Raw genomic sequence first — 325,252 nt, 5'->3', positions numbered from 1 at the left:
CCCGAAGTTCTTTTGGCATCTTTTCAATAACTCTTTCTCTTTTCTTAGTCACAACCTCTATCATTTGCAAATCAGAATTCCAAGGTGTTTCAGTAAGGTTTAAGGAGGGGTATTGTTCTTTTAATTTTTCAAATTCCTCTTTTATTTCCTCGATGCATTTAGAATATCTAGACATTAAACTATCTAGTTCACTTATAGCTCTAGCACCCATATTAGTCCCTGTCCCATGAAAATGGCGGACAACTAATTGATTTTTTTTAACTTTATATCTCAAGTGTGGCTTTTGATTTTTTGTAGGTCGGAAATGTTTGTGAACTACCGTTACTAAAATAGCTGTTTTGGAAGCTTCTTGAGTTGCCGATGGTTCTCCTGAAACTATTCTTAAATTATCGTTTTGTTGAGCTTCCAAATAAACCAGCGACTCAGCTCTTTTCTTATCCATCTCATATATAGAACGCAAATCTCTTACAACTGCAGACGAGTAACGATTGCTCTCTATTTGTTGAAGATTAAAAAGCATGCATTTTTGTATTTTATCTATTTTGCAGGAGTCTTGAGAGTGAGAGTGATTATAGTGAAAACCCGTGCTGTCTATCTCAAGATTACATACAAAAGGATTGGTGCGTGATCTAAAATTTTCTTGAACAAGTGTGTTGGCAACATAGTTTGTCTGCATATTACATAGTCCTGCTTATTAGTAAATAATGTATTTTATTGCATTTCGAGAAATAATAACAGTTAATATTAAAATTAATTATTTTTTACTTTATTGAAACTATAACTATTTAAAAATAGTTTATTATTTTTTTATTGAGTAAAGTTAAAGAGGTTGATCGGGAAGAATGGATAAAGTTTTTAAATTTAAACTTTAAATTTACGAAAGCAATTTATTTAGAGAGTCGGCAAATTGTTTAATATTTTTGGGTCCGAACGCTGCAGGCCCCCCCGTAATCGTTCCGGCGTCACGAAACTCTTTCATAATATCGCGCAGCGATAGAATCGTGCCTATATTATTTTCATTGTAGATTTCGCCACGAGGGTTTAGGGCAATTGCTTTTTTTTTCAAAACTTCTGAGGCTAGGGGAATATCTTGTGTGATGACGATGTCATGAATCTCGACCTGATCAATAATATGTTGATCTGCGGCATCAAAACCTTTGTGTACCACAATCAATTCGATAAGATCGCTTTCGGGAATGTATTGATACTCATTTGCAACAAGTATTATTTTTATTTTCAAACGCTGGCTTGATTTAAAAACGATTTCTTTAATGGCCTTTGGGCAGGAATCTGCGTCAATCCATATTTTATTGGGCTTATACTTTGGCATTTTTCAAAAATTAAACTTGTTAAATGTCTTTAAGTATACTTATCTTTTGTTTTTTTAGCTCACATTAAAAATTTAACCGAGCTCAAATGTCGAAACTCCAAATACTTTTTTTAATTCTTGCTTTGGGGGGATTCCTTTATACATTCGAGCTGTCTCGAAAACAGCTCTCATCCCAGATTCTTCTGCAAGACCGATTGCTTCTTCATTTGGCTGAGGAACATCTAAAAAAATTTCTGAATTATGAGATCGATCTGCTAGAGCTAGAAAAATCTCTCTTGCGGTTTCCTGATCGTGTGCGTAAAGGGGACCAATCTTAAAGCCGCTATGGCATTTCCGAATCCACCCATACCCTGTCAGGCTGCCCGAAATTTTTTTGGCATAGCCCCAAGAATTGGGCATTTGAAACCAAGCCTTTAGAAAATGAGATCTATTAGCTCCAAAAATGGGTTCATCAAAATCTATAATAGCTTGAAAAAAGGTTTCATTTATGGGTATTAGCTCCTTGCTTTCCAATCCTTTAACTTTTCCACCATAACGAATATTATTATAAAAGAACCTAAATCCCGATTTTTTATAATTATCTTGCTGGGCTACGACTCCATCTAAACCAATCGATCTTGTTTCTTGATGAGAAATCGCATGATTCCAAAGCTTCAAGCCGTAGCCTTTTCCCCGGTATTTCGGAATAACGATATAGAATCCAAGAAACCCATAGTTGGCGTCATAAGCAACGGAGGAAATACAGCCGATTTTTTCCCCATCAAGCTTTCCAATAAAAAAGCCATTTGGGTCTGTGCTATAGAAAGCTGAAGCATCAGATAACCCCGGGTTCCATCCTTCATTTCTAGCTTGGGCTAGTAGGAAATCCATTTCTTTTAAACTAGCTTTTTCAATTGTAAAATTACTCATCATCTTCACTAATTAGTTACAGAATAATAACTTGTAACTTAGCCTTGTTTCAAGGTAGCTTTACGCCAGTGTTAAAAAATTAAACTAAAAATAAAAGAAAAACTTTTAATTCAATTAAGCAAAATTAATTTCTTTGCGATTCATCCCGAGAATTTAAAATTTCTGCAAGCTCTTTTGGTTTGGAAAGAAAGGGAAAATGACCGGATTTAAAAGGGATGACGAGGCATGGATAATTTTTAAGAATATTAAGTTGTGTGGAAGGGTGCACATCTCTGTCATCTTCGCAAACAATATAGGTTCTTTTTTCTTTAGTTTTGCCGGAATCAACCCAATTTACAGGCGTTATAAAAGGAGCTATGGGATTTGCTTGCAATCTTTGAATAGCCCAATCAGCAAGCTCTTCAGGACAATCATGAAAAAGTGCTTCTCTTGCTTTGATAAGATCCAAGCTTTGTGTTTGATTTTCTTCATCGGTGATTAGGAGGTTAGGAATTTCTGAAGGGCCTCCGGCTATGGCTACATCTAAAAGCGATTGGCCTTTTTGAGCGACAAAGGCAGAAATGAGAAATAGGTGGGAAATACGATCAGAATGTTTATCTAAAAGAGGGGCGGCTAAAATTCCTGACATGGAGTGGGCAACAAGTATGACCTCATCAAATTTTTTTATCTCTTCTTCGAGGCTGTGATAGTAAATCTCATAAGTGGCTTGTGATAGGGGAAAAGGGCTTTTTCCATGACCCGGAAGGTCAAGACAAGAAACTTTATTGCCAAGCTTTATAAGTTCCTCGGCAAGAAATTCAAAGCACCAGCCACCTTGCCAGGCTCCATGAACTAATATGTACTGCATTTCTAATCACATTAAGACTAATTGTTAAGAGATAAGGATAAACTCAAAAGATTATAAGCTCAATGTAAAGCTTTTGAAGGTTAGTTTTTGGCACGCTTTTCCTTTTTAAGCTATTTCTAGTAAAACCCATTATCCTTTCGATACACGCCTTTTATAGTCAGGATTAGCGATAAGTAAGAGCTACATTGAGTTACCTTTTTATATAACCGCCCAGGAAGAGTTTTTGGATTTCTTATCAAAAATTTTAATTTGACAATTCAAAAAGGAAGTAATACGATGGCCTGATGATTATGTCTAAGACCTTATTTTTATTAAGTTTTCTTGTCTTTCAATCGCTTTCTGCAAATCCACTTGCAGAGCAATTCAAGCAATTAGGTTATTCTGAGATTTGCAATAAGGAACAAGGCTCGGAAACCTTTGATTCGCTTTATGCTCATTTTGATGAATTTATCGCATTTCTTCAAAAAAATCCTAGTTGGGCAAAAAAATTATACATCGCAAAAGAACGGTTTATTAGATCAAAAGAGAGAAATTATTACTCCACTGATTTTTTTGGCTTTTACGACGAGTCAGAAAAAGAAGGAAGAAAGCAGATCGCTTTTTATTATTCGACCCATTTCCATGAATTTGTTTGCTCTCGATATAAAGAATTCAATGAAGTTCCCGAAATCACTCTTTTTTTGGATACTTGCCGAAATATTCAAAATCCATTTGGAACTCTCTTCCAACAAGCTGCAAGTGAGATAGGTTTAGAAACGATTTTTTCTTCGGAATATGGCGAGCCTCCCGTTCTTTTTAAGGTAATCAAATACCTTCCCTCTTATAATGTCTTAAGGCCTCATTACGATGGCACAGTGTTCTCCTTTTTTCTTGATAGCACAGACAACCAATCGCTTCTTCTTTCACCTTACAAATCATTATTTACAGTAGATGATTTTTTTTCGCCAATAAGGGTATTTCCTCGTGAGACTAAAAAAAGTTCGATTTTAATAATTCCAGGAACATTTTTAGCAGAATTTTCTATCTTTCCGACCCCTCACATTGTTACAAAAAGCGGCCAAACTCGATATGCGGCTATTGCCTTTGCGATGAGGCCAAACTACACAGCTCAAAAAAACGAATTTTCCCTTCTTCCGGCCTTTAGCCATTGAATATTTTTTTTACACTTACTAAGATGCTAAAAAAGTAATTTACGTTAGGTTCTCTCATGATCAAGCTCAGGCATTGGATTTTTCTTTTCACCTCCCATTCGTTGTATGCAGTTACAACGCTTAATGTCACATTAAGTACAGACAATAATCCCGGCGGCTTTGGAGAACCGGGTGATTTGCGCTATTGCTTGAATTCAATGAACCAAGACTTGAATTTGATCCCTGATGATTATGAGATTACTTTCGACTTTCCGATGACGATTCAACTTAATGGGATTCTGCCGATTATTAATAATTCCACAAATCCGGTAAACATCACTATCGGAAACCCGGGAGCTATCCCGACTGTCACAATCGATGGGAATAGCGGCGCTTACAGCGGATTTTTTATACCCATGGGAAATGTGACAATCCAAAACATAATCTTTCAAAACCTAACTGCAAGAGGGGGTAATGGAGGGGATGGTATTTCCGGCGGCGGAGGAGGTATGGGGGCAGGCGGGGCTATTTATGCGCCTCAATCATTTTTGAATGGTTCGTTTCCTGCAATCACCTTAATCAACTCCTCTATCAATAATTGCTCGGCTGTCGGTGGAAATGGAGGAAATTATATTGGCGTCTCTTCAACAGGCAATGAAGGGGGCGCAGGAGGAGGCGGCTTCAGCGGAAATGGAGGTTCCATTATCGCTACAGGAAGCACCGGTGGAGCTGGAGGAGGGGGTTTTGGAGGAGATGGCGGTAATGTCAATCTTTCGACCGATGACCCAAGCGGCGGAGGCGGCGGAGGCGGCGGCGGGTTTGGCTCAAGAGCTACCCTAGGCCTGCTTGAAAACCTTGGAACCGGGGGTGCCGATGATGGAGTTGGAGCCGAGGGAAATGGATATGGCCTTTCTATTACGGCAGGATCCGGTGCAGGCGGTAATTTGGGAGGTGTCCGTGCAGGCGGTGGAGGCGGCGGCGGGGGCTCTCCTGTTGCTGGAGGCGGCGGGGGCGGGAGCTTAGGATCGGATGGAATGCAAGCTCAAGGCTCACTACCCCCTGGCGGAAGTGCTGTGCCTTCTGGAGGCAATGGTGGCGATGGTGCAGGCGCCGGCGGCGGGGGTATTGTCGTAACGAATACTACAAATGCAGTCGACGGTGAAGCAGGAAGCGGCGGTTATGGGGGCGGTGGCGGTGGCGGAGCCGGCACGGGAGCTTCTGATACCGGTTACAAGGTACAAGGAGGCTCCGGAGGTGTTGGCGGCGGAGGCGGAGGCGGCGGCGTTAATCAATCAGGCGTTACACCTTCTGAAGGAGGAAATTCCCTTGGCGGAGGTGGTGGTGGAGGAGGGGGTCCATCTTCTGGTTCGACCTCGCTAGGAGGTGTAGACATAGGGAATCTCGGCGGGGGGATGGGAGGAAACGGCTCAAATAACTATGGATCTGGCTTTGGAGGAGGAGGAGGCGGCGGCGGCAGCGGTCTTGGCGCGGCTGTCTTTTTGGATAGCAATTTGAATTTCACCATACAAGCCATTCCTGGAATACCGACTATTTTCAATACATCCAACAATACGACACAAGCAGGTTCTCCCGGGGACCCGGCGGTATCGGAGGGGGAGAAGACGGTTTGAGCGGATCAGCTCTTGGAAATAGCATCTTCTTAAGAACCGGTTCTTCTCTAACCTTTCTTTCGGCCGATGTTTTAGATCTTTTAACGCTTGGTGAGGGAGTCTCTTTTGTGGATGACACCTCTTTTGGCGGAGGGGGAACAAGCGTCAATGTTCGAGGAAATGGAACAGTAATTTACAATGGCAGCACTGACTATCAAGGGTCCATCATGATCAATAATGCTAACTTTAAAGTGAATGGGCTCATCGACCAAGCGTCGATTTTCGTTTGCAGAAACACTAGCTTTAGCGAGCAGAGAGGAACACTTAGCGGAGTCGGGACTATAACCGGTAATGTTTTTGCCAATTCAGGGGCAATTTCTCCGGACGCCGGAAGCACGCTCACGCTTGGCAGTTTGGCGTTAAATTCCGCCTCGCCCGGATCTCTTGGAAGTCTTGTCCATATTGAAATCGATTCCTTGAGCCATTCAGACGTTAATGTCACAGGCCCCGCATCCTTAGCCGGCACCCTTGAGATTGATCTAGATCCTAACGCTCCTCCCGGAACCTATACAATTCTAACCTCTTCCGGTATTACAGGCGCTTTTGATCTCGTCACGTTTACAGGGCCTACTCCGAATTATACGCTCTCTTATCTACCCATCGGAAACCCAACTTTTGTGCAGCTAGATTTTATGGGCTTCCCAATTGATGTGGAACCCCCCTCAGATCTTCAAGGCAAGCAAAAGAAAAATGAATTTGCAACCCAATACGAACTCTATAACCAATTGACTTGGGGTGCAAGTCCTTCACTCGATGTCATCGGCTATTTTATTTATCGCGATGGTCAGAGAATCGCAAGCGTTCCAGCTTCCACACTTTCTTATCAGGACCACAATAGAAAGAAGGGAGTTTCCTACAGCTATTCGGTTACTGCGTTTAATTCTTCTGACGAAGAAAGTGCTCCGATCACTATTATTATCAGACCTTAGGCAAACCATAAATCCTATGCAAGTTGATTCAATTGAGCTTGCGTAGGGTCTTTAGTTGAATGGTTGTTGAAAGATAGGGCTGCTTCAACTAATTAGCCCTGAGAACTTTTTAACTTGATTCAAAACTAACTTCAAATTAAATTTTCTGTTTGATCCCTCCAATGAAAAAGCAAACTTTGACATCTCAAAAGGATAAATTTATGAAATATCTACTTTCTTTGTTTTTATTTTCTCTCTGCCTATTCACTAATTACAGCCATGCAGGCATAATTGAAGACTCAATTACCGAAGAACTAAAGCAGTTGGACTTAAATTCAATTCTACTTGTGGATTATGAATGTGGGGTTGGTTATTGGGTTTGTCCAAGATGTGAAAATAAAAATAAATTATGGAGTCTTCCTTATTGCGAAAATTGTGACTATGTCCTACCTCTTGAAAAAAATTAACCACATATGGCCCAAATATAGTCGGCATGCCATGAAATTGATGTTCATGGCTATTTTCTTGCCATGGATGGCTCTTGGTTTCAACGAAGATAGACCACACATAACAAATATTCAAAACATCCTTAAACATATGCCTATTGAAGATAGACAAGACTTGGAATCTTTATTCAGGCAACTTATGGCTGATGGCGACTTTGGTTACACACTTTTTGGAGACAAGCCGCTTGCTTGCTCTGATTTTTATGTGGATCTAGAACTTGGATTTTTGTTTACCCAAGAGACACTTAACACTTTTGCAAACCTTCATAAAGGGTGGCTTGTGTGGCAAAAATATAAATCCCTTTTTTCATCAAAAACCTTTGTTTTACTGGATTATGTGACAGCAGATTATAACATAATTGGCTTTGTCTTGTATCATAAACCAAAGGTCGAAACTCTTTATGATACACATCAGCCTTTGATGAATGAGGTTTTTGGAGGACCGGATCGGATAAATTCATTTCTTGTTTTTCCGACTTCTGTATTGGAATTGGAGGTTGATAGGCCTCTTTATTACCAAGCTTTAGGGCTGCTTCTTGGCTATGACGAAGTAAGTGTTAAAAGATTTAAAGACAAATACGATTTAATTAACGCTTTTATAAGTGCTCCTTTTGCAATCGATGAACTCAATCCTAAAAATAAAGAAGCTATTCTATCAGGGCTAGAAGATAAAAAATTCAACTCCTTTAGATCACACAATTTTAGGGAATTTAAAGTTCCCGATAAAATTAAACAGCTTAATGACCTCTCGAATAATTTGAAATCGATACGTCTTACACAAAGGGAAGAGGTTCTATCTCCAATAAAAATACCAAAATATATGGGATCAGCCCAAGATCAAGAAGTTAAGTCAAAGCAAAAGTCCTATGATAAGATTCGGGAGAAGCTAGTGGAGATTTATTTTTCGGAACAATTTTTAGAAATCATTTTATCAAGGCTAGTATCATGAAAAAAATGATCTTTTCTGTTTTGCTATTGTTGCCTATTTGCATTTATTACGTACTTTCTAGTCCTAAACCAAATAATGCTAATCCTCAAATAGCCTCGGTTTTGAACGAGCAAGAGGTTCATCAAATTTCTCTTGGCTTAGCTAATATATTTTGGAAACAATTAGCTCAATATAGTCCTTTCTATGATTTTGAAGAAGTCTTAGAAAATTTGAAGGACCTTGAATCAGGTAAAAAAAAGCCTTTTCCCAAAAAAGAAAGCCAAGAGCAAATGCTTTCTCTGATAGATAAGATTTCCACTTATCAAAACCGTCTTAATTTGAAAGCTTCCGAGGACTATTTAGAGAAGGTTGCGAAACAGGGAAATATTGTGGAAGTAATCCCTCATAAGCTCTATTATGAACTTCTTTCAAAGGGCCAACCTCTTTTATCAGACTCTAACCACTTCCAGATTCACCTTATTGAAAGTAAGCTTTGCGATGGCGAGGAAGTCATTATGCAAAATACTCGTTTATCTAATTCGCCTATAACTCTTGATCTTTCAGATACAATCCTTGGTTTTGCGAAAGCAGCATCCGGAATGGCTACGGGAGAGCGTCGTAAGATTTATATCCATCCCGAATTATCTTATGGAAAGCATGGACGTCATGGGTTCCAGCAACTTATCATATGTGATGTTGAGAGGCTATAAAACACTTATTTTTAATCAGAATGACTCTAAGGATTTATATGTAGTTTTAGTCCCATATAAATAAAAGAAGTGAATAGGGAAAAAGAAGTAAGAAAAATTCCCAAATCCAGTATGTAATCGGTTAGCCTTTTTTTATTTCCTATCCTTGAGATAACACAGCTTGATAATAGACTTACAAGAGGTATTATTATAAAAAAGTGAATTAAAAAATAAAAAGACCTTGTATTTGTAACCAGTAAAAAATAAGAAAGAGAAGCTGCAAATAAAGAAATGATGCATAAGGAGGCATAGAAATAAAAAAAACAGCTTATCGAACTTTTCTCCAAACCTGATATTCTTTTTTGCAACCTACAGAAAGATGGCAAAAGGATTAAAGTGTAAAAGGGAATAAACACAAGAAAATAAAAAATGGTTGCATATACATAATTGCTTAAAATTGTATTTATCATACTTTGCATCCCGTTTTCTTATTTTTTTCTTTTTGATTAAACATTACATCCTCACCTAGTACACATAATCCTCAGGCAATAAGTTAAGCACCCGAACCTTATAATTTTGATTTCCTTTGAAAATTTATTATTTGTGAGAGAAACTTATGTCAGAAAAGTGCAACCAAAGCAACATTTTTTTGTTCAAGCATAGATCTTAAACAACGGATAGCCCAAAAATGGCTGATTTTGGAGAGAGGGTTAGGTAAAATTTATAAAAATAACATCCGGAGCTGTATTAAGAAAGCTGCTAATGTCTGATTAGCTCATACCTTTGACTTTCGAGGCATTAAGTAAGCTAACACAATCGCGATAAGGTAAAGAACCGGAATATCACCATAAAGATGACCATGCTCGGAAGGGTCAAAAATAGCTTGAAGCAGCATAATTGTGGCATGCACAATGCTTGAAAAGACGGTGAACCAAATTAAACTCGCATTTTCTAATGGATTTTTTGCGGCGCGAATTAAAAAGACGCCAAGTGTCGCATAAACGCCGACAATCATCTGCTCATACTTATATTGATGAGGAATCCATCTCCAGCCGGATGGCCATAGCTCCATCAGAGGGTAAACCAAAAATAGCATGAGTCCGATAATATTCAAGGCGTCGCGAAGAAAATAACTTTTCTTTTCATTATCCATTTAAGGCTCCTAATTTCTGAATTGAATCCTTTCATGAAATGGCAAATGTTGTAAAATATTTTTTATCATGATTGGAAAGCTTTCGATTAAAAAAATAAAGGTTGATGCTATGCAGAAGATTATTCCACATCTTTGGTTTGACAAAGAAGCCGTTGAAGCAGCTCACTTCTACACGTCGGTATTTCCAAATTCCAAAGTCACTTTCAAAACAGTGATAAAGAATACCCCTTCAGGGGATTGCGATATCGTTCGTTTTAATTTATCCGGGTATGAATTCCAGTCTATTTCGGCAGGTCCCTTATTTAAGTTTAATCCGACCCTTTCCTTTATGTTAAACTTCGACCCATCCGGTGACAAAAATGCGAGAAAGGTCTTGGATGGTTTATGGGAAAGGCTGTCTGAGGGGGGTAAGATTCTTATGCCTTTGGATACATACCCTTTCAGCGAAAGGTATGGGTGGTTAGAGGATAGATATGGCGTTTCATGGCAGTTAATCCTAACCAATCCGGAAGGGGAGAAAAGACCTTTTATCATCCCATCATTTTTGTTTGTCAGGGATGTCGCAGGCAAAGCAGAAGAAGCTATCAAGTTCTATAGTTCAGTGTTTAACCATTCCCATAAGGGGATGATAGTCCGCTATCCAAAAGGCATGGAGCCAAATAAGGAAGGAACAATAATGTTCGCTGACTTTACTTTAGAAAATCAGTGGTTTGCTGCCATGGATTCGGCAGACGAACATAACTTTGGGTTTAATGAAGCTATCTCATTTATGGTTAATTGCAAGAATCAAAAGGAAATAGATGTCTATTTCGAAAAGCTCTCCGCAGTTCCGAAATCAGAACAATGCGGCTGGATAAAAGATAAATTTGGCGTTTCCTGGCAGATCGTCCCTGAAAATATGGAGGCTCTTATGGCAAAAAATCCTGATAAGACAACGCCTGCTATGCTCAAAATGAAGAAAATCATTATCAAAGACCTTGAAAATGCCGGAGAGGCATAAAAGGGAAGTTTTAGACTTTTCTTCCAAAAACCTATTTATTTCACTTTAGTGGGATCAGCCGGAAGAAAAGCAAAGGGTTTCGCTTCTTCAAAGTTGACCGCCGCATTTCCTGAATAGATTTTTCCTCCGGTAAGGGATAGTTTCTTCACCGGAGCTCCTTTTTTCAAGTTTAGATCAGATAGAGGAACCCAAAAAACATTTGGGCTTGTAGAAGAATCATAGAAATATATTTTGTCCTTTTGATTGGATACGGTTCTCCATATAGTAGAAGCAATATTTGGTTGTCCCGGAGTTGTGATGCCTAAAGGAACACTGACGCTGCGGATGACGCCTAGCACGCTGGCAACGGCTTGATTTGTAAAAGTTTCATTGGGAACAGCCTGGATATAGGCTGGCGCTGATTCTTTAGGAATGGCATCTATTAGAAAAGAAGCTCTAGCAAATCGATCGGCAGAACGATTAGTTCCCGGAAGGAAGACTAAGCCTCCAATGCTTTGCCAATAGGTGTTTAAGGCGAGCTGCTGATCATAGGTTGGAGAATTTGTCTGTACATTAAATTGTTTGCCGTGATGGATGACTAAGTTGCCGTTGATGTATTCAAAGATCGCTGAATCGCCATCGGAATCCGAAATGGAGAGATGCATCTGAGCCGGGTATCCATTTGGCAATATAGGCGAAATAATTTGGAAAGGTTCTTCTTTTAAAGTGTTGACGGCTTCCGCGACAGTTGCAAAATTGTCCAATACATACTGTGCCCAAATCGATATGGACATAAAAGGCTTATTTCCGTTGGGTTTGCCATAATCCGATTCAGCAAGATATAACATATTGGCAACAAGGCCCTTTTCGTTCATCCCGTCAGCTGATCCGGCATTATAGCCTGAGACGATGAGACTGCCATATTTTGAGGTCCAGTTAATAGACTGCGGCCCTGCGGCGCCGTTTCGTGTCATGCCTCGAGGGAAAGCCCAAAGATCGGAATGCAAATCTTCCATCCAGTCCATAGAGCGACCTGTGATCACCACACTGTCAGCGCCGGTAAAAAGGGCGCGGGTGCAGGCTTCTGTCTTTGTCATTGATGCTGCCGCAAGAAAAGTGAGCAAAGCCAACCGGATAGGTTTCATTCTTACCCCAATCATTAAAGAATATTTAAAATTCAAATAACAGTTCTAACTGAAAACTGCAATTTAACTTTTTAAATAAACCCGTTTTTAATTCTTGAAGCAGGTTCAGACCTTTTAGAACATGCAATCGATTCCGGCGGTTAACCCATTTCCACCCACTTGCAATCTGTTCATATCAAAAAAGACGTGTTGTTCCCAACCTAAATGAAAGCTCATATCTTACAGAAAGGCCTGTCATAGTTGGAAATGGGGAGTCGTTATCATTTTGATAACTGTTGCTTAAAGCCATAAACAAGATCAAGAAAAAAATTGACGTAAGATTACCGAAATAGCATAAATGAGCCGTACAGTTGTGCGTTTACACAAAACTATATAGACATGATATGCAGAATATGATTCGCTTTTTCTATTTCGTTATTTTGATCTTTTCTTGCTCGTCTCTTCAAGAATTGCATGCTTTTACAAACAATACTATCGTTTCTCCCCAGGAAGGACCCCCAGGGCCTACAGAATCTGTTTGGCAAATTCCGGCAATCCCGATACCGTTTCAGGCAGTGCCGGCTCAGATAGTTCTAATAGCACATTTTTCCGATTTACATAGTTAACAATGAGGTATTCAATGAGGACGTGGAAGATTCTGTTTTTAAGTAGCCTAGTCTTTTCAAATGCTGTCGTTGAAACCACCCCAAGTGTCAGCCCTTTTTACCAAGAAGTGGCTAAAATCAAACCACAGGGTCGGCTAGGTCAAGTCGTCAAAAAAGAGGAAATTTTTACGCCGATTCCCGGAGCTAAGGCTTGGAAGATTGCCTACATTTCATCTGATTTGAATGATAAGCCGACTCTTGCAACAGCTCTTGTAGTGGCTCCATTAAGTGCAGGCTCAGATCGAAAGATTGTCGCTTGGGCGCATGGAACAACCGGTACTGCACAAAATAATGGTCCTTCCCAGCAAGAAAATCCGGCAGTCCCTTTGAATCTATATTTTTTAATTGGAGGTAATTCCTCTACGGACTATGGGCTTCCTGCCCTTCAGGCATTTATTCAGGCAGGTTATGTGGTCGTTGGAACCGATTATCAAGGCTTAGGGGGCGGGGGAAGGCATCAGTATAATGTGGCAACGACAAATGGTCGTGATGTGATCAACTCAATCCGGGCTGTCAGCTCAGAAAAGCTAGGGGGCGCCGGTAAAACTGCTGTTGCGATCGGTTGGTCTCAAGGGGGAGGGGCTATGCTTAGTATGGCTAGCGATAAGGATTACATCGAACGAAAAGGCGCAGCCTCAGATGAGATCGCTTTAAAAGGGTTTGTAGCTCTAGCTCCCGATGATTTGGCTGTCGAATTTGGAGTGAACCCGACTGACGAGGCAGCTTCGGATCAAATTATGAAAGCCCTTCATGATCAGTTTACAAAAAATTTAGCTGATTTTACACACTATGTCATGGCCCTTTGGGGAACCCAGTCAGCTTTTCCGGATCAACTAAAGTTGACAGACGTCTTTAAAGAGAAAGGCGCTCTCGTTTTGGACGAAATCTTGAGTAATAAGGGAGTGCATGCAGCAGCTGATACGATTCATTTTAACTTCGGCGAAAACTATAGATCGCTTTTACGAGATAAGCCTGTAAACACAGTAGCCTGGGTTAATGCATTAAAGAAAGGATCTGTAGCTCCTTTGAAGCCGATAGCCCCGGTGGTAATTTATTATGGCACCAAGGATACAGTGGTGCCACCTACGATGGGAAAGCTATATCAGGAAGAGATGTGCCATAAAGGAGCGCTAATTGAACGGGTACAGCTGCCCGGAGAACAGTCGCACTTTACAACTCCCGGTGTTGCTGAACCGTTTTTTGTTCAATGGATTGCGGATCGATTTGCCGATAAGCCAGTTAAAAATCCTTGTGTCACTATTATTGAATAAGAGCTAACATCTCCCGGGAAAAACCCTCGAGTTTAGAATATCGGGTTTTTCATGTCGTGCTTTTTTCTGGAACCACCTCTATATCCTCATGAAATTACCATTAGTGCAGCGGTCAGACTTCTACTAAGCTTTAGAAATTTGACTGGCGAACCTAAGGTACAATAAGTTATAATCTTTTTAAGAATTTCCGGCTTTCAAATTTTCTTTAGCATTTACCTTGTTTGATCTGTTTGAAATTAGCCGTTTTTTTTGGTGTAAGTAATTACTTTAAAAAAGATTAAAAAAGTGGAAAATAAAGAGACTTATTGGACTATTTGTCCCAAATGTTCCGGACTCGGCAAAAAAAACTTGAGGCTCCGCAAGGAATCGAGACGCCGCTACCAAATAGCATTAAATGAATTTGAAAAAGCTCAGGCCGAGGGAAAGGCTTCGGTTCGGCCTAAGATTACTCAATATTTATGTGATAATTGCGGTGGATCCGGCTTGATTTCAGCTTCTAGTCATCCCATAGTTGATTCAGAAAACTATCCGCATGTAGCCATTATTGGCGCAGGCATAGGGGGTATGGCGCTCGCTGTTGCTTGTTTGCATCGCGGCATTCCCTTCACTCTTTATGAGCGCGACACAAGCTTCGATTCAAGAGCTCAAGGTTACGGGCTCACCTTGCAACAAGCAAGTAAGGCGATTAAAGGATTTGGTCTTTTCTCTTTAAAGAATTCAGTTAATTCTACAAGACACGTCGTGCACACAACAGAAGGAAAAGAAATTAATGAATGGGGGATGAGGACGCATGCGAATATTAATAATTCTCCAAAGCGTATCAATGTGCATGTCCCAAGACAAGCCTTGCGCTTAGCATTGCTTGAGCAATTGGGAGATTCTAATGCTTTGCATTGGGGGCACCGCTTAATTTCTTTTAAAGAATGTGAAGATAAAAGTGTTGAGCTCATCTTTCAAGTAAACGGTGAGATGAAGAATACCAAGGCAGATTTAGTGGTCGGTGCCGATGGTGTTCGAAGTGTTGTGCGCAACCTGTTGATTGGTGAAGATATCACCCCCTTACGTTACCTGGGCTATGTGGTAGTTTTGGGTATTTGTTCTTTAGAGGCTCTAAAAGGTGTCGAGAGTTCTTTGCTTGACTCAGCCACCGTTTTTCAAACTGTCAATGGCCATGAGAGAATCTATGTGATGCCTTACACGCAAGACTCGGTGATGTGGCAATTTAGTTTTCCTATTCCTGAAGAAGAAGCTAAGGCCTTGTGTGCAAAAGGAGCTCAAGCTCTTAAAGAAGAAGCGTGTCGTAGGGCAGATTGGCATAAGCCCGTTCCTCAAATTTTAGAGGCAACGCTGCCTGAACAAATTACAGGTTATCCTTTGTATGATCGAGAGTTACTCAACTCGGAAATATTAGAAAAAGCTTCGGCATTTACTTTGATTGGAGATGCAGCTCACCCTATGAGTCCATTTAAAGGACAAGGGGCAAATCAGGCTCTTTTGGATGCGCTAGCGCTGGCTCGTAAAATTTCAATAGCCTGTAATCCTTATTCCAAATGGAGAGAAAGGGGATTAAGAGAATTGGTATTAAATGAATTTGAACAAGAAATGCTAGAGCGTAGCGGGCCAAAAGTAAAGGACTCAGCTGAAGCTGTGAAACTTCTACATTCTAAGAGTATGCTAATTGAAGGTTGTAGACCTAAAGAAAGGTTTTTACAAGCTATCAATCTATAGCTAGGCGTCCTTTAGGATAGGAAATAAAATCTATTATAAGAAGAAAACTCAATAGGAAATTGGATTATAGATATGACAGAACCTGAACTTCTATCCATTGTTAAATCATTTATTTTTGCATCTATTTTAACGCTATTTATTTTTATGATAAATTCACGAAGAGAGGTTGAAAACGGATTCTACAAAAATCTATCCATTTTCTTTCTTTTTTTTACAATTTCTTATGTAGGAGCAAGAGTTAACCAGAATATTTTCTAATAACTCAATCTAATCCCTATATACCCCAAGATAAATACCACTAAAAAGAAAAATAAATTCACAAAAAATTCATTTTTCTTTTTTCTATTGGTTAGCATTACGCAAAAAGTCAATAGAGAAGCTTGTCCTAAAGCATAAATAGCGGGAATTACTTCATTCATTTTCTTATTCTTATTGAATTATGATCTTCACCAATATACACCTTACGAAAATTTTGCTACAAATTCTATCTGGAATGAGGTTTGAAGTTGGCTACTACTACTTGGGATAAATTCAACGCAGATTTCTGTCATTATCCGAGCTAATGATAGTCATTACAAACATATTCCTTCTCACTCTTACTATGATGGTAGGAGAAGTATTTTTGATCACCCTGATCCAGAGGGACTTTTGAAACGTTTTGCCGGCACGGGAAAGCCTAAAAGTGGAGTGATGGGAGAACCAGGATATAGGGAAGTTGTAGATTTTGGAGAGTATGTAGGGATTTGGAAAGAAGATAAAATAGGGGGACTTTCTTTACCTACAACTCGTGCGACAATTCATTATAGCAAAAAAGGAGCTCATATCGTTCCTGTACATCCAAATCCGTTAATCGAGGCAAAGTAAAATGTCGTTTGATCTTAATGCCGCCCTTTCATCAATGCATAGGGCTATACTAGGAATGGTCTCTTCTAATTTAAGAGGAATTCGTATTGAAGAGAAAAATGGATGCTTATGGATTTATTTTTATTATGAAAATAGTCCAAGTGAAGAAGAAGAAGAGATGGTCAATTTTATTTACACAGAGTTTGTGTCTGATTTTCCAGATCAAAAAACTGATTTCAAAGTGATTAGCTTGCCTCGAAATGAAATGATACCAAAGATTGGCGAGGCGGTTTATTTGCGCTATGGGGAGCTTGGACCAGTATAAAAGTAAAATGACTACTAAAAATCTTTGCAGAATCAAAAGGCGGGAATGGATGCTTTAGCTAAAAGATGCAGCTCACCCTATCAGTCCATTTAAAGGACAAAGGGCCAATCAGGCTCTTTTGGATGCGCTAGCGCTGGCTCGTAAAATTTCAACCCTTGTGTTGGCGAGAAAAGACCCTCAAGATGAGGAAAAACGTATTTTGTACGATTAGGTTTGTTTCTAATAATCATGGCAATAAAAATCAGACAATCCTTATAAGAATTTTAGAACATTTACACCTGAGATTTGAAAGCAGGCGGTGAATGGTGGTCCGAGGACGCCAAAAGTTTTATCAAAAGGATTCCAATTATGAGTTGGTCAAAAAGTTTGATCGCATCTCTATTTTTTTGCGCATTTTTTTCATTTGCCCAAGCTGAATTCAAACCTGAAGTTAAAATGATTGAAGTCGATGGTGTTAAAATTGCCTATTATATTCGAGGGCAAGGAAAACCGCTTTTTATGATTAACGGTTTTATTTCCACAATGAGTCTCTGGGATCCGGCATTATTGGAAGAACTTGCAAAAAATTATCAACTTATTTTGTTTGACAATCGGGGTGTTGGATTATCAACAGATACAATTGAAAATAAGACAACCATACCTCAAATGGCCGATGATGTTGCCGGACTAATAAAAGGTCTTGGTTACTCTAAAGCAAACATACTGGGATGGTCAATGGGGGCACGTATTGGCCAGCAGTTATTGATTCGACATCCAGAACTCGTGGACAAGGCGGTACTTTGTGCTGCAAATCCAGGTGGTAAGTACCAGGATCGAACCGCGCCTGATGTTGAAAATAAGTTGAATAATCCAAACGTATCGGAAACAGAAAAAATTGGTTTGGTATTTCCTGATAATGAGCAAGGGACGCAAGCTGCAAAAGAATCTTTAGCTAGAATTAAAGCTGCTGTAAAATCTGGGTCTATCCCTAATAATTTTTCTGTAAGCAAAGAAACATTGATACGACAAAATCGGGCTCGGACAGTTCTATGGAACAACGACAACGAAAATTTCAACGCACTTAAAGATATTAAAGTTCCTGTTTTGCTAAGTGATGGACGTTTTGACATCATTGATTTGCCAAAAAACTCTTTAATTATTGCAAACCAGATTCCTTACTCGTGGACAGCTTTCCTAAATGGCGGTCATGCTTTTCTATTTCAGGAACACAAGCAGTTTGCCGATTTAGTCCATGTATTTTTGCAATGAAATGATTTCGTAACTTTGATCTAATATCGTCCTTTAATGCATAGGATCATGATTGTTTAAAAACGGTTGCGACTAAAAAGAGCAGCACACAAGAGCTCAAGGTTCTGATACGTTTAGATCTCCTTATGCTGGTCTTTTTACCAAGAATATTCGATCCCAAGAAGAACATTAAAGGTAGTGGCATTTTTCCACCATTCACCGTCTACTTCAAAATATCCTTCTAAGCCATCACAAAAACATTTTTTTAAGTTGAGAGCCCAGTCAAAGCTGTAATTGTCCTTTTGATTGCCGTAAATGTTAAAATCATTGCCAAATTCTTTAAATCGACCCTCAGTCGAATTTTTACTGCTTGAAAATCGCTGATTCCAGGCAATATCAAAGGAGGCATCAATGGCTTCATATGATTCATAAGTGGAAAGATGTAGTCCAAGACGAGAACTAGTGGTTGACCAGTTGAGCTTATTGAGGGTCAAACCCCATCCGTCCGCATAATTTTCGTTTATGCGTCCGCGCCAATTTTTTCCAATTTGGAGGCCTAGGAAGGGTTGAATAAGGACACAATTACTTTCCAAATCAAATCCTGCTTCGCCATAAAAAGTAAAAATATTGAAATTGGGTTTACTGTTTGCCTTATATTGCAAATTTCCTACTTCGATTGTGCGATTAAAGCGATTAGAGGCATGTCCGTAAACGATGTCAAACAGTCCATAAAATACTTTTGGTCTATAAAGGCCATAAAAGCTTGCAAATGCTGAATTGCGATTCGCTCTACCATCACGATACGTTATATTGTCATACTCATATGAACCTGCTAGTCCCAATGTGAAATCGAAACAGAATGTTTTTTGGATACCGCCAGTCATTAGAAAGCTATCAAAATTTAATTTATGGGCAGTTTTGCCGTTTAGATTGGTGAATCCATAACCTATTTCTAACCATCGGGTCCACTCATCGCAAGGAAGTTCACATGGGGTACAACGATCTTGCCTTGCCACTAATGATCTTAATGGATCATATAAACGTCTAAGAAATCTGCTTGTTGAGATCTCTGTCACAAAAACATCGTTGGTATATTGGAAACCTGACAGACTATCCAGAGCTTCCTGCGCTTCTTCTAATGGCAAATTGGCGAGTGTGCTGATTAGAAGAGATTGTGATGCATTCGGGTTGATAATGCCATCAAGATTTATTGCGACACCCATCTGATTGTTTGTTTCGGCTGCATTAATAAGCGCTGCATAAATTGTTAGGTAAACATTGTTAGGATCATATGACAGCGTAGGATTGATGAAGGCTAATGAAGATGCATTAGTAAAGGTTCCTACGACACTCTCTTCTGCTGTCAAAATGGTATAAGGTTGTTGGAATCTAAATGTGCCATCTGAAGAACTGACGACGACAGAACCTCCATTAAGCGTTGCGGTTCCTAAAACATCAATGAGGTCGCTTTGCCCAAGTCCGTTAACTTCAACACTATAAGTTCCATTGTTATTGATAAAAGAACCTAGCGTCAACGTGCCGATGCTCTCTCCCGGAGATACAAATCCAGAGTTCGTCATTGTACCAGCGATAGTTCCGTTACCTTTTAATGTTCCAAGAGAGCTTGTCTGCAGATCTCCCGCAAGCGATCCATTCACAACCAAAATACCTTCTTCAATTCTTGTCAGTCCAGTATAGGTATTGACACCCGAAAGTTTTTGTATTCCAGCCCCGGTTTTCATCAATGTCGAGCTGGTCGCAGGGTAGTTTTGGATGACTCCAGAAAATTCAGTTTGCGTCGAAGAATCGGTATTAATAATCAACTCTGGTTGAGACTGGACTTGGGAAGTACTATTGCCGGTGAGTCCGGCAATGGTAAAGGTAGAAAGTATTGTTCCAATATTAAGTGAACTATTGTCCAAAACAATCTTGGCGTTACCTCCTGCATTACTTCCTTGAACATCAATTCCAAATGCACCTAGAGTGCCTTGATTGACGGCTTGGATGGTCGCTTGGCCGCTAACCAAATTGAATCCTTGGCCGAATTCAATCTGCGAAGTCCCCACTGTTCCGGAATTGAATGCGCTGATAATTGATCCATCATTGAGTGTGCAGTTTTGAGCAAAGGTTAGTTGAGAACCAGTAAGATATCCCACAAAATTGTTGGAGCTTCCTTCGTTTACACTTGTATTACTTGCACTAATGTTAAGGTTTATTCCCGCAGTAAAATTCCCGTCTGCTAACATTTGGGTGCCGTTGACAACCGCGATATTGTTAAAGTTCCCCGTTGTATCATGGTTTGTCCCGCTATTTGAAAGAACAATTGATGCGTTATTGCCAAGGACGCAAGCCCCGTCAAATTCCAATTGGGAGCCACCGATTGTTCCTACGCTGTTGTTGTCTTGGCCAGATGTATTATCAATACCTGAATTAGACACGCTTAACACAAAGTCATTCCCAGCGTGAAAGTCACTCACTGAATACAATTGTTGACCTGAAAGAACACCTACAAGGTTACCTGATGCCGCATTGCTTCCTTGGTAAGTTCCTGTATTCGATAAAGTGATCGATGCGCGGTCTCCAAAGGTACCGCCATTAGTAAGATGAAATTGAGAAGCGGAATTATCTACGGTATTATTATTCATAAAACCTACAAAATTTCCACCTGCTCCGTTGCTATCATCAAATCCTGAGTTTGTAATTTCTAAAAGAAAATCGTCACCGATTTGAAACTGACCCTGAGCTAACAATTGTTTGCCATAACCCATTAAGCTCCCTACTTGATTGTTGGCAACTGTATTGGAGGAGTTGGATCCGCTATTTGAAATTGTAATAGATGCATTGTTTCCAATCGTAAGGTTATCTTGAAATTTTACTTGTTGGCCTCCGATGAGGTCTCCAATAAAATAGTTACCTATGCCAGTGCCTGTATTTGTCCCTGAATTACTGACATTAATCGTAAAATTATCTTGAGCTGAGAAGCTGCTTACGCAATTTAGTTGGCTACCGCCTACGGAACCGGTATTCACATACGTGTTAGTCGCATTGCCACTGAAGTTCCCACCATTAGCGATATTGATAATTGCTTGGTTACTCAAAGCGACGGGAGTAAAGAAAGTAATCTGATCAGAAGAAACGGTTCCTATAGCATTTCCTCCAGCACCGTTGCTGCTATCAATCCCACTGTTAGAAGCGCTTATGCTGAAATTATCACCAGAAACAAACGCATACGAACCAGGCGCTGTACTATCACCTATGACAATCTGTTGAAGGTTCATACCTGCGACATTAGAACCACCGTTTGTATTGGTACCACTATAGACCCCATTGTTAATAGCGCTAATGGTAGCATGCTCTCCCAGTGCACATCCTTCTTGAAAAAGGATCTGATTACCTGTCGTTCCTGAGTTGGAGTTGATCACTGCAACCTGGTGAGCGCCATATCCATTGCTAGTATCGGTACCGGTGTTGCTTGTTGTTAAGCTGAAATTGTCCCCTGCTTGGAAAGTACTTCCTACAAAAAATTGTTGGTCGTTGAGATATCCAACAAAATCTGGGAAACTGGTTGTTTGTGAAGAATTAATACCCGTATTAGAAACACTTATTGTGCAATTGTCACCCACAGTTCCAGTCGTTTGTAAGTTCATTTGGGCAGCGTTGATTTGTGCTATGTTACTAAGACCTACGCCAAGGGAGCTATCATTCCCTGTATTTTGTACTTCACAGTTAAAATTGTCTCCAACTTGGAATTCCTCTGAAGATATAAATTGACTGCCATTGACAATCGAAATGGCATCACCTTGGACAGAGTTGGTTCCGCTAAATGTTCCACTATTTGAGATTGAAACAGTGACATCATCTCCGGCTATAAATGATTGATCAAACTTTAATTGGCTGGCACCGGTATTGGCTATTCCATTATTGCCGGTACCAATCGTGCTATCATTGCCCGTATTGCTTGCTGTGATATTTCCGCCGTTATCAATGATAAATGCTCCGTTAGAATGGAGATTGGAATTGATTGCCCCAATTGATACACCAGATTGGTTTCCTGCTAATGTGCCGCTATTTGAACTTGTGATAATGGAACTACCGGAAGTCCCCGTTGCTCCTTGAAAAGAAATGAGATCTCCAAGAAAGGAACTGTTGTTAGTGTTAGTCACAGTAATGGTGGGATTCGTATTGAGCCCTGTAATGCCAATCCCATTAAAAGTCAGTGTTTGGTTGTTAAAATTAAAATGAAAGATCGAAGCGTTGAAGGGAAAGTTGAAAGTAGAGACAGAAAAAGGTGCCGAGCTTTCGGTGGGGTTAGTATCGATACCGGGAAGGGTGCTATTGAAGATTGCATTATCGTCACTATCAGGAATCGTATCAGGATTCCAGTTTCCGGAATCATTCATGTCATTATTTGGGTTTTCGGCCACCCAAGTAATCGGTTCGGAATGTGCCGTGCTTGAATATGCGATTAGGCAAGGAAGAATGCAATGGAGAAAAAACGAACGTTTGATCATAGCCTAACCCTATTTAATGTATCGATTTGAGACTGCTTTAAATTTTTTGATTTTGAGAATACAAAAGGTTTTTGTCAACAAGTAGCCTATCAAGATAAATCTTGAAAAATCTACCAGATGCTTGGTCTATTTGGATGGATGGACAGTATGGACGGGATGACATACTTATTTTTTTAGGTGGAGCTCATCCGTTCGTTTCCATGTTCTTTTTGCTTAGAAATAGAAATCAGTTCTAGAGGAGCTTGACTATAGAGCTATAGTCTTGACTAACTGGTCCAGGCTCTGTAATTTTGCAAAGATTGATTGTAATCCGGCTCTTGTTTCGAATGGTTGACTGTGTATCCAAAAATATCATTGCATAGAATATTTAGGTGGGTCTGAACCTGTTTTTTGACCTGTTCTCGAATGTCTTTATACACAACAGTATTTTTTTTATTGGAATGAGCTTGGCACTTTACTAGAACTCTAGTGACTTCATGGCGAACTTTGCGATGTCCCTTTTGGAGCTTTAAGACTTTTCCAATTTCTCGATCCATGAAATCGCGATTCTAGATCTTCGATTTTTATTTTTATTGCAGGGTCTTGCAATTCTCTAACTAAACTGATTTACGCCATGTGATTAAGTTGCTTCGTTATAGCTTCTCTTTAAAGTATCTGCTGTGATCATTTTGTACCCTTATTAAATAAAAATGGCAGCTACGGCTTTCGCCATAACTGCCTTCATCTTATAACTCCAGTTACTAGGCGCACTTCGAACTTTTGACTGGTTCAGCCTCTCAAGAATTTCCAACCTTCTCAAAATTAATAGCTTAAAATAATTGGGTTCATAATTAGGATATGGCTTACAATTTGGAGATTTGGTTTTCAAATTACCTGCTTTTACTGCAAAACTGAATGCGATCAGAGAGCTTCTGCAAAAAGGCTTCGGTCAAACTAATGACTTCGGCGGCTTGCTCGTCTAAGGCGAAATGTCCAGCATCGAGAATGTGTATTTCAGCTTCTTTCACGTCCTTGCGATATGCTTCGGCGCCGGCAACAATAAATGAGGGATCATAACGTCCCCATAAGACCAACAGGGGAGGATGATGGTCTCGAAGCCATTTTTGCCAGATAGGATAAGCTTTTAAATTATTCTGGTAATCAAAAAACAGATCCGTTTGAATGTCCGCTTGCTCTGGCTGATTCAAAAAGTAAAACTCATCCGTCCAAGTGTCAGGATCAATGTGCTCAGGGTGTGGAGAGTTGCCCAAGTGCCGGCTGCGGGTTGTGTCCAATGAGAGAAAACTTTTGCGGAACGCAGCTTCATTTGCCGCGCGATCTTGCCAGAATGCTCGACGCGCTACCCATAACGGAGACAAACCTTCTTCGTGGGAAACCGCATTTTGGATTATAATGGCTTTGACTTTCTCGGGGTGGCTAATTGCCATGCGCATTCCAACCGGTCCGCCGTAGTCGTGTAGGAAAAGGATGTAACAGCGTAGATTCATCGCTGCAGCAAATTTCTCGGTGATCTCCGCAAGATGGTCAAAGGTGTAGTTAAATTCTTTTGGACTTGGCCAGGAGGAGTGCCCGAAGCCCGGAAAATCTGGAGCGATGAGGCGATACTTTGTATTCAGAGACGACTCCAACATCGCCTGATACATGCGAGATGATGTCGGTACACCATGAAGTAGAAGAATGACGGGAGCGTCTTTAGGCCCCGCTTCCCGGTAGAAGATATTTAAGTTCTCTATTCGGACTGTGTTGTATGACACAGGTTCGTGTTCGAGCGCATTCATAGTGTTCATAAGGATCATTAAATAGGTGGTTATTAGGACAGTTAGTTTCATAAGACAGTTTACCTTTTTGTGAGCGATTGAGATGTCGGCTCAATTTCAAAGATGACGTCAACAACCACCGGTGCGCCAATAGGCAAACTTTGCACTCCATAGACCAAACGAACGTGGCCAGCCTTTGATCCAAAAATTTGGACAAACAGATCTGAAGCTCCGTCTGCAACTGCAGCATGGTCGGTAAACTGCTCTGTTGTAACAACAAGTACGGTCAGCTTCACGAGCTTTTTAAGCCGGTCCAGATTGACGAGATGCTGCTTTGCTATCGCCAAGGCATTGAGCGAAGCGATCCGCGCGGCTTGCTGACCATCCCTGACCGAAAGATTTTTTCCAAGACGGCCAGAAACTGCGAGCTTTTGATTCACTATAGGAAGCGTTCCGCTGAGGAAAAGCAAATTTCCTGTGTCTGAAGACTCGACGTAAGCACCTAATGGTGTAGGAGGAGAGGGAAGCTCGATCTTAAGCTCTTTAAGACGTGTGCTTAGACTGCTTGCGACAGTTTTATTACCATTTTGCTCCAGCATGCGCCCCTCCATCAATTCGAATATTTTCACCATTCACCATGCGGGCCGATTGCAAATAGTGTAAAGCATCAACTATTTCTGAAATTTGAACCAGTCGTTTTATAGGGTGGAGTTTCTTTAGTAACTCGTGGTCGTCTTTGGCGTGCATCGGAGTGTCAACGACACCGGGAGAGATCGTATTGAATCGAATGCCGTCAGTCACGTATTCCATTGCCAAGGCTCGGCTGAAGGCCGGAATGGTGGATTTGGTGAGGACGGGCAGCGCGATGTGCGCGCCTGCCAATGGTTGGTCGACCAAAACCGTCGATATGCTCACGACGTGGCCGGACTGCTGTTTACGCATTTGCGCTATAACCTGCTGAGTCACGAAAAAATATCCTGCGATATTTGTGCCGATCATCGTTTCAAAATCCTCAGACGTATATTCCGTGAATGGCTTAGAAATATAGATTCCCGCGCAGTTGACGAGAAGGTCAATGCGGCCATAGTGTTTCATAGCCGCATCCACCACTTTTATGGCAGCCCCTTTTTTGCTAATATCGCCGTCCATCAGGACGAGATCCTCGGATGGTTTTAAATCCTTTGATTTGCTGATCGTTCGTGAATTAGCGACAACACAATAGCCATTTTCGAGAAGAGATTGAGTTATCTTCAATCCAATGCCACTTGAGGCACCCGTGACGATAGCTACTGGTTTTTCATTGGTGTTTGCGTTCATAAAAACCCATTTTTTCATATGTCTTTTTTCATTACTTTGATTTATTTGTCAACATGATGCGAGCAAATAATCAGTACTTCATTACGAAAGCCCTCTCACCATGATTGGAGAGACCTGCAGATATCTAAGAAGAACATGTACATGACGTATTTCCTTAATACTGTTATAATATTGTTTTTAATTTCTGTTTCAAAAATTCTTCTTTCTCATATTTTTATTAATGGTGATCGTTATGATGGACCTACGGATTTCGATGAGTTTGTTATAGCTATAGATTCAGTCTTGCATAAATGATAACTTTGTAAAAAGGAACGGGCTTACCGATTATGCGATTTGCTCGTTCCATAGGGGAAAAAAAGCTACTATTTTTTTTCTGCTCCAGAGAGTGATTTGAGCAATGTTTGCGCAACAGCCTCGGAAGATGCAGGATTTTGGCCGGTGATTAGGTGACCGTCAACAACTACAAAACTTTCCCAATCGGGTGCTTTTTCAAAATGTCCCCCTAAACGTTTTAGCTCATCCTCGACGAGGAATGGTACCACCTTAGTAAGATGTACTTGCTCTTCTTCACTATTTGTAAAACCAGTTACACGTTTACCTTTTACAAGAGGCTTCCCTTCGAATGTTACCCGATGTAGGACACCTGGTGCATGGCATACTAACGCAATAAATTTACCAGAATTATAGAAAGACTCAAGAAGTGCGATCGATGTAGAACTTTCTGCAAGATCCCACATGGGCCCATGACCGCCGGGATAGTATACCGTATCGAAATCTTGCGCCCGCATGTCAGCCAGTTTAGCTGTGTGAGAAAAGGCTTTTTGGGCAACATTGTCTTTTTTATATCGAGTCATTGCAGGTGTCTGATTTTCAGGTAGATCACTCTTTGGATCGATCGGAGGCTGTCCACCTTTAGGGGACGCTAAGGTTAAGTTAACTCCGGCATCTCGAAATACAAAATATGGAGCCGCGAATTCTTCTAACCAAATGCCGGTCTTTTGCCCTGTATTACCCAGTTGATCGTGGGAAGTCATAACCATCAATATATTCATATATTTTCTCCGTTATTTTTTAACACTAGCTTAATTTATTCCATTCAATCATTCTTTCGTCGTATCTACGGCACCGCATTTTATTGATTACACGCCATGCTTCACGTGGGTCTGCTTTCGCGGCATCTCTGGTCGCTTCTCTGGTCTTCGGCTGCGTCGGGAATGAGGGTTCCGCAACCGATTGCGGGGATAAGGCCGCTTCCGTTGTTGAGCGGTATTCTAATTAGCCGAAGATCAGAAGATCCTGTCATGAGAAAACCTTTGCTTTATTTTGCATCCTGTCAGTCTCGTATCACTGCCCGAATTCTATAATTGACAGGTTCGTATAAACCTTGGCCAAGGTTGGTATGTTGCAGGATTCACCATTACCTATGCACCTATGCGCAGCAGTTTCCTTGAATGTTTTTGATAATATTACGAAAAACCTGCACGTTTACAAGAATTATTTTAATTCATCAATGAAGGGCCGGGCCTGCGATCCTTTTTATTTTTATTCAGTGCATAAACAAAAAAGGCGATTGTCGCTTACGCAACAATCGCCACTTTCTCCAGTTAATGGGTACACTTCGAACTTTTGACTGGCTCGGTCTCTCTCAAGAATTCTCAACACTTTCAAAATTAATAGCTTAAAATTCACTTGAAAATAATGTATCCCAAAGGATACAATAAGACTATTATATCGAAGAAATTGAAATAGAACTCTACGAAACCCCTGCCGGTAAGCGACTCTTTGAAATCTGGATTAAGGAGATCAAAGAGATTCCATACCCCGGCCAAAATCCTGACAAGGCTTGATCGCTTAAAACTGGGGAACTTTGTCGATAAAGGCTTTTAAGCAGGGACATTTCAAAAACAAAGGAGTATTTGAAAGATTATCAATCAAGGGAGATAGGTCATGGGAAGAAGTAGAATATATCAAGATTTCCTCATAGAGCAGCTCAAGGATCACGATGAGGCAGTTGCCTATCTAAATGCCGCTCTGGAAGAAAGCCTTAAAGGCGATAAGGAGTCTCAACAAGTTTTCTTACTCGCCCTCCGCAATGTTGCAGAAGCACAAGGCGGCATCGGCGCTCTAGCAAAAAAAGCCCACTTCGGCCGAGAAAGCCTTTATAAGACCCTTTCAAGCTCAGGAAATCCTAAATGGCATACATTGGTGTCTCTTTGTGTCGCTATGGGGTTGAACTTGAGATTAAGTTAATGGAATAAATAAAAATGAGAAAAAATGAACAAGGATTGGCTAGAAACATTCCTTCAAAAATTAAGAGGGAAGTTCGCCTTAGATGTGGTTGTGGTTGTGTTATATGTGGATGTATGTTTTATGAATACGAACATTTCGATCCTCCCTTTGTAGATTGCAAATCGCATAATTCAGAAGGAATAACTCTTTTATGCGGTAGGCATCATTCCAATAAAACCAGAGGGTTTATCCCTCAATCCGAAATTGTGAAAGCAAACTCTAGTCCATATGCAAAACGTGAAAAATTTTGGGAAGAAATGTACTTTGATAATAAACCCCCTGTTATTGCTTTGGGGAATAATCGCTCATACTGCTTTAGAGATATCCTAATTATAAATAATAAAAAAATTTTAAGTGTCGACCCACCAGAATTTAAAGATTCTCCGTACCGTATAAGTGCTTTCTTTTTTGATCAAGAAAATAATCCAATTTTAAGTATCGATAAAAATTGCTTTTAGGGAAAGCAAATAATATTGACGTTATTTCAGAGGGTGGAATTGTTCTTGTTATATCATTAAAAGCAGGATGTTTAACATTGCTAAAAATGTCTCTTAAGAAACAACCTTATCAGTTTGAAATCTCCGAATTAAACATGATGTACGAAGGAAATCAGATTACGATTGATAATCAGGGAGCCTTAAGGGTAAAAAATTCATTAGGTGGTAGTATGAACTTTTATGATTCCTATTTCACTGCAAAACCATTTTCCAATACATTTTGTCTAAAAATTCATTCAGAGGGTAAAATCGAGGGATTTGGTGTTAATTGAAAGTAAATTTACAATTCAGAGAGCGCGTTTTTCATTTTGTTTACCCTTCTCATTATATGTCGCTCCAAAAATGGTGTCTGATAGCCACTTTTTAAAGTAGGGGTTGTCGCTGAATTGCTTGAATAGTTCGGTGTGATCATACAAGAGATCGCCCATGGCATGTTGCAAAGCTTGGTCATGTTCGATTCGGGCGTTTTGCATATCGCTGTTCTTTATTGCATTTTGGTACTTAAGGTTGGCACTGACTTTGGCAGGAAGTTCTTCAGCGATAATTTTGCGAATCTTATCACCATCTTTCCATTCGATGCTTCCAAAGAGGTCATTAAATGTTTTGAGGATATTGCTCAAGTGATCGATTTCAGGCTCTGCTTTTCTACCTCCTGCGCGGGTTGGCACAGGTTCAATCTCGGCATTTTCATCGGGTAAGGTAATTTTGAGAGCGGACTTAACTTCGACTCGATAGCTATCCATGTCGATTGCATCCAAGATTCCCCTTGAGAGATCTTCTTCTTTTGGCGCGGGAAGCTTGGGTAGCAAAAAATTTAAAAAGATGGCAAGCTTTTCCCATGAGGTATTGGAATAAGGCAAAATCGAAGAGAGGAAGCCATATGTGCGAACGAATGCTTTAGCCTTGCTCTTGAAATCAACTTGATTGTCCTCATCAAGATCCGATTGGTAGATGGCAACGCACTGATCAAGAATGGGATCGAGCTTGTCGCGGTCAGCACCAGAAATATATTTTGTCACCAAATCCTCGATTTGCTCGATTGAGTATACTTGTGCTCTGTCTAAGTCCCCTTGAAGATCGTGCAGTTTATTAGGGTCGGTCTCTTCGCTTAGTAAAGTTGTTCTGTAGAAGTCAGCAAAAGATTCTTTAATGGTGTCTGAATCGTTACTGAAGTCGAGAACGAAGGTGTCATATTTAGATGGATGCGCTCGATTGAGACGCGAAAGTGTTTGAACGGCTTTAATCCCGGACAATTTTTTATCCACATACATTGTATGCAGAAGCGGCTCGTCATAGCCAGTCTGAAACTTTTCAGCTACAATAAGGAAACGGTAGGGATCTTCTTGGATTTTATCGGTGATATCTTTGCTGGGAAACTGATTAAGAGTCGCCTCGGAAACTTTGCTACCACTTTGTGGTGGATACTCTGGCTCACCTGAAAAGGCAACGATAGGTTGATAGGGACTCTTGATTTCCTTTAAATAGTCCTTGAAGGCAAAGTAATACTGAATAGCTCTTTCGATTGTTCCAGTAGCTACCATCGCCCGCGCTTGTCCATTCATTTTTCGTTGACCAATAACCTGTTCATGAAAGTGGTCGATCATGATCTCGGCTTTTTCGCGAATGGCGTGACTGTGCGATTCTACATATTTACGGAGCTTCTTTTGGACTCTTTTGGAGTCGTAGAGAGGGTCTCCCTCTAGTTTTTTAGCTAGAAGGTAGTAACTTTCAACGGGCGTATAGTTCTTAAGCACATCGAGAATAAACCCTTCTTCGATTGCTTGTTTCATTGTGTAGGAATGGAAGGGGCGAAACTTTGTTATATCTCCCTCTTTAAATGGCTCTCCGAATATCTCAAGAGTTTTATTCTTTGGGGTAGCGGTAAAGGCAAAATAACTCGCGTTGGAGAGCATCTTCTTGCTCTCCATGATTTTGTTGATTTGATCTTCAACGGTCTCTTCTTCATCGGATTCGGAGTCAGTTTTAGAAAGAGCCATATTCATTTTAGCAGCCGTTCTTCCGCCCTGGCTCGAGTGTGCTTCATCGATAATGATTGCAAAATGGGATTTTCGGTGATCATCACCGATTTCTTTTAAGATAAAGGGGAACTTTTGGACTGTTGTAATAATGATCTTCTTGCCGCCCTTCAGGAATTGTCGAAGGTCGCCAGATCGTTCCGCATGTCCGACTGTTGCAGATACCTGAGCGAAATGCTTGATCGTGTCGCGAATTTGCTTATCGAGCACTCTTCTATCGGTAACTACGACAACGCTATCAAAGAGGGCTTGTCCTCCCTGAGTTAATTCGATTAGTTGATGCGCCAACCAAGCAATGGAGTTACTCTTTCCGCTTCCGGCAGAATGTTGAATAAGATAGCGTTTTCCGACTCCAGATTGAGGACCATCGCTTAGCAACTTTCTTACCACATCAAGTTGATGGTATCGGGGGAAGAGTTGCTTTTGTTTCTTGCGTCCTCTATCGTCTTTTTCTTCGATAATCTGCGCATAATTTTCAAGAATATTAGAGAGCGATGTTTTGGCTAAAATTTCTTTCCAAAGGTAGTCCGTTGCAATGCCATCGGGGTTTGGAGGATTGCCAGCTCCTGCGTTATAGCCCTTATTGAATGGGAGGAACCACGAAGCTTTGCCCTTAAGATGAGTGCACATACGCACTTCATGATCATCAACTGCAAAATGTACGGCGCATCGCCCAAATTGAAAGAGAAGTTCCCGAGGGTCGCGGTCTTTACAGTATTGTTGTACTGCATCGCTTACCGTCTGTTTGGTGAGCTTGTTTTTAAGCTCAAAGGTCATCACCGGCAATCCATTGATAAAGAGGGCGAGATCAAGAGAAAGCATTGTTTCAGCTCGGCTATAACGAAGCTGGCGCGTGACGCTAAAAATATTTGCGCCATATAGCTCGTTTGCCTTCACATTGCTTTCAGTAGGAGTAACATAATAAAGATCAATAGAATGAGATTGATGTTTAATTCCATTTCTTAAAACATCGACAACCCCACGCTTGGCAATCTCTCCTTGCAAACGATTCAAAAACTGCGTTTTTCGCGGCCCTTCTTCAAGAAGACCCAGGTCTTCATATACCTTCGGTTGAGTATTACGGATAAAGGCCGATAGCTTCGCCAAATCAAAAGCGTGTTCGCGATCGAAATCTTGATTGTTGCCAGCCTCATATCCGGCCTGCTGGGTCAAGTAGTTGAAGATGAGATCTTCGAGACCTTTCTCGCTCGTATCAGTCGTCATCGCCGGCTCCTATTAGCTCTAAAGACTCCTCTTCTTGTTCTTCCCTGAGCGTCTCCTCAATGAGGTCTTCCTCGGCGATACCGTCAACTTCGATATTGCGAATATCAATTTGGCCTGTTACCATATCGGAGATAAGGCGAGTGCGATATTCTTGGATAAGGTGGATTTCTTTGACGTATCTTGCAATTAATACATCGTAATTTTTTGTATTCTCATATATGTGACTGTAAATTTTTTCTTGTTCAATGATGGTATTTGGAATTGCAAGTTTTATTGAGCCAAGGATTGTCTCATTAATTGCAGGGTATGCAATTCCCGTTGAAAGTCTCACAATCTGGTCTATAAAGTCGTTGCCTTGCACCCTGTATCCCAAAAATTCAGGGAGGGTTTCCTTGCCGGGAGATAAAACAGCGAAACCCGTTGAGGCTATTAAATTTTGTTGTGATTCATTATACCAAATAGCTCTAAGATAAGTTCTCACTGTAGACAATAGAATATCCCCAGATGACACGATTCTTCTAGCTCTAGAAGGTGCATCTTTAAATTGGTACGAAACCAGTTTTTGCTTTAAATATCCACTGCCTACAGCTGATATATCGACATATTGGAATTCATGGAAGGGATGGGTTTTTTCGCTTAGATTTGACTTATTAATTGCGACTATTCTTTTTAATGGCGCAACCTTCCAGTTTTCGGGAATATCACCAAGCCATTCGACACCGCTTGGTTTGAGCCGTACATTGGATTCGAGCCCTCGGGTAACCGCTTGATTGATAATAGCTTGCTTTTGCTCCTTAAGCAGCTCGATGAGTCGTTTTTTCTTTTGTATGAATTTGTTGATCTGCGCGCACTTGTAGTCCAAAAAGTGGACGATTGCTTGCTGTTCTTGCTTTGAGGGAATATTGATTAGAACCCTTTTAAGATTCGGCCAATACAGATTCCGTTGAATTGAGCCCACACCCTTGGAGCAAATAACATATTGGTCAATCATAGTGTTGTTTCTAAAGAGGTAATTTGCAAATTTGGCCTCTAATTCATCTGAAATCGAAAGTACTATGTAAGCAGGGCTTACTATTCCACTAAATTTTGAAACACCTACAGAACCCCTCCATGCTTGTTGATTATTTAAGACAAAATCGCCAGGATCCACTGCTTGATATTTTGAGAGATCCTCACTAGTTGCATTAGTTCTTTTTTCGCTTACGTCCTTAAAAGGTATAACACCTAGGTTTAAATAAACTGATAGTAATTGCCGATCTATCTGGTTTGTGATTTTTTTTAAGGCAGCAATAGCATATAAGGGGACTTTCTTCCAGTGAAGAGGCAATTGAGCTGAATAAATATTTTTTTCTGGGTATCGGGTGTGTTTAGATGCCATTATTAATCAACCTTCCCTATAATTTGTAATAGCAGCCCTTCAGTCTCAGCTTCAAGACTTAAGATATCTTTATTGATTTCCCCCAAACTCCTCATCTTGATCGGCTTGTAGAAGTGCTTCGTAAAGGATATCTCATAGCCGATTTGAGTTTTAGAGGCGTCCATCCATGCATCTGATGTGTAAGGCTGGACTTCGCGTTTGAAGAACGCTTCGATGCCGCCTTCCTCAATTAGGAGGACTTGCTCTGTATCCCGCAGATTGGAATCAGCCTCATGCTCGACAACACATTTCTTTCCGTCGATGATGAGTTCATATAATCCTTCAAGAGGATTAGGTGTCACTTTGCCAGGCTTATGCGCTTTTTTGATTACTGGCTCTGCGTTCTCATCGATAGTAGCCAGCTCGTTCCTAATCAGGTCTTTGCGCTTTTTAGTCAGCTTTAGTTGAACCTTGTCGGCATGTTCTTCAAACAGCTTAATGAATTCATTGTAGTTGTTAAAAGAGGTTGCTCCTTTTTCTTTAGCGAAAGCCGATATAAAATCCGCCAAATCCGATTCTCCCTCTTTGCCGCATGTTCTGCAAAACTTGGAGAGGTTTTCTGCCGATAGGTCAACTTGTAGCCTGAGCGGCCGTTCGACGGTAATTTTGGAATACCCGAAGGCTTGATTTGGGAAAATCTTGGACTGCTCGGTCTCGCGGAAATCGATCAGAAGGTCGCAAATCATCTTCATGTGCTCATCTGAAAATTCGCAGTTTTTCTTGCCGAGGTTCTTGCGTAGAGGCACATACCAGTTGCTGGCATCGATGAGTTGTACCTTTCCCTTCTTATGAGACGGTTTTCGATTCGTTAACACCCAAATGTAGGTGGCGATGCCGGTGTTGTAGAACGTGTTCTCTGGAAGGGCTATAATAGCCTCTAACCAGTCATTCTCGATAACCCATCGGCGAATATTACTCTCTCCTTGGCCTGCATCTCCCGTAAAAAGAGAAGATCCGTTATGTACTTGAGCTATTCGGCTTCCAAGCGGTGTGTTGTTCTTCATTTTCATCAGCTTGTTAACAAGAAACATCAACTGTCCATCGCTTGAACGAGTGAGCATGGTGAATTCAGGATCATCGCCATGTTGAATACTGAAGCGTGCATCTTTTAGTTTGTCTTTGCCTCCCATGCGTTCAAGATCGGTCTTCCAGCTTTTGCCATAAGGAGGATTAGAGAGCATAAAGTCAAACTCTTGCGAGGGATAGGCGTCTGCTGATAGGGTTGAGCCGAATTTGATATTCATCGCTTCTTCTCCTTCTCCTTTTAAGAGAAGGTCGGCTTTGCAAATAGCATAGGTTTCAGGCTGGCATTCTTGACCATAAAGATGAGTTGATACTTCTTTACGGTGTGCTTTCGCTAGTTCTTGCAGTCGTTCTTCTGCTACGGTCAACATACCACCGGTTCCACAGGCTCCATCATAAACAAGATAAGTTCCTGATTGAATTTGATCCGCGATAGGAAGAAAAATAAGATCCGCCATGAGTTTGACAACATCTCGTGGTGTAAAGTGCTCGCCGGCCTCTTCATTATTTTCCTCATTGAAACGACGAATAAGCTCTTCGAAAACCGTTCCCATAGCATGATTGTCTAATGCTGGTAACTTTTCATTTCCGTTCACGTCTAAGATCGGTTTTGAACTTAGGTTGATTGACGTATCCAGAAATTTTTCAATGACGTTTCCTAAAATATCATTTTCCACCATGTGGGGGATTTGATTTCGAAATTTGAATTTATCGAGAATCTCTTGAACGTTAGTTGAAAATCCATCCAAATAAGCTTCAAAATCTGCTTTTAGCTGTTGGGATTTCGCACGTGCTTTTAAATCTCTGAGAGTAAATGGGGATGTATTGTAGAATGCTTGTCCGGAAGCTTGATAGAGCGGGGCTGATTGGTTGGCGATATTTACGGCATCAAGTTGCTGCTTCATTTTGAGAACAGCTTCTTTTGTTGGTTCCAAGAGTGCATCCAAGCGTCTGATGACTGTCATCGGAAGGATAACATCGCGATATTTACCGCGAACATAAATATCCCTAAGAACATCATCGGCGATTCCCCAAATGAAATTGGCTATGGAATGTGTTGCAGGTTGGCTCATCTTTTACTCTGATAGGTTTGAGGGTTTTGCATATCGAGCAATCTCTTGTCGGTCGGCTCGAATTGTTTAATTTGTTTCCGTAATCTGGGAAGATTTATATCCGGCAGCTTAGATACCTCGACTCGTTTGGATCGCAGCGACATTTCATGTGTGTTTTTGCGGTTGAAGAAGATCTCGGCAAGAAGGGTGTTTTGGAGCTTAATGCGGAATATTAATTTTGCGACGGTCGCTCCGGAAGCGTATTTGCTTATGTCGATAAAGGTATTCGGCTTTGCTGCGATTAAATCACGAATAAACTCCTGATTTCCTGACTCATCGTTAAAGGTGTGGATGATATATTCTTCTGCCTTGATCCCTTCAAACCACTCCACCTTTAGGATAAGCCTTCCGAAGTCAAGCTTGAGCTCAAGGGCAAAGGGTGAAGAAGCTTCTAGCGGAGCGTCTGATGGCCCATAGATCTCTTGGTAAAGAATGACCTGCTGGACAATCGCTTTAAGATACTCGGTAAATCGATCTCGCTTGAAGAAGAGGATTTTATCAGGCGTCAGGGTACGCTTCTTGATGGCGTTCATTTCTACCAAAAACGCATGGAGATTAAGCAAAAAGCTGCTATCGGCGCATTCTTTTGCGTCGCTATGTTCAAGTTTTTTATCTTTGAAGTAGCTAAAGGGCGTTTGCCAGCACCAGTAAGCAAGATCAAGGTATTCCCAGATACTCCATGGATTGGAATAATTTTCCCATGAGAATACCTGCCTAAGATCCTTTAATTCCGTGAGTGAAGGTGCGAATGTGAAGAGAGAAATGTTTGGTTTGGAAATAGCCTTATATTCATTTGTCTTGGGATCGAGTTGCGATTTATTGATGGTTGCCAACTCAGCATATTTTTCGACGAGCTTGCCTTGGTCAAGGGTCAAAAGAAGATGCAAAAGATGGGCGATCCTGTCATAGGCAATTTCATAGTAGGCGGGCATGATGTACGGTTCACGGAATTCGAGGACATTTTCAATGGAAGAGATCGAGGAGTTTACCAAGCTATTTTCGATGAGATCTAGGTCGATTAATGCAGACTTGATGGCATCGAACGTGTCATGAATTTCGGCGATGGCTAATCTTTCAGTCTTGGCGTAATGGGACTTGTACTTCGCCTTTTCTTTGATCCAGTCTAGGTAAAAGGTCTCGAAAGCGGGGGCTCGTCGAATAAGGGGCACGATCGATTCTGCGATCAGCCTAAAAAATGTATAGGAATCCTTTGAGGATAGGGACTCGTCGATAAAATAACCGAGAGACTTGAAGTTACCTCGAAGTAATTCTGCATATGACTGTCTAGCTGCTTTTAATTCCATCTAAAGTATTACCTTACAAAACCTTACCAATCATAATCGATCCCTACTCAAATTACCAGCTTTAAACGCCTTTTTTTCAGTTTGTTCCCACTAATTTCCCATAACTATAGCAGCGTTCTATGGGAATTTTCCCCTCTGTTCCCGCTTAAGGGCTTATTCGCAAGAAAAGTTTTACAATTAAGTCATGAAGAAAGAAAGAGTGTCGAAACATTTTTTGACGGAAGAGACAGAGGATAGTTTAACTCCACTTAAGCAGTTTTTCGCGCTCCTTTATCAAATTGACAAAAGAAATTTTAAAGGAGAGGTGGCTGATGCAGCTCCTTCCAAAACATCCAACAAGGAAAGGGGCGATGTAAATGGACGTTCATGAGGTAGTGAATCGGATCGACTTAAAGACGGGGCATAAACCCAAGCGGAGCGGGCATGGATATACAGCGCGATGCCCAGCACATGATGATCAAAATCCCAGTCTTTCAATAGGAGAGGGATCGGACGGTAAAATACTTTTTACTTGTTTTGCGGGCTGTACGTTTGAAGCAATTTGCACTTCCCTTGATCTTCAAACTAAAGACTTGTTTCCGGACGGAGCTGAGCATCATTCAATGCCCCCGCCGCAAAAAACATACTACGATTACATGGATGAGCAGGGCAAAAAACTTTACACCAAAGTGCGGATAGAACCGGGATTCGATGGCAAAAAGAAGAGCTTTTATTGGGAGCGTATTGATGAAGCGGGCAGAATCCATAAAAATCTTTACGGATGCGAGAGAGTTTTCTATAGGCTACTGGAGCTGTTAGCCGGCATCAACGAAGGCAAGACTATATATTTGGTTGAAGGCGAAAAAGATGCGGATCAGTTAATCCAAAATGGCCTCATTGCAACAACAACTACAGACACGTTGAAGTGGTGCACTGAATATACGGTGATTTTGGAAAAAGCCGATGTCGTCATTCTCTTTGATTACGACAAAGCGGGCTTTGAGCGGCGCGATTTGCTGTGCCGTGAGCTTCACACCCGCGTTGCTCGCCTTCGGGTTGTTGAATTGCCGGGGTTTGAGCATCAAGAGAGCTATGGTCAAGATGTTAGCGACTGGCTTGCGGATGGTCATACTATTCGAGAACTTGAGGAGATCGTTGAAAAAGTGCCCGATTACAAGTTACCGGAGCCTAAAAAATGTTTGAGAGCTGTTTCATTAAGCGAATTCTTTTCGATGAAGCTACCCAAGCGCGAATTGCTGTTAACTCCTTTTCTACCAAGTCAGGGCCTCTGCTTACTGTACGCCAAGCGAGGGGTGGGGAAGACTCATGTTGCGCTAGGGATTGGGTATGCAGTAGCGACCGGAGGCACGTTTTTGAAGTGGTCGGCGCCATGTCCTAAGCGCGTGTTGTATCTTGATGGAGAGATGCCGGCTGTCTCTATGCAAGAAAGATTGCTGAAGCTTTCAAGAACCAGTTCTATGCCCCTGCCGGATCAAGAACATTTCCGATTGATTACACCTGACCTCCAAGAAGGGCCGATTCCTAACCTAATTGCACGCGAGGGGCAGCAGGCTTTAGAGGAGCATCTTGAGGATTTCGATCTTTTGATTTTAGACAATCTCTCGTCCCTTGTGCGCAATCTCGATGAGAATAAGGCGGATGATTGGCAGCCGATTCAGGATTGGGCACTAAGCTTAAGACGGGCCGGGAAGTCAATCCTGTTTGTTCACCATGCGGGTAAGGGCGGCATGCAAAGGGGTACTAGTAAGAGAGAGGATATCCTGGATACCGTAATTACACTTCATCAACCAAAAGGCTACAGACAGGATCAAGGCGCCTTTTTTGAGGTACATTATGAGAAAGCTCGAGATTTTTGTGGCGCAGACGCAGAGCCCTTTTCCGTTAGATTTGCAGAAGTTGATGGTGGTGGGTCTGAGTGGATTATTGAAGATGCAACCGCGGATGAAGAGACCGTCAACGTCGCAAAACTTGCGAATGAAGGGAAAACCATCGCAGAAATTATCGTCGCTACAGGATTGAGCAAGTCTCAAGTGGAGACACGAAAGAAGTGGGCTAAAGAGAAGGGATTAATAGGATAAACAATCGTTCCGATTTTCCCATCACTATAGTTAAATCGGAAATCGGAAAATTATGGAGGTCAATATGGTAAGTGAAAAACAGATAGAGGCTAACCGCAAAAACAGCCAACTATCAACAGGGCCAATCACTGTTCAAGGGAAAGAAGTCGTTGCGAGAAATGCGATAAAACATGGGGTGTTATCGGTTAAGGTTCCTATAGATGGCGCAGAGAGAAAAGAATTTGAACATTTCGCCTCTACGATTGAACACGCGTTACAACCGGTCAACGCCTTTGAGTCGCTTTTGGTCGATCGTATTATTTCTTGCGCGTGGAGGCTGCGAAGAGTGATTCATGTCGAATCGATGCTTCTTGCCAGCCAGATCAAAATCTCCTGGAGCAACGGCACTTATCAAGATATTTTTTCCGGTTCTTCCGGGCAAGCAATAGCAATTATGTCCAGATATGAGCGCACATTAGAAAACGGACTCTATCGAGCTTTGAAGGAGTTGAAAGAGGCTCAATCCGCTGAATAATAAATTGGCTTTGTTTCGTAAAAAAAGGAAGATTTATGTTGTATAGTTTGGTTAGCTTTGGTAACGTTGTGACGTTTTTGTGAGGATTTATGAAAAAGATAGATGAGTACATGTGCATAAAGGAAGCGGCTACATTCCTCGGTGTATCTCCCAATACTTTAAGGAATTGGGAAAAAGAAAAAAAGATCACGGTGTATCGAAACCCCCAGAACCGCTACCGGCTCTATAAACGAGAAGACCTTGAAACCCTGTTAAATCAAATACAAAAGTCATGATGCAAGCAATTCTTTTAGCACGTGTTTCAAGCAAGGAGCAAGAGGAGGGACAGTCAATCCCCTCGCAGGTTCGGCGGTTGACGGACTATGCGATCAGAAAAAACCTCAAGGTAACCCAAACCTTTCAAATCACAGAATCTTCGACCAAAGAGACCCGCAAGCAGTTTGATCAAATTATCGCCTACGTAAAGAGAGCAAAAGCTCCCATAGCTCTAATTACTGATACAGTAGATCGCTTGCAAAGAAGTTTTAGAGAAACACCTCTTCTCGATGAAATGCGCAAGCAGGGCAAATTAGAACTTCACTTTCTAAGAGAGGGTCTGATTGTCAACAAGGACTCCAACAGTGCGCAATTATTGCAATGGGATATTGGGGTCTTATTTGCCTCAAGCTACGTCCGCCAGCTTAGCGATAACGTCAAGCGCAGTAAAGAGCAGAGCGTGAGAAATGGCGAGTGGATCACCAAGGCGCCATTTGGCTATAAGAATATCACATTACCTAATGGGAAAAAGACAATAGAAGTTGACTTAGATAATGCTCCATTTGTCGTTCGCATGTTTGAACTTTATGCCGCCGGTAATCACTCATTTCAAACCATCGCGGAAGAGATGAACAAGCTTGGGTTGCGGAATGCCAATGGCAATCTCATCGGAGCAAGTCGGGTTGAGATTACATTAAAAAATCCCTTTTATTTTGGAGTGATGAGGGTTAAAGGGGAATTCTATCCTCATAAATACCCGCCTTTGATTTCAGAAAATTTGTTCGATAGGGTGCAGGAGATCATGGAAGGTCACAATAAAGCCCCGGTTCATTATGCGGGACACCCGATCCTCTTTCGCGGATTGATCACTTGTGAAAACTGCGGCTGTACCGTAACTGGAGACATCAAGAAACAAAAATATATCTATTATAGCTGCAATAACTCCAAGCGGGTCTGCCAAAAGGCCTGGGTTAGAGAAGAGAAGCTATTGGAGCCGTTACTGGAGTATTTTGATAAGATTCAACTTCCCGATGCTGTCATTGAAGAAATAGTGGCTTATTTGAAGAAGTCGTATGCCAATGAACAAGAATTTTTTAAGCATTCACAAGAGGTGTTGCGAAAAGAGCTGGATTCTATCCAAAATCGCCTGTCTAAACTGATCGATATGCATCTCGATGGGGCGATTGACTCTGAGACCTATCATCTTAAGCTTGAAGAATACAAAAAGCGACAGCGCGAGATTACATCGGAAATGAAGGCGCATGTCAATGCAGATGAGACGTGTTTGATCACGGCGAAGACAGTATTGGATTTGGCCAAGAGGGCGAAGGAAATTTTCCTAAGTTCGAAGATGCCTGAAAAACAGCAATTGTTGAATTTTGTCTTTTCGAACTTGAAATTGGATGGGAGAAATCTGTTGGTGACATTGCGAGAACCATTTCTGACTCTTAGTGCAATGTCACATCAACCAGCGAAACTCCGGAAGCAGGATTCGAACCTGCGACCAATAGATTAACAGTCTACTGCTCTACCGCTGAGCTATTCCGGAAAAGAAAAATAAATCTTAGACTCTCGTCGATTTTTTCGCAAGGGCTAAGATCATTTTTTCTGAAAAATAAAATCGCCCTCTAGTAAGGGTTATAATCAATTTTTTGATTCATTAACTCTATCAGATTCATCATCTCAACACGGTCATTCTCTCTGGCAAATGAGCAAAGATCAAGACCCTCTGAGGTTAAAAGATTTATGTCTTGAGTCAAACTCATATAAAGAATGAAAAGGTCGAGATTTTCTCGGAGGATCGCCAAATGAACAGGGAGAAGCCCTTGTTTGTTATAGTGAGTGTCGCTCGCCCCATTTTCTTTTAAAAAGACAAGATTTTCATAAATCATGGGGTAAGGGTGAGCCATTTTAAGTAGGTGTCCAAGAGCTGTGTTGCCCTGATGGTCTTCTAAGTCAATTGGAAAACCGGCATTCAAAAAAAGTTTTAGCGCAGGGTAGCGGAGTTTTGTGACCGCATAGGTAAAGGGATAGAAGCCTTCATTATTAGCTTTTGTTAAAAGGGTGCGTCCTCCTTTTTCCAAAAGAAACTTGATCGTTTCAATGTTTTTGCCAAAAACCGCATGGTGTAAAGGAGTATTGCCATTATTGTCTACAATTTCAGAGGGATTTTGGTTCTGAAGCAAGAAGGATAAAGTTTCAACGCTTCCATGAGCGCTTGCTTCATGAATAGGGGTGACCCCGAGATTATCTTTTACAAGAGATTTCGAGGGATCCGGAATAAGGACAGGCTCTTTAACTCTCGCAAAAATATGAGATAAAGTTTTTCCGCTTAGGGGATCAGTGTAATCTTCATTGAGATCAAGTTTAAGATGATTTAAAACGAGCATCAAGCTTTCTTTTCCGCCACTTGCTGCTGCTAGAAGATAGGAAAAGGGATTTTCTTCCTTATTTGTATGGGGTAGTAAAAGTTCGACGGACTCTAAATGATTATTCTCCAATGCAAGATGAAGGGGCTTTTTTCCGAAGTTCTCTAAATTGGCATCGGCTTTATTTTTAAGAAGAAGTTGAACCGCTTCTCTATTATTTATAAGCGCAGCAAGCTGCAGGGGGGTAAAAAGAAAACCGTCTTCATTGTCAACAAAAGTATCTGTTTCAAGCGCCTTTATTAATTGGTCGCTATTTCTTTTTAGAATAGAATCATGGACCGGGCTTCCGCCCCTTATGTCCAAAGGAAAGGCTGCCCCTTTAGATTGCAAGAAATCCTCTGCGTCATAGATAGCAAAAAGGGTGGCGGATAAATTATCTTCGTAATAATGAGTTCTAATTTCTACTTTGACCCCCTTAAGATCAATCTTGGCAGAAAGCTTTTCAAGCACCTCCAACATCGATTCTATGCCGGGTCTGTAGTGGCCGCTTTTATTAGTAATTTGTATCAATTTACCATTTTTAACAATGACCTCTCCGGCGCCTAAAACTTCTTTGCCGGCGTATAAAGTCGAGTGATGGATTCGCCCTGCCTTATGCTTTGCCACATACAAATTGCCATCGGCATCCATAACAAAAATAGCTTTGCCTTTTCCTGAATGGATCGAATAGAAATCATGGCTGTCAAAAGGCTTCCCTAGATGATAAAAAGCCCCTTCCTTAATCTCCAACAGGAAGTCCTTTCTTTCTTCCCTATTTAGATAGACGACTTTTTGTTCAAAGGGCAGTATTCGGGTAAGGGAAGGATCATTTTCTAGGGTTTCAAGAAAAATAAAATAATTAGGACAGGTAGAAACATGCCACCTTGCCAGAAGCATTTCTGTAAAAAAACCGACTCTATGATAAGGGTCTAAAAGCTCATGCCAATAGCTATCAGACATAAGAAGTTTTTTTTGCGAAACCCAATCTCTTTTGGTAGCCCGTAGATCCCAAACGGTTTTTTTAACGGCTTCAAGATAGTTTTTCTTTTGCTTTATAACTTCTAAAATTTCCTCTTTATTTAAGAGATTATTTTTATTGGAAAATGTCCTCTCAAGTTCATGAAGGGCTTTAATTCGATTTTCAAAAAACAACTCGGGGTTTTTTCTAAAACTCTCCTTGTCCTGATCAAAGTGCGCCGTCGATCTATACTGAGCCAATTTTTCTTGGACCTCGAGTTCATGAGGAAAGAACTTTTCAAGCTTATTTAGGAGAAAGCCCGGATCAAAAGGATCGGGGCCGTCCTTAGGTAATAAAGGGGTGGTTGATACGAAGAAAATTAGGAGAAGGAAGGTTTTAAAAATAAATTTCATAGTTGAAATGATTCTGTTATTTAATAAATGAGATCGATTTTCTCATATTATTAGATAATAATTCATTAAAATAAGTTGGCTTTCAGTTAAGTAGTATTAAGAAGTTGTTAATTTTTGGTTATTAATTATAAATAATAAAATAAAAGTATATAATGATTTTATATATTGGCAACTTTAGGTGTTTATGTTTGGACCTAAGAGACTTCAATCTAGCCCTCAGCCTCACCACCCTATGAGCTCTCTTGAGCTTCAGGAAATAGCTCAAAAACATAAGATTCAGTACGATATTCTAGAGGAAGCCTTTAAATCTTTAGGGGAAAAGCCGGAAATAGCTGAAAATTTAGCCCTTTTTATTAAAAATAAAAATATAAAAGTGGTGCCGGTTTTTGTAAGCGAGATTTTAAAAGAAGCAAATGATTTAAAGCTTACCGGCAATTTAAACTCTTTGTTAGAAGCCAAAAATCTTGATTTCAATAGCTCATTAAATTTTCAAAAATTTTTGGCTAATTTTGGAGGAGATCCCAAGGAGTTAATTTCTAAAATAAAAGTCATCAATTCTTTGCAAAATCAATATCCTTTGAATTTCTTTAGGCTAAATTTCATAGGAAAAGTTCCTGTCAGTGTTGAAAAAGCAAATTTATTTTTAGAAGTTTTAGCCACAGAAACTATTGAAAGAAGGCTAAATGATTTTCTCACAAGCCCTAATTTTTCAGAGGAAAATTTAAAAACTCTTCTTGAGTATCACTCGAAATTAAAAGATCGAAATAGCCATTTAACGATTAATGAGGCTTTTAGTTTGATGAGTCTTAACGTCCCGCTCGAAGAGGTGGATCATTTATCGGATGAAGCGGTTTTAAAAAGTAACGAGCTTGTCAAAAAAGTGCCCACCAATTTTTTTCTCAAAAACGGCTATAAAGAAAAAATTGAAAACTATGAAAAATGCATAAAAGAGGCAGTTAATTTACCTCATTTTTATTTTCTTGCAGCGACCGAGGGTGCCCCGAGTTTTAGTACAGACGCTTATAAGGAATTCCCTTCGAATATTTGGGAGCACTATATCGTACGCAATTCAGATAAGCAGACAGCTCGCGATTCCGAGACAAAAAAATACTACAATATGGATCAAATTGCCTATGGCAATAAAATGCATGAAGGCACTTGCATTGGAGCGTCAGGCATTAAAAGCGGTTGGGATTCGAACCAGCTTTTAAAATTTTGCGCCTACCAAAGAAAGATAATGGCTGAGACACTGAAACAAGCCAAAACAGACACATCCTTTGGTTATGGGCTTTTAAAGTGCGGGACAGTTTATCACACAGAATGTGTAAAAATTTATAAAAATTTAGGGGAAGAGCTTCGCAGCTTTCATGAGGATTGGTCTAAAAATGAAACAGAATTCTATAAAGTCGTCTCAATAAAACCGGGCGAGATTGAAGCTGTTTTTAAAATCTCTCTAGAGGGTAAAGAAGTTGAGCTTTCAAAACTTGTATTCCAACCAAATTTAGTGGATGTGGTCCACACCCCGGATGAAAATGTGCCGCTAATTTTAAAAGAAGTCGACAGACTCTATGACCAAATTTTAGTTGAGGATGACCCAAAAGTTTTAATGGAGCTACTAGGCAGAAGCTTTTGGTTAATATGCCAAGCTAAGCCCTATGTGGCAGGCGATCCAAGTATTGCCGAGATTTACATTAAGTCTCTTTATTTACATAAAACAGGCAACGAGTTGCCTCCTTGGAAAGAAGATTTATTTCCGTGGGAGAGCGTCATGCGAGAAGTCGACCCTTACAGATATGGGGAAAATTTCCATTCTCTTTTCGATTTTAAAAATTAAATTTACATCAAAAAGTCATTCTGTAGTTAATAACTAAGAAGCTAAATTGATTAAAAATTTAAAAACTGTTAAGATATTTAACTTCATAAAAAATTTTAACTAAAAATGCAATTAGGTAAAACAATGTTTGAAACGATTCCAACTTTATACGAGACAGAACGGTCATTGAGCAATGCGCAAGCTTTAATTGTGGTTGGCGCACTTGTCGTTTCACCTGTAAAAGCCGTTTTCAGCTTAGCATTAATAGTTGGGGGATTGGCTCTTTCAATTCTTTTTGCCCCTATAGCTCTTGTTTTTCAATCCAAATTGCTTGGAAGGATATCGATGAGCAGCCTTGTCACAGCAGCTTTAGGAACGGTGAGTTTTTTCTATAGTTTGATCAACCTTGCGACACTTGGCCTTGTCGGTTTCAAAATTGAATGGATGAAAGATAAACCTTGAGTTGAGTAAAAGCAAAAGCCTCTTTTAAAAGGCTTTTGCTTTCTATTGAATTAGTAGTCCATTGCAGGCATGGCGGCTTGCGCAGATTTTTCTTCCGGCATCTCGACAACAATTGCTTCTGTTGTAAGCAAGATTCCGGCGATTGAAATCGCGTTTTCAAGAGCTGTTCGAACCACTTTAGTTGGGTCCAAGATACCCGCTTCATACATATCTACAAAAGTATCAGTCAAAGCGTTATACCCTCTTGTTGCAGGTGTCATTTTTTTGACATCTTGAACAATGATAGAACCTTCTTTTCCGGCATTTTCTGCAATTTGACGAAGAGGCGCGCTCAAAGTATGAGCGATGATCATAGCGCCTGTTCTTTGATCTCCCTCAAGTTTCTGTAAGAGCGACTCAAGAAGGGGAATGCAGCGAATGAAAGCGACTCCGCCGCCTGGAACGGTACCTTCTTCAACAGCAGCTTTTGTCGCATGCTGAGCATCGTCCACGCGATCTTTCTTTTCTTTCATCTCAACTTCAGTGGCAGCCCCTACTCGAATAACGGCAACACCGCCAACAAGTTTTGCTAAACGCTCATGAAGTTTTTCACGATCATAATCAGAATCGGACTCTTCGATCTGTCTTCTAATTAAAGCGGCGCGCTCTTGAATCTTTTTCTTATCGCCTTTGCCATCCACTAAAACAGTCTCATCTTTAGAGATAACCGCTTTTTTGACTTGCCCGAGTTGTTTTAGAGTAGTCGATTCAAGCTTTAGGCCGATTTCTTCGCTGATAACTTCGCCGCCTGTAATGATAGCAATGTCTTCAAGCATGGCTTTTCTTCTATCGCCAAAGCCCGGAGCTTTAACAGCCGCCACTTTTAGACCACCTCGAAGACGGTTTACAACAAGAGTTGCTAAAGCTTCGCCTTCAACATCTTCTGCAATAATTAAAATGGGTCTTCCGGTTTCCGCTACCGCTTGAAGAATAGGGATCATGTCTTTAATGCTCGAAATTTTCTTTTCGGAGATCAAAACATAAGCATCTTCAAGAACAGCTTCTTGCGTTTCAGGATCGGTCATGAAGTAAGCGGAGAGATAGCCTCGGTCAAAGTGCATACCCTCAACGACATCAAGTGTCGTTTCAAAGCCCTTGGCTTCTTCAACTGTGATCGTTCCATCTTTGCCGACTTTTTCCATGGCCTTGGCGATGATGTCACCAATTTCTTTGTCGTTGTTAGCGGAGATAGTAGCCACTTGTGCGATTTCTTCTTGCTTTTGAACTTTTTTGCTCATTTTAGCAAGTTCGTCTTTTACAACTTTTAAAGCTTCTTCCATGCCGCGTTTTAAATCCATTGGATTGGCGCCCGCAGCAATGTTTCGAAGTCCTTCAGAATAAATGGCTTCAGCTAAAACTGTCGCAGTGGTGGTTCCATCGCCTGCTTTGTCTGCAGTTTTACTTGCGACTTCTTTCACCATTTGAGCGCCCATGTTCTCATTTTTGTCTTCCAGCTCGATTTCTTTAGCTACAGTCACTCCATCTTTTGTGATGTGAGGTGCGCCATAAGATTTATCGATGATGACATTGCGTCCCTTTGGACCGAGAGTTACTTTTACAGCGTCAGCAAGTGTTCGTACGCCCTTAAGAATTTTTTGGCGAGCTTCTTCTTTAAATTTAATTTCTTTAGCAGCCATGACAGGAAACTCCTTGAATTAATTCGTTTTGCTTATTTTTCGATTATGGCAATCACATCGTCTGAGCGAAGGATGATGTACTCTTCGTCTTCGAGTGTCACTTCTTGACCTGAGTATTTTTCCATCAAAATGATGTCGCCTACTTTGAACTCTAGGGGGATGAAGTTGCCCTGTTTGTCTTTTTTGCCGGTTCCGACAGCTATAACTTTAGCTTGTTCTTGTTTTTTCTTTGCTGAATCGGGGAGGATAATTCCGCCGGCTAATTTCTCATCAGCTTCAAGTCTTTGAACAAGAATACGATTGCCGAGAGGCTTTAGATTGGTTGTTTTCATTGTCTGTGTTTGAGTCATGATTCCATCTCCTGGTTTTAAGAGCGGTTTGGTTTATTCTAATTTGAAAGTCTCAAGATAGCGAAAAAGAGCCTTTTTTTTCAAGCGGAAATTAGCAATTGACGATTTCGATTGCTAATTTTTGCTTTGGATTAAGCTTTCCATCTGGTCCACTAAAGTTTCGAAAGTATCAAGCGCTGAAATTATAGGCGTTTTAGTCCGTAAATCAACGCCAACTTTTGCAAGAGCATCAATAGGATAAAGAGAGCCTCCGCTTTTTAAGAAGTTAAGAACTTCTTTCTGATTTCCTTTCTCAAAAATATTTTTTGCGATTGCAAGCGCGGCGCTAATTCCGGTGGCATACTGATACACATAAAAATTGTAGTAGAAGTGAGGGATTCGAGACCATTCAGGTAAGGCCTCCTCATCGATGATGACATCTTCGCCAAAATACTTCCTATTTAGATTGTGGAAGATCTCTTTGAAAATACCCGGCGTAAGCGGCTCATTTTTATCCGCCTTTTCATGAATCAGAAGTTCAAATTCAGCGAACATCGTCTGTCTAAAAAGGGTGGCTCGAATGTCTTCGATCTTCTCGTTAATTAGATAGATTTTTTCCTCTTTCTTGGTGAATTTTTTTAAGAGGTGCCGCATTAGAAGTTCTTCATTTAAAGTAGAGGCGACTTCAGCTAAAAAAATAGGGTAGGAGTGATATTGATAGGGCTGCGATTTACTTAAATGAGTATGCATGCTATGGCCGGCTTCATGGGCGAGTGTAAAAACGTCCCTTAAGGTGCCTTTGAAATTCATTAAGATGTAAGGGTGGCTATCATAACAGCCGCTTGAGTAAGCGCCCGATCTTTTGCCCTCATTTTCATAACGGTCGACCCATCCTTCTTCTTTAAAGCCTTTTTTTAAGATGGATTGGTACTCTTCGCCAAGAGGGGCTACGGCTTCAATAATCACATCTTCAGCTTCCTTATAGCTCATTTCAATATGAACATCGGAGGTAAGCGGGACATACATGTCATAAAGATGAAGCGGCCCGACATTTAAGATTTTTTTTCTAAGATCAAGATACTTATGGAGTACGGGAAGCTTCTCATTTACAGCTTCGATCAATGAATGATAAACGCTTGTCGGAATGTTATTGGGGTAAAGGGCGGCTTCAAGGGATGTTGGGTATTTTCTTGCTCGTGCAACAAATACATGGTGTTCAATAGCGCCTTTTAAAAGCTCGGCTAATCCATTTTCATGTTCTTTAAACACTTGATGGAAAGCTTTAAAAGCATTTTTTCTTAAGGTTCTATCATGGGATCTAATGATCTTATTGTAGCTTGCATGAGTTAATTCATGGTCTTCATTTTTTCCATCTTTCACTTTTCCGAACTTAAAGTCTGCGTTATTCAAAGCTTCAAAAGCTTTTGGAGCTGCTTGAAAAGCCTTTGAGGTCATGGCAAGAAGCATTTCCTTATCGGCCGATAAGGTATGAGCTTTCAATTTATGCAATTTTTCTAAGAAGAAATGATAAGGCGCTAGGATCTTTGAGTTTAAGTATTCATTAAAGACAGCCTCATCTAAAGCAAGAATTTCAGGCTCTATCCAAGAGATTTTTTCATGAAACTGCTGTAGAAGGGAAAAAATGAGGGAAAGGGCTTGCTTATTTTCTTCGTTTGAAAGGTCTTCATCTTGCTTTCTTGCAACATAAGTATAGAGCTTGGAAAGTTGGCGATCAATTGTGAAAAAAGTGTCTAAAAGCGTTTTTAAAGCTTCAGGGCCTTTTTTAATAATATCATGATCGGAAAGTATTTCCGGCCATTTTGGTTTTCCGGTCGGGCATAATTTTTCAAATTCCCCTTTCCAATCGTTGATGGAAAGGTAGAGAGAGTTTAAGTCCCATTGATCTTCAACCAAAACATCTTTCCTCTTTACCGTCATAGCAACTCCTCATAATTGGTTTTCGTATTGAAGATCTGAAAGCATAAGAAATAAAAAGAATTTTCAAAAGCACTAATGTCAACTCAAAAGAAATCTATTCGGAAATGGATCATTTCAAGATGGGAATTCAATAAGAAACGAAGCGATGAATAGCGTGAGCTTCTATCAATTCTTTGAATTTGAAACAGGTTAAAGGGTCAAAAGAGAAGAAAATTAAGCGTTTTAGATAATCCATTTTTAAAAGAAAGTTGGTAACAGATTATCATAAAATATTTATAAATAACTTTATATCTACCTTTAATGTATTATAAACAAAATAAATATAAGATTTATTATTGATTTTAATTTTTAGTAAAAAAGTAAATTTTTTTTTGATTTTATAAAAAATAATAAAACACGGAGTTATATAAATATGAACGGGACAAGCATTATTAGTACGGGCCAGACCCCTTATTCAGAAGAGTCGCAGACTCACACTCACATCAATGACTTGCCGGATGAGCTTCTTCTGGAAATTTTTTCAAAGCTTGAGCTTGAACCTCTCGAAAGGTCTAGTTTGACTAATTTGATTTGCAAACGATGGAATGCCTTAAGTTTTGATCCTTATGTAATAAAAAATTTATTTTTTACATCGCTGCCTCAAACCGCTCAACTTTTTCAGAAAGAGAACGCTCACACGAAAGCAGATTATGATTTTTTCTTGCGCAGCTTGAAAAGTGATGCGCGCATGCGCTCCTCGAAGGCCAAACCTTTGATTCGGGTATTGGAAGATACGAGTAGCGTAACAAGTTTGCAGGTGGTTAATAGAAAAATCTTCTGGGGATCCGATGATAAAACAATTCGGATATGGGATACCGATTCTAGACAAGAGCTCAAAGTGCTTAAAGGGCATACAGGTTTGGTATTTTCTTTGCAGGTGGTTAATGGAAAAATCTTCGGCGGGTTTTGTAATGGGAAGATTAGGGTATGGGATATCGATTCTGGAAAAGAAATCAAAGTACTTAATGGGCATACGAGGACGGTACATTGTCTGCAGGTGGTTGATGGAAAAATTTACAGCGGATCCTATGATCAAACAATTCGGATATGGGATATCGATTCGGAAAAAGAAATCAAAGTGTTTAGAGGGTATGAAGGAGCGGTACAATGTCTGCAAGTGCATGATGGAAAAATTTACAGCGGATCCTTTGATGGAACAATTCGGATATGGGATATCGAGCAAGGAAAAGAAATCAAAGTGCTTAGGGGGCATACGTATGAGGTAAATTGTTTAAAGGTGGTTGATGGAAAAGTTTTCAGCGGATCTGGTGATAAAACGATCCGGATATGGGATATCGATTCTGGAAAAGAAATCAAAGTACTTAGTGGGCATACGAAGCCGGTGTATTCTCTAGAGGTGGTTGATGGAAAAGTTTTCAGCGGATCTAGCGATGACACGATTCGGATATGGGATATTAATTCGGGAAAACAACTCAAGCGGCTAAATACACCTGATGGGTGGGCATATAGGTTAAATGTAGTGGATGGAAAAATTTTCTTTAAAACACGTAACGGAATTCAAATATTCGACTTTAATGTCCCGCAGTAAGTTGTTCCATCTAATATAGTTTTTCTTACACTAAAGGGCTCAATTTGAGCCCTTTTAATTTTAACCGTATATACTATTTTTTATTAATAATTTGCATCTTTAGTTAAAAGGTAATACATTTTTTTAACTTTATAAAAATTAAATTAGTAGAACATCGGATTTATATGAACATAACTAACAACCTTAGTAAAACAGACAAAACCCCTTATTCAGAAGAATCGGATATTAGTCAAAAAAACATCAATGAACTTCCAGATGAGCTTCTTCTAAAAATTTTTTCAAGCCTTGGGCTTGAAACTCTCGCCCAAACTAGCTTGACTTGCAAACATTGGAAATCTTTAAGCTTCGATCCTTCTTTGCTTCGAAATATATTTTTTAAATCGCTCCCTCAAACCGCTGAACTATATAAGAGGAACCCTGATGAGGTTACGGATAAAGATTTTTTCTTGCGTAGCTTGAAAAGAGATGCCCGCATGCGCTCTGCTAAGTTTCAACCTTCGAGCCGTGTATTAATAGAATATAAACGTGGCATAAATTGTTTTCAGCTGGCTGATGGAAAAGTGATCAGCGGATCGGATTATGAAACGATCCGGATATGGGATCCAGATTCAGGAAAAGAAATCAAAGCGCTTACCGGTCATACAAGTTCGGTAAATTGTTTGCAGGTAGCTGAGGGAAAGGTATTCAGCGGATCGGATGATAAAACCATTAGGATATGGGATATCGATTCGGGAAAAGAATTCAAAGTCCTTACCGGACATCGAAGTTGGGTAAAGTGTTTGCAGGTGGCTGAGAGAAAGGTATTCAGCGGATCAGGAGATGGAATGATTCGGATCTGGGATATCGATTCAGGAGGAGAACTCCAGGTGCTAATCGGACATAAAGGGCCAGTAACTTGTTTACAGGTAGCTGATGGAAAGATTTTCAGCGGATCATGGGATAAAACCATTAGGATATGGGATATCGATTCGGGAAAAGAATTCAAAGTCCTTACCGGACATAGAAGTTGGGTAAATTGTTTGCAGGTGGCTGATGGAAAGGTTTTCAGCGGATCTGATGATGAAATGATCCGTATATGGGATTTTAATTCGGGAAAAAAACTCAGACCGCTTAAAGGGCATACGAAGCCGGTATGTTGTCTGCAGGTGGCGGATGGAAAGGTTTTCAGCGGATCGGATGATAAAACGATCAGGGTATGGGATATCGATTCGGGAACAGAACTCAGGATGATAGAGAATTTTGAGGAGGGCGTATACAATCTGAGTGTTGTGGACGGAAAAATCTTCGTTCGAAGCGGTTATTTCAAAATTAAGGTGTTTGACTTTAATCTACCTCTTTAAGTTTTTCCATCTGTATAGGTTTTGTTAATTGATGACTCAAATTTAGCCCTTAATTAATAAAATAACATTTATTATTAATAACTTCCTTTTTAACTTAAAATATCTTAAAATATTTCTTTTAAAAATGGAGTTTTTATGAATGTATCTGACATTACACTTAAAACTGGCATAACCCCTTTTTCAAAAGAAGCGGAAATAAATCAGACTCATATCAATGACTTACCCGATGAAATTCTTCTACACATTTTTTCAAGCCTTGGGCTCGAAGCTCTTGCAAACTCTAGTTTAACCTGTAAACGTTGGAACGCCTTAAGTTTTGATCCCTTCGTAATCCGAAATATATTTTTTAAATTGATGCCTCAAACTGCTGAGCGGTATAAGAACAGGGGACTTGATGCCAAAGATAAGGATTTCTTCTTGAGTAGCTTAAAAAGTAATGCTCGCATCGGCTCTTCGAAAATTCAACCTTTGAACCGGTTACTAATAAAGAGTGTAGATAGAATAAATTGTTGGCAGATCGTCGATGGAAAGGTTTTCGGTGGATCCTATGACGGAACGATTCGAATATGGGATATCGATTCAGGAGAAGAACTCCAGGTGCTAGTCGGACATACAGGAATCCCTTCGTAATCCGAAATATATTTTTTAAATTGATGCCTCAAACTGCTGAGCGGTATAAGAACAGGGGACTTGATGCCAAAGATAAGGATTTCTTCTTGAGTAGCTTAAAAAGTAATGCTCGCATCGGCTCTTCGAAAATTCAACCTTTGAACCGGTTACTAATAAAGAGTGTAGATAGAATAAATTGTTGGCAGATCGTCGATGGAAAGGTTTTCGGTGGATCCTATGACGGAACGATTCTGATATGGGATATCGATTCAGGAACAGAGCTCAAGACACTAGAAGGACATACAGCATCAGTAACTTGTTTACAGGTCGCCTATGGAAAGGTTTTCAGCGCATCTCGTGATAACACGATTCGGATATGGGATATCGATTCAGGAGAAGAACTCAATGCACTTGAAGGACATACAAAGGGAACGATTCGAATATGGGATATCGATTCAGGAGAAGAACTCCAGGTGCTAGTCGGACATACAGGACCAGTAACTTGTTTACAGGTAGCTGATGGAAAGATTTTCAGTGGATCCTATGACGGAACGATTCGAATATGGGATATCGATTCAGGAGAAGAACTCCAGGTGCTAGTCGGACATACAGGACCAGTAACTTGTTTACAGGTAGCTGATGGAAAGCTTTTCAGCGCATCTCATGATAACACGATTCGGGTCTGGGATATCGATTCGGGAGAAGAACTCAAGGTGCTAAAAGGACATACAGGTTTAGTAACTTGTTTACGGGTCGCTTATGGAAAGCTTTTCAGCGGATCATGGGATAAAACGATCAGGGTATGGGATATCGATTCGGGAAAAGAACTCAAAGTTCTAAAGAGTGAGGATTGGGTAAATTGTTTACAGGTAGTGATGGAAAGATTTTCAGCGGATCCAGTGACGGAACGATCCGGGTATGGGATATCGATTCAGGAAAAGAGATCAGGGTGATTGACAATAAGGACAGCGTTAAAAATTTAATTGTAGAGGAGGGAAAAATCTTCGTTGAAAGGCTTAATAAAATACGGCTATTGGACTTTAATCAAGATACTATTCCCGCTAATAAATCGCGTTTTTCCCTAAGTAAATTAAGTCGTTATTTTTTGATCTTAAAAGTATTTCATGAGCTTAAATATTGAAATCAGTATTGAATTAAGAACTCTTGTATACTCTAGTTTAACCTGAAAACATTGAAACTTCTTAAGTTTTGATCATTCCGTAGATTTAGATTATTTTTTTGACAAAAGAAGATCTTTCGCTTTTTTAAAAAATTTGAAAAAAACATTATTTTTTAATACAGCTTTGTATATACCAACTACTTGAATATTAGAGTTCTTTTGATGCAAAAAACTTTAAGATAAATTCTGACTTCAAGTAATTTAGGAATCTTAAGTACAAATAGGAAGATAAGTATCTTACCATGATTTGTTTTATGCTATCTTGTTAATAATAATATAATTGTGTTCCATCATGAAAGAAAATTCAAATCAAAAAAAAACGTGTCCGTCTCAAGCAAGAGCTTATTTTGTAGTTCAAAACGATAGAGGCATTCACACCCGTCCGGCAACAGAAATTGTTCGGCTAGCTTCCCAGTTTAAGTGCGACCTTCGTTTGAACTATCGAAAAATAGAAGTGAATGCGAGGTCTATTCTTGGAATTTTGATGCTGGAAGCCGGAAAAGGAGCTCGAATCCTTGTAAAGGCGAAAGGGGATGATGCTGAGGAAGCAATTCTTGCCATGAAAAAACTTGCAAGCGAACAGTTTCATATAAAGTATTGAGATAGACAGAAACGTTGTATAAACTATTCTTCAATCGGGACTGTCCTGTCTAACACTTCTTTGGTGCAAAAGACAGGCACGTTGTTCATCAAAGCTAAAATAATGCAATCGCTTGGGCGCGCATCAATTTCAATGATATGGCGAATATCATCAATTGTCTGTTCAATAAATAAACGAGCATAATAAACGGTGTCTTGAAGATCGTTGATAACGACTTGTTTTATACGGACATCGAGTCCTTGGAAGATCGAGTCGATCAAATCGTGAGTCAAGGGCCTTTGCTTTTCAGTTCCGGTCAGATACATCTGCAAAGCTTTTCCAATCGAAGGGTCGGTATAAATGGCAAATCGTTTGCCTTGAGCTGCCAAAATAATGACAGTATAAGAACGAGTCTGCATGATTTTATCGAATGAAAGCTGTATTAGTTCAGAAAACATGAAAATCCTGATACAAGTCGGGTTTTAACTTCATTCTCTGAAGGCTTAAATTTTTTGTCACGCCATTTGAAGAGAATTTAGTTTTTTTTTGAAAAAAAATTATAAAATCTCAACTTTGCCATTTTCTTTACCTACGAGAATTTTTGTGGCCAAATTGAAAAAAAAGCCCGTTTCAATAACACCTGGAATAGATTTAAGAAAAAGATCCGCATTTTCCGGGGTTATTTTTTGAGGGCTATTCCATTTTAGATCCAAAATAAAATTTCGCTGATCGGTCAAAAAGGGATGGTTCTTTTTCTTATTTAATCGAAGAGTTGCATTAAACCCCAAATTCTCAATCTCTTTTTTTGTGGCGGCAAATCCAAAGCGAGCTACTTCAACGGGTAGCGGAAAAGCGCCCAATTTTTTAACACACTTCTTTTCATCTACTATTACAATCATTTGAGTGCTCATCTTTGCTGTTATTTTCTCTCTAAGCAAAGCGCCGCCGCCGCCTTTAATGAGTCTTTTTTGCGGGTCAACTTCATCAGCTCCATCAACATCGACATCAAGGGTTGAGACTTTTTCGGGGTCGAGTAGAGGGATGCCATAAAATTTAGCGAGTTTTTCAGACGCTTTGGAAGTTGGGATTCCCTTGACTTTTAGCTTGCTCTCTCCAAGATAGGTGATGAAAAACGAGGCTGTCGACCCCGAGCCAAGCCCTACTAACATCCCGTCCTTGATAAATTTTAAAGCTTCCTTGGCTGCCCTTTTTTTGGCATCAGTTATAAGATCCATATTTACACTTGATCGTTACCCATTTTGAACTTATGATGCTTTAATTTGACCGAACAAGAAAGTGCTTTTTTAGCTTTCTTTTAATATTTTAATTTTCAAAGAGATAAGTTGCTTATGTCTATTTCTTTACAAGAGCTTGTAGGCCGTTTCGATAATCTTTTAAACCCGGCAAGCTTTTTAGATGCTTGTCCTAATGGACTTCAAATCGAAGGTAAAAAAGAAATCGGAAAAATGGCTTTTGCGGTAAGTGCAAGCTTAAATGTCATCGAGACGGCTATTTCAAAAGGAGCCGATTCTCTTTTTGTGCATCATGGTTTATTTTGGAATAAGGATCCTTACCCAATAGTTGGATATAAATATAAGAGAATCAAGGCATTAATAGACAACAATGTTTCGCTTTTTGCTTACCATTTGCCCCTAGATGCTCATGTCAGTGTCGGAAATAATTGGAAAGCAGCGATTGACCTTGGTTTTCAGTCGCTTGAACCTTTTGGCGAATATGATAAAAAGAAAATCGGTGTAAAAGGGGAGTTTCCCGAGATTGATAGGGAAGTGTTTAAAATTAAACTTGAAAAGTACTATGGATGTCCTGTCAATGCTCTTTTTGGAGGAGAGAAGAAAATTTCTTCTGCGGCTTTAATTTCCGGGAATGCCTGGAGAAAAATTGAAGAGGCTGCAGCAGAAGGGGTTGGGTGCTTTATTACAGGGTGCGGTGATGAACCCGTAACCCATTTAAGCCATGAGCTTGGCATCAATTTTTTTGCTTTGGGTCATCATGCAAGTGAAAAGATTGGTCCAATAGCGGTTAGAGATTATGTGAGCGGGCTTGGCATAGAAACTTTCTTTATAGATGAGGATAACCCCTATTAGGATTCATCCTTAGCTTTTAAAAAATCAGGGCTTTCATGTGCGGTAACACGTCCCCTTAAGCCTGCGGCTTCTCTTGTGTACTCTTCTTTAAGTTTCTTTAATAAATCCTGTACATAGAGGCTTTTTGGCTCTTCCGGGTTTTTATTTTCATTAAACTTCTTATTGGAGGCCTCAGCCCCTGTCTCAATCCTGTCAGGCTGTCGATTCAACCATTTTTCAATAACGAGTTTGGTCTGCTTTAAAGAATCTTTATTAATTTGTTCTTTTTCTTTCTTGATCTGCTTCTCGATTTTTCTACGGACCTTGCCAACCTGTCTGCTTTCCTCAGCCCTCTCTACACCCATAAAAGACTCCTTTAGGGGAATTAAATCCATAAATTAAGTTTACCAGATTCAAATTATTTTTTCAAAAAAATGGTGAGCTTCTATTGGATAATAATATGAAATATCAATAATAAATAATCTCAGGTTTCATTATACTTTTTGAACCCGTTGTTTTTCAGGAAGGAAAAGTTTGAAAAATTTTTCACACCTAATTGACAGAAAATGACTTAAACAAGAGAATTGACCGAAATATCTATCACTCCAAAGCGTTAGACCGAAATATGAAGACAGTAATTGACATTCTTAAAGAACGGGGATTTATTGAGTCCTTATCAAGCGATGAGCTTTCCTCTATCCTTTCAAAGCCTCAAAAAATTTACTGCGGATTTGATCCGACAGCCGATAGCCTGCATCTTGGCAATTTAGTTGCTATTATCGGACTTACCTGGTTTCAACGCTTTGGCCATACGCCTGTCGTAATCGTTGGCGGCGCCACGGGAATGATTGGAGATCCGGGCGGAAAAAGTGTTGAAAGAAATCTACAAACGCAAGAGCAAGTAGATCACAATCTTAAAGGGATTAAAGCCCTTTTGGAGAATGTTATTAAAGGCGAGCCAGCTCCATTAGTCCTCAATAATTTTGAATGGATGAAAAAGTTTAGCTTTATTGATTTTTTAAGAGATGTAGGGAAGCACTTTCGCATGAGCGTGATGCTTGCTAAAGAATCTGTAAAAGCAAGGCTTGAGTCAGAAGAAGGAATTAGCTTTACAGAGTTTTCTTACCAGCTTTTGCAAGCTTATGATTTTTTGTATCTATTTCAAAATCATCATGTTAAAATCCAAATTGGCGGCAGCGACCAGTGGGGGAATATCGTCGGAGGAGTGGAACTCATCCGTAAAGTGTTAGGCGAGAGCGCTTTCGGAGTAACTTTTCCTTTGCTCACAAGATCAGATGGCAAAAAATTCGGTAAGTCTGAAAACGGAGCTATTTGGCTTTCTAAAGAAAAACTATCTCCCTACGAATTCTATCAATACCTCGTTAGAGTCCCAGATGCCGATGTCATCAAGCTCATGAAGATGCTAACCTTTCTTGACCTTGATGTAATTGCCGAATATGAAAATGCAATGAAACAAGAAGGTTACCTTCCAAATACGGCGCAAAAAAAATTGGCGGAAGAAGTGACCCGGTTTGTTCATGGCGAAGAGGGGCTTGAGAAGGCTCTTTTAGCAACGAAAGCTGCGGCCCCAGGCTCAGAGACTGTTTTAGATGCTGATTCTTTAGAAATAGCTATGAAAGACATGCCCTATTTCGAGCCGGAGCTTTTGGTAGGCTCGAAGTTAATCGATTTGATCGCAGATAGCGGACTTCGGCCAAGTAAAAGTGCGGCAAGACGCTTGATTCGCGAGGGCGGCGTTTCATTAAATAACAAAAAAATTAATGATGAAGAGAAAGTCATTCAAACTGAAGATCTTATAGGCAATCGCTTTGTTGTGGTCACTCTTGGAAAAAAACAGAAAATGTTAGTGAAGCAAAAAAAAATTTAAGCGCTTTTCCTCTATAAAATTAAAATTTCAAGTGTAAAGTCAACAATGTTCTTGAAACGAAAAGTTTGATGTTTATTATGAAGCCTATCAATTTGCAATTGTCCAGTTTATGGATTTGAGAGTTGTAACAAAAGAATGGGAAATTTTAAAATTTTTTCCAAAACTCGAATTTAAAACTTGATTTATGCAAATGAATATTTTAATCAATGTTGAAAGCTTATCGATGATACAGTTTTTTATGAATTCTCGAAGATGTTTGCAATAATAAGGAAGAAGGAGTTTGACACCCTATGACAACTACGAGCAAGAAAAGCACAATGACAAAAAAGAAATTGATCAATTCAATCGCGCAAGAAAAAGGGATTCACCCAAGTGATGTGCGGCATGTCATTCAAGCTTTCCTCGACAAAATGACAAATAGTCTTTCACAAGGGGACAGGCTTGAGTTTAGAGATTTTGGCGTTTTTGAAGTGGTAAAGCGTAAACAAAAAATCGGACGCAATCCAAAAAATGCGGCAGTGCCCATTGTTATCCCAGAAAGATTAGCAGTTAAATTCACGCCCGGTAAAAAAATGCGAAAGTTGATTGAAATTGACGAGCTAGAGCCTATTCATATCTGATGAAGGCAAAAAAGTTCCTTATCAATTGGGCATTTTCGAAAGAGACATGCGGCAAGAGAAAGTTTCTTGACTGCATGTTTTTTTGTTTTAGCTCCAATCGAAAAAAGTTCTTCAACTCGTTTTGATATAAATTCTTCTTTTGAGTAAAATCAACACTTTAGAAATTTGGTATAACGAGAAATCGTAAGGAAAAACCAATTTCTAAAAGTTTGCTTTACCCTAAGGATGAAAAAACAAATAAAGCATGGAAAAACTGATTTTTTAAACGAGTCTTTTAAAAACTCATTTTCAAGCTATCTTTTGTTTTTTAGACACTTAAGTCAACAAAAAGGTTGCCCCGTGAGTCTCCAAAAACTTTTTCTTATCTTCATATTGGGACTGTTCAGTCTAATCGGAATCCTGTCCTTTTTTAATAAAAGCAAAAATCCTGAAGTTCAAAAAATTGATGAACCGGGATCTGCCATTGTGGTCGAGCTTTTCGATGAAGTTCGTCCTGTTGAGAAAGAAAAAGACCCGGCAGCGATTACTCTTTCAAATGCTCATCTCGAAGAAGCAGAAGTAAAAGAGGCTGTGAAAGAGGTGATTTTGCCTCAAGCAGACCGGGTTCATGAGCTCTTTCGAAAAACGGAGCCAAAGTTACCGATTGTTGAAACGATCACGTACAAAAGCCATGTGGATTGGTTGAAAGGTCGTCCCGCTTGGCTTTCAGACTATGCTAGCCACTACAAAACATCAAGGCACTTTATCGCAAGAAGCCTTCATGGCAAGCCCGATTACTTTAAGCAAGATTTGGCGATTGGCGATCGCTTTAATGTTTTTAAACGCGACAAAGACATTTCCTTTTATCTTGTCATCGATTTATCCCGCTCGAAAATGTGGTTTTACTACTACGACAAAGGTGATGATGAGAGAGTTTTGCTGAAGCAATATTCAGTAGGCCTTGGAAGACCTGATGGAAGCACCTCTTCAGGTTTACTAACGCCAAGCGGCGCCTTTGAGTTAGGAGAAAAAATAGCGATTTACAAGCCTAAGCAAAAAGGCTTATTTAATGGCGAGAAAACAGAAATGATCCGTGTTTTTGGAACGCGATGGATTCCTTTTGAAAAAGAAATCGACGGCGATCCCTATAAAGCCAAAGGGTTTGGCCTTCATGGAGCTCCTTGGATAGAAAATGAAAAAGGAGAGCTTGTTGAAGACAAAAGCTGCATTGGAAAATATGAAAGCGACGGATGCGTTCGGCTTGCAAGCGAAGACATAGAGGAACTCTTTTCTATTATTATCACAAAGCCCTCTTACGTCTTGCTTGTGAAAGACTTTTTTGACGCGAAGCTGCCGGGTAAAGAAAAATAAAACTATTTGTTTCCAGGATGAAACTAACATAAGGTCAATATGGACACTTTGCCTCACGAAAAGCAAATTCAGGAATATATTAAAACCATTGAACATTTAAAAAAGCAGAATCAAAACAACCCTCTTTTTAATCAGGAAATCCAAAAGCTTGAACAGAAGCTTATCAATTTAAAGCAAAAAGTTTACTCGGAACTGACCCCTTGGGAGCGTATCCAAATTTGCAAACACCCAAGACGTCCTCGAGCCATTGACTATATTAATAATATTACTGAATTTTTTCAGGAGCTTCACGGCGATAGATTATATGGGGATGATAAGTCTGTCATTGGAGGGCTTGCTAAAATCGGCAAAAGGCATTGCATGATTATAGGCCAGGAAAAGGGGAATGACACAGAGTCCAGGCTGCAAAGAAATTTTGGAATGTTAAGCCCCGAAGGGTTTAGAAAAGCGCTTCGATTAATGAAATTAGCCGAGAAGTTTAATTTACCGGTGATTACCCTTCTAGATACGCCGGGTGCCTATCCGGGTTTACAGGCTGAAGAGCGAGGACAAGGTTCCGCCATCGCTTATAACTTAAAAGAAATGGCCCTACTGCAAACTCCAATCATTGTCTTACTCATTGGTGAAGGGTCATCAGGCGGCGCCCTTGGCATGGGAGTTGGCGATGTGATCGGCATGTTAAGACATTCCTATTATTCTGTAATATCACCTGAGGGCTGCGCTTCAATTCTTTGGAAAGACCCGACTAAAAATAAGGAAGCTGCGACAGCTTTAAAGTTAAATGCCGAAGACCTTTTGGAATATGGGGTAATTGATGAAATTATTGAAGAACCTTTAGGCGGCGCGCATCATGATGTCGAAGCAACCTATAAAGAAGTTAGTCGCTTTATCGAAGACAAAATTGAAATGTTAAAGAGGATTTCACTCCCTCTTCTTATCGAGCAACGCTATCTAAAGTTTAGGCAAATGGGTCGTTTTGAAGAAGAGATGGCTGAGTTTGAAGATAATAATAAAGGGCCATTAAAAGAGAAATCCGTTCATGAAAAAAATTGAAACACTAAGTGAGCTAAACGCGCTCTTGCAAGAAAGCGCCCATCAAAGCGTTTATTTTTATAAACATAGCGATCGATGCAGCCTCTGCCATCTTGCGATTCAAGAAGTTCAGGAATTCCAAAGAGAACATCCCGAAGCCAAGGTAGGTTTTATTGATGTCCTCCGAAACCGGGATATTTCAAATGCCCTGGCAGAACGCTCTAAAATTAGACATGAAAGTCCGCAAATTATCCTCTATGAAAAGCAAGAGCCTGTTTTTCATACATCGCACTCAAAAATTACCAAAGAAGAATTAGAACGTCATTACAAGTCATAAAAAATCATGATTAATTTATTGCGTGTCGCGTTTGGCAAGAAAAAGCATCGGATGCTTTGTGCCTTTTCTCTTATTTTTATGTGCCTTCTGACAGTGGCTTCGCAAGTAGAAATTGTCACAATCGGTTTTATTGCAAGAAAAGGACCCAGTTTTTTTGAGCTATTTTCATCCCAAGAAAGAGGATCTCTAGATAGGGTTTCAAAAGAAGAGGTTCTTAAGAATTGGACCCTCATCGATAAGGATGGGAAAGGCGTCATTACGAAAGAATCCGCAAGTGAGTTCCTGGCTTCCAAAAAAAATAAAGATTTTCTAGAGAAAATATTCTTTAAACTCGAGAAAAAATTTGATCTTGGCAATAACCTTATTTTTCTAGCGGTTTTAATCGCTCTTAGCGCCATATTTAAAGCTCTAATGATCTTCGCGCATCGTTATACCACTAAATTGATCGCGATATCGATCAGTCAGGATTTACGAAAATCTTACTTCGATCATATCCAAGTAATGCCCATGAGCTTCTATCAAAAATATAACCTTGGCAGCCTATCTAATCGTGTGGTTTCAGATTCCTACATTATTTCAGAAGCGATCAACGCTTGTCTTATGAATTTTTTTCAGACCCCTTTTACGATTGTAACAACGCTTATTCTCTGTTTTTTAACCTCTTGGAAACTCTCCCTTTTTATTTTCCTAGGCCTGCCTTTGATTGTTTTTCCGATTTACTTTTTAGCTAAGAGAGTAAAAAAAATCTCAAAGCAAATCCTAAAAGAACAAGAACTTTTTGCTTCCACCCTCATTGATTTTATAAGCGGCATTCAGACAATCAAAAGTTTTACCATGGAAGACTTTTCGAAAGCCAAGTATGCCGCGCAAAATAATGAACTGGCAAGGCTTGAGCGAAAAAGCGCTAAGTACGATCTCTTATCAAGGCCTGTTGTCCATACGATTGGAATGCTCTTTCTTTCCTCGACAATTATTATGGGTCTTTATGTCTATCAGATGAATGTCTCGGAAATTTTGATTTACTGCGGTTTCCTTTATCTTTTTTATGAGCCTATTAAGAAATTTGCAGAAGAAAACAACCATATTCAAAGAGGAATTGCAGCGTCCGATAGATTACAAGAGGTTCTTAGTCTAGCACCTGAAGAAGAAAAAAAAGAAGAAACTCATGAATTTAAAGAGTTTAAAGACACTCTTTCCTTTGAAAACGTTTGGTTTCGATTTAATGAAGAGTGGGTTTTAAAAGGACTTAATTTTTCTGTTAAAAAAGGGGAAACGGTTGCCATAGTGGGTCCGACAGGATGCGGAAAATCTACGGCTCTTGGATTATTATCAAGGCTCTATGATCCGGAAAAAGGCGATATTCGAATTGATGGCGTCAGCATAAAAGGCTATTCAAGAAAAAGCATTAGGGAAAATGTAGCGGTAGTCCCTCAAAAGCCTTTTATATTTGTGGATACGGTCGCAAAAAACATTGCCTTCGGCAGATCTTTTTCAGAATCAGCGATTAAATTTGCGGCTCAGGAAGCGGAAGCGCATGAATTTATAGAATCCCTTCCAAAAGGGTATGCGACAGAGCTTTTAGAAGCCGGAAAAAATCTATCCGGCGGCCAGCAGCAACGCTTAACCATTGCAAGAGCCCTTATTAAACCGGCCCCTTTCCTAGTTCTTGATGAAGCCACTTCTTCTCTTGATGCCTTAAGTGAACATAAAATTAAAAAAGCACTTTCAACATTAAAAGGTAAAGTGACACAAATTATTGTCGCTCATAGGCTCTCAACTATCCAAGATGCGGATAAAATTATCTACATGGAAAAAGGCGTGAAAGTGGCTGAAGGGACAAAAGATGAGCTTCTTGTCAGCTGTCAAAATTTTAGATTGATGTGGAATATGCTCCATCAAAAAGAAGTTGGAGAGGCTCTTTAATGGCTCCTAAAATGAAAAAAAAGGCTGTTGTCATCCATTCAGGCGGTATGGACTCCTCTATTTGCCTCGCTTTAGCGATAGAAAAGCATGGGCGTGAGAATGTTCTTAGCCTTTCTTTTTTTTATAATCAAAGACACACAGAGGAAGTCAACCAAGCAGCTCTCATTTCTAAAGATTGGAAGGTCGATCATATAGAGCTTCCCATAGATTGTCTCCAAGAAATCACAGAGAGTGCGCTTATTGGAAAGTCTCAAGCCATTCAACACGATAAAGGAAAAGAGGCGAACACACTCGTTGTCGGCAGAAATGGCCTCATGATAAGGCTTGCGTCCATTCATGCCCATTTTCTCGGGGCAAAGGAAGTGTATACGGGAGTTATTGAACTTGATGGCAAAGCCAATGGCTATAGGGATTGTACAAGAGAATATGTGGATTTATTAGAGAAGATCCTTCGAATGGATTTTGATGATGATTCTTTTGAGATAAAAACCCCTCTTGTATTTTTGACTAAAAAAGAAACGTTGGAAGTAGCTCATCAAATGGGGCTTTTAGATTACCTTCTTCAAAACACCATCACCTGCTATGAAGGCGTTAAATGGGCCGGTTGTAAAAAGTGTCCTTCCTGTCTTTTAAGAAATCAAGGCCTTAAAGAATTTAAAAAAGATCATCCTGAATTTCAGCTTCCCTTTTCTCTAGATTAATAGGGCTTTTTTATGTTTTTAAAATTTATCTAATATCTGTTGAACCTTTAGATATTTGGATTTTGCAATCTAAGGGTCGTTTGATTTTGTTTTACTACCCTAAGCCCTTTAATTGTTTTTAGATGTTCAAAATTTTCTTCGTGTGAAACACAAGTTCCGGCATCCCAAACCGGGAACCATTCAGGGATATATCTTGTGTGAAAAGTAAGTTTTCTCAAGAAAGGTAAGCTTAGTTCCTTTATCCCAATTGAAGTGTCGCTAATATCTAACGATTGAAGGGAAATCGCTTTAAAATTGTCTGAAAAAGAGCCTTTGTATGTACTCCTTTTTAAAGAAAGATGTCTAATGCCTATTTCCGCAATAAAGAGAGCTAGGTTTTCAAGGTTTATTTCAGAAGAATGTGTTAATTGTAACGTTCTCAATTTTTTTTGTGACTTTAGTTTATCAAAAAAGTTAATAGGCATTTTTAAATTAGATAAAGTCAAGTGCTTTAGGCTAAGGTGGGGAAGTGCTTCTTCCAAAATTGGCCAAGAAATATTTTCAAAACTCAAGATGAGGGTTTTTAAAGAAGGTTTTAAAAACTTAAGATGAGAAAAAGAGCAGCATTCAATATTAAGATACTTAAGTTCTTGAAAGTTAAAAGTATTTTCCAATGGATCTTCTACATTTAGATTAATTAAAGTTAGCTTTCTTAAAGTTAGTGGAAATCTTAAAAGGTCTTTATCTTCAAATTTGTAGGCTCTAAATATTGTTAATGAGGTAAGTCCTCTTAAAGAGTTTAGATGGCTAAAAAAAGGTTTTTCCGGATTTGCTGTTCTAAACTTTAATTCTGCTATGCTCAAATTATTATACTGAGCTTTAAAAAGAGAAAAGTCGGTTGAATTGGAGAAATGTACTTCTTTAAAATTGCCTTCATCTTGAATTTCCGTTTCTTTTGCTGCATTTATTTCTAAAAGGCTCGAGCTGCAATCAAAAGAGATAATTTTAAGGTTTTTTAAATCGATAACGGAGAAACAATCTCCGGATGCAGTAAACAGCGATAAAGAAACGTATTGAATTTGTTCTAAAAATTTTTTATCAATTTGATAACATTTAAGTTTAAGTTCTTCAATTTTGGGTAGGCTGGCTAGCTTTTCTATATTTTTTTTATTGACTGCCATGCAGGCTTTAAGAGAAATCCTATAAAGGTTTGCTTGCTCGCACTGGGTTTTTATTTCTTCTAAAGAATATAAAGGGACTTCAAAAACAACTGTCCCTAGGAGATCCTTATATTTACTTAAAAAAGCGACCTCTTCTTTTGAGTTTAAATTCATGTCTAAAAAAGTTACTTTCTTTGTTTTGAGAGAGTATTCAAAAAGCGTTTTAGAAACTTCTTTTATAAATGCTTTTTTATGTTCTTTGGTTTCACCCCCATTTTGATAAAAGAAAAGAAGACACTGATAAAGTTAGCGATATTACTATTGAGATTTTTTTTGAAGAGCGATCAATTAGTTGCTCTCCAATTAAATTCCAAACTTCATGTGGTAAAGGGGTAAGTGAGCGAGAAGCGTGCATCAAAGATCCGGGTATTAATAAAGAATCATTAGCTTATAGCATTTTGGCTTAGAAATTTCATCCATTAAGAGTTTTTACATTCTTAGCAGGCGATCGTTTTGAGTCACTACTTTAAGTCCATTAATTTTTCTTAAAATAGCCAAATTGTCAGGATCAGTTAGATTGATCTCTTTTCCTACGGCTGCTACAAAATCTTGTTTGACACTAATCGTTAATTTTTTTAAGTAAGCTAAAGTTAAATCCTTTATACAAATTGTGGTTTGGCTGACATCTAACGAATAAAGAAAAACGCCTTTAAAACTTTTAGAAAAACTACCGACTACAGAAGTCATTTTAAGTGAAAGATGTCGCAATTTCACTTTTTTTATAAAATTAGATAGTTCCTCAAGATCAATATTCCTCGATTTTTCCAAGCAAAGCGTTCTCAAATGTTTTTGAGACTTTAGTTTCTTAAAAAAATCAGAAGGAGCTTTTAATCTTTTTAGAGTCAAATGTTTCAAATTTAGAGTCGGAAGAACTGTTTCTAAATCTTTGAAGGAAAGTTCCTTCATATTAAGAATAAGAGTTTTAAGGGTTGGTTTTAAAAATTTGACGTCTGCAACTTCATAAAGGGAAATATCTAAAGCTTTAAGATGCGTTGCTTGATTAAAATAATCCGGATCGATAATAGCTCTCTTCGAGACAACAGTCAATTTTCTTAAGCGATGCGGCAGCTTTAAATATTCATTTTCCTGTAAGGGGTAGGCATCTTTGATAAAAAGAGTAGTGAGATTTTTTAGAGTTTCTAATTGATCTGATGCAATTGGAGAAGGGATGAGTCTCATAATGATTAACTTTTCGATATCGGAGTTTTTTAAATAGCCCCTTAAAAATGAATTATGGGACGATCGAAAAGCTAGTTTTTTTAAGTAGGGAAAAGTTTCAGGGTTTTTACCGGGTGGTGAAAGTGTTATATCTTTACAAGTTCTGAAGGATTCGATTTTAAGCGAATTTAACCCTTTTAAAGATAGCGAGTTATTAAGAGCTCTTCCAATTCTTATGGAAAGAAGGGAGGCGCCTAAACTTTTTAAATAGCCGATTTCGACTAATTCTGTGATAGGATCCCTTAATTTTAATCTTTCAATTTTTGGAAGGCTTTGCAGTCTTTCAAAACTGTTTGAAAGTGAGATCTTTCCTTTTAGGGAAATTCGGGTTAGTTCTGCTTCTTTACATAGTTTTTCTACTTCTTCAATTGAATATAAGGGGATTTCAAATTCAACAGCCCCTAGCAACTCTTTATATCTCCTAAGAAAAGAAATTTTTTGTTCGTAGGAATCGAGCTTTAAATCCAAAAAAGCAACTTTTCTAGATTGAAGGGAGTATTTAAAGAGCGTTTGATTCACATTTGAAATAAATTCTTTTCTATCTTCGGTTGTCTTAGCGGGTATCAAAAAATTGGAGAAAGAGAGAGTGAGAAAACTATGAATGTTAGAGTATAATTTTTTTTTAGATGAGCGGTCTATGACCAAGCCTCCGATCATATCAAAAAGTTCTACCGGCATTTTTGGTATTGAAACTTCATTCATATTTTTACCCGAAAGAAAAAAATCAAATCTAAAACAATAGCTTCAGAGAAAGAATGTATGGAAAATTTACTTCCCATGTTGTTTTTTCGTAATTGAATCTTATTTGAAAAGCCATCTATATTAGCTTCGAAAGAATTTCTTTTACAAACAACATTCGTAAATATCCCGTTTGAACTTCCGGAAATACAATGAGTGATATATGACATCGGTATTGGAATATTGTGCAGAGCATTGTCAGCAAGCTTTGGTGCTTTTCAGCTCTACTGCTAAAAATGAAAATGAAAGCGAGCCATTAAATAAAACAGTTATTGTAGTGGCCTTACTAGCTATAACGATATTGCCGCTGCTTCAAAGGTATTTTCCAACGGAGCAAAATGCCCTTCGCAATCTTAGAGTTAGATACCCGATTTTTTATGAAGCGGGAAGGATAGCTTGTAAAACCTTTTTCTTAATCGCAATGGTTGCATTTGCTGCGGCGCTATTTCATTATTCCGGATTAAAGCTGCAAAATTTTATCTCTCTTAGTTCAAAAAAGTTGACGTACTTAGATGATTGCATGGTCAACTGTATTCAAGCTAGTGGACTGGAACTTGATTAATAAGAAATTAAAGAAATCAAGAAGACTTAAGATAATTCGCTTAAGAGATAATAAAATGACATCCTTATCGACCTATTGTTTAAGCATTTGTCCGGCAGCTAACGTAAGTCAGAAAAATTTTTTCCTGTCCTTTAGCGAACAAGAGAGCAAAACAATCGCTATGATTGCAACTATAGCTTGGACCGCAATGGCTTTTCTTCGCTTTGATTTTGAAAGAACTCGAAATTCGTTTAATAATTTATTTATTGGAAATGCAAACCGTCATGATGTTGCAAACATCATTAATTTATTTTTTCTTTTGGGGCTTGTCGTTTGTTCCTTTGAAGGAATATATTCTCTAGAGTCTCGTAAAATGTATTATTTAGATGACTGTATGGTAAAATGCATTCAGTCCGATAGAAATAGATTGGTAGAGATATAAAACCGGTTCTCATATGGGGTATTTATGAATGGATTTATCGATTGTTTGGTAAAAGAATGTAAAAATACAGTTGTTATTTTGGGGAATTCCCCCTCATCTCCTCGAGAGTTTAACCAAAGTGGAACTTTACTTGTGATCCTTTGTGTATCGGCCTTAGCTATAGGGATACTAAAAACTCTATCCCAAAATGGAAATAATGCCTTTCGCAATTTCAATAATCGAAATTTGAAAAAAATGGTTTTAGGCGCTTTCTGTTTAATCGCTTTTTTTGCAACCCTAAGTTTGTTGATAGGAGGTTCCCGTCCGGTTGACTCTTATCGCATGGTTCATGTTGATGATTGCATGATTAATTGTATTCAAAAAGCAGAGAGACTTTAATTTTAGACTTTTACTTATCAAGCTATTTTATGAACCCTTAGCTCGGTATGGTTCTGATAAACTGTTTTGAGTCCGTTTATGGTTTTCAAAATAGCTAGATTGTCAGGATTTAAACTAACTCCACTGCTACCCAAAGTTGGATGATAGTCTAGGATTAATCTACCGATGTTTAATTCTCTCAAATGAGAAAGGGCGCTTAATTCTTTGATTGAAATATTGGTATCTGAGACATCTAGGGATTGAAAAGATAGACCTTTGAATTGTGTTTCGAAATTATTTTCGACAAAGGTTGATTTTTCAAGGGAAAGATGCCTAATGGATCTATTTTTTAAAAAGCTCGATAATACTTCTAAATTTATACTTAAGGATCTTAAAAGTTTAAGACTCCTTAAGTTTTCTTGTGAGTTTAATTTGTCTAAAAGATGAGAAAAACTCATTTCCTTCGATTCGCTTCCGTTATTAAAGTATAGGATCGTCAAATGTTTTAGATTTAGATTTGGGAGTGCTTCTTCAAAAGCTGTCCATGAGAGATGCTTAAAGCTTATGACAAGTGTTTTTAAAGTAGGCCTTAAAAAAGCGAGGCTCTCCACTTTAAAACCCGATATATCTAAATATTTAAGATGAGCTTGTAGGGTAAATTCTTTTGATGCAGCTTTTCTTTTATTTGAAACTAGAGTTAATTTTTTTAAATGCGCAGGAAGCTTCAAGAAATCGGATTCCTCAAATTGAGTTGTATTGAGGGTTAAAGAGGAAAGTTTTTCAAAGTGGTTTAATTGATCAAAAAAATTCTTGCTCGGGGTTATTTGCGGGAATGAAAGTTTTCTAATGTCGGCTGTTTTGTAACAACCGCTAAGAAAAGAATCTATCTCATTTCTGAAAGTCAATTTTTTTAGTTTCGGAAAATTTCTTGGCGCTTCACTTAAATCTTTGGTTGAAACATCCCGGCAAAGGGAAAGCGACTCGATTTTAAAAGACTCGATTTGGGTAAGAGACAAAGAGTTAACCCAACCTAATCGGATTGAAAGCAGGGAAGCATTTATTATTTTTAAAAGAGAGAGCTCTTCTTCATCTCCTGCAAGGCATTTACAAATTTTAAATCTCTCTATTTGAGGAAGAGCTAAAAACTTTTCTTCACTTTCTTCAAGGTCCAATTTTCCTTTTAAAGAAATTCTTCCAAGCTCCGCTTTACTTGAAAGGACTTGAATTTCCTCTAAAGAATAAAGGGGGTACTTGAATTCAACAGTTCCTAGAGAATCTTTATGCTCTGCCAAAAAAGAAGCTTCTTCTTCAAGCGAATTAAATTTTATGTCAAGGAAAGTCACTTTTTTAGAGGCAAGAGTATAAGTCAAAAGATTGCGGTTCAAATTAGTGATAAAATCTTTTCTTAATTCGTTTACTTCCAATTCTTTACCAAACTTTGAGAAAAAAATTGAAACAAAATTTTTGAGGTTGGTGTTTAATTTTTTTTTGGAAGAATCATCAATGAGTTTATGTCCAATCAACTCCCAAATTTCTGAAGGTAGAGGGGGAACAGAAGTAAATTCAATCATTCAAAATCCTTACAATTATTCTAATTCTGGAACTGAATTGTTCCGTCTAACAATCAGAGTCCGTTTAGCGGTTGCTGAAACATCAACTAGCTGACAGCCAATTATTTCCCACCATTCTAAATTTAAACAATTAATAATATCGTTACCATTTATTAATACAACAAAAATAATTAGTTTAAAATTGATTAATTAAGGAATTTATAATAATTGAATAAAAATAAACAAGCGGTATCGTAAGTTTAAAAGCGAAAGGAGGTTTTGATGGAACATTTAACCCCTTGCGATAAGACTTATATCGGGGAGGAGAATCTTTTTGATCGATTGTCTAATGAAGAGGTTCGATGCATCTTCACCTTTCTAGAGGATTTAAAAGATGAAGACAAATTTAAACTTAAGCTAGTTTGCAGAAGGTTCTACGCGCTTGCAAGAGATCATACACTTTATAAGGACGAGATAAGGGAAGTCAAAGATCTTTTTTTAAAAACTTTTAGTACTAAGTTAACCATCAAAAAATCAAACTCTTTTTTTCAAGAAGCCTTGATCGAATTTGCAAAGGAATTTTTTTCTTACATCAAAATTTTACCAAGACATATCAAGTGTGCTGAACTGCCATTCAGGTATGTTAATTTGCCTGCTTTAAAAGAAATTGAAGGGGTTAAAAGCATTTCTTTTCATAGAAAATGTTTGGAGATTTGGAATAGTCTTTTCTTGAATTTGGGAAGTTTAATTGATCAGGAGGGGGTTTTTGATTTTAATGATGCTTTTTCAAGATCCTTTACAGAAAAAACCTTTATTTCATTCTGCAACTTGTTAACTAAAAAAAAAGACATTAGAACTTTCCATATTCATACCGAAATGCCCGAATGGCAACAGCAAATTTTTTACACCTATCTTGGAAAAAATTTATTTAAATTTAGACACCTTAAATTTGCTCCCTACATTCCTAAGGACATTATTAACGCGGCTCTTTGCAGAAGTCTCAAAGAAAATACCAATCTTCTTAGGATAACGATTGCTAAAACCCAATTAAGGGATGCAGAACTTTTTCTTTTGGCAGAGGCCCTAAAAGAACATCCAAGGCTTGAGATTTTGGATTTATCGGATCTTTCTTTTCACGTCAGGGGGGCTGTTGCGCTTATCCTTCTCTTTGAAATGCCAAATTTGCGTGTCGTAAAATTTAGTGGAATTTCGCCTAAAGAATTATGGCTCCTTGTTAATGGAATTGAGCAATTTCCTTTTGAAAAACTTGTTTTAGGAAATATGGACATCCCTTTATCTTGCGCCAAAGAACTTTGTGAAATTATTAAAAAATCGGATCAGCTAACTATTAAGTTTAATGATTGCACCATGGACGAAGAAGTTATAGCTTATATTGATCTCTTTAACTTGGAGCATTTTTTTTCAATTTTCAAAGACCCTCCTTATTTTGATCCGACTAGCGATAGAAGACATTCTATCTAAACTTCCGGTGTGTATTAAAGAAAGTCGGAAAGTTGATTTTTGTGAATCCTAAATCCAAGTGAGGTAATTTTATCAGACGTTACAAGACGTTTGCCCCCATGAATTGTCTCTTCATTAAGGTCCCACAAGGGCTCTTGTAGACCCTTTTGACGGCAAGCTTCGCTATAAAGCTGCTTTCTTGTCACATGATAGCTCGAGGTGAGATTAAAAATTCCGTCAAGCTTATTTTCCAAAACATAATTTATCCCTCGAACGATATCATCGACGTGGATTAGATTCGTAATATTTTCACCCGTACCCGGAATTTTTTTATTTTCATAGCGTTTTAATTTGTCACCAATCATCCTATTTGGGCCGATAATTTCTCCAAGCCTTAAAATTGTGACTTTGAGCGGGCGGCTTTCAGAGAGACAAAGAAGTTTTTTTTCAGTTTGCAGTAGAATTTTTGAAGATTCTGTTTTAGGCGAGGGAAGGGTTGCTTCAGATACAATCCCTTTTTGATCGCCATAGACAGAAGTGCTGCTTGTAAAAATCAAGTGGCGAAGGTTTGGCATTTGATCTAAATTTTCTTTTAAAAATGAAGCATTATCCAAAAAAGTTTCTTGATAAGAAGAGGGTCCGTCCGGAGCTGCTGTAAAAAAGAGATTTTTTATTTTTGAAAGATCGCCGGCTTTTTTGTCATGATCCCAAAAAACAACTTTATCCACATGCTTTAATAAATCGGGCGCCTTCTCTCTATTTCTTGTTGAAGCAGATACGTAAATGCTTTTGCTTTTTAGCGAATGCGCTAAAAGAAGCCCTAGATAGCCGCAGCCTAAAATAAAAGCTTCTTCTTTTGACATCGCAATTAACCTGCCGTAATAGATTCGAGGCTTAGTTTTAGGGAGGCATTTTCTTCTTTGTCTAAAGCGCCGCTTTCTTTTAGCCATTTAAGATAGCTTTTAGGGACTTCCTTAAGAGGAATTCCTTGATGTTTGCCAAAAGGCATGTGAGTCACTTGTTTTAGTGATACCGATTCAGATGAAGAAGACATAAGTTGAAAAATCGTTTCAATAGGAAGATCATCTGTCATTCTCTTAAAAACTTCATGTAAAACGATGCAATCATCCAACGCCCTGTGAGCATTATTTGCAGGAATATCGTAAATTTCACGCAAAAATTGAAGAGAATGGCGCGGTAAATCAGGCCGATATTTTCTTGCCCATTTTAGGGTGTCGACAAATTTCCACTCAGGCAGGGTAATCTCATGGCGTTTAGCTTCTTGTCTTAGGAAATGAATATCAAAGCCATCATTATTATGAGCTACGAGAATTGAATCAGAGCCGCAGAATTCAATAAATTCTTTTGCGACAATAGAAAAGGGAGCCGCCTCTTTAACCATGTCATCTGTGATATGATGAATTGCCGTGGCTTCTTTGGGAATGGGTATTCCTGGATTAATAAATCGAACAAAAGATTGATTTCTATGAGGATCAAAAGCTGCGATTTCAATAATCCTATCAAATTCAGCTTTTACACCTGTTGTTTCTGTATCGTATATAATGGGACGCATTTTCATGCTTAATGCCTTAAGATCGATTAAAGTTCATAAGCCACAAATTATAGCTTTAGGAGGATCTTGATTGGAAGCTTTTTTCCATGATTTCAATCATTTGCTGGCTGGTTTTAGCTCCTGATGCCACTTCTAATAGCGGCATATTCATTGTCTTGGGGATATTATGCATCGTCTGCAAAATTTTTTCAAAAGTCAGCACCCCGGGAAGCTTATTATCAAAAGCCGGGACAGTCATTCGATAAAAAATGGTTTGAAGCTTTTCTTCAATACAGAACCCTTGCCAATCAATAAAACGATTCACAGCATGTAAAAAACGCGAGATCTCATTAAAATATTGAGGTTGAAACTGAAAGGGAAAGAAAATAACAACCTGAAGGAAGGGGCCTGACGGGAGAATCCTAAAGAAAACAGGGTATTCGTGGATATCGATCGTTAAAATTAAAAAAACCTGTTTTGTTTCTTTTTGAATAGTGGGGTTAAAGCCTAACTCGGTTAAAATTTTTTTTATATTTTCAAGAGTTAGTTCCACTTTAGACCGTGACGCTTTCTTTTAATTCAATTTCGCAGTCTTTTTGATCCTCTTCATTTTCTTTATGAGAGTCTTCGCTGTCTTTAGACTCATCTTTCACACAAAGTTCTTTTCTCAAAATGGCATATTTCTTTTTGTTAGCTTTGATGCCTAAAGAGACTTTTCCACCTTGTATTTTAAGCACAGTAATTATGATAGGATCCTCTTCGTCACCAATGATTATTTGTTCTTCAGATTTTCTTGTTAAAACTAGCATGAGTCACCTTGTTAAATCCATTTCATATAGTCGTTTCCATAATAAGGCAAAAGTTTCAATTAAAAATCCGGGCTTAAAAATTACCTCCGCCGGGGATTAGTGAGTTTCCTTGGTCTTTTGTAATGTCGGGGTTATTAGTGGTTGGTACAACAGAGCAATCATCCTCTGTCGGCATTCGATAACAACCCGAAAGGGTAAGGAGCAAGCATAAAAAAAATATCGCTTTTGCGTATTTTAGCATATTCATCATCTAAGTTAAGGTTATAAATTTTACTTTGTGTAATCGGCCATTCTAACGATGCGAATGAATTTGAGCAAGCAGCAAATCTTTTCAAGATGAACTTGTATTATTTTTTTCAATTTTGTGCAAAAAATAATTGGCTTTTGAAGCTGTCTAAAGGTTATTTTTTATAATAGACTTCTTTCGATACTCCACTCAATTGTTAAAATAACTGTTTTTGGCATCTTTTCTCCTAAATTTTTCACGCATAGGTTATCCTATGCTTTCAAAATTTATCAAAAAATTTGCACAAAACCAACCCATTCTTCCAATTAAAGCGAGTTTTGAAAGAAGTCTAATTCATAAATTGCGAAGAGATGTCTCCGACAAATTTAGAATTTTGCACATCAATTGATTTAATAGGCTGGCCTTTTGAAAAGTTTAGTTTCTGAAGATCTACCCAAAAGATATTTGGAAGAGAAGTGGAGTTAAAATAATACGTGAGGTTTGTGACATCTGTTGCCGAAACCCATCTTGTCGTCCAACTATCTTCTGTTTGATTGGAAGAGGTGTCTTTAGCTCCATAAGGCACTTGAACAGTTCGAATAACGCTAAAAATAACCCCGATAGAATCCTCAATCGATTTAGGCTCTGTCAAGGTTTTTAGAAAGGCTGAACATCTAACGAAACGGCTTACCGAATCAATGTCGCCAGGAAGCGGAAGATCGCCTCCAAAATAGCGGTAGCGATTTAAATTTTTTAGTTGGAGTTCGTAGGGAGGTTCATTTGTCATGACTGTAAACTGCGGGCCTACATGGACTACAATTTTACCTTTCACATATTCAATAATGGCAGAATTGCCTGTTTTGTCTTCAAGACTTACATGGACAGGCCATTTTCTTCCAATAATCTCAGTTGGGACAACTTGAAACTCATTTAAGGATTGGACCGCTTCATCAACTGTTGAAAAATTATCCAAAAGATATTGAATCCAAATTCCATTGGAAATTCCCGGGCGGTCGTCTCTTTTCTCATATTCGGTATCATGCAAGTAAAGTAGGTGAGCCGAAAGACCCTTTTCATTGAGGCCTTCCGAGGCAAGCTTTCCTTCTAACCCTGTGATGACAAGAGTTCCGTATTTAGAGGTCCATTTAAGGGAATTCTGGCCGGCTTCTCCCGTCCTAGGAGTCCCTCTAGGGAAAAGGGTAAATAGGGGCTTTTCATCGAAGTATAGGTCCATCGTGCGAGCGGCTACTTTATTAATAGGATTATCCCAAAAAATCCTTGAGCAGGCGTCAAGTTTTCCTAAAAAAATTAAAGCCAAGTTTAATGAAAAAACCACTTTTGAAAGCATGATTTACCTCTAGTAGATGAAATTTTAGTAAACCAAATCAAATAATTATTACATAATGATATTTTTTTTAATTGAAAACAAACCTTAGGAATGATAAAGTAAATATTTTATTATTAATATTAATCAATTAAAGGATAATTATTATGAATAATATGGATTTTAGCTCTTATTTAAATAGAAAAGATGACGCTCTCTATGAAGGATATTTAGATCTAATAGAGCAAGCTAAAAAAGACCCTGAAGTTAGAAAAGAGCTAAATAATGGCAGAGTTTGGGTAGAATTCAGCCGCAAAATGTTTGATGAAAATGGCTCTTATACTCTTAAGTCAGATAAATATAGTGGAGGTTTGGGAGGCGGACCCACTCTTTCTTCTATGGCACAATTTTTAATGTTTAATGGTTTAGTCGAAGAAGCATTAGCCGTTCTTGATGAATCCCTAAAACATCCTGAAAAAGATCGCCTTTTAGGTCATAATATTTCATTCATGAATTTGAGTATTGAATACGCTAATAAGGAACAGGCAGAAAAAATCCAAGAATTAATGAAATCATTTGATAATCGTAGAAGAAATTTTATTTGAGTTTGAACCAAGTTTTTTTAGGCATTTCTAGAAATAGAAATGCCTTTTTTATTACATATTCTATCTTTTATCGAGTGAAAATCTTTTTTCAGAAGAGGGTTCCAAAACTTGTTCTTTGCCGGTAGCAATTAGCAAAGGGGCTCCCTGCATGGATTCAGCCACCAAATACTCATTTCCGTTATATTCTATAAGATGAAGGGATAGCTTAGGTGTTAATGCCCTCTGTTCAACCACTTTAATTTTGCTTGCTTCATTAGCGTATTGAACGCGGCTTGTCATAAATTTTTTCATAAAAAAAGAGGCGCCGATTAAAGCTGCTATCAAAAGGCCGAGAGTAAATAGCATTTGAGTAAATTCTTGATAAAACCTTGAATTGCTTGAGTCTTCTATCGGTTCATCCAGAGGAAAGTAAGGAGGTTCGGAGCTTACTTCGGTTTTCGCATCCTTCGAGTTTGGAAGAGTGCTATCTTCTCCAAAAGATCGGTTTAAGGAAACAAAAAGAGCTAAAAATATAAGGATGTATAAGTTAAGTTTCTTTGTCATATGCAGCACAAAAGTTAGATTTTTTTTTAATTATTTCAAAGCTTGTTTCACTTGTAGCAACGAGTTAATTTGTAACACAAGATGATTCTTGCGATCTCTTACAAAAATAAGATATACTTTTGTATTCTTTATGAGGATTCCCCTTGGTTTCATGGATATTTTAAATAAAATAAAAGCTCTTTTTCTAGATATTGATGGCACTATCACAAACGAAGCTCATGACTTAGACCCAAGAATCTCAACTGGCCTTGAAGCGCTTTATAAGGAAGGCTGGCAAATCGTTTTTGTTACAGGCAGATCCTACCTTTGGAGCCGAACGGTTTTGTCCGATTTAAAGATTCCCTACTACTTAGCGATAGAAAATGGTTCTTTGATTCTGGAAATGCCTCATAAAAAAGTCATAAGCAAAAACTACATAAAGAAAGAAATCTTAACCGCAATAAAAAGGAAATCTCCTGAAATATTTTCAAGATCCGCCATTTATTCAGGATTTATCAACCAAGACCTTTGCTATTTTGCTCCTCTTGAAATTGATAAGAAGCTACTGAATTATATGACAGATCGGGCCTCGCAAATAGGTGAAACCTTAGTTCCGCTTGTCGATATCACAAACCCTCCACTTGAGGAATTTGCAGCCCTGAAGGTTTTTGGACAGAAAAAGGATCTTCTTCCTTTTAAAGATCTTTTGCCGGCATTTAATTTAAAAGCTCCCATCCTTCGCGATCCCTTAAGACAGGATTTTTCTTTGATCCTTTGTACAAGCGGGGATAAGGGAAGTGTCGTCGATTTTTTTAGAGCTTATTTTGATTTGGAATTTTCCATTTCTGCGGGAGATGATCATAACGATATCCCCATGATGCAGAAAACAGACATCAGCATTGCAATGCCCCATGCAAGTGACGAAGTGCTTGAAAAAGCAAATATCATTTCAGAACCGGTTGAGAAGCAAGGGGTCTTAAAAGCGCTTCGTTTAGCCATCAATTATTTGCAAGGCTCTTATGAATGAATTAAAGCGATACCCTCTTGTCACAGTTGGTGGGCTTATTTTTGCAGAAGATGGCACTATCTTATTTGTTAAGGCGCCAAAATGGAGCGGGCTTTACACCCTGCCGGGGGGGAAAGTGGAGCTTGGAGAAACGCTTTCCGAGGCCTTCGAAAGGGAAATTTTTGAAGAGACCGCTTTAAAAGTTACGCATGTTCGTTTTGCATTAACTCAAGACTCTCTATTTAATGAAGAATACTTTCCGAAGAACCACTTTGTGATGCACGATTATTTGGCTCAACTAGCCCCAGGTTTTAAAAAAGAGGATGTCATCTTAAATGATGAAGGGGTGTCATACCGCTGGATGACTATTAACGAAGCTCGAAAAGAGAAATTAAATAAAGAAGCGTATGTGCTTTTAGACTGGTATGAGAGAAACTATCAAGTCAAGTCTCTAGTTGGATTTAACCGTTTAGAAATCGAATGCATTATAGGAAACAACAAAGAAGAAAGGACTATCCCTCAAAAAATTTATGTTTCTTTAAAAATGAATGTCGAATGCAAGGAAACAGATAACTTAGAGGATACTGTCGATTATGATGAAGCCGCTAGATTGTTTGAGAGTGCGGCGAAAGAAACTAAATATAAATTAATCGAAACGTATGCTCTTCATATGAAGAATTTGTTGATGAAAAAATACCCTCTTTTGAAGGGGGTTCAAATCAATGTGTATAAGCCTGAAGCTCTATCTCGTGCAGAGGCTGCTTTTATTGAAATCAAAGAAGGCTTTATATGAAATGGTCTTTAGTGACAGGCGGAGCAAAAAGGCTCGGAAAAGAAATTGCCTCCCACCTAGCCAAACGTAAAAATAATATCGTCATTCATTACCGTAGAAGCGAAAAAGAAGCTCAAGATCTTGCACATCATTTGATGAGCCTCTATGGCATTCATGCGGAAACTATCCAGGGTGATTTTACTAATCGAGAAATGACTGAAGATTTTATTAATAGGTATCTCAATCGTTTTCAAGAGACTCAAAATTTAATAAATAATGTAGGCAACTATCTTATCCGATCTTGCCAAGAAACTTGCAATACTGAATGGGAAGATCTTTTTAATACAAATTTTCTGGCGCCCCTATTTATCTGTAATGGGCTTTTGCCTTCCCTTAAAAAAAATAAGGGATCGATCATCAATCTTGGTGTCAGTGGTTTACAGGCTTTTAAAGCTGAAAGTAAAACATCTGCTTATACCTTATCTAAGATTGCGCTTTTAGCTTACACAAAATCTTTAGCTAAGGATCTTGCCAAAGATCAGGTACGGGTTAATATGGTATCTCCAGGCTACTTGGAAAATGCTGTGGATCTGCCCGACGATATCAAACGAATTCCCATGCAAAGGGCCGCCAAAATGGAGGAAGTTTGCGATGTTATCGATTTTCTTTTAAGCGAACAATCCCGCTACATTACCGGGCAAAATATCGAAGTCGCCGGCGGCTTGAATTTATAAATTGTGTTAATTAAAATGGATGAAAGGGACTTTCTTAATGCAGTAACGGAAAATTTTAAAGATTACACTCATCCCCAAAGCCATTTTTTGCATTTGGATGCCAATAGAATTTCACCCTATGAGAATTTGCTTTACGTCCTTTTTCTTGTTAAAAAAGGCGAAAGAGAAAAAGCGCTTCTTCTTTTAAATCAAATTTTAAAAGAGCAAGAGACAGAAGGCGAGGAAAAAGGAAACTTTCCTATAGCCTTATTTGAAGAGAAAAAACGCTTTGATAGAAACTTATGCCTTCAAATTCTTCCGGTTTTAGTGGATCTTTCTAAAAAGATAGAAGAACCTTCTTTAGAAAAAGCTATTCAAAGCCTTTTAGCTTATGCCAAAACCAACATTAACGAAAAAGCGTCTCCTAAAATAGCCCTTAAATTGGCTCTTATTGAGAACCGACTCCAAGATACTGAGCTTAATAAAATTGCCCTTTATGATACTGAATTTTTAGGGGAATTGCTATCCGCTTCGTTTTTTATGGAGCATCAAAAGGAAAAGCTTGCGAGCCTTTCTTCTTCTTTTTGGGATAAAGATTTTCAAGTTTTTATCGGACCTTCCTTCATGGAAAACAGCGTTCAAACTCTCGACAAACCTAATTTTTTTTACTTTTTTAACTCAAGAGATGGAGAAGCGATTCTTAAAAGCGCAAGTTTGGTTGATCAACTTCTTTCTGCCATTCTATTTTCAAGTTTAGATTGCAAGACCCTCCCAATCCCTTCTTTCAATCAAGCCAAAGTCATAAAAGAAGATGATTTTTTAGCCATTTGGTATATTGAAGAGAAGCCGCAAGAAAGCCTTTGGAAAAAAGCGCACCCTTTAAAGATCATCTTTAATAAAAATCTGAAAAGTTCTCTTGTTTTACAAGGTCGGGGACTTAAGATTTTAAACTTCGAGAAAATAGGTAAAAAATTAAAATTCCTTGTTCACCTAAGCCCATTATTTATTTCAGAAATTCCATCATCGCCGGAAGAGCTTTTTTCTATTTTTTTAAGCAGAAACAACTCGAGATTGAAAGCCCCTTCCGGAACCATTTTTGAATTAAATAAACCTCTTCTTTTTCCCGAATCAAACCTTGCCTTAAAGCTTGAGCTTAATGAAAAAGCGGTAGGCCACATTCAAACGGGAAAACGTTTTTCTGAAATTACAGAAGAGAGAGGGGATTGGCAAATTTTCTTTAGGCCTATAGCTGAATTTAGCAAAAACGAATTACTTTTAACAATAAATTATCAGACGTAGGGTAAGTCCATGACAACCTTCAAAAGATCTTTTTTTCTTGTTTCACTTTTAGTAATTCTACTGAAATTATCGCTATTCACAGTAGAGGAAAAAGCACTTCCCTTTGTAATTATCCTTGTAGATGCGCCCTATTTTGATTACAAAGATGGAAATTCCTTTTTTGAAAGCTTAAAAAAAAGAGCTAAAAATACCGAGGCCACTTTTGGTCACGCTTGGGTGCTTTTAAAAGGAACGCTTAAAGGAAAACCCTTATTTTTTGAGTGCGGATTTAGCGGAGAGAGAGGAGATATTGGCTACTTCAAGGGGATGGATCAATTATTCAGAAAAAAAGATCCAAACCCTGTTAGATATTTACAAACTCCCCTAAAAGATGGTTTTTTAGAGCAAGGCGCAGGCAAACATACTCCAACAATGGCTGCTAAAATTAATCTGACAGATGATCAGTTTGAGGCTATCTTTAATTTTATCGGGTCCTACTCCTACCCGACTTATGATTTATCCTCTAAACAATGCGTAACCTTTATAGCAGATATTTTGGGCGTGATTGACCTGACAGTGGATACTTGGACTCGAATCTCAATCCCGGAATGGCTTACGATAGAAGGGCAAAATTATAGGATGTGGAGTGATAAAAGATTTTCAAGCTTTTGCTTTCACTCGCCGGACGCTTTAGAATATGAGCTTTCCCGTCTTATTAAAGAGGGAAAAGCTCAAGAGGCTTATGAAGACTATTTTACACTGAAGCAGGCTTATAATTCTCAAGTCCAGTTTGAACCGCCCCCATTACATGCAACCCGTTGTCAACAAATAAAGTTACGCCGGTGATCGCAGAAGCAAGAGGGGAGCAAAGGAATAAAGCGCTCCTACCCACATCTTCGCCATATAGCTCTCTTTGTAAAGGAGCATTGGCTTCAGCGTATTCAATCATCGTCTCAATAAAACCAATTGCTTTAGCGGCCCTGCTTTTAAAGGGTCCGGCAGAGATTGTGTTAACTCGAACACCCCATTTTCTTCCGGCTTCATAGGCAAGGATTTTTGTGTCGCTCTCAAGCGCGGCTTTTGCAGAGCTCATACCGCCCCCATAACCCGGGATGACTTTATCGGCAGCAATATAGGTTAAAGACAAAGCGGCGCCATCTTTTCCCATTATAGGACCAAAATGTTTTAAAAGACTGACAAAAGAATAGGCTGATGAGCTGACAGCTGTCAAATAGCCGTTTCTTGATGTTTCAAGAAGCGGTTTTGTCACTTCCGGGCCATTTGCGATAGCGTGAACTAATATGTCTATGGAACCAAAATCTTTTTTTACAAGTTCCACAACTTCTTTAATCGCGTAGTTATCATATCCTTGATAGCGTTTATTCGATTTTACCTCTTCGGGAACCTCTTCCATACTGTCATAAGCCACATCGAGGGGATAGATTTTTGTGAATTCCAAAACAAAGCCGCTCTTTAATTTTCTAGATTCATCAAATTTGCCTCGATCTAAACTCATTTGAAAGATATTCATTAAAGGCGTCCAGGTCCCGACAATAATCTCGCAGCCGGCTTCGGCAAGAGCTTTCGCAATAGCAAACCCATATCCTTGATCGTCTGCAACGCCAGCTATAAAAGCTCTCTTACCTTTTAAATTGAAATCCATGGAAAATCTCCTTTTTAATGCCTATTTAGAATAGGATTGATATCAAAAAGGAAATTATAAAAAATCTCTTTGATTTAAATAAAGCTTCTTTATTAGTGGAAAATAAAAAATTTATTTTTCTAAATAGATAAAGATTTTTTAAATTTTTTTAGTTTTAGCAACAAGATTTCTCATCTTATCGGCAAGATTTGTCAGCATCTCAATGGCCTGGCTGAATTGATGAATAGCCAAAGAAGTTTTTCCGGCAGTTTCCGATAGAAGTTCCATAGAGTTATTAATTTGAAGGGCCCCTTCTGAAAGACCCTGCATCTTTTGATTCACATTTTCAAAACCCAAAGCTTGTTCACCTACTTGCTCAATAATGGTGCTTAGTTTTTCACTCACCTGGGATACTTGATTCACTCCGCTTCTAATTTCTTCAGTGAACTTATCCACGCCAATGACCCCTTCTGTCACGGCATTAATCATTTCGCTGATCATTTTTTCAATGTCTAAAGTCGCATTGGCTGTTTGGTCGGCAAGCCTTCTGATTTCTTTGGCAATAACTGAAAAACTTTTTCCATGCTCTCCTGCTTTTTCAGCTTCAATGGCTGCATTTAAAGAAAGCAGGTTAGTTTGATCCGCAACTTTCGTAATCGTTGTAATGACACTTGTAATAGAAGAGGTCTTTTCGTTTAAGACCGCAAGTTTTGCTGTGATATTTTCTGTTCCCTGTACCATTTGTCTCATTGTCTGTTCCATTTTGGCAAGGTCTTTTGCCCCAAGAGAGGCAAGCATTGAGGTTTCCTCAGCCGCCTTACTAATATCATTAGTTGTTTTGGCAAATTGTTGAGTTGTAAGGGATATGTCTATCGCTGTCTGTAAAATTTCCTGAATAGTTTTTTCTTGCTGGCTGACGGACTCTTTTTGATAGTCGGCAGCTTCAGATAATTGAGAAGTAGAAGTAGAAAGATCAACGCCTGCTTTTTCTAAATCTTCGGTCATACTGTCAAAACGAACCGCTAATTCATTTAAAAGGATGGTAAATTTTTGCAGGGCCTTATCATTCGCTTCAGGGGCTCTTGCATTCAGGTTGCCTTCGCAATATTGTCTGACGCTTTCATAAACACCGTTTGTATATCGATTGAGATCTTTAGCTACGATAAACCCTATTAAAAGGGCTGCAAGAAGAGTTCCAAGTATTGTCAATAGAAGGCGATAAAAGAATCGATAAAGGGAATCATATCTATTTTGCAATAATCGATCGGTATGTTGAGAAAGGGCATCAACCAATAAAAAACTCTTATTTAAAGCTTTTATTCCAAATAAGTTGCTTTCAGAAAAAGGAAACAGCCCTTTTTCAGTTTCATTTTCCCGTCTTCTCTCTAGCGCATATTGAAATTGATCGATCAACTGAACAAATGATTTTCCGTTTTCCACATAAGAGTTGAGAGGTGTCACTAAATTGGAATTGATATTTTCATTATTGTGTTCGCTTTTTTCGGTATAAATGACTTTGTTAAGTGCTTGCTGCAAACGATCTAAATTATTTCTATAAACCGTCGTTAAGAAAGTCAAACGGTGCTGGTCGTCATAATTGGATTTATTTTCTAAAGTTATTCGATGAAGAAGGGTTAGGATTTGAGCGATCGTATCCTGAGCTTCCGGCAAAGTTTCAAGAAGGCTTTGAGTGAGATAGTGGGTTTTTAATTCGGAGTCGAAATTTAATTTTGAGGTATCGCCCACTGTTTTAAGCAGAGATTGCAACCCATCGATCAAAGTAATATGAAAAGCATCGCTAATATCGGGAGAGGTTTCAAAAGCTTCGGTTGAAAAATCTTCCCATTGTTTTAAAAGTTGTTTGGGAGCGGTTTCCTGCTCTTCCCTCAGTTCAAAATCTTTATCTTCGAGAGAAAGATCTTTTTGCAAAAGATGCGTCAGTTCCACAAGTTCGGCAATGTTTCTTGATATGACATCCTGAAGTTCAATTATTTCTTGTTTGATAGACTCATCGCCTTCCAAATACCTGTGAGATAAAATTTTATGTTTTACAATGCCTTCAAAAGCTTCACGGATAGATTTTTGCAAAGAGAGACCTTGCATCTCCTTTTTTAGGGTAAACATTTCTTCTTTTTGGGCCTTTAGCAAAAGAAAACTAGTTAATAGCGTTGCAAAAGCCACTAATGAAAGAATGATTCCAATTTTTTGGGTATATGTGAATAAAGAAAGCATTCTTTGAATGAAGGAAGGTTTTTTCTTACTGAAACCCTCATCTTTTTCATAAGTAATTTTTTGGGACATCATTTTCGTTGATTGTTGTTATAAGGCTTAAATGAAATAACCCTATTAGAAATCCGGCTAAGCTAAAGTGATATATAGAGGAACCCTTATATCTAGTGCAATTTAATATTGGACTTCTTTCTAAATAACGCTTTGATTGGAAAAATGAGCTAGGAAAAAAAAATTTAAAAACTCTATTATCATTTTGAATCAATAAATCCTTAAGCGCCCGTTATGAATTTCATAAAAAAATATAAATTACGAATATTCTTTCTTTTGCTTTTCTTAGGAGCTTTTCTTGGAAGAAGTTATTACTGGCTAACAGATGGCTTTACCAATTCAAATATTTTATCGGCCTACCCAAGCGATGCAAGGTGGGAGCCAACTAGAATTCACGAAGGGGATTTTGAGATTGCGAACGCTATTTTAGATCAGGAATTTTCCTACTTTTCCAAAGGGTGCCAATCCTATGTCTTTATAAGCCAGGATAAAAACTATGTGCTTAAATTTTTTAAAAACCAAAGGTATCAAACCAAGCCTTGGGTCAAGTTATTTTCATTTATTCCAAAAGTAAACCAATATCGATTAAGTCGAAGCGCTCATAAAGATCGTAAACGGGAATCTCTTTTTGAAAGCATTCGAATTGCCTACGACAATCTTCAAAAGGAAACGGGACTTGTTTTTATCCATCTGAACAAAAAAAGGGAATTTGCGAAGAAGGTTTCTCTTATCGATAAGATAGGTCAAAAAATGGAGATTCCGATAGATGAGTATGAATTTTTTATCCAGAAAAAAGCTTTGATGTTGACCGATGTAATTGAAGAGCAAATCAAGGGTTTTAAATGGGAAGAGAGTAAGCTTCTTCTCAAGAATCTCTTAACCTTGCTTCTAAAAGAACATGAGAAAGGCATCTCTGATGAAGACCCGGCGCTTATGCAAAATACCGGGGTTTATCAAGGCGAGCCTATCCACGTTGATGTCGGTCAGTTTGTCCTCAATGAAAAATACAAAAAAGAAAAGGTTTCCAAACAAGCCCTTTTCGAAAAATTTTACAAGTTTCGCCATTGGCTAGTGGATAAAAATAAGGACCTTGCCAATTATTTCGACGGCCTCTTGGATGAAGAATTCGGCGCTTCTTTTTTCGATCAAGTGTCTAAATATGAATAATTTATTACTCTTTTGAAATATGACTTCTTAACATCCAGGCATTCTTTTCATGAAGCTTCAGTCTTTGGATGTAAATGTCAGCGGTTCCCTCATCCCCATCTTCTTGAGCTTTAGGGATCCATTCGGCAAGCATATTGGCAATATCTTCATTATCTTCGGCAAGTGTGTTAAGCATCTGATTTTCAGAGAGTTGTTCTTTTGATTCTTTAATTTCAGAGAGCTGAAGGAATTCATGCATAGTGCCGGGAGCGACTCCTTTTAAGGCTCTTATTCTCTCGGCTATTTCATCAACCGCTTCAGCAAGTTCAAGGTATTGCTTTTCAAAAAGCTCATGGAGTGTAAAGAATCTAGGACCCGTCACATTCCAATGGAAGTTTTGGGTTTTTACATAAAGAACATAGGTGGTCGCAAGAAAAGTTGATAATTGAGACACTTGTCTTTGCACTTTTTCACGCATTAAACCTGTACTCATAAAGCTACCCTTTGTTAACTCACTTTTTTTCATTATAAAAAACTATTTTAAATAGTCAATGCGGGAAGAGTTTATCCTTGTTTTCGGGCCTGAACGTTTTTAATCGTCTGAGACTTCAAGCTTGTTATTTAATGTCACAATGGAGGGGATTAGATTAATTTTTTGAGAGATTTTATTTTTTTCAACTTCTGTCGGGACTTTACCTCGAAGCGTGACCACGCCATCTTCTGTTATAACAGTGATATTTCTTGCGATAAACGAAAGCGTCTTGTCGTTCATTAGATGTTTTCGAATATTTTGAGTGATTTGCCTATCTTTATCTTCTTCAAGAGATTGAACTATTCCGTGAGACAAGAAGTTTCTCTTGGGGCTTTTTTTTGAAGGGTTCTCCGGTTGATTCTGAACTCCATGATTTAGAGGAGGTTTACGAGGTTTTTCTTTTGTTTCGCATGAAAATAAACTTAGAACAAAAAGATAAATCACGAAGTGCTTTTTCATAAGACGCTCTATCTTAATCTTTGTCAGTAAAACCACTTGCTATAGCTCAACAAAGCGGGCATGGATACTTAATAGAAATAACAGAAATTTAAGTAAAATAAATTTTTTAAAAAACACGACCGTTCTTTGCTTCTAAAATAAAAGGAGTTTGTTTTATAGTTTTCAATTTAAAAAAGGCTTTTATTTATGGCAGTCGAGTTTTCTAGTTTAGAAGAACTAATAGATCAATTTGATGGCATACTTTTAGATGCCTATGGTGTTTTTTGGAATGGAAATAGTTTAGGTCTAATGCCTAATGCGGAAAAGGTCTTTAATAGGCTTATGATGGCCAATAAGCATGTCGGCATTCTCTCCAACTCCAGCCAGCTTGCTGAAAAAGAAAAAAGCAAACTTGAAAAATGGGGGATTTTTGCGTCAAAACATTACCATTTTTATCTTACGTCAGGGGAAATTGGAAAAAAAGCGCTTCTTGACTTAAAGCTTCCCTTTCCGATTGTCCGTAAGAAATTCTTCCCTCTTTTTAAACCGCATCCCCAGTTTTCGAGTTACTATGATCTTTTTAAAGAAACGTCTTTTACGGAGACTTTTGATCCAAGTGAAGCCGATTTTATTTATCTGAATATCCCTCATATCGAAGGAAAAGACCAAACAGAAACGGTTTCTTTTCAAGAAGAAATAGATCGAATCCTTCCTTTAAAATTGCCCATGATCTGTTTTAATCCTGATAAAGTCGCTTTTGAAGGCAACCCTTTAAATGCAGTCATTCGGCAAGGGGCTATAGGTTCTTTATATGAAAAAAGAGGTGGAGAGGTGCATTATACCGGCAAACCCTATCCTCAAGCTTTTCAAATCGCTATCGATCAATTTGAAAAAGTTGGAATTAGAAGAGAGAAAATTGTCATGATTGGCGATAACCCTGAAACGGATATTCGAGGAGCAAACCACGTTAACCTAGCTTCAGCTCTTATTACAGAGACAGGGGTAATGAGCTTTCACTTAAAAGAAAAAGGAAGTTCAGCGTTCGATATGATTGATAAAAGCGATACTCCAAAATTCTATCTTAAATCCTTTACCTTATAAAGAAATATGGAATTTACTCTTCACCAAAACCTCTTTTCAAAAGCTTTTGTGCTAGACTTGCCTTTTTGCCGGGTCTTACTTGAAGACAATTGCCATTATCCTTGGCTAATTTTAGTGCCAAGAAGGAATAACCTTCGTCTTTTACTAGATCTAACCCCAAGCGAAGAAAAATGCTTTAACCAAGAACTAAAATGGGCTCAAACCACTTTACTCAATGAGTTTAAAGCAGATCATATTAATGTGGGAGCCATAGGAAATAAAACGCCGCAACTTCATATTCATGTTATCGGGCGCTTTTTAAAAGACCCCGCTTGGCCAAACACCGTATGGGATCACAAAGTTAAGGACCTTTACACCCAAGATGCTAAAGAAACCGTCATCCTTAAAATTAAAAACCGCTTAAATCACCTCATGCAAGACAAAGTTTGCTAAATCAATAGTTTTATTAAATTCGTTTTCAAATTCTTCGACAGCCAAAAATTTTCTGAAAGTTGAAATTGAAGAAAATTCCCCGAGGGACCTCGGGGAGGAAATTTTAGCGGCAGCTTCGTCCGAAGTGGAAGGTTAATCCGGCATCGCAGTCTCTTAAGCTGACTTCATTGCTGGAACGATAAAAAGGTCTTCCGGTAAATCGCTCGCCGACAGGAATTGCAGTGATGTTAGCTGAAGATAAGGTTGAAAGGGGTATTTCTTGGCCAACACGACTTCCCGGGATAACTTTTCCTTGGAAAGTTGTAACTGAGCTATCACAGTAAAGTTCTTTCACATTTCCTTTTCTTAAGGACTGCATGGATGAATCCCTTCTTGAAGCTTTGGGAAGCGGCTTTGAAAGAATCTGCTGCTCTAAAGGGTGAAGGCTATAAGCTGTATCCACAGCACCAAAAATTAGAAACAGTGAAAAAAGAATATTTTTTCTAGACATAGCGCCTCCTTTGGTAAGGTTTTAAGTCTTGTCTTGAAAGACAGTTTTAATGGTTCTAATGTCCATAGAGCCATTTTTTCCGAAAACCTACTTTTTGTGAACATAAAAATTCGTTTAACGCTTTTTTTTGAATTTTCGATTTATCTTAAAACTCTTTTGATTTTCTTGCTTGATTTCAACGCTTTAGATTAATAAAGTACGCTTTCTATAAAAATCTCATGGCACCTATTCGAAATAAACCTTATCCGGCTTTTGACATGATTGAAGCTTTCTTAAATAACGGATCCTTATTGCAATTTGATAAAAAAAGGCTGCTTATAGGATGGGGCGAAAAAATTTTTAGAGACAATCCCTCCTATTCGAGCGAAAAGCCCACCTTTTATTTTCCCGACTTCTTTTTGGAAGATGAAACAAAAGCGACTTTTAATCATGAGTTTAACTCGCTCATCGAAGTGGATGAATTAACCGAAAGCTTAAACGTTGGCTCCGAAAGCTATGATTATAAATGGGAAACAGAAGGTGAGTTATTATTTAAGGAAACTGTAGATAAACATAACGAGTGCTTTCAGACGAACCGGCTAAAAAAAGTAGTTCCTTATGTATTTGAAGCGGCGAAATGGCAGCTTAAAAAAGAACGCATAGGTCAGTGGATTAGAAGTTTAATTAAAGAATCAAAGCCTTTCCCTTTATCTCTTTACGGCACTTGGGATGAGCATTTTGGCTTGCTCGGAGCAACCCCTGAGATTTTATTTAATTTGGATGAGGACAAAAAAGAACTAAAAACAATAGCTCTTGCCGGAACCTTAGAATCGACAATTAATGAAAAGGTCTTGATAGATCAAAAAACTTTTCAAGAACATCAATTTGTTATTGAAGGGATTAGAGAAGATTTATCTCCTTTCGGTAAGGTAGAGATCGGTGAGAGAGAGCAAGCTGACTTTGGAAATTTATTGCATTTTTTTACACCTATCATTCTAAAATGGAATACTTTTCCTTCTTTTTTTGAAATGATAAGGGCGCTTCATCCAACACCTGCCCTTGGTGCTTATCCGAAATTTGAAGGGTTTCAATGGCTAAAGAAATATAACGAGGCCTTGCCTCGTTACCGGTTTGGCGCTCCGGCAGGCTTTAGTTTCCCTGCTATGAATAAGTACTGCTGCTATGTGGCAATTAGAGGCATGCAGTGGGATGATAAAGAAGTCCGAATAGGGGCTGGTTGTGGTATTGTCAAAGGCAGCAAACGAGATGAAGAATGGAAAGAGATCAAATTAAAAATGTCGATGATAAAAAAACTATTTCAGATTCCAATCAAACCTTAGCTTATGAAGTGGTTAAGGCCCTTGCAAAATTAGGCGTAAGGGATTGGTGCCTTTCTCCCGGCATAAGGAACACTGCCTTAATAGATTGTGTAATGACATCGTCTGAAATTGAGAAGCATCTTTTCTTTGATGATAGAGCCGCTTCTTTTTTTGCACTAGGCAGAGCTCGATTAAAAAAAAGGCCGGTTGCTGTCTGCGTAACTTCAGGCACAGCAGTTGGAGAGCTTTTACCGGCTGCCATGGAAGCTTATTACACTGAAACTCCTTTAATATTTGTCACAGCAGACAGGCCAAAAAGGTATCGATTCACAGGAGCTCCCCAAACGGCCAATCAAGAAAATTTATTTGGGGTTTACACCTCTCACTTTGAGGATATTGAATCCGGCACCCCTATTCGAATTTTTAACTGGTCGATGCAAAAGCCTGCCCATCTTAATATTTGTTTAGAAGAATCCTATCATCATGATTATAGCCGTTTTCCAGAAATTGATTTATTCCTCTCAAGAGAGGTTGCTTATCAACCTATTCAAGCGAAAGAACCGGGCGTTCTCATAGAGTTGTTTGAAAAGGCTAATAATCCGCTTGTTGTCGTCGGTACGCTTCTTGAAGAAGAGGTGAGCATCGTACGGGAGACTCTTATTAAATGGGATCTTCCCGTCATTTTGGAAAGTAATTCCTGTCTTCGTAACGATCCGTCTTTAGATCACTTATCAATAAAGCCTTATAACAACCTTCTTAAAATGTGCCGGGACGCTGGCTATCCGATTGATGCCATTATTAGAATAGGAGGTATCCCAACGGTTCGGCTTTGGCGGGATCTTGAAGATTTACAAGACAGCATCGAAGTGGTTTCAATTAGCAGGCTTCCTTTTTCAGGTCTTCCAAATGGAAAACTAATTCATGGAGATCTAAACTTTTTCTTTAGAAGCATTGGCAACCAAATTCCAAACCCGGGACATGGGAATTTTGAAAAACTCCTTTCAAATGCCCGGAATAAAGAACAATTTGTTTTGAGGAGCTTTGAAAAATACCCGAATTCCGAGCCGGCGCTTGTTTATAAGCTTTCTTTAATAATTGCTAAAGAAGCCTCCGTTTATTTGGGCAATAGCATGCCCATACGTGAATGGGATTTGTTTGCTTCAAATAACGCCCCTTATAAAAAGATAAGGTCTTCAAAAGGCTTAAATGGCATCGACGGCCAGGTTTCAACTTTTCTTGGCCTAACTTTAGATGAACCGGGCGAGCATTGGGGGGTAGTTGGCGATCTTACAGCTCTTTATGACCTTTCAGCCCCTTGGATTGCCAATAAAAAATCCTCCTATAAATTAGTCATCATCAATAATAACGGGGGGCAAATTTTTGCCCGTAAGAAATTAAATCAATACATTATCAATCCGCACCCTTTTTCTTTTAAAGCTTGGGCGGATCTTTACTATTTCCCTTATGAAAAATGGGAAGATATTCCAAGGGAGAGTCTTCCGACTGAAGGGCTATCCATCATTGAAATGGTGCCTAAACTTTCTCAAACAAATGCTTTTTGGGAGGAGTTTGAAAGCTATGATTAAACTATCTGCTTTGCATGGATTTTTAGGAACCGGGCAAGATTGGGACTTTTTAGAAGGTCGTTTAAAAAATGTTTCTTTAGAAAAAGAAGATTTATTCTCAAAAAAGCAACATTCTTATGGCGAAACTCTTTGGGAATTCGGTGATGCGTTTAGCAGAAAAGCTGCTTTAAGTGACTCTAAAACTCCCGTTTTAATGGGGTATTCTCTAGGCGGAAGACTTGCTTTACATGCCCTTTTAAAAAAGCCTGATTATTGGAAAGCCGCTATTATCATATCCGCTCATACGGGTTTAAAAGATGAAAAGCTTAAAGCTTTAAGAAAAGAATCAGATGCGTCTTTTAATCAACTTCTTCAAAACGAGCCTTGGGATGTTTTTATGTCCAAATGGAATTCGCAAGAAGTTTTTAAAAACACGCCTATTTTACATCGGGAAGAAAGCCATTTTGATAAAAAATTGCTTGGAAAAGGCTTTTTAGAATGGTCGATATCTAGACAAGAGGACTTAAAAAGCCGCATAGAGTCTTTAAATTTACCTATTTTTTGGATTACCGGAGAAAAAGATGCCAAGTTTAGCGATCTTGCAAAAAGCCTAAACTTTAAACATCCGGATTCAATACTTTGGATTGCAGAACAATCCGGTCATCGTGTACCTTGGCAGATTCAGCCTGAATTTATAAGTAAAATCAATCAGTTTCTTGATGTAATTCGATAACCGTAGGAAATAGCTATGACTACAACTTGTGCAAAGGAACTTTCTCTAGAAACCATTTGGAAAGAAGTTAAGCCATTTATAGACATCAAATATGAGAAGACAGCAGATGGCATAGCCAAAATTACAATCAATAGACCGGAAGTCAGAAATGCTTTTCGCCCTGAAACCGTCATAGAAATGCAAGAAGCGTTTGAAATGGCAAGACAAGATTCAGAAGTTGGCGTAGTTATTTTGACAGGACAAGGTAAAGAAGCTTTTTGTTCGGGCGGCGACCAAAGAATTAGGGGAGATGAAGGGTATGTGGGCGGAGATGGCGTGCCGAGATTAAATGTACTAGACCTCCAAAAGCAGATTCGCTCCCTTCCAAAGCCGGTAATTGCCATGGTTTCCGGCTATGCAATTGGCGGCGGACATGTTCTTCATGTTGTTTGCGATCTAACCATTGCCTCTGAAAACGCGATTTTTGGACAAGTGGGTCCTAAAGTCGGTTCTTTTGATGGGGGTCTTGGATCCAGCTATCTCTCACGAATTGTAGGTCAAAAAAAAGCAAGGGAAATTTGGTTTCTTTGTAAGCAATATGACGCTCAAGAAGCCTTAGAAATGGGGCTTGTCAATAAAGTGGTTCCTTATGAACTTTTGGAAGAGGAAACTCTTTCTTGGTGCCATCAAATGCTTAAGCATTCTCCCTTGGCTCTAAGATGCTTAAAAGCAAGTCTTAATGCGGATTGCGATGGACAAATCGGGCTCTTGGATTTAGCCGGAAACGCGACTCTTCTCTACTACATGACAGAAGAAGCAAAAGAAGGCAAAAATGCCTTTTTAGAAAAAAGGAAAGCTGACTTTTCAAACTTCAAAAGACTGCCTTAATTAAGGAAATCTTAGGAATATGAAAGAAGCGCTCTCTTTTAATTTAACGGAAATAATACCTTGGATTTATGTATTAAGGCCTAAAACGCTATTAGCTTCTTTCCCCCCGATTTTTATTGCCGGTTCGTATTCTTTTTTTAAAAGAGGGGAGTTTGAATATTTAACAATAGGCCTCTCTCTTACTGTACTGCTCTTATTTCACTTGGCAGTAAACGTCATTAATGATGCCATAGATTTCAAAAAGGGAGGAGACACAAGCTTAAGGCTTGGCCCTCTTAGAATGACTGCGAGTGGTCTATTGGATTCAAAAGTTGTTCTGCAAGCAGGAATTCTACTTATTGCCCTTGCGATCATTTTTTCTTTTCCTTTGATTTTAAAAGGGGGATGGGTAGTTGGCTTTTCCGTCTTTATAGCAGCTTTGGCAACCTATGCCTATACCGGCGGTCCGTATCCCTTAGCCTATATCGGACTTGGAGAGTTATTTGTTTTATTATTTTTTGGTTTCTTGGCAACCATGCTTCCTTTTTTTATTATTGAAAAAACAATCAATCTTGATATTTTTTTAGCCTCTTTTCAAACCGGTCTTTTATCGGTAAGCATTATCATGGTAAATAACCTTCGTGACATTGAAGAGGATAGTTTGACGGGGAAAAAAACTTTGGCTGTCCGTTTAGGAAAAAACCTCTATAGAAGCCTCTTAGGGGTTTGTTTATTTTTACCTTTTTTACTAAATAGCTACTGGTTAAGCAAGCCTTTGATGCTTGGCCCGATCTTTTCATTTATTGCTTTTCCGATGGCTTGTTTTATATTGATGGGCGTTTATACCAATAAACCATCCCAAATTTACAATAAATATCTGGCTTTAGCAGCACTTAGCAATTTTCTATTTGGTTTTGGTTTGTCAATTGGTTTCATACTGGAAAAATAGGAAAGCTTTTTTTATATAATTATCAGACTTTGAGGGGATTAAAACAGCCTTGAAAAAAGCTCTCAAAGGTTTCTTACACCAATAGGCTCGTTTTTATTCTAAATAATAATTCTTCGGAGTATTTAAAAGTTAAAAACGATTTTTTTTTACCAGTGACTACTTTTAATAATTTTTACAATTGACCTTGAATGGATTGTTCTATGAATATTGATTGGACCTCCGATGAAAATTATATCTTTTCTAATAACCGTTTAAAAAATAAAGAATTAATAGATCACGCCTTATCAAGTGCTGCCAATTTAAAAGGACATATCTGGGTTGCGACTTCAGGTACAACGTTAATGGGTTCGAAGAGTAAATGGGTAGCTCTTTCTAAAAAAGCTTTATTAGCCTCAGCCGCTTCTGTCAATAATCACTTAGAGTGCGTTCCGGAAGACAAATGGCTTTTAGCGCTCCCCACTTTCCATGTAGGAGGCCTTTCCATTTATGCGAGAAGTCAATTATTAGGGTGCGAAGTTATAAACCTTCAAAAATGGCAAGAAAAATGGAGCCCTGAAATATTTGTTCAAGCTCTGAAGGAATCTAAAGCTACTCTGTCTGCGCTTGTTCCAACGCAGCTTTATGATCTTGTTCGACTTAATTTAAGCCCGAACAAGGAATTAAGAGCTATTGTAATAGGAGGTGCAAGCTTAAACCGGCATCTCTATAAGGAAGCTAGGAATCTTGGATGGAATCTCCTTCCAAGTTATGGCCTTACTGAATGTTCATCTCAAGTGGCTACAGCTGAACTTAAGTCTCTTTCCCAAAATAGTTTTCCCAAATTAAAATTACTAGACCATGTTGAGGTACAGGTGAATGCTCTAGGCTGTATCACCCTTAAGAGCCCTTCTTTATTTACCGTGCTAGCTACCTTATGCGAAAAAGAAGTTATATTAAGCGATCCAAAAGATGAGGGTGTTTACACTACCGAAGATCAAGGCGTTATCCAGGGGAGATATTTACAAGTTAAGGGAAGAGCCGGGGATGTCGTTAAGATATCCGGCGAGAATGTGGATATGTCAAAGCTTCAACATGTCCTAGATTCTTTAAAACTTGAGATGAAAATTAAAGGAGAGCATGTGCTTGCTGCTATTCCGGATGATCGACTTGGGGCCAGCATTTGTCTTGTTTCAACGACTTTTTCGAAAGAAGAAGCGCTCTTTTTAAAACAGGCTTTCAATGAACTTGTCATGCCTTTTGAGAGAATCAGAGAAGAAAAGAAAATCCGTCAAATTCCAAGAAATCCTCTTGGAAAAGTCCTCCAAGCATCGCTTTTAAAAATGCTTATTTGCCAGCTTGTCTAATTATAAAGCTGATTTTGACAATCAGGGTTATAAAGGAACTTTGCCTATGATTGAGACCGAACTTACAAAGGGCCTTTTCTTAGGATCTGCGGCATGGCCTCCATTAGGTCCATGCCCATAGGTTGGAGGACGGTAAATCGAATTGATATTTCCGGCGTCTTTAAAAGATGCTTTTTTTAACAGATCATCCCTTACAAAAAATAAATTGACTCCATTATTATTAGCATAAACCAAGGTGTATCCTTTTTTCTTGGCAAGTCTTGTTAAAGATAAAATACTGGCGCCAAAGTAATTGGTCCCATCCCATCTACCATTTGCATTATAGACTACAATTTTATCTTCGTTAGGGAGGTGGGTGGAATTGTATTCAATGACGACGACTCTTGGTCTATAATCTCTAAGAGCATTCCAAACGTAAAAATCGTTATAATCAATATCGATGGATAGTAAATCAAATTCGGAGGGGACTTTATACTTAGCAAAAAGGTTTGCGATATTCTCTCTTGTAATGAATTCTTTTTTTAGATTTATGGCCGGGTTGGCATAACCACCATCCATTAAAAGGCCTTTCCAATTCTTTTTTTCTCTAAGATACCGGGTGTTGCACTCTAAGCCATTTTCAACCCCGAATTCGACATAATAACAATTACTGACCCCGATTTCGTTAAATATTTTTTCAATAACCCCATCTTCACCATTTTGACTAAAGACTTTTTTTTCAAATTTAGATAAGTCGATTGATTCTATAGCTTGGGTAGAAATAGGGTTAAAAATAAATAAACTCAAAATAAGAAGTAAATACATAACGAGCATTCCTTTTAGTGCAAAACCAAAAGGAAGTTTTGTAAGTTATTTTTTTATTTTAATCAAAGGGAACTTTCGGTCTCTTATTCATCAGTTTTTTGAGCTGTGATCAAAGTGGCTATTCCAAAGTTTAATTTTTTAATTTTTATTTGCTGAAACCCAGCCTCCTGCATTTTATTTTTAATTTCAAGAGGTGGAACAAATTGATGAATGCTTTCACAAAGGTATTGATAGGCTTTTTTGTTTTCAGTGATAAATTTTCCAATAATGGGTAGCAAACCTTTTAAATAAAGATGATGTCCAAATTTAAGAAGACGGTTATCAGGCTTTGTTAGTTCAAGTATTGCTATTTTCCCTCCGGGCGCTAAAACACGATAAGCTTCTCTGATAGCAAGTTCAGGCGCTTTTACATTTCTAATCCCGTAAGCCATGGAAATTAAGTCAATAGATTTCGAATCAAGGGGAAGTTTTTGTGCGTCCGCCACTAAATATTCAATATTTTTTGGCATTTCAGGTTTATTAAATTTTGCTTCCGCAATATCGAGCATTTCTTTGCAAAAGTCTAAAAGAATTATTTTTTTGGAATCCGGATTGCTTTGGACAAAACGGAGTGCAATCTCACCTGTGCCGGAGCAGAGATCAAGATAAGTTTTTCTTTTTTGCGAAGAAAGTTCTTTAACTAATTTCTTATTCCAAAAATGATGCAGGCCAAAAGAGAGTATGGCATTTGCTTTATCGTATTTATTTGCGATATTTCCAAATAGATATTGAATCGATTCAGGTTTAGTTTTTGAATAATCCATAATTACTTCTCTTTATTTTCATTTTCTATTTCTTCGTCGAGCTCATCTTCAATAGGAGTTATCAAATTTTCTTCATTCTCTTCATCTTTTGTTTCCTCGCCTCTATCACAAAGAACACAATGAGATGCGCTTCCACAATTGTTGTTACGATTCTTGGTAGGATCGCGTCCGCATGAACCCGGTTTAATTTTAAGTTTGCCGGTAAGAAGTAGGCTTATGCCAATTAAGGCTAAAGCGATTAAAAATAAAATAAAAGCAACGCCAAGTGTTTGTAAAAAGTTATCCAAAGGAATCCTCCGCATCTTTATTACCTTGAAAAGCAGGACTATATCATAAAAAAAAATTCAAAGAAAAATTAAAAATTTGTTGAGGTTCACAAAAATCAAATGTCTTCTTAAAAATCGAAATCTCGAAAGAATCTATTTATATAAATTAACGAAAAATGATTAAGATAAGAAAAAGTGAAATAGGGACTTAACTTTGATGTCTTTTGTAAAATTGGGTGAACTAGAATTTACAGAAACAAAGCCGGTATCTCAAATTACTCAAATTAACGATTTGAGTTTAGAGAATTTTTTGATTACGGAATCTTTTTATTTTATTCTTTCTGCTTTAGCAATTTTTATGGCCTATCGCTTCGGTTTCTTTAGCTACCCAAAAACGAATTCTAATCCCAAAACAAAGCTCTGGCAAGTAGCTCTTGCGTTTTTAAGTGTTCTTTTGCCAACCCTTGTAATCCCGACTATATTGCATTCTGTATCCTTCAATAATATAGCTTTTCAGTCCAGTTTGTTTTGGGCAGTGGGTTTATGTCAAATAGCTGCAGCTCTTATTTTAGCTTATACCTATATTTACCAACCTGATTCTGCTACGAGTAAGCTCAAAAGCTTTGCTTTGGGTTTTTTGACATGGCTGCTAGTTTTTCCTCAATTTCTCTTTGTCGTTCTTTTATTTTCAGAACTCATTCGATTAACCTTTCCCTCTTATCATTTTATCGAGCAAAGCCCCGTTAAGCAGCTATTATCAGTAAAAGACAATCCGATGGCTTTTTATGGAGTCATTTTCACAATTGTTATTGGAGCGCCAATTGTTGAAGAAGTTTTGTTTCGGGGGTTTTTACAAAATTGGTTTAGATCCAGGCTTACAAAATTTCCGGCCATAGCTTTGACCTCTCTCATTTTCGCTTTTTTACATGTAACAGAAGAGCAGCAATCGACAAATTATGTTTTAGTTCCGGCCCTCTTCTTGCTTTCCTGTTATTTGGGTCATTTGTATGAAAGGGAAAAAACACTTCTTGCATCGATTGGTCTTCATATGGCGTTTAACACTATCAGTTTATTGTTTATATTATCTCAACTTTCAGGAACTTAGACCGTGAAATAAGACGCCTCCAAAGCGGCATTCCTTTTGTCTTTTAAATCGACTAGATCCAAAGAAAACTCTTTTTTTAGGTAAAAATATTTTTTAATAAAAGCATCTTTTCTCTAGGTGGAATTGGAAAAAAAATTATTGAAAATGAAGGTTTATAAAAATCTAGATTTGAATTAAAAAAACTGTTACTCTTTTAGTTACTGTTTAGCTCATAAGTTCAGCACTCTTATGGAACAAAAGTTAATGCCTTTCAAAATACAGGTATACGGTCTCTCTGATATTGGATTGCAGAGAGAGAACAATGAAGATGTTTGGGCAGAACTCCCGGAAGAACATCTTTACGTGCTTGCTGATGGGATGGGTGGCCACCAAGCAGGCGAAGTGGCCTCTTCTGAAGCGGTATCCTGTTTTTGCGAATTGATGCGGAAAGTTCTAGCAAAAGAAAATCGAATTCTGAATCTAAAAGAAATGCGTTTTGCCATTAAAAGCGGCATCGAACTTGTCAACCAAATCATCTATGAAATGGGAAGAGGTGATGAAATTCTTCTCGGAATGGGAACCACTCTATGTTGTTTACATTTTCATGAAGAGGGAATCATTTACGCGCATGTTGGAGACAGTCGGATTTACCGCTTAAGAAATGATAAGCTGAGTCAGCTGACTAAAGATCATTCCCTTTTAAGAGAACTTGTAGATAAAGGATCCATTAGCGAATCGGATTCAAAAGAATTTGCCTATAGGAATATCATTACTAAAGCAGTTGGAACAGAGCCTTATGTCACTCCAACTGTTCAAACTACTGATTACCGAAATGATGATCTTTACTTAATGTGTTCAGATGGGTTGACAGATCTCATTTCAAAGCATGAAATCGAAACGGTTTTAAAAGAAAATGCTGATCTTAAAAACTGCGCAGAAGTTTTAGTGCAAGCGGCTAAAGATAAAGGCGGTTTTGATAATATTACGGTCGTCCTTTTAAAACTTACTACTTAATTTCAGAATAGAACCATAAAATGAAGAGAATCTATTTAGATAATAATGCCAGTACTTTTATTGATCCTAAAGTTTTAGAGGTTTTAAAACAGGAACTAGAAGTCTCTCAAGGTAATCCTTCCAGCACCCACTTTTTTGGACAGGAATTAAAGAAAAAGCTTGCAAATGCTCGTTCAACAATTGCATCCGCCTTTAACATAAAACCAAGCGAAATCTATTTTACGTCCGGCGCTACCGAATCTGCCAATTTGATAATTAGAGGACTTTTAGATCTTTCTAAACCGATTCATGCCGTTACAACAAGTATTGAACATGACGCTGTCTACAAAACCTTTAAGGATCTTGAAAAAAAAGGTTTGAAGGTTAGCTATGTAAAGCCTGAAAAATCAGGGTCGGTTTCATTAGAAGCCATTAAAAGAGAAGTTAATCCGAACACTGCTCTGATTGCAGTCATGGCAGCTAATAATGAAACCGGTGTTATCAACCCTATTCAATCAATTGCTGAATTTTCAGAAAGTCTTAAAATACCTTTTTTTGTAGACGCTACACAAATTATTGGCAAAGCTGCTTTTACCCTTCATGAGGGGATAACAGCTTTTTGTATGAGCGGACATAAGATTCATGGCCCTAAAGGAATCGGAATGGCTTTTATCCGAAAAAAAACGCCCTTTTCCCCTTTGATTGCCGGAGGGGAGCAAGAATTCGGTAAAAGGGGAGGAACGGAAAATTCTGCTGCCATCGTGGCATTAGCCGCAGCTTTTACAAGGTTGCATGAATCAGAGGGTGCTATAGATCGCATGAGTTATTTAAGGGATCTATTCGAAAAAGAAATTCTTCATCGGTTAAAAGAAGTTTATATAAATGGCGGGAATCCACGTATTTGCAATACCTCCAATCTTTGCTTCAAAGGGGTTGATGGAGAAGCGCTTCTTACAAGCCTTGATCTTCAAGGGATTGCTGCAAGCCATGGATCTGCTTGCTCATCGGGTGCTTTAAAGCCTTCTAGGATTTTACTTGAAATGGGTTTAGAGGAAAAAATGGCAAGGTCATCGCTGCGATTTTCACTTAGTCGATTTACAGAAGAGAGTGAGATTAGAGAAGCGATTCAGATCATTTGTACGCTTGTTGAAAATTTTCGATCTTTCAGCAAGTCCTAAATTTCTTTCAGGTTTTATCGCGGCCAGCTAGTGATGGAAACAGATTTTATTTCTAAAAAACTAGCTTCTTTAACCATCAAATCGACGTTGCCAATACTTACTTTATCACCGACTTCAGCCGGGTGGCTTAAGTTTTCCTTGATTAAATCGGAAAGTGTCAAATCCTCTTCACCGGCAAGTAAAATGCCATACTTTCTTTTAAATTCACCGACCGTATAATTACCCGGGAACGTTTTGTCTTGTAGAAAGAGATTCATGTTGCTTTTCTCTTCAGGACTTCTTTCGGACTGTCCAAAGATTTCTTTCAGCAAAGAATCCAAAGTAGTAATACCGACGGCTATCCCTCTATCATTTAAAATAACAGCAATATTTTCCTGGCTTCTTTTGAATTGCTTGAGCACGTCAGTAAGCCTGCTGTTTTCAGTGATAAACCAAGGCGCCCTAGTATAATCTCTAATTCGTTTAGCTTCACTCGCGCGGATTAAATCCCTTGGCTTTGCGATTCCTATAATATTTTCTTTTCGATCATGATAAACCGCTATATATGCCAGATCATTCTTTTTTATTAAATTGACTGTTTGGGCAATCGTGGCATTTGAAGGAAGGCTTGGTATGGATTGAATGGGAGTCATTATATCTTTAACGAGTTTCTTTCTAAGTCTGAAGATATTGGAGGATATAACATTAATGTCCTCATGGTCACTTTCATGCGGGGTTTCCTCATCTTGCTCTTCCAGGATTTTTTGAAGTTCTTCCTGGCTTAGGAAAAGCCCGTCTTCCTCCATTTTTTTGCTTCCCATCAGCTTATTGGCAAATTTTGAAATAACGCTTAATATGTAGATCAAAGGGGATAATAATTTGGATGAAAAATAGATGATCGGGATTCCTGACATAGCAACAGTTTCAGGGTAGTGCCTTGCTGCAAACATGGGAGCTAATTCTCCAAAAATAATGACTAGCAACACCTGGGAAAGAGGGCTCCAATTGGGATTTATGCCAAGCGCTTCATGAAACTCCCTTGCGCATTCTGAACCTACAAACATTGAAACATTAACGCCTATTAACGTAGTACAGAATAATTTAGAAGGATTTTGTAAAAGCTCGCTAAGCCACTTAGCGCGGAGCAAGCCTTTGCTAACATAAAAGTGAAGCCTGACTTTATTGAAAGAGACAGCCGCCATTTCAAACATAGAGAAAAAGGCTAAGCTGATAATCGTTAAAAAGTTGGCCAAAAGCCAAAAAATAGCGCTAGAGCTCATGGTTTGCTTTTAACTGACCTTTTTTATGACGGATGTAAATTTTCTTTATTTTATGAGGTTCACTTGAAAGGACCTTGAACAGATAGCATTCTGTTTCAATTTGTGAGCCGACTCTTGGGATTTCACCAATTTTTGCCATAAGCCATCCTCCGACAGTCACCATATTTTGCGGATTAGGCAATGGATCCTCGAAAATATCAATAAGTTCTACAATATCCATTTTACCGGAAGCTATGATTTCATTTTGACTCTGTTTCGTGTAATTAACTTCCGCATCTCTAAGATCCGATATATCCCCAACGACAACTTCTGCTATATCTTCATCTGTGATAATCCCGCTAATTGAGCCATATTCATCCACTACAATGGCAAAATGCTTCCCGGTGCTTTCAAATTTTTTAAGTAAAATTCTAGCGGAGATAGTTTCCGGAATGAAAAAAGGCTTTTCAGCAAATTTGTGTAAATCGTCAGGTTGATTAATTTTTTGTCTATTAATAAAAAACTGTTTAGCTGAAATAATCCCAACTACTTCATCCAGCTGTTTCTCGCAAATGGGAACTCTAGAACATTCTTGATCAACAAAAAGATAAACCAATTTAGAGAGAGGTTCATTAACACTATAATATAAAATATCCTCTTTAGGCCGCATCACTTCTCTTACAGTCTTATTTTGTAAATTGAGATAGCCTAGCGCTAGATCTGCTTCTTCCTCTGTTAGAACACCGGACTCTTTTGAGGCTTCAAGCGCATGAATGAGCTCTTCTTGAGAAATGGATTCGCCTTTTCTTAAATAAAAGAAAAAAGTCTGGGAGACAAATTGGGTTAAAAAGACCACCCCTTTTCTAATAGGATCTAAAGCTTTTTGGAGCCAATAAATACTTGGCGCTACTTTCTGTGAAAGGCTAATATTATTTTGTAAACCGTAGTTTTTTGGAATAATCTCCCCGAAAATAAGGGTTAATAGAAGGGGAAAGCCAACTTTTAAAGCCCATCCTGAAAAGTTTTGAAACATGGAAGAGAAAGTGTTCTGAAGGAGTATATTTACAACTGTATTCATGATAAATACAGTAACTAATAAATCCCTCGACCTATGGATAAGTTTAGCGATAAGATGTTTTCGATTATCGCGGCTTTTTTGAAAAACCTTTACTTGCGGAGGCGATAAAGAAAAGAGAGCGACTTCTGATGAAGAAAAATAGGCGGAGAGCCCAAGTAATATAATTGATAGAAAGGGGAGAATTATTTCCATTTATCGATTTATTCCGAGTCCTCGTTAATAATTAATTTGGTATAGCCGATCGGCACCATGCCAAGCTTGTTGATTAATGCAAATTCAATTGATGCAAAATCATCTAGACTTTCCAATTTGCATTCAAGAATTTGCTTTGTTTTTTCTTGTTTTTCAATATCTTCTTCAATGGATTGAAGTTGAGTTGAAAAAGCTTTGAGATCATTTTTTATGGCGTGGCTTTCGGTTTCATAAAGAAAAAAAGCGATAACGAGAAAGACTGCAAGCCAAAAATTATTTAAAAAAAACTTTTCTAATTTTTTCATAATATAATGAATCTGCCTTGTTTCAAAGCGTATCGTCTTCCTTTTGTTAAAACTATAATAAATATTCTAAATTTAAAAAAAATCAAATAAAAGACTTCTCTATTGTTAGATCATGCCTCACTGAAAAACCCTAGTCTGATTTCGCTTTTAGAATAACTCGTGGAACCATTTAAAAAAAAAACAAACTCAACTCTTTAGAAAATCGAACTTTCAAAATTGGAGGAATAATAATTTTTTTTTATCAAGATTAAGAAATTCAAAGAGTTTGAGGTTTCCTAAAAAAAAAATTATAATTTTTTCTTGCATCATATCTCAAACTTAATGTAAAACTTGCCCTACAAGAGATGTGAGGTCATTTAAAGAAAAGTTTAGAACCTCATTTGTTTTTGAAAAAAAAGCAAAAAAGACAGAAAAAAATCTAAACGACATTAGCAAAACCGGGACTTATGAAAAAATTTTCATTTTTATTGCTTTTTTACCTTTCTGCTTACCAATCAGCTTTATCCGCTCATTGCCAAATGCCTTGCGGGATTTATCATGACGATATGGTTTATGATATGATCGATCAATATGTGGAAACGATGCATAAAGCAATAACTGAGCTGAATACTATTAAACTTGATACCGCTTTCGATAAAAATCAATATATCCGTTGGATCATTCAAAAAGATAAGCAATCCGACGACGCTGCAAACTTGATCACCACCTATTTTTTACAGCAAAAAATAAAGCCTGGCGATGAAGATACACCAAAAAAATTAGCTTCGGCCCACAAACTTCTTTTTATGATGGTCGCTATTAAACAAAATTGCGATGTCAAATTAGTGCATCAGTTCATGGAAGAATGGGACAAATTCAAGCTTATGTTCCATAGGGAAGGCTATGAGTGTAAAATTGAACAGATTAAGCTTAAGAAGTGGAAAGAAGAATCAGAGCGGCTAAAAAAACAAGAAGCAATGGAAAATAGCAAAAAACCAGAGAAAAAGCCCATTGCTTCAGAGAAATAATTAAAGACTACACATCTTTTGCGGGAAACGGGGAAGACACATTACTTTTTTTCTTAAACGTCCTTTTTTTAAAGACTCAAAACACCCCGTTTCCCGCGAAGGACTCTGTAAATTGCGAATTTGTAACAATTTTTTTCGGAAGCGGGAAATCAAAGAATTTATATTTTTTATCAGACCTTAGATGTTTTCATGACACTAGACTATCCCGCTTCCGTGACTTTTACCTTGTACCCAAAAACCAATAGTCGGTAGCTATTTTTTGAGCAAAGGTTTCGTCATGAGAAATCGCTATGATAGCTCCTTCAAATTGAAGTAAAGCTTTCTCAAAAGCTTCTAATGTCACTAAATCAAGGTGGTTTGTGGGTTCATCTAAAAAAAGGACGTTTGGTTTTAACCAAATCATAGAAAGAAGCATCATTTTTTTTCTTTGACCAACACTCAATGCCCCGAAAGGCCTCTTTAAAAAGTCATGATTTTCAAATCCAATTTTTTGAAGCTCTGAACGTAGCGTCTCTTCACTCATTGAATATTTATTTAAAAAATATTCTGAAGCTGTTTTTTTTAAGTCTAAGTTTTCGATTTCTTGGTCAAGGTAAGCGATACTTATATTTTTAGCTTTGACAATTTTTCCCGAATCCAGCGGCAATAAACCATATAAACATTTCATTAGTGTCGTTTTGCCGGCCCCATTTGGTCCTTGTAGAATCACTCTATCTGTTGGATAGAGAAATTTTGATAGGTTGGAAAAAATAATTTTTCCTTCAAAACCTTTAGTTATTGAATCTATTTCAATGGCAAAAGGAGATTGAAGTGGAGGAGCTATAAATCTAAATTTTGGAATATTATTAGGTTTGGGATTTGAAATTAGATTTTTTTCTAATTGGGATTCTTTAGCTTTGAGATCGTCAAGAGCTCGTTTTTGGGATTTTTGATTTCTTCCGCCGCGACTATCGTAGGCTATGATATCACGATCTTTAGGGGCTTTTGGTTTTGCTTTTGAAAAAGTAGTATGGCAAATTTTTTTTCTAACCTCTTTTAACCTGGCTTTTGTTTCTTCGTAAACTTTTAACCTGCTTTCTAAAAAACGCTCCTTTTCTTGGAGATAGAAATCATAATTTCCGCCATAAACTTTTAATTTTCCGTTCTCGATTTCAATTAACCGATTGCAAGTTTTATTTAGAAAAGAACGATCATGTGAGACAATTAGGGTGGCTTTCTTTCGAGCTTTAATTTTTTCAATAATTAATGCGACTGATTCTTTATCCAGATGATTGGTAGGCTCATCTAAAAGCAATAGATCACTTTCATTTGAGAAGATTCTCGCAAGATGAACTCTCATGCGTTGACCAGAACTTAATTCAGATAGAGGAAGATTTAGAAGTTGATTAACCTTAAAGTCTTGAAGAATAGGTTCTAGAGGTGTGCGGTGATAGCCGCCTTTTTTTTCAAATTGCTCGTGAAGTTTGCTCCATTTTTCTAGTTGCGAAGGATCGTCTAAATTTTCTTCCAGCTTTTTGAGTTCCCCCTCAATTTCGATTAGGTTTTCATTATATAAGAATTCCCGTACTGTTTTTGATCGGTCAAACTCAAGCATTTCTTGGGAAAGAAAATTGATTTCTAACTCGCCATTTTTTTGAAGGCAGTCTTCATCATCAGGTGGAAGAACCCCCGCTAAAATTTTTAAAAGAGTGGATTTTCCGGAGCCATTTTCTCCGATTAAGGCAAAACAATCGCCTTCATTGATCGAAAGGAAGACGCCATCTAGAATAATTTTTTTTGTGTAGGATTTAGATAGTTGGATAAGTTGAATAAGCGCAATGCTCATAAGTTTGTTCCATTTTATAAAATTAATAAAATTTACGAAGCAAACTTATTTTTTCATGAGGCATTCTCAACTTTTCAATTTGAAAAACTTATTTTACTGCAGTTAATAAAAAATCGTCAATTATTAAAAGGAATGCCCATTCGGGATAAAAGAAACCTTAAGACAAGAATTGGATGTGTCATCGAATACATAAATAATGTCGCAATCGATAAGCCTTCTGTTTTAGATTGGATTGGACCTTCATTTTTAAGAGCTTGCTGAACCCAAAGTAAGTGTATGGGAAAGGTGATTTTCGGAAGATTATTTAAAGGGAAAAAACCAATGTCTAAAGCTTCTTCTCCAATTTTGGGAGAGCCTTCTTTTAGCTCGCATTCATAAACAAGAGTGTGCCTTGAAAAAAATCCTGAAGGGATATACTCAGCTACAAGCCGTTTAACGTTGATGGACAATCCTGTTTCTTCGAAAAATTCTCTTAAAATAGCTTGAGAGGCTTTTTCATCTTTGTCAATTCCGCCGCCCGGTAAAACCCAGATTGGGACATCTCTTCTTTTGATTAATAGGATATGACCGTTTTGATTAAAAAGAATTCCTGCAACTCCAGCACCTCTATAAAGTTTGTTGTCGCAAGACATGAGAAACTCTTAAAATAAAGAATTCTTAAGAAAAATACCCAGGATAGGACTCGAACCTACACACCTTACGGCACCAGAACCTAAATCTGGCGTGTCTACCAATTTCACCACCTGGGCAAGCTTTTAAGAAAACAATATAACCTGTAAATCCTCTTAAGTCAAGCCTCTCATTCTTTAATTTTAAAATAGTTACAATTTTTTTTCTTGAAAATTTTCCTTTACACAAGAAAATAGAAGTTTTATATGATCTTAATCAAATATTCATAATTTTTTCTTAATAAATAAGGAGAAATCAATGATTGATTGTTTTCATTAATTTATTTTTTTTGATATGTAGAATCTATCAGACTGTGAGGGGTAGAATGATTTCAGTAAAAAGTCTTACGATTCACTTTTTTGTACTCCTCGGCCTCACATTTCCCTCCTTAAAAGCCAATGAATGCGAAGACACTTTCGAATCTGAAAAGTCAGTAGATGCAATTAAAAATGAGAAAGTTACGGATCTTAAACTTTCAAATGGCATGAGGGTTCTACTTAAAAAAACGGATTTTGATAGTGACGAATTTTTTATCCAAATGGTTGCCAAAGGAGGCGCTTTAGGCTTACCGGAAAGCGAGAGGCCTTTAGCAAATCTTTCTCATGAAACAGTTTGGGCAGCAGGCCTTGGAGATTATTCTAATGATCAACTCAATAGTTTGATGTATCGAAAGGGCGTTGAACTATCGTCACGAATTGATAAATTCAGCCGCGTGATAGAAGGCAATTCAACAAGTGAAGGGGCTGAAACCCTTTTTAATCTGATTCATTTGCTTTTTACAAAACCTAACTTTTCAAAAGAAAGCTTATCTGAGGTTTTAAAAGAAACCATCGATGCCTCCAAACTAAGACATTTTGATTTTGAAAATAATTTTGAGGATTTATCCAAGTCTTTAAATGCCCCTTCTTTTTCAGGTTTTCAACATCCTTCTCTTAAAAATATTTCAAAAGACATTTCAATTGAACAGATTAAAAATAATTATACAAAAAGTGTTGAAGATCCAGGCGAATGGCAAACGGTGATTGTTGGAGATTTTGATCTTGAAGAGATGACAAAACTCATCCATCGCTATTTTGAAAATATTCCCGCTAAAAAAAATATCGTTTGGCCGAGATACTCTCAGGACGCGGGGAATCCTTCTTTTCCAAAAGACATCACAAGAAAAAAAATTTCAAACGGAAAAAGAGGGGATTCTTTAACTCGCATGACATTTCCCATTCCTTTTGCAATCAATGCCGAAAATTATAATACCGTAATGGGAATCATTCAATTAATTGAGATTCATTTAAGGAATAAGATCCAAAGCGAGTTTAAAAAAACACAAGGACTTGATGTGTCTCTTGAGTTTCCATTCTTTCCTTATAAAGATAATTTGTGGCTTTTCGTACAGTTTAGAAGCAAGCCGCAAGATACTGAAAGAATTGAAACATTAGTAATACAAGGTATTCAGGATTTGGCTCAAATAGGGCCGACAGAAGATGAGCTCAATTTATTAAAAGAGCAGCAAACAAATACCGATGAGCTTTGGATGAAGCATAACTGTTATTGGCAAGCCAATCTTATGAATTACTTGCTTTGGGGCTGGGATCCAAAAAAGTTTTCTAAAGAAGACCTCTTCTTAAATGCGACACCTAAAATGGTTCAAAATTGGATTGAAGAAAATATCAATCTAAAAAATTATTCCATTTTAATCGCCTCTCCATAAAATAGTTCGAAACTTTAGATACAAAAAGCTCATAAATGACAGTCACTCAATGGCTACATGATTTTTGTTTTCCTCCAAGCAAATTTGATCTCCTTGGTTGTGTAAGTGATTTAATTGATGGAACGTGTTTATCCAATTTTCAACAAATGGGGCCAATAAACAAAGCGGCCCTAATCAAAAAGATCATGGTGGTCGCTTTAATGTCCGGGTTATTTTGTGCTCTTTTTTATAAAGAGGAGGATATTGCGTTGGTAACTTTGGTCGCGTCCACGATCTTTTTCGCTGTAGAAACCTCAAACTATGGCAATTTAGAAATCGATTTTAATCGTCTTAGAAATTCCCGAAATAGACTTTCTTAAAAAACTATTCCATTTTAATAGCCTCTGCCTAAAATTCTCTATGGCTGAACCAATTAATCAGGAGAACTAGGATGAGTTTTTTAGTGAGTTCAATTAAGGATTATTTGTATCCCCCCGCTGAATTTAATATGCTTAAGTGTCTAATTGATGGCGTAAGTGGCACCTGTTACACAAATTTTCAAAAAATGAGTGAGCCTAATAGAAAAGCAATTATAAAAAAAACCATTTCTGCAGCTATTGCAGCTGGATTAGTGAGTTGCTGCATTTTAGGTTCAGGGAGCGCTTTTCAGGTAGCTATAATTACAGGTCTGCTTATTTTTGCCATGGAAACATGTCCTTATGGTCAATTAAATATAGATTTAAGCCGTTTGAGGAATTGAGGTTAAAACTATGGGCTTAAGTTCAATAGATCCAAACGTTTCTTATGCACCTTTGCCTGCCCTTCCTCCTTTTAGCTTTAAGCAATGTATGAAAGATCTCGTTAATGGGACTTGCTTCGAAATTTTTGGTGAAAGAGATTTAGACGAAAAATACAATACCATAACAAAAACATTGCTTGTAGCAGTAGCTTCCGGGCTCTTAGAAGTTTATGGCTTAGGAGATCATTATGGCGCAGCCACAATCATCATGGGCATAATAACTTTTGCCTTATTAACCTCGCCTGAGGGCAATAAAGTTAAAGCTATTCGCATCATTAGAATGGAATATTGAATCTATTAAGTGGAATAGCTAAAGCTATTCCACTCCATGTTTTTTAAGAAGCTCTGACCAATAAATACGGTTCTGTTTGGATAGGTATTTGCCAAGCAATCTATAGGGAATAGGCCATTCATGGTGATGCTCTGTGTCAATGACTGCGATCTTTCCATCTTTTGCAAAAGGTAGATTAAAAGGATAGGTGCTATCACGCAAGCCTAAGTCTTTAATAAGAAAGAAGATTGCCTCTACCGTTCTTTTGGGTAGAGTATCTTTTTTCCATTCAGTCAAATTGCTTGTTTGAGCTAAAAGATCCATGTCTTCTGCTACCAATATGAAATATTTTTGCTGAGTGCCGGTTTCTGCTAAAGGCAAAAGGGGTAAAGGGTAAATCCATTTCGTTGGAACTTTAATAATGTCTTCGTAGCCCTTCTCTTTAATCCAATCTTTTACATTTATAGCGCCTAAGAGACGCTGGAATAGCTTTAAGCCATCATTGATATTTAGCTGATCATCTTGGTAAAATTTAAAATAATAGCCTGGAATTTTTGGGTGAGTGGATACAATAAGCTTACTGTATTTACGAGGCGAGGTGTGTTTAAAGCCCGCTTTTTTTAAGGAGCTTTCATTTTGCAGAACTCTTTTTTTAGAGCTAAAAAGTTCATCCAAACCCTTTTTAGCGGGATGATCCTCAGGTAAAAAATAAGGCTTAAGCGTGTCCCAGATTTCATCTGTAACTTTATCGCTCTTTTCATAACTTTTCTTAAAGCATTGAGTTTTTGCTTTTTCTGAGAAGAGAGTCGTTTGAAGATTGAAAAGAAAAAGAAGAGATAAAAATAAATGTCTCATAGATAGCTTTTAAGGGTTCATTTAACTGACTAGACATTTAACCTTATTTTAGGGTTTACTAGAAGATAAAAATAAGAGCATCCATGGAAGAAAAAACTCATATAGGTGTGTACGGAATCCTTTTAAAGAATGACCAATTGCTTTTTGTTCGAAAAACAAGAGGGCCTTATAAAGGAAAATTAGATCTTCCGGGAGGCAGGCCAAATTTTGGCGAAGATCTCTCTCTAACTCTTTTGCGAGAAATTGAAGAGGAAACAGGGGTGGTTGTAAAAAAAGCGAGCCTGTTTAAAAATCTTTCCTGCCTAGTTAAGTATAAAGAAGAAGGGAAGGAAAAGTCCCTTTACCACATTGCTTTAGTCTATCTAATTTTTGATTTTGATGAATCCCAGTTAGAAAAAAAGAATAGCGAAGATGTAAATGGATACGAATGGGTATCTATTGAAGAAGCTTCAAAAAAAGAGCTATCTGAAATGGCTTCTCTAACTCTAAAGCTTATCTTAAGTTAAATTTACCTAAGTGGTTAAATTTCATATTTCTTACATTCCGATAGTATATAATTTTTTGAAAAAATAGTATTTTTATTGGTAAAAATCTTTACAAGAAATGCCATCTTACGTTTTCTCTTTTTTATAGAGGTTGTGTGTAATTATGCTGAAATTGACAATAGGTTTTTTACTCGCAGTGCTTTGCTGCTTTACGCCTGCATTTTCTGAAAATTCCCGATTTATTTATTGTGATAAAGAATTACAGGGTCCTCTTTATAAAATTTTGAAGTTGCCTGAAGCTTGTAATGTTATAAAAGATATTCAAAAAGCAGGCCCTTTTAAAGTTCTTGTAAATAACCATTCCGAACTCTCCAATCAATTTGGTGCTTATTGGGACTCCAATACAAGAGCCATTGTAGTTAGTTTAAATTTCAATCAATCTGAAGGGGAAATTATTGGATCAATTTTATTTGAGCTTCATAACGCTCTCATTAATGATAAACTTGAGCACGTTTATGCTGAAATTGACAATAGGTTGTTTACTTGCAGTGCTTTGTTGCTTTATGCCGGCATTTTCTGCAAATTCCCGAATTATTTATTGCGATAAAGAATTACAGGTTCCTCTTTATAAAATTTTGAAATTGCCTGAAGCTCGCAATCTTATAAAGGATATCCAGAAAGACGGTCCTTTTAAGGTTCTTGTAAATAACCATTCTAAACTTTCGAATCAATTTGGCGCCTATTGGGACCCGGCTACAAGAACCATTGTAGTTAGCCTAAATTCCAATCAATCTGAAGGTGGGATCATTAGATCCATTTTATTTGAGCTTCATAACGCCCTTATTAATGATAAACTCGAGCACGCTTATGATTTAGCATCCAAGCGTCAAATTGATAAGGAAAGTTTTGTTGAAGCGATTGAAAGGATGGAATATCTAAACTCGCTAGGAGCTTCCAAAAGAAAGGATGGAATATCTAAACTCGTTAGAAGCTTCCAAACTTGCTGAAAAAGGGATTAAGCTTGGGATATTCCCCCCTTCTGCAAGACTATTTACTTATAAAGATTTTGATGAGCATTATCGCTATCAAAAGAAAGGCGGCCACTCAGCTTACATAGCCAACAACTATGACCAGTTTACAAAAAAACATCGGGTTATTCGAAATAATGAATAAAGATTTTGATGAGCATTATCACTACCAAAAGAAAAGCGGTCATTCAGCTTATATTGCTAATAGCTATGATCAGTTTGCAAAAAGAGAACGGGTTATAAGAAATGATGGCTATCGTTATTTTTTTCTGCAACCCATGCATTAGAGTTTTTTTGAACACTTCCTTTTCTTGTTAAATTAAATTCCATCAAAGCTTTGTTCAGCTTGCATTGAAGAAGATCTTCTACATTCAAAGCACTTAATTATTGCCATAGTTTTATGCGATCGTAATATCTAATTAATCATCTGCATAAACTTAAAAAAAATCGAAATTTTTTGGTTTAATTAGCTTATCTTATCTTCGATTTGAAGAATTTTTTTTCTGCAACCCATGCATTAACTTTCACTATTAAAAAGCCGATCTCTCTCTTCTTTTTCTTTTTGAAGGCGCAAATGATCGAGATAGCTTTGAAGAATAATGACAGCCGCTACTGTATCAACTTTTTTTGAACGCTCTTTTCTTGTTAGAGTAGATTCCATCAAAGCTCGTTCAGCTTGCATTGAAGACAACCTCTCATCCCAAAAAATGTATTCGGTTTGAATCGATTTTCTTAACAATTCTAAAAAGTGGGAGGCTTCATCAGCCATAAAGCCGCTTTTCCCGCTCATTAAGAGAGGCTTTCCAATAACAATCGCTTCGATATTGTAACCGTACTCTTCGGCATGTTTTCTCAGAATAGCTACCACTTTTGCAAGAGTGGCAGCTGATTTTTTTTCGGCCGTTACAACAGTAAGGGGCATCGCGATCATCTTAGTTTCATCCGAATAAGAAACCCCTATTCGCTTAAAGCCAAAATCGATGCCGATAATCCTTTTCTTTGCTGTTGTCATGAACCGTCCTTTTCTTTTTTATGCTTGATGGCAGCTTTTATGAAATCGCGAAAAAGAGGGTGGGGCGCTGTCGGCTTTGATTTGAACTCCGGATGAAACTGTACGCCTACCATCCATGGGTGGTCTTTAACTTCGGCAATCTCAAGAAGCCCGGAACTTTCTAAAATACCCGATAAAAGAAGACCTCTTTCTTCTAAGAGTTCTTTATATTTGTTATTAAACTCATAGCGATGTCGGTGTCTTTCTGAAATAGTTAAGGCTCCATAGGCTAAATGCGCTTTGGAGTTTTTCAATAGTTTTGTTTCATAAGCTCCAAGACGCATGGTTCCACCCAAATCTTGAACCGTTTTTTGCTCGCTTAGGAGAGAAATTACCGGCTCTTCCGTATCAGGCTCAACCTCTGTTGAGTTTGCTTTTATAAGGCCTGCTTTATTTCTTGCAAATTCGACAGTCATAACTTGCATCCCAAGACATATTCCAAAGTAAGGAATTTTTTCTTCTCGGCAATATTCAGCTGTCTTTATTTTACCTTCCCAGCCCCGCTCTCCAAAACCACCGGGAATAAGGTAGCCATCGCATTCCTCCAGTTGAGGTTTTAAAGATTCTTTTGTTTCAATTTTGTCTGCTTCAAATCGTTTAATTTTAATTTGATAGCCCGCATCAATCGCTGCATGGGCAAGAGATTCATAAATAGACTTATAGGCGTCTTGATGTTGTATGTACTTTCCAACAACTCCGATCGTAACCACACCCTTTGGCTCTTTAATTACATCGATTAATTTTTCCCAATTAGCAAGGCTTATCTTTTTCTTTTTCAAATTTAAGAGCTCAACTAGCATTTCATCCAAGCCTTGCTCATGAAGCTTGATAGGAACTTCATAAATGCTATACTCAACATCTACTTCTTCAATAACGGCGTTTTCAGGAACGTTGCAATACAAACTGATTTTGCTTTTAATTTCTTCAGGCAGCGGTTTTTCGCTCCGGCAAAGCATAATATCGGGAAAAATGCCGATTTCACGAAGGATTTGAACAGAGTGCTGAGAGGGTTTGGATTTAAATTCAGCGGCAGCTTTCAGGTAAGGAACATATGTTAGATGGACATTGATGCAATCTTTTTTATTTTCGGAATGAAGCTGTCTTATAGCTTCTAAGAAAGGAAGGGATTCGATATCCCCAACAGTTCCACCGATTTCAACGATGGTGACATCGATGTCTTTTTCTTGCTGGCTGCATTCATGAATTCTCTTTTTGATTTCATCGGTAATGTGGGGAATGACTTGAACGGTTTTTCCTAAATAGTCGCCCCTTCTCTCTCTTTTTATAACAGTATTATAAATTTGTCCTGATGTAGCATTGGAAGCTTTTGAAAGAGGGGAGTCAGTGTAGCGAAAATAGTGGCCTAAATCCAAATCGGTTTCAGCTCCATCATCTGTGACATAAACTTCACCGTGTTGATAGGGGCTCATGGTTCCCGGATCGACATTCAAATAAGGGTCCAGTTTAAGCATAGCTATTTTATTTCCATGCTTTTCAAGGAGCATTCCAAGTGAGGCAGCGGTTAATCCTTTACCGAGCGAAGAGCAAACCCCGCCTGTAACAAAAATGTACTTCATTGACATATTTTTGATTCTCGCAATTTATAATCTTCTGGTGTGTCGATCCCTTTTGTGTCGTGATCAACAAGTGTAATATGAATCTTGTAACCGTGTTCTAAGGCCTTGAGTTGTTCAAGGTCTTCAGAAATTTGTAAAGGTGTCGAAGTGAGGTAAGGGTAAATGAGAAGAAAGTCTTTTCTATAGGCGTAAAGGCCAATATGCTTATGATACGGAATATTTTTATTGACCCTTTCAGTTTTATGAGAAGGGATAGGGGATCTCGAAAAATAAAGCGCGTAGCCTTTTTTGTCAAAAACACATTTAACAACAGAGCTTTTGTTGATTTCCTCTAAATTGTTTAAAGGAACGCAAGCGGTTGCCATGCTAGCGTCATTATGTAAAATTAAATTTTTTACTACCAAGTCAATGGTGTTTTCGCTTACATCAGGCTCATCGCCTTGGACATTCACAACAATATCGTAGTGAGCGAAATCCGGGAATTCGGCTATTACATAGGCCAACCTTTCAGTGCCGGTGGCACAAATATCGGGAGTCATAACCGCTTTCCCGCCAAAGGACTCTACTTTATTTTTAATTCTTTCATCATCGGTTGCAACGAGCAACTCATCAAAAAGTTTGCATTTCTTTGCGTTTTCATAGGTGTGTTGTATAAGTGGTTTTCCCTCAAACTCAAGAAGCGGTTTTCCGGGAAGTCTCGTGCTGCCAAAACGGGCAGGTATAATACCGATAATAGAGGGTTTTTTCGAACTCATGATTTAATCTGATATCCAAAAGAAAGTTTAAAAACTTCGTCAGTATATCAAAGCCGCTCATTCAACTCCAATAGCTTTTAATATAAAACAGGGGAGTTGAAAATTTGGGTTAGTAAAAATAAATAATTGATGATTATAGACTTAAATGTTAGGTGAAAGATGGTTTTGTAGGAGCTTCTTCAGGGGTCATTTCATAAAGGCCGCCTTCAATGGCTGCAATTCTCTTTTGAATGGGTGGGTGAGTTGCGAAAAGTGAACTTAAGAAGCTATGATCCTGAAAATAGAGATGGGAATAAGCTGAACCTTGTCCTGGCATATCATAAATAGTGTCTTTAGCGATTTTTCTAAGGGCGTTTGCAATTCCATCGGTGCTTCTTGTAAATTGAACTGCGCAAGCGTCTGCCAAATACTCGCGCTCACGGCTAACTGTAGCTTTTAAAATACTTCCAAAAAAATAGGTGAAAGCGCCCGCCATTATAAAGATAACTGCCGCTAAGGCGATGGGGTTTCCCCCTCTTTCTTTCGAAGATTCAACTCTTCTTTGGTAACCGATGCCGGTTACTTGAAGAATTCTAAAACCGAAGTAAAGGATAAAGAAAAATCCCATGACCATGGCGGCAAGCCGCATGCTGATTTTCATATCCCCATTATAGATATGTCCGAATTCGTGGGCGATAACGCCTTGAACTTCTTGTCTTGAAAGCCTTCTTAACGCGCCTTCAGTGATGGCAATGGCTGCATTATTGGGGGTTATCCCTGCAGCAAAAGCATTAATTTCATTTACAGGGATAATAAAAACCGGGGGTACCGGAAGGGAGGCGGCAAGCGCCATCTCTTCCACAATATTTAGAAGCTGTCTCTCTTCGGGAATAGTGCTGTTTTTCTGAACTTCATAAGCCCCGACGGATTTAGCAACGTAGCTGCCTCCAAAAGCTTGGTACATTTTGTAGTTAAAGCCTGCAACTAAGAAGGTTGTAGCTAAAAAAAGCGATCCAAAAAAGGGAAAGGGAGGGTCATAGGAACCATCTGAATAAGTCCTTAACGCCCATTCGACAAAAAGTGAAACAGCAACAGTTAATGCAATAAAAGCTGAAACATAGATTTTTGTTTTGGAGCGAGCTCTTCTTTGGGCAGCCCAAAAATCCATTGATACTTATCCTAGTTTTAAAATGAGACTTTTACTGCTTTTTTAGCTTCCGGCTCTTCAATCTGATAAGCTTCTGCCGGATTATGACCGAAAGCGCTTGCGATTAAATTAGTTGGGAAGGTTTGTTGAGCTACATTGTATTGCATGACCTGATCATTATAGGCCTGTCTTGCAAAAGCTACTTTATTTTCTGTTGTTCTAAGTTCCTCTTGCAATTGAGCCATGGTCTCGCTTGCTTTAAGTTGCGGATAATTTTCGGCTAAAGCAAAAATGTTTCCTAAAGAACCTTTAAGAGTGGTTTCAGCTGCCATCAAATCACGCATAGCAGCCCCCGACGGAACAGACTGTTCCGAGATTTGCTGTCTTGCTTGCTGCGCTTGGTTTCTCGCTTGAATGACTGACTCTAAAGTAGATTGCTCATATTTCATGTAGCCTTTTACAGTTTCGACAAGATTTGGAATTAAGTCGTAGCGCCTTTGTAGTTGAACATCTATTTGGCTCCACGCGTTCTTCACCTGATTTTGAAGACGGATTAAGTGGTTGTATACACCTATTCCCCAAAGTGCTAAGAGGGCAAGTATAGCAAGAATGGCAATAGTAAATGTCATAAAAACTCCTAAAATTAACTTATATCTGTTTCTTATCAGTTTTTAGGGTTTAAATCTATAGTTTGAAAATAAGATTTACATTGCATTTAAAAAAAAATTTGTAGAATCTTGATTATCTGTCAAAAAGAGACTTTTTACTTGCAATTGTTTGCTTTTAAAAAAGATAGATTGAGAAGTGGATCCTAAAGCAAGGGAGAGCTTCCAAGCAAATTTAAGATTAAGGCTTTTTAAGAGCAGTCCCTTTTTTAGAAAAATAAAGTTTTAGCTTTAGTGTGTATTTTACTTGACTTATGTCTCAAAATTTTTTAAAGCAGATAGTACTTTTGGAGGATCGATCCTATGACGCCTATTTTGCACCGCATGACTGCTTTTGTGACCTTATGCTCAATGGTTTTAGTAACTGTAGAAAACCGAGCCCAGGAAAATCATTATAACTCCCGTCCCTTTTATCAGGATAATTGTTATAACCAACCTTATTTTCCAGTTTATACACGATCCGATAATGCAGGTCCTCCTCCGGGAAGCGCTCCCTACTATGGCCCTTATGCAGCAGGCCCTTACGGACCTAATTGCGGACCTTATCCCTATCCTCCTGCAAATCAGAACAATAACAACAACGGCAACGGTAACAACAACAACAACGGCAATGGCAATGGCAATGGCAATGGCCATGATGGCCATGGCAGCGGAAACGGCGGAAACGGCGGAGGGGGCGGTCCCGGATCTCCTACACGAGGTCCTTATCGAACTCCCCAAAGATGTCCTTCTCCCTATAGCGTCTCAAGCTGCGGCACCCTTTGCGATAGCGCTCTTTGCTTTTTCGGAGCGATTATAGGAGGGGTTGGTATTGGACTTCTTTTTAACAATAGAGGAGAAAGAGGAAAAACCGGTTTAACAGGAGACCCGGGCATTGACGGCATTGACGGCACAGATGGCGCTACAGGCCCGCAGGGTCCAATCGGTCCTGTTGGTCCGCAAGGTCCTATTGGCCCTGAAGGCCCTCCTGGAGTTACTTTTGCTGAAGATACAACCAATAGCATTACACCCACTTTCAATTTACAATTAACAGCCGCTTTACCGGCCGGTTCTTCTATTGTTCCTTTTGTCATCGATCCCGCAGGAAATTTTACTGTCGGCTCTTCGTTTAACGTGGGAATTACAACTCCTCAATCAATTCTGTTTCCAACAATTGGCCCACCTGTTTTAATTGGTACCTATGAATTCGGATTGCAAGTAATTGCTGGAACAATCGTTAATCCATCCGACCTGACAGCTTCTGTATCAGTTGCTGCAAGTCGAGATGCAAGTACAACGGTAATAAATATTGCAGCAAGCGATCCGGTGATAAGTGCAACCCAATATCAGCTTGTTGAACAATTTGGCTATGGCCCTAGCGGAAGTAATATTCCATAAATATATACAAAAACAAAAAGAGTACATTCTTGTTTGTTTCATGGCGCTTGCTTGCGTTGCAAGCAAAGCGCCTCTTGCAAGCAGCGAGACTTCTTGCTATGAAAGCGAGAACGTTCCGTGTGCTACAGTTGATCTGAGCTTAAGCAGCCCTCCTGAAATTCTATCATTAGAAAATACCATCGAAAGAGCCTTAGCTTTTAGCGATAAAATTTTAGATGCAGCCGATTCTGTATTTCGATCAAAACTACAAATTTCAATTGCCGAATCCCAATTTGGAATTCAAATGCGTCCTAACGGAAAATTTGGTTATGCTTGTGTTAACCAACGTGTAAAGTTAGATGAGGATGAAAGTACAACTGTTACAAAAATAAAACCATGCTATGGGACAGGTTTAACTTTCAGCAAAAAGTTTTATACCGGGCAAGAAATTAGTTTCACGCCAAACGTATCTAATATGGATGGTGAAAGATGGGGAACAGGAGCGTCTCTTAGCTTTTCTCAACCTCTTTTTAGAGGCTTTTCAAAAGCTTATCAATTAAACACCTTGAACGCGGCTCAGTTTTCTTACAGGAAAGCTGTACGATCTTTTTATTCTTCTCAAATAAATTCAGTATTAAAAGCTGTCACCGTTTTTTATGAGGCTTTGAAACAAAGAGAAATTTTTAGGATCAATCAAGAGTCAAGCGCACGATTAAAAGCCCATTTGGAAACCGCAAAGCTTAAAGAAAGGTTAGGGATCGGGAGCGAACTTGATATTTACCGCATTGAAATCGAACTTAGCAATGCGGAAGAATCTGAATTTGCCTCACTTGAAAAATTAAAAGATGCTGAAGATAAGCTTAAGGATTTAATAGGGTTGCCTTTAGATTCGACAATTTTGCCTGAAGAAAAAATTGTATACAATGAACCGACTCTATCGCTTTCACAAGCAATATCAATTGCCAATATGAATCGAATTGAGATTGATCAAGCAGCCGATAACCTAGATGAAGCGAATAGACTCGCGATTGTTGCGAAACATCAGACACTGCCTGATCTTAATCTTTTAATTGAATATTCTACCTCAGGCTATGATTCAGCTTTTTGGAATTTTTATTGTTGCGTAGACCGAAAGCATAATTTGAACATGACCTTAACGACTAATTCGGATGTGACGAGTCGTAAAGAAATGGCTCATTATCAGCAAGCAAGAGTGGCGCTTGCAACAATTTCAAGAGCTTATGAAAATACTAGGTCGTCAATCGAACTAGATGTTAGAAAAAGTGTAAGAAATTATCAGACCTCATGGGATCGACTCCATAATTTGGAAGAAAAATTGGTAGCCTCTGAAGCAAGCCTTAAGTTTGCACAATTAAAATATGAACGAGGGCTTGCCGATAATTTTGATGTGATTCAAGCAGAAAAAAACATCAGATCTTCTAAAACACAAGTCTTTAGCATGTTAATCGATTACATTTTAAGCGAATACAAGCTCTATATGAGCCTTGGCACCCTAATTGACAAACCCTGCATTTGATATATGTTAAAAAAACGCATTCAGTATTTATCCCTATCCCTTTTTGTTGGCCTTGCCATAACTTTATTCGGTTCTTTTTCAAGCAGCCATTCGATGGAGGAAAAAGAAGCGTCCTTTTCCTTTCCGGCGGTCAAACGTTCTTTTTCAGTTGAAGTATCCACAGTTGGCGAATTGGAAGCTGAAAAAGCTGTGACTGTTTCCTCTCAACTTAAAGGAGATCGATCCAAGCTAATCTACTTAGTAGCAGACGGTCAATTTGTTCAAGAAAATGATATTCTAGCAAAGATTGACCCTCTTCCTTTTGAAGAGCTAGTAAGAGAACTTGAGCATAAATATCAAGAACAGCTTCTTTTAATTGAAGCAAATAGAGCCTTTTTAGAACGGGAAATCACGCAAATTCAACATGAGAATGAAGTAGCTGTCTGTGAAACTGAAGCCGCACGGCTCGAAATTGAGAAAATCAAAGAAGGCGATGCTCCTCTTGAAATTTCAAAACTAAATCATGCGGTTAAGAAATCTGAAAGAAAATGCAAAGAGCTTTCTCAATTCCTAAAAGAGATTGAAGAACAAAACTTAGTTTCGATTCTTGGACCTGTTGAGATCAGCAAAGTAAAAAAACAATACAACGAAGAAAAAGAAACGTTGAATGCAGCGATGGCCCAACAAGATGCTTATGTGAACCATAGTTTGCCATCTCAGATAAAAAAAGCTGAGATGAAACTCGAAAAAGCCCTTCTCAAGAAAAGTGAAGTCTATAGGCAAGGGGAGTATCGCATTTCCAAAGCAAGAATGGCAGCTAAGCAATCTGAGCTTGCAGAGGTTTCCCTAAAGCAAAAAATTGAAGAAGCTAAAAAAGAGCTTCTTGAAACCGTCATTCGTGCACCCTCTCCCGGTATTGTTGTGTTAAGGGAAGAGTTTCGCGGCAGCCAAAGAAGAAAGCCAAGAATAGGAGATGTGCTATTAAAAAATCAGCCTCTTCTAGATTTGCCAAACTTACAAAATATGGTAGTTAAGACAAAAGTCAGGGAAGTGGATTTACATAAAGTAGCTGTTGGAAAACCTGCTACTATTGAAGTTCAGGCGTTTCCTTCTCTTTTTTTAGAAGGAAACGTTTTAAGCATAGGTGTTTTAGCTCAGGCCGATATTTTTCGTAATACTAATGAAAAGTATTTTGAGGTCACAATTCGCCTTAATGAATCGAAAGATTTTCTCAGACCCGGTATGACTGCTTGCGCAACCATCCACTCTGAAACTTTTGATGATGTTTTAACCATCCCGACCCATTCCGTTTTTCGAAATGGAAATCAGTTTTTTTGCTTTAAATCCACTCTTTTTGGCGGAATAGAAAAGAAAGAAATAACCATAAAAGAGGGTAATAACCTTTACGCTATCGTCCAAGAGGGCTTAAACGAAGGGGATGAAGTTCTCTTAAATCCCCCGGAACACCTAATTGACGGGGCTTAAGAACTTAGATGAAATCCCATATTGTTTTAGAACATATTTCTAAAAGCTATAAGATGCCCTACGGTCTTATTACCCCTTTGCAAGATATTTCAATTTCTATTGAAAAAGGAGAGAGGGTTGCCATTATGGGTCCCTCAGGTTCCGGAAAAACCACACTCTTAAGTCTTCTCGGGTGCCTTGAAAGGCCGACTGAAGGAAAGTACACTTTTAATGGCAGGTCGGTAGAAGGGTATTCAGAAAATGAAAGGAGCCATCTTCGTGGAAACGAGTTAGCTTTTATTTTCCAGGATTTTCAGCTCATTCATGAGATGACAGTTCTTGAAAATGTTCTTATGCCATTTAAATATAAAGATTGCTCTGAAGACAAAGAAAAAAAAGCTCTTATGGCTCTTGAAAAAGTTCAATTATCCCATCGGCTTAATCATTACCCGAATCAAATTTCCGGCGGAGAAATGCAAAGGGTGGCTTTTGCAAGAGCTATTGCGTCTAAACCTTCATTAATATTAGCGGATGAGCCGACAGGAAATCTGGATTCAAAAAATGCGGAAAGCATTTTAAAACTATTATTGAACGAAAAGGATGAATCCACAGTTATTTTTGTGACGCATGATGAAGAAATCGCTCATCGATTCCCAAGAATTATCAGACTCAAAGAAGGAAAGCTTGCAGCCGATGAAAAATTTTAAGTTGCTTATAGCTGAGTTTAAAGAAGCCTATAAGGGCCTTTTGAGGCATCGATTTCGAGCTATCTTAAGTACACTTGGGATCATACTCGGCTCGGCTTCTTTAATTGCTATGATTTCAATAGGGGAAGGGGCAAAAGAAAAAACGCTAAAATCTATTCAAAGCTTAGGGGTTGATAGCATACTTTTAAAAAATAAAGCTCAAACTGCAGAATCTAACCTAAAAAATTTTTCCTTAAATTATTCAGATTATCAAAATCTAAAAGATAATTTGCCATACACCCATTTTTCAGCCCTAAGGCAGAGAGAAGGCTCCATCCAAACTTTTGAAGGAGATAAGCACGTAAACGTTCTTGCGGTCACAGCAAGTTTTGGACCTATGCGTCATTTAAAGGTGGCTAAGGGTTTTTTCTTTAGCGAATGGAATGAAAAGCATAGCCATGCGGTTTGCGTTTTAGGTAAAAAAATTGCAAATCAGCTTGGAATGCAAGCACAAATAGGAAATCACATTCTAATAAGCGGGGCTCCTTTTGAAGTCCTTGGGATTTTGGAAGAGAGAAATTCCCTTGCATCCAAAGATCAACCGATCGAAACAAGAAACCTGGATACTTGTATTTTTATCCCTCTTGGGTCTGAAAGAATTCTTTCTTTGGAAAAGAGAAATCCTGATATTTCCCAAATAGACGAGATTCATTTGAAAGTTACGAATCTAAAAGCGCTTTCAGATATTTCACACTTAAGCATGCGGATTTTAAAAGAATCTCATGGAGGCAGTGAGGGGGTTGATATTTTGATTCCTATGGAACTTATGAGACAAGCTGAAGAATCTCAGCATACCTTTAATCTTGTGCTTGGCAGCGTAGCTGGCATGGCGCTATTAGTGGGGGGAGTTGGGATTATGAATATCTTGCTTGCGACTGTTTATGAAAGAACTCGTGAAATTGGAATTAGACGAGCTTTTGGAGCGACTCGAGCCGACATTGTGAAGCAGTTTTTATTTGAGTCTTTGCTTTTGACCTTAATTGGGGGAATAATTGGGATTCTTGCAGGAATTTTTCTGTCTTTCGGCATAGGATTTTTATCTTCATGGCCAACTATCGTCCCAATTTGGTCTTTATCTTTAGCGCTTGGAATGTCTTGCGGCATAGGTTTAATTGCGGGTCTTTATCCCGCAAATAAAGCAGCGAAAGTAGACCCTATGCAAGCTTTAAAAACATTTAATTTTTAAAAAAAAGATTGTGTTTTTAAAGCGTAAATTTAAAATTTTAATTTTATTACACCGAATGGTAAATATTAAGTTTACTTGTATTAATTGTTAATAAATGATAAATTTTACGAACAAATTATGATTATTTTGTTTTTTGTTTAATTCTCATAATTAGACCTAATTACATAAGTGAATAAAATGACTGTTAGCGCACAATACTTACCGGATTTTCAGACGACAGTGTATACACTGGCAGAACTTGAATCAAAAAGTGAATGCAGGTTTAAGAAAATCAAAGCTGAATTCGACTGTTTAAATTTTAGTGATAAGTTTTCAAAAGAACTTCCGCACCTTCAAAGAAAATTAACTCGAAAAGTTATCGCTTATAAAGGTCCTAAGGAAGAACTTTTTAGAAGAACTTTAGCAAGCTTGGCTGAGAAGCATCCTGATCAATTCGCTGAATATGACGCTAAAAGTGGTAATTTTGTTTTTAAAGCAGATCTTTCCAAAGACCTTGGTCTCGAAGACGGTCAATTTTTCGACCCAAAAGCTATACCAGGCTTTCAATTTATAGATCCAAAAGCGAATCCCGGCGAGCCAATTACGAATTTTGTTTTTGATGCAAGTGCTATCCCTGATACAATCGTAAAAGATACTTTAGCACCGGAAAAGCGAGCCAATTTCCGAGAGAATTTTCTTTTCTTCTTGGAAGTTTTACTCAAAATATTGAAAATAGCTGTACAGATTTTCAAACTTTGTAATGGAGTGGCAGATCTTGGCAACGCAGTTGCCGCTGCCTAAGCCCTGGAATTTGCAAGGTCAAATATAACATAACGTATATTATCAGACGTTATATAGACCTTGCGACCCTTTCACCCGCATTCTTTTGCCTCCCCCTGCCTTCTTAAGTTTCTGAATATTAATCATTTTTTATCTTGAACTCAGACTGAGCCGAGCTTTTTTAAATTTAACGTAGAAAATTTCTTTTTTGCTTGAAACGCTTCAGCTAACTGAATCTATTTCAATTATAGTTTCTACTTACCTTTTTTATCTGCAGTCACAAGCTTTGCAGTTTTTTTAAGCTTCTCGCATGATGGTTGATAAACGCTATTTTATGTCCTAATTGAAGACCATGCTTTTTGGGTTGAAGAAAATTCAAAGCTTCCCGCGTCTCTACCTCTCTTAGAAAGAAATTAAAATCACTTTAAGTCAGAACTTTAGGTAAAAGATAAGGATTGACACCTCAGAACATCCCTACTTCTTTTCGGAGAAGAAATGAAAAAGTCTTATTACAAAAATAATTTGGGTTAAAAGATGTCATTTTATCAAAACCTTGCAAAAAAAAGGATTGGCATAGGTATCTTGTTAATCCATCGCAAGAAGCATATTTCTTTAGTCGCATGGGACTCGGAATTTCCCCTGCTAGTGAGCTTATTTACACCCTATCTGATAATTTTCCAAGGATGGTAACAGAAGAGAATCTAGCTATGTTGGAACTTCTTTTAGCGAATGGCGCTGATCCGAATCTTCGGGATGTTGAGGGAAAGACCCCCTTGCAACTCCCCCAAAAGTGGGTCATCGAGCTCATCCAAAATTTATTTTGGAGGTAAATTAAAAGAGTTAGTCGATAAAGATGGGATGGCGATTCATAAGGTTTGGGGTCGTAATATATTTTACTTTTTGACCCTGGTTCGCTTCTCACTATAATAGAGAGGCTATTTAAAAATGAGTAATCCTTATAAGAAAAAATCTATGTTCCTCATCCTAGTCATTATAAGATCAAACTTAAATTTTTTTTCAAAAGATAAATTTTATCAAATGGCTCCACCCACCTTTTAAGGGCATTTTTTATAAAAAAAAATGAATAAATTATTTAAAATAATCTTTTTTTTAAATAAGGTTTCGTGCAAGAAATTCTTTTCTTAAATCTAAGGGGATTTTATGAACAAAACCAATTGCCTAAATACTTTTTTTAAAAAAAATTTAAAAGTTAACCAAGGAATAAAAACGTTTGCATTCCTAACTTTTATCTTTGGATGTTTTTCTTTGGCTTATGCTGATAATTCAAAAATTTTTATCCAATCAAAAGAAAAAATTAAAGGATTTGCGGGACTCGCCACAAAGAATAACGGTGAACTCTTATTAGCTGCGAATCCAAAAAATGTTAGGATCTTTGATCCGGATAATCAAGAATTCAAAGGTAATGACTTTAAACTTCCTTTCTATAGCTTTGCAGATGATATTGCGCTTATCCCAAAGGACAAAAACCGTAATATTCCGGGCGGATATGCCTTAACTTGTTTTTTAGATGGTAGAATTATTACTGTTCTAAATGACGGAAGCGTAATTGAATCCAATCAAGGGCAATTTTTTCCTATTCCCGAAACCGGAATTTTTCAAGCGGAATTTAACTTAGAACTTTTGGGCGTCAATCCAATCGCTTATCGTTCCAGCAATGACAGACTTTATGTTCAGTCGGCTTTTGATCCCACCAAATTATATAAACTAGACTGGAGAGGTTCTATCCCTGAAAGTATCTCATTAGATACGCCCGTCGGTTTAAATGCCTTCCAGTTTGGTCCCGATGACAAGCTCTATGCTCCCGATGTTGCCGGCAATAGAATCGTCAAAATCGATGTGGACACAGGCGCTGTAACTTCTGTTGTAGGTGATATACCCTCTCCTATTGCTGTTAAAGTTGATAGCCAAGGCATTTTGTATTTCATTTCTCGAACTACCGGCAATGTGTATAGATATAATCCAGGAACGAATGCTTTAACCGTTTTAGCCTCTGCTGAGCCGGCTTTAGACAATTTATCTCTAAATAAAGAAGAGACCAAGCTGTATGTCACAAACGATCAAAATAAGATTTTTGAAGTTGATATTGAAGACCAAACGAAAAAAATCTTATTCCGCTCGCCGATAGTACAACCTTGGGATTTAGCTTTTGATCCTGAAACGAAATCTCTTTATGTGGCAGATTTTGGATCGTTAAAACAATTTGATTCTCGCACCTCAAGCCTACAGCGCAAAGTCATTTTAGATGATGCAAATTCTGGTCTTGCAGGCTATGGAAGCGTAAGCGGCATCACTGTTGAAGAAGGTCCGAATGCCAAAATTGTCATTTCAGATGTTACAATCGGAAATATTTTTGCTATCAATAAAAATGATTTTACCTCTTATGACTTTTTCAATGGTTTTGAAACAGGCCTTTTTGGAAAACAACCTTTTTCTTCCGTCCGTATTACAGGTGGAACTCCTGAAGAATTTTACCTAGTGGCGAATGCAGTCGACGGCACGATCGTAAAACTTTATCACACCAATACAGGGGCAGTGAATGAAACCTACTTTTCAGGTCTTCGTTCACCTGTAAAACTAAAGATTTATAATGGGTATCTGTATGTCGTTGAAGCCGGTTTACTCAATCAAGGTGTTCCAAATTCGGGAAGGATAAGCCGCATTTCGCTTGCAAACCAAACTCAAGAGATTTTAGTTGAGAACTTAGACAATCCCCAAGGGTTGGATATAATCAATGATAAACTTGTTATAGTGGAAGCCGGGAGCAAAAAACTTATAAGCGCTTCTGCAATAACTCCAGGAAATGCAAGCGTAATAAAAAATGATCTTAAGCTTAGTGAAGAAATTATTATTTCATCCTTTAACCCAATACCCATCAATCCGTTTGTTGGAGTCGCTGTAGATACGAATGGCAAGAGAATTTTTGTCAATCAAACAAAGCCTAATAACATCCTTCTTTTAAAAAGACAAACCCCTCTCTAAAACCTTTAGCAGTTCCTCAATCGGGGAACTGCTGTCTATCTTTCAAGACACGAAGGAAGACTGTAAGAGCCGGCTTTGAAACAAGATCTTTCCCATAGCTTTGCATGAAAAAAATCTTTAGCTAAATTGGCAATCAATCGTCAGGTTTCCGATCTTCTCGCTTGGTTGACTATCCCTCCTGATAGACTTTTTCCCCCCTATTGATGGATATAAATATAATACCCTCCCCTTCAAATTTCCAAATTACGACAAAAAAAAGCGGCTTTAGGCTTGGTCTTTCAAAGAAGCGTAAACTTGGAAAAAATTTTTACTTGCAGGGTAAAATTTCGTCAAACCAACTATAAAAGTAATACTGGCAAGGGGTATGTTTAGAAAAAAGGGTATCAAGATAATCGGTTTGTTTTTCAAAAATTTATATTATGTATTTCAGATGTCCTCCCAATTTGCAGGGTGTTAGATGAATATCGGCAAAAGCTACATTGACATTGTTTTTAATAGCGATACTCATTTTCGAATCGTGTCCCTTGATTTCGTTAGAAAAAAACAGGTTCTCCCTATTTTAGAAAGAATTGAGAGGGTCTTAAAAGACGGAATGGACTATATAAGAGAAACTCATGACCCTTCTTTTGATTTTTTGACAAAAGATTTAAGGGAAACTCTTTTAGAAAAAGCGATTGAATTACGAAATAGTTATCTAGGAAAAAAAATCAGGTTATCGAGTAATAAAGTTAGAGCTGTCACAAATAGAATCCTCTATTTAGTTCACCCCCTTAATTCCTTTAATCTGCCTGTTGAAATAAATTTACACATTCTAGCTAACCTTTCGATTAAAAGCCTCGCAGCCTTCGCTTTAGTAAATCGCGAGTCAAAAATATTCGCTTACGAAGTTCTTTCGAAAAGAGCCATCACTTACGGATATGTAGAAAATGAAGAAAGCAGGGAAGCTGAAAAAATTAGTTATCTCAGAGAGTTTTTTAAGCAATTGAGAAGCTTTTGCGAGAGATTTTCAACTGAAAGCTTTTCAAGAAATTTTGTTTATTATGACAAAAAGAAAAAGAAAATTAACTTAATAGAAACTTCAAATTGTTTAAAATTTATAAATTCATCTGATTTTGTTCATGTAGTTGCATTAAGGGATTTTTATCTTAATAATTACAAATTTTTGGAAAATTTTTTACTATCTTCATTTAATAAGCGGCCTCTCAAGCATCGTAAGTTTGATTGTATTTCTTCGGCGATGTACTTAGCTTCAGAGTATAATAACAAAGAAGTGCTTTCTCTTTTTCTAAAAGAAAAAGATCAGAATTTGAATAGATATTCAACTATTTCTGCTGACGGTTGGACGCCCCTTCATGTTGCTGCTTATCATGGGCATGTAGATATCGTGAAAATTCTTCTTGATAACGGGGCTAAGGTAAATTTACATACTCAAAGATATCACAAAAGCGCTTTACAACTGGCTTGCGAGCCTATAAATTCCGAGCCTGCCTTTCCGATATCCAGTGAAAGATGGGCTATCATTAAATTGCTATTAGAAAACGGGGCAAACCCTAATTGGACAGATGCTTCAGGCTTTAGTCCTATGCAGTATGCAGATTTAATGAATAAATGGGAATTAACCGAGCTTTTTACAATCTATTCAAAGTAAGTTTTAGAGAAAGTAGATTGCTCTACCTTCTCTAAAAAGTGGATTTAATTTTCTTTCTCGAAATTTTTATCATGCTTTATAACTTTTATGAAAAAATTAAAAGTTCTTTTTAATCGGTTGGCTTTTCTTTCATTAGTTACAGGACCATTTGTTTCTTTTTCAGCGGAATCAGAATCTGCTTCCTCAGGCTTAGGAACTATTTCAAGAAATCTTTGACTTCCCGATCTCTTATTTCTGATTTTAAATTCTATAGTCTGGCCACTGACTGTTGCTTTACTTATGGAAAGCCCGGAAGAGGCCAACTTTTCAGTTAAAGCAAGGGTTTGCTCAGGAGCGCAGCTTGCTCTTCTCTTATACCGTCTGCCGATTAATTTGTAGGATCTTCCTTTGGCTTCCCCTTCACTTGCATAGCCTTTCTCAACCTCACTGCTTTCAATGTAAACGCCCTTTTCATTTAGTTCCAAAATCCTTTTAGGCAGTTCTTTTTCCGAAACTCCTTCGTAGGTTTCAATGATGCTTTCTGTTGTTAATCCAGGAACGTACATACTTTCTCTCCTTTTTATAGATATTTTTATTAATTAAAAAAGAAAGTTAATGTTTTTTAATTTAAAATAAAACAATAAATTGATTAATTTAGTTGTTTTTTTAAAAAAATTAATAAAAATTAAAAAAAAGAGGGAAATTTTTTCCGGCTTTTTAGGTATAGACCCTTTTAAAAATCTGCCTAACAAAGTAACTAATTTTGTTAGAGTTTTTTATAGACCTTGGGCTTTTGCCTTCGCCTAAGTCAAAATATTCTTCTTTCGATTCATTTATTAAGGAAAAATTTCTATCTGTTAATGGCTGAAAATTCTGACTCTCTTCAGCTTCATCTTTTCTAGTTTCGATGAAGGAGCTAGTTCTCCAATAAATCTTCCATTCACTTTTTTCCTCATGAATATCCACAGGCTCAGCACGGGTCACGTAGGCGTTATTTTCATTTAAATCATTGATTTGTCTCTCTAAGTCTTTATAGGGAACTACTACCTTGTTGGAACCAATTACACTTGACATCGCTTCACCTCGTTTTGTAAAGATTATGAAGCTATTTATTTATCATGAAGCCAAGTTAATAAGGTAGGTTTGTTTTTTTGAAGAAATAAGAGAAGCGTAAAATTTTACAGATTCTACGCCCCCTTAAAGAGAGAAAATTATTTAGAAAAAAGCTTTGTTCTAATGGTATTTGCTATTTTCTTAAATTTATTGTGCGATTCATTTTGTTCTAGAGGTTGATGCTCCCCTTGAATCTCCGTTTCTTCATTTAGAGTAGCGGGCCTTACCCTTAAGAGAACGCGGTCATTCCCTTTTTCTGTTTTGCTCGAAACAATATAATTCATCGATCTTAAAGTCGTCACAATACCCTCAACTTCATTGGGCGTGCAAAAGATCCTTTCTTTTATTTTACGAAGCTTAAGCTCGTACAATTTGGCTTCATTTGGCTTGCTTCCTGACTCTATGTAATAGCCTTTGCTATTGAAGATACCAAGAACTTCAGAAAGCTCTGCTTCCGTACAAGTTTCTGTCCTATGTTCATAAATGGAAGTCATTTTTATTCTCCTTTTATTTTGCCTGTTTAGGTAGCAATTTGGAGAGAATACTCTTGAAGTTTTTGTGTTCTTTTTTTTGTTCTAAAGTAGAAGGTTCAATTTCCTCGCTCTTTCTTCTTTCTTTTAGGGTTTTTGTCTTAAGGTGGTGGCAAGAAGATGCTCTTCCTAAAGTTTGGCTATTGCTATTTTGCTCTCTTTGTCTTCTTAGCTCGCTTGTTGAAATGCGCTTTACCTTTAGAGTTAAGGTGCTATCCTTGTTTTTGACGATCTCATTCACCTGAAATTTTGAAATCGCTAAAACCGATTCAAGAGGACCCAACTCTTCTTCATCGCAAGTAATTTCAGTGAGGGGTGTTGTAACTTCAAGAACATAATTTTCTTTCGTTGAATCCAGGTTTCCTTTTTTGACATAACCTCCCAGGGATTCACTTTTACGAATCTCTTTTTCAAGCTCAGTTTTTGGAATAGTAAGAATTTCTGTCTTATATAAACTGCCAGGAGAAATATTCATAAGTCTCCTCTAATTAATATTTATAACTTAAGCTTTTATAAGCTTATAACTTCCTTTTATCAAATTAAAATTTAAAAAAACAAGGTTTTTTTATTTTTTTATACCTTTTTTAATTATAAGAGAAAGAAAAGGTAATTTTTGTTTTTTAAAAATACATTTTTAAAAATTTTACTTATGACTACCCAAAAAAGTCTATGACAAGGCATGATGCAAATTAGTTTTCATTTGGTTTTTTCATGAAAGTGAGTTCTTTTTTTTCATCAGTCCCTTTCTTCCGGGTCTTTACTCGAGCCCTTAAGGGTTTCATTAATGATGGCTGCTCTTTAAAAGCTGCTGCTTTGACCTACTACACCATGTTTTCTTTAGTCCCCGTTGCGGCGGTACTTTTTGGACTTGCTAAAGGATTTGGGTTGGAAGAGATTTTTGTTAATAGCTTAAAAGAGCTTCTCCAAGATCATCAAGAGATTGCAACTAAAGTCATTGAGTATGTAAATCACGCTCTTGACCACGCAAAAGGTGGCTTAATTGCAGGTTTAGGAGTCCTACTTTTATTTTGGGCAGTTTACATGCTTTTAATGAGTATAGAGCAAGCCTTTAACGAGATTTGGAAGACTTCTTCCCAAAGAACCTTCTTTAGAATGCTAAGTGATTATTTGGCAGTAGTCATTATATGCCCTATCTTGCTCTTGGTATCAAGTAGCCTTTCTTTATACCTAACTTCAACCTTATCTGAATTTGCAACAAAAACCGGGACAAGCGAGTATGTGAATCCCTTCATTAAGGTTTGGCTCCATCTCACCCCGCTTTTGTCAAGCTGGCTTTTATTCACATTTCTCTATTTGTTTATCCCGAATAAAACCGTACACATTCGTTATGCTTTGTCGGCAGGTATTCTTGCCGGATCGGCTTTTCAACTGCTCCAATACGCCTTCATTAAACTCCAACTCTGGTTTGCAAGTTATGGGGCGATTTATGGTAGTTTTGCCGTCTTTCCTTTATTTCTAATTTGGATGCAGTTTAGCTGGTGGATTGCTCTTTTTGGCGCCGAGGTTTGCTACCATGCTTCTTTAGATAAAAAGGAAAGCGCTCACCTAAAGCTTTTAAATGATAAAACTCTCACTGTAAAAAGAGGCGTTCTTGCTCTTTTTTTAATGTCCGAGTCCATAAAAAAATCGCTTGCTGAAAGCCCGCCCCCCACTTTACTTGAGTTTTCCAAAATGACAGGGGTCCCGTATGAGGAATTAAAGAAGACCATGGATGATTTAAAAAATGCGGCTCTTGTTTGGGAAACTGGAAATAATTCTGATGAGACTAGCTATAATATAGCTAAAAGCATGGATCGAATTAAAATTTCGCATGTCTTATTCGCAACCGGAGAATCTTCAAAAGATGAAATAAAGATGGCCTATTCGAAGGATCTTTTCAAGATCACGGAAATCGTCCAGCAATTTAAAGAGGCTCTAAGCCAGGAAGAAACAAATTATTCCCTCTATGAGTTAGCGGAGCTTCTTCCTAAAGGGAATAATGGCAATTATCAAGAAAAGAGCCAGGTTGAAAATGAGCCTGCGATATAGCTAATCAGAATAATCAAGCTTAAGTTCTTAAAATACCAAGAAAAGCTGACTCTTTCTAAGGACATAAGAGCAATTCCCGGGGCTGAACCGATGACAAGCAAACTTCCCCCGACACCTACTGAATACGCAATCATGTTCCAAAGTGCATGATTGATCGGGTAATCTTCAAGAGGGAACATACGTATTGTGGCAGCAACTAGCGGAACGTTATCAACGACTGCCGATAAAACCCCAAGAAGGCTTGCAAAAATTGCATGCGAGGGAATCATCTTCTGTAAGAAAACTGCTGACTCTTTGAGAATCTCAAGAGATTCAAGGGCATCGACAGCAAGAAGAATCCCTAAGAAAAAAAGGACTGTTGAAATATCGATCCTCTTAAAGGAAGCCATCATTCTTAAGTTTGAACTTTCTTTATCATTATGATGTAAAAAGTCGGTCATCGCCCAAAGGATTCCAACGCCTAAAAGCATGCCCATAAAAGGGGGCAAATTGAAAAAGCTCTTAAGAGCCGGCACGGCAATTAACGCAGTAAGACCGCTGATTAAAATAAGAAAAGAACCTTTTGTTTTCGGAGCTTCCCCTTCTTCGTTTGGCTTTAACTTAAAGTCGCTTGGGAGTTTTCTATAAACAAGGAAGCCTGTCACTATCATGGTAATGATACAAGGGATAAAAAGAGTTTTAATAATCTCAAAAGAAGATATGCAATCTCCAATCCAAAGCATTGTGGTTGTGATGTCTCCAATCGGGGTCCAAGCCCCCCCCGCATTCACAATCGGCACAAGAGCGGCAGAGAGGATTAACCGATTTTCCTTTTCCGGGATAATCTTTTTAAGAAGTGAAATCATTACGATAATAGTCGTAAGATTATCTAAAACAGATGAAAGGAAGAATCCTGATAGAATAATTAGCCAAAAGGTAAGAAGCTTTGAAGGAAAACAGATCTTTTTGCTGATGATTTCAAACCCTTTATGGGCCTCGATCAAGTCGACAATTAACATCGCCCCGAGAAGAAAAAAAACAACTTGGCTGATATCGCTTAGGTGTTCTTGAAGATGAGAGGCTTTAATAGCGAAATCCCCGGATCCTAGGGCAAAGTAAAAAAGCCAGCATAAAATACCGGTTATCAAGGCTGTTGCAGCCTTATCTATTCTTAGTTTGTGTTCAAAAATGATGCCCAAATAGCCGGTAATAAAGGTAGATGCCGCTAAAAACATATTTCTCTCTTAATTTAATTATTTATTAGTTAATGTCATTGTTAAATAGTAACAAATATTACACCAAAAATAAATAAAAAACTTGCTTTTGTAAAAAATGATGCATTTTTATTAAAAAAACTGTCTTTTTTCCTTTTTTCTATTGTTTTTGCTTTACTCACTTGAATTTGATCATTTATAATCAATGAATTATGTTTTTTTTGAATTTGAACATTAGACTTCTTTCGAAACTCCATTCAATTGTTAAAATAGCTGTTTTTGGCATCTTTTTTCCTAAATTTTTCATGCATAGGTCATCCTATGCTTTCAAAATTTATCAAAAAATTTGCATAAAACTAGCCCGCTCTTCCAATCAAAGCGAGTTTCGAAAGAAGTCTATTAAAAAAAGAAATTCCTGAGTGATTTTTTAGAAATTTAAAATTTAAAAAAGAGTTCTTTTTCAAAGATTTTTAGGTATGAATTTTTAGCTGAGTTGGCTTAAGCTTAACTGCAAAATTTAAACTTAAAAATTACTCGGCTCGAGCCTTTATCTGTTTATAAAGGCCCAATTTTTAGGTCATTTAAAAAATCTGTAGTGCGGCGGTTTACATGAATAAAAACTCTTCGGTCTCTAAGGGCATCGCGAAGAAAGTGATTTTTTCCCTTCTTGGCTTTTTTGTCCTTTTAGTCCTGCTTCTTCCGACCCTGGCATCCACTGATGCAGGTAAGAGAATAATTTTTGATTCTATAAAAAATCACTATCATTTGCCTGGCAGATTCGATGCTAAGACATTAAATTTATCTTGGCTTGGGCCTCAGAAACTTGAAGGGTTCCGGTGGCGAAACGACCACGAGACACTGCTTTCTTTAGATAATGCATCTCTTAATGCCTCTCTTATAAAAATTTTAAGAAGGGATTTCGGGTTTCAGGAAGCCAATATAGAAAACCTTAATGTCGATTTAACAAGCATTGTAAAAGAGAAGAGCCTCAATATTGGAGACTTCCCAAAGCTTTTCGATGTGAACTTGAATCTAAAGGAACGAAATCAAAAGTATTTGGTCAATGTTCAGGGAAATACAAGTTATGGAAATAAAGATGGCCGGATTGATTTTAATGGAGAGATAGACCCTAAATTTTTAAATGAAACCTCTAGGATTATTGGTAAACTTGAAAACTTCCCGGTCCTTTTCCTCGATAATTTTGTTTCCCTGAGAAATAGGGATTTTAATGGGCTGATAACCGAGGCTTTAGGACAAACTATTAATGCTGAAATTAATGGAAACGGAAAACAGACAGAAGTTTTAGTTAAAACGGATCGGGGCAATGGAAGGTTTGCTCTCTCTTTTTCAGATAATGGAGTATCTCTAAAAGAAAATAGTTACATTAAAACAAAGCTCACTCCTAAATTTTTTGAGATCCTTTTAAGCAAAAAAGGGGTTCTTTCCGAGATCAAATTATCAAGGCCCACCTCCCTTGATGTGAATTTAGATTACTTGTTTTATCCCTGGAAAGAGGGCAAGGATAATGAACTGATCCAGGTTAAAGGAAACTTTAATGTAGGACCTTTTGAAATTCAAGAAAGTTCAAAACTTGCTAAAATTGAAATCAATGCCTTGAACGGCAAAGTTCAAACCGTACAAGATTCCAGTGAAATGAGTTTTCAACTTCAAGGACAAGGATTTCAAAATAAAAAAGAAATTAAGTTGTTTGTCGATGCTGAAGTTGAAAAATCAGACAGTCTATCTTCTTTAATCAATAATCTTAGACAGAATGCAAAATTTCGCCTTGAAACCACCTCTCTTCCCTTAAGCCTATTCAATGGAGTTCCTAAGTGGGATTTGATCTCTTCTTTTCTTGGGAGTGTGGTTAACTTAAAAACCACACTTGATTTAAAAGAAGGAAAGGGAGAAGCCACTCTTTCTCTTGCTTCCGATAAGGTGTTTTTAGAACCTATTCTTTTAAATTTAAGTCAGACCCAAGTGACTTTAAAGGAACCTTTCCGTTTTGGTTTTAATTTGCTGCCGGAAACGCTTAAAAAACTTGGTGCCACACCGATTGTTCTTAAGGAAGCCCTTCCGATCGAGGGGGAAGTTCAAAAGTTTGATGTCTCTATTTTAAAAGATGCTGATCTTTTTGAAGCGATCTCTAGATCCGAAATAAAAATGCAAATAGCCTCTTCTAAAAAAAGCACTTTATCTATTCAAGACGAGTTAATCGATATTGAAGGTTTCATTGCAAATATTCACCAAAGACAAAATGGGAAAGCGGATGTACAAGCTCAAGTTTATATCGAGCCTCAAGAAGGGAGCACCCTTTCTTATATTTTGGATAAAAAAAGCCGGTTCAACCTTGTCGGTACACTTAAAAATCTCTACACCGATCAAAAGAGCTTTAAGCTAAATACTCATCTTGAAAATTCCCTTTTAGAATCGGGACTAGCTTTAGAAATTTCTGCAAAAGGCATCGAGATCCATTCCCCTTCTTTTGCAAACTATAAACTTACTGAAAAAACTTTTAAAAATTTTGGCGGCACTTATGGAGAGATGATTTCTCTTCAAGAGCCAACTCTTTTGCAATTTGTTTTATCTCCTTTAAATGAAAAAATCAACTTTGAGAACCCTCATTTTATAGGAAAATTAAATGTCGATACCATTCGCCTTAAATCCTTAAAAAACCAATTTGCCTTAAAAGATATTACAATTCCGGTTGAAGTTTCATCTCGTGATAAAAAAATTAAGTTCGGCTTTCAGTTTAGCGGCAAAACAAGCTTTGAAAATCTCATTAGTGAAGGGGTTTTTAGCGGAAGGGCAAGCTTTAAAGCTTTAGAAAATCTCGATAAGCCCCTTATTGAGATGGAGCCTAAATTACAATTGTATGTTGAGAATGCTCCCCCGGAAATTTTAACCGGTCTAAGCCCCTTACTTACTTCTTTTATCAATGGTCCATTAGAGCTTCAAGTCAACTTTGAAATGCCTGAAAAAGACAATGGCCTTTTCCTCATTAAATCAAATTCTAAGGACTTTAATTTAAATCTTTCCGTAAGGCTTGAAGACACGATCAAGCTCTATGATGATGCCGACAGTTTTATCAGAATTACTCTTGATAATGACAAAATTCAAGCCTTGGCTCAATTTTTACAAAGCGACGAGCTAAAAGCTTTTTCTCTTGCCTCGGGTGCTGATCTAAAAATCCATCTAAAGAAATTTGAGCTTCCAAAAAGAGGCTTTTTAACCTCCGGATTTTTAAATGAACTTGGCAAAGCAAATCTTGCGCTTCTTATCGGTGTTGATAATCTTTATGTGAGAAATGAAAAAACTTTAGGCGAAGCTCACGTTTCTGAATTTAGAACCTCTATTTTTGGGAACGAGCTTGGTAAAAGAATGGATCTCGAATCTCATTTAAAAGTGAAAGATAAGCCGCTTTTTTTACGCGGATCGATTGAAAATTTATTTAACGGCAAGCAAATCGATTTAGGCAATTCTCATATCGTTTTAAATTTAGATAGCCATAATTTTCCAAATGAGGTGTTAAATCTAATTCCGAGCGATTCTATTCCTTACGGCTCTTTTGTGAAAGGCCTTTTCGGTGAGGAAACAAAAGCTTCCCTTGGGGTGGATGTCAAAAGCTTAACCGGCCCGATCCGCCTAAATTTAGAGGGCGGGAATGGTTTTTTTATTTTAGATGGGGCCTTAAACCAGGGTTATTTAACTTTAAAGTCACCTTTACGCCTTTCATTTAAGCCAAACCGCTTTCTTTCTGAAAATATATTAAGCCGTTTTTCAGAAACGCTCGGAAAATTAGAGCCTTCCCAGGAAGCAATAGAGCTTGTAGTCGATTCGGGAGGATTTTCTCTCCCTCTTTCTTCAAACCTTCGCGCTATTAAAATCCAAAAGGGGTCGCTTAGTATTCAACGACAATCCTTTAAAAACTCACCTGACCTTCAAACGCTACTTGGCTTATTTAAAAATGCGTCTGAAAATAATGTTTCCATTTGGCTAACTCCCCTTTATTTTTCTTTAAATGACGGCGTTGCAACCCTATATCGATTTGATCTTCTTTTAAACGACCGCTTTCACTTAGCGTCATGGGGAAGAGTCAATCTCATAGATAACAAATCGGATATGATTATTGGAATTACAGAAGGCGCTTTAAGAGAAGCTTTTGGGATTACTGATTTGTCAACTGACTTTATGGTGCAAATTCCACTTAAAGGTCACTTTTCCAACCTAAAGTTGGAAAAGAAAAAAGCGGCAGCTAAAATAAGTTCACTTGTTGCTCAATCGCAAGGGCCGCAAGGGATGATACTCGGAACTTTCCTTGATCTTGCAAGCGGTAATGACCCAACTCCCCCAAAGCCTACCACTTACCCATTCCCTTGGGGTGGAGAAATTCAAACTCAAGCTGAAAGGGAACCGGCTGTTTTTGATTTGAAGCCCGTAGAGAAACAAATCGAAAAAGGAGTTGAGAAGATCGAGAAAGGGGCTAAAAAACTTTTCCGCAAGATTTTCCAATAACTTCTTCGAAACTCGCTTTGATTGGAAGAATGGGCTGGTTTTATGCAAATTTTTTGATAAAATTGACTTCATAGAATTTGGAAAGTAGTCTAAGCTTAAGCTGCAAGCTCTCCTGTTTCCTCATAGTTTTTACTAAAATGAAGAAGAAGGGCCGTCGCCGCCAAGAAAAAGCCGCCGCCGAGACAAAGAACACTTTCCGAGCCGAAAGCTTGGCAAAAAAAACTGCCGAGAGCCGGGGCAAAGAGACCTCGAATACCAACTGTCACGACATTTACTGCCGTATAAGGCGAGCTATCCGCCTTCTTTGAAAAGATGGGACCTGAAAGATTCCAGGATAATTCAGAGCCTGCTTGCATAGCTCCATAACCTACATAAGCTGCGAAGACAAAAAGAAAATTCCACTTAGCAAGAATCAGGAAAACAGGGAAAAGACAGGCAAGCGCTGTGACACTTGCGCTAAACTTAAAGATATCCATCTTTTGCATGCGTGCTGCCCATAAAGGGGATGAGAGGGCATAAGAAATCCCTTTGCAAACAGAAAGCGCAAGAGCAAGCTCGACATAAGACATCCCGAGCCCATCCACAAAAAAGATAGGGAGAGCAGGCTGCATAAGCATAAGGCCTGTACCCATGACCATAAAACCAATTTGAAAAAGTAAAAAATCCCTTTTCTTCGAGAGGATCTCAAAAGATTTCTTCCAGGGTCCTAGCAGATAGGATAGAAAAGATTTACGAGTTCTTTCTCTAGACTCCCCTGTACTTACTACTTTTATTTTTATAATTAAGGGAAGAGATGAAAGGGAAATAAGGGCGCTTAAGGGAAAAATCCATTTCCAGGCTTGGGGAGATCCATCGAGAATCCAGCCAAGAGCGAGCGGTAAAATTCCTCCGCCTAAGTATCCAATTGAAGACCCATAAGCAAACGTTTTTTTGCAATCCACATCGGTGAGGTTGCGTTTTAAAATTTCCATCCAGGCGGGCAAAGCCCCGACAGCAAGACACATGTAGATGGCAGACGCGATGACAAGAAGCCAGGAGCTTTGGAAAAAAGGGACAAGAAAAAATAGGGTGCTCCCTAAACATTTAGCTAGAATAATGTTTGTTTTTAGAAGTTTTGGTCTTCCATGGACCATCGAACTCCAGTAGGAAGAAAAAAGAGAGACAATCGGCTTGATGGCGATGAATACGGCAAGTTGAAAGACGGAAGCTTTAAAGTCTTTTAGAAGAATGAAAGGAAGCATGTTGAAGATCGCCCAAAGAGGCGTATCAAGAACCCTTGCCCAGAAATAGCTAATGCTTGCCTGGTCATTTGAGCGGTATAAAGAAAAGTTCGTCATGACTCCATACTCTATAAAACGCAAATTATATCTTGAAAGATCTTAATTGAAAATCTTTTAAAAGAGGTCTTAAGAGAAGCCCTCTTACCTACGGAATGTTGACTTTAATTATAAAAATAATATTATTGAAACGATTTTTAACTAATTTCTCATAAACTTAAAAGAAATCAAAAATAAGACATTATTCATTTGATTACGAGTGGAAATAAACTGCTGCTATTCCAAGCTTATAGGTATGAATCCATCAATTATTTGGCGATTGCTTCAACGTGACAATCGAAATTAAGGAATATCCATGAAATTCGACCTTAATAAATCTCTTCAGGACTTAGAAAATTCAGATTGGGGAGAACCTAAAAGTGATTCTTCTCTGGAAAATAAGTGTCTCCAACTTCGTCGGGTTCCTCTAATGGATTTAAAAGGAAGCGACTTGTTGCGTCTGATTTCCCAAGATATTGGGATTGAATATTTAATTCCACTAGCAATAGAACTTTTGCGTGTTGATCCCTTAGCCGATCGTGATGTTTATCCGGGTAGCCTTTTAGGGGCTCTTCTTGAAGCTTCCTACAAATATTGGGATAAAAACCCAAATTTGCGGGAAGAGGTTGAAAAGATGTACAATAAAATTCTCATAAATGAAAAAAATGATGAGGATATTAGAAAAGATGTTGTAAGAGAATTGAAAAAATCCCATCTAACTTTTGCAGAATTTGGGCGCTACGCCAGTTTACTCTGGGATAATATTCAAGTAAAACAAACCTGTAACTCTTGCGCTGTAAAAATACTTGCTGTCATTGCGAGTAAGCAGTCCATTATTTTGGAAGATTTAACTTCACTGATATCATTCCCCATTTCGGAAAAAATGATTGAGTTTTTACTAAAGAATAAATTCATTACCTATGATTACGAAGGATCATACCCGGCGGATCGTTTTTTTAGGCTATCAAAGGACTTTAGAGAACAACTTGGTTTAACAAGAAGGAAGAAAGGCTAAAAGAGATGATTAATAACAGCTTACTTCATCCCTTCTAGTTTTTGAAAAAAGAGGTCCTTTCAGAACTTCTTTGGTTTTAGTAAACGCTATGAATGAACAACCCCGATCTCTTGCAAAATATTCTCAGATCCTTCCAATGTGGCTTCAAAAATATCTCTGCCTGTCTTTTTTAAATAGGTTTTGATAAGCCAATACCCTACAGCATAGCCAGCTCCGTGAGGCAAGCCCGTTTTAGGATAATTAAATACATCTGCCATCGCATCCCCAAATAAATAGCTGCTCGCTTTTTGAAAACCTTTTTCTGCCATATGAGGCAAAATAATATCTCCTGCCTTTAAGAGTTCTTCTTCCGATAATCCAATCGTTTGAGGTCCAATATATTTCTCACTGTATAACTCTGCTGCAAAAGCCTCCGCCATTCCTTCATCGAGAAGATATTTACCAACAGAGATATTCATATCTTTAGGCCATGGTTCTATCAGGAAGCGTATATTGTGATGAAACTCATGGACCACAAGAGCTTCCAGGCATTTTAGGACATAATCTGTCGGAGAAAGAATTATAATAATAAAGCCAGGTATGCCACCAAAACCGATAAATCCGTGATTTAGGTTTTCAAGAATGAAATTTTTCCCGTCACTTACAAATACCCCTACATGAAGAGTATCAGGAAAACGAAAGCCTCCCTTTTCTTTAAAAGCTATAAGGGCTTTCTCTAATGCAGCCTGGATTCTATCGATTATCTTTCCTTCTAGGAGAGCATCTATAGAATTTTCGTAAAAGCTCCTCTTTGTGTTGATATCACACGCTCCCATAGCAACAAAGTCGATGGGTGCTATTTGCGTCATAGGTTGAAAAGTTGACACAACGCGTCCCTGCCAGAGCGCTTGTCGCTCCTCTAAGTCAAGCTCTTTGACTTCATCCAAAATAGCTAGTGTATTACAAATTTCTATTTTCACATTTCCTCCTATTTAATGAGTTCTTTTGCAGCAAATATTTGAATTGCCGCTGAAATAAATTCCGGCATTTGCAGGTGGTAAGCTTTGTAGGCCTCACCAAGATTGCTATCTGCAATGAACTTACCATGGCCAGAGTAAGACTCTTTCGTAGGTGTCCAAAATTGAGTTAGCCATTGATAATGCCGGCGAATAACAGCTTGCACCTCTTTCGCATCAGGCTTTATGTTTTTTTTCATCATTTCGGCCAATTCAGTGCAAATCTCGGCAAATTCCTTACGAGATTTTTCCCACTCAGGCTTACCCCAATTTTTTACTTTTTGATGGCTTTCCTCAATCAGAACCTTCCCTTCTTCTCCAAAGCGTTCAATAATTTGTTTTTCATACTCTTTTTGCTTTTCTTTGCTAAAGCCATGATATATTTCTGAATCCTTCATTTTTTTCTCTCCTGATAAATGGTTAATTGTCTTGTCGATAGTTTTTATTAATTCTTTTGTTCTTTCTATGTTGGTTTGTAAGATTTTTCTATGAGAATGAAGGGCTGCGACTTGGTCGAATTTTCCTTTTACTAAGATTTTTTGAATTTTTTTTAGCTCGAATCCAAGCTCTCTAAAAAAAAGGATCTGCTGAAGCTGCAGCATCTCCTTTTCTTCATAATAGCGATATCCGTTGGCCTCGGTATAGGCCGGCTTAAGCAAACCAATCTCATCATAATAGTGAAGGGTTCGAACACTCACCCCCGATATTTTTGCTAATTTTTTAACTGTGTAAGCCATAGTTCTCCTTCTTAAAAGGTAATGGCTAACATTATAAACTATGACGTTACGTGATAGTCAATAGGGTTTTTTTTATTATTATCGGTTTACTTTAGGACAGGGCTTTGGTTAGAATGAAAGAAACCAAATAATGTTGAGACAAAAGATGAAATTCGATCAGTTTTTTTGTTCTTACTCTTTCAAGAAGACTCCTCCTTCCCCTCTTTTCCCCCTTTAGGGGTTATTTTTTCCTGATCATTTCCTTTGATTTAAAAAAGGTGTTTGTCGCTTTTTACCGATTCTTTGCTATCTGTATCTCAAAAAAAGATAGCCATATTTATTGTTTAAAATTATTTATTGCTTTTTAGAAGCGGGTTAAAAAATGAAAAAGCTAAAAAGAATTGTGGTTAAGGTCGGGACTAGCACCTTAACGCAAGGCGGGAGTCAACTTTCTCGTAAATTTATGCTGGGATTAGCTTCCCAGCTTTCCAAACTCCATGAAAATAATTTCGAAGTGATCCTTGTTTCATCGGGCGCTATTTGCGCAGGCAAAGAACTCTTAAAAAATCCAAGTGTGGATCGAACCCTCCCAAAAAAACAAATGTTTGCAAGCATAGGCCAAGTTGAGCTGATGCTTGTCTGGAAAGAGTTATTTGGCCTTCATGAAATTCATGTTGCGCAAATTCTTCTAACAAGAGACGACATTTCAAATAGAAAACGATATCTTAATGCGAGAGACACGCTTAACTGCCTTTTACAGCATAGAATTATCCCTGTAATTAATGAAAACGATACTGTGGCGACAAAAGAAATTAGAGTGGGCGATAATGATAATTTAGCAGCATTAGTATCTAATCTTGTGGCAGCCGATCTTTTGATCTTATTAACCGACCAAGAAGGACTCTTTACTGCGGATCCAAGACTTAATTCTAATGCTAAATTAATTCCCTTAGTTAAACATATTGATGAGTCAATTATGGCTCTTGCTAAAGGCACTTCAACTTCTCTTGGGACAGGCGGCATGTTAACAAAAATTGAAGCTGCAAAAAGAGCCTCTCAATGGGGAACGCCAACAATCATCGCCTCATCAAAAGTCCCGAATATTTTATTAGAGTTAGTAGAAGGTAAAGCTCACGGCACTTTATTTCAAACAGAGATCACCTTGCAAGAGAGCCGAAAAAGATGGCTTTTATCGGAGAAGCCGCAAGGGGTTATTGAATTGGATGAAGGCGCATCAGATAAGATTCTTCATCATGGTGCAAGTCTTTTACCGCCTGGGATCGCAAAAGTAAAAGGACCTTTTGAGCGTGGCGCTATTGTTCATTTAATAGACTCAAAATCTAAATTATTGGCAGTTGGCATTACCAATTATGGAAAAGATGAAATTGAAAAAATAATTGGGGTCCACTCTAAAAAAATAGAAGATATCCTAGGCTATAGTTATGGCGGGGAAATTATACATAGAACGAATATGACAAGAGTTAAGTCCAAAGAGGAAGAGTCTTTATCATGAATGTTGAACAACTTGCCAAAAAGGCAAAACTTAGCTGTCCTCAAATGGCAAAAGCTTCAGATAAACAAAAAAATGAGGCTTTAATGAAGCTTATTTCGCTTCTTAAAGAAGAAGAAAAGGCTATTTTAGAAGCCAATCAAAAAGACATTGATGAAGCGATAAAAAAGGGTTTAAGGGAAGCTTTAATAGATAGACTTTCTCTTCAAAATCGAATTAAGGGCCTTATTGCCGACATTGAAAAAGTGATTGAACTCCCGGATCCCATCGGAGAGTGTTTTGAAAAATACCGACATCATGATTTAGAAATAGAGAAATGCCGGACCCCGATTGGCGTTATCGGCGTGATTTACGAATCAAGACCGAATGTCACACTAGACATCAGTGTGCTTTGCCTAAAGTCCGGCAACGCTTGCATTTTAAGAGGAGGCTCTGAGACACTTAGGACCAATATCGAACTTAGCCGATTGATTCGAAAAGCCTTAAGTCAATCAGGCTTACCGGAAAACGCTGTTCAGCTTATTTCAACTAGCGATCGAAGCGAAGTTTTAAAAATGCTGCGTCTTCATGATTTTATCGATTTAATTATTCCAAGAGGAGGAGAAGCGCTTCATCGTTATTGCCGGGAAAACAGCACTATTCCTGTGATCACAGGCGGCATTGGGATTTGCCATTTATTTGTTGATGAGACAGCAGACTTGGAAAAATCTCTAAAAGTCATTATAAATGCCAAAACGCAAAGACCGAGCGTTTGCAATGCCTTAGACACATTACTTGTTCATGAGGCTATTGCTTCGAGCTTTATCCCCAAAGTTGCAGATATACTTAAGTCTCTAGGAGTTAGTTTTAAACTGGATGCTAAAAGCCTGGAATACGTGAAAGATACCACTCCGGCCTCTCTTGCTGAAGAAAAGGATTGGGATACGGAATGGCTAAGCCTTGTCTTGGGAATAAAGGTAGTTAAAAATTGTGATGAAGCCATTTCGCATATATTGCTTCATAGCACAGGTCATAGCGATGGCATTTTGACCGAAAACCGGAAAAATGCCGAGGATTTTGTAGCAAGCATTGACTCGGCAGCGGTTTACGTAAATGCATCGACACGGTTTACGGATGGAAGCCAGTTAGGTTTAGGGTCTGAAGTTGCTATTAGCACACAAAAATTGCATGCAAGAGGCCCTATGGGATTAAAAGAGTTGACATCGTATAAATGGATAATTAGAGGTGATTATGCTATCCGGAAATAATATTGCAATTATCGGCACGGGAACTATGGGCCGCGGTTTAGCTGAGAGGCTATCGCAAAGCTATAACCTTTTTTTGTATGATCATCATTACGATAAAGCTCTTTCTCTTGAACAGAAGGGTTTTGGAAAAGCCTGTCCCGACTTGAAGACGGCAATTGATAATGCCGATATTGTGATTTTAGCCATTAAACCGCAGAGTTTAAAGGAAGCAGCTCCTCTAATTGGCAGTCTTCTTACCGAGCAAACCCTCATTAGTTTGCTCGCCGGCACAACCATTAATACCCTGAAAACCTATTTTCCAAATACCCGAATCATTCGGATGATGCCTAATCTTGCGATTACAAAAGGTGAAGGGCTAGTGGGTCTTACCCCGGATAGCAAACTTTCAGAAAATGAGATTATGCAGCTTTTAAGTCTCTCTGATCCTTTAGGAAAGGTGTTTTGGCTTTCTGAAGAAAAAATTAATGCTTTTACAGCATTAGGCGGCTCGGGTCCGGCTTTTGTTCTTGTCATGATAGAATCAATGGTGGAAGCCGGCATTGCTATGGGCTTTAACGCTAAAGATTCTGAGCAAATTGTCAAACAAATGGTGAAAGGAAGTTTATGCCTTTTAGAAAATAGCGATAAGCATCCCGGAGAAATCAAATGGCAGATTTCATCTCCTGCTGGAACCACGATTGCCGGGCTTCTTGCTCTAGAAGATTTAAATGTCAGGTCGGGCATTATCAATGTCTTCTTGGCTTGTTTTGAGAGAACAAATGAGCTTTCTTCAGATTGATTATGAATAAAACCTATCAAAGCCTTTGCTCTCAATTTTATGAACTCGACAAGCCGACTGTATCAGATGAAATTCTGAAATGTTATTTAAGCTATGCAAAAGACCTGAAAGGTCCCATCCTTGAACCTATGTGCGGAACGGGCCGTTTTTTGATCCCGTTTCTAGAAAGAGGCTTTAGGATTGAAGGCTTTGATAGCTCCCCTCACATGCTTGACATTTGTCAAAAAAAATGTGAAGCCAAAGGATTAAAGGCTTCCCTTAAAGAAGCCTCTTTTGAAACTTTTTCAAGCGATCATACCTATGACTTAATCTTCATTCCAAGCGGCTCTTTTGGTTTATTAACTTCGATCGAGGATGTAAATTCTGCGCTTAAGGTAATTTCCGATTCTTTACAGGAAGGGGGCAAATTTGTATTCGAGATTGAAACCTTAAAAGCCGTATCGGAATCTCAAAACTCTTGGAAAGAACGATTTGTTAAAAAAGGTGACTTGAAAATTACTCTAAAGACTAAAGCTCATTTTGATCTTCTTTCTAAAATTGAAACCACAGTCTGCAAATATGAACTGTGGGAAGATGACAAAAAGAAATTAACTGAAACCGAAGATTTTAAAGTCAAACTCTATGAGTTTAATGAAATAGACCCTCTTCTCACCCAAAACAATTTAAAAGTTTTAGGAAAATGGCAGCTTCGATCCGACATGAAAATTGCAGCTAATGAGAATTCGGATCTCATTTTATATGAATGTGTTAAAATTTAGAAAAGCCTTCCCCCATTTGGGATTTTATAAGTGGGCTCAAGTAAGACGACATGGCCATTTTCATCGGGCAAGCCAAGAGTTAGGACTTCCGAAATAAATTTACCGATTTGCTTTTTAGGAAAATTGACAACGGCGATTACTTGTTTGCCTAAAAGAGTTTCTTTTGGATAGCGATCGGTAATTTGCGCAGATGATTTTTTTACTCCGAGCTCTCCAAAATCAATTGTAAGCTTATAGGCAGGCTTTCGAGCTTCCGGATAATCTTCGACAGAGACAATCGTCCCAACTCGAATCTCCACTTTTAAAAAATCTGCAAATTGAATGAGTTCTAAGTTTTTATCTTGAGATTCCATAGATCGCTTTCCTTATAAGTCCTTGGTACTATAGCGATCTAAAGAAGGGTTGTCCAGCAGTTAGTTTGTGAACTTAAAGCTCTTAATGATCTCATCAAAGGTTTCTTTATAGTCATTATAAGAGACTGTCATGGCGCCTTCTGTAATAAGATAGGCCAATTTGTCTTTAACAAAGAAGTATTGAACAATTTTAGTGAGATCATCTCCCCTATTATAAGAGATCCAATTTGAGGGGACTCCTCCGATTTCTGCCGTTCCATTATCAAAATTATGGATAAACTCATTATTTAGAACAAGATGAGTCACATTCTCTCTTGTATAAACCTCAAGATCGACATTCGGCGGTAGTGGACCGCTAATCACACTTAAGTTTGCAAACGATTGACCCTCTTGATTTTCAGGAGATTTTAAAACGATATCAAAACCTTTGATATCGACTTTCTGCCAATCTTCCGGGTAATCAAAAGAATAGCCCTTCTCGGGACTTTCAAAAGTTGTTTTTTCAATCTGTTGTAAAGGGTCTAGTTGTGCAGCGTTAGAAAAACTAGTAAGTATTAGGAAAAAAGAAAACATAAGCAGCGGGTACATAATATAACCTCTTCTTATTTTTCTTTAGAACTAACATTAACTACTAAAAATAGCTACACTTTTAATTACTCTATAGAAGTAAACTAGTTAAATAAAAACATTACTCAATTTCTAGTTGTTTTGTTGAGTGGCTTTTATGTTGCTAAAGAACTTGAACCTTTCGATAAAACTATTAACGGTTTCATCGACGCTTTCAAAAAGCTCATCTTTAAACGTTTGCTTGGAGCTTGCTCTTAAGCCTTCCCTATCCCAAGTGATAGCTTGCATAGTTAAGCCATCAGGCAAATTGATTCTTGGCAAGGTGACTTCTTCAAAGAGCCTTCCTGACACATTATAGATATACCCTTCGGGGATGCTGAAAACAAACACCAGAATATGAAAGAAAGGAAGGTTCGGTTTTCCGGCACTTGCATCTGAACGGGGAACAATATTATTTTTTTGAAATATTTCTCTCACTCTCTCTTCAATTTCTTTAGCGGTCACCGGCGCTTTTTGATTGTCAGGGAGGGAGATTTCAGCAAAAACAGAAATATGATCGCTTAAATTTAAGAGGTGATCGCTTCCAACTAACCTGCCGTCTTTAAAGCCGACTATTCCGGGAAAAGCGTAAGGAATAAGATCGCTTTCAGAGCTCGCCATTTGTGTAATAGTGCCATCATCGACGGATTGGTTTTTTAACTGCGCGTATTTATCCCTAAATTTATTGAGAGAGGAATTGTTAGTTCCTGCGTTACCTGGATTGCTCATGTTTCCGGGATTTGTATTTCTTCCTGAGGGTTGATTGGTTGTTTTGCTATTGCTGCTGCTTGGAGTTGAAAAATTGATTCGTTGAGGCATCTCGCAAAAAACAGGCTTCGATATCAATAAGCTAGACAAAAGTAAAAAACTTTGAAATCGTTTTGAAATCATATAATTTCCTGAACTTTTTAAAGAATTAATAATCGACTTCTTTCGAAAGAAGTCTAATGGATTATTTTCCATTGCTAATGCTTTCGTTTAATTTAAAGGATGAAATAAAGCGATTAAACTCCTCTTCATTCACCTTATTTAATTTTGAAATTCGAGTAAGTAAATAGAGTTTATTCCTATATACAAAAGCGATGCCTGAAATATGATTTTCATCACTTTCAATTTCGAACTTAACGGCTTTTCGCCCCTGAAAGGTCGTTTCAATTGCACTTTTTAGTTGGTTATTCACTCCTTGCGCAACCATATCCGCTATAGTATTTTCTAAAATGTGGATATCATTTTCCGGTTTATTATCAGGGCCGAAGCTGATGGCTGTAATTACATAGAGGGAAGAATCAAGCTGCTCTGAAAGGAAAATCTTATAATGCTTCTTTTTAGCAGTTCTATTGTCGAGAGCACTTTGAGACGTCACATTTGGAACGGTTGGCAAAGACACATGGAATTCCTTAGATTCCGGCGAGTAATCTTTCCATAAGTTGTAGGCTTCTTTAGCATCGTTATTGGCTTTGCCCCCCGAATCAATGATATTGGCACCACTTGGCCTTAAAGCGAAGTAGCTTAGGATCAGTATAGAAGCTGCAACGACGGCGATCAAAAGTTTTGACATAAGATTCTCATTAATTACTTTATCGATTTTAGAATAACACTACCCATTTGCTTGCTTATTGTTATTTACACGTATTGAAAAAAAGTGAAAAGAAAATTTGTTATAATTCTAACCTCAGCGTTTCACTAAATTCGGGTTAAGCCCTTCGGGAAAAATTGTTCGATTCTTGACTTTATCCAGCATAAACTATAATTTTTTAGGATGAAATCAAAGACGGGGCTTAAGGAAAATGCGTTTCATAATTTTTATTTTATTTGGCTCCCTTTCCTGCTTGCTTGGCTGTGATGGAAGAAAAGAAAACTCCAAAAATTCTGAAAAAATGCTTCGCGTAGCGATTAGCCAAGACCCAGAATCGATAGATCCAAGGAAGATACGAACCGTCACAGCAGTTGGCGTCTCCCATATGCTTTATGAAGGCCTAATGCGTTTTGATGCGCAAGGCAAAGTCGTTCCGGCCCTTGCTGAAAAAGTTGAGATCTCTAAAGACAAGAAGACCTATACTTTTACTTTAAACCAAAGCTATTGGTCTAATGGCGATCCCATAACGGCAAGTGATTTTGCTGAAACCTATAAAAGCACGCTTAAGCCTGATTTTCCGGCTCCCAATGCGTATCAACTCTATGTGTTAAAGGGAGCTAAGCTTGCGAAGCTTGGCCTACAATCCCCGCAAGAAATCGGGGTCATGGCAAAAGATGAAAAAACGTTAGTGTTTGAACTTGCTGAGAGCTGCCCTTTCTTTCTATCGCTTGCAGCCACCCATTTTATGTACCCTGTTCATAAGTCGTTAAGAGAAGGCGGGAGTGTGCATGCAACCCCTATCACAAATGGACCTTTTCAAGTCGATAATTGGCAAAGAAGCCATAGGCTAACCCTCAAAAAAAATCCTAATTTTTGGGATAGTCAATCGGTCCCTCTTGAAAACGTTTCGCTACAGATTCTAGATGAAAGCACCGCCTACCAAATGTTTAAAAAAAATGAATTGGAATGGACGGGCTCACCCCTTCTTGCCATGCCGATTGATACCCTTAAATCTCTTATGGACTCAAAAAAATTAAGCATGGCTCCGGCACTTGGAAGTTTTTGGGTAAGGCTTAATACGAAATCGCCTGTTTTCACATCGAAAAACATGAGACGAGCCTTCGGTCTTTCAATTGATAGAAAATCGCTTGTCGAACATGTCGTTTACGTGGGCGAGCCGGCAACAGGAATCGTTCCTAAAAAAATGGGGTTAAATCCCAACCCTCTTTTTCAAGACCATGACGTTGCAGAAGCTAAAAATTTTTATAAAAAAGCGCTTGATGAGGACTGCGTGAGCCCAAAAGATCTTAAGAAGATTACGCTTTGTTATTTGCAAAGCGATAAAAATCATAGGATCGCTCAAGTGTTGAGAGAGGACTGGAAAAAAAATCTTCATTTGGAAGTTCTGCTGCAAGCCATTGAGCCAAAGCTCTTTTATGAAAGGTTAGCCAAAGGTGATTTTGACATAAGTTTAGGCGGATGGGTAGCTGATATCCCGGATCCCATTAATTTTTTAGAGATTTTCAAATTTAAAGAGAACACAACAAATAGCACGGGCTGGGAAATGGAAGAATACCAATCCCTTCTTGATCGATCAAACCAAGCTGATAAAAGAGAGCGTTATGAACTGCTTTCAAAAGCTGAGACGCTCCTGATTGATGAAATGCCGATTATTCCCCTTTACCATGGGGTATTCGGCTATTTGCAAAATCCAAATGTACAAAATGTCGGAGTTTCAGATCTTGGCTTTATGGAGATTAGAAATGCGCGGGTTAGTCAATGAGATTTTTATTAAGAAGGCTTTTTCTTGCTTTGTTAATGACTCTTCTAACCCTGACGATTACTTTTATCTTGATGAATCTTGTGCCCGGCAACCCTTTTTCAGACGAGAAAGGGCTTTCCCCTGAAATTAAAAAATCCCTAGACGCTCATTTTGGGCTGGACCGTCCTTTAATTTATCAATATTTTTCTTACATTTATTCTTTTGCTACCTGGGATTTTGGTCCTTCCATGCAATACCCGGATGTTCAAATAAAAGACATAATTAGAAATAACTTTCCTGTCTCCTTTATGCTTGGCATGGAGGTTCTTTTCTTTTCAATTGCCATAGGGGTTTTTTTAGGCTCTTTAGCAAGTTACTATCGAGGCGGTGCTCTTGAAGCCCAAATTTTTTACATGACTATGGCTTTTATCTCTGTTCCAAGTTTTTGTGTAGGCGTTCTCTTGCAATATGTTTTTTCAGTTAAACTCGGATGGATGCCGATAGCCCACTTAGATAACTTTTGGCAAAGCATTTTGCCAACTTTATCCCTCTCTATTTTTCCGATCGCCTATATCACCACCTTAACCAAAGAAAAAACCATTGAAACTTTGAAAAAGACTTATGTAAAAACAGCTTTTGCGAAAGGCCTTCATCCCATAGTTGTGATGGGTAAACATGTTCTACCGGGTTCTTTTTTTCCCCTCATCGGCTATCTTGGACAATTAACCGCTAATATTTTAGTGGGTAGTTTTGTTATTGAGAAAATTTTTGCAATCCCGGGTCTCGGGGGGTTTTTTGTTCAAAGTGTCTTCGCAAGAGATTATACCGTTATTATGAATTTAACCGCTTTTTATGCCCTTATTCTAAGTCTCTGCATTTTTTTATCAGAAATCCTCTCAATTTGGCTAAACCCTTTTGAAAAACAATGTTTAAAAGACGATGGTTTTTATGAAAAGTTATAGCCGGAATCTTGGTTTTTTCCTTTTAACCCTTGTTTTATTGGTTGCTTTGTTCGGACCCTTTTTTTCATCCTATTCCTACGATGATCAAAACTTGGCTCTCAAAAATCAGCCCCCCGGCTCTTTATTTTGGCTCGGAAGCGACGACCTAGGAAGAGACATTTTTACAAGATGTTGCTATGGTCTAAGGATTTCTTTATTTATTGGAGTCATTGCAGCCCTTATCGATTTGGTGATTGGCGTTGGAATCGGCTTTGCTATCGCTTTTTCAAAAAAGAGAAATGAAGAAATTTTAATGCGGCTAATTGATTGTCTCTACTCTCTTCCCTATATTCTTGTTGTCATGGTGGTTCTTTTAGTTTTAGGCCCTGGCCTTCTTTCGATCATTACAGCTTTATCGCTAACAGGCTGGATTACGATAACTAGAATTGTTCGTTTTGAATTTTCTCTTCTTAAACATGAAGAGTACGTCGTTTATTCCAAGATGCTAGGAGCTACAAAAAAATATATTTTAATGAAGCATTTAATTCCTAATTGCAAAAAAGCCATATTAGGAGCTGTAGGTTTAACCATTCCGGCAGCCATTTTTGCCGAGTCTTTTTTAAGTTTTTTAGGCCTTGGTGTGCAAGCGCCTTTAGCAAGCCTTGGCACAATGGCAAGCGATAGCTTAGCCGCTATCGAATACTACCCTTGGCGATTGCTTGTGCCGCTTGCTTTCATTGCCCTTCTCATCTTGGGATTTAATCTTGCCTTCACAAATTTTAACAGTAGGAAGCCAAATCTTGTCTCCGCTTCTTGAAATAAAAAAACTTGGGCTAAGCTATAAGAAAAATGTCAATGGGCTTGTAGACATTTCCCTAAACTTAAATAAAAATGAAGTGTTAGGAGTGGCCGGGCCTTCAGGCTCCGGCAAAAGCTCCCTTGCTAAAGCTATTTTAAACCTTCCGGGCTTTGCGCCGGAAGCTCAAATTTCCGGCGAAATCTTATATAACGGAAAAAACTTGCTCCTCTTTAATAATAAAGAAAAACGCCTCTTTTGGAAAAAAGAAATTGGAGTGGTGTTCCAAGATGCCTTAGCTTCTTTAAACCCTTTTATGAGCATAAAAAGCCAATTATTTGAAGGGATAGAATCAAAGAAAGAAAGGCTTGACATTGCACTCGATCTTTTATCGAAGGTACGTATTCGAAACCCTTTGCAAATTTTATCTCTTTACCCTCATGAATTATCAGGCGGTATGCGACAGCGTGTGATGATAGCCTTAGCTTTAGCTAAAAAGCCGAAAATATTGATTTTAGATGAGCCGACAACAGCACTTGATCCAACTGTTCAAGCCTGCATCCTATCAATGCTTAGAACTATTAAACAAAATTCCAAGATGGCTATCCTTATGATTTCACATGACCTTGGCGCACTTGCCGGCCTTGCAGATCGAATTGCCATTATGGATAAGGGTCGCTTAATTGAAGAGCAAGGAGTGGATAGTTTTTTTAAAAATCCGATTCACCCCTTTTCTAAAAAGTTGTTAGACGCATTTAAACAAATAAGATCCCTATGAGCCTATTTGAAGTAGAAAATTTATCTGTTGAATTTAAAAAAAATGGCTTCGTTTCTTTTCATCTTGAACCTTTAAGCTTCTCATTAAAAAAAGGAAGTATTTTAGGCATTGCCGGCGAAAGCGGCTCCGGAAAATCCACTCTTGCTAAAGCGCTTCTTGGGATTCTTCCTCTAAAAACGGGACGCATTCTTTTAAAGGGAACGGTTTATGATAGCTCAGATTTCAAGCAAAAAAGAAACTACCAAGCCAAAGTACAATTTGTTTTTCAAGATGTTTATAGTAGTTTTAACCCTTCTCTATCTCTAAAGGCTTCTTTGCTTGAACCGTTAGAAATCCATTCCAACCTTGCAAAAAAAGAAAAGCTTGAAAGAGTCTTAATGCTAGTTGATTCTGTGGGGATTTCAAAAGACCTCATTGAGAAAACCCCACGAGAATTAAGCGGCGGCGAGCTTCAGCGTTTGTCTATTGCAAGAGCGCTAACTCTAAATCCTGATGTGATCATTCTTGATGAACCCCTCTCCTCTTTGGATGTCCCCTTGCAAGTTGAAATGATAGAATTCTTACGAAAGAAGGTAAAGGAAGAAGAGGTATCTCTTATTATGATTAGTCATGATTTAAGCGTTTTACATTTTTTATCAGACGCACTTGGGTTACTTTATCATGGCCAATTTTTAGAATATGGGCAAACAAACGTGATTTTTAAGACGCCTAAACACCCCTATACCGAAGCTTTGATTAAAGCGATCCCTGAACCGGATCCTGAAATTGAGAAAAAAAAGCAATTTCACTTTTTTGAAGAAGCGGCTTTCTCAAAAAAAGGCTGCCCTTTTGCTGCCGCCTGCGATCGAAAAAAAGATAGATGCCTAGAAGAAACGCCTAAGCTTGAAAGAAAAAACGAAAACCATTCAGTTGCTTGCTTCTACTAAGAGGATTGATTCTTAAATAGCGACAAAAGAAGCTCGTTTGGCAAAGGGGCTATGCTAGTGTTTCTAAAAGTAGAATAAGGGCACTCTGCATAGTCATTAAAATGATCAATTGTCTGAGGTTTCCAAGCCAACATACACGTATCTTTGGTTCGCTTAAAAACAATTTTTTCTTTAGCCATCGCTTGAATGAGGATATAGATCTCGGGACCTTCTATTGCTACCTTCCCCTTTCGGCCATCTTTTAGTACAATTTTACAGGTATGAGTACAAGGTAGTCTTTGCTGATATTTCTCAAGGATTTGAAATTTCTCAACCATTTCAACAGTAATAGAATTCATTTCTTTCCTAAATTTGTGTTTTTTATTTAAAAAAAATCCAAAGGCTTACCAATACCACATTAAATAATATAACGATATTCGCCAACTTTTATCGCTTCTAGTTTAAGGTCATGGTTAGGCTGAAAATTCTTTTTGTTTCTTGCTTTTATTAAGAAGATTCTTTCTTAAATAGCGACAAAAGAAGCTCGTTTGGCAAAGGGGCTATGCTAGTGTTTCTAAAAGTAGAATAAGGGATGTCTGCATAGCAGTCAAAATGATCAATTGTCTGAGGCTTCCAAGATAACATACCCTTATCTTTGGTTCGCTTAAAAACAATTTTTTCTTTAGCTATCGCTTGAATGAGGATATAGATCTCGGGACCTTCTATTGCTACCTTCACCTTTCGGCCATCTTTTAGTACAATTTTACAGGTATGAGTACAAGGTACTCTTTGCTGATATTTCTCAAGGATTTGAAATTTCTCAACCATTTCAGCAGTTATATTGGGGTCAGTTCGGATCATTTTTTCCTAGTTCAAAAGAAGTCTATTACATAACATAGCGATATTCGTTCGTCTTCATTGCATCTAATTTAAGGGTCAGGGGAAGCTGGTCTGAAAATTCATGAGGCCCAAAAAACTGAATAGGCGGTGGAAATTGGAAATGGTCCTCATAGGCCCATTTTAAACGCCATTCTTTATAAAGATCAAAAGCGGCTCCCTTTAAATCCACAAGCGCTTTTTTGATGACAGCTTTTTCTTTTCCTTGGCGATTTTCAAAACCCATCATGGATATTAAGGGTAAACCAATCGGCGTCCATGCTTCCACCGGTTCATTAAGGTGAGTAATCCCGGCCATATACCCGGTTAGCCCATGTTTTATAAGAAGAGCTGCAGTCAAGCCTAAAGCATAGCAGTAATTGGCATCAAAATTTGAAGGCATGGCAGATCGGCCCTCATAACCCAAAAAAATAGCTTGAGGGCTAAAAGAGCCTTGATAAGAGCCCTCTTCTTTTCGCTTTTTCAATTCTTTTTGAACCAGCTCTAAAATGAGTCTTTCGGTTTCAATCTTAGTGACTTGAACATTGCCATGAGGGTCTCTTTCTAAAAGAAATTGCTTTTGAATTTCTTGAGGCAAATCTTCGAATAAGGTTTTAGCTTCTTTTGATAAGTGGTTTTTGATGACTTGAGTAAGATTTTCTTTCGGGTAATTATTTATTTCACGAATGAGCGTTTGGACATCGTTAAAAAATTCAATGGACCCTTCAGGTATGAGAAAGAGTCCGTAATTCTTATTTTCCTTGGCCCTATGGCAAATGATATCAGAGAGTAAAACTACAACATCACGAAGATTTTGTTTTTCTTCCTTAATTTCTTCACTGATCAGCGTGTAGGTTGGATGAGTGGCAAGGGCGCATTCTAAAGCTATATGAGATGCAGACCTTCCCATGAGCTTTACAAAAAAGTAATATTTTTTCTGGGACAGCGCATCTTTCAAAAGACTACCAATCGTATGAGCATAGGTTTTACTCGCTGTATCAAAACCAAATGAGATTTCGATATATTGATTTTTTAAATCTCCATCGATAGTTTTTGGAACGCCGATGACTTTTGTTTTGCATCCCTTTTCTAAAAAGAACTCAGCTAAAGCCGCCGCATTTGTATTTGAGTCATCCCCCCCGATGATAATTAGACCATCGAGCGAAAGATCTTCGACAATTTTTAAAGCGACTTCTTTTTGTTCAATGGTTTCAATTTTTCCGCGTCCCGTGCTTAAAAAATCAAAGCCTCCTAGATTTTTTATTTGGGCGATATCTTCTTGAAAAATGTTTCGCGTTTTTCTTTTTAATAAACCATCGGGGCCGTCTAAAAATCCTATCAATTGAGAATTGGGTTGGAATTTTTTTATGGCATCGAAGATTCCGGCTAAAACGTTATTGCCACCCGGGGCAGGTCCTCCTGAAAAAACCACTCCTACCTTCAAAGGAAACTTTTTTTTGACATCCGTGAATTCAAACTCAATAAGAGGAAAGTTATAAGATTTTGGAAAGAGAGTTTTAAGTTCTGTTGGAATTTTTTCAGGACAGTACACAGGCTTTGCTTGAAGGCCAAGCAAGTGTTTGAGTTGATTCGGTATCTTAGGCTTGTATTGCAAACGTAAGCTTTCAAAAGTATACATAAAAAATTCTTTCCCTAGCTCTTTTTAATAGCTGCAATTTTTTCCTGATGATTTAAAGTAGTATCGAACCATTCCAAGGTCTTTTCGATAGCTTGCTGCTTTTCTTGGTAGTTTGAAAAATCGTGATCGCTATTAGGAAGGCGTAAAAATTGTGATTTTTCTTTTGACGAAGAGCGCACCCTTTCGTAATCGAGGGCATGTTCTAATGTTACCCGCTCATCCGATTCCCCATGAATATGTAAAAGTGGTATAGAATGAAGTTTGGCAAGCGCTTCCTCAATATTAATTTTCATAAATTGCTCAAAAAAAGAGATGCTTCCTTGCTGACCATTAATACGCATTAATTCTTGTGCTGATTCCGGGTCTATAGACTGATTAGCCATTTGCTGCCATTGGTCTATCCACTGCTTGCCGCTAAACATAGGACACCAAAGAACTAAACTTTTGATATCTTTAAAGCGACTCGCGGCTTGTATAGCGATCGGTCCGCCAAAAGACCTTGCAAAAATACCGATTCTGTTTTTATCGATAAGGGGATTCTTTTTTAAATACTCAAGTCCTGCAAGAACATCTTCAATAAAATGCTCGGGTAGGAAATCTTGAAAAAGTCCTTCGCTATCCCCGGAGCCTCTGCAGTCTAACCGAAAAGAGGCAATGCCGATCTCAGCTAAACGCTGGGCTATTTCAACATAGATGCGATCCTTGCCGATTTTATTCCCTGCAAGACCATGGCAGAAAAAAACTACAGGCGGGTTCTTAACGTTTTTCGGCAGATGAAGGATTCCAAATAATTTGTAACCGCCGCTTTGCAAAGTCACAGACTCGCGTGTTTCAATTATTTTCATAAAAACCCTTATTTGAATCTAATTTTCATATTACCGAAAAGAGAACTAAATCGCCAAGAAAAGTCCTTTTGGATGTAAAATGCTTAAAAGACTAAAAATGATTTAGTTAAAGAGTTAGCATTCAGGCACGTTGGCAGCTAAGCCTCCAAGAGAGGTTTCCTTATAAATTGATTGCATATCCCGGCCTGTTTGCCGCATGGTGTTTATGACTTGGTCTAAAGAGACTCTATGTAAACCATCTCCATTTAAAGCAAGGATCGCGGCATTGATTGCTTTAATCGCGCCCATTGTGTTTCTTTCAATGCAAGGGATTTGAACAAGACCCATCACCGGATCGCAAGTTAAACCAAGGTTATGCTCCATGCCAATTTCAGCGGCGTTTTCAATTTGTAGCGGCGTACCCTTCAAAGCTGCGGTTAAGCCGGCAGCTGCCATTGAGCAGGCAACACCAACCTCCCCCATGCACCCCATTTCAGCCGCTGATATTGAAGCTCCTTCTTTATAAAGGATGCCAATCGCAGTAGCGGTTAGGAAAAAATCGATTAGGCCGTCTTCCGTCGGATTTTCCGTAAGCTTAGCATAATAGTGAAGAACGGCTGGAATACCCCCTGCCGCTCCATTTGTCGGAGCTGTTACAACACGGCCGCCTGCCGCATTTTCTTCATTGACAGCAAGAGCCCATAAGCTTACCCACTCAAGAAAGGTGGATGGAGCCATTTCTTTTTTGGGAGCGTCTTTTGAAAGTTTATCATAGAGATTTTTGGCCCGGCGTCTTAAGTTTAACCCCCCCGGCAAAATCCCCCCTTGTTCGCAGCCTCTTTTTACACAAAGCTGCATGACCTCCCAAATATGTAAAATTCCTTCACGAATTTCCTCCTCGGATCTCCAAACTTTCTCATTTTCCAAAACAATTTCGGCAATGCTTTTTTGAGCCTTTTGACAGTGTTTTAAAAGCTCTTCTGCGGTTTTAAAAGGGTAGGGAATTTTTGTTTTGTTTTGATCTAAACTCTCATTTTGCTTGGCTTCATCATGTTCAACGACAAACCCTCCGCCTACTGAATAATAAACTTTTTCAAGAAGAATTCCATCCATTCCAAAAGCTGTAAACCTCATCCCGTTAGGATGATAGGGAAGCAATTTGTCTTTATGGAAAATAAGCTCCCGACTTTCATTAAAGGCAATTTTATGTTCCTTTAGAAGGATCAATTCTTTCGAGCTTCTTATTTTTTCCAATTTTTCAGGAATGCTATTTGGATCAATGTCTTGAGGGGTTTCACCTCCTAATCCAAGTAATATGGCTTTGTCGGTTCCATGCCCTTTTCCTGTGAGCGCAAGAGAGCCAAAAAGTTCAACTCTTATGCTTTTTACTTCTTTTAAGAGGTCAAGCTCTTGTAATTTTTGAGAAAAACGTAAAGAGGCCCTCATGGGGCCTACCGTATGGGAGCTTGAAGGACCAATGCCTATTGAAAATAAATTAAAGATGCTTATAGCCACCTATGGATCCTTTTTTCTTATTTTTGAGCTTTCTAAAGCTAAAGAATTTGAGTACGAAGTTTTAAAGAGAGAGATAATCCTATTATATCATTTAATTTACGAAAATGCCAACTCCTGAAAACTCATTATTCCTTCGCAAACTTCTCAAAAGCTTTGAAAAAAGGCATTAAGAGAAAAGAGTTTAAGACCATGGCGCTTAAGATAACGATTGCGACTGCAAAAGAAGTCCCCTCATAAAAATAGCCGGTTAGTGCCACAAGGAAAAAACAAAGAAAGGCGCGAAGGCTCATGGTAAGAGAAGATGCAAAGCCTTTTAGTTCGCTAAAAACGGTAAAAGACTCGGTAAAGATGACCGGGTAGCAAGCTGCAAAGCCGGCGCTAAAAAAAGACATGGAAAGGGTCATGGCAAGAGGCGAACTTAAGTTAAATAGGGTAAGGAAGAACATTAAAAAGGCCGTCGCAACACATAAAAATAAGCCTAAAGCTACAGTTCTTTTTGGTTCTAAAGCTTTAAGTATTTTATCGGAGAAAAAACTAACCAAAGAAAAGGACCCGATGATTAGGCCTTGATGAAGGGTGTATTGCAAAAGGGAAAGACCAAAAGCTTCCCTGTATAAAAAGGGGCTTTGCGTAATAAAGGCCATATAAGATGCATAGAAAAAGCTTGGAACAAGCGAAAGGGCTAAAAACTTAGGGCTTAAAAGGAGTTTTTTATAAGGTGTTAGAACGTCTTTTAACTTTATAAAACTCTCCTTCTTTTGGGTTTCAGGAAAGTATAGATACAAAGAGATCCAGGACGAGAAAGAAAGGAGCGCAATAAAGCCGTAATTTCCCCTCCAGCCGATTAGGTTGTTAATGAAAGAGCCGATTAATGGAGCTAAGGCCATAATAATGGTTAAAATAGCATTCATCCTGCCAATAAGCTTTGTTGCTTTTGAACCCTGATAGACATCGGCAATCATGGTAAAGACAAGGACAGCTGAGGTGCTAGCCCCTAGCCCTTGTAAAAACCTTGCCGCCAATAGAAAATTTATTGACGGAGCCAAAAAACAACCGATCGCCCCTAAAAGCAAAAGACCATTTCCAAAAACCATAATGGGACGCCTTCCGAAATTATGGGAGAGCGGGCCATAAAAAAGCGCACTTAGGCAGAACCCTAAAAAATTAAGGCCCACCGTTAGCTCTATAAGGCTTTCAGTGGTGTGAAAATTCTTTGCGATGTCAGGAAAGCCGGGAGCTGAAACTTCCACTTCGATGCAACAAACAATAATAGATAAAATAAGCAAAGGCAAAAACCAACGTGACATAAGTTTTCCAAGTTTAAATGTTACAAAAAAATAAAAAGAACGAAGATTAAAGGGATGATAAGATATGAAAGAGTAAGAAAGAGAAAAAACGACCCTTCCCCTAAAAAAGGAACTTTTTTATAGGGAAGAATCGAAAGGGTAAGGGGTTATATTATTAACTATAAATAATTTGATCAAGGGCAAACTCATCATCGCCTATAGCGTCTTTTAAAGACATAATGCGGCGAAAAGAAGCGGCATCTACTAATTGCTGTATAAGGTCAGGATTGGCATCCTGAAACTTCGAGACATGCTGGACGAAATTTGAATATTTTTCAGCGTTCTCGCCTTGGTTTAGCTTTAAGTTAATCTTTTCAAGCAGCTTTAGAACGAAGTTATGAGTCCGGTCATCAATTTCCATTCCCTGACGGCTTAAAAATTCTTGATGGATAAAAATTTCATAGATCTGAGAGGGGTCCATCTCCGATGCGAGGGAGATTGTTTCCATAATTTCAGAAACCGCAGATTTAATAGTTTCATCTATTAGCGACGGCTCTTTTTTCCCTTGGGGCTCAGCAGACTGAGAGACGCCTGTCCTCATAGCCTCTTTTTGGGCTGCTAGATTCCATAGCATTTGATGAGCCGGAAATATATTCATAAATAAACCAATTGTTATTATTTGTTTTGTGATTTCAATAATTATAAACAATTAGTTTATGAATTGTGTAAAGATATAATTAAAATATGTTTAATTATATATTTTTAGTAATTACTATGGGGATTGAAAATTTAATAGAATGTAAATTAATAATTTAATATAATATTAATATTTTAAAAATAATTATAAATATAACTACAAAAAGGAATCTTTATGATTAATACCAATTTTTCATCCATTGGAACTTCAGCGCCGGCTCAATCTCCGATTGAAGCAAAGCTTCAAAAAAAACTTAACCAAACTTGCCAGCTTTTCAAAAATGGCGAAAGCCCTGGAAAAATTGGTTTTCAATCAATTTATGAGAATTTTTTTAGAAAACAGCCGGCAGATGCCTTAGACATAGCTCTTAGGAGCTTAAAAGAAAATTATTCTAAAGACGGGTCCTATACAGCCCAAGGTTTTATTACAAATGATATTCTAATACGTATTGCTATAATTACTTATCGCTGGTCAACCCCAGGAAATTATAACTATAACGCAAAATTTATAGGCTTGGCTGACAAAATTATAGCTATTTCAACTGATAAGGCGACTAAAGCCGAATTTTCTAAATGGAAAGAATCATAGTAGTTAAAGGAACAGTTCCTTACTGTCCCTTCGTAAAGACAGGCAAACTTAAGATTGCTTGTCTTTCCGATCTTCTTGAGAAGATCCTCCTATTAGCCAATGCAAGCCGGGCCAATAACTTGGGGGTTCTTTTGAAACTTCTCCCGTAACATCAATGATCGTCGGTTTATCGGCGTGTACGGGTATACTTGGATGATTAGTTCCCGCGCTAAAAGGAACTTTGTTCAAGTAGATCGCTCTAAAAGTAGTATCTCCATGAGGACGGTAGTAGAATACACGGCCTTTTAAATCCTTTATGGTTGCCCATAAAGTCGTAGCAGTAAGTATTTCACTTGCAACCTCAGCCACGACCACCCCGCTTGGAATATCTGTCGCATTAAGAATATGAGTACACGCGCTGAAAGCCTCAAAGCTGTCATTAGGTTTAACAGTCTTTGTCATCATCGAAATGCGAACAAAACGGCTGATTGGCGACCAATCTCCTGGCAATCCTAACATACCCCGAGAGACTTCTTTAGGGTCTTTACTTGTAATGTCAGGGATAAGCTCTTCATACTGCTCTAAATTTTTCAATTGCCAAGGAAGCTCTGGGTCATTTGTCAAGACGCCCTTCGGGTTATCATAAAAATTGACTTTTCCGCCGATAAGCTCAATAACCCCATTGTTTCCTTCAGCGTCATGTAAAGCGATATGAAGCCCCGGAACTTTGTTAAGGGCTTCTACCACTTGCCCCCAAATTAAGACTTTTGGAAGAGCTTCTTTAACTTCAGCTACAGTCGCAAAACTCCCCAAGATCCACTTGCCCACATCCAAAAGTGCAAGAGCCCTATCCTTTTGATCTTCCCCAACTGTCTGGTATTCAGTTTCTTCAAGAGTTAAAACTCCAAAGGAGAGTCCGGCTTCATTTAACCCTTCAACCGGCCCATCATTAAAAGCCGTAATGCCCGTAAAGCCATGATTAGATCTCCATGTCAAGCCTTTAGTGTTATCTGGAGCAATGCTTTCAAACGGCTCATCTCGATTGAAAGTGACGATTCTTCCATACTGTCTTGATAAAAATTCCATCGAGCGACCACAAAATTTTGAACCATCCTCTGCGCTCACCATAAAATCGCCGCATGCAAAACTTGGCAATCTTGCCGCATTTAAATCTGAATTCATTGAATCTCCATTTTTCCAGGGTTATGAAAACTAGCTGTATAGAATCTACAGACAAGGTTGCATGCGGTTATTAGAAAAAAGATCGAAATTGTCAAGTGTTTTTAGGTGGTACAGGAAAAAAGGATTTTTAGCAAAAAAAAGCCCTTCACAAGTTTCTTAGAAGGGTATTTTCTAAATCCTATTTAACGTTTTTTTCAAACTCGTCGCGAAGGATAGCCACCCCTGTGTGTTTGTCATCTTGACTAAAAGAGATTGTGAGACCATTTGCAGACACGCCTCCGGCAACTATTTGGTTGCCCTTAAGCTGATCAGTGGAGCGTGTAAAAGTCCATGGCTTTGAGCTAAATGAGCGATAATTTGGATCGAAAAAATATTGGGACAAAATGCAAGCTGAATATTTTAGTATATTTGAAATTCCGTAACCGGTAAGAGTTTTTTCAGCTAACTCTCTGACCATTTCTTGTTGCTCGATATAACTTTTACTTCGACTTCCAGGCAGGACATCTTTTGTCATGATCACCCACACCGATTTATCAATTGATTTTTCTCCAAACTCCTCCATTGCCGTCGGCCAAATGAAATTGTAACCTGTTTCACTATCTTTAAAGCATTTTTTTGAGAGTTCTCCAAGGTTTTTTAAGTTAAGCTGCCCATTAAGAGTTTTAGGAAGCCTTACAATCATGAGGAATTCTTTTGCATTTTTTTCGGGAAATAAGCTTTTAAATTTCCTGCAATCAGAAATGAAATCTTTCCATGGAAAGGAAGAATATTCTTCTTTTCTATCCTCGTCTTTTACAACCTCCTCCCCAAACACTTTCGCCCAGATATCATTTGTGAAAGCTATTTCCCTATATATAGCGTTTTTCCATAAAGCGGGGTCTTCGGCTAGTAGTTTCCAGCTTTTGCTTATAGCGCCAATGGTCCCAAGCGAGGAGAGATTTAGGCAAGAAAAAATAGCCATAACAAGCTCATCTGGAAGAAAGCTTACAGGGTCTAACGCTTCATAAGAAGGACGATTGTTATTATTTGAATTTATGGTTAGATTCATTTTATATTCCAAGATGAAAATTTATTAAATTTTAAATAAAAAACTATAAAGAAATTGAATTATTCAGTAAATAATTAATTAACCTAACCTAAGAATGCATAAATGTACGCTGGTTTTTAATAGAGATTATGATTAAGAAGTGGATCTAAGAAGAAGGACAAAAGTTATGATTTTTTAGCCAAAAAAAAGCCCTTCACAAGTTTCCTTGGAAGGGATAATTTCTTTAGCGGCACCTGGACTCGAACCAGGGACACACGGATTATGATTCCGTTGCTCTACCAGCTGAGCTATACCGCCTTAGTCGCAATTAGCGGGGGAAGGATTCGAACCTCCGACCTTTGGGTTATGAGCCCAACGAGCTAACCCCTGCTCCACCCCGCGATAAGATTAACATTTATCAGATATTGAAAGTAAAAACATAACAGATAAGCTCTTTATTTCACAAGAGCATTTCTAAAAAAAAATCAGAAAACTCCTTTTTCAAGGCTATTTTCGATTATTTTTAATGTTCTAAAAGAACTTCCTGAGCTATCTTGGATAAGCTTTCTGCCATTTTCTCCAAGATGTGTTCTTAAATTATTATTTGCTATCAATTCTGAGAGGCAATTTGAAAGATTTTTCATATCCACTTGATAACCAACGTTATACTCTTTCGCAAGCCGAACAAGTTCCGGTTGAGAGTGCATATAAGGGCCGAAAACGACAGGAATGCCAAAAGAACATGGCTCTAAAATATTATGGCCCCCGACGCTTTTAATGAAGCTGCCTCCGACAACCGCTGCATGAGCATGGCGGTAACACTTCATAAGAAGGCCCATTTGATCCAAAAGAATGAGCTTTTTTTTGTGTCTTCCCTCCCCTATTTCCGAGTAGCGGAGAAAATCGACTTGATTCTTTTTTAATCTATCGGCGACTTCATTAAACCGTTCCGGGTGTCTTGGAACCAAGACGGCCTTAACATGCGGATGTTTTTTCCAAATCTCATTTAAAACACCTGTAAATTGATCTTCCTCGTTAAAGTGGCTGGAACCAAAGACAAGCACAAAATCGTCTTCTGCAAGGCTTAATTTTTGAATTAGAGCGGCATCCACATTCTCATCTACCGATAAATCTAACTTAATATTCCCTGTGACATGGATTTTATTCTCTTTTACCCCGAGGGCCAAAAAACGCTTTTTGTAGTCCTCGCTTTGCAGACAAAAACAATCGATGCGATTAATAATTTTTTCTTTTATCGAAGGAAATTTTAGTAGGCGATTTAAGGATTTTTCACTGATTTTTCCGTTTACAAGAACAATATTAGCCTTATTTTTCTTGCAAGCTGCTAAAAAATTGGGCCAAAAATCAGATTCTATAAGAAGGACAAGCGAGGGATTCACACGTTTTACGAGAGGGAAGATAATAAAAGATAAATCCCAAGGCAGATAGCCAAAAAAATCGGCTTTAATATTTTTTTTAGCCTCTTCTTGACCTGTTACTGTCGTTGTTGTAAAAACAATTAAGCTATTTTGAAACTTTTCTTTTAGCAGTTTTACAAGTGTTTGGGCTCCCCTTGTTTCACCAAGCGAAACGGCATGAACCCATATGATTTTTTTACCAAGACTTGCGTTGTGAAGTGAAAACCCAAACTTTTTGATTAGGCTTAAGCCGTACTTCGGGTTTTTAATACTTCTAATCAATAAGTAGGGAGCGCTTAAAAGAAAATATAGAAGCAAAGAAATGTTATAGAATAAAGAGAAAAGCATAACAGTCCGAAAGTCCTAAGGTAGCGTCAAGTTTTATTAAAGGCTTTCTTTAATTAATTCTTTCATGAGGTAAAAAATGATTCTAATTCATTCCATAAAAAAATTCTATTCCAGTTTGATCGGACTTGCAGACCTTTTTTCTAATTTATTTCTGTTTGCGATAAGACTATATTGGGGGTATTCTTTTCAGACGGCGGGCTGCAATAAACTGCTGAATATCTCCGAGACAGCTTCTTTTTTTGCCCAGCAAAAAATCCCTTTTCCGGAATTTAACGCTTATTTAGTCGGCGGAGTTGAATGCCTTGGAGGCTGGCTTTTGATGCTTGGTCTTGCCACAAGACTTGCAGCTCTTCCGCTAGCTTTTACGATGGTTGGAGCGCTTCTCACAGCCCACTATGCCGGGTCTTCACAAATCTTTACGGACCAGAACGCTTTTCTGTCACAGACGCCTGTCACTTATTTACTGACGGCCCTAACTTTATTTTGCTTTGGACCGGGTGCGATTTCTTTAGATTATGGGATTGAAAAGCTTGTGTTTAAAAAATAGAAAACGCCCGAAATTGATCGGGCGTCTTAAGAATTTAGAGTTTATTTTTTGCCTTTAGATCTAAAGGCAACGATTCCTTTTTTGATTTTTACGGTCCCTTTTTTCATAGAGATAGAATGAAGGCCCAAATTTTTCTTTTTAGGAGCGCTTTTTTTCACCGTTTTTTTCAAAGGAGTAGGCGCTTTATAAGTTTGTGCTTGAGGATCTGCTTGCTTTAAACGTTCGTGCAGCTTTGGATTCAATTCTAAAGCTTTGCGGATATCTTTTGTCGCTTGTTCTGTGTTCCCTTGAGAAAGATGAGCGACTCCCCTGTCGAAATAAGCGGTACTATTTTTAGGGTTTGCTTCGATTGCTCTCGATAGATGAGAAATAGCTTCACTGCTATTGCCTTCGGCAAAAGAGATATGGCCTTTCAATTCATGAGCCTGCGAGTGATTTGGATTTTCCTGTATCACTTGGTTTAAGTGATGATGCGCTTGTTTGAAATTTCTGGTTTTAAGAGAGTTATGAGCATTATGAATATGATGATCGTAATTAGCTCCGCTTAGAGAGGTGGCGGCAATTAAGGCTGCAAAGAGAAAAGAAACTAATTTCATGAGTCCTCAAATAATATTAATTGTTATATCTTTTAACACACTTATTATTTATTTTCAATCAATTCGCAAGTTTTGAATAAAGGAGATGATTTGTTATATTTTTAAAATAATTATTACTCATTTAAATTTAGGTTTTATAAAGAAACTATTAATATCCTATAAGTTAAAAAAAAGATTGCACTCAAAAGCTCAAGGATAATACGTTCAAATTAAGAAACTTTCTTTTTTAGAGACAAAAGCAAATGAGCCTTTATTTTGATAAAGCCGGACTTATAATCTTTCTTTCCTTCTTCTTTTTTAGCTTCATTCTCTTTTTCTATTGGACGGGAATGCTCTTTGATAGCGCTTTTGGAGCTGTGATGGCAGCCTCTCTTGCTTGGGGATCTTACGTGGTCTTAAAAATTCTCTATTTATTGTCTCGAAAATAACACAGCCCGTAAGTTACTTTAGTTGTAAAATCGATTCTTAAACTAAGAGATATTCACCATGACTATTGCCCAAATTGAGTCTGAATCTTTTCTAAACCCTTTAGGACCCCCCGGGGTAAAAAGCGCCGACCCGTGCGTAATGGTGATTTTTGGGGCCACAGGCGATCTGACTTCAAGGAAGCTGATACCGGCTCTTTATAATCTGGCTCTTGGCGGACAGCTCCCCATTAACTTTGCCTGTGTCGGGTTTGCAAGAAGGGATAAGTCCAACGATGATTTTAGACATGACATGGAAGTGGCGATACAGGAATTTTCGAGGACTAAGCCTGTAGATGAAAAGGTCTGGAAAGATTTTAAAGAAAAGCTTTTTTACCATAGATCCGAATTTGATCAAGACGAGGGTTATGATTCTCTTGCTTCTTTGCTAAAAAAATTAGATGCCACTTTCGGCACCAAGGGAAATAGGCTTTATTACCTTTCTACTCAGCCAAGTTTCTTTCCCCTGATAATTGAAAAGCTTGATCAACACCATTTAATCTACGATAGCTCAAAAGTTAATGACAAATGGTCCCGGGTTATTATTGAAAAACCTTTCGGTCGGGATTTAGAGTCTGCCGAGGCTTTACAAAAAGACATCCTTCTTCACCTTCACGAAGATCAAATTTACAGGATCGACCACTACCTTGGAAAAGAAACGGTTCAAAATCTTTTAACTTTTAGATTCAGCAACCCCATTTTTGAATCCATTTGGAACAATAATCATATTGAAAATGTTCAGATTACAGTCGCTGAAGATATAGGAATCGGAACAAGAGGAAGGCTTTGGGAAGAAGCCGGAATGCTTCGAGATATTGTTCAAAACCATATGATGCAGCTTTTAACACTTGTCGCAATGGAACCGCCGGCAAGTTTTAAAGCAAATCCTATTCGGGACGAAAAAGTAAAAGTCATGCAGGCTGTGAGGCCTTTTTCTGAAAAGAATATGGAAGAGTTCATACAAAGAGGGCAATATGCACCCGGCTTTATCAAGGGGGAACCTGTAAAAGGCTATAGAGAAGAAGAAAACGTATCCAAAACCTCCTCTATTGAAACGTACGTTTCACTTAAACTTTTTATCGACAATTGGCGCTGGAATGGAGTCCCCTTCTTTTTAAGAGCCGGTAAAAGGCTGCCTAAAAGATCCACCGAGATTGCCATCACCTTTAAACCGGCACCAGGATTTCTCTTTGATGAGCAATTAGAGCCTAATGTCCTTGTGATCCGCATTCAACCGGATGAGGGTATCTCCCTTAAAATGAACTGCAAAGTCCCCGGCTTGAATGCCCCCATCCAACCTGTTAAAATGGACTTCCAATATGGCTCATATTTTGGATCTAAACCTCCTGAAGCCTATGAGCGGCTTCTTTGCGATGGCATGTCTGGCGATAGCACTCTTTTTGCAAGAGAAGATGAAGTTTTGGCTTCCTGGAAGCTTTTTGATCCGGTTCTTAAGTATTGGGAAAAATCACCCCCTCATGACTTTCCGAATTATGCTTCCGGAACTTGGGGGCCTAAAAGCTCGGAAGAAATGCTTGCTAAAACAGGAAATAAGTGGCGAACCCTCTAAATTTTAAAGAGATAATGACTCGTGGATATTGATGCTGAAATAAGGCGTTTGACCTTAGAAAACAAGCAAGGAAATAAGATAAAGGGTTGTCTTTTTAATTTGCTTGTTTATACAAAAGATGAAATACGCGGCGATTTTTTAAGAGGTGTTGTCCAATCCATAGTTCAGAAGCTTCCCTGCAGGCTTATTACGGTACAGTCTTTAAGCGCATTAAACGAATCTCTTGAGATAAAAGTTAAACAATATGGGGATGGAGAGATTGTTTGCGACCATATCGCCATCAAATGCCCTGCAAGAGAGCACGAAAAAATCCCTTTTATTGTAACCCCGCAGTTTGTTCCGGATCTACCCGTTTATATTATTTGGGGAGATGACCCAAGTCAAAATTTTGAAGTGTTAAAAGAGTTGATTCCGTATGCGACAAGAGTCATCTTTGATCTTGAGAGTGTTTTTGAGTTCAAAAATTATTGTCCTAAAGTGACAAGCCTCTTAAAAGAGGGGCATGAAGTTATCGATATTCCCTGGGCCATTCTCTCTAGCTGGAGAGAAGTTTTTTCCAAGGTTTTCAGCTCTAAAGAGAGTTTGAAAAAGCTGCAAAATTCCACTGAAATTGATATCTATTTTAATGCTATCGATTCGAATATTGAAAAAAGAAGTTCAACGAATGCTCTTTATCTCTCGGCATGGATGACATCTTCCCTTGAATGGGAACTAAAGAGTGTTTCTTGCATCAAAAATGTCACCTGTTTAGACTATGATAGCGATTTCGGAAAAAGAAAAATAAAACTAACGCCAAAAAAAATGGATGTTATGCCGCAAGGCGCTATTGTTTCTATACAAGTTAAAAATGAGCCGGTAGAATCTTTTGAACTTGTTTTTAAAAGGGGGCCTGATCGGGTACTCGTGCATGTTTCTTCTGAAGACAGATGTTTTCTGCCTCTTTCTTTACAGATCAGAGATCTGTCCAAAGGGCTTAATTTCATTCAAGAATTACTCTATAGCAAAACGCTTTTACCTTATAAGAAAACGATGATTGAACTTGAAAAGCTTTCTCAAAAAGAGGCCTCCATATGCGAGATATAAAAACTTCTTTTCGTATATTTGATTCCAAGAGAAAGCTTGTGATTCTCCCGACTGCTAAGGAATCCGTTGAATTTGCAGCCCATCAGTTTATGGCAGCTTATGAAAAAGCGATCAAAGATCATGGCTTTTTTTCGGTTGCGTTATCAGGCGGATCAACCCCGAAAGCCATTTATCGTCTATTAGCCTCAGATCCTTATCGCGAAGCAATCGATTGGAAAAAGGTGCTCATTTTCTTTAGCGATGAGAGGGCGGTTCCTCCGGATCATCCGGAAAGCAATTATAGAATGGCTCTTGAATCCGGCTTTTCTTTCCTACCCATTGAGGAAGATCAGATTTTTAGAATGAAAGCGGAAGGCAGCATGGAAGTTGAGGCCAAAGCCTATGAAGAGATCATGGATGAAAGGCTTTATAAAGGAAAGTTTGATCTTATGATGCTAGGGCTTGGTGAAGATGCCCATACAGCCTCTCTTTTTCCAAAAACACATGCTTTAAATGCCAGGGAGAGAAAAGTTGTTGGTAATTTCGTCCCCAAATTAAATGCGTGGCGCATGAGTTTAACTTTTTCTTGCATTAATGAAGCCCGGGAAATTTTAATTGTGGCTCTTGGAAAATCTAAAGCTCGGGCTGTCGAAGCTGTTTTTTTTGCCCCTTATGATCCCAATAATTACCCGGCGCAAGGAATAGGAACTCCGGAAAATAATTCTCTATGGGTTCTCGATTATGAATCCGCCGGCAATCTCAGAAACCAAATCTAATTTTGATAGATTATTTTTATAATAAACCTTTATGAAAATATATTTATTTTAAATTCTGAATAAATAATAATTTAAATCTAAATTTTTAAATTAATTTTCTTGAGATATGTATATTCTAGGGATTGAAACAAGCTGCGATGAAACGGCGGCCTCTATTGTTAGGGATGGGAAAGAAATTCTATCGAATGTCATCGCCTCGCAAGCCGACCAGCATGAAATTTTTGGCGGAGTAGTCCCCGAGCTTGCTTGCAGACGCCACATCGATGCGATTATTCCAACTTTAAAACAAGCTCTAAAAGAGGCTTCTCTAACTTTGGATCAAGTGGACTTAATTGCGGCAGCTTATGGACCCGGCTTAATTGGAGCCCTTCATATAGGAGTGACTTCAGCAAAAGCCCTATCTCTTTCTAAAAAAATCCCTTTTCTTGCCATTAACCATATTGAAGCGCATCTCTACGCAGCTTTAATGTCGCATCAAGACGTCTTGTTCCCCTGTCTTGGCGCTGTTTTATCCGGCGGACATACCTCTCTTGTTCTGATAGAGAGCCTTGGCACTTATTCTTTGATCGCAGAAACAATTGATGACGCTATTGGAGAAGCTTTTGATAAAGTGGCAAAAATGATGGGGCTGCCTTACCCGGGAGGTCCCATTCTTGAGGAATTGGCAAAACAGGGAGACCCTTACTCCTACTCTTTGAAAGCCGGCCATGTTAAAAAAAAACCTCTTGATTTCTCCTTTAGCGGTTTAAAGACGGCTGTCCTCTATAAACTAAAAGGTCCAAACACTAATAGCGACAAAATAGAATCGCTTTCACTAAGTGAAAAATGCAATATGGCCGCTTCTTTTCAACGGGTAGCCTTTCAAGATGTTTTAAGCAAAATCCTTTTGGCGGCAGAAACTTATAAGACAAAAACCGTTATCTTTGGCGGGGGGGTAACTTCAAGTCAAACTTTAAGGCAGCTTTTTTCAGAAAAAGCCCCGCACTTAAGAACCTTATTTCCGGGGAAGGGTTTGAGTTTGGATAACGCTGCAATGATAGCCGGGCTCGCTTTCCATAAGTGGCAAGAAAAAAGAGAAAGCGACTCTTTTGGTTTGGAGCCTGCTTCCCGAATTCCTATTTCCTCTTTTAATCCTCTCACGCATTAAAATCCCATAAGCGAATAGTGGATCCCATGGAACCGCCATAAACGATACCTTCATTTGAATGAAGAGACAGAACACAAATCGTATGTCCTAGCGTTTTTAATATTCTTGATGATCTCGCATCAAAATATCTAATAAGACCATCCCAGGAACCCGAGCCAATTTTATGGTCTATCACATCAATACAGCTTATGTGATCTTTACAATAAATGACTGAAAACGAACGATCGTTTCGAACATCCCAAGCTCTAATCGTTCCGTCAAAAGACCCGCTATAAAGTTGATTATCTAAAACGGAAAAACTTTTTATCATTTCATTGTGGCCAACAAAATCTTGGACGACTCTTCCTGTTTCAATATCAAATGCTTGCAGCTTTCCGCTGCTAAAACCTGCATAAACTCGATCGTTTACAAAAAGACTTGTAACACAGGCGTCGTTTCCGCTATTTAGGGCTATTGCTCTTTTATTTGAATTGATATCGAAGATTTCAACGGAGCCGGATTTAGAACCGTAGTAAATAAGATCTCCTAAAACTTGAAAAGAGCTAAACGGAAAACCGGGGTTAAGTATGGCATCTTCGGGATCCTCCCTATTTCGACTCAAAACATGAACTTGATTACTTACGCCTCTAAAATAAAAATTACCTTCTTCAATTTGCATGTCTTGAATGCTATCATTTAGAGGTAAAATAAGAGGCTCCTGAGATTCAAGCGACCATATTCTAACTGTCCCATCTCCTGATCCGCTAACGAGCGTTCCATCTTCTGTCGTTTTAAGACAAAAAACACTTCCTTTATGGCCTTTTAATTCTTTTAATTCCGGAGTTTTGTTGGAGGAGCGCATTCTCGTTTCAGTTTTTAAATAGTGAATATAGTCCGGCTCTACCATTCTCCGCTTCCCTTTACCCAATCTCGACACCCGATCCCCTAGGAGTCTTTTAGCTTCTATTCTTTTCAAAGTATCAGGCATGAGGTGTGAGACAAGACCCTTTAAAGTTGATCGATCAAAAACTAATTTATTCCAAGTTTTTGAGGTGCAAGCGATTGAACAAAGAGATGAAATAGGTAAACGTTCAAAAATTAAAACTAGAACTTCTTCTGATAAAAGATTTATGGGACTATCACTTACCCCATCCTTTGCAAGCTCGGCGCCGCTCATTTCATCAATTGAATTCTCTTTTTCTTCCTCCAAATCGTCTTTTACCAAAGGAGGCATTCTTTGCAGGGAATAAATTGTTGGAGCATCCATAAAATATCTATTTTTTTGATTTTTAATAAAGATTATTTTAATGAGAATTTGTTAAGATTATATTAATTAATTAAAGCAAAATCATTTTTAATTGTTATTATTCAAAAAAAACATTAAGTAAAGTCACCCCTATTGATTCAACCTAGTTGACCATCCGAAGGCGTTCATCAACTTAAGACTCTGAGCTAAACAGAGTGCTTTTTTTAAAAAAATGAGAAGAAACCGAAAAAAATCAAATTCTATATTTGACTTTTCTTGAAACTTAAGCGGTTATCCGCTATGATGGCTGATTATAAAAAAACTTTAATGGAGTCTACCATGGCAAGTAAGCGCGAAAAAATTAAAATGAGAAGTTCTAAAAGCCATTTTTGTTACTACACAAACAAAAATAAAACTAATACACCTGATCGCTTAACTCTTATCAAATACGATCCCATCGTTCGTGAGCACGTAGAGTTTAAAGAAGCAAAATAGATTTATCATGCGCTATTATGAGCTGTCGATTGCTTTAAAGTACTTAACTCCCCGTATAAGACAGCTCTCTGTATCCATTATCAGCCTAATATCGATTATAGTTATTGCTTTAGTCGTTTGGTTGATAGTGGTTTTTTTTTCCGTCACCCATGGTTTAGAAAAAACTTGGACGGAAAAACTGATTTCCTTAACGGCCCCCATCCGAATCACCCCGAAAGAAGCCTACTATCAAAGCTACTATCATTTGATCGATAGTCTAAGCGAGGCCTCAGATTATAGCGCTAAATCGATTGAAGAAAAGTCTTTAAGAAAAGCCGGTGATCCTTACAATCCCCTCACCGATGAAGCGATTCCCGAGTCTTTTCCCCTTCCTTTGAAAAATTCAGATGGTTCACCCAAAGACCTTGTAAAAACAGCTTTTAATGAAATCAATAAGATAAAGGGAGCAAAAGCTGCAAGTTATAGACTTGCGCCAAGCACCCTTAAACTAAAAATGGTTCGCTCGACCGGAAAAAATTTAGCTGAGGCCGGAACGGTAAACTTTATCACAACGCCTGCCTATCTAACCGTTTTTGATAAGTCCATCCCAACTTTAAAAAAATCCCTGATTCCTCCTAGAGAAGAGGATGTTGAAAACGTCCTTAAAACGCTTGCCTACTCGGATGAAAATATTCAGGAAGAAAGTGAACGGATAATTGCCGTTGATCAAGAGACTTATAAGACTCGCTTGATTGATTTTTTTTCCTGTGTCTCGGTAACTTCCATCCAATCTAATAAAATTCCTTTGGATTGCAGGGATTTTAAATCTAAAGAGCCTTTATACGGCGTTTTTTTAAAAGGTACCATTAGACAGACTATTTTTATCCCGAAAGAAAAAGAAGGACTATCCCGACTTGAAAAAAATCTGAAAGAAAAAGGCCTTAGAGTCGTTTCCGGAAAGCTTACTTCCGGCGGACAAAAATTTGAGTTTTTTGAATCAGACGAGGGAGAAAAAATTGCCTTGGCCTATCCCGAGGTCTATTTTGATCCTTTTGAACCGGTTCAAGCAAGCTTAGATCCACGAGATATAAAGTTAAGAAAGTTTGATGAGATTCAATATAGAACCGATTTTCAAGTACAGGGGCGAAAACTAAGAAAAGAAATCCGCTTGAAAGACGCCAGAATTCAAGGAATTCAAAAGGGAAATTACGATAAGCCAAACCCCTTCTGGGTCGCAAAAAACAATTCCGTTTATGAGATGCCTATCCCAACTGAGAGGGGCGAGCCGATTCTTATCCCGAAAGCTTTTAAAGATTCAGGGGTTCTTATAGGCGATCATGGCTTTTTGACGTATCAAACGTTAACTACGAGTTCTCTTCAAGAGCAGCGTATTCCGGTGTTTGTCGCAGGCTTTTATGATCCGGGCATTTTTCCTTTGGGAGCAAGAATCATCTTAACGACAAGTGATGTTCTCAATATGGCCTTCTCCCCCTCCTTCCAAAATGAGCGGATGGCAAGTGAAGGCATACATGTCAGGTTAGATGACCTTGCTTATACAGATGATGTAAAAAATCAAATCACAAAAGCTTTTGAAAAAGAAGGGTTGACCCCTTATTTTAATATTGAAAGCTATAAAGAATATGAGTTCACAAAAGAAATTATTCAACAGCTTAGAAGCGAGAAAAATCTCTTCACCCTTTTAGCTACTGTAATTATTGTAGTGGCCTGTTCAAATATTATTTCCATGTTGATTATTCTAGTTAACGATAAAAAGAAAGAGATTGGCATCTTACGCTCTATGGGCAGTAATACCGGAAGCATTGGCTTAATTTTCGGGTCGGCCGGTGTTTTTATGGGATTTTTTGGAAGCGTGATTGGAATTACAGGGGCTCTTTTCACCCTACGCTATTTGAACCATCTCGTTGATTTTATAAGCCGCATGCAAGGCTTCGATTTATTTAGCTCTAACATTTATGGCGATGAGCTGCCAAGTGAGATTAGTTTTGAAGCCCTGGCGTTTGTAATACTTGCGACAGTTATTGTCTCTTTAATTGCAGGCTGCATCCCGGCTGCTAAAGCTTGTTTGATGAAACCAAATGAAATTTTACGGGCAGAATAAGCATGGAAACCACACCGCTTCTAGAAGCTAAAGAAATTTCCAAAACTTTTTTTAGGCCTAAAAAATTTTCAATTTTTAATTCCCTTAATTTAAAAGTTTATCCTAACGACAGCATTGCTATCATTGGAAGATCAGGCGAAGGAAAAAGCACACTTTTGCATATTCTTGGAACGCTTGAAAAACCAACCAAAGGGTCGCTTTATTTTAATGGAGAAAAGCTTAATTTTTTTAATGCTTCAAGAATTAGAAGAACTCAAATCTCTTTTGTTTTTCAATCCTATCACCTTTTAGATGATTATTCAGTTCTTGATAATGTCCTTATGCCGGCAAAAATTTTAAGAAAAAACTTTTCGAAAGGGTCGCCTGTTTATAATAGAGCCTTTGAGCTTCTTGAACTTGTCGGTTTAAAAGAAAGAGCGTTTTTTTATCCAAAACTTCTTTCAGGCGGAGAAAAGCAAAGAGTGGCTATAGCAAGAAGCTTTTGCAATGATCCGGATCTTATTTTAGCTGATGAACCTTCCGGAAATCTGGATCTTGAAACAGCTAAAACGATTCACAATCTTCTTATTGATTATTCTAAAAGGCCGAATAAGGCTTTAATTGTAGTCACGCATCATCCGGAACTTGCTTCTCTTTGTGGAAAAAAATTATTTCTGGAAAAAGGTCAATTGCAACCTTCGCATGAATAAAGCTCAAAAACTTTCTTAAACCTTTTGATTTTTTAAAGGTCGATCGGCAAAATTAACACCAAGCAATTTAGTTTAAATACTTTTTAACCGTCCCAAATTTAACCTAAGGGCTTTTTATGAAGATTGTTTTCACAAAAATCAAAACCGTGGTTTCTCTTTAATTTTTCGCTCCTTTGAGGTTTTATATGGTTAAAAAAGTTATGCCCTTCTTTTTAACTTTTGCGGTAGGATTCCTTATTTGGCTTCTTCCGATACCGGAAGGCATAACAGAACAAAGCTGGCATCTTTTTGCCATTTTTGTCGCGACCATATTTGGTGTCGTCGCAAGGCCTCTTCCTATGGGAGGGGTAGCTTTTATGGCGCTTGCGGCTCTTATTTGGACTAAGACTCTTCCTTTTGATGTCGCTTTCTCAGGCTTTAGTAATGAATCCGTCTGGCTAATTGTTTTTGCCTACTTTGTCGCAAGGGCCTTTATTAAAACAGGCCTTGGAACAAGATTAAGCTTTGTTTTTATGCAGCTAATGGGAAAAAGAACGATTGGACTAGGTTATGGGATATTAACCACCGATCTTGTCTTAGCGCCTGCAATTCCGAGTAACACTGCAAGGACAGGCGGCCTTATTTTGCCAATTGTCGAATCTCTTTCCGAGATTTTTGAAAGCAAGCCTAAGGATCCGTCTTCAAGAAAAATGGGCGCTTATCTCTCTCAAGTAGCTATTCAGGCCTCTTGTGTGACAAGCGCTATGTTTCTAACGGCTATGTCAGCGAACCCACTTATTGCAGATATTGCAGGAGATATGGGGATTCCAATCACTTGGGGCAGCTGGGCTCTTGCCGCCATTGTCCCAGGGGCCATTTGTCTTTTAGCCATACCCCTTCTTGTTTACTGGCTTATCCCGCCTGAAATAAAGTTTTCTCCGGGAGCTCCGGCTCTTGCAAAAGCTCGCCTTAAAGCTATTGGACCTATCTCTACTAAGGAATGGATTCTTCTTTTTACCTTTTTTCTTCTTCTTATTCTTTGGATGTCCGCTGCAAAAATTGGGGTCAAACCGACCACTTCAGCCTTAACAGGACTTGTTATTCTCTTATGTACCGGCGTTTTAAGTTGGGATGATGTGAAAAAAGAGCATCAAGCCTGGGAAACACTCATTTGGTTTGCAACTTTGTTAACTATGGCGACACAGCTTGGCAAACTTGGATTCACATCCTGGCTAAGCGATTCATTAGTTCAAAGAGTGGTGGGGTATGACTGGAAATATGGGTTCGCCTTTTTATCTATTGCCTACTTCTACGCCCATTATTTTTTCGCAAGTAATTTAGCTCATGTCAGCGCTATGTACGCAACTTTTTTAAGCGTATCGATTATCTTAGGCACGCCCCCTCATTTTGCAGCCTACACCCTTGGTTTTTTTAGCAGTCTTTTTGGCGCTTTAACTCAGTACACCTCCGGCCCTTCGGCGCTTCTTTTTGGAGCCGGTTATGTAGACACGCCAGCTTGGTGGAGAGCAGGTCTTGCGTTAAGCATTTTCAATATTATTGTATGGCTATTTATTGGCGGCCTTTGGTGGAAATTCTTAGGCCTTTGGTAGCATTAGGGCGTTAATCACGGGTTTAAGACTCTAAAAGCAGCTTTATAATGGGTTTGCTTCGTGTATCAAAACGAGCTGTCGGTCTTGAATTTAATAGATCCAGCGCAGACATTCCCTGGCTGTCTCTAAGGGTTGTGTCTAGTCCTCTTTGAATTAATGAAAGGGCTAGCTCTTTATGATCATTTTTTAACGCGGCAATTATCGGTCCTCCGATTTCATCGGCCGTATGAATGTCTACCCCATTTTCAAGCAAGAAATCAATGACTTCAATTTGGTTATGATAGGCCGCTGCACTAAGAAGAGAAACGGTGGCTTGAGCAGTATGGCAATAACTTGCAAAATTGATTTTTGATGGATCATCTTTCAAGATTTCTTTTAAGCTGCCAAGAGCTCCGACTTTTATAACATCAATAAGCGTAGGAGGCTGACTTGCCGGCCCATCATGGTCTATCCTTAAAGGCAGGCCTTCTAGCGCAAGGAAACTATTTTCAGAACAAAGATCAATCTCCTCATTATTTATCCCAAAAATGGTTAAACGCTCCTCTTCATTATCGGTCCCATCGTCTGTATGGCGCTCCCCCCTTCTCTTTTCAGCTTCTGAATCTTCATAGGCATGCATAAGGTGAATGAATTCATGGACTAAACGAACATACCTTGGAGCCTCAACAAAAAATTTCTCTCCATCTATCCGGGCAACATAAAAATAAGGACGATCCGTTTCAATTTTTATTAGATTTAGATTGCAGAAGGTTACCGTTTCTTCTGAGGGAACAATGGTAAATCGACGCCCGATTTTTGCAATACGGTCTAAAAGAAGAACCCCGGGCTCCTTGACCGCAATTTCATGAATCAAGGGAATAATTTCTTGCGACTCAAGCGTTGCGAGAGAAAGAAACTTATTTACGGAATTTGAATGTAAAGATTGCATCTTGTTGGCTACCAATTTGTAAAAGCCCGATAAAGCAAGTTTGTTTTATCGGGCTTTTTAGTTTATGGAGTCGCAGTCTTCGCGAAGACTTGCTTTATCAAAAGTGCGCCGCCAAACCCGGTTCCGGCTGTTATAATAAAAGTAACGGCAAAGATAAGCCAGGAGGCTGTTATTGCGGCGGTTACAGCTGCAACGCTTGCAAAAAAGGCCACGGCAAAAAGAGAAACAGCTCCAACGGATTTATAAAAGCGGCTTTCCGCGTCCTTTACTTTTTTCTCGTTTGCTTCCCGAGTCTTCTTCTCTTCTTCGGTTTCTTTTGGAGGCTCTGCAGGAGGAGGTGGTGCATCAGGCCCGGGTGCCGGTGCAGGATCTGGCTTTGGCGCTGGCGATGCAGGAGCCGGTGGTATTGTCAAAGGCTTAGGTGCATTCGGAGAACTTGGCGTTGATACAGGTGAACTTGGCGTTGATACAGGTGAACTTGGCGTTGATACAGGTGAACTTGGCGGAGTTGTAGAAGGAGGGGGTGAAGCGGGTGCTTTAGCAGTGGGCAAAGTTGAATCCGCCTCCTCTGCATCTTGCATTATTACTCCGGGAGGAAGAGATGATTTTGGGGGGTCCTCTTCCTCTTCCTCTTCGTTTACATCTTCTATTATTAGTTTCGATGGGGGCGTTGATGGGGGCGTTGACGTTGAGGGTTCAGCTGACGCCACAGGATCCTTCACATCATCAACCGGTGTGACAGGCACCATCGGGGGTTTGGGTAGCTCAGTAGTTTCCTTGAGAGACTCTGCCGTTTTACCCTCTGGTGAGACGGGGACCGGTTTTGACGCATCTTTTTGTTTTGATTTTTTTGAAGACTTATCATTTTTCAAAGGTTTTTGCAAGTCTTTCTCTTCAATAGGTTCCTTAGTTTTGGGTCTATCTTCATCGGGCGACAAATTGTCAAATAGGTCTTCACCCTCCTCAGCAGTTTCGGGAAAGAGGGAGGGGTCTTTAAAAGTATCCGAGTCAAGTATAGTTACTTTTTTGGGATCGTTGGTGGTAACAGTAACAGGGGGCATCTCACCAAGCATTCCATCAAAAAGATCATGTACAGCGCTTGCTGTATTTGCTACATCACTTTGTTCGGCGGTAAGAACAGGTTCGGTTGTTCCGGCAAAGGGAATGGGACTTGTTGTGTCGGTTACATTATCAAGAGGTGTGGTCATAGTTTTATCCTTTCTGACTTAGGTGTGTAGGAATTTTAAAATATTAAGACTCAAAAAGATTTTTAGCTACTGTAAATCAAACATTAATATTATATTTTTTTTTAATCAGATTTTCAACTATTAAAATTGAATTTTATCTATTTATTGAATAAAATTGTGTACTTTATAATTAATTAATTCTGATTTTGATGCCTAAAATCTATTTAAATGCGAAAAACTTAATTTTAATTTTTTTTACTTTATTCTTAATCCAGCTCGTTTCGTTTCTTTTTGAAAAAAATAGTTTACTTATTCTGTCTCAGTTTGAAACGTCGACGCTTTGGCAAAATTCATTAGATTCCTTTGCAAATATCATTGTTTTAGCCTGTAGCTTAACTCTTCTAATTCTCAGTCTGTTCTTCGATTTTAAAATAATCATTCGACTTTTTTTTATTATAATTCCTTTTCTTTCCCTTCTCTTTCTTTGTGAAAATGCGGCTAACTATCCTTCGATCATTCATAAGCTGATTCACCAGAAAGAACCCGGCTTCATGCTGTTTTTTTATAAAGCGCCTTTTCTTGCCGGAAAACTTTTAGTTTCTAAAGTTCTATCGCTTAGCTTTTTTTTCTTTTTCTTTGCTTATATGAACCGGTATTTCTCTTTTAGACAGTTAAGCCTCTTCTACCCTTTATGTGTTTTACTTAACTTACTTGCACACTATTTGTTTTTTGATCTGTCCTTAACAAAAAAGTTCTTCATTTCTTTTTCCTTTTCTCATTATTCCTTGATTTTACTCTTAGGGTTAGCTTGCTTTCTTTTATTTGAAATCCTCCCCAAAAATGAGAATCAAAAAGATACACGGGAAATAGAACAAGCATCCCTTTTAAAAATTGGAGCGCCCTTTATTTGTCTTTCCATTGCTTCCTCATTCACGTTCTTTTTTGATCAAATTGGGTCAACAGGGTCTTTTGAGGTGACAAATGCAATTATCAAGAATTTTCCGCCTGTTATGCCTCTTAAAACGGTTGCAATCCTTTTACAAAGCGGCGGCCTTCTATTTTTAGTATCGACTTTTTTCTTTAAAAGAAGCCAAGCCTGGAAAAATTTCTTTCTTGGGTCGCTTTCAACTATCCTTGTGATTGCCATTCTCTTTTTTTATTACAATTTATCGTTTGAAAATAACTTTGATCTAAGACGGGAGCTTTCTGAAAATGAAGAATTATTGGGAAGTATGACGGTAGGCCTTGGTTATGAAATACTGATGCTTGGCGTAACGGCCCCGCTTTTCTTTTGTTTAAAAGAACTATCCCTGCAGCTTATTCCGAGACGTTTCCGATTGACCTGCAAGATCATCCTAGATTTATTGTATGGCAAAGTCGGTCTCTTCTTCGGGCTTCTTTTTATCCAGGGAAGTCTTTTTGTATCATCAACTAGCGTTCAATTTTTTATATTATCAGCCATCTTTGTTCTCTCTTGCTTTATTCTCAGTCTCTATTGCGCATTTAAACTTGGAAAAATCATTGAAAAGATTGCTTAAGTTTATATAGTTTTCTTAAAAATGAGGTTTTATGAGCATTTGGAAAACTCCCTTTACACTTGAGTCCATCAATAAAATGAATGAGAATACCATGGTAGACTATCTAGGGATTCAAATTTCTGAAAAAGGCGATGATTTTCTTGCGGCTACAATGCCGGTGGACCATAGAACGAAACAAGTGTTTGGCATCATGCATGGCGGAGCATCGGCCGCTCTTGCTGAAACTGTCGGAAGTTTGGCTGCCAATTTCGCTGTTGATTTGGATCATTTTTATTGTGTCGGGCTAGATATTAATACGAGCCACATAAAAATGGCGAAAGAAGGGTTTGTGAAAGCAATCGCAAGGCCTGTTCATCTCGGCAAATCCACTCACGTTTGGCAAGTCATGGCTTTTAATGAGCAGGATGAGCTTGTTTCCTTAAGCCGTTTGACGATGGCGGTCTTGGAAAAAAAGAAAAGCAAATAAAAAAATAAAGCGGGTTAAACGTTTAACCCGCTTATTCTTTTAGCTATAAAATTTCTCTTTTTTCGATGCTTTTTCAAGCAATACTTGGCTTGGGGCAAATCTTGAGCCATACTTTTTTTCAAAAACTTTTAAGCGCTCTACAATATAAGGAATTCCCCTTTCATCGGCATAACGCAAAAGGCCTCCTCTAAAGGGGGGAAATCCCGTGCCATATACTAAAGCTAAATCAATATAAGTCGGGCTTGCAGCCACCGATTCACCAAGGCATCTAGAAGCTTCATTGATCATGGAAAAAAGAATTCTCTCTTCCGCATCGCTTGGATCAAGTGTCGTCTTTGGCTTTTGAGTTTTTGAAAGAAGCCTTTTTATTCCGGGATTTTTCTCTCCCTTCCTCTCACCCTTCCAAAGATAAAAACCTTTCCCATTTTTTTTGCCTAGATATTGATTATCTACCATAAGTTTCATAATTTCAGGCTGTTTCATTCGTTCGCCATAAGCGTTTTCAATCACATTGAATACCTTATAGACAATGTCATTCCCGACTTCATCAGCTAAAACAAAAGGACCCATGGGCATCCCAAAAGAAGTCATCTTTTTGTCAAGAGTTTCCATATCGATCCCCTCTTCCAATAACCAACTAGCTTCATTGGCAGCTGTTGCAAAAACCCGGTTGACTAAGAAACCCGGAACATCTTTAACAACGACGGCTGTCTTTCCAAGTGTTTTGCAAAGATTAACAACTCGAGCTATAGTCTCTTTTGATGTTTTAGACCCCGGGATAATTTCAACTAAAGGCATTCTATCCGGTGGATTGAAAAAGTGCATGCCGATAAAACGCTCAGGGTGTTTTAAAGTTTTAGCCATGCTATCGATCACAAGGGAAGAGGTGTTCGTCGCAATAATGGCATCCTCTGAAAGAATCGCTTCAAGCTCGCTAAAAATTTTATTCTTAATCTCAAGATTTTCAACCGCCGCTTCAATCACAAGATCGGCTTGTTTAAACCCTGAATAATCTTTTGTAGCTGAAAGAAGCTGAAATTTACGGTCCGCCTGTTCTTTTGTAAATTTTCTTTTCTTTACAAGGATTTGATAGATTTCAAAAACCGTTCCATACCCTTTTCCAAGTAAGTTCCAATTTAAATCTTTGAGCCTTACAGGAATATCTTTGCTCGTCAGAAGATAAGCAATCTTAGCTCCCATAGTGCCGGCCCCAATGACTGCTGCTCTATTAATTTTGGGAACTTCTTTTGGCAGATCCATACCGGGATTTTTTTTAATTTCTTCGCTTGCAAAAAAGAGGTTGATTAAGTTCTTTGAATTGGAAAAATCTTTTTGGAGCCCCCTTTTAAAGACAGCGACTTCCTCTTTAAGCCCTTCATCTAATGGCAAAGCGTAGGTTCTTTTAATGACATCTAAGGCAAGTTCCGGGGCTTTATAGTGGCCTTTAGTGGTTTCCTGAAGCTTTTTATTAGCCATGTAAAAAAATAAACTTCGGCCAAGCGGATTGTCTTCTAAGAGAAGCTTTTTAAGACCGCTCTTTTTTCTTTTGTCTATTAACTCTTTTTGCTTCTCTTTACTTTCTATTGATACCATGAATTTTTGAAGCTCTTCTTTGAAGAACTCTTTTGGTAAAACGGCATCCACAAGTTTTAGCTTAAAAGCTTTTTTGGCATCGACAGACTTTCCGGTTAATATGAGGTTTGTTCCTTCTTCAAGACCGATTAACCTTGGCAGCCTTTGGGTTCCGCCCCAACCGGGAAAAATGCCTAAATTAACTTCCGGCGTTCCTATTTGAACTTTGGGACTGTCGGAAGCGACCCTAAATTTGCAAGCTAAAGCAAGCTCTGTTCCCCCGCCAAGACAAACACCGTTAATGGCGGCAACAGTTGGAATGGGCATAGAAGCTAATTTTCTAAAAACAGCGTGGCCCCGATCAATTAATTTTTCTGCAATGGCCGGGTTTTCAAACGCTTTTTCAAAAATTTTAATATCAGCGCCTGCTATAAAAATATCTTCTTTTGCGCTTGTGATCGCAAGGGCTTTAATGGGTTTGGTCGAAAGGGCGTCAAGTTTTTGCTCGAGATCATCTAAAACATCCGGAGATATTTTATTTATCTTTTCACCCGGGTAATCAAAAATAAGGGTCCCTATTCCCTCTTCTTCTTTGTATTTGAAGTATTCTGTCATGACGCTGCCTCCACTATTATGGCTTCCCCTTGTCCACCGCCAACACAGAGTGAAGCAAGTCCAATTTTTTTATTTCGTCTTTTTAATTCTTTTAAAATCGTTAAAATAAGCCTTGCACCTGATGCGCCAAGCGGATGGCCAATTGCTAGAGCGCCGCCATTGACATTTAACTTTTCCATATCAAGTGTCCCAATGGCTTTATTTTTGCCAAGTTCTTTCTTGGCAAACTCATCTGAGGCTAAAGCTTTTTGAACGGCTAATACTTGAGATGCGAAAGCTTCATTGATTTCGATTAAATCAATTTGATCAAGATTAAGGCCGCTCGAATCCAATATTTTGGAAATGGCGTAAGCCGGTCCAAGCCCCATGCGGCTTGGATCAAGAGCTGCCCAGGAATAATCTAGAATATACCCAAGAGGCTTATACCCTAATTCCTTACATTTTTCTTCACTCATTAAAAGAAGGGCGACAGCACCATCCGTGATTGGGCTTGAGGTGCCGGCTGTGACGGTGCCGGAAATCGTGTTAAAGACAGGTTTTAGCTTTTCAAGGTCTGATAATTTTTGATCATCCCTTATGCCATCATCTTGCTCAATCATGGTTTCATATTTTGTGGGCATAGGGATGGGAACGATTTCTTCTGCTAGAACGCCCGATCTTCTTGCAGCCGCAGCCTTTTCCTGGCTTTTAAAAGCAAATAGATCTTGCTCTTTTCTTGTAACTTTAAAATCCTTTGAAAGAATCTCGGCAGTATCTCCCATCGTCAATCCGCAAAGCGGGTCTGAAATTTTAGGGATGTCCGGCTTAAAGTGTGCGGCTCTTAGTTGTCCGAGCATTTTAAGTTTAGCCCAAAAACTTTTAGCTTTAGAGAGGTTCATAAGCCATTCCTTCATGGCTTTACTAACAAGAATCGGAAAGTTGCTCATAGACTCAACTCCGCCTGCAATAATGACATCGGCTTGATCAAGCTCTATTTTATTTGCGGCTGCAACCACAGCTTCCATTCCGGAAGAGCAATTTCGATTAACCGTAAAAGCAGGTACGCTTACCGGCAAGCCCCCTTTTACAGAAATTACCCGCGCTATATTGGTGGCATGAGGCGGTTGGAGCACATTGCCAAAAATCAATTCATCGACCTCATTCGGATTAATATTTGTTCTTGCGATTAACTCTTTTACAGCGTAGGCGCCAAGATCATCCGCTTCCATAGCTTTCAGGATCCCATTCGCTTTAATAAATGGAGTTCTAATCCCGTCAACGATTGCAATTCTTTTCTTTAATGCCATCTCTTATTCTCCAGCTTCTACTTCTTTAGCTTCATACATCCCTTCGATTAAATCCCGATATTTTTGCGAGACTACCTCCCTTCTGATTTTCATAGTAGGGGTTAATTCCCCGCCTTCAATCGTTAGGTGCGTCAATACGAAGCTGTAGCGATGGATCTCTTCCCAATGATTTAGATGCTTGTTAAGCTCCTCAATGAGGTTATCCATTTCTTTTTTTACAAAATCTGATTGTACAAATTCTTCGTCGGTCTTATTTTCCATCTGATTGGCTTTTTTTAAGGAATGGAGCACATCTAAATCAGGAAAAAGAAGACAAGAAGCAAAGTTTCTCCCTTCGGCTACAACCATAGCCATATCGATAAGGGGGGCCTTCATCAATTTCTGCTCAATTGGAACAGGCGCTATGAATTTGCCGGTTGACATTTTGTAAAGCTCTTTCATTCTCCCGATAATAGTTAAATAGCCGTCTTCATCAAGCTTTCCTTTATCGCCTGTATGGAGCCATCCATCAGAATCGAGCGCTCTATCAGTGGCTTCCTTATTTTTATAATAACCCTTCATCACAATCGGGCCTTTAACAAGAATTTCCCCTTCGTCGCTTATTTTTATTTTGATGCCGGGAAAAGCCGGGCCAACGGTTCCAATCTTTACTTTGCCGGGAAGGTTGGCACCGACTGTGGAAGCTTCTGTCAGTCCCCAGCCTTCATACAGAGGTAAACCAATATCTTTGAAAAAATGGTATAAATGAGGATTTAAAGCAGCGCCACCTGAAATGATGACGCGTAAATTTCCCCCTAAAGCTTCTCTTAGGGCCGAGTAGACGATTTTATCCGCGAGCGGATGAAGAAGCTGCTTATACAAGCTTTCATCTTTTTCATTATTGGCAAGATCAAAAGCCCATTGACCAAGGGCTCTTTTTAAAAAGCCGGCTCCTTGCACATTGGCAAGCATTTTTGCGTAGATTTTTTCAAGAAGCCTTGGAACTAAAACAATGATTGTCGGATGTATTTCCCGGCAAACGTTGCCGACTGTTTTTATATCTTTGATGTAATAAACACTTACACCCCAAAGCATCATGCAAAAATTAAGAGACCTTCCGAAAATATGGGCAAGGGGCAAAATGCTTAAATAGAGATCTTTTTCCTTGTCCCAGCTAAAAGGGTCAATGTGACCGAGTCCAATTAAATTAAAATGGGTGAGCATGACGCCTTTTGGAATGCCTGTAGATCCGCTTGTATAAACAATCGTCGCTAAATCGTCCGGCTTGACTTCGTTTAACACTTTTTCAAATAGGTCGGGATTTTGCTGGTCTAACGCTTTCCCTTGTTCTAAAATTTCATTATAACGAAGAGTTCCTCCCTGGCCTTCTTCATCATAGAGGGTGACCACCGACTCAAAAGATTCCTTGTGGTTGCCATACATCTCCCACGGCTCTTTGCCTGAAATAAAAAGGGTGCGAAGGCCTGTTTGCTCTACTTCAAAGATAAAATTTTCATTGGAGATATTGGCAAATAAGGGAACTGAAACAGCGCCGGCTAACATGATAGCCACATCGACAATCGACCATCTAGGAGATGAGTTGGCAAGAATCCCCACCATGTCTCCTTTTTTGATCCCTAACTTTTTTATACCAAGGGTCATATATTTAATTTCATCTAGCACTTCCTTGGTGCTCATTACGTCCCAACCGGTATCCGTTTGCATAGCTAACGCTTTCGGATTATCGTGATGTTCTCTAACATATTTGTAAGCTTCTGCAATAGAATGAATCGGATCCATTAAAATTCCTGTCAATTTCGTTTCGTGAACGGCTAATAATGTTTTATAGACATTTCGTTTTTATTTTGGAAACGGAACAAAATAAAATTTTAATCATAAACTCATTCCTACCCTAAATTTTCAAAAAAACATAAAAATAAAAAAAGGAGGTTGTATATATATCTACTAGTTGGTAGAATAACTTACATGAAAACAAATACTTATGATCAAATATTAGATGAGGCCATTAGGCTCCTTAAAGAAAAAGGGGCTCAAGGGTTTAGTTACCAAGATTTATCAGAGGCAGTAGGCATAAAGAAAGCAAGCATACACTACCATTTTCCTCACAAGGAAGATCTTTTGCTGGCTATTATTTCGACCCAGCACCTGAACCTTGAGTCCTACCTTAGGCTTGGGAGTTCTTTAAACCCTAAAGAAAAAGTAAAGTACCTCGCTCTGCTTTACCGCAAGGTTTTAGAGGAAAATACAAATTATATTTGCCCTTGTGGAATGTTAGCGGCTGAATGGTCTACGCTTACAGAAAAAATAAAAGAAGCTTTGCAAAGATTTTTTGACCTTCAAAGAATATGGCTTGGCGATGGAGCACATTCTGAGTCAATTGTCGCAAGTTTGCAAGGACTCCTCTTAATGGCGAGATTGAACCACAATCCCCTAGAATTTTTCGATCGTCAAATACAATTAATTGACTAAAAAATTTTTAATCAAAAACCTACCAACTGGTAGATAGGAATAGACAAATGACAAAGAAAGTAATTAAAACACTCTTCACCTTTTTAATGATAAGCGCTTCACCCTTATTGGCTAAAGAAGTTGCAAAACCAACGCCTTCAGTTGTTTATGGAGTTAAGGTTTCCCCTTACGTAAGAAAAGTAGAAGCGGCTCTAAAATACAAAAATCTCCCCTACGAGATCAAAGAAGTGTTGCCGACCAAACTTTCCGCTGCCCTTAAAATGGACTCATCCCCTGATTTTCTGGAAGCGAGTCCTTTAGGCAAGATTCCGGCTTTAAGACAAGGCAACTTCACAGTGTCAGATTCCGCTGTTATTATTGCCTATTTAGAAAAAACTGCGCCTCAAAAAAGTCTTTATCCAAAAGAGGCTAAAAAATATGCCAAAGCCCTATGGTTTGAAAAATATGCCGATACAACGATGTCTGAGGTCATCCACCAAAAGATTTTTGTTGAGCTTTTTGTAAAACCGAATGTTTTAAAAGTTGCGCCAGACCAAGTCTTAGTAGATAGCACAGTTGCCAATGAACTTTCCGAGGTTCTTCATTATCTTGAGAAAGAAGTTTCAAAATCTAAAGGAAAATTTCTTATTGATAATGAATTTTCTATCGCGGATATTGCTGTGGCCACTCACCTAAAAAGCTTAGATCTTGTGAAACTCCAAATTGATTGGAAAAAGTACCCGGCCTTATTTGCCTACAAGAATAGAATTTTTACAGAAACTGTTTTTAAAGACTTATAATCTCTTAGGGCGGCGCCTATCGTAAGACTCATGGAATTCTAAAGGGTTCTATGAGTTTTTTTGATAAATGGGTTAGCTTGGATTTTTAAGCTGAACGATTATCGGGTTAGACTTCTCTCTATGCGGCGATGAGCCGTAAGGGCCTTGATTATGACCTGAGAGTTTATAGAGAATATAAGTAATCAGGTGTAGAAAGCGTGAGCCGAATTTTAAAGGGTATCTTTCTAATTGAAACCAGGTGAACGTTTGAATGGACCCATCTTCTTTTTTTATTTGTTTCCTGGAAAAAAGGCATTCTTTGACACAAGTTCCCGTCAAACTAAATTGTTTTGCGTCAGATACGTGAGAGGAAGTGCGCTCTTTTAAGCTTCCTATTTTTTTTAGCTCGTCGTATGACTTTCCCTGATCTTCAATCATCACATAAGCCCCTCTGAAAATTTGTAAGAAGAAGTGGCTTTTATCGAATAAAGTAAAATTTATGCAACGACTCAAGTAATCGAAAAATTGCATTTCCTCAGCAGAAATATTTTTCATCTGTTTATAGATGAGCCGCTGCTCTTTTAAAGGCAAGGAATCGAGGATTTTTTTAAGTTCCAGATTTAATTTTAAGAAAGTAGGGTCTTTTCCCCCAAAAAGAGTTCTAAGAAAATTTCTTGCCAAGCGATAAAGGCTTTTTAGGAATTTTTTGTAGCGGGGGCACTCAACCGGCTTTTGAAGGGAGAAACTAGATTTATCAATGTTCTTTATAATCTCTATCGATCTATTAGTTTCTTTTAAAATAACTTTGAAATTATCATGCGAATCGAGGGAAACTCTAATTTTTTTTAGATTGGTCTCAGATATGATGGCTTTATGATCTAGTAGCTCATTAAAAAAAGTTACCAGCTTATCTTTTTTAAAGCCGGTTAGCTCTTTCCCTTGGATTTTTACCCTGTAAACTTCTCCATTAGTTAAGTTGGAAAAAACTAAATAGTTACCTAGAGGGGAAGACTCTAGGTCACATGGAGAGTACTTAGGAAAAACTAACGGTTGCATAACATCCGAGTTAATTTAATTAATTATTTAATTATAGCGATAAATATTAAAGAAAGTATAAATTTTTAAAAAGTAGAAAATTAATTGTTATAAAAACTTATTTATAATGTTTTCCTAAATCGTTTAAAAGAGATTTATATGCTTGATTTAGTTTTTGAACAAGTTACGACAAACGGTGATCGTAATTTTGGGTATTTAATAGGCGATCGTAATGCGAGGGAAGCTCTTATTGTGGACCCTTCTTTTAGACCCGAATATTTAGTTAGGAGAGCTGAGGTTCAAGATTTAAAAGTTAAGCTTATTCTAAATACCCATGGCCACCCCGATCATACGTCGGGTAACCTAGTCGCAAAAAGGTTGACAGGCGCAAAAGTTGCAATTTTTGAAGATTCTCTTGTTCCTCATGATCTTGGATTAAAAGAAGGCGATGCCTTTAAATTCGGACAATTTTCAGTAAAAGTTCTCTATACTCCTGGGCATGCTCCGGATCACGTGGTCTTTTATTTTCCGGAACTTGAAGCGGCGATTACGGGCGATCATCTTTTTGTTGGCAAGATTGGCGGGACTGTAACTCTTGAAGAGAGTAAGCAGCAGTATGATGCCCTAAGAAGATTAGTTGATGATCTTCCCCTGTCCACTACTATTTGGCCAGGTCATGACTTTGGGGCGAGGCCCTCATCCACCCTCTCCCTCGAATTAAAATCAAACCCCTTCCTCCAAGCTACTTCTTTCGAAGAATTTCTAGAAGTCAAAGAGAATTGGAGGGAAATAAAAAACAAAAACGCTCTTTTATAGTATCTTTTTATTCATACTATAAGAGCTCACCCATCAAAGATACTGATCTTACCCAATCTTACCCTCTCAGGAACCGCCTTTATTTCTTACATGCACATGGAAACATAAGTCTTCTTTAAATCCGCTCTTCTTCTATGCTGTCATAATAAATTATGGAAAAGGATCAAACTATTAAAATATTATAATTATATTAAATGGCATTATTTTAATAAATTAATACAATTTAAACGAAATCTTAAAAATTTTGTAGATAAAAAACATTACCTTGTTGAATAATCAACAACTATTTTCTAATGATAAGCAATACAATATCAATGACTTAAAAGTCATTGTAAGCGAATTTAATATAAAAACTACACACATTGAAGACATGAATCCAAGCAAAAAAAATCAAAGCAGCCTTTTTAAAAAAATTGGTGCTTTAATTTTCATCAGCACTGTAATCGTATATTTCACCCTCTCGGGGTATCATCTTTGGGTTATGCGCGATTTATGGAAAGAAGAAAACTCGATATCAGCTTTAAGAGCTTCTGTTAGCGAATTAGAGAAGAATGAGCGTTCTCTTAAATTTTCTCTCGATCTATTGAAGAGAGAAGAGATCAACCTTTCAGAATTACAAACACTTAAGGCGCAAATAGAACAAGAAAAGAGAGCTTGGGATGCTCAAAAAAGAGAAGAAGCAAATCTTGCTAGCCGTATCCTCGACCTGCAAAATACGCACAATAAACTGGCTACTAGTTCTTCAAATCTTAGAGAGGAAGTTACGCATCTACAAAATCAATTGAATCAAACAAAAATAGATCTTGAAATAGAGCAAAAAAGAAAATCATCGCTAATTAAATTGGAATCTCAGGTTGTAGAAACTAAAAGACAACTCACAACTCTACAACAGTCAATAAAAGAACTAAAAACTCAAGAAGAGAAATTTAATGAACAACTTCAAGAAATCAACGATCTTAAAACTAAAAAGAACTCGCTTCTTGACGAAGTAGTTGAAATTGAAAGAAATTGTGATTCAAAAAGATCAGATCTCACCATTTTGAAAAAAGATTTAGAGTTGATCGAACATAACTTTAAATCACTTAAAAGGCAGGAAAAAGAAACATCAAAAATTTGTGAAGATCTCACAGCCAAATTGAGTTCTTCCAAGAGTTCCCTTAGCGCCCTTCAATCAGAAGTCAATACTAAATCTATACAAAAACAAGAACTAGAGAATGTTCTCATTAATTTGAGAAAAGAAAAAAATGAGCTGATCACAGCTCGTTCTAAGTTGGATGAATTTCAAAAAAAGCTACAAGAGGTTTTGTACACCTTTGAACAAAAGTCAAAAGAGTTGCAAGAAATGCAACTTCAACTTACGCAAGCGACAGAGAAATCAACCATTGAACAAGAGCGTTTAAAAGAACTCCAGAATAAAGCTAAAAGAGAGATGGCCGAAATATCAAAGCGGAGTGAGGAGGTGTATCAACTACAACTTCAAATCACTTCCCTTCACCAACAAAAAAACATTCTTCTCAATCAAAAAAAGGCGATTTTAGATCAACTTGAGCTAGAGGAGAAGCAGCTCTTAGCTAGAAAAGCCAAGATTGATAAGCAGCTTAAAGAAGGTGAGAGTAGGTTCATAGAAGCGCAAAACCAAACCCCTGACAGTGCTCAAGTTATAAATGGAGCTATTTAAGCATGTTTGAAACAATCTCACACACGATAAATTTGATAATCTGGTCTGTTAGTGTTTTTAGTGGCATTGGCTTAATATACTCCTATCTCGATTTTACGAAGAGAGAACAAAGACTTCCCATAGCAACCATGTATGAGAACCTCGAGACATGCTTTGAACTGAAGAAGAAAGAATACGATACGATATTCCAAGAAGTTGAGGTACTTCATGAAAAGAGACTTGAACGAGATAGTTATGTTAATGAAGTAAATTTGATAAAAACAAATATTGAATCTAGCAAAAACGAACTAATAAAACTTAAAGCTGAGCGAGAAGAACAAGAAATTTTGCGCGCAGAGATCTTTCGTTTAAATCAAGAAGCAATGCAACTAAAAGGGCTCATTTCGAAAAATCAAGAAGAACTTGAATCCTCATTTAGAACTAAAGAATTTAATGAGAACCAAATTCAAAAATTTGAGGATAAGCTAATTGAATTAGATATAGAGATTTCCTCTAAGCAAGAAACCTCAAAAGAGAAAGCTAAACAAATTGAAATTCAGCAAACGCTTCTCTTTCAATTACAAAATGATACATCATTATTAGATGAGAAAATAATTAACTCCAGAAGAGATTTCGAATTATTACAGACTAAGATTGAAGAGCAAAATGAAATAATTCAAGAAAACACGCGCCTAGCCGCTCAAACAGAAGATCTCAGAGAAATTATTAAAAACTTAAATGAAGACAGAATAAAACTTAATGATTCCCTAGAAGAGGGATACTTGGAAATCAAGTCCTCTCAAGAGGCGCTTAAAGATATAAAAAATTCCCTTAAAAAAATTGAAGAAGAAAAAGCTGAAGCAAAATACGAATTACAAATAATCAGGCAGGAAAAGGAATCTTTAGAATCTGAACGGAACATTTTAAAGCAAGAATGTGATCGTTATAGTCCTCTTATCAAGGAATATAAAGACAAATCTGAAAACAAGAACTCTCTTGAAGATCTGGAAAAACCTTATTTCGCTATAAAAGTGGATACCCGCAAGAAAGAAATTAAAGAAGAAAAAGCCCTTAGCGATCTCAAAACTGAACTTGAAAAAAGAAAATTGCACTATCCTCAACGTCTTCTCTACAGTTTCCATACAAGTTTAAAAATCAACGATGTTTCTCCTCTGGTTGTACTGTCGGGAATTAGCGGTACCGGTAAAAGCCAATTACCAATGGCGTATGCATCTGCTATGGGAATTAATTTTTTAAATATAGCTGTTCAACCTCGTTGGGATAGCCCTCAAGATATCTTCGGTTTCTATAATTATCTGGAAGGACGCTACAAAGGAACCGATCTTACAAGAGCTCTGATCCAGGCCGAGAAGCATAATCGTAAGGATTGGACAAGTCTTAAATTCCCAAATGATTATCCGGAACTTCAAGATCAAATGACATTATTTCTATTTGATGAAATGAACCTTGCCCGAGTAGAGTACTATTTCAGTGAATTTCTATCTAAAATGGAAGCTAGAAGAGGTATTAATCCCCAGGATGCTAATGAAAGGCTGAAAGCAGAAATTACTCTTGACACTGGTAGACTTCAGCAAGGTAAGGACATGCGTCTTTTTGTGGATAAGAATGTCTTGCTCGTTGGGACGATGAATGAGGATGAATCCACCCACTCACTATCTGACAAGATTCTAGACCGTGCCAATGTTCTCCGGTTTGGTAAGCCAAAGAAATTAATCTCCAATAAAAGTAATCAAGTTTCTAGTCCAAACGAACATCGTCTTTCTCATCAAAATTGGGACTCGTGGGTACGCAACGTTGATGAATTACAAAATTCTATTTGCGAAACGCTACAAGAGAAAATTAATAAGATAAATGCTGCCATGGAACAGATCGGAAGACCTTTCGGGCACCGGGTTGGTCAATCTATCTTAAGCTATGTGTCTAATTATCCAGGTATTTCCAGTAAACCGGAGAACATTAGTTTGTTGGCTTTTGCAGATCAGATTGAACAACGAATTCTTCCAAAACTTAGAAACGTTGATTGTCGGGCAAATAAAGAACATTTAGACGCTATCGAATCCCAAATACCTTGCTGTGACTTTGAACTCCTCTCTTCCTTCCAAGAAGCCTCAAAAAAAGATTATTTCGAATGGAATGGGGTAGCAAGAGAATAAATGTCCTTAATTGCCTATCTTCTTCCTGAACCCTGGAGTTTGCTTTGCGGAAATGCCATCAAGATAGACTCATCTAAGAATGAAACAATCGTCATTGATACCCTTTACCGCTCCTTGATGGTGCCGTTTAATACAAAAATATTTATTAACAATGTAGAAATTCCAAGCAAGAAACAGTCCTCTATTTTTACATGGGAAGGAAAATCTTATAGAAGAATCCTACTTCCTATTGAGCTGTCTCAAGATCAAGACAGCAAGTGGTTCATTGAGCTCAAAAATGACAATTTCAATCTTTCTTTCCGATTATCCCCTCCTCAGTATAAAGATAAAATCGAGAAACTTAAATCATTAATCCGATGGCAAATAGATAATTTTCTAGAGTTAGGCTCCTTAAAAATAGAAGGTGATCTCTCTGAGGAAAAGTTTGGATGCTCTACACGTAGATCTTGGAGAGTAGCAAAAAAATTTTGGTTAGGTGACGTCGGTGGAAATACCTCTCATCAATCTAGCTTGTTGATTAAACTTGCAAGAGACAAATTGTTGAATAAGGCTCTTTCCCATGTTTTAAAAAACCCTAATAAAGTACTAAAAAGAGAAAGAGTTCTTCAAAATATCGCTAAAGCAAATGAATTTGATGCTGGTTGCCTACAATGGTACATCCAACAGCCAGGAAATTCTCTTAGGGAAAAAGCTGGACACAAACAGAAATTACTTTCCATGTCCCGCCAAGACAACATTAATCTTTTAGAAAACCGAGTCAGCAAATGGGTTTGCGATAAACTTATCCATCTAGCTCACGCCTACCTAAGGGACAATAAAAACTATTGTTCTTCAGATAAATATCTTGAAGTAAGAAGCTTTGAAGCTCGAATTAAAGCTCCTATCACCCAAAACTTCTTAAATGAAGTTTCTTCTTGTGAACATCATTTCAAACCAAACTTTGTATTAATGCAACACGTTCACTATCGTCATATTTGGAGAGTTTATCAGGAGCTTAGAAATCAACAAAAAATAGAAGACGAGTGTTGGAAATGGCAAACCAATCTTTGGTGTGAAACAGGCAGACAGTTGATGGGTGCCATAATGACATTAGTCTCTTCAAAATTTAAGATTTCCTTAATGGGAGATTCCTCCTTTTATTTAAAACAAGAACAACTGGATGGATTTTGGCAAGAATCTCCAATTACACCAGGTCCATTTAGAAGTGATTTAGGGATTATTGAATACATCGATCTTCGCGATGGTGACATCGAAAGTTATCTCTTAGATTGGATGCTTACCTTAGGGTGTCAACAACTACTTAGGCAAAAAAGGAACGATGATAGGGAATTCCTAATGCCGATTTGGTTTTGGCATGCTACCGGAGATGAAGTCAAACTTGATGAATATAGAACCCGTTGTCTCGAAGCTTTAACAATCAGCCTTCCTCTTTTGCAGGCAAATTCGGTTCAGACTAAAGGCATCCTAATTTCGAGTGAAATAGAAAAAAATACTCCAGACACAACCCTTACTATAAATCAAGTTGCTATCCGCTGGCTAAGACTCACTCGAAATCATGAAAATAATATTGCCATTTTACATGAGTTAGCGGAAGAAATAGAAACTTTTTTTAGTTAATTAACCAAGGTTATTGTTTTATGACTTCTGAAAATTGGAAAGGTATCGACTTATGTCAGTCATATCCAAACTTATCAAACAGTGATCTTTCACCAGTTACAACATTACCTAAAATTCCTCCTAGCGCTATATTGAATCGATATTTAGGTGAAACGCCAATTTATGGAATAGCTGCCACCAATCATCGTAGAGCTAGAGGTTGGGACTGGCCTAATGAATGCAGGCTTGAGCTTGCAAGTGAGCCTGGAATTGGATGTTCAAGAATTCCTGTTATAGCTGCATTTGCAAGGTTACAAGATTTCCAAAAAAATTGGGAACTTGGTAAAGCTGTTTTTGAAGGGTTTAAATGGTCGCCGCAAAATGTTCTCATTACATTAGATTCTAGCAAAATCATCAAAGGAACTCTTTTAAGTTACTCAAATAATATAAAAAATAATGTACTAGTAATTCCAAATACCTTCCGAGAGATCGTTCAAGATAAACTTAGCAAAGATGAAAAAAACACGCTTCTAATTCCGAGATCGATGGCCCTAGCGCTTTTATGGATAGAGAAGTTCAAACAAACATTAATCGAAAAGCATGAAGAAGGATACATCGGTCATATTCGGGTTAGCTCTTTGGGTCTTGATGAATGGACTTTTCATACGATTCCTCTCAAAATTATTTCTGAAAATAACGCAAAATATGTCGTTCCAATTTTTTGCCCTCAAGACTGTGCTTTGGGTCTTGGATTATGGGGCATCGCCTACGCATCACATATTTTCCATAGAGAAAGTGAAAAACCTCAACCACGTAAATTCTGGGCTGATGCACTAAATGGTGAATTTATCGACAGCATCTCGGATGGAAAAGAAGAAATTCTATTTAGTTCAACGAACACAATTCAGTATAGCAATCACATAAAAAGCATGAAGGAACTCCCAATTTTCGAAAATATCCCAGCTGAAATTCTTCCAGACGAAGACTTATTTCTCGCTGTATCGAAATTATGGTTAGAGCAAACAAAAAAGCTCCCAAGGAATTGTCAAAATTTTCTTGGCCTTGTAAATGATGGCTGTTTCTGCCTTTCACCATGGAATGGGAAAAATCTTGGTGAAGATCTTTCAATTTTAGGAATCAACCAAAATGTTACATGCATTGTCACAAAAATTCCTCATGATGTCTCTTTAGCGTCTAAGGGTGCTGCTATATTTGGAACCAGGGTAAGCTGTAAAGTTCCATCGTATCAATATAAGCTTATTCCGATGGATATCTATTGCTTCACTCAGGGCAAAGAAGATTGGGTTCCCTTGATCAAAGAAAACACAACTCTAGAGGCAGGCAGACAAGCTCATCTTGAGGAAATTGATCGATTTTCTATCAAAAAAGGAAAGTCTGAATTACCACTATACCTTAGACGGCCAAGCTTTCACTCAAACAATTCCATCTATAAAAAAATTCCGGTCTCGATAAAAAATCATGAATTCAAAGAAGACACAAAAGTCATATTGAAAATTATAATAAAACCCGGTGAAGGTTTTGCAAAAGTCGAGATTAAAACGAGAAGTGGAGAGGTATTGGCAGTCATTGATTGGGAAAAAATGGAAGAAAGCGACCCGCCGACACAGATAGGATATATTAAAAAACTACGCAGGATTAAGCCCCAGTCCTCTTGCTGGAAAGAAGTCTTTGATATGACTCAAAAAATCGCATCAGATATCGATAACAACAAGATGCCCTCGAAAGGCCACATAAAGTTTTTAAGGGATGCATTAAAGAAAAAAATCATGATAAATGATGATGCAGGTAATCCAACAAATGAGTTTTATGGGCCGATTAGTTCCGATACAATCCAAGCTTGTGATCAAAATGGGTTAACTCAATTAAGAGCTGCCCTTTTAAACCTTTTTTATAATCGAAAACTCAAAGATTCAATCTTAAGAAATTATCTAATTGAAGCTATAAGTTGCTTATATCATTTTGTTCCTCATGATTATCTAGACTTTCTGAGAAAGCTTACTTATGAAAACAAAGAAAAGCTCAATCGTGTCCAACTCAATTGCCTTGCAAGAGCTTTCTGCTCCGAAGAGGACATAAGACTATTTTACAATGCCTTCCTGGAAAAAATCGTTCATAATCCAGAGAAGCCGTATTACTGGATTTTAACTCTCAATCAATTGCTAGTTTTTAAAGAAAATGCACTAAAACCGGAAACTGTAAGCACAGACATTATTTACACTCTGCTGAAGTTTTTAAAAATCCAAATAAGGGGCTCGACAGGTTACGCTAACGCAAGCGTGTTATGCATAGCCTTTTTACTTTATCGTAGAAAATTTGACTCCGCTTTCTTGGAGGAAAAAAACGAAGAATTCAAAGAAATTGAACAAGCTCTTCAGTCCGTTATTCAAAGAAATGATCTAAAGCAAATCATCAAAGATAGAGCTCTAAACTGTTTAAAACTCCTAAAACATGAAGCTTCAGAGGAAGATGTTACATCACTAATTGAGACGGATTCTGAAACTGAAGAACTAGAAGAAGGTTAAATAAAGAAGCTAATATGAATTTTACCAATTATCATACACAATTTTTCGCACATCAATTAACAAGACGCTTTTCCTCTAACGACTCACAAAAACTTGCATCAGCTCTATTTGATGCAAAGGTTGACTTAAATCCCCATCAGGTTGAGGCTGCTCTATTTGCTTTTAAATCCCCGCTCTCAAAGGGTGCTATTCTTGCTGATGAGGTAGGACTTGGCAAAACAATCGAGGCAGGTCTTGTCATTGCACAAAAATGGTCTGAAAGAAAGCGTAGAATATTAATTATTGGACCTGCTTCTTTAAGACAGCAATGGCTGCAGGAGATACAGGAAAAGTTCTATATTCCTGCAATGATCCTTGAGGCAAAAAATTATAAGGAACTAAAAAGGAATGGATGTCGACAACCTTTTAACGATTCTGAAAAAGAGCAGATCATCATTACCTCTTATAACTTCGCTGTATCAAAAGCAGAAGATCTATCCAACATATGTTGGGATTTAGTGGTAATTGACGAAGCCCACCGTCTTCGAAATGTCTATAAAGCTGGGAATAAGACTGGCAAAGCGATAAAAACAGCCCTGCAAGGCTCACCAAAAATTCTTCTTACAGCTACTCCCCTACAAAATTCTCTTTCTGAGCTTTATGGGCTCGTTAGCATTATTGATGATCATGCTTTTGGAGACTTCAAAATCTTTAATAACCATTTTTCAAAGTTAGAAGATTCAGAAAAGTATATACTTTTGAAATCACGATTGAAATCGATATGCCATCGAACGTTAAGAAGACAAGTAAGAGAGTATATTAATTATACAAACCGTATCCCAATCCTACAGCGGTTTGATCCTACTTGGGAAGAACAAAAATTATATGAAAACGTTTCAGAATACTTGAGACGTAGTGAATTAAGAGCTCTTCCTCCAGGTCAAAAAAAGTTGATGATCTTGGTATATCGACGCTTACTAGCCTCTTCTTCCTATGCAATTGCAGGAGGATTGAATTCCCTAATTAAAAATTTAGAGAAACAAATTGGGATCCCAAAAAAAAATGAAACATTGATCGAAGAAATTGGCCAAGATTATGAAAGTTTTTCCGAAACAGCAGATGAATGGGAAGAAATAGTTTCTGATACAACATCTTCTATAAATAAGGATGATCAACAAGCTATTTTAAATGAAATTAATGATCTGAAAGCGTTTAGGGATTTGGCGCAATCCATTAAGGAGAATTCTCGAGGACGAGCTCTTTTAGTTGCTCTTAAAACAGCATTCTCGAAAGCAAAAGAGATTGGAGCTGCTGAGAAGGTTATAATATTCACAGAATCACGTAAAACACAAAACTACCTGACTGAACTCTTATCTAATGCCGGCTTCAGTAATGAATTAGTCCTTTTTAACGGATCGAATACAGATCATCGTTGCAACGAAATTTATAAAGACTGGTGTAAAAGAAATGCGGGTTCAGATAAGGTCACCGGGTTAAAAACTTCGGATATGCGTAGCGCACTTGTTGATGAATTTCGTGAGTCGGCCAAAATAATGATCGCAACAGAAGCTGCAGCTGAAGGGATCAATTTGCAGTTCTGTTCAATTGTAGTTAACTATGATTTGCCTTGGAATCCTCAAAAAATAGAGCAAAGGATAGGGAGATGTCATCGTTATGGTCAAAAACATGATGTTGTTGTTATCAATTTCTTGAATGAAAAAAATGCTGCAGAAGAGCGTGTTTATGAGTTACTGAATGAAAAATTTAAGCTTTTTGAGGGTGTGTTTGGCGCAAGTGATGAAGTTCTAGGGGCTATCGAATCAGGAGTGGATATTGAAAAAAGAATAGTTGATATCATCCAAAATTGTAGGACAACTGAGGAGATTGAGGAAGAATTTCAAAAATTTCGCAGAGATGTTGACGGTAGGATAAATCAAGCCATGAAAGATACCCGAAAAAAGCTACTCGAAAATTTTGATGCGGCAGTACACGAAAGATTGAAGGTAAATCTGAGAGAAAGCTGTGAATATATTGGAAGTTACGAACGATTGCTTTGGGATCTAACTCGACACGAATTAAAAGCTAAGGCTGATTTCAATTTTAATGAGCTTTCCTTTTGCTTAAACAAAAAAATACAAACTTGTGATGAGATTCCCATAGGCAAATACAAATTAGGAAAGGAAAGGGAAGATGTGCACCGATATCGAATTGGGCATCCTTTAGCTCAGTATCTAATCAAACAAGCGATTTCAAGGAAACTCCCTGGCGCCCACATGATTGTTCATTATACCAAGAAAGGACCCAAATCAGCTGCTCTTGATTCCCTGGTAGGTTCAAAAGGAATTCTTGGCCTTGTTAAACTACGAATCGATGGAGACGATGCAGAAGATCACCTCATACTTTGCGGAAGAACTGATCAAAATGTCCCACTTACAGAAGAACAGGTGCGTCGAATTTTTGATTATTCCGCAACTATCCAATCAGAAGAAGACCTACGATGGCCGCTACATTTTGAAGAACAAACAAAAGCAAAACGCCAAATGATAATTGATCAGCTTACTATTAGACAGGTATCTTGGTTTGATGATGAAAATGATAAACTTGATAATTGGGCTAATGATCAAAGACTAAGCCACAAAGCAAATTTAGAAAAGATGGATGATGAAATAAAGGAGCTAAAAAAAGCATCCCGTCAAACTAAAATTATCCAAGATAAGATTGACTTACAGCGAAAAATTAAACATTTGGATTCAAGGCGTCATGAAGCTTGGAGAGTATTAGATGAAATGCGTCAAAGAATCAATCAACAAAAAGACAAGCTGTTAAATGAGGCTGAGGAAAAATTAAAAAACAAAGTTACTGAGGAACAAATATTTATCTTACGCTGGGAATTAATTTAAATTGGAAGTCACTTTAACTTTCTCTAGTTAAATGGGAATATTTATTCTTCTAGGGTTTTATTCCAGAGTTTGATGACTGGGTTTTCTCTTTCGTAAGAGAGGATGGAAAGCGAGTTGGTAGAAAGGGTAAAACAGGCGCCTTTTTTGCCGGGCAACCCAAGCCACCTTGCGGTCAAAATGCGAAGAATATGACCGCTAGAGAAAAGAAGGGCTTTTGTTTTTACGTTTCTTAGTTTGGATACTATTCGATCGGCCCGAGTAGTAATTTCTTCAAGGGTCTCGCCATTTGGGACGGGGTGCGTAAAAACTGTCCAGTTGGGAATTTTTTTTCTGATTTCTGTTGTCGGAACTCCTTCATAAATGCCATAGTTCCATTCCATTAAATCATTATCGATTTTAACTTGGTCTCCGAAACCTGAGGCATTACAAGTTTCAAGAGCTCTTAAAAGGGGGCTTGAGTAGACAACTTCAAAAGATTCTTTTTGTAGTAATGTTTCCCCTAACTTTTTAGCTTCTCTTAACCCATTTTCAGTTAAAGGGATATCACTAACGCCCGTATGTTTTCCAAGTTTCGACCACTCTGTTTCCCCATGTCTCACAAGAAAGATTTCCGGCTTATCACCCATAGTCTCCTCTAGTTCACGGTCAAATCAAAGCTGTCAAATAGGCTGATTGCTTGAAGGCAAACATTTCTAGCTTCAGGAAAAGTAAGGTGGGCTTCCGCTTCAAAAAGCGGCACCCATTTTAGATTGAAGAGTTCCTCTTTTTGAAAAACAGCCTTCCCTTGAACTTCAGCAATAAAGTAGGTGACAGATTTTTTAATCTCCTCCCCTCCCTTAATAAAGTCGTAATGCTCTTTAATCTCGGCGTCTGTGAGGTATCTTTTTATCGTAAGTCCGGTTTCTTCTAAAAGCTCGCGGGAAGCGGTTTCCCTAGAGGTTTCCATATCCTCGGCCTTCCCTTTAGGAAATCCCCAATGATTTCCACCAAGGTGTTGGACAAGGAGTACTTCCCAGACACCGCTATGTTTGCGTAAAGGTATAACACCGAAGGAGGTTTCTAATTTCATAGGACCTTAAAGAGGTTTTCTAATCTTTAAGTTAGCAGAATAATTTTAATAAAACAAATGGGAACGAGCTTAAAAGGCCGTTCCCACGGAAAAGTTTAAATATATTTGCCGAAGAGGATTGAAGCATTATGTCCGCCAAAACCAAATGAATTGGAAAGAGCGACGTTGATAGGCGCACTTATGGCTTTTGTCGGCAAGATGAAATCGATATTAGGTTCAGGATCTATTAAATTAGGCATGGGGTGAACTTTTTGCTGATTAATTGATAAGACAGAAACAATCGCCTCTATCCCCCCGGCAGCTCCAAGTGCATGGCCAAGCAGACCTTTTGTCGAATTCATGATGATTTTTTGCGGATTTTTGAAAACTTTTTTTAAAGCGCTAACCTCAGCCATATCGCCAACCGGTGTAGAGGTGCCATGAGCATTAATGTAATCGACTTGTGATTCATTAATTTTAGCATTGTCAAGGGCAGCTTTTATGCATATTTGCACCCCTTGTCCATCAGGTTTCGGATCGGTAATGTGGTAAGCGTCAGAGGACATGCCGCCGCCTAAGTATTCGGCGTAAATGGTAGCGCCTCTTTTTAGGGCATGCTCCAAGCTTTCTAAAACAAGGACCCCGGCTCCCTCTCCCATAACAAAGCCGTCGCGGCCTTTATCCCATGGGCGGGAAGCTTTTGTCGGGTCATCATTTCTTTCTGAAAGGGCTTTACAAGCGCAAAAGCCGGCAAGGCCGATGGGCACAATAGCAGCTTCAGCGCCGCCTGCCAGCATAAGATCTGCTTCCCCTTTTCGAATGTGTTCAGCCGCTGCAATGATACAGTGATTTCCTGTTGCGCAAGCTGTTGATATGGAATAGTTTGGCCCCATGAATCCAAGTTCCATGGCGAGCATTCCGCTACCCATGTTGGTAATCACATAAGGAATAAAGAAAGGAGAAACCCGCCTCCAACCCTTTTCATTAAGAGAGGTGACGCCTTCAACATAACGCTCCATACCACCCATACCGGAGCCGATAATTACGCCCGATCGCTGTTTGTTTAAGGAATCAAACTGAGATCTGCTAAGGCCAGCGCTTTCTAAAGCTTTCTTTCCCCCTACAACTGTGTAGGCAATAAATTTATCTACCCGTCTAGCTTGTTTTTTATCTAGATAGTCGCCTGCATCAAAATCTTTAATTTCAGCCGCTATTTGAGTCGGGAAAGAAGAGGCATCGAAGGATGTGATTTTGCTTACGCCGCTTTTTCCTTCCAGCAGGGATTCAAAAAAGGGGGTGGTTTCATTTCCAAAGCAGGAAACCACTCCTAATCCGGTTACAACAACTCTTTTACTTGCCATGAAGGACCTCAGAATTTGTAATATCAAGTTTTAAGTTAACAATTTTACCCATTTTCCAAAGTTCCTCCAAAGAATAATGCTCGCGAAGTTCCGGCTGAAAAATATGGACCATCACTTCTCCATAATCAATCACACACCAGTCTCCTGTATGATTGCCTTCGATGAGCAAAGGTTTAATTCCAAATTGGAGGGTCGCCTCTTCTACTGTTTTCAAAAGGGCTTTGACATGGCGATCGACAGACCCTTCTGCTATGAGCAGATAGTCTGTCATGGAAGAAATCCCCCTCACATCAAGAGCCAGGATATTAAAACCTTTCTTATCAAAAAGAGCTTGGGCAATTAAGTTTAAAAGTTCTTCAGACTTCATCATATATCAAAAAAAGAAGGGGTTAAAAAACTATTTTACTTAACAAGGGGTTAAAACCCCGGCCAAACAACCTATAGGGACTTAACTCGGTTTTTGGGTTTAAAGTAAAAATTTTATCAAGAGCTTGACTTTAAGTCATCTGAATAAAGTTGATATTTTTTTATATAGGCCTCCACTGAATCAGGGACATAAAGGTTGATTGGCTTATTGCTTTTAATAAGCTGTCTTATCTCGCTGCTTGAGATTTCAAGAGGGTCTATTGAAACCCAACCCTCTTTAACTTTATTGTAAAATGGGGGAAATTTTTCCAAAGCCTCCCAATCAACTTCAGGAGATCTTGCGCCAATAAGCAGATCGATTTCCTTTATCAATTCATCGGCTCTATGCCAAGCAGGCAGCGTTTTCGCTGAATCAGACCCAAGCATAAGATAAAGCTTGTCTTTTGGGTGTTTCTTCTTTAAATCTATCACAGTATCGTAGGTGTAGGACGGGCTTTCTTTCTGACATTCAATGTCTAAAACGCGGAAAACCTTTTTATCCTCTAGCGCAAGCTCTAACATTTTCAGGCGATGATAACCTTTTATCGGGGGTTCGCTCTGTTTAAAAGGACTGATGAAAGCAGGTATAAACCAAACTTCATCAAGTCCTTTTTCATATTTTAGGCTTTCAGCAAGGTGCAAGTGACCATTATGAACAGGGTTAAAACTTCCCCCAAAAATACCGATGTTTGCCATAGGTTAGAGCCTAACTTTTAACTATACAATATAAAGAAGCTCCCTATATTTAGGCAGCGGCCAAAGGCTATCATCGATTTTTTCTTCAAGCTGATCTGAAATTTGTCTTAATTTTAAGCATTCAGGAAAAACTTGCTCGAGTAAGTCTTTTGCTTTTTCAAACCCTGTTTTTTTAGAGTCAATTTTACTTCTAAGGTCTGCTATTTTTTCAGAAAGCGTTAATCCCTCTTCAATTAAATGGGCAATGGATTTTAGAAGCTCTTTTTGTTTGGTAAATCCTTTTTCTGAAACAAGATCCATCATTTCGGAAATCGAGTCCGCTAGGACACCTTGATACTTAATGGCGGTTGGAATCACCATTGTATTAAAAATATCTAAAAGCGTTTTTATTTCGATATTTAAAGTGTGTCCATAGGTTTCAGTTAGAATCTCATAACGGCTTTTAAGCTCTTCTTTATGCAAAATGCCATCAAATGCTTTTTTAGTAGAAGGCGAATTTAAAGATTCAAAGGCATAAAGCGATTTTTTAAGATTCGGCAAGCCTCTTTTCTTAGCTTCTTCAACCCATTCATGGCTATAGTTATCTCCTCCAAAGCGAATTCCTTTTGTCTGAACGATATGCTTTTTCAAAAGGGGCATGATAAGCGGTAGTAGAGTTGCCGGGTCTTTCTTTTTCTGACCTTTAGCTAACTTTTCAATTTCATCCATCAGCTCATTTAAGCTTTGAGCTACAATAGCATTGAGTGTCATAATCGGAAATGAGGAATTAGCCGAAGAGCCAACAGCCCTAAATTCAAACTTATTTCCTGTGAAAGCAAAAGGAGATGTTCTGTTTCTATCGGTATTGTCTTGCTTTAAATCCGGGATAATATGAAGCCCAAGGTTGTAGATTTCTTTAGAACTCTTACTCTTATGAGTTCCCTTTTCAGCTATGTTATCGAGCAATTTTTCAAGTGCTTCGCCAAGATAAACAGACATAATGGCAGGCGGCGCTTCATGGCCTCCCAATCTAAAGTCATTTGATAAAGAGCCGATAGAAGCTCTTAATAAAGCGCCATTTTCATGGATGGCTTTTAAAATGGCTACAAGAAGGATCAAAAAGTGAAGGGTGTTTTCCGGAGTTTCTGTCGGATCAAGCAAATTAATCCCGGTATCTGTAGCTAAAGACCAGTTGCAATGCTTACCTGAGCCATTAATATTATGAAAGGGTTTTTCGTGTAAAAGGCAGCTAAGGTTATGTTTATTAGCTACTTGTTTCATAACTTCCATAAGAAGTAAATTATGATCGATAGCAATTGAAGCTTTTTCAAATACAGGGGCTACTTCATGCTGCGCCGGGGCGACTTCATTATGACGTGTTTTGACAGGGATACTCAGCTCAAAAGCGGCAACTTCAAAATCTCTCATGAATCTTAAAATTCTATTTTTCACGGACCCAAAATAATGGTCTTGCAATTCCTGACCTTTTGGGGAAGGCGCACCCACTACTGTTCTTCCTAAAAGCAAAAGATCGGGCCTTAAATTTCTAAGCGCCTTATCGATCACAAAATACTCCTGCTCCATCCCGACGGTTGAATAGACAAGTGAAGCCGGAATGCCGGTAAACTTTAAAAGACGAAGACAGGCATCGCTTATTTTTTTGTCAGATCGAAGAAGAGGAATTTTAGCGTCTAAAACTGCGCCTGTCCAAGAGAAAAAGACAGATGGGATGCATAAGGTTACTCCATCCCCCCCTTTCCACACAAAAGCGGGAGAGGTTGGATCCCAGCCGGTATACCCTCTTGCTTCAAAAGTAGTTCTAAGTCCGCCGGAGGGAAAAGAAGAGGCGTCAGGCTCTCCTTGAATAAGCTGCTTTCCCGAAAACTTTTCAATAACGCTGTCTTTTGTATCCCACTCTATAAAGGAATCATGCTTTTCAGCCGGAGCTCCGGTTAGGGGTTGGAACCAATGACAAAAGTGGGTCGCTCCAAGACCCATGGCCCATTTTTTCATCGCTTCGGCAATCTTATCTGCGTATCTTTCATCGATTTTAGAGATTCCATCCATCGCCGCCATTAAATTTTCAGCTATTGGCTTTGGAAGCATTTTTTTTATGATGCTTTTTGTAAATACAGACTTTCCAAAGCAATCAGAGGGAACATAAGCTTTTGGGCTGTCTGTTAGATTAAAAGAGCGCTCTCCTGTAGTTTCTAAAGCTTTAAACCTTGCTGTTGTCACTTTTTTCTACCTTTTTAGAGTTAATTTCCCATAAGTAAAACGCAAGATGGATTTTCAGGCAAAGCAAGTTTGCGAGGAAGCCCGGCGGAAGTGAAAAATTTTTCGAAAGTGACTCTGTATGGGATGATTAGAACTCAAAAGAAGTCTATTCCAGAATAGTCCAACCCTTAAGGAGAGCTTCATTTTTTAATTTTTTATCGGGAAAAATCGTTTTTGCAACGTTTGCTTTTCGCAAAAACTCAAGATCTAAGGAAGAATCGCTGAAAGCTACCGTCTGGGATAAAGGGATTTGATAATGATCGCAGAATTTTGAGATAAAATCGGCTTTTCTTTTGCCATCCAGGATTTGTCCAACTTTTATAAAATGGTTCTCATCTGAGGTGACATATTCGCTGCCGATTGAAAAGTCGGCTCCCAAATTATCTCCAATGGCTTTTACTAAAAAGTCGGGAGAGCTTGAAAGAATAATGGCTTTATGCCCTATTTGCTTTGCCTTTTGAAATTGGGAATAGACGGACCGGATCATGCTTCCCTTTAAAGTCTTGATAAAATCGCCTGCAAGATCTGTGTAAACAGGTTTATGTTTATTTAGAAAAATAGCTTTAAAACATTTTTCATGTAAAGTTCGCATGGAGCAAAGTCCCATGCGATGACCTAAAAAAAATATTGAAAGCTTGAAGACGGCTAAAAAGCTAAGATGGTTTTTCCTAAAGAGAAACTTACCAAAAGAAAAACTGCAATTTGACTTGAAAAGAGTCCCGTCCAAGTCGAAAAAATAGATCCACTTTTTATTAGGCTCCTCTTGAAATCCCTTTTTATTGTCAAAATGTCTATTTTTGACATCTTTTTTGCTAAATTTTTTGATCATATGCTCTCATATGCTTTCAAAAAAATTAGCAAAAAATTGGCACAAAAAAAGCTCATTTTTCCAATTAAAGCGACTTTCAAAAGAAGCCTATTATTGGCATGACAATCTGCCACAAAGACCTTAAGCGCTTTTAGAATTGCGAATTTTTTTCTTTAAGGCATTTAATTTTTCTTCAATTTCTTCAATGCCTTGATCCGCTTTTTCTAAACGCTCTTTCCCTTCGTTGATTTGAATTTGCTGTTCCATAGCCTTTTCAAAATCAAGTCCCGAGGACCCGGCAGCCTTGCGAAGCTTCTTTAATTGCTCGGTGATTTCGTTTCGTCTTTTATTTCTCTGTTCAAGCACTTCTTTAAGGGTGTTGAGTGCATTTTTATCATCATCTGTCATCGCAAGAAGAGCTTCTTCTTCTTTTTCGCTAATGATGTCTTTAAGGCCCTTCATCTTTTTGATCAGATCATTTTGATCTTTTGTTGAAAGGCCGGATTCTTGAATAGAGCTTGTGATTTGCTGTTCTGATTGTCGTATTTCATCAAGACTTAAAGCCTCAGCTTTTTTGATAAATTCATCAACAGATTGCTGCAGATTTAAGATAGCTTGAAGCCTTTTTTCAGCTTTTTCCTTTTCAGCTTTTTGTTTGTCTTCCTCTCTTTGTTTGAGAAGCGTTAAAGCCGGTTTTTTAGCTTTAGTAAGACGATCTTTTAATTCTTTAATTTCTTCACGGCCAAGTTCCATATGACGCATAGATGAAGAGATTTCATCAAGGTTTGCCATAAACGCGTCGGGATTTAACTGGCTTTCATTAAAAAGAGCTTCGGTTTCGGTAATTTTTTGGATAACTTCATCATAATTGCTTTTGATTGCATCCCGCTTTTTCGCACGCTCTTTTTTTCTTTCTTTATCGGCATTTTTTAACTTATCCCAGCATTCACTGAGCCTAGTTCTTGTTTCTGTAAAAGCGCTTGTATTCAAGGTAAGGGCTTTTGCTATGCCTTGCAAAGATTTAATTTCTTCTCTTAATACAAACGAAGGCTCATGAGCCCCTTCTTTAAAATGCGCATCGACAAAGCCGTTGATGTCTTTAATGAACTGTTCGCTGATTTCTTTGATAAGCTGTTTTCTCTCAGGGAAAATTTTATCGCCCGCTTGCGATAGGCGTTGGAAAAATTTATTTTTGTGCTTTATGCGCATTTCTGTTCGAATCAATTCCTTTCTAAGGTTATTAATTCTTGCGGCATAGGCATTAAGAAGATTGAGCTTTTTTTGAATCGGATCGTAATATTCTCTTTTGTCATCATAGAATTTAGACGGGTGTTCAAAAACAAGAGGCTCCATTTTTTCTTGGAACTCATTCATTGATTGAATGTCTTGCTCTAAGGCTTTGATCGCAATCTCGATTTGTTCTACTGCAAAAGCGCTTTGCTCATCAAAAAGCTCTTTCAGTTTTCTAGCTTCTTTTGAAAGCTCACGATATTTACCCCAAGCCGTCTGTCTTAGAGTTGGAGAAATGTTTTCTTTAAAAGAATCCAAGCAAATTTTTCTAAGTTCCCAAAAAACTTTAAAGTGAGGGGTTCCTCCTTGCGACAAAGCAGCTTCCATTTGCTCAGTAATAAAGGTAATTCGGTCATCCGGATTTGGAATATTTTTTATTTTCTCTCTAACCTCATTTAATTCATCTTCCGGGAATTTTTGATGGCCTTTCTTTTTAGAAGGCTCGCTTGAATTTTCAATGAGGGCTTCCTTAGGAGAGTTTTCTTCGTTAAGACCTTCAGGAGAGTTTTCTTCGTTAAGAGAGGAATCGAGCATATCTTCTTCCATATCCATTTCACCACTACAGCAAGTTTCTTCTGTCAGGCTATCATCCTCATGATCACATGGGCAGCAAGACAGTTGCGCTATTTCTAAGGATGCTTGACAAGACTGATTCTCTTCAATATTAAGATGATTTGATGGATCCATTGGACAACTTTTATTTTTGGGTTTGAACCGGGAACATTTAATAAAAATGAAATTCATTTATAAAATTTCGACACGTTTTCAAAAGTTTAAGCTGTCGGTTGCTTCAAATCTAAATCGCGTCAAAGAAATTTAACCTAGATGTTACGATATTAGGGATTTTTTGGTAAAGAAAATTGCCCAAGGGATTTTCTTGACGAAAACTGACTTTTTTCGAAACCATCGCATTTCTTACACTTTCAAAAGCATAAGATGTTTATTTTTAGGAAACTACTTTTTCTTTGAAAAAATCGGTTGACCACTTCTTGGTAATTGATGTATAAACTTTGCTTTCTCGGTGGTATAGCCAAGTGGTAAGGCAGAAGCCTGCAAAGCTTCCATTCCCCAGTTCAAATCTGGGTACCACCTTTGAACTTCTCTCATAGTTCGATTTAAGGTCCTCTCCTCAATATGCTCTATGTCGTGTCCACTCCAATAGGAAATTTAAAAGATATCTCGCTTAGAGCTCTTGAAATCCTAAAATCCGTCGATTTTATTCTCTGTGAAGACACACGAGTCAGTAAAACACTTCTCAATCATTATGAAATAGATAGACCGCTTAAAAGTATTCATAAGTTTAACGAACAAAGAGAAATCGCCTTCCTAGTAGATGAACTTTTGAAAGGGAAAAATGCAGCCTTAATCAGCGACGCCGGCACGCCTTTAGTTTCTGATCCGGGCGAACTTTTAGTTTCAGCCTGCATTGAAAATAACATTCAAGTGACTCCAATTCCCGGGGCTTCAGCTTTGATTGCCGCCCTTTCCTGCTCCGGTTTGCCGGTCATCCCCTTTCAATTTTTAGGGTTTGTCCCTAAGAAATTACAGGAAAGAAGAGTGTTTTTGTTCCAGGCGCTTATCTACGCAGGCACATCGATTACCTATGAATCCCCCGAAAGAATTGTTGAGACCCTTGAGAAGATTGATGAAATCGATAGCGATCGAATAGTGGTCATTGGCAGAGAGATCACAAAAAAATTTGAAACTTTCTATAGAGATCGCGCCTCGGTAATCAGACAGCAATTACTAGACACCCCCCCTCGAGGAGAAATTGTTTTGCTCATTTCTCCATCCGATAAGTTTCATAACGCATTAACTAATGTCGACTCAAAAAATCTTGTCGAATATTTAGAAGACAAGCTTTCCCTCGATCGAAAAGAAGCCATCCGGCTGGCCGCCGATCTTTCCTTAAAGGACCGAAGAGCCATTTATAAAGAACTTATCCCCGATTAATCTCTCTATACTGTCCATAAAATAAAATTTAATCTTTAGAAAAAATGTCTATCTAAAAAAAGATTTACAAATTCATTTAAACTTGTTATCTCCATCTCTTAAGTTGTCAAATAAGCTCTTGATTTTAGAAGGTTTTTTTATTTAGATGCTCTTCCTGTCGAGTGCCTTACGGATTAATTATATGGAATCGAAAATGAATAGGAGAAACGAATGAAATGGCGGAACTTTAGCCTTAAGCTTTGCGCTTCTTTGGCTTGTTTAATGCCGGTTTTGAGCCCCCTTGAGGCGGTGCTTGCCGGTATTAAAGTAACAGGCAGAGCCGCAACCTCTGTCAGTGCCCCGAATGATGCTTTTGCAGCAGCTTACAACCCTGCGGCCTCAGTCCTTGTTCCTGACAGGATAGATAACGGGATTAGTTGGGTTCACTTTAATCAAGAATTAAATGTGGAAGACAACGAAAGTATTTTAAATATTATTTTTCCGGACAACCAGTTAAATGGAACAAGGAATGCTGCAAAAACAGCTGATGTTTATGTTCCCGAGTTTGGAGTGGTTAAACACTTTTGCCGAGACATCTGCGGTTGCCCTATCGACTTTGTTGCAGGCCTTACTGTCTACAACCGCTACTACTTGAAAACGACTTATGGCAGAAATATTCCTCTTTTCGGGACCTCTCCTGTCGGGGTTGAATATTTAATGGAGACTGTGGCTCCAAATTTTGCGGTTCGCCTTTCAAGAATGCATTCCATAGGCCTTGCGCTTAATATCAACGTTCAACGTGTTAAGGTAAATGGCATTGAAAACTTTGCGAACCCATTATTTTCAAGCTCTCCTGAGAACGCTACAAACAAAGGTTATAACTGGTCAACCGGCTTTGGAGTAACCCTGGGTTATCTTTTCACTCCTTGGGATAATTTCCGCATCGGTTTATCCTGGACGCCAAAGACTCATATGAGACGTTTCCATAAATATAAAGGCTTCTTAGCCGATAGAGGGAAATTTGATAACCCGATGCGCTTTCAAGCCGGTATTTCCTGGGATCCTTGGGACTGTTTAACGCTTGCTGCCGATTATGAATACATTCGCTGGCGTGATATACCCCACTTAAGAAATCCTTTACTGCCCAACTTATTCGTCTCAGAGCTTGGGGATCCAGACGGCGCAGGTTTTGGTTGGAACAATCAGCATTATTACCGTTTTGGGGTTGAATACCATTACAATAAATGCTGGGATTTTAGAGCCGGTTATAGGCACTCAAAATCCCCAATTCCTCCAAGCCAAGCCGCAATCAACCTCCTTACCATGGAAGCTTGCGAAGATGTTTTAACGCTTGGAACAACTTACCATGTAAATCCTTGTAATGAACTTACGATTCTTTACGCCTATGGATTCAGTCATACGATCCATGGTAAAAACTCCATTCCTTCAGTACCTATTCCTTTCCCTCCTTTCCCCAATCCGGTTAACGTTTTCGGCGGCGGCGAGGCCAATATCAAGCAATCGTTGCAAGTATTGGGACTATCGTACGGAAGAAGATTCTAGTCTCCTAGGGCGGGCTTTTAAAGCCCCCCTTTTTTTCATCAAATTATTAAAAATGGAATGAACTTTTATATCATTAAATGGTAAAATTATATTTTAAAAGTTCGTTAATAAATTGAGTTTACAGAAAATATCCTTAAAGTTATTCTGGCTTAACTATAAAATTGAGGGTTTATGTCTAAGAGCGATTTATTAAAGAGTTTAAAATTAATGACCACTCCTGTGATCTTTGTCCTCAAAGAAGGTCCCGATATCGATCAAGATTTCTTAGATTACTCACTCTTAATGCTTAAAGTTGGGCCAGCCGAACGTATTCCCTCCCCTCCGGTTATTGAGTTTGCAAAAGAATATATTTGCGATACCACTCACGCTCAAAAGTCTAAAAAAAGCCGCAAATCCCGCTATCAAACAGCTAAAAAATAAGCTTTTTTTCTAAAACTAGCAATTGTTAAACCCGTTTGCTAATTTCGAAAAACTAACGCTTGCCAAATTCCCACCCTTTTCGTACAATCCATGACTTTATGAAACAGGTTGGTTATCCAACCTAATTCTTTTTAAGCCCGATGCATCGGCTTAAAAAACGTCTTTTTGGATAGCAAGCCTTTGAACCTTTAGAACTTTTGAGATTATACATATATAGGAGCGGAAAGAGCCATGTCAAATACGCCAAAGGAAATTGTTTTTGATGAAGAAGCACGAGAACTTCTTACAAACGGCATAAAGAAGCTTGCCGATGTGGTTGCTTGTACACTAGGACCCAAAGGTCGGAATGTCGGGCTTGAGAAAAGCTGGGGCGCCCCAACTATCACAAGCGATGGAAGCAGTATCGTTAAAGACATCACATTGAAAAATCAATATGAAGATATGGGTGTTTCGATTGCAAAAGAAGTGGTCGAGAAGATTAAAGAAAAATGCGGTGACGGTACAACGACAGGGACTCTTCTTCTAAATGCCCTCGTTGAATCAGGGATTAAATATATTTCCTCCGGTTTGAGCCCTATTTCCATTAAACGCGGGATGGACAAGGCTTTAGAGGCGGTTCTTAAAGAAATCGAAAAAAATGCCATAGCTATTCGAAATCCAAACGAAATTAGAAACATCGCTATCGTTTCTGCAAATGGTCAAAAAGAAATTGGCGATCTCATCGCGGATGCTATTGATAAAGTTGGTAAAACCGGCGTCATTACCATTGAAGAAGGAAAAGGGACTGAAACTCTGATTGATATCGTTGAAGGGATGGAATTTGACCGCGGCTACGTAAGCCCTTATTTTTGCACGAATGTCGAGAAGATGACGGTTGAAATGGAAAACCCATCCATTTTGATTGTCGATAAAAAGCTTAACAACATTCATGAGTTGATTCCAATGTTGCAACAAGTGGCAACTACAGGAAACGAGCTTTTAATTATCGCTGAAGATATCGAAGGGGATGTTCTTTCAACATTAGTTGTCAACCGGTTAAGAAAAATTCTAAAAGTGGCGGCGGTAAAAGCCCCCGGTTTTGGCGATAGAAGAAAAGCGATGTTGGAAGACATAGCTATTTTAACAGGAGCCACTGTCATTGCAGAGGAAGCCGGCGTAAATCTTGCTGAAGCTACTCCCGAAATGCTTGGCCATGCGGAAAAAATAACCGTGACGAAAGATCATACGATCATCCTCAACGGCGCCGGACAACACGAGAAAATTGAAGGGCGTATTAAACAGCTTGAAGCCGAAATTGAAAAAACGACTAATTCCTATGACAAAGAGAAGCTCCAAGAGAGAAAAGCTAAGCTTGCCGGCGGAATCGCTGTGATTCGCGTGGGCGCACTCTCTGAGCCTGAAATGAAAAAGAATAAGCAACTTTTCGAAGACAGCTTGAATTCGACAAGAGCCGCTCTTGAAAAAGGCATAGTTCCCGGCGGCGGCGTTTCTTTAATTCGCGCAAGCGCAGCCATCAAAAATCTAAAATTGAATGGTGAGGAAGAAGCCGGCGCTGAAATCGTTTATAAAGCTTGCCAAGCTCCTTTAAAGCAAATTGTAAAAAATGCAGGCAAAGATGGCGCTGTTATTTTAGCAGATGTCCTCTCTCGTCCTAACAATTTTGGCTTCAATGCTTTAAACGATAAAGTCGAAGACTTGCTTGAAGCCGGTGTTATTGACCCGGCAAAAGTTGTCATGACCGCTTTAACTCACGCTGTAAGCGCAGCCGGTATTGTTTTAATTTCCGAAGCTTTAATTGCTGATGCTCCGGACGAAGAAGCTGTTTAAGATACGCCTTCTTTAATTAGTTATCCTATTTGCCTTAGATTAATTTGTTTTAATCTAAGGCTTTTTTTTAACTTCACAAAATAGTTACAAATTGATAGGTATAACTTATATTAAAGAAGGAGTCTTTATGTATAAATATATCTTCTTTTTACTCGCTATTTCCTTTCAAAGCCTTTTTTCTGAAGTTAATCCCAAGGAAGCTTATAGACTCCTCTTAGAGGGAAACAGGCGATTCATCACAGATAAACTTCTTCACCCGGATAGGACAAAAGAGAGCAGACTATCAGTCGTTGAAGGCCAGCAGCCCTTTGCAGTCATACTGGGATGCTCAGACTCAAGAGTTTCACCTGAAATCATCTTTGACCAAGGGATCGGCGATTTATTCATTGTTAGAGTTGCAGGAAACGTTGCCGGCCCGATTGAAATTAACAGCACCGAATATTCTGTCATTCACTTAAAGTCCTCTTTGGTTGTTGTTTTAGGACATGAAAATTGCGGGGCTGTAAAAGCGGTTCTTAGTGATAACACAGCCGATATCGAAGCTGTGGCTTCATTAATTCGTCAAGGTCTTGATTCTAAAAAGCATGAGACTACAGAAGCTGCTATAAAAAATAATGTGCTAAATGTTGTGGCTACCTTAAGAAAATCCCCTCCTCTTAAAGCAAGGATTGAGGACGGCACTCTGGATATCAAGGGAGCCTATTACCATTTGGGAACGGGTCAAGTAGAGTTTTTAAATTAAATTGAATCCTTGACTCAACCCTCAAATCAAAGGTTAAAATCGAAAACTGAAAGACCGGTCAGAAGTGATCCAATCATAAGCTGATAGTTTCTAATTTGAAATCCAGTTATTGGAACAAGATCGAAATCAGAAATGGGAAAAGGGAGCTCAAATTGTTTCAAGAACACGCCCCCTTTATCCCAAAGTTTAAGAGTTCCATCAAAGGATGCGCTAAATAAGGTATCGTTGTAGAAAGTTAAATATTTAGCATCTCTCTTATGCGCTCGCCATTCAAAAAGAAGGGTTCCTTTTTTTCTATCAAATGCGGAAACTGTGCCTTCATTAAGACTAACATAGAGCTTGTTACCAAAAACAGTAAAAGAGGAAGCGGGAGAGGTCTCAAAAGATCGCTTTAACTTCCCCTCTTTAAGGGAGATAACTTCTATGCCTCCTTGCTTTTTTCCATAGTAAAGGAGGCCTTTATGGATAAGTATAGATGCCCCTCTTGTTAAAGAAATCTCTAAAATCTCTAGTTCATGGCTCTTTTCTAGAGAAAGTCTTTTAAAGACTCCACTAGAATCCAAAAGATAGAGAAAGCTTTGATCTGCTTGGCAAAATTCTATGCGATTTTCAGTTTCAATGGTCTGATAATTTTTTACAGCTAAGTCAAAAATTTTAACTTTCCCGCCTTTATCCACGCTGTAAATTTTTTTATCCTTCTCGTAGACAAAGTCAATCTCTTCTTCATGATAGGACAAAACTTCTTCCGTGTTCAAAGTCGTTTTATTCAGTAGATGAATCTCTTTTCCGGTCGCTATTATAATTTTGTCTGAACACGGATAGAAAGTTCGAATTTTTAGATCGGGCCGGTTTTTATAGGAAGGCCTGGAATCATTTTTAAGAAGGCGCTCATTTTTTTTTAAAGTTTCGAAAAAAAAAGCTTTTGTAATAAGACTTTTTTCTTCCTTTGCTGAGTCCGGAAAATTCCTTCTAAAAAAAAGCTGCCATAAACTTTTTTCTTTTGCGAGCCATAGCCATCTTCTGGAAACAAGGGAAATCGTTTTAATTTCATTAGGATTTAGGTGGGTAAAGATGCTTACAAGAAGCTCGTCCGGGATTATTTTTTCAAAAAATTCCAGCGGATGAAAATCTTTTTCTTCCTTTAAAAAAAAATGTTTAGTAACGGATTGCATCTGACAAGCAAAATAACTCTAGTTTTTAAAGATTAAATGACTGAAGCCTTCACGGAGATGTATCTTCTCTTTTCTCAAAATGCGAATAAGGTTATTCTATCAGGCTTTAGACCTTCTTAAAAAAATTACCCTTAAATTCGTTAAAGGAGAAACTTAAAAGCATGAGAATGAGCTCTTTTTTTACTTATGCTTTTTTTTCAGCCTTTTTGGCTTTTTGGTGGATTGCCGCTTTTAAAAATCCGAATGCTCACGAGCCTAAGGTCAACTTGTCCGTTAGTGTTAATAAAAGCAACAATCTCCCCTTTGAAATTCAAAACCTATCTTTATTTCCTGATAGAGAATTTTTACGAAAAGCTCTTCTTGGGGATATTTCTTTAATTTCAAAACTTATTGTCGAATGGGATATCAATGCTGATCTTCTCATAAATGAGGGTTATTCTAACATAAAGCGTCTTGATAGACAATTGTTTCTAAGAAGCCAAAGAATAGTTAGACTTCTTGAAAGCAACGAAAGAGGATTTGAAGCGAAAGCCACCTTAGAAAATAATGCGCCTATCATAGATGACCGAGGTTTCCCACACGATTTATCTATATTAAGGCAGAAATTTTTTCCTCAAACCTATATGGCGGCAAGCATTTTGCTCTCTCTCGTGGAACCTGAAAATATCTCGGCTCTGCCAAAAGGCATGAAAGCTCAATCCCATATTTATGCAAGCGAGCAATTAGATGCCATTCACCTAGAATTTGATCGTTTCACTTCAGAATCGCTTGCGATAAATTTTCCGGACATTGCTTTTGTCTCAAAACAATACTCTAATCCAACTTGCGTAGATATCCTAAGCCATTTAGGCATTGAAATTTTTTATACGCCTGATATTCTTTCTTTTGAGGACATTAAAAAAGCCATACAAAATATAGGCTATCTGGTTGGCAAGCCTTTAAAAGCTGAGCTATTGACGATTTTTATAGATGCGGCTTTGCAAAATTGTGATAATTGCCTGGAAATTCGAAAGTCCCTTTCTCCCCTTGAAAAAACGCTCGTTACAAATTACTACACCCATTTCTCACTACCCGGAAAACAATCTTTGACCTATTCCATCCTATCAAGGCTTCGTCTTAATAATAAACTTGGGGAAGGACATCATCCTTTCTTTCATAGAAACGGCTATACAGCCCCTCTTTCAGAAGAAGAAATTGTTTTCTTTAACCCCGATAGATTAATTATTCTAGGTGATTTAAACGCTTCTTTAGAAGCCTGTCTCCTCTCTAAAGATTCTTTAAGAGGCGTCTCTGCTATACAATCAAAACAAGTCTCCTTTATTCCGGAAGATGTTCAGTGGACGCCTTCACAGTTTCTTGTCTTAGCATACTACGATTTGGCTAAAGCTTTATGCGATTAAAAATTTTAGTATTTATCTCACTTTTTCTACTCTCCGGCTTAACTCTTTATCTGGGGGACGTCCCTTGGGAATTTGTGGAAAAAGGCATCCTCGAAAGATTTAATGGCTCCAAAAATGATTGGAATCCTCTTTTAGATGAGCGCTTGCCAAGACTTATTGTCATTCTTTCTGCGGGCGCTTCCTTAGCGGTTTCAGGCGCTGTCATGCAAGCTCTTTTTCAAAACCCATTGGCCTCTCCAAGCGTTCTTGGCATCTCATGCGGCGGCAGTTTGCTTGTCGTCCTTTTTTATGCTTTTGACCTACACTTGAATCACCCTTACGCGATTTCTATAGCTGCCGTCTTTGGTTCTTTTATTACCATGATCGTGGTTTATGGCCTTTCCCACTACGGGGAATCCCATCGGATGTCTAATCTGATTTTATCGGGAATTGCTGTTTCCACTTTATTGATCGCTTTGCAAGGCGGTATTTTATATGCGCTTAGAGATAACTGGCGGCTTATCCAAACCATAACAGAATGGGAATCAGGATCTACACTTGATAGAACTTGGATCCACGTTCATATGCAGCTTCCTCTAGCTCTTATTGGCTTACTTGGGTGTCTTTATTATCGAAAAGAAATAGACCTTCTTGCGCTCGGGGAAGAAGAAGCGTTGAATTTAGGGGTAGAAGTTCCAAAAGTTAGGCTCCGGCTCTTTATTTGCACAGCGTTCCTGACAGGCTCAGCTCTTGCCGGAATTGGCATTATTGCTTTTTTCGGTCTTGTTCTCCCCCATTTAATTCGTAAGATTACAGGCCCTTCGAACAGGCTTCTTATTCCCTACAGTATTTTTGGCGGGAGTCTTGTCTTATTAGCTATGGATCTAACTCTTCGATTTTTTAAAATTCAAATATTCACTATCGGAAATGTATCGGCGGTTCTTGGCGGTATTTTCTTCTTTATCCTCCTTATCCATCACCCCCGTCATAGGGAATGCTGACATGCTTTCTATTAAAAATATTTCATGTTCTTTGGGAAATAGGTTGTTATTAAGAAATATTGATCTTAATTTCCAGCCCGGTTTCATTTATTCGGTCCTTGGACCAAATGGATCGGGTAAAACTACCCTTCTTAAGGCAATAGCCGGAATTCAAGTCTTTTATTCAGGGTCCATCTTTTGGAATTCTCAGGAGATAAGTTTTATTAAACGAAGAGAGAGAAGTCAAATCATGACTTTTGTTCCGCAATCAAGCCCCGTTTTCTTTGACTTTACCGTCAAAGAGTTTGCTCTTATGGGAGCTTATGCCAAGGCTATAAAGAATGAAGAACAAAAATTGGAAGAAAGCCTTAATAAAGTGGATGCGCTTCATTTGAAAGACCGCTTGGTTAGAACTCTCTCAAGCGGTGAAAAACAAAGGGTTTATATTGCAAGGTCTCTTATTGCCGACGCTCCCGTCATGCTTTTTGATGAACCGACCGCTAGTTTGGACATTAAGCATCGTCATGAGATATGGCAGCTTATTCATGACTTGAAAGAGCTTAAAAAAATTATCATTGTCGCTACCCACGATTTTCATGAAGCTGAGAAATGGTCCGATGAAAGCTTGGTTTTACAAAAAGGCAGTGTCGTCTCTAAAGGCGCTTTTTCAGAAGCTCTTTCCAAAAAAATACTGGAAGATGTTTTTGGGGTAGATAAGTTAATACTCTCTAAATGACCAAAACATCTCTGAAACTAACACCTAGTATATCCTCTGTGATATTCCATAAACGTTCCCTTATTTCGCCATTTAGCGCTTTTGAAGGGAAATTAACGATTTTGTTGTTCTCGTCCCAGTACAATCCTGTCATACCTTCAATTTCAGAACTGAGAGCTAAGGTGATATAGATTTTTGACATTTGCTCTGGTGTGATAGAAAATTGTCTTTTTATAAAATAAACATATCTAAGATACCAAGGCAAAGTGATGAGGCGATCGTTTCCTATGGCTACATTAGTAACCCGAATACAGTTTGCATCAATTTTTCCTTTAAAACGATTTGCAAAATTTATAGTAAACATCAACAACGCTAACTTTGAATTGTAATAGGCTTTTGCTGTTGTAAAATTACTATTTTTTAAGTCCAAATCATCAAAATTAAGATTTGCAAACGGGTAGAAGTCAAGTCCTTTTGTACCAACAGTAAGTAATCTGGGTTGCGAAGACTTAAATAAGCAAGGCAGCAAAAGCCTAGTCATCAAGAATGGCCCTAAATAATTTGTAGCAAAAATTGTTTCAAAACCATCTTCAGTAAGCACGGCTCTTCTCAGAGTATGATCGAAATTAGCCCCATTATGAATCAACACATCCAGACGTTGAAATTTTTTCTGAAAATCATTAGAGAATTTTCTTATAGAAGACATAGATGAAAGATCTACAATCATCAGCTCTGTTAATAAATTACCTGTTTCCTCCTGAATTTCTCGAAGAGCTTGTTTTCCTCTGTCTTCGTTTCTACAGGCAATGATTACCTTTATTCCAAGCCTTGCAAATTGTAGCGCTACAGCTTTTCCAATCCCGCTATTAGCTCCGGTGATTAAACAAATTCGAGGATTTACTTCCATGTTATATATGCCTTCGTAATATTCTATTTTTAAAATTTCCAATATTTTAACGAACACCAGCTTTTAGATGAAGTTTTTGAATACTATAAAACTACCCCATTAGACAAAATTAAAATTTATTTACATTGTAATTATTTATTTAAATATATATAATTTTCTTTATTATCTTTTAATAAAGAGGTTTTATGAACGAAATTAATTTTATAAAAACTCCCCTCCCCCAAGAACCTTCAATCTCGCCCTCAAATAAAATCGATGCGACGGAAAAACCCCACGAATCTTTCGAAAATGTTATTTCACCTCACCTATCTCCTTTTGAAGTATTTAAAAAGGGTCAAAGCAAACAAGCTTCTTCCCAAGCTTTAAACTCGAATAAAGAGGATTCCCAGGTTAAAAAAACTATCTATGATAGGTTGGAAGAAGCTAGAAAAAATGACAAGAAATTGCCGCCTGCCATTTATGCTATAGAAATGAAAGACTATGAGCTTCTCAAATTCATTATCGACATGGGAGAAGACTTAGAAAAAAGAATGCCTGACATCCCGGTCTACGAAAAGTATTCCAATGAATGGAATGGGTCGGGTTGGACTAAATTCCATGGATACCAACCAGGCTTAAAGCCTCTTGAATACGCGCTTAAAAAAAATGACGTTGAAGCCGTTCGATGCCTTTTAGAGCATAACCCTACAAATAAATCCAATGTGAATACCGTTAGAACGGAGTACATCTCTTCTTGGCTGACTCCCTATTCCGGGGATCATGGCCCAGGGCTTGTTTCAGAAGGAATGGAAACACGAACCGAATCCCTTTGGGATGCGGCCAATCGGCAAAAATGCGATCCTGAAATCCTCTACTTGATTTTAACTCATAGTCCTCAATTGAACCTTGGCGTTATTGCTGAAAATTTTAGGCAAAAAGGAAACCTTGAATATTTTTCTTCTGCTCTAAGAGCGCTTTATCAAGGATGGAAAGGAGAGGACCTTATCGTTTCTCCAGAATCTCTGAAAAAGATGATGCAAACCTCATTTGATGAGGCTCTCCAAACTAAAAATAAAGAAATGATCTCACTTTACGTTGAATCCGGATGGGCTATTTCCTCTTCATCCATTGGCTTGGTTGTTGAAAATAACGAGCTTTTAAACCAATTGTTAAATGGGAACATCTCCTCCATTAAGGCTTTAGAGGCTCTTGTTGAAAATAAAGCCGGCCTTGAATTGATAGAGAATGCAATAAGTAACTTAAGCGATCCGACAGATGCTTTTTCTATAGCTTCCCGGTGTGATCATGTTGAGCTTGTCAAAATTCTGATAGCAAAAGGCATTTTGCCCACTCTATCTGATTATAAAGACGCTCTTAAAGCCTCAAGAGATGAAATTGCGATTCTTATAATAGCAACTCTTGTCAAAGAGAATAAACTGGACCAGCCGGATGACTTACTAAAAGCTGCTGTAAGTGAACAGCGCTTTGAAGTGGTGGTTGAACTATTATCAAGAGGCCTTTTTTCAGAAGAAGGAAGAAAAGAAGCTCAGAAGATAGCCTATAAACTTGCAAACTATGAAATCCTGGATTTATTGATTCACTACCCCTCTTAATCTTCCTAGGTGTTGGGTTTTTTAATAAAAAGCCCAACAACCTTGCAAAAAACCTTCCCATCTTAAAATACTCTTTAAATCATCTTAAGAATTGATTTTTTTAAATAATTTAAAAAATGCCTTCATTTCCTAATGAATTTTTCTAATCAATTTCTTGGATTCTCGTCCTTTCTTTAAACTCCCTTAATTTAAAATTAATATTAGAGAGTTAACCTTATTATTCGTTTTAATATTAACATAATAAAGAGATAAATTATGATAACACCAAGTAACAAAGCCCAAGATACTTATAGCATAATGAATGCCGAAGATCAAAAGGTAAAGGCTAGACAAGCTAAAACGAAGGCAGCCAAACTGCCGGTCTTTAAACCTTCGATCCTTCCTCGGGCTCATGAAAATAAGGTTGTAAAAGAAGCCCCTCAAGCAACCATTCAGGCCAAAGATCTACCGAAAACCCAAGCTAATGAATCCTTAAAGCAAACGCACCAAGACTTCGCCGACAATCAAGTGCCTCCTATTGCTAGTCAATCTCTTAAAAGGAGATCTATTGGTCCTATGCCACAAGACGATCTCATACGCTTTCTTCAAGGAGCAAAACCCGGTACTTTTCTTCTGAAAGAGAGTTCGAGAAAAGAAGGTGTTGTGGTAGCTTGCATCGTTGGCAAGGACTCTAAGATTTCTTTTGTTTATATTACATCCAAACAAGAAGCTATTAGCCTCATTAAGAGTGTTGGATTAGAACCTCAGTTCATTGATCCGGTGCAGTTTTATGCAAAAACCATAGAAAGAAATTCTTTGGTCCAAAGCCTCAAATTAACTCCTGAAAAAATTCAAACTTTGGTTAAAAAGGCACGAATTGCGCATAAGGAAGGAAAAACTCTTGAGATTGCCTTGAGCAACCCTTTTATCATTGTGGAAGCTAGATTTGAGAATGGACATCTCGTTTTAAAGGAAATGGACTCGCTTAAAATTTCTTGCGCCCCCTATAAGATTTATCTTAATCAAATTCATCATGGCCAAAGCTCAAGAGAAGCATCCCTTCAAATTTTAAAAGATAAGGTTCCCGGAAGTTATATTTTAAGAACAAGAGCGAATGGCGATCCGGTTGTCGATCTTTTAACAGACAATGGAGATGTCTATTCAGTTTATGACGATAATAATTCTCTTCTAGAAATATTTACCCGGGTTTCAGAACATTGCACTAATATGGGCACAACCCCTATTGCAATAATACCCACCCATCGAAATGTGAGACAAATAAGAAGCCTTTCCCCTAAAAAAGCGGTAGAAAAGCAATATTTCCTAGATTCTCCTGTAAAAAAGCCTAAACAAAAAGAATTGAAAGCCGTTAAAGAAACCCAGTCCAGACAAAAAGTCATGAAGGGTGAAAAGGAAGTTGCAAGGACAAAAAAACCGCGTGAAAAAGAAGTTGTGAGAGCAAAAAAATCGGGTGAAAAGGAAGTTGCGAGAGCTAAACAAACGCCTAAAAAGAAAGTTGAAGGCACACTCTTACCCGGAAATAAGCTGATTGAACAGCTAGTTACGGAAAAAAGAGCTCTTAAGGACATCGCTCCCCGTTATCGCCACCTTGTAAACACCTATAGAGCGCTCCGTAATGCCAAAATGCTTGATTTATTACAGCATATTGACCTAACTCACATTAATACTTCCGCTAAACCTTTAAATTGGTCAACGTCAGAATTTTCTGCCCAAGGTCCAAGGCCTTCCATGGAAGATGCGCACCTTCATCTGAAGTTACCGGAAATGGGTGAACTTTACTGCGTCTTTGACGGACATGGCGGAGATTTTGGTCCTAGTCATCCTGTTGCAGATCTTGCAAAAGAAGTTTTTGAAAGAGAATTTGAAAATGAACTCAAAGAAAATCCAAAAGATGCAGCCCAAGTCTTTAATAAACTTTTTGCCAAGATCCATAAAGAAGCCGTGGAAAAAAAGCTTCCCGGCGGAACAACCGCTGTAGTTACTTTTGTGGATACTAATAACATCGCCACAATAGGGACCATAGCGGACTCTGAAGCTAGGGTTGCAAGAAAAATCGATGGTAAATGGCGCCTTATCCCGCTTTCACTAGTTATGGATTTTGGAAAAAGGAAAGAAGCTAAAAGAGCTCCTATGGAAACTCAAAGAGCCTGGGCCGAAAATCCTGCATGGTTTGGTAATGCAAAAAATAGAAGAGTTGCTTTGCAGAACGTTAGCCGAGCCCTTGGCGATAATTTTGAAGGGATTGCCCATAAGGCTAAAATCTCCCAATTCCAGTTAGAAAAAGACGATCTCTTAATCGTGGGTTGTGATGGGATTTGGGATTATGTTATGGACGAGGAAATTCTTAAGCTGATTGACTCTAAAGGCAACCTCGATGCTAATGCTCTTGGTGAATTTGCATTGTATAAAAAATATGCCCAAGACAACGTGACTGTAATGGTTTCAAAAGCTAATTAAGCGGCTAAAGCCATGTAATTTTTTTATTAGGCTGTACATAATGTACAGCCTTTTTTTATATGAGCCGGATTTATATAGCTTAATTTTTTACAAGAGTTAGGTTCGTACTTTTTCCGGGAATTTTAGCTATCTCTTCTGTGACAATCTGAGTTAAAGTGCCATTTGCTGTAATCTTCGTGTCGTTGTAGGTTAAGATGTCTTTGACAACAGAGCGAAAAGCTTCTTTTGAAATTGAATCGCAGCCTGTAAAATTGATTTTAGTTAAAGGCAAAGCTCTTAAAGCTTCAATAGTTTTTAACTTGCTGCAGTTGGTAAGATCAAGTTCGCTAAGGTTCTCAAAGCGCTTTAGTTTTGAAATATCATTTAAGTTTTGCGCATCTTTGAGGGTTAGTTTTTCCAAGTCTGCAAACTTAGCGATCAAGTCTAAGTTAAAGTGATTTAACCCGCTTAAATCTAATTGTTTAATACCGGAAGGCAAAAGCTCTATCAAATCGATGAACTCCCGCTTGCCAGTAGAATTCTTTGAAATAATGAATTTTAGGGCTTTCTCCAAGATATCGGTTTCATTAAAGAAGTCGCTTAAGTCTAACCCGTCTTTCAAGAAAGGGGTCAAATGCTGAATGAAAAGATGGGCTTCTTCAGGATTTAAGGAATTATTCTTCATTTTTGTGATAAGATCATCGTTGAGGACTTTTTCAACATGTCCCTTATCGCCATGTAAAAAAGGAATCTCAAATTCTTCCACTAAATGCTGAATCTCAACCTCATAGTTTTCAACGTCATGTTCTTTTTCGTAAGTTGGGAGATGTCTCTTGTCAATTCCATGAATTAAACAGTCAAAAAGGTTGGTTTTTAGATTTTCTTCAAAAACAGCCTGAATTCTATTTTTTTGGTTATTTGAAATAAGATTGGAATCAAGCAGACTATCTGCAAAATGAACAAGATTCGAAGTCATTTCTGCGTGTTCTTTTTTCCAATCGGAATCCTTAAAGGCCACCTCAAAAAACTTAATAAAGTTTAAATAATTTAGTTTTTTAGCCTTACTATCTGGATTTGGGGCTAAAGCTTTAAAGAAATCTTTGTCATTCCCGGCGCTTTCATACATTTTTTGTAAAGAGGCGGATATTCCTCTAGGGGCGGATACCATAAGTTCTCCTAGGTTTTTTTTGTAAATTTATAGCCCTTCTTAATATAATTATTATATACAGATATTATAATTATAAATTAAGAGAAAAAAATATAAAAAACCACTGCTCTTGATTAAAATAAATAATAGGTAAAGTGATGAATATCAATAAAGGTCAAGGTAGACCTATTCCCCCGGCAAGTGTCTCAGAAAGAGTCAGCAAATTCGAGTCAAAAATCAAGGAAGAGACCCAAAGCTTAGAAAGCCGAAAAACCGATGAAGCTGCAAAAATTGTCAAAACAGGCAAGGGTGATGAAGCGTTAGAACCGGCTGCTCCAAAACCAAAAAGCTTAAAAGAAAAGCGAATTTCCGGCTCGCAGAGCTTAACCAAGAATGAACTATACGAATCCGATTCAAAAATAACTCCTCTTAGAAGAAAAGCCCTTCCCGAAGATAAGCGCCTTGCCCTTAAAATGCTTGACTCAAGAGTTAGAAACTTAAGATTGGAAGCAAGAAAGCTCTCTCTAAATTTAGCCGATGAGCCCGGAAAAGAAGCTTATGATGAGAAAGTTTATCAAACCATGCGGGAACTATACTTCTACTCAAAAACCTTGGTTCCGGGCGATGAAGAGCTTTTTAACCAGCTTGTAAAACTTGATAATGAACTTGCAATTCTTGGCAAAGATCTGCCAAGGCCTAAAGATATCCTAAAAGCTCCGGGTCTTGGGGAAGAGGCTTTAAAGCCAACTTTAAAAGAAACCATCAATCACTTATTTGAAGGGCTTCCTCCCGAGATGACGAAAGGCTTAGAAGCAAATGCTAAGCGTGACAGGCTTATTCTAAGGAAGACAGAGAGTCAAATTAAACTCGATTATGCCAAGCGATTAGCAATCGCAAGAAGGGTTGCTTGGACTTCCGGAAAACAGGTTTCATTATCCACTATTGGCGAAGTTGAGTCTCAATGGAAAAAGTTTTTAGAAAGTAAGCCTGCTGCTGCCGAAGAAAGAAAAATCGGGGATCGCCTATTTATCTTTTTACCAAACGAAAAGGGGTTATACTTAAAGGGTAAAGTCATCACAGAATCCGGCGCTTTTAAAGTCCCTTTTATACTCCATTCCATTTTAACACAAAGAAGCGACTCTGTTATCAAACAGCCTAAAGAAGATGTTAAAGAACAACTCCCCTCTTTTAAAGCTGCGCAAGCTGCAGAATCCGAAAAAGGCAAAGAGAAAGAGCTTTCTACTCAATCAAGTGATGTAGAAAAGAGAGATTATATCGACGAGGACGAAGATTTAGGGACCACTGTTCACAAGGACGAAGATGAAGATCTCGGGACAACCGTTCTTAATGACGAAGAAGAGGATTTAGGGACCATTGTTCAAAAAGACGAAGATGAAGATCTAGGAACTACCGTCCAAAATGGTATTTCGAAAGATGAATCAGAGGAGTCAGCGCCTGCTAGAGAACAAATGAAGTTTGATTTTACAAAATTTATTCGCGATCGAAAAATGGAAGAAATGTCAGCTGGCGAGCTCAAAGAAAGAGCGGATGATAAACAGGCTTTTTCAGTAAGTTTTGACCAAGACGAATATACCAAATACAAAAATGAAGCGAACCTACAGCTTCAATTAACGGGACAAAGAGGTATTTGGGTTACAAAAGCAGCACAAGAGATGCATGTGGTAACTACTTTAACCGAGGGTGAACCAAAGAAAAGCTACATCCTTATTGAGAGCGCCGCCAAATTTAAAACAGAAAGTGGAAATCGCGTTTATGATCTCTACAATCTTCTTCAGGCCCAAGAGGAAGGAATTTTAAATAAAAGCGAACAAATAGCCGCTCTTACCGTCCTGGAAGATTCTCTTTTCGGAATCCAACACATACATGAACAAGGCATTCTTCATCGGGATTTAAAACTTCAAAATATTTTAACTGGGCGTGAGGGACGCGGTGGAATTAGTGATTTTGGGGAATTTTGCCTTATAAAAGGGGTTGAAAATAAGGAAGATCCTCGAAAGGCGACATCAGTCGGTTCACCTTACATGTTTTCACCTGAAATGGCAAAGCAGGCTGTCGCTAAAGAATCCGCTTTAGACCCCACTTCCCCTCCTAGATTTTCAGGCGTTCATCCTTTGGAGCAGTGGAAGCTTATTGATGACAAATCAGACGTCTGGTCTGTTGGTATGATGCTTTGGCAAGCAACGACCGGAAAAGAGCCGCGTGAACACCCCGCCTACGCCCATAGCAACTCTTTAAATGCAAAAAATAGCGTGAACGATGTTGCCTTGCTCCTTACTTCAAGAACTGTCAGAGAAAAGTACAATCAATCCTATGCGGAACCTCAAAATAAAACAGGCATTGCGCATCTTGTTTGGGAATGTACAAGGGTTGATCCTGATCAAAGACCTTCGATGGATGTCGTGGCAAGCCGCTTTTCAGCTTGGAAAAAAGAGACTGCTCAAAAACTTGATCGTGGTCAAATCAAAAACATGTGGGATAATTTTAATTAATGAAAAAAGAAAAAGGCACTTCTTTAAGAAGTGCCTTTTTTTTATTTAGACTGCTCTTCATTAAAATTGTAGAAGTATAAGCCTTTAGCGCCTTTCACCCAAACCATTCCGGGATAAACAATAAAGTGCGATGCTTCTTTTCCACCGAGAATAACTCTTAGCGGCTTTGCTTCTTCTTGTGTCGACCCTTGCTTTGGCAATGCTTCAATATCCCAAACTTTGATATGCTTTTCATATTTTCTATCGTTAAGTTTTTGATCTGTCGACCCCGAAACAAAAAGAAAACGATCGAAGACTACCATATTTTCATTGTATACGAAGTGGGTTTCAAAGCTTTGAATTTCGGTAAATGTTTTTAAATCCAAGATATGAATGGTAGAGCCTTCACTATAATATAGTTTGTCATCAAAAGGTTGAATATCTGTTACTGAAAACTTTGTGGATAGGGTGTGAAGCAGTTTCCAACCTTGTTCGCTAGAATCTTTTTCCCAGATATGTAATTTACAATCTTCTCTTGAAGCGCTGAAAAATTTCCCGTTATCATATACAAAGCAAGTAACCGGTGTTTCATGAACGGCATAAGTTTTAATAACATTTAAATCCTTATCGTATTCCTTAATAGTTTTGTCAAGTGATGAGGAAAAAAGATGATTGTCAGCCCAAACAAGAGAAGTGATATTCCATCTATGGGAAATGACAGAAACATCATTTTCGCAAGAATTACCCTCCATCTCCCATTTGAAAAGGAAACCATTTGAGCCGCCTGCATATAAATGCCCCTCGTGTTCACGAAAGCAGTGAATCCAAACATCTTCATCAATGGTAAATTGGCCAATTGCCTCTTTATCAAAAGTATTCCACATTTGAACCCCTCCTATATTCTCAGAATCACTCGGAAGGCTGTAAAAAAAGCGGCCTTTTTGGCCTTTTCCAATGGTGATCATTCCCTGTACTTCTGATAACTGTACATGGGGTTTAAATGAGCTGTCTTTTATTCTTCTTTCAATGAGCTTAGCGTACTGATAGGATTCTTGAAGCTTTTTGTCGCAATCTAGGTGAACCGCAGAAGATGGGTATTCTTTTTTAAATAGTGAAGCTTGAAATAGGGACGGGTCAGACGCAATCTGTTCCCACCTTTTGCAAACGAGTTTTGAAATAGTTCTTGTGCTTAAGTCAGGTAGAAAAGAAAGAATATAGAGTAAGGTTTCATCCGGAAGCCATGCAGTGCGATCTGGTTCAGTTTCAATTTGAGTAACGAAATTTGTAGTAGTAAGTGATGATTCTCTAAAATCAGCTTCCTGCATAAATAAACTCCATTTTATTTACAATTTCTTAATATTATATATTAATTATTATGAATCTATCAATAAATTTAAGGTTTTTAGTTAAAAAATAATTATTCAGAATAATCAAAAATTTGAATTTCACCTAGATGAGTTCCAACAACCACCGCTGATTCAATTAATTCAAACGAGCTTAGGTAAGAAACCTTAAAAGAAGACAGAGGATCCTTTCGGATAAGATATCGAAGATCCCAAAAGCTGATTCCAAAAGATGTGCCTAAAATTATTTTTTGATCTAAAACTTTGGTAGACCATGCCCCTAATGAAAAAAACCTAAAGATCTGCTGCAATTTTTTGGCCCTAAGGTCCAAAATCTGAAAATCCCCATTTTCATAGGTAAGATAAAGGGTATTTCCAGAATTATGAAGGGAACTTGCAGGGTAAATAAAGTTAATTCCGGGGAATGTTAGTATGGGGGCTAGTTTTTCTCGATCCCAAAGGGTGAGACAATTTTTTCCATCGTAACCAAAAATTGCCGCGTCACTTACCGTAAAAGATCCCGAGCTTTCTTTAACAAGACTCACCTGATTTAAATTTCTATCAAACTCAAATAGCCCCTGCCTTGAACGAGTGAATAAGTGGTCCTTTTGAAGATGAAGACATTCTCCAAAACCGCTCGAATCTTTACTTAGTTCTAGTGAATCCTCCTCTTTTTCTCCCCATCTTGTTATCTTGGAAGAAAACCCTCCATAGATAAAAGGCCCTACTGCAAGAGAGCTGATTTTATTATTTAAAAATTCGATTTTCTTGAGTTCACATTCTTTTTCGAGGTCAAAGACACGTATCACCCCCTCCTGAAAGCCCGCATAAAGCAAACTCTCGTTTTGCTTCATGCAAATCACATTATTTTTAGCATTTAGAGACTTGGTTTCCTTAAGAACTCTAATAGACGGGTTTTTTCCTTCTTTGATTCGAGCTTCATTTCTTAATTTTTGGAATATGAGGGCAATTGAAAAGTCTTTTTTTTTATAAAAAGAAGAGCTTTCCGGAAACATTTTAAGACAAAAAAATCTGGAGAGATAAGTCCCGGTACAAATTTGATTCCATTTTCTGCAAACTAGTCTTGAGTTACAGACCTCTTTAAAAGTTAGGTTTAAGAAGATTTCAGTTAGGATTTCATTTGGCAAAGGAAGGTTATTTTGATCTTCGTCTAAAAAAAAACTATCATCCTTTCCTGTTACATTCATTTACTTAAACCTTTTAAATTCATTTTGAAAGGAAGCTATAGGAAAAAAGACCCCTCCCCGTGCCTAAAAAAAGATTGAAGGCATTCCCATCCAATGAGTACACACTGGTATCACCAACAGCAAGCTCTTTAAATTCTTGATGGTTTGTACCAAATTGTCTGAAATCCCAAAATCGGATTTTTGGTTCAAAGGAGCTTACGATAATTTCATAGTCGAAGCCGTAGATAGATGTGATAACATCGGTATGGGATTTAAAGCGTGTTTTCTCTTTGTTTTCTCGTAAATCAAAGCTTATCAGTTGTCCACTGCAAGTACCGACAAGAAGACTATTAAAAGCGCATTCCATCGAAGATGGCAGATAGCACTCCGGAAATTGCTGCAAAAGCTTTTTGGTTTCTCTATCCCAAACAAATAGATTATAGGAGGAATCGGCGCTAAAAAGATACTCATTATACGTTGAAAGCCAAGTGATCCCTCCTGAATGGCTTTTAAAGCGATCCACTTCTTCTAATTCCGCATTTAAAACCTTGATTGAGCCGTCTGAAAAACCTAAGTACAATTTATTGGAAGAAAGTTCGAAAGCATCAGAGCTCCAGTTGACAAATTCTTTTTCCGAATTAAGTTCTTCCAGATGATAATCCCATTTTTGAATTAACCCTCTTCTATAATTGATAAATACATGCGTTTCATTAATTTTAAAGCTATGAATACGGCTCTTCGTATTTAAACACGACTTAAGCTTTTCTTCAGAAAGATCCCAAGTTTTTAAACTGCAATCCCCATCTTTCATAGTTGCGGCCGCTATAGAATTTGAATCAAGTAGTTTAAGACCTGTAATGACAGATGTTTCCCCCAAGATTTCTTTTTTTTCAGGGTTAAAGAAGTCCTCCTTTATTCGTCTATGAAGAGCTTCTGTTTCCCTTAGTAAAGAAAAAGTGAATTTCCCTCTTTCATAAAAACAAGCGCTTTTTGGAAATAATCTAAAAAAAATCTCTCTTATTATAGAAGGGTCAGAGACAATTTGATGCCATGCATGGCTTACTAAAGAGCTGCTTGCAAGTGAAGCCGTTGGCAAATAGTGAAAAACTTTTATCATCACCTCTAGGGGAAGGATGGCAGTCGGGTCTATTTGTACAGGATCATTTCCATGTAATGAAGTTATTTGCATATGAGTATCACTTCGTTTAAGAAAAATTGTATTTAAAGAGAGTCCCCTCATCCATTCCCAAATAAATAGAATCGACAGCATTTTGAGAGGCATGGATTACTAATTCTGAATGCACATGTAAAACCTTTTTAAGCGTCATGCTAGTTCTTTCCCATATCCTTAAATTATAACGCTTCTGTCCCAAAAGGGTTTCATCCACAATTTTTAAAGAAGTTAATACTCCTGGGCAGCCTGTAATAAATTCATCCCTTATGACTTCTCTTTTTCTATAGTCAATAATTTTAAGGGTTCCATCAATTTGACCTATATAAAGACCTTCTTCTCCGCATGTGAGGCAAGTGGAAAATCCATTAGTTGGAATTTTAGCAATATAATTTTGACTTCTTTGATCTAAAATATGCACAGTGCCATAAATGTCGTAATAAAAAATTTGCCCTTGAAAAATGTGAAACCGAAGCGCATCGGGAAATTCAAAAAAACGAAAGCTTTTAAATTCCAGATCAAATTCTTTGATCCCTTTTTGTTCCGTTACATATAACCTCTCACTTTCCAATTGGAAAGATAAGACTTTCTTCATGTCAATCGCTACTTCATGAATTGGCTTAGAGTCTTTTTTGCCAAAGACTTGCAAGAGCCCTGTTGAAAAAGCATAAATAGCTTCTCCCCTAGGTAATAGGGCAAACGATTGAATCGGATAGTTGCTTACTTTTTTATCGAACTCTTTTCCCTCATTTAAATCCCATAACCTTATGGTTCTATCTAAAGAGCTACTGTAGAGAAGACCATCCCAAAAACTCAAGGAAGTCACTTTAGTTCGATGCTTACCTAAAACGGAGAATGAAGATTCAAAAGCCGGGTCATTAACTTTATTTTTTGCAAGAGAGGCTTTTCTGTATAGGTTCCATGTTAGTTTTTCGACTCTATAGTCTGATAAAATTGACGATTTAGAAGAGGATTCCTCCCCATTAGGTTGAAGAAATGGTAAATCACCCTTTTTTGGACAAGCTTCTTGCATAAAACTCTCTTAAAAAAACAAAAGTATTATGGTGAAAGAAAAATAAAAAGGCGATTCTTTTTGAAAAAGGTTTCTCTTAAGGTTAAGAGAAGCCTTCCTTAAAATTCGATTTGGTAAATGTCGCCACTTTTTTTACCGGCAAAAATAGATTCACCATTTGCATAAAGGGCTGTGATGCGGTCTTGCTCTCCGTCTCCGCCGAGGGGGATTTTATTTAAAATATGGGATGTTCTAAGATCCGACACCCAAACTTGGCCTAAATAATCCACCAGTAATTTATTCTCTAAAATTTGAATAAGGCCGAAAGATTTGTAGCCCGGCAGGTAAAAAAGAGTATTCAATTGATTAGACCTGAAATCCAATTGCCCTACAACTCCATTAGGTCCATCTATCAAAGCATAAACTTGATTGTCAAGAGACTCAATATTTCTTCCAAAAGTAGGATATTCAAATCGATGAGTTTCCTCTAACCTTTCAATATCAAAGCTTGCAATCCCCGAACTTCCTCCTGTGAAAAGTGAAGTTTGGGAAATAGCTAAGCTGATAGGGTTGCCCTCATCAAAAATAGTATGAGTTGGGTTTAACTCTAAATCGAAAGATTGAATGCCGTCAGAGGATCTGCCATAAAGCCCTTGAGGCCCTTTTTTTAAGAAAAACACAGCGCTACTTTTAAAATGCACTTGCCTCTCAACTTCTCCGCACCTTGACATTTTGGTTATTCTGCCCTGAAGCCTGTCTCCAATATAGATATTCTCACCTATCAGCTCAATAGTTCTAATAACTGAGTGATTGATTTTATTTTCTTCTTTTTGGGTTTTAATATTAAAAATTTTTAAGTCATTTTCTGAAGCGCTAAAAAGCTTACCTTCCCTAACTTTTAGAAAAGTCACAAAACCTTCATGCCTATCAAATGTTTTTACATTGGGTAAAAATTTCGGGTCTTCCAAATTAGTCTGAAAGGCTACTGTTTTATCGTATAAATTTTTTTTAAGTTCTTTTTTAGAGTAGTGGTTGGCAGTTACCGGTAATATTTTTTTGAAAAAAATAGGAAATAAAGAATTATCGGAACTCACTCTCCTCCAATTTTTAGAGACAATCCCGGCGTCTAAGATTTCCCTTGCAGAAAGATATGAAAAAATCTCTAGAGCTATCTCTTCCGGCAAAAACATTAAAGGGTCTTGCAAAAGCTCTTCTTCAATGAGAATTACTTCAAGCTCTTCACTATCCGATTCAGAACTTATGTCCATATCGACGTAATCAAAATTATCATATTGATAGGGATCATTGCTTGTTCTGTTCATTGTTTACCTTTTTAATTATTAAAATTAATATAAAGTTTAATAACTATATATATTATCGAAAATTTTTTGAATAAAAATAATGATTTAATTTAGGTAAATAGAATTACTTAGAATTTTCCGGATAAGGAAAAAAAGAATTTAGACAAATAAGCTGTCCGCTTTTCGTCCCAACGAAAAAGAAATCGGGGTCATTTTGTAGATTGAAGTTGGAAATGTGACGAGCCGTATTGGTTTATCGATTTCAAAAGGGATTTTTTTAAAATAATTTTTACTTTTCGAGTGTTCACACTGCCCTGCCAATTCGCGTTGTTGATAATTTGAATTTACACCTTGCACACTATCTCTTTTTAGGAAACACCTCTTAAATCAGTTTCAAAAAAGTCATATTTTACGATTTCTCCAATACGTGTCCCAATAAAAAGACTGTCTTGGCTGCAGCAAAGCGACGTGACAAAAGAATCATGTTCGATTGAACGGATCGGTGTCGTGTTTGAGTAATTAAAATTTCGAATATCCCAAATTTTAAAGGTATTATCAGCGCTGCTTGTGACAAGTTCATTGTTATAAAAAATAATTCCATAAATTAAGCTTTGATGGATTTTAAGAGGCGGGCTCATTTTTCCCTCTCTTAAATCATAACTTACAAGACAGGCGTTATTTGCCGCTAAAAATATCCGATTGCCTTCAGAAAAATAGGCTTTCGCTTGTAGAAAAAGTTTTAAGCTAGGATCCTTTGATTGACTAATTAAGCTCAGTTCACTTCTTATTTTCTTCGTCTCCCTATCCCATGCAACAACTGATTGATAATTGACTCCGAGAATTTGATTTTCATCCGCATAAAAAGGAATGGACGACTCGCCCCGATATTTCTTATGCTTTCCCGTCTTGGAATTAACAGCAATGACGCCATATTCAGCTCTGGCATAGATTGTTTCATCGATAACTTTAAAATACCAAAAGTTTGCTTTTGAATAACGTCTTGAGGTCGTTTTCTTATCCGTTGATAGTTTATGGCGTATGAGTTCATCGATGTCGCCATGACAAAAAAAATAATCCTTCGAAGCATCTATGCAATGAGGAATTTCTGAGCATTCAAAATGTTGAAACATTTCCCCCTTTTGATCCCAGGCAGTGACTATTTTTTTTGAAAAAAAAGAGCTGTAAACCACATCTTCTTTATAGGCTAAAGCCTGCACCCCTTCTTGATAATTACTCTTCATACGAAAGAAAGTCTCTTTTGGGGAAAAAGCTTTATCAAACATTCTGCTTTGGTTAAAAATGGCTTTTTCGTAGAACCGATCTGTTATTTCTTGTTTTTTAAGAAAACTTGCAAGGACAGGAAATCTTGTTTTAAAAAGGACTGGGATATGGCTTGCATCGCTTGCGATTTGATGAAATCTTTTGCAGATAGCTTTAAAAAGCCCAAGCTCCTTTACTTTGAAATAATTTGTAAAATAAAGCAAAAGCTCCTCAGGCAGATAATCAAAAAAATTAATTCCTTTAATAGCCTCTTTACTAACATTGATTTTCGACTCATCGTATTTTTGGGGACACGATTTGATGTCATGAATAGAACCAATTTGCATAAAAAATCCTTTTTTTATCAAAGTTGATGAAGATTGTCTAATTTGTATCCTTAAAAAAGACAATTTGAATAATAGGCAGTGATTGGAAAGTACCTGTTTGGTTTTACTTAGGTCTAACCTCTAAATTAGAGGCGCATTTTCCCAATAAAAGCGAGTTTCGAAAGAAGAATAATCAAGAAACGAGGCATTTTTCAAATGCATCCCACATTAGTGAAGTTAAGCTACCCTCTTTAATAAAGTCACATTTGATAATATCCCCGTATTGAGTTCCGATAAATAGAAAATCTTCGTTTGAGCTTATTGCTGTTATTCCAAAGCTAAGCTGTAGAGAGCGAAGAGGGGTTTGGGTGCTAAACTTTCTATGATCCCAGATTTTTAGACAACCGTCCAAAGCGCTTGTCACCACCTGATTATTAAAAAATATAATTCCGGAAATAGAGATCCCATGAATGTCCTTCTTATAGGCTATGCTTTTCTGCCTTAAATCATAACTTGCAAAACTTGTGTAATCTCTTGCTAAAAATACTAGATTGGTTTCAGGATGGTACGTGGGAATATCCAAGTGCAAGTTGCGATCAGGTAAGTGGCCAATGAGGGGAAGGCTTTCTTTTTCTTTCAGAGTTTCTCTATCCCAGGAGGTAATGTAAAAACCGCCAATTCCAAGAACTTGATATTGATCCGCAAAAAATGGCTCTGTCGGGAAGACGCTTATATATTCATTAAAGAGGCCTGATTCGACGTCGATTTCAAGAATGCCCTTTGAGGATTCTGCATAAATAGACTCATCAAACACTTTAAACCGCCAAAAATTGGCTTTAGGATAATTCCAAAAAGTATAGGCTTGATCTAAAAGGCTTATTCGCTGCAGTCCTGTGTAGTCCGCTGTCTGACTCGGTGTGGCATTGGAATGACCAAAAATATAATTATTTGAAAGGCCAATATGGTGAGGAATCGGGTTGAATTGAAAAAAATGCCCCTTCTCATTTCCTTCCAAATCCCAAACTGTAACCCCGCCATCCTTATAACAGCTGCCATAGAGAAGATTATCCCGACAAACTAAAGCGCTAATATGACCTTGAAAATCATATCCTTCCCTAAGGACGGTTTGTCTTGGTGTAAATGCGGTATCCCTTATGTTGTCGGTTCTCAAGATGGCTTTCTTATAATGCTCTTCGTTCAATTCTTCCCGAGAATAAAAGCCGGCTAAAATAGGAAACCGTGTTTTAAATAAAGTTGGTATAAGGCTTGCATCGCTTCCAATGACATTAAATTTTCTGCAAACAAGCCTTAAATTTCCGATAGCTCGAGCATCCAAATATTGCGCTAGTAAAAGCACTAACTCTTCCGGAATAAGGTCAAAAAAATTAATTTCCGGAACTTCATCACCTGTTTCTTCCGGCTTTAAATTGGAAACTACTTTTTGGTTAGAATTGCAGGGAGTTAATTGCATAAAAAATCCTTTTTCTATAGAGACTAGCTTAGTTTTTTCTAAATTACCAACTTATCGAATCTTTAATTAGGTTCTTCTTTCGAAAAGTCATATTTATAAATGGTACGAGTCCCAATAAAGAGGCTACTGCCTTCAGAACACAAGGTATTGATAGGAAAGCCAATTTTGAAAGATCGGATGGGGTTGGGATCATTATTTAAAGAAGTTAAACCTCTAACATCCCAAATTTTAAAAATTGAATCCAAGCCTGCAGTGATAATTTCGTTGTTATAAAATACAATTCCGGAAACCCGGGCTTTATGAATAGATGTCATTGAAATCATCCTTCTTTGTCTCAAATCATAACTTATCAAACCAGAGCGATCCCCGGCCAAAAATATCCGTCCAGTGTCATCGTGATACGCATGAACACTAAAATCCCAATTCAAATTATCATCAGAGCCATGCGTATCAATAGGTGACACTTCTTTAATTTCTTGAGTTTCCCTATCCCATGAAATAATAGAAGAGCGGTTAGTCCCAAGAACCTGATTTCGATCTGCAAAAAATGGTTCTGCAGAATCTCCTAAATATTCCCTCTTAAGTCCCGATTCAGCATCGATTTCAAAAAATCCTAAGCGAGAACCTATAAAAATTGACTCATCAATAGCTTTAAAACCCCAAAATCCGGCTTCCGGAAATTCCCATTCGATACTTTCTTTATCGCTTTTACGGATTCGCCGAAGAGCGTTATAGCAAGGTCTATTATTTGGTAAAGGAGTAAAAATATAATTTTTGGTGATGCCCATCCATCCGGAAGTACATTTGGTTTTAAACCGATTTAACTGAGTTCCATTCAAGTCCCAAGCCAAAATATCCTTATCCGGAAAAGAAAAGTGTTTACTGTAAAGAACCCCTTCACTTAATGCCAAAGAACGTATCCCCCCAAAAGCAATAGTCTGAAAAACTGTCTTTTCGGGTCGGAAGTCAGAGTTATGGATATTTTTTTCAAGCGAAAAGGCTTTTCTATAAAGCTCTTTTGTCATTTCTTTTTGGGTATAAAAACCGGAGAGGATAGGAAACCTTGCTTTAAATAAAGCTTGAATAAGGCTTGCATCGCTTCCGATAACATTAAATTTTCTGCAAACAAGCCTAAAATCCCCGAGCGTTCTGAGTTCTAAATACCCGGCTAATAAAAGAAAAAGCTCTTCCGGAAGAAAATCAAAGAAATTAATCCGCGAAACTTCAATGTCAGTTTCTTCCGGCTTTAAAGTTGAAACTACTTTTAGGTTAGAATTGCAGCGAGTTAATTGCATAAAAAATCCTTTTTCTATAAGAGACTAGCTAGTTTTTCCCTTGATTTGCAACTGATCGACCTTTAATTGGGTTCTTCTTTCGAAAAATCATATTTATAGATGTTATGACTCCCAATAAAGAGACTACTGCCTTGAGAACACAAGGACTTGATAGGAAAGCCAATTTTGAAAGATCGGATGGGGCTGAGATCATTATTTAAAGAAGTTAAACATCTAACATCCCAAATTTTGCAATTTTGATCGTATGCTGCTGTGACGACTTCATTATTAAAAAATACCATTCCGGTAATTACGGTTTGATGAAGGGCCTCAGTTGAGATCATCTGTCTTTGTCTCAAATCATAGATTATTAATTTCCCTCCGGATTCTCCAAAAATACATCTATTATCATCGGGATAAGCATGGAAAGTAAAACACGTTTTATGATTCGGGAACCGGTTATCAAAAGGAAATTCTTCTTTAATTTTTTGAGTCTCTCTATCCCAGGAAATAATATAAGAGCTGCCACTCCCAAGAACCTGACTTTGATCTGCAAAAAAAGGTGAAAAAGCCTTTCCTAAATATTCTCGTTTAAGCCCAGATTCAGAATCGATTTCCATGATGCCACTTGAGGATTTTGCATAGAGCAATTCATCAAAAACTCTGATACACCAAAAATCGCCTTCCGGATATTCCCATTCGATACTTTTTTTATCGCTTTTGTTGATTCTTTGAAGAGCTTTCATAGAAGGTAGCGGACTAAAAATATAATTTTTGGTAATGCCCATGGATTCAGTACGACATTTGGATTTGAACTGATCTAGCTGTGTTCCATTCAAGTCCCAAACCACGATATCTTTATCCGGATAAGAGGGGTGACGACTATAAAGAAGCCCTTCACTAAAAGCCAAAGATCCTATCCCTCCAAACGCAATATTCTTCTTAAAAACTGTCGTTTCGGGCCGGAACTCAGGGTTATGGATATTTTTTTCAATCGAAATGGCTTTCTGATAAAGTTCTTCTGTCATTTCTTTTTGGGTATAAAATCCGGAGAGGATAGGAAACCTTTTCTTGAAAAAAATTGGAATTAAGCTTGCGTCCTTTGCGATGACATTAAATTTTTTGCAGGCGAGCCTGAAGTTTCCGATAGCTCTGGTATCTAAATATTGAGCCATCACTATCACAAGCTCTTCCGGAAGATAGTCAAAGAAATTAATATTGGATTTAGAAGTGTTTTCCCCTTTGGAATTTATGCTCGGGATTAAGGGCGGATAATCCGGAAAAGATTTTGAAGCAGCTTGCATAAAACCTATTTTAAAAGGATTGCGGATAAAAAATGGGCCCGCTTATTGAGCGGGCCCATTTGATTATTGAGAATTTAGAAGCGCATCGATATTAATCAGCCCGCTTTTTTGGAGCAGGATTAATGCAATCCCGAAAGGACAGACCCACCGGATAAAGAAAAGCCAAGGTCTATAAAGCCAGGGAAATTTAGTACCCTTCTCAAACTCTTCACGGCTGTCGGCAGGGTCTAAAATCCAGCCGGCGTAGATAGCAATTAATAGCCCTCCAATCGGCAATAGCCAAGTCGATACAAGGCCATCGATCGTTAGAAAAAAGTTTTTTCCGTAAATCAGCTGCCAGTTAGCGAAAAGTGTGTTGGTATCGGAAAGCGCGCTTGGTATTCCAACAATAAATGAGGCTGCGCCAACAAACAAAACAGCTTTCTTTCTTGACCAACCAAGAAGATCCATAAAGTTTGCAGTAACCACTTCAACAAGAGCGACAGAGGAAGTGAGCGCTGTAAAAACAAAGAGTACAAAAAAGCTTGTCGAAATAATTAAGGCTCCCGGCAACTTGGAAAAAAGAAGCGGCAGGGTTTTAAAGACAAGGCCCGGTCCCCCTTGCGGCGTTGCGCCAAAAGTAAAGATAATCGGAAAGATCATGACGGCAGCAAGGATAGACACAAAAGTGATCATCACACCGATAATACCGCTTGTCGAAGGGATATCTTCATTTCTTTTCATATAGCTGCCGTAAGTTAGCATAATCCCCTGGCCAAGACTTAAGGTAAAGAAAGAAAGGCCCAAAGCTTCAAGGGCGCCGCTGACATTAAAACGTTGTGCATCAGGATAGAAAACAAATTTGATCGCTTCTGAAAACCCATCCAAAGTAAAACTATAGGCTGAAAGGCAGATCAAAAGAACAAGAAGGCCGATCGTCATTCTTTTGCTCCAGTACTCAACCCCATGCCTAACGCCTGGATAAACTACCGCAACCGTTAATGCAGTAAAAGCAAAGTGCCAAAAAATAGTGATGTCAGCGGATGATGCTAGGGTATTAAAAATAGATTCAATATCTGCAGCGCTTTTGTTTTCGTAAAACTGATTAAGAGACATCAGCACATAATTAAGCCCCCAGCCTGCGATAACACTATAATAAGACATAATTAGGAAGGATGCAGCAACCCCCATCCAGCCCGCAATCTTCCACGCATGGCCACCACCCAAAGCTTCAAAAGTTCCGACAGCTCCCCTTTGGGCGCGTCTGCCTAAAATCAACTCGCCGATGAAGACTGGAATACCGATAAAGAAAATAGAGAATATGTAGATTAAAACAAAAAGTCCGCCCCCATACTGTCCCGTCACATAAGGAAATTTCCATAGCGTCCCAAGCCCAATTGCTGAGCCTGCAGCTGCAAGTAAAAATCCTAAGTGGGAACCCCAATGTTCGCGTTGTTTTTGCATGGTGAATACACCTTCCTTTTTGTTTAAGCAAAAAATTCTGCTATTTTAAAAGCTCGAAGTCTTGAAAATATGTAATTCTGACTTTGAACAACTTGAAAAAAATAACATATTTATTTGTTTATTGCAATTTAAGTGGGACTTAGTTTGTATATTTGATTCCAAGAATGAAAATTAGACGGGGCTAGAGGTATGACATTTTCGAACACTTTTATTCCAAAAACCGTCACCGTTTTAAAAGAAGGCTACAATTTAAATCTTTTTTTTAAAGACTTCTTTGCAGGTTTAATTGTTGCTGTATTAGCGCTTCCTATGTCGATTGCTTTTGCCATAGCAAGCGGGGCAAGACCCGAACAAGGGATTGTTACAGCTATTGTCGCCGGAACTTTAGGGTCTCTTTTTTCGGGGTCTAGGTACCAGATTACAGGCCCGACAGGGGCATTTGTTGTCTTAATTCAAAGCATCATCACAACCCATGGTTATCAGGGGCTTGTGACGGCGACCTTGTTTGCAGGTCTTATCCTTCTCGGAATGGGTTTTTTTAGATTCGGCAATGCGATGCGCTTTATCCCCTACCCTGTCATTGTCGGGTTTACAAGCGGGATTGCGGTCATCATTTTTTCCTCGCAAATTTACGATTTTCTAGGTCTTGGCTCTAAAGAGCCTCTTCCGGCAGAATGTTTTCAGAAATGGGTGTATTATTTTAAAAATATGGCAAGCTTTAATAGTTACGCTCTACTATTAGGCTTTCTGACCCTTGGTGTTATCATTTACTGGCCAAGAATAACAAAAGTTATCCCGGGGCCTTTAGTCGCTATTTTAGGCGCCACGCTATTAAGTTATTTTTTTAATCTTCCGGTTGAAACGATCGGGCAGCGTTTTGGTGAGATTAAACCTGAATTTCCGATGCCGACTCTTCCAACAATCGCTTTTTGCGATCTTGAAACCTTAATCGGTCCGGCCATTGCCATAGCTCTTCTTGCAGGTATCGAGTCTCTTTTATCAGCCTCTGTTGGAGACGGTATGACAGGCAGAAGACATAGATCGGATATGGAGCTTATTTCCCAAGGGATCGCAAACCTTGGCTCCGCCCTTTTTCAAGGGCTTCCGGCAACAGGCGCTATTGCAAGAACTGCAACTAACATCAAATCCGGCGGAGCCACTCCTTTTGCGGGTATTATTCACGCGATTGCCTTAGCTATTCTTATTTTTGTTTTTGGTCGTTATATTTCATATATTCCGATGACCGGACTTGCCGCTCTTCTAATTTTTGTAGCTTATAACATGAGCGAATGGCGAACCTTCCGCGACCTTATTAAATCTAAAACATCCGACTCTCTTGTTCTATTGATTACGTTTGCATTAACTGTATTTGTCGATCTTGTCACGGCAATTGAAGCAGGTGTTATTTTGGCAAGCTTAATCTTTATCAACAAAATGGCTAAAGAAATCGGGGCTAAAGATTTAAAGCAGGGTCTCAAAGATGAAGACAACGATAAGGACATCGCCTTAATAAAAGAGTTAAATGTTCCGGATGAGATTGATATTTTTGAAATCTATGGACCTTTGTTTTTTGCAGCCTGCGATACTTTTAAAACCGCTTTATCCCGTATAGGCGACATTCCAAAAATCCTTATTTTGAGGATGCGTTATGTCAAACATATAGATACCTCAGGGCTACAGACTTTAAAGTCTGTAATAGAAGAGTCAAAAGCGCAAGGAACACAAGTCATTCTTTCTGGGATTGACCCCAAAATGGCAGAGCTTTTTGAAAAAGTTGGACTCACGGATTTAGTCGGTAAAGACAATATCAAAAAAGATATCGTTGAAGCCGTTCGTTATGCTAAAGCTGTACTCTAATGGAGAAAACTGTTAATCTGTAAAAGATCAATTTTAACTTTTAGGTAAGAAATGCCTTTCTTGGGAAATTTATTTATTGAAGCCGCGGTTGTCGGTGTATTCACTACAATTTTTCTCATTCTCTTTGTGGTCGCAGGGATAAGGCAGATGTTAAAGGAAAACGATGAGTAATTCATTAAAAGTCATGGATGACAATCCTTGGTATCACAAGGGACTGCGTTTTAAATGTACAGGGTGTGGAAAGTGCTGCGGGGGATCGCCTGGGGCTGTTTGGCTAAGCAAACAAGATGTCGAGAGAATCTCTAAGTATCTCCATCTGAGTGAAAACGAATTCCTAGAGAAATACACCCATCGAATAGATGGAAGGCTTTCCTTAAAGGAAAAAGAAAACTATGACTGCATTTTGCTTGTTGATAACCAATGTTCTATCTATTCCATTAAGCCAAGACAATGCACAACCTACCCTTTTTGGAATCATATTTTAGCTTCCAAAGAAAATTGGGAGGAGGCTAAAAACTTTTGCGAAGGCATCAATGAAGAGGCTCCTTTAATTTCTTTTGAAGAGATTCAGAAGAATTTATAAATCTACACTTGCAATTCTCTTGTCTTTTTTTCAAACTGGCAAAAAATTAGCGTGGGATTGAAACTTTGAAAAAGAAACTCGCTCCTTTAACGATTCTAGTGGGCTCAGGAAAAGGCGGGGTCGGTAAATCAACTGTGGCTGTAAATTTAGCCGTCGCTCTAGCCTCAATAGGTCTTGAAGTCGGTTTGCTGGATGCCGATCTTTATGGACCCTCGCTTCCAATCATGCTTGGGTTAAGAAGGCTTGTTCCAAGAAAAGAAGTTTTGCCAAATGGGAAAGAAGCTCTTATGCCTTTTTATAAATTTGGCATTAAATCAGCCTCTCTTGGCTTTTTTATAGAAGAATCTCGAACTGTCCTCTGGCGCGGCCCCATGATGAGCGGCGCTCTTGAAAAATTAGTTCATGATATAGAATGGGGTCCCCTTGATATCTTTATTGTGGATTTGCCGCCTGGAACCGGCGATGTCCCTATTTCTCTTTCCAAAATCCTTGAAATTAGCGGCGCCTTAATTGTTACCACCCCTCAGGAAGTAGCAACCTTAGATGCCGCTAAAGCCATCGGCTGTTTTTATGAGCTCTCTATCCCACTCCTTGGAATTGTAGAAAATATGTCTGGCTTTAAAGCCCCGGGCAGCGATATTGTGTACCATCTATTCGGCGAAGGCGGAGCGAAAGATTTGGCTTATCGATTTGACACTGAGATCTTAGCTTCTATCCCTCTTCACCCTTTAATTGGAATAGGAGCGGAAGAAGGCTGTCCTGTTGCCGTCAAAGGGAATCTTAGAGAAGAGAGTAAAATCTTCCACGAACTTGCAAAACGACTATTACAAACTGTCAGCCAACATAATTTAGCATGAAAACGCTCCCTGATTTGAAAAATTTTGATAAAGCTACTCAAAAGAATATTAAAGACTGGCTAAACTCATCGATTGATGAAAAAACTAAAGAAGAAATCATAACTCTTATTCAAAAAAATCCGGAATCTGGCACCAATGCTTTTTATAAGAAATTAGCTTTTGGCACAGGCGGCATGAGGGGTCTTATGGGTCCCGGCAGCAATCGGATGAATAGATACACCATTCGTATGGCGACAAAAGCTCTTGCCATACATCTTAAAGAAGTATTTTCAGAAAAACAAGAACTCAAGGTCTTGATAGGCTATGACAGCCGTCACTCTTCAAGATATTTTGCAGAAGAAGCCGCTAAAACTTTAGCTGCAGAGGGCATTCACGCTCTTATTCTTGAGCATTTAAGTCCGACTCCTTTTGTTTCGTTCGGGGTCCGCTATTTACATTGCCAAGCAGGCGTTATGATAACCGCCTCCCATAATCCAAAGGAATATAACGGCTTCAAGGTCTACTGGGAAGACGGGGGCCAAGTATTGCCGCCTAATGACCTTGCCATCATGGAGCTTCTTAATGAAATGGATGACCCGTCGGAGGCGAAAGCGGTTGAAGATTTAAATAACCCCCTCATCACTTTTGTTGGCAAGGAATTGGATGAAGAGTACTTAATGAAGGTCTCAACTCTTCAAGGCATGAAAGCTGAGAACCATTTATTTGGAAATCAGCTTCATATTATTTATTCAAGCCTTCATGGAACAGGATCCACTTTAACCCCTCCTTTATTACATCGGTGGGGTTTTGAGAAGGTTTCTTTAGTCCCGAATCAATGCCGCCCCGACGGTTCTTTTCCGACGGTAAAATCTCCAAATCCTGAAGATAAAGAGGCTCTCGCTTTGGGCGTCGAGCTTTTAAAACAAGAAAAAGCCGATTTGTTTTTAGCTACAGACCCTGACGCCGATAGAGTGGGACTTGTGATTTTAAATAAAAAGGATGAGGAAATTCTTTTTTCAGGTAATGCGATCGCTTGTCTTTTGCTTGAGCATATTTTAAGCCAAATGAAAAAAGAGAAAACAATGCCCCTAAAGGGGGTCGTTATCAAAAGCATTGTGACAACCGAACTTTTTCGGAAAATTGCAAGCGCCTATGACGTCCTTTGTATAGATGTCTTGCCCGGCTTTAAATATGTTGCTGAAAAAATCAGGGAATTTGAAGAAGATAAAAGCGGGTTGGAGTTCATCTTTGGGGCTGAAGAATCCTACGGTTATCTTAGAGGGACATTTTCTCGCGACAAGGATGCCGTTTTAGCTTCGGCTTTGCTCTCTGAAGCCGCTTTAAAATTTAAGCTTCAGGGGCTTACCCTTGAAGATGGCTTGATGCAAATTTACAGGGAATATGGCGTCTTTTTAGAAGTTCCTTATACCCTGGAGTTTGAAGAAGGCAAGGAAGGCTCTTCTAAAATCACCTCTATCCTAAAAAAATTAGAAGAGGCCCCACCGGAAGAATTAGGAGGAAGATCTGTCGTTTCCGTTGCAGATTATGAAAAAAGAGTGCGTGTTATAAGCAAAGACAACAGAAAAGAGGATTTAACCTTACCAAAAACTTCCATGATGGAAATTATTTTAGAGGGCGGCTCAAAAATTTTCATTAGGCCCTCAGGAACTGAGCCAAAGCTTAAAACCTATCTAATGATACAAAGACCGGTAAGCCAAGATGTTCCTTCAAGCCTTAAAGAAGCTAAAGAAGAAGCGGAAACTTTAAAAAAAACGTTAGCTGCTTTTTTTGAAGTTTGAGGGTTTTCTATTTTTAGACGGGTATTTTCTTGGATTTTTCTTAAGGGAAAAACGCTGCTTTGCTTTTAAATCCGGCTTTATGTCATCAATCCATTTAGGCTCAATTCCCGTTTTCTCAAGCACTTTTTTTAAGACCCCGATTTCTTTGTCTGAAATAAAAGTGATAGCTACACCGCTTCTATTCTGACGGCCGGTTCTTCCTGTTCTATGAAGGTAAACTTCAGGATCTTTTCCAAGTTGATAAATAAAAACATGGCTCACACCTGAAAAATCAAGTCCTCTTGCAGCTACATCTGTCGCTATAAGGTATTTTATTTTTCCCTGTCGAAACTTACTTGTTACAATTTGGCGAATTTCTTGGGTCAATCCCCCGTGCAAAAAGTCGCAAGCTTTAAATTCAGAAGACAGTTGCTTATTCAATAGTTCGGCAGATTCTCTAGAAGCTGCAAAGATAATCGCTTGATTAATGGGTTGTTTTTTTACTTCATGAACGAGCTTTTCTAGTTTGGCTTTAGGAGCGGAGTAAGAAAACCAATGCTCGATCGAAGAGGGTCTTGGCTGATCCGAAATAAGGCGGATTTCAATTGGGTTAATCAGATGCTTTTGAGCTAAGATATTTATTTCTTTTGGCATGGTGGCCGAAAAAAGAAGAGTTTGATGTTTCTGAACAAGACAATCCATAATAAACTGAAGATCTTCATAAAAACCCATGCTAAGCATCTCATCCGCTTCATCAAGAACTAAAATCTTGACGCTTGATAAATCAATGAGGCGATTATAGATAAAATCAATTAGTCTTCCCGGGGTTGCAATAAGAATATCGACACCCGATTTTAATTTTGCCTGCTGAATAGATGAATCGCTGCCGCCGACTATGCTAAAGCTTCTGATATTTTTTGCATGCGCGATTTTCTGCGTTTCCGTCACATACTGCATGGCAAGCTCTCTTGTCGGGACAATAATTAAAGCTTGGATGCCTTCGTCGCTTGGCTCTATTAACTGGCAAATAGGGATAACGGACGCTGCTGTTTTCCCGGAACCTGTTTCAGCTAGAGCTAATAAATCATTGCCTTTTAGAACAAGAGGGATCGTATGTTCCTGAACTATCGTTGGTTTTTCATATCCTCTTTTAGTAAGTGTTTCGATGATGGGTTCTTGAACCCCTAAATCTAGAAATGTGGTCATGTTTGATATTATTCTTATTTTAAATTTTATTTTATTAAATCGTCGATCGATTTTTGCATTATTTTAGCTTTCAAACTTATTGGAAGCCATTGACTTAGAGAAATTAAAAACCGGTACTTCCAATCATAAATCATTAGAGGTTTTTTATTTTCAATCTGCTTGAGGATGGCATCGGCAGTATCTGCTGCGCCAAGTTCAATTTCCATTTTTTTACGGGTTTCTTTGCCTTTTGCAGCCCTTTTTCTAAAATTGGTTGCGACAACTCCCGGGCAGAAGGTTAGTACAGAAATTCCTTTGTCTTTTAATTCATAATAGAGCGATTGAGAAAATGCGGTTACAAAGGCCTTGGTCGCCGCATAAACGCTAAACTTTGGGAAAACCATAAAGCCTGCGGCCGATGAAATGTTTAAGATAGTTCCCGGATGCCCACTCTTTAAAAGAGTATTTGCAGCTTTAAGAGTAATCTCAAGGGTTGCTTCACCATCAAGTTTTAAAATGTCAAGCGACTCTTCGATAGGATGAGACAGAGCATCGCCATATAATCCAAAACCTGCGCTATTAATCACAAGCGTTGGTCTTTCAATTTCAATCCAGTCTAAAATGATTTTTCGGGAGGAGGCTTCTTTTAAATCAGAAATTTTGGTCTCAATTTTGGTTTTTTGCGAGAGATCTTTCTCCAAGCTTTGCAGCTTTTCTTTATTTCGTCCAGTTAATAACAATTTATCTGACTTCGAAGCCAATTTTTTGGCAAGTTCTTCACCGATCCCTGAAGTTGCGCCTGTTATAAGAACTGAGCTATATTTCTTAAGCATTGATATCAGGCATTGGTTTTTGAACTTGTACTTCTTGAGCCGGGTACTTGATTCTTGAGTGAGAGTAAGCCACAAGTGTTTTAATTAAAGTTTCTTTGACAAGGGCAAGTTCTTCAAAGGTTAGAAGACATTCATCAAATTGACCATCATCGGCCTTATCTTTAATGAGACGATCGGCAAGCTCTTCGATATTTTTTTCTGTTGCAGCATCAAGCGACCTTGAAGCTGCTTCCAGCGAGTCGGCTATCATGATGATGACAGACTCCTTGCTTCTTGGCTTTGGCCCAGAATAGCGGAAATCCGATTCATCAATTTGCTGTTTGTCCCCTCCTAATTTTTCAAGCTGCTTTTTATAGAAGTAGTAAACAAGCGTGTTTCCATGATGCTGTTTAATGATATCGATAAATTGCTCGGGAAGGCTTGCTTTTCTAGCTAAAGCGACGCCTTCGCTTACGTGGGCTATAATTACTTGCGCTGATTCAAGCGGGGTTAGAAGCTGGTGGATATTCATACCGGGAAGCTGATTCTCGGTAAAATATTGCGGCGTAATCATCTTACCGATGTCATGATACATGGTAGCCACACGGCAAAAAAGACCATTTGCCCCAATTGATAAAGCGGCAGCTTCTGCAAGATTGCCGACAACGACAGAATGCTGATAGGTTCCCGGAGCTTCAATGCTAAGACGTCTTAAAAGATCGTTATTAGGATCAAAATACTCCATTAGCGTCACGTCAGTCATGATCTTAAAAAGCGATTCAAAAAGAGGGAGTAAGCCAACCACCATTACAGCTGTCAATAACATGAATATAGCCGCGCTAATGCTGTCTGTTAAAACGACTACGTCCCGAAGCCCGTATTGATACAAGTTGATTGCAAAAGCGACAATGACACAAGACAGCCAGGCCTTCAAGCAGACGATAAAAATTTCTTTCCTCTGTCTTAGTCGTCTTGTGCTTAATATGGCAACAATTGAAGCCACAATATTCATGATCATGAAGCCTTGCTGATCAAAAGCGAGAGTTAGAGTTAGGACGACAACTAAAAAACCGCTTGCAAAAGTGGCAATCCCGGGATTCATTAAGCTGCAAAGCATGATGGCGGCAAAAGGCACAAAAACCGGGAAACGAATGACTTGCAGCCACTTACTTTCCATATTTAAGATCAAAAATTCTGTTCCTTTGGATAGAGCAAGGGTTAGAACAATGATGGTGACAAGTAAAAAAAGCTTACGGTTAGAGGCTAAAACTTCCTTATGATTTGTTTTAAGGTAAGCTATGCTGACAAGCGTTAAAATGAGAGTTAATAGCAAAGAGCCAAGAAGCGTTAGAGGGTGCCATAAATTCCTTTCGTCTGTTAAGGCCATCTTCATAGCATGAAGCATGGAGACATGTCTTGGTGTAACTTTATCCCCTTGGTCGATGATTCGATTTCCCGCACTGACATGGGTGTACTTATCTTCGACTGTTTCCATAATTTTTTTTCTTAAGAGCTTTTGCGAGGGGATATCTTCTTCAAATTGCCAGTCTAAGTCAGAAAAATAGGAGGTGATTAAGGAAGCTGTGGCCGCATGAAAACTATCTAGCGGGAATGATTCAGAAGCTAAAACGCGCCAAATTTGTAAAGGGATTTTAATGTTTTTATTGATGTCTGTCGGTGAAAAGATGAGATAATTCGAAATATCAAACCCGGCTTCCTTCATTTTTTTAAGGGTTCTTGGATCTGTAAAGCGAACGTCTGTTAATGTCGATTCAAACGCTTCAATCCCTTTTGAAATTTCATCGAAGCTGACGGAACCGACTTTTTCTCGCCATGTTTGATCGTGGGTTAAATGATCTTCAAGATCTGCTTTTCTTTTGCGGATTTCACGCTCGCTTAGCTGATAAATTTTTCCGATATCGCGAACAGATTCTTGTTTTAGAATAATGGTCGCTTCATCGTCTAGAAAATCGAAATCAACTTGAGAGACCACATAATCAGGTGCGTTCGTTCCGGGTTCAAGAAGAGGCACCTTAACGTCTCTAAAATGAAGGAATCCAAACAAACAGAGAAAAAAAAATGACGCTATTAAGATCCGCACTCCCCGGCTTTTATCAAAAAAGCCTTGTTCACGCGAAAACTTCAGTTCAACATCATTCACGCTATCGACGAATTCGTCATGCATAAAAATGTTAGCCTTTATCTTGTGTATTTCGTTTAAAAGAGCAAATCGTCAAGCTTTCACCTTGGACTGATTCAAATATTCGAATGAAAGAATTATTCTATCTTTTACGATTATCATAAACTCTCATTTTAACACGACTAAGATATCAAAATAAATCCTTTATTTTCAAATCCACAATTTTCTGGAAATTATCGCCAAAAATAACTTTTTCCATTTTTTATAAACCTAAAGATTTATCTATAATCTTAACTTAAGCTATAACTTGCGGGAAAAAGAGGGGTCTCTCATGTCAAAACCTACCATTCTCATCACCGGAGGAGCAGGATATATTGGATCTTACGTCAATAAATTTATTGCCGATAAGGGTTATCCGACTATTGTTTTCGACAATTTGGAAAGAGGCGATCCGAAAACTGTCGTTCGAGGAGAGTTTATCAAAGGAGATATCCGCGACACCTCTAAAATTAAAGAAATTATCGAAAAACACAAGGTTCAGGCGATTTTACATTTCGCAGCCTATATTGATGTTGGCGAATCGGTCGCCCACCCTATCAAATATTACGAAAACAATGTAGCCGGCACGATTTCTCTTTTAAAAGCAGCCCTTGCAACTAACATAAAATCTTTTATTTTTTCCTCTACAGCAGCAGTTTACGGCATCCCAAGCGCGCCTCTTGTCTCAGAAAATTTTCCGCTACAGCCTATTAATCCTTACGGCGAATCTAAATTAATGGTTGAAAAAATTTTAAAAGATATCTCAAACAGCTCGGATTTAAAATACATCGCCCTTCGCTATTTTAATGCAGCGGGAGCCGATCCTGATGGCGAAATCATCGTCTCTCAAAAAGGACGGCATAACTTAATTCCAAAAACTTTGCTTTCCATTCTTGAAAAAAGCGAGATATGCATTTACGGGACAGATTACGATACTCCGGACGGAACCTGCATAAGAGACTATATTCACCTTCATGACCTCGCAACCGCTCATCTTCTAGCCCTCGAAAAATTGCTTCAAGGAGGGAGCTCTTCTATCTATAATTTGGGAAACGGTTCCGGATTTAGTGTCAAAGAAGTCTTGAAAAAAGCTGAAGAGGTGACGGGCGAAAAACTTCGTATTAGACCTACAGGAAGACGAGCCGGCGATCCGCCCTTTCTTGCAGCGGACTCAAAAAAAGCCAAATCAGAGCTTGGTTGGAATCCCATTTATGGAAGCCTTGAAAAAATTATTTCCGATTCCTGGAAAACCATGAATTCATTATCCGTGAATTAATTTTTTGTTTTTTATCAGTGGAATCAAGTAAACTAATCGACTAACCAAGACAAAAAAATAGGGTCAAATGAGCGGCTATCAGGTTTTATCCAGGCGATATCGGCCACAAATATTCAAAGAAGTCATTGGACAAGAATCCATTGTTACCACGCTAAAAAACGCGATCAAATTTAAACGGATCGCCAATGCCTACCTTTTCTCCGGTTCTCGGGGAACGGGTAAAACGACCCTCGCCCGGATTTTTGCAAAAGCTATCAATTGCCCGAATCTTAATGACGAGTTTGAACCTTGCAATACTTGCTCATCCTGCAAGGAAATCGCTTCCGGGAATTCTCTTGACGTCTTGGAAATTGACGGCGCTTCCCACCGCGGCATCGACGATGTCCGGGATATCAATGAAACGGTTGGCTATACAGCATCAAGAGGCGGCTATAAGATTTATATCATCGATGAAGTCCACATGCTTACAAAAGAAGCGTTTAATGCGCTTTTGAAAACCCTCGAAGAGCCTCCGGAAAAAGTAAAATTCTTTTTTGCAACGACCGAGCCGCAAAAAGTTCTCCCGACGATCATTAGCCGCTGCCAGCGTTTTAATTTGAAAAGAATCCCCCTTGATAAAATCGTCTACAAACTTAAGATGATGACTAGCAGCTTAGGAATTCAAGCTGAATCAGAGGCTCTTTCTATGGTGGCAAAAAGAGCGGAAGGCGGCCTTCGGGATGCAGAGTCTCTTTTAGATCAAGTGATTTCCTTTCATGAAGGGGATATCACAAAACAGGCAGTCTCTGAAGTTCTTGGAATCATGAATACGGAGTGCCTTTACGCTTTTGATAAAGCCGGCAAGGAAGGCTCTTTCGATTACGCCTTTGAGCTTGCCCATGAGCTTTTTTCAGGCGGTAAAGATGCGCTTCACTTTATCGATATGCTAGTTCACCATTTCCGCAATATCCTGCTTGTAAAAATTGCAAGTAAAGACTCTTTTCATATCGATATTCCGCAAGAAGAAAAAGAAGCGCTTCTTCTATCGGCCTCCTTTTATTCTAAAGAGCAGTGCCTTGACATCTTGGATTACTTGGTTCAAGAACAAAACGAGATAAAAAATAGACCTTCCTTAAGAGTTGCTATTGAAACTATTCTTTTGCATATTATGCGAACGCATCAACGCTTGCCGATAGAAGTCCTTGTAAGAAGACTAGTTGAGCTTGAAGTAGAGATGAATAAAATAGACGTATCCGCTAAAAGCGAGAACAAAATTAAAGACGAGAGAGAGAATTTAAAAACACTTTTGGAAGTTGAGACTAAAGAATCCGATAAAAAAATAGATGCGAAAATAGCTGAAGTCATTAAAGAAAAAGCTCCACTTCCCTCTATTGAAATTAAAGAGACGGTTATCGACTTATTTATGGAGCCTGAGCCAAAGACACCCCCCCTTTCCTATTCAGAGCCGGATTTTTTGAAAGCGAACCCCTCAAAACCTATTAAAGCAAAAGAGGATGTGGTCTTAAATCCCCCTTATTTCTATGACACGCTTCTGCAATTTGCAGCGGTAGAATTAAAAGGCAAAATGCAGCGCATCCATAATCAAAATTAAAGATTATTAATAAACAAAAATATAAGGATATCCCATGGGTACAGGTTTTGCTAAAAAGAAAAAGCAAGCTAAAATGATGCAAGAGCAGTTAATGCAAATGCAAGATAAATTAAAAAATCTTACTGTGACGGGCACTTCTCCAGGAGGCCTTGTTAATGTGACTTTAGATGGAGAAGGGGATGTGCTCTCTATTAAAATAAAAAAAGAGTGCGTTGATCCGGAAGATGTGGAAGGTCTTGAAGACCTTGTAAAAGCCGCTTTCCAAGAAGCTAAAAAGACTTTGAAGAAAGAAACATCATCTGGCATGCCAGCAATGCCGGCCAATATGTTTCCGGGAATGGGCTTCTAGTTAGTAAGGAATGGTGACTTCGTTTAAAATTCGCTTTTGATTTTTAAAATAGCTATTATTGACTTACTAAAATTTTTCAATCTTATGCCTGCAATTTTTGTAAAAAATTTTGCGCAAAAACAGCTTTCCTCGCATTAAACCCGTGATTGCGGCCTAATCCGTGGCCAATCGCTGTAGATGGGTGGCAAATTTTTTAGCTTTTGGTGAAGGGAATGTTTCCTTTCATTCCCGAGACGAAAGATGAAAAAGAGGACATCCATCTACAGCGATTGGCCACGAGCGATATCTTCCTTTTTTACAAAAGGAAAAATATCATGAATGAAAAATATCATGAATGAACAAGTTATAGCAATTTTCTTTCATCTAGTGATGAAATCGTAAAATCATTCGGTTTGTCTGATGATCCCCAATACAAAATGACCCTAGCGAAAGGTAATGTCCTTTGCTTTGATATCAGCCCTTGCATTATCACGTTAGATTACTGTACAACACGCCTTGTCGGTGAATTTTTTATTGTCGATAGCTTTCCTATAAAGGCATATGAAAACCATAAAAGTTTTCTAGCAAAAATTTTTAAAAGGAAAGAATTTACACAGCTATTCGGCTTCAAAAAAACAATATTTTTTTGGAATCAAAGTTCATATGATTGTTGACGAAATAGGAATACCAATCGAATTCTGTTTTACTCCACCTAGAAGCGAGATTAGGACGCAATCAACGGCTTAAAGGGAATTTTGAAAGAAGCCTATTCTTAATCTTAAGTATAGAAAGCGGAGTCTTCAGGGACACTTGCTCGATACTCTTCAGTTAAAACCTCCATAACTTCTTCGGCAGTCGATAAAGCAAGAACTTTTTCCGCTAGATGGCTTGCTGCCACAATGCTTGTATTTCGTATCGCATTTTTAATGATCGGAATATATCGGCTGGCAAGAGAAAGTTCATGAACCCCAAGACCTAATAAAAGAGGGGTGAACCTCGGATCGGCAGCAATTTCACCGCAAAGAGACACGGGAATACCTCTTTGATTGGCTTCCGCCACAACAAGCTTGATCAATCTAATGACGCCGGGATGTGTCGGAGTATAAAAAGATTGCATGGCATTGCTTGATCGATCCACCGCAAGGGCATATTGCACTAGATCATTTGTCCCAATGGATAAAAAATCGCATTCTTCGGCAATAAGGTCTGCGATAATGGCAGCTGAAGGCACTTCAATCATGCAGCCGATACGAATTTTTTCTTTGTGAGCAACGCCCTTGGCGGCCAATTCCCCGCTCGCTTCTTTTAACAGCATTTTCGCTTCCTTAATCTCATTTAAAGAAGAGACCATAGGAAACAAGATACTGACATCGCCAAAAGCCGCCGCTCTTAAAATGGCTTTTAACTGAGCTTTAAAAATTTCTCTTTCCCGCAGCAAAAACCTGAGAGCCCGGCACCCAAGAAAAGGGTTTCCTTTCTGTAAAAGGGGCTGAGAGTGAACAATTTTATCTCCCCCTACATCAAAGGTTCTAATCACAATAGGCAAATTCTGCATCTTCTCAACAATACGCTTATAGATCTCAAATTGTGAATCTTCCGGTGGAAACTCTTGTTGAGATAAAAAGATGTATTCTGATCTAAAAAGTCCAACGCCATGAGGGCACTGCTCTTGAAGAGAGTCTAAATCGCTCACCATTTCAAGATTTGCAGATAGCCTTATCTCATAGCCATCATAAGTTTCAGCTGCAAGCGAGTGTTTTTCTTTAAGCCTTGAAAAATGAAGGGCATGTTCCTCTCTTATCGATCGATATTTTGCGGCCGTCATCGGACTTGGATTGATGATCACCTCTCCTGTTTTGCCATCGACAATTACATTTTCAAGAGAGTTTAGATCAATTTTTTTTAGCTCGATTCCTGTAACATAAGGGATGCCTTTTGCTCTTGCAACAATAGCTGCGTGAGATGCAGCCCCGCCTTTAAATGTCACAAACCCTGCAATATTTCCAGCCTTTACTTCAGCGACATCGGTCACTAAAAGTTCGTGGGCGAAAACGACTGTCCCGGGTGGAATATCTGCCAAGCTAAAGCGGACGCTTTCTTTTAAATTGGCAATAATTCTTCTTGAAATGTCTTGCAAGTCCTTAAAGCGTTCACGAAAAAAAGGCTCTTGCAGGGATTGGAATTTATTCTGATATTTTTTAATTAGAGACTTAAATACAAATTCAGCGTTTTTTCGATCCTCCCTAATCCCCTCTTCCACTGTTTGGGTAAGCAAGGGGTCTTGGGTGATATGAAGTTGAGCTTCTAGAATTTCAGCCCCTTCATCGATATCATCCTCTTTAAGTTTTTTTTGAAGAGCTCTAATTTCTTCACGGCATTTTTTTAAAGCATTAAGGTAGCGTTCAATCTCATGTTCGATGTCATCTTCTGAAATGGTAAATTCAAGAACATCATCATCCATTAAATTGAAGACAAGAGGCTTTCCTTGAGCTATCCCGGGGGAAAGGGCGACGCCTTGAAAAAATAACTCTTCTAAAACCTTCATGTTGCCGCTTCTCCAAACTGATTCTCAAATGCCGCTGTTAAAGTATCCATTGTGATTTGCGCATCGTCCCCATCACAAACTATAGTTATGCTGGAATTTTTTTTTGCTGCAAGCATTAGTATGCTTAAAATGCTTTTTGCGTTAACGGTTTCATTCCGATAGGTAAATTGCACAAGGCTCTTACAGTTTTGTAAAATTTTAACGATCATGGTAGCAGGTCTTGTATGAAGACCCATTTTATTTTTTATTTTTACTTTTTGAATGATTTTCACTTACTTTCACTTCCTCTTTATCTTTAAACGCTCGCTTTCGTTGCTTGGAAGCAATTTTCTCAAGTAGCTTCATGTTAAATTCTTTTGCAGAATTATAACCCATTTGCTTCAAACGATGATTGAGCGCAATAGTTTCTAAAAGCAACACAACATCCCTACCCGGTTTGACAGGAAGAAGATGGAAGGGCACTTCAACTCCAAGAAACTCTGTTGTTTTTTCATCTAAACCTATGCGGTCATAAAAATGATCTTCATCCCATTTCTCTAGTCTCACTACAAGATCAATGCTTTTGTGATCGCGAACACAAACAGCTCCATAAAGGTGCGCCACGTTGATAATGCCAATACCTCTTATCTCCATATGGTGTCTTGTAAGATCGGCGCCAAAACCTTCAAGATAGGACCCTTCCCTTTTTCGAATTTTTACGATGTCATCAGAGATAAGACGATGGCCCCTTTCAATCAATCCAAGAGCCGACTCGCTTTTGCCGACTGAGGAGTCGCCTTGTATTAAAATACCCACGCCAAAAACCTCTACAAGAGTGCCGTGGCAAGTTGTAGAGGGTGCAAATTCCTCAGTTAATGTAATCATGATCTTGCTTAAAAGATTCATGGTGCTCATGTTCGTTCGAAAAAGAGGGATATTTTGTTTTTCACATAAATACACCAGTTCTTTGGGGGGACGAAATCTTCTTGAAACAATAATGGCCGGAACCGGAGTGGTTAAAATATTTTGAAGACGCTCAAGGGTTGTCTCATGATCAAGGGTTCTTAGATACTCGATCTCAACTTTTCCAAAAACGAGGATTCGCTTTCCGGCGTGGCTTTTAATGTATCCGCTTAAACTTAATCCAGGTCTTTGAACTTCAGGAACTTGAATTGGCCTTTTAATGCCTTTCTTTCCTGCTATAAGCTCTAAATTGAGTCTTTCTTTATGGCAATGATATAGGTCTTCGACAAGGTACATGCATTTCCCTTCTACATGTGAGAAGAGATAACGCTAATAAAAATCAGTTTAGATCTCAAGCAGAAAAAAAATTTCCAAAGCGGTTTATGACTTCATGGCAAAAGTAATATGAGAATTATTTGTTGAAAATCCCCTTTCTTGAATTAAACTTTTGCAATGATCGACATCCAAAACTTCTACAACCAATGTTAGGATGCGTCCGTTTAAAAGATGACCGCCATACTGATAAAAATCTTCTATAACTGGTTTTAGACGAAAATGGACTGTTTTACCCTTATCGCCTGGTTTAAGTTTTGCGTTTAAACTTGATTTACTTAAAGTAATATGAGCTCCCACTTTATCATCATGCCCATTTGAAAGGTAAGGAGCGGGCTCAAATTTAGGATCCAATATTTTCTTAGCTAAAGAAGAAAGTTTTTTAATAAAATCATCATGGACTTTGATATAAGTAAATCCACTTTCATTTTGTTCTAAACTACCCTGATAAATCGGAATTACTGTTCCTTTTTCTGTGCAATAATATGAAGAATAAGGAATTTCTTCTTGGGCTTTCTCTACAATTTTCCATGCGAAATTATTATTAACCTGCATAAATAACCTCATTAAATTTTACTGAGATAAAATTAATAGATGGTTATAAATATCTAATTAACAAAATATATGGATAATAATAATTCCTTATCAGATTCTTAAAAATGAAAGCTAACTTTCTAGACAATCACCCCATTTCAACTCTTTAGCTTCCTTGTAAAAAGTGCCGTCTCTTTTTGAAATAATTTCTTGAGTAGCTCTCCCCTCTTTTGTGCAAAGATCAAAGGAAATATGGCCGGAGTGTTTTCTTGGATGGCCTATGATTCTATCAAGAAGAGGAGCGGCCTCAATATTTGACGCTGCAAAATAGGAAAACTTTTCATCCTCAAAATTTAGACGGGCTTCTTTTAAAAACCGATGGATCGAAGATCTTGGAAGCCGCTCGGAAAAATGACACCATTTTTGAGTTTTGGCTAAAGGGCATTCCAAACTATGCGGACACGGAGCTAAAGGAAATTTATTTTTTGAAAAAGCCATCTCCCTTAACTTTAAAATAAGGCTATACCCTCTCGGGGTACCGGGTTCTATAAAAACTGCCAGATCTTTTTGAATCGAGAATACCCTTTCGGCAATTTCATTAAATTCTATTTCACCAAGTTCATTCAGGGCATAAGAAGAGGTGATAAGATCGACTTCTTTTAACTCCGTTTTTTTGATATCGTTAGCAAGCACTTCAAGGGAAACATGAGGAAAATGATCTCTTAGTGTTTTTTTACAAAATTCAATAAAAAAAGCATCCTGTTCTACAATATAAATTTTCTTTAAGGAAGGGAAATACTCAAGGGCTGCAAAAACTACAGTCCCTGGGCCTGAGCCTAAATCTAAAAGAGTTTCAAAAGACTTATCCGTCTTTAATTTGATTTGATGAAAGACGCTTGAGCAAGCTGCAAAAGTAGCCGGGAAGCGAGTAGCAAGATAAGCTATGTGATCAAGCGGGGCTTGCAACCTTTTATTAACAAACCCTGCTAAATAATTATTCGAGAGCCGAACACTTGCTTCTTTCAAATTTTTTAAGGGAATTTTTTCACAAAAACTTTCTATGCTGTTAACAAGATAGTCAGGGAGTTGAAGCTTCTTATCCATAAAATATCAAAAAATAAAAAAAGTTATCAGAAAAAAACTTTTTTTTAAACAAGCGTTTCCTTTTTTTATTAATCTTCTTCTTGAAAAAATGGAATTTATCGAGATAATATGTTCCTTCCTGCCATTTAGTGTGATCCGAATTAATATGTTCAGAAAAGTTTTTTTATATTTCGCAATTTTCCAATCTTTTCTGTTAGCAGCTTCTTTTTCTGAAGATCAAACTGCAGAAAATAAAAATTTTATTTTAGGAACATGGATTTCTTCTTTAGAAACTCAAGGAACAAAAACTTCAAACCTGGATTTAGTAGTAACCCTTGATGAAAAAAATCGTTTAATCTCCAGATGCAGCTTAAAGGAGCATGGGATTAAAGACCTGCCTCTTGATCTTGTTTTAACCAAAAATAGCTTGCGTTTTGAAAATGAGTCTTTAGGACTTCATTTTGACGGGTGTTTTAATGAGTTAAAAAATGAAATTACAGGGACTTTTTATCAAAATGAAAATAACCACACCCTCACTTTAAAAAAGAGATCAAAACTTTTTAGGCCCCAAGAGCCAAAAGCTCCCTATCCCTATAGAGTAGAAAATATCCAATACGAAAACACCTTTGCAAAAGTCACTTTAGCCGGAACTTTGACTTGTCCTTTAACGGATAAAAAATGCCCTGCCGTTCTTTTAATTGCCGGATCCGGACCGAATGACCGTGATGAAACTGTTTTTGGACATAAGCCTTTTTTTTTGCTTGCCGACTATTTAACTCGAAATGGAATCGTTGTTTTAAGGGTGGACAAAAGAGGGGTGGCTTCTTCAACCGGCCACTACGAATCTGCAACAGGTTTAGATTTTGCAGATGATGTTCAAGCAGGGGTCGAGTATTTAAAAAATAGAAGTGAGGTAAACTCAAAACAAATTGGACTGATCGGCCATAGCGAAGGAGGTTTAATCGCTCCCATGGTGGCTTCAAAATCTAAAGATGTAGCTTTTATTATTCTTATGGCAGGCCCTGCGATTACCGGTGAAGAATTGCTTTACGAGCAAACCCAAGCTATCTTGCAAGCCAAAGGTGTTGGCTTATCTGAAAGAGAAATGCAAAGGAATCTTCAAGAAAAACTCTTCTCTATCATTAAAGAAGAAGATGATCCAAGAATTGCAGAAATAGAATTAAGGAAGGTTTTGGAGCGATACTTAAATGAGTTTCCAAATGAAAAAAGAAATGCATTAAGAGTTATTTACGAAACACAAATTGACCGCATTAACTCAAACTGGTTTCGCTACTTTTTAACCTATGATCCTAAAACTGCTTTAAAACAAATTAAAATCCCTTTCCTTGCTTTAAATGGCGAATTGGACCTTCAGGTTTCTTCCAAGCAAAATTTGCCCTTAATTGCAAAAGCGCTAAAAAAAGCTTGCAATAAGGACTATCAAGTCATTGAATTTCCAAAAGTGAATCACTTGTTTCAAACAGCTCTAACAGGATCCATTGAAGAGTACTCGCAAATTGAAGAAACCCTATCGCCTCTTGTTTTAAAAACCATTTCCGATTGGATTTGCGAAAGATTTAAAGCCTCTTCCGAAACCTCAAAATAAAAAATTTATGAATTGCGATCCTTTAAGTTCTCGATTAATTTTAAAAAACCATCAAGAATTGCTAGAGAAGAATTTTGAACCTTCAAACATAGATAAATTAAGCGAGACAGCAACTTTACCTAGTGCGGAAGAAAATTCCTTAGAAGAACGTTTTATTTCTGATCTTAAAAGTAAAAAAAAAATCGATGATCAACTTTTCCTTATAAAAGACCCTGATTTTGACCTGCCGAAAATCAATAAAGCCACTTTAAATGACGCTATCGATTTTCTTTTTGAACCTAGATACGCTATTTTAAAAGGCAATGGGTTCCGTGTATCCTACAATCTTTTTGAACTTTATTGTTATCTTAAAAGCCGTAAGAACATAGTTAATCTAGAATTAGTTGGAAGTAAATTATTTGAGCTTTTAAAAAAGCATTACCTTCCTGAATTGTTTTTTGCCCTTAAGATCGACAATTTCGAACTTATGCATCTCATTCAAAATTTATCCCCACCGAATGACAGTGACATTCGAATACATCTTCCAACTCTTTCAACCGAAGAAGGCCTAGAAGAATGCATAAGTGAAGTGGATCAATTTTTCTCAGAAAAATTTACTCTCTTAACTTTTAGAGAAGGTGATTTTTTCACTCCCTCAGCCTACATTTCAACGGTTAAAGATAAAAAAGTGGGTTGTTACGACAAGAGAAACAAAGAATACAATGACAATCGTTACGCCACCTTAACCATTCAAGGTCTTGAGCTTTTACTAGTTCAAGAGTTGCAAAACCAAAGTTTATTTATAAGGGATGCACTAAGGCTTAACCTTGAACCGCTTGTTGAGGCGATTATTGAATATGGCATAAATAATATTCACGTTTTGAAATCCGATATTGAATGCGGTAAAAAGACCATCTCCATATACCCTGAAAGTGATTATGAGTACCTTCCGCAAGTTGTTTTCGATCGTATAATCAAGGTCATTCGAGCCGATAAAAAAAAATATAGGACAGAATCTCCATCACGCGCTAAAGCTCCAAGGAATCGTATTAATGAAGCAGGGTTGCCTACAGCGCTTATTTTACAATTAAGAGGAGGAATTGTTTTAGATGAAGATTTGATGGAGGGTTTGCTCGATATTTTTATAGAAAGAAGCGTAAGTTATCGTGGTATGCTGGAAGCGCCTTCTTTTTTGTTAAAAAAGAGCTTAAATAATCACCTTGAAGGGTCTTCTTTAGAAGCATTTACCCTCGCCCTTTATGGATGTTATACTTTAAAATCAAAAGAAGTACAGGCTTCCCTTTGGGATCAAATGCGAGTTCTTTTCGAAGAGGACGAAACTCCTTTTGTCAAGTTAATTGATTCCCTTGTCCAATCACAAGTGGATTTCCAAGAAATAATGGCCTTGATTCAAGCCAAAGCTTTTTTAGCTTACTTCGGGGAAAACAAAAAACCGAATTTTAGTGTCGAAATTCCTCAATTTAGAGAACCTGCCATTCTTAAAATCAACTTGGGAAAAGACTGTTTTTTCCAAATGGCTTTAAATCCCATGGAAGCTTTTCGTGCCCTTAAGGCCTCCTCCCACCCCAAATTAAATAAACTGCTAGAATCTTTTCTAATCCCGAAAGCTAATCTTAAAAAAACAAAGCTGGTTTTAGATGAGATTGAATTACTCAAAATTGCAGATGGCATTAAGATAAAAAGCTCTCTACTTGCGTTAGAGCTAAAACTTATAGCTTTAATTCAATCTAATAATGAAAAAGCTTTTGACCTTCTATTGGAGGATTGGCCTGTTATTCTAAATAATATAAGACTAAAAAATGCCATCGAACTTTTAAAACTTACTAAAACCCATCACATTATTTTAGAGGAGTACTTTAAACATAATAAGGAGACTTTTTTAGATCCGGCTATCAATTTTTCTTTTGCCCTTGTTTCCTCTAAAGATGATTTTTATACACAGAGAGGTTTTGCTCTCTTTCAATCTCAAACGGCAAACGGAAGTGTTAAGCACTCTTTTATTAAAACCATAGCTCCTTTAAGGCCTGATCTGGCTATGGATACCTTGCTCGGCATGAGATACATTTCAAAAAACACTCAACTACTTTCCTCTTGGGCTCTTATTTGTAAATCTTGTCAAACAAGAAGCGAAATTTTTCGTCTCACAGATTTACCTAAGCTTCTCCAAGGCATTTTCAAAATTTTTCCCGAAGGAACAAAATTATTTAAAGCTTCAAAAGAAGAGCTAGAGCTAATAATTTGGCTTTTTAATGAGCTGAAAGAAGAAGAATCCTTAAAGGCGCTTGAAGAAATTTTAATTGCCGAAAATTTTAAGAAAGAAGCTTTATGTGATCTTGCGTCCTTTTGGATAGATCGTCTTAATAAGGCGATGCAAAACTCGTCATTAAAAGAAAAATTACCCGCTATCTATAAAAAGCTAAAACCTTTAAAGATTTTTACCGATTCTGAAACTCTCGCAAGCTATCAAGAAGCTCTGCTTAATCTTTCATTAGAATTAAATGGCGATATTTCTCTATTAAAGGAAACGATTGAAGAACCTTTCGAAAAAAATTTGATCCCAAAAGCTGCCAATAAATTGCACGAGCTTTTAGGAAAGAAATGTCCCTTGATTATTGAATCAAAAGATTTTGAAGGGGCAAGTGCCTTAATCGCGCTATTTTTAGCCACTCAAGTTCCCTTATTAGAGGAATCTAAAACGCTATTAATAAGCCTTTTTGACCTGCTTTTAGACTCGAAGGGTCTAAAATTTGCTCAAGATTTTTTATTTAATCTTAAGTTTAAATCCTTTTTCCAAGATGTAGAAGACCTATTAAAAAAGCGGCTTACTTTCTTAGACCTTGCTATGCAAGAGGCTCTTCTTCCCTCGCAAGAGAAGGAAACCGAGAGGCCCCTTAAAACGTCTGATAACTTTAAGGATACGCTTTTAAAAATTCTTCAAAGAAGTCTTGATTATATTGAAACCAAAGAAACCCCCATCTCTTTTATTAAAGCCTTCTTCCCTCTTCTCATTAAATTTTTTAAGACTCATGATTTATCTAAAAGACCTTCTCTTAAAAAAGGAATTAACGCTTCAACTTCTAAATTTTTTCAAGCTTATGCTTCGGTAAAACCTATTAACGAAATTATCGATTTAGTCGAGCTTATGTCCTTTCAGTCGAAAATAAATCGACTGTCATGGCTTGTCGCGACACTAGATGAGCTTTTAAAGCATGCTCCTTTATGTGTGGATCCGGTGTTATTTCATTTAGGATCAAAAGTACTCGAAAAAGACCCCACTCTAGAAGAAGTGCAATCGCTTCTTAAACTTGTTAGCGATAGAGACACACTTCCAATTGATTTGATGGCTCAATTAATTGAAAAAATGAGCGCCTTTAAAGATACCGACCTTAATTTGTTAGCCTTTGATCATTTAATGGCTCTTGAGAGCAATGAATGGATGGGTAGCCAAGAAGCAAGAAAAAAATGCTGGTTAAGCTGTCTTGAAAACGCAAAAATTCTTGATAAAAGAATAATCTGGTTTTTTGAGAATGCTAGCCGTTTTCAAGAAGTGTTTGGTGAATTTCTCTTGGAAAGCAATTTTAAATTTTTTAAAGTTCTTCTTTGCCGCATAAACGAAGTGATAACTAAAGAGGAACTCTCATCTCATCTTGAAACCATCGAGTTATTTCTACAACCCTTCATCGATTGCGAGGAAGAAACTCACAAAAAAGAAATCGATACCCTCATTCTTTTAGGTTATAGGATTTTGGCGTCAAGTCCAAAAGAAGACTGCCTAGAGAAAATCTCGAATAAAGTGATTTCTTGTCTTGATCAGGATTACCTTCTTGATCTGGTTGAAGAAATCATCTGCCCTTTAGTCTTAAGCATCCTGCTAAAGTTTGATCCTTTTCTTGAAAAGCCTTCAAAGAAGCGGACCCCTATACGCTGGAATAATGTGAGTGAGTTTCATATTGCAAGCTTTGCAAGGTTTATCGAAGAAGGAAGCGACCCCAAATACGCTCATCCCTTTACTATAGAAGGTTTCAAAAATCACACGATTCTATTTAATGTTCTTTTAAAATTCGTAAACAATAAATGCTCTCGTACAAAAGTCATCCTCCCTTTAATTAAGCTTCTTGGGAGCCAAAGGCATGAAAAATTAGTAGAAAAAGCCTTTCCTCTTTTTGAAAGAGTCTTAAAGAAACCGATACCTAAAAATGAAGCGCAGCTTTTTGTAGATAGCTGTCTGCCTTTTTTAGAAAATGTCATCTATCATCAGTTTAGAGGCCTATTTTCAGCCAAACTACTTCCTTTTCTAAATGATATGAAGATGAAGCCTTTTTTTTCCAACTCAAATTACCCTCAATTAATTTATACTTTTATTGAAAAAACTTTAAAGCTGACGCCTCCCATCTTCTATTCCACTCTTATACATGAATTAGAAGGGATTTTAAAGCTAATCGAAGATAATTTGGAAGGACTGAAATGCAACTCTTTTGAACAAAATAAAGCCATTAAACTAGCGGTAAGGATTATCTATAAAATTGAAATCTCTAAGAAAAATCCAAGCCCTAAGATTCTTGAGGATTTTTTTGATAAAATCTACAACTACTATGCAAATCATCCCTCTTTCCCAAAAAGCGAGAGAAAAATCCGGTCTCAATTAAATCCCTATATATATGCTTTTTATGAAAAACTGCTCAATCACTTCTCGAAGATTGAAAAGAAGAATGAATTTTTCACTAAGATGATGGACGATTGGTTTAAGAAATTCAGTGAGGAGTCTAGAAAAAGAGTCGTCGGCTTTGATGCTAAAGAAATAGAATCTCTTGATAAAAAGTACTATAAGTATCTCAAAAAAAGATACACATTGAGAGAGCGAGTCTCGCGTTTTTGGATTTATATTTTTTCAAACTATGCGTTAGCAACTTGCGGCTCCCTCATTATAAATTATTCCTTTAACCCCTTCTTCATGCTTGCCCAATTAAATAATGCCAATCCTATCTGCTTTAGAGTGTCTTCTGCAACGACTCTTTTTTCCATTCTATGCAACAATGCAAGAAATATAATCCCCTTCGGCGGAAAGGCAAGGATTGCGATCTTCGATGAGCTATGTTTCAGAGTGGGATTGCAAGAAATGCTTCTAAAGCGATATCCCAAAAAAGTGCTTCAAAAATATAAGCCGAGCCTTCTGCCTCTTGTTGACGCAAGGGTAGTTAGAGTCAACCGCGTTCTTATCTCGGCGCTCATTTATACCTTATCGCACACTCAACCTCAAAACGAGGATGTAAATTGCGCGCTCGTTTATAAGGTTGGCCATTTTGCTTTTGGGGTATTTTTGGGACTGATTCAAGAACATGTGCCAAATGATATTTGTCCCGGTTTATCGATGGCATTCCATGTAGGTTTTGCTTAAGGCTATCCTTTGACAATTCTTTCCATGTAAAATAAAACCCAGTCGATAAAGGTGGGGAAAGAGAGGTTTTCTCCGGCAGTATCCCCTTTTAGGTTGGATACAATTTTATCCTGAAGAGAAAAATAGACATTTCCCATTTCCTGTTCAGGATACCAATCGGCATAGAAGCATTGGTAAAACGGCATGCCGAAAGAAATATAAAAAGGGATCAGTTTTTTTGGATTTATGGCTTCCTTATCATAGGTTAAAATGACTTCATCTTCTGAAAAATAGCTTTGAAATTTAGGATACTCTTTTATTACATTTTCAGCTTTAAGGAGCCCGGTTTTATCCGTTGTCTTGAAAAAACCATTATGAATTTGCAAGAATGAAAGGTAGTCCTGTGGAAAAATAATATCCTTGAAAGAATCTTTTAATTGGTTCCCTTGCGTTTCAAGAAGAGGGGGCAGGCCTCTAAAAAAACAGGATGTCTTGGATAAACTGTAAACCATCTGGGCTTCAAAGGGGTGGTCTACCGTTTTTTGCGTTAGAAAGATTCCAATATCATCTACTTCATGAAAAAACTTTGCGAGGAAGTTGCAAAAATCGGGATAGGATTCCATTTTTTTTTCCCAATATTGCTGGACAAGGTCTAGTCTTTCAGCTTTTGTCAATTTTGAGAGCTCAAACCATCCTTTAGGGATAGTAGGCGCTAAGACAGAAATACTTTTCCAATCGAGCTCAGGCTCATCTTGGAGAGCTATTACTTTATGAAATCCGCCATCCCGGTCTTCTGATAATTCGTTAAAAAAAATTTTGAAATGAGAGTCCATATTTCTTAATTAATTCATTTTTTAATCGGTTTTAACACAAAAGAATAATAGATTCAAACAACTCCTGGATAAAGATTTTTTTTGAAAAAATCATCTATCCAGGTCACTGATTATTAGGATTTAAGAAAAAAAATTAAATTTTTATTAGACGATGGAAAATAAATATTTTTTTTGTTAAATTTAAGAAATCTTAACAATGTGAGTCAAAAAAAATTTATGTCCTCGGAAAGTTTAAAAACAGAAGCGGTGCATTTTAATTATTTTGATAATGAAAAGCGGAACAATGAGATTTTTACTCATGTCGTTGTTCTGGAAAAATCAAAGATTGAGGGGACGATTAAAGCTTACCGATTAAAAAACGATGCTCCATTTAAAGAGATTGAGACTCACGATAACGCCCATCTTAAACAGGATGTTTCCCTAATTTTACTTGGAACTGTAGAGTACCTTGATAAACAACAAAAGAAATTAATCCTCTCAGATGACACTATTGTCCGATATGAGTGGCTTATCACTAGCTCCTCTAACGAGGAGGGTCTTTCCCTTTTAAAAGAAGATTTTAATCATGCCCTAGGCAGTTTAATCGATGCAATTCGGGTTTCTAAAAAAGTTCATGTTGAAAGCATCTTTCAACAAGAGAATCAGAATTTAAAAGAATTCTCCTCAAAAAAACTGTCGGAATCAAAATCGATGCCTGTAACTGAGGCTCTTTCTGCAAGAAATTCTTCCGCAAGTTTACCTTTCGGAAGACGTCATTTTGAGCTGGATATTTAAATTGTATTTCTAAGTGCCCTTCTTTAAAGAAATAGCTCACTTTCTAAGATCGCACCCAGCCTTTTTTTATAGCTTGGCGATCCTTTATGGGCTTTGGGGAGCCTTACGTTTGGAACCCCCCTTGCTGATCTCGCTATCTCTTTTCCTGTGCCCTCTTTTTCTCAATAGAAAAGGCCCGAAGCATTTTATTTACGCTTGGATTTCCCTTCTTGCCTTTGTTTTTCTTGTTAGTAAATTTTTAATCGTTATTCCTGATTTTAAAGGCGATGATAGAATTTTAGGGTCGGCTCTTTTTGAAATTTCTGAGGTTAAAACAAGCTCGGGAAAAAAAGTTTATTTCGGCAATCTAAAGAAATTTATTGATCAGGAAGGAACTCTTGTCGCTAAAAACATTCCGGGTTCATTTTTCTCTTTTGAGAAAACAAAAAATTTAAAGCCCGGAAGTTTGATAGAATTCGCCGGTTTTCTTAAAAAACACCCGAAAGTAAAGCATCAAATTCAACTAGAAAATTTAAAAGGAATCGAGTTAAAAGTTATAAAAGAAAATTTCAGTCTAGAACCCTTGCGGGAAGAGTTAAAAAAAAGCTTAGCTTCCTGGATTAAAAATAAGCTCACTTCTATAAAAGCCGCAAGCTTTGTATCCGGCATGGCGATCGGCGAATTCAAAGAAGAAGAGCTTACCTTTTCATTCGGAAGGTTCGGTTTGCAGCATATTTTAGCGATATCAGGTTTTCACTTTAGTCTAATCTCTTTATTTCTGTTAGCCCTTTTAAAAACAGCTTCCCCTTCCCGTTATCGTTTGCCAGCGCTTGCCTTTCTCCTTACTTTTTATTTTTTTTTCCTAGGAATGTCTCCTTCTATTGTCAGAGCCTTTTGCATGGTCTTACTATCTATTTTTGCAAGCATCTCCGGAAGACAATCCAATTCGATTAACGCTCTTGGTTTGGCTTTAACCGCTTGTTTAATTATAGACCCTTTTTCTCTTTTTTCCCTGGGGTTTATCTTTAGTTTTGCGATCACTTTCTCCCTTTTAATTTTCACACCTTTCTTTGAAAGCCTTCTAATAAAAATTTTTACTGAAAGAAAAAAAACTGAATTTTTAGCTTCTTCTTTTAAAGAAAAAGTTGGGCTTTCCCTATTGGGGTTTATGAGAAAAAGCCTCTCTCTTTCCTTGGGGGTTAATGTGGTCGCACTCCCTTTAACTCTTGCTCTGATAGGCTCTTTTCCTCTTTTTGGAACTCTATTCAATTTATACTTCCCCGTCCTGATTAGCTTTTCGCTGATTTTTTTCCTTTTTCTGAGCCTTTTATCACTTTTAACCCCTTTTTCCTGGAATTTTCTTTTTTATATTAACGGGTTATTTATCGATTGGCTTTTAAGCCTATCCCTAAGTATGCCAAAGGCCTTTGATTTTGTTCTTAAGATGCCTTTGAATGGGGAAATAGCAGTCTTTCTTCTTACACTTATCTTCCTTATTGGAATCCCTAATTTTAATTCCCGCAAAAATAAGACTCACGAAAGTTTAATTTTTTAGAAAAAGCGTTGACTAAAAAAATAGAAATAGCGTAAAAATTTAAGCTTCGATGGCGATAGTAGCTCAGCTGGTTAGAGCGCCGGATTGTGGATCCGGAGGTCGAGGGTTCGAGCCCCTTCTATCGCCCCATTTTTTTTAAGCCATGAATGATTCTTTTAGCTTTATACACGCTTTATTTTTAGGAATAGTTCAGGGGCTGACTGAATTCCTCCCCGTTAGTTCCTCCGGCCACCTCGCTTTTTTTCAAACTCTTTTTGGTTTCTCCAAAGAAATAAATTTTGTTTTTTTTAATGTTTTGTGTCATGCAGGGACTCTCTTTGCGATTTTAATTGTCTTAAAAAAAGACATTTTAAAGGCATTGACTTCGAAAAATGAATTTCTTTTACTGACAACCGCTCTCCTTCCCCTCTTTTTCCTGCTTCCGTTTATGAGCGCCATAAAAGAGTTGTTTAAAAAGACGGAGTGGCTTGGTTTATTCTTTATTGGAACTGCCTTAATTTTATATTTAGGCAGTTTTAACTATGGGACGCGTCCTAAAACTTTTAAAAGCGCCCTTTTTATCGGCATCTCACAGAGCTTAGCTCTTTTCCCGGGAATTTCAAGAAGCGGGGCTACTCTCCTTTCCGCAAGAGTTTCAGGCTGGACTTTTGATCAAGCGCTTCGATTTTCCTTTCTTCTATCTATTCCAACGATTTTTGGAGCCTTATTTTTAGAGGCTTTGCACTTAATAAAAGAAGGCGGATCTTCCATTCCTAATTTTTCGATTTCCATTTATTTTGCAGCTTTTACGGCTTCTTTTTTATCAGGCCTCTTTTCACTTAAATGGATTCTAAAACGCTTTCGTCAAAAAGAGCTTCGTCTCTTTTCTCTCTACTGTTTTCTAATGGGGCTTCTATCTCTTTATCTTTTCGCTTTTTAACATAGCTTAAGAATAAAAAAGCCTCTTCTTTCACTTCCTAAACTTGACATTCCTTGAATTCAAAGGCAATATAGAGGGATAATAGCTTAATAGGTAAACATGGGTGTTAAAAAAAATAAAACCAACAAACGGAATGCTAAAAAAAGCGAAAACGGCCTTCAATTTTATGTGAGAGAAGCTAAAGCTCTTTTTCTTTTTACTTTTTCCTTACTTTTATTTATTGCCTTATTCAGTTTTTCTATTCATTCTGAAAACAAACATTTACTTGGTTCAATCGGCTTTTCGATTAGTAAACTTATTCACGGGCTATTTGGAATTTTAAGCTTTCTTATCGCCCTTTTTTTTATCTGGATTTCAATAAGCGAACTTCTTAATTTCAAGAATGAATTCTTGAAAAAACAATCTATTCACTTCACTCTCTTTATTAGCTCGCTTTGCATTCTTCTCTCGGTTATTGAAGAAACAAGTCCGGCTTTAAGCTATTCCCTACGCCATTTCTTTTATCCCGAATCCTCCCTTAAAGGGTTTAATTATCATTTAGGAGGCTCCTTTTTTTATTTTCTTTATCGGGACATTCCAAGAATTAACCTTGCCACCTTATTAAATAGCTCAGGCACATTTATTCTTTTTAGTTTTATCATGCTTTTTGCATTAGCCGAGCTTTTCTCCATCAACCTTTTCTTATTGATATCCAAAGGGTTAGCTTATGGTTTAACAAGGCTTATTGATTTCACTAAAAAATTTAAAATGCCCGATTTTAAAAATTTTAAAATAGAACCTATTCTTGCCAAAGAGTCAGCCTTTAAAAATGAAGAAAGGCACGTCATGCTAAAAACATCGCCCGGGCAAGAAATGGATTCTAGAAAAAACCCTAAAGATTCTTTAGAGACTCTTCTTATACAGCCCGAAAAACATCTGCAAGAAAGACCTTCTTTATCAAGAAAAAGCTTCGGGGAAGAAATTTCTGAAAATCCTTTTAGCAAATTTAATAGCAGAACCGATCAGCAAGACCTCTTCCCTGCCGATTTGGAAAAGCCGGCGTTAGGTCCTCAAATGCCTCAGTATCCTTTAGAAGTTTCAAAAAAGAAAGAAAATGCCGCTATAAAAAAGTCTATCGAGAGCAAGATATCCGAGCTTAAGTCTAAAAACACCTCTCTTGTTAACTATAAGCTTCCTTCAAACTCCTTATTGACTGTTCCCCAAAAAGTAGACCAAAGCCAGCTTAGAAAGGATTTAAAGAAGCAAGCTGAGGTTCTTGAAGAGACGCTTCAAAGTTTTGGCATAGAAGCTAAAGTCGGACAGATTAACTGCGGACCTACCATCAATTCTTTTGAAGTGCATCCCTCAATTGGCGTTAAAGTACAAAGAATTAAAGCATTAGAGAGCGATATTGCTTTAAATATGGAAGCAAAATCCATCCGAATCATAGCTCCGATACCTGGAAAAGCCGCTGTAGGCATAGAAATCCCAAACCCTTTGCCCCAAGAAGTTTCTTTTCGAGAGATGCTTCAAGCGTACCAATCTCAATCCAAAAAATTTGCCATCCCTATTCTTCTTGGCAAATCCGTGAGCGGAGAGTGGGTGATGAGTGATTTAGCTAAAATGCCTCATTGTATCATTGCCGGAGCTACAGGCTCAGGTAAGTCTGTCTGCATAAACACCATTGTAATGTCTATTTTGCTCAATTGTAGACCCGATGAAGTCAAATTGATCATGGTCGATCCTAAAAAAGTTGAACTTACCGCATACTCCCCTCTGCCCCATATGCTAGCTCCTGTGATTAATGAGCCAATTGGTGCTATGGCCGCTTTAAAATGGCTTGTCAAAGAGATGGAAAGCCGCTATGAAATGCTGAAACTTTTAGGCTTAAGAAATATTTTAGCGTTTAATGGCCGTGTCATTGATGAAGAGAAAGAAAAAGAGCTTGGAAAAGAGATTCCAAAGACAATGCCTTATATCGTTGGAATCATTGATGAGCTTGCAGACTTAATGATGGTCGCCTCGCAAGATATAGAAACCCCTATTGCAAGAATTGCCCAAATGGCAAGGGCGGTTGGCATTCACTTGATATTAGCGACTCAAAGACCCTCAAGAGAGGTGATCACAGGCCTTATCAAAGCAAACTTTCCAACCAGGATCTCTTTTAAAGTAGCAAGCCGAGTGAATAGCCAAATCATCCTGGATGAAATTGGAGCGGAATCGCTTCTTGGCAATGGAGACATGCTCTTTTTACCGCCCGGAACATCAAACCTTTTGAGAGCGCAAGGCGCCTATATTCGCGATGAAGACATCAACAAGGTCATCAAATTCATTTCAGAGCAAGCAGCTCCTGAATATGTCATAGAGTCTTTTGATTCCATGCCTTTTGATGATGGTGGAATGGATGAGGAAATCGATGAGCCGGCAGACTCTCTTTACCATGAGGCCAAAGAAATTGTGTTAAAGACCGGAAATGCCTCCACAACTTTCTTGCAGAGAAAATTAAAAATCGGTTATGCAAGAGCCGCAAGTTTAATGGACGCTCTTGAAAAAAATGGAATCGTTGGGCCTCAAGAAGGCAGCAAGCCGCGAAAGATTTTAGCATCGAGCGCCTCTTCTCAACAAGCTTTAGACCCAAATATAGACGACTTGGATGACGATTTTTAAAGGAATCTCCCTAATGAAAAGTATTGATACTGTTTCTGAATGGCAAAAAAAGCAATTAGAACGCTCTAAAAAATTAAGATTCCTCGGCTTTTTTTTAATTGGAGTCTCAATTATAGCTTCGCTTTTTGCGTTTACCTTTGACTGGGAAGCGGTTCAATCCTTTTGGGAGTTCAGCCTATCCTTAAAGGAAAGAGAGGGTTATTACATGATGTCATTTGTATTTGCTGTGATGGGTTTATTCTGCTTAAAAGCCGGCGCAAGAGAATAGCACTATTCGCTCTCATTAGGTTTGAAATCAATGATTTCATGAGATCCTTCAATAGTTTTAATGAACTTGGCATTGAATTCGGAAAACTGTTTTAATTTCTTTTTAATCCTTAAACGAATAGTGTTCCCTTGCGAATTCGCCTCTTCGCTTTTTTCGGCATCCAAATTCACTTTCTTTAATTTTTCAATGAGCTTTATCTCTTTTTCTTGAAGTTTTATTAAATCGCTTAATGAAACATCATGCTCAGAAACTAGGTTCAAAGCTTCAGCATTATTGATTAACTCATCTAAAAGAGCTTCAATCTCATGGAATAAAGAAAGTGTTTGCTTCACGAAAGGGCTCGCATCCTAATAAGAAAAATTCTATATGCCAGCTTTTAACTTTTTAAATCAATAGATTCAAAAAACCTCAATTGGTTTTTGGATTTTAATGAGAGATATGTTAAAACTTCCAAGGCCTAAATATTTAACCTCACCTGATTGAAATGAATGGATTTTGCCCGCTAGCTTCCGGATCTAAAGGAAATTGTCTTTACCTTGGAACCAAAAACACAAAGATATTGATCGATGCCGGAATTAGCACAAGAGCCACGCGTAGAAAACTTTCTGAAATTGGGGTTTCCTTAGATCAAATCGATGCTATTTTAATCACTCATGACCATGGGGATCATATCCAGGGGTTGAAAGTGATGGCTTTTGATTTAGGCATCCCAATCCTTGCTAATGCTGAAACCGCAAAAGGCATTGTAGAAACCTTCCATGGAGAATGCCCCCGTTTTAAAATTTTCACAACAGGGGAATCTTTTCAATTTGGCGATTTTGAAATTCATCCCTTTAGCATTCCTCATGATACTTTGGATCCGGTCGCTTTTACGATCCATTTTGATCTTGAGAAAATCGGAATTTGCGCAGACCTTGGCATGGTGACAGCCGGGATTCGGGAATCTTTAAGAAACTGCACTCTCCTTTATCTTGAGGCCAACCATGAAGTTGATCTTGTCCATGCCTCTTCACGACCGATCGTTTACAAACAAAGGGTGCTAAGCCGGGTCGGCCACCTTTCAAACAAGGATTGCGGACATCTTTTAACAGAGATCTTTCATGAGGGTTTAAAACAGGTTTGGCTTGCGCACCTTTCGTCTGAGTGCAACACACCGATTCATGCGGTAAACACAGTATCCGAGATTTTAAATTCCAAAGGATTGAGTCTACCTTTGGCGATTGCTTATCAGGAAGAGGTTTCAAAAGCTTATCATTTCGAAGAAATCTCACAAAACGAGGAAGCCTCTCAAGTCGAGGAGATCTCTCAAGCTTCAGTTTAAAGGGGCTTCTAATTGCTTAACTAAAAAGCTCTTTTAACTTATCCAAAAAGCCTTTTTGCTTTGGAAGATTTGCCGGTTTTTCAAGCGACGAAAACTCTGTAAGCAGCTCTTTTTGACGAGTATTGAGGTTAGTTGGAGTCTCTACAAATATTTTTACTAAGAGATCGCCTTTTCCATGGCCATGAACATTAGGAAAACCATCGCCTTTTACGCGAAAGATTTTGCCATTTTGAGTACCGGCAGGAATAGTAATACGGCAGGTATGTTGAAAAAGAGAAGGGACATCTTTTTTGCAGCCAAGAGCGGCTTCAGAAAAGCTAATTGGGAGATCGATGATGACATCGTCGCCTTCTCTTTGAAATATTTCGTGATCTTCTACTTGGATAAAGACATATAAGTCTCCGGCTGGGCCTCCGCCTTGTCCGGCATCGCCTTTTCCGCTTAATTTAAGACGCATTCCGGAATCAATTCCGGCAGGAATGGAGACTTTAACATGCTGTTTTTCTTTTACAAGACCTTCGCCATGACACTTAAGGCAAGGTTCGGTAATCGATTTTCCTTCGCCATGACATTTAGGACAAGACATGGACATACTGAAAAATCCGCGCTGTTCATAAACAACGCCCTGTCCGCCGCAGCGATCGCAACGAGTGATGCCTTGCGGGGATTTAGCTCCGCTTCCATGACACTCTTTGCAAGAGACATAATTTGTGATTACAAGTTCTTTTTCTACCCCTTTCGCCGCCTCTTCAAGCGTTAAAGTGATATTAGCTCTTTTAGAAGCGCCTTGACGCCTTGATTGACCGGCAAATCCACCCCTGTCGCCGCCGGCTCCGCCTCCGCCAAAAAAGCTTTCGAAAATTGTTTCACCCCCTCCGAAAGCTCCCATAAATGTACGAAGCGCCTCTTCCATTGAAGAAAAACCTTGCGCGCCGCCTGGGTGTCCGGCGCCCCCCATCACTCCTTCTTTACCATACTGATCGTAAAGGCGTCTTTTATTCTCGTCGCTTAATACTTCATAAGCTTCGGAAATCTCTTTGAATTTTTTTTCAGCTTCTTTATCGCCCGGATTTTTATCAGGGTGGTACTTAAGCGCAAGCTTTCGATACGACTTTTTTATATCGGCAGCGTTGGCATCTTTTGAAACTTCAAGGATTTCGTAATAATCAGACATAGCGGATGAGGCCATATTTCTTCTTTATGTTAAGAGAACTTAGTTATATTAATAATTATATAAAATTTAACGAGTACGTTTATATTTAAGAGCCGCTTTTGATTTTGCGCGCTTTTTAATTGAAGGTTTTGAATAAAAGCGATGAGCCTTTACAGATTTCATCACACCTTCTTTGTCAAGGCGTTTTTTCAAAGTACGGAGCGCTTTATCGAGGGTGTCTCCTGGGCGCACTTTCACTGTCGTCATTAAAATCACAGTCCTTTTAAAGGTTAAAATTATTGCTAAATGCAAGTTTTAATTCCCCTTGGTGGGGAGACAAAATCATACAATAAATCCCCTCTTTTACGCAAGAAAAGGATTAGAAAACATTATAAAATTATTTTTTACCATTTTAAGATTGAAATTTAATTTTAAAAAAGTATATAATATTTTTTAATTTATTTCATTTTATTTTAATTTAAATAAAATATATTATTTTTTCCTGATTATTATATTTATTATTATTTTTAATTATATTTACCCACGAGGTCATATTTATGGAAGGCACAAGCAGAGGATTATTTTTTGGAGGAGGGGCAACTAGCGGATTTGATGACTTTCTTGTATCCCCGCTATTAGCGATGGATGAAGGACAGTCCTCAGAAGAAGCTTCTAGGAGAGATCGATTTACAGCTCCAAGATCACGTTGCGAAAAAAGACCTCCAAGAAGACTTGCTCGTTCGTCTAGATCGACTGAAAAGACATCAGATGCGGCAAATGCGACCTTTAAAAAAGAAGACCCTTTTAACAATTTCAAAAGACCTCAAATTATAAAATCTTATGATGAAGCGGGCCTCCCTGAGAACAAATCAATTCTTATGCTGGGAAACGAGTTTCATGAAATGGAAGAGCTTGGCATGGGAGAGTTTCATAAGGCTTTCCGTCTAGCAGCCTCCGTTACTAAAATTGCAGGCGTTGAACTTAAAACTTCCCAGCCTGTTGTTAAAGTTTTAAGCCCTCTTCTTGACATGTCAAAAGCAAAACTAACTAATAGACTTGATACCAAGGCTTTCGAGTGGTACGTAGAGAAGAAGATTCCAATTCCTGATGTGTACTATAGAAATGTCGAAAATGGAATTTGGGTGATGGAATATATTCCTACTGAGCTAACCTTTGAAGAAGGGTTTAACTTCGCAAAAGAATGGCTAACTAAGTCAGCTCAAGAAACTTTTGAAGAAGACGGACAAGTGCATTATGGGGTGGAAATCATCAATGATCTATCTCTAAAAAATTTAAGAAAAAGAGAAAATGGGGATATTGTGGTGATTGATATTTCCATGCCGCAAGAAGGCCGTATCAACTTTATTTTTAATCTCTTTAAAGCAGTTATGAACTTTACCAAACAAGGTCAAGAGCCTCACTTTGAGAATCTAATTGCAGATTTTCCGGAAGTCACCAAGGAGAGCTTAAGAAAATTACTCGCCGAGCACAAGGAAAGAGGGAATTAATCTTCGTTTCAAAGGAAGAAGTGATTCAAACTTCTTCCTTTCTATTTTCTTCAGCTTGGGTTTTTCGTAAATACAGTAATTCAAGCTCCGAATCCTTAGAAAAGTTTCCCAAATTAAACTCAACATCTCCCCTTTTTACCATAAAGAAAGGGTCCGGCGCTCGTTCATTTAAGAAAATTTCCGGAAATACGGTTAACTTTTCTAATTTTTTTTGAATAGAGAGGTCTGGCGTAATGACTTCTATTCCGGGCTTTATTTTCTCTTCTAACTCGCCTAAGGTTGCAATCCTAGGTTCCGCTTTGTACTCCATCACATCGCCTTTTTTTTCCCCAAAGAGGACATAAAAACCTGAAATCTTAGCATCTAAGACAACCGCAAAATCCCCCTCTTTTGAAGGAGAAAAACAGGCAAGTGTCGATATTCCGATCAAGGGTACCCGGCTTGCAAATGAAAGCGCTTTAGCAGCAGAGGCTCCAATACGGATACCTGTATAAGAGCCCGGGCCAACCCCGCAAAGGATATAGGAGAGATCTTCAAACTCCCATCCGATTTCCTTAATCCCTCTTTCCAGTTCGGGTAGCAAAAATTTGGAATTTTGCAGCCCCTTTTCAATTTTAGCTTGAAATAGAAGTTTGTCTTCCTCAAGGAAAGCCACAACCCCCCATTCTGTTGCCGTTTCGATGCAAAGCCTTTTCATTCGTTTCTCCAAAAACTTAAGGGAAAAGTATAGAGTTGATTCGACTTATTGACAACTGCATCGAAGAAACACTTTAGTTAATTTTATTTACTTTTTTAATAAAAACCATTATAAATATCGCCTGCATAATAATAATTTATTGGTAATAACTATGAGTGAAACATTAACTAATGTAGAAAAAGTATTTAACGTTGCTGAATGCATTCCCGTTGTTGGAATCGTTTCAAGCGCTTTACGATTTGTCCTAGCGAAAATTCAATTAGCGGTCGGAATTATCTTTTTAGCGCTCGGTCTTGTACTCACTTTACTCTCCCAAAATCAACGCCAGCATTCTTGGGTTAAATTAGGTGTTGAGCATATTATGCATGGTATTTTGAATGGAATAAGAGGCTCTCTTGTCTTTGCTCTCGGCATGTACACATTTGGTATTGGAAACATCGTCTGTCTTGTTCCAAATCTTATCATTAAACCGACTTTCTCCCCTGCTTTCAGATACGGCTCGATCGCTTATTAAGCTTTATAAACTCGTTTCAATTGAAACGAGTTTAATATTTAAATCAATCCGCTAAACGTAATATACTTTCTCATTCATTTTTTAAGGATATACGCCATGCTTAAGTTTCTAGCTGCCTTTTTATTAGGTTTATCGTCGATCCCCTTATACTCATCAGAACCGACCGCACCCGCTCAATTTGAAAATATTTCCGAAGAAGAAAAAGAAGAACTTCAATCGTTATATGAAATGCTATCCGATTTGCCTGAAAAAGAAAGAGAGATTGCCATCGCTTTTTATTCATTAGATTGGAAAGACTCCGGAACCCATAAACTTGAGCAATCAAATTCAACGATCTCTTTGCCTGAAGGGTATAGGTTACTAATCGGAGATGAAGCTAAAAAAGGCAGGAAGCTAACTTGCGGGGATTTTGAAAATCCAAACTTGGAAGCGACTGTCTATAACGACGATTTTGAAAATGTCATAATTTTCGAAAATTTGCAAGGCGGCTATGTTTCTATAGATGACTGGGAGGATCTTGATCCGGAAAGCCTTTTAAAAAGCATTAGTGAAAACACTGAAAAAGCGAATGAAGAGCGTAAAAAAAATGGTTTTAATACGTTGCATGTTGTTGGTTGGGTGCAAAAACCTCTTCTTGACAAACTGACAAATACCGTCTATTGGGCGATTGAAGCTGAAAGTGCTGATGAGGGAGCGATTGTTAATTCAGTGGCTCTAAGGCTTGGCCGGGAAGGCTTTGAAAAGATTGTTTGGGTGACTCAGAAAGAATCCTACGTGCCCTTTGGCGGCCATCTTGAAGTTATGCTTCGAGCCCATAGCTTTGACCCGGGATATAGGTATAGCGACTACAAAGAGGGAGATAAGATGGCAAGCTACGGTATTGCAGCTCTTGTTGCCGCAACCATGGGCGGAAAAATTATTAAGGCGTCCGGTTTCTTTGTTATTCTAAAAAAACTAAGCGGAATCCTAATCGCAACCCTTGCTGCTATTTTTTATAAATTAAAAAATATTTTTAAGCACAAAAATGAGGGGTAAAAAAAAATCTACCCGTAAGTGTTGACATTTCGAGCTAACATCTGAACAGCTATGCGAAAAACCCTTTGAAAATGCTTAGTTTTTTAAACAATCCAACTCCTGTATTAAATGAAAAGCAACAAAAAATATGAAACTCAAATTCATAGGTTTGAAGAAAGAATTGTCTTTCTGGAGACCCTGAAAAAGGATAATTAGCGACCCGCAAGGGTTGGCCTCAAAGGTCACTTGATAAGTACTTTAGAGCAAGGCTTTTTCCCGGAAATAGATCTGCAAAAATTTGTTTTAGGATCTCTTTATTAGCTTCGTAGAATTGGAGCGCGACAATCAATCTATCTAGACGCTCTTTAATGATCACCCGCTTTCTCACCATAAGAGCCCTTGCAAAGATAAGACAAATTAAGTGAAGCCTAAACTCTCTAGATTGATCCGATCCTGTAATAATTCCAATTAAAGCAAATAATCTCGAAATGGTTTTAGCGGCTCGATCGATCGCATCCTTGCAACTTGCATTCATGCTTTCAAAAGGAATTTCCAACTTAATTTTTAAGGCCAAAAAATCTTGAAAGAGATCAATAAAAATTTGCCTCTCTTCTTTCTCAAGGTTCGGCTTGTTGCAAAAAGCTCTTTTTAAAATGGCTTCAATGAGCTTTTCAGAAAATTTAGGAAGGTCCGGAATTTCAGTAAAAATATTATCTGAAAAGGCATTACCCGATAGATAGGCAGGTTTTGCAAAAAATTGAGCATGCAGCTCATAGCAAAACTGTTCAGATTCACGCATATCAGAAAATTCATGACCCTGATAATAAAATGGAGAGTTCATAGAGGAGAGAAATAAATAAAGGGTGTCTTTATATTTTTGATTAGCGATATCAAGCAAGGCCTGAATCCTATCTGTTTCAACCTCGCCAACGAATCTATAATTAGCGATCATATTCTGATTCAAAATAAAGAAATGATTTTTTTGGGCAGCCTGAAGCTCCTCAAGGTAAGATAAAAATTCAGGGGTGACTTCAGCATAGCTAATCGTTCCTTGCATGGTTGGGCTTCCCAAGCCCAACACCTTTGAAAAACCCTCTTCCCCTTCTTCTTTTAAATAAAAAAGACAATCAGGAATATTACCTTGCAGCATAGGGTCGAAGCAAAAATTATACCTTCCTTTTAAACTATTAAAAATTCCATGGATAGGCGGTCTTTTAGCTCCAAAGGGAACTCGATTTATGTTTTCATAAATAAGCTCAAGATAGGGAACCGTCGAATCATTATCCAAAATAGCGTCAAAATCAATTGTTTTTTTTCCTTCTTGGGAAAGCAAGTTGTTCCCCCACTCATAGAATTTTCTAATAAAAAGCTCGCTTTCTTTTCTTAAGGAAAGTTCTGAAATTAGCGCTTTGCATAACAAACGTCCCATCTTCACATAGATTGAATTTGTGTTTGATGAAACGAGATTTCTTAGCGAAGGAAGAAACCCCTCGAAATCTCGGCGTAAAGCATTTAGGTATTCTTTATCTTCTTTTAAAGAGCTTCCCTTCTTGTCCCAATTAATTAACGTTTTTATAATACATTGCAGATGCTTTTCTTCTGTCGCATCTAAAAAATCTTCATTTAAAAAATGATCCAGATCTTCATACTTTTCTTTTACGCTTAAATCAAAGTAAAATTCTTTGCACCTTTCCTTAAGAGAAGATAAAACTTTTTTATAGCGTATAATCTTCCAATCAATATCCGAGGCTCTAGAAGATGAATAAATATAATCAAAAAAGACATCAAGCGTGGTTCTTGAATTTACAGGGACCGTTAACCAATCTTTTTTTAACTCTTCCGGGAATAGAGGCAGAATTTCTTTATCGATAAACTCATAAAGCGAATGAAGGTCTTCTTTTGGACTAAATAAACTATAAGCCTCTAAATTTTTTTCAAAAATGGAAAGCGATCTTCTAAAAAGGGTAACTGCTTTTGCAGAATCGGTTAAAGGCTCAGTAAAATGTTTTAATAAAAAATTTTGAGAATAAAGTCTGATAATAATTTTCAATTCCTTTAAAAACTCTTCTAAAAGGTTTTTGACCTGCAAGACAACTTTCCCTTGCATTTCCCCTGTTAAAGCAAACTCATTAAAGCCCCTTAAAAATGATAGATAACCTGAGCTCTTCCACTTCTCTATAGGCTCCAAAATGACCTTCTTATTATTATAACAAGAAAAAATCTTATCCTCATCCAATAAGCTTAATTTTTTTATTTTTTTGGAAAGTTTTAAAAATCGCCTTACAGTGCTTTTTGAAGCTATTTCAGGGTTTAATAAATTTAAAAAAGAGAAAATAAAGGAAAGGCTTGCTTTCCATTCGAAGCGCAAGTTTTTGAAAAGCTGAATTTTCTCTTCATAGTCACTTGAGTTTAGATTATTAATAGTGTAGTTAGTTTCAAAGCTTGCAAAAGAAATAGCTTCATCAAAGTTTTCCTGAAACTCTTCGACAAGCTCCGGCATCAGATGAATCCTAGAAAACATTTGTACCTTTAAGGAATTGAGATCTTCCCCTATTTCAATATCACTGCCGACAAAAAAAGGATTAATTCCGGATTTTTCCTCCCCAAAGGTTCTTTGCAAGACAAGATGCTGCTCATTTAATGGCTTTACAAAGAGAATTTGATTGATCATGGAGGCCATTTGCAGCCATTTCAATATCATAAAGGTTTCAAGCTGCGAGATTGAAAAGTGGCTTTTAGAGGAGAGTTCTTCCAAATTGGTTTTTTCAAATCTCAGAAGCTCTACGCATCTATGATGTAAAAAGGCATCTTCCTTTGAGAAATTTTCTTTTATGAAAGTTTGAATCTGTTTAATGCCAACGGATGTTTTACCATCTGAAAAAGCTTTTTGTATAAAACCATCTGAACTTAAATTTAATTCCTTTGCGAATGCCTCCGGATCTCTTTTAGACATTTCAAGATAAAAATTTCTAAAAGTTTTGACTATTTCAAAAAGCTCATTTTTCCTCTCTTCAATAGTTTCTCCCTTAACTTCCACATCAAAAAGTTTTAGTCTGATGGCTCTCCTTGTGACCACATCTAACACAAAGCTCTTCAAAGCATTCGTTAATGATTTTTCTGCATGTTCTTTTTCGCTGCCATCCCCTTTTGAGAGAGAAGTGTCTAAAAAAGCCTCTCCGAAATTCTTATATTTCGTCTGATAATTTATAGTATTTTCAATGCACTGTCCTTTTAACTCAACGAACTCAAATTGCAATTTCTCATTTGTCTTGAGACTAAAATTCTCGCCATAAATTAAAGAACCGGCAAGCCAGGAAAGGGAATTTGAAATTTTATCGTTAAAAGGAAATCGAAAAATCGCCTCATATTTTGACCTTAAGAGTCCAAGGGCATTTGAAAATTGCATGATGGAACAAATCAGAAGATTATTTTCAGAATCGAAAGAAAGTTTATGAGTTAGAATTTCTTCGCTTGTCCCTAAGCTTTCTTTTAATTTGGGGAGCCCTTTATGGGCTTTTTTGATTTGCTTCCTAATCCTTCGTTCTAGATCTTCAAGAAAGTTTAAGTCAGAAAGGGTTCTTGTTTTCTCTCTTTTTTGTTCTTCAAGTTTTCGTCGCACAATAAAAGCTAAGGAAGAAAGGGATTTAGGATCGTATTCAGTGATGTTTTTCAAAGGCATTGAAGACCCTGTTTCCTCCATTTTAAAAGGAAGCTGATCTTCTAGGCTAGTTAAGTCGCGGCTTAAAAGCTCGAGGCTCTTCTTCATTATAAAGAATTCCTGGCTCATATTTAAATCATCGGGTGGCGACATGGAATAGAATTCACTAAATAAAGCAGAAACTGGGCTTGTTGCTAAATCGACAAGAGACATAAGTAATATTTCCTTAATAACTTTAACTTTATTGGAATGTCTTTACAATTTTTTGTAACAGAAGGCGTCAAGAACATTTTTTAAAGAAAGGAATATTTTTAACAAAGATATTAATAATTTCCAATTTGAAGTTTGCAAAATTTTAAAGATTATTTAACGAAGGAGGAGTTCATAAGCAAACAAAAGGTTCCTCCTGCCCGGGTATTAAATCACCTTCATGCTTAATTTAACCCTATTGCATTTAGGAGTTTAAGGGTAAGGAGGGAATCCTCAAAAAAAACAAAATGTTTTTTTTAGCATTTCAAAAATGGATCTTTAATCCTCAACCCTTTAAAATGCTTTCTATTTGGAAGAGAAAATGAACAAAGTTTCTCGCCTCTTGCAGGGATTTCATAACTTGTCCATAATTCCGTTTAGCAAGAGAGGCGCTCTTTGGGGAGTTAAGTCTAATACTTTTCTCTATGAATGAATCCAAAGATTCACTCCTATTTTGAATTGGCTTAAGATTAAGTTAAAGTCAGTTTTAGAGGTTGTTTTAGGTAAATTTAAAACATGTGTTTTTATTTTTAGCCTTTCGGGTAACTCAGGACATTTATCTCCACTCATTTCAAAAAAAAATTATCAATAAAAGACAGAAAGTAAGATCAACTCCGAGGGCACTTTGAACGAAGAAAAAGAAATAAGTCAAATTGATCAAGAAATGGAAAATGCGATGATAACCTCTCTTGAAGGATCAAGAAAGTCAAACTCGGCTCCGGCAAATCCTCCCAATGAAATAGATATTCTTCCTATCTTGAAACGTCCTTTTTTTCCCGGAATGGCAGCGCCTATTGTCGTAGACCCGGGCCCTTACTATGAATTACTAAAACAAATTGCAAAATCCGACCACAAATGCTTGGGTCTTGTCTTGACCAAAAAAGAAGACGCCGATATCTATTCCGTTAATTTTAAAGACCTATATTCAATCGGTGTTGTGGCAAGGATTCTTCGCATTATCCCTATGGAACAAGGGGGCGCGCAAGTTATCCTAAATATGGAAAAGAGATTTAAAATCTCAAAGCCCAAAGAAGGAAGACCCCTAAGATCAACGGTTAAATATCATGAAGACCCTAAGGTGATCACAAAGGAATTAAAGGCTTATTCCATAAGCATAATTTCGACGATCAAAGAGCTTTTAAAGTTAAATCCCCTCTTTAAAGAAGAACTTCAGATTTTCTTGAGCCATTCCGATTTTACAGAACCCGGGAAATTAGCTGATTTTGCGGTTGCGCTAACTACCGCGTCAAGGGAGGAATTGCAAGAAGTTCTTGAGACTTTTTCAATTGAAGGAAGAGTAGACAAATCTTTGACTTTGCTTAAAAATGAACTCGATTTAAGCATTTTACAAAATAGCATCAATCAGAAAATTGAAGCGACCATAAGCAAAAGCCAAAAAGACTTTTTTCTTAAAGAACAGCTCAAGACCATTAAAAAAGAGCTTGGGATTGAAAGAGATGATAAATCGATCGACCGTGAAAAATTCGAGCAGCGCCTAAAAAATAAAATCGTCCCTCAACATGTTCGGGAAGTGATTCAAGAAGAACTTGAGAAGCTAAGCGTCCTTGAAGTCCAATCCGCTGAATACGCCATATCAAGGGGTTATCTGGATTGGCTAACCATTATTCCCTGGGGCATTCATAGCGAAGAGTGCAATAATCTCAAAGTTGCTAAAAATGTTTTAGCCGAAGATCATTACGGCCTTGAAGATATCAAAGAGCGGATTTTAGAATTTATCGGCGTCGGTAAATTAACTAAAGGCGTTAAAGGGAGCATCATTTGTCTTTCAGGACCTCCGGGAGTGGGTAAAACCAGCATCGGCAGAAGCATTGCAAGAGCCCTGAACCGAAAATTTTATAGATTTTCTGTTGGAGGGATGCGCGATGAAGCTGAAATAAAAGGACACCGAAGAACTTATATCGGAGCCATGCCCGGCAAGCTGATTCAAGCGCTCAAGTATTGCCAAACCATGAATCCTGTCATCATGTTGGATGAGGTGGATAAAATGGGGTCAAGCTATCATGGCGACCCGGCTTCAGCTCTTCTTGAAGTTTTAGACCCTGAACAAAATAAAGAATTTTTAGATCACTATCTTGATGTCCGATGCGATCTTTCAAATGTTCTTTTTATTGTAACCGCCAACGTTTTAGACACCATCCCGGCTCCCCTTCTAGACCGTATGGAAATTTTGAGACTGTCAGGTTATATTTTAGAAGAAAAGCTTGAGATTGCAAAAAGATACCTCATACCAAGAAACCGGAAAGATATGGGCCTCAAAGCTAAGGATGTCAATTTTTCAGAAGACGCCCTTAAGAAAATCATTGATGGCTATGCAAGAGAAGCGGGAGTTCGAAATTTTGAAAATCTCATCAAAAAAACCCTTCGCAAAATAGCCGTCAGAATTGTTCAATCCGAAGAAGAGAAAATCCCACAAAAACCCTCATCAAAAAAGAGGAAAAAGGAAATCCCAAAGCCTCATCATCAGTACCGCGTCACGGCAAACAATTTAAAAGAATATCTTGGGAAACCGTTATTCACCTCCGATAGATTTTATGATACGACGCCAATTGGCGTCGCCACAGGCCTTGCTTGGACCTCTATGGGTGGTGCGACCCTTTATATTGAAGCCATTAAAGTGACGGGTGAAAAAACGGATATGAAACTTACCGGGCAAGCCGGCCAAGTCATGAAAGAATCCTCTGAAATAGCCTGGAGCTACTTACATAGCGCGCTGACTAAATACGCCAAGGAGTTCACTTTCTTTGAAAAAACACAAGTCCATATCCATATTCCGGAAGGCGCGACTCCAAAAGATGGACCGTCTGCCGGAATTACCATGGTCACAGCTTTACTCTCCTTATTGCTTGGAGAACCCGTTCTTGAAGACCTTGGGATGACAGGAGAGCTTACCTTGACAGGAAGGATTCTTCCAATTGGGGGAGTCAAAGAAAAAATTGTGGCAGCCAAGCGTTCAAAATTAAAGACCTTAATTTTTCCGAAGGAAAATCAACGGGATGTCGAGGAATTACCAGAATATATTCGCGAAGGGATTGACATTCATTTTGTCGACCATTATGACGAAGTTGCCAAGATTGCCTTTCCTGAAAGATATCGAGAAGGTATTTTGTTGGTGGATTCTAAAGACTCCTTCTTTTAGATTGAAAAAAGAAGGTTTTAAATCGATTTTGGGGGTTAGGTTTTTATGAGATTAAGCGAAAGCAAAGCTACGAGAGCCTGGAAAGAAGATTGCAGATTTAAATGGATTCCCCCAAAAGAGTTAGAATCTAAGGTTCGGGAGTTAAGAAAAAACGGGAAAACGATCGCCACGCTAAACGGATCATTTGATCTTCTCCATGCCGGTCATTTGCATATTATTTATGAAGCTTCTCAATTGGCGGATGTTCTTATTGTTGCGCTTAATAGTGATTCCTCTATCCATCTTTATAAAGGTAAGCATCTTCCCATTGTCCCTTTGGTTTATAGACTTGAGATGCTGTCAGCTATCGGATTTGTAAGCTATGTGACTTGGTTTGATGAATTGGATCCCTGCTCGCTTCTTGATGAGATAAAACCCGATGTCCATGTGAATGGCATTGAGTATGGGGAAAACTGCATTGAAGCTGAAGTTGTTAAAAGAAATGGCGGCATTTTACATCTCACCGAAAGATTGCCAGGGCTCGCAACAAGTGATCTCATAAAAAAAATTAAGAAAAATCAATAAATTACAATTGGAAGCTTAAGGATTTAAACCGAATGCGGCTTGTTGGAACCTTTCAAAATGAAAATGATTTAAGACGATTTTCCGAGTATTTAAGAAGAAAAAAGATTGATCATTCTTTTGAGCAAGAAAAAGTAACGGATTGGGGCAGCGATGATTATGGAACCCTTAGATGGCGCCTTTGGGTGGACGATGAGGATGCTTTTGAAAACGTTTATTCCATGTATCAGCATTATCAAGTAAATCCCGATGACCCTATTTTTCCAAAAGCTTCTTCGCTAACGCAAGAATTCTTTGCCCAACCTATGGAAAATTCTTCTCGAATGGAAGATCCCTCTTCAAGAAAAACTGAAAATGAGGAATTTCTCGGGAACGCTAGTCCAAATGAAGGCAAGCCCATAACTAAATCTTTTGGAAAGGTGACTCTTTTTTTTCTTTTCCTCTGTTCTTTCATATTCTTTATCAGCGGGATTTTAGAGCCGCCTGCAAAAGATGCGGCAAAAGGCTTTTCCGCTCCGATTTTTTTATCCCCTGTAAATAAAGAGCTTATGTTCGATTACCCTACTGCTTGGGAGATCTATGAAAAGCTCTATCTTAGATATGGCGCTGAAGCTTTAGTTGAACCCTCGCAACTTCCGCCTGAAGGCAGGATTCTTTATCAAAAAGCCAACCTAACACCTTATTGGAAGGGCGCTTACGATATTATCGTTGCCTATATAAGAGATAGGAGCGGAATCCCTGAAGATTTAGGTCCGCTATTTGTTAAAATTAGAGAAGGTGAATTTTGGCGCTTGTTTACCCCGGCCCTTCTTCACTTTGATCTTTTCCACCTTTTCTTTAATATGATTTGGCTTATTGTGTTAGGACGCCAAATAGAAGATAAGATAGGCCCTTTCCGCTATCTAACCCTCATCCTTATTGCAGGTGTTATTTCCAATATCGCTCAATACTTAATGAGCGGGCCGAGTTTCATTGGCTTTTCTGGCGTTATCTGCGCTTTTATCGGTTTTGTTTATGCAAGACAGCAAATTGCTCCCTGGGAAGGCTATCAATTGCAAAGGTCCACTTTTCTTTTTATTTTGATATTTGTATTTGGAATAGCTGCCATTCAGTTTTTTGCCTTTCTTCTAGAAATATTGGCCTTTACGAATTACTCGCCCCCTATTGCAAGTACCGCTCACATTGTCGGTGGAATAGTAGGTTATGCTCTCGGCCGATTAAACTGGTTTTCATGGAAAATCAGCTTTAGTTAAGACACTATTGAATCTCTATTTTTTTTCTGCTATTCTTTTAGCCTTTATTATCGATTGGTTAAAATAATCTTATGAGCGCACGCGACCTTATCATACTTGGAACTTCAAGCCAGCAACCTACCCGCTATAGAAATCACGGGGCCTACTTGTTTCGCTGGAATGAAGAAGGATTACTTTTTGACCCGGGCGAGGGCACTCAGCGCCAGTTCATTTTTGCCAATATCGCACCGCCAACCGTGAACCGGATTTTTGTCTCTCACTTTCATGGCGATCATTGCTTAGGCCTTGGCTCCATGCTGATGCGTTTAAATCTTGATCAAGTGACCCACCCTATTCACTGTTATTATCCCGCAAGCGGAAAGAAGTATTTTGATCGGCTTCGCTATGGAACGATCTATCATGAAAATATACAAGTGATTGAGCACCCCGTCAGCGAAGAAGGGGTGGTTCATGATGATGGCAAATTTTGTATAGAAGCCAAATTCCTAAACCACGGCGTAGATAATATCGGTTGGAGGATCACAGAACCCGACTTAAGAAAGTTTGATGAGGCCAAACTAAAAACTTTCCGCATTGTGGGTACCATGGTCAAAAAACTGATTGAACAAGGCTTTATTGAAGTTGATGGCAAAAAAATTACAATTGAGGAAGTCAGCTGGATTAGAAAGGGTGACAGCATTGCAGTTGTTATCGACACGAGGCCTTGCAAGCAAGCCGTTGAACTTGCAAGAGATGTGGAAATCCTTCTCTCTGAAAGCACCTACCTTGAAGAGCATAAGGATCTTGCCCATAAAAACTTCCACCTGACAGCTAGACAAGCAGCTGAAATTGCGAAAGAAGCAAAGGCAAAAAAACTAGTGTTAACCCACTATTCCGCAAGATATCTGGACCACCGTCTTTTTGAAAAAGAAGCAAGAGAAGTTTTTCCAAATACAGTAGCGGCTTGCGATCTTATGGCCATCCCCTTCCCTAAGAATCCACCTAAGGAATAGATCCTTAACATTCAGTAATTTAAAATCAAAAAGACTCTTGTTAATCTAAATTCAAATTTTATTTATAATATATAATTATGAGGTTCTTTTTGAGGTTTCTCCTATGCGTCTTATGAATATAAATACAGGCGATGAGATCGCCTCTATCCTGGAAAGCGATGAGATTTTAAAGATTAAAGAGCCTAGGTTAAAAAAAGACATCGATGAAAGAGGTATTTTTATACCTAAAGACATGCTCGAAGAATTTGATTACCATGGGTTCATCTCTTCTAAGGATGAAAAGTTTCTAGACGCTTTTAAAGATGTGTACTGGCGCATCTATATGGATCACATAATTTACCGCTGGGTAGAATGATTCTTTGCAAGATTTAAGCTATCTGTTATAACCACTTCCTAAACGTACTTTCCACAACTAAAATTTCTGATCTTTATGTACATCAAAGTTTGCTACGATTTCCTTGCTCATTTAAAAATTATAAAAAATGCTTCCGAACATACTATAAGAAACTATTCCATCGACTTGAATGACTTTAAGGATTTTTGGGAAAATGAAATCTTAAGCTTAAAGGATCCTGAAGAAAAACCATTTAAAATCTGCTACCAAACCTCTTATGAAAAGCGGGTTTCTGAAAAGGATCATCTTTTAGATTTAAAAAATTGCAGCAGGCTAACGCTCCGTAAATACCTTGCTTTCCTAAAAGAAAAAAATGCCAGCTCAAGAACTATTGCAAGACGTTTATCCGCTTTGAGGTCTTTATTCAAGTATGCATCTGTTAAGAAGCACATTGAAGCAAGCCCGGCAGAAGAGATGGAAACCCCTAAAATCGAAAAGAAAATCCCCTGTACATTAAGCTACGATGAGATTTTAAAACTGTTCAATCAGCCGGATACACGAACCCTTCTTGGATTTCGGGATCGGGTTATCATGGAGCTTTTTTATAGCTCTGGATTGCGTGTAAGTGAACTTGTGTCTTTAAATAGAGAAGATTTCGATTACAAAAACTTACTTTTAAAGCTAAAAGGAAAGGGCAAGAAAGAACGGATTGTCCCCATCACAAAAAATGCCGCCGACTGGATTTTAGCCTACCTTAATCATAGTGAACGTTATGAGGAAGTTGACGGGCATCTAAAAGAAAATGACCCTGAGGCTATTTTTTTAAACCGCCTCGGAACAAGATTAACTCCAAGATCGGTTGACAGAAATTTTGACAGATACCTTATGATGAGCTCGCTTGCCGGCAAAGTGACTCCCCACACCATAAGACACACGATTGCCACCCATTGGCTTGAAAATGGGATGGATTTAAAGACCATTCAAGCTCTTCTTGGCCATAGCTGCCTTACGACCACAACCATTTATACTCACGTCAGTATTGATCTTAAAAAAGCCGTGTATGATGAAGCGCATCCTAGAGCTTAACCTGTTTTTTAAAATAATTATTTTATCGCTCCCGGTGGAATGGAATTTCGAAAGAAGTCTATTCTACTAACTTGAATTTTTGATTTACCTTATGGTATACTCTCCGTTTTTCACCCCAAAATTGGTAAAAATATGATCGTCCTTGATAAAATCTCCAAGCGCTACGGCCCGCGTACCCTTTTTGAAGATGCTTCCATTTCATTTACTGAAGGAAACCGCTACGGTTTAACCGGTCCTAACGGATCAGGAAAAACGACCTTAATGCGAATCATTATGGGAGAGGAAGAAGCGACAAGCGGCAACATCACCTTGCCATCAAGGGTCGGCATCCTAAAGCAAAACATCAAAGACTATGAACAAGACCGGGTGCTCGATGTTGTCATTATGGGAAATAGAAAACTTTGGAATACGCTCAAAGAGCGCGACGCCCTTTATGATGTAGAAATGACCGATGAAGTCGGCATGAGGCTTGGGGAGTTAGAAGGCATTATCGCGGAAGAAGATGGGTATTCTGCCGAGTCAGAAGCTGAAGTTCTTCTTAGCGGTATGGGGGTAAAGACTGAATACTTCGAAATGAAAATGCATGAAATACCTACCGACACTCAATTTAGGGTTCTTTTATGCCAAGCTCTTTTTGGACACCCGCAAGCCCTCCTTCTTGATGAGCCGACAAACCACTTGGATATGGAATCCATCGGATGGCTCGAGACCTTTTTATTTAATTATACCGGAGCACTTGTTGTCACAAGCCACGACCGCCATTTTTTAAATTCGGTAACCACCCACATTGCCGATATCGATTACGAGACGATTATTCTATACCCCGGCAACTACGATGATATGGTGGTAGCAAAAACCGCCGTTCGTGATCGTGCAGCCCAAGACGCTAAATCAAAAGAGAAGAAAATCGCTCAGTTAAAAGAGTTTGTCGCCAGGTTTGCTGCCGGAACACGCGCAAGCCAGGTTCAATCAAGAATTCGCGAGATAGATAGATTAAAGCCTCAGGAAACAAAGACAAGTAACATTCAAAGACCTTACATCCGTTTTCAAACCCCTGAAAAGCAACCCGGACAAATCGTTTTAAAAGCGCAAGGTCTAGGAAAATCCTACGAGGATAAAAAGGTCATCAAGAATTTCTCCCTTGAGATTCATAGAGGCGATAAAATCGGGGTCATCGGGAATAACGGCCGTGGAAAAACAACGCTCCTTAAGCTTTTAGCCGGCGCAATTGAAGCCGATCAAGGAAAAGTTGAGCTTGGCCACCAATCGGAAATCTGTTACTTCCCCCAAAACCATAGCGACATTTTAATTAAACAAGAAGGCGTCAACGCCTTTGATTGGTTAAAGCAAAAAAAACCGGACGCTTACGATCAAGACATCAGAAGTGTTATGGGAAAAGTTCTTTTTGGCGGAGATGATGCTTTTAAAAAGATTAAGACCTTATCCGGGGGCGAAACTGCAAGGCTTATTATTGCGGCCATGATGCTTACAAACCATAACGTTGTGATTATGGATGAGCCGAATAACCACCTCGACCTCGAAGCTGTTTCAGCTCTTGGCTGGGGTATAAATGAATACAAAGGGACGGCAATTGTGGCAAGCCACGATAGAAGTTTGCTTGCCGACTTCGCGACCAAAATTATTGCTTTTGAAGATGACGGCATTCACGTTTTTGACGGAAATCTAGAAGAATATCTAAAGAAGAAAGATGAGATACTAGCTAAAGCTAAAAAGAAATAAAATTAGGATCGGATGGCTCATTGCTTTCGTAAAGACACACTTCATTTTCAAGAAGGCAAGTTTCTATCCTTGCCTTCCGAAAGCCAGCATAAAAAATGTGCGGAGTTGCTTCGGTCTGCTTATGAAGCCATGCTAACCCAAGAACCTGTTAAGCATTTTTTTGACAGCTATCAAATTTTAATAGATTGGATGGCTTTAAGTTTAACAACCGAACTTATGGATCTAAAAGATCTTTCCGACCGTTATCACTTTCACTTGAGGGCTGCTTTTCAATCTTTAAAAGAGCATCACCTGCTTCCTCAAGTAACCTCTAGAGACAAGGCAGCGACCCTTAAAAAACTGCCTTTCTTTGTGTACCTTGATAATTTACGGTCTGCCTTTAATGTCGGAAGCGTAATTAGGACTGCGGAAAGTATCGGTTTCCAAAAGGTTTTTTTTTCAGAAAACACCCCTTTTACCGATAACCCTAAGGTTAAGAAATCAGCCAAGGAAGCGGATAGCTGGATCTCAAGCGAAAAAGCCTGTTTAGAAGCACTCCCAAAGCCTCTAATTGCCCTGGAAACTAGCCCTGATGGTATTCCTCTTACGGAATTTATCTTTCCTGAGACTTTTACACTTGCCCTTGGCAATGAAGAGTATGGCTGCTCCAAGGAAGTTTTAAAGGCGGCCGATTTCCTTATTACTATTCCTTTGCAAGGTTATAAAAACTCAATCAATGTGGCAGCGGCCTTTGCCATAGCGGCTTTTAAAGCTGCAAGCGACCATCAAATAAGAACTAAACAGAAGGACCTGTCCCTATGAAAGAAGATGATTTTTTCTATGAGGAAGCCATTCAGACAAGCTTCCCATACCCTAAATCCAAAACAGCCCCCAAGCTTTCCAAACAAGAAAAAATGGATCTTATCGCCTCAAGGTTTCGAGACATCATGATCGCTCTCGGCCTTGATTTAGACCATCCTTCTCTTGCAAGAACTCCAGAGAGAGTCGCTAAAATGTATGTCAATGAAGTTTTTACAGGGCTTGATGACACCACATTCCCTTCCTTAAGCTTTGTCGACAATGAGTTTCGAAATTCAGAAAACGGCAACATTGTTTTTATTAAAGTTAACTTTAATAGCTTTTGCGAACATCACTTTGTTCCCATCTCAGGTAATGCTTATGTCGCTTACATCCCTAAAGATAAAGTGATAGGCTTATCAAAAATTCCTAGGATTGTCAGGTTTTTTGCGCAAAGGCCGCAAATGCAAGAAAGACTAGGAGCTCAAATCTCAGATTCCCTTCAAAAAATACTCGGAACTGAAGATGTAGCTGTCTGCATTGCCGCAAAACACTATTGCATGATTGCAAGAGGTATTGAGGATGCGGTTAGCCATACCATTACCTACGTTTTAAAAGGCGCTTTTGAAAAAGACCTGAAAAGAAGAGAAGAGTTTTATCAAGCGCTAAAAGCTAAGGATCTTGACTAACGAATAGAATCATCCGCAAGGATTAGGCTTCAGGAGGCTCTTCAAAAATTTCACATCAGTCAATCTCGAAGAAGAATTGAGGCTAATTTACAAAGACGGTCAATTGCAGCGAAGTAAAAATATTTCCATTGCAAAATCAATCTGACGACTTAAGAATAAGGGTGAAGCGACTTTTTTATCGACTTCATCCCTTAGAGCAACTTAAACCCCTGATTGCTCCTAATCTCGCCTGAGGATTCATTTTAAAGTTGTAGATGCTTAATTTTCATGACTTAAGCCAAACTCAAGAGTTGGGCGAGTCAGGAAAAATAGCGAGATGCAATTTTAAAATGAATCCTCAAATGACTAATCGATCGGAAAACAACGCCTTATTAAGAAGGTTAAAATAGCAATATTGCTTTGCTTGCAAACCTCTTTTCCGTACGCGCTTTTATATTTTGAGGCATTTTACTCACAAATGCTCGAAAACTGTTTCTATTATACGCCTCTTAGAAGCATGAAGGTAGCTTCGTTAGTCCGGTGTGTGAAAATTTAGGAAAAAAGATGCCCCAGCTATTTTAGAAGGCTAATATTGAAGTAAACAACACTATGTGAAAGTGAATTAATTTAAGAAATTGACTAGAGACTAGGCAAGCCGGTGGAGTGAACCCACTCTTTTAGCAGTTCTTCGTGATCGGGGTAGTGTTCACTTATAAATGAAAACAAGCTTGTAGAAATATCTTGAGTTTGAGGGGGTATTTTTTTAAGAGAGTCTAAACGGTACATAAGAGAAAGGCGATAGTTCCAACTATTGTCAATTGTGTACTCAGGGTCAAAATAAACACTCTTAAAGCTCATTTGATGCATATTCTGTAAATGATTAAAAAAGATCTTTTTTTCGCTCTCGCCCAAAGCGTGTAAATAACTTTTTATAAGTTCTAGATTAGGTTTTATATTTTTAATAAAAATAGAATAAACCTTCCCTTCGTTTTCTTTTAAGTATTGTAGATACGCAGGAGTTAATCGCATCCAAAGAATAAGCGAAAAACAATCATTTTCAGCTGCAAACTTTAAAAGGGATAGAAATAGGTCTCTATCGCAACTCATATTGTTTGAGAATGACTCTTCCAATTCCTTAAAGAGGAAAGCAACTTTCTCAAAATCTTTGATGCGCAAAAGATAGTTCAAGGTAAAGGCGACTTCTTTAGAAGAATGAAGGAAGCTTTCAGTTTTCATGAACGCTATGGATAAGCGATAACGAAGTTTTATGGTTTCTTCCGGATAAGAGGCTCTCCACTCTCTAGAAACCAAGCGGCAAGTTCCCAGTGCTTGTTGTGTAGGCAAAAAATCAAAGATTAATGCCAAAATTTCCTTAGGTATCCTAGGATTCGTAGCCCCCATACCGGGCATATCTACCCATGGGAGGGAAGAATTAATTTGTGGAAAATCGTTCATCGATGTCGATATCAGGAAAAAATCAAAAAAAATTATTTTATTATTTTATGGCAAGAATCTGTAAGAAAAACCTGGGAAGAGAGTAAGCCGGATTCTGTTCATCAAAGTAAAACTTTGACGGCAAATTATTCATCTAGGAGCCTTGTCGCCAAGGCCCTCAAGCGTCTTACTACAGGTAGAGCGGAAGCACTCATTACCTGACTTTGACTTACTCCGGATAGGGTTTGCCGCTTCATCCGGATTACTCCGGATGGGGTCTGTTCCTAAAACAGACATTTCACCCTGTCGGTCTATCTCCCCGAAGGAAGATAAGCCGCGGAATACTTTCTGTTGCACTTTCCGTAGCCTTACGGCCCCCAGCCTTTCGCTGGTATCCTCTCCTATGGAGTCCAGACTTTCCTCCCCTTCTAACAAGTTAGAAAGAGCAATTTGCGCCTCTTCCCAGGAAAATGGTTTTTAAGCAGTTTGTTTGGTGGTACGCCTTCTTCTAACTCTTGTTCCAACTTGCGCGTCAGCTTCGTTAGTTTCAGCCCAATATAAAATTCGGGAACAATGTTCGCAGAAAGTGATGCGTTCAGCTTTCCGAACGAGGTTTTCATCTTGAGGGGTAAGTTGGATATGGCAGCCGCTGCAAGTTCTATTTTCGATAGGCACAATCACACGGTCTTTTTTATTATTTAAAAGACGCTCATAAATACGGAAAACTTCTGGATCGGCTTGCTTAACGAGTTCATCTCGCTGCTCCTTAATCACCTTCCCTTCTTTATTTATAGCAGAAATGCGCTCAAAAATCTCGTTTTCCAATACTTTGCTGCTTTCAGTCGTGGATTCCAAGCTTTCTCTAAAATTTTTAAGGTGATCTTCTTCATTCGTTAATTTGTCGTATAGATCGCTGAGAGATTGTTCTTTTAAAGTGCGCTGTTTATCTGAGGCGGCCATTTCATGGCTTAAAGCGTTGAATTCATCAACTTTTTTGATAGAACTTTGTTTATTCTCAAGATCTTTAATGTGATTTTGAAGTTCGCCTAACTCTTCTTCACTAATCTTGATAATTGTTTTAAGTTCAACAATTTCATCTTCTTTCGCTTTAACTTGATGAGTCAAATCACCTTTAATCGCATTGATATTTTCAAGTTCTCGTTGACGTTCCTTTTTTAATCGCATCAACTGAATCATTTGCATGTCAAGTTCTTGGATTTCAAGGATCGTGGCGAGAATTTCTAAAATGTTGCCTTGAGAAGAATTTTGAAAATTTGGCATAGCTTTCCTTAAAAATTGCGAGCTCTTAATATGAACTACCCAGAGCTTTGGGGTTTATCTTCTTTGATTTTGGAAGATTTCTTGATGAATTTCGCGATTTTTTTCAGGTGAGAACGGCTTCATATACATTCTCAAGAAAAAAAGCGTGAAGATCGCAAGAAAATTTACAGAATTGCTGAAAATAAATACAAAGTTTAGGTCAATAGTAATAACTTAGTCCTTTCATCGTTAATTCTCAAGAAAAATTTCACGAAATCCTCCCCTTTTTTCTGAAAAAAAACCATACTCTGTCAATTTAATCAAAATGAACCCAAGATCAAGGTAATGGACGCGTTATTTTTAGGATTCGATTGCGGAACGCAAAGTTTGAAAACCACAATTATCGACTATCAAAACAAAAAAATAATTTACGAAGATTCGGTTCATTATGATTCTGATTTGCCTCATTATCAGACTAAACATGGAGTCCTCCATGACGGCTTATCAAAAACGACCCCTTCTTTACTTTTTGCTGAAGCCCTGGATATGGCCTTTGAACGTATGATAAGAAAAGGTCTCGACTTAACTTTAATCTCAGCAGTCTCAGGTTCAGCGCAGCAGCACGGCTCGGTTTACCTCAATGAAAGAGGAAAATCCGCTTTTAAAAACTTAAATCCAAACAAGTCGTTAAAGGAAAATTTTGAAAATGGGTTTTCAAAAGACCTCTCACCTATTTGGATGGATGCCAGCACAAGTCAGGAATGTCTTGAAATTGAAAAAGCCGTGGGAGGAAGCCTCTTTGCCTTAAAAGAAACCGGCTCTTCCCTATTTGAAAGATTTACCGGGCCGCAGATTAGAAAATTTTTTAAAGAAGAGCCGGCATCCTACAAAAACACAGGTTTAATATCCCTTATTAGCGGTTTCATGAGCTCGATTTTATCAGGATCTATAAGTCCGATTGATACCGCCGATGGTTCAGGAATGAATTTAATGTCGATTGAAAAGGGCGCTTGGTCTAAGCCTTTTTTAGAGGCCACAGCAGACCATCTTTTAGAAAAATTGCCTCCTCTTTCTCCTTCTTGGAGAATTATTGGCGAAGTCAGCCCTTATTTTACGATCAAATATGGTTTAAATCCAAAAGCATTAGCTATCATCTGGTCGGGAGATAACCCCGATTCTTTACTAGGCCTTGGAATCGCGGAATCTAATGTTTCCGCCATAAGTTTAGGGACAAGTTTTACCTACTTTGGACATATGGACACTTTTCGCTTTGATGAAAAAGGAGAAGGCCATGTCTTCAGAAGTCCTGATGGCCATTTTATGACCCTAAACTGCTTTAAAAACGGGGCTCTTGCCATTGAAAAAATGAGATCGCTTTACTCCCTCGATTTAAAATCTTTTGAAAATGAGGTTTTGAAAGCAAAACCTGGAAATGACGGTAAACTCTTGCTTCCCTTTTTTGAAACAGAGATTGTCCCAAAAGTTTTAGAAGCAGGAGTCCATCGTTTTCATCTAAATGAAGAAGATGTTCCGGGCAACTGTCGAGCGCTTCTTGAAGCAGAGATGCTTTCAATGAAAGTTCATTCTGCTTGGATGGGGAAAGCGCCGACTCTAATTTATGCGACAGGGGGAGCCTCTAAAAATAAGGTGCTTCTTCAAATTATGGCAGATGTTTTTAATGCGAGTGTTATTGAAAGAAAAGTTTCAAATAGCGCCTGCCTTGGCGCTTGTTTAAGGGCAGCCTATGCTTATTTTTCTTTGAATGCAAAACTTACTTTTAAATCCCTTCTCGCAAACTTTTTTGAAAATGGCCAAGAGGAAAAAATTGTGCCGAAAAACCCGGAAGCCTATCATGCTTTAATAAAGCATTATGCAGACTTAGAGGAAAGTTACTTAAATGACTTTGCTTTAAAACGAAGATGATTTTCCTACCAATTTCCTACCAGTTTCTACCAAATTGGTAGTTTCTCTCAATTGAAGAGGTTAATTTGATTCTTTTTGAAATCGAGTAAACAACTTCTTTTAGAATTCAAGGCTTCACTTGTGAAGTGAAGCCTTTGTCCTTTAGATGAGAGCTACATCTTCATGTTCGGCATTGATTCTATTTAAATAAAGCTCAATGTATTCTTGTCTTCCGGAGACCGGTTTCGGATTAATTTTATTTGTTTTAACGTAATTTGAAATCGTTTCAAAGCTCATCTTCCCGCTCATTATTTGTTTTCCAAAATCTGTTTCCCAACCCTGATATCTTTTTCTAACAATTTCTTGAAGATGACCCGTCTCTATAAGGTGTGCTGCGTTTAAAAGAGCTTTGGCTATCGTTTCAATCCCTAAGACATGGCCATAAAAAAGATCTTCAAGATCCAAGCTTTGACGTCTTACCTTTGCATCTAAGTTAAAGCCGCCGCTTTGGAACCCGCCATTTAACAAAATAAGGTAGAGCGTTTGAGTATAGGTATTGATATCACTTGGAAATTGGTCTGTGTCCCAGCCAAGCAAAGGGTCGCCTTGATTGGCATCGATGCTCCCAAATAAGTCATGGGCAATAGCGTAAGCTACTTCATGAGGAAGGGTGTGGCCGGAAAGGGTCGCATGGTTGCATTCGATATTAACCTTATATTCTTTTTCAAGGCCATGTTTCTGTAAAAAAGCATAAACATTGGCCACATCAAAATCATATTGATGCTTTGTAGGCTCGTGGGGTTTCGGCTCGATCAAAAGAGTGCCTTTAAAGCCGATTTTATGTTTATAATCTGCAAGAAGAGATAAAAACCTGCCTAGCTGATTCAACTCTTGGGCCATATCGGTATTTAAATGCGTCTCATACCCTTCTCTTCCTCCCCAAAGCACATAATTATGCCCATTTAGTTGATGAGTGGCATCGAGAGTTTCTTTAACCTGATGGACAGCCGATGCAAAAACATAAGGATCCGGGTTTGTCGCAGCCCCTGCAAGATAGCGGGGATGACCCGTTAAATTGGCGGTTCCCCAAAGAAGCTCGATTTGCCTTTTTTCCATCTCCTCAGCCATTAAGCCAACGACTTCCTCTAAAGGTCCCTCATCCGCTACATCCACATCATGAAAGGTGTAATATTTAAGGCTAAGCTTTTCAATAAATTCAAAACCGGCTCTAATTTTCTCTTCTTTAGTTTTCCATGGCCTTTCAAAAACGGATTTACCGAACATGTCGGTGCCCTGCCAGCAGAAGGTATGCCAAAAACAAACGGAAAGCCGAAGATGCTCTTCCATCGTTTTTCCAAGTACAAGTTGTTTCGGTTTATAAAACTGATATTCGGTAGGTTGTATGTTCTGAAAAAAATTCATTTTTCTTTCCTTAGCTTAATGCTTGTTCAACTGGCTTTTTTAACTCGCGAAAAGGCTTGTTCGCCATCAAATGCTCTTCAATTTTTTCAAGTGTAACCCCTTTTGTTTCAGGGACAAAATAATAGATAAAGAATAAAGAAAAAAGACTTAAGGACAGGTAAAGGGAAAAAGTTCCACTCACCTCTATCCAATCAACGAGACTTAAAAAAGTAGCCGTGACAATTAGATTAGAGCCCCAATTCACACACGTTGCAAGACTTGCCCCTATGCCCCTGATTTTTAACGGGTATATCTCAGAAATTAAAAGCCAAACAACAGGCCCAAGACTTACTGCAAAGCTTGCGATGTAAAGAAGCATGCTGGAAATAGCAAGCCAATGGACGATTTGATTTTTGGGATTTGCAAAAACAAACACTAAAAGGGAAAGTCCAAGACTCATACCTAAAAGCCCCATAAAGAGAAGCGGCTTTCTGCCAAGAGTATCAATCAATCTTAGCGAAAGAAGAGTAAAGAGGACAAAGACAACCCCGATTCCCATAGTAGCAAAAATGGCGGCATTATTTGATTCAAATCCTGAAAGACGAAGGATGGTCGGAGCGTAATAAAGGATGGTGTTGATGCCGGTTATTTGTTGTATGGCAGCTAAGCCAAAGCCTGTATAAATAGCAGGCCTAAGAGTCTTTGAAAAAAGCAGACGCCAGTCTTCCCTATCTTCTTTTAGGGTCATTCGAATTTCACCAAGCTCATTTTCAATAGAAACGTTAGGCCCCCTTATTTTTTGAAGGATCTCTTTAGCTTCACTTTCACGCCCTTTTGAGAAAACCCACCTTGGACTGTCCGGTAAGTAAATCATTCCAATAAGAAGAAAAATGGCCGGCACAACCCCAAGCCCTAACATCCATCGCCATTCATTTTGAGAGAAATAGGAAGCTGCGTAAAAATCTACAATATATGAAATCAAAATTCCAAGACTTATAGCCAATTGATTTAAAGAGACAAGCTGGCCCCTTTTATCAGCCGGAGAAATTTCGGAAATATAAAGAGGGGCTGTATAGGAAGCAATCCCTATCGCGAACCCTATAAATAAGCGCCCTATCGTTAAAGTAGCAATGGAGGGGGAAAAGGCTGTTCCTATTGAGCCCAAAATGAACGCTATAGCAGTTAGGATAAGAAGTTTTTTTCTCCCCAGCGCATCCGCAATCCTGCCGCTAAAAGCAGCTCCTAAAAGCGCCCCGAACAAGACCGCGCCTACGACTATCCCATTCATTGTAGAATCTAGGCCAAATTCTTCTGCTACAAAAAGGATAGCGCCTGACATCACCCCTGTATCATAACCAAACAAAATACCTGCTAATGCTGCCACAAGAGCCACTTTCAAACAATAATCGACCTTCATAAAAGCTCCCGATAACAAGAGTTTTAAAACATAATTTTGCATACATTGGTCTCTTTATCTTTTTTTTTGAACTCTTTTATTAAACTTCTTTCGAAAGAGCATTATTTTCAAAATATTACTTTGCATCCTATTGAGAATGGAAACCGGTTTACTTTTAAACCTTCATCCTTCATCATTGGACTTCTTTTCGAAACTTGGTTTGATTGGAAGAATGGGCTGGTTTTGTGCAATTTTTTGATAAATTTTGAAAACATAGGATGACCTATGTTGAAAAATTTAGGAAAAAGATGCCAAAAAAAGTTATTTTAACAATTGAATGGAGTTTCGAAAGAAGTCTATTAATTCCTCATTCGAGTTAAAGGGTTAAGCATGTCGCATTATTTAAAAAAATATTTTGAAAAAACCAAAGAGAGCGAGCGCTCAACCGCTGCTATTGCCTATCTTGCTTCTTTAGATCATATTGAAAATTCCGAGCCTAAAGTCAGCCAAGCCATTATTCAGGAATTGAAGGATCAAAGGTCCTATCTTAAACTTATTGCTTCGGAAAATTACTCCTCTTTAGCGGTTCAGCTAGCTATGGGCAATTTGTTAACGGACAAATATGCCGAAGGCTACCCGTTTCATAGGTTTTATGCAGGTTGCGAAAACGTCGACACGTTAGAATCCATGGCTCAAGAAGAACTTAAGTCTTTACTCGGCGCAAAGCACGCTTACGTCCAACCCCATTCCGGTGCCGACGCAAACCTGATCGCTTTTTGGGCAGTTCTTACAGAGAGAGTGCAGAATAAAGAAATTCAAGCCCTTGGAAAAGCCACGCTCGATGAATTAACAGAAAGCGAATATGAAACAGTACGACAAGTTCTAAACAAGCAAAAAGTCATGGGCCTCGCCCTCGGTGCGGGAGGCCATTTGACACATGGCTATAGACACAATATCTCTTCGAAAATGATGCAGTCCGTAAGCTATGGCGTTGATCCCAAAACAGGCTTAATTGACTATGAAGCCCTTAAAGCTCAAGTGATTAAAGAAAAGCCGCTTATTTTATTAGCCGGCTACTCCGCTTATCCAAGAAAAATTAATTTCGCTAAAATGCGCGCCATTGCCGATGAAGTGAATGCCGTTTTAATTGTAGATATGGCTCACTTTTCAGGCCTTGTCGCCGGAAAAGTTTTTCAAGGTGAGTTTGATCCGATTCCTTATGCCCATATTGTCACCTCAACCACACATAAAACCTTAAGAGGCCCAAGGGGCGGTATTGTTCTTGCAAACGATGAGTTTAGTGAAGCAGTTAATAAAGGCTGCCCTCTTGTTATGGGAGGCCCGCTTCCCCATGTGATCGCAGCTAAAGCCATCGCTTTTAAAGAAGCCAACACTCAGGCTTTTAGAAACTATGCTTCAAAAGTTGTTGAAAATGCGAGCCTTCTCGCCTCGTTTTTGCAGGAGCTAGGCTTAAAAGTTCTGACTAATGGAACAGAAAACCATCTTTTAATTGTAGACCTAACTCCGCTAAAGATAAATGGAAGACAAGCAGAAACGCTCCTTCGAAAAGCGCATCTTACCGTTAACCGAAATTCCATACCGAACGATCCAAACGGTCCTTGGTATACAAGCGGCATTCGCGTCGGGACACCTGCTCTAACAACACTTGGCATGGGAGAGAAGGAAATGGCTGAAATTGCAAAGATTATCGCGTCAGTCTTAAAGTCAGCTGAACCCGATACCCAAAAAGATGGTCAGAAAAGTAAAGCCAAAGCGATTGTACCTGAAAATATTTTAGAGTCAAGTCAAGAGACAGTTGCAAGACTTCTTAAGGAATACCCGCTCTATCCGGAAATTACAATTGATGAATAAATAGACTTCTTTCTCTATTAAAATGAACTGTTTTTGGACAAAAAGAACTTCAAAAAAAATTGTTTAAAAATAGAATTTCGAAAGTAGTCTAATAGCTCCAAACTCCTTGAAAAAGGATTGAACTCGAAAGTATTGCGAAAATTGATATAAAGTATTGATTAATACGCTTAAATTCGATGAAATAGAAATTTTAAGTTTATGAAAATAAAATAACCCGACCGAGGTAGTCAATGGCAAAAGCTCCAGCTGATAAAGATCTCAGCCCATTCTTGCACCTGGATGATAAAATCGAACAAGATCTTTTAGATAAACGACGTATTTTTCTCTGTGATGATGTTCGTTCTGAAACAGCGTATCAAATTATTCGAAAACTCTGGTACCTTGAATTAAAATCTCAGGGAGAACCCATTTTACTTGTGATTAATAGCCCGGGCGGCGCTGTCGATGCCGGCTTTGCTATCTGGGATCAGGTAAAAATGATTTCTTCTCCTGTTTACACGATGATTACAGGGCTTGCAGCTTCAATGGGTTCTGTTTTAAGCCTTTGTGCTGCAAAAGGTAGAAGGCTTGCAACCCCGCACTCTCGCATTATGATCCACCAACCTCTAATTGGCGGCGTTCTGCAAGGGCAAGCAACCGACTTGGATATTCAAGCCAGGGAAATGATTAAAACAAGAAGCACGCTTGTAAAAATTTACGTAGAAGCCACGGGAAAATCGGCTGAAGAAATTGAAAAAGCCATCGACCGAGACACTTGGATGACAGCTAATGAAGCCAAAGACTTTGGACTTCTCGATCATATCGTCACAAAAAATGAAGATCTTGAAAAATTACTAAAATAAGTTCAAAGTGTATGCCAGTTGAGTCCATGATAGCTTCTTATCCGGCAAATGAGAAAGTGATGAAGTCTGAAAAAGAACTCTCTTTTGCAAAATATTCCGGTGCCGGAAACGATTTCATTTTGATCGACAATAGAAGCCCCCATGAACTTAACTGGCCTCTGATAGCCAAGCAGTTATGCCATAGAAAAGAAGGCATAGGCGCCGATGGTTTAATTCTTTTAGAGCTTTCTGACCGCGCCTCTTTTAGACTTAGATTTTTTAATAGTGATGGTTCGGAAGCTGAAATGTGTGGAAATGGAGCAAGAACCGCCGTTCATTTTGCAGCATCCCTTGGCATCCAGACAAAAAACTTTTACACCCTTCAAACTAAAGAGAGAATTTTAGAAGCGAGGCTTAAAGATCAAGGCATCGAAATCTCTTTAGGAGAAGTTTTAGACATTCAATGGCACGAGGAAATTGAATTAAATGGCCAGCCCTGGCGCTTTGCATACCTTAATACGGGCGTGCCTCATGTCGTCCATTTTGCCTCGGATATTGAAAGCTTTCCCCTTCTTGCTATAGGATCAATGATTCGCCATCACGAAGCTTTTAAACCAAATGGCACAAACTTTAATGTCGTCAAGTTGCATCATACCCATATCGAGGTAAGGACGTTTGAGCGAGGTGTTGAAGATGAAACTTTAGCTTGTGGAACCGGCGTTGCAGCTTCTGCCTTAGCGGCAAGCGTCCTTCATGGCCTCAAATCGCCTATTCAAGTGCATGTCAAGTCAGGAGATATTCTCGAAGTTAATTTTACTCTCCATCATAAAAAACCTCAAAAGCTCACCCTTTTAGGGCCTGTAAAAAGGCTTTTTGACGGTGTTTTTACTTTAAGCGTGTAGGCTTAATTCACACTCAATAAAATTTTAAAAACTGTTTGCATAAATCGAAAAGATCTAATAATTTTTTGCCTTTGTTCATCCGTAAAATTTTAAAAAGGCTTAAATTATTATGAATACATCCCGCGTTGACTATAGAGAAGAGGCCCTTCAAATAGCCATTAATTTAGCAAGCCATGCGATTCCAAAAGAAGAACTTAAAGAAAGCTTAGGGAGATTTATAGCCATTGTTTCAAAAGAAGAACGATCTTCTTCCAAAACATTAAAAAATTCCGAAAAAGTGTCATCTATGATTGAGGATTTTGCAAGTGTTTATTTTGAGACTGAATCAACAGACCTTTTTTCACATAAACTTATGAGAAAAGTTTCAAAACACCCCGAAGTATCTGAGAGTACCTTTAAAGAAACAACAAACGTAGCCCACGCCTTATTTAAATGCAGAGAAGATGGCGATAAGCTTATTTCAAAAGAGCCTGCTTTAAACTGGACAAGCCATTTTCTTTTGACCCTTTTTGATCCGAAAAATATTGATATTCATAAAGAATTCCTAAAAGGCATGTCCGAGGAGGAAAGGCACGAATCCTTTAAAAAAAGAGGGATCATTGGAAGAGATCTAGGAGACGGGAGAAAACAGGGGTTTATCACCAAAGAATTAATTTCAAGCCTGATTGAGTCTATCAAAGGGTGGGATATGGAAGCTGTCTCTTTTAACGAGGCTCCCCTTTTTGAAAAAGAATCTGCGCTTGATTATTTTACAAACTGCTACCAGTCTCTTATTTTAAGTTTTCCCGAAAACAAAGACGGAATGAAAAAAAGCATTGTTTGGGGCTTAGAGCAATATTTAAGCAAGCTTTAGAATTTATTTTGCAACTGAACTGACAAAAGCCTTTCAGTTGCCTTTTATCTTTCGTTGAATCTCTTGTCAAAAGTTGATAAGATCTCGTGCTTTCAAAATTTTTTCGAAAGAGCTTTTTATATGTATGGCCTGCCTTCCTCACCTTTTTACAATGAATTTTTAGTTTTTCAGACGGTCCTTGATTTAGCCGATCGATCTCTTGATAGCGGGGGCTTTGAAGAGCATATTAGCGAGTTTATTAAAGTTGTTTCTTTTAATGGAGGCTGCTTCAGCGAAGGTCTAAAAGATCTAGAGAAAGTCAACTTTTGGATCGAAGATTTTAAGAAGCATTATCTTAATAAAGAGAAAGACCCTTTATCGCATAAGCTTATGAGAAGCCTCATTCAGCATCCTCCTGTCAGTGAACAAACATTTAAAAAAATAGAAAACTTATCTCATGAAATTTTTTCACAGTTCCCGGGCGGCCATAACTTTTTAAAAAGATCGGATAGCTTTGCCGCGCATCTTTTTTTGACTCTATTTAACTCTTCAATAAATGGGGAAGTTTAAATCAGCTTAAGATCCCGATTGCAGGACATAAAACAATTTGTTAACGTCAGTTAAGTCCAAAACATTAGACTTTTTTCGAAACTCGCTTTGATGGCAAGAATGGGTTGGTTTTGTGCAAATTTTTTGATAAATTTTGAAAGCATAGGATAACCTATGTGTGAAAAATTTAGAAAAAAAGAGGCCATAAAAAGCTATTTTAACAATTGAGTGAAAGTTTCGAAAGAAGTCTATTATAAACAAAGTTTTTTTCGCATGAATGGGTTTTCGCATATTCTAGATAAACAATCGGCTCTAAGAATAGCATTTGAGTTGGAAGACCGATCTATTAAAGAAAAGAATTTTAACAGCAATGTCAAACACCTTGTTAAGGCAGTTGCAAAAAGTAACTATTCTTCGTGCAAAAGCTTAAAGGAAAAAGAAAAAGTCAACGCTTTGGTAAAGGATTTCAAGGCCTATTACTTTAGCTCCGAAAGACCCGATATCTTTTCCCATAAGCTTATGAAAAAAGTGATAAAGCACGGCCCTGTAGATGAGTTAAATATAAGCGACACCACAATTATCGCCGAAAGTATCGCTAATCGATTTGAATGTGCTGCTCTAATTAATAGGTCTGATAAGTGGTTGACTCATTTTTTTATCGCCTTAATTGGACCGGCTCAGTTCGATGAACAAAGAGAATTCGGCAAAGAGTTGCCTAAAGAAAAAATGGAAGCTTTATTAATTCAGCAGCAGGCTTTATTCGATGACCTTATAAAAACAGATGCAGCAGACTTTCACGACAAAACGTTAGTATTGCAGCTAATAAGAGCTATCGAAGATTTAAATCTAAATGCCCCTTCATTTTTAGAAGCTCCAAAAGAAAAAACCTTTAACTGTCTTTTGTACCGATTTGAGTGTTTTATTCTCCAATTTATAGAATTTAAGGAAGAGGCAAGAAAAGTCCTTATTTCCACTCTAAACATTTTTTATGAAACTGCAGACCTATACCACTCGGAAGAAGTCTAATAAATGACTCCTGATATTGTGTGAGTGGCTAAAATCTCTTGCATACCTTAAAGCAACTTGCTAAAGTCATTTCTCTTTGTAAACTTTACCGGTGAGCTTTTAAATGAATGAATTGCGTTCTTCAATTTTTGATACCCATTTTTTCCTTTTACAAACCGTGGTAGACCTAGCCAATCGATCTATTGATGAAAAGTGCTTCAGCTCAACTCTTAAGAGATTTATCACGCTTGTTTCCACAAGTAATTTTTCAAGCTCAAAAAGTTTAAAAGATTCAGAAAAAGTGAATCAACTGATAGAAGAATTTAAGAGCACTTACTTTAACCTTGAAAAACCGGATATTTTTTCGCATAAATTGATGCAGAAAATCATCAAGCACCCGAAGATTGACGAAGACTTACTGGATTGCATGAAAATTATGACCTCAGGGATTTTTCGCACTTTCGAGGATTGCAACGCTTTAACCCTTCAAAGACCCGATAATTGGCTAACTCATTTTACTTCAACCTTCTTCGGTGTCCATCAGACTGACAAGGAAAGAAAGCTCCTTAAAAATATGCCAAAAGAAATGTTATTTTATTTTTTTGAAAAAAAATGTGAGTTAATTAAAGAACTGGCAGGCGTAAGTGCAGGAGATTTATATAGCTCAAAATTTATAGCGAACTTAAATGATACCTTAAAAAGCTTAGACCTTCAAAGCAGTTGCAGCTCTTTTAAAGAACCTCCTCATTATACAAACCACTTCCTCTATTTCGTTTATAAATGTGAAAGATTTATTTCAGAATTTACGGACCATGAAGAAAATGTAAGGGAAGCCTTAATGGCCGCGCTGGATGACTTAGCAGGCCAATAAGATAAAATTTTACCTTAAAAGAGTTTGCCATGTTTTCTTCAACCGATCCTTTTTACTATGAAAAACAAGCGATACAGACTGCTATCGATTTAGAAAGTCGTTCCATCAAGGGAAATGATTTTCAATCAAGACTTAAAGGTTTTATCGTCACTGTTTTAAGCCGAAGCCGCTCTCTATCTAAGAGTTTAAAGGATTTAAATAAGCTTAAAGCCTTAATTGCCGACTTCCAAATTCATTACTTTAGCGAAGAAAAGCCCGATGTTTTCTCGCATAAACTCATGAGAAAAGTCACAAGACACGAAACTGTTGAAGATTGTTTTTTCACTTATGCAAAAATTGTAACTTTGCAAATGATAAAACCTCATGGCAGCGAAACTAAACTCTTTGAAAGAGAAGATGACTGGGCGACTCACTTTGTTTTGGCTCTTTTAGACTCTACTAAATTGAGACATCAAATGGATTTTTGTGCGGATCTACCTAAAGAAGAGAGGTTTCTATTTCTACTTAAAAAGTGCGATCTTGCAAAGGAACTTGCAGAACTAAATCGAAGGAAGGTGTTTACAAAAACCGTAGCTAAAGAGTTAAGTGATTTATTAAACAGTTTAAGTTTAGACTCCCCTTACTTTTCGGAAAAGCCTCCTTTGAATGAGGACAGTCCCCTAAACTATCTGCTTTATAGGTATGAAACCTTCATCTTTGACTTTCCGGAACATAAAGAAAAAATTAGAGAAGCTCTAATTTGGAACTTACAATCTCTTCTAAAGTTAGAGCGTTTCTAAGAAGTCAGCCGTTTTTGCATTAATTAAAAAAAATTTTATTGATCACAAGTTAAAATTCTTTTCCATTTCGCTCACTTCTCTAGATTCTTGCTTGAAATCATGGATCAAAGGCTCTAAAATAGGTATAATTTTCTACATAACCGGTGCAAGACATGTCTAAAAAACAATCCTTTCCTAATGCCGAAAACCCCCTTATCTTAAGAGCGAATCGCTTGATGGAAGCTTTTGCCAAATCCGACGATGAAAGAGACTTTTACTTGGATAGAGTAGAAGGATTCATTATCTACGTTGATTTGGACAAGCCGAAAGATGCTCTTGAATCTTTAGAAGAAGAGATAAAAATTAATGCAGAAAGGTATTGTCTCATACCAAAACTTAGCTTCTATGAAAGTAAAAAAATCATGGAAAGTTTTGTTAACGAAAAAGTTTATGATATCGACACTAAAGAAAAGCTTCTTGATATTATTCAATCTAAGGAAGCAAGGGAAAACTTTTTAGATTTTATTTATGATCAGCACACCGAACTTGAAAAGTGGCAGCAATTCTATCAGGAGCGCTCTCGCATACGCATTATTGAATGGCTTAGAAATAATCACTTCCACTTTGTATTTGAAGAAGACCTAGATATCGGCAGCAAAATTGTTGAAAAGGTTAAAGAATCTCTTTTTGAATCCAAAGTCGGAAAAGACATTTTACAAGCAAGGAAAACACTTTTCAGTAAGGCTAAAACCTATTACTCGAATGAAGCTTTAAATCCAAGACCCAAACGTGGACGGCCGCCAAAACAAATCGTTAAGCAAGAATTCGAACCGCAAATTTCACCAGATATTTATACAACCGTCCCCTCTTCTGTTAGGCAATTCCTCTTTACGCCGGATTTAAGCGGCCTATCGGCAGCTTCCTTCTCCTCAAAATACAAGTCCGAGGAAGAGCTTCTAGCTCATCGAGGGATCGCCCATATTGATGAATCAAGCGACATCAATAAAAAATTGGCTTCTCTAAGAGACCTCTCAAAACGCTGGGTGGAAAAGAGCGAAAAAGGAAATGCTTTGGATGCAGCGCATGAAACCCCTCAGACTCAAAAACCGCTGCCTGCCCCCATAAAAAAACCTCTTTCTTCCAAACCTCTTAATGGCGAATCCTCCTCAAAACAACCGGAGAAAAAGCCCATCCTTGTTAAGAAAAGCGACGAGAAGGAAAAAGCCAAAGAAGAGAAAAAGCCTCTTCGATCCATTATGAAATCGCCTGAGGCTTCCCAAAAACCTCAGAAGCCAGCTAAACCCGCCATTAAAGAAAAACCAAAAGACAATGGCAAAAAAAGAATTATCCAAAAAGATGCGGGAAATAATAAAAAGCCTGTAAGAAAAATCATCCCCAATAATCCAAAGAAACTTTCTAAAAAAAAGAATAGCTGATCTATTTAAAATTTTTAAACCACTCACGCACCGGTTTTTCCTTGTGAACCGGTGCGTAAAGCTTTTCACTTATGCCTGAGCTGCCAGAAGTTGAAACCATTGTCGGAGAACTCATTGAAAATCAATTAGTTGGAGACACTATCTCCAAAATGAGTTTTTCTTTTTCTAAAGTTTTGCAAAATATCTCCGAACAGGACCTTCATAAAAAACTAACTCATGCCAAAATTTTAAATATATATAGACGGGGGAAATGGATTGTTTTTGTTTTTAAGGGGTTTATATTAGGCTTTCATTTGCGAATGACCGGAAAATTATGGATTCAAAATCAGATAAAAGACTTCCATAAGCATGAAAGAGCTAAGTTTTTTCTAGGTTCTAAGCGAGTGCTTGTTTTTGAAGATCAAAGAAAATTCGGCCGCATCCATTATTCAGAAGAAAAGGACCCGTTTCCAAAACTTGGGATGGAACCTTTTAGCATGACCTTTAACGCTAAGACACTTAAAGCCTTATTTAGTAAAAGCAAAAGAACTCTAAAGGCTTTTCTCCTGGATCAAACTAAAATTGCGGGTCTTGGAAATATTTATGTTGATGAGGCTCTATTTGCTTCAAAATTACACCCCCAAGAAATCGTAAACCGTCTTACTTTAAAAGAGACGGAAAGACTTGTTTTAGCTATTCAAGAGGTGCTTAAAACAGGAATAGAGAATAACGGCACAACCCTTGGAAATCATAGAAGCAACTACGCTTCAGCAAAGGGAAAAGGTGGCAGCAATCAAAATAGATTGAAAGTATTTCGAAAAGATGGTAAGCCTTGTTTGGTTTGCGGCTCTCTTATTGTTAAAATTAGAGTTGCAACGCGAGGGACACACTTTTGTCCCAATTGCCAAAAGATAAAATAGACTTCATCGAAATTCTTTTTTAATTTAAAACTGAGCTGCCTTTGTACAAATTTTTAGTTTAATTTTGAAAACAAAGAGCTAAGCCATGGATGACCCTGTCATTCTTATTTTTCAGCAAGACTTAAGGATTCGAGATAACCCGGCTCTTATTGAAGCAATAAAAAGAAATAAACCTATTATTCCAATTTATGTTTTAGATGATGCTTCACAAAAAAATTGGAAAATGGGGAGCGCTTCAAGAGTTTGGCTCGAATTTAGCCTAAAATCCCTTCAAGAATCCTTAAAAGAAATCGGTTTAAAACTGATTCTAAGAAAAGGCAAGCTTGATGAAGAATTAAAACAAATTATTAAAGAGACAAGCGCACGCGAAATTTTTTTTAATCGCCATTATGAACCCGACTCATTGTTAAGCGATGATCGGTTAGAAGAAATTTTCAAACGTAGCTCTTTAGATTTTCACTCCTACAAAGCCAACCTCCTTGTCGAACCTTGGGAGGCTAAAACCTCCCAAGGAAGTTTTTTTAAAGTTTTTACAAGGTTTTTGAATTATTGCTTAAAAGATTTTGACTTTAGACTCCCTCTCCCTGCTCCGAAAAAAGCCATAGGATTTGCAAAACCCCTTAAAACAGAAAGCCTTCAAAGCTTCGATCTTCTTCCCGAAAAACCTAACTGGGCCAAAGAAATTATTAACTTTTGGGAACCCGGAGAAAGCGGCGCTCATAAAAGGCTAACTCATTTTATAAAAAGGAACCTCACTGAATATTCGGAAGGAAGAGATTTTCCATCATTGGGGACTACCTCCTATCTTTCCCCTCATTTACATTTTGGAGAAATATCCCCCTATACTATCTTAGAAGCCCTAAAGCAAGAGTTGGAAAAAGAAAGCGACACCTCTCATGACATTGACAAATTCAAAAGCGAACTATTTTGGAGAGAATTTTCCTATCATTTACTTTACCATTTTAAAGAGTTGCCTGAGGAGCCCTTTGTTTCAAGATTCAAGAACTTTCCCTGGGATATCAATGAAAAGCATCTTAAGGATTGGCAAAGAGGTCAAACCGGTTATCCTATCGTAGATGCCGGCATGAGAGAGCTTTGGCAGATAGGTTGGATGCATAATAGAGTAAGAATGATTGTCGCATCCTTTCTGACAAAAGATCTTTTGATCCCCTGGCAAAAGGGAGCTTCTTGGTTTTGGGATACGCTTGTCGATGCAGATCTTGCTAATAACTCAGCAAGTTGGCAGTGGGTGGCAGGCTCCGGAGCTGATGCGGCACCTTATTTTCGTATTTTCAACCCCACGCTGCAGGGACAAAAATTTGACCCTGAAGGTTCATACGTTAGGAAATGGGTGCCGGAATTAAAAAATCTTCCCAATAAATACATTCATGAGCCGTGGAATGCACCTCGAGAAATTTTGGTAAAATCGGGTGTCACTCTTGGAGAAAACTACCCTTACCCGATAGTTGATCATTCCCTTCAAAGAGAAAAGGCTTTAAGCGCTTTTAAGAAATTGCCTAAATAACTAAAAAAGAACGCAATAGCAAGGGTCCGGATGCCAATGGGTGTCGACTTTAGGTCTATTGCACTCTTTTTCTTCTTCTAAAATTTTTTTCATCTCCTGATAAGAATTAAAATAGCGAACTTTAAATATGCAATTGGTAGAAATTTTAAGTGTGGAAATCTTCTCGTTATTCATTGGAAAACGCTGCTTAAAAATTTTCGAAATCTCAGGGTTTTCTGTCGGTACATTAATACTATTTGGAATGCAATTATTTCTCCTGCCCTCGTCTAAAGAAATATGACTTCCTCTCTGAAAAATAACTTTTACGGAATGCCCGTCTAAAAAATACTCGACTTCTTTTTGTTCCGAGCTCTCTTTGGTCCACTTGTAATATTGGGTTTCCAATTGATTCAGAACGAGATCTTGAATTAGTACGCTCATACCTAATGTGTTCTTCTGCATTCAATTAATTTTAGCCATCTAACCTGGAGAGAGGGATGGAAAACAGGGGTTAATTTAGAAAAGTTCACCGGCCATTTTCCTAAATGCTCTGTGTCTATAATAGCTATTTTACCATCTTCGCAAAAAGGGATGTTATCAATGTAAACCGAGTCAAAAAGTCCAAGGTTGTCAATAATCCCAAAGACAGCTTCTAAACGAACTTGCCCAAAGTTTCTTCTCTTCCACTTTAGCTTATTTTTATTAGGAGAAAGGGGTTTAACATCTTTTGCAATCAAAAGATAAGCAACTTGTGTTTCTTCGTCAGCATCCTTGATTTTGTAAAGCCACTTTTCAGGTACTTTAAAAAAATTTCCTAAACCATTTTCTTCAATGTAGCAAGCAATTTCTCTTGCATTATGAACCCTTCTTGCAAAGTGTTCATAACCATTTCCGACATTTTGGGTGTCTACAAATAGTTTAACGACATACCCTCTTAAGGCGGGGTGTCTTGCCACAATCGGGTGTCTATCCCCTGCCCAATGAAGAACATAAAAGTCCGATTCATTTAATTCTTCCATTGAAGCGGTAGCTCTTCTTTTCTTAAAAATTTTATCCAATTTTTTCTTAATCGGATGCTTATCACTTAAAAAAAGATCATCAAGATTGCGAGCGCAATTAAAGGGAAGCTTATTGCAATTTAGGCCTACTTCCGTTCGATTAAACCCAATACCGCCGCAGCATCCCTTTTTATTTCCAATTCCGCAGCCATCATCAACGCGATCAAATCCAAGTGCGCCGCAAGCATTTTTATTTTTATCACTGCAGCAAAGTTTTTTATTTAGGTTACAGCATCCTTTGCCAAAATCGCCGTTGCAAGGGTCAAATCCGCAAGGATTATCCCAGCAAAAATCCTCTCCGCAACCCCATCCGAAATCGAGGCAAGACTCATTAAAACAACAAGGATCTTTAAAACAACAGTCGTTTGCTATATGACAAGAGTTAAAACAAGCTTCCTGACAACACCCATTATAGTTGTTTTTCCTGCAATTCGGTTTTATATCCCCGGAAATTAAGGAACTTTGAAAAATTAAAACACTAAAAAAAATGAGAAAATTTCTTAGCACAAGAGATCCTTTTTGTTTATTGGGAACGCCCTTTTTCATAAACTTGTATTCTAATTTGAGCCCTTAAAATGGCTTGCATAGTACGATGGATATCGATTGTTTCGCTATCAAATTCCAAACGGTGAAGCGCTTTTTTTAAAGCAGCTTCAGCTCTTTCGATATCAATTTCATCAGAACTTTCTAACGTATCGGCAAGAACAAGAGCGTTATTTTCATTAAATTCGAAAATACCTCCTGAAATAGCGTAGAGTACTTCTTCACCTTGCCCATTTCTAACTTGCATCTTGCCGGGTTTTAAAGAAGCGATGATCGGCGAGTGGTCTTTAAGAATCTGCATATACCCGATAGTGCCGGGAACTATTAAAGAACTCGCTTTGCCGTCAAAGTACGTTTTTTTCTTGGTAAGCACCATCAAATGATACATAACGTCACTTTTTTTCTTCTTTTTTCATTCTTTCGGCATTTTTAAAGACATCCTCAATGCCGCCCGCCATATAAAAGGCTTGTTCCGGAATATTATCCATTTCGCCTTTCATAATCATTTCAAAGCCTTTTATGGTATCGGCAAGCTTAACAAACTTACCCGGTTTTCCGGTAAATGTTTCAGCAACAAAGAAAGGTTGCGAGAGGAATTTTTGCGTTTTTCTAGCTCTTGCTACAATGAGTTTGTCTTCTTCTGAAAGCTCATCAATACCTAAGACTGCGATAATATCTTGCAGTTCTTTGTAGCGCTGGAGCACTTTTTGCACTTGTCTTGCCACCCGATAGTGATCTTCTCCAATAATCCAAGGATCCAATATTCTTGAAGTGGAAGCTAACGGATCGACTGCCGGGTAAATTCCAAGTTCTGCAATTTGCCTTGAAAGAGCAATAGCTGCATCCAAATGGCTGAATAAACTTGCAGGAGCCGGGTCTGTGTAGTCATCTGCCGGAACGTAAATGGCTTGAACTGAAGTAATAGAGCCTGAAGTTGTGGAGGCTATGCGCTCTTCTAGAGTGCCGATTTCAGTTGTTAGGGTGGGTTGGTAACCTACAGCTGAGGGCATTCTGCCAAGAAGCGCTGAGACTTCAGAACCTGCTTGAATAAATCTAAAAATATTATCAATAAATAAAAGAACGTCTTGCCTTTCCTTATCTCTAAAAAATTCAGCCATGGTAAGACCGCTTAGAGCCACTCTTAATCGTGCTCCCGGAGGTTCATTCATTTGCCCAAACACAAGACATGTTTTTTCAAGAACCCCTGATTCTTTCATCTCAAGCCATAAGTCATTTCCTTCCCTTGTCCTTTCCCCTACTCCGCAAAAAACAGAATGGCCTCCGTGCTCTGCGATGTTTCGGATAAGCTCCATTACAATAACGGATTTGCCGACGCCGGCTCCCCCGAATAAGCCTACCTTCCCTCCTTTAGGGAAAGGCGCTAAAAGGTCAATGACTTTAATACCTGTTTCAAAGATAGTGCTTTTGGTTTCCTGGCTTTCCAAGGAAGGAGGCTCTCTATGAATGGACATTCTTGGAGTGTTTTTAGGAAGAGGCTCTAAATGATCAATAGGCTCGCCGAGCAAATTAAAAATACGGCCAAGGGTAGCCGGGCCGACAGGAACTTCGATCGGGCTTCCTGTATCAATTGCTTTCATGCCTCTAACAAGGCCGTCTGTCGAAGATAGAGCAATGCAGCGAACCGTGTTATTTCCAAGCTGAATCGCAACTTCAGCCGTTAAATTTATCCCTTTTTGAGGATCTTTAACAACAATTGCGTTTAAAATGTTTGGAATGTGATCTTCCGGAAACTCCACATCAATTGTCGGACCTATTATCTGTTTAACAATTCCTTCAGCCATATATTCTTACCTTCCGCTCATTCCTTCGACACTTGCTGAAATTTCAAGCATTTCTTTTGTAATACTAGCTTGCCTTACTTTATTTCTAATAAGAGTTAATTTATGAATCATATCTTCAGCATTTTTAGTTGCAGAGCCCATGGATACCACCCTTGCAGCAAGCTCTGCGGCATACGATTCATCTAAAGCCGCTTGTATCTTAGCAAGATAAAAACGAGTTATAAGCTCTTGCAATAATTCTTCTACCCTAGGCTCAAAAACAAAATCGACACTTTGTTTATCTTTCTCCCGAGGCGATTTTTTTAAAGGTAAAAACTTTTCAATCACAACTTTCCTATTAAAAATCGAAATATAGCGAGTGGATGCCATCCAAAGTTCATTAAACTCATAAGATAAAAAGGAAGTAAAAAGCAGATCGGAAATTTTCTTTATATCTTTAAACGTGGTTTTTCCTCCCCAGTCAAGCTGAGTTAATGGGATATTCCACTTCCTTCTCTCGTAATGTTCCAGTGCTTTTTTACCAAAAATATAAAGTTTTACTTTTTCTTTATCATATTTCTCTAAGAAACGATCGATGGCTGCAAATAAATTGCTATTATAGGAACCGGATAACCCTCTATCTGCTCCTACAATTAACAAGCCAATGTTATCGTCTTTTCTTTTTTCAAAAAAAGGATGCGTCAATTGTTCGCTGGATTCTAACACATGGTTTAAAACCTCTTCCATTTTTCGTGAAAAAAGGCCTGTTTGTTCAGCTTTTAAAGCAGCTTTATGAAGGCGAGCTGCTGCAACCATTTCCATGGATTTTGTGATTTGCTTAATATTTTCAACAGATTTTATCCGTCTTCTAATTTCACGAAGCGTCGCCATGGAATTTTAAACCTTAGTCTTTTCTTCGTTTTTGTTTAAAATCATTTGTAAACTTTCTAACTGCCTCTTCTAGCAGTTTGGCATTTTCCTCGTTTAAATCTTTTGTTTCAAAAATGGCATCCGGGATAGACCTATAATTTTTTTCTACGAAAGGGTAAAGCTCTTCTTCATAGCTTCTAATATCTTCTATAGGGATATCATCTAAAAATCCTTTGACACCGGCAAAAATTATGATCACTTGTCTTGCCAGGGATAGCGGATCTAATTTTCCTTGCTTTAAGATTTCAACCATCCTCTCTCCCCTATCAAGCTGAGCTTTTGTAGCGTCATCAAGTTCTGAGCCGAATTGAGAAAAAGCGGCAAGCTCCCTAAATTGCGCAAGATCTAGCCTTAAGCTTTGAGCGACTCTTTTCATGGCTTTGCTTTGCGCTTTTCCACCGACCCTTGAAGCCGATAAGCTGACGTTGATGGCAGGCCTTACGCCTGCATAAAAAAGATCCGACTCCAAGAAAATTTGACCGTCTGTAATAGAAATCACATTGGTTGGGATATAAGTTGCGACATCTCCAGCTTGTGTTTCAATCACTGGAATTGCAGTTAAAGAGCCTCCCCCAAGCTCATTATTTAACTTGGCCGCTCTTTCAAGAAGCCTTGAGTGAAGATAGAATATATCTCCAGGGTAAGCTTCTCGGCCGGGTGGTCTTCTTAAAAGAAGAGCAAGCTGGCGATAGCTTTGGGCATGCTTTGACAAGTCATCATAAAAACAGATCGCGTTTTTACCATTGTAAAGATAATACTCCCCCATGGCTGCGCCGGCATAAGGGGCTAAATATTGCAAAGGGGCCGGATCCGCGCTTGTCGCAGCCACAACAGTTGTATATTCCATAGCGCCATGCTGCTCTAATAAAGAGACAATTTGGGAGATTTGAGAAGCTTTTTGTCCAATGGCCACATAGATGCAATGCATGTCCGTATCTTTTTGGTTCAAGATAGTATCAAGGATAATAGTCGTTTTACCCGTCTGTCTATCGCCAATAATAAGCTCTCGTTGACCTCTTCCGATTGGGATCATGGCATCAATTGATTTTACACCCGTCATTAAAGGCTCATTAACCGGGCTTCTTTCGACCACATTTGGCGCCGGGCTTTCAACGGGCCTTATGAATTCCGAATGGATAGGCCCTTTGCCATCAAGGGGTACACCTAAAGGATTCACAACTCTTCCAAGAAGCGCATCACCAACCGGTACCGAAACGACTTTTCCCGTTCTTTTAACGAGGTCATGCTCTTTAATTTCTTGATCACTGCCAAATAATACCACTCCAACGCTTTCAGCTTCCAAATTCAAAACCATTCCCTTAGTTCCATTTGGAAACTCAACAAGCTCGGACATCATAGCTTCATCTAAACCATAAACTTTGGCAATCCCATCACCCACTTGCAAAACATGTCCGACAGAATCTAATGAAATCTTGCCTTCAAATTTTTTTATCTCTTCTTCAATAACCCAAGATACTTCATTGGTATCTATACCCATTTTTTAACCCTTCTCTAAAAATGAAGTGACAAAAGCTTTTGATTTAACTCAACAAGTCTTCCCTTAATGCTGGCATCAATAAATTGGTCGCCGATTTTTAAAATAAACCCTCCTAGTAATTTAGGGTCTACTTTTTCGACGATATCCACTTTTTTGCCATAAGTGGATTCAAGTTTCTCAAGAAGAATTTTCTTTGACTTTTCGTCCATGGGCGAGCTTGAAACCATGTGGACTTCCAAGATATTAAAATGTTCTTTTACAAGTGTGGCATACGAAGAAGCAATACCTTCCAACTGAACTAAAAACTTTTTCTTAAGCAAAAATAAAAGGAATTGATACAGCTCATCATCCATTTTTCCCTTAAAAACTTTTTCTAAAAATTTTTCCTTTTCCTTCTCTTTTATAACCGCCAATGTAAAAAATGAGTTTAGCTTTGGAAATTTTTCGAAAATATGAAGAACCTCTTCTAATTCCTTTTTCCACCTTTTTAGCTTATCATCTTTAGAATCCGCTAAATGAAAGAGAGCTTTGGAATAAGCTTTCGAAATGACTGCGCTCATTTTATAAACTCGATTTTTTCAGCAATTTCCTTGGACAGCTCATCTTTTTTCTTAGCATCTAAGGTTTCAAAAATAATTTTTTCTGTAGATTGAGTGACAAGGTTTACGATATCATTTTTTAATTCTGTTTTACTTTTACTGATTTCTCTTTTGATATCGCTTTCAGCTTTAGCTAGGATCTCTTTAGCTTTAAACCTTGATTCTTCTTCAATCGCTTGAGCTTTTTCACGCCCTTTAGCAAGGGCTTCTTGAAACTTAGCTTTAGCCGTCCCGTCAATCTCATCCAGTTTATCCCGATATGAATTTTTAATTCTTTCGAGTTCTTTTTTTTGGGAATCGATAAATTCAAATTCAGATTGGATCCTTTTTTTCCGCTCCTCAAGCAAAGTAAGAAGAGGCTTCCATGCAAATTTTTTCAAGATGAAGAGCATGATTAAAAAAGCGACCATCTGCGTAAGTATTTGACCGATCTCAATGTCCATTTATATTAACCTGTTCTACCAAGGGTAATAAAGAAGACAATAAGTGCGTAAATGGTTAAGGCTTCAATTAAAGCTGCGCCAATAATCATCGTCGTCAAAATTTTTCCTGATGCTTCTGGTTGTCTTCCTATAGCTTCCATAGCTCCTTTCACGGCAAGACCAAGACCAATCCCTGAGCCAAAAGCGGCAATACCGATAGCTAAGGGGGCTGCCAATGCAAATGCGGTACCTGTGTCCATAAAAAATCCTTTGTTAAATTCTAAAAAAAATAGCTTCTCTAATGCCCATGTTTCTCATCCGGCTTTGAAAGCAAAATGTAAACTGTGCTGAGCAGTGTAAAAACAAGAGCCTGCATAAAACTTGTTAATAATCCCAATAGCATAAAAGGCAGCTGCAAGGGAAGGCCTAAAGGAAAATAGTCATGTATAAAATAAGAAATTCCAGCTAGCGCAAAATAGCCGATCAAAGCTTCCTCTCCCATAACATTGCCAAAAAGTCTTAAAGAGAGGGTGACCGGTCTTGAAATTTGAGAAAGAAGTTCTAAAGGAAATAAAATCGGAGCTAGAAGCCAACCTTGCAAATTTTTTGGAGAGCCTGCCATATGGTGCAAAAAACCAAAAAAACCAAAATTTTTAACATTTAGATACTGAACATAAAAAAACACACAGAGCGCTAACGCGATAGTGATATTTAAACTCGAGGAAGGCGCTTTCATAAGAGGCACAAGCCCCATCAAATTCATGACCAATATGTAAATAAAAAGAGTTCCAAGGAAAGGAATGTATTTTACCCCATCAGGTCCAAGAACTCCCGAAATAATTTTTAATATGCTTTCGACGAAAGTTTCTACGAAATTTTGGGCGCCTTCCGGAATTAACTCTCTTTTTCTTAGGCCAATTTGAAAAAATAATGCCACAAGAAGAGCTGCTATAATTGAAAAAAATATGTTTTCATAGGCGTGCATGAACTGTGCCCAAGGAGTATCTTGGAACAATTGATAAACAAGCGTTAAAATATTCGGCGGCTCTTCAATAACACTTGCAAAATAAGCAATTGAATTAAAGGATGATAAACACATTTAATCTTGTTGGTTTCACGATTTAATAAAAATATGCTTTTGCTTTTGTAATACTAAAAAGGCATTTCCTAACATAGAAATATTAAGGCCTACAATAAGCCCAATAGGTTGTACCACTTCTAACTTCAATAGTTCGTAGCCGATAAAGTAGAGAAAAGGAAACTTGAGCAGGATAAGAAGGGAAAAAGCCATGAGCTTTTGGTTTTTGGAAATCCAGGCTTCGCCAAGCTTCTTTATAAATACCATGTTTATGCTCATAAGAGCTGTGCCTGTTAGAACACTAAAAATGAACTCTTTAATTAAAAACTCATTCCCCATTTCCGAATCTCTTTACCATTTTATAAAATTCAAGAAAGCCGCTTGCAAACCCAAGCGCTATAAAAATGAACATAAAATAAGGATCGGTTCCCATTTTTCTATCAAGAAAGCTTCCAATAAGCCATCCGATCACAGGAGGAACCCCTAGAACAAAGGGAACAGTCATAAAGGTGAACACTTGCTTTAAGCTATTTTTGTCATCATCACTCATTTGTTATCTTTTCCCTTCAGCGTCAAGGTTGGTGTATATCTCCCGATATAAGTTCTTTCCCACCAAGCCTTTGTTTCTTTTTTTTTCTTTTTATCGCTAAAAACATAATCATAGACAACCGCCTTAATGTATTTTGGTGGTTTGTCTTCAAACGGGTTTTTTCGGATTAACTTTAGAACAGACTCCTCCCCCTCAAGAAGACGGGTTAGAAATCTTTGAAACCAATGCTCGCTATCAAAGGTAGAAAAAGGCAAAAACCAAATTTGCCAATCTAATCTTGGTTGATAAGGAGAGACTCTTGTGGGCCTTCTTGTAATTTCTGAAGCCTTATGAAAAAAAAGGTATTCTTTCCAAACGGTGCCATCCTCGCTTCCTTTGACCACAATTTCATAACGTTTCGTCGTCATAACGGCAAAAATGCCATACCGATTGCCAAAGAATAGGGTTCTTAAGGGGTTAAGAATTTTTTGAAAGGTTCTATTTGGAAAAAAGTGATTGGCAAAAGCGACCACCTGGACAAATAAAAGAAAGCTTCCCACAACATAGAGAAAAATACTAAGGTAGAAATTGGTTTCTGCATTGGGGGCCGGGCCAAATAACGGCTCTAAAAAACGATTACTGATTAATACAACTAGAACAGTCAATGTCAGATAGTTAAGATAAGAGAAATTACCCGTCAGCCAAATAAACCATTGAAGAGAGGCTAAAATAAAAAAAGTAATCAATCGTATGGGTTCATTAAAGAAAATCCCGAAGGGCACTATTAATTCTGCTGCAAACATAAAAAGACAGGAGAGTTTCTGAAAAAAAAGAGGCAGTTTATGGGCATACCAAGCTGTGGCATTGGCAATAGGTTGAGTCTGATAATGATAGCTTAGCGCGGTCAAATTTCTCCAGTTTGGATCGCGGCTCTCAAATTTTACAGTGCCTGCTTCAAAATGAAATCGAAAGATTAAAAAATTAAAGCTGATAAATACAAGAGGATTCGGAAGGGTGGTTAAACTTAGGAAGAAAGCATGAGTTGTAATTTCTATTAAAAATAACTCCCAGCCAAATCCTAGAAAATCCTGTCCTGCATAAATAATAGAAATATACACCCCATACAAAATGAGGATCATGAGAGGCTTGGCAAACCCTAAAAATAATAAGAGAGACGCTAAAAGGCCGACTCCGAAAACAGCGCCCATAAAAGCATCCCCCTTCCCAAACCAGAAAAGCATCGGTATTTTTCGATAAGCTTTTTTGCCAATACGGTTGAAAAGAAGTGTTTTAAATTCATCTAAAGGGAGTATTCCCTTTTGCCCGATTAGCCCTCGAAATTGAATGAAGAGCCCGCTAATGGCAATGAAATAAATCAAGCCAAGAAGATGCAAAAAAATTAAGGTTGATAAGGAGTACGATTCTGTTTGCCACATAAGTGGTATCTATAGCGATTTTTGCTATAAATCAAAAAGAAAATTCCAATCAGATCTTGTGAGTTCACCATTAAAATCCTCATCAAGAATAAAGTTAGAAATTTTAGTTTTTTTCTCTTTAAGGAGCATCATTTTTTCTTCGATCGTATTTTTATAGATATAGCGTTTAGCTAAAACCACATTTTTTCTTCCGATTCTATGAGCTCTATCGATGGCTTGACGCTCCTTAGCTTCGTTCCACCAAGGCTCATAGAGAATAACTGTGTCCGCTTCAGGAAGATTTAAACCTACCCCTCCCGCGCTTAAGCTAATTAAAAAGGGACTGATTTCAGGATTCTCTTTAAATTTCTTGATATTGGCCTCCCTTTCTCTAACGTTTTGAGAGCCATCCAATCGGCTGAATTCAATGTGTTCTTCTTTTAAGGCATTTGAAATTAAATCTAAAACTTTGGTGAATTGGGAAAATACAAGCGCTTTGCGGCCTTCGTTTCTAATTTCTTTTAATTCCTCTATCAAACGATTGAATTTGACAGATTCTTTGATTTGCTGCGTTTCATCTAAAAGAGAGCTTACAAGCATGGGGTGGCAAGCGTATTGCCTTAGCCTTAAAATAAGTTCGAAGATTTGCAGGGTCGGGACTTTTTCTTCGCCTTCAAGAAGCTCTCTTAAAAAGTCTTTTTCCTGTTTAAAGAGACGCTCATAACCAAGAGCTTCCTCTTTTTCCATTTCAAGAAAGACCGTCTGTTCTATTTTTTCAGGGAGCTCTTCTGCTACCTCATCTTTCGTTCTTCTTAAAATAAAAGGCTTAAACTTCTTTCTTGTAGAAGACCCCATGCCCTCAAAACTTTCTTCGATAAGATTGGATTTAATTTTTTCTGTCGTAAAAGAAGGCATTAGAAATTCAAAAATGGAAAATAACTCTTCTATTCTGTTTTCAACAGGGGTTCCTGTGATAGCGATTCGAAAGTTGGATCGTAAAGAAAAAATTGCCGAAGCCGTTTTTGTTTTTGCGTTTTTAATGTTTTGAGCTTCATCTAAAATAAGGGAAGAATAGCTGTAATTTTGAAAAAATTCCAAATCCTCTCTTAAAAGGGCGTAGCTTGTTAAAATAATTTCATTTTTATCGGGATCAAGTTCTTCAAGACGATCTTTTCCATTGTGGCAATAAAAGCAAATGTCTCTTAAGAATTTTTCAAGCTCTCTTTGCCAATTAAATAAAAGAGAGGTCGGCACCACAATTAAGTGCTTTCCCTCTTCTTTGATTAGGGAAAGAAGAGCAATGACTTGAACTGTTTTTCCAAGCCCCATATCATCAGCTAGTAGTCCGCCAAGGCCATATTGCTTTAAAAAGAAAAGCCAATTCAAGCCTATTTGCTGATAATGACGCAGGGATCCTTTAAAGGAGGGGCCGGGCTTTGTTTCTGAAATGTTTCCAAAATTTGACAAATTGGCTTTAAGGGTTTTAATTTTGCTATCCATGCCGGTTTCATCAAATGCACTTAGAACCTTTTCATTCAGCATTTGCGTTTTTTCAAGGCGTATGCCTTTTGATCCTGCGTCTTGACCGATCCGGATGGCTTCTTTTAAAGGCTTGTAAGCCTCTTTTGGAAGCAAGCCCACTTTATCCTTAGATAAGGGGATAAAGTAATCATCTTTTTTTAAGGCATGATAGGCCTCTTTTAAATCGGTCTCTTGACCTTGAAAAGACAACGCTCCTTTCAAAAAAAGGCCTTCTTTTTCATAGTTGAGATGAAGATCATTTTTTGAAGACAATAAAACTTCGCGATCCAAATAATCAAAAACCTGCCAACCGCATTCAAGAAGAAAATAAAGAGCGTTTTTTGCTTTTTCTGTGCCGGCTGAAAAAATACCCTCTAT

294 protein-coding genes, 6 tRNA genes, 1 other RNA gene and 1 pseudogene (1 of these 302 only partly in view) are annotated in these 325,252 nt (G+C 38.2%); 162 read left to right on the top strand and 140 right to left on the bottom strand.

What is annotated here, in order from left to right:
* From CSEC_RS04785 to CSEC_RS04770, 4 genes are all read right to left on the bottom strand, one after another.
* Positions 1-676, bottom strand: a 676-nt coding sequence (locus tag CSEC_RS04785) for a hypothetical protein (protein WP_041017197.1), incomplete at its 3' end; no start/stop codon positions are given.
* Positions 677-874: 198 nt separating this feature from the next.
* Entirely contained in the window at positions 875-1,330 is a 456-nt protein-coding gene (locus tag CSEC_RS04780; protein ID WP_041017196.1) for a YaiI/YqxD family protein, read from the bottom strand.
* 72 nt (positions 1,331-1,402) lie between these two features.
* Positions 1,403-2,239, bottom strand: coding sequence for a GNAT family N-acetyltransferase (locus CSEC_RS04775; protein WP_053331779.1), 837 nt, complete (start codon positions 2,237-2,239; stop codon positions 1,403-1,405).
* A gap of 124 nt (positions 2,240-2,363) precedes the next feature.
* Positions 2,364-3,086: an alpha/beta fold hydrolase gene (locus tag CSEC_RS04770; protein WP_041017194.1), complete on the bottom strand. Its 723-nt coding sequence runs from the start codon at positions 3,084-3,086 to the stop codon at positions 2,364-2,366.
* A gap of 290 nt (positions 3,087-3,376) precedes the next feature.
* Here CSEC_RS04770 and CSEC_RS04765 point away from each other — a divergent pair, with 290 nt between their 5' ends.
* The 5 genes from CSEC_RS04765 (at position 3,377) to CSEC_RS04740 (ending at position 8,938) form a co-directional block, all read left to right on the top strand.
* Positions 3,377-4,237 carry a hypothetical protein gene (locus CSEC_RS04765; protein WP_041017193.1) on the top strand — a complete coding sequence of 287 codons (861 nt, stop codon included), beginning with the start codon at positions 3,377-3,379 and terminating at the stop codon, positions 4,235-4,237.
* Between the two features lie 56 nt (positions 4,238-4,293).
* A complete protein-coding gene (locus CSEC_RS13470) occupies positions 4,294-5,847 on the top strand; it encodes a hypothetical protein (protein ID WP_053331778.1) in 1,554 nt (517 codons plus the stop codon).
* Positions 5,844-6,815 (top strand): hypothetical protein, encoded by a 972-nt coding sequence (locus CSEC_RS04755; RefSeq protein WP_041017192.1) that lies wholly within the window; start codon positions 5,844-5,846, stop codon positions 6,813-6,815. Before CSEC_RS13470 ends, CSEC_RS04755 begins: the two co-directional genes overlap by 4 nt.
* Positions 6,816-7,148: 333 nt before the next feature.
* On the top strand, positions 7,149-8,249 hold the full coding sequence (locus CSEC_RS04745; RefSeq protein ID WP_237559205.1) for a hypothetical protein: 1,101 nt from the start codon (positions 7,149-7,151) through the stop codon (positions 8,247-8,249).
* Positions 8,246-8,938 carry an FKBP-type peptidyl-prolyl cis-trans isomerase gene (locus CSEC_RS04740; RefSeq protein ID WP_041017189.1) on the top strand — a complete coding sequence of 231 codons (693 nt, stop codon included), beginning with the start codon at positions 8,246-8,248 and terminating at the stop codon, positions 8,936-8,938. Before CSEC_RS04745 ends, CSEC_RS04740 begins: the two co-directional genes overlap by 4 nt.
* A gap of 754 nt (positions 8,939-9,692) precedes the next feature.
* Here CSEC_RS04740 and CSEC_RS04730 read toward each other — a convergent pair.
* The gene (locus CSEC_RS04730; RefSeq protein WP_041017187.1) at positions 9,693-10,070 is read right to left on the bottom strand and encodes a DUF6632 domain-containing protein; all 378 of its coding nucleotides are present in this window, start codon (positions 10,068-10,070) and stop codon (positions 9,693-9,695) included.
* Positions 10,071-10,179: 109 nt separating this feature from the next.
* Here CSEC_RS04730 and CSEC_RS04725 point away from each other — a divergent pair, with 109 nt between their 5' ends.
* The gene (locus CSEC_RS04725) at positions 10,180-11,070 is read left to right on the top strand and encodes a VOC family protein (RefSeq protein ID WP_041017317.1); all 891 of its coding nucleotides are present in this window, start codon (positions 10,180-10,182) and stop codon (positions 11,068-11,070) included.
* 35 nt (positions 11,071-11,105) lie between these two features.
* Here the strand turns inward: CSEC_RS04725 and CSEC_RS04720 are convergent, their stop codons facing one another.
* Positions 11,106-12,194 carry a linear amide C-N hydrolase gene (locus CSEC_RS04720; protein WP_041017186.1) on the bottom strand — a complete coding sequence of 363 codons (1,089 nt, stop codon included), beginning with the start codon at positions 12,192-12,194 and terminating at the stop codon, positions 11,106-11,108.
* A 383-nt stretch (positions 12,195-12,577) separates the two neighbouring features.
* Here CSEC_RS04720 and CSEC_RS13100 point away from each other — a divergent pair, with 383 nt between their 5' ends.
* From CSEC_RS13100 to CSEC_RS12615, 6 genes are all read left to right on the top strand, one after another.
* Positions 12,578-12,799 carry a hypothetical protein gene (locus tag CSEC_RS13100; protein WP_154017629.1) on the top strand — a complete coding sequence of 74 codons (222 nt, stop codon included), beginning with the start codon at positions 12,578-12,580 and terminating at the stop codon, positions 12,797-12,799.
* A 14-nt stretch (positions 12,800-12,813) separates the two neighbouring features.
* The gene (locus tag CSEC_RS04715) at positions 12,814-14,109 is read left to right on the top strand and encodes an alpha/beta fold hydrolase (protein ID WP_041017185.1); all 1,296 of its coding nucleotides are present in this window, start codon (positions 12,814-12,816) and stop codon (positions 14,107-14,109) included.
* A 276-nt stretch (positions 14,110-14,385) separates the two neighbouring features.
* A complete protein-coding gene (locus tag CSEC_RS04710; protein WP_041017184.1) occupies positions 14,386-15,837 on the top strand; it encodes an FAD-dependent oxidoreductase in 1,452 nt (483 codons plus the stop codon).
* Between the two features lie 525 nt (positions 15,838-16,362).
* Positions 16,363-16,701 (top strand): polymorphic toxin type 50 domain-containing protein, encoded by a 339-nt coding sequence (locus CSEC_RS12975; RefSeq protein ID WP_079977972.1) that lies wholly within the window; start codon positions 16,363-16,365, stop codon positions 16,699-16,701.
* 1 nt (position 16,702) lies between these two features.
* On the top strand, positions 16,703-17,005 hold the full coding sequence (locus CSEC_RS04695; RefSeq protein WP_041017181.1) for a MafI2 family immunity protein: 303 nt from the start codon (positions 16,703-16,705) through the stop codon (positions 17,003-17,005).
* Positions 17,006-17,353: 348 nt separating this feature from the next.
* Entirely contained in the window at positions 17,354-18,253 is a 900-nt protein-coding gene (locus CSEC_RS12615) for an alpha/beta fold hydrolase (RefSeq protein WP_053331776.1), read from the top strand.
* Between the two features lie 137 nt (positions 18,254-18,390).
* Here the strand turns inward: CSEC_RS12615 and CSEC_RS04685 are convergent, their stop codons facing one another.
* The 7 genes from CSEC_RS04685 to CSEC_RS13335 form a co-directional block, all read right to left on the bottom strand.
* Complete coding sequence (locus CSEC_RS04685) at positions 18,391-22,743, bottom strand: autotransporter-associated beta strand repeat-containing protein (RefSeq protein WP_041017180.1); 4,353 nt, start codon at positions 22,741-22,743, stop codon at positions 18,391-18,393.
* 266 nt (positions 22,744-23,009) lie between these two features.
* Positions 23,010-23,279 (bottom strand): hypothetical protein, encoded by a 270-nt coding sequence (locus tag CSEC_RS04680; RefSeq protein ID WP_041017179.1) that lies wholly within the window; start codon positions 23,277-23,279, stop codon positions 23,010-23,012.
* A gap of 333 nt (positions 23,280-23,612) precedes the next feature.
* Positions 23,613-24,572 (bottom strand): alpha/beta fold hydrolase, encoded by a 960-nt coding sequence (locus CSEC_RS04670; protein ID WP_154017628.1) that lies wholly within the window; start codon positions 24,570-24,572, stop codon positions 23,613-23,615.
* An 8-nt stretch (positions 24,573-24,580) separates the two neighbouring features.
* The gene (locus tag CSEC_RS04665) at positions 24,581-25,099 is read right to left on the bottom strand and encodes a RidA family protein (RefSeq protein WP_041017177.1); all 519 of its coding nucleotides are present in this window, start codon (positions 25,097-25,099) and stop codon (positions 24,581-24,583) included.
* On the bottom strand, positions 25,080-25,835 hold the full coding sequence (locus tag CSEC_RS04660) for an SDR family NAD(P)-dependent oxidoreductase (protein ID WP_202593683.1): 756 nt from the start codon (positions 25,833-25,835) through the stop codon (positions 25,080-25,082). The genes CSEC_RS04665 and CSEC_RS04660 overlap by 20 nt, the downstream gene beginning before the upstream one ends.
* A 344-nt stretch (positions 25,836-26,179) precedes the next feature.
* The gene (locus CSEC_RS04655; RefSeq protein WP_041017176.1) at positions 26,180-26,869 is read right to left on the bottom strand and encodes a type 1 glutamine amidotransferase domain-containing protein; all 690 of its coding nucleotides are present in this window, start codon (positions 26,867-26,869) and stop codon (positions 26,180-26,182) included.
* A 101-nt stretch (positions 26,870-26,970) separates the two neighbouring features.
* The gene (locus tag CSEC_RS13335) at positions 26,971-27,120 is read right to left on the bottom strand and encodes a hypothetical protein (protein ID WP_154017627.1); all 150 of its coding nucleotides are present in this window, start codon (positions 27,118-27,120) and stop codon (positions 26,971-26,973) included.
* A 644-nt stretch (positions 27,121-27,764) separates the two neighbouring features.
* Here CSEC_RS13335 and CSEC_RS04650 point away from each other — a divergent pair.
* Genes CSEC_RS04650 through CSEC_RS04640 form a run of 3 tightly spaced genes read left to right on the top strand, consistent with a single transcriptional unit; the run spans position 27,765 to position 28,875 of the window.
* The gene (locus CSEC_RS04650) at positions 27,765-28,067 is read left to right on the top strand and encodes an addiction module antidote protein (protein ID WP_041017175.1); all 303 of its coding nucleotides are present in this window, start codon (positions 27,765-27,767) and stop codon (positions 28,065-28,067) included.
* Between the two features lie 14 nt (positions 28,068-28,081).
* The gene (locus tag CSEC_RS12610) at positions 28,082-28,564 is read left to right on the top strand and encodes a hypothetical protein (RefSeq protein WP_154017626.1); all 483 of its coding nucleotides are present in this window, start codon (positions 28,082-28,084) and stop codon (positions 28,562-28,564) included.
* Positions 28,555-28,875, top strand: a complete 321-nt coding sequence (locus tag CSEC_RS04640) for a hypothetical protein (RefSeq protein ID WP_041017174.1) — start codon at positions 28,555-28,557, stop codon at positions 28,873-28,875. Before CSEC_RS12610 ends, CSEC_RS04640 begins: the two co-directional genes overlap by 10 nt.
* A gap of 15 nt (positions 28,876-28,890) precedes the next feature.
* On the opposite strand, the gene CSEC_RS04635 is transcribed toward CSEC_RS04640, so the two are convergent.
* Genes CSEC_RS04635 through CSEC_RS04620 form a run of 4 tightly spaced genes read right to left on the bottom strand, consistent with a single transcriptional unit; the run spans position 28,891 to position 36,347 of the window.
* Positions 28,891-31,863 carry a type I restriction endonuclease subunit R gene (locus tag CSEC_RS04635; protein ID WP_041017173.1) on the bottom strand — a complete coding sequence of 991 codons (2,973 nt, stop codon included), beginning with the start codon at positions 31,861-31,863 and terminating at the stop codon, positions 28,891-28,893.
* The gene (locus tag CSEC_RS04630) at positions 31,853-33,241 is read right to left on the bottom strand and encodes a restriction endonuclease subunit S (protein WP_053331774.1); all 1,389 of its coding nucleotides are present in this window, start codon (positions 33,239-33,241) and stop codon (positions 31,853-31,855) included. Before CSEC_RS04630 ends, CSEC_RS04635 begins: the two co-directional genes overlap by 11 nt.
* A 2-nt stretch (positions 33,242-33,243) precedes the next feature.
* Entirely contained in the window at positions 33,244-35,376 is a 2,133-nt protein-coding gene (locus CSEC_RS04625) for a type I restriction-modification system subunit M (protein ID WP_041017172.1), read from the bottom strand.
* On the bottom strand, positions 35,373-36,347 hold the full coding sequence (locus CSEC_RS04620) for a hypothetical protein (RefSeq protein ID WP_154017625.1): 975 nt from the start codon (positions 36,345-36,347) through the stop codon (positions 35,373-35,375). The genes CSEC_RS04625 and CSEC_RS04620 overlap by 4 nt, the downstream gene beginning before the upstream one ends.
* Before the next feature lie 571 nt (positions 36,348-36,918).
* On the opposite strand from CSEC_RS04620, the gene CSEC_RS04615 reads away from it, so the two are divergent.
* The 5 genes from CSEC_RS04615 to CSEC_RS13515 all read left to right on the top strand — a co-directional run bounded on the left by CSEC_RS04615 (position 36,919) and on the right by CSEC_RS13515 (position 41,082).
* Positions 36,919-37,089 carry a hypothetical protein gene (locus CSEC_RS04615; RefSeq protein ID WP_154017624.1) on the top strand — a complete coding sequence of 57 codons (171 nt, stop codon included), beginning with the start codon at positions 36,919-36,921 and terminating at the stop codon, positions 37,087-37,089.
* On the top strand, positions 37,076-38,797 hold the full coding sequence (locus tag CSEC_RS12605) for an AAA family ATPase (protein ID WP_053331773.1): 1,722 nt from the start codon (positions 37,076-37,078) through the stop codon (positions 38,795-38,797). Before CSEC_RS04615 ends, CSEC_RS12605 begins: the two co-directional genes overlap by 14 nt.
* A gap of 64 nt (positions 38,798-38,861) precedes the next feature.
* The gene (locus tag CSEC_RS04605) at positions 38,862-39,311 is read left to right on the top strand and encodes a hypothetical protein (RefSeq protein ID WP_041017169.1); all 450 of its coding nucleotides are present in this window, start codon (positions 38,862-38,864) and stop codon (positions 39,309-39,311) included.
* Between the two features lie 89 nt (positions 39,312-39,400).
* Positions 39,401-39,586 (top strand): MerR family transcriptional regulator, encoded by a 186-nt coding sequence (locus CSEC_RS04600; protein ID WP_041017168.1) that lies wholly within the window; start codon positions 39,401-39,403, stop codon positions 39,584-39,586.
* The gene (locus CSEC_RS13515; protein ID WP_419761210.1) at positions 39,583-41,082 is read left to right on the top strand and encodes a recombinase family protein; all 1,500 of its coding nucleotides are present in this window, start codon (positions 39,583-39,585) and stop codon (positions 41,080-41,082) included. Before CSEC_RS04600 ends, CSEC_RS13515 begins: the two co-directional genes overlap by 4 nt.
* Here CSEC_RS13515 and CSEC_RS04595 read toward each other — a convergent pair.
* Together CSEC_RS04595 and CSEC_RS04590 are read right to left on the bottom strand one after the other, a co-directional pair.
* Positions 41,044-41,115 (bottom strand) — tRNA-Asn (locus tag CSEC_RS04595). The two genes, CSEC_RS13515 and CSEC_RS04595, sit on opposite strands and share 39 nt — an antisense overlap.
* Positions 41,116-41,194: 79 nt before the next feature.
* Positions 41,195-43,345 carry an ankyrin repeat domain-containing protein gene (locus CSEC_RS04590; protein ID WP_041017167.1) on the bottom strand — a complete coding sequence of 717 codons (2,151 nt, stop codon included), beginning with the start codon at positions 43,343-43,345 and terminating at the stop codon, positions 41,195-41,197.
* A 184-nt stretch (positions 43,346-43,529) separates the two neighbouring features.
* Between CSEC_RS04590 and CSEC_RS04585 the strand changes: the two genes are divergently transcribed.
* On the top strand, positions 43,530-45,179 hold the full coding sequence (locus CSEC_RS04585) for a hypothetical protein (protein WP_041017166.1): 1,650 nt from the start codon (positions 43,530-43,532) through the stop codon (positions 45,177-45,179).
* Between the two features lie 123 nt (positions 45,180-45,302).
* Positions 45,303-45,620: a hypothetical protein gene (locus CSEC_RS04580; RefSeq protein ID WP_041017165.1), complete on the top strand. Its 318-nt coding sequence runs from the start codon at positions 45,303-45,305 to the stop codon at positions 45,618-45,620.
* 50 nt (positions 45,621-45,670) lie between these two features.
* On the opposite strand, the gene groL (CSEC_RS04575) is transcribed toward CSEC_RS04580, so the two are convergent.
* The 3 genes from groL (CSEC_RS04575) to pepF all read right to left on the bottom strand — a co-directional run bounded on the left by groL (CSEC_RS04575) (position 45,671) and on the right by pepF (position 49,563).
* Complete coding sequence (groL, locus tag CSEC_RS04575) at positions 45,671-47,296, bottom strand: chaperonin GroEL (RefSeq protein WP_041017164.1); 1,626 nt, start codon at positions 47,294-47,296, stop codon at positions 45,671-45,673.
* 32 nt (positions 47,297-47,328) lie between these two features.
* A complete protein-coding gene (locus CSEC_RS04570) occupies positions 47,329-47,646 on the bottom strand; it encodes a co-chaperone GroES (protein ID WP_041017163.1) in 318 nt (105 codons plus the stop codon).
* Positions 47,647-47,760: 114 nt separating this feature from the next.
* On the bottom strand, positions 47,761-49,563 hold the full coding sequence (gene pepF / locus CSEC_RS04565; RefSeq protein WP_041017162.1) for an oligoendopeptidase F: 1,803 nt from the start codon (positions 49,561-49,563) through the stop codon (positions 47,761-47,763).
* Positions 49,564-49,975: 412 nt separating this feature from the next.
* On the opposite strand from pepF, the gene CSEC_RS04560 reads away from it, so the two are divergent.
* From CSEC_RS04560 to CSEC_RS04535, 5 genes are all read left to right on the top strand, one after another.
* Complete coding sequence (locus CSEC_RS04560; protein ID WP_041017161.1) at positions 49,976-51,151, top strand: F-box/WD repeat-containing protein; 1,176 nt, start codon at positions 49,976-49,978, stop codon at positions 51,149-51,151.
* A gap of 164 nt (positions 51,152-51,315) precedes the next feature.
* Positions 51,316-52,491, top strand: a complete 1,176-nt coding sequence (locus CSEC_RS04555; protein ID WP_053331772.1) for an F-box/WD repeat-containing protein — start codon at positions 51,316-51,318, stop codon at positions 52,489-52,491.
* 135 nt (positions 52,492-52,626) lie between these two features.
* Positions 52,627-53,121 (top strand): F-box/WD repeat-containing protein, encoded by a 495-nt coding sequence (locus CSEC_RS04550; RefSeq protein WP_041017160.1) that lies wholly within the window; start codon positions 52,627-52,629, stop codon positions 53,119-53,121.
* Positions 53,122-53,207: 86 nt separating this feature from the next.
* A complete protein-coding gene (locus tag CSEC_RS04545; protein WP_161780959.1) occupies positions 53,208-54,053 on the top strand; it encodes a WD40 repeat domain-containing protein in 846 nt (281 codons plus the stop codon).
* A gap of 519 nt (positions 54,054-54,572) precedes the next feature.
* Positions 54,573-54,881: an HPr family phosphocarrier protein gene (locus CSEC_RS04535; protein ID WP_041017157.1), complete on the top strand. Its 309-nt coding sequence runs from the start codon at positions 54,573-54,575 to the stop codon at positions 54,879-54,881.
* 23 nt (positions 54,882-54,904) lie between these two features.
* Here CSEC_RS04535 and CSEC_RS04530 read toward each other — a convergent pair whose 3' ends face one another.
* Positions 54,905-55,318, bottom strand: coding sequence for a bifunctional nuclease family protein (locus CSEC_RS04530; protein ID WP_041017156.1), 414 nt, complete (start codon positions 55,316-55,318; stop codon positions 54,905-54,907).
* 99 nt (positions 55,319-55,417) lie between these two features.
* Positions 55,418-56,095, bottom strand: a complete 678-nt coding sequence (gene rpiA, locus CSEC_RS04525) for a ribose-5-phosphate isomerase RpiA (RefSeq protein WP_041017155.1) — start codon at positions 56,093-56,095, stop codon at positions 55,418-55,420.
* A 120-nt stretch (positions 56,096-56,215) separates the two neighbouring features.
* Between rpiA and CSEC_RS04520 the strand changes: the two genes are divergently transcribed.
* Positions 56,216-56,965 (top strand): Nif3-like dinuclear metal center hexameric protein, encoded by a 750-nt coding sequence (locus CSEC_RS04520; RefSeq protein ID WP_041017309.1) that lies wholly within the window; start codon positions 56,216-56,218, stop codon positions 56,963-56,965.
* Here the strand turns inward: CSEC_RS04520 and CSEC_RS04515 are convergent.
* The gene (locus CSEC_RS04515) at positions 56,962-57,309 is read right to left on the bottom strand and encodes a hypothetical protein (protein WP_041017154.1); all 348 of its coding nucleotides are present in this window, start codon (positions 57,307-57,309) and stop codon (positions 56,962-56,964) included. The genes CSEC_RS04520 and CSEC_RS04515 overlap by 4 nt on opposite strands.
* Positions 57,310-57,569: 260 nt before the next feature.
* Between CSEC_RS04515 and tyrS the strand changes: the two genes are divergently transcribed.
* From tyrS to queC, 7 genes are all read left to right on the top strand, one after another.
* Complete coding sequence (tyrS, locus tag CSEC_RS04510) at positions 57,570-58,832, top strand: tyrosine--tRNA ligase (RefSeq protein WP_041017153.1); 1,263 nt, start codon at positions 57,570-57,572, stop codon at positions 58,830-58,832.
* Between the two features lie 290 nt (positions 58,833-59,122).
* Positions 59,123-59,452, top strand: a complete 330-nt coding sequence (locus CSEC_RS04505; RefSeq protein WP_041017152.1) for an HU family DNA-binding protein — start codon at positions 59,123-59,125, stop codon at positions 59,450-59,452.
* A gap of 339 nt (positions 59,453-59,791) precedes the next feature.
* Positions 59,792-60,802 carry a L,D-transpeptidase gene (locus tag CSEC_RS04500; protein WP_041017308.1) on the top strand — a complete coding sequence of 337 codons (1,011 nt, stop codon included), beginning with the start codon at positions 59,792-59,794 and terminating at the stop codon, positions 60,800-60,802.
* Positions 60,803-60,841: 39 nt separating this feature from the next.
* A complete protein-coding gene (locus CSEC_RS04495; protein ID WP_053331771.1) occupies positions 60,842-61,855 on the top strand; it encodes an acetyl-CoA carboxylase carboxyltransferase subunit alpha in 1,014 nt (337 codons plus the stop codon).
* Complete coding sequence (ytxJ, locus tag CSEC_RS04490) at positions 61,842-62,171, top strand: bacillithiol system redox-active protein YtxJ (protein WP_041017151.1); 330 nt, start codon at positions 61,842-61,844, stop codon at positions 62,169-62,171. The genes CSEC_RS04495 and ytxJ overlap by 14 nt, the downstream gene beginning before the upstream one ends.
* 6 nt (positions 62,172-62,177) lie before the next feature.
* Positions 62,178-64,094: an ABC transporter ATP-binding protein gene (locus CSEC_RS04485; RefSeq protein ID WP_041017150.1), complete on the top strand. Its 1,917-nt coding sequence runs from the start codon at positions 62,178-62,180 to the stop codon at positions 64,092-64,094.
* Positions 64,095-64,105: 11 nt separating this feature from the next.
* Positions 64,106-64,795, top strand: coding sequence for a 7-cyano-7-deazaguanine synthase QueC (gene queC, locus CSEC_RS04480; RefSeq protein WP_079977978.1), 690 nt, complete (start codon positions 64,106-64,108; stop codon positions 64,793-64,795).
* 47 nt (positions 64,796-64,842) lie between these two features.
* Here queC and CSEC_RS04475 read toward each other — a convergent pair whose 3' ends face one another.
* The gene (locus CSEC_RS04475) at positions 64,843-66,108 is read right to left on the bottom strand and encodes a hypothetical protein (protein WP_041017148.1); all 1,266 of its coding nucleotides are present in this window, start codon (positions 66,106-66,108) and stop codon (positions 64,843-64,845) included.
* Between the two features lie 315 nt (positions 66,109-66,423).
* Positions 66,424-67,914, bottom strand: coding sequence for a hypothetical protein (locus tag CSEC_RS04465; protein WP_041017146.1), 1,491 nt, complete (start codon positions 67,912-67,914; stop codon positions 66,424-66,426).
* 199 nt (positions 67,915-68,113) lie between these two features.
* On the opposite strand from CSEC_RS04465, the gene CSEC_RS04460 reads away from it, so the two are divergent.
* The 3 genes from CSEC_RS04460 to CSEC_RS04450 are packed head-to-tail and all read left to right on the top strand — an operon-like array spanning position 68,114 to position 69,311.
* Entirely contained in the window at positions 68,114-68,512 is a 399-nt protein-coding gene (locus tag CSEC_RS04460) for a hypothetical protein (protein WP_041017145.1), read from the top strand.
* A 55-nt stretch (positions 68,513-68,567) separates the two neighbouring features.
* Complete coding sequence (locus CSEC_RS04455) at positions 68,568-68,933, top strand: hypothetical protein (RefSeq protein ID WP_041017144.1); 366 nt, start codon at positions 68,568-68,570, stop codon at positions 68,931-68,933.
* A 24-nt stretch (positions 68,934-68,957) separates the two neighbouring features.
* Entirely contained in the window at positions 68,958-69,311 is a 354-nt protein-coding gene (locus CSEC_RS04450) for a hypothetical protein (protein ID WP_041017143.1), read from the top strand.
* Between the two features lie 17 nt (positions 69,312-69,328).
* On the opposite strand, the gene CSEC_RS04445 is transcribed toward CSEC_RS04450, so the two are convergent.
* Positions 69,329-70,861 (bottom strand): hypothetical protein, encoded by a 1,533-nt coding sequence (locus CSEC_RS04445; RefSeq protein WP_041017142.1) that lies wholly within the window; start codon positions 70,859-70,861, stop codon positions 69,329-69,331.
* 261 nt (positions 70,862-71,122) lie between these two features.
* On the opposite strand from CSEC_RS04445, the gene CSEC_RS04440 reads away from it, so the two are divergent.
* Positions 71,123-72,322, top strand: a complete 1,200-nt coding sequence (locus CSEC_RS04440) for a hypothetical protein (RefSeq protein WP_041017141.1) — start codon at positions 71,123-71,125, stop codon at positions 72,320-72,322.
* A 14-nt stretch (positions 72,323-72,336) separates the two neighbouring features.
* On the opposite strand, the gene CSEC_RS04435 is transcribed toward CSEC_RS04440, so the two are convergent.
* The 5 genes from CSEC_RS04435 to CSEC_RS04415 all read right to left on the bottom strand — a co-directional run bounded on the left by CSEC_RS04435 (position 72,337) and on the right by CSEC_RS04415 (position 76,236).
* Positions 72,337-73,164, bottom strand: coding sequence for an NAD-dependent epimerase/dehydratase family protein (locus CSEC_RS04435; protein WP_041017140.1), 828 nt, complete (start codon positions 73,162-73,164; stop codon positions 72,337-72,339).
* A gap of 5 nt (positions 73,165-73,169) precedes the next feature.
* Positions 73,170-73,874 (bottom strand): putative quorum-sensing-regulated virulence factor, encoded by a 705-nt coding sequence (locus CSEC_RS04430; protein ID WP_041017306.1) that lies wholly within the window; start codon positions 73,872-73,874, stop codon positions 73,170-73,172.
* Between the two features lie 55 nt (positions 73,875-73,929).
* A complete protein-coding gene (locus CSEC_RS04425; protein WP_041017139.1) occupies positions 73,930-74,406 on the bottom strand; it encodes a YbjN domain-containing protein in 477 nt (158 codons plus the stop codon).
* 1 nt (position 74,407) lies between these two features.
* Positions 74,408-74,662 carry a carbon storage regulator gene (locus CSEC_RS04420; RefSeq protein WP_041017138.1) on the bottom strand — a complete coding sequence of 85 codons (255 nt, stop codon included), beginning with the start codon at positions 74,660-74,662 and terminating at the stop codon, positions 74,408-74,410.
* Between the two features lie 575 nt (positions 74,663-75,237).
* Positions 75,238-76,236, bottom strand: coding sequence for a linear amide C-N hydrolase (locus CSEC_RS04415; protein ID WP_053331770.1), 999 nt, complete (start codon positions 76,234-76,236; stop codon positions 75,238-75,240).
* Between the two features lie 143 nt (positions 76,237-76,379).
* On the opposite strand from CSEC_RS04415, the gene CSEC_RS04410 reads away from it, so the two are divergent.
* Positions 76,380-76,817, top strand: coding sequence for a hypothetical protein (locus CSEC_RS04410; protein WP_041017137.1), 438 nt, complete (start codon positions 76,380-76,382; stop codon positions 76,815-76,817).
* A 60-nt stretch (positions 76,818-76,877) separates the two neighbouring features.
* Here the strand turns inward: CSEC_RS04410 and CSEC_RS04405 are convergent, their stop codons facing one another.
* Positions 76,878-77,360 carry a flagellar biosynthetic protein FliO gene (locus CSEC_RS04405; protein ID WP_041017136.1) on the bottom strand — a complete coding sequence of 161 codons (483 nt, stop codon included), beginning with the start codon at positions 77,358-77,360 and terminating at the stop codon, positions 76,878-76,880.
* 151 nt (positions 77,361-77,511) lie between these two features.
* Between CSEC_RS04405 and CSEC_RS04400 the strand changes: the two genes are divergently transcribed.
* The 5 genes from CSEC_RS04400 to CSEC_RS04380 are packed head-to-tail and all read left to right on the top strand — an operon-like array spanning position 77,512 to position 81,954.
* Complete coding sequence (locus CSEC_RS04400; protein ID WP_161780956.1) at positions 77,512-78,366, top strand: HAD-IIB family hydrolase; 855 nt, start codon at positions 77,512-77,514, stop codon at positions 78,364-78,366.
* The gene (locus CSEC_RS04395) at positions 78,359-79,138 is read left to right on the top strand and encodes a dihydroneopterin aldolase (protein WP_041017134.1); all 780 of its coding nucleotides are present in this window, start codon (positions 78,359-78,361) and stop codon (positions 79,136-79,138) included. The genes CSEC_RS04400 and CSEC_RS04395 overlap by 8 nt, the downstream gene beginning before the upstream one ends.
* Entirely contained in the window at positions 79,135-79,851 is a 717-nt protein-coding gene (locus tag CSEC_RS04390) for an SDR family oxidoreductase (protein ID WP_041017133.1), read from the top strand. The genes CSEC_RS04395 and CSEC_RS04390 overlap by 4 nt, the downstream gene beginning before the upstream one ends.
* Positions 79,852-79,866: 15 nt before the next feature.
* Entirely contained in the window at positions 79,867-81,129 is a 1,263-nt protein-coding gene (locus tag CSEC_RS04385) for a hypothetical protein (protein ID WP_041017132.1), read from the top strand.
* Between the two features lie 9 nt (positions 81,130-81,138).
* The gene (locus CSEC_RS04380; RefSeq protein ID WP_041017131.1) at positions 81,139-81,954 is read left to right on the top strand and encodes a hypothetical protein; all 816 of its coding nucleotides are present in this window, start codon (positions 81,139-81,141) and stop codon (positions 81,952-81,954) included.
* Here the strand turns inward: CSEC_RS04380 and CSEC_RS04375 are convergent.
* Positions 81,863-82,771, bottom strand: a complete 909-nt coding sequence (locus CSEC_RS04375; protein ID WP_041017130.1) for an enoyl-[acyl-carrier-protein] reductase — start codon at positions 82,769-82,771, stop codon at positions 81,863-81,865. The two genes, CSEC_RS04380 and CSEC_RS04375, sit on opposite strands and share 92 nt — an antisense overlap.
* Positions 82,772-82,909: 138 nt before the next feature.
* Complete coding sequence (locus CSEC_RS12600; RefSeq protein WP_053331769.1) at positions 82,910-85,051, bottom strand: methyl-accepting chemotaxis protein; 2,142 nt, start codon at positions 85,049-85,051, stop codon at positions 82,910-82,912.
* Positions 85,052-85,264: 213 nt separating this feature from the next.
* Between CSEC_RS12600 and CSEC_RS04360 the strand changes: the two genes are divergently transcribed.
* Complete coding sequence (locus CSEC_RS04360; protein WP_053331768.1) at positions 85,265-86,197, top strand: hypothetical protein; 933 nt, start codon at positions 85,265-85,267, stop codon at positions 86,195-86,197.
* A gap of 4 nt (positions 86,198-86,201) precedes the next feature.
* Here CSEC_RS04360 and CSEC_RS04355 read toward each other — a convergent pair whose 3' ends face one another.
* Both CSEC_RS04355 and CSEC_RS12595 read right to left on the bottom strand, forming a co-directional pair.
* Positions 86,202-86,669 carry a Dps family protein gene (locus tag CSEC_RS04355; protein WP_041017128.1) on the bottom strand — a complete coding sequence of 156 codons (468 nt, stop codon included), beginning with the start codon at positions 86,667-86,669 and terminating at the stop codon, positions 86,202-86,204.
* A 99-nt stretch (positions 86,670-86,768) separates the two neighbouring features.
* Positions 86,769-87,167, bottom strand: a complete 399-nt coding sequence (locus CSEC_RS12595; protein ID WP_053331767.1) for a BON domain-containing protein — start codon at positions 87,165-87,167, stop codon at positions 86,769-86,771.
* 186 nt (positions 87,168-87,353) lie between these two features.
* Between CSEC_RS12595 and CSEC_RS04345 the strand changes: the two genes are divergently transcribed.
* Complete coding sequence (locus CSEC_RS04345) at positions 87,354-88,247, top strand: TIGR01459 family HAD-type hydrolase (protein ID WP_041017127.1); 894 nt, start codon at positions 87,354-87,356, stop codon at positions 88,245-88,247.
* A gap of 6 nt (positions 88,248-88,253) precedes the next feature.
* Positions 88,254-88,679 (top strand): HIT domain-containing protein, encoded by a 426-nt coding sequence (locus tag CSEC_RS04340; RefSeq protein ID WP_053331766.1) that lies wholly within the window; start codon positions 88,254-88,256, stop codon positions 88,677-88,679.
* A 103-nt stretch (positions 88,680-88,782) separates the two neighbouring features.
* Here the strand turns inward: CSEC_RS04340 and CSEC_RS04335 are convergent, their stop codons facing one another.
* Entirely contained in the window at positions 88,783-89,169 is a 387-nt protein-coding gene (locus CSEC_RS04335) for a hypothetical protein (RefSeq protein WP_041017126.1), read from the bottom strand.
* A gap of 218 nt (positions 89,170-89,387) precedes the next feature.
* Here CSEC_RS04335 and CSEC_RS04330 point away from each other — a divergent pair, with 218 nt between their 5' ends.
* From CSEC_RS04330 to CSEC_RS04305, 6 genes are all read left to right on the top strand, one after another.
* Positions 89,388-90,488 carry a chorismate-binding protein gene (locus CSEC_RS04330; RefSeq protein WP_041017125.1) on the top strand — a complete coding sequence of 367 codons (1,101 nt, stop codon included), beginning with the start codon at positions 89,388-89,390 and terminating at the stop codon, positions 90,486-90,488.
* Positions 90,422-92,053, top strand: coding sequence for a 2-succinyl-5-enolpyruvyl-6-hydroxy-3-cyclohexene-1-carboxylic-acid synthase (menD, locus tag CSEC_RS04325; RefSeq protein ID WP_041017124.1), 1,632 nt, complete (start codon positions 90,422-90,424; stop codon positions 92,051-92,053). The genes CSEC_RS04330 and menD overlap by 67 nt, the downstream gene beginning before the upstream one ends.
* Positions 92,046-92,765 (top strand): alpha/beta hydrolase-fold protein, encoded by a 720-nt coding sequence (locus CSEC_RS04320; RefSeq protein ID WP_041017123.1) that lies wholly within the window; start codon positions 92,046-92,048, stop codon positions 92,763-92,765. Before menD ends, CSEC_RS04320 begins: the two co-directional genes overlap by 8 nt.
* 15 nt (positions 92,766-92,780) lie before the next feature.
* Positions 92,781-93,632: a 1,4-dihydroxy-2-naphthoyl-CoA synthase gene (gene menB, locus CSEC_RS04315; RefSeq protein WP_041017122.1), complete on the top strand. Its 852-nt coding sequence runs from the start codon at positions 92,781-92,783 to the stop codon at positions 93,630-93,632.
* Positions 93,633-93,651: 19 nt separating this feature from the next.
* Positions 93,652-94,560, top strand: a complete 909-nt coding sequence (gene menA, locus CSEC_RS04310) for a 1,4-dihydroxy-2-naphthoate octaprenyltransferase (protein WP_041017121.1) — start codon at positions 93,652-93,654, stop codon at positions 94,558-94,560.
* Between the two features lie 200 nt (positions 94,561-94,760).
* On the top strand, positions 94,761-95,903 hold the full coding sequence (locus CSEC_RS04305; protein ID WP_041017120.1) for an AMP-binding protein: 1,143 nt from the start codon (positions 94,761-94,763) through the stop codon (positions 95,901-95,903).
* Between the two features lie 27 nt (positions 95,904-95,930).
* On the opposite strand, the gene CSEC_RS04300 is transcribed toward CSEC_RS04305, so the two are convergent.
* The 3 genes from CSEC_RS04300 to CSEC_RS04290 all read right to left on the bottom strand — a co-directional run bounded on the left by CSEC_RS04300 (position 95,931) and on the right by CSEC_RS04290 (position 97,812).
* A complete protein-coding gene (locus CSEC_RS04300) occupies positions 95,931-96,707 on the bottom strand; it encodes a hypothetical protein (RefSeq protein WP_053331765.1) in 777 nt (258 codons plus the stop codon).
* Between the two features lie 83 nt (positions 96,708-96,790).
* Positions 96,791-97,510, bottom strand: a complete 720-nt coding sequence (gene ubiE / locus CSEC_RS04295) for a bifunctional demethylmenaquinone methyltransferase/2-methoxy-6-polyprenyl-1,4-benzoquinol methylase UbiE (RefSeq protein WP_041017119.1) — start codon at positions 97,508-97,510, stop codon at positions 96,791-96,793.
* A gap of 2 nt (positions 97,511-97,512) precedes the next feature.
* Complete coding sequence (locus CSEC_RS04290; RefSeq protein WP_202593682.1) at positions 97,513-97,812, bottom strand: hypothetical protein; 300 nt, start codon at positions 97,810-97,812, stop codon at positions 97,513-97,515.
* 181 nt (positions 97,813-97,993) lie between these two features.
* On the opposite strand from CSEC_RS04290, the gene CSEC_RS04285 reads away from it, so the two are divergent.
* The 3 genes from CSEC_RS04285 (at position 97,994) to CSEC_RS04275 (ending at position 101,031) form a co-directional block, all read left to right on the top strand.
* Complete coding sequence (locus CSEC_RS04285) at positions 97,994-98,881, top strand: CPBP family intramembrane glutamic endopeptidase (protein WP_041017118.1); 888 nt, start codon at positions 97,994-97,996, stop codon at positions 98,879-98,881.
* A 228-nt stretch (positions 98,882-99,109) separates the two neighbouring features.
* Positions 99,110-99,874, top strand: a complete 765-nt coding sequence (locus tag CSEC_RS04280) for a Stp1/IreP family PP2C-type Ser/Thr phosphatase (protein WP_053331764.1) — start codon at positions 99,110-99,112, stop codon at positions 99,872-99,874.
* Positions 99,875-99,894: 20 nt separating this feature from the next.
* Positions 99,895-101,031: a cysteine desulfurase family protein gene (locus CSEC_RS04275; protein ID WP_041017116.1), complete on the top strand. Its 1,137-nt coding sequence runs from the start codon at positions 99,895-99,897 to the stop codon at positions 101,029-101,031.
* 14 nt (positions 101,032-101,045) lie between these two features.
* On the opposite strand, the gene CSEC_RS04270 is transcribed toward CSEC_RS04275, so the two are convergent.
* Genes CSEC_RS04270 through CSEC_RS04260 form a run of 3 tightly spaced genes read right to left on the bottom strand, consistent with a single transcriptional unit; the run spans position 101,046 to position 103,844 of the window.
* Positions 101,046-102,290, bottom strand: a complete 1,245-nt coding sequence (locus tag CSEC_RS04270) for a hemolysin family protein (RefSeq protein ID WP_041017115.1) — start codon at positions 102,288-102,290, stop codon at positions 101,046-101,048.
* The gene (locus tag CSEC_RS04265; RefSeq protein WP_041017114.1) at positions 102,280-103,539 is read right to left on the bottom strand and encodes a hemolysin family protein; all 1,260 of its coding nucleotides are present in this window, start codon (positions 103,537-103,539) and stop codon (positions 102,280-102,282) included. Before CSEC_RS04265 ends, CSEC_RS04270 begins: the two co-directional genes overlap by 11 nt.
* Before the next feature lie 8 nt (positions 103,540-103,547).
* Positions 103,548-103,844, bottom strand: coding sequence for a hypothetical protein (locus CSEC_RS04260; RefSeq protein WP_041017113.1), 297 nt, complete (start codon positions 103,842-103,844; stop codon positions 103,548-103,550).
* Between the two features lie 446 nt (positions 103,845-104,290).
* On the opposite strand from CSEC_RS04260, the gene CSEC_RS04255 reads away from it, so the two are divergent.
* Positions 104,291-104,851, top strand: a complete 561-nt coding sequence (locus tag CSEC_RS04255) for a superoxide dismutase [Ni] (protein ID WP_053331763.1) — start codon at positions 104,291-104,293, stop codon at positions 104,849-104,851.
* A 220-nt stretch (positions 104,852-105,071) separates the two neighbouring features.
* Here the strand turns inward: CSEC_RS04255 and abc-f are convergent, their stop codons facing one another.
* The 3 genes from abc-f to CSEC_RS04240 form a co-directional block, all read right to left on the bottom strand.
* On the bottom strand, positions 105,072-106,676 hold the full coding sequence (gene abc-f, locus CSEC_RS04250) for a ribosomal protection-like ABC-F family protein (protein ID WP_041017112.1): 1,605 nt from the start codon (positions 106,674-106,676) through the stop codon (positions 105,072-105,074).
* A 116-nt stretch (positions 106,677-106,792) separates the two neighbouring features.
* The gene (locus CSEC_RS04245; protein WP_053331762.1) at positions 106,793-107,308 is read right to left on the bottom strand and encodes an NUDIX hydrolase; all 516 of its coding nucleotides are present in this window, start codon (positions 107,306-107,308) and stop codon (positions 106,793-106,795) included.
* Between the two features lie 35 nt (positions 107,309-107,343).
* Positions 107,344-107,425, bottom strand: a tRNA-Leu gene (locus CSEC_RS04240).
* A gap of 245 nt (positions 107,426-107,670) precedes the next feature.
* Between CSEC_RS04240 and CSEC_RS04235 the strand changes: the two genes are divergently transcribed.
* The 4 genes from CSEC_RS04235 (at position 107,671) to CSEC_RS04220 (ending at position 110,120) form a co-directional block, all read left to right on the top strand.
* Positions 107,671-109,050 carry a M16 family metallopeptidase gene (locus tag CSEC_RS04235; RefSeq protein ID WP_041017111.1) on the top strand — a complete coding sequence of 460 codons (1,380 nt, stop codon included), beginning with the start codon at positions 107,671-107,673 and terminating at the stop codon, positions 109,048-109,050.
* A 35-nt stretch (positions 109,051-109,085) separates the two neighbouring features.
* Positions 109,086-109,409 carry a hypothetical protein gene (locus CSEC_RS04230; RefSeq protein WP_041017110.1) on the top strand — a complete coding sequence of 108 codons (324 nt, stop codon included), beginning with the start codon at positions 109,086-109,088 and terminating at the stop codon, positions 109,407-109,409.
* A 71-nt stretch (positions 109,410-109,480) separates the two neighbouring features.
* Positions 109,481-109,789: a hypothetical protein gene (locus CSEC_RS04225; protein ID WP_041017109.1), complete on the top strand. Its 309-nt coding sequence runs from the start codon at positions 109,481-109,483 to the stop codon at positions 109,787-109,789.
* 10 nt (positions 109,790-109,799) lie between these two features.
* Positions 109,800-110,120, top strand: coding sequence for a hypothetical protein (locus tag CSEC_RS04220; RefSeq protein ID WP_041017108.1), 321 nt, complete (start codon positions 109,800-109,802; stop codon positions 110,118-110,120).
* 24 nt (positions 110,121-110,144) lie between these two features.
* Here CSEC_RS04220 and CSEC_RS04215 read toward each other — a convergent pair whose 3' ends face one another.
* Positions 110,145-110,954, bottom strand: a complete 810-nt coding sequence (locus CSEC_RS04215; protein WP_053331761.1) for a hypothetical protein — start codon at positions 110,952-110,954, stop codon at positions 110,145-110,147.
* A gap of 83 nt (positions 110,955-111,037) precedes the next feature.
* On the opposite strand from CSEC_RS04215, the gene CSEC_RS04210 reads away from it, so the two are divergent.
* The 5 genes from CSEC_RS04210 (at position 111,038) to CSEC_RS13090 (ending at position 112,754) form a co-directional block, all read left to right on the top strand.
* Positions 111,038-111,460: an NUDIX domain-containing protein gene (locus CSEC_RS04210; protein ID WP_053331760.1), complete on the top strand. Its 423-nt coding sequence runs from the start codon at positions 111,038-111,040 to the stop codon at positions 111,458-111,460.
* A gap of 142 nt (positions 111,461-111,602) precedes the next feature.
* Positions 111,603-112,046, top strand: coding sequence for a hypothetical protein (locus tag CSEC_RS04205; protein ID WP_041017107.1), 444 nt, complete (start codon positions 111,603-111,605; stop codon positions 112,044-112,046).
* Positions 112,003-112,446 (top strand): hypothetical protein, encoded by a 444-nt coding sequence (locus CSEC_RS04200; RefSeq protein ID WP_041017106.1) that lies wholly within the window; start codon positions 112,003-112,005, stop codon positions 112,444-112,446. The genes CSEC_RS04205 and CSEC_RS04200 overlap by 44 nt, the downstream gene beginning before the upstream one ends.
* Positions 112,406-112,612 carry a hypothetical protein gene (locus CSEC_RS04195; protein WP_041017105.1) on the top strand — a complete coding sequence of 69 codons (207 nt, stop codon included), beginning with the start codon at positions 112,406-112,408 and terminating at the stop codon, positions 112,610-112,612. The genes CSEC_RS04200 and CSEC_RS04195 overlap by 41 nt, the downstream gene beginning before the upstream one ends.
* Positions 112,605-112,754: a hypothetical protein gene (locus CSEC_RS13090; RefSeq protein ID WP_154017620.1), complete on the top strand. Its 150-nt coding sequence runs from the start codon at positions 112,605-112,607 to the stop codon at positions 112,752-112,754. The genes CSEC_RS04195 and CSEC_RS13090 overlap by 8 nt, the downstream gene beginning before the upstream one ends.
* 230 nt (positions 112,755-112,984) lie before the next feature.
* On the opposite strand, the gene ruvX is transcribed toward CSEC_RS13090, so the two are convergent.
* The 5 genes from ruvX to CSEC_RS04170 form a co-directional block, all read right to left on the bottom strand.
* Positions 112,985-113,479: a Holliday junction resolvase RuvX gene (ruvX, locus tag CSEC_RS04190; RefSeq protein WP_053331759.1), complete on the bottom strand. Its 495-nt coding sequence runs from the start codon at positions 113,477-113,479 to the stop codon at positions 112,985-112,987.
* Complete coding sequence (locus tag CSEC_RS04185) at positions 113,476-115,101, bottom strand: CTP synthase (RefSeq protein WP_041017104.1); 1,626 nt, start codon at positions 115,099-115,101, stop codon at positions 113,476-113,478. The genes ruvX and CSEC_RS04185 overlap by 4 nt, the downstream gene beginning before the upstream one ends.
* The gene (kdsB, locus tag CSEC_RS04180) at positions 115,092-115,850 is read right to left on the bottom strand and encodes a 3-deoxy-manno-octulosonate cytidylyltransferase (protein ID WP_041017103.1); all 759 of its coding nucleotides are present in this window, start codon (positions 115,848-115,850) and stop codon (positions 115,092-115,094) included. The genes CSEC_RS04185 and kdsB overlap by 10 nt, the downstream gene beginning before the upstream one ends.
* Before the next feature lie 148 nt (positions 115,851-115,998).
* Positions 115,999-116,997: a M48 family metallopeptidase gene (locus tag CSEC_RS04175; RefSeq protein ID WP_041017102.1), complete on the bottom strand. Its 999-nt coding sequence runs from the start codon at positions 116,995-116,997 to the stop codon at positions 115,999-116,001.
* Positions 116,998-117,014: 17 nt separating this feature from the next.
* Positions 117,015-117,605 carry a LemA family protein gene (locus CSEC_RS04170; RefSeq protein ID WP_041017101.1) on the bottom strand — a complete coding sequence of 197 codons (591 nt, stop codon included), beginning with the start codon at positions 117,603-117,605 and terminating at the stop codon, positions 117,015-117,017.
* A gap of 339 nt (positions 117,606-117,944) precedes the next feature.
* Here CSEC_RS04170 and CSEC_RS13325 point away from each other — a divergent pair, with 339 nt between their 5' ends.
* The 9 genes from CSEC_RS13325 to CSEC_RS04125 all read left to right on the top strand — a co-directional run bounded on the left by CSEC_RS13325 (position 117,945) and on the right by CSEC_RS04125 (position 129,316).
* Complete coding sequence (locus tag CSEC_RS13325; protein ID WP_041017100.1) at positions 117,945-119,018, top strand: hypothetical protein; 1,074 nt, start codon at positions 117,945-117,947, stop codon at positions 119,016-119,018.
* The gene (locus CSEC_RS04160; RefSeq protein ID WP_161780954.1) at positions 118,954-120,534 is read left to right on the top strand and encodes a TolC family protein; all 1,581 of its coding nucleotides are present in this window, start codon (positions 118,954-118,956) and stop codon (positions 120,532-120,534) included. The genes CSEC_RS13325 and CSEC_RS04160 overlap by 65 nt, the downstream gene beginning before the upstream one ends.
* Before the next feature lie 3 nt (positions 120,535-120,537).
* Positions 120,538-121,998 carry an efflux RND transporter periplasmic adaptor subunit gene (locus tag CSEC_RS04155; protein WP_053331758.1) on the top strand — a complete coding sequence of 487 codons (1,461 nt, stop codon included), beginning with the start codon at positions 120,538-120,540 and terminating at the stop codon, positions 121,996-121,998.
* Positions 121,999-122,006: 8 nt separating this feature from the next.
* Positions 122,007-122,684 carry an ABC transporter ATP-binding protein gene (locus CSEC_RS04150; RefSeq protein WP_041017098.1) on the top strand — a complete coding sequence of 226 codons (678 nt, stop codon included), beginning with the start codon at positions 122,007-122,009 and terminating at the stop codon, positions 122,682-122,684.
* Positions 122,671-123,909: an ABC transporter permease gene (locus CSEC_RS04145; protein WP_041017097.1), complete on the top strand. Its 1,239-nt coding sequence runs from the start codon at positions 122,671-122,673 to the stop codon at positions 123,907-123,909. Before CSEC_RS04150 ends, CSEC_RS04145 begins: the two co-directional genes overlap by 14 nt.
* A gap of 177 nt (positions 123,910-124,086) precedes the next feature.
* Positions 124,087-124,689, top strand: a complete 603-nt coding sequence (locus tag CSEC_RS04140; RefSeq protein ID WP_041017096.1) for a hypothetical protein — start codon at positions 124,087-124,089, stop codon at positions 124,687-124,689.
* Positions 124,690-125,288: 599 nt separating this feature from the next.
* The gene (locus CSEC_RS04135; RefSeq protein WP_041017095.1) at positions 125,289-125,498 is read left to right on the top strand and encodes an ankyrin repeat domain-containing protein; all 210 of its coding nucleotides are present in this window, start codon (positions 125,289-125,291) and stop codon (positions 125,496-125,498) included.
* A 331-nt stretch (positions 125,499-125,829) separates the two neighbouring features.
* Entirely contained in the window at positions 125,830-127,668 is a 1,839-nt protein-coding gene (locus CSEC_RS04130) for an NHL repeat-containing protein (protein ID WP_041017094.1), read from the top strand.
* 457 nt (positions 127,669-128,125) lie between these two features.
* A complete protein-coding gene (locus tag CSEC_RS04125) occupies positions 128,126-129,316 on the top strand; it encodes an ankyrin repeat domain-containing protein (RefSeq protein ID WP_041017093.1) in 1,191 nt (396 codons plus the stop codon).
* Between the two features lie 44 nt (positions 129,317-129,360).
* On the opposite strand, the gene CSEC_RS04120 is transcribed toward CSEC_RS04125, so the two are convergent.
* The 4 genes from CSEC_RS04120 to CSEC_RS04105 all read right to left on the bottom strand — a co-directional run bounded on the left by CSEC_RS04120 (position 129,361) and on the right by CSEC_RS04105 (position 131,413).
* A complete protein-coding gene (locus CSEC_RS04120; protein ID WP_041017092.1) occupies positions 129,361-129,861 on the bottom strand; it encodes a hypothetical protein in 501 nt (166 codons plus the stop codon).
* 151 nt (positions 129,862-130,012) lie between these two features.
* Positions 130,013-130,369, bottom strand: coding sequence for a hypothetical protein (locus CSEC_RS04115; RefSeq protein WP_041017091.1), 357 nt, complete (start codon positions 130,367-130,369; stop codon positions 130,013-130,015).
* Between the two features lie 137 nt (positions 130,370-130,506).
* On the bottom strand, positions 130,507-130,902 hold the full coding sequence (locus CSEC_RS04110) for a hypothetical protein (protein ID WP_041017090.1): 396 nt from the start codon (positions 130,900-130,902) through the stop codon (positions 130,507-130,509).
* A gap of 13 nt (positions 130,903-130,915) precedes the next feature.
* Positions 130,916-131,413 carry a hypothetical protein gene (locus CSEC_RS04105; RefSeq protein WP_041017089.1) on the bottom strand — a complete coding sequence of 166 codons (498 nt, stop codon included), beginning with the start codon at positions 131,411-131,413 and terminating at the stop codon, positions 130,916-130,918.
* A 236-nt stretch (positions 131,414-131,649) separates the two neighbouring features.
* Between CSEC_RS04105 and CSEC_RS12590 the strand changes: the two genes are divergently transcribed.
* Positions 131,650-132,987, top strand: a complete 1,338-nt coding sequence (locus CSEC_RS12590; RefSeq protein ID WP_053331757.1) for a YihY/virulence factor BrkB family protein — start codon at positions 131,650-131,652, stop codon at positions 132,985-132,987.
* On the opposite strand, the gene nhaD is transcribed toward CSEC_RS12590, so the two are convergent.
* Positions 132,948-134,201: a sodium:proton antiporter NhaD gene (gene nhaD, locus CSEC_RS04095; protein WP_041017088.1), complete on the bottom strand. Its 1,254-nt coding sequence runs from the start codon at positions 134,199-134,201 to the stop codon at positions 132,948-132,950. The genes CSEC_RS12590 and nhaD overlap by 40 nt on opposite strands.
* A gap of 588 nt (positions 134,202-134,789) precedes the next feature.
* Between nhaD and CSEC_RS04085 the strand changes: the two genes are divergently transcribed.
* Positions 134,790-138,695 (top strand): hypothetical protein, encoded by a 3,906-nt coding sequence (locus tag CSEC_RS04085; RefSeq protein WP_041017086.1) that lies wholly within the window; start codon positions 134,790-134,792, stop codon positions 138,693-138,695.
* Between the two features lie 95 nt (positions 138,696-138,790).
* Here the strand turns inward: CSEC_RS04085 and CSEC_RS04080 are convergent, their stop codons facing one another.
* On the bottom strand, positions 138,791-140,032 hold the full coding sequence (locus CSEC_RS04080) for an MFS transporter (protein ID WP_053331756.1): 1,242 nt from the start codon (positions 140,030-140,032) through the stop codon (positions 138,791-138,793).
* A 295-nt stretch (positions 140,033-140,327) separates the two neighbouring features.
* Here CSEC_RS04080 and CSEC_RS12585 point away from each other — a divergent pair, with 295 nt between their 5' ends.
* The gene (locus CSEC_RS12585; protein WP_053331755.1) at positions 140,328-141,026 is read left to right on the top strand and encodes a contact-dependent growth inhibition system immunity protein; all 699 of its coding nucleotides are present in this window, start codon (positions 140,328-140,330) and stop codon (positions 141,024-141,026) included.
* Positions 141,027-141,112: 86 nt separating this feature from the next.
* Here the strand turns inward: CSEC_RS12585 and CSEC_RS12580 are convergent, their stop codons facing one another.
* Positions 141,113-141,985 (bottom strand): DUF2268 domain-containing putative Zn-dependent protease, encoded by an 873-nt coding sequence (locus CSEC_RS12580; RefSeq protein WP_053331754.1) that lies wholly within the window; start codon positions 141,983-141,985, stop codon positions 141,113-141,115.
* A gap of 8 nt (positions 141,986-141,993) precedes the next feature.
* Positions 141,994-142,758 (bottom strand): MerR family transcriptional regulator, encoded by a 765-nt coding sequence (locus tag CSEC_RS04065; RefSeq protein ID WP_041017085.1) that lies wholly within the window; start codon positions 142,756-142,758, stop codon positions 141,994-141,996.
* A 361-nt stretch (positions 142,759-143,119) separates the two neighbouring features.
* Between CSEC_RS04065 and proB the strand changes: the two genes are divergently transcribed.
* Genes proB through CSEC_RS04045 form a run of 4 tightly spaced genes read left to right on the top strand, consistent with a single transcriptional unit; the run spans position 143,120 to position 147,030 of the window.
* Positions 143,120-144,250 (top strand): glutamate 5-kinase, encoded by a 1,131-nt coding sequence (gene proB / locus CSEC_RS04060; RefSeq protein WP_041017084.1) that lies wholly within the window; start codon positions 143,120-143,122, stop codon positions 144,248-144,250.
* A complete protein-coding gene (locus CSEC_RS04055) occupies positions 144,247-145,494 on the top strand; it encodes a glutamate-5-semialdehyde dehydrogenase (protein ID WP_041017083.1) in 1,248 nt (415 codons plus the stop codon). The genes proB and CSEC_RS04055 overlap by 4 nt, the downstream gene beginning before the upstream one ends.
* Complete coding sequence (proC, locus tag CSEC_RS04050; RefSeq protein ID WP_041017082.1) at positions 145,478-146,272, top strand: pyrroline-5-carboxylate reductase; 795 nt, start codon at positions 145,478-145,480, stop codon at positions 146,270-146,272. Before CSEC_RS04055 ends, proC begins: the two co-directional genes overlap by 17 nt.
* 2 nt (positions 146,273-146,274) lie before the next feature.
* Positions 146,275-147,030, top strand: a complete 756-nt coding sequence (locus tag CSEC_RS04045; protein WP_041017081.1) for a class I SAM-dependent DNA methyltransferase — start codon at positions 146,275-146,277, stop codon at positions 147,028-147,030.
* Here the strand turns inward: CSEC_RS04045 and CSEC_RS04040 are convergent.
* From CSEC_RS04040 to CSEC_RS04025, 4 genes are all read right to left on the bottom strand, one after another.
* Positions 147,027-147,383 carry a tRNA-binding protein gene (locus tag CSEC_RS04040; RefSeq protein ID WP_041017080.1) on the bottom strand — a complete coding sequence of 119 codons (357 nt, stop codon included), beginning with the start codon at positions 147,381-147,383 and terminating at the stop codon, positions 147,027-147,029. The genes CSEC_RS04045 and CSEC_RS04040 overlap by 4 nt on opposite strands.
* Before the next feature lie 60 nt (positions 147,384-147,443).
* Complete coding sequence (locus CSEC_RS04035) at positions 147,444-147,971, bottom strand: PsbP-related protein (protein ID WP_041017079.1); 528 nt, start codon at positions 147,969-147,971, stop codon at positions 147,444-147,446.
* Between the two features lie 111 nt (positions 147,972-148,082).
* A complete protein-coding gene (locus CSEC_RS04030; protein WP_154017619.1) occupies positions 148,083-148,880 on the bottom strand; it encodes a hypothetical protein in 798 nt (265 codons plus the stop codon).
* A gap of 61 nt (positions 148,881-148,941) precedes the next feature.
* A complete protein-coding gene (locus CSEC_RS04025; RefSeq protein ID WP_041017077.1) occupies positions 148,942-149,547 on the bottom strand; it encodes a hypothetical protein in 606 nt (201 codons plus the stop codon).
* Between the two features lie 229 nt (positions 149,548-149,776).
* Between CSEC_RS04025 and CSEC_RS04020 the strand changes: the two genes are divergently transcribed.
* From CSEC_RS04020 to CSEC_RS04000, 5 genes are read left to right on the top strand one after another with little or no spacing between them, the layout of a single operon-like run.
* The gene (locus CSEC_RS04020; protein WP_041017076.1) at positions 149,777-151,348 is read left to right on the top strand and encodes a peptide ABC transporter substrate-binding protein; all 1,572 of its coding nucleotides are present in this window, start codon (positions 149,777-149,779) and stop codon (positions 151,346-151,348) included.
* Positions 151,345-152,289 carry an ABC transporter permease gene (locus CSEC_RS04015; protein ID WP_041017075.1) on the top strand — a complete coding sequence of 315 codons (945 nt, stop codon included), beginning with the start codon at positions 151,345-151,347 and terminating at the stop codon, positions 152,287-152,289. Before CSEC_RS04020 ends, CSEC_RS04015 begins: the two co-directional genes overlap by 4 nt.
* Entirely contained in the window at positions 152,276-153,085 is an 810-nt protein-coding gene (locus CSEC_RS04010) for an ABC transporter permease (RefSeq protein ID WP_053331753.1), read from the top strand. The genes CSEC_RS04015 and CSEC_RS04010 overlap by 14 nt, the downstream gene beginning before the upstream one ends.
* A complete protein-coding gene (locus CSEC_RS04005) occupies positions 153,069-153,842 on the top strand; it encodes an ABC transporter ATP-binding protein (RefSeq protein WP_053331752.1) in 774 nt (257 codons plus the stop codon). Before CSEC_RS04010 ends, CSEC_RS04005 begins: the two co-directional genes overlap by 17 nt.
* Positions 153,839-154,768 (top strand): ABC transporter ATP-binding protein, encoded by a 930-nt coding sequence (locus CSEC_RS04000; protein ID WP_053331751.1) that lies wholly within the window; start codon positions 153,839-153,841, stop codon positions 154,766-154,768. The genes CSEC_RS04005 and CSEC_RS04000 overlap by 4 nt, the downstream gene beginning before the upstream one ends.
* Here the strand turns inward: CSEC_RS04000 and CSEC_RS03995 are convergent.
* The 5 genes from CSEC_RS03995 to CSEC_RS03975 form a co-directional block, all read right to left on the bottom strand.
* On the bottom strand, positions 154,765-155,106 hold the full coding sequence (locus CSEC_RS03995; RefSeq protein WP_041017074.1) for a hypothetical protein: 342 nt from the start codon (positions 155,104-155,106) through the stop codon (positions 154,765-154,767). The two genes, CSEC_RS04000 and CSEC_RS03995, sit on opposite strands and share 4 nt — an antisense overlap.
* Positions 155,107-155,254: 148 nt before the next feature.
* Complete coding sequence (locus CSEC_RS03990) at positions 155,255-155,608, bottom strand: hypothetical protein (protein WP_041017073.1); 354 nt, start codon at positions 155,606-155,608, stop codon at positions 155,255-155,257.
* Positions 155,609-155,633: 25 nt separating this feature from the next.
* Positions 155,634-157,262, bottom strand: coding sequence for a diphosphate--fructose-6-phosphate 1-phosphotransferase (locus CSEC_RS03985; RefSeq protein ID WP_053331750.1), 1,629 nt, complete (start codon positions 157,260-157,262; stop codon positions 155,634-155,636).
* A gap of 14 nt (positions 157,263-157,276) precedes the next feature.
* Complete coding sequence (locus tag CSEC_RS03980) at positions 157,277-158,107, bottom strand: alpha/beta hydrolase (protein WP_053331749.1); 831 nt, start codon at positions 158,105-158,107, stop codon at positions 157,277-157,279.
* 114 nt (positions 158,108-158,221) lie between these two features.
* Positions 158,222-159,601 (bottom strand): L-serine ammonia-lyase, encoded by a 1,380-nt coding sequence (locus CSEC_RS03975; protein ID WP_041017072.1) that lies wholly within the window; start codon positions 159,599-159,601, stop codon positions 158,222-158,224.
* On the opposite strand from CSEC_RS03975, the gene CSEC_RS13320 reads away from it, so the two are divergent.
* On the top strand, positions 159,531-159,719 hold the full coding sequence (locus CSEC_RS13320) for a hypothetical protein (protein WP_202593686.1): 189 nt from the start codon (positions 159,531-159,533) through the stop codon (positions 159,717-159,719). The two genes, CSEC_RS03975 and CSEC_RS13320, sit on opposite strands and share 71 nt — an antisense overlap.
* A 7-nt stretch (positions 159,720-159,726) precedes the next feature.
* Here CSEC_RS13320 and CSEC_RS03970 read toward each other — a convergent pair whose 3' ends face one another.
* The gene (locus CSEC_RS03970) at positions 159,727-160,908 is read right to left on the bottom strand and encodes a multidrug effflux MFS transporter (protein ID WP_041017071.1); all 1,182 of its coding nucleotides are present in this window, start codon (positions 160,906-160,908) and stop codon (positions 159,727-159,729) included.
* 154 nt (positions 160,909-161,062) lie between these two features.
* Complete coding sequence (locus CSEC_RS03965) at positions 161,063-161,545, bottom strand: hypothetical protein (RefSeq protein ID WP_041017070.1); 483 nt, start codon at positions 161,543-161,545, stop codon at positions 161,063-161,065.
* Between the two features lie 213 nt (positions 161,546-161,758).
* On the opposite strand from CSEC_RS03965, the gene CSEC_RS03960 reads away from it, so the two are divergent.
* Entirely contained in the window at positions 161,759-162,172 is a 414-nt protein-coding gene (locus CSEC_RS03960; RefSeq protein ID WP_041017069.1) for a hypothetical protein, read from the top strand.
* Between the two features lie 48 nt (positions 162,173-162,220).
* On the opposite strand, the gene CSEC_RS03955 is transcribed toward CSEC_RS03960, so the two are convergent.
* From CSEC_RS03955 to CSEC_RS03935, 5 genes are all read right to left on the bottom strand, one after another.
* Positions 162,221-163,333, bottom strand: coding sequence for a linear amide C-N hydrolase (locus CSEC_RS03955; protein ID WP_053331748.1), 1,113 nt, complete (start codon positions 163,331-163,333; stop codon positions 162,221-162,223).
* Positions 163,334-163,511: 178 nt separating this feature from the next.
* Positions 163,512-164,381 (bottom strand): F-box protein, encoded by an 870-nt coding sequence (locus CSEC_RS03950; RefSeq protein ID WP_053331747.1) that lies wholly within the window; start codon positions 164,379-164,381, stop codon positions 163,512-163,514.
* A gap of 224 nt (positions 164,382-164,605) precedes the next feature.
* A tRNA-Met gene (locus tag CSEC_RS03945) sits at positions 164,606-164,678 on the bottom strand.
* A gap of 11 nt (positions 164,679-164,689) precedes the next feature.
* Positions 164,690-164,762, bottom strand: a tRNA-Met gene (locus CSEC_RS03940).
* Positions 164,763-164,845: 83 nt separating this feature from the next.
* Positions 164,846-166,126 carry a 3-deoxy-D-manno-octulosonic acid transferase gene (locus CSEC_RS03935; protein WP_041017068.1) on the bottom strand — a complete coding sequence of 427 codons (1,281 nt, stop codon included), beginning with the start codon at positions 166,124-166,126 and terminating at the stop codon, positions 164,846-164,848.
* A 76-nt stretch (positions 166,127-166,202) separates the two neighbouring features.
* Here CSEC_RS03935 and CSEC_RS03930 point away from each other — a divergent pair, with 76 nt between their 5' ends.
* The gene (locus tag CSEC_RS03930; protein ID WP_041017067.1) at positions 166,203-166,673 is read left to right on the top strand and encodes a DoxX family protein; all 471 of its coding nucleotides are present in this window, start codon (positions 166,203-166,205) and stop codon (positions 166,671-166,673) included.
* 41 nt (positions 166,674-166,714) lie between these two features.
* Here the strand turns inward: CSEC_RS03930 and CSEC_RS12575 are convergent, their stop codons facing one another.
* Positions 166,715-167,269 (bottom strand): tetratricopeptide repeat protein, encoded by a 555-nt coding sequence (locus CSEC_RS12575; RefSeq protein ID WP_053331746.1) that lies wholly within the window; start codon positions 167,267-167,269, stop codon positions 166,715-166,717.
* 242 nt (positions 167,270-167,511) lie between these two features.
* Here CSEC_RS12575 and CSEC_RS03920 point away from each other — a divergent pair, with 242 nt between their 5' ends.
* The 5 genes from CSEC_RS03920 (at position 167,512) to tsaD (ending at position 172,288) form a co-directional block, all read left to right on the top strand.
* On the top strand, positions 167,512-167,697 hold the full coding sequence (locus CSEC_RS03920; RefSeq protein ID WP_041017066.1) for a hypothetical protein: 186 nt from the start codon (positions 167,512-167,514) through the stop codon (positions 167,695-167,697).
* Positions 167,698-167,755: 58 nt separating this feature from the next.
* Positions 167,756-169,303 carry a glucose-6-phosphate dehydrogenase gene (gene zwf, locus CSEC_RS03915; protein ID WP_041017065.1) on the top strand — a complete coding sequence of 516 codons (1,548 nt, stop codon included), beginning with the start codon at positions 167,756-167,758 and terminating at the stop codon, positions 169,301-169,303.
* Between the two features lie 21 nt (positions 169,304-169,324).
* Complete coding sequence (locus CSEC_RS03910) at positions 169,325-170,386, top strand: glucose-6-phosphate dehydrogenase assembly protein OpcA (RefSeq protein ID WP_041017064.1); 1,062 nt, start codon at positions 169,325-169,327, stop codon at positions 170,384-170,386.
* Complete coding sequence (pgl, locus tag CSEC_RS03905; protein WP_053331745.1) at positions 170,374-171,141, top strand: 6-phosphogluconolactonase; 768 nt, start codon at positions 170,374-170,376, stop codon at positions 171,139-171,141. Before CSEC_RS03910 ends, pgl begins: the two co-directional genes overlap by 13 nt.
* A gap of 106 nt (positions 171,142-171,247) precedes the next feature.
* A complete protein-coding gene (gene tsaD, locus CSEC_RS03900; protein WP_041017063.1) occupies positions 171,248-172,288 on the top strand; it encodes a tRNA (adenosine(37)-N6)-threonylcarbamoyltransferase complex transferase subunit TsaD in 1,041 nt (346 codons plus the stop codon).
* Here tsaD and CSEC_RS03895 read toward each other — a convergent pair.
* Complete coding sequence (locus CSEC_RS03895) at positions 172,278-173,534, bottom strand: F-box/WD repeat-containing protein (RefSeq protein ID WP_041017062.1); 1,257 nt, start codon at positions 173,532-173,534, stop codon at positions 172,278-172,280. The two genes, tsaD and CSEC_RS03895, sit on opposite strands and share 11 nt — an antisense overlap.
* A gap of 318 nt (positions 173,535-173,852) precedes the next feature.
* On the opposite strand from CSEC_RS03895, the gene rpmG reads away from it, so the two are divergent.
* The 4 genes from rpmG to CSEC_RS03875 all read left to right on the top strand — a co-directional run bounded on the left by rpmG (position 173,853) and on the right by CSEC_RS03875 (position 178,384).
* Complete coding sequence (gene rpmG / locus CSEC_RS03890) at positions 173,853-174,008, top strand: 50S ribosomal protein L33 (protein WP_041017279.1); 156 nt, start codon at positions 173,853-173,855, stop codon at positions 174,006-174,008.
* A 7-nt stretch (positions 174,009-174,015) separates the two neighbouring features.
* Positions 174,016-176,106, top strand: a complete 2,091-nt coding sequence (locus CSEC_RS03885) for an ABC transporter permease (protein WP_041017061.1) — start codon at positions 174,016-174,018, stop codon at positions 176,104-176,106.
* 2 nt (positions 176,107-176,108) lie between these two features.
* On the top strand, positions 176,109-176,795 hold the full coding sequence (locus CSEC_RS03880) for an ABC transporter ATP-binding protein (RefSeq protein WP_041017060.1): 687 nt from the start codon (positions 176,109-176,111) through the stop codon (positions 176,793-176,795).
* 185 nt (positions 176,796-176,980) lie between these two features.
* Positions 176,981-178,384 (top strand): anion permease, encoded by a 1,404-nt coding sequence (locus CSEC_RS03875; RefSeq protein ID WP_041017059.1) that lies wholly within the window; start codon positions 176,981-176,983, stop codon positions 178,382-178,384.
* A 22-nt stretch (positions 178,385-178,406) separates the two neighbouring features.
* On the opposite strand, the gene CSEC_RS03870 is transcribed toward CSEC_RS03875, so the two are convergent.
* Together CSEC_RS03870 and CSEC_RS03865 are read right to left on the bottom strand one after the other, a co-directional pair.
* On the bottom strand, positions 178,407-179,312 hold the full coding sequence (locus tag CSEC_RS03870) for an ankyrin repeat domain-containing protein (protein WP_041017058.1): 906 nt from the start codon (positions 179,310-179,312) through the stop codon (positions 178,407-178,409).
* A 62-nt stretch (positions 179,313-179,374) separates the two neighbouring features.
* The gene (locus CSEC_RS03865) at positions 179,375-180,520 is read right to left on the bottom strand and encodes a hypothetical protein (RefSeq protein WP_041017057.1); all 1,146 of its coding nucleotides are present in this window, start codon (positions 180,518-180,520) and stop codon (positions 179,375-179,377) included.
* Between the two features lie 530 nt (positions 180,521-181,050).
* Between CSEC_RS03865 and CSEC_RS03860 the strand changes: the two genes are divergently transcribed.
* Both CSEC_RS03860 and CSEC_RS03855 read left to right on the top strand, forming a co-directional pair.
* Positions 181,051-182,037, top strand: a complete 987-nt coding sequence (locus CSEC_RS03860; protein ID WP_154017618.1) for a hypothetical protein — start codon at positions 181,051-181,053, stop codon at positions 182,035-182,037.
* A 31-nt stretch (positions 182,038-182,068) separates the two neighbouring features.
* Entirely contained in the window at positions 182,069-182,503 is a 435-nt protein-coding gene (locus CSEC_RS03855) for a hotdog fold thioesterase (protein ID WP_041017055.1), read from the top strand.
* 39 nt (positions 182,504-182,542) lie between these two features.
* On the opposite strand, the gene CSEC_RS03850 is transcribed toward CSEC_RS03855, so the two are convergent.
* The 3 genes from CSEC_RS03850 to CSEC_RS03840 are packed head-to-tail and all read right to left on the bottom strand — an operon-like array spanning position 182,543 to position 187,755.
* Entirely contained in the window at positions 182,543-184,690 is a 2,148-nt protein-coding gene (locus CSEC_RS03850) for a 3-hydroxyacyl-CoA dehydrogenase NAD-binding domain-containing protein (protein ID WP_041017054.1), read from the bottom strand.
* Positions 184,687-185,976 (bottom strand): thiolase family protein, encoded by a 1,290-nt coding sequence (locus tag CSEC_RS03845; protein WP_041017053.1) that lies wholly within the window; start codon positions 185,974-185,976, stop codon positions 184,687-184,689. The genes CSEC_RS03850 and CSEC_RS03845 overlap by 4 nt, the downstream gene beginning before the upstream one ends.
* A 3-nt stretch (positions 185,977-185,979) precedes the next feature.
* Positions 185,980-187,755, bottom strand: a complete 1,776-nt coding sequence (locus CSEC_RS03840) for an AMP-dependent synthetase/ligase (protein ID WP_041017052.1) — start codon at positions 187,753-187,755, stop codon at positions 185,980-185,982.
* 186 nt (positions 187,756-187,941) lie between these two features.
* Here CSEC_RS03840 and CSEC_RS03835 point away from each other — a divergent pair, with 186 nt between their 5' ends.
* Both CSEC_RS03835 and CSEC_RS03830 read left to right on the top strand, forming a co-directional pair.
* The gene (locus CSEC_RS03835; RefSeq protein ID WP_053331744.1) at positions 187,942-188,445 is read left to right on the top strand and encodes a TetR/AcrR family transcriptional regulator; all 504 of its coding nucleotides are present in this window, start codon (positions 187,942-187,944) and stop codon (positions 188,443-188,445) included.
* Between the two features lie 47 nt (positions 188,446-188,492).
* Positions 188,493-189,224, top strand: a complete 732-nt coding sequence (locus CSEC_RS03830; protein WP_053331743.1) for a glutathione S-transferase family protein — start codon at positions 188,493-188,495, stop codon at positions 189,222-189,224.
* 72 nt (positions 189,225-189,296) lie between these two features.
* On the opposite strand, the gene CSEC_RS03825 is transcribed toward CSEC_RS03830, so the two are convergent.
* Entirely contained in the window at positions 189,297-190,259 is a 963-nt protein-coding gene (locus CSEC_RS03825; RefSeq protein WP_041017051.1) for a hypothetical protein, read from the bottom strand.
* Positions 190,260-190,397: 138 nt separating this feature from the next.
* On the opposite strand from CSEC_RS03825, the gene CSEC_RS03820 reads away from it, so the two are divergent.
* The 6 genes from CSEC_RS03820 to CSEC_RS03795 all read left to right on the top strand — a co-directional run bounded on the left by CSEC_RS03820 (position 190,398) and on the right by CSEC_RS03795 (position 201,903).
* The gene (locus CSEC_RS03820) at positions 190,398-191,054 is read left to right on the top strand and encodes a hydroxyacylglutathione hydrolase family protein (RefSeq protein ID WP_041017050.1); all 657 of its coding nucleotides are present in this window, start codon (positions 190,398-190,400) and stop codon (positions 191,052-191,054) included.
* 265 nt (positions 191,055-191,319) lie between these two features.
* Positions 191,320-192,732, top strand: coding sequence for a coiled-coil domain-containing protein (locus CSEC_RS03815; RefSeq protein WP_154017617.1), 1,413 nt, complete (start codon positions 191,320-191,322; stop codon positions 192,730-192,732).
* Positions 192,733-192,734: 2 nt separating this feature from the next.
* Positions 192,735-194,885, top strand: coding sequence for an McrB family protein (locus CSEC_RS12570; protein WP_053331742.1), 2,151 nt, complete (start codon positions 192,735-192,737; stop codon positions 194,883-194,885).
* Positions 194,886-196,502 (top strand): DUF2357 domain-containing protein, encoded by a 1,617-nt coding sequence (locus tag CSEC_RS03805; protein ID WP_041017048.1) that lies wholly within the window; start codon positions 194,886-194,888, stop codon positions 196,500-196,502.
* A 20-nt stretch (positions 196,503-196,522) separates the two neighbouring features.
* Entirely contained in the window at positions 196,523-199,024 is a 2,502-nt protein-coding gene (locus tag CSEC_RS03800; RefSeq protein WP_041017047.1) for a hypothetical protein, read from the top strand.
* 14 nt (positions 199,025-199,038) lie between these two features.
* Positions 199,039-201,903, top strand: coding sequence for an SNF2-related protein (locus tag CSEC_RS03795; protein ID WP_041017046.1), 2,865 nt, complete (start codon positions 199,039-199,041; stop codon positions 201,901-201,903).
* Positions 201,904-201,944: 41 nt separating this feature from the next.
* On the opposite strand, the gene CSEC_RS03790 is transcribed toward CSEC_RS03795, so the two are convergent.
* From CSEC_RS03790 to CSEC_RS03755, 8 genes are all read right to left on the bottom strand, one after another.
* Positions 201,945-202,529: a histidine phosphatase family protein gene (locus CSEC_RS03790; RefSeq protein WP_041017045.1), complete on the bottom strand. Its 585-nt coding sequence runs from the start codon at positions 202,527-202,529 to the stop codon at positions 201,945-201,947.
* Between the two features lie 8 nt (positions 202,530-202,537).
* Complete coding sequence (locus CSEC_RS03785) at positions 202,538-202,972, bottom strand: bis(5'-nucleosyl)-tetraphosphatase (protein ID WP_041017044.1); 435 nt, start codon at positions 202,970-202,972, stop codon at positions 202,538-202,540.
* Positions 202,973-203,067: 95 nt separating this feature from the next.
* Positions 203,068-204,312 (bottom strand): beta-ketoacyl-ACP synthase II, encoded by a 1,245-nt coding sequence (fabF, locus tag CSEC_RS03780; protein ID WP_041017043.1) that lies wholly within the window; start codon positions 204,310-204,312, stop codon positions 203,068-203,070.
* Positions 204,302-204,679 carry a ribosome silencing factor gene (gene rsfS, locus CSEC_RS03775; protein ID WP_041017275.1) on the bottom strand — a complete coding sequence of 126 codons (378 nt, stop codon included), beginning with the start codon at positions 204,677-204,679 and terminating at the stop codon, positions 204,302-204,304. The genes fabF and rsfS overlap by 11 nt, the downstream gene beginning before the upstream one ends.
* A gap of 116 nt (positions 204,680-204,795) precedes the next feature.
* Positions 204,796-205,413 carry a nicotinate (nicotinamide) nucleotide adenylyltransferase gene (gene nadD / locus CSEC_RS03770; RefSeq protein ID WP_041017042.1) on the bottom strand — a complete coding sequence of 206 codons (618 nt, stop codon included), beginning with the start codon at positions 205,411-205,413 and terminating at the stop codon, positions 204,796-204,798.
* 21 nt (positions 205,414-205,434) lie between these two features.
* Entirely contained in the window at positions 205,435-207,630 is a 2,196-nt protein-coding gene (locus CSEC_RS03765) for a glutamine synthetase III family protein (RefSeq protein WP_041017041.1), read from the bottom strand.
* A 145-nt stretch (positions 207,631-207,775) separates the two neighbouring features.
* Entirely contained in the window at positions 207,776-208,498 is a 723-nt protein-coding gene (locus tag CSEC_RS03760; protein WP_041017040.1) for an HAD family hydrolase, read from the bottom strand.
* 120 nt (positions 208,499-208,618) lie between these two features.
* The gene (locus CSEC_RS03755; RefSeq protein WP_053331741.1) at positions 208,619-210,454 is read right to left on the bottom strand and encodes a hypothetical protein; all 1,836 of its coding nucleotides are present in this window, start codon (positions 210,452-210,454) and stop codon (positions 208,619-208,621) included.
* A 333-nt stretch (positions 210,455-210,787) separates the two neighbouring features.
* Between CSEC_RS03755 and CSEC_RS03750 the strand changes: the two genes are divergently transcribed.
* From CSEC_RS03750 to CSEC_RS03725, 6 genes are all read left to right on the top strand, one after another.
* Positions 210,788-210,859, top strand: a tRNA-Cys gene (locus CSEC_RS03750).
* A 42-nt stretch (positions 210,860-210,901) separates the two neighbouring features.
* Positions 210,902-211,720 carry a 16S rRNA (cytidine(1402)-2'-O)-methyltransferase gene (rsmI, locus tag CSEC_RS03745; protein ID WP_041017039.1) on the top strand — a complete coding sequence of 273 codons (819 nt, stop codon included), beginning with the start codon at positions 210,902-210,904 and terminating at the stop codon, positions 211,718-211,720.
* 210 nt (positions 211,721-211,930) lie between these two features.
* Positions 211,931-213,262 (top strand): OmpP1/FadL family transporter, encoded by a 1,332-nt coding sequence (locus CSEC_RS03740; RefSeq protein ID WP_041017038.1) that lies wholly within the window; start codon positions 211,931-211,933, stop codon positions 213,260-213,262.
* A gap of 171 nt (positions 213,263-213,433) precedes the next feature.
* Positions 213,434-213,682: a hypothetical protein gene (locus CSEC_RS03735; RefSeq protein WP_154017616.1), complete on the top strand. Its 249-nt coding sequence runs from the start codon at positions 213,434-213,436 to the stop codon at positions 213,680-213,682.
* A 231-nt stretch (positions 213,683-213,913) separates the two neighbouring features.
* Positions 213,914-215,509, top strand: a complete 1,596-nt coding sequence (gene groL / locus CSEC_RS03730) for a chaperonin GroEL (RefSeq protein WP_041017036.1) — start codon at positions 213,914-213,916, stop codon at positions 215,507-215,509.
* Between the two features lie 127 nt (positions 215,510-215,636).
* Positions 215,637-216,251, top strand: coding sequence for a carbonic anhydrase (locus tag CSEC_RS03725; protein ID WP_041017035.1), 615 nt, complete (start codon positions 215,637-215,639; stop codon positions 216,249-216,251).
* A 26-nt stretch (positions 216,252-216,277) separates the two neighbouring features.
* Here CSEC_RS03725 and CSEC_RS03720 read toward each other — a convergent pair whose 3' ends face one another.
* Positions 216,278-217,423: an F-box/WD repeat-containing protein gene (locus CSEC_RS03720; protein WP_041017034.1), complete on the bottom strand. Its 1,146-nt coding sequence runs from the start codon at positions 217,421-217,423 to the stop codon at positions 216,278-216,280.
* 167 nt (positions 217,424-217,590) lie between these two features.
* On the opposite strand from CSEC_RS03720, the gene CSEC_RS03715 reads away from it, so the two are divergent.
* The 3 genes from CSEC_RS03715 to CSEC_RS03705 are packed head-to-tail and all read left to right on the top strand — an operon-like array spanning position 217,591 to position 220,518.
* Complete coding sequence (locus CSEC_RS03715) at positions 217,591-218,823, top strand: ABC transporter substrate-binding protein (RefSeq protein ID WP_154017615.1); 1,233 nt, start codon at positions 217,591-217,593, stop codon at positions 218,821-218,823.
* Positions 218,814-219,803, top strand: a complete 990-nt coding sequence (locus CSEC_RS03710) for a FecCD family ABC transporter permease (protein WP_041017032.1) — start codon at positions 218,814-218,816, stop codon at positions 219,801-219,803. The genes CSEC_RS03715 and CSEC_RS03710 overlap by 10 nt, the downstream gene beginning before the upstream one ends.
* 1 nt (position 219,804) lies before the next feature.
* Positions 219,805-220,518 carry an ABC transporter ATP-binding protein gene (locus tag CSEC_RS03705; RefSeq protein WP_041017031.1) on the top strand — a complete coding sequence of 238 codons (714 nt, stop codon included), beginning with the start codon at positions 219,805-219,807 and terminating at the stop codon, positions 220,516-220,518.
* On the opposite strand, the gene CSEC_RS03700 is transcribed toward CSEC_RS03705, so the two are convergent.
* Positions 220,511-221,404 (bottom strand): SDR family NAD(P)-dependent oxidoreductase, encoded by an 894-nt coding sequence (locus CSEC_RS03700; RefSeq protein WP_041017030.1) that lies wholly within the window; start codon positions 221,402-221,404, stop codon positions 220,511-220,513. The two genes, CSEC_RS03705 and CSEC_RS03700, sit on opposite strands and share 8 nt — an antisense overlap.
* 185 nt (positions 221,405-221,589) lie before the next feature.
* Here CSEC_RS03700 and CSEC_RS03695 point away from each other — a divergent pair, with 185 nt between their 5' ends.
* Both CSEC_RS03695 and CSEC_RS03690 read left to right on the top strand, forming a co-directional pair.
* Positions 221,590-222,996, top strand: a complete 1,407-nt coding sequence (locus tag CSEC_RS03695; RefSeq protein WP_041017029.1) for an ankyrin repeat domain-containing protein — start codon at positions 221,590-221,592, stop codon at positions 222,994-222,996.
* A 255-nt stretch (positions 222,997-223,251) separates the two neighbouring features.
* The gene (locus CSEC_RS03690) at positions 223,252-225,453 is read left to right on the top strand and encodes a hypothetical protein (RefSeq protein ID WP_041017028.1); all 2,202 of its coding nucleotides are present in this window, start codon (positions 223,252-223,254) and stop codon (positions 225,451-225,453) included.
* A gap of 79 nt (positions 225,454-225,532) precedes the next feature.
* On the opposite strand, the gene CSEC_RS03685 is transcribed toward CSEC_RS03690, so the two are convergent.
* Entirely contained in the window at positions 225,533-226,600 is a 1,068-nt protein-coding gene (locus CSEC_RS03685; protein ID WP_041017027.1) for a hypothetical protein, read from the bottom strand.
* A gap of 137 nt (positions 226,601-226,737) precedes the next feature.
* Here CSEC_RS03685 and CSEC_RS03680 point away from each other — a divergent pair, with 137 nt between their 5' ends.
* Positions 226,738-229,089: a protein kinase domain-containing protein gene (locus tag CSEC_RS03680; protein WP_041017026.1), complete on the top strand. Its 2,352-nt coding sequence runs from the start codon at positions 226,738-226,740 to the stop codon at positions 229,087-229,089.
* Positions 229,090-229,130: 41 nt separating this feature from the next.
* Here CSEC_RS03680 and CSEC_RS03675 read toward each other — a convergent pair whose 3' ends face one another.
* The 10 genes from CSEC_RS03675 to CSEC_RS03630 all read right to left on the bottom strand — a co-directional run bounded on the left by CSEC_RS03675 (position 229,131) and on the right by CSEC_RS03630 (position 242,160).
* Positions 229,131-230,393 (bottom strand): F-box/WD repeat-containing protein, encoded by a 1,263-nt coding sequence (locus CSEC_RS03675; protein ID WP_041017025.1) that lies wholly within the window; start codon positions 230,391-230,393, stop codon positions 229,131-229,133.
* A gap of 92 nt (positions 230,394-230,485) precedes the next feature.
* Positions 230,486-231,619, bottom strand: coding sequence for an F-box/WD repeat-containing protein (locus CSEC_RS03670; RefSeq protein ID WP_041017024.1), 1,134 nt, complete (start codon positions 231,617-231,619; stop codon positions 230,486-230,488).
* Between the two features lie 19 nt (positions 231,620-231,638).
* Positions 231,639-232,787 carry an F-box-like domain-containing protein gene (locus CSEC_RS03665; RefSeq protein WP_161780952.1) on the bottom strand — a complete coding sequence of 383 codons (1,149 nt, stop codon included), beginning with the start codon at positions 232,785-232,787 and terminating at the stop codon, positions 231,639-231,641.
* A 16-nt stretch (positions 232,788-232,803) separates the two neighbouring features.
* The gene (locus CSEC_RS03660; RefSeq protein WP_041017022.1) at positions 232,804-233,802 is read right to left on the bottom strand and encodes a WD40 repeat domain-containing protein; all 999 of its coding nucleotides are present in this window, start codon (positions 233,800-233,802) and stop codon (positions 232,804-232,806) included.
* 98 nt (positions 233,803-233,900) lie between these two features.
* Positions 233,901-235,103 (bottom strand): F-box-like domain-containing protein, encoded by a 1,203-nt coding sequence (locus CSEC_RS03655; protein ID WP_041017021.1) that lies wholly within the window; start codon positions 235,101-235,103, stop codon positions 233,901-233,903.
* Positions 235,104-235,450: 347 nt separating this feature from the next.
* On the bottom strand, positions 235,451-236,689 hold the full coding sequence (locus tag CSEC_RS03650) for an F-box/WD repeat-containing protein (RefSeq protein WP_041017020.1): 1,239 nt from the start codon (positions 236,687-236,689) through the stop codon (positions 235,451-235,453).
* Between the two features lie 172 nt (positions 236,690-236,861).
* The gene (locus CSEC_RS03645; protein WP_041017019.1) at positions 236,862-238,139 is read right to left on the bottom strand and encodes an F-box protein; all 1,278 of its coding nucleotides are present in this window, start codon (positions 238,137-238,139) and stop codon (positions 236,862-236,864) included.
* A gap of 62 nt (positions 238,140-238,201) precedes the next feature.
* The gene (locus CSEC_RS03640) at positions 238,202-239,434 is read right to left on the bottom strand and encodes an F-box-like domain-containing protein (RefSeq protein WP_041017018.1); all 1,233 of its coding nucleotides are present in this window, start codon (positions 239,432-239,434) and stop codon (positions 238,202-238,204) included.
* A 62-nt stretch (positions 239,435-239,496) separates the two neighbouring features.
* A complete protein-coding gene (locus CSEC_RS03635; protein ID WP_041017017.1) occupies positions 239,497-240,717 on the bottom strand; it encodes an F-box/WD repeat-containing protein in 1,221 nt (406 codons plus the stop codon).
* A gap of 63 nt (positions 240,718-240,780) precedes the next feature.
* Positions 240,781-242,160, bottom strand: coding sequence for a sodium-dependent transporter (locus tag CSEC_RS03630; protein ID WP_041017016.1), 1,380 nt, complete (start codon positions 242,158-242,160; stop codon positions 240,781-240,783).
* Between the two features lie 189 nt (positions 242,161-242,349).
* Here CSEC_RS03630 and CSEC_RS03625 point away from each other — a divergent pair, with 189 nt between their 5' ends.
* The 4 genes from CSEC_RS03625 to CSEC_RS03605 all read left to right on the top strand — a co-directional run bounded on the left by CSEC_RS03625 (position 242,350) and on the right by CSEC_RS03605 (position 247,235).
* Positions 242,350-244,017 carry a SulP family inorganic anion transporter gene (locus tag CSEC_RS03625; RefSeq protein ID WP_041017015.1) on the top strand — a complete coding sequence of 556 codons (1,668 nt, stop codon included), beginning with the start codon at positions 242,350-242,352 and terminating at the stop codon, positions 244,015-244,017.
* 163 nt (positions 244,018-244,180) lie between these two features.
* Positions 244,181-244,600, top strand: a complete 420-nt coding sequence (locus CSEC_RS03615) for a YkgJ family cysteine cluster protein (protein WP_053331740.1) — start codon at positions 244,181-244,183, stop codon at positions 244,598-244,600.
* A 65-nt stretch (positions 244,601-244,665) separates the two neighbouring features.
* Entirely contained in the window at positions 244,666-245,457 is a 792-nt protein-coding gene (locus CSEC_RS03610; RefSeq protein WP_041017013.1) for an Mrp/NBP35 family ATP-binding protein, read from the top strand.
* Complete coding sequence (locus CSEC_RS03605; protein WP_053331739.1) at positions 245,454-247,235, top strand: phospho-sugar mutase; 1,782 nt, start codon at positions 245,454-245,456, stop codon at positions 247,233-247,235. Before CSEC_RS03610 ends, CSEC_RS03605 begins: the two co-directional genes overlap by 4 nt.
* On the opposite strand, the gene CSEC_RS03600 is transcribed toward CSEC_RS03605, so the two are convergent.
* The 3 genes from CSEC_RS03600 to CSEC_RS03590 are packed head-to-tail and all read right to left on the bottom strand — an operon-like array spanning position 247,212 to position 251,396.
* Complete coding sequence (locus CSEC_RS03600; RefSeq protein ID WP_041017012.1) at positions 247,212-248,420, bottom strand: DEAD/DEAH box helicase; 1,209 nt, start codon at positions 248,418-248,420, stop codon at positions 247,212-247,214. The two genes, CSEC_RS03605 and CSEC_RS03600, sit on opposite strands and share 24 nt — an antisense overlap.
* A gap of 26 nt (positions 248,421-248,446) precedes the next feature.
* Positions 248,447-249,232 (bottom strand): SDR family NAD(P)-dependent oxidoreductase, encoded by a 786-nt coding sequence (locus CSEC_RS03595; protein WP_053331738.1) that lies wholly within the window; start codon positions 249,230-249,232, stop codon positions 248,447-248,449.
* Complete coding sequence (locus CSEC_RS03590; RefSeq protein WP_041017011.1) at positions 249,225-251,396, bottom strand: HD family phosphohydrolase; 2,172 nt, start codon at positions 251,394-251,396, stop codon at positions 249,225-249,227. Before CSEC_RS03590 ends, CSEC_RS03595 begins: the two co-directional genes overlap by 8 nt.
* A gap of 286 nt (positions 251,397-251,682) precedes the next feature.
* Between CSEC_RS03590 and galE the strand changes: the two genes are divergently transcribed.
* The 3 genes from galE (at position 251,683) to CSEC_RS03575 (ending at position 254,606) form a co-directional block, all read left to right on the top strand.
* A complete protein-coding gene (galE, locus tag CSEC_RS03585) occupies positions 251,683-252,666 on the top strand; it encodes a UDP-glucose 4-epimerase GalE (protein ID WP_041017010.1) in 984 nt (327 codons plus the stop codon).
* Between the two features lie 67 nt (positions 252,667-252,733).
* Complete coding sequence (gene dnaX, locus CSEC_RS03580) at positions 252,734-254,257, top strand: DNA polymerase III subunit gamma/tau (RefSeq protein ID WP_041017009.1); 1,524 nt, start codon at positions 252,734-252,736, stop codon at positions 254,255-254,257.
* A gap of 34 nt (positions 254,258-254,291) precedes the next feature.
* Positions 254,292-254,606, top strand: a complete 315-nt coding sequence (locus tag CSEC_RS03575; RefSeq protein WP_041017008.1) for a YbaB/EbfC family nucleoid-associated protein — start codon at positions 254,292-254,294, stop codon at positions 254,604-254,606.
* A 757-nt stretch (positions 254,607-255,363) separates the two neighbouring features.
* On the opposite strand, the gene ptsP is transcribed toward CSEC_RS03575, so the two are convergent.
* The 5 genes from ptsP to CSEC_RS03545 all read right to left on the bottom strand — a co-directional run bounded on the left by ptsP (position 255,364) and on the right by CSEC_RS03545 (position 260,043).
* Positions 255,364-257,130, bottom strand: coding sequence for a phosphoenolpyruvate--protein phosphotransferase (gene ptsP, locus CSEC_RS03565; protein WP_041017006.1), 1,767 nt, complete (start codon positions 257,128-257,130; stop codon positions 255,364-255,366).
* On the bottom strand, positions 257,127-257,402 hold the full coding sequence (locus tag CSEC_RS03560; protein ID WP_053331737.1) for an HPr family phosphocarrier protein: 276 nt from the start codon (positions 257,400-257,402) through the stop codon (positions 257,127-257,129). The genes ptsP and CSEC_RS03560 overlap by 4 nt, the downstream gene beginning before the upstream one ends.
* A complete protein-coding gene (hprK, locus tag CSEC_RS03555) occupies positions 257,368-258,369 on the bottom strand; it encodes an HPr(Ser) kinase/phosphatase (protein ID WP_053331736.1) in 1,002 nt (333 codons plus the stop codon). Before hprK ends, CSEC_RS03560 begins: the two co-directional genes overlap by 35 nt.
* A gap of 84 nt (positions 258,370-258,453) precedes the next feature.
* The gene (locus CSEC_RS03550; protein ID WP_041017005.1) at positions 258,454-258,960 is read right to left on the bottom strand and encodes a hypothetical protein; all 507 of its coding nucleotides are present in this window, start codon (positions 258,958-258,960) and stop codon (positions 258,454-258,456) included.
* Positions 258,961-259,071: 111 nt separating this feature from the next.
* Positions 259,072-260,043 (bottom strand): small ribosomal subunit Rsm22 family protein, encoded by a 972-nt coding sequence (locus tag CSEC_RS03545; RefSeq protein ID WP_041017004.1) that lies wholly within the window; start codon positions 260,041-260,043, stop codon positions 259,072-259,074.
* A gap of 145 nt (positions 260,044-260,188) precedes the next feature.
* On the opposite strand from CSEC_RS03545, the gene CSEC_RS03540 reads away from it, so the two are divergent.
* Both CSEC_RS03540 and CSEC_RS03535 read left to right on the top strand, forming a co-directional pair.
* A complete protein-coding gene (locus tag CSEC_RS03540) occupies positions 260,189-261,628 on the top strand; it encodes an alpha/beta hydrolase family protein (RefSeq protein ID WP_053331735.1) in 1,440 nt (479 codons plus the stop codon).
* 7 nt (positions 261,629-261,635) lie between these two features.
* Positions 261,636-267,023: a hypothetical protein gene (locus CSEC_RS03535; protein WP_041017003.1), complete on the top strand. Its 5,388-nt coding sequence runs from the start codon at positions 261,636-261,638 to the stop codon at positions 267,021-267,023.
* Positions 267,024-267,025: 2 nt separating this feature from the next.
* On the opposite strand, the gene CSEC_RS03530 is transcribed toward CSEC_RS03535, so the two are convergent.
* Positions 267,026-267,835 carry an SMI1/KNR4 family protein gene (locus CSEC_RS03530; RefSeq protein WP_041017002.1) on the bottom strand — a complete coding sequence of 270 codons (810 nt, stop codon included), beginning with the start codon at positions 267,833-267,835 and terminating at the stop codon, positions 267,026-267,028.
* Positions 267,836-268,051: 216 nt separating this feature from the next.
* Here CSEC_RS03530 and CSEC_RS03525 point away from each other — a divergent pair, with 216 nt between their 5' ends.
* The 6 genes from CSEC_RS03525 (at position 268,052) to CSEC_RS03500 (ending at position 273,976) form a co-directional block, all read left to right on the top strand.
* A complete protein-coding gene (locus CSEC_RS03525) occupies positions 268,052-268,609 on the top strand; it encodes a hypothetical protein (RefSeq protein ID WP_041017001.1) in 558 nt (185 codons plus the stop codon).
* 109 nt (positions 268,610-268,718) lie between these two features.
* Positions 268,719-270,143, top strand: coding sequence for a ComEC/Rec2 family competence protein (locus CSEC_RS03520; protein ID WP_154017614.1), 1,425 nt, complete (start codon positions 268,719-268,721; stop codon positions 270,141-270,143).
* 52 nt (positions 270,144-270,195) lie between these two features.
* Positions 270,196-270,272 (top strand) — tRNA-His (locus CSEC_RS03515).
* A 13-nt stretch (positions 270,273-270,285) separates the two neighbouring features.
* A complete protein-coding gene (locus CSEC_RS03510; RefSeq protein WP_041016999.1) occupies positions 270,286-271,062 on the top strand; it encodes an undecaprenyl-diphosphate phosphatase in 777 nt (258 codons plus the stop codon).
* Positions 271,063-271,161: 99 nt separating this feature from the next.
* On the top strand, positions 271,162-273,708 hold the full coding sequence (locus CSEC_RS03505; protein ID WP_053331734.1) for an FtsK/SpoIIIE family DNA translocase: 2,547 nt from the start codon (positions 271,162-271,164) through the stop codon (positions 273,706-273,708).
* 13 nt (positions 273,709-273,721) lie between these two features.
* Entirely contained in the window at positions 273,722-273,976 is a 255-nt protein-coding gene (locus CSEC_RS03500) for a hypothetical protein (RefSeq protein WP_154017613.1), read from the top strand.
* A 2-nt stretch (positions 273,977-273,978) separates the two neighbouring features.
* On the opposite strand, the gene CSEC_RS03495 is transcribed toward CSEC_RS03500, so the two are convergent.
* Positions 273,979-274,308, bottom strand: a complete 330-nt coding sequence (locus CSEC_RS03495) for a hypothetical protein (RefSeq protein ID WP_041016997.1) — start codon at positions 274,306-274,308, stop codon at positions 273,979-273,981.
* A 152-nt stretch (positions 274,309-274,460) separates the two neighbouring features.
* On the opposite strand from CSEC_RS03495, the gene CSEC_RS03490 reads away from it, so the two are divergent.
* Positions 274,461-275,297 (top strand): MBL fold metallo-hydrolase, encoded by an 837-nt coding sequence (locus tag CSEC_RS03490; RefSeq protein ID WP_053331733.1) that lies wholly within the window; start codon positions 274,461-274,463, stop codon positions 275,295-275,297.
* Between the two features lie 16 nt (positions 275,298-275,313).
* Here CSEC_RS03490 and dnaJ read toward each other — a convergent pair whose 3' ends face one another.
* Positions 275,314-276,471, bottom strand: coding sequence for a molecular chaperone DnaJ (gene dnaJ, locus CSEC_RS03485; RefSeq protein ID WP_041017265.1), 1,158 nt, complete (start codon positions 276,469-276,471; stop codon positions 275,314-275,316).
* A gap of 66 nt (positions 276,472-276,537) precedes the next feature.
* The gene (gene rpsU / locus CSEC_RS03480; protein ID WP_041017264.1) at positions 276,538-276,717 is read right to left on the bottom strand and encodes a 30S ribosomal protein S21; all 180 of its coding nucleotides are present in this window, start codon (positions 276,715-276,717) and stop codon (positions 276,538-276,540) included.
* A gap of 290 nt (positions 276,718-277,007) precedes the next feature.
* Here rpsU and CSEC_RS03475 point away from each other — a divergent pair, with 290 nt between their 5' ends.
* Positions 277,008-277,958, top strand: a complete 951-nt coding sequence (locus CSEC_RS03475; RefSeq protein WP_041016996.1) for a hypothetical protein — start codon at positions 277,008-277,010, stop codon at positions 277,956-277,958.
* A 25-nt stretch (positions 277,959-277,983) separates the two neighbouring features.
* Here the strand turns inward: CSEC_RS03475 and tsaB are convergent, their stop codons facing one another.
* The gene (tsaB, locus tag CSEC_RS03470) at positions 277,984-278,655 is read right to left on the bottom strand and encodes a tRNA (adenosine(37)-N6)-threonylcarbamoyltransferase complex dimerization subunit type 1 TsaB (protein ID WP_041016995.1); all 672 of its coding nucleotides are present in this window, start codon (positions 278,653-278,655) and stop codon (positions 277,984-277,986) included.
* A gap of 151 nt (positions 278,656-278,806) precedes the next feature.
* Between tsaB and CSEC_RS03465 the strand changes: the two genes are divergently transcribed.
* On the top strand, positions 278,807-279,169 hold the full coding sequence (locus CSEC_RS03465; protein ID WP_053331732.1) for a hypothetical protein: 363 nt from the start codon (positions 278,807-278,809) through the stop codon (positions 279,167-279,169).
* Between the two features lie 96 nt (positions 279,170-279,265).
* Positions 279,266-280,204 carry a DUF2167 domain-containing protein gene (locus CSEC_RS03460; protein WP_053331731.1) on the top strand — a complete coding sequence of 313 codons (939 nt, stop codon included), beginning with the start codon at positions 279,266-279,268 and terminating at the stop codon, positions 280,202-280,204.
* 214 nt (positions 280,205-280,418) lie between these two features.
* Here CSEC_RS03460 and CSEC_RS03455 read toward each other — a convergent pair whose 3' ends face one another.
* Positions 280,419-284,054: a hypothetical protein gene (locus CSEC_RS03455; RefSeq protein WP_041016994.1), complete on the bottom strand. Its 3,636-nt coding sequence runs from the start codon at positions 284,052-284,054 to the stop codon at positions 280,419-280,421.
* 700 nt (positions 284,055-284,754) lie between these two features.
* Between CSEC_RS03455 and lon the strand changes: the two genes are divergently transcribed.
* From lon to folE, 9 genes are all read left to right on the top strand, one after another.
* A complete protein-coding gene (lon, locus tag CSEC_RS03450; RefSeq protein WP_053331786.1) occupies positions 284,755-287,247 on the top strand; it encodes an endopeptidase La in 2,493 nt (830 codons plus the stop codon).
* 45 nt (positions 287,248-287,292) lie between these two features.
* Positions 287,293-287,811 (top strand): adenylyltransferase/cytidyltransferase family protein, encoded by a 519-nt coding sequence (locus CSEC_RS03445; protein WP_053331730.1) that lies wholly within the window; start codon positions 287,293-287,295, stop codon positions 287,809-287,811.
* A gap of 32 nt (positions 287,812-287,843) precedes the next feature.
* Positions 287,844-289,061 carry a rhomboid family intramembrane serine protease gene (locus tag CSEC_RS03440; RefSeq protein WP_041016993.1) on the top strand — a complete coding sequence of 406 codons (1,218 nt, stop codon included), beginning with the start codon at positions 287,844-287,846 and terminating at the stop codon, positions 289,059-289,061.
* Between the two features lie 71 nt (positions 289,062-289,132).
* Positions 289,133-290,053: a ribonuclease Z gene (locus CSEC_RS03435; RefSeq protein WP_041016992.1), complete on the top strand. Its 921-nt coding sequence runs from the start codon at positions 289,133-289,135 to the stop codon at positions 290,051-290,053.
* A 103-nt stretch (positions 290,054-290,156) separates the two neighbouring features.
* On the top strand, positions 290,157-290,408 hold the full coding sequence (locus tag CSEC_RS03430) for a hypothetical protein (protein WP_041016991.1): 252 nt from the start codon (positions 290,157-290,159) through the stop codon (positions 290,406-290,408).
* Positions 290,409-290,483: 75 nt separating this feature from the next.
* On the top strand, positions 290,484-291,473 hold the full coding sequence (locus CSEC_RS03425) for a tyrosine recombinase XerC (RefSeq protein ID WP_041016990.1): 990 nt from the start codon (positions 290,484-290,486) through the stop codon (positions 291,471-291,473).
* 132 nt (positions 291,474-291,605) lie between these two features.
* Positions 291,606-293,213 carry an ABC-F family ATP-binding cassette domain-containing protein gene (locus tag CSEC_RS03420; protein ID WP_041016989.1) on the top strand — a complete coding sequence of 536 codons (1,608 nt, stop codon included), beginning with the start codon at positions 291,606-291,608 and terminating at the stop codon, positions 293,211-293,213.
* A gap of 12 nt (positions 293,214-293,225) precedes the next feature.
* A complete protein-coding gene (locus tag CSEC_RS03415; protein ID WP_053331729.1) occupies positions 293,226-294,014 on the top strand; it encodes a TrmH family RNA methyltransferase in 789 nt (262 codons plus the stop codon).
* Positions 294,011-294,679, top strand: a complete 669-nt coding sequence (gene folE, locus CSEC_RS03410) for a GTP cyclohydrolase I FolE (protein ID WP_041016988.1) — start codon at positions 294,011-294,013, stop codon at positions 294,677-294,679. Before CSEC_RS03415 ends, folE begins: the two co-directional genes overlap by 4 nt.
* Before the next feature lie 618 nt (positions 294,680-295,297).
* Here folE and CSEC_RS03405 read toward each other — a convergent pair.
* From CSEC_RS03405 to cdsZ, 3 genes are all read right to left on the bottom strand, one after another.
* Entirely contained in the window at positions 295,298-296,113 is an 816-nt protein-coding gene (locus tag CSEC_RS03405) for an F-box-like domain-containing protein (protein ID WP_079977960.1), read from the bottom strand.
* Positions 296,114-296,180: 67 nt separating this feature from the next.
* An RNA gene (gene rnpB, locus CSEC_RS12625) (RNase P RNA component class A) lies at positions 296,181-296,558 on the bottom strand.
* 11 nt (positions 296,559-296,569) lie between these two features.
* Complete coding sequence (gene cdsZ, locus CSEC_RS03390; protein ID WP_154017612.1) at positions 296,570-297,373, bottom strand: zinc ribbon domain regulatory protein CdsZ; 804 nt, start codon at positions 297,371-297,373, stop codon at positions 296,570-296,572.
* Positions 297,374-297,697: 324 nt separating this feature from the next.
* On the opposite strand from cdsZ, the gene CSEC_RS03385 reads away from it, so the two are divergent.
* Positions 297,698-299,275, top strand: coding sequence for a xylulokinase (locus CSEC_RS03385; protein ID WP_053331728.1), 1,578 nt, complete (start codon positions 297,698-297,700; stop codon positions 299,273-299,275).
* A gap of 141 nt (positions 299,276-299,416) precedes the next feature.
* Here CSEC_RS03385 and xylA read toward each other — a convergent pair whose 3' ends face one another.
* Together xylA and CSEC_RS03375 are read right to left on the bottom strand one after the other, a co-directional pair.
* The gene (gene xylA / locus CSEC_RS03380) at positions 299,417-300,676 is read right to left on the bottom strand and encodes a xylose isomerase (protein WP_041016984.1); all 1,260 of its coding nucleotides are present in this window, start codon (positions 300,674-300,676) and stop codon (positions 299,417-299,419) included.
* Between the two features lie 10 nt (positions 300,677-300,686).
* A complete protein-coding gene (locus CSEC_RS03375) occupies positions 300,687-302,114 on the bottom strand; it encodes a sugar porter family MFS transporter (RefSeq protein WP_237559202.1) in 1,428 nt (475 codons plus the stop codon).
* 327 nt (positions 302,115-302,441) lie between these two features.
* Between CSEC_RS03375 and CSEC_RS03365 the strand changes: the two genes are divergently transcribed.
* From CSEC_RS03365 to CSEC_RS03315, 11 genes and pseudogenes are all read left to right on the top strand, one after another.
* Positions 302,442-303,923 (top strand): glycine hydroxymethyltransferase, encoded by a 1,482-nt coding sequence (locus tag CSEC_RS03365; protein WP_041016982.1) that lies wholly within the window; start codon positions 302,442-302,444, stop codon positions 303,921-303,923.
* Between the two features lie 230 nt (positions 303,924-304,153).
* On the top strand, positions 304,154-304,765 hold the full coding sequence (locus tag CSEC_RS03360) for an ATP-dependent Clp protease proteolytic subunit (RefSeq protein ID WP_053331727.1): 612 nt from the start codon (positions 304,154-304,156) through the stop codon (positions 304,763-304,765).
* An 11-nt stretch (positions 304,766-304,776) separates the two neighbouring features.
* Positions 304,777-305,646 carry a diaminopimelate epimerase gene (gene dapF, locus CSEC_RS03355; RefSeq protein ID WP_079977959.1) on the top strand — a complete coding sequence of 290 codons (870 nt, stop codon included), beginning with the start codon at positions 304,777-304,779 and terminating at the stop codon, positions 305,644-305,646.
* Between the two features lie 109 nt (positions 305,647-305,755).
* Positions 305,756-306,499, top strand: a complete 744-nt coding sequence (locus CSEC_RS03350; RefSeq protein WP_041016981.1) for a hypothetical protein — start codon at positions 305,756-305,758, stop codon at positions 306,497-306,499.
* A gap of 120 nt (positions 306,500-306,619) precedes the next feature.
* Complete coding sequence (locus CSEC_RS03345; RefSeq protein ID WP_041016980.1) at positions 306,620-307,048, top strand: hypothetical protein; 429 nt, start codon at positions 306,620-306,622, stop codon at positions 307,046-307,048.
* A gap of 252 nt (positions 307,049-307,300) precedes the next feature.
* Positions 307,301-308,053, top strand: a complete 753-nt coding sequence (locus CSEC_RS03340; protein ID WP_154017611.1) for a hypothetical protein — start codon at positions 307,301-307,303, stop codon at positions 308,051-308,053.
* A gap of 103 nt (positions 308,054-308,156) precedes the next feature.
* The gene (locus CSEC_RS03335) at positions 308,157-308,903 is read left to right on the top strand and encodes a hypothetical protein (protein ID WP_041016978.1); all 747 of its coding nucleotides are present in this window, start codon (positions 308,157-308,159) and stop codon (positions 308,901-308,903) included.
* A gap of 29 nt (positions 308,904-308,932) precedes the next feature.
* Positions 308,933-309,682 (top strand): hypothetical protein, encoded by a 750-nt coding sequence (locus tag CSEC_RS03330; RefSeq protein WP_041016977.1) that lies wholly within the window; start codon positions 308,933-308,935, stop codon positions 309,680-309,682.
* Between the two features lie 152 nt (positions 309,683-309,834).
* Positions 309,835-310,701 (top strand): annotated as a pseudogene (locus CSEC_RS03325) (UPF0158 family protein); the annotation flags it as partial.
* A 467-nt stretch (positions 310,702-311,168) separates the two neighbouring features.
* On the top strand, positions 311,169-311,996 hold the full coding sequence (gene mutM, locus CSEC_RS03320) for a DNA-formamidopyrimidine glycosylase (protein ID WP_041016975.1): 828 nt from the start codon (positions 311,169-311,171) through the stop codon (positions 311,994-311,996).
* 85 nt (positions 311,997-312,081) lie between these two features.
* The gene (locus CSEC_RS03315) at positions 312,082-313,521 is read left to right on the top strand and encodes a cryptochrome/photolyase family protein (protein ID WP_041016974.1); all 1,440 of its coding nucleotides are present in this window, start codon (positions 312,082-312,084) and stop codon (positions 313,519-313,521) included.
* On the opposite strand, the gene CSEC_RS03310 is transcribed toward CSEC_RS03315, so the two are convergent.
* The 14 genes in view from CSEC_RS03310 to CSEC_RS12565 are tightly spaced (at most 38 nt apart) and all read right to left on the bottom strand, a layout consistent with a single transcriptional unit that may run on beyond the window.
* Positions 313,522-313,941: a hypothetical protein gene (locus CSEC_RS03310; protein ID WP_041016973.1), complete on the bottom strand. Its 420-nt coding sequence runs from the start codon at positions 313,939-313,941 to the stop codon at positions 313,522-313,524.
* Between the two features lie 2 nt (positions 313,942-313,943).
* Entirely contained in the window at positions 313,944-315,104 is a 1,161-nt protein-coding gene (locus tag CSEC_RS03305; RefSeq protein ID WP_041016972.1) for a hypothetical protein, read from the bottom strand.
* Positions 315,082-315,489 (bottom strand): ATP synthase F1 subunit epsilon, encoded by a 408-nt coding sequence (gene atpC / locus CSEC_RS03300; protein WP_041016971.1) that lies wholly within the window; start codon positions 315,487-315,489, stop codon positions 315,082-315,084. Before atpC ends, CSEC_RS03305 begins: the two co-directional genes overlap by 23 nt.
* A gap of 4 nt (positions 315,490-315,493) precedes the next feature.
* A complete protein-coding gene (gene atpD / locus CSEC_RS03295; protein WP_041016970.1) occupies positions 315,494-316,903 on the bottom strand; it encodes a F0F1 ATP synthase subunit beta in 1,410 nt (469 codons plus the stop codon).
* A 6-nt stretch (positions 316,904-316,909) separates the two neighbouring features.
* Complete coding sequence (gene atpG / locus CSEC_RS03290) at positions 316,910-317,773, bottom strand: ATP synthase F1 subunit gamma (RefSeq protein ID WP_041016969.1); 864 nt, start codon at positions 317,771-317,773, stop codon at positions 316,910-316,912.
* A gap of 13 nt (positions 317,774-317,786) precedes the next feature.
* Positions 317,787-319,310, bottom strand: a complete 1,524-nt coding sequence (atpA, locus tag CSEC_RS03285; RefSeq protein ID WP_041016968.1) for a F0F1 ATP synthase subunit alpha — start codon at positions 319,308-319,310, stop codon at positions 317,787-317,789.
* A 14-nt stretch (positions 319,311-319,324) separates the two neighbouring features.
* Entirely contained in the window at positions 319,325-319,870 is a 546-nt protein-coding gene (gene atpH / locus CSEC_RS03280; protein ID WP_041016967.1) for an ATP synthase F1 subunit delta, read from the bottom strand.
* Positions 319,867-320,352, bottom strand: coding sequence for a F0F1 ATP synthase subunit B (gene atpF, locus CSEC_RS03275; protein WP_041016966.1), 486 nt, complete (start codon positions 320,350-320,352; stop codon positions 319,867-319,869). The genes atpH and atpF overlap by 4 nt, the downstream gene beginning before the upstream one ends.
* Before the next feature lie 5 nt (positions 320,353-320,357).
* The gene (gene atpE / locus CSEC_RS03270) at positions 320,358-320,591 is read right to left on the bottom strand and encodes an ATP synthase F0 subunit C (protein ID WP_041016965.1); all 234 of its coding nucleotides are present in this window, start codon (positions 320,589-320,591) and stop codon (positions 320,358-320,360) included.
* A gap of 38 nt (positions 320,592-320,629) precedes the next feature.
* The gene (gene atpB, locus CSEC_RS03265) at positions 320,630-321,430 is read right to left on the bottom strand and encodes a F0F1 ATP synthase subunit A (protein ID WP_053331726.1); all 801 of its coding nucleotides are present in this window, start codon (positions 321,428-321,430) and stop codon (positions 320,630-320,632) included.
* 15 nt (positions 321,431-321,445) lie between these two features.
* Positions 321,446-321,748 carry a hypothetical protein gene (locus CSEC_RS03260; RefSeq protein WP_041016964.1) on the bottom strand — a complete coding sequence of 101 codons (303 nt, stop codon included), beginning with the start codon at positions 321,746-321,748 and terminating at the stop codon, positions 321,446-321,448.
* Positions 321,738-321,959: an AtpZ/AtpI family protein gene (locus CSEC_RS03255; RefSeq protein ID WP_041016963.1), complete on the bottom strand. Its 222-nt coding sequence runs from the start codon at positions 321,957-321,959 to the stop codon at positions 321,738-321,740. Before CSEC_RS03255 ends, CSEC_RS03260 begins: the two co-directional genes overlap by 11 nt.
* Positions 321,956-323,374 carry a lipase maturation factor family protein gene (locus tag CSEC_RS03250; RefSeq protein ID WP_041016962.1) on the bottom strand — a complete coding sequence of 473 codons (1,419 nt, stop codon included), beginning with the start codon at positions 323,372-323,374 and terminating at the stop codon, positions 321,956-321,958. The genes CSEC_RS03255 and CSEC_RS03250 overlap by 4 nt, the downstream gene beginning before the upstream one ends.
* A 24-nt stretch (positions 323,375-323,398) precedes the next feature.
* On the bottom strand, positions 323,399-325,252 hold the 3' portion of the coding sequence (locus CSEC_RS12565) for a DEAD/DEAH box helicase (protein WP_053331725.1). 792 nt of this gene lie beyond the right edge of the window; only the last 1,854 of its 2,646 coding nucleotides appear in the window; its start codon lies beyond the right edge, outside the window; the stop codon is at positions 323,399-323,401.

The organism is Criblamydia sequanensis CRIB-18 (genome assembly GCF_000750955.1).
Lineage (GTDB): Bacteria > Chlamydiota > Chlamydiia > Chlamydiales > Criblamydiaceae > Criblamydia > Criblamydia sequanensis.
Note: the sequence above shows the minus strand (reverse complement) of the source record. Positions and strands in the feature narration are given on the sequence as shown.

Excerpts from the sequence above, each read along its gene's own strand:
- CSEC_RS04300 (WP_053331765.1), bottom strand. The coding sequence starts at position 96,707 with ATGTATTTACTTCTTATTTTGAGTTTATTTATTTTTAACCCTATTTCT.
- CSEC_RS03475 (WP_041016996.1), top strand. The coding sequence starts at position 277,008 with ATGGAAGGCACAAGCAGAGGATTATTTTTTGGAGGAGGGGCAACTAGC.
- CSEC_RS04305 (WP_041017120.1), top strand. The coding sequence starts at position 94,761 with ATGAATATTGATTGGACCTCCGATGAAAATTATATCTTTTCTAATAAC.
- CSEC_RS12615 (WP_053331776.1), top strand. The coding sequence starts at position 17,354 with ATGAGTTGGTCAAAAAGTTTGATCGCATCTCTATTTTTTTGCGCATTT.
- CSEC_RS03505 (WP_053331734.1), top strand. The coding sequence starts at position 271,162 with ATGGGTGTTAAAAAAAATAAAACCAACAAACGGAATGCTAAAAAAAGC.
- CSEC_RS03895 (WP_041017062.1), bottom strand. The coding sequence starts at position 173,534 with ATGGATGCTCCAACAATTTATTCCCTGCAAAGAATGCCTCCTTTGGTA.
- hprK (WP_053331736.1), bottom strand. The coding sequence starts at position 258,369 with ATGTACCTTGTCGAAGACCTATATCATTGCCATAAAGAAAGACTCAAT.
- CSEC_RS04340 (WP_053331766.1), top strand. The coding sequence starts at position 88,254 with ATGGAATTTACTCTTCACCAAAACCTCTTTTCAAAAGCTTTTGTGCTA.
- CSEC_RS04080 (WP_053331756.1), bottom strand. The coding sequence starts at position 140,032 with ATGACGAACTTTTCTTTATACCGCTCAAATGACCAGGCAAGCATTAGC.
- CSEC_RS03665 (WP_161780952.1), bottom strand. The coding sequence starts at position 232,787 with ATGCAAATAACTTCATTACATGGAAATGATCCTGTACAAATAGACCCG.
- CSEC_RS13470 (WP_053331778.1), top strand. The coding sequence starts at position 4,294 with ATGATCAAGCTCAGGCATTGGATTTTTCTTTTCACCTCCCATTCGTTG.
- CSEC_RS04770 (WP_041017194.1), bottom strand. The coding sequence starts at position 3,086 with ATGCAGTACATATTAGTTCATGGAGCCTGGCAAGGTGGCTGGTGCTTT.
- galE (WP_041017010.1), top strand. The coding sequence starts at position 251,683 with ATGTCAAAACCTACCATTCTCATCACCGGAGGAGCAGGATATATTGGA.
- fabF (WP_041017043.1), bottom strand. The coding sequence starts at position 204,312 with ATGGCAAGTAAAAGAGTTGTTGTAACCGGATTAGGAGTGGTTTCCTGC.
- CSEC_RS03430 (WP_041016991.1), top strand. The coding sequence starts at position 290,157 with ATGCGTCTTATGAATATAAATACAGGCGATGAGATCGCCTCTATCCTG.
- CSEC_RS03930 (WP_041017067.1), top strand. The coding sequence starts at position 166,203 with ATGATTCTAATTCATTCCATAAAAAAATTCTATTCCAGTTTGATCGGA.
- CSEC_RS04745 (WP_237559205.1), top strand. The coding sequence starts at position 7,149 with ATGAATGTGGGGTTGGTTATTGGGTTTGTCCAAGATGTGAAAATAAAA.
- CSEC_RS04445 (WP_041017142.1), bottom strand. The coding sequence starts at position 70,861 with ATGATTGAATTTACTTCTGTTCCCCCTCTACCTTCAGAAATTTGGGAG.
- CSEC_RS04670 (WP_154017628.1), bottom strand. The coding sequence starts at position 24,572 with ATGAAACTAACTGTCCTAATAACCACCTATTTAATGATCCTTATGAAC.
- queC (WP_079977978.1), top strand. The coding sequence starts at position 64,106 with ATGAAAAAAAAGGCTGTTGTCATCCATTCAGGCGGTATGGACTCCTCT.
- abc-f (WP_041017112.1), bottom strand. The coding sequence starts at position 106,676 with ATGAGCATTGCGCTTATTCAACTTATCCAACTATCTAAATCCTACACA.
- CSEC_RS03590 (WP_041017011.1), bottom strand. The coding sequence starts at position 251,396 with ATGCATGACGAATTCGTCGATAGCGTGAATGATGTTGAACTGAAGTTT.
- CSEC_RS04695 (WP_041017181.1), top strand. The coding sequence starts at position 16,703 with ATGTCGTTTGATCTTAATGCCGCCCTTTCATCAATGCATAGGGCTATA.
- CSEC_RS04155 (WP_053331758.1), top strand. The coding sequence starts at position 120,538 with ATGTTAAAAAAACGCATTCAGTATTTATCCCTATCCCTTTTTGTTGGC.
- CSEC_RS03405 (WP_079977960.1), bottom strand. The coding sequence starts at position 296,113 with ATGAACGATTTTCCACAAATTAATTCTTCCCTCCCATGGGTAGATATG.
- CSEC_RS03980 (WP_053331749.1), bottom strand. The coding sequence starts at position 158,107 with ATGAAAATAATTGAAACACGCGAGTCTGTGACTTTGCAAAGCGGCGGT.
- CSEC_RS04120 (WP_041017092.1), bottom strand. The coding sequence starts at position 129,861 with ATGTACGTTCCTGGATTAACAACAGAAAGCATCATTGAAACCTACGAA.
- CSEC_RS03700 (WP_041017030.1), bottom strand. The coding sequence starts at position 221,404 with ATGGAAGTAAATCCTCGAATTTGTTTAATCACCGGAGCTAATAGCGGG.
- CSEC_RS04405 (WP_041017136.1), bottom strand. The coding sequence starts at position 77,360 with ATGACAAAGAAACTTAACTTATACATCCTTATATTTTTAGCTCTTTTT.
- CSEC_RS04555 (WP_053331772.1), top strand. The coding sequence starts at position 51,316 with ATGAACATAACTAACAACCTTAGTAAAACAGACAAAACCCCTTATTCA.
- CSEC_RS04740 (WP_041017189.1), top strand. The coding sequence starts at position 8,246 with ATGAAAAAAATGATCTTTTCTGTTTTGCTATTGTTGCCTATTTGCATT.
- CSEC_RS03970 (WP_041017071.1), bottom strand. The coding sequence starts at position 160,908 with ATGTCACGTTGGTTTTTGCCTTTGCTTATTTTATCTATTATTGTTTGT.
- ptsP (WP_041017006.1), bottom strand. The coding sequence starts at position 257,130 with ATGAAGGTTTTAGAAGAGTTATTTTTTCAAGGCGTCGCCCTTTCCCCC.
- xylA (WP_041016984.1), bottom strand. The coding sequence starts at position 300,676 with ATGAATTTTTTTCAGAACATACAACCTACCGAATATCAGTTTTATAAA.
- CSEC_RS13090 (WP_154017620.1), top strand. The coding sequence starts at position 112,605 with ATGAATAAAGATTTTGATGAGCATTATCACTACCAAAAGAAAAGCGGT.
- lon (WP_053331786.1), top strand. The coding sequence starts at position 284,755 with ATGGAAAATGCGATGATAACCTCTCTTGAAGGATCAAGAAAGTCAAAC.
- CSEC_RS04535 (WP_041017157.1), top strand. The coding sequence starts at position 54,573 with ATGAAAGAAAATTCAAATCAAAAAAAAACGTGTCCGTCTCAAGCAAGA.
- CSEC_RS04685 (WP_041017180.1), bottom strand. The coding sequence starts at position 22,743 with ATGATCAAACGTTCGTTTTTTCTCCATTGCATTCTTCCTTGCCTAATC.
- CSEC_RS04220 (WP_041017108.1), top strand. The coding sequence starts at position 109,800 with ATGGGCTTAAGTTCAATAGATCCAAACGTTTCTTATGCACCTTTGCCT.
- CSEC_RS12585 (WP_053331755.1), top strand. The coding sequence starts at position 140,328 with ATGAAATTCGACCTTAATAAATCTCTTCAGGACTTAGAAAATTCAGAT.
- CSEC_RS12595 (WP_053331767.1), bottom strand. The coding sequence starts at position 87,167 with ATGAAAAAGCACTTCGTGATTTATCTTTTTGTTCTAAGTTTATTTTCA.
- ytxJ (WP_041017151.1), top strand. The coding sequence starts at position 61,842 with ATGAAAAAAATTGAAACACTAAGTGAGCTAAACGCGCTCTTGCAAGAA.
- CSEC_RS04030 (WP_154017619.1), bottom strand. The coding sequence starts at position 148,880 with ATGATTTCAAAACGATTTCAAAGTTTTTTACTTTTGTCTAGCTTATTG.
- CSEC_RS04065 (WP_041017085.1), bottom strand. The coding sequence starts at position 142,758 with ATGGCTTACACAGTTAAAAAATTAGCAAAAATATCGGGGGTGAGTGTT.
- CSEC_RS04275 (WP_041017116.1), top strand. The coding sequence starts at position 99,895 with ATGAAGAGAATCTATTTAGATAATAATGCCAGTACTTTTATTGATCCT.
- CSEC_RS03715 (WP_154017615.1), top strand. The coding sequence starts at position 217,591 with ATGAGCTCTTTTTTTACTTATGCTTTTTTTTCAGCCTTTTTGGCTTTT.
- dnaX (WP_041017009.1), top strand. The coding sequence starts at position 252,734 with ATGAGCGGCTATCAGGTTTTATCCAGGCGATATCGGCCACAAATATTC.
- CSEC_RS04375 (WP_041017130.1), bottom strand. The coding sequence starts at position 82,771 with ATGGATTTCAATTTAAAAGGTAAGAGAGCTTTTATAGCTGGCGTTGCA.
- CSEC_RS04385 (WP_041017132.1), top strand. The coding sequence starts at position 79,867 with ATGGATGAAAGGGACTTTCTTAATGCAGTAACGGAAAATTTTAAAGAT.
- CSEC_RS12570 (WP_053331742.1), top strand. The coding sequence starts at position 192,735 with ATGTTTGAAACAATCTCACACACGATAAATTTGATAATCTGGTCTGTT.
- mutM (WP_041016975.1), top strand. The coding sequence starts at position 311,169 with ATGCCTGAGCTGCCAGAAGTTGAAACCATTGTCGGAGAACTCATTGAA.
- CSEC_RS03695 (WP_041017029.1), top strand. The coding sequence starts at position 221,590 with ATGAACGAAATTAATTTTATAAAAACTCCCCTCCCCCAAGAACCTTCA.
- CSEC_RS04720 (WP_041017186.1), bottom strand. The coding sequence starts at position 12,194 with ATGAAACCTATCCGGTTGGCTTTGCTCACTTTTCTTGCGGCAGCATCA.
- CSEC_RS04585 (WP_041017166.1), top strand. The coding sequence starts at position 43,530 with ATGTTTGGACCTAAGAGACTTCAATCTAGCCCTCAGCCTCACCACCCT.
- CSEC_RS03425 (WP_041016990.1), top strand. The coding sequence starts at position 290,484 with ATGTACATCAAAGTTTGCTACGATTTCCTTGCTCATTTAAAAATTATA.
- CSEC_RS03800 (WP_041017047.1), top strand. The coding sequence starts at position 196,523 with ATGACTTCTGAAAATTGGAAAGGTATCGACTTATGTCAGTCATATCCA.
- CSEC_RS04020 (WP_041017076.1), top strand. The coding sequence starts at position 149,777 with ATGCGTTTCATAATTTTTATTTTATTTGGCTCCCTTTCCTGCTTGCTT.
- CSEC_RS04230 (WP_041017110.1), top strand. The coding sequence starts at position 109,086 with ATGACAGTCACTCAATGGCTACATGATTTTTGTTTTCCTCCAAGCAAA.
- tsaB (WP_041016995.1), bottom strand. The coding sequence starts at position 278,655 with ATGAAAAGGCTTTGCATCGAAACGGCAACAGAATGGGGGGTTGTGGCT.
- CSEC_RS03415 (WP_053331729.1), top strand. The coding sequence starts at position 293,226 with ATGGCTCATTGCTTTCGTAAAGACACACTTCATTTTCAAGAAGGCAAG.
- CSEC_RS03500 (WP_154017613.1), top strand. The coding sequence starts at position 273,722 with ATGAAAAGTATTGATACTGTTTCTGAATGGCAAAAAAAGCAATTAGAA.
- CSEC_RS04600 (WP_041017168.1), top strand. The coding sequence starts at position 39,401 with ATGAAAAAGATAGATGAGTACATGTGCATAAAGGAAGCGGCTACATTC.
- CSEC_RS04715 (WP_041017185.1), top strand. The coding sequence starts at position 12,814 with ATGAGGACGTGGAAGATTCTGTTTTTAAGTAGCCTAGTCTTTTCAAAT.
- CSEC_RS03650 (WP_041017020.1), bottom strand. The coding sequence starts at position 236,689 with ATGCAAATTGGTTCTATTCATGACATCAAATCGTGTCCCCAAAAATAC.
- CSEC_RS03440 (WP_041016993.1), top strand. The coding sequence starts at position 287,844 with ATGCGGCTTGTTGGAACCTTTCAAAATGAAAATGATTTAAGACGATTT.
- CSEC_RS03865 (WP_041017057.1), bottom strand. The coding sequence starts at position 180,520 with ATGACCACACCTCTTGATAATGTAACCGACACAACAAGTCCCATTCCC.
- CSEC_RS04395 (WP_041017134.1), top strand. The coding sequence starts at position 78,359 with ATGAATGAATTAAAGCGATACCCTCTTGTCACAGTTGGTGGGCTTATT.
- CSEC_RS04420 (WP_041017138.1), bottom strand. The coding sequence starts at position 74,662 with ATGCTAGTTTTAACAAGAAAATCTGAAGAACAAATAATCATTGGTGAC.
- CSEC_RS03795 (WP_041017046.1), top strand. The coding sequence starts at position 199,039 with ATGAATTTTACCAATTATCATACACAATTTTTCGCACATCAATTAACA.
- CSEC_RS04335 (WP_041017126.1), bottom strand. The coding sequence starts at position 89,169 with ATGTCTAGAAAAAATATTCTTTTTTCACTGTTTCTAATTTTTGGTGCT.
- CSEC_RS04140 (WP_041017096.1), top strand. The coding sequence starts at position 124,087 with ATGACTGTTAGCGCACAATACTTACCGGATTTTCAGACGACAGTGTAT.
- CSEC_RS04170 (WP_041017101.1), bottom strand. The coding sequence starts at position 117,605 with ATGACATTTACTATTGCCATTCTTGCTATACTTGCCCTCTTAGCACTT.
- CSEC_RS03305 (WP_041016972.1), bottom strand. The coding sequence starts at position 315,104 with ATGAAAAAGGGCGTTCCCAATAAACAAAAAGGATCTCTTGTGCTAAGA.
- atpH (WP_041016967.1), bottom strand. The coding sequence starts at position 319,870 with ATGAGCGCAGTCATTTCGAAAGCTTATTCCAAAGCTCTCTTTCATTTA.
- rsmI (WP_041017039.1), top strand. The coding sequence starts at position 210,902 with ATGCTCTATGTCGTGTCCACTCCAATAGGAAATTTAAAAGATATCTCG.
- CSEC_RS04455 (WP_041017144.1), top strand. The coding sequence starts at position 68,568 with ATGACATCCTTATCGACCTATTGTTTAAGCATTTGTCCGGCAGCTAAC.
- atpE (WP_041016965.1), bottom strand. The coding sequence starts at position 320,591 with ATGGACACAGGTACCGCATTTGCATTGGCAGCCCCCTTAGCTATCGGT.
- kdsB (WP_041017103.1), bottom strand. The coding sequence starts at position 115,850 with ATGAGTTCGAAAAAACCCTCTATTATCGGTATTATACCTGCCCGTTTT.
- atpF (WP_041016966.1), bottom strand. The coding sequence starts at position 320,352 with ATGGACATTGAGATCGGTCAAATACTTACGCAGATGGTCGCTTTTTTA.
- CSEC_RS03345 (WP_041016980.1), top strand. The coding sequence starts at position 306,620 with ATGTATGGCCTGCCTTCCTCACCTTTTTACAATGAATTTTTAGTTTTT.
- groL (WP_041017164.1), bottom strand. The coding sequence starts at position 47,296 with ATGGCTGCTAAAGAAATTAAATTTAAAGAAGAAGCTCGCCAAAAAATT.
- atpD (WP_041016970.1), bottom strand. The coding sequence starts at position 316,903 with ATGGCTGAAGGAATTGTTAAACAGATAATAGGTCCGACAATTGATGTG.
- CSEC_RS03435 (WP_041016992.1), top strand. The coding sequence starts at position 289,133 with ATGAGCGCACGCGACCTTATCATACTTGGAACTTCAAGCCAGCAACCT.
- CSEC_RS04010 (WP_053331753.1), top strand. The coding sequence starts at position 152,276 with ATGAAAAGTTATAGCCGGAATCTTGGTTTTTTCCTTTTAACCCTTGTT.
- CSEC_RS03550 (WP_041017005.1), bottom strand. The coding sequence starts at position 258,960 with ATGCAGGTTAATAATAATTTCGCATGGAAAATTGTAGAGAAAGCCCAA.
- CSEC_RS04560 (WP_041017161.1), top strand. The coding sequence starts at position 49,976 with ATGAACGGGACAAGCATTATTAGTACGGGCCAGACCCCTTATTCAGAA.
- CSEC_RS03630 (WP_041017016.1), bottom strand. The coding sequence starts at position 242,160 with ATGCAAAAACAACGCGAACATTGGGGTTCCCACTTAGGATTTTTACTT.
- CSEC_RS13335 (WP_154017627.1), bottom strand. The coding sequence starts at position 27,120 with ATGACAGGATCTTCTGATCTTCGGCTAATTAGAATACCGCTCAACAAC.
- CSEC_RS04495 (WP_053331771.1), top strand. The coding sequence starts at position 60,842 with ATGGACACTTTGCCTCACGAAAAGCAAATTCAGGAATATATTAAAACC.
- CSEC_RS04415 (WP_053331770.1), bottom strand. The coding sequence starts at position 76,236 with ATGCTTTCAAAAGTGGTTTTTTCATTAAACTTGGCTTTAATTTTTTTA.
- tyrS (WP_041017153.1), top strand. The coding sequence starts at position 57,570 with ATGAAGACAGTAATTGACATTCTTAAAGAACGGGGATTTATTGAGTCC.
- CSEC_RS04270 (WP_041017115.1), bottom strand. The coding sequence starts at position 102,290 with ATGAGCTCTAGCGCTATTTTTTGGCTTTTGGCCAACTTTTTAACGATT.
- CSEC_RS03680 (WP_041017026.1), top strand. The coding sequence starts at position 226,738 with ATGAATATCAATAAAGGTCAAGGTAGACCTATTCCCCCGGCAAGTGTC.
- CSEC_RS04245 (WP_053331762.1), bottom strand. The coding sequence starts at position 107,308 with ATGTCTTGCGACAACAAACTTTATAGAGGTGCTGGAGTTGCAGGAATT.
- CSEC_RS03990 (WP_041017073.1), bottom strand. The coding sequence starts at position 155,608 with ATGATCCGAACTGACCCCAATATAACTGCTGAAATGGTTGAGAAATTT.
- proB (WP_041017084.1), top strand. The coding sequence starts at position 143,120 with ATGAAAAAGCTAAAAAGAATTGTGGTTAAGGTCGGGACTAGCACCTTA.
- CSEC_RS12575 (WP_053331746.1), bottom strand. The coding sequence starts at position 167,269 with ATGAAATTAGTTTCTTTTCTCTTTGCAGCCTTAATTGCCGCCACCTCT.
- CSEC_RS03645 (WP_041017019.1), bottom strand. The coding sequence starts at position 238,139 with ATGCAATTAACTCCCTGCAATTCTAACCAAAAAGTAGTTTCCAATTTA.
- rpmG (WP_041017279.1), top strand. The coding sequence starts at position 173,853 with ATGGCAAGTAAGCGCGAAAAAATTAAAATGAGAAGTTCTAAAAGCCAT.
- CSEC_RS04290 (WP_202593682.1), bottom strand. The coding sequence starts at position 97,812 with ATGCGGAGGATTCCTTTGGATAACTTTTTACAAACACTTGGCGTTGCT.
- CSEC_RS04015 (WP_041017075.1), top strand. The coding sequence starts at position 151,345 with ATGAGATTTTTATTAAGAAGGCTTTTTCTTGCTTTGTTAATGACTCTT.
- CSEC_RS03350 (WP_041016981.1), top strand. The coding sequence starts at position 305,756 with ATGAATACATCCCGCGTTGACTATAGAGAAGAGGCCCTTCAAATAGCC.
- CSEC_RS03785 (WP_041017044.1), bottom strand. The coding sequence starts at position 202,972 with ATGAAATTAGAAACCTCCTTCGGTGTTATACCTTTACGCAAACATAGC.
- CSEC_RS03740 (WP_041017038.1), top strand. The coding sequence starts at position 211,931 with ATGAAATGGCGGAACTTTAGCCTTAAGCTTTGCGCTTCTTTGGCTTGT.
- CSEC_RS03375 (WP_237559202.1), bottom strand. The coding sequence starts at position 302,114 with ATGCAAAATTATGTTTTAAAACTCTTGTTATCGGGAGCTTTTATGAAG.
- CSEC_RS04475 (WP_041017148.1), bottom strand. The coding sequence starts at position 66,108 with ATGAATTTAAACTCAAAAGAAGAGGTCGCTTTTTTAAGTAAATATAAG.
- CSEC_RS04590 (WP_041017167.1), bottom strand. The coding sequence starts at position 43,345 with ATGAAATTTATTTTTAAAACCTTCCTTCTCCTAATTTTCTTCGTATCA.
- CSEC_RS04635 (WP_041017173.1), bottom strand. The coding sequence starts at position 31,863 with ATGACGACTGATACGAGCGAGAAAGGTCTCGAAGATCTCATCTTCAAC.
- CSEC_RS03955 (WP_053331748.1), bottom strand. The coding sequence starts at position 163,333 with ATGAATTCAGATTTAAATGCGGCAAGATTGCCAAGTTTTGCATGCGGC.
- rsfS (WP_041017275.1), bottom strand. The coding sequence starts at position 204,679 with ATGAAGTCTGAAGAACTTTTAAACTTAATTGCCCAAGCTCTTTTTGAT.
- ruvX (WP_053331759.1), bottom strand. The coding sequence starts at position 113,479 with ATGACAACAGCAAAGAAAAGGATTATCGGCATCGATTTTGGCTTTAAG.
- CSEC_RS03545 (WP_041017004.1), bottom strand. The coding sequence starts at position 260,043 with ATGGATAAGAAGCTTCAACTCCCTGACTATCTTGTTAACAGCATAGAA.
- CSEC_RS04460 (WP_041017145.1), top strand. The coding sequence starts at position 68,114 with ATGACATCGGTATTGGAATATTGTGCAGAGCATTGTCAGCAAGCTTTG.
- CSEC_RS04550 (WP_041017160.1), top strand. The coding sequence starts at position 52,627 with ATGAATGTATCTGACATTACACTTAAAACTGGCATAACCCCTTTTTCA.
- CSEC_RS04435 (WP_041017140.1), bottom strand. The coding sequence starts at position 73,164 with ATGTCAAAAGAAGAAGCTTTTATTTTAGGCTGCGGCTATCTAGGGCTT.
- CSEC_RS04210 (WP_053331760.1), top strand. The coding sequence starts at position 111,038 with ATGGAAGAAAAAACTCATATAGGTGTGTACGGAATCCTTTTAAAGAAT.
- CSEC_RS03710 (WP_041017032.1), top strand. The coding sequence starts at position 218,814 with ATGCGATTAAAAATTTTAGTATTTATCTCACTTTTTCTACTCTCCGGC.
- CSEC_RS03855 (WP_041017055.1), top strand. The coding sequence starts at position 182,069 with ATGAGCATTTGGAAAACTCCCTTTACACTTGAGTCCATCAATAAAATG.
- CSEC_RS04780 (WP_041017196.1), bottom strand. The coding sequence starts at position 1,330 with ATGCCAAAGTATAAGCCCAATAAAATATGGATTGACGCAGATTCCTGC.
- CSEC_RS04605 (WP_041017169.1), top strand. The coding sequence starts at position 38,862 with ATGGTAAGTGAAAAACAGATAGAGGCTAACCGCAAAAACAGCCAACTA.
- groL (WP_041017036.1), top strand. The coding sequence starts at position 213,914 with ATGTCAAATACGCCAAAGGAAATTGTTTTTGATGAAGAAGCACGAGAA.
- CSEC_RS04450 (WP_041017143.1), top strand. The coding sequence starts at position 68,958 with ATGAATGGATTTATCGATTGTTTGGTAAAAGAATGTAAAAATACAGTT.
- proC (WP_041017082.1), top strand. The coding sequence starts at position 145,478 with ATGCTATCCGGAAATAATATTGCAATTATCGGCACGGGAACTATGGGC.
- rpsU (WP_041017264.1), bottom strand. The coding sequence starts at position 276,717 with ATGACGACAGTGAAAGTGCGCCCAGGAGACACCCTCGATAAAGCGCTC.
- CSEC_RS04320 (WP_041017123.1), top strand. The coding sequence starts at position 92,046 with ATGATTAAACTATCTGCTTTGCATGGATTTTTAGGAACCGGGCAAGAT.
- CSEC_RS04580 (WP_041017165.1), top strand. The coding sequence starts at position 45,303 with ATGTTTGAAACGATTCCAACTTTATACGAGACAGAACGGTCATTGAGC.
- CSEC_RS03625 (WP_041017015.1), top strand. The coding sequence starts at position 242,350 with ATGACATTTTCGAACACTTTTATTCCAAAAACCGTCACCGTTTTAAAA.
- CSEC_RS12610 (WP_154017626.1), top strand. The coding sequence starts at position 28,082 with ATGAGAAAAAATGAACAAGGATTGGCTAGAAACATTCCTTCAAAAATT.
- pepF (WP_041017162.1), bottom strand. The coding sequence starts at position 49,563 with ATGACGGTAAAGAGGAAAGATGTTTTGGTTGAAGATCAATGGGACTTA.
- dapF (WP_079977959.1), top strand. The coding sequence starts at position 304,777 with ATGCCAGTTGAGTCCATGATAGCTTCTTATCCGGCAAATGAGAAAGTG.
- CSEC_RS03365 (WP_041016982.1), top strand. The coding sequence starts at position 302,442 with ATGTCGCATTATTTAAAAAAATATTTTGAAAAAACCAAAGAGAGCGAG.
- CSEC_RS04465 (WP_041017146.1), bottom strand. The coding sequence starts at position 67,914 with ATGAATGAAGTTTCAATACCAAAAATGCCGGTAGAACTTTTTGATATG.
- CSEC_RS04195 (WP_041017105.1), top strand. The coding sequence starts at position 112,406 with ATGGAATATCTAAACTCGTTAGAAGCTTCCAAACTTGCTGAAAAAGGG.
- CSEC_RS13100 (WP_154017629.1), top strand. The coding sequence starts at position 12,578 with ATGCAGAATATGATTCGCTTTTTCTATTTCGTTATTTTGATCTTTTCT.
- CSEC_RS03255 (WP_041016963.1), bottom strand. The coding sequence starts at position 321,959 with ATGAGTGATGATGACAAAAATAGCTTAAAGCAAGTGTTCACCTTTATG.
- atpB (WP_053331726.1), bottom strand. The coding sequence starts at position 321,430 with ATGTGTTTATCATCCTTTAATTCAATTGCTTATTTTGCAAGTGTTATT.
- CSEC_RS03330 (WP_041016977.1), top strand. The coding sequence starts at position 308,933 with ATGTTTTCTTCAACCGATCCTTTTTACTATGAAAAACAAGCGATACAG.
- CSEC_RS03920 (WP_041017066.1), top strand. The coding sequence starts at position 167,512 with ATGAGCCTTTATTTTGATAAAGCCGGACTTATAATCTTTCTTTCCTTC.
- nadD (WP_041017042.1), bottom strand. The coding sequence starts at position 205,413 with ATGGCAAACATCGGTATTTTTGGGGGAAGTTTTAACCCTGTTCATAAT.
- CSEC_RS03870 (WP_041017058.1), bottom strand. The coding sequence starts at position 179,312 with ATGCAATCTTTACATTCAAATTCCGTAAATAAGTTTCTTTCTCTCGCA.
- CSEC_RS04255 (WP_053331763.1), top strand. The coding sequence starts at position 104,291 with ATGAAAAAATTTTCATTTTTATTGCTTTTTTACCTTTCTGCTTACCAA.
- CSEC_RS04235 (WP_041017111.1), top strand. The coding sequence starts at position 107,671 with ATGATTTCAGTAAAAAGTCTTACGATTCACTTTTTTGTACTCCTCGGC.
- CSEC_RS04330 (WP_041017125.1), top strand. The coding sequence starts at position 89,388 with ATGGCACCTATTCGAAATAAACCTTATCCGGCTTTTGACATGATTGAA.
- CSEC_RS04660 (WP_202593683.1), bottom strand. The coding sequence starts at position 25,835 with ATGAAAAAATGGGTTTTTATGAACGCAAACACCAATGAAAAACCAGTA.
- CSEC_RS12590 (WP_053331757.1), top strand. The coding sequence starts at position 131,650 with ATGAAAGTGAGTTCTTTTTTTTCATCAGTCCCTTTCTTCCGGGTCTTT.
- CSEC_RS03950 (WP_053331747.1), bottom strand. The coding sequence starts at position 164,381 with ATGAATCTAACCATAAATTCAAATAATAACAATCGTCCTTCTTATGAA.
- CSEC_RS03635 (WP_041017017.1), bottom strand. The coding sequence starts at position 240,717 with ATGCAAGCTGCTTCAAAATCTTTTCCGGATTATCCGCCCTTAATCCCG.
- CSEC_RS03960 (WP_041017069.1), top strand. The coding sequence starts at position 161,759 with ATGATTAATACCAATTTTTCATCCATTGGAACTTCAGCGCCGGCTCAA.
- CSEC_RS03310 (WP_041016973.1), bottom strand. The coding sequence starts at position 313,941 with ATGAGCGTACTAATTCAAGATCTCGTTCTGAATCAATTGGAAACCCAA.
- CSEC_RS04630 (WP_053331774.1), bottom strand. The coding sequence starts at position 33,241 with ATGGCATCTAAACACACCCGATACCCAGAAAAAAATATTTATTCAGCT.
- CSEC_RS04115 (WP_041017091.1), bottom strand. The coding sequence starts at position 130,369 with ATGTCAAGTGTAATTGGTTCCAACAAGGTAGTAGTTCCCTATAAAGAC.
- CSEC_RS04665 (WP_041017177.1), bottom strand. The coding sequence starts at position 25,099 with ATGCTGGAGCAAAATGGTAATAAAACTGTCGCAAGCAGTCTAAGCACA.
- CSEC_RS03820 (WP_041017050.1), top strand. The coding sequence starts at position 190,398 with ATGCTTGATTTAGTTTTTGAACAAGTTACGACAAACGGTGATCGTAAT.
- CSEC_RS03850 (WP_041017054.1), bottom strand. The coding sequence starts at position 184,690 with ATGACAGAATACTTCAAATACAAAGAAGAAGAGGGAATAGGGACCCTT.
- CSEC_RS03825 (WP_041017051.1), bottom strand. The coding sequence starts at position 190,259 with ATGCAACCGTTAGTTTTTCCTAAGTACTCTCCATGTGACCTAGAGTCT.
- CSEC_RS04515 (WP_041017154.1), bottom strand. The coding sequence starts at position 57,309 with ATGGGTGTAGAGAGGGCTGAGGAAAGCAGACAGGTTGGCAAGGTCCGT.
- CSEC_RS03685 (WP_041017027.1), bottom strand. The coding sequence starts at position 226,600 with ATGGTATCCGCCCCTAGAGGAATATCCGCCTCTTTACAAAAAATGTAT.
- atpA (WP_041016968.1), bottom strand. The coding sequence starts at position 319,310 with ATGGGTATAGATACCAATGAAGTATCTTGGGTTATTGAAGAAGAGATA.
- CSEC_RS04175 (WP_041017102.1), bottom strand. The coding sequence starts at position 116,997 with ATGGATTTTTGGGCTGCCCAAAGAAGAGCTCGCTCCAAAACAAAAATC.
- CSEC_RS04655 (WP_041017176.1), bottom strand. The coding sequence starts at position 26,869 with ATGAATATATTGATGGTTATGACTTCCCACGATCAACTGGGTAATACA.
- CSEC_RS04620 (WP_154017625.1), bottom strand. The coding sequence starts at position 36,347 with ATGCCCGCCTACTATGAAATTGCCTATGACAGGATCGCCCATCTTTTG.
- CSEC_RS04485 (WP_041017150.1), top strand. The coding sequence starts at position 62,178 with ATGATTAATTTATTGCGTGTCGCGTTTGGCAAGAAAAAGCATCGGATG.
- CSEC_RS04570 (WP_041017163.1), bottom strand. The coding sequence starts at position 47,646 with ATGACTCAAACACAGACAATGAAAACAACCAATCTAAAGCCTCTCGGC.
- CSEC_RS03985 (WP_053331750.1), bottom strand. The coding sequence starts at position 157,262 with ATGTATACTTTTGAAAGCTTACGTTTGCAATACAAGCCTAAGATACCG.
- CSEC_RS04285 (WP_041017118.1), top strand. The coding sequence starts at position 97,994 with ATGTCTTTTGTAAAATTGGGTGAACTAGAATTTACAGAAACAAAGCCG.
- atpC (WP_041016971.1), bottom strand. The coding sequence starts at position 315,489 with ATGTATCATTTGATGGTGCTTACCAAGAAAAAAACGTACTTTGACGGC.
- CSEC_RS03655 (WP_041017021.1), bottom strand. The coding sequence starts at position 235,103 with ATGAACAGAACAAGCAATGATCCCTATCAATATGATAATTTTGATTAC.
- CSEC_RS03885 (WP_041017061.1), top strand. The coding sequence starts at position 174,016 with ATGCGCTATTATGAGCTGTCGATTGCTTTAAAGTACTTAACTCCCCGT.
- CSEC_RS04130 (WP_041017094.1), top strand. The coding sequence starts at position 125,830 with ATGAACAAAACCAATTGCCTAAATACTTTTTTTAAAAAAAATTTAAAA.
- CSEC_RS03840 (WP_041017052.1), bottom strand. The coding sequence starts at position 187,755 with ATGGATCCGATTCATTCTATTGCAGAAGCTTACAAATATGTTAGAGAA.
- tsaD (WP_041017063.1), top strand. The coding sequence starts at position 171,248 with ATGTATATTCTAGGGATTGAAACAAGCTGCGATGAAACGGCGGCCTCT.
- CSEC_RS03830 (WP_053331743.1), top strand. The coding sequence starts at position 188,493 with ATGACAAAGAAAGTAATTAAAACACTCTTCACCTTTTTAATGATAAGC.
- CSEC_RS04105 (WP_041017089.1), bottom strand. The coding sequence starts at position 131,413 with ATGAATATTTCTCCTGGCAGTTTATATAAGACAGAAATTCTTACTATT.
- CSEC_RS04430 (WP_041017306.1), bottom strand. The coding sequence starts at position 73,874 with ATGCGTCCCATTATATACGATACAGAAACAACAGGTGTAAAAGCTGAA.
- CSEC_RS03805 (WP_041017048.1), top strand. The coding sequence starts at position 194,886 with ATGTCCTTAATTGCCTATCTTCTTCCTGAACCCTGGAGTTTGCTTTGC.
- cdsZ (WP_154017612.1), bottom strand. The coding sequence starts at position 297,373 with ATGCCAAATTTTCAAAATTCTTCTCAAGGCAACATTTTAGAAATTCTC.
- pgl (WP_053331745.1), top strand. The coding sequence starts at position 170,374 with ATGCGAGATATAAAAACTTCTTTTCGTATATTTGATTCCAAGAGAAAG.
- CSEC_RS04000 (WP_053331751.1), top strand. The coding sequence starts at position 153,839 with ATGAGCCTATTTGAAGTAGAAAATTTATCTGTTGAATTTAAAAAAAAT.
- CSEC_RS03385 (WP_053331728.1), top strand. The coding sequence starts at position 297,698 with ATGGACGCGTTATTTTTAGGATTCGATTGCGGAACGCAAAGTTTGAAA.
- CSEC_RS03735 (WP_154017616.1), top strand. The coding sequence starts at position 213,434 with ATGTCTAAGAGCGATTTATTAAAGAGTTTAAAATTAATGACCACTCCT.
- CSEC_RS03360 (WP_053331727.1), top strand. The coding sequence starts at position 304,154 with ATGGCAAAAGCTCCAGCTGATAAAGATCTCAGCCCATTCTTGCACCTG.
- CSEC_RS03595 (WP_053331738.1), bottom strand. The coding sequence starts at position 249,232 with ATGCTTAAGAAATATAGCTCAGTTCTTATAACAGGCGCAACTTCAGGG.
- CSEC_RS04265 (WP_041017114.1), bottom strand. The coding sequence starts at position 103,539 with ATGGAAATAATTCTCCCCTTTCTATCAATTATATTACTTGGGCTCTCC.
- CSEC_RS04215 (WP_053331761.1), bottom strand. The coding sequence starts at position 110,954 with ATGAGACATTTATTTTTATCTCTTCTTTTTCTTTTCAATCTTCAAACG.
- CSEC_RS04360 (WP_053331768.1), top strand. The coding sequence starts at position 85,265 with ATGAATTTCATAAAAAAATATAAATTACGAATATTCTTTCTTTTGCTT.
- CSEC_RS03880 (WP_041017060.1), top strand. The coding sequence starts at position 176,109 with ATGGAAACCACACCGCTTCTAGAAGCTAAAGAAATTTCCAAAACTTTT.
- menA (WP_041017121.1), top strand. The coding sequence starts at position 93,652 with ATGAAAGAAGCGCTCTCTTTTAATTTAACGGAAATAATACCTTGGATT.
- CSEC_RS12600 (WP_053331769.1), bottom strand. The coding sequence starts at position 85,051 with ATGTCCCAAAAAATTACTTATGAAAAAGATGAGGGTTTCAGTAAGAAA.
- folE (WP_041016988.1), top strand. The coding sequence starts at position 294,011 with ATGAAAGAAGATGATTTTTTCTATGAGGAAGCCATTCAGACAAGCTTC.
- CSEC_RS03250 (WP_041016962.1), bottom strand. The coding sequence starts at position 323,374 with ATGTGGCAAACAGAATCGTACTCCTTATCAACCTTAATTTTTTTGCAT.
- CSEC_RS13320 (WP_202593686.1), top strand. The coding sequence starts at position 159,531 with ATGGGGCCTACCGTATGGGAGCTTGAAGGACCAATGCCTATTGAAAAT.
- CSEC_RS03510 (WP_041016999.1), top strand. The coding sequence starts at position 270,286 with ATGAATGATTCTTTTAGCTTTATACACGCTTTATTTTTAGGAATAGTT.
- CSEC_RS04055 (WP_041017083.1), top strand. The coding sequence starts at position 144,247 with ATGAATGTTGAACAACTTGCCAAAAAGGCAAAACTTAGCTGTCCTCAA.
- CSEC_RS03575 (WP_041017008.1), top strand. The coding sequence starts at position 254,292 with ATGGGTACAGGTTTTGCTAAAAAGAAAAAGCAAGCTAAAATGATGCAA.
- CSEC_RS04200 (WP_041017106.1), top strand. The coding sequence starts at position 112,003 with ATGCCGGCATTTTCTGCAAATTCCCGAATTATTTATTGCGATAAAGAA.
- CSEC_RS03790 (WP_041017045.1), bottom strand. The coding sequence starts at position 202,529 with ATGGGTGATAAGCCGGAAATCTTTCTTGTGAGACATGGGGAAACAGAG.
- CSEC_RS03875 (WP_041017059.1), top strand. The coding sequence starts at position 176,981 with ATGGTTAAAAAAGTTATGCCCTTCTTTTTAACTTTTGCGGTAGGATTC.
- CSEC_RS03670 (WP_041017024.1), bottom strand. The coding sequence starts at position 231,619 with ATGAATGTAACAGGAAAGGATGATAGTTTTTTTTTAGACGAAGATCAA.
- nhaD (WP_041017088.1), bottom strand. The coding sequence starts at position 134,201 with ATGTTTTTAGCGGCATCTACCTTTATTACCGGCTATTTGGGCATCATT.
- CSEC_RS04025 (WP_041017077.1), bottom strand. The coding sequence starts at position 149,547 with ATGTCAAAACTTTTGATCGCCGTCGTTGCAGCTTCTATACTGATCCTA.
- CSEC_RS03660 (WP_041017022.1), bottom strand. The coding sequence starts at position 233,802 with ATGCAAGAAGCTTGTCCAAAAAAGGGTGATTTACCATTTCTTCAACCT.
- CSEC_RS13515 (WP_419761210.1), top strand. The coding sequence starts at position 39,583 with ATGATGCAAGCAATTCTTTTAGCACGTGTTTCAAGCAAGGAGCAAGAG.
- CSEC_RS03760 (WP_041017040.1), bottom strand. The coding sequence starts at position 208,498 with ATGATCAAAAAATTTAGCAAAAAAGATGTCAAAAATAGACATTTTGAC.
- menD (WP_041017124.1), top strand. The coding sequence starts at position 90,422 with ATGGAAAGAGATCAAATTAAAAATGTCGATGATAAAAAAACTATTTCA.
- CSEC_RS04260 (WP_041017113.1), bottom strand. The coding sequence starts at position 103,844 with ATGAAAAAATTAGAAAAGTTTTTTTTAAATAATTTTTGGCTTGCAGTC.
- CSEC_RS04125 (WP_041017093.1), top strand. The coding sequence starts at position 128,126 with ATGAATATCGGCAAAAGCTACATTGACATTGTTTTTAATAGCGATACT.
- CSEC_RS04730 (WP_041017187.1), bottom strand. The coding sequence starts at position 10,070 with ATGGATAATGAAAAGAAAAGTTATTTTCTTCGCGACGCCTTGAATATT.
- CSEC_RS04390 (WP_041017133.1), top strand. The coding sequence starts at position 79,135 with ATGAAATGGTCTTTAGTGACAGGCGGAGCAAAAAGGCTCGGAAAAGAA.
- CSEC_RS03600 (WP_041017012.1), bottom strand. The coding sequence starts at position 248,420 with ATGACCACATTTCTAGATTTAGGGGTTCAAGAACCCATCATCGAAACA.
- CSEC_RS03460 (WP_053331731.1), top strand. The coding sequence starts at position 279,266 with ATGCTTAAGTTTCTAGCTGCCTTTTTATTAGGTTTATCGTCGATCCCC.
- CSEC_RS03490 (WP_053331733.1), top strand. The coding sequence starts at position 274,461 with ATGAATGGATTTTGCCCGCTAGCTTCCGGATCTAAAGGAAATTGTCTT.
- CSEC_RS03465 (WP_053331732.1), top strand. The coding sequence starts at position 278,807 with ATGAGTGAAACATTAACTAATGTAGAAAAAGTATTTAACGTTGCTGAA.
- CSEC_RS04225 (WP_041017109.1), top strand. The coding sequence starts at position 109,481 with ATGAGTTTTTTAGTGAGTTCAATTAAGGATTATTTGTATCCCCCCGCT.
- zwf (WP_041017065.1), top strand. The coding sequence starts at position 167,756 with ATGACTATTGCCCAAATTGAGTCTGAATCTTTTCTAAACCCTTTAGGA.
- CSEC_RS03315 (WP_041016974.1), top strand. The coding sequence starts at position 312,082 with ATGGATGACCCTGTCATTCTTATTTTTCAGCAAGACTTAAGGATTCGA.
- CSEC_RS04035 (WP_041017079.1), bottom strand. The coding sequence starts at position 147,971 with ATGTACCCGCTGCTTATGTTTTCTTTTTTCCTAATACTTACTAGTTTT.
- atpG (WP_041016969.1), bottom strand. The coding sequence starts at position 317,773 with ATGGCGACGCTTCGTGAAATTAGAAGACGGATAAAATCTGTTGAAAAT.
- CSEC_RS03725 (WP_041017035.1), top strand. The coding sequence starts at position 215,637 with ATGTATAAATATATCTTCTTTTTACTCGCTATTTCCTTTCAAAGCCTT.
- CSEC_RS04045 (WP_041017081.1), top strand. The coding sequence starts at position 146,275 with ATGAATAAAACCTATCAAAGCCTTTGCTCTCAATTTTATGAACTCGAC.
- CSEC_RS03605 (WP_053331739.1), top strand. The coding sequence starts at position 245,454 with ATGAAAACGCTCCCTGATTTGAAAAATTTTGATAAAGCTACTCAAAAG.
- CSEC_RS04085 (WP_041017086.1), top strand. The coding sequence starts at position 134,790 with ATGAATAAAAACTCTTCGGTCTCTAAGGGCATCGCGAAGAAAGTGATT.
- CSEC_RS03965 (WP_041017070.1), bottom strand. The coding sequence starts at position 161,545 with ATGAATATATTTCCGGCTCATCAAATGCTATGGAATCTAGCAGCCCAA.
- CSEC_RS04040 (WP_041017080.1), bottom strand. The coding sequence starts at position 147,383 with ATGGAATCTCAAGATAAAAACTTAGAACTCATTCAATTTGCAGATTTT.
- CSEC_RS04135 (WP_041017095.1), top strand. The coding sequence starts at position 125,289 with ATGGGACTCGGAATTTCCCCTGCTAGTGAGCTTATTTACACCCTATCT.
- CSEC_RS04765 (WP_041017193.1), top strand. The coding sequence starts at position 3,377 with ATGTCTAAGACCTTATTTTTATTAAGTTTTCTTGTCTTTCAATCGCTT.
- CSEC_RS03455 (WP_041016994.1), bottom strand. The coding sequence starts at position 284,054 with ATGTCTCTTGTCGATTTAGCAACAAGCCCAGTTTCTGCTTTATTTAGT.
- CSEC_RS04380 (WP_041017131.1), top strand. The coding sequence starts at position 81,139 with ATGACAACCTTCAAAAGATCTTTTTTTCTTGTTTCACTTTTAGTAATT.
- CSEC_RS04205 (WP_041017107.1), top strand. The coding sequence starts at position 111,603 with ATGCTGAAATTGACAATAGGTTTTTTACTCGCAGTGCTTTGCTGCTTT.
- CSEC_RS03995 (WP_041017074.1), bottom strand. The coding sequence starts at position 155,106 with ATGAATTCTATTACTGTTGAAATGGTTGAGAAATTTCAAATCCTTGAG.
- CSEC_RS04345 (WP_041017127.1), top strand. The coding sequence starts at position 87,354 with ATGGCAGTCGAGTTTTCTAGTTTAGAAGAACTAATAGATCAATTTGAT.
- CSEC_RS04505 (WP_041017152.1), top strand. The coding sequence starts at position 59,123 with ATGACAACTACGAGCAAGAAAAGCACAATGACAAAAAAGAAATTGATC.
- CSEC_RS03755 (WP_053331741.1), bottom strand. The coding sequence starts at position 210,454 with ATGGATCCATCAAATCATCTTAATATTGAAGAGAATCAGTCTTGTCAA.
- rpiA (WP_041017155.1), bottom strand. The coding sequence starts at position 56,095 with ATGGATCTTATAACTGATGCCAAAAAAAGGGCAGCCAAGGAAGCTTTA.
- CSEC_RS03860 (WP_154017618.1), top strand. The coding sequence starts at position 181,051 with ATGCTGTTTTTTTATAAAGCGCCTTTTCTTGCCGGAAAACTTTTAGTT.
- CSEC_RS12605 (WP_053331773.1), top strand. The coding sequence starts at position 37,076 with ATGGACGTTCATGAGGTAGTGAATCGGATCGACTTAAAGACGGGGCAT.
- CSEC_RS03335 (WP_041016978.1), top strand. The coding sequence starts at position 308,157 with ATGAATGAATTGCGTTCTTCAATTTTTGATACCCATTTTTTCCTTTTA.
- CSEC_RS04185 (WP_041017104.1), bottom strand. The coding sequence starts at position 115,101 with ATGTCAATGAAGTACATTTTTGTTACAGGCGGGGTTTGCTCTTCGCTC.
- dnaJ (WP_041017265.1), bottom strand. The coding sequence starts at position 276,471 with ATGTCTGATTATTACGAAATCCTTGAAGTTTCAAAAGATGCCAACGCT.
- CSEC_RS03720 (WP_041017034.1), bottom strand. The coding sequence starts at position 217,423 with ATGCAATCCGTTACTAAACATTTTTTTTTAAAGGAAGAAAAAGATTTT.
- CSEC_RS04110 (WP_041017090.1), bottom strand. The coding sequence starts at position 130,902 with ATGACTTCCATTTATGAACATAGGACAGAAACTTGTACGGAAGCAGAG.
- CSEC_RS13325 (WP_041017100.1), top strand. The coding sequence starts at position 117,945 with ATGACGCCTATTTTGCACCGCATGACTGCTTTTGTGACCTTATGCTCA.
- CSEC_RS03615 (WP_053331740.1), top strand. The coding sequence starts at position 244,181 with ATGAGTAATTCATTAAAAGTCATGGATGACAATCCTTGGTATCACAAG.
- CSEC_RS04625 (WP_041017172.1), bottom strand. The coding sequence starts at position 35,376 with ATGAGCCAACCTGCAACACATTCCATAGCCAATTTCATTTGGGGAATC.
- CSEC_RS03530 (WP_041017002.1), bottom strand. The coding sequence starts at position 267,835 with ATGGACTCTCATTTCAAAATTTTTTTTAACGAATTATCAGAAGACCGG.
- CSEC_RS04280 (WP_053331764.1), top strand. The coding sequence starts at position 99,110 with ATGGAACAAAAGTTAATGCCTTTCAAAATACAGGTATACGGTCTCTCT.
- CSEC_RS04145 (WP_041017097.1), top strand. The coding sequence starts at position 122,671 with ATGAAAAATTTTAAGTTGCTTATAGCTGAGTTTAAAGAAGCCTATAAG.
- CSEC_RS03705 (WP_041017031.1), top strand. The coding sequence starts at position 219,805 with ATGCTTTCTATTAAAAATATTTCATGTTCTTTGGGAAATAGGTTGTTA.
- menB (WP_041017122.1), top strand. The coding sequence starts at position 92,781 with ATGACTACAACTTGTGCAAAGGAACTTTCTCTAGAAACCATTTGGAAA.
- CSEC_RS03260 (WP_041016964.1), bottom strand. The coding sequence starts at position 321,748 with ATGGGGAATGAGTTTTTAATTAAAGAGTTCATTTTTAGTGTTCTAACA.
- CSEC_RS03535 (WP_041017003.1), top strand. The coding sequence starts at position 261,636 with ATGAATTGCGATCCTTTAAGTTCTCGATTAATTTTAAAAAACCATCAA.
- CSEC_RS03935 (WP_041017068.1), bottom strand. The coding sequence starts at position 166,126 with ATGCTTTTCTCTTTATTCTATAACATTTCTTTGCTTCTATATTTTCTT.
- CSEC_RS03420 (WP_041016989.1), top strand. The coding sequence starts at position 291,606 with ATGATCGTCCTTGATAAAATCTCCAAGCGCTACGGCCCGCGTACCCTT.
- CSEC_RS03640 (WP_041017018.1), bottom strand. The coding sequence starts at position 239,434 with ATGCAATTAACTCGCTGCAATTCTAACCTAAAAGTAGTTTCAACTTTA.
- CSEC_RS03445 (WP_053331730.1), top strand. The coding sequence starts at position 287,293 with ATGAGATTAAGCGAAAGCAAAGCTACGAGAGCCTGGAAAGAAGATTGC.
- CSEC_RS04650 (WP_041017175.1), top strand. The coding sequence starts at position 27,765 with ATGGGAAGAAGTAGAATATATCAAGATTTCCTCATAGAGCAGCTCAAG.
- CSEC_RS04680 (WP_041017179.1), bottom strand. The coding sequence starts at position 23,279 with ATGGATCGAGAAATTGGAAAAGTCTTAAAGCTCCAAAAGGGACATCGC.
- CSEC_RS03675 (WP_041017025.1), bottom strand. The coding sequence starts at position 230,393 with ATGCAGGAAGCTGATTTTAGAGAATCATCACTTACTACTACAAATTTC.
- CSEC_RS03525 (WP_041017001.1), top strand. The coding sequence starts at position 268,052 with ATGTCCTCGGAAAGTTTAAAAACAGAAGCGGTGCATTTTAATTATTTT.
- CSEC_RS04440 (WP_041017141.1), top strand. The coding sequence starts at position 71,123 with ATGGAACATTTAACCCCTTGCGATAAGACTTATATCGGGGAGGAGAAT.
- CSEC_RS03690 (WP_041017028.1), top strand. The coding sequence starts at position 223,252 with ATGATAACACCAAGTAACAAAGCCCAAGATACTTATAGCATAATGAAT.
- CSEC_RS04530 (WP_041017156.1), bottom strand. The coding sequence starts at position 55,318 with ATGTTTTCTGAACTAATACAGCTTTCATTCGATAAAATCATGCAGACT.
- CSEC_RS03845 (WP_041017053.1), bottom strand. The coding sequence starts at position 185,976 with ATGGCATTAAAGAAAAGAATTGCAATCGTTGACGGGATTAGAACTCCA.
- ubiE (WP_041017119.1), bottom strand. The coding sequence starts at position 97,510 with ATGGATTATTCAAAAACTAAACCTGAATCGATTCAATATCTATTTGGA.
- CSEC_RS03835 (WP_053331744.1), top strand. The coding sequence starts at position 187,942 with ATGAAAACAAATACTTATGATCAAATATTAGATGAGGCCATTAGGCTC.
- CSEC_RS04355 (WP_041017128.1), bottom strand. The coding sequence starts at position 86,669 with ATGAGTACAGGTTTAATGCGTGAAAAAGTGCAAAGACAAGTGTCTCAA.
- CSEC_RS04725 (WP_041017317.1), top strand. The coding sequence starts at position 10,180 with ATGCAGAAGATTATTCCACATCTTTGGTTTGACAAAGAAGCCGTTGAA.
- CSEC_RS04410 (WP_041017137.1), top strand. The coding sequence starts at position 76,380 with ATGAATAATATGGATTTTAGCTCTTATTTAAATAGAAAAGATGACGCT.
- CSEC_RS04775 (WP_053331779.1), bottom strand. The coding sequence starts at position 2,239 with ATGAGTAATTTTACAATTGAAAAAGCTAGTTTAAAAGAAATGGATTTC.
- CSEC_RS04150 (WP_041017098.1), top strand. The coding sequence starts at position 122,007 with ATGAAATCCCATATTGTTTTAGAACATATTTCTAAAAGCTATAAGATG.
- CSEC_RS04400 (WP_161780956.1), top strand. The coding sequence starts at position 77,512 with ATGGATATTTTAAATAAAATAAAAGCTCTTTTTCTAGATATTGATGGC.
- CSEC_RS03540 (WP_053331735.1), top strand. The coding sequence starts at position 260,189 with ATGTTCAGAAAAGTTTTTTTATATTTCGCAATTTTCCAATCTTTTCTG.
- CSEC_RS03340 (WP_154017611.1), top strand. The coding sequence starts at position 307,301 with ATGAATGGGTTTTCGCATATTCTAGATAAACAATCGGCTCTAAGAATA.